We start from the raw sequence: 461,373 nt of genomic DNA on the forward strand, positions 1-461,373 counted from the left end.
CCCTGCGGACTCTTCAGAATAAAATGACCGGACTCTTTTGATATATTTTCAATAAGGGTGTTCAGCTGAATTGGAAAATCAAATTCTTCAACGTAATCTTTAAAATATTTTGCAACCTCGGTCTTGGAAGGATAATGACCTTTTTCTGCCGGAAACTCCATCCCGGGCATATTATTGAATTCTGAAGGAGTAAACAAAGTTAGCGAATCCCATCTATTAAGCCAGGATGCACCAATCTCTGACTCCTTATCCACGACCAGGAAATCTTTCCCCTGCTCTTTAAGATAGTAAGCCATGGCCAAACCGGCCTGTGCAGCACCTACAATAATAAAATCCAGCATCACTTTGATATTTTTCGCAAAAGTAAGGCTAATTAAAGGTTTCTGAAAATTAACAGTCTCTAGAAAATGAGTGCTTTATAGGTCCAGAATTGATAAAGGAAAAGAATAAGAAAGGCGAAGGTCACGATAAACTCCATAAAACTGGAGGCCAGCAAACCCACGAAAGATCCAAAAGCTGCTTTTCCGGCAGTTCTGGAATCACTTTTATTTATAATCTCACCAATAAATGCTCCAACAAAAGGACCAATTAAAATAGCGAAAGGAATCGGCGCGAATATCCCCACGATCAAACCTATAGTGGCTCCTATCATCCCCTTCCTGCTACCACCAAATCTTTTGGTGCCCAGTGCCGGGATTACCAGGTCTAAAACATAAATTATTATAGTCACGGCCAAAGTTATCGCCAGAAAAAGATAATTCATTTCTATACCGGGGATCAGGTAAAATATTAGCAAACCTATCCAACTTAAAGGCACACCGGGAAGTACCGGTAAAAAACTTCCTAATACTCCCAGGATCATAAATGCGCCGGCAACAACTAATAAGATTATTTCCATTTTTCAATTTTGATTAACGAATATAATCAACTTCAGAACATTTTTAAACTAAAAGATTAGTTCAAACTAAATAATTAGTTTATATTAGCAGAAACAAATTCATAAAAATGAAACAACTCACCAAAGCAGAAGAAGAGATCATGCAGATCTTATGGGAGCTTAAAGAAGCGAATGTTGCGGGAATTATAGAACATATGCCCGAGCCAAAACCTGCTTACAACACGGTTTCTACCATTGTGAGGATACTGGAGAGCAAGGGATTTGTAGATCATCGCCAGAAGGGAAAGGGATATATCTATTTCCCTAAACTTGAAAAAGAGACCTACAGCAACCAAAGCATCAATCAATTGATGAACAACTACTTCAATGGTTCGTTTAAAAGTATGGTTTCATTTTTTATGAAGAAGAACGATCTAAGTACGCAGGAGCTGGAAAAGATCTTAAAGGAGATCGATAAAGAAAAAGATAAGTGATGTATACATATATAATAGAAGTCATATTATTTCAGCTGGGATTTTTACTCGTTTTCGAGATTTTCCTGAAAAATGAAACTTTTTTCAATTACAACCGGCTTTATTTACTGGCTACTCCAGTTCTGGCATTTCTCATCCCCTTTTTGAAACTGGAATTTCTGGTAGAAGCCGTACCCCAGAACACCGGCATCTTGTTGCCTGAAGTATTTATAGGTAATAAACCTGCTACTGAAATTGGCACTGAGACCGCTGCGAAAGCAAACTCCGGAATGGAGATAAACTGGTGGCTTCTTAGCTACCTGGTTGGATTCGCAGTGAGCTTCTTCCTTTTCCTGAAAAAATATCATAGCCTGAACCGGCTTTTCCGATTCAGAAAAATTACCGAAGAGAAGGATTTTAAGATCATCGAAGTACCAAATTCTAATATCGCCTGTACGTTTTTCTATACCATTTTCCTAGGAGATCAGCTTTCTGAAAATGAGAAAAACCAGATCCTTTCTCATGAACTGGTACATGTAAAACACAAACACAGCCTGGATCTCATCTTTTTTGAGATCATGAAGATCATCTTCTGGTTTAACCCGCTTGTCTATATCTACCAGTCACGCATCGCCGGGCTGCACGAGTTCATCGCAGATGATGAAGTGGTGAAGACCACCGACAAGCAATCATATTATCAGCAGTTGCTGAATACCGTTTTCAGCACTCAGAATATTTCATTTATCAATCAATTTTTTAATCATTCATTAATCAAAAAACGAATACTCATGTTACAGAAAAACAAATCATCAAAACTATCGAAATTCAAGTTCCTTCTAATTGTTCCGTTAATGCTGAGCATGCTTACTTATGTGGCCTGTTCAGATGAACTGAAAAATGATGATTTAGATTCTTCATTATCTCAATACAGTTACACCCTGGATAAAGGGGAAGAAATGTCCCCGTCTAAACAACGAGTTCATGAGAAATATGAAGATTTCCTTTTTAAAAATCCCGATTATGTGAGTTGGGCAACTATTGACTATGAAGGAGATAAAATTAATTACTCGGTTCATTCAAGATCTGAAGAAGTTCCGGAAGGATATGAAAAAATGGAAGTATCTAAAAAGAATGGCCAGGAATATACTATGTATATGAACCTATATGCTCCTGAAAAAAACAATATTCAGCAAGAAGGAAAACCTGACAATAGCATGTATGACGGTAAATCTGAAGTGCCTTTTGCTGTAATAGACGAAGTACCGGCATTTCAAGAATGTGACCAATGGGTTGACGATGCGAGAAGAAATTGTACTTCTAAAGAAATCTCCCTTTTTGTCAATAAAAATTTCGATACCTCTCTTGGAGAAAAATTAGGTCTTACCGGAGTTAACCGGGTGATTGTAATGTTCAGAATAGATGAAACCGGAAAAATCGTAGATATAAAAGCAAGAGCTGACCATCCTGAACTAGAAGAAGAAGCTAAACGGGTTATCGCCAAAATCCCCGATATGATTCCGGGAAAACAAAACGGTAGACCGGTTAGTGTGATGTATACTTTACCAATTGCCTTTCAGGTAGCTGAATAATCTTAAAAAATCTTATTATGAAAAATTTAAATACAAGTCTCATTCTTTCATTTTGTCTCTCCCTGTTAAGTCTTTCCGGATTCTGCCAGGAAAAAGAAGGATCCTTCGAAGAGGATGCCATTCCCTTCGCGGTAGTAGATGAGGCTCCGGCTTACCCGGGATGTGAAAATCTTAAGGGAGATCAATTAAAAGATTGTACGGTGGAAAAGATCACCAATCATGTAAATACAAATTTCAACACTGGCCTGGGGAAAAAACTGAATATTGAAGGAAGGACACGAATCATTGTCCAGTTCAAAATTGATGAAAACGGAGAGGTTCATAAAGTACGGTCCAGATCTTTAGCAGATGATTCCGAAAAAAGAGAAGCCTTGCAAAACGAAGCGAACCGGGTAATAAAAAATCTCCCTAAAATGAAACCAGCGCAAATGAAAGGCAAAAATGTTGCGATCATGTATTCTTCACCTATCGAATTTGCAGTGCCGGAAAAAGAAAGCAAAAAAGGCTAAGTTTTAAAAATAAACATAAGATCTACCAGGATGATGTTTTCCATGCGAATGGCCATTAAAACCAATGAAAAGATTTTAAACCCTTATATTCATCAAAATTTTATAGCCGGAGCTCCCGTTCCGGCTTTTAAATAAATCATTTTATGCGCTCTCTTTTCGTAATTGCCATTCTTGGCTTGCTGACTTCCTGTGGAAATTCTGAAAATTCTGTCCAATCAAATAAAGATGGGATCATTCTAAAGGTTACTCACGATAAACCAGTAGATACGGTCGTTTTAAAAACAGATCCACGCTACAAATTATATGATCAACCTGATACCATTATCACCTATACTGGCGAAAATTCAATCCTCCTAGACACAATTAACATCCCTAAGGGTTATTATGAGTTAAGTTCAAACAATAAAGTAAACAAGATCTACCTGCAAGCTAATAGTCGGCTGGAAATAAATAATCTGGATACCGCGACAACTTTTAAAGGAGACCTGGCAGATATCAACCGCTATATTGCCGTGAGGGAAGGTAAGAATAGGGAGTTAAGGCCATATTTCTCTCCTTTCTCTTACGGAAAGCTAACGGAGAAGGAATTTCTTAGGTTGAACGATTCCATATATTCTGTGTTTTCTGAGCTTGTCAAAAATTTAAAGAACCTGCCGGAGGCTTTCAGATCTAACGAATTAAATATCGCTAAAATTGAGAAAGCAAATCAATTACTCACCTATACTTTCGTGAGACCAAGAAATGAAAAGGATTATGAACCGTCTGAAAACTATCCTGCTCCACTTTCGGAGATTGACCTGAACAACGAGGAGCTTTTAAACATAGACAGATTCCGGGTATTACTATGGAGCTATGCTAATGTGAAGGCAAGTAAAACGGATATGGAAACCTGGGAATATATACTTTCGGAAGATTTTCCATCAAAAAACCCGAAAGTAAAGCAAGAGGTATTTTATACTGCAGGAATCTTCGATCTGCCGCGTATGCGGGACCCAGACGGCTATTACGAGAAGTCCCAGCAGTTTTTGGAAGCTGGAACAAAGCGAAATGAGCTTACCGAGAAATATTATGAACTCAAGAAAATTGGAAAGGGCTTTCCCGCCCCTGAATTTCAGTTAACCAATCTTGAAGGAGAACCCGTTGCTCTTAAAGACTTCAAGGGAAGCGTGGTTTACCTGGATTTCTGGAGCAACTCCTGTAAGCCATGTATCGAAGACATGCCTGAGTTTAAAAAATTACAAAAGGATTTTGAAAATAAGGATGTGAAATTTATTTCTATTGCGATCACCAGTAATAGAGAAAGAGTTGAATCTATTCTGGAAAAGAATAAAATGACCGGAATTCAGCTTTTTCAACCTGGGAAAGACAAAGAGCTAATGAAAGATTATGCCGTAACCTCCATTCCAAGATATGTATTAGTAGACCGGGATGGAAATATCTGGAACCATATTGCTCCCAGGCCTACAGACCCGGAATTAAAAGAACAACTTAATAAGTTATTAGGATCATGATCACCAGAATTATTTTCAGCCTTTGCTTTTTTAGCACATTCACCCTCTTTCCACAGAAGGGTAATTTTCAGGTAGCCGACAGCCTTGCTACCGTAGGAAAAAACACTGAAGCAATTGAGCTACTAAAACAAACCGACCCTAAGACCGGAAAGATATACCTCCGGCTTGCCCAGATTCAGAAAAGTATAGATCAGAATGATCAGGCCCTCGAGAACTATCAAAAAGTTCTGGAACTAAATCCTGCCCTCGTCTTGGCTGCGCAGGAATATGGGGAACTTTTACTGGAATCTGGAAAACTGGATAAGGCCGATAGCCTTTTCAGCAGTTTAAGTGAAAAATATCCTGACAATGCTGGTTTTCTTTACCGAATTGGATTGGCCAAAGAGAAAAAAAAAGACAGCTCGGCCATGGATTACTTTTTTAAAACGGTGGGTTTAGACTCCACGCACCAGGCAGCTTTATATAAGACCGCCAAATATGAACTAAAACACAGAAAACCTCATAACGCAATCCACCTTAGCAGTACCGGATTAGAATCAAGGCCTAATAATGCTTCGTTGCTTTCCATCCTTGGGCAGGCCTACCTGGCCACCCTTCAGTTTGAAGAAGCTGCCAAACCATTTGAAAGACTACTTGAACTTGGGGAAGGTTCAGAATTCATACTGGAACGACTGGCTTCGGCCTATCGAAGATCGGGGCAGACAGATAAGGCTATCCAGATCTATAACAAAATGCTGGAGATAGATAATATGAACGGCATGGTACATACCAATCTTGGGGTTCTTCACCTGAAAAAAGACAATACCAAAAAAGCACAGGAGCATTTTATGATGGCTTTATTCATTAAGAACAGACCATCAGATACTGAATTTTTAAACCTGGGACTGGTTTATAAACGCAAGGAAGATTTCAGAAGTGCTTATATAAGCTTTCAAAAGGCGCTGGAAGAGAATCCTGAAAATGAACGTGCCATGATCGAACTTGCCCTTACCGCCGATGGACATTTCGAGGATAAACAAGCTGTCCTGGAACTTTACCAGGATTTCGTGGTAAAGTATGCCGAATATGGTCGCAAAGACATGCTATCCATAGCAGAATATAGAATTAGTGAATTAAAAAAAGAGATCCATCTTTCTAAATAGCTGTTTTAATTATGAATTATATCCTAATCCTACTTTCGTTTTTCGTTTCGAATTCACCTTTTCAACAGGAACCTGAAGAAATTTTTACAGTAGACGTTTATATTAATGCAGATCGCCAGGTCTATCTGGAAGACAAACTCATTAAAGCGAACGAGGTCAAGAAAGAAATGAGCGACTATGCCTCCAGAAAGAAAGCCTTCCTAGAAGACAGTGTTCTCTATAGAATCTATGCCGACCAGAATCTGGAAATGGGTTTTATCATGGATATCAACAATCAATTGATCAGCGCTTTTCATCCCGCAAATACCAGAACCAAGCGCTTTTTGCTATATTCTGAAGAGCTCGACGTAAATTCTACCAACTGGCAGCATCAAATTCAAAAAATGGATCTAAAGGCTATAGAAAACTAATTGTTAATTTTTAATCTGTTCAATTTTTACTAACCTGCTATAATTCACTATTTTTGGAATCCGAAAGTGGATTGCCAATGAAAAAAGTTTTACTTTTTGTATTTACTTTAATACTAACTTCCTGCAATTTTGAAACTAAGAAGATCTCTTCTGAAGAGGTTTTGGAGCAGGAATCCCGTTCCCTTAACTGGAAGGAAGTAGATGAGTATCCCGCTTTCGAAAATTGCAAGAATGCCAACGGACTTGCTGCCGCCAAAAATTGTTTTGAAAGACAGGTGGCCACAACTATCTATTCCTTTTTGTCCAGTCAGCAACCCGTAGTTACCGAAAGCATTAATGACACTCTTTTCATATATCTCGAGATCACCAAGGAAGGAAAGCCGCAAATAGATTCCATAAAAGTTGATACCACGGTAACTAATCAGTTACCCGAAATTGAACAATGGCTAAGACAAAGCATAGATTCCCTTCCCAAGATCTATCCTGCCAGCAAACGAGGAATCCCGGTTTCCACGGTCTTCAAAATGCCTGTAGTGGTTAAAGCAGAATAAATTAAAGTACGAAATCAGAAGGACGAAGTTAGAATATAAAGAGATTTTAGTATAGTCGATTTTGGAAACGTCACCCTGAACTTGTTTCAGGGTCTCAAAAAGATGCTGAAACTCCCGAAGAATCGGGACAGCATGACGAAGTCTCAACTATTGTATTATGTCATTCCGAGGCACAGTCGAAGGAATCTCATAATCGTGAACTTGAGACTGCTTCGGTCGTTACACTTCCTCGCAGAGAGGTCTTTCTTGTAATTTCAAAAAAGTGAGAAATCTCATTCTCAACTTTCAATTTTACTCCCTACCACAGCATTCCATTTTCTAACTTTCCATTCCTTGATAAGTCCGTTTTTTACATAAGGATCATTCTCGGCGAAATTAGTTGCTACTTCATCATTTTCACTACGAAAGATCAGGTATGCCTCATCTGCCGGTTCATCAAGTGCTCCACCCAGGACAAGTGCACCTTTTTCGGCAGCTTCCTTGGCCATCCCAAGATGTTCTGCCCTATACTGGCCTCGGTCCTGAAGATAATTATCGGCTAGTTTGTAATTGAGTATATAATAGTTCATAATTAAAAATTTAAGTTTCTTCTCTTAAGCTGACGTCACCCTGAACTTGTTTCAGGCTCTTTGGTTGAGATGCTGAAACTCCCGAAGCATCGGGACAGCATGACGAAGTACTATTCATTTAATTTTGATATTTCTAACGTAGTGTTGGAATTCCATTCTCAATTATCCATTATCAATCATCAATTTTCAATTACCGTTTAAACCTTCTCCCCTTCCATTCATAACCTTTAAAAAGCGAAAGACTTGCAACATACACGCTGAAAAACGGATAAGCGATACTGCACCAGAAATAATGACGCATTAAGCTCTCCCGGTTCATAAATTTCGCTGCTTTAAAAATGAGCATAAAATCGGCATTGAATTTCAAGAGGAAGATCAGCATTAAATACTGAAAAGAAAACAGATCCATAAAAGCCAATACGGTAAAAACTATCAGGGACAGGTTCATCAGAAAAACAATAAACCCGGTAAATTTTGCAAATAAGCTTGTATAGGCAGATGTTTTAGCTGCCCATCTAATCCGTTGTTGAATAAGACCATGAAGACTCTTTTGATAATTGGTAAAAACCGCCGCTTTTTCAGATTTTATAAAGGATACTTTTTTACCCTTTTTTCGAAAATCCTGTAACAGGAACACATCATCTCCGCTGGCCAGATTTTCATTCCCTGAGAAACCTGATCCTTCTTTAAATAGGGCTTTCTTATAGCAAAGATTTGCCCCATTGCACATAAAGGCCTTTTCGATCCCGAAAGCTCCAATAGTGGAAGCCTGAAGACTCATAAAATCCATTTCTTCAAAATTCTGAAAATATGGTTTCTTTATTGTCCTTTGAATAAATCCAACCGGCCCTGCGATCATTTCAGAATTATTTTCTCTGATCATCTCATCAAAAAAATACAGCCAATTAGCGGGGATCACACAATCGGCATCGGTAGTAGCGATATAGTCAAAGCCTGAACTTTCTATCGCGGTTCTTATCGCATCCTTTTTAGGAGAATTGGTCTGCCTATTATTTTCAAGCAAACGAATATTGAACGAAGGAAAATCCTTCAAAAAAGTTTCGCAGATCTCCCTGGAATTATCTTTGGAAGCATCATTTATAAGAATGATCTCAAATTTTTCGGTAGGATACTTAATTCCGGACAACGATCTTAAAAGTGCCGGTAAATTCCCGGCTTCATTGCGGTAAGGAATGACTATAGAAAAAGTATTTTCCGCGGAAAGACCTTTCAACTGAAAATCGGGCATTCGCTTCCATCCGTAAAGAAAGGAAATAATGAGCCCCAGGTAGGCTGCTGTTATGAGTCCGAATAAGATCAGCAAAAGCATAACCGATAAGTTTGATGCTGGCAGTGCAGAATTGTTTAGCTTTGTGAAAGTCCCAAATTAGGTAATTTTTGTGAGCAAATCTTTGGAAAAATCAGTTTTGAAAGGCGAAAGGATCATTCTTGGCATCGACCCGGGAACTACTATTATGGGTTTCGGCCTCATCAAAGTGGAAAATAAAAAGATGAGTTTTATCCAGATGAATGAACTTCAACTGAGCAAATACAGTGATCACTATAAAAAGCTGAAACTGATCTTTGAACGCACTATTGAACTTATCGACACTTACCATCCTGATGAGATCGCCATTGAAGCTCCTTTCTTCGGAAAGAACGTTCAGTCTATGCTCAAACTGGGACGTGCGCAGGGGGTGGCTATGGCCGCCGGACTTTCAAGAGAAATTCCTATTACCGAATACCTACCTAAAAAGATCAAAATGGCCATTACCGGAAACGGGAATGCCAGTAAAGAACAGGTTGCAAAAATGTTGCAGAGTCAGCTGAATATTGGGAAGCTTCCCAAAAACCTGGATGCCACCGATGGCCTAGCTGCCGCGGTTTGTCATTTTTATAATTCCGGCAAGACCGAAATTGGAAAAAGCTATACAGGCTGGGATGCTTTTATCAAACAAAACCCTGATAAAGTCAAATAATGGCTGGGATATACATACATATTCCTTTTTGTAAGCAGGCGTGCCACTATTGTGATTTTCATTTTTCAACCTCAACAAAGAAGAAAACCGAGTTGGTGGAAATGCTCTGCAGGGAATTGGAACTTAGGAAGGACGAGATAGGACAGCAAATTAAAACCATCTATTTTGGTGGTGGAACCCCTTCCCTTTTAAATTCAGAAGAATTAGAACTTATCTTCAAAACGATATTTAAACATTTCAATGTTTCAGAAAATGCCGAGATCACGCTGGAGGCAAATCCCGATGATCTTTCAGAAGAAGTGATCAAAATGCTTGATGCATCTCCTGTGAATCGATTAAGTATTGGAGTTCAGTCATTTTTTGAAGCGGATCTTAAATTGATGAACCGGGCTCATAATTCTGAGGAAGCATTGAGTTCCCTGAAAATAGCGAAGCAGTATTTTGATAATATAAGCATCGACCTTATTTACGGGATTCCCGGGCAATCCAATGAACAATGGATAGAGAATTTAGACAAAGCCCTTGAGCTTGATATTCCACATATTTCAAGTTACGCGCTCACCGTAGAACCAAAAACCGCTCTTGAAAAATTCATAGAAAAAGGAAAAGTAAAACCGGTTGAAGATGAAACCTACCGGGAGCAATTCGATATTCTGGTAAACAAGCTCACCAAAAACGGGTTTGAGCATTATGAATTCTCGAATTACGGAAAACCGGGTTATCATTCTCAAAACAACATGGCTTACTGGCTGGGAAAACCTTACCTGGGAATTGGCCCATCAGCACATTCTTATGATGGCACTTCCAGAAGATGGAACATCAGTAATAATATGCTGTATACAAAAGCCATTGAATCCGGAAATCTACCTCAGCAAACCGAAAAGCTTTCTATCACCGATTCCTATAACGAATATGTAATGACCAGGCTGCGAACCAAATTTGGTGTTTCCACAGATGATATTCAGCAGAAATTTGGAGAAAAATACCGTAATCATTTTTTAAAGGAGACCGGTAAATTTCTGGATGACGGACTCATGGAAAAGATCGAAAACACTTTTCATATTACCGCCAAAGGAAAATTCCTTAGTGACGGGATCGCCGCCGATCTTTTCTATATAGATTAATGACTTATCCAGTCGCAAAGCAAAAATTCAGTCCTTATTACACCGTCATATCCGTCACCCTGAATTTATTTCAGGGTCTCCTGAGATGCTGAAACAAGTTCAGCATGACGCACTGCTGTATACCAGTCATTACTATCAAGATATATCGGGAGTCTCAGGGCCTCATAAGATGCTGAAAATCCCGAAGCTTCGGGACAGCATGACGATTTTATCAAAATCGAGATAAATCTCAATTGTCCATTGTCAATTATCAACTAACAATACTACATTTGTTAGGACCAATCAAACAATATGTTAGCGAACATAAGCCATCAAGGAAATTCATATAAAATAGATTTCTCTCATCCACTGGATATTTCCATAAGTCTTCGCGGGGATAATAAGAATCCAATGGCCTGGTATTTAAAGCACCCGGAGATCGAACCTGTAATTGATGGTGATTTTATCGGGAAGGTAAGTAAGGGGTCTTCTGTGAATTTCAATAATATCTGGTTTAATCCACATGCTCATGCTACGCACACCGAATGTGTGGGCCACATTAGCAGCGAAACACATACTATTCAACAGCATCTGAAAACCTTCTTTTTCAAAGCTAAACTTATTTCGATTGAACCTCAGAAAAAAGGAACTGATCTCGTTTTCACTAAAGATCAGCTGCAAAAGAAACTAAAAGATTTTAATGCTGAAGCGCTTGTAGTGAGAACACTTCCGAATTATATCGGGAAGATCTCCAAAAATCACTCGCATACCAACTGGCCATATATTGAGGAAGATGCCATGACTTATATTCGTGAATTAGGTATTAAACATTTTTTGACCGATCAGCCTTCAGTCGACCGAGAAAAAGATGAAGGGAAGCTACTTGCTCATCGGGCCTTCTGGGATTATCCTAAGAACACCAGGTTTGATGCGACAATTACAGAATTGATCTATGTTCCGAATAAGATCGAAGACGGAGATTACTTCTTAAATCTTCAACCCGCTTCTTTTGAAAATGATGCCGCTCCCTGCAAGCCGGTATTGTATAAAATTATTGAGTGATGAAAACTACCTTAAAACTGGAAGAACTTGCCATGCTCCTTCTGGCAACCTGGGCGTTTGGCCTTCAGGACCTCAGCTGGTGGTGGTTCATTGGCCTGTTCTTCGTGCCAGATGTTGGAATGCTGGGCTACCTTTTTAATAATAAATGGGGCGCTTTTTTCTATAATATCTTTCACCATAAAGGCCTGGCGATTGTTATTGGCTTAACTGGATATTATCCTAAATTGCAGGAACTGGAAGTTGCCGGCATTATTCTGTTCGCGCATTCCAGCTTTGACCGCTTGCTTGGATACGGATTAAAGTTCGAAAAAGGCTTTAAATTTACACATCTGGGAGAAATAGGAAAATAATATGGAATTACTATTTATAGGACTGGCCGTTGGTGCCGTGGCAGCTTACTTCATTTTTGCAGCTTTTAATAAGGAACGCTCAAAATCAAAGACCAGTGAGCAATCTGTTGTTTTAATGGATAAGATCAAAAGTGTATGCAAATTCATTACCGTGGAAGGTGATTTTTCTGAGATCTATCATTATGAAAATCTGAAAGAAAAATATCTTAGTCTTATCCTTGGAAAGAAAAAAGCCATTGTCCTGGTAACCGCTAAAGCGCATGTAGGTTTCGACCTGAGTAAGATCAGGATGGATAGTGACAATGAGAATAAAAAGATCATCCTTACCAATTTTCCACAGCCAGAACTGTTAACTATTGAAACAGATTTCAAATATTACGACAAACGTGAAGGATGGGCAAACCCGTTTACAACTTCAGATCTAACCGATATTAACCGTGACGCGAAAAAGACCATTGTAGATAAGATCCCTCAAAGCGGACTGCTGGACAAAGCGAAAGCTGAAGCTTTGGATACTATTCTTCTCATGGAAAAGATCGTAGAAACCATTGGCTGGAAACTGGATTATACAGCTTTGACCATTGAAAATAACGAAAATAAAAAGATTGAAAACCAATAGAGATCCCTCGCCCGATTTCATCGGAATCGGAATGACAAAATTTTCCAATGTCATTTCGAACGCAGTGAGAAATCTCCTTGCAATAACGGGCCCATGAACATCGACACATTCAGAGATTATTGCCTGGCAAAAAAAGGAGTTACTGAGGGCCTTCCCTTTGGTCCAGATAATCTCGTTTTAAAGGTGATGGGCAAGATGTTTTCTATCGTTTCCCTGGACGAGGTGCCGCTTAGGGCAAATTTGAAATGTGATCCTGAACGGGCCATAGAGCTTCGGGAAGAATATGAAGACAATATTCTGCCGGGTTATCATATGAATAAGCAACACTGGAATACCTTGGTTCTGGACGGTCGGCTGGATCCAAAACTGGTTTTTGAATTGATCGACCATTCTTACGAACTTGTAGTTAACGGCCTCACCGCAAAGCTGAAAAAGGAACTTGAAGATTTATAATGACAAAAGCTGAAGAATTTTACTCCTCGCGACAGGCGAAATACTCCGAATTAAAAAAACAGATCTCCAGGAAATTAGCTTTTTCAAGCACCTTAAGGTTAATAGTCTTTCTGGCAATTTGCGCCTCAGTTTATTTTTTCTTTGGTAACATTAATATCCTATTGCCTCTTGTAATAGCTCTTATAGCTGTTTTCATATTTCTAATTTCCAGACATACAGATCTGAAAAAAGAAAGGGACAAGCTGGCGGCTTTGATCGATATTAATAAACTGGAACTTAGGATCCTTAAAACAAGAGATTTCTCTGACCTGCCTGACGGAAAGAAGTTTGAACCTGAGGATCACGAGTATGCCCGGGACATCGACCTTTTTGGCAGAAAATCATTCTTCCAGTTTCTAAATAGAACCGCTTTAAAAGAAGGAAAGGCCAGGCTCGCTAAAATTCTACTCGCGAATAAAACCGAGGATATTCTAAAGAAACAGGAAGCAATAAAAGAATTGGCTTCAAAAGCCGACTGGAGACAGAATTATTCTGCCACTGCTACCCTGGTAAAGACCGAAACCGATTCTAAATTCATCCTTAACTGGATACAGAATTACAAGAGTTTTGTGCCGAAATATATAAAATGGTTTCCGGCGGTATTTTCAATATTATCCATTGCCGTTCTGGCGCTATTCTATTTCGATATCATTGGCGGCTCTCAGGTGCTATTATGGTTTATCATTGGGATACTTATTTCCGGAGTTTTTCTGAAAAAAATCAATGACCTGTCTGGAACTGTAAGCAAGGTGCAGGATACTTTTCAGCAATATCACCAGTTACTCGATTTCTTAGAAACTGAAGAATTCGAATCAGGATTAATGCAAGAAGTAAAGAATTCTATTACTTCAGAATCTAAAAAAGCTTCCGTCATTCTAAAGGAATTTTCCCGGGCCATAGATGCGTTGGACCAACGAAACAATTTCCTTTTCGGGATCTTCGCTAACGGATTCTTCCTCTGGGATCTTAGGCAGTGCTATAGATTGGAAAAATGGATTCAGCATCATCATACCGCCGTGGAACATTGGTTTGAAGCTGTAGAAAGGACCGATGCTTACAACAGCCTGGGGAATTTCAGTTTTAACCACGAGTCATATCATTTTCCTGAAATTCTGAAAAAAGGAGAAGGTATTACCGCCAGAAATTTAGGCCATCCATTATTACATCCACAAAAGCGCGTTAATAATGATTTCAGGATCGATGGTGAACAGTTCTTTATTATTACCGGTGCGAATATGGCCGGGAAAAGTACATTCCTGCGAACGGTCGCCCTGCAGATCTTGATGGCAAATATCGGTCTTCCGGTTTGTGCGGAATCCTGCAGCTATGCTCCTACCAAACTTATCACCAGTATGCGTACCAGCGATTCCCTGGGCGATGACGAATCTTATTTCTTTTCAGAATTAAAAAGGCTGAAATTTATCGTGGATAAGATACATACCGAAGATTATTTCATCATTCTGGATGAGATCCTGAAAGGAACCAACAGTACCGATAAAGCGATAGGGTCAAGGAAATTTGTGCAGCGCCTGGTAGGCACTAATTCCACCGGGATCATTGCGACGCATGATCTGAGCTTATGTGAGATAAGCCAGGAATTAGAGCAGGTGAAGAACTTCTATTTTGATGCTGAAATTGTGAATAATGAACTTCACTTTGATTATCATTTAAAAGATGGTGTTTGCCAGAATATGAATGCTTCCTTTTTACTGAGGAAGATGAAGATCGTGGAAGATTAAGTTAATTAAACCTCACAGGTTTTTAAAACCAGTGAGGTCTGTTCGAAGATATAATGCGGTTAGAGTAGTCTCAACCTGAGATCGCTTCATTACATTCGCGATGACTTATGTCACATTGAGCGCAGTCGAAATGTGATATCATGATTAATGCTTCGACTCCGCTCAGCATGACGGTTTTTATTATTTTTCTTCTGAACCTAAACGTCACCCTGAACTTGTTTCAGGGTCTCTATCTTAATAAATGAAAACTAGTTATATCTACATACTATCAAACAAAAACCGATCTGTACTTTACATCGGAATAGCTAGTGAACTAATCAAAAGAATGACTGAGCATAAGAATAAAATAGGTTCAGACTTTTGCCGAAAATACAATCTTGAAGATTTACTCTATTTTGAAGAATTCACAGATATTAATAAAGCCATTGCTAGAGAAAAGCAATTAAAAAATTGGCATAAGGAATGGAAGTGGAATTTGATTAAAGAATCCAATCCAGACTTAAGAGATCTGTTTCCTGAATTATGAGATGCTGAAACAAGTTCAGCATGACGGTTTTTATTATTTAAACGTCATCCTGAAATAGTTTCAGGGCCTTATCTTTACCAAATATGGATTCAGTAACCCAGATCGTTTTAGGAGCAGCCGTTGGAGAAGCAGTGCTTGGCAAGAAAGTCGGTAAAAAAGCAATACTCTACGGAGCAATTGCCGGAACCATTCCAGATCTCGATACGCTGGTCGGTAACTTTTTTGATACCATCACGGCAATTGAAATTCATCGTGGCTTTTCCCATTCCATAGTTTTCGCGGTACTCTTTGCGCCCATTTTTGGCTGGATCATTTCAAAAATCGAATCTAATTCTGATGCTACCTGGAAGAACTGGTCATGGTTTATGTTCTGGGGCTTGCTCACGCATCCCTTACTTGATGCGCATACTACCTGGGGAACCCAGCTTTTCTGGCCTTTCGACCTGAGGCTTGCCTACAAGAATATCTTTGTAATAGATCCGCTTTACACCCTTCCGTTTCTGTTCTTTCTTATCATGGCCATGAGATTTAACCGGACAGATCCTAAAAGAAGAAAATATAACCGGCTTGGGCTCATTGTGAGCAGTATTTATTTGCTTGTGATCACTCCGGCGTTAAAACTCTATACCTTTCAGAAGTTTGAAGCCGCCCTGGAAGAGCAAAATATCACCTACGAAAGAATAGACACCAGGCCAACACCTCTAAATTCAATTTTATGGACGGCGAATATTGAAACTGAAGATGCTTTTCTTATCGGCAATTATTCAGTTTTTGATACGCAGCCAATAGATTTTTATAGCGTCCCAAAAAACTATGACCTGGCCGGCGAACTGGCTGATGATCCCAACCTGAACAGATTGATCCAGATAAGTGATGGCTGGTATACGTTTTCAGAAAATGATGGCGATCTCTATTTCAATGATCTCAGGTTTGGCAACATGGATATCGAAGACCCTGATTCCGACTTTATTTTCAGCTACAAATTAGCCAAAGAGCACGGAGAACTAACTGCCACCGAAACTGAAAAGGAAATGACCGATGCCAAAAACCTTCTTCCTAGACTTTGGGCACGCATTCTGGGAAATTGATCTATAAAAAGTTGCATTATCAATTTCGAGGACGTCATTCTGTCCCGAAGTTTCGGGAGTTTCAGAATCTCCGATTTCTGCCTATAACCGAAATTGAGACCCTGAAATAAATTCAGGGTGACGAAATAATAAGAATAAGAATCCAAAGAATTTACAATTCTTATATTTAGGGAAAATTCTATTTATGCGATTGCTTCCGGCACTTCTAGCCATTTTCATATTTTCTTCCACCTCTCTTTACGCTCAGAAAGATTCTTTAGCCCTAGAAAAGATCATTAATAAATTTCAGAAACACGAGCCTTTTAAACGCTCTGAATATCCACTTGGGCTCTATACTGAAGAGCATTACAAAAAAGAAGCTGAATTTGCTGAAAAACTACTGAAAGAAATAAAGGAACTGGATTATTCTCAACTTTCAGAATCTCAAAAAATATCTGCTGATCTCTTAAAATATGATCTGAAGAACACGGTAAAAACTTATGAATTCAAAGCTTATCTGAATCCGCTTTTGTCTGATTCCGGATTTCACCTCAGCCTGAATTATCAAATTCGTGACCTAAACAATTATGCGCAGGTCAGGGCCTATCTGAATAAACTAAATGCAATACCAGAGTATGTAGATCAGCATTTTAAATTATTGCGAGAAGGTTTGAAGGAAGGAATTACCCAGCCACTAATTATATTCGAAGGTTACGAGAATACCTATAATTCTCAGATCGTTGATAATTATAAGGACAGCTATTTCTATAAACCTTTTGAAAACCTGCCTTCCACTTTATCTGAAAAACAAAAAGATTCAGTTTTAAATGCTGCTGAACAAGCGATCAACAAAAATGTGATTCCTGAATTCAAACGCATCAAAAAATTCTTTGAAACCGAATATTATCCAAAAACAAAGACTGCTTTAGGAGTTTCAGAAATCCCGAACGGAGAAGAATATTATGATTACCTGCTGGAATATTATACCACTTTAGACCTCAGTGCCGATGAAGTTCATAATATCGGACTAGACGAGGTTCAAAGGATAAATACCGAAATGAAAAAGGTGATGGCCGAAACCGGTTTTAAAGGTTCTTTTTCTGAATTCTTTGACTTCCTGAGAACAGATGAACAATTCTATGCTGAAACCCCTGAGGAACTGCTCATGTTCGCCAGGGATATCGCTAAACGTATCGATGCGAAGTTACCGGCATATTTCACCAAACTTCCACGGAAACCTTACGGAGTCGAGGAAGTTCCTTCGGCAATCGCTCCTAAGTATACCACCGGAAGATATATTGGAGCTTCAGATGACACTCAGCCGGGATATTACTGGGTAAACACCTACGACCTGCCGAGCAGGCCAAAATATGTTTTACCCTCATTGACAGCGCACGAAGCCGTGCCGGGACATCATCTGCAGATCTCCTTAAACAATGAACTCGGAGAAGAGATCCCTGAATTCAGGAGGAGGTTTTATATCTCCGCTTTTGGTGAAGGCTGGGGATTATATTCGGAATTTCTGGCGGAAGAAATGGGAATTTATCGCAATCCTTACGAGGTCTTCGGAAAGCTGACTTACGAACAGTGGCGTGCCTGCCGACTGGTTGTTGATACCGGAATTCATGCAAAGGGTTGGACAAGAGACCAGGCTGTCGATTTTATGAAAAAGAATACTGCGCTTTCCATTCACGAGATCAATACCGAAGTAGACCGTTATATTTCCTGGCCGGGACAGGCTGTTTCATACAAGATCGGGGAGCTAAAGATCCGTGAACTGCGAAAGAAAGCGGAAGAGGCTTTAGGAGCTGATTTCGATATCAGGAAATTTCATGAAGTCATCCTGGAAGAAGGGGTTGTGACCTTACCAATTCTCGAAAAAAGGGTGATGGAGTATATTCATTCCAAAAGCTAGTTTCAACTGAACGGATTTATAATTCCTTTTTCGGAGAATAGGTCCTGAAATTTTCGAGATCCAGGATGGACGATTTTTTTATCGTCTATCCGCGAAAATTTCAGAACGGTTTTTGGCATTTCTGCCAAAAAATTCCTTGAAAAAGGCGTCCTTTTCTTTGCTTCGTTTCTTTTGGACGAGCAAAAGAAATGAAGGGGAGATAAAACAAATCTTATTCCTTGAGACTATCTCAAACCAATATAAATTAATGATTTGGACCACTTGAACTTTGAGTTTAAACTATCTTTGCAGCCAAATTCAGAAAAAATGACCTTAGAACAAAGCCTAAAACAGCGCAGTGATTCATCCTGTGAACTCTGCGGAAACAAAGAAACCCTTAAAGTTTACGAGATACCGAATTCTCCTGAACAGGTACTTCTAAAGGAAATTCTTATTTGTGATATCTGCCACACCCAGGTAGAAGATCCAGAAAAAACCGAACCTAACCATTGGCGTTGTTTAAATGATTCTATGTGGAGCACTGTGCCCGCGGTGCAGGTGATGGCCTGGAGAATGCTCAATAGATTGAGATCTGAAGGCTGGCCGCAAGACCTTCTGGATATGATGTATATGGAAGAGGAGGTAAAGGAATGGGCAAAAGCTGGAATTCAGAAAGGAGATGCTGAAAATTCAATTATTCATAAAGACAGCAACGGGGCGATCATAGAAGCCGGAGATACCGTTGTTCTAACCAAGGACCTTAATGTAAAAGGTTCTAGTTTAACCGCAAAAAGGGGAACTGCAGTAAGAAGGGTATCACTGGTTCATGATAATGCCGAACAGATCGAAGGCAAGGTAGAAGGACAGCAGATCGTTATCCTTACCAAATTTGTCAAAAAAGTATAGTTTCAATAGAGAATTTAAAATGGTTAATTGACAATTTTCTATCTCTAAACCAACAGAGACTTTTTTATGTCATTTCGAAGAATTGAAACGACTGAGAAATCTAACTTCAAAGAGATTTATCTCTTTGATCGAAATGACAATTAAAACGTCACTACGATGGATTGAATAGACCGAAGCATTCTCAAATACCAAGATGAGATTCCTTCGGCTTTGCCTCGGAATGACAAAAAAGAAAATATGGAAAAACAACCAAACAATCCGCTTCACGGAGTAAAGCTGGCTACTATCATGGAAAAGCTGCATGCTCATTATGGATGGGATGGCCTTGCCGATCGCATCAATATCAATTGCTTTAAAAGTAATCCTACGATAAAATCCAGCCTGAAATTCTTAAGAAGAACACCCTGGGCGAGGGAAAAAGTGGAAAGACTTTATTTGAAAACTAATTTTTAAGATAGTGTCATTTCGAAGAAGCGAAGCGAATGAGAAATCTCTTTTGAACAAATTTCTCACGTTGGTCGAAATGACAAACTGATACTGAAACTTCCAAAGCTTCAGGACGGAATGACGAAATCTTTAAATTAAATTATTCCAGCAGAAACAACATTGAGTATTCAATTTAAAATTCACCTTAAAGAAATGAGACTTTAATCACAATTGCTTAATTTACAGTAATTTATCGTATTTTTGTGTAGAAATAAAATTTACAATAAAACTGGGATCTTAATAACTCAAGGACTTCATTAATAAATGCATTTTACAAGGTAACTGCTCTTAGTTTTTAGAAAATTATATCTTATTCTTGCTTTTTGAATCCCATTATCCTGACCTGCCTGTGGTAAACCTTTAACCATTAAAACAGGAGTCATGAAATCAAACAAAATTTTAATTTTCATCGCTATGATTCTATTCATAGGATGCGAAAATCCGGAACCCTTGGAAGAAATCGAAGTTCTAGGGATCAAAGACGCCGATAACAGAGAGCTATCTATTGCCATGAATGAGTTTCTAAAAAGTCCAATATTTTTAGAGGGCCTTGAAAGCAATCGTAAAAGCAATAAAATGTCGGAAAATAGTAAGGGCGCATTCTTCGTACAACAAGGAGTTTTCGGATTCTTCCCACATTATTTCGAAACCGGGGTGGTTGTAGTCGCCGTATTCTTTAGACCCGGAGATTACAAGATCATGCCCAACGGGCTTGCCGAATTCAACCTGTATACTGAAAATCCATTTGTAATTTATATAGATGATGCAGAAGGAATAAGCTTAACTGCCAACGAATGTATAGAAAGAAATAGTAGCTACAGCGTTAAATATAAAGGTCAGGTTCTAATTGAGGAAACCCCATTTGGAATAAACTATCGCGCTGTACTTCCCTTAAAAACAGCTTATTTGGCCAAAGGAAGAAATATGCTGGTAAATGATGCGGAAGAATACGATGAGGAAAATGACCTGGTAACCTGCCGCGAAGAAAATGTAACCGAAAGGAATTTTGATTTTACCTATATCGAAAGATTAAACAACGAAGGTAACGCGACTGAAACTTCTTTAAATATCCGCTTCAAATAAAAGGCCAATCCAAAAAAAAGCCCGGCAATGGCCGGGCTTTATAATTTCAGAAGAACGAAATATTACATTTCAGCTGCCTCAACAGCTTCTTCTTTTTTCGCTTCTTTCTTTTCAGTTAAGAAGCTATGATTTTTGGAATAATCCATCATTTGCTTTTCAAAAGATTCCGGCTGAGTCACTTTAATTGCAGTGATCTCACCGTTCTCATCCATTTCAGGAACCAGTACCGGATTGATGAATCCGCTGTATGGAGCCGACTTGAATTTCGTGTTTCTGTCAAGCACTTCTTTATGAAGGTCCTGATCTACTTTCACTCCGTAGTTCTCTACAAGATTTTTGGCAGCTTCGTAATCACCTTCAGATTTAATTCTCTGAGTCTCTCTTAACAACTCTCCAAAAAGCTCACGAAGTTTAGCGTAATCTTTAATGTCGTAATATGTCTTTCCGTCTTTTTCAACTTTTTCGATCACACCTTCTTCTTTACCCTTTTCGAAAACCCAGGCACTCACCCACTGGCGGTTTCTCATATGAGCTTCTTCAACATCGTCTCCAAGCTCCAGTCTCACCAACTGAGTTACCAGTCCGTTACGGATATAATCGTTATAAGCGGCTTTTCCAAGCTCTTCATAGTTATCTGTAAGGCCAAGCTCCTGAAGTTTAGGATCCATCAAATAGTAAAGCCCTACAAGATCTGCACGACCTTCTTCCAGCGTTGAAGCATAGCTCTTCAATGTTTCCTTGGTTTCACCTACTCCAGGATTCATTTGTCCTGAAGCATGACCAACTACCTCATGAAGGGCTGTATGCAATTTATCTGCCTGGTTGCCATATTTTTCAGAAAGAGCGATCTCTTCTTCATCATATGCAAATTCCTTCAGCTTATCTGTTCCGCCTGCACTTTCGTAAGCATGGATAATATTTCCAAGGGAAACAGACTTACTACCGTGAGCTTTTCTAATCCAGCTTGAGTTTGGAAGGTTCACCCCGATTGGTGTACTTGGAGAAGCATCTCCTGCCTCACCGGCAACGATCACCGTCTTATAAGTTACACCTACTACAGAATCCTTCTTATGCTCATCCATGATTGGTGAGTTATCCTCGAACCACTGGACGTTCTTTTCTACCACGCTCATTTTCTCAGACATATCAAAATCCTTGATCTGGATAATGCTCTCGTAAGAACCCGTATATCCTTTTGGATCATTATAAACCTCAATAAATGAGTTGATATAATCGATATTTCCTTCGGTAGCTTCAACCCAGGCCACGTTATAATCGTCCCAGGTTTGAAGATCACCGGTCTTATAATATTCGATCAACAGACCTAAAGCATTTGCCTGCTTTTCATTTTCGGCTACTCCTTTAGCTTTCTCCAGCCAGTTTACGATCTCATCGATAGCATCTCCATATAGTCCGCCGCTTTTATAAACTTTCTCAACCAGTTTTCCGTTTTCCTTAACCAGCTTAGTATTGATCCCGAAAGCAAGTGGTTTTTCCGGATTTGGAGATTTCTTGTTAGCATAATAGGCATCTACCTCAGCAGCAGTTATCCCCTCACCATACATGTTCACGGCAGAACCTTCAATAAGGCCATCTGCTTCATTCAGGTTTACTTTCTTAGCATCCTTATCGTTGAAGATCACTTCATAAGCTTCACCCGTAAGATCGGTATTTGTTTCTTTCAGTAGAGTATCAAAATATTCTTTGCTGAAACCCGGTTTCAATTTAGCATTTGAATAGTGATGGTGAATACCATTGCTGAACCAAACTCTTTTCAGGTAAGTTTCGAAAGCTTTCCAATCTTCAGAAGATGTATCGCCTTCATAATTCGCATAAATACTCTCTAAAGCCTCACGGATCTTCAGGTTATGACGATAGTTCTGATCCCAGATAATATCACGCCCGGCAAGTCCTGCCTGAGTTAAATAATAAACAAGTTTTTGCTCTTTTAAGCTTAGGTTTTCCCATCCCGGGATCTGATAACGCAGGATCTTAAGATCTGCAAATTCATCGGCTTTAAAATTGAAATCTTCCTGTGAAGTTTTTTCTGTCTGAGCCAGGTCTGAATCTTTCTTATCCTCTTTACAGGATACAAAAGTCAGCGCGGTTGCCAACAAACAGGTACTTAATATTTTGTTCATGTTGTTAAAAAATTTGAGGCGCTAAGATAACAAAACGGGGAATCAAATTTTAAAAAATCTGATTCCCCGGTATTTATAAAAAAAATCCTTTTAGTAGATCCTGAAACTCCCGAGGCTTAGGGACAGGGTGACGCGCTGCATTTTTAGTTTATCGTCAAGCTGAACTAGTTTCAGCTTCTCAATTTAAAGACCCTGAAACAAGTTCAGGGTGACGCCTCCACAGGTAAAACTATTTTTTACTCATTTCAGTAAAATGCTTGTAAAACCATGGAATGGTTTCTATTCCCTTCAAATAATTCCAGATCCCAAAGTGTTCATTTGGTGAATGTATAGCATCTGTATCCAAACCAAAGCCCATTAAAATGATCTTACTATCAAGTTCTTTTTCAAAAAGCGAAACAATTGGGATACTTCCTCCACTTCTTTGAGGAATTGGTGTTTTTCCAAAAGTTTCCTCGTAAGCCGCACTCGCCGCCTGATATCCTACGGTATCAATTGGAGTCACATACGGGTAACCTCCGTGATGAGGCTTAACTTCAACTTTTACTGAATCTGGCGCAAGACTTTCAAAATGCTTTTTGAATAATTCTGTGATCTCTTTCCAGTCCTGATCTGGCACCAGTCGCATGGAGATCTTTGCATAAGCCTTAGATGGAAGCACTGTTTTGGCACCTTCGCCAATATATCCACCCCACATACCATTTACATCCAGGGTTGGTCTAATAGAACCTCTTTCCAGGGTAGAATAGCCTTTTTCCCCATGGACATCTTTAATGTCCAGCTTCTCTTTATACTCTTCTAAACTGAAAGGTGCTTCCGCCATTTTTGATCTTTCCTCATCGCTTAGATTTTGGACTTTATCATAAAATCCAGGAATAGTGATGTGGTTATTCTCATCGGTAAGGGAAGCGATCATCTGACTTAAAATATTCAAAGGATTGGCCACGGCGCCACCATATAATCCTGAATGCAGATCACGGTTTGCCCCGGTAACTTCAACTTCCACATAAGATAACCCACGGAGGCCGGTGGTAATAGACGGAGTATCTTTAGAGATCATTCCGGTATCTGAGATAAGAATAACATCATTCTGAAGCTTATCTTTATTCTCCTTGATCCACCAGTCCAGGTGTTCACTACCAACTTCCTCCTCACCCTCGATCATGAACTTCACGTTACAAGGCAGTTCATTATTCTGGGTCATATATTCCATAGCCTTCACATGCATATACATCTGGCCCTTGTCGTCACAGGAGCCTCTGGCAAAAATAGCACCCTCGGGATGTATCTTGGTTTCCTTGATCACCGGTTCAAAAGGCGGCGAATCCCAAAGATCTAATGGATCTGGCGGCTGAACATCATAATGTCCATAGACCAGCACCGTTGGTAAATTCTTATCGATAATTTTTTCAGCATAAACTACAGGGTGACCCGGAGTGGGAGAAACCTCGGCAAGATCACAACCGGCTTCCAAAAGTCTCACTTTTACCGCATCGGCTGCTTTTAGCATATCCCCTTTATAAGCGGGATCGGCTGAAATTGAAGGTATCTTCAACAACTCCTTTAATTCCTCTATAAACCTGTCTTTATTCTTTTCTAAATAATCCTTTATTGAATCCATTTATATTTTTTCAAGTTTGCGTAAAGTTAATAAGAACCTTTCGGAAATCTATAGCCGGTAACACTCCTCTTTTCTTAAGACTGCTATAAAATTTAAAATTTTTTCAGAAAAAACTCATAAAGACTAATTTCTGAAAATCAGCAACTTAAAATAAGCCAGCAGGAGCGCACAAAAATTTGGTCAAAATTTTTTCAATATTTTCTTCCAACACTATTTGAAATTTAAAAAGTATAATTATATTTGCACCCGCTTAGGTAATTAAGCAGGTAACACAACGAGTCCTAAGTGTTGTGAAACTTAAAATGCGGGCGTGGTGGAATTGGTAGACACGCTAGACTTAGGATCTAGTGCCGCGAGGTGTGAAGGTTCGAGTCCTTTCGCCCGCACCGAGAAAAAGCTTCAGAGAAATCTGGAGCTTTTTTTATTTACGCTATTCTCAAAATTAAAAATCAAACAGGTGTGGAAGTTCCCCCGAAGCGTCGGGGCTATCGCCCGCACCGAGAAAAAGCTTCAGAGAAATCTGGAGCTTTTTTTATTTACGCTATTCTCAAAATTAAAAATCAAACAGGTGTGGAAGTTCCCCCGAAGCGTCGGGGCTATCGCCCGCACCGAGAAAAAGCTTCAGAGAAATCTGGAGCTTTTTTTATTTTAAATCATTTTGATCTCTGATAGTCCTCTCTTCCTTTTCCGGGAAATATTTAAAATCATGCATCAATTTTAGAAGGAAATACACTCACCGGAATTCGCCTATATGGATTTATAGAATAAGGGAGAAATATTCCTAGTAAATTCCCCAATCTATTTATTTTTGAGCTAAAACCCTTTGAAAACCCCAGTATTGAATTACCCTAAGCTCTTACGAACAAAACCACAGAGTAGGAAATGGCACATTTTCATATTGATTCAATATATTTTCTTGTCTATTATATATTCCCAGGAAAATGAAAAGACCAATAAAATTTCTGTAGGTTTTAATTACGGGCAGGCGTCTCAAAACATGCCTCCATTCGATAATCCTAAATATCTCTACGATAATGAGTTTTATAAAATTCAGGTAAATTATTTGTTATCGAAAAAGAAAAAGTTCAGCTATGAACTTGATTTCGAATCCGGGATATTTTATTCAGACTTTCAATATTTAAACACCCAAAAAACACCGGTAGAATTATCCTTCCAGGAATATGTGGTAAATGTTGGAGGCAGAATCAGGTATGAGATAGTAAACAATTTCAGCTCCTATATCATTGGCTTTACCGGCCCAATGTATTCTGAACAACTTACCAACAGGCTAAAAGACGGGTTTGCATTTTCCAATGTAGTTGGTCTTGGGTTTTCCTATAGAATAACCAATGTGTCCTTCGATATGCGCTCTACCATAAGACATAATTCCAACGCAAATATTTCTATACCTAACAGTGGCCATAACAGTACTGGTATCGAAGCCGGTTTCATGATCCATTTATAATCCTGATTCTAATCTAAAAGACATAAAACCAATTAAAAAATCAGGGTTTTCACCTAGTTCTAATCAGATATCTAAACTCTAATTTTAGACTTAGCTACTTGTGCTTAAGTTTTTACGATCCCCCGATCTTCCAGGAAGCAGAAACAACCATTCTATTATAAAACCAATAAACAATGAAAAATTTCCAATCAGTGCTGATGTGGGTATTCCTCTCTGCCACATTATTTTCGGCCTGCAGTAAAGATGAAAACGAAGCACCAGAACTAAGCCAAAGCAAGGAATTAATTGATCTTTCCCTAAACATTAATGTCCTTGGCCTGGAAAACAATCCTACCTCAAGACAACAGGAAAATGAATTACCAGATTGCGTAGAAACCACTCCGTATTATATCGAAATCGTAATCAAGCAGGGAGACAGAGATGTTGTTGGTTCTGCAGATTTACCTTTTCGTATAGATCTGGCTCCCGGGCAAATGTTCACTAAATATGTACCTGAAATGGCCATGCCGGCAGGATTGTATTTTCTTGATCATTGTGCGGTATATGATGAGGCTGGGACTTTAATGTGTCTTGCCCCTAAAGCAGGTAGCCCTCTAGGCGCCATGTCTGATGCTCCCATGCCTATGAGCATAAACCTCAGGGCCGGCAGCAAACCTTTTCCAGACGTTCCCGTTCTATGTTTTGATAATCGCGAGGTGAACGAATATGGCTATGTATTCTTTGATATCGAACCAACTGTCATCAGGAACTTCTGCTTTTTTGCCAACTATTGCGATGAGAATGGAAGGCATTTTCCTGCCAGGTATTCTGTAGATATCTCTATAGAGGGCAATACCATATATAGTGATATTATAAGCAACAATGGCGAATATGAAACTGATAAATATTTCGCCGATCCCGTTTGTGTGGACCTTCCTGATTTATCTGAATATGATGACGATGAAGAATACATAGACTACACCATTACTTTACTGGAGTGGGAAGGTGTATATGAGCTCGATGAAGAAATGGTGATCACCGGAAGTTTGAGCCGGGATGATATCGAAGACCATTTTGATGGAGACGATAATATTGAATACGAACATATTTTCTTCAATTGTGATGAGGAAGGCGATGGAGAAATTCCTGATGAGCTCCCTGATGTAAACGAAGCTGAATTTTCGAATCCAACCAATATCACCAATCCATATTACGGACCTCCGGCAGGTTATATTTATGAATACCAGGGATATGAACTTGAGGATGGAGAACTACCAGATGAAGCGTCTGAAGTTATCTATATTGAAAGACGTGCAGAGACCAGGGTCGTAATGGGAATTAACAGTATAATTCAACGTGATTATGTCATGGAAGATGGCGTGATCCTGGAAGATACCGATGACTGGCTGGCTCAGGATGACGATGGAAATCTCTGGTATATGGGTGAATTATCAAAAAACTATGATGAAGATGGTAATTTTATTGGCACTGAAGGTTCCTGGGAAGCCGGAGTAGACGGAGCTTTACCCGGTTACTGGCTGCCTGCAGATCCTTTCGTAGGACAGGTTTATTACCAGGAATGGTATGAAGGGGAAGCTGAAGATTATGCTGAAGTGATCGCTATTAATGAAACGGTAGAAACCGATCTGGGAATCTTTGAAAATGTTTTGGTGACCAAAGACATTAATCCTTTTGAAGAGGATGTTTACGAATTGAAATATTACGCTCCCGGAACCGGTTTTATTAAAGAAGAAAAATATGAAAATGGAGAGCTGGTCGAGGTTGTTTTCCTAACCGGGATCATAGTGATCGATTAAAGAATTTCAGGTTCATTTCAATAAATGAAAGTTATAAACAGGAATATAAAAGCCGGCCAAATGGCCGGCTTTTACTAATAAACTTACCTGAAAACTTGAAATTCTCAAGCGTCCTGGCAAATTCTATTATATAGTCTTGGCTACTGTTTCCTCTTTTTCAATAAAAGGATAATCGGTGTAACCTTTTTCTCCCGGAGTATAGAATGTATCATAATCTGGCTCATTCAGCTCCAGATCATTTTCAAACCTATAAACCAGATCTGGATTAGCTATAAATGACCTTCCGAAGGAAATCAGGTCGGCAGAGTCTTCCTGTATAGTATTCTCTGCTTTTTCCTTAGTGAAACCACCATTCAGCATTAAAGTGCCATCAAATCTCTCCCTGATCTTTTTAGGCAGATCGGTTTGAACTTCTGGAGATCCCAGGGTAGAATTATCTACCAAATGAATATAGGTTAGTCCCAGGTCGTTCAATTTATCGGTCAGGTAAAGGAATTGCTCTTCCATTTCTTCAAAGACTTCAGTGCCATTGAAAGTGCTGAAAGGTGATAATCTTATCCCTGTTCTTTCCTTTCCAATTTCGGCAGAGATCATTTCGGCAAGTTCCAGGGTGAAGCGGCTTCGGTTTTCAATACTTCCACCGTATTCGTCATCACGTTTATTTGTGGCCGTATTCAGGAACTGGTCTGCAAGATAGCCGTTTGCGGAATGTATCTCTACCCCATCAAAACCAACCTTCATCGCATTCTTAGCGGCAGTTAAGAACTCCTGCTGGGCCTGCTTAATATCTTCAAGATTCATAACTTCTGGTACTGGATAAGGTTGCGGACCATGTTGATCTGTATACATTTCTCCATCCAGGGCTACCGCCGAAGGAGCGATGATCCTGGCATCCTTTTCCATATTATATTCATGAGAAACCCGGCCGGTATGCATGATCTGTAGAAAGATCCTTGATCCATTATCGTGAACCGCATCAACGATCTTTTTCCAGCCTTCAAGTTGTTCTTCAGAAAAAATACCAGGAATCCTGGCGTATCCAAGTCCGTTGGCCGAGGGTGCGGTTCCTTCAGAAATGATCAATCCGGCTCCAGACCGCTGCACGTAATACTCGAGCATAAGATCATTGGGAATATTATCCGTAGCTCTGGCGCGGGTTAGCGGAGCCATTACCATTCGGTTTTCCAGTTCTAATTCTCCTAATTTATAGGTATCTAATAATTTCATAAATGATTCTTTTTTGATTCTGACCAATAATGAGCTGGATTTTCAAAAATCAACCCATCTTAGTCAAATTTGATTATTGGGCCGGAATAGTTCTATTCCAGCCTTTCGTTGTTGATTCCAAAAATTTCTATGCTTTTTCCAGTTTTCTTCCTGCAAAAGCATCATCAATTTCGGTATGAAAAATATGGTTTGAATAATTACTGATAGTCTTTACAGACTGTGCCAGGATGATCCCGAGAATGTGAACCTCTTCGTATCCAGCATCAAGGAATCTTTTCGCCTGCTCGGGAGTTGGATTCCCCCTGCTTTCATTCAATATTTTAGTAAACTCAGAAAGCGCTTTCATTTTAGCGTCTGGTATTTCTTTGCCTTCTCTAATAGCATTAGTAACCTCTTCAGGGGTTTTAGACATATTATCTGCAATAAAACTATGCGCGGCCGTACAATAGCCACAGCCATTATCTATGCTAAGAGTTAGAAATACGACCTCCTGCTCTGCCGGAGAAAAACCACTTTGCTGCCGGAAATGTTTGTAACCAAGATCATAAGTATCCTGAAGTCCCGGGAGATTCACCATGTTCTTATACATATTCGGGATCATCCCATTGGCTTTCTTCGCTCTTTCCAGGATCTGTTTCTGTTCCTCATTTGCATTATCCAGTTCTACGGGCTTAAGGCCTATTTCATAAGTTCTATCAGACATAAATCAATATTTTTTTAAGTGACTGGAGGTTTAGACGACCGCAGATGGGATGAATTACTCACTTAACAAAAGTTTATCTATTGTAGAACCTCATCAAACAGCTGAAAAAGGTTTCCCACAAATTAAGAACCATTCAAATTTTCGAATAGGCTATTGTTGATTAAGCCACTTTAAGATTTCGTATTCTTTGCGCATTCAGGATAATAAGTCCGAGGATAATCGCGGTGACCAGCAAAATAGACTCAAAATCTATCCCTGCATCCATAAAAGTTCCAAAGACAAGTGGCCCCAGGGCGGTACTTAAAACCATGAACATGGTAAAAACACTTCTAATGGTTCCCAGTTTTTCGGTTCCGAAGACTTCAGCAAGAACTGCCGACTTCACTGTACCGGCCATTCCCACGCTTATTCCTGCTAGGATGAGAAAGGCCAACGCACCAAAGATACTATCAAAAAAAGCGAAAAGAAGAAGTCCCAGGGTAAATGGGATCAGGTAAAATCTGAATATCTTTTTCCCGGAGTATTTATCAACCAGTACTCCTCCATAAATTGAAAATACCACCCTCGTTAAGGCGTAGACGGTAAAAAAGCTGGCATATAGAGAAACTGACCAGCCTTTATCTTCCACCACCACATACTGGTAGAAAAAGACCGCGGTAATGGTAAAACTAAGCGCGAAGCTTACGGGCATCAGGATAAAAAAGGCTTTGGTCTTAAGGAGGTTCTTATATTCCTTCATGAGGGAAAGAGCTGAAGGCTTGGTCGCTAGTTCCAGGTCCTTATCAAAATGGGTGAGATCTGAAAAATACAACCTGAAAAGGTATAACAGCAAAAAAGCTGCACTTGCCAGTGCCGCCACTTCATAGTCATACCAGAGTATTAGAGAAGAGATGCAAATAGGAAATATCGCTTCCCCAATCGCATAGCCCAGGGAGGCAATACTTAAAGCTTTCCCGCGGTTCAGCTCATAATGTCTGGACATCACCGTAAGGCTGATGTGACTCATCAAACCCTGCCCGGTAAGCCTTAAACCAATAAGAGCCAGGATGAGAATCGCGATGCTTAAATGAGATATTCCCAGAAGAAAGGATGAAAATGCGAGACCGGCTACAGTGAGCGCGGTGATCTTTTTCACCGGTTTATGATCTACCAGGTGCCCTACAGACAGCATGATGACCGATGAAGTCACGGTCGCGATGGCGTAGATACTTCCGAAGAGACCATTGGAAATCGAGAAGCTTTCAAGGATTTCGGGAACATAGATAGAAATTAGAAAGGTCTGTCCAAAACTGGAAAGAAAGGTTAGCATCCAGCCAAATCCTACTTCCTTTGTATTCTTTCTGAAAAATTTTATGAGTCCGGCCAAAAAGCGATCTTTTAAAGGTTATCTAATATCCAACTTGCAAAAGTATAAATACAAACGAGATAAAGCCCGGGAGATAGCTTTATCTATTAGTTATTGGATCTCAAAAACCTTCTCCTTACTGAAAAGAGTTTTCCTGAATTCATCAGGCCTATTCTCATTTAATAGTTCGAGGCCACCTTTGATCTTCATCACTTCAGAAAAGTGTTCTTCACGGTTTTCATATTGTTCCTTATTGGCATAAGTGGTAATAAGAATAAAACTGAATGGATACTGCTCATCGGCCTCGGTTTCAAGTAATTTGAAGGAATCTATATAATCTTTTTCCTGTGCGATCTCTCTTAACTTCTTCCAGTTGTTCTTATAGAAATACAGGGCTTCTTCATGATTATTGTTCAGGACCTCAACAAAGTCCATGGTGGAGATCTTCAGATCATTCTGAGCATTCGATGAGGAAGCGAAACTCATGCTTAAAACTAAAACTAGGAAAATCTGCTTCATATTATAAAATTTAAATTTTGTTAGCGATGATAACAAGATCGTTTATACCCTCTGCATTATTAGGATTCTTCAGATAAAATTGATGCTGAATTTTAAAATGATACTTCTCCAGGGTTTGTTGAAGAAAGTCGATACTGTGATAATAAGTAAATAAAACATCTTCCCCATCTGAAGATGAAACCTCATGACCTGCATCTTTGCCTCCGGCGTCCATGCCGCTTAGATAAAGTGATCCTTCGTACTTCAGAAGTCCGGCGGTATTTTTTATGAAATCTGAAAGCTCTTTTTGATTTAAGTATGAAGAAATAAATCCCGCGATAACGGCATCATAAATTTCAGACAAACCATCTATTTTACGGCAATCCATGATCTTGAATTGAGCTTCAGGATTATTATTTCGAGCCAGAGCTATCATATTTTCTGAAATATCAATTCCCAGTATTTTCAATCTGGGACATCTATCTAAAAGATATTTCGAGATATTCCCCGGGCCACAGCCTGCATCGAGAATTTTCGCGTCATCCTTTTTCAAAATATCGATAAATGTATCCAATGTATCAGCGTACAACTCCAGGTTCATATACTTGTCCTGATAATTGCTGGCGTATTTATTGAAAATGAAACCTGGGTTGCTTTTCTTTTCCATTTCAGGTGGAAATTTTCAAGATTTTAAATTGAACACTTAGTTTACTGAAATTCAATTATTTAAATTAATTTTCTATCTTTAAGATCAAATATGACTTATACAGTAAATTTAATTTTTTTCGGGTGTAAGTCTAACAAACCCCCACTTCACTTTTCTGATTTACAGAATAATCACCAGAACCCTGCTTTTAACAACTAACTAAAACCAATTAATCATGAAATTAAAAGTTACATTTTTGATGCTGATCTTCAGCCTGGTCTTTACCAATTCAGATCTTATTGCGCAAAGAACCAATATTATTACCCTGGAAGTAGATACAGATAATGTTACTCAGGACAACATCGAAGAGACCTGCACATTCGGGGAACCCGCAAGTATGAGCATAAAGGATTTTACCTATGAGGTACAAAGAGGTGATGTTATTATTTGGCAAGGTAGACCTGCACAGCCAGGGAACGGACTGGTAAGAATCACCGAATTCAGGCATGATGGCGGAGTCGAACTACTTGGGAAAAGAAGGATTAGAGATACAGACAATACCGGGGTAGTTGTGGGAAGAGTCGTAGACGGACAAACCGGTGATGAAGAGATTTATTTTATCAAATTCGAAGTCAGGAAAAAGGGAAGCCAGGATTGGAACGAATACATCATAGATCCTAAACTCAAACTAATGCCCCAGGAATAATATTATATATGCGCAGCAGCTTTTTGCATAAATACCCTATAAATTACAGGATTTGTTTTTTCCTGCTGATTGCTCTTATGCAATACTCCTATGTTTGCAAGGCGCAGGATCAATCTATAGCAGACAGCCTGGAAATTATTTATAATTCCAGCCGTGAAGCAAGGAAAGATCTGGAAATTCTTAAAGGTCTTGCTAATAATTCCCTGGACCCCATTAAAAGGCTGAAGTTTTCTAATGAACTCATCGAGATCGCTAAAAACAAAGATTCGAAGAAATATTACTTCAATGGTTTACTGCAGAGAGGACATGCGCTTACCGCAAGAGGAGATTATAGCAAGGCTTTAGAAAGTTTTTTTAAGGCCGCTTCTTTAGCTGATTCAGACAAAGAACTTGGCCTCATAAAGGTTACCCTCGGGGATGTTTATTCTCTCACAAAAAATCATAACAGGGCCATTCAGTATTACAATGAAGGTATAGAGATCATAAGAAAGACTGGGGATGAAATCTCCCTGGGTTCTGCGCTTCTTAATACTGCAGACGAATATCTCAAGAACGATCAGGTGGAAAAGGCTATCTCCTATCTCAAGGAGGCTGAGGAGATATTCCTTGAAGAAGGATACGATTATGGACGGGCATATGTGGTGGGCACCCTGGGGCTGGCTTATGCAAAATTAGGCAGAAATGAGGAAGCAGAAGAAAATATTCAGTTTGCCATACAATACCTGGAAAAATATGAGGATTATTCTCCCATTTGTGAATTTCTCTCAGGTATGTCTGATATCTATGCGGAAAAAGGCAGGGATTCCACTGCGATCGAATTCGCTCTTTTAAGCCGTGACCTGGCCAAGGCTTATGGGTTTAAAAATGAGATAAGAGAGGCAAATTTAAGATTATCACAGATCTATGAGGACAGGGGAGATCTACCGGAGTCCTATAAATATTATAAAGAGTATATAGTCTATAAGGATAGTGTAATGAATGTTTCTACCGCCCAAAGTATGGCGGGCCTTAGAGCCGACTATGAAGTTGCACAGAAACAGGCCGAGGTAGACCTGCTTAATATACAACGTGAGAATCAAAAACTTGTAGTGATATCTATTGCGGTGGCTTCCTTCTTTATATGTTTGATCGCCTTTGGACTTTATCGTAGGAACAAGTTCATTAAGAGGACCAGTAATATTATCGAAAAAGAGAGAAATAGATCAGATAGGTTGCTATTGAACATTCTACCTGAAGAAACAGCAAAAGAGCTTAAAAAGAACGGTCGTGTAAAAGCGAAGAAATTTGAATCGGTAACTGTACTCTTCGCAGATTTTAAAAGGTTTACCCTGGTGGCAGAAAGATTACCCCCGGAAAGGCTTATCAAAACCATCGATTACTATTTTTCACAGTTCGACAGGATCATGGAAAAATATGGCATCGAAAAGATCAAAACCATTGGTGACAGCTATATGGCGGCCAGCGGCTTGCCTTTCCCCACAAAAGATCATGCTACCAAGATGCTGTTGGCTGCTTTCGAAATGACCCAGTTTGTAAAAGATACCAAGGAAAAATCACTATTTGATGACGCAGATTTTGAGGTTCGTATTGGTATCAATTCGGGGCCTGTCGTAGCCGGAGTGGTTGGGATCAAAAAGTTCGCTTATGATATCTGGGGTGATACGGTTAACATTGCCGCACGTATGGAATCACATTCTGAAATTAGAAAGATCAATATTTCTGAAAATACCTATGAGCTGGTAAAAGACGAATTTCAATGTGAATATCGCGGAGAAGTAGAAGTTAAAAACCAGAGGATCCTGAAAATGTATTTCGTGAATAATGTAAAAGAAGAACTCAACAAAAGAGCGGGCTAATAAAATCCCATACATATTACAGGTTCATCTATGTGATATTTTAATTTTCACAGCAATTAATAGCCGTTTCAATCATCCTGTATTCCAAATTAAATACTGTGACTACAAAGCTAAAGCCTGATCTAAAAGGACAAATAATTCTCCTTTGGATAAAAATTTAGCATATGATTAGATTTGAGGGATTGACCTTATTCAGATCTTACCGTGGTCTTTTTATTTCCGGTATTCACAATGAACCTTCCCGTAATAAGCCAGCCAATACCAAGGCCAATAAGCATTCCAGATAATAGATGTATATCTATCCTGTTGAAATAATATCCAATTAAAATTCCGGTGATTATCAGCCCTAGTCCACCGATCCTTACTTTATTCATGATTTCTCATTTAAGGTCTATGCATTAAAAATGCGTGGTAGGGACTGCATAAGGTTGGCTAAGACCTGATTTGGATGCTAAACTTAAGTATTTTTCTCAAAATTTTTAAGCCTAATGGTTACTTTTCGATGAACGACCGGTTTTTTAAATTCTAAGTTGAAGGCTTGAAACTATCTCTTAAACAAGAATGCAGATTAGAAACTACAGTTAACGAATTAGATTTGTATCTAAGTGTGTCTAAAATTGAAAAACTCTTAATCTTTATTTCTTTTATTGATCTATCCTTTTTATTCTGAAGACCATTTTATCTTGATAGCTCTGATCTTATCGGTTTCCAGTTTTACATCATTATAGATCTCAAAACCATTCTTTTTATAAAACTCCAGCGGTGACCGGTAAGGCGATCCATTACACTTCACGTAATCGGCTGATGGGATAACCCAACCATTCAGTTCTTTTCTTTGCTTTCTGGCGAGGTTCAGTAAATTGGTCCCAAGTCCTTTCCCCTGAAATTCTGAATCAATTATAGCCGCAAACCAGCGTTCCTCTTCCCGGATAAAGTCAAAATACCAGCCTATGATATTTTCATTATCATCAACAATCAAAATGTGATATTGATCTTTAAGTCCGTTTAAATAAGCTTCGAATTGCTCCGGCTTTTCATACCGGAGATTTTGTGGATATTCCCTGTTCCACAACCCAATTATCTGCTCTTTTTCTATCTGGGATAGAGTATTTCTTTCCAGGAATTTCAAAACTTATCCATTTAATCAAACCGGGTTCTTGCTCCTACTCTCTGAACTCTTTCATTTTTGAGAGTCGGTACATCAATATAGCCGCTCTTTTAGCCTGCACTCCTAATTTATTAATATTACCCGTTTCATTAATGGTATGATCATTTGCACCACTAAGCCCAAGGCCATCTACCGCCATTTCCACATGGCCCGCGGTAAAAGATATATCTGCCGCACCAGCATTTCTTGGGTTTACAGGATACACTTTTCCAAAACCAAGCTCCTGACTGATCTTATCATAATATTCCAGCAGTTTTAAGTTCCCATTTGTTTTAGCAAGCGGCGGATACCCTCCTGCATCAAAGCTAAGATTGGCTTTGGTCTGAGGATAATTTTCAGAAACAATTTTTTGCATGGTTTCCTTAGCTCTCTCCAATTGCTCCAGCGAAACTGCTCTTATATCTCCTTTAACGATGGTCTTTTGAGCAACTACATTGGTCTTTCCTAATGCAGAACCTCCAGTTTCATCTTCTTTTAGATCAACTGAAGTTCCTCCCAGAATAAATCCGGGATTAAAAGTAAGGTTCTCTTCTTTTGAAAGCTGCTGATAGAATTCGTTCAGGATCCTTGAAGTTTCATATATAGCGCCTGTTCCAACTTTTTCAGTAAATACCTGTGATGAATGCGCTGCATTACCAGTGACTTCAAGTTTCCAGCCTGCAGATCCTCTCCTGGCTACTACAATGGTTTCCGGATTACCATCCCCATTCTCAAAACCAAGGGCGACATCTGCCCATTTTGCTGCGTCTGTAAGCTCCTTTTTGGAAAGTTCCAGCGGACTTCCGCTTTTTTCTTCATCGCCGGTCATCACGATCTCGATTGACATTTCATCTAATAAACCAGCATCTTTTAATGCCTGCATGGCCAGGATTATGATCACATCCCCACCTTTCATATCTGCCACTCCCGGCGCCTTCATTACCGAATCGTTGACCTTAGTGGAACTTTGGAACGGACTATCAAGTTCAAAAACAGTATCAAGATGGCCTATTAATAGTAATTTCAATCCTGGTTTACCTTTATGTGCAGCCACAAGGTGCCCGGCCCTTCCAAAGGCTTCGCCAGAAGTTAGCCTAGTTTCAAATCCCAGTTTATCCAGTTCATATTTGAATAACTTTCCAACTTCGCGAACGCCCTCGAAATTCATCGTCCCGCTATTTATATTTACCGCTTTAGTCAATAACTCCAGAGCTTCTGCCTCGTGTTTATCAACAGATTTTACGATCTTTTTTTCTTTTCCATCTAATTGTGAAAATGAAAAAATTGGTGAAAGGCATACCAGTAGAAAGACTATAGATCTGAGATTCATGTAAATTGATTTTTTTTTTTGGAAATTCTTAATTGATTTCTAAAGTACAAAAAGAAAAGTTCAAGTAGTTAAGACCTGAAATCAGGATTCTAAAACCCGTGATTATAATAAGGAAAGTGAGAGTTATTAGTCAGCCTTAAAGTTTGCAGACGCTTCAATTTGCTCCTTAAATCTATGTTTATCATCAATATGCAGAACGAGCGTCTTGAAGGTGCTTTTCCTACCGTAAAGTCCGGTTAAAGTATTGTGTTTCTTCATACGAAGGATCAGGTTATGACTTTCAAGAGAACCAAGAAACGAAAGTTTCTTCGTATCAGAATTCAGTTCAATATCTTTAGATGAAATTTCTATGGCTTCTATATCCTTTATCTCCACAACTGCTTCATTCATGATCCCATATCGCAGATACAGCTTGTCATACCCAATAACAACAGGCCTCCCAGACATAGAACGCATAAAACCAAATATCTGAAATAATGAATAAGCACTGAGCAAGGAAAGTATCCAAGCGACAGTATTACTCCACATAGCCAAAAGAATATGAAGTACGATCGTTTCGATAATGATCAGGAAGATCAATACAGCCAGTAAGGATACCGAGCCACTCTCTTTATGATATTGAAACTCATTTGTTCTGAACGGTCTTTTTTTCCAACTCAAAAATCCATAGTAAAAAACAGCAATCTCAGTAACTACGGGAATCACAAATGGTTTTGGAAAAAGCTCATTACAGGTCTTTTTTAAAATGCTATAAAAATCTGTATCATCTTCTTTATTCAATTGAAATTTCCTGATCGCCTGGTGAACCTTAAAAATAACGAAGCCTAAAACGGAAATCTCTAATACCGGAAGTCCCCAGGTCTCGAAAAGATCCAGATAATAATGCTGCTCACCCGGGATAATATATTTACCGACGATTAGAGCAAAAACCAGTAAAGGAACAAGCGTAGTTTTCGGGATCTTGGTTTTCCTGATCAGAATAAAATATACCAGCGGAATGGTTATTAATAAGTCAAAGCTAATGCCTAAAGAAAATACCTCAATATTCTCCTTAAAAACTGCGGTTGTTGAAAGAACAACCATGGTAGCCATCATTAACAGGGGAAGCCCAAAAACCAGATAGTTATGCGGAAGTCTTAATCGAAACATATTCTATGATCTTCTATTTATATGACGAACATATTTGAGAATGTTACATAAAATCAAGAATCAGATTCTAATTTTTCTCCTTTCATAAACCTATCTATATAACCGGCTATCTCCTCTCCTTTTTCCTCCTGCAAAAAATGTCCGGCGCCTTTTATGATGATTGGTTTTTTACCAATACTTCCTGGAATTAGCTTATGAAAGAAGTTTTCTAAACCGCTAAAAACAGGATCCTTATCTGAAAACATGATCAATGCCGGTTTATTCCATTCTGAAAGGACTTTTCTGGCCTTTATCATCCTATCTACTCCTTCATCATCTGGGCTTGAAGGAACCAGTTGAGGAAAAGCTTTGGCTCCATCTTTATATTTTTTTGAAGGGAAGGGACTATCATAAGCTTTTCTCACCTCTTTGGAGATCTTACCAAAACTGGCAAATTTCACGATCCTACCGGCAGATAATGCAGGATGATACCGGGCATATAATTGCCATAACCTGAAATACCACGGGAGCTTTTTTCCCTTGGGCAGGAAGGTATTCAAAATCACCACTCTTTTAAATCTTTCCGGATATTCACCAAGCAGGCTCAAACCTAGAAGACCTCCCCAATCCTGAACGATAAGGGTGATATCATTCAGCTCAAGTTTATCTATAAAGTTTTTAAGGGATCTAAAATGAAGATCGAAGGTATAGTTCTTCCAGCCTACTGGTTTATCAGACTTTCCAAAACCCAGCATATCTGGAGCTATAAAGCGGTAATCTTTTAAGACCGGAATAAATTTCCTGTACAGGTAAGACCAGGTAGGCTCCCCGTGCAAAGCGAGAATCACCTCTCCCTCACCCTCGTCTATATAGTGCATGTCACAGGTACCAAAATTCACATAATTCTCCTGGTATGGAAAATCTGGAATAGATTTGAATCTTTCGGGATCTGTTTTGAGTACCTCCATTTTATATTCAGTTTAACTGGCATCCATATCAAAGACCGGATAGAATTAGGGAATACTAAAGCATTTTATTCAAGTTAGATAAATTAATTCAAAAGGGGCTTTATCAGAACTGAAAGTAAATAAATTGTTGCCCACTACCCTGTGAGATCACAATCAGAAAAAGCATAACAGCCCATCCTATACCTAATAACCACGCCGGAGTTTTTACAGACAATTCTTTCAGAGAAGAATTCCGCATTAGGTAATGGCAAATGAATAACAGGCTTATTAAAACCATCACTTTTATTATATCAAAATTCTGTAAAAGCTTCACTCCTTCTCTATTTACAAAGAACATGGAGCCAATCATATTTTTAGCTGTTTCAAATTCACGAGCCCTGAAGAATACCCAGGTAATATTTACGCAGGTATAAGTAAGCAAGGCCAGAAAGATCCCGTTTATTGGGGTAACCTTAATCCTGACTTTATTTTTCAAAACCCTTTCTACGACCAGATAGGCTCCGTGTAGCGCGCCCCAGATTACAAAGGTCCAGGCTGCCCCGTGCCATAGTCCGCCCAATAACATTGTTAGCATAAGAGCTACGTACATCTGGGTGATACCGTGCCTGTTTCCACCCAGGGGGATATAAAGATAATCTCTTAACCAGGTTGAAAGCGATATGTGCCACCTGCGCCAGAGATCTGAAAATCCTACTGCCGCATAGGGATACCTGAAGTTATCTGGCAAGATTATTCCCAGCATTAAGGCTATTCCGATCGCGCAGGTAGAGTATCCGGCAAAATCAAAGAATATCTGACCGGAAAAAGCCAAAGTTCCGGTCCAGGCATCCAGACTGTTCAATATATCCTTAGACCCAAAAACCGTATCTGAAGTTCCCGACAGTAAAGTATCTGCCAGAACCACTTTTTGAAACAAACCGATAGTTAGTAAAAACAGTCCCCATAAAAACTGATTTGAAGAAGCCTTTTTTTCTTCGTAAAATTGACCGATCAGATCTCCTGCCCTCACAATTGGTCCCGCTACTAACTGCGGAAAGAAGGTGACATATAAGGCGAAATCAAGGAAGGTTCTGGCCGGTTTAATTCTTTGGTAATACATGTCTATGGTGTAAGACATGGTTTGAAAAGTGTAAAATGAGATTCCCATAGGCAGAATAATATCCATGGGTTGTGGCTCATAGGTCATTCCCACTGCATTCATTCCGGCAGTAAAATTTTCAAGGAGGAAATTCCCATATTTAAAGAATGCCAGGAAGCCAAGATTAGTGAACATACTTAAGAGTAACCACATCTTTTTTTTCCGGTCATCCTCTTCTACTGCAAGTTTATTTCCAGCGGTCCAGTCGACAACGGTGGAGATCCATAAAAGAATTACCAGTGGTGGATTCCATAAACCATAGAAAATATAACTAGCCAGCAAAAGCATACGTTTGCGGTTAGACCAGCTTAGAATATTTGAATAATAAAGCGCCAGAACAATACCGAGAAATAAAATAAAGCCCAATGAGTTAAAAAGCATATCCTTACTAATTATTGGTTAGCTGATCTATTCGATCAGATTTAGAAATATGTCCATCCCTGAATAATAAGTCTACAAAAGCTTCTGTAAAGTTATCGGCATCTTCTGCTGAAAGGTGCGACCATTCCGGGCAGTCATAATCTTTCAACTTCTGATAATCTTCAAAATGATATGCAGGAACATCAGACTTTTCTACCAATTGATCCCAGTATTCTTTCCGTGGAAAAACCTTTTTTTCAAAGCCTCTTACATCGCCGGTTGAGGGGCATCTTATCAATACCACCTTACCGCCACGATCCCTGAATTTCTTTACATTCTCTACGAAAAACTCGGTAGTTGCTTCCTTCTCAGGTTCAAAATCGCCACCGGCGTTTCTAAAGAACATCCATACTTTTTTGATGGTTCCGGCGAAAGCAGTATCAGTCGCAGTACGCTCTGTCATTCTCAGATTCCGGCTCTCATCTACACTTGAAAAAACATGGAATGGAGGCATGGGATCGGGAACTCTTTCGCCAATTTTTATCTCGTCGAGAAGAGATTTCAGCTTGATGCCATCAACGCCCGAAACATCACTAACGAAAGCAAATGAATTCTGAATTGGAATAGACAACGAATTATTTAGCCTATCTGCATAGGTGCGATCCTTATAATATTTTATTCTTTTATTGATCTTTTCATTTGGAGGAGCTTCAGGAAATACCGTGGAAAAGAATAAACTTTCAGTAACTCCTACCACAATAGTTCCTTTAAAATCTGAATTATTAACCAGGTCGTCGAAAGCATATAAAGGCGAAGTTCCTTCTATGGCAAGCTGTATAGGTCGCTTCCCGGTTTCCTGTTCCCACTCATCTAATTGAAGATCAAAATAAACCCGGGAAGAGCCAATGAGGATAACATCATCTTCAGTTGCTTCTTCTACCCTAGCTCTATGGATGGCCCACAGGTTGTCATCATCATCCAGGTCTGCTGTAAATCCCTGGCTACGCCAATATAGTTCCCAGGCAGTTAACCCTAAAAGGCAACCTACCACACCGATTATCAATGACTTTTTTAGATTCATTATGCTTGGAATAAGAATTTAAATTGTTGGGCAGTAGGTAAGAGTAATATGGAATGAATGCTGAAAAATTAAGGCTGTCTTTAAAAAATAAAATTTCAGGATTTTTCAAGGAATTAAGGCTTAAATGTAATTGGTGATTTCAGCTAAATCTTTTCAACATATCTCAACCAATATATTGTAAATATATGATTTTAAATTAATTACGATTTAATTGAAATGAAAATTGTTGATATAGACTAGACCTTTTTAGAAAATCTCAATATTTCGAAGAATTGGAATATTTTCAGCAAAAAACAGCTTTGGATTTTTCATTATGTATAATAATTGAATCCAGAGATAAGGTAACAGGCCATAGATCTGAAGATATCCAGATCAGGAAAAAAGTCAGAAAGCCAATAAGCTTATAATTTTACCGGTTATTCACCTAGGCCATTCAATAGTTGCTGAAATTTATTTACAAACAATCCAACATGATAACCATCCATCAGGGCATGATGTACATGTATGGAAACCGGCATTATTCTTTTCCCGTTCTCTAAACTTAATTTCCCAAAAGAGATCTTGGGACAACTATCTTCACTGGAGAAACTTCGGGAATGGGATAAAGAAGTGAATTTCATCCACGGCAAAGCCGAATAATGAACCTCGTTACTTCTAATTTCCTCTAACATAAGTCCGCTACCAGATCTAATTCGAGCTATTTCCTGTTCAGCATTTTCAAGGAAGATATTGAGATCTTCATTATAGATAATATTCGAAAAACCAAAAGTATTGTCGTCTCTGCTTATTGTGGCCGAAGCATTGATCCTGTCATGAATATAAACCCGCTCTCCTTCGATCCTGTATTTAAATGCTTCGATAGAATTTACCGCCTTGCAGGACAGATACAGATAATACAAGAAAAAAGAGATATTTTCATTTTTACATTTTTCATAAGCTATGCTGCAATCCAGGTCTACAGTGATCCCGAAAAAAGGTTCTTCAAATTTTGAGAAGAATTGAAAATGTTCCTTTCTATTCCAGGTAGAGATATCTAGTTCGGTCTTCATAATGCCCTTAAATTTCCGGTTTTACAGAGAACCGCAAAACTAAAGTTTTCAAGAACAAAATTTAGGCGATGAAGAGATTTAGTTTTTAGTTTGAGGCTGTATTAAATGCGAAGAAAGGTTCTTACCATCTCTTTACCTTCACCATGAGAAACAGATTTTTTCAGCAGGATCTCACCTTCAGGTTTAAGTTCAAAATATAGTTTTTCATACATTCCCTCGGGCAGACCACCATATTCGAATTCATTCTTGCCCAGGTAGGTATATACTTTTCCAAAAACTTCATTTTTAACCCATAGATCTCCATCCCTGGTAAAAAACTCGCTTACTTCTCCGTTTTCAACATTCTTATATTTCCCTACGAGACTGTTCAGGGCGGCATCGGTCGGTTTCAATTTATCGTTCATATTACAATCAAAAACGATCTTATGAGTGTCTCCTTCTTTTTCTAATTTCAGTATCCTGTTCTTCGCCCTGGGATTACTGGATGATGGATCATTATCCAGGTATTTATCTCCTTCAAAATAGATCTGGGTGATGAGACTCTGATATCCGGGTGCCGAGATCATCATATGAAAATGCGCGGGCCTTATCTCTCCTCCACCGGCATCATAAGGAACCGGCATTTGTGTGATAAACCGGTAATCCCCATTCTCATCACTATACGTAGTTCCCCTGTACCTGAATTCTTCACTTTCATTATCATAAACCTCATCATTGGAGCAATGCCACAACTCTACTTTGGCTTTCGCATAAGGGGTGCTGCAATCCTTGTGTCTCACTTTACCTGAAAGTTCAACTAACTCTCCGGGCATGCCTTTAATTACAAGGTTCTCCCTAACCGGGCTATCAGGGCGATAAAATGGCCCCAGGATATCTGATGTAGTTTCGCAGTCCCCCACGTAATTTTCACCATTAAAACTGATGAAACCCGTAGTTGAGATTGCAATAATGCTTAGGCCGGTAAGTTTTGTAAATTCTCTACGTTTCATTTTCCAGGATATTTAATTAATAAAATCACTAGCTAATAAGTAGAGAAATGTAGCTGGACGGGAGGAAATATGGAGTTCCTTAAATTTACGACAAAATTTATTAGCAGAACAGGGAACTCACCAGACTCCAAAGACCTTAAGCTTAAAATTTCAGGATGGTAATTTCTATTTGATCTTTAGTTTATTTTAATCTGAATATTAATAAGTATTTTGCGTATTAAATTCATCACTATGAGATCTCTACTTTTCATGTTTATAGGTTTTTGCTGCATCAACCTTTTTGCGCAGGAATCGAAACCACAGGATTATCTATCATCTGAATTTCACAAAAGCAGGCGCGAAGCTTTAAGAGCCAAAATGCCCGAAAACTCTGTAGCTTTTTTCTTCGCGAATCCTGTTAGGAACAGGGCAAACGATGTGGATTACGTTTATCATCAGGATCCCGATTTTTATTATCTCACTGGTTATAAAGAACCACATGCGGTGCTGGTTATTTTTTCTGAAAAACAGACAGATGATAAAGGAAATAAATTTGATGAGGTCCTTTATGTGCAGGAGAAAAATCCGCGTGCCGAAATGTGGACGGGATACAGGCTTGGTGTGGAAGGCGCAAAAGAAGAACTAGGCTTTGAAACTGTATTCAATGGGAAGGATTTTTTAAATGATGATCTCTCTTTTTCTGAATTTGAAACAGTATTACATAAACCATTTACGAACGATTACCGGGACACCAGAAACGAAGCAGACCTGGCAGATCTCATAAAGTCTTTTAAAACGAAGGTCTACGAGGAAAAGGTTCCACAATTAAGCAATGGCTCTTTGAATGTTGAACTAAAACAGGAGGTAACCACAGAACCAAAAATGAATGTGGATACCCAATCTCTGAGAACTTATATGGGCTCCCTGAGACAGATCAAGACCCCAGAAGAAATGAAACTGCTTAAAAAAGCGGTGAGAATCTCGGCTATGGGACAGGTTGAAGTGATGAAGGCTATGCACCCCGGCATGTCTGAGACCGAGATACAGGGATTGCATGAGTATGTTTACAAAAAATATGGCAGCGAATATGAAGGATATCCTTCTATCGTTGGAGCGGGGAACAATGGATGTGTTTTACATTACGTGGAAAATTCCAAGACCAAAGTAGATAATGATCTGGTGTTAATGGACCTGGGTGCAGAATATCATGGTTATACGGCAGATGTTACCAGAACTATTCCCGCAAATGGAAAATTCAGCAAGGAGCAAAAAGCAATCTATGAGCTGGTATATGAAGCACAGGAAGCAGGAATTGCGCAGGCGGTGGTAGGTAATAATCCTTCAGACACGCATATAGCAGGGCAAAAGATCATTAACCAGGGTTTATATGAATTAGGCATCATAAGCTCTCCAGATGCAAGGCACCTGTATTTCCCTCACGGCACTTCTCATCATATAGGTCTCGACGTTCACGATCTGAACACAGGTGGAAATTTTGAACCGAACATGGTCATCACTGTGGAGCCGGGAATTTATATTCCTGAAGGCAGCGATTGTGATGAAAAATGGTGGGGCATCGCGGTAAGGATCGAAGACGATATTCTTATCACGGAAAACGGACCTATAAATCTCTCTGCTGAAGCTCCGCGTAAGGTTGAGGAAATAGAAAAAATGATGGAGCAACCATCGGTTTTTGATAAATTTCACCTACCTCAATTAGATTAGAAGAAAGACCATTTTAAAATAAGATATTATTTATCTGGCCGGGCATTAAGACCAAAATCCTGTTCGACCTTGGCATACCATTCGTCATCTGAGAGGGCGTTCCAGTCTATCCAGTCTTCATCGCTCATAGATGCTCTCCACTGTAAAAATGGCTCTGCGTCTGGTCCCACGGGATGCCTTAATTTCCAGGAATCACTTTCGGCGATTTCCAGGATCTTATCTGCCACCAGACTGGCATGAGTTGGATGCTTCAGGGACTCTTTGAATAAATTAGAGAACCGCTCGGTTATGGGAGATCTGGATGCAGTATAATCTTTAGTCGAAATATCCCGGGCCATATCGGTATCAATAATTCCAGGTTTTACAATTCCAACCCGAATATTATAAGGTTTTACTTCCTGGGCAAGAGCCTCACTTAAAGCTTCCACGGCAAATTTGGATGCGCTGTATGAGGATAATGGTGAATTGGAGATATGTCCAGAAACAGAAGAAACATTAATTATACAACCCGAGCCATGCTTACGCATAGCACTTAAAACCGCCTTTACGCAGCGAATGATCCCAAAATAATTGGTCTCCATCACCTCTTTAAAATGTGATATATCCAATTCTTCAATTGTGCCATGCCTTTCTATACCGGCATTATTTACCAGCACATCTATGGGCCCGTTTTCTTTTAAAATAGTTCCAATGGTAGTTTGTACAGATTCATCTGAATCTACATCCATTTTATGACAGGAAATATTGAGATTATCCTTTTCAATATGTTCTTTTAGTTCTGTGGCCTTATCAGGATCTCGCATGGTGGCAAAAACCTTATAACCTTTTTTCGCGAAGGCAAGACTGGTTTCTAATCCTATTCCCCTGTTGGCGCCAGTAATAATTACCGATTTCATGATGATATAATTTTAAAAGCAGGCAAGAGGGAGAGAAAGGACTAAAAATCTGTTATACAGAAGTTTAATTTACAATATTCTAATTATCCTGGAAAAAATAAATAAAAAATTATTCAGGTTCAATTCCTTCGCAGGGCTGCAGAAGTTGCCTGACAACTCTTTCCTGCTCTATTAATTACTAATTATAATTTGAACTAATATTTATTTGACAAGACATCTTCAAAATTAAAATTTCGGGATTCGACTGCTCAATTTTCCTTTTCAGTGATCGATAGAAACATGGAATTAAAAAGAAAACTCACTGAACTTGACCTGATAATACTCTTTGATCAAAATTTGTGAATATTTATTTCAAAGTAAGCTTCGGCAGATTTTTTTAAAATCTATATTTGGCGTCCCAAAAAAAGAAGATATGAGCGTAATATGGTATGAGTGCAAAGTTAAATACAGAAAAACTCATGAAACCGGAGAAAGTAAGATAACCACTGAAAATTACTTGCTGGATGCCGTTTCTTATACAGAGGCAGAAAGCCGTATCACTGAAGAAATGGCGGCGTATACCAGTGAGGAATTCAAGATCACCAATATTAAGGTGGCGAATTTCTCTGAGGTACATCCTTTTGAAAATTCAGACAGATGGTTCAAATCAAAGGTTTCTTTAATTTCCTATGATGATGAGAGTGGGAAAGAGAGAAAGTCTAATCTATATATGCTGGTGCAGGCTAACGATGTAAAGGAAGCCTATGAAAATACCGAGCAGGCGATGCAGGGAACTACCGGAGATTATACCATCCCCGCAATTACCGAGTCTCCTATTCTTGACGTTTTCCCTTACTTCACCGGTGATGAAGAGGAAGCTGAAAAATTCGCGACGATCAAGAATTCTGAACCTTCTGAGGAAGAAGAAAAAGAAGTATTGGAAGAAAGTGAAGCTGTTTAAACTATTAACAGGTTGTCCCAAGGTGTTGGGACAACCTTTCCCATTACTGTGTATATCCCTCTTCCAAAGTTCATATATGCAGAATAAATACACACCCCTACCGGAATACCCCCTTACAAAAGCTTGATAATCAAGACTACACACACTGGCACGAGACTTGCTAGTGACCAATCCTATATGATTTAATACAATCAAGTAATATGAATACAGGCAATAAAAATTTTGCAAGTAACACAACGAAAAAATCTAGCGAAACCTTAGCTATGCCGGTAGAAAAAACTACCAATAAATGGGGTATCGTGGTGCTGGTAAGTACTTTTATCTTAATGATAGGAGCTGCCTTTCTGGTATACAATCTACAAAGTGATTTTTCAGATTATAATACTGAAAGAATGACCACTACCTGGGGATTGATCTTCTCTGTCATTGCCGGGGCTTTGTTCCTGTATCGTGGAGGATTTTTTATCTATAACCTTTACCTTTATTTCAGGTATAAAGTAATTAAATCGGTAACAGATGAGGAACTACCAACCTGTACCGTGATCGTCCCTGCTTACAACGAGGGTAAACAGGTTTACGCCACTTTAATGAGTCTGGCAGCAAGTGATTTTCCAAAAGAAAAATTACAATTATTAGCCATCGATGATGGCAGCAAGGACGATACCTGGTACTGGATGCAGGAAGCAAAAAATATCCTTGGAGACAGGGTAACCATTTTTCAGCAACCGGAGAATAAAGGTAAGCGTCACGCCCTTTACCGTGGTTTCAACCTGGGTACAGGTGAGGTTTTTGTTACAGTAGACAGTGACTCTGTGGTAAATACAGATACACTGAGAAACCTGGTAAGCCCGTTCGTGGTAAATGAGAAATGTGGTGCTGTAGCAGGAAATATCAGGGTTTTAAACAATGAAAAAGCCTTGCTACCTAAAATGCTTAATGTGAACTTCGTACTTAGTTTCGAATTCATGCGTTCTGCGGAAAGTACACTGGAATCTGTTCTATGTACTCCGGGAGCATTAGCGGCCTATAGAAGTTCAGCGGTTTTTGAATGTCTACCAGAATGGATCAACCAGACCTTTATGGGAAGACCTTCAGATATTGGAGAAGATAGAGCGATGACCAACATGATCCTTAAACGTGGTAATCATGTGTTGTTCCAGAGAAATGCTTATGCCTACACCAATGTTCCTGAAAGATACAGCGGACTGTATAAAATGTTCATTAGATGGGGACGAAGCAACGTACGTGAGAATATCGCCATGTCTAAATATGTGTTCACGAATTTTAGAGAAGGTTCAAAGATTGGTTCAAGACTTTTGTTCATCAATCAGTTCCTGAAGATCATTATGAGCTATCCGCTTATTCTTATCATGTTCTATTTCGTGGCATCTCATCCAATACTTTTCTTAAGTTCCACACTATTGAGTATTCTTATATACTCGAGTTTCCCGGCATTCTTTTACGCAAAAAGATATACGTTAGCTGAATCGTTCTGGGCGTATTCCTACAGCATCCTGTATACATTCGGGTTGTTCTGGATCACTCCTTACGCAATCGCTACCGCAAGTAAAAGTGGTTGGTTAACCAGAGAACTTAGTACTAAAAAATAATTGAAACTTGACCTATGTTAGGGAAGGCCTGAGATCTTTAAGATCGCAGGCCTTTTTTCATTGTAAGAATCTCAAGCTTAAAACCTGATAAGAAATTACCAATCAGGCTTTTAAAACATAATAAGTCTAATAAGAAAGGTATTTGAGTTATTATTTGACTACCTTATATAGGATTTATTGGATCTAAGTTCTTTCAGATCCTAATTCATCATTCCCCCTGAAAATGGATAACTCTATCCTAACTAATAAACAGGACGATTATGAAAATTTCAAAAGACAGTATCGAAGTAAAAATGGAAATACCCGGAGTGGTGATCCGTCAGAGGAGAGATTTTGGCGATGCTTCAGGATTAGGGAAAATAAGTGGGGAATATTTTAGCCTGTCGGCTGGGGTAGATACCACACCACTCTTTGTCGGCCTAGAAGGGAATTTGTGTCAATGCCCGCATTGGGGTTATGTTTTAAAAGGAAAGCTATCCACCACAGATGCCAAAGGAATAGAAGAAAGGGTAAGCGGCGGGGATCTTTTCTACTGGCCACCCGGGCATAATGTTAAGATCCTGGAAGATGCCGACATCGTCATGTTCAGTCCGCAGAATGAACACACCCATGTTATTGATCATATGAAGGAAATGCTAAACTAAATAGTCGCTTAGTACTATTAACCTATAGTTATAGCTAAGAAAGTGAAAGCCAGAAAACCTTTGGCTTTCAAGGATATTTTTGACCTACTTCAGCTCGATCTTATCTATCAATAATTTAAAATCCTGCTCCTTTTTATTCCCTATTAGGAAAGTGACTTGTGTGATCTGGTCTCCAGAAAAGTTAGGCATATCCAGTTTTCTTCCGCGGAAGGAAGGATACATGTCTTTTAATGGGATCTCAACCTCTTCCCACTCACCTGAAGTAGGGAAGGTATAGATATAAGAATAATAGTCGCCAGATCTATTCTTGATCCTGAATTGATAATCCTTTCCATCACCGCGAAGCCTGATCTTTATACTGGAAAAACCTTTTACACTCATGGCTTCGAAACCATATTGCACAGAGGAAAAGCCCCCGTTATTCTCCAGGGAGACATGTCCGCTAAAAAGCCCGTGCCCATCTTCAGACAATTTAAAGCTACCGGAAGATTCTCCACCCATGACCACATCGTTCACCATTTCCCATGCACTTATATCTGAATCTTTATTAAAATCAAAAATTATTGGGGAGTTCATACCTGCCATAAATAAGATTATACTTAAAAAATACTTCATTTTTCCAGCCTTTTAGAATGTTCCACAGATCTACCTGACATTAAAAATAAGCCCGGTCCTGCGCCAAACATTGATTTTCCTTTTAAGATAAACATTTAAATACAATTGCCAGGTGGCAAAATAAAACGCATGCTTCTGTAATATTGAACAGGCTTTAACTTTATCCCAAAGGCAGATTTTTAAATCACGATTTCACTTATCTGGACCACAGGTTCAATATCTGTAAAATTGGGAAGGTCACCCATGATCGCATCGGCATTTGGACCGAAAGATTTATGAAATGCATCCATAGATTCAAAATACAAATTACCAATGGCTATATAGACTGCCGGTGAATCGGGAGCATTTCCTCCAAGACCTTTCTCCACAGAAGCTGATTTTACAGCAGCTCCCAGTAATTTCCCCACTAGTCCTACATGCTGATTGCAATAATAATCCAGGTCGAATTTTTTACCATCCTGGTTGGGATACATAACGCTTAATTTTACCATTCCTTTTTCCATGATCATTTACTTTAATTATAGATTAGATGAGCATTTGAAAACAATACCCCGAATGTTTTTACAGTATTTTCCTTTCATCAGGTTAGCAAAATCAAATGCGCCTTATAAATATACAGTTATCATCCCTAATAAATATTAAGAGTTTGACTTTAAAGTATTTAACCAGGAAAACATTCCTTCAAAAGCTTTCTCTCGAATCGCCTTTGGGGATAGAAAAATATCATGCATGGCATTTTCAACTTCCAGCAAACTAACCTTGTCACCCAATTTAGCCCCGATCTTTTTGATATCTGAAACATCAAGGACAATATCATTATATTTTGCCTCCTCGCTGTATTTTGAAATTTTTGCGGAACTTGAAGAATGCATGACCAGAACAGGAACCTGGATATTAGAGGCTGCTAACTTTTTATGGGCAGATCGAATTGCCAGTAACCAGCGAAAGTAGGTAGGAAAACCTTCGAGAGGTTTCCATTTATGATTAAAATCCCATTCTCCATAGTAATCTTTGTGTATGCTTTTAACGTATGCCGGAGACAGGGCGCCGTCAACCTTGGAAAATTCAGAAAAACGTGTCATAATAAGAGCAGCCAGGTAAACCATATACTTTTTAAAACCGCTTTGGTTGAAATCCAAAAAAGGTGAATTCAAAATAAGCCCTTTTATAAGATGCCTGTCTGCTGACTCATTCATATAATTGCTCGCGATCAAGCCCCCGGTAGAATGTCCCATTAGAATGATCTCGCCATTACTAGCATCATTGATATGCCTAATGGCCAGGCTAATTTCCTCATGGTATTCAGCGAGATCACGACAATAATTAGGATGTTGATGAGGTAATAATGACCTGCCATATTTTCTAAGGTCCAGGGCATAAAAATCAAAACTATTCGCATTGAATTTCTCCCCCAGGTGAGCCTGAAAAAAATAGTCTACGTATCCGTGCAAATAGAGAACACTTTTTCTGTCTCCCTGATTAAAGTTTGAAGAGACCAGCGTAGCGGTTACCTCACCTTCATAATCGGGCTCTAGCCTGATGGTCTTACTTGAAAAGTCTTTAAGTATGTTCACGTGTTTATTCTAATTACTTTAAAATTACCGAAGTAAGGTACTGATACGCTATCTATTTACCAGCAATTCTCCCTTAGTTTAAACAATGATTTCCGGTTTTTAATGTAATTCTTTTGCTTGAAAAAACATCTACTTAACACACCAATAGATCAAAATACACTATATTTACATTTCTCATTATCAGTCGATTAAGCATTTGCTCCAGATCAACCCACTTACCCCTTAAGCAGGTTAGGATCACGATCCTCTTTGCATTTTAACTAAAACAATAACCAATAAAATTTATCATTATGGAAAAACAATTTTTTTTCGGAAGTCTCTTGTTGTTATTCATTTTCATGGTTGCTTGTACTAATGAAACTGTCATTACAGATATAGCAACCGAGTATGAATCCAGTATTGGAAAAGACCCGGCAATGCTGAAAGCTAAATTAAATAATGATGGTGAGTTTAGCTCTCCATTGTTCGATCTCGCTACTGCCCCAAATAATGATATTCTGGTGGCTGATGCCGGCCAGGGTATCACCAATATTTATGGCGCTACAGAATTCGCTTTACCTGGGGTCACCTCGGTTTCAACTGTAGGCAGGGGTATTATGTGGGCCACTACGGGACCAATGGATCCTGCAGAAGATAGCGGACAGGCAATACACCTTGTAGGAAATGGGGGCACTAAAATGGTCGCCAACCTGTTCCACTTTGAAGAGGAAAATGATCCCGATGGTGCCGGAGTTGACTCAAATCCATATTCTGTAGCTGCTCTCAATGCTAATTCTGCATTAGTAGTAGATTCAGGTGCCAACGACCTTATGCGGGTTGATAATAAGGGAAATATTGAAGTTGTTGCTATCTTTCCAGATGAACCGGTATCTACAGATAACCTTAAAAATATTGTGGGTTGTCCCGATCCTATACCTGGTTTTGAGGCCTTCTGTAATTTACCTCCAATGATCCCGGCGCAGGCGGTACCTACATCGGTTGTAGTTGGTCCCGATGGTTATTACTATGTTAGTGAATTAAAAGGTTTTCCAGCACCTGCAGGAGCGTCTAATATCTGGCGTATATCGCCTAACGCATCGGGTGCGATGTGCGGAACAGATCCGGATTGTGTGAAGCTATTTAGCGGAGGATTCACTTCTATCATAGATATAGCTTTTGATAACAACGGAATGCTTTATGTAGCCGAATTTGATGAAAAAAGCTGGTTCGCCGTAGAAGTATTACAAAATGGTGCCGGAGGTAATATTAAGGTTTGTAATACCGAGACCCTGGAATGCCAGACCATAGCCAGCGGAATTCCTATGTTAACAGCAATTACTTTTGGCAAGGATGGTAAATTATACGCCACAAAAAATTCTCTGATCCCAGGTCAGGCAGAGGTTATTGAAATAGCCCAGTAAAAACCGGATAGGGATTTCTTATTAGAATCCTACTATAAAAAAGATCGGGAAATGGATTTCTCCACTTCCCGATCTTTTCATGGTTAAATAAGTTCTATATACTTAAAATAAGCGGTGTAATTAAGGAAGTACTAATTTCCTACCTCTTCGTATAAATAAGAATCATAGGATTCTATAGCGTTAATGATAAGCTTTACCGCGCTTATGTAAAACTCCGGATTAATATTCTCGAAAGTATCTGTAGACTGGTGATAATCCTCATGGTCTTCTACTCCAAAGTAAACATATGGAATATCGTTAGCAAAAAATACACGGTGATCTGAAGAGTATGTCCAGTCATCCTGCCCGATGTTTCCCGGTTTATCGTGACCAAAAAGCAGTTTGAGATCATAGGTTTCAATATTATCTAAAGCTTTTTTTAAAGTCGGGTTATGATAATAGCCTGAGGCGTAAAGCTCCCTGGAATCATTGTGAGCAATCATATCCATGTTTATATTCAAGGCGATATCCTCTATTGGGAACGGGAAATTATCCAAAAAATACTGGCAGCCTAAAGAATTGATCTCTTCTGCATCTACTGCTGCAAAAACCAGGTTATGTTTAGGAGACCTATCTTTAAAATAACTGGCTATGCTTATTAAAGCAGACGCTCCCGCTGCATTATCATCGGCCCCGTTAAAGATCTCGCCATCAATTATTCCCAGGTGGTCAAAATGAGCTGTTATGATGATATTTTTGTTCGTCTTTCCTTTTATAACGGCCAATACGTTGCCTCCGGTAACTGTAGTGTCAGGAACATTCATATAATCCTTGCCTGGATTTAGAACAGGGTAAACTTCCTGCCTGAACTCTTTTTTGAAGGTATATGGGAATTCTTGAATATATCCTGATGCGATTAGCGGTTCTACTCCAAGAGAATCGAATTGGCCGGCAATATATTTTTGTGCCTTATAATTTCCTACAGTTCCAAAGAACCTTCCTTCCAGAGAATCATGAGAGATCACTTTTAAATTATGCAGAAGCATGTCTTCATTTATTTCTATTTTTTCTGAAGTCTTTTGACCGTGAACAGTACTCAGGCAGAATAAAAAACAGAACAGGTATATATATTTCATCATATCTTAAAGATCAGGAATTCTTCACTCTATTCGCCTGAAGCTCGTTCTTCGGGAAAAGGGCACAGCGGGAAAAAATTTAAAAAACAGGTTTATCCTATTTCATGGCCTGAAGATACACCCAAAAATCTTTATTGAAGGGAGTTTGTATATTAGAAAATCCTGCATCTTTTATCCATTCTTTTTGCGCGGGATAATTCGTTGGCCTGTCGAAAGCTTCATAATGCTCCATGATCCATTCCCATTTTTCCCCGTCTGGGAAGGTTCTCTCTACGAATTCTTTCCATCGCTCGAGCAATGCGGGATGCTCGGGATGGTCCTTGGATATCATAAGATCACAATATGAAAAGATCCCTCCCCGTTTTAGGGAAGAGTAAATTTTTCTGAACATGGATCTCTTTTCAGGATCTTCGCAATGGTGCAGGCTGAACCCGGCAACAACAAGGTCATAAGTATCCCTTTCAAATTCAAATTCATTAAAATATCTGTTAGCATAGCTCATATCATGATCCCGAAACAGTTTCCGGCATAATTCAATCATTTCTGAAGAGGCATCTACCAAAGTATATTTTGCCTCGGGAAATCGGGATAGTAGTCTACTGGTAACATTACCGTTTCCGCAGCCAAGATCCAGAATACGCTCAGGCTGAAAATTATCTGGCAGATATTTTATAAAACTTGAGATAAGATCAGCATAACAAGGGACACAAGCGATCATGTCACTCGTGTAGTTCTTTGAAAATTCGTTGAATTCCAGGGCTATGTTCTTTTCTGTACTCATTTCCTTCCGCTGCTTTTTATGATTTAAAACCCTCATTGCAAGATAATTGCAACTATTAAATGTATGACAATTAATTTATTTCTACCTCAGAAGTTTTTTAAATGTATTTGGCTGTTTCTCAAGAATACCGGATCGATTCCTTTGGCTTTATAGCTGAAGCTTAGATTATTGTAATTCTCTTAACTTTTGTATAGTCTGAGAAAAAAACAGAAAGTTTATTTTTGATTAAGCTTTCTTCTTATGGATAAAAAAGATTACAAGATCAATATAATTGGTGCCGGTCTTAGCGGACTTGCGGCTGCAAAAGTTCTGGAAAATCACGGCTATCATCCCGAGATCTACGAAGCTTCAGATGCGGTTGGCGGGAGAATTAAAACAGATCATGTTAAAGGGCATAGGTTGGATCGCGGTTTCCAGGTTTTATTGAGCCAATATCCAAAAGCAAAGCAATACCTGGATTTCGATAAATTGAATCTTAAAAGTCTTAAACCGGGGGCAGTAATCTTCAGTAAAGGAAAGAAGAGCAGAATTGGTGATCCCTTAAGAGATTCCTCGCTTTTGCTATCCAGCGTTTTTTCAGGAATTGGTACCCTGGCAGATAAATGGAAGATCCTGAAGCTGAATCTAGAACTCAAGAAATTAAGTCCGGAGGATATTTTCCAGGAAAAGGAAACCACCACCATGGAATACTTAAAGCAAAAAGGCTTTTCTGAGGATATCATAACTAATTTCTTCAGACCCTTCTTTAGCGGAATTTTCCTGGAACCAGATCTAAGAACTTCTTCGCGAATGTTTCGTTTTGTATTTAAAATGTTTGGGGAAGGAGAAGCCGTAATCCCTGCTGCAGGAATGGGCGATATCTCCCAGCAGCTGGCAGGAAACCTCAACAATACAAAAATACATTTCAACACTCCGGTGGAGCAGGTCACAGATTCAACACTTATACTTAAAGACGGCAGGGAAGCAAAAAGTCATTTTACCATTATCGCTGCTGAAGCCTCTTCCTTGGTTTCTAACCTCAGAAATCAGCAGATGGATTGGAAATCCTGCCACTGCTTCTATTTTACTTCAAAAACCGCGGGGATAGACGGAAGGATCATTGGGCTTATTGCAGATGATTCAGCCTTGGTAAACAATATTTTCTATCATTCATCACTCAATGATTCCGAAGTAGACCAACATCTTATCTCAGTAACCATAGTAAAAGAAACTGAGCTCGATGCAAAACAATTGGAGTTCAGGATAAGAAAAGAATTAAAGGAATATTGCGATATAGAGGTTGATGAGCTTTTGAAGCATTACGAGATCAAAAAGGCATTGCCAGACCTAAATAGTCTACAATATGAGATCATGCCTACCGAGACTAGACTTAATAACCGCATCTTCCTGGCCGGAGACCAGTTGCTTAATGGGTCGCAGAATGCCGCATTGCTTTCAGGTGAACGTGCTGCCCTGGGAGTAATTGAAACTCTTGAAGGTGGAGCCATTACGGCAGAGATCACCAGCGAATATCGTTAGAAGTTTTGGTGCAGGCTGAATTGTAACTGACCTTTCTGCCAGTTTACCGTGGTTTGTTCCATCCACCCCACTTGGACCCTAAGTTTATCACTTAATGCATAACCTAAACCAAGATATGTACGGTTCCGGTCGAAATACTGTACTTCCCTGTCATTGCCTATTTTGCGTTCGCCATTTATGAATAGTTCATTATAAAAGGCAAAATAATAGGTGTTTTTGACCAGGCTAGTATTGTTAAAGGGAATATTTACAAATAGATTGTAACGATAACGCGTTCTGAAATCCTGGTCTTCTACCCATCTCTGTTCATACCGAATCCTGTGAGTCAGTAATAACCTTTTTAGAACAGTATTGGAAAATAAGGCCTCCTGGTAGATCCTGCTTTCGGAAACCGGGTTATCTATATCCCTGCCGTATTGACCGGTAGTCACATTCCCATATCCAAGAGTGAATTTCACCCCGGAATTCTCTGGAGTGTAAGTAATACCGGAACGCAATAGAAGTTGCTCCCGGTCGCCCAGACCTCGCCAGTCACGGTATTGAAAATCTCCCTGGACTCCCCAGTTCGAATCCTTGAAACTGGCACTGTAAAAATACATGTACCATGCACCCAATTGATCTTCATCTGGTCCCTGCCCCCTGGCATTAGTTACAATAAGAAGGAACAGGGATATGCTTAAAAATTTTCTCAAAGTCATAGTTCAAACTTATTCAATTCCTTTGAACTTAGGAAGGCTGGTGATGGTTTCTTCAATAAACTCCACCTTTCCTGAATGCAGGTTGTAAACCGCTCCAACGATAAGTGTTTCCCCAGACTCAAATTTCCGGCTTAGAATAGGCTAAAGGTTTCGCAGTAGCGCTACCTGTTCAATTACATTAGATCTTACCGCAAGATCCAGTTCTTCCTTGTCATTAAGCTGGGCTGCTTTGGCCTTTAGAGCTGCGGGCTTTATGGCATTTATAAGAGTTACTACATGCCCGGGAGGATTATCTGGTAATTTCATGGCTGCATCTACAGCACCACAACTTTCATGACCTAACACAACGATAAGCTTGGTGCCCAATGCCACGGTACCATATTCTATGGTGCCGTAAGAAGCTTTAGCCATCACCTGTCCTGCCGTTCTGGTAATAAAAAGATCACCAACGCCCTGGTCAAAAATGATCTCGTTAGGAACGCGGGAATCGGCACAGCCAATGATAGTAGCAAAAGGTTTCTGTCCTAATTCATTATTTTTGAGATCGGCCTCAGATTGCCTCGGACTAATACTTTTATTTTCGGCAAACCTCTTGTTGCCATAAATAAGTTTCTTGAGACCATAATAAGGATCGGCATAGGCACTATCCCGGTCTGCAAAATATACATCTGGTTTAACATTCAGCAATTTCTCAACAGTTTGGGATTGAGCTTTTATGAAGAAAGTCATCAGAAACACCACTAAAAATAAGGAAGTTTTCATAATGTTTAATTTATATCTTGATTAATTAAACAAAAATACTTCAGAAAAGAATCTCCCGTTCCTTTTTAACTATAATTTAATGATTTTCAGTATGTTAAAAACACAGAGATCAATCTTTTAATATCCTATTGAACGAACAGTGATGACTATTCCATGAATTCGATCTCCACCAGGTAATAATGCGGGATATTGAATTCCTTTCCGAAATTTTCCGGATCTATTTCAGACTGGGCTACCCGGCAATACGAACCTGAGCCATCAGGGTTCCTGTTGGGAGTTATTATAGACATGATGTGGAAGCTATCATCGGCATTTTCTTTCAAAATCTTCTTACTGCCGAAAAAATCCTTAGCTACGTATCTCCCATTTTCATGCATCACTGGGAAAAAGGACTGCTTACTTCCATACCTTTCACCTCTTATCCAGAATTTGATGTCATCACGACCTACTTTGCTAAGCATCTTGAAAGATGTTTCTGAAGAGTCAATCTTAAAAAATTCGGTTCCGCGTTCATCGAATAATATTGAGGTATTTATCAATTCACCATTTAGGAATTCCTTTATTCTTAGAACATAATATTTTCCCTGGATAGCTTCCCCTTTGAAGAAGAATTCAGTTTGATTCACATTTTCGAAATCGTACAGCGTCTGAAGATCTTCATCTTCGACACCGTATTTAATAGAAACGCTTATCGTCGCAGTGTCTGCCTTCAACTGAGCCTGGGAAAGCTCGGAGGTTTCAATAGAATTGCTCTGTGCAAAAATCAGCAAGGGCATCAAAAGGGCCAATAGTAAAACTTTTTTCATAGTAAAGATTTGAAGGTTTTTATGGAATGAGGATAGGTCCCAGTATTTCGAACCAGAGGTAAAAGCCTACCGGTCCTCCTATAATTCCGCTTAATATAAATTCGGTTCGAAATTTTCGAGGCATGATATTACATATTACGAATATGCCAACCCCGGCACCTATGAGAGCCAGGATAATTGGCACAACACCGGGATGAAGAAAATAATATTCTGAAATATACATTTCATCCCCTCCAAAATAATTATCCCCGCCATATATAACGGTATAGCCTACTGCATGTAGAAGATTGAATACTTCCCTAAGCCAGAACAGGGATAGAAAAACAGCCAGCCAATCCATAAATTTCATTCCGAACTTTCGTATGCTCTTCCTCCTATTAATTAAGATCAACAATCCAACACAACCAGTTAAGATGGTAGATAATGGTCCACCTATCGTTATCCAGAAACTATCTGAATAGAGCTTTTGCATCAACTTATCAAATTTCTCCTGCTGCTCATAAGGAAGATCATTCTCGATCTCATAGGTATGATGCGCGTAGATCGTGTCCAATTCTTTAATAAGGGCTGATTGATCTGTCGACATACTTCCAAAATGCAAGGTGGTATCGTAGCCGGCAATTTGTGCTGGGATTATATGTCCATATTCATGGCTAATGGTACCAATTACGGTAAACAGCATGAAGGCAGCGGTAAATATCAGGAGATTCTTAAAGATGATCCAGGAGCTTAAAGTTAGAGACAATGTTTATCCTAGAAAGATCTGACTTTGAGCAGGGATCAAAATTGTAAGATTTTTCTTTCTGTAAATTAAAAGTAATAAAACTTTTTCAGAAAAATTCCGGTATCAGGATTGATCGAAAGCTTCTTACTATCCTGCATATATTTAAATCCCGATTAACGGTCTGGCCTATTCCGGGATTAGATAAATGAGCCTAATAAATTCAGGAAAGCATTTATGCTTTTTCCTTGCAATAAATTATAATTTGCCCTCGCTGGGTGGACATTATGGTGAAAAAACCGTTCCCGTTAGCATTAATATGTTCAATATAGGCACAGGCAACAAAATCATCACCCCTCATTTCCCTCAGAAAATAATCCCCCTTTTTTGATGTTTCTCCATCACAGGTTTTGGTAATTTCATAGAGACTAGTCGAAGAAAGCTCACCTTTATAATAACGCTCAAGCTTTCCGTTTTTATAGAATTTTAAAAGAGCTCCCGGACTGTCTTCGCGACTCCAGGTTCCCAGAATCTCCTTTTCCAGTTCGGCTTTGGACTGATAATCCTGAGCATTGGCAGTGAGGGTAAAAAAAATAAAAAGTAACAAGGTCAATAAATAATGCATGTTATGATTTTTGAAGCAGCGAAGAAACTTTTGCATTAGCGCTACTGCAGGTTTAGAATAAGGTGAATAGATCAAGGATATGATTGGATCACTCCACTTTTTCGGTCCTTACGTGATCGTGAGGAGGTTTTCCCAGGAGACCTTTCTCAAAATGATCCCAATCGTAGATGAGAAGGAAAATGAAAATGGTCGCAGCCCCTAATACAAAGAATTTGATATCCCTACTGGTAATTTTAATGCTCATGAAAATTATTTATGTTGTTTGAAATACAGGGCTTTAAACCTCGTTTTTCAAAAGAATTATACGGTAACAGCAATACTTAAAAAAAATGCGGTAGTAGGGAAACCGCCTCTTTAAGGCTTATTGGTAGCCCAAGTTAATTAATTTCTTTCAATTATATTCAGCTTAAGGACAACCTATAGCTTTTTCTAATCTATCCTCCACAATTTTTCTCTGTACCGGGGAAAACTCAATAGCGTTATAATCTGTTCGCATGATCGAATTTTCCCATTCCCGCCAGTAACCTGTAGGCACATATCTCGCTCCCTCATACCAGGAACCTGGATTATAGGTAAGTACATTCAACTTTGGTTCTTCCAGGAAAAAGCCCTGTTGCTGCTCCATCGCACATTTTGATAACTGGTCTACATATTCATCATCTAAATTTCCAAAGGAATGCCCGAATTCATGCCTTATCAAATATTTAAAAATCGGTCCGCTATCATGTTTTGAAACTATCATATTAGACACTTTAGTATCTTTTATAGAATTATATTCGGATACGCCTGGAAATTCAGATCCACCAGAATACACCTTTGTATTCGCAATTATAATCGTGTAAACGTAATCTCCCGTAGCATAATCCCCAAAAAGAACCTCCAGGCTGTCTCTTTTCTCTGATTCCATCCCCAAAAGCCGCTTAAGACCTACCTTATTACTAAAAACTTCCCATGGAGTATCTGAGATTGTATTAATGCCCGTAGTACCACTACATGGGCTTGTATACTCTATAGATCTTATCCCAGATGTTTCAGACGGAGAGTCTACCCGGTAAAAGTTCAAATTGTTTGCTGAAGATTTAAAAGGTTCCATTTCCAGGATGGCGCTTTTAGCAGTATCAGATAAGATTTTAAATTCAGGAATTTCAGATTCTGTAAAACCTTCCGCAACGAAAATGATATTGGCGACGCAGCCTTCATTCTTTTCACCAATTATTTCAGGGCAGGGAATTGAAGACTCCAGGCAGGCTTGATTAATGTTCTTTTCTAAAGGCAGATCATCATTCTTACAACTAAAAAATAGTAGCAAAATGCAAATCAAAAGGAGTGCTTTTTTCATAAAATATATTTTGAACCCTGATGATAGAATCGCGCGGTTATTTGGAACAGGCTAACGGTCTTCTTTAAAAACAAATGCAGAGGTAGGGATACTGCCAGGATCTTTCAGCTCATGAAAATAATTTTTTTTAAGGAATTTCCCTCCAGATCGAGATAAAAATCAATTTTTTACTACTGAAAAAGCAAATTAAGATCAATTACGCATTAAAATTTCATGATCATCATTGAACATTTCCATGATCTCTGGAGAGGGAGGCATTTCAGCTTTTTCCATTCCACTGTCTGCAATGATCTTTCGTATATCCTGTGCCTTTTTATTTTTCCAGAAAGTGACCTTGGTAATTCCAATTGCGTAAATCTCACCTTTGCATCTAAAGATCTGCTTATGGTATACCCATTTATCATCCCAGCCATCAAGCACCAGGGTAATGGTAAATTTAGACCAGCATTTTAGGGGGTTTTTATAAATGATCTTCTGGGATCCCAGCACAGGGAACATGCCTTTTTTAATAGTATTATCGTAGAGTTTAGATCGAAATAATAATTCCAATCTTATAAAATCCATGTAATAGAAATATTTTGAATTCGCCATGAACCTCACATCGCAATCCCACAAATTAACCAGCCTGCTACGGCTAAGATCGGCTGCCAGGTCCACCTTTTTCCAGAAAAAACGAGCACCCAGGTAGATGAAGATAATATGCAACCAATAGTAAATCATTTTACCCGTAGAATTAATTTACCTAAAGGTATTCAATATAATCCACTAAGTCCCGATCACTAGTTTTAATATTCTGCAAACCAAGATGTTATCGAAGGATGCGATCTAATCCCTTCTTTGGTTTATTCATCTAAGCCTGCCATATTTAAAGTAAAGTCTTTTTCCCTGCTACCTGCCCTAACCCCGCTTCTCTTTATTTTTCAAATTAAGGATACTTAATACCAGAGAAATGATCACTAAAACATTACCTACAATCCCTATAATTGAACTTTTATCTGGATTCGAAAGATCCAACTCCAGCAGATTATATATAAACACTCCTAAAGCCATGATCAAAATAACATAAGTAAATGCCTTAATTGTCATTATTGAGATGCTTTAAATGGCAACCATTTAAATAATAAGGCGACACCTACAGCCATTAACATCCCAGAAGGCACACCAACAAAGGCAGATTCAAACAGGTTTGCGATTATAAAAAATGTAATAGAAATGAAGACCCCAATTAACTGCAGTTTATTCAATGGTTTCATGATTTGCTCTTAAAATTTCAGAATTGAAATTACCATACTTTTTTGACCTTCCCAATTACAATAAGGGCGATCCCAACTCCCATAGCTGCGCCAATCCAGAATCCATTAATTTCTTTATCCAGGAAAAAATGTCCGGCTATTCCAATTAAAAGCATAAAAACTCCTATTAATCTTATTTTATTCATCCTATTTCTCTTTTGTCTTAAAGGCCTACTTTACGGTTATTATCAATGCAGAAAACTCAAAATTGAGATTACAGCTTTTGATTCTACGAATTCGCTTTAATCGGTTATCTTATTTTAATACCTGAGCATCAGGTGATATTCCAAGACCATGACCTCGGGATCGGCCTCATTTATGGCATTGATAGCTCCTTTATAATCTGCTTCAGATTCTATCAACATCCCGTTTCGATGCTCCCTAAGGTTGGAGAAGAACTTAACCTCAAACCAGACCTTATCCAGAATTTCCAGTTCTTCATCAGTCAGGCTATTAAACTCACTCTGTACCAGGTCAATCTTGTTATCTTTCATCATGGTAAAAGTATTTCCCCTTAATTCATTCAGGCGCTTCTCAGCTATATTTTTAATTCTGCTAGCGGCCTCATCTGTAGTAGGCAGGTTTCGAATGGCTCCCACAACCAAAAATGTCTTTCCGTAGTGAACTTTTGAAATAAGCTCCTGGCCGTATTTAAGTTCAAAAAATTCAGGATCTTCTGCTTTTACCTTAGCGAGCGAATCACTCATGATAAATAAAGGAGAGAATTCATCAAATCCATCGAGATCATAACCACCAGCGAGAAATATTTCGTTTTCAGTAACCGGGTATTGCTCAATGATAGACTGATATAAATTGCTGCTTACGGCTAGTTTCGTATCAAAACCTCTTCCGTTCTCATTAAAAAAATCTGGTAAGCGGTAAGGATACATTAGATCTTCCAGCGGATCGGCTTCCGCCTCCCAGTCACCTGTAGATAAGAGTGAATGACCCCAGTTTTTGTCCCTATAAATTGTTTCAGCCTCACTAAACGGATTGGCCACGGGAACATTAGTATTTGTGTAAAAGCCTGTGCCAACCTGTTCCTGATAGGGATATTCTTCATCCAGAACGATTTCTCCTTCGCTGGTAATGATTACATTTCTTTTATTGGCAGCAGCATCATAAGTTGTGGTAACTGTTCTGCTATTATCTGCAGATGTAAATTCAACTGAAATCAACTCTCCATCCTCAAAGTTATGTACTGCCGTACCTTCTTCGCTATACACTTTTTTCACCGTAGGAAGTCCGTTTTCATATTCGGTTTCAAACCACAGATCTCCCGTGGGAGTATAATATTTAGACCATAAAGGTTTATTGTCCTCGCTGCGACTTACCTCCATATACTTGTGATAATTTGGATCTATACGGTAAAGTTTAGCAGACTTTATATACCCATTTTCAAAATATTCAAATTCTTCGGTGACCCAACTTCCAGAATTTAGGTTAGTATTGGTTTCGGCCTTTTTTATCCAGCCGTTGGGATATTGCTCGATAAGCTCAAAATCTGAGTCAGATTTAATGGAATAATCATTTTGGGGATCTACGTCTTCTTTCTGGCAGGAAGACAAAAACAGGGTAACTGCCACAAGAACAGGCAGGTAAAACTTCTTGTACATTAGATGATATTTAAAAACCTGGGGAAGATATTATTTTACAAGGTTTCAGCCAAATATCGCGGCATTGTTAACTTTTGAAATAGAGCCGTGTACTAGTCTAAACTGGTTTTCTTACTGATTATTTCCCGGAATTATTAATGGCCAACAGGTACTAAAATTCACTTCTAACGGTCTCGTTTAAAACAAGCTAAGTACAGGAAGAAAACCTCATAAAATTCTTTAAAAATATTTTTTACTGGATCTTCTGAAATTGAAATCTACCATTCCAGGTAATTTCCACCTCATTACCGGTAACATTAAATACCACTTCATCACCGCTTTCCAGATCTACAAATTTCGATTTTTCAATAGGACTTAAAACATTCGTATCTCCATTATTAGAATCGTTCACATAAAGTCTGTTATCCTTAACTTCGATATCAATTACATAATTTTCTATGTCTGGCACCTCAAAATCCAGCAAATACTTTCCTGCGAACTTATTCAATTCCTCTTCGTCCATTTCAATGACCTCAACGATTTCCGGGTCATTCAACCCCCAGTTATAATAACTTGAAACAGATCTAATTATCTCCCCCATCAATTTACCTCCATTGTCTGCATTGGTCATTACAACAACTGCCTTTCCTTGATTTGCATAGGAAATTAGGTTATTAGTATACCCTGCATTTTTACCGCCATGCCTGAAAACCAGGGAATCTCCTTCCCATTGGAGCGCCGGTCCAAGACCCCAGTCATCTTTGTGTTTGGTAAGCATTTTATCGACGCTTTGCTGAGAAAGGACTCCATTCTCTTTACCCGCCAAGATCTCCTGAACCTCGATGCAATAAGAAACCAGGTCCCTGGGTGTGGTCCATAATCCCGCGGCTGCCTTTTCGGGATAATTATGCCACATACCATCAATCATCTTTCCTTCCTGGTCATAAGCAGCACTGGCATTCTTTTGATATTCTGCAGGAAGAGGTTGCTGGAAGGTGCTGTTATTCATTCCAATGGCCGGCAGAATATTTTTATCCATATATTCTTCAAAGCTAAGACCGCTAACATCCTCCACTATTTTTTGCATCACCGTATAACCTCCACCGGAATATCTCCAGATACTACCCGGTATCGTATCTACATAGATCCTGGGAGTATTCCCCTTTGCATCTAAAACCTGATTTACAGAAGGGAAGGTGTCGGTTTGCTTATAACCCGGGAAACCATGTACGGTCATTCCTGCCGTGTGAGTCAATAGTCTTCTTAAAGTAACTTTTTCGTTTTTGGTAAACTCGTTTTCAGGAACTTTCCAGTCTTTCAGGTAATTATTTACATCTTTATCCAGATCTAACTTGCCATTCTCAACCAGTTTTAAGACAGCAAGAGCAGACAGTGGCTTACTTATAGAAGCCGCCTGGAAAATAGTATTGGTATCTACTTTCGTACCCTTAGTGGTATTTGCAGTTCCGTATCCTTTAGCCCACTTTATTTTGCCATTATCCACAACGGCAACGCTGACGCCTGGAACATTATAGTGCTCCATTCGTTCTGCTAAATTGAATTTTATCAGGGAGTCTCCTTTTACCTGGTAAGGAGGCTGAAGTCCGTTTTCTATCTCCAGGATATCTGAAGAGGAATCTTCAATTCTATTTTCTTTTTTACATGAAGAGAAAATCAGTACTAAACTGAAAAGAATAAGATTTAGGAATTTCATAGGTAGTTTTATAAATATCTGAATTCAGGAACAATTGGTTTCGAAGTTGAAGTTAATTATTTTATCTGAAAAACTTTCGGAACCTCGTTCAATGACTCCATGTTTCAGCAGCCTGCTTATATTTGTAACGCTGTAAATTGATATTCACAGTTGATTCTAACCGGGCATTAAAAATGAATAAGAAAGGAGGCAAGAGATCTAAGAAACCCTGGGCCACGAAGGCCGCTATGGAGCAGGTTTACGAAATGAACCTCTGGGGCGGAAAGAGTTCCGAATTTTATTCCGGTACCGGATCTCATCATCCGGATATCATAGAGCCTTATATCGAGTTGGTAACCAACTTTTTAAATTCTTTTGAAGATCCGGTTAGTGTATGCGATCTTGGTTGTGGTGATTTTAATGTTGGGAAAGAACTGATAAAATATACCAGCAACTATATTGCGGTAGATATTGTAGAGCCGCTTATAGTACATAATACTGAAAAATTCCAGCAGGAAAACCTGGAATTTCATTGCCTGGATATTGCCAAAGATCCCTTACCCACTGCAGAAGTGGTTATTCTAAGGCAGGTATTGCAACACTTATCGAATGCCGAGATACAGTCTATATTGAAAAAGCTTACCGATTTTAAATACCTGATTTTAACCGAGCATTTGCCCGAAGGGGATTTTGTCCCTAACAAGGATATTATTTCAGGACAGGGAACAAGACTAAAAAAACAAAGTGGTCTGGATATTTCTGCACCACCCTTCGATTTTCAAGCTTTGGAGAAAAGAACATTACTAAAAATTCATTCAGACGATCCTCATAAAGGTATCATTGAGACCAGCCTTTTTAAAATTCAGTAATTCGCAGTTTCTAAAATTTTCTTTTTTCTATGGTTTCCAATTCTTTGCGATAAAGAATTGCTGGTAGTAGCATTTTCTTATAAATACTGTACTAGCTGAATATAATTTCCACAAGTGTCATTGAGAATGGCATATTTTACAGTTCCTGCTTCAGTTGGCTTAACACTAAATTCGACACCAAGATCTTTCAGCCGTTCATATTCAGAATCCACATTGTCCACGTCAAATTGGGTCCAGGGAATCCCTGCTTCTTTTAAGGCGTTTTGATATACTTTTGAAGGCTCAAAATGATTAGGCGCTGGTTCCAATAATAGTTCTGGTCCATCTGGCCAATCTTTTGAAACCAGGGTTAACCATCTATTGCCACCACCTAAAGGTTCGTCCTTCTTTTTTAGAAAGCCCAATTTCTCAGTATAAAATTTCAGGGCTTCTTCCTGGTCTCGAACCGGAATGCTAATTAGTGTTACTTTCATTTTCTGTGGTTTTTAGATTGCTACCAAGAGTCTCGGAAGATCAAGTGAAACGGCCCAGATGCTTCAAGAGTCGGCTTAATATTGGTTTGTGGGTAAAGTTAATTATTTTCTATCTAAGGCTATCGGCTAATGGTGGTGAAACGTTGTTCGACAACGTACTCTACATTTATTAATCTAACTTACTTGCTTTACCTTGTCTTATAAATCTATCTGTGGGAACTAATCGAATATTAATATCATTATTTTTCCCTGATAAACTTAGTCTACCTAAAACGTCATCTTTATCAATATTATAAGTTTGACAAATTAAGTTCATATATCTATCACTTTCTTCATATCTGAGTGAGTCAATTTTGCGAAATGAAATCTTTGAAAAGGATCTATCAATTGAAAATTTAAATATATTTTTTTCTTTTTTGAATCCTGGCCATAATACGGTAGAGTCGTTTGCTCTAAATCGTATGGCAGGATATACTGAATGTTGTAAGAATGAACTTTTTTTGAAATCATCATTTAATTTATTGTTTCCCTCCTCTACCTCTATAAGAGTCCATTTTTCATTAAAATCATAAGTATAATCCTGGCGAAAGCATCCATATAGTAAGAGTGAGAATAGCATCAGTGATATCAATTGATTAAGACTAAATCCTGCTTTATTTGTCTGTTTATCTTTTAAACCCATCCCTTGTCTGTTTTATATAGATTCTACCTTCTTTATAAAAAGAATAAAGTAAAACTTTCTTATTAGATATTAGAGCCAACGGTCTCGTTTATCGTCAGTTGGCGGAGTAAGGTATGCGGTCCCGATGCTTCGGGAGTCGGTTTAGTAATGGTTTGTAGGTCAAGTTAATTATTTTCTTTCTAAGGCTGCCGCTTATTGGTGGTGAACCGCTGTTATGTGTAGGTGCTAATGCGTTTGAATTAATCTTTGTAATTGAGAATCATATAAGTTCACATTTATAATATTTGATTCGACTATTTCTCCATTTATCTCTATTGTAACTTTATATGGAATTTTATTTTCTCCTAGGTTTAACTCACTATTTTCTAAATCAAATATTAATTTGTTATGTGGGGCTAGAGGTTGAGTATAATAGCTATTTCCACACGAAGATTTGCTATTTTTTCTACCTGGAATCCAATTGCCGGTAATAAAAAAATATTCTTGCAAATTGTCAATTGTGGAATCTATTCTATCAATTGGAATTTCCTTATTTCTATTATTTTCTAAAATCATTCTGGCATATCGATTTCCGTTCTTTTTTTCAATCTGATAATCATTTTCAAAATATAATTTGATTTGATGATTGGAATTCTTAGTAAGAGAGTCTATATTTCTAAACCATGCACTAAAGTTATTATTAAGGGATCCCGCATCTTTCATTTTTGCGATATACCATTCCTTAGTTGTTATCTCTTTGTTATTTAATTTAGTCCACAACTCACTCTCAATTTCTTCATAGTCTACTTGACCATATGAATAAATCGAAATAAACAAAATCAAAAAATTTAAAGTTCTCATATCATCATTTTAGCACTTACACATAACGTCCTCGTTTATAAATAGTTGGCGGAGTAAGGAACGCTGTCCTGATGCTTCGGGAGTCGGCTTAGTAATGGTTTGTTGGTCAAGTTAATTATTTTCTTTCTTAGGCTGACGTCTATTGGCGATGAATCGTTTTATATAAAGTTGCATTTGATGATTTTGGTATTCAATTATGGTAAAATATGATGCCATAGTTTCCCTCTCATCCCACTTATCATTCCAGAATTTCCGTAAAAATCAATTGCTGTTCCAAATTCGAAGTCATTAAATTTGAATTGGTGGTTCCAGTTTTTTCCACCATCATTGGTTTCATAAACAATATGATAATCATTACCTTCATTTGGTGCAAAGCCGATTCCCGTATTTTCATCAATAAAATGAAATTCCTGAATTCTTGTATTACTGGTCACTTCCCAGTTATTTCCATAATCGTTACTTTTCAAAAGGCGTAGTGAATCATCCCAATATGTACTAAGGTATATTCGATTGGAATTAACAATTTGAATATCCCAAACTGATTTTTCAAAATCAATAATTTCAAAATTTGGAGAACCCGGTTTTTTAACGATTAATGCATATTCAGAATTTGCTATTAAAAAATCATCTTTAATAGCAATGTTCCGAAACTCGATGGCATCACCGTATTCCTCATGAGGGTAATCATATATTTGTTGAAAATCAATCCCGTTTTCGGTTTTATATATATCACCTTTTGAATTTAAAATGTATCCATCATTTAAATTATTGAATTTTATATCCATTATTGGTCTAGCCTGGTAATTTACAATGGATTGAAAAATTTCTGTAAACGTATTCCCGCCATTGACTGTTTTAAAAAGCTTGCCTTCCATGGTACCGAACCATCCAACATCCTTATTCACAAAATAAATTGATGTAATATTTAAATTTGTTGAAAACTGTAAGGTCCAGTTTTTTCCTCCATTTATAGATTTGTAAATATTGTTGTTAGTAATACAAAAAGCTTGTGTTTCATCAATTAGCTGAATTTTATAAATATCATAAGTGAAATGATTTTCTTGAGGGTAAGTGCCCAACAGTTTTAATGGAATACTTTCAACCGCGGTGAAGCCATCATATGCTTTTAAAGAAAAGGAGGTTTTATAAACAGTTGGGATTGAGACTTTAATTTCCCTTTCGTTTGCTTCTATAATTTTACCGAACTTATTTTCTACTTTGAAAGCTGTTATTCTATCCAAATTATTGCCTGAGAAAGTAACAATTTCACCAATTCGAACAAAATCAGGCGGTGTGGATGTTATTTTAATTACATCAGATTCTACAATTGTTTCATCATCTTTAGAACAAGCTAGTGACAAAAATAGGAATATAATAAAAGGAATTTTTTTCATTAATTATGAGGTTTTGATTTTTATAATGTTTGATAGAAAAGAATTGCTTACAATTATTTATAGTTAGTTACCCCATCTCTTTCCCGCTTGTTTTAATTTAAAATCACAAGGATAAGGCAAAAAAAAAGCCCAATTTACTCTTTTAAAGCAAAACTAACGTCCCTGTATAAAATATTTATTAGAAAATTTTAACAATAAAAAAGCCCGGAGGTCCGGGCTTAATTTATTTTAATTGGTTGATCCTATTTTTTAGGTGGGGAAGTCTCGTAGCCCAGCTGAGTGATCCAGTCCAGTCGGTCAAAATACACCTCTTCGCTTACGGCCTTACCTTCATCGTTAAAGGTCCAGATGGCATAACCCTCTACATCAGCTTTCTTTCCGGTAGGCGGATTGCCCATAAAATTTCCCTCGTTGGTTCCCGAAAAGACAAAAGCACCATAGGTCTTATTCCCAAAAGCCCTGGTATTACCTTTATCGATAATTTCAAATCCTGGAAAAGCAGTATTCAATGAATCCATCATCGCCAGGTACTGGTCCCTGCCCGTAAATTCCTTTTTTCCGTTGGCATAACGCTCAAAATCTTCTACCAGGTGCGAGGACATAAGTTTCTTATCCTTATCGTTCCAGGCTTTAAAAAGATCCTTGTTCGTATTGAGCATGGATTGGCGCATGTTTTCAGCCTTTTCAGCGGCTTTGGCCTGCTCGTTCATTTTTGTGTCTTCAGCATCTTTCTTTCCGTCATTACAGGAAGAAAAAATGAAAAGCGACAGTACTAGAATTAATTTCAATATTCTCATAATCAGATATTTAGTATTTATAAATTTACTAAATAATCTTATTAGGTCCACCATAAAACACATCTGAGGTAGATCACAAGGTTTTAATTAGATATAAAAGCTTAACTCTTACCGCTAAAAACATCTTAAAGAGGTTTCAATTAAAGAGCGCTTATTCTTTGCCCAACTTCTTCTTTTTAAAAAGGTACAGGATGCTTAGAACGGCAATAAAACTTATGATAACTATAAACTCCTTTTGGGCTAGGTTCAGCAACAAATAAACAATGGTCAAACTGGACAAGATAGGTACCAGATTGCCGCCTGGGATCCTGAATTCGGACTTTAAAAGCGGCCTTCCCCTTTTTAATTTTATTACAGATAAAGAAACCCCTAAATAGATAAGCAACACCGTGGCCGTGGCAATAACAGCCAGTGTTCTGAAACCTCCCAGGGAAGCAAATAAGAAACCTGTCCCGGCATAAGTGATTATAGAAATGTAAGGTGTTTGATATCTGGGATGGATCTTAGTCAGCAGTTTTACTGGCAAAACATTGTCCTTTGAAGCCCGGAATAATATCCGGGGCATGCTCAATATGGAACTGCTTAAATAACCCATCATGGAAACCGCGGCACCAATGGTCATAATGGTAAAACCAACGGGACCAAAGACTTTGCTGGCAACCGCACCTAAAGGGTTTTCCGTAAAACCTGCCAGGGATGTTCCAAGCACTCCCTGCGAGACGGTCTGTATAAGAATATAAAGCGTGATGACGGCGAGGATGCTTATAAAAATTGCCCTGGGGATATTCTTTTTGGGATCCTTTACCTCCCCGCTGATAGATAAACTGGTTTCCGCTCCCTGAAAAGCGAAGAACAGGATGAGGGAAATTTCAGCTATTTCGGTAATTGCGGGAGTATTCCTAATAGCCAGGTTGTCCAGAGCCACATCGCCCCAGGAAAAGATCACTATCAAAAGTAAAGGCATCAGTTTTACAACTGTAACGAACTTCACCATCCGCATCCCGTTCTTCACCCCTATGACATTGATATAACCAAAGCCGGCAAAGAATAGAAGAATTATACAAATTCGCACGTAAGGTAATTTAAATACGGGAAATACAGAGCCAAAAACTTCCACCACGGCATTGGCAACAGCTGCATCTGCGGCAATAGCGGCAAAAATAAAAAGTATGGCCGTTAGAAAACCAAAATAAGGCCCGAAGGCGGTTTTAATGTATATATAAGCTCCACCGGAAGCTGTTATCCTGCTTCCTGCTTCAGCAAAACAGAGCATCACCAGAACAACAAGTACACCGCAAAGCAAATAGGCGTAGATACTGGATGAGCCCAACCCGGCCGCGACTATAGCGGGCAAGGCGAATATTCCCGCGCCTACAATGACGTTTACGATATTGCTACTCAGCCCAAATACCCCGACTACCCTTTTTAAATCTTCCTTTGTATCCTCCAATTTGTAATTGTTATTAAAGAGAACAGTAGCCCGTCTATAAAGCCGATCCCGGTGGTCTCTGTTTGGTTAACTCACTGATCTTATTTCATGTGCTTATCTTATCTATTTCGGCACTGGCATAAAGAAGGTATTTACCAAACTTACTTTCAGCAAGGGTCTTACACCTGATCTTTCTAAAGAACTTTATCATTGATTATGTATTGGCTTAAATAAAGATGATTACTTTATAGACTTCACTTTACATCCGTAATTAACTAAGGCACAAAGTAATGCGAATACAATATACTCTAATAAATATAACTGAGGATCAGGTTTTTAATTCAAAAAAAGAGCTGATAACTGAAAGCCTAATAAGGATCTATAAAACTTTTGATGGTCTCTGCAGAGATCTCTGGATTCGCGCCTTCCTGTCCCGCCACCAGTGCACCTACAGCACAGGCATGATCCAGGGCGGTTTGAGGTTCAACCTCCTGCAGTAGTTTGGCCAGCAAAGTTCCCAGGAAGGAATCACCGGCGCCTACGGTATCTTTTACTTTTATTTTATAACCGGAGTTGTAATACATTTTCTTATGGTGCATCAGGACTGCACCATGGCTTCCTTTGGTCACACAAATAGTCTTCGCCTTGGTTTTCACCGCCATAAAAAGCAGGTTCTGTTCCAGCGAATTATACTTAGATCCCATCATATCTGCGATCTCGAACAACTCATCATCATTAAATTTGATGAATTCGGCATGTTGCATTAACTCCAATAAAAGGTCTGCAGTATAATGCGGAGGCCTTAGATTAAAGTCCAGTACGCGGTATTTAGCTTTTGGAATAAGTGTAAATAATGCTTTCCTGCTTACCTCATCACGGCATACAAGACTTCCGAAGATAAAAGCATCAGACTGCTGAACAGACTTTATCATTCCCTCGCTAACTTCGATCTTATCCCAGGCAACGGGATGGGTAATTTCATAAGTAGCAGAGCCACCTTCAGAAAGGTTCACTTTTACCATTCCCGTGGGGTGCTGCTCATCTTTTTCGATATTATCGGTCTTGATCTTATGGTTCTGTAGATATTCGAGAAGTAGATTTCCCCGTTCATCATTTCCCACCTTGCTTATCATTTCGGTCTCCACGCCCATACTGGCTAGCCTGCTGGCCACATTCAGCGGTGCACCACCAATACGCTCCATATCGGGAAAAACATCATACAGGATCTCTCCAAAACAAACCGCTTTAAGATTTTTCGCCATATTCTTCGAATTACAAATTTAAACACAAAGCCTTGCAGAAGTGCCCAAAAGAACTTTCTGAAAGCCTATTCTTTTTCTATCATCTTGAACATTCCCGGTCTTGTTTTCGGCCTTTCGGTATATCCATATCGGGTATAGAAATCTTTAACTCCTTCGGAAGCCATAAGCCCGACAAATGAATTATTGGAAGTATTTTCTTTTAACCAGCTTTCCAGCTCTTCCATGATCATATCTCCTAGACCAGTCTTCTGAAATTCAGGCAATACGATAACATCCTGTATATAAAAATAGATAGCACCGTCGCCCACTATCCTGCCGGCACAGGCTATCTTCCCGGCAACGGTAAAGCATACCGAAAACAGCGAGCCTTCCATTCCTTTCTTCACCGCATCATCGGTAAGTTTCTCCCAGTTGGTGGAAGCTCTCAGCAACTGGTATTCCGCCACGCTAGGATTGCGATGTTCTATTTTTATATTCATTCTTTTAAGGTCTAATCTGCTTCAAGATAGAGATAATCGGGCATTAAGTCCATTATTTTTCTGGGATAAAAACTCAGAAACAATGCTCCTTAATTTAAAACCTCTTGTTTTTTCTAAATATTATCACTGCTGGCTTCTTCTGAATTCTGATCTGTCTTAGGAAATTCCAGTTCATAGGCCTCCAGGCTATCTACGGTAAAATCCTCCAGTCCCGCCGTAAAGCAAAATTCATTCCAGGGCTGGCTAGGGAAGAAAATTTCAGTAATGACCGTTTTCCCATCATCAAAAAACATTTCTATGGACGTTTTATCGATGATTAGGATCGCGTTCATGCTATTTGAATTAGAAATTCTCGGTGCCGTGGAATTTTCTGTACCGAACTTTTCTGAAAAATCATTCTTCCCCGCATGCGAACGGTTCATGATGAATTCCTTTTGTGCATGATCATAAGAAATGATGAACTCCTCCCCCATATCATTAGAAAGCCTGAAATTATAGGTAGTTTCTTTAAGGTCATTTATACTAAACCTGATCTCGGCTCTGGCCAGGTCAATGTCATCTGCATTCAGCACCACTTTATTTCCACTAACCTTGATATCCTTTTTCTGAAGTTTCTTACCACGGTATTTCTTTAATTCCTCCACCGGCTCTGAAGTTAACAGGTAATTACCATCTTCCTTGATGAGTTTGAGTTCCCGCGAGATGGTCATTGCACTTCTCCAGGTCGTAGTGGGAACTTCCTGGGCATATAACCAATTAGACATCCAACCCAGGAACAGCTTTCGACCATCTTCATCTGGAATATTAGACCAGGTTACCCCGGCATAATTATCTCTTCCAAAATCTATCCAGAACGGATGTTTCTCTTCCAAGGCCTCCATTCCTTTTGCAGGCACGAATTTCTTTCCATCGAAGTCTCCTACGAAATACTGGGTTCCCGAACCTCCATTATATCCACCCGGATTCAGGCTCTGGATAAGCACCCATTTTTGTTCATCGCTTCCCTCAACCTGCATCGGGAAAATATCAGGGCATTCCCAGACCCCGTCATGGGCTCCCGTCTTCTCACCAAATTCTGAAAGTTTCTTCCAGTCCTTTAAATTCTGAGAAGTATAAAATAATGCCTTTTCGGTAGTCGCAAGCGCCATAAGCCACTGCTTGTTGATATCGTCCCAGATGACCTTGGGATCCCTGAAATTCTCAATACCAGGATTCGGTATTACCGGGTTACCTTCATATTTGGTCCAGGTCTGGCCTTCGTCAAGGCTATAAGCGATAGCCTGGGACTGGTAATCTTTTTTACCTTCTTCCGCAGCTTTTGGCTCATGATAAGTAAAAATCGCTACTACGGGAGTTTTGCCTTCCTCGCCAAAACCGGAAGTATTTTTTTCATCTACCACCGCGCTTCCAGAAAATATATATCCCTTTTCATCGGGAAACAAGGCGATGGGCTGCTCTTCCCAGGTGATCATATCCTTACTGGTGGCATGCCCCCAGTGCATCGGGCCCCAAACATTATCTTCCGGGTAATACTGAAAATATAAATGGTAAGTGCCATCCAGGTAGAACATCCCGTTAGGATCGTTCATCCAGTTCTTTTTCGGAGTAAAATGGAAATTAGGCCTGAAATCCTCGTTCTTCTGAATTTGAACCTCAGCTACTTCTTTTTCGTCATTTTTGGAATCATTCTTACAGGAAGCGATCGCTGCCACCAAAAACGACAGGCATATAACTTCAAATAATCTTTTCATTCTGTTCATATTTTTATACTACTTATTTATAGATAGGTCAAAACTTAACTGTTCCAGGGACTTGCCTTTGGTCTCTGGCATCATAAATATCACAAATATCAGCTGAAGCACCATCATAAAGGCGAAAAAGGAAAATACATAGCCCGGGCCAATATTGGTGAATAAATACGGAATTGTAGAAGGGATAATCGCGGCCAGCACCCAGTGAGTGGATGATCCAAAAGCCTGTCCTGAAGCCCTTAAGCGATTAGGGAAAATTTCAGAAATAAACACCCAGATGACTGCCCCCTGGCCAATCGCATGCGAGGCTATAAAGAGAAACAGGAAGATGGGCACCCATAAGCCACCCCAATTAAGGAAAAAGGCTGCAGCGACCAGTGATAGGGAAATGATATAACCAATAGAACCAAAAAGCATCAGTTGCTTTCGTCCCAGTTTATCGATAAGAAAGACTCCTAATAAGGTAAATAATAGGTTCACCACTCCTATCCCGATGCTGCTAAGCAGCGCCGTACTTTCCCCCAGCCCGGCAGATTCGAAGATCCTCGGGGCATAATAAAGGAAAGCGTTTATACCTGAAAGCTGATTAAAAAACGCAATAAGAAATGCCAGGATCAAAGGGAAGCGATATTTTTTCATGAAGATATTCTCACCGCTTAATTCATTTTTATCCAAGTCTTTGATCTCCTGAAGTTTCTTTTTGATATCCATTTCAGGATGTATAATAGCGAGTACCTTTTCAGCTTCGGCATACCTCCCTTTCGACACCAGCCATCGCGGACTTCGGGGAATAAGGAAAACAAAGATGAGATAGATAAATGCCGGCAGGGCTTCTATTCCCACCATCCATCGCCATGGCTCTGTACCGGTGTTCCGCAGTAAATAATTTGAAAGAAAGGCGATCAGGATCCCCAATACGATATTGAATTGATAGAGCGAAACCAGCTTACCTCGCTGGTCTGCCGGGGCGATCTCAGAAACAAAAGCGGGTGCCGCAATGGTGGAGGCTCCAACTCCCAGTCCGCCTAAAAATCTGAATACCGCGAAGGTAATGGGATCGTTCGCAAGGGCAGATCCCAAAGCTGATACGAAATATAGAACTCCAATGATCATCAGGGTATTCTTACGCCCTATTTTGTTAGTGGGTATCCCTCCGAAAATAGCCCCAACCACGGTTCCCCAAAGGGCCATAGCCATCACTACCGAGCCGTGAAAGGCATCTGAAGTATTCCATAATTCCTGAAGCTGTTTATCTGCTCCAGAAATAACAACGGTATCAAATCCAAATAAAAAGCCAGCCAGGGCTGCACTAATAGACCAGGTAAGAATTTTGTTCATTTTCAGAGTTTAAAGAGCACACTTTTTACATTAGTAAAAAGCTAAAGGAAACCGGGCAGCTAAACCCGGTTTATGCAATATTTTGAGGTAGAATTTAAAGATTTTTTAAAAATATAACTGTATAAATCCCATAAAATCAAAAATATAGTGACGGTTAAAACATATCTTCAGTAATAGATTTTCACTGAAATAGCTTGCTCATTTTTATAAATATCTCATTTTCAGAACTTATCGAGATCAATTTCAGAATTTAATAGTATCTTCATAAACAACCTAAAATCAACCTCTTAAGTCGATAAACCGGGAACAGGCGGTTGGAATTCCATAGAATTCTTAATAGATCATATTGGATGAAAAGGTTATTTCTTATCGCAACCCTACTGCTTCCCCTTCAGGTCATTGCTCAGCCATGGATAACTCGTGAAGACACTTACTGGTTTGCCAGTACAGGCGTGGATCTGCGTAACGCGACTTTTGGTGGTACCGTTAATGATGCAGCTTACGATGGCACTTTTTCCATAGGTTATAGAAACGTGGGCTTTAGTATTATCGCCTATTACGAAACATTTTCGGCTATAGAATATGAATCTATGGGTATTAACCCCGGATTCGTGGTAAGACCTGGAAAAAAACTGGTACCAGCTGGAGACATCTCTCTTTCCTTCATCAGGCGACCCTGGAAAACCTATCCTTCACTGGCCTTTAATGCCCGTATGGAATATCATTTCGACAGGTTTTTTGTGTATCTGCGCGCGGAGAACCGCTGGCGAACCGATTATGATTTTTACCAGTTTTCGGTTTATGGAGGTTTCAGCATCAAGTTCGGCTTCAACTGATTATTTATATACTTCCCGATCTGTGCTTTGTAATAAATTTAACTTCAACCAAGTAATTTTTCAATATTTTTGGCCCCGTCCAATAAACCTATTATGGAGATCCTTTTACAACCCGACACCTGGGTAGCCTTACTCACCCTGACATTTCTGGAAATAGTTCTGGGAATAGATAACATTATCTTTATTTCCCTGGTGGCTGGAAGGGTACCTGAAGAAAATCAGAAAAAAGCACGTTTGGGTGGACTCACCATCGCCTTGGTAATGAGGATACTTTTACTGTTAAGTATTACTTGGATCATAGGGCTTACCAAACCTGTACTCACGGTAGCAGATTTCGAACTCAGCTGGCGGGATATCATCCTGATTGCGGGAGGGATCTTCCTCCTGGTAAAAAGTACGCTGGAGATACACCATAAGGTAGAAGGACAGGAAAAAGATCCTGAAACCGGTACACCGAGCAAATCCATGAGCTTTTCCGCGGCGATCGTACAGATCGTTCTACTTGATATTGTCTTTTCTTTCGACTCTATTCTAACGGCTGTAGGCCTTACTGATGAGATCCTGCTCATGGTTATCGCGGTGACTATTGCGATCGTCGTAATGATGATTTTTGCCAAACCGGTAGGTGAATTTGTGAATGATCACCCTACCATACAGATCCTGGCACTTTCCTTTTTAATACTTATAGGCGTTATGCTTATTGTGGAAGGAGCGCATTATCATGTTCCAAAGGGTTATATCTATTTTGCGGTCTTCTTCTCATTAGCCATCGAAATGCTGAATATGAGGTATCGTAAAAAGAATGTTTAAATTCACTACTGAAGATCAATCCAGTACTTCAAAATGTATTGGCTTAAAGCTTCCTCCATTACTGTCTTCAGCAGAACACGCGGTAAGACCCACGATCAGGTCCATTTTTGCTTCGAACATTATGTAATCTCCCGCCTTACTTTGCGGTGGCTTTACCGTGATCCTGCCAAAAGAATCGAAACGTACATTCATGAAAATATTGAAGGCCGTAGGGATATCATCGGGTTCTATACCATATTTTGCAAGGTTGGTATGTAGGTTCTCGAAACAGCTGGGGTGATAGCCGGTATTCTTGTACATGATCTTAAAAGTTTCGGGACTACAGGGAGCCAGTAAAAAATCATTACGACCGTTCGTATCTTCCAGGATCTCCAGCATCTTATTACTTCGGTTGCTCCATATATAATTCCCTTTAGTGATAAGGATACTTTCTTCATAATCGAGAGTTTTTCCACTGGAGATCTTTTCCCGAACATCTTCTGCGTTAAAGACCACCATATCGCTCACTTGTTCCCCTAAAGGATCTACCACTTTTAAAAGCTGTCCCTTTTTCATTTTGAATGCTGCCCCGCTTTGCTTTTCAATTACCTGCATTTTCTTTCCTGCTTTCTAATTTATATTATTCTCTTTCTTTATCGCCTTTCCTAGCTTTTGCTTCATAGAGTCTCCGGAACTGTTTAGATTATCTACAACAGCTTCTATATCATGTTTTGGATAAGATTGATGCAGCTTCGCTACTCCTTCTACTTTCACCGGCTCTAACCAGAAACCGGTAATAAGGGGAAGATGATCTTCCAGCATTTTTTTCGGAATCTCCTTATAATAAAGAGGCGAACCCTGCTCTTTTTCAAAATGTTTTACCAGTTCTTCCAGTGAGTTCTCCAGCTCTTCCCTAGTTTGAATTTTCACTTTTGCATTTACATGCACGGCAGTATAATCCCAGGTGCTAATATCTTTTTCCTTATACCATGAGGAAGAAATATAGCTGTGAGGACCGTGAAAGATGATCAATGCCTCTGCTCCATCTTTCACCAAAGCAGCCTGTTCATTGTGATTCGCAAGGTGCGTATATAATTGCCAATTATCCTCGTTTCCTTGTACCAGCACCGGTAAATGGGTTGCCATTAGCCGGTTCCCGTTCATAATCACCGTGGCAAAAGGATTCTCTTTAATAAAGGAAAAGACGAAATTTTTATCGTCTTTCTTATATTTTTCTGGTCTGTACATTCATTCTAATTATTATGAAAAGGACATTTCCATTCCTTCTCCACTTTTCTACCGCTGTACTGTCTCGCCTCACTGTCAGCTCCAAAATCCCGCAACATTGGATTGATAGAACCCTGCAATTCTTTGTCCCGTTCTCTAATTCTGTCACGAACCGTTTCATAACTACCCATTTCACGTAGCTTTTCAAATTGCCAGTGCAGGTTAAATGCGATCGCTGGGTACGGACTTTGCCTTGCCTTTCTTGAAGCCCCGGGATGCATTCCTACGATATAAAAAGCTTTTCCGTTCAGGCTAAAACTGAAATGTTCACTTTCAACATCTTCACTAACGGCCGGGTCCCATTCTTTTGAATCTACTTCATGTAAATTCGCCAGCTGCTTCCAAAGCATTTTCTCAAAGGCAATTTCGGAATAATTCGGGGATTCAGGAAATACCGCTAAGAATGTTTTAAAATCGTTCGAGGAGAAGTCATAATCCTGAATATAGCTTTCAAGATCTGCAATTATTTTACGTGCCGCAGCCTTGCTTCCAAAATCTGAATAGGAATGCAATTCAACCTGATCCATAGTGAAAACGGTTTTAGCCATGATACAGGGATGATCATTTCCTAATATGAATTTTTCGAACTTTTGTCTCAGGTCTAATTTTTCAGGAGACCTTGATTTATAGCTCTCTTTTTGAATTTTATATTTTATTTCCATAATATTCTTATTTTCAGTACTTTACTTGCATAAAAACTGACTCGTTCAACTTTGATCCAATGGAACTTCTAAAAGTCATTCTGGCCGGAATACTTGGCACCATTCTAATGACTGGTTTCAGTTATATGCTTGCGCGTTTAAAAAACCAGGAGTTTCGAGAACCGCGACTTTTAAATATGATCTTAAGAAGATCTACTTACGATAAAGTGAATCCTTCAAATAACTCGATCCTGGGCTGGGTGGTCCATTTCTCTATAGGGATTATTTTAATGACCCTTTTTTATATTATACATCTCATTTTCTCCTTTAATATCACAATCACTTCGATCTTTTTCTATGGTATTTTCGCCGGTATACTTTCTATTTTAAGCTGGCACCTCATGTTCATTATTTCTCCTAATTCTGAAAATGTATTACTCAGAGAATTCTATATTCAGATCCTGGTAGCCCATGTTCTGTTCGCCATGGGTGCTGCAATTTTTATCTTTTGAAAATTTTTCTTGGACTTTTACCGCTTTACATCTTTGATAAGCCACTCTTCCAGTTCCTCATTTTCATCTCCCGTATGCAATACCGAAATATCCCCGGTGGCTTCAAAAACCACGGCTCTCACTTCAGATAATCTTATCACATTGGCCTCTCTTAGTTTAGACCTGAGATCTTCTTCGGTCACCCGGGCTTTGTTGAGATTCTCATGCAGAATTTCCTTTCCATCCATCAATAATAAAGGCTCATTATCAACCACTTTCTTAATGACGTTGAACCTGCGGAGTATGGCCACAGATAACTGCAACACATAAATAATTCCCAGCCCAACAACGCCATCCCATAGACTAACGCTCTTGGATAATACAGTCGTGGCAATCATCGAACCAAGCGCTACGGTCATGGCAAAATCGAAACTGGACATTTTTGAGAAGCTTCGTTTACCTGCAAGTCTTGTAAAAATGATCGTCGCGAGATAAATTCCGATGGCTGTAAGCACTATCGCCAAGAGGTCTATTTCCTTAAATTGAAACCATTTTTCCATATCTATGAATATTTGAAATGAAAAGATCTGGCCTCAAATCTCTGTTCTCTAGTTTGTTTCATAGTTTCCGGTTTGATCGAACATCTAAATTACGGCCCGGCGCATCTAAATAAATGTTAAGCTTTCATAATCCTTTGTCAATATTGGATTTAACTGATTGATCCAGTCAAAAAAATCATCAAAAGAATTAATTGAATAAATTTGAGCATGAACAATTTTCTAAAGATCGGTCATCGTGGTGCCAAGGGACACCTGGCCGAGAACACACTCGAAAGTATAGACAAAGCACTGTCTATTGGAGTAGACATGATCGAGATCGATGTACATAAATGCGCTAGCGGGGAGTTGTGGGTCATCCATGATTTTACACTGGACCGCACTACAGATGGTAGTGGTGAGATCGCAAAAAAGCCTGCAGATGTTATAAGAAAACTAAGGATCGAAGGAAGGTACAAAGTACCATTGCTCACCGAGGTTCTGGATCTAATCGAAGGCAAGTGCCAGATCAATATTGAACTGAAGGGATTGAATACCGCGGGCCCTGTAAGCAAATTGGTAAAGCAAAAGGTCGCTGAAGGAAAATGGCAATATTCAGATTTTCTTATTTCCAGTTTTCAGAAGAATGAACTTTTTGAGACCAGGAAATTAGACGAAAAAGTGCCTATAGCTGTCCTGAGTAAAGCCAGCGTTCCCGAAGCCATAGAAATTGGGAAGATGCTGAAAGCTTCAGCAATACATCCCTCCCTGGGCATCATTACCCGGGATAATACGAAACTGAGTCAGGAGGCAGGTTTCAAGGTAAATGTCTGGACCGTAAATGAAAGAGAGGATATTCTAAGAATGATAGATTTTGGAGTTGACGGAATCATCTCAGATTACCCAAACCGGCTACATAATCCCCTGCTTGAACTTAAGCCATAAACAAATTTTCTTCAGCCCATAATATCTGCCTATTTTTGCTTCAGATTAAAAATGCAGGATTTGGATCAATATGATATTATAATTGTAGGTGGCGGGGCGGCAGGTTTTTTTACAGCCATAAATGCTGCTGAAAATAACCCGGACCTTAAGATCCTTATCCTGGAACGCGGCAAGGAAGTTCTTACCAAAGTTCGCGTTTCTGGCGGCGGAAGATGCAATGTTACCCACGCCGAATTTATTCCTGCAGAACTGGTGAAAAAATATCCCCGTGGGGAAAAAGAACTACGTGGCCCTTTCCATAAATTCATGACCGGTGATACCATTGGTTGGTTCGAAGAAAGGGGAATTGATTTGAAAACCGAAGAAGACGGCAGGATGTTCCCGGTTACCGATAGTTCCCAGACGATTATAGATTGTTTTACTAAAGAATGTAAAAGACTTGGTATCGAAGTTCAGAAAGGTCAGAGCCTGAAAAACTTCAGTAAAAGTGACGATACCTGGCAGGTAGATACGAATACCACGAGTTTTAAAACCACACATCTAATGCTCGCCACCGGTAGTAATTCCAAGGTATGGAAGCTACTCGAAAAAACGGGGCATTCTATAGTGAATGCAGTTCCTTCGCTTTTCACTTTCAATATTAAGGATGAGCGGATAAAAGATCTTGCGGGTATAGCTTCAGACGCCGAGGTAAAGATCCTTAATGAGAACCTTGAAAGTTCAGGTCCGCTTTTGATCACCCATTGGGGAATGAGCGGCCCGGCGATCCTGAAATTATCGGCCTGGGGAGCAAGGGAATTGCACGAGCTCAATTATAAGTTCCAGATAAGCGTGAACTGGTTGCCGGGATATTCTGAAAACGATATGCTGGAGCAACTTAAAGAACTGAAATTTTCAGTTTCAAAACAGCAAGTGGACAAAAGGCCTCAATTTGAACTTCCCAGGAGATTATGGCAAAGCATAGTTACCGCTGCCGGAATAAAATCTGAAACCAAATGGGCAGATCTTAATAAGGATCAATTGAAGGAACTGGCGGAACAATTAACTACTGCAGTATTCCATGTTGATGGTAAAAGCACTTTTAAAGAAGAATTTGTTACTGCCGGAGGGATAGATCTCAAAGAGGTTGATTTTAAAACCTTTGAAAGCAAAATTCATAAGAACCTCTATTTCGCGGGAGAGATCTTGAACATCGACGCAATCACCGGTGGTTTTAATTTTCAGAACGCCTGGACAGGGGGCTATCTTGCGGCCAGGGCTATGAGTTAAGCCTCCAGATCTCAAAATTAAATACGATCGCGAATAGCACCCAGACCGCGTAAGGCATCAAAAGATAGGCTGCTAAAGGGTTCACTATTTTAAACCATCTTATCGTAAAAAGGATCACCACAAAAAGAACAATAAGATCCAGTAAGGCAATAAAAGGCTGTTTTAAGGCAAAGAATAGCAGGAACCAGAAACCGTTCAAAAAAAGCTGGAATCCAAAGTGATATAGCGCTGTTTTAACCCATTTATGATAAAATCCTTTACTCCACACAATACCCGCAGCAACCCCCATTAGAACATACATAAGGATCCAGATTCCGCTAAAAAGATCTTCCTGAATATGAAACCACGGCTTCTCCAGACCGGGATACCAGTCGGCAATGCCGGTTTGCGTAGCAACAGTTCCCATAAAACCGAACACAAGGCAGACGAATACTGCAAAAGAACTCCTTATGAATAATTTACTGGTCATAATTGGCCGGTTTGATTCACTAAAATAGGAATTTATTTGAATTGTTTAGGCAGGAATCCAAACCATAAAAGTTTAACTTTGGCAAAAATTTTCAAGGATGACCCAAAAGGACTTTATCCCTAAACTGGAACCTAAAAATATATCGCCAGGAGAAGTAAGCTGGCAATCCCCGAGTAATATAGCTTTAGTAAAATACTGGGGTAAAAAGGAAAACCAAATTCCGGCCAATCCCTCTATAAGTTTTACCCTGGATCATTGCCGAAGCACGACAACTCTAAAATATTCTGAAAAAGATAAGAATCTGAAAACAGAAGATTTTGAGTTCGATTTTTATTTTGAAGGCAAGCCAAAAGAAGATTTTAAACCCAAGATCCAGAAATTCTTCCAGCGGATAGAACATTACTGTCCTTATCTTAAGGATTACCGTTTTGAGATCTATAGCGAGAATTCCTTTCCTCATAGTAGCGGTATAGCATCTTCTGCCAGTGGTATGAGCGCGATCGCCCTGTGCATAATGGACCTGGAAAAGAAATTATATCCCGACCTAGGCGAAGAATATTTTTCGAAAAAAACATCTTTTTTAGCCAGACTTGGATCTGGGAGTGCTTCAAGAAGTATCGACGGCGGACTCGTGGTATGGGGAGAACACGAAGAAATTGAAGGTTCTTCAGATGAATTTGCCGTGCCATATCCGCACAAGGTACACGAGACCTTTAGGAGCTATAAAGACACGATATTACTGGTAGACAAAGGAGAAAAACAGGTAAGTAGTACCGTGGGGCATGATCTTATGCATGGACATCCATTTGCTGAAAACAGGTTCAAACAGGCACATGATAATTTAAAAGCACTTATCCCGGTCCTGGAATCTGGTGATACCACAGAATTTATCAAGATAGTAGAAAGCGAGGCTCTTACCCTGCATGCAATGATGATGAGCAGCCAGCCTTATTTTATTTTGATGAAACCCAACACCCTGCAGATCCTTAATAAAATATGGGCATACAGGGAGGAGACCGGTATCCCGGTTTGCTTCACTTTAGACGCGGGAGCCAATGTTCACGTTCTATATCCTGAAAATCACGAAACTAAAATTTTAGAATTCATTAATAATGAGTTAGTTGTGTATTGTCAGAATGGGCATTATATTTGCGACCGTGTTGGTACTGGAGCAAAAAAATTGTAAATTTATTCAGTTTTCAGCCCAATACCTACTGAAAGAATCTTAGATACTTATGAAAGGACCACTATTCTATTCTAAAATCCTTCTCTTCGGAGAGTACGGAATCATTAAGGATTCCAAGGGTTTGTCTATTCCTTATAACTTTTATAATGGTGCTTTGAAACTGGATGAAAATCCAAATGAAGCAGCCAGAAAGTCTAACGAGAATTTGAGAAAATTCGCTTCTTATCTGGATGCGCTTCAACAAAACAATCCAGATTTGGTACAATTTGACCTGGAAGATCTAAGAGAGGATATTTCTAAAGGAATGTATTTTGACTCCAGTATTCCACAAGGATATGGTGTTGGAAGTAGTGGTGCATTGGTTGCTGCGATCTACGATAAATACGCAAAAGACAAGATCACGGTGCTGGAAAATCTTACCCGTGACAAGCTTTTAAAGCTTAAAAAGATCTTTGGCGAGATGGAATCTTTCTTTCATGGAAAGTCTTCTGGTCTGGATCCTTTGAACTCTTATTTGAGCATCCCGATCCTTATAAATTCAAAAGAAAATATAGAACCGGCTGGCATTCCTTCTCAAACCGAGAATGGTACTGGGGCGGTTTTTTTACTCGATAGCGGTATTACCGGGGACACTGCTCCCATGGTAAGTATCTTCATGGAAAATATGAAACAGGAACCTTTCAGAAAAATGCTGAAAGACCAGTTCGTAAAGCAAACAGATGCCTGTGTTGATGATTTTCTAAAAGGCGATGTGAAATCTTTATTCTCAAACGTAAAGAAACTTTCTCATACTGTACTCGACAATTTCAAACCAATGATCCCGGCACAATTCCATAAACTTTGGAAAAAGGGGATCGAAACCAACGATTACTACCTGAAACTTTGTGGTTCTGGTGGCGGCGGTTATATCCTTGGATTTACAGAAGATATAGAGAAAGCCAGAAAAGCACTGAAAGACTATAATTTAGAAGTAGTTTACAACTTCTAAATAAATCCTATGTCGGCTTCAGCTAACAAGCGCTTACTTCTGAAAATATTCAGTCTTTTTTCAGTAGTAAGGGGATATAATATTCTGGTAGTTGTAATCGCTCAGTACCTAACTTCAGCTTTTATACTTGCTCACGAAAAACCTCTTAGAGAGGTGCTTTTTGATCCCAACCTATTCTTTTTGATCCTGGCCTCCTCGAGCACCATTGCCTCGGGATATATCATAAATAACTTTTACGACAGTGAAAAGGACCTTATAAACAGGCCCAAGAAGACTATGCTGGACAGGGTTGTGAGTCAGCGTACTAAACTGTCGGTTTATTTTATGCTGAATTTTGCGGCGATCTTCTTTGCGAGTTATGTTTCTTTTAGAGCAGTGGTTTTCTTTTCGATTTACATTTTCGTGATCTGGCTGTATTCTCATCGGCTTAAAAAGATACTTTTCTTGGGGAACCTGGTAGCCTCCATACTTACGATCACTCCATTTTTCGTGATCTTCGTATATTATAAGAATTTTGAGACCGTCATTTTTATCCACGCCACTTTCCTTTATTTAATGATCGTGATGCGGGAACTGGTCAAGGATCTCGAAAATATGCAGGGAGACCTGGTGCAGAATTACAGGACCATCCCACTGGTATATGGCGAGAAGTGGAGTAAATTTTGCCTGGCTGTTTGCAGTATCGTGGCCATTGTCCCAATTTACCTTCTTATCACCAGGTTTAAGCTGGGATACATGGACTATTACTTCTATGTTTCTTTCATTCTTCTTATTATTTTTCTCCTGATGCTTTATTTTAGTAAGGCGAAATGGCAATACCTGTTACTTCATAACATTTTGAAGTTGATAATTGTAACAGGGGTTTTCAGCATATTATTAATAGATCTCGATGAGGTTATAAACCGGGTTTTTTAGGTAAACCCCTCAGTCTAAAACTTTTCTCAAATACTTGGCTTCCTCATTTGGGATAATGTATCTTTGCAAAAAATTAAGCAATGAGCAGGAACGACAGATCTTCAGGCAAAAGTAACAGACCATCAGGTAGTAGAGGTAAAAGATCTACCGATGGGAAACATAGCGGAAGACAGGGTGGCGGATCAATGAAAAAGTCCTACGCCCGTGGAAATGCACCCATAAAGAAATCTATGGAGAAAAGTCCGTTGTCTAATACTGAAGGAATCAGACTTAATAAATATATCGCGAACTCGGGAGTTTGCTCCCGTCGTGATGCAGATATGTACATCGCTGCCGGTAATGTGACCGTGAACGGTAAGACCATTACCGAAATGGGTTACCGCGTTAAACTGGAAGATGACGTTCGTTTTGATGGTAGAAGATTGAATCCAGAGAAACCGGAATATATCCTGCTAAACAAACCGGCCGGATTCTTCGTTACTGGGAATCCTGAAAAAGGTGGAAGAACCGTAATGGAACTTATTTCCAGAGCCACCTCGGCAAAAGTTAGCCCGGTTGGAAAACTGGACAATCAGGCGAAAGGGCTGTTGCTTTTCACCAATGACGGGACTTTAGCAAAAAAGCTGGCCAAGCCTAAGAATGGGATTCGCCAGATCTATCATGTAACCCTGAACAAGAACCTCTCTCAAGAAGATCTTGACAATATTCAAAAAGGAGTTTACATCGAAGGCTCTAAGGTGATTATTACCAATGTTAGCTTTATAGACGACAAACCGCACAACGAAGTTGGTATAGAATTATACAGCATCAAGGAACATATCGTGACCAGGATCTTTAAAAGTTTAGGCTACGAAGTTGAAAGTCTTGATCGTGTAGTTTTTGGCGGACTTACCAAGAAGGATCTTGCCCGTGGAAGACATAGAAATCTTACTGAGCAAGAGGTAATTAACCTCGGAATGCATTAGTATTTTTTTTGCCTTTTCATACTATTTTTTTAATACATTTACCACGTCAAAAAGCGAGGCTGAACTGTCAGCTTCTTTTCGATTTTATGTAATTGAATAGAATTATTTCTTTTGAATCTGAATACGCTTCAGATGTTATTATTCAAAGTGCTCGAAACCCTTTCGACCGCACCCTGGAATCCCGGATACTTTTTCTTAACATTAATTTACCAGTTGATCTTTTTGACCCTATAAATTATTCTCTAATTTTTAGCTCTAAATTTTTATAACAAATTGAATACCAAGTACAGCGATCTAATCGACCAAACCTACTACTTCCCGCAGGAAGAATTTAACCTGGAAGGAACCCAATTAAAATTTCATGATATCGATCTTATGGATCTGGTAAAGAAATATGGGGCTCCCCTTAAATTCACTTATCTACCTAAAATATCACAGAATATTGGCCGCGCGAAGGGATGGTTTAAATCTGCTATTGAAAAACATGATTATAAGGGAAGTTACAATTATTGCTATTGTACCAAAAGTTCTCATTTTGAGCATGTTTTAAATGAAGCCTTAAAAAATGATATTCATATCGAGACCTCTTCAGCCTTTGACATCAACATTGTTGAAAAACTGAAGAAATCGGGCAAGATCTCTGATGATAGATGGGTGATCTGTAATGGTTTCAAAAGAGATGAGTATATAGAAAATATCAGTCGGTTATTAAATGGAGGACACAAGAACTGCATCCCGGTGATCGATAATTATGAAGAACTGGACCTGCTTTCAGAAAAGATCAATGACAAATTCCAGGTTGGGATTCGTATTGCTTCTGAGGAAGAACCAAAATTCGAATTCTATACTTCCAGACTGGGAATAGGTTATAAGAATATCGTTCCTTTTTACAATAAACAGATCAAGGAAAATGACCAGGTAGAGCTAAAAATGCTTCACTTTTTTATAAATACCGGCATACGTGATACGGCCTATTATTGGAACGAATTAAATAAATGTTTGAAGGTTTATATCGCATTAAAGAAAGTTGCGCCACACTTGGATAGCCTGAACATTGGTGGTGGATTCCCAATAAAGAACTCACTAGCCTTTGAATATGACTATGCTTATATGGTAGATGAGATCATTAATCAGATCAAACTTACCTGTGAAGAAGCCGAGGTAGATGTACCGAATATCTTTACTGAATTTGGAAGTTTTACCGTTGGAGAAAGTGGTGGAGCGATCTACGAAGTTCTATATCAAAAACAACAGAACGATCGTGAGAAATGGAATATGATCAACTCATCTTTCATTACTACCCTTCCAGATACCTGGGCGATTAGTAAGAAATTCGTAATGCTGGCAGTGAACCGCTGGAATGATGAATATGAAAGAGTTCTACTGGGTGGTTTGACCTGTGATAGTGATGATTATTATAACTCAGAGCAGCACACCAATGCGATCTACCTGCCTAAATTCAGGAAAGACAAACCTCTATATATTGGTTTCTTTAATACCGGAGCTTACCAGGATACCATTGGTGGATTTGGCGGATTACAACACTGTTTGATCCCTCAGCCAAAACACATATTGATAGACAGAGACGAAAACGGCGAATTAACCACCAGTTTGTTCAGCGAGCAGCAAAATTCTGAAGATATGCTGAGCATCCTGGGTTATGACCGAAACAATTAATATTTTATAACTTTAAAAATCAACTAACTAATCAATTCAATTAGCCATGAGCAAAAAGAATTATGCCGGGATACCCGATAAACACGCTCGTATAGACGAAGCAAAAGTGGTATTGATTCCTGTTCCATATGATGGTACCAGTACCTGGCAAAAAGGCGCCGATAAAGGCCCTGATGCATTTTTGAACGCCTCCGAGAATATGGAGTTGTACGATATCGAAACCCGTAGTGAGGTGTATAGACAAGGGATCTACCTTGCTCCTCCTGTAACTGAAGATTCTTCACCAGAAAAGATGGTGGAAGCGGTTTACAAAACCACTAAGAACTACATTAAACAGGATAAGTTCGTGACCCTTTTTGGAGGGGAACACTCTATCTCGATTGGAAGCATCAGAGCATTTAACGAGTCTTTCGAAGATCTTACCGTTGTGCAAATAGATGCCCATGCCGATCTTAGACCGGAATATGAAGGCTCTAAATGTAACCACGCCTGCGCTCTACACGAAGCAAGTAATACAACGAATTTAATTCAGGTAGGAATTCGTTCTATGGATATTTCAGAAAAAGACCATATGGACGAAAACCAGGTATATTTTGCTCATGACCTATACGAAGACTGGCAGGATGATGCCATTGGCCAGATGACGCCTAACGTGTTTATTACGATAGACCTGGATGCATTTGACCCAAGCATCATGCCTTCTACGGGAACTCCGGAACCGGGAGGATTGTTCTGGTATGAAACACTGGAATTCCTGAAAATGATGTTCAAAAAGAAAAATGTTGTAGGATTCGACATTGTAGAGTTATGTCCAAATGAAAATGAGAAATCCTCAGATTTCCTTGCGGCAAAACTTTATTACAAGATGTTGAGCTACAAATTCAAATACCAAAATTTCAACGAAGAAGACGAAGATGAGTAAAGGACAAATATCTCAATTCATTGAGAAATATTATTTACACTTTAACGCAGCGGCATTAGTAGATGCGGCCAAAGATTACGAAAAACAACTGGAGAACGGCTCAAAGATGCTGGTTTCCCTTGCCGGTGCGATGAGTACCGCAGAGCTTGGGAAGATCTTTGCAGAAATGATTCGCCAGGATAAAGTTCATATCATTTCCTGTACGGGTGCAAACCTGGAGGAGGATGTAATGAACCTGGTTGCGCATTCACATTATAAAAGAGTTCCTAACTATCGTGACCTTACTCCACAGGAGGAATGGGATCTATTGGAAAAGGGACTTAATCGTGTGACCGATACCTGTATTCCTGAAGAAGAAGCTTTCAGAAGAATCCAGGAGCATATCTTCAAGATCTGGAAAGATGCTGAAGAAAAAGGAGAACGCTATTTTCCGCATGAATTCCTGCACAAACTGCTTTTAAGCGGAGTAATGGAAGAGCATTATGAAATAGATCTTAAAGATTCATGGATGTATGCTGCAGCCGAAAAGAACCTGCCAATGGTAGTTCCGGGCTGGGAAGACTCAACGCTTGGTAATATTTTCGCCTCTTATGTATTGAAAGGTGAATTAAAAGCCAGCACGATGAAGTCTGGTATCGAGTATATGACTTTCCTTGCCGACTGGTATACTGAAAACTCAAAAGAAGGAATTGGATTCTTCCAGATTGGTGGAGGTATTGCCGGGGATTTCCCTATTTGCGTGGTGCCAATGTTATACCAGGATATGGAAAGAACAGACACTCCTTTCTGGAGCTATTTCTGCCAGATCTCAGATTCAACCACCAGCTATGGATCCTATTCCGGAGCGGTTCCAAACGAGAAGATCACCTGGGGTAAATTAGACATCAATACTCCAAAACATATCATAGAAAGTGACGCGACTATAGTTGCTCCCCTTGTTTTTGCATATTTACTGGATATGTAATTAACAAATAATTGCCATCAGTTGAAGCTGCTCAAAATTATAATTTGATTAATATTGAGCAGCTTTTTTATTTTAAGACCTTATGCAAAACTGGCCCATTTTCGCAATTGGCTTCTTAGCCCAACTTCTGTTTTCGGCCAGACTGATCTCGCAATGGTTCTTATCTGAAAAATCTCAAAAAGTAGAAACTCCGGTCTTATTCTGGAAGCTCAGCCTGTTAGCATCCATCCTTCTATTTACTTACGGATATTTACGTGAAGATTTTGCCATTATGCTTGGACAGTTCCTGATCTATGGCATTTATTGGCGTAATCTAAATCTTATGGGGGAATGGAAAAAAAGGAACATTTTCTTTAAAGCGCTTATTGTAATTTTCCCTTTTGCCATCGCTGCCTATATCCTGTTTTTTGGCTCTCTAACCTGGTCTGATGTACTTTTAAAGACCGACAATATTCCCGGCTGGTTGATAGGCCTGGGCATCCTCGCACAGATCGTTTATACCTCAAGGTTCTTTTACCAGTGGTATCATTCTGAAAAAACTCAGGAATCCTCTCTACCTATGGGTTTCTGGATCTTAAGCCTGATCGGTTCTATTCTATTATTTTCCTACGGAATATTCCGTCATGACCCTGTTTTGATCGCGGCGCATTTCTTCGGGGCGATCATTTATATGCGGGACATGTACCTCCTGAAAAATACTAATAAGCAGGTGAAGGCTTAGCTTGCTTAAATAAATCCTTTACAAGAAAGAAAAATACGATCACATATTCCATAGCGAGTAGCCACATACTTTCATTGTATTCAGGATTGGAATAGGCGTAGTAAGAAAGCATTACTACTACCGTCCATACAAGTACATACCTTATCCCTGTAAACAGGCTTAGAAGCAAAGGAATCGCCAGATACCATGGATGTACCGTAGTTGAAAGTAGCAGATAGGCGGTAACAGCAAGAAGCATGTTGGTTATAAGCTGTTTTGTATTTCGATATCTTCTGAAGAAGCTAAGACCAAGGATTATCAGAATCGTGATGATAGGCAGTACCTTCCCGGCAGTTTCAATAATGTTATAGCCCTTTACCTGGAATCCGAACCAGCGCACGATATAGTAAATGCTGGCATTGAACTCGAATTTTCCAAACCACAGGCCTACGCTACTAAGAAAGTTAGAAACCACTTCTTCGGAATAAAAAGGAAGAAATGAAATAAGTACTGTTGAAATACAAACTACATAATATAACAGAAGTCTCCAGAAACCGTCCATCCTTCGACTGCGCTCAGGATAACTAGTTTTTATGCTATTTATATTCTCATTTGATTGGTTTGTCCGGCTGAACGAAGTCGAAGCCTTAATAAAATACCTGAATAACAAAGGCAGGAACATCAGTGGCAATAGTTTAACCGAAACTGACATTCCTAATATAACTGCACTCCAAAACCACTTTCCCTTATGAAGTAAATAGACCGAAAGCACCAGCAAAAAGACCATGACCGCTTCAAAATGAAGATTTCCGGTCATTTCAATAATGATAAAAGGATTCAGAATATACCAGAAGATCCGGTGTTCGGGAAGCCCCATGGAATTCAACAATTTTCTTCCGAAGATAAGTGTACCTATATCTGCCAGGATGATGAACAGCCTGAAAACGATAACAGACCCAAGAATACTTGATGAAGATATCCAGCCTGCAACCGCAAAGATCAATTGATTAAGTGGAGGATAGTTTGAAAAATTACCAGCGCTTAAACTGCCCATTCCAGCGATCAGTTCTCTTGCCTGTGGAATTTTAAAGTTTTCAAGACCTATCAACTCATCTGGAATGTATTGGTAAGGATTCCATCCGGCAGCGATCAATCTTCCATCCCAGATAAACCTGAAATAATCCTGGGAAAGATTCGGTAAAGCCAGAATAAAGACAAGCCGGAATATTATGGCCAGGCCAGTAAGTAGGCGCAGGTCGGTCTTTAGTATCTGAACCAGTTTAAAACTCAGGAAACATAAAGCAGCATAAAGGCTGATCAGTTTAAAGAAATCTGCCCTGTTCAAACCATATGCAAAAGAAAAATAGAAGGCGACACAGGAAAGTGCCAATAGAATTGGGATCTTATAAAGTTTAAATAATCTTAGATCCATTTAGGAGGGCTGGGTTTCAGCTAAAATAGAAAAAATTATGCTCTCAGACTTTTAAAGAATACAAAGCCAAAACCGGTAAAAAGCATCAGGTGGAAAACCAGCAACCCGTAATCATTCAGTTTGAAAGCACTCCAGATCGCAAATCCAAAATAAAGAAACAGCAGGCCTTCGATGATCAGGTTTTTCGAAAATTGGTTCGTAAGGTAACGGTTGCCTTTCCAGGAATCTTTAATGGAATTCACGTTGAATTTCGGAGTTCTGATAAATTCAGACCTCTTACCAAAATGACCTTCCAGCACGGCCAGCGAATTATGAACTGAAAAGCCCATTGCGATGGAAAAAAATGTAATGAACATCCCCACAAATTTGAAAAAGCTCTTTATTCCCTTTCCATGAATTTTAGTGTAGGCCACGTAGTAACATGCAAAAAAGATAAGCGTGCTAATAGCAAAACCTGCCAGCACATTGAAATACCAGGAAAAATCTGGATTGTTATGTTTTATGTACAACACAGGCACGCTCAATACCGCCAGTAAAAGCACGATAAGAAACATACTGGAATTCAATAAATGGAAAAAGCCATGGAACTTGGTCGAAAAAGAAACAGACCTGTCTTTTAACAGCTTCCCATAGTTCTTTCTGAAATTCTCTGCCGCTCCCTTATTCCATCTGAATTGTTGACTCCTGGCGGCACTAATCACCACTGGAAGTTCGGCAGGAGTTTCCACATTTTCAAGATATTTGAATTCCCACTTCTTCATCTGGGCGCGGTAACTAAGATCAAGATCTTCAGTAAGCGTATCTCCGCTCCAGTTCCCTGCGTCAAGAATACATTCCTTTCTCCAGATGCCCGCAGTTCCATTGAAATTGATAAAATTCCGGCCAAAATTTCTACCGGTTTGCTCAAGTATAAAATGAAAATCCAGGGCAAACGCTTGAATTCTGGTCAAAAGCGAATAATCTCTATTCAAATGACCCCAGCGGGTTTGCACCACCCCTATCTTCTCATTTTTAAAATATGGCAAGGTTTCCATCAGCCAGTTTTCACCCGGCACAAAATCGGAATCAAAGACCGCGATAAATTCTCCTTTAGCGATCTTTAGACCTTCTTTTAAGGCACCGGCTTTAAAACCAGTTCTATTTTCACGTCTTATATGCTGAATATCAAGACCCTTTGATTGTAGGTCCTTAATAATTTCAGAGGTCTTTTCGATCGAATGGTCTGTGGAGTCGTCCAGAACCTGGATCTCAAGTTTATCTTTTGGGTAATTGACCCTGGCAATATTCTTCAGCAATCGCTCAACTACATAATATTCATTGTATAGGGGTAACTGTATGGTGACCTGAGGCAATTCTTCCGTAGAAAAATCAAACTTTTCGGCATCATCGGTGGTTTTGGTCGCCTTTAGGTAATTTATAAGTAAATGAAGCTGGGAAAGGCTGTAAATGAAAATAACGAGTAAGGCAAGAGTATAAATTATGATTACCGCTAAATCTATCATTTAAAACTGTATTTAAAAATCCAACCAAGAATCTTCACGCCTGCAAAGATAGCACCTTTGATTGTTCCTGAAACTTTTGATACTCCAATCCTGTTCTTATAATGCACCGGCACCTCGGCGTAACTTAGGTTTTGTCGTAAAGCTTTCAACTGCATTTCAACTGTCCAGCCATAAGTTTTGTCCTCCATGTTAAGCTGAAGCAGTTTATCATATTTTATCGCTCTGAAGGGACCAAGATCTGTAAATCTTGAATTGAAGAATAGTTTCATCAACGTAGTGGCCAGTTTATTTCCAAAGATCTGCGGAGAGGTCATCGATCCATCTTCTCTCCATTCTGCAACCCTTGCTCCTACTACAAAATCTTTATCTTCCTGAAGAATAGGCTCAAGGATCTTATGCATTTCTTCAGGATAATCTGAATAATCCCCATCCAGAAATACGATAATATCAGGTTTTTGATCCAGTTTCGAAATATAATCCATCCCTTTCAGGCAGGCATAACCATATCCTTTTTGAGGCTCATGAAGTACCGTGGCTCCAGCATTTCTGGCATTCTGCTCGGTATCATCGGTAGAGTTATTGCTCACCACGATCACCTCATCTACAAATTCCGGAATTTCCCTGATCACATAAGGGATGGATTCGGCTTCGTTAAATGCTGGGATTATTACCTTGACAACAGGAGGCATGGGGGTGTGCAAATTTCAGGTTTTTAAAGAGGTGCAAAAATAAGCTAATTCCTTAGAATCTAGTTGCTCTTTTGCTTGATGAGATCCAGCAGATCCACATTATCACCTAAAACAGCCTCTTCAGAAGATATCCTGTTCTTCTGCGATCCGTTTTCCAGTTTTAACACTCCGCGAGGACAAACCGCCGAACAAATTCCGCAGCCAACACAACTTGATCTTACAATGTTTTCGCCTTTCTGTGCATAGGCTCTTACATCTATCCCCATTTCGCAATAGGTAGAACAATTTCCACAGGAGATACACTGCCCTCCATTTGTGGTAATCCTGAATTTAGAAAAAAGACGCTGTTGCATCCCCAGAATTGCCGCCATAGGGCAACCAAACCTGCACCATACACGGTTACCAAAAATAGGATAGAAACCAGTTCCTATCACTCCGCTAAAAATTGAACCGATCAGGAATCCGTAAGCCACGCGTAAAGTTTCGGCATTAAAAAGAAATAGATTACTACCGCTCATATAATGAAAACCTATCAGTGAAATTATGATCACCAGGTAACCGATCGCTCCATATCGTGCATCCTTTTCCAGCTCTTCTCTTTTAAAATACCATATACCGGCAAAAAGCAAAGTAAGAAAGACTCCTACTGCGATTAGAAATACATCCCGGTTCAACCAGTATTTATCTGCATCATAACCAAGATAAGAATAGATCACTGCCGTGGTCATAAGGACCACAAATACCAGCACGCTATGAATTACCCAGCGCTCCACCTTCCAGGCAAAAAGACTTTTATCTGATAAATGTCGGTAAGGATCTCCGGCAGTTTCGGCCAGGCCACCACAACCACAAACCCAGCTACAGTACCAGCGTTTACCGTATTTGTAGGTTAAAATCGGGGTAATTATAAAGATAGATGCGATCCCAAAAAACAATAGGATCATACCAACTGTACCGGCAGAAATGAATTCATCTACCCGGTATTGCTCAAAATTATAATAGTTAAGCGGCCAGATATTCTTAAGATCGTAATATGGAAGCGAGAAACCTTTTCCGTTCAACCGCGCCATGAGTTCTGGTATTAGAAAAGCAAAAGCCGTTTGAAAAAACATGACCGAAACGGTCCTGAGCTTTTCATAGCGGTTGTGCCGATATTTCCACATGAACTTTACCCCGAAGGCAAGAATCGCAATGGTGTAAAGCGTTCCATAGACAAACCATTGGCTTGCCGGATTTCCACTTAGAAGTTTACTAAATGGATCAAAAAGCGCAATCAACCCGGTATTATCCCCTTCAGCTCTTAAGCCAAGATATTGCGGATATAAATATAGAATAATATAAAAACCCGTGAGGGAGATCCCTACCAGCCAGGCCAGGAAGCCTCGATTCGTCATGGACTTGAACCAGATACCATCATTTTTTATTCCCGGATGTTTATCTGCATAAGATGCTTTCGCAAACCAGACGATCCCTGCAAAAACAGAGATCAGCGAGATGCTAAGCCAGAGTGTTTTATTGGGAAAGTTTAGATTGAAAGTTGCCAGTAATAAAATAAAGAGCCCCGACATACCCAGTAATGTTGAGAGTTTCTGCTGAGTGTTCAGTGCACTGGGAGCGTCTCCCGTGAGTGACATATTATGTTCTATTCTGCTCATTATTCTGCTTCCTGTAAGTTATTCTTAAAACTTCTGAAGATCTCATCTTCGTGTCTATCATAAAATTCCGGATCAAAATTCGCCAGTTTCAGGTTGGCGAGAACATGATCAATTTTTCTATTCTTATTAAGCCATAGATCAATCACCTCCTGCCGCATTCGTATCCCAAAAGTATTTATGCCCAGGAATTCCCTGGTTTCAGTATCAAAAGCAATAGTAATTGCTTTCAGGCCAGACTCATGTTGCCAGTGAAAATGTTGTTCGTTCACCTTTGGTTCGGGCCACACCCATCCATAGGTCTGATATTCGATATCAAAGAATTTAGCCGAATTGAACCAGTTTCCCGGTTGATAGGCGGTCCTTATTCCGGTTAAAGTTCTTGCCATAGTTTCACCCATGATCCTGCCGGTATACCAGACAGCTTCCACGGGTTTCCTTGAACCAATAGCCTCTCTTTGCTGGGCACAATCTCCAATAGAATACACATCAGAAATATTGGTTTCCAGAAATTCATTTACCAGGATCCCTCGGTCGGTTTCAAGTTGAGAATTCTTGAGAAAATCTATATTCGGCCTAACTCCTGCGCAAAGACCTACCAACTGGCATTCTATTTCCTCACCATCACTTGTTCTTACTGCTCTAACTCTTCCATTTTCATCTGAAAGGATCTTATCAAGTTCGGTATTATGCCTTAGATCAACATGGTGTGATCTTATATGTTCTGAGATCATTTTAGCTTCTGGTAAGGGCAGTACGTTATTCCAGAAGGCCTGTTCCCTGACCAGGAAAGTAACTTCAATTTCCCTTTTTCTAAGCATTTCAGCCAGCTCGACACCTATTAATCCGCCACCTACGATCACGGCCTTTTTTGTATAAGCTGTATTTTCTTCCAGTTCTATCAGGTCCTGCTTGGAGACCAGTCCCTGTACACCTTTCAGATCTTCACCTTCCCAGCCAAACTTATTATAAACGGAACCTGTCGCAATCACCAGTTTGTCATAATCCATGGAATCTCCTGTAGAAAACTGTAATTTCTTATTATCAAAATCGATTTTCTCAACCCAGGCTTTTTTTAATTCGATGCGATTCTTCTCCCAGAACCAGTCTTCATAAGGCTTCAAGTGATCCCATTTCATATGGCCCATATAAACATACATCAAAGCGGTGCGGGAAAAGAAGTAATCAGATTCACCTGAGATCACAGTGATCCTGTGGTCGGAAAGTTTACGGACATGCCTGGCGGCCGTGACCCCTGAAATTCCGTTCCCAATAATTACGATATGCTCCATTAATTTTTTATAATTTGGCAGAAGGCCAGACAGCACTTGAAGTAAAGTACGCTGAAAATAGCCAAAATGCCAAGCATATCAGGCATTTTATACCGAAAACAAATGTTTGTCAAAACTCAATATCTGCTAGCCCGAACGATCGTTTTAATGATCGCCGCTTTGATATTGTCCTGCCAGGCAGAGATTCCTTCCAGGAAATTGAACGGTATAAGCCTGGTAGCTTCCAGGGACAGTCTTACCACCCAGCAAATTGAATCTCTAATTGCGGTAAACGCAAATTCTGTTGCCCTTATGCCTTTTGGGTTTTTAAGAGATACGGAGGATCCCGAACTCTATTTCAACCTGGAAAGACAATGGTTTGGGGAAAGGACCGAAGGTATAGAACAGGCCATTTTATTATTAAAGAAAAAAGACCTGAAAATCATGGTAAAACCCCAGATCTGGATAAGAGGAGGAGAATTTACCGGTGACCTGGAATTCAATTCAGAGGCCGACTGGAAAAAGTTTGAAAGATCTTACAGGGAATTCATATTGTTATATGCTAGGATCGCCGAAAAACATAAGGTGGAATTATTTTGTGTCGGAACTGAATTATTCAATTTCGTAATGTCCAGACCTGAGTTCTGGGAGAGTCTAATTGCTGAAGTTCGAATGGAGTTTAAGGGAAAGATCGTTTATGCCGAGAACTGGGATAAGGTTGATAAAACTAACATATGGAGAGATCTGGATTATATTGGAGCAGACGCCTATTTCCCGCTGCATGATGCTGCCTCACCAAATAAAGATGAGATAAAAGATGGCTGGCAAAAGCATAAATCCATGCTTAAAGAGCTTTCATCTGAGTATCATAAACCTGTGCTTTTCACTGAATATGGCTATAGAAATATTGACCACTCTTTGAGAGAGCCATGGAATTCAGAAAGAAATATTTCTTCCATAAATCACAACCTGCAGGCAAAAGCACTGGAAAGTATCTATGAAGAATTCTGGGTCGAAAACTGGTTTGCGGGAGGTTTTCTCTGGAAATGGCACCAGCATGAAAATTCCGGCGGACTGGAAAATGACAGGTTCACTCCTCAGAACAAACCGGCGGAAAATACGGTTAAGGAATATTATGAAAAATTCAGGAACTGATCCTTTTGTAGTAGTGACTGTAGAGTTCTTCGGCTGAAGCTCCGAGTCTACGCTTCCAGTAGATCTCCACAAATAATCTCTGCGTATTCCAGACACCTAAACGGTTGTAGAGTCTGGCAGAAGTGGTGATCCAGCTTTTGATTACCGTGAAATTCCCAGTTTCATAAAGTCTGCCTATAAACTCATTATCTTCATAAACGATATAAGATTCATCAAAACCTTGCAATCTCTCGAACAACTCCCGCTCTACAAATAAGGACTGGTCCCCGCCGCGGCAGGAAATATGGTTGATCCTGGTGAAATGCCCCATTAAATTAAGCCACCAGTGATCCTTATCGAACTTCATCTGGAAACAACCGGCCTTTTTCCCGTTTTCAACCTCAGCCACAATGAGCGCATCAAAATTTTCAGGAGGTAGGCTATCGGCATGTAGAAAGTAAAATATATCAGCTTTCGCTAGTATCGCTCCGTTATTCATCTGAATAGCGCGGCCTTTTTCAGAAGGAACATAAAATACCTTTGGATGATCTTTTGCGATTTCAGGAGTCCGGTCTGTACTTCCGCCATCAACCACAATTATTTCGGAAATAAATCCAGATGAAGATGCTTCCAGGTGCTTTAGCAGCACCGGAAGCTGAGCCTCTTCATTATAAACCGGAATAATAATGCTGATCATGTACCGAACTATTTTGCCTCATTCAAATTCCAGTTATACTCCTTGTAAGAGATCGATGCTCCGGAATTTATTTTGGTATCAGAATACTGATTTATATAATCTATGACCGACCCATTTTCTTTAAAGTCCTTCTCATACCAGTCGAATATTGAAGATAATTTAGCTGAATTTGCAGAGATCTCATTCTTATCTGAATAGATAAACTCCCAGGTCACTCTTTCTAATTGTTCTTCAATCTTATCGGCAGTATATGCTTCGTTAAGTAATTTCGGACAGGAGATAGAAGCGCAATTAATCGCGAAATGTATCCTGGGCTCATTCATTTTTCTTAGAATACTATTCTCGATTCCTCCAAGGGAAATTTTAGTATCACCAACTTTCACAAATTCTGAAGTCCATGGACTGTCTATATCCTTAATGCTCTTTACCGGATAATTTCTTAGAATAAGATCAACCGTATAGGCATTATAAAGATTGATATAATAAGCCAGAAGTTCATTGGTACCCCAATCTACACTTGGCTGCTGGGAAGACAGCATTTTTAAATATTTATCCAGCTCGGTACGGTCATTTTTAAGGCCCTTATAATTTACCATCCCATTTGGCTTCACATGCTTTTTAAGCAATTTGTTCCAGGTACTGTGATCTAAAACCGGACCTATATCCTGAGATGTCTGGATGGAAGCATCGGGAACAGGCAGGCCTTTACTATTAAGCCCGGCACTGGATATGAGATTACAGGAGGCGAACATACATGCGCCGGAGATCAATATTGCAAAACTCAAAATGAACTTTTTCATAAGTTGAAAGTTATCTTATTGTCGTCACCCTGAATTTATTTCAGGGTCTCAAGTTATTTAGCTGATTTTAGTCTAATAAGATTCTGAAACTCCCGAATCCTCGGGACAGAATGACGCTTTATATTAAATTATGATCTCTAACAGATTGAAAAATCATTTATGCTAATTTGTAATTTGCATATCTTGATTGGCAATTAGATTCCCAACTCATAATTATATCTGATATCAACAACAACCTCCACCATCATAATGGAAAGTAGATTCACTGATGAATATATCATCTCTACCTAAAGAAGCTAAGGCTCCGGCAGTCTTATCACAGATCGCCAAAGGCTGATTCTTTAATAAAATATGCCCCTTTCCATCATCAAAATGATCCTGATCTCCATAATAGATCGCGGCCTTTCCGGTAAAGATACATGGACCGTCTTCCGGCATTGGATCTTTGATCGCAGCGACCTCAATAGACTCAATATAAATGAGTTCATGGGTCGGGTAATTTTTAGGATCAAGAATTCTATAGGGCTTCCTGGCCCTAATCTCGATGGTTCCAAAACCAACATCGGTTAAAGCTTTTACATAATCCTTGATAGAAAGGCTTCCGCTAAGACATAGTGCACGCAGTCTTTCGTCATTCCTCAATTCCTCGTTCATTTCCTGTTCACAGGTAGGATCGCTCATCACCAATCTACCATGAGGCTTTAACACGCGGTACATTTCCTTTAATGCTTTGGTAAGCTCTTCCGTTTTGAAAATATTGAAAAGACAGTTCTGGGCAGCTACATCTATGGAATTATCCTCTACGGGAAGATCTGTCGCATCTCCTTTTTTAAGGTCAACGAACTCAGATTTGAACCATGGATTCAATTCTTCAGCCTCTTTAAAATTCTTTCGGGAAGCTTCCAGCATTTCGTCCACAACATCTACCCCTACAACTCCGGATTTTTGTCTCGAAAAATAAGCGAATTGCAAGAGTTCCATACCTCCTCCAACTCCTACATAAAGTGTTTTAGGATTGTTGGTAAGATCACGCGCATGAACGGTTGTACCACAACCATAGTTCATTTCCTGCATGATCCTCGGGATCTTAAGACCTGGTAATTCCCAGATAGGATTGGTGGTGCAGCATAAGCCAACATCAGGTGTAAGCGCCGCTTCCCTATAAACATCCTTTGTAGTTTCTAAATAGCTCATTATATCTTCTGTAATAATTCTTTAAATAATTTTACCATATCTGGTTCTGCTTTTGCCGCATTGGCCAGAATCTCCTGTATATCTATCTTTTCAAGATTATCTGGATCTCCCTGGTCTGTGATCACCGAAATAGCCGAAGCCGGAATACCTAAATGATTAGCCACGATAATTTCTGGTACTGTGCTCATTCCAACAGCATCGGCCCCGATTATTTTTAAATACCGGTATTCTGCCCTTGTTTCCAGCTGAGGACCCAGCACTGCTGCATATACTCCTTTATGTAAAGTAATATTATTCTTTTTTGCAGCTTCCTCAAAAATGGAATTCATATCAGCATCATAAGGTTCGCTCATATCCACAAAGCGCTCGCCCATCTTATCTACCCCATGGAATGCGAGTGGAGAACCTCCCTGTAAATTGATGTGATCATCTATAAGCATCAATTCACCCTTTTTCATATCCAGGTTTATTGCACCAGAAGCATTTGAAACCAGCAATCTTTTCATGCCCAAACGCTTCATCACCCTAACCGGGAAAGTAACATCAAAGAGGCTGTAACCTTCATACACATGAAACCTTCCCTGCATGATGATCACTTTTTTTCCTTCTAAAGTACCGTAGATCAATTTTCCTTTATGGAACTCTACGGTAGCTGTTGGGAAATACGGAATGTGATTGTAACTGGCAATCACTTCTATGGCTACGTCATCGAGAAGTTTCCCTAGACCCGTACCTAGAATGATGCCAACCTGAGGTTCTTCAAAGCCTTTAGATCTTAAATAATCTACGGCCTCATTAATTCTGTCTGTCATATTTTAAAAATTTCTTGAACGCCGGATGATCTTCAATATCATCCAGCACATCTATATCGTTTTGAATAGGCAGGTGTTTTACCCTGCTGTTTTTTATATCCTTCAAAGTATCTGCAAATACACTGGAAGTACTCCATGATTTATTCCTGAAAACCTCAGTATTCAATTTATTCATGCCCAGTAAATAGTAACCACCATCCTCGGCTGGACCTATTACGTAATCATTATCACTTAAAGCTGAAAATGCCTCTGCAATATCGCTTGTTTTCAGTTCGAAAAGATCGCTACCTATAATGACGATTTTTTCATAGCCTTCTTCAAATCCTTTTCTGAAAGCATTTTCCATCCTTATGCCCAGATCATCTCCATACTGGAGTCTTTTGGTGAAATCTCCCTGATCCCAAAGATCATGATCTGGAATTTCTTCAGAATAATGTACCTGTTTGGTAGTCTTCAACGGAGAGGTAATGTTAAAGGAATGCTCTAAAAGGAATTTATAAATCTCCAGGGCATTCTCATCTCCAATATCCTTTGCCAGTCTGGTCTTAACCTTACCTGCAACAGGGTTTTTGGTAAATATGATCAACAGGTTTTGCTTGCTCACTTAATAGATTTTTTCGCCATTTTTAAGCCATTTGGCCCATTGTTTTGAATAGGCATGAACTTTTTCTGTAGGTTCCCCTTCCTTATCTACTACCGGGAAACCTGTATTTTTCCATTCGAATATCCCGCCAAATAAATTCTGAACATTTTCAAAACCGGCCTTTTTCAATTTTTCTCCAATCTGTTCAGACCTTATACCCAAGGAACAATACACGATAATATTTTTATCCTTAGAAATATTTGGCAACCTGTACAGGTCGAAATCATCATAGCCTACCAGGAGAGCATCTTCAATATGACTTACTTCAAATTCTTCAGCACTTCTAGTGTCCAGCAAGATTACTTCATCCTTCAGCTGTTTCATTCTTAGCTGTTCAACCGAAATATAAGAAACACTTCCGGTATTATATTTTTTCAGCAATTCTTCCACAGAATCCTGCGCACTCACCGGAACGAGTGTAAAAAACAATAAAATAGGAAAAAGCAGATTCTTCATTATCTTCAGTTTAAGCCACACTTCCCTGGCAACTACTACCCGCACCGGCGGTACAACCATAACAATGCTGGGAAATAATGATTTCCCGATCGTTCAACAGGTCTTCGTTGTATTCGCTGATATGCTTCACCTTGCTATTCACTTTCAGATCGAGCATCTGGTTAAAATCACAATCATACAACCATCCATCCCAGCTTATGGAAATAGTGTTTGTACACATCACATTTTCAACCGCAGCCGGATTATAGGCATCCACCAGGGCATACATATAATCTTCATAATTTTCTGAAGCTATCAAATACTCTAAAAATCGACTGATAGGTAAATTGGTGATCGAAAATAGGTTATCAAAATCTATATTGAAATCTTCTTTCAAAGCCACTTTAAAATCCTTTTCCATGGCCTGCTGGTTTGTTGGTAAAAATGCCCCCGAAGGATTGTAGACAAGATCGAGTTTAAGACCGGTTCCTTCCTGTGCATAGCCCACGTCATTCAGCATGTGCAGGGCTTTGATAGATTTATCGAAAACTCCGCTTCCCCGCTGTTTATCGGTTTTTTCACGTTTATAAAATGGCAGGGATGAAACAACATGAACATTATGCTTTTTAAAGAATTCAGGCAGATCATGATATTTCTTATTTGCCAGGATAATGGTAAGATTGGAACGCACGATAAAGTCCTTTATTCCGGCCCTGGAAGCCTCCTCTACGAACCATCTGAAATTAGGATTCATCTCTGGCGCACCACCGGTTAGATCCAGGGTATGAGCTCCAGTCGTCTTTATAACCTCCAGGCACTGCTTCATCGTCTCTACCGTCATGATCTCCTTCCTATCTGGACCTGCATCCACATGGCAATGTGAGCAAACCTGGTTACACATATAACCAAGGTTTAGCTGTAATATTTCAAGTTTCTTAGGTTTGAGAGGAAAATTCCCGGTTTCAGATATTTTCTCTTTAAAGGTGGGTAATTCCCCTTTTTTAAAAATTCCGTTACCAAGAAATTCGAGTTGATTATAAGGACTTGAAAGATCGTCCTTTCGTGCTTTCAGAGATTTGATAGACATAAAGAAAATTTCGTGCTTGTAGAGTTAGTTCAGATTTTCTGAAAGAACTTACATACTCAGCTTTTTGTACTTATTCATCATTTGAACACCGTGTACCAAGGTAGCGCCACTTTCAATGGCTGCTCCGGCATGAACCGCCTCCATCATTTCTTCCTTGGTGATGCCACGCTGCAGCCCGTCCTTGGTATAGGCATCGATACAATAGGGACACTTCACCACGTGGGAAACCGCAAGGGCAATGAGCGATTTTTCGCGGGCAGAAAGTGCTCCTTCTTCAAACACCTTCCCGTAATAATCAAAAAATTTAGTACCAAGTTCCTCACTCCATTCTGTTATCTCTCCGAATTTTCTCAAATCGGCCGGATCATAATAATTTTTGGACATAATTAAAGTTTTATGCTATTGGGCATTTATAAAATTTACGAAAATTCAAGCAGTATAGTTTTATAAGTTTACTACACCAGTAATCGCAAGAATGATAAGTAAAAAAACCAGAATTATGAGTATAACAATCCATAATTTCGATCTCGAATTACGAGTTCTGGTTTCTGTAGACTGGTTTACACCATGTCCAGATTTTTTATGATCTGTAGGAACCGGTGAAGACCGGTCTTTATCTGCTTCCATAAGCTGTTTTTGTTGAAATTACCTTCAAAAAAGTGCATCTAAAAAGATTTAACAAAAGTTTTTAATTCAGCTTAGACCTCGAAATACCTGTAAACCAGCCAAAATAAAATCCATCCTAACGTTTTTCGCATTACCATTAGTTCAAAAAATGATATATTATGTTTGAATTCTTAATTTTTTCACACAAATTATAATTTTACCCCCGCTATATTTATAATTTTTTACTTAAAAAACGCTTAAATTTAAAAAAGCGCGAAATGTACCAGACTTACGAATGAGAATTGACGTTAAAACCCTACCGGTAAATGAAATCCTGCAGGATCTTGCCGAAACTTTAAAAGCTGAATTAAAAAATAATAGCGGCGAACTTACCCTGGAAATCCCGGATGAAATCGGCGATGGATATATAAGGGGGGTTAGTTTTGATTCCGGAATGGGCATCATTACTTATAATTGTAAGTTCTATGAAGATGTAGAGATACACTTTTCTCTTAATACCGTGCATCCGCTTAAGTTCATTTTCTGCTCTGAAGGTAGTGTTGGTCATAGGTTTCAGAAAGACAAGAAACTGCACGAGATAGATACCTATCAAAATATCGTGGTAAGCAGTAATGGATATGAGGGACATATTTTATACTTCAAAAAAGACGAACGCACCCATGTTTCCAGCCTGGAGATCATTAGATCTGTTTTTGCACATAGATCTAATTATGACTTTAAAGACCTGGACCCAACCCTTAAGGAGCTTTTTAAAGATGCAGTTTCTGAAAAGCAGTTCTTCTACCAGGGTAATTACAGTATCAAGGCAGCCGATCTTATGGATGATATCAACGCCAAAGATTACACCGGCTTCCTTCGAAATCTTTTCCTTGAAGGCAAGGCGTTTGAAATGCTGGTGATACAGATCGCCCAGTATGAAGATGATGAGAATGGGGAAAACCTACCTAAGATCCTTAGAAAATCTGATATCGAAAAGGTGGATTATGTGGCTAAAAGGATACAGGGAGATCTTAGCACTAACCTTACCGTAGAATCCCTGGCTAAGGAAGCAGGAACTAATGTAAATAAGCTTCAGGAAGGCTTTAAATACATATATAATCTTACGGTTAATAAATACATGCAGCATGTGAAGCTGGAAGCGGCTAAAGAAATGCTTAATCTTTCAGAAAAGAATATATCAGAGATCGTAACAGCTATTGGTTTAAATAACCGTAGCTATTTCTCCAAAATCTTTAAAGAGAAGTATGGGGTGAGTCCTAAATATTTCTTGAGATCCAGCAAGTCTTCTAAAAATGAAGAGGTACAGGAAGAACAGGATTAAGATCCTTCTATTCTTTCAAGGATAAGATCTTCTGAAACCTTGCCAGGTAGAACCGGCAATATTTAGACTTTATATTTAATATTCCGATATTGGGTTCATGAATTAATTCTGAAAAAGATGAAACAACTGGAAATACACGCGGCCTTACAAATTGCCAAACCGAGTAAGGATGTTTTTGAAGCCATCGTAGATCCCGAAAAAATGGCCCATTATTTCATTTCTGAAAGTACCGGCCCATTAGAAGAAGGCAAAACGGTGCAATGGAAATTTCCGGAATTCGATATGAGATTTCCGGTTACCGGGAAAAAGATCAACAAACCAGAACTTATCAGCTTCGAATGGGAAGGTGCACCGGGAAAAACACTTTCCGTAGAAATAAAGCTGGAATCGACCTCAGCAGATAAAACCCTGGTGAAGATCATAGAAGGAAAAATGGAAAATAACGAAGAAGGCCTTCAGTGGTTCGGCAGAAATTCAGGCGGATGGGCTAATTTCCTGGCCTGTATGAAGGCATACCTGGAATTCGGGATCAACCTGCGCAAAGGAGGATTTGATTTTATGACGAAACCAGAATAATAGGATCTTAAATAAGTTCAAATAAAAAACCCGCCTCTAGAAGAAGCGGGTTTTTTTATTGAATAAAGTTCAACGTTTAAAATCTAACGTCTAACTTTTATTTTTACATCATTCCTGGCATTCCGCCTCCCATACCTTGTGGCATTCCACCACCGGCATTATCTTCTGGGATATCGATCAATGCACACTCAGTAGTAAGGATCATTCCGGCAACAGAAGCAGCATTTTCAAGCGCTACTCTGGTTACTTTCTTAGGATCTATAATACCAGCCTTCATCATATCTACATATGTATCGGTCTTAGCATCATATCCAAAGTCCTTCTTACCTTCAAGTACCTTGTTAATCACAACAGAACCTTCACCACCTGCATTCTCCACAATAGTTCTAAGAGGAGATTCGATAGCTCTGGAAACGATCTGTACTCCGGTTGCTTCATCAGCATTTTCAGTCTTGATCTTGCTTAGTACAGCCTGAGCTCTAACTAGAGCAACACCACCACCGGCAACGATTCCTTCTTCTACAGCCGCTCTGGTTGCGTGAAGGGCATCATCTACGCGGTCTTTCTTCTCTTTCATTTCAACTTCTGAAGCTGCACCTACATAAAGTACGGCAACACCACCAGCTAATTTAGCCAGACGCTCCTGAAGCTTCTCTTTATCATAATCTGAAGTAGTAGACTCGATCTGAGCTTTGATCTGGTTTACTCTGTTTTCGATATCGCTATTATTACCAGCACCATTTACGATAGTAGTATTATCCTTATCGATAGCTACTTTCTCTGCAGTACCTAACATATCGATAGTCGCATTCTCTAAAGTAAATCCTCTTTCTTCAGAAATTACAGTACCTCCGGTCAAGATAGCGATGTCTTCAAGCATTGCTTTTCTACGGTCACCGAAACCTGGAGCCTTAACAGCTGCGATCTTCAATGATCCACGAAGTTTGTTCACAACAAGAGTAGCAAGAGCTTCTCCGTCTACATCTTCCGCAATGATCAATAATGGTTTTCCAGACTGAGCTACTGGCTCAAGTACAGGAAGCAAGTCTTTCATAGAAGATATCTTCTTATCAAAAAGAAGGATATATGGATCTTCAAGATCTGCAGTCATTTTTTCTGAATTGGTCACGAAGTAAGGAGAAAGGTATCCTCTGTCGAATTGCATACCTTCAACCACGTCTACGTGAGTTTCAGTTCCTTTAGCTTCTTCTACGGTGATCACACCCTCTTTCCCTACTTTATCAAAAGCCTGAGCGATAAGATCACCAATTTTATCATCATTGTTTGCAGAAATAGATGCTACCTGCTTGATCTTTTCAGAAGAATCACCAACCTCTTTTGTTTGCTTGGCCAGATCTGCTGTAAGAGCTTCTACAGCCTTGTCTATACCTCTTTTAAGATCCATTGGGTTTGCACCCGCTGCAACGTTTTTAAGACCTTCTTTTACGATAGCCTGGGCAAGAACGGTAGCGGTAGTTGTACCATCACCTGCAAGATCATTGGTTTTAGAAGCTACTTCCTTAACCATTTGTGCTCCCATGTTCTCAAGAGCATCTTCAAGTTCGATCTCTTTTGCAACAGTAACACCATCTTTGGTTACGGTTGGTGCACCAAATGACTTACTAATGATCACGTTACGACCTTTTGGTCCTAAAGTCACCTTTACAGCATTGGCCAATGCATCTACTCCACGTTTGATCCCGTTACGGGCCTGGATGTCAAATTTTATATCTTTTGCCATTTTTATAAATTTTAATTTTCGAGAGTTATCAAAACCCTGAAAAAATGTGGTTAATTAATTTTATGATAAGTTGATCTCCTGCGGGTGCAGGAAACTTTTATTGCAGTGAGATTATACTATTGCAAGTATATCGTCTTCGCGCATGATCAAATAGTCTGTACCTTCAAGCTTAAGCTCTGTACCGGCATATTTACCATACAACACCATATCACCTTCTTTAACGGTCATCTTATGATCCTTGGTTCCGGCACCAACAGCTACTACCTTCCCTTTTTGAGGTTTTTCCTTGGCAGTTTCAGGAATAATAATACCAGATGCAGTTTTGTTCTCTGCAGCAACAGGTTCAATAACAACCCTGTCTGAAAGTGGTTTAATGTTTAGTCCCATTTTTTAGAAATTTTATTATAGGTTAATTAATTTTTTAATTGTGGTTAGGGATATTTCTAAAATTATGCCACTAGCTGATTTCTGCCAATACCAAATAAAAAATGCCAGCTTGTCATAAGCTGGCATTTTCAAATTATAATATTGTGTGAAATTTACTGCGCGCTGTCAGTTTGCGCCGGTTGTTGCGCCGGAGTCTGAGTTGCAGGAACTTCTGTATTTACAGGTTCATCGCTTTCAAAAACTCCACTTGCAGCATCTGCAGGAGCGTCCATAATAGTTACGTTAGAAAGCAGGATCAATACCAATAATAATGTAGCAAGGGTCCAGGTACTTTTATCAAGAAAATCTGTTGTTTTCTTAACACCTCCCATTTGCTGGCCTCCGCCTCCAAAAGATGAAGAAAGTCCTCCTCCTTTAGGGTTCTGTACCATGATCACAACTACCAGCAAAAATGCTACGATAATTATTAAAGCTAAAAAAATAGTGAATGTACTCATTCTTATTCGTTATTAGTGTCTTGTAATTTCTCGATTGCCCGAATTTGGTCTGCAAAGAAACCACTTTTTTCGGGATTTTTCAAAATTAATATTTTATATGCCTGTATGGCTTTTTTATAATTTTTTTGTTCCAGGTAAACCTTGGCTAAAGTCTCTGTCATCAAGGATTCTGGTGCAGTTGAGCTTTGCTCGGCCAGGTTTGCTTTATTAAAAGTTTTCCCCGGTTTGATCTTGGGGTTTTTGGAAATGAATTCCTCGATAAGCTCAAATTTGCGCAAGCGACTTTCATCGGTCTCTTCCTCCTTTTTATTTTCTTCTCTTTCAATTGGCTGAGCCTTGGTAAGCTTTAACCATTCTGAAAATGAATGAGACTCTTTACCATCAAATTCCAGTGGTTTTCCAATGCCGAGTTTTTCTTCGGAAGACTCCTTAACCGGTTCTTCTTCTGGTTGCTCTTCAACTTCAGGCTTCACCGGCCTTTCAAATAAAGCAGGATCCATAACCAGTTCAGATTCAGATTGCTTCATCTTGATAGCCTCGTTAATATCGATGCTACGCTTACCATGTACCTCTTCAGGCTCATATACCACAATCTGCTTCAATCTTTCTTCCTGATCCCTTATCTGTTTCGCGATCTGGTTTTGATTGAATTCTAAAGAGGTGATAAATTCGAAAAGAATGCTTCGGTCTGTAGTATAGGCCGCAGTTTTTTTAAGCGCATCATTATAACTGAATTCCTGGTGCTCTTTTAAACCTTTCAGCCTTATGGCCCGTAACGCCTGGAAATAGGGAGCCTTAGCGAGCTCCTTTTCTATCTCACGGGTTTGTTCTGAAGTGATCTCCCCCGGGTTCTCTAAAAGATATGTAAGCGTTTTTACATCCATTACCAGTCGGTTAATGCCGCATTGAAAATATCCTGGGTCAATCTCGTATAGATCTCATCCAGTGCCGTTTCCAGGTTTGCGCCTATAAGCTGTGTTTGCGCAGGATAATCATAATAGAAAGAAAATCTTCTTTCGAAATCCTTCTCGGGGTCCAGCGTATTATAATACCTCACATTCACTGAGATCGTTAGCCTGTTCTGTGCCGCCGTATTCTGTGCGGTAGCAGACATTGGTGAAATATAGTATTCTGTGATCTCCCCTTCAAATATCAGGTCCCCATTGGTATTGGCAAGGTTCAAACTCGTCTGATTCTGAATAAGGTCCTGCAGCGAGATCGTAAATGCCCGGTCTATTCCCGGCTCCACAAGGTCTGCATTATTTTGAAAGAAGTTCACCTGAAAGGATTCCGCTTCCCCGGTATCTGCACCGGTGAAGGAATAAATTCCGCAAGATTGCAATGTTAAGAGCAGACTGGAGCAAAAAATAAAAAATAGTTTCTTCATATGTTTTTAGCTGTAAGCTTTAAGCTATAAGGACTAAGCCAAAAAGAACCAAAATACTGAATTTGAACTTAATTGCTTAACGCTTAAGGCTGAATGCTTATTACTACAAATTATATTGTTTGATCTTACGGTAAAGTGTACGTTCGCTTATCCCAAGTTCTTCAGCCGCAGCCTTGCGTTTCCCGCCGTGGCGCTCTAAAGATTTTTTGATAAGCTCAAGCTCCTTATCCTGCAAAGAAAGGGTTTCCTCCTCTTCAATTTCTTCAGCAAAATAATATTTATCCTTCTCTTCCTGATTTGAAGCTGAATTATTTTTTTGAGGGATCTGCAGCACGTTCAATTCATCATCGTCTATATCTGCCTCATCGATATCGTCCCCGCTATTCCCGTAGATCTTCTGGATCAATCCTTCATTATCATCCTGAACCTGTTTGCTATCGCCTTCCTGCATTAATTTCAGGGTTAGCTTTTTCAGATCGTTCAGGTCACTTTTCATATCAAAAAGCACTTTATAAAGGATCTCTCTTTCATTGCTGAAGTCACCTTCCTGCTTCTTTTCTGAAATCACTGCCGGCAAATTGCTGCCTACATCGGGAAGATAATGACGAAGATCTTCAGCGGTAATGACCCTGTTCTGTTCAAGTACCGAAATTTGTTCCGCGATATTTCTAAGCTGACGGATGTTACCTCCCCATCTGTATTTCAGCAATAATTTTACCGCCTCATCTTCTAATTTAATAGTTGGCATTTTATATTTCAACCCGAAATCTGAGGCGAATTTCCTGAACAATAAATGAATATCATCCTTTCTCTCGCGTAGCGGTGGTAAATTAATTTCCACCGTGCTCAATCTATAATAAAGGTCTTCGCGGAACTTTTCTTTCTTGATAGATTCGAACATATTGATGTTGGTAGCCGCCACGATCCTCACATTGGTCTTTTGAACCTTGGAAGAACCTACCTTAATAAATTCACCGTTCTCAAGAACCCTTAATAATCTTACCTGGGTAGGTAAAGGCAGTTCACCAACCTCATCTAAGAATATAGTTCCGCCATCGGCAACCTCGAAATAACCATTCCTGGTTTGGGTAGCCCCGGTAAATGCTCCTTTTTCATGACCAAAAAGTTCACTATCTATAGTTCCTTCAGGGATCGCACCACAGTTCACAGCGATATACTTCCCGTGCTTTCTGTGCGATAAGGCGTGGATGATCTTAGGAATACTCTCCTTACCAACTCCACTCTCCCCGGTTACCAACACAGAAATATCTGTTGGCGCAACCTGGATAGCTTTTTCCACGGCACGATTAAGTTTAGGGTCATCCCCAATAATTCCAAAACGTTGTTTAATTGCCTGAACTGACTCCATATATCTTAGATCCTGCTGAATTCAGGATATTTTTTAGTTATTATCACTATATCCTACCGGCTCCCCAATTAGAGTAGCACTAGTACAATCATTGATTTTCACATTCACAAAATCACCAACCTTATAGTTCTCTTTTTCGAAAACAACCACGGTGTTCTGAGAATTCCTTCCACTCCAGTGAGCCGCAGATTTTTTAGATTCCTTTTCTATCAAAACTTCTACCGTCTTACCCAAAAATCTTTCGGTTCTAAGTTTACTGTGCTTTTGCTGAAGATCTACGATCTCCTGTAGCCTTCTTTTCTTAACCTCATGTGGCACATCATCTTCGAACTTACGCTCGGCCATGGTTCCAGGTCTTTCAGAATAAGCGAACATATAACCGAAATCATATTGCACATACTCCATTAAAGAAAGCGTATCTTGGTGATCTTCCTCGGTCTCTGTAGGGAATCCGGTAATAAGATCGTGAGAGATCCCACAATCTGGGATCATCTTTTTAATGTTATCTATAAGGGTGAAGTATTCTTCGCGGGTATGCAGACGATTCATCTTTTTAAGGATCCTGTCGCTTCCACTTTGCACCGGTAAATGAATATAATTACAAATATTCCTGTATTCTGCCATGGCTTCTATCACATCCAGGGTCATATCCTGTGGATTGGAAGTAGAGAAACGAATTCTCATTTTAGGCTGAGCTTCAGCAACAAGTTTTAAAAGTCCGGCAAAATTAGTCGCCGTTACTTTCTGAATTTCTGTAGCGTTCTTGAAATCTTTTTTCAGTCCGCCGCCATACCATAAATATGAATCCACATTTTGCCCTAATAGGGTAATTTCCTTATATCCTTTTGCAGCCAGGTCGTTCACCTCTTCAACAATACTTTGAGGATCACGGCTTCTTTCCCTTCCGCGGGTAAAAGGAACTACGCAAAAAGTACACATATTGTCACAACCACGGGTAATGGAAACAAATGCCGAAACTCCATTGGTTTGAAGTCTTACCGGAGAAATATCTCCATAAGTCTCCTCCTTGCTTAGAATAACGTTAATGGCATCCCTTCCGGCCTCAACCTCGTTTATGAGATTTGGAAGGTCTTTGTAAGCATCTGGACCAACCACAAGGTCTACGATCTTTTCCTCATCAAGGAACTTACTTTTAAGGCGCTCTGCCATACAGCCAAGAACCCCTACTTTCATTCCCGGGTTGATCCTTTTAACTGCGTTATATTTTTCCAAACGTTTACGTACCGTTTGTTCTGCTTTTTCTCTAATAGAACAGGTATTCACCAAGACCAGATCTGCTTCCTCCAATTTCTGGGTAGTATTAAACCCTTCTTTAGATAAAATTGAAGCTACGATCTCACTGTCGCTAAAGTTCATCGCACAGCCATAACTTTCAATAAAAAGTTTACGGCTATTCTCTGCCTTAGGCTCCATTACCAAAGAGTTTCCCTGCTTTTTTTCGTCTATTGTCTTCTCCATAAATCTTTAATAACCTGTCGGTTTTTAGAATCGCAAAGATAGGACTAAACACAGTTCTGACAAAGTGACAGAAAAAAATTTAATAAATATAAACGCAACCTTTTTACTTCCCCTGCATCTAAGGGATAACCAACTGATATAACAATGAAAAGAATATTATCACTCGCATCCATTTTAATGTTCTTAATATTTGTTTCCTGTAGTGAGGAAACAGATGAAGATCTTGTATCTATTGCAGTACCTATCACCCAGAGTATTGCCGATTTCCGGGCATCTGTAAAGATCGAGCAACCAAGAAACATCAAAGAATCAGGCAAAATATATTCCTGGAACGACTACATTTTCATCAATGATAAAAACGAAGGTGTTCATATCATCGATAACACCGACCCCTACAGTCCAGTTAAAGTTAAATTCCTGTATATCCCCCGCAATATGGATATCGCAATAAAGGATTTCAAGCTATATGCCGACAGCGGAATGGACCTCGTGGTTTTCGACATTAGTGACATGAACAACATTAGAGAAACGACGAGGATCAAAGATGTATTTCCTGCCTATATAGAAACTGTACCCGATGGCGCATTCTATGTTGATTTCGAGAACTTCAATCCAGAGGAGGAAGTAATCGTAGGGTATCATATGGAAAAAAGAAAGATAGAACAGACCCCGATCGAACTTGGCTGGATGGAAACAGCGAGCAATTTCGCAAGTGACGGGGGCAGCACCGGTCAGGGTGGTAGTATGGCCAGGTTCAGTATCAAAGAAAATTATCTTTATGTCGCAGATCAAGAATCCTTATCTGTATTCGACATTTCCAACGCAGCCGATCCCAACCGAATTAGCTCTGAGTATGCGGGATGGCGTATAGAGACCATATTTAATTATGAGGATCATCTATATCTTGGCAGCGCTACGGGAATGTTCATTTACAGTATCGAGGATCCTGCATCACCTCACTATGTTTCATTTTTACAACACGTGCTGGGCTGTGACCCGGTGGTAGTAAAGGATGATTTCGCCTATGTAACCATTCGTGGCGGTAACGAATGCGAGCAAAATTTTAATCAACTGGATATTGTAGACATTTCAGATAAACAGAATCCGGTAATTTCGAATTCCTATGAAATGAATAATCCATATGGTCTTGGGATCAAAGATGACTGGTTATTCGTATGTGACGGTGACGCTGGTTTAAAGGTCTTCGATATAAAAAACACCCCCAACCTTGAACAGGTTGATCATTTCAGCAACATTAACACCTATGATGTCATCCCCCTGGATGATAAACTGCTCATGGTTGGGGACAATATGCTGTACCAGTACTCTTATAAAGGTAAGGAGGTTAATTTAATAAGCAGTTTTGCATTAAATTGATTTTCCCTTTTTGTTTGGTTTTTCTGAAAATCCCCGCGTTTAAGCGGGGATTTTCTTTTAATATTTCTTCTTAGAGATTCTATTACCTGTAATAGCACGCTGTGCATCACTTTTAAATCTCTTTACCTCATCACTTCTTAGTTTCTCGTGCTTGGTGCTTCTCCCCTGCACCCTGGCTCTCCATTTTCTCCAGTTACGAGGGTGCATCTGTTCACGCATGAATTTGATGACCTGCTTCTCAGACAGTCCAAATTGATATTCTATAGCTTCAAAGGTGGTTCTATCTTCCCAGGCCATAGCAATGATCCTGTCTATCTGTCTTTCATCAAATTCAAATTCTTCAGCTATTTTCATTTTGTTTAATTTTTACACAATATAATTAAACATTTTTAATTAGAAGAATAAAAAAACCCTTTCCGAAGAAAGGGTTCTAATATTAAGATTCTGTTTTAATTAAGCTTCGAAAGGCTCAATAGAAACATAAGATTTATCATCTTTCTTTTTCGTGAATTTTACAATACCGTCGATTTTGGCATGTAAAGTATGGTCTTTCCCTGCATATACATTGTCACCTGGACGATGAGCAGTACCTCTTTGTCTTACGATAATATTTCCTGCAACGGCAGCCTGTCCACCAAAAATCTTCACACCTAAGCGTTTCGATTCTGACTCTCTACCGTTCTTGGAACTACCAACTCCTTTTTTGTGTGCCATTTTATTTCGTTTTTAGTAGTTTAAATTTAGCTTAATGCAGCAATTAATTCTGCTTTCTTCATAGAAGAGTATCCTTCAACACCTTTTTCTTTAGCCATTTCTCTAAGCTCTACAACTGTATGCTGGCTAAGGTCATCTGACTTTTTATCAGACTTGGATTCCTTCTTAGATTCTTCTTTTTTAGGCTCTTCTTTCTTAGCAGAAGTAGCTTTCTTTCCACCTTTAAGGTCTATACCTTCAATAAGAATTTCAGTTAAGGCTTGTCTGTGACCGTTCTTTACACGGTAACCTTTACGTCTTTTCTTTTTGAAAACGATAACTTTATCACCTTTAAGGTGACGGTTGATCTTTGCTCCAACAAGAGCTCCATCTATAGCCGGGGCGCCAACGGTTACGTTATCTCCATCTGCAGTAAGAAGTACTTTATCGAAAGAAACTTTGTCTCCTTCTTCTCCTGCTAGACGGTTTACATAAACCTTCTGGTCTTTTGCAACTTTAAATTGCTGCCCTGCTATCTCTACAATTGCGTACATAGCGTATAATTAGTTATTTAAATACATAAAATTTAACTCACGTTTTCACGCAAGCGGGTGCAAATATAATTCTAATTAATTAATTGACAAAGGTTTTTTGTTTTTTCGGGCGGTATTACAAGGTGTGCTTGCTAGCTTCTTTGGTGTTCCATGATTGCTTGAACAATTGCATGTAAGCCAGGGTAAGCACTAAACTGGTGGCGAATCCCATAACAGCCACCACAAAAAGCACGATACCAATACTGGTATTATAATCCTTGATCCAAACGGTGATTAGTTCATCAAGAAATCCTGGATTAAACTCGGTAGAATAAAGCCCAAAGAAGATCGTAAAGATTATTGTCGCATTGAATCCTGTTAGCAGGCTGGCCATAAAACCTTTCTGAAACTTGAACTTATTGCCCTTCTTGTCTCTGTAATTTTTGATCGCTGCATACATACCAACACCCATAATCACTCCGTTGAATAAACTGAATATCGGATACTTATGCGCTCCAAAGATCGAGAGTATTAAAAAGTAAGCAATTAATCCGGCCGCAATAGCCACTCCATATTTTATTGGAATACTGAATTTATCCATAGCATTTAGAAATTTTTCCTAGTAAATTTCCAAAAAATGAAACGGTTTTTGCCTTAATAGCATGTTAATTTTAACACATTTCGCACATTTCTTCTATTTAACATCTGTTCGTGTAACTTTTCAGACTTAAACGTTACCAATTGTGGTAACTGAAAAAAAAACCACTTTAAAAATGATCAACAAGTTAAAACTGTTATCCTGTTTCTTCTTCGCTGGAGTAGCAGGATTTGCTCAGGAAGTTGAATTCACTGAGTATGAATTAGAAAATGGCCTTGATGTGATCTTACATCAGGATAATACCGCCCCGGTAGTAACTGTTGGGGTTATGTATCATGTTGGCGCAAAAGATGAAGAAGAAGGAAGATCTGGATTCGCACATTTCTTTGAGCATCTTTTGTTCGAAGGAACAGAAAATATTGAGCGAGGCAAATGGTTCGACATCGTTGCTGCCAATGGAGGAAGCAATAACGCCAATACCACCCAGGACAGAACTTACTATTACGAAACTTTCCCATCTAACAATCTTGAACTTGGACTTTGGATGGAGTCTGAAAGAATGCTGCACCCGGTAATTAACGAGATTGGTGTAGAAACTCAGAATGAAGTTGTAAAGGAAGAAAAGCGTTCAAGAATCGATAACGCTCCTTACGGAAAGATCATCTATGCTACAGGGATCAATAAGTATGTATTCGACAAGCATCCTTATAAGAACTCTGTAATTGGAACTATGGAAGATCTTGATGCAGCAGAGCTAGATGAATTCAAAGCCTTCTTTAAAAAGTACTATGGTGCAAGCAATGCAACTTTGGTTGTAGCTGGAGACATCGATGTTGCCAAGACCAAAAAAATGATCAAGGATTATTTTAGCGAGATCCCGGCAGGTACAGAAGTAGAAAGAGTAGACATCAAAGAGGAGCCTATCACAGAAACGATCACGGCTACAGAATATGATAGTAATATTCAAATACCGGCGAAATTATTTGTGTACAGAACTCCTTCTATGAAATCCAGAGACGCTTATGTTCTGGACATGATCTCTTCTATACTTACAGATGGTAAGAGCTCTAGAATGTACAAGAAAATGGTAGACGAAGAAAAGACCGCTTTACAGGTACTGGCCTTCCCTAGAACCCAGGAAGATTATGGTACTTACGTAATGGGCGCATTAGCGCTTGGTGAAACTCCTTTAGACACCCTTGCAAAATCAATGGACGAAGAGATCGACAAATTACAAAATGAGCTTATTTCTGAAAAAGAATACCAGAAGCTTCAGAACAAATTTGAGAACCGCTTTGTGAATTCCAACAGCAGTATACAGGGAATCGCTTCTTCGCTTGCTACCTATAGCGTTTTATACGGAGATACAGATCTAATCAACGAAGAGATCGATATCTACAGAAATATCACCAGAGAAGATATTAAGAGAGTAGCGAATGAATATTTGCAGGAAGACCAGAGACTGGAATTAGACTATCTACCTGAAAGTGCCAAGGAATAAACTAAAAAATTAGAAGAATGAAATTTAACATACTTACTTTATTTATTGCCTGTTTTTTGACCACAGCGTCATTTGCACAGGTAGACCGTTCTAAGCAACCAGAACCGGGACCTGCCCCAAAGATCAATTTGGGCAAACCAGATGAATTTACCCTGAACAACGGGTTAAAAGTACTGGTAGTAGAAAACCATAAATTACCAAGAGTTTCTGCTTCCCTTATCATCGACAATGTTCCGCATGCTGAAGAAAAACCGGCAACTTCTGCCCTTGTTTCTTCTTTACTAGGAACTGGAACCCAGAATATTTCTAAAGACAAATACAATGAAGAAATAGATTTTCTTGGAGCGAACATCAGCTTTGGATCAGAGAGCGTTTATGCAAGCTCTTTATCTAAATTCTTTCCCCGTGTAATGGAGTTAATGGCTGAAGGTGCCTTAAGACCTAAGTTTACCCAGGAAGAATTCGAAGCTGAAAAAACAAAGCAGATCGAAGGTCTTAAATCTATCAACAAAGATGTAGGATCTATCGCAAGTCGTGTGAGTGCAGCGCTTGCTTATGGTGCAAATCACCCTTATGGTGAATTTGCTACGGTAGAAAATACCGAAAAAGTTACTTTAGACGACGTTAAGAAATTCTACAATAATTACTTCAAGCCGGCAAACGCTTACCTTGTAGTTGTAGGAGATGTAAAGACTTCTGAAGTTAAGAAACTAGCTGAAAAGAACTTTGGAAGCTGGGCTAAAGGAGCTCCTGTAACTAAAGAACTACCTAAGGTTACAAACGTAGATGAAACTCAGATCAATTTGGTAGATATGCCAAACGCGGTACAGAGTGAGTTAAGAATCCAGAACACCATAGATCTTAAAATGGCTGATGAGGATTACTTCCCTGTACTTGTTGCTAACCAGATCCTGGGAGGAAGTTTTGGAAGTTACCTTAACATGAATCTTAGAGAAGATAAAGGATATACTTATGGTGCCAGAACAAGTACCGGTGCAGATAAATATGCTTCAAGATTCGTAGCTCAGGCCAGCGTAAGAAATGCGGTTACAGATAGCGCGATTGTAGAATCTTTAAAAGAGATCAACAGGATCAAAACCGAATTGGTTGACCCTGAAGTACTGGAAAATGCTAAAAGCAAATTCGCTGGAGATTTCGTTTTGAGACTGGAAAATCCTTCTACGATCTCTAACTATGCATTGAATGTAAAGACCAACGATCTTTCAGAAGATTTTTATGAAACCTTCCTTGAGAAGATTAACGCGGTTACTCCAGAAGACATCAAACGTGTTGCTAACAAATATTATCAAACAGATAATATGAGAATTGTAGTAGCAGGTAAAGCTTCAGATATTCTTCCTAATCTTGAGAATGTAAAATTCAACGGAAAAACAATTCCGGTGAAATACTACAATAAACTTGGAGAGGAAGTTGAAAAACCACAAGCTAAAGAAGTTGACGCTTCAATAACCGTAGAAAAAGTTTACGAAAATTATATTGAAGCTGTTGGTGGACGTGATGCTGTTGAAGATGTAGAAAGTGTAGTTATGAAAGCTGAAGCTAGTATACAAGGAATGGCTCTAAACCTTACCTTAAAGAGAACAATGGAAGGTAAGCTAAATCAAGAAGTTTCTGTAGCTGGTAACGTAATGAGCAAACAGATTTTTGATGGTGAAGCTGGATTTGTAATGGCGCAGGGGCAAAAGATCCCTTACAACGAAGACCAAATCAAAACTGCTAAAATAGATGCTAATCCATTCCCGGAACTACAGGTTGGAGACGCAACTTTAGAAGGAATTGAAACTGTTGAAGGTAAAGATGCTTATGTTGTTGCACTAAGCGACAACTATAAAGCTTATTACAACGTGGAAAGTGGTTTGAAAATGCAAACTGTACAAACTGTATCGCAGGCTGGGCAAACAATGTCTATCCCTACAGGATATAGCGATTACCAGGAAGTAGAAGGAGTTAAATTTCCATTTAAAATGACTCAGGCTGCAGGCCCACAAACATTCGAATTCAAGGTTTCTGAGATCCTTGTGAATGAAGGTGTTTCTGAAGAAGATTTCGCAACTGAATAATTCTTTTGAACCTATAAATATAAAAGCCCCGTTTATCGGGGCTTTTTTTATGTCGCCTGTTTCCTGTACCTGGAAATGATATCCTTGGAGCGGTTCACTATAAATACTCCTATTAGGATGACCAGGGCAGAGACAAGTTGCCAGAAGCTAAAGACCTCTCCATCCATTATTCCCCATCCCAGCGCAACCACAGGAATCGTATAGGTTACTGAAGTAGTAAAGACCGGGTCTGAGATCTGCACCAGTTTATTGAAAATGATCATCGCTACTCCGGTACCAATAATACCCAGTATCGCCACGTAAATGATAGACAACTCTAATTCTGAAGAGTAGATCGGAAGCTCAAAGAAGCCGGTAGAATAAAGCAAAATTAGCGCTGGAATTAGCAAAACAGAAAAATTACCTGCCGCGATCCCTAACGGAGAAATATCACTCATACGGGTTTTAAGAATATTCACATTCATTGCATAACAAGCTGCAGCCATGATCACCAGAAGCGAATACATATAATTCTGATCTGGGTTAATACTTGCCCCGCTTAAAATTAAACCGGCAGTTCCTAAAAGACCCACAACCACTCCGGTGATCTTATTCTGACTGAACACAGCCCGGAAGAACAAAGCACCGAATATAAGTGTAAGCAAAGGCGTAGTCGCGTTAAGTATAGAAGCTATGGCGCTATCTATTTCTGTTTCGGCATAAGCAAAAAGATATACCGGAAAGAAAGAGCCCAGAAAGCCGGACAGGATGATCCATTTCCATTGTCTCAAGCTAAGCCGACTTATACTTTTAAACCCAACCAAGATCAGGAACAAGGCTGCGAAAATGATCCTGAAAGATCCTACCTGCATAGCCGTTAAGCCGATAAGTGCTTTTTTAATGAGAATAAAAGAACTTCCCCAGACTACGGAAAGTATAATAAGATATATCCATTTCAGATTTTTCAATGGCAGGGATTTTTGATTTAAGATTGCGAAGATATATTTTAAGATGGTTTCCCAACCAATAATCTTTTTACACTTTTTATCGAAAGCGCAAGGCTACCACAATTTATCTCCAACAAAAAGCCCCAACATTTGTCGGGGCTTTTATCAATTTATTTAATTATTATTTTAGTTCAATTGCTCGGTAAATGGAGTTGGAAAAGCATCGATGATATTATCACCTGTGCGATCTAACGGAACATTCTCAGAGTTGAGCATATCCAGTCTTCTAAGATCGATCCAACGATGACCTTCAGCCAGTAAAGAATATCTTCTTTGTCTTAGAACTTCTTCAAGCAAACTGTCTGAATCGGTAGCTCCAGAATAATCAGATAACCCAGCAGCATTTCTAACAATATTGATAGCTTCAACAGTTTCATCGTTATCTATTCCAATATTGGCTTCAGCATAGATAAGGATCAGCTCTTCGTTTCTAATCAAATATACCGGGTCCACATTGCTTTCATATACCGTGATCTGGTATTGTGCAGATAGGCCATCTGTTAATACTACTTCTTCCAGCATTATGGATTTTTCCTCAACTCTTAAGTCACCAGGAGCTGCATCTGCGATCCAGGATGGATGAACCATAAATTCCTGACCAGACTGATTAGGCACGTGGTATTGCGCATTAAGGATATCGTTACCCGTTAATCCAAAAACGTGAGCAGGTCCTTCATAAAGATCCCCGTCAAGATCTAGAAAAGAATCTTCTAATAGAGAAAGAACCATTTGGTCATTCCCCTGATATAAAGCCACACGAGCAGCTATAGCTCTGTTGAACTCACTAAAACTTGATGCGGTATCAAATCCATCAAAACCTGAACTTAAACTTACAAAGTCTTCAGTTCCATTCGCAAGATCTGCATTGGCTTCATCAAGAAGGCTCATAATAGCGGTAAGAGCTTCGTCGTAACCAACATTCGGCCCTAGGTTATCAGGGTCGGCCACGTCTATTCTAATTCCATTATCATACTGGCGGTTCGCCACCATCAACAATGCATATGCTTTAAGAGTCTTAGCGTAACCATAGTAATCGCTCTTTTGAGCATCACTAAATCCGGCCACAGAATTCTCCACGGCTTCAATAAGAATATTAGCCGATTTCACAACCTTATACCACGCGGCATACGAACGAGTGGTTAAAAACCCATTATTATCCAGAGGCCCCTTCAGCAGTTCTCCGGTATATCGAGGATCTACACTTGTAAGGTCATAATATTCCCTACCTAAGATACTCACGGTGTCGTAATGAAACTCCAGGTCGCTACGCATAATAGCCTCCAGACCAGTAGCCAGCAGCATAATATCTCCAGCACTAGCTCCTTCTGCAAAACTACTTACGGTAGGTGCATTTGGATTTTCGATATCTTCTAATTCGCACCCCGGGAAGAGTATTAACGCAAACATGAAGATGAATGTTATTGATAATTTTTTCATGATTGTTCTTTCTTTTAGAAGTTAACGTTTAAATGAAAATTAACGAACCTTGACATTGGGTAAGGCGTAACCTCAACGTTATTAGCCAGAACGTTGTTACCGAAGTTCGATACTTCAGGATCATAACTGTTATAGTCAAATATATTGATCAGGTTTCTTCCTGAAACTCCAACTTTAATGTTGGATGCATATTTGATGAAGTTATTTGGAAGCGTATAAAACAATCCAACCTCTCTTAGTTTCAAATAACCGGCATCCTCAATAAAAGGACCTGGATTCACGAAGGCCTGACTAGCTCTGTACTGTCCATTACTAAGCTGTCCGCTTGGGTCGAGATCTGTATCATTATAATCCCAGGTAGTACCTGCAAGGTCATAAAGTAAGGTAGTTAAATTTATATTATCCCCGCCTTTTTTCCAATGCCATAAAAAGGTAAAATCAAAGTTACCGAACTTGATTTCGTTATACCAGGACATCTGAAAATCTGGCTCTGCATTTCCATACACAAAGAATCCGTCACCTTCGGGATCTCTTTCTGCAATTTCTTCTGCAGTAAAGGCATCTGCATCATAAGTACCTACGATCTGCGTTGCACTTTTCCCTTCCTGAATAAGGAATGTTCCCAGACCTGCTGCAAATCCACCATTAGTAAAAGATGGCACATCCAGACTGGTTACTTCAGATTTATTTTTCCACCATTTAAAACTGGCGTTCCAGGAAAATTCATCTTTTTCCATCACGATGGCATTCAATCCAAGTTCAACCCCTTTGTTCTGAAGTTCTCCTCCGTTAACAACCTCTGTAGTAAAACCAGAAGAAGTTGGGAATTGAGATTGAATTAACAGGTCCTCGATGGTCTTATCATAGAATGATACTGAAAAATCAAGTCTCTTATCAAATAATGCGAAGTCCAGACCGTATTCTAATTCTTTTTGTCTCTCTGGTCCAATATTCGAATTTCCTCGCAAGTTCGCCGGGCTTAACCCTGATGATCCATCAATAAACTGGGCATCCATTAAGGAAAAACGATCATTGAAATTCGGGAATCTTCCGGCCTCACCATAGGCTATCCTTGGTTTAAAGACATTTAGGAAATCTAAATTCCAAAAATCAAATTCATGAAGATTAACCGCCAGGTTGGCTTTTGGATAATAATACATTTCGTTTGCATCCCCGTTATTAGTGGATTTATCTCCTCTAATACCCACGGTTCCAATGATCTTATCATCAAAATTTACTTCCTCCTGAACAAAGAAACCTTTATCCCTTTGTGGCCTGATCACCTGGTTGGTTGAAACGTTGGTAGATTGTCCCAAATTGGTTTGAGAACCATTAAGCCCTGTGGCAATAGTAATCACTGTATTCCTGTTGAAATCCTGAAGGAAACTACCCGCCTGAGTGGTAAAGGCAAGCCCATTATCCAGATCCAGGTTATGAACAAGGAATGCAGATAAGTTGTAATTGGTATTCACAGTAGAACCAGATATAGATACACCTCCAAGAGAACTTGGATCCCTGAAATAAGTAAGTTCACTCGGGAAGATACTGGTAGTTCTTAAAGTATACTGGTCAAAACCACCTTCTAATACCAATTTAAGTCTTTGGCGATCTGTAGTTAATAGCTTCACATTAGTCTTGGCACTTCCTATAAAACGATTTACCTCTTCCCTGTTCGTGGTTAAAGCTACTGTTTCCAGCACGTTAGAACCCGCTCCCCCAAAAGGATAAATACCATCTACAGGATATAGATCTTCCCATGGATAGGTAAATGCAAGGGCATAACCTACAGTTCTATTGGCATTACCATTATTAAAAAATCCTCTGTCAGATTGAGAATTGATATAATTACTGGTTACATAAAGATCCAGCCAGTCATTGAATTTCTGGCCAATGTTCAATCTTACCGAGCTTTTCTTATATCCTGTATTATCTACAAGACCCGGCTCGTTTCTATGAGTTGCACCAAAGAAATAGTCTGTTTTTTCGTTCGCTCCGGAAGTTGAAAAACGAGTAGTTGAAGAAACTACCGTATTATCGAAAAGTTCAGCCTCATAATCATTCAAAGTTGGGTTATTAGGACCTCCAAGCGCGGTAATTTGCTCTTGAGTATAGTCTCTTAAACCAAGCAGCTGCGTAGGAGTTCTTAGACCTACTACCTGAGAGAAAGTTACTTTTGGTAGTCCCATTTTACCTCGTTTAGTTGTAATAAGCACAACCCCACCGGCAGCACGGGATCCATATATAGCAGCAGCCGAGGCTCCTTTAAGGATCTCCACACTTTCAATATCCTGTGGATCTATATCTGCAATACGGTTAGAAGCATCATCCTGATTGGTTGAAGGGTTACCACCACCAGCAGCCTCGCTAACGATATTGTTACCCAAACCAATGGAAGAGTTATCCACATACACACCATCCACGATAAATAGTGGTTGCTGATCTCCAAAAATGGAAGTAACCCCACGCAGTCGCATAGAAATACCACCTCCAGGAGCACCGGAGTTGGCTTTAATTTCAGCTCCATTAAATTTACCAGATAGCGCTCCATCTAATCCAGATTGAACGGTAACTCCGGTCAATTCTTCTGCTGAAACCGAGGCAACAGCGTTTGCGGTATTAGATCGTTTAGTAGAAGATGCCAGACCGGTTACAACAACTTCGTCCAGAGCCGCAGCAGATTCACTTAATCTAATTGTTATCGGGGAATCATCTGTGAAATTTCTTTCCTGGGTTTCAAATCCGAGATAAGAGAACACTAAAGTTGTGGGAAGTGATTCTACCGTGATAGAGAATTTCCCCTCAATATCACTGGTTGTACCATTGCTGGTTCCTTTCTCCAGAACATTAACGAATGGCACAACCTCACCAGTGGCCTCGTTAATGGTTGTTCCTTCCAGAACTTCCTGAGAAAGAAGTAAAGAAGGACAAAGCAGAAAGAAGATCACTTTGAAGTAACTCAAAGAAAATTGCTTCATAATTGTTAATTTTAAAGTTTGTTTAACAATTATAAGCTATTTTATCATTGTTTTAACTTATCTATTGAAGATGTTACAAACATTGAGTGTTAATAATTCCATTTTAAACTCTCCATTAAATGCCGGATATCTTTTTTTAAATATTCCGCGGCAGGAACTATGGAATCAAAATTTGGAAGGCTTTCGAAGTACACAGAACCGGTTAGAAAATGATCTGTACTGTCAGTTAAATAGAATTGAGCCTGGGAAGCGGCATTACCATCCACCTGGTAAAACATGCCGTATGTTTTATTGAAGTTATTAGTATAGACATCACCCTCGATCACATCTGCTTTAATAGTATGCTGCAATGGCAGCTTCTGGGCATCTGTCAATAAAGAATCAAGATTGTTCTTCACCGGCTGATAGGTTATAAAGATCGAACCTTTCATTTCATCGTAATCCAGCTGAATCCAGCAGGGAATGCGGTTTCTTGAAGGTGAGATCTCTGCGATGGCATTCTTCTCGAAGCTATAGGGACAGCCAATATCCACTCTTTCATATTCTGCCTCGGGATACTCCAAAGCAAGAAAGCCCTTTGGTTTTGGCTTGGGATCATCTTTACATGAAACACATAAAAAAATTATGACTAGAAAGGCCAATATCAATCTCATACGGGCTGTATACTCAGTTTAATTTGCTTGATTCGCTTATCATCTATCACCTCAACTTTAAAGGAGTAATTAAGGAAAGTGATCACATCGTTCTTTTTCGGAAATCCACCGGAAATTTCCAGCAGGAAACCAGCCATGGTATCGGCCTCCCCTTTCTGATCCTCAAAGACCGTTGGATCTTCAATTTTTGCGATCTTATAGAAGTCTTTTAGCGGGGTTTTTCCTTCAAAAACGAAATTATTTTCGTCCAGCTTAGAATAGATAAGGTCCTCATCATCAAATTCATCGCTTATATCCCCTACTATCTCTTCAATAATATCTTCCAGGGAAATCAATCCGCTGGTTCCACCATATTCATCAACCACAATTGCAAGATGATTCTTCTTGTCCTTGAATTCATTCAAAAGATCATCTAGCTTCTTATTCTCAGGAACAAAATAAGGTTCGCGAATCAGACTGATCCATTCAAAATCCTTTTCATTCAGGTATGGGAGCAGATCCTTGATATAAAGTATTCCGGTAACATTATCTACGTTCTCTCTATAAACCGGGATCCTGGAATATCCATTTTCAATAATTTGAGGAAATATGTCACTGAAAGAACTTTCTTCATTCAGGGCGAAAATATCCATTCTGGGTCTCATGACCTGCTTGGTATCTGTATTTCCAAAACTTACGATTCCCTGCAGAATCTTATGTTCTTCGCGGGTTGTATCCTCGTCGCTAGTTAATTCAAGCGCCTGGGAAAGGTGATCTATACTTATAAATGAACGTTGCTTCCCGAACCTTTCATGAAAATACAACGTCACTGCACGCATGGGCGTACTTAACGGAGAAATAAGAGTGTCCAGGAAATTTATAGGATAAGCCATAAAATTAGAGAACTGCACCTTATTCCTGCTTGCGTAAACCTTCGGCAGGATCTCCCCGAACAAAAGGATTAGAAAGGTCACCAATCCAACCTCGAAAAAGAAACGCAGATCTATTCCGTAAAATTCGGTATTAACCCCGGCAAAGAGATCATCGGCAAGGCTATCGAACAAAAGAACAATAGCGATATTTATAAAGTTGTTAGCAACCAGAATGGTCGCCAGGAGTTTTTTAGGCTTTTCAAGAAGATTGATTACTATATTTTGTGTCTTGGACCTTTTACCGTCTTCTGTAATAAAATTAGCCGGAGTTAGGGAAAAGAAGGCTACCTCTGCACCCGAGATCAGGGCAGAACATAACAATAGCACAAATAAAAATATCAAGCTGATAAGTTGGGGAATTCCCATTATGGTCCACAACAAAAGCAAACTGGGAGGCTCCGAATCCAAAGGCACAAATTTTAATTAAACTTAGAATGGTAAATCGTCTTCCTCTTCTTCCTGAGGGTAAGACTCATTCTTATTTGCAAAGCTATCACTTTTAGGTTTAGCAGGCTGTTTTTCTTGCATCTGTGATTTATTTCCAGATGGAGAAGGTTCAGCTCCAGATTCATTCTTCGGGGTTAAAAAGGTAAAATCTGTACAGTGAATTTCTGTTGAATACCTTTCATTACCCTGATCATCCTGCCATTTACGGGTTTTAATACGCCCTTCTATATAGACTTTATCACCCTTTTTCAAATATTTTTCGCAAATCTCGGCAGCTTTATTTCTCACTACAACATTATGCCATTCGGTACTGGTTACTCTTTCACCAGTAGTCCTGTTGGTGTAACTCTCGTTAGTAGCAAGTGGGAAACGACCAATAGAGCCACCCCCTTCAAAATAATGCATTTTAACATCATCCCCTGTATGTCCTATTAACATTACTTTGTTCAATGTACCTGTCATTACTATTATTATTTATACCGAAAAACGGTTATTTGGATTAAAATTTATTCTAAAATACTAAAAATTTTCAGCTGAATATGCAAAAACGGGCAAAGATATAAACAAGCAGCTATTTATAATCATCAGGAAGATATTCATTCAAAAAATTTCCTATTAGCACCGGAACAGGATAATTCATCACCTCTTCGAGACTTACAGATCTTTCCTGCAGACCCTGAGTATTAACCAGCCAGAAAAGGGTATACAAATGCTGGTGCGACAACTTATGCACCACCGGCTCCTCATTATACAGTTCCAGGGAATATTTCTGTTCCTGTATCAATTCCTTAAAAGAATCGAGCTGCACCAGCTCATTTTCTGCACTTAATTTTTCAGTTTCAATTAGCGGGAATTGATATAATCCATTCCAAATGCCTTTCCCGGTGCGCTGTTCCAGAATAGTATTTTCATTATCCAGATCGAAAACCAGGTAATTAAAGTAACGCTTCTTTATTTTAGTTTTTTTCAGCTTTATCGGTAGCTCTTTAATTCGCTGATCTTTTAAGGCAAGACATTTCTCATTAAAAGGACAGGTTTCACAATATGGATTTTGAGGCTTACAATGCAAGGCTCCAAACTCCATGATCGCCTGATTGAAAGTGGCAGGATCATCCTTATCTAGTAATTCCTGGGCCAAAGCTTTAAATTCTTTAATACCTGGTGTACTATTAATAGGAGTGTCAATTCCAAAAATACGGGACAACACCCTGTAAACATTGCCATCTACAACGGCTACAGGTTCATTATAACAGATAGAGGCAATGGCACTAGCAGTATAATCACCAACTCCTTTAAGTTTTAGCAGTCCTTTATATGTATCGGGGAATTTTCCGTCAAGTTCAAAAGCAACATATTTTGCTGTTTCGTGAAGGTTTCGGGCTCTGGAATAATACCCTAATCCCTGCCAGAGTTTTAGCACTTCGTCTGCCGGCGCATTGGCCAGGTCAAAAACGCTGGGATAGGCTTCAATAAATTTATAATAATAAGGTAAACCCTGCTCTATTCGCGTTTGCTGTAACATTATTTCGCTGAGCCAAATTTGGTACGGTTCGTGAGTCTTTCTCCATGGCAGATCTCGTTTATTATGCAAGTACCAAAGTGTCAGTCTTTTGGAAAAAACCATAGTAAAATAAGAATATCCGCAATAATAGGAGTTTATTCCGTTATTATTAGTGAATTAGGTTTGAAATATTGCAGATTTAATTCTTATATTTGCCCCCTTGAAAAATTGAAACCCCAATTAATAATTTAAATAGCACGAAAATGACGAAAGCAGATATCGTAGCAAACATTTCAGAAAAATTAGGAATGGAAAAAGGAGACGTACAAGCTACTATCGAATCCTTCATGGACGAAGTAAAAACTTCTCTAGAAAGTGGAGATAACGTTTACCTTCGTGGTTTTGGAAGCTTTGTGGTAAAAACAAGAGCTGAGAAAACCGGTAGAAACATTTCTAAGAACACTACAATTAAGATTCCTGCACACAACATTCCTGCATTTAAGCCTGCAAAGATTTTTGTTGAAGGTGTAAAAACGAATGTTGAAGTAAAATAATTGATCCTCCCGCTTTCGCGGGAGCTCAAAAGAATTTTTTATTAATTTAAATGACATTGCACTATGCCAAGTGGTAAGAAAAGAAAAAGACATAAGGTGGCTACGCACAAGCGTAAGAAAAGAAGAAGAGCAAATCGCCACAAGAAAAAGTAGTGTGACAACTACTTTTTTTATTTAAATCGTTCTTTGAAATCGAAACCCCGACACGTTACCTATGTCGAAGAGGTTTCTTCAGGATTCAAAACCTGTGAAAAAAATAATGTTTAATCCATCTATGTTTGTTTAACAACAGATATGGATAAAAAATCTGGAAGTGTGGACAAAGAATTAATTATCCGGTCCGAACCTTCTGCTGTAGATTTTGCCTTATTAAAAGATGGAAAACTTATTGAGCTCAACAAAGAAGAAGACAGCAATAAATTTAATGTTGGCGATATTTATATCGCTAAGATTAGAAAAGCTGTACCTGGGTTAAATGCCGCATTTGTAAATGTAGGTTATGAGAAAGATGGTTTTTTACACTATCATGATCTGGGACCTCAGGTTTCTTCTTTATTGAAGTTCATAAAACGTGTAAGCACAGGTAAATTAAAAGACTATTCTTTAAAGAATTTCACTTTTGAAAAGGATATAGACAAAAACGGTACAATTACCGATGTCTTAAAATCAAATCAGTCGCTACTGGTTCAAATCGTAAAAGAGCCCATCTCTACAAAAGGCCCGAGGATAAGCTCAGAGCTTTCCTTACCCGGCCGTTATATTGTATTAGTACCTTTTTCAAACCGAATTTCAGTTTCACAGAAAATTGAAAGCAAAGACGAAAAGGAACGCCTCAAGAGACTGGTAAAAAGCATTAAACCCAAAGGTTTTGGGGTTATTGTAAGAACCGTAGCCGAAGGCAAAAAAGTAGCAGAACTGGACAGAGATCTTCAAAATTTAGTAGGTCGCTGGACAGCCATGTGTAAAAAATTGTATAAACCGCATCATCCTTCTAAAGTACTGGGAGAATTGAACAGGGCATCGTCCCTGCTAAGAGACATTTTTAATGACTCCTTTACTTCTATTTGCGTAGATGATGAAACGCTTTATACCCAAATTAAAGATTATGTGAGCGAAATTGCTCCAGAAAAAGAATCAATCGTAAAATTGCATCAATCCAACCAACCCATTTTCGAAAAGAGTGGTATCGAAAGACAAATTAAAACTTCCTTTGGGCGCACCGTATCCATGAGCAAAGGCGCCTACCTGGTCATAGAACATACCGAGGCTATGCACGTCATCGACGTGAATAGTGGTAACCGTTCAAACAAATCCAAGAACCAGGAAGATACCGCCCTGGAGGTGAACATGATAAGTGCTACCGAGATAGCCCGCCAGTTACGACTTCGTGACATGGGAGGCATCATCGTGGTAGATTTTATCGACATGAATAAAGCCGAGAACCGAAAAGCGCTTTATGATCACCTTCGAAATGAAATGAGTGACGACAGGGCAAAACACAAAATTTTGCCTCCAAGTAAATTTGGATTAGTACAAATTACGAGACAGCGCGTAAGGCCAGAAATGAATATCAAAACCCGTGAGGACAACCCGAACGGTAACGGTGAAATTGAAGCACCTATTAGTTTGGTAAACAAAATTAAAGTGGACCTTGAAAAACTGATCAAGAAAGACCATAAAAAGATCACGCTTAGCGCACATCCATTTATTGCCGCCTTTTTAACGAAAGGCTTTCCATCTCCCCGATCTAAGTGGTTTGTAGACCACAAACGTTGGGTGAAAATTTTACCTCGCGATGCTTACACGTATTTAGAGTACCACTTTCACGATAAAGACGGGAAAGTGATCAAATAATAAAAAACGCCTTTCAAGCAATTGGAAGGCGTTTTTTTATGCCTTGTTTTGAGCTAAAAAACTTCCAATTAACTCAATACACCATTTTTTTTAATCCTATCAATAACACCATCAATTATTTAGTAAATAACCAACAAAGCTTTAGTACACCTTTAACTCGGCCACCTCTTTTTCAGGATTAGATTTATCAATTATTAACCAATAAATATGAAATCATGAAAGATTTAAAAGAGTTGTTCGAGCACCAGTTGAAAGACCTGTATAGCGCAGAAAGTCAATTGATAAAAGCGCTGCCAAAAATGGCTAAAAATGCCAATGACAAGAAATTAAAGGATGCCTTTGAAGCCCATCTGGAAGAAACAAAGGAACACAAAGAAAGACTGAATGAGGTCTGCAAGGAACTAGGTATTAAGCCAACTGGAGAAACCTGCAAGGCAATGAAGGGACTAATTGAAGAAGCTGAAGATTTCTTGAAGGAAGACGCTTCTGAAGAAGTTAGAGATGCAGGATTAATTGCTGATGCACAGAGGGTAGAGCATTATGAAATTTCAGGATATGGCACGGTGGTGCGTTATGCAAAAGAACTTGGGCATAAGGATATCGCTAAAAAACTTCAGAAAACTCTCGACGAGGAATATGACGCAGACAATAAACTGGATAAACTCGCGGAAGGCAGATTGAACAAAAAAGCTAAATAATATCTTTCAAAAGTAAACTACAGAAGCCTCCCTGAAATGGGAGGTTTTTTTTATGCTCTAAAGCGAACGTGATTCAATAAGTTCCTGCCACTATTTTTGGCTTAAACTTCTATATTTGAAAAATGAGAAAGTATTCTATTTTCGCTAGTATCATAACACTCATCCTGGGCTTTGCTTTTTATGGAGAATATATCACCATCAATATCTTCGACACCTATTACCTGATAGCAGCGGAAGTGGTTTGCTTTGCATTCTGGGCGCTTTTCATGCTGATCTTACTCATTATTAATCTGAAAAAATTCCTTTCTGGCCGTGGAGAATAAAAATAAATCACATACGGTTGAAGAAGCTCTTCAAAAACTGATGCATTTTTGTGCGTATCGGGATCGTTCCCAGAAAGAAGTAGAAGATAAGCTGGATAATTTGCGCATGATCCCGGAAGCAAAGGAAAAGATCATCATTACCTTGATGCAGGAGAATTTCCTGAATGAGGAACGCTTCGCCAGGAGCTTTGTTCGGGGAAAATTCAGGATCAAAAAATGGGGGCGCATAAAGATCACCCAGGAACTTAAAAAGAGAGAGATCTCCTCTCCCATCATCAAACTTGGCTTAACCGAAATAAAAGAATCAGATTACAGAAAAACCCTTTATGAACTGGCCGAGAAAAAAGAGAAGAAGATAATAGAGCCCAATCCTTTTAAAAAGAAAAAGAAACTGGCGGATCACTTATTAAGAAAAGGCTACGAATCGCAACTGGTTTTCGATTGCATAAATGATATTATAGACTAATATCATTCTTTTTATGAGTGCGTTTTACCGCCTGCTCATTCTTATAATCTATCCATTTCTGCCCTTTCAACTTTCTCATATAATTATCAAAATACCTCATGAAGATTATGTTGTACACGGCTTTAGAGAAATTGGTGAGTGTACGCGGAGTTGCTCTTAAACTCATGGAAAATCCAGCCGTGAGATAGGTCATATGATGCCAGTATCCTTCAGGCATATAAAGGGCTTCCCCATGCTTTAGATCTGTAACGTAACCGCTGGCAAGTTTTAGCGCAGGGAATTTTTCGTAATCGGGTTTATTGAAATTGATATCCTCTCGCGATATCAATGCATGTGGCACCTTGTATAAATGCTTACTCTCTGAAGGCGGAAATAAGATACATTGCTTTTTTCCGTGAAAATGAAAGTGAAGAATATTCGCATAATCTATATCATAATGCATAAAGACCCTGGAATTTTCACCACCGAAGAACAGCATAGGCAACTGTTTTAAAAACCTTAATCCAACATCTGGAAAATTGAAATCTTTTTGAAATTTCGGCACTTCCTTCATAAGATTATAAAGAAAGATTCTATAGTCTGTAGGGCCCGATTTTAGAAGGTCTATATATTCAGACATCTTCATTTCGGCATGCGCCTGGTTGAACTTATATTCAGAAGTTATAGGCCTGTCATCATATAAAGGAACGGTCTTGTCGCCGGCAATTTTCTTGATGTAGTCAAGATCCCACTTCTTATATGCCGGCCAGTCCTCGATCAATTTCTCGATCACTACCGGTTTTTGTGGCTGCACGTATTCCCTCAGGAAATCTGATTTGGTGATACTTTCTACTCTAGGTATTTGTTCCAGTTTCATGCGTGCGTGCTTCTTTATTCTATTCCGGCGTTCTTATGTGTTCTTTTTATGGCGATTTCGTTCTTATGATCTATCCATTTCTGACCCTTCAATTTACGCATCAAATTATCATAATTGCGCATAAACAAAAGATTATTGAGAACTTCTGCGATCTGCTTTGGAGATTTTGGAAGCGACCTAAGGGTCATGGATAGGCTTGCCGTCTCATATTTTATAAAGTGCCACCAGTGGCTTGGAATATAAAGTGCATCACCATGCTTAAGCCTTGTTTCGAAACCTTTTGCCTGGGCCAAAGCCGGATATTTCTCAAGATCGGGGTCATCCATATCTATGATCTCCATGCTCACAATAGAATAAGGCACCTTATAAATTAGACCAGTCTGGTCTGGCGGATAAAGAATGACTTTCTTTTCGCCAACAAAATTGAAATGAAAATTATTGGCGAGATCCATGTCATAATGCATCACCACTTTAGATCCTTCTCCTCCTACAAAAAGCACGGGAAGTTTTTTAAAGAACTTCACGCCTAGGTCTGGATATTCAAAATCTTCCAGTAATTCCGGGCAATTTTTAAGCAGGTTGAAAAAGAACATTCTCAGGTCTGTAGGACCCTGCTCAAGAATATCTATATATTCCTTGAATGGAATTTTTTTAGCTACTCCATGAGAATTCTGTCTTCCCTTCGCGGGCTTCCCGTCATATAAAGGCACCACAACCTCGCCTGCCTTTTCCCTGAAGTATTCGAAACTCCATTTCTTATAGGCAGGCCAGTTTTTGGTGAGATCTTCAATTACTACCGGTTTTTTCGGTATAAAATACTCCTGCAAAAATTCTTCTTTAGAAAGATCTTTTCTCCTGGGAATATTTTGAAGATCGAGTTTCAAAATTTTATGAATTAAAAGCTATGCTTTTGTTTTTGCCTTTTGCTGGGCTTCGAGATTTCTGTCAATTTTATGAGCGGGACGGGTCCATTTTGGCTTTTCTCCCTGGCTTTTATATTTAGAATTTTCAGCATCTACGCTTTCGGGCTGAGATTTCTTTTCAAAAGCTTTCTGCGGATTAAGACCAAGCATTTTGAACATTTCCATATCCTCGTTCACATCTGGATTTGGAGTTGTAAGCAACTTATCTCCTGCAAATATTGAATTAGCTCCGGCAAAGAAACACATCGCTTGTCCTTCTCTACTCATTTGAGTTCTTCCTGCTGAAAGCCTCACCTGGGTCTCAGGCATCACGATACGCGTGGTTGCCACCATTCTTATCATATCCCAGATCGGCACCGGCTTTTGCTCCTCTAAAGGCGTTCCTTCAACTGGAACCAAGGCATTGATCGGTACAGATTCCGGCTGCGGATTAAGAGTTGAAAGCGCCACCAGCATTCCTGCCCGGTCTGCCTCACTTTCTCCCATTCCTATGATCCCACCACTACAAACGGTAACATTCGTTTTACGAACATTCCCAATAGTATCAAGTCTGTCCTGGTAACCGCGGGTAGAAATAACCTTTTTATAATATTCTTCTGAAGAATCCAGGTTATGGTTATAGGCATAAAGTCCGGCTTCGGCCAAACGCTGCGCCTGATTTTCGGTAAGCATACCCAGGGTACAGCAAACTTCCATATCCAGCTTGTTGATGGTTCTTACCATCTCCAACACATTATCGAATTCCTCACCATCTTTCACATTTCTCCAGGCCGCTCCCATACAAACGCGGGAACTTCCAGAAGCTTTTGCTCTTAAAGCTTGCGCCTTTACCTGGTTCACACTCATAAGATCGTTCCCCTCAAGATCTGTATGATAACGGGCTGCCTGTGGGCAGTAGCCGCAATCTTCAGGACAACCACCTGTCTTTATAGACAACAGGGTAGAAACCTGAACGGTATTAGGGTCGTGATGCTGACGGTGAATGGTAGCCGCTTCATAAAGCAACTCCATAAAAGGCTTATTATATATTTCCAGGATTTCCTCTTTGGTCCAATCGTGTTTTAATGCCATGTAAAAAGATTTGAATTCAAAAATAACTAAAACTAAGGTTTATTCAGGAATGCTAACCCAAGATTTATAAACGGGGAAGCTAACAATTTTTATTTTCTTCCTACGAGAATGGAAACTGCATTTCCTCCAAAGCCTACAGAATTAACCAGGATATTCTCAAGTTTGCCTGGTTGCTGATCAAATTCGGAAAAAGGAACCGGCAGAAACTGCTGCTTTTCAAGCATCATAACAGCCATTTGCAGGCTTAATATTCCTGAAGCCGCAAAACTATGTCCTGTTTTCCATTTATTGCTGGTCATCGCTGGTAATTTCTGCGTAAAGATCTTCTTTACTGCATTTACCTCGGCCAGATCACCGCCAATTGTTCCCGGAGCATGCATCACTACCGCGTCTATTTCTTTTTCACCTATAGACTGCATGGCCATTTTCATGGATCTTTGCAGACATTTTCCATTTTTCGATAGTGAAGCCCCATGCTTCAACTTTTCGTTGGCATAGCCTATTCCTTTTATCACCGCGACAGAATCATCTGAAATTTCATTCTCCAGACCTACGATACCGGCTGCTTCGCTCAAGATCATCGTATTTCTGGATTTATCCATATCCAGAGACCTGCAGGGATAATCAAGGTCTTCTGAAGCATAGATCTTCATCGCCCTCATCTGCGAAAGTGTAAACCCAGTAAGCGGAGCTTCACTACCACCTGCGAGAAAACTATCAGCCAAACCGCTTTGCAACCAGGCGACCGCATTCAAAACCGAATGCATACCGGTGGAACAGGTAACACTATGAGAAAATTCTGGTCCCTCCAGTTGCAGGTCCTGGGCTACCCAGGAAGAAATATTCCCAAGGGTAGTTGAGGGTGAAGTATAGGTAGAAGATTTTCCGGTATTTATATATTCTGAATGGTATTTTTCAAAGAGGCCCGTTGCTCCCCTGCTACTGCCAATATTTATCCCGGCATTAGACCTTGAAAACCCAGAAGTTGCGATCCTCGAAGCCAGGATAGCATATAACACTGAATTATCGAGATATCTATATTTGGAATTCTGCTCCCTTAAGGCTTGAACTTCGGTTCTTATTTCTTCCGGAAGGAAACCGGCAAAGGCAGAATGACCATCAAAATCTGACTTCGTAAAGAAATGTTCTTCAGATATATAATTTTTCCATATTTCATCTGGCGTCATCCCAAGTGGGGATATACTACCAATAGATCTTATAGAAACGGGATTTTTCAAAAGCTGAATTTTTCAGCAAAAATAAGGCTCAATTAGGTTCTGGCTAAATTTCGTAACCTAAATTCTGCTTTTTTCAGGCTCAAAATAGAGGTTTTTAGTGGAAAGCATTTTCCGGTCACCGCTGGCTACCTTTTCTATTTCCGTTTTTACCTCTTCAGAAAGAAGTTCGAATAACGGCTGATCTAATTTTTCAATTTCAGGAAATAACGGCTCCAGTTTTCTATCCCATTCTTTATAAAGCTTGAGAGTATCATCTGGCTCAACACTTTTTCTTTCGGTTCCCTCGTCTTCTGGAGTAAAGGTTTCTGAAAGATTCAAATATCCATAATCATCTGTAAGCTCCTCATCGATCTGGATATCCCTTACCGCCACTTCAAAATTATAAGCAGTGGAAAGACAATTCGATCTGAAACTATGATTGACATATTTGGCAACATCCCAGCACAAAATATGCTCACCTTTTTGATTCCGGAAACTGTATTTCTCCAGCAGCTCCCTGGTTAGTGGCTTGAAAGTGTCGGGGTCATCTGGACCAAAGACCACATCGAGTTCATCCTGGACCCAGGTAATCGTACCTTTAGGGATCATTCTGGTAGCAACAACTCCAAATCCCTTTTTATCACTGATCCATTTTAACCTTGTATCCGGATGTATCATAATTTTCAGATTAACCTATCTAAATTAGACAAAAATCGAATCCGAAAACTAAAAATTTTAACTGATAACGTTATTTTTAAAACACTGAAAGTGAATCTTCTATAACACTATAAACCTTTTTCAACTCATTTTCTGAGATCACATAAGGCGGAACTATATAAATGGTATTACCCAGCGGCCTAAGAAATACACCTCTATCCATAAAGAATTTGAATAACCTGTTCCTAAGACTACCGTAACGATCGGTTTGAATATCCAGCTCAAAAGCCATGATCACGCCTTTAGACCTGGCATTTTTGACCTTTGGATGTTGCGACAATTTATTGACGAAATCTAGATTCGCCTGGGAGATACGCTGAATGTTCTCCTGCATCTCTTCGGAAACCAGCAATTCTACAGCTGCAAGCGCGGCTGCACAGGCCAGCGGATTTGCCGTATAGGTATGCCCATGAAATAGGCCCTTAGCGATTTCGTCTGAATAAAAGGCGTTGTAAATTTTCATGGAGCAGGAAGTAAGCCCCATAGGCAGCAATCCGGCAGTAAGCGCCTTCGACATACAAACCACATCTGGTTTTTCTTCCATATAATCTGAAGCGAAGTATCTACCAGTTTTTCCAAAGCCGGTCATTACTTCATCTGCCACAAGCACCACATCATTTCCCCTGCAAATCTTCAGGACTTCATTCAGACCTTCAGCGTCATGAAATTTCATTGCCGCAGCTCCCTGAATTAAGGGCTCATAGATAAATCCGGCAATATTTTTATCAGCAAGAATAGATCTCAACTGCTCTATGACTTCCGCATTATTTTTACCCGTGGGCACCGGTATTCTCTCTACCCTGATAAAATGATCTTCGAATGCGCCATTATAGACCGAAAGTCCTGAAACCGACATGGCTCCAAAGGTATCCCCGTGAAAACCTTCCTCGAATGCAAGCATCACCTTGCGATCATTGCCAAGATTATGGTGATACTGCAGCGCCATTTTAATCCCGATCTCGGTTGCCGTGGAACCATTGTCATTGAAAAATAATTTCTGCTGTCCCTTAGGGAGTATTTTTACCAGGGCTTCAGATAATTTGATCGCAGGTTCATGGGTGAATCCGCTAAAAACCACCTGATCCAGATTCTGCATTTGGGCAGCAACCTTATCGGTGATATATTTATTGCAATGACCATAAACGGCGGTGTACCATGAAGAAATTGCGTCTATGTATTCCTTCCCCTGATCATCTGTTAGTATGCAGCCTTTAGCCTTGGTAACCGGCAACATTTCTGGAGAGGTCTTATGCTGGGTAAGGGGGTGCCAGAGATGTTTCTGGTCCCTTTCAGCTAAACTTTCGGTTTTCAATTCTAGATCTCGCATAATTCCTTTCTGAATTTTTCGGCATATTCTTTTATCACCATATCATCAAAATAGGGCTCCTCATCTATCCTGCCTATTATCTTCACCTTTCCTAGTTTCCTGATCGCCTCCTCGGTAGTAGGATGTTCATCACCACTAAAGATCACGCCGATCTTTTCGATACCTCTGCTTTTAAGCGCTTCAATACTTAGCAAGGTATGATTAATGCTGCCCAGGTAGTGCCTGGAAACCAGCACGACCATATCTTCCTTGGCAATTAGCTCCATTATAGTTTCCTTGTCATTTAAGGGGACCAGCAATCCGCCGGCACCTTCAATCACAAGGTCATTCTCGGTCCTGGGCCTTTTCATTTTCTTCACCTCTATCTTCACCTCATCAATTTCTGCTGCCGCATGCGGACTCATGGGAGTTTTAAGAGCATAGGCATTTTTATGGTAATAGGTCTTATCGCTGCTTACCAGTTTCTGGATCTTATGCGTATCTGAGTGATCAAGATCACCAGCCTGCACAGGTTTCCAGTAATCTGCCTCCATGGCCTGGGTCACAATTGCAGCAACCACTGTTTTCCCAACTTCAGTTCCTATTCCCGTAATGAAAAATGTATTCGGCATTATTTAGTATTTTCCACAAAATTACCCAAGACTTTTAAGACCTGCGAAATTTCATGTGATGAATTATAAGTATGTATACAAAATCTTAAACGTTCGCTTCCGGCAGGTACAGTGGGCGAAAGGATGGGTTTTACATTGAAACCCGTTTTTTGAAGCTCGGCCGCAGCATTCTTTACCTTCGTATTTCCCGATATAACACAAGCCTGTATCGCAGAATCACTCGCAATAAATATATCCTGAAGATCATTTTTGAGGATCTCCGCTTTAAAATACTGAATATTCCCGCGTAACTTTTTTAAATGAGTTTCATCGCCTTCCAAATACCTGTAAGCAGAACGAATGCTGGCAACAGAATGTGGCGAAAGCGCCGTGGTATAAATAAAGCTCCGGCTGAAATTGATAAGATAATCCTTCAATTTTCGGCTTCCTAAAATAGCCGCACCGTGACAACCCATAGCTTTCCCAAAAGTTTGTATCCTGGCGAAGATCTTTCCTTCCAATTTCAGGTCCTGCACCAAACCTTTACCATGATCCCCCAGCACACCCGTGGCATGAGCTTCATCAATTATCGTAAGCGCATTATATCTTTCGGCAATCTCCATAAGCTGAACGAGATCTGGTGAATCCCCGTCCATTGAAAAAACAGATTCGGTCACGATATATATTTCAGAATCTGAAGAATCATCTCTAAAACGCTTTAATTTCTCCTCCAGATCTTCCAGATTATTATGCTGAAATTTGTAATCACGGGCCAGGCTCATTTTGAGACCATCTCTGATTGAGGCATGAGCATATTCATCGAAGAGTATGATGTCATTCTTTTGAGGTACTGCTGAAAAAAATCCAATATTGGCATCGTAGCCAGAATTGAAGATCAAGGCAGACTGCGCATTATGGAAACTGGCAAGTTGATTCTCGGTCTCCTTAAAGACAGGATGATTTCCTGATAATAACCTGGATCCTGTAGATCCATTTGCAATTTCATAATGCTTCAAAATCCTTCCGGTACTCTCTGCAATTTCTTCAGACCTGGAAAAACCGAGATAGTCATTAGAAAAAAAATCTACGCCAGCCGGGAATGATAATAAAATCCTAAAAGAATCTTCTTCTTTCCTCCTCTCAAGCCTTTTTTCTAATTTAGAAGGTAATTGTTTCATGTTACAAAAGTAAACATTCACTCAAACAAAATATGGACTGGACGTTATTTGCACTAAGAGTTAGCCTTGCGACGATCGCTGGATTGATCATTGGACTTGAAAGAGAGATCCAGGGAAAAGAAGCAGGCCTTAAAACCAATGCCCTGGTATCCCTGGGAGCGTCCATATTTATATTGATGTCGCTGGAATTCGAAGGAGACAAATATGTTGATATCACGCGTGTCCTGGGACAGGTAGTAGTTGGAATTGGATTTATTGGAGCAGGTACAATATTAGAAAAGAAGCGAAAGGTAAAGGGACTTACGACTGCAGCAACCATTTGGTGTAGTGCGGGAACAGGTTGCCTCGCAGGTTTTGGAATGTATCATGAACTGGGAATTGTTTGCGGAATCATCTTGATCATTAACCTGGTCTTCGGTTACATAGAACATAAAATGAAAAAGAAAGCAAAAGATGGTGAAGAAGAATCGAATTAAGATCTACTTATCCTCCATTTTCGTGTGATCTACATTGTCTTCTGGAGTATCATCCACAACACTCTTTAAAATATGAGTATTCTTTTGATACTTTCCTCTCAACTCATCCATAACCGATTTATCCCAAAGTTTCACCCCAATAAAATAAGACGCTCTCCCTATAAGGTGCGCACTTACGGGCGCGGTTAGAAATAGAAACAGAATGATCACAAATGCCTGTGAAGTAACATCTGCATTGCTAAAATAAACCGTGGTAGACATAAGCACCAAGCCAACCCCAAGTGTGGCAGCCTTGGTAGTTACAGAGATCCTTAAGTAGGTATCTGGCATTCTTACCAGCCCGATGGCGGCAAAAAGCACGAATAGCGCTCCAAAAGTTGCTAATATTCCTATTATTATATCTATCATTTTCTTCTCCTTTTTTCAAGGTAATATGATAACGCTACTGTACTTAAAAATGCAATAAGTGCAAGAATAAGCGCTGTATCCATCAAGGTGGACTGGTTATAAATCACACTATATACTGCAATAACCCCGATCCCTGTAGTGATAAGAAGATCCAAGGCCACGATCTTATCTGCGATACTTGGACCTTTGATGAATCTCCAAAGGATAAGCACTGCAGATACAACCAGTACCGGTAAAATGATATAGTGTAAATATTCAAATAACGTCATGATAATACCTCCAAAATTCTACGTTCAAATCCGTCTTTTATCCCTCTAATAAACTTCTCCTTATCGGTGATATACATCGCATGCACAAACAGAACCTTTTTGTCATTAGATACATCCAGACTTAAAGTTCCGGGAGTAAGGGAGATCATATTCGCCAGCACGGTGATACCAATATCAGATTTCACATCCAACGGCACCATGATGATCCCTGGCGTCATATTAAGCTTTGGTGTGATCACTTCATAAGCAACCTCTATATTCGCTTTTATAAGCTCATAAAGGAAAAACACGAGTAGCAATAGAACCTTTGGAACTATAAGGAAATATTTGCTTCGGTTACGTCCTATCGTGATCAACCATAGAATATGAAAATTCAGAAAGAATCCGAACAGATAATTCTCAAATGAAAAATCTCCTGTCAGGGCAACCCAGACAAAGGTCAGTAAAATGTTCGACAGAAATTTATTCTTCATCATCCCTTAATTCTTCGATTTTAATACCGCGTCTATATATCCCTGGCTATTCACCAGCTCATCTGCGATTCTAGCCGATAGCTCCTGGATATGTTCTGCACCGAATCCAATATACAAAGATACAATACTCAAAAGAGCAACCGGCACCACGAATTGCATCCTTTTCGCGCTGGTCATTTTTGAGAAATATCCAAAATTACTCCTTAACGGCAGCTCCTTGTCTTCTTTCCAGAAAACTTCAGCCCACATTTTAGCAATAATTACCAGGGTAATAAAACTTGCGAAAATTATAGCACCTACGGTAATATAAGATTCATTTGTAAAACCTGCCTTTATAAGGTTGATCTTAGGCCAGAAACCAGATAAAGGTGGAATTCCTACCAGTGAAAACAGCGGAATAAATAAAAGTAAGCTAATTTTAGGCCATTTGGCATAGATACCGCCCAGGTCACGCATACTGTTGGTTCCCTTAATGCGATACACCACCCCGCTTATCATGAACAGATTGGTTTTTACAATGATATCATGGATAAGGTAAAATATAGCTCCGGCGATTGCCATTTCGGTAAACATTCCCAAACCGGCTATCATATATCCAATATGACAGATAATAAGATAAGAAAATACCTTTCTCATATTATTCTGTACCAAAGCACCTATTCCTCCACTTATAAGTGTTAGAATAGCTATGATCATGATAATATTATTCAGGAAAGGATCGTCTACGAAAATGAGGGTAAAGACACGTATCAGGGCATATACCCCAACCTTGGTCAATAATCCTCCAAATATCGCTGATACCGCAAACGGAGGCGTATGATAAGATGCCGGTAGCCAGAAATAAAGCGGAAATACCCCGGCCTTGATCCCGAAACCAATCAGGAATAATAAGGCTGTTATCTGTACCAGTCCCCTGTTCTCCACTTCGGCGATCTGCCCGGCAAGATCTGCCATGTTAAGACTTCCAGTGATTCCGTATAAAACTGCGATCGCAGTAAGAAATATCATGGAAGCGAGAATATTCAGCGTAAAATACTTTACCGCTCCCTCTAACTGGGCCTTCTCTCCACCAATGGTGATAAGTACGAAAGAACTTATAATAATGATCTCGAACCAGACGTATAAGTTGAAAATATCCCCGGTTAGGAATGCACCATTTAATCCTAGTAACAAAAAGTGAAATATCGGGAAATAGCCGAACCTCAATCTATCTTTTAGAACCGAAGCACCTGAAAAAATGGATACTGCCAGTCCCGAAATAGCTGTAAGCAATACCAGGGTCACCGAAAGCATATCTGCCACAAAAGTGATCCCGAACGGCGCTTCCCAGTTCCCGGCCTGTATGGTTTGAGTCCCGTTGTTCCAGATATAGGAAAACAGAATGATCGCCAGTCCTAAACTAACTATACTTCCAAAGACGCTAAATACCTTCTGAAATTTTATTCTTGCCCAGCCGAACATCAGAATGATACTGATGGCCATCTGGAGGAATAAAGGATATAAAATTAATTGTTCGTTCATGAATCTTCGTCGGTTGCGTTCATTTCATCCAGATCATCGGTTCTCACCACGGTATGTGCTCTTTTAACCAGCACGATGGCGAAAGACTGAAGTCCAAAACTAATAACGATTGCTGTAAGTATAAGGGCCTGTGGTACAGGATCTGCAAAGGCTTCTACAAAGACCTTGGCGTCACTGCCAATGATTGGCGGCGCCCCTTTGGTAATTCTTCCCAACAAGAAAATAAGCAGGTTTGCTCCATTCCCCAGCAGGATAATTCCCAGGATGAGTTTTACCATACTTCTACGAAGCATCATGTAGATACCCGTTCCGTATAATATTCCCACCATTAATGCTAAAAGGATCTCCATATTAGGCCGATTCTGAAATTGTAAAAATTATGGTTAAGGTCACTCCTGTCACAACAAGATAAACTCCTATATCAAAAAATAATGCTGAACCTACGCTCCCCAGAATTGCCACCGGGTCATGTGACCACAAACCAGTCATAAAGGGCAGATCGAACAGTACTACCGGAGCCAGACCACTCATAAATGAGATGGCCAGACCTATTGGGAGTAAAAAGCCCGGGTGCATGATCAACAACTCCTTGGTTTTATTTAAGCCGTTCGCAAAGGAATGCAGGATAAATGCGATTGAAGCAATTAATCCTCCTACGAATCCTCCTCCAGGCAGATAATGCCCGCGAAGCAAAATAAAAATAGAAAACACCAACAATACCGGTAACAGGTAGTTCGAAGCTGTTTTTAAAATTATAGTAGTTCGCATGATCTATTTTTTCTTATTCTCGTTTTCGACATTCAGGCTTGTATCTGCATATCTTCTTCTATCCTTCATTTTCAGTCTTAGTTTCATCAAACCGAAAACTCCGACAGCCGCTATCGAAAGTACCGATATTTCTATTAAAGTATCAGCTCCCCTGAAATCCACCAGGATCACATTTACCACGTTCTTACCATGAGCCTCTATATAGGAATTCGCGGCATAAAAATTACCAACCTCTTTGCTTACCGGCTCTGCCAGTACCTGCAAGGCCAGGGTAGTAATAATAAGTCCGAAAATGGTGGATAATATCCCATCTCTTACACGCGTCTTATAATCTGAAAGTTTTAAATATTTCGGCAACTTATAAAGCACCAGTACAAATAAAATTACCGTAAGTGTATCTATCGAAAATTGCGTCATGGCAAGGTCTGGTGCACTATAGAAAACAAATATCAAACATATAGAAAGTCCTACCACACCCATTGCTGCTACCGCGGCAAGCCTGGAATCTGTAAAAACGGTATAAAAGATACCGGCAATAAGGATCATCGTGGTAGTGATCTCATAAACCGTGATCTTAGACAGGGAGTTATAATCTATAGTAAAATTCGTATTCCCGATCATAATATATCCTACAAGCACTACAAGGAAAAGGATAATTATAGAAATGTAATTTCGAAGGTATCCATTCTGAAAAAAGTTGGTCCAGAAATTAGAAAATCCAACAAACAGAGCATTGAATTTTTCTAAAAGATTCTCGGGAGCAATAAAGTCCAGTCTCGCGATTCCTTTTTCAAGCTTTTCTGAAGGCTTGATAATGAAATATAAGGCAGTCCCCACACCAATGGTGATAAGACTTAGGATGAAGATCAGGTTGAATCCATGCCACAGGGCAAGATGCATTTCTGAAGCATCTGCACCCAGGGCTTCAACCACCGGTTTTATCAAAGAAGATTCAATAATAAATGGAGCAACCCCGAAAACTATTCCTAAGGTCGCCAGTAATAATGGTGGTCCCCATAATATAAATCCTGGAGCTTTGGTATTGGCATGTTCCTCGGGCAATTTCCCGGTAAATGGTTTTATTCCGGCAACAAAACCAGCGTACAGAAGGAATATTTTGGTAAGAACTATAGCGATCATCAGGAAAATAACCATTGATTCTGAATGATAAGAAGCTTCATAAGTCAGTTCTTTTCCCACGAAACCAATGGTCGGCGGAATACCCGCACTGGAAATAGCTGCTAAAATACCAGCAATACCAACCGGTAACATGATCTTATTAAGACCAGACAACCTGGTAACATCTCTGGTATGTGTTTGATGATCTATAATTCCCGTAACCAGGAAAAGTGTTGCTTTATATAGGGCGTGAACAATAATAAATACCGCTGCTGCCAGGAAAGCTTCCTGAGTTCCCAGCCCTATCAAAAATACCAGTATCCCTAAAGCAGAGATGGTGGAATAAGCCAGAATACCCTTAAGGTCAGTTCTAAAAATGGTATGTACCGCAGAATATAGCATGGTAATACCACCAACAATGACAAGGGTGGTATTCCATATATTTTCACCTCCAAGAACCGGGGTAAATCGCATTAATAAATAGATCCCGGCCTTTACCATAGTGGCAGAATGCAGGTAGGTAGATACAGGTGTTGGAGCTTTCATCGCACCTGGCAACCAGAAATGGAATGGGAACTGAGCAGATTTTGTAAATGCCGCGCCAAAAAGAAACAGAACAGCAAGAAAATAAAACTCATTAGATTTTATGGCCTCACTCATGGTAAGCATTTCTGAAATACTATAAGTGCCGGTCATGTTATTCAACAACAAGGCACCTGCCAGAAGGAACAATCCACCTATCCCGGTGATCCCTAAAGCGGTTAGTGCCGATTTCCTCGAAGCCGGATTGGTATTATTAAAACCAATTAAAAAGAAAGAAGTTATACTCGTAAGTTCCCAGAACACGAACAGGGTGATCATATTATCTGAAAGTACCAGACCCAGCATAGCTCCCATAAAGGAAGCCAGGTAGCCATAGAACCTGTCCATATATTCATGCCCCTTTAAATAAGAGGAGGTATAAGCAAAAACAAGGAAACCAATTCCCGTGATCATTAATGAAAAAAGCAGGGAAAGTCCATCTAGCTTAAATCCCAGATCCACATTAAAAGAGGGAATCCATTCATAAGACTTCATGATCACATTCCCATCTGCGATCGCAGGAATGAACTGGAAAAAGTAAACAAATAATCCCAGAGGTATTAAAGACGCGAGGATTGAAAGCTTACCTTTAAAAAATCTCCCCGTAAAAACGAGGAAAATAGAGAATAGAAAACCTGTAAGAATTGCGGTAAGCATACTTATTAAAATCTGTTTCCCGCAAATATAATAGTTATTATTGAAGAAATAGTTTCTAGCAAACAGTTAATCCCTCAAACCTTTAGCTATTAAATGTTATCCAAACATTTAATAATCTCGCACTCAATTCATCTTTTAAAATCTTAATTCGGTAGAAATATTATAAAACTCATAAAGATTAAATTATCGTTTTTCAATAATTAATTTATATTTGTTATCGAAAAACAATAATTTATCGTCATTTTTAAATTATAATATGATTACATCTTTCAAACTATTAAAAGGCATTCTAAGCTTAGCTCTATTTTTTTCTATCTGCCTATGGCTGATTTTCCTATTTATCTTAGGCGGAATAATTTTAGGCTATGGGGGCACTTTCGGATTAGAAAATATCTTAGAAGATTTTGAACTGAATTCAAAAACCACAAGAATCGTACTCACCACCTATCTCCTGGGTGGATACGCTGTAATTATTTACGTCGTCTACATCCTGAGAAAACTAGTGGTAAGCTTAAATACAGGCAGGTTATTCACCAAGTTTCAAAGTGCCGGATTTAATCTTATAGGCCAAATAATAATATGGCTAGTCGTTATAAGCTCCATTTCTGATTTTATTCTCAAATTAATCTTAAACTCAAGATTCGAAGTAAAAGCGAGCTTTCCAGATTTCTGGTTATTTCTAGCGGTAGGTTCATTCTTTATCGCTCTCGGACAGGTATTCGAAAAAGCAAGATTAATCAGGGAAGAAAACGAACTAACAGTTTAAGAATGCCTATAATAATCAATCTCGATAAGATTCTTGAAGAGAAGGATATGAAAAGCAATGAACTGGCAGAGATCATTGGCATCACCACGGCCAATCTTTCTATTTTAAAAACCGGAAAAGCTAAAGCGGTTCGTTTTTCTACCCTGGAATCAATTTGCGAAGCATTGAACTGCCAACCGGGAGATATCCTGGAATATCAACCTTAGATACTTCTTCTCAGCTTCAGTCCCATAAAATTTTTACTTTAGAGCAATCTCAAATTTTGATCATGAATAAAATCCTTTTAACCCTACTATTTTTAAGTTTCCTGGGAAATGCCCAAACTAACACCTATAATATTTCATTTGAAAATGCCGTGCATCACGAGGCAAAGGTGAATATTAGTTTTCCGGAAGTAAAATCCAATACTATTACCATTAGAATGAGCCGAACGTCTCCGGGAAGATATGCCCTGCACGAATTCATCAAAAACATTTATGGCTTTAAAGCTACCAATAGCAAGGGCGAGATGATAGACGCCAAGCGAGTAGATCCATATTCCTGGGAAGTCAGTGACCATGACGGGACAGTGAATATCGAATACATTCTTTTCGCCAATCGTGGAGATGGTACCTATTCACAAATTGATGAAACGCACGCCCATTTAAATATGCCAGCGACTTTTATGTATGCTGAAGAATTTGAACATCGACCCGTAAAGGTCAATTTTGATGTTCGGGAAGATCTTAAATGGAAAGTTACCACGCAATTAAAAGAAGAATCTGCAACCACCTATTCTGCTCCAGATCTTTATTATTTTATGGATAGCCCTACCGAGATAAGTGATTTCCAAATGAAATCTTTCGATATGAATGGCCAGGAAATACGATTTGCATTACACCACCAGGGAACCCCAGAAGAATTCGAAAAATATTTTGAAGATGTAAAAAGGATCGTAGAACAGGAGAAAGCCGTTTTTAGCGAATTACCAGATTTTGATTACGGAAAATACACTTTTTTAGCCTGCTATATGCCAAATGTTTTGGGAGACGGAATGGAGCACAGAAACAGCACCATCTTAACCGATCAGGAAAGCCTTTCTGACGGCGGAATGAAAGGAAATATTGGAACCGTAGCCCACGAATTCTTTCATGCCTGGAATGTGGAAAGGATCCGTCCTGATGAGCTCGAACCTTTTGATTTTACCGAAGCAAATATGACGGGCTCCCTTTGGTTCGCTGAAGGTTTCACCAGTTATTACACAGGATTGTTCTTATGCAGAGCTAAAGTAAACACACCTCAGGAATACATAGAAGGCCTTTCCGGCACTTTTAACTATGTATGGAACTCTGCAGCGCTGGAATATTTTAATCCTATCGAGATGAGCTACCAGGCCCCATTTGTAGATGCAGCGACCTCGGTTGATCCAACAAACTTCGAAAATACCTTTGTTTCCTACTATTCTTACGGAAGCATTTTAGGCCTGGCCCTGGATCTTTCTTTGAGACAGGAAGATCTTAACCTGGATGATTTCATGAAATTGATGTGGAAAAAATATGGTAAAACCGAAGTAGCCTATGAAATTGGAGATATCGAGGAGACTCTAAAGCAATATGCTGGCGAGGAATTCGCCAAAGACTTTTTCAGCAAGCACATTTACCAGAGTGAAAAGCCAGATTATGAGAATCTATTTAGAAGTGTAGGTGTATCAATAAAAAGAGAAGCAGATAAATCATATTTTGGTGCAGATCTAAAGAAAACTGATGATGGCTTGGAGATCTATAGAAATACTTTTAAAGGAAGCCCGGCCTATGAAGCTGGTTTAGATTCAGGAGATATAATTATTTCACTGAACGGTACCGCTGTAACAACGCCTGAAGAGTTCAGAAAACAAATCGCAAGCGCAGATGGCTCTGTCAAGGTCAATTATGTAAGATTTGGAGAGGAAAGAACATCTGAAGTAAAGCTAAAACCAGATCCTACCTATTCGATCAAGATCGACCCTAATGCTTCAAAAGAAGCGGTTAAGAAAAGGGAAAAGTGGTTATCCCCAAAATAAGAACAATAAAAAGGCCTTTCGATCGAAAGGCCTTTTTTAATAATATGTTTTTGAAAGTTAATCAGCTAAAACGATCGCCTTATTATCTTTCATTTCAAGAACTCCTCCTGTGATAGTGTAGTACAAAACATCAGGTTCTGAAGCTTCAGTTCTAAACCCTGTAAGATCCTTTCTTTTCACTTCATTTTGACTTCCTGAAGAAAGATTGATCTTAACCTCTCCTTCAGTAAGGGTAGAAACGATAGGAGCGTGATTGTTCAGCATTTGAAATTCACCATCATGTCCCGGTACTTTTACCGCGTCAACCTGCGCTCTAAATACTACAGCTTCTGGAGTTACTATCTCTAAGTACATTATTTTCTTAGTATTAAGTAGTGAGTAATGAGTAGTTAGTACCTCAATACTAACTACTCAATTCTATATACTATTTATGATTCAGCAAGCATTTTCTCTCCGGCCTCGATCGCTTCTTCAATAGTACCTTTAAGGTTGAAGGCAGCTTCTGGCAGGTGATCTAATTCACCGTCCATGATCATGTTGAAACCTTTGATGGTATCCTTAATATCTACAAGCACTCCTTTAAGACCAGTAAACTGCTCTGCTACGTGGAATGGCTGAGAAAGGAAACGCTGAACACGTCTTGCACGTGATACGGCAAGTTTATCTTCTTCTGAAAGTTCTTCAAGACCAAGAATTGCAATAATATCCTGAAGTTCTTTATATCTCTGTAATAACTCTTTTACACGTTGTGCACAAGCATAGTGATCGTTACCTAGTGTCTCTGGAGTTAGAATTCTTGAACTTGATTCTAATGGATCCACCGCAGGGTAAATACCTAGCTCGGCAATCTTACGTGAAAGTACGGTTGTTGCATCAAGGTGAGCGAAAGTTGTCGCCGGTGCTGGGTCTGTCAAGTCATCTGCAGGTACATAAACCGCCTGTACAGATGTAATAGATCCATTCTTGGTAGAAGTAATACGTTCCTGCATCGCACCCATCTCTGTTGCAAGTGTAGGCTGGTAACCTACCGCAGAAGGCATACGCCCAAGAAGTGCAGATACCTCAGAACCTGCCTGAGTAAAACGGAAAATGTTATCTACGAAGAAAAGAACGTCTTTCCCCTGACCTTCTCCAGCTCCATCACGGAAGAATTCCGCAATTGTAAGTCCAGAAAGAGCCACACGAGCACGTGCTCCAGGTGGTTCGTTCATCTGTCCGAATACGAAGGTAGCCTTAGACTCCTTCATAACTTCCTTATCTACTTTCTTAAGATCCCATCCTCCATTTTCCATAGAGTGCATGAAATCATCACCATATTTTATAATTCCAGATTCCAACATCTCTCTAAGAAGGTCATTCCCTTCACGAGTACGTTCACCAACTCCTGCAAATACAGAAAGTCCACCGTGACCTTTCGCGATGTTGTTAATCAATTCCTGGATAAGTACTGTCTTACCAACTCCTGCACCTCCAAAAAGACCAATCTTACCACCTTTAGAATAAGGCTCTACAAGATCGATTACTTTAATTCCTGTGAAAAGAACTTCGGTAGACACAGATAAGTCTTCAAATTTAGGAGCTTCACGGTGAATTGGAAGTCCGTCTTTACCAACTTTTGGCAAGTTCCCTAAACCATCGATCGCATCTCCAATTACGTTGAAAAGACGTCCGTAAACATCTTTACCAACTGGCATTTGAATAGGATTTCCGGTATTTACAACTTCAACACCACGGCTAAGACCGTCAGTTGAGTCCATGGAAACAGTTCTTACGGTTTGTTCACCAATGTGAGACTGCACCTCAAGAACTAAAATAGAACCATCCTTTCTGGTAATTTCCAAAGAATCGTAGATCTTTGGCAGTTCAGCATTTTCTGAGTCGAACACAACGTCGACTACAGGGCCAATAATCTGGGCAACTTTACCTGTGACTTTAGACATTTATCTAATTCTTTAATTTTTAATAGTAAAATTCAAAACCTATTTCCCTGATTTAAAAAACCATAATTAAGAAATGGGTCATTTTCAGGCTGCAAAGATAAATTTTTCTGGCAAAAATCATATTGAAAATTTGAGAAGTTTTCAATTGAAGTCAAAACAGCTAAAAACCTGATTTAAAAGCATCAATTAGCCGGAAATAAAAAACCCTTCTGAAGATTTCCAGAAGGGTTTTTATAAATATTTAGGTCAATTTTATTCTACGGTAACAGATTTCGCCAGGTTTCTTGGCTGATCTACGTTTTTACCTAACATCACTGCAATGTGATAAGAAAGTAATTGCAGCGGAATAGTGGTCAATAACGGAGTTAAAGACTCTATAGTTTCCGGAACTTCGATCACGTGATCTGCAAGTTCTCTAACCTCTTCATCACCTTCGGTAACGATCGCAATGATCTTCCCTTTTCTGGATTTAATCTCCTGTATATTACTCACCACCTTTTCATAATGACCTTTTTTAGTAGCGATTACCACTACCGGCATAAGCTCATCTATCAAGGCAATAGGCCCGTGCTTCATCTCTGCCGCAGGATATCCTTCAGCATGGATATAAGAAATTTCCTTAAGTTTTAATGCACCTTCAAGGGCAACCGGGAAATTATATCCACGTCCTAGATACAGACAGTTTGGAGCATCTTTATATTTGAAAGCTACTTCCTGGATCAATTTATCAGACTCAAGGGCCTTTTTGATTTTCTCCGGAATTCTCTCAAGTTCCTGTAAGTGGAACTGAAAGTCTGTATGAGAAATAGTCCCTTTGAACTTACCTAGCTTAAGCGCCATTAAAGTAAGAACCGTTATCTGGGTTGTAAATGCCTTGGTTGAAGCCACTCCAATCTCTGGTCCGGCATGCGTATATGCTCCGGCATGAGTCTCCCTTGAAATAGAAGAACCTACCACGTTACAAACTCCAAAAGCGAATGCGCCTTTTTCTTTGGCAAGCTTTATCGCTGCCATGGTATCTGCTGTTTCTCCACTTTGCGAGATAGCAATTACCACATCATTTTCAGAGATCACAGGATTTCTATACCTGAATTCTGAAGCATATTCAACCTCTACAGGAATCCTGGCAATATCTTCAAAGATATACTCAGCCACAAGACCAGCATGCCATGAAGTACCGCAGGCAACGATGATGATACGTTTTGCGTTGGCAATACGCTCCATATTATCGTCTATCCCGGCCATTCTGATCAAGCCCTGGTCAACCAACATTCTACCTCTGTACGTGTCGCTTATCGCGTTTGGTTGTTCATGAATTTCTTTCAGCATAAAGTGATCGTAACCACCTTTTTCGATCTGCTCAAGATTCATTTGTAATTCCTGCACATAAGGATCTACCAGTGAATCATCATGGATCTTTCTGATCTTCACTTCCTTATGTCTTCTTATAACTGCCATCTCTCCATCTTCCAGGTAAATGGCATTATTAGTAAATTCGATAAATGGAGAAGCATCTGAAGCAACGAAGAATTCATCTTCACCTACTCCAATAGCTAAAGGAGAACCCAATCTCGCCACCACTATCTCATCTGGTTTCTTTTTATTGAATACAGCAATAGCATAAGCTCCTACTGTTTGGTTAAGAGCGATCTGCACAGCCTTACCAAGCTTTACATCTTCTTTTAGAATTACATCTTCAATAAGATTTACCAATACCTCGGTATCCGTATCACTTTTAAAAGTGTATCCTCTTTTCTTCAACTCCTTTTTAAGAGCATCGTAATTCTCAATAATTCCATTATGGATAATTACAAGGTCTCCAGAATTAGAATAATGAGGATGCGAATTCACATCATTTGGCTCCCCGTGAGTCGCCCATCTTGTATGGCCAATCCCAACAGTTCCATCGGTAGAGATCTCACTTTCCAGACGAGCTTTCAAGTCTGCGACCTTACCTTTGGTCTTACTCATTTTTAATTCTTTCCCGTCATAAAGTGCAATTCCCGCACTATCATAACCCCTGTATTCTAATCTTTGTAGTCCTTTAAGAACAATAGGATAGGCCTCTCTGTGTCCTATATACCCAACAATTCCACACATATTCTCTATTAATTATAGTTGGTATAGTAAATTTTTAATTTAAGACGTTTATCATCGTCATTAGACTGGTTACCATGCAGGATGGTTCCAGTAGGTGTAAGCGAGTTTACAGATGGTATCCTGTCTATTAAGTCTGTCATACCTCTGGTAGCAGACATTAAAGGCCCAAGAATACGTCCCTGAGAATCTCTCCCCACAACAGCATTAATATTTGGTACAATTACTAAACCTAATTTCACATTGTCCCTTTCATCATTAATAATGCCACTTACATGATTGGTAACTCTAAGCTTATAGAATTTACCGGTTTCATCTTCTGCCACCACTTCAGAGAAATTGGTTAGCGAAGTTTCAGGACTCGCTGGATTAAAACTAAGATCTATAGCATAATCGCCTATAATATCATTATTCGTAAGATCATATAGATAGAGACGTCTCGGTTCTCCACCCTCACCCATCAAAGCATCATTGACATAAAAAACCAGATCTGCCTCATTTACAAGCAATTCTTCATTTCTAATATCATCCAGTACCGCCTGCTCGGGAAAAAGCTCGATGACGGCCATACTTCCCTCCTGGGCATTTAAATATAGATTTTCAGCTCCTGTTTCAGCACTCTGAGTACTTATCGCCTGAGTTATATCTGCTGGAAACTCTCCTTCGAAAGTATTAAAGCGGTTCCCGCTTAAGAAAAGCAAGAAGCTATCTCTTATTCTCTCAGGATCTTCTCCTTCAGGAACATTCTCTGAGTCTCTGGTATAGTAAATACTAATTCTAGGAGGTTTACTCTGTGTTGAGAAATCCAGCATTACCTGACTTCCACCAGAACCATTCGGCTCTGCTTTAATAAAGAAGTTTCTTAGGTAATTTCTGAAATTACTGTTATTCAACAGGTCTGTCGATCCTTCCTTATCGATGATCTTTTCCTGAAAATAGTTCAAAGGAAGTTTAACTCTTAAAGCCGGGGTATTTACGAGAGTATCATTTTCACCAACCGGATCTACCTCATAAGTCGTAAACGAAGCATTAGATGGTTTAAAATTCTCTTCTACAAAAATTGGCTCACCAACTATATTCTGCTCTAGAAGATTCTGCTGATCTGAATAATAGGCCTGGCGTTGTTCAAAATCAAGCTCAGGATCAAGATCATTCAGAAAATAAGAAGTTTCATAAATAGAAAGCTTGAAAGTTTCTGAACCGTAAAGGGAATCAAGTTCATAAAGAACCTCATCTTCGGTAGAACCATCAATTTCTGAAGAGAAATATGGAATGGTCATCACCACGCTATCCAGCTCAACATTATCACCAAAATCTGGATTCTCTGTAGACATGGATAACTGGGAAACCAGACTGGCTGTACTCTCACCGTAAACCGGGTGATTGTATACCCCTAAAATATGATTCGTTAAATTATTGGTTTGTATAGAATTGACCTTTTGAGAATAGGCATTCACTTCAACCTCTCTGATCTCTACATTAGACGGATTTGTAATAATCTCTCCTCCAATGGTAGAAAACTCATCATCGCATCCTACAAAAGCGAAAACAACAGCCAGGATGGCCGTCGTTTGGAACAATCTGTTTAATTTCATTTAATACTTTTACTTACTTTTCAGACAATACTTTCGTGTCGTAAAATTCCTGATAGGCGTGTGAAAAGTTTTCCTTTTCAGTGTATGGAAGAACCGGCTTATTCAGTTTATCAACATAAGTTTTCAATTCCTCGGGAACATTATCACCTCCCATTACCACAGCATCAGAATTGTCTACGGCAGTCTTTAATAGATTTACGAAATTTGGAGTTTTCAAGTGCTTTACATTTGCATTCTCCAGGCCGTCGAACAATATTTTCTCACGTAACTCCTCATCTAACGTTCCATCAAAACTTTGATTGTAAACAGAGGTAACAATTTTTGAATCCCTGAACAATGGCTCATTCCCGTAATAATTTCTCAGGTAAAGAGGAAGAAGGGAAGATAACCAGCCATGTACATGAATGATATCTGGAGACCAGTTAAGCTTTTTAACCGTTTCTATAACTCCTTTAGCGAAGAAAATAGCTCTTTCATCATTATCAGAAAAGAGATTACCATCTTCATCTGTTAAAGTTGCCTTTCTTTTAAAATAATCTTCATTATCAATAAAATAGACCTGCATTCTTTCTTTTGGGATCGAAGCCACTTTAATGATCAAGGGCATATCCAGATCATTAATTACCAGGTTCATCCCAGAAAGCCTGATTACTTCATGTAATTGGTGCCTTCTTTCATTGATATTCCCGAATCTTGGCATAAATATCCTAATCTGCCCACCCAGGTTGTTCACCATTTTAGCGGCTTCAAAAGAGGTTGATGAGATATCGGTTTCAGGTAAGTAGGGTATAACTTCAGACGAGACGTATAACACTCTCTTATCTTTCATAAATTCTTTGCTTTAGTTACGTTTCCGAATAAAAAACACGCAAAATTACAAAAATTTATGCAGATTGCCAGAGAAATATTAAGTTTGCACGCTGTTAATTTTATAACAAAATGCAGATTTTTAGGGAGAAAGAACCACTTATACAGGCCATTCAGAAGATTAAATCTGAAGGAAAAAGCGTTGGATTGGTTCCAACCATGGGAGCACTACATGAGGGTCACCTTTCTCTTGTAAGTAATGCCCTTAAAGATTCAGACCAGGTAGTGGTGAGTATTTTTGTAAATCCCACACAGTTTAATAATCCTGAAGACCTCGAGAAATATCCCCGCAATCTTGAAAAAGACCTGGAGCTTTTAAAGACTCAGGATGGTGATATCTGGGTTTTCACCCCTACCGCAGATGAACTTTATGGTGAGAAGATACTTTCAGAAAGTTTTGACTTTGAAGGTTTGGAGTCGGTCATGGAAGGAAAATTCAGGAACGGTCATTTTGACGGAGTTGGAACGGTAGTAAAACGCCTGTTTGAAATTATAACTCCAGACAAGGCTTTCTTTGGGGAAAAAGATTTTCAGCAGTTACAAATAGTACGAAAACTTACCGAAAAGACCGGATTACCGGTGGAGATCGTGGGTTGCCCGATTTTGAGAGAAGATTCTGGCCTTGCAAGGTCTTCAAGAAATGAACGTCTAAGTAGCCAAAATCGAAAAAAAGCGGCCTTTATTTATGAAACCCTCAAGGAAGTTGAACAGCTATTTGGCACAGAAAGTGCAGATTACATTTCAAAATGGGTAGAAAATAAATTTAAAGACCATCCAAACCTGGAATTGGAATATTTCGAGATCGCCGATTCCAAAACATTGAAAAAAATTACTAAAAAAGAAAAAGGGAATAATTACAGGGCTTTTATTGCAGTTTATGCAGATGAGATTAGGTTAATCGATAATATCGCCCTGAACAATTAAATTAAAAAATGCAGATTCACGTAGTAAAGTCTAAAATTCACCGGGTAAAAGTAACCGGTGCCGATTTAAACTATATTGGAAGTATTACTATTGACGAAGACCTGATGGAGGCGGCCAATATTATTGAAGGAGAAAAGGTACAGATCGTAAACAATAACAATGGTGAACGCCTGGAAACCTACGTTATTCCTGGTCCTCGTAACACCGGAGAGATCACCCTGAACGGTGCGGCTGCAAGAAAAGTTGCCAAAGGTGATATCCTTATTATTATTTCATACGGAATTATGGACATGGAAGAAGCCAGGAACTTCAAGCCATCCCTTGTATTTCCAGATGAAGAAACAAATCTTTTGAAGTAGATCACTTTTGAACAAAAAGCTCATTAGAATACTAAAGATCAGTATCCCCTTATTTTTGGGGATTTTTTTGGTCTGGTATTCTCTTAGTAGCTCTACTCCAGAAGAGCGGCAGCAATTATGGCAAAGCATATTAGACGCCAATAAATTCTGGATCATAGTATCCTTTCTTCTGGGTACCATATCACATTTCTCGAGGGCCTATAGATGGAAATATATGCTCGAGCCAATGGGATATAAGTCTTCCCAGGCTAACAGGTTTATGGCGGTAATGGCCGCTTACCTGGCCAATTTTGGGATTCCGAGATCTGGTGAGGTTCTGCGAGCAGTTACCCTCACTACCTATGAAGACATTCCTTTTGAAAAGGGATTTGGAACCATTATTTCTGAAAGGGTAGCCGATCTTCTTATTTTAATGCTGATCGTAGGAGTTGCCCTGATCTTCCAAACCGATGACCTGCTGGCTTACCTGCAGGACCAGAACATCGACCCGCTGAATACATTTTTTATTTTCCTCGGACTCGTTGGGATCATCATCCTGGGACTAAATATAGTACGCCGTTCTAAATGGCTACCATTCCAAAAAATTAGAACCCTGGCTAAAGGCCTTTTGGAAGGAATGAAAAGTATCCTGAAAATGGAACAGAAATGGGCCTTTATAGCTCATACTGCATTCATCTGGACATTATATTTACTTATGTTCTTTGTGATCCAACTTAGCATTCCTGAAACCAGTAATACCCCGATCGGAATTATCATGGCTGCATTTGTGGTTGGTTCTTTCGCGGTTTCCGCAACCAATGGAGGAATAGGCGTTTATCCCCTGGCCGTTGGTGGAGTTTTGATGTTTTTTGGCGTACAGGAGCATGCTGCTGAAGCCTTTGGATGGATCTCATGGGCCACACAAACCGCTGTAGTCCTGCTATTTGGGGGATTATCCTTTATATTATTACCACTTTTAAACAATAGGAAATAATAATTATATTGTAGGTCCGAAATCAATACGACACCTATGAAACGATTATTACTTTTGCTAATGGCAATCCTATTGCCGTTGGCCAACTTTGCGCAGATAAAATACGAAAGTTTATCTTCCCAGAAACTTGGTGAGACCAGGCAGATCAAGATCCAGCTACCCAGAAATTACGAAGAGAATTTAGAAAAACGCTACCCTGTAGTTGTTGTGTTAGATGGTGATTATTTATTCGAGCCCGTAGCAGGAATGGTAGACTACTACTCCTACTGGGAAGACGCTCCAGAAATGATAGTAGTGGGAATTAACCAGGACGGCATACGCACCAAAGACACCTATTATTCTGAACAAAATTTCCTTCCGGAAGGTAAAGGAGCAAAATTCTTTGAATTTATCGGGATGGAGCTACTGGCACAATTAGACCAGAAATATCGCACGGCGAATTTCAGGATCATTGTGGGCCATGACTTTACTTCTAACTTCATTAATTATTATTTACTGAAACAGAATCCTATTTTTCAGGGCTACATTAACCTGAGCCCCGATCTGGCACCTCAAATGGCCGACAGAATTACCAGTGCCCTTAATACTGCTGAATCCAGGAAATGGTATTATATGGCCACGGCAAGTTCAGACATCCCAAACTTAAAGGAAGACATCCTAAGCTTTGACAATAAGCTGAAAGGCCTAGAAAACGAAATGATAGCCTACACTTTTGATAATTTTGAAGATGCCACGCATTACTCCCTGGTAGGAAAGGCAATTCCTTCAGCCATACAGAGTATGTTCGAGATCTACAGACCTATCTCAACGAAGGACTACAACGAAAAATTACTGCAAACTTCGGTTTCCCCTTCTGAATTTCTCGCCAAAAAATATACTTCTATTGAAGAATTATACGGCATTAAAAAGAAGATCAGCCTGAACGATTTTATGGCGGTTTACAAGGCTATTGAAAAGACCAGGAACTGGGAAGAATACAAAAATCTTTACAAAATGGCTCACGATCACTACCCGGGCACTATGTTAGGAACTTTCTTTGAAGCACGTTATGAAGAAGAGACCGGAAATCCTAAAAGAGCCATGAGGATCTACCAGAATGCTTACGGGCAGGAAAAGATAGCTTTCCTTGATTCAGATTTTATGCTTGAAAAAGCCGATGCGATTAAAAAAGATTTCGGTTATTAGCACAAAATCGATCAGTTAAATGGCCAAGGTTAAGACCACTTATTTTTGTCAGAAATGCGGAGCTCAATATTCTAAATGGCAGGGGAAATGTAACTCCTGTGGTGACTGGAATACCATAGTTGAAGAACTGGTGCAAAAACCAGATCCAAAGGACTGGAAGACCACCGCAAAAAAAGAAGCTAAAAAGGCTGCCAAACCATTACTGATCGCCGAGATCGAGAACACCCCGCAAAACCGGCTTAATACCGGTAATAATGAACTGGACCGGGTTCTTGGCGGAGGCCTCGTACCTGGTTCACTCACCTTGCTTGGTGGCGAACCCGGAATTGGAAAAAGCACCCTGTTATTACAGATATCCCTAGGACTTAAATTCCGGGTATTGTATGTTTCAGGAGAGGAAAGTCAACAACAGATTAAGATGCGGGCAGAACGTATCAATCCAAATCCTGCGAATTGCTTTATCCTCACCGAGACCAAGACCCAGAATATTTTCCGTCAGGTAGAAGAAGTAGAACCAGAAGTGGTTATTATCGATTCTATACAAACACTACACAGCGATTATATTGAAAGTTCTCCCGGCAGTATTTCCCAGATTAGGGAATGTACCGCCGAGCTCATAAAATTCGCCAAGGAAAGCAATACCCCGGTCATTTTGATTGGCCATATTACCAAGGAAGGGAGTATCGCCGGTCCAAAAGTATTGGAACATATGGTAGACACGGTGCTTCAATTTGAGGGTGACCGTAATCATGTTTACAGGATCCTTAGAGCCCATAAGAACCGATTTGGATCTACCCATGAATTAGGAATTTACGAAATGCAAGGCAGCGGACTTAGAGAAGTCACAAATCCATCTGAGATCCTTATCTCCAAAAATGACGAGGACCTGAGTGGGACGGCCATCGCTTCCACCCTGGAAGGAATGCGCCCGTTAATGATAGAGATACAGGCATTGGTAAGTACCGCTGTTTATGGAACTCCACAGCGCTCTACCACGGGATATAACGCGAAAAGACTTAACATGCTGCTAGCAGTACTGGAAAAAAGAGCCGGTTTCAGACTTGGAGCAAAGGATGTTTTCCTGAATGTGACCGGAGGAATAAGTGTAGACGATCCTGCAATAGATCTTGCGGTGATCGCGGCCATCCTTTCGTCTAATGAAGATATCGCCCTGGAAAAAGACACCTGCTTTGCTGCAGAAGTTGGCCTGGCTGGGGAAATAAGACCGGTAACCAGGATTGAGCAACGCATCCTTGAAGCTGAAAAACTAGGTTTTGCCTCCATTATGGTTTCTAAACAAAGCAAGATCCCGAAAGGGAATTTCAATATTAGGATCATTAAGGTCGCCAAGATCGAAGATGTGGTATCCCACCTTTTTGGCTAATTTCAGCTTTTAAATTCCGAAGAAAAAAACCGGTCTCGAACCCTTCAGAAGTTATCGCGACCGGTTTAGAATTTACCTGGAAACCTAATTAAGGCGCAGGATTAGGAATTGCGTTGTGGATCTCATCTATTTCTTTCAGGATCTCCTCAGAAAGAACCACATCTATACTTTGAATATTTTCATCTAATTGCTCGATACTGGTTGCGCCAATAATATTACTGGTCACAAATGGCTGCTGATTTACAAAGGCAAGCGCTAAGTGGGTAAGACTCATATTGTGAGCATCTGCCAGCTCTTTATATTTCCTGGTCGCTTTTACAGATTCTTCGTTGGAATATCTCTTATACTGCGGGAAAAGACTTAACCTGGTATTTTCCTTGATTCCATCAAGATGCTTTCCACTTAAAGTTCCCATTCCTAAAGGAGAATATGGAAATAGACCCACATTTTCACGGTGTAAAATCTCGGTGAGACCTACCTCATCTTTTCTGTTCAGAAGGCTGTACGGGTTTTGAACCGTTACCGGTCTAGGCAATCCATTATTCCTGCTTTCTTCAAGGAAACGCATTAAGCCGAAGGGAGTTTCATTGGAGAGTCCTATCTGCCTGATCTTACCCTGCTTTACAAAGTCATTCAGATTTTCCAGTGTTTCCCTGAAATTATCTTCCCATTCCTCATCTTCAGAATGCGTATATCCTAACTGACCGAAGAAATTCGTATTCCGGTCTGGCCAGTGTAATTGGTAAAGATCTATATAATCTGTTTGAAGTCTTTTCAGACTCTTATGAATGGCATCCTCCATGGCTTCCTTATGAAAACCAAGTTTTGGTCTTACATGAGAAACCATATCTGAAGGTCCGGCGATCTTTGACGCGATAACCACATCTTCTCTTCTCCCGGTCTTTTTGATCCAGGTGCCGATGATACTTTCTGTGCTTCCCTGGGTTTCCGGGCGTGCAGGAATCGAATACATCTCAGCCGTATCAATAAAGTTAACGCCTTTATCCAAAGCGAAATCTATTTGCTCGTGCCCTTCAGCTTCGGTATTCTGTTGTCCCCAGGTCATCGACCCAAGGCATATTTTACTAACTTTTATATCTGTATTAGGGAGATTGGTATATTTCATATTCGGTTTTTCATTAAAGCTGCAATTTAGGATAATTAGGCCGGTACTAAAACCCGGAAAGCATCGATAATCCTTATACGAACGATCATGTTTAAATATGATAAAATGATTTTTTGATATCTTAGATAAAACCTACCTTTAGGTGAAACAAGAAATGATTAGCCAGACGGCAGAAGAAATTAAACAGAGAGGATGAAGAAAATAGCCATTTTAGGACCAATTCCCAGAGATACGATCTTAACTCACAAGAAGGAAACCATTAAGAAATATGGCTGTGCGACTCATCCCGCGATCGCTTTGGCGAAACTTATGAAAGATACCGGCGAGGTGAAGATCATTTCTCATATCCACAAAAAAGATCTCGAGCCTATCAAGGAACTGTTTTCTCCATATTCTAATATAGATGTTAGCGGGCTGGACAGTAAAAGAGATCGTGGCACCGTGATCGAATTGAATTTTCTGGATCAGAATAACCGCCTCGAAAAGCAAACAGCTTTTATGAACCCTATTTTACCGGAAGACGTTGAGCCTTTCCTTGATTCTGATGCTTTTGTTTTTGTGCCTATCACAGATTTTGAAATTTCTCTCAGTACCCTTCAATTCATTAAAAAAAATAGCGAAGGGCTTATCATTTTTGACGCCCATGGCCCAACCACGGCGATGAACATCAATGGAAGCCGTGAACGTAAGTTCTGGATAGACCGTGACGAATGGTTGCCTTATATAGATGTGCTAAAAATGAACCTGGAAGAATCTATGTGCTGCTGGTTTAAAAATGAATATGATATAGATGAAATGGGACATTATGATGAGGAAAACACCGAACATCTCGATGATTTCGCGGAATATGTTCTGAATAAAGGTGTAAAGGTTCTATATGTGACCCTGGATTCCCGTGGCTGCGTTGCCTACACCCATAAGAATGGAGAAATAAATACTGAATTTATCCCATCAGTTCCGGTAGATGAAGTTATTGACACTACCGGATGTGGAGATTCCTTTGCCGGCGGACTGGCTTATGGCTTCGCCTATCATAACGACCCCATCATTGCCGCCCAATACGCCAATACGCTTGGCGCCATGAGAACACAAGGCAAAACCTATGAAGTTTTTAAGGATCTTAAAGAGACCGAAAAGATCATCAGGGAAAACTATTCCCTATCTAAATGATCTAACTGTTCTCATTCAGCAATTTGGTGATCTCATCCAGTTTTGGAGTAAGGATCACTTCTATTCTTCTGTTCTTGGCTTTTCCTGCTTCAGTAGTATTTGGAGCAACCGGCGCAAATTCGCCTTTTCCTGCCGCCGTTAGATTCTGAGGATCTATACTCGCATTCTCTCTTAATATCTGAACAATAGAAGTAGCTCGCTTCGTAGAAAGATCCCAGTTGTCTTTTAACTGTCCGCTGCCACCATAAGGCACATTATCTGTATGACCTTCAATAAGCACTGCTATATCGGGATTTTGAGCCAGTACAGCACCTAATTGCTGCACCGCTTTTATACCTTCAGAATTTACAGACCAGCTTCCAGATTCAAAAAGCAGTTTGTTCTCCATAGAAACATACACTTTTCCATTCTTTTGCTCAACACTCAATCCCTTGCCTTCGAAATTTGTAAGCGCGTTGGAAACTGCATTTTTAAGAGCATTCATCTTGGCATCTTTTGCTGCGATAACACTTTCAAGCTCATCTATTCTTTGAGATCTTACGGCAAGATCCTTCTCAAGTTTTTCCAGCCTGTTCTTTTCCTGAATCAGGGCAGCTTCCTTTTCATCTAATTGTGCCAAAAGCTCCCTGTTCTGTCTAGAATTCTCGGCGATGGCAGCAGAAGAGTTCTTCTCTAAAGCATCATAAGAACTTTCAAGGCTGTTATAATTCTTCTGTAAGGCCTCCAGTTTCTGCATTAACTGGTTACGCTCTGTGGTCAAAGTTCCATAATCGGTTTTTAAAGCTGATAATTCAGAACTAAGGTCCTTATTAGAACTTCTGAATTTTTCAAGATCTTCATTCATGCTTCGGTTCTCGCGTAGGAGGTTAGCATTCCTGCTTTCCAGCTCTCCATATTTTTTGGAGGATACACATGAGGTTACCGAGATCAATATTGCTAATAAACCTAAAACTTTAATTTTCATAAGGAAGTATTATTCGATTTCTACTAGAACGGGACAATGGTCACTATGGTATGCTTCAGGCAAAATAACTGCCCTTTTCATTCTTTCTTTTAATGGTTCGGCGACAAGATTATAATCTATTCGCCAGCCTTTGTTGTTGTTACGAGCATTAGCGCGGTAGCTCCACCAGGAGTAATTATCTGGCTCATCATTAAAATGACGGAAGGAATCTACGAAACCGCTCTTCATGAACCCGTCTATCCAGGCTCTTTCCTCCGGAAGAAAACCAGAAGTGTTCTTCAACCTTACTGGATCATGAATGTCTATAGCTTCATGGCAGATATTGTAATCACCGCAAATCACAAGATTGGGGATATCCTCTTTCAGCTCATCTATATATTCCTGAAAATCGTCCATGAATCTGAACTTATGCTCCAGTCTTTCAATATTAGTACCAGATGGCAGGTACAGGCTCATCACTGAAAAATCTTCGAAATCTGCACGAATACTTCGCCCTTCAAAATCCATGTATTCTATCCCGGTACCATAGGCGATATTCTTTGGTTCAGTCTTGCTTAGAATTGCAACACCGCTATAACCTTTTTTTGTAGCCGGATACCAGTAATGGTAAGGATAGCCTGCATTTTCAAAATCTGAAAGGTCCAATTGCTCGGGATAAGCTTTTATTTCCTGAAGACAAACAACATCTGGATTCGCTTGTTGCACCCAGTCTAAAAATCCTTTGCGTATTGCCGCTCGAATACCGTTTACATTATAGGATATAATGGTCATGAAAGTTCAATTTTTCCCAAAAATAAGGCTATCTGAACTAAATCCAAGAACAGTTCGAAAATTGTAGATAAATAGATCTATTTGACAATAAAACGCTTGACCTTTCCAAAATCACGGGTTCCAACTCTTACCAGGTAAACACCCGGCGCGGCATAAGACATATCGAGGTCGTATACATAAGCATCACCATCGTTCACGATCTGGTTCTCGATCAATTTCTGACCTAAAGTGTTATGAACATATATTCTCAAAGGTTCTTCGAAACTGCTTTCCATCACTACTCTGTACTGACTGTTGCCAGATGAGATCACTACAAGTTCAGCTTCATTCAGTACAAAATCTTCTACATCTAAAGTACTGTCTATGATATTCACCGAATAATCGTGGGTAGTACCATAGGTCATTTGAGAACATGGATCATTAAGATCTCCAGCAAAGCTAGTGTCTCCGGCTCTTATTCTTAGTAAATGCTGACCAAGTTCAGCATCTGCCGGAATACTGAAATCATAAGAAAAGGCAGGACCTGCCTCCGGAATAATTTCAGAAGTAATAAGTCTTTCCTCATCTTCAAAGACCGCGTTGTCATTGAAATCTATCCATAGTGAGAATTTCTCTACATCATCTTCAGCGAAATTGGTCTTTACGGTTACTGTAAAGGTTCCATCTGCCCGGTCCAGATCTGTAGAACCTCCACTAAAATCTATATACCCGGTGGTACATGGTATTCTTTCATTTAAAAACTCACCCAGCTCGAAATAGAATATTCCATCTCCTGCAGAACAATCAGATCCATCTGGGATACAATCCAGATTCAGCACAGCTTTTGTTTCTGAATCATTGGTTGTATCAAAATCATCCACCAGGTTTGTTCGTGCCTTCAGGATATATCTCCCTGATGCCGAAAGATCAGCGGTTTTATCGAAAGAATAAAAGGCTTCTTCCCCAACCCCGATCACATTATTGTAAGTCTCTCTAATTACAGAATTATTCCCAACCTGGTAGCTCACAGGAATATCCTGCTGAGGCTCTCCTCCAAAATTCTCGATAGTAACGGTGACTGTTTCTGTAGAATTCAGACCTTCTGAAGTAAAAGGCGAATCTATGGAAGTGATACCAACATCTCGCGGAGGCAGGTTCTTAACCTGCGTATCTAAAGCGTCATTATTTGGGTTCGCATCGTTTTCAAGATTTGTGGAAATAGTAACGGTATAGGTTTCTCCAACTTCTGAAAGATCTGCCGTGGTTTCGAAGGTATAAGTAGCCGAGGATTCTGGCGCTATTATTTCGTCGAAGGTTTCGGTAACTGTAGCACCACCATTAATAGTATAACTCACTTCAAATCCAGATTGCGGGTTCAAGCCAAAATTTCTTACTTCAATACTTATTTGTTCTGAAGCGGTTAAGGTTGCGTTTTGCGGACTCGCTAAAGCAACTGCTCCAACATCATTACCCTCTGTAGCCGAAAAGCTGAAAACACCTACTTTATTCAATCTATCTGATCCCTCAAAATATTCGGCGTTATGCCAGAAGGTGATACCATCTACTGGATCTATACTTAGGTGCGCATAATCTCCATATCTACCTTCAGGTCTTGGCTGTGGACTCTGACCCTCCACTATAGATTGCTCCTCGATGGTCATTACCCCTAAAGGATCATTCGAATATCTTCCCGTATATCTTATAGATGGAAAAACTGGATTTCGAGGATCATCGTTCACCACAGTGAAACCTAGCCCAATATTCCCTCTTATATCTATTCCTATACTCCCGCTGAATCTATCACTGCCATCTGGCGCATAGGTTCCTTCCTGGTAAACACTCCATGGCTGGCCATCTGCCTGCTGGCGTAGCTCATACCAGCGAATCCCGGCATGCTTGGCAGCAGAAGGTTCAACATCGACCACGAAATTCATGACCACAGAATTATAATTTTGAAATCTCCTGTACATCGTCATGTACATCATAGCGCCCTGAAGCGCATCTATATCTACTCCACCACCAGGCTGAGCAAGATTTTCAAATCCACCACCGTCAAAGGTTGCGGTAAAAGGGGAGACACCGCTGGTGATCTCCTGGCTTTCTGCAATAGTAGAAGCCCCTGGATTATCCCAATCTACATTGATGTTCCATATTTTTAAATGGTCCTGGTTCACACCTGCCCATTCATCATCCTGTAGATAAATAATTGGGGCATTTCCCGGAGGAGGTAGATCCTTACCTATCACGCTAAATCCTGCAGGACTGTAAAAACCATTATTTCTTATCCCCGGTAAAGGGAAACCAAGAATCCTTACATCATCAGCCCCCTGGAGCATTTTATCTCTTTCCAGAACATAAACTATCTCCTTACCCTGAGGTTCAAGAGCGTCTTTGTTCGTTGTAATATAATATCCGTCTCTCCATAAAGAGATCTTAGGGTAATCTGGCAAAGCTTCAAGGTCGAAGCGATAGGTATACCAGCCGCTGTTTACCGGATCTGGTCCCTGTGCCACCGCGAATAATAAGGCGGGTGGTGTGGGAGAATCGAACTCGGCACTAAATTGCATCAAAATGAACCGGTCTGCAGATTCATCATAAAATACTATAGGATCTCCATCTGCCTCGTTAGTGAAAGCACCGCCGATACTTGGCAGTGAGGAGGCTGGAATAATATTATTTCCCTGCTTGTCCCATATAGCGAATTCAGAATTCCATGCATTTACATAATGATCTCTTCCAACTGCCCCGGTAGGATCAGATGGGGTAGAACGGGTGACCGCAGCATCAAAAGTTAGTACTGGAGACTTTACCTGGATCTTACCCATTTTCTTCTGTAATGCAGGATTTTCTGTCTTAGGGAGACCTTTCCCGGGAACTACTTTATTGATGCCGCGATTACGTGGATTGTATAATTTAGGCTTCTTTAACGAGGGGATCAAACTCTCTTTAGATAAAGGCCCAGATTTCATAACGCTGGCAGAATCTATAAATGCAGGTCCTGTGATCTGGTTGACTTGAGCGTTCGAATTAAGATGAAAAACAAAGCTGATTATAAGTAGGTAAAGTAATTTTTTCATCATTTGTTGGTATACTACAATAATTCTCTAAAAATAGGCATTATGATAATAACTGAAATAAAAAAGGCAATTAATAAATCAATTGCCCTTCTTAAATTATTCATAAATCCCTGATGATCAGGATGCAAAATCCTTCATCCAGGTTTTAAAGTCAGTTTCTTTTCTAATTAAAGCATCAAGCTCTTCGATCTTAACCCTTTTCTGTTCCATACTGTCACGGAATCTAACGGTCACCGAGTTATCTTCAAGAGAATCGTGATCTACGGTGATACACAACGGAGTTCCAGCGGCATCCTGACGACGGTATCTTCTACCAATCGCATCTTTTTCATCATACTGTACTGTGAAATCCCACTTTAATTCATCCACGATCTTTTGAGCAAGTTCCGGAAGTCCGTCTTTTTTAACCAATGGCAAAATAGCTGCTTTGGTAGGAGCCAGTACTGCCGGTAATTTTAATACGGTTCTGGTATTTCCATCTCCCAGGTCTTCTTCTTTCAACGATGCTGAAAGAACTGCCAGGAACATCCTGTCCAGACCAATCGAAGTTTCGATCACGTAAGGAACATAATTTTCCTTTAATTCAGGATCATAAAAACGAAGTTTTTTACCTGAATGCTCTTCATGTGCTTTAAGGTCGAAATCTGTCCTTGAGTGAATCCCTTCCAGTTCTTTAAATCCGAATGGGAAATCGAATTCTATATCTGCCGCGGCATTCGCGTAATGCGCTAGCTTTTCATGATCATGGAAACGATAATTCTCTTCTCCAAGACCTAGTGATTTATGCCATTTTAGTCTTGCTTCTTTCCACTTCTCATACCACTCCAGTTCTTCACCTGGGCGTACAAAAAATTGCATCTCCATTTGTTCGAACTCACGCATTCTGAAAATGAACTGCCTGGCAACGATCTCATTTCTAAAGGCTTTTCCTATCTGGGCAATCCCGAATGGGATCTTCATTCTTCCTGTTTTCTGAACATTTAAAAAGTTCACGAAAATTCCCTGAGCAGTTTCAGGACGCAGGTAAAGATCTGTAGCTGTATCTGCAGAAGCACCTAATTTGGTACCGAACATCAGGTTGAACTGCCTAACTTCAGTCCAGTTCTTAGAACCTGTCTCTGGATCTGCGATCTCCAATTCTTCGATCAACGCTTTCACATCGGCCAGATCTTCATTGGTTAAAGAACGGGCCAAACGCTCCAGGATCTCTTTCCTTTCGCCAAGATATCTTTGTACACGAGGATTGGTTTCCTTATACATTTCTTCATCGAAATCCTCACCAAAACGCTTTTTCGCTTTCGCGATCTCCTTTTCAGCCTTCTGAAGCAACTTTTCGGCATGATCTTCTACCAGAACATCTGCACGGTATCGCTTTTTGGAGTCTTTATTGTCGATAAGTGGATCGTTAAAAGCATCAACGTGACCTGAAGCTTTCCAGGTAGTTGGATGCATTAAGATCGCGGCATCGATCCCCACGATGTTCTGATGCAGTTGCGTCATGCTTCTCCACCAGTATTCCTTGATGTTTTTCTTTAGTTCGGCTCCATTCTGCCCGTAATCATAAACAGCACTTAAGCCGTCATAGATTTCACTGGATGCGAAAATGTACCCATACTCCTTGGCATGGGATATTACGTTTTTAAAAAGATCTTCTTGTTTTGCCATGGCGCAAAAATAAAAAAACCGCCTTGAATAATATCCAGGGCGGTCTTTAATTTATGAATTAAGATTATTTCAGAGTAAAACTTCCGGTTCCCAGAAGCATGGCGTCGTTATAAACATACACCTTGTAATTACCTTCCAGTAATTTGTCTTCTTTGGTTTTTGCCAGGATACAAACATCCAGCTCTTCATTTTCATAGAAAACATTGGAAGAAGCGCTATAAACCATAGTTCCGCCTTCATGCTGAACTACGATCTCATCACCTACAAGTTCGTTCTCGGGATTATAAACCTGCACATACATGTTCTTTTCACCAGCATCTGCCAGGTCATTTGCAGTAATGGTAAAACAGGTTCTTATCTGGTCTACCCTACGATTGTTATCATTTTCTACCAGCTTCCCGCTGTTTCTAACGATCACACCCTCTCCTGTAAGTCCGCTAATCTTTAGACGTGAAGCTTTATCAACCTTGGTGGAAAGACTTTGATTGGTCGTCTTTAAAGAGTCTGAAAGTTTGGTTCTTTGCTGTAAAGCAACACTTGTACTATCTAATGAAGTAGACAGCATCTGGTTTTCTGTACTTAAACTATCAACCACTCTAAAAAGTCTGTCCTTTTCGGCCTTTAAATTTCCAATCTCACGTCTATACCTGGAAATTAGAACCAGGTTAGCTTCGTTATCCCTTACTGAATCTAATAATCTTGAAATACGATCCCTTGCATTTACCAGGTCCTGGTCCATGATCTCGTTCTCCTCGATGGCTTCGTCGTATTTTACGATAAGCTCATTAAGTTCGTCCTCGATTACAGATTTTTCCTTCTGCAGGATCTCTTTATTCTCTTTCTCCTCATTATAGAATTTTATAGTATAAATGCTTAGCGCAACCAGGGCTACAGCAAGAATACCGGTTAAAACCTTCAATGCGGTATTGTTCTTTTTTTCTGTCATCATAAGTTTAATTAAGTTCGTAAATTTAGAGGTTTAACTAAGTATGCTACAAGCCGTTAACAAATGTTTCACGATTTCGTAAATCTTCTTTATCCCACCGTTTGTCACATTTGTGAGGCCGAATTGCTAAAAAACGAACAAATTCTTTGCACTTCCTGCCTGCACGACCTGCCGGTTACCCGATATCACCTTGATAACGAGAACCCTGTTAAAAAAGTATTTTATGGTAGGGTAAAGATAGAAAAAGCTACGTCATTATTGCATTTCAGGAAGAAATCTGGTGTACAGCATCTTATTCACGATCTAAAATATAGAGGACACCGTGAAATTGGGACCTACCTGGGAAAATGGCTGGGGGAAGAATTGTCCCAGATCCCCGAATACCTGGAAATAGATCTGGTTATTCCTGTCCCCTTACATAAAAGTCGCTTAAAAGAACGGGGATATAACCAGGTGGAGAATTTCGGAAAAGAGATCGCCAGATCTATAGATGCTGAATACAGGGATGATATTCTTTTAAAAATAAGCTCTACCCAAACTCAAACTTTTAAGGACAGGTTATCCAGATGGGGCAAACTTGAAGAAACCCTTATCATTAAAAATGCAGAAGCTGTCGCCAATAAACATATTCTTATAGTAGACGACCTAGTCACTACCGGTTCTACTATCGAAGCCTGCGCACATAAATTATTTGAGGTCCCAGACATCAAATTGAGTGTGGCGACCATGGCAATTACCAACTAAGCTTTGCGTTGTAATTCAAAATAATTGTTTCTTTGCTAAAAGTTTTCAGTTTTCATCTATGAAAAAAAGGATACCCGGATACGTTATAGTTTTAATTTTGCTTTTGACCACGGTGCAGTGCGCAAAAAAAGGAATGCCCGAAGGTGGACCTATAGATGAAGAACCGCCGAAATTCATTAAAGCCAATCCGGAGAACTATTCTATTAATTTTGATGATGACGAGATCAGGATCTATTTTGATGAATATATCAAGCTGGAAAAACCTCAGCAACAGATCATCATTTCTCCTCCTATGGATCCCAAACCCAATATCATGCCTTTGGGAACGGCCAGAAAGGATATCAAGATCGAGATCTTTGATACTCTCGAGGAAAACACTACTTATGCCATTAACTTCGGAAAAAGTATAGTAGACAATAACGAATCCAATCCTTACGATTACTTTAAATATGTGTTCTCTACGGGTGACTATATAGATTCCCTGATGGTTAAGGGAACGGTGAAAGATGCTCAACTTAAGGCGCCTTCTGCTCCGGTTACGGTCATGCTATACGAGGTAGATTCTACTTTTTCAGATTCTATTGTCTACAAGGAAACTCCACGATATGTTACTTATTCACAGGATAGCACTTTCACTTTTTCTCTTGAAAATCTGAAAGCTGGAACTTATAGAATGGTAGGTATCCTGGATAATAATGCTAACTACCTTTTTAATCCCAAAAAAGAAAAGATCGGCTTTATTGCTGAAAATATCAGCATTCCTACAGACAGCACCTATGAGATCGTAGTTTTTAAAGAGGAAACTGAATTTGAACCCAAGCGACCTTCCCTTTTAAAGGGAAACCAGATCTTATTTGGATATGAAGGTTCTCCAGACCTCGACAGTTTAAGCATCAATCTGCTGAATCCAAAACCCGAAGGATATATCTCCAGGGTGGTAAAGGACCCTAAAGCAGACAGCCTGTATTACTGGTATAATATTAAGCCGGAAATGGACAGTCTTAGTTTCGAGATCGTAACCCCAAAAACCAGGGATACCCTCCTGGCAAGACTGGGAACCCTGGATAGAGACTCCCTGCAGGTGACTACCGAGACTGGGTCTATAGACAAGGATTTTAAGTTCAAGGCTAATACGCCTATTATAGAACACAAGGATGAATTCATAACTATCATGGACAAAGATTCGGTGAACGTAGATTTCACTACAGAATTTGATCCACTTAAGAATGAGGTGATCATTAAATTCGACAAGACACCAGATAATAATTACCAGGTGGTGGCCCTTCCGGGAGCTATCAGAGATCTTTTCGAAGAAACTAATGACACCATTAACCAGAGCTTAAGGACCAAATCTTTATCTGAATATGCTTTGATCATGCTGAACCTTCAGAATATTGAATCCTATCCTATTATTGTTCAATTAACGAATACCAAGGGAGAAGTTATTGCCGAAAAATATTCTGAAGAACCACAGACCCTTACTTTTAGGTATATCAACCCGGGAAAAGTTTTGTTGAGAGTGATCTTCGACAGCAACGAAAATAAAAAGTGGGATACCGGAAATTATTTAAAGAAACGTCAGCCGGAGCAGATCAGGTATTATTCAGACACCCTGGACGTGAGAGCGAATTTCGATTATAACGAGACTATTCGTCTAGACTAAATTTATCGCGGTCCTGAAGGAATTTCAGCTTTTTCCTTGTCTCCAGAAGTTCTTTTTTATCGATGCTAAATTCAGCAATAAAAGGTTCTGCACGGTCTAAAGGAGTAAGTTCCTTCCCCAGCATGTCATAGGCAGCGGAATGACCATTATATACATAACCATCGCCATCTACACCGGTCCTGTTAAGCCCTACGCAATAACTCATATTTTCGATGGCTCTGGCTTTTAGCAAGGCGTCCCAGGCATTTACTCTCTTTTCTGGCCAGTTGGCCACATAAATTAGCAGATCATAATCTACCGTATTTCGTGCCCAAACCGGGAACCTGAGGTCATAACAAACCAACGGGCAGATCTTCCATCCTTTATATTCAACAATAAGCCGTTCCTTCCCGGCAGTATAGGTTAGATCTTCCTTAGCCAGGGTAAACGTGTGTCGCTTATCATATAATTTATAACTGCCATCTGGAAAAACGAAAAACAGGCGGTTGTAATAATTACCATTTTCAGTAATGATCACACTGCCCGTAATAGCGGCAGATTTCTCCCTGGCATGTGCTCTCATCCAGGTAAGGGTTTCGGCTTCGGTCTCCTCGGCTAACTCTTCTGCATTCATAGAAAAACCGGTGGTAAACATTTCCGGAAGAATGATAAGGTCCACCTCATCTGTGACATTTTCTATCTCCTTAGAAAAAAGATTCCTGTTCGCTTCTGCATTTTCCCACTCCAGATCTGCCTGGATAAAGGCGATGTTTAATTTTTCGTCCATACTCAAAAATATTAATTTTTAACTGAGCTATGTCAAATGCATGTTAAATGATTGTTCAAATCGGGATGAATAGATAGTTTTAATCCATTAAACAAAACAGATTATGAGCGTAGGTACTTTTCTTCAGAAGGATTCATATATGTCTAACACTTCCCGCAGCCTGATCTCAGGTTTCGTTGGCGGCCTGGCGGGATCGGCGGTAAAAAGCCTTATAGAACAGTTTCTCCCGGTAAGAAAGGTTGAGCAACGCTCTGCCCAGATAAAAATAGTAGACGAGCTATCTACAAAGATCACCGGCACCCCGGTGAGCACTCAAAATGAAGCCTTAGCAGAACAATTAGTAAACATCCCGATGGGTGGCTCTCTTGGGGCAGCTTATGGTTATGGTAAAAAGGACCGCAGCGGACTTAGACCAATGGATGGGATTATTTTCGGGGCTACCGCATGGGCGAGTACACACGAAACTTCCCTGCCTATCCTGGGACTTGAACCAAAACCAACCGATGTTCCAATTAGAATGCAAATGAACGAGTTGTTTGCCCACATCGCATTTGGGGTTACTACAGAACTGGTAAGGCATTACCTAGATAACCAATTGAGGGAGTAATTACTTTTCCAGCTGCTTCAACATTCTCCTTATCCTGTCCTCTATTTTTTCTGAAGACAATTTTTCCCGTAACCTGTCCGTAATTATTGGGAAAGAGAAAGGCGTGGGTTTCTCACATTTTCGCCATACTATTTTTTGATGGGCAATACGATCTAAAGAGATCCTTAACCTGCCTTCTTCCAGCTGGTGTTCAAAAGTTTCCCTGAAAGCCTGCTGGTACAATAAATTATCTTCTTCGTAATCCCTAAATACGCTGAACAGCAACTGGGAATTAGATTGTAAATGTTTGCTCTTTACCAGTTTATTTGGATATCCCGTAAAAACCAGTCCCGTGATGACTGCAATATCACGGAATTTTCTCCTGGCCATTTCAGTGGCATTCAAACTCTTGTAGAGGTCATCCATCAGGAATTCAGAAGAAAAAAGATTGTTATCCAGTACTTGTTGCATATCGATCTCCTGATCTGAAAGCAATTCAAAACCGTAATCATTAAAGGCAATAGAAAAACTTATGGGAGAAAGAAGACTAATGCGATATGCCAGCAAACTTCCCAAAGCTTCATGGACAAATCTGCCTTCAAAAGGATAGAATATTGCGTGATAACCCTCCCTGGTTTTAAAAGTTTCTATCAGGAATTCATCGCTTTTTGGAATGATAGATTCAAGTTGCTGCCTTTCAAAAATTGGCTGAAGCGCTTTGAGTTCTTTAGTGCTTTTCTGACCTTCTTCCATGGTCGCGGCCAAATACATCTCGTCCCGGAGCAGTTCACTCATCTGGGCAGAAAAGGTCATTCTACCTCCCATCCAGCTGGGAACTTTCGAGGTCTTTTTAGAAGATTTCCTTACAAGAACCTGCATATTTTTAATATGCACCAGTTCGAGGTTACGGCCGGCAAAAGTGAATATATCTCCCGGCTTTAATTTTGAAATGAACCATTCCTCGATGGTGCCTATATATCCTCCTTTCATGTATTTCACGCTGAGCATGGCATCACTAACAATGGTCCCTATCTGCAGTCGATGCCGCATGGCCACCCCGCGATTATTGATCTTGAACTTACCGTCCTCCTCTATTTCTACCTTTTTATATTCATCATAGGCCTGTATACTCTGGCTTCCCTTCGTGATAAAATTCAGGATCCATAACCATTCCTCTTCGGTAATTCCCTGAAAACAGAATGTTGAAGCGATCTCGGGAAAAATATCTTTCGGGTAAAAACCATCAGAAACCGCAAGTGTATTGAGGTACTGTATCAACACATCGTAGCTCATTAAATAAGGAACTCGATCTTCCACTGCTTTTTTTTCCACTGCTTTTTGCAGGGCAGAAGCTTCAATAAGTTCTATCGCGTGCGTAGGCAAGAAATAGATAAGACTTACTTTCCCGGGTTGGTGACCGCTACGACCCGCCCTTTGTAAAAATCGAGCGACACCTTTAGGTCCTCCTATCTGTACAATGGTCTCCACAGGCGCAAAATCGACCCCAAGGTCAAGGCTGGAAGTACAAACCACGGCTTTCAAACTTTCATTCCTGATAGCCTGCTCTACCCAAAGCCGGGTTTCTTTATTGATACTACCGTGATGCATGGCCACTTCCCCTGCGAATTCAGGATATTTGCTGAGTAATTTCTGAAACCAGATCTCACATTGAGACCTGGTATTGGTAAATAGAAGTGTTGTGCGGCTATTTTTAATTATGGGAACCACCTCATCGATTAAATGCAAACCAAGATGCCCGCGCCAGGGAAACTTCTCCATTTTCTCTGGAATGATAGAACGAACCTCGATCTTCTTTTTAAGATTGGCTCTAATCATCACAGAATTTTTCATGGCAGCAGATTCAGGTCCAAGCAAAACTTCTCTTGCCTGCTGCAGGTTACCTATGGTTGCCGATATCCCCCAAATGCGAAGATCTTTAGAAATGGTTTTTAACCTGGATAATCCCAGTTCTACCTGCACGCCACGCTTAGTCCCTAAAAGTTCATGCCATTCATCGACCACCACGGCCTGCAAACCCTTGAAATGTTTGGGGTAGTTCTTAGAAGATAATAACAGGTGTAAACTTTCCGGGGTTGTGATGAGAAGATCTGGCATGGATTTCTTCTGTGCTGCTCTTTCCTTTTGGGAAGTATCACCTGTTCGAATTCCCACGGTTAGCTGCGTGCCCATTTCTCCTGCGAACCTGCGCGCCGCCTGTTCAATTTCAACTGAAAGAGCGCGAAGCGGAGTGATCCAGATCGCCTTCAGTCCTTTTTTATGCTTGGTCTTGTAATCGGGATTCTTTTTGATATAATCCAGAACGATGGGTACCCAAAGAGCGTAGGTTTTACCACTCCCCGTGGGAGCATTCAGCAGACCATTCTTTTTTTGAAGGTATGCTTTCCAGGTGTCTTTCTGAAACTTAAATGGTTTCCAGTCGTTTCCAGCAAACCATTCTTCAGCAAGACCCGTAAGTTCGGCCCTCTTCAATTTTGGAAAAGATTTGGGTGCATAAAAATTCTTAAGCTCATTTCAGGGGAAATATTAAAACCACTAACGTTCAATTTTGAAATTATCCAGGTTTATGTCGTCCATTCCAATATTATCGAATGGATACTCCAATTGATTCTGGATATTATACAAAGAGATGAGGATAAACTGGGTTAATAAAACTATAAAATAAGCGATCCAATCTGCGCCCTGTACCCCAATATTATAGATGATCGTTGGCGCATAAATAAAAGGAAAAATATAGATGAAGATCTCGCAATAGGCCATGAGACTAATAGGTGTTCTATGTGTATGAATCGCATGAAGGTTCTCGATAGACTCGTGCATGTCTTTCATATACTTGAATACACGGTCCTTTATTTTGGCCGGAATAAGATTTTCTTCCCGTAGCGCGAACGCATATATCTTGTGAGAGATATTATCAAGTTCTTTAATGTCATTGTCTTTGGCCGCCAAATGTTCAATGGTTTTATTATTGATTTCTACCAGGATCTCCTCGGCTTCAGCTTTTTTCTCAGGGCTGATTCTTTCACTACTCAATAGACAATACTTCACCGTTTTTACTGAACTCAGAAATTCACTAAGATGCTCTAAAGCCTTTTCTCTTCTTCTGAAGGAACCTCTTATGGTAAAAACAAGCGGAAAGATTATGGCGATACTAAGCAAAGTAAGATCCACATTGAAGCTTAGATCAAACTTCAATGCCAGCATCGTGATCAATGCTGAAAGAAACAAAGTCACGATGGTTCTGAAATTAATAATGGAAAAGTACTTTCTAATAACCTGATTTTTAATAATTTAGATAAATATATGCCATAATTATGGATAAGCGAACTTTCCTTTTGTATCTAATTCCTGTATTCTTCCTTTCCCAGTCTTACGCACAGGATGATTCAAATAAACTTTCAGAAAGTTTATCAGGACTGTTTCGTAATGAGGAGATAATGCATATAGCACTCCGATACTCTAATAAAGATATTAAAAAAGATACCAACGATTCCACCTTTATTTATACCCAACTGAAATTTGAAGATGAGAATCTAAAATGGGACTCTTTAGAAGTCAGATTGAGAAAGCGCGGCAACTTCAGGCTTAAGAATTGCTATTACGCGCCCATCAAGGTAAAGATCAAGAAAAAAGAAGCCAAAGAAACTCCATTTGAAGGTCATAAAAACCTGAAACTGGTAATGCCCTGCCTTATACAGAGGGATATGAACGATAATATCATCAAGGAATACCTGGCCTATAAGCTCTACGAGATCGTTTCTCCCTACCATTTCAAGACCAAACTTGTGCAACTGGATTTCGAGGAGGTAAAGAATAAAAATATCAAAGCCCACGAAATAAAAGGCTTCCTGGTAGAAGATGATAAACACGTGGCTAAAAGAGTTGGTGGGAAGGTAATGGATAACAAAATACATCCATTAAATCATATGCCCCTGGAATCTGTGAGAAATTCTTTTTTCCAGTTTATGATAGGCAATACAGATTATTCCAACGCCTATCACCACAATACCAAATTGATTTTTGTAGAAGGACATATTATTCCGGTTCCTTACGATTTTGATATGGCCGGTATGGTAAATACAAGTTATGCCACGGTTTCCCAGATCATGAACGAAAAACTGGATATAGAGGATGTGCGCCAACGTATGTACCGGGGATTTGAAAGAGACCCGAATATTTTCGATGAAGTAAGGATGGAGTTCCTGGTGAAGAAACCTGAAATAATGAATGAGCTTCAAAAATGTGAATCCCTATTTGAGAATGAAAAGGAATATGCCACTACCGTAAAATACATCGAAGAATTTTTTGATATCCTGATAGATGATAAAAGGTTCCAGAGAGACATTGTAGAAATGGCGAGGAACGAAAATTAAATGATTCTATGGGATCAGGGCCCGCAGGTCTTCTAGCGTGTTTGCATCATCTATTTTCTTATCTGTTCGCCACCTTAGAATTCTTGGAAATCTTGTAGCTACTCCACTTTTATGGCGTTTAGATTCTGCAATTCCTTCAAAAGCGATCTCGAAAACATGATGCGGGGTAACACTTCTCACTGGGCCAAATCTTTCCAGCGTATTCTTCTTGATCCACGCGTCCAGCTGCCTGAATTCCTTATCGGTTAAACCGGAATAGGCCTTGGCGAAGGTCACGAGTTCCTCTTTCTCTTCATCCCACAGCCCGAAGGTATAATCGGTAAAAAGATTGCTCCTACGGCCATGACCACGCATGGCGTAGGTAAGCACGGCATCTATGGTCAATGGATCTACTTTCCATTTCCACCAGTCTCCTTTTTTTCTTCCTACCAGGTATGGGGAATCAAGGCGCTTCAGCATCAAGCCTTCAGATTTAACTTCCCGGGAATTCTCGCGTTCCAAAGCCGCATCTTCCCAACTTTCGAACTGAATAGTTTCAGATAAATGCAAAGGCACTTCATCTGCTTTTACCTCATGATAAAGCTTTTCCAGAATTTCCCTTCTTTTCCCAAAAGCCATATCTCTGATGTCTTCCCCGCCCCATTCCAGGATATCATATACTTTAAGGATCACCGGAGTTTTCTCAAGCAATTTTTTACTAATATTCTTCCGGCCAATTCGGGTTTGCAGATCCTTAAAAGTTCCTATTTCACCTTTTGGAAAGGGCAGGATCTCCCCGTCGAGGACGGTACCGTTAGGAATCGCCTCTACAAATGCTTCAAACTCGGGATATTTATCGGTTACCAGCTCTTCTCCCCGGCTCCACACAAAAAGTTCATCGTTCCTGATGATCACCTGTGAGCGTATCCCGTCCCATTTATGCTCGGCACTCCATTCAGATACTTCTCCCAGGTCTCCGGGTTCATCCTCAATGGCATAAGCCAGGTAGAACGGATAGGGTTTGGAAAGAAAATCTTCCTCGTTCTCTTCCAGGATAAGCTTATTGAAACTGATCTTTGAAGGCTCCCAATTACCCATGAGTTTGTAGGCAAGGATATCTTCGTCTATGCCGGTTGCTTTTGATAATGCCCTGGTCATTAATTTCTGACTCACCCCGATTCTGAAACTACCCGTGATAAGTTTGGTAAAAACAAAGCGTTCGTAATAGTTGAGATTAAGCCAGTTTTCAAATAGGTATTCTTTCTTCTCTTCCTCATTTTTAGGTTTTAAGTCGATAATCTCCTGCAGGAACTGATTCAGGCTCTTTTCGGTGGAATCTTCTGAAGCCGGGATAACCAGGGCAATTGTTTCTGCCAGGTCCCCTACGATATGATAAGATTCTTCAAATAACCACAAGGGTATCTTTGCCAGTTCTGAAGCCCATTCCCGCATCAAGTTTGTGTTCACAGGCCTTGGTGGACGGCGATGACTTAATATCGCAATGGTCCAGACCTTATCTTTTGGAGGTGCCTTTTTGAAATATTCGGTTAACGCCTCAACCTTTAAGGTGGTTTTATTAGTGCTGTCCAGCGTTCTTATGAGATCGGCAAATGCTTTCATTCTGAATCCTTTTCTTTTTCGGCTTCCATCTGGCCGGTTTCTCCTTCATATTGCGTTTCCTCGGTCCTGGCATCATAGCCCTGTTCTCTAAGAAATCTTGCAAATATATCGGTATAGCCATGGGTACAGATCACTTTTTCGCAACCCGTCTCTTTAATTGAGGATAATAAACCCTGCCAGTCACAATGATCGCTAAGCACAAAACCTTTATCTATAGCCCTTCGCCTTCTAGCTCCGCGAAAGGTCATCCAACCACTAGCCGAAGCAGTTACATAAGGCACCATTTTTTTTATCCAGGTTGTCCCATGAGCGCTTCCCGGGGCAAGCACAATATTGCCTTTAATTTCATCTTTTTTTATGTCTTTGGTGATCCTGGTGGTTTCAGGAAAATCTATTTGTGATCGTAATACTTCGGTCATATTTTCAATTGCGCCATGCGTATAGATCTTCCCGATAGAAGTGTCTAAATGCTTTAATAGTCGTTGTGCTTTACCCAGGGAATAACCAAAAAGAACCGAGGTCCTTCCGTCTTCTTTATTCTGTTGCCACCAGTTGTTGATATCTTCAAAAACCTGCTTTTGCGGCGTCCATTTAAAGGCGGGCAGCCCAAAAGTACATTCGGTTATAAAAGTGTCGCATTTTACCGGTTCATAAGGTACAGCCACCCCATCATCTTCAGTTTTATAATCACCGGTAAAAACCCATACCTCTCCCTTGTGCTCCACCCTTATTTGAGAAGAACCAATGATATGCCCGGCAGGATGCAGCGAGAATTTAACCCCGTTAATGCTGAAGCTTTCATTCCATTCGATACCAGAAACGTTTATTTCCCCAAGGCGATGCTGAATAATGGGCACATTGCTATGATGGGTGATATACTTTTTGTGTCCCCACCTGGAATGATCTGCATGTCCATGGGAAATTATCGCCTTATCTACGGGTTTCCACGGGTCCAGATATACATCTGCCGCGGCACAATAGATCCCTTTATCATTAAAAGCCAGCAATGGAGTTCTCATATATTCTTCTGAAAGATTTTTAAATTAATTAATAGATATTTCATCAGAAAGGGATTAAGAAAAGATTAGCGATTGATGAAATTTATTTAGGTTTGGATTGGCGCGAAAAACTGCCTGTTTAACTATATTTGTAATATAAAACCATTACCATAATGTCCTTTTCAGATTTATTTGGCTCGGGAGAGCACTTACGAAATCTTAGTCATTTCGCATCTATTGTAAACCTTGCAGCAGTTGATGGAGATATCAACGCAGAAGAAGAAGCGCTTCTTAAACGTTTTGCAAGAAAATTAGATATTAGCGAAGAAGAGTATGACAAGGTTCTTGAAAACCCTAAGCTTTTTCCACTTTCATCTTACAATAGTATTGAAAGAAGGCTGGAGCGCCTGCATGATCTTTTCAGAATAATTTTCGCAGATCATATCATAGACGAAGAGGAAACTGAACTTATTAAGAAATACGCCATCGGCCTTGGATTCTCAAGCCAGGCTTCTGAAGGTATCATAAAACGTTCTATACAGATTTTTAGCGGTCAGTTGAATTTTGACGACTACCGTTACTTACTTGAAAAAGAAATTGACTGAGACTGATCTCTGGTTTCAGCTTTTGCCATAAATTCTTCAGCTTTTTCTACCATTTTTCTGCTACCACAGAAAAATGGTACACGCTGATGCAGTTCTGTTGGCTTGATATCCAGTATTCTTTTAAATCCGTCACTGGCCTTACCGCCTGCCTGTTCAGTTAGAAAAGCCATAGGATTACATTCATAAAGTAACCTAAGTTTTCCGTCACTTGCTTTCGAGCTCTTTGGATACATAAAGATCCCACCCTTGATCATGTTCCTGTGGATATCTGAAACCATGGAACCTATATATCTCGAGGTATAAGGGCGATTACCCTCTTCCTGCTGGCACCATTTTATATAGTCCTTCACTCCCTGTGGGAAATGAACATAATTCCCTTCGTTTATAGAATAGATCTGCCCGTCTTCTGGAAACTGCATATCTGGGTGAGAAAGATACCATGAACCCAGCGCAGGGTTTAAAGTAAACCCATTCACGCCATGCCCGGTTGTATAAACCAACATAGTAGAGGTTCCATAAATAATATAACCGGCTGCCACCTGCTTATTTCCAGGCTGCAGAAAATCTTCTATTTGCACCGGGGTTCCTACCGGCGTCACCCTTTGGTATATTGAGAAGATCGTGCCAACAGATACGTTCACATCTATATTGGAACTCCCATCAAGCGGATCCATAAGGACCACGTATTTGTTTTGGTTGTCTCCCTTGTGCCCCTTTATCTGTATAAAATCGTCATTCTCTTCTGAAGCGATACCACAAACGATCTCGCGGTTGGTAAGGGTTTGTATGAATTTATTGTTCGCGTAAACATCCAGTTTTTGCTGATCTTCGCCCTGAACATTGGTTTCGCCATAAGCCCCAATAATATCTACCAGACCGGCTTTATTAACTTCGTGGTTTACCACTTTTGCGGCAAGTCTCAGGGAATTGATCAATCTGGAAAGCTCTCCGGATGAACCCGGGAAATCCGCTTGATTTTCAATGATAAATTCTCCGAGGGTTTGATTTGGCTTAGGCATGTTCTTTTTTTTACGCTGGCTAAATTATTAAAATTTAAACGTACTACAACGTTTTCGCTGACAATACTAACATTGTTTATTTTTGTATAAAATATTTTACATGGAAATTAACATACGAGACGCCAGAAAGGAAGATATGGGCGAGGTTTTAGAACTTATTAAAGAACTGGCAGTTTTCGAAAAAGAGCCTGAAGCGGTTGTCATAGATGAAAATGACCTTATCAGGGATGGGTTTGGAGCCAATCCTGCCTTTCATTGTTTTGTGGCTGAAGCAGATGGCAAGATAGAAGGAATGGCTTTGGTGTACTACAGGTATTCTACCTGGAAGGGAAAGACCGTGCACCTGGAAGACCTTATTGTAAGGGAAGCATTCCGCGGAAAGGGATTAGGCTCGGCTTTATATACCGAAGTGATAAAATATGCGGCTTCAGAAAAGGTAAAACGAACCGAATGGGTGGTTCTCAACTGGAATAAAGATGCCGCTGATTTTTACCGAAGAAGCGGGGCAGATGTCATGGAAGACTGGGACACGGTGCAAATGGATGAAAAGGCCATGCAGCAATTCCTGGAAAAGAAAGGCATCCTTTAAGACGGTATTAATAGGCTTATCAAAAGCAATCACTATTTTTGTTAAAAATCTGAATTATGAAATGAGCCAATATGAAATTTCAGCTTATTGCGAAATTTAAATGGCGAATTGCATATGACCGACATAGAACAATTAAATATCAACATATGAAATATACGATTAGAGAAGCCAGAAGGGAAGATATGGATGATGTTCTGGAGCTTATAAAAGAACTTGCAGAACATGAAAACCACCTGGACGATGTGGAAGTGACGGTAGCCGATCTTGAAAAAGAAGGTTTCGATCACGGAAACTTCAAATGCTTCGTGGCAGACGTGGGCGGAAAGATTGAAGGTATGGCTTTGGTATATTTCAGATTCTCCACCTGGAAGGGTAGAACCGTACATCTGGAAGACCTTATCGTACGCGAAAGTATGCGCGGTACCGGTCTTGGAGGAGCACTTTATAAGCAGGTTGTAAAATATGGTCACGAAAACGGAGTTAAACGTATAGAGTGGGTGGTTTCTGAAGGCAATAAAAACGCGATCGAGTTCTATGAAAATACAGGAGCCGAGATCAAGGAGAGCTGGAAGACCGTTCACATGGAAGAAAGTGGGATCCAGAAAAACGTAAAGAAAAAGTGATCAAAGTTTATAAGTTTGGTGGCGCTTCTGTAAAAGATGCCGAAGGCGTAAAAAATCTTATTAAAGTTCTAAAAGAGAACGGTAGTGAAAATACACTTATCGTGATCTCGGCCATGGGGAAGACCACCAATGCGTTAGAGGTAGTGGTGAAAGATTATCTGCAGACCACTAAAATTCCTTCAAGCCTGGAGGAGGTAAAGGAATACCACCGCAGTATCATGGAGGAGCTTTTCCCGAATAAGGAAGCATCGGTGTATTTTAAAACCGAAGCTCTTTTCACCGAACTTGAAAACTTCTTACAACATAACAAGTCCCATCAATACGATTTTGTTTATGACCAGATCGTGAGCTATGGCGAGCTTGTATCTACTACTATTGTTAGCGAATATCTCAATTCACAGCAGATAGATTCTACCTGGCTGGATGCGCGAAATTTTATAAAGACCGATAGCACTTACAGGGATGCCCAGGTAAACTGGACCAAAACCCAGGATCTTATCCAGGAGAAAATCGATGCTAAAAAGCTGAATATTATTCAGGGATTTATCGCCTCAGATCCTAATAATTTTACCACCACTCTTGGTCGGGAAGGATCAGATTATTCTGCCGCGATCATTGCTTATTGCATGAATGCTGAAAATGTCACCATCTGGAAAGATGTGCCGGGAGTATTGAATGCCGATCCAAGATTCTTCAATAAGGCAGAACTTTTAAGTAAGATCTCTTATGAAGAAGCCATAGAACTTGCTTTTTACGGCGCTTCGGTAATTCACCCGAAAACCCTTCAGCCATTACAGAGAAAGGAAATACCGCTATTTGTTAGATCCTTTCTGAACCCAACTGGAGAAGGAACGGCAGTGAGCAAAGGGAAGACCATATTTCCCGAGGTGCCTTGTTTTATAGTAAAAAAGGACCAGGTATTGATCTCACTTTCATCCCTGGATTTTTCGTTCATGGTAGAAGAGAATATCTCTGAAATTTTCCGCCTTTTTCACCAGTACCAGATGAAGGTAGATCTAATCCAGAATTCTGCTATCAGCTTTAGGGTGTGCGTGGATAACAAATTCAATCAACTGGAAAAACTTATTCAGCATTTAAAAGCGAGGTTCAAGGTAGATTATAAGACCGGCGTTTCTTTGTATACCATAAGACACTTTAATGAAGAGGCGATCCAAAGCCTGGAGAAGGATAAGACCGTACTTTTAAAACAGCTTACCCAGAACACAATTCAATTGGTGGCCGAAAACTAAAATTTGATTTCTTATTTTTGAGTACAAAATTTCCCGGATCCTGTTAAGATGAGGAACAGGTTTCAGCTTTTGTTGCTACCTGAACCGGGCTTTCAAATTTGAAATTTTGTATTTTAACTTTTCGGAATTTTCTGAAAAGCAATTCCGGGATAGTTTTAATTAGAATAAACCAATCAAATATGGGAATCGTTAGTGCCAAAGAAGTAGCCAATGTTATGAATTTGCGTAAGTTCGGATTCCTGGGTACAGGAATTGGCTGGCTTATCCTTAAATCGACCAAACTATCCAGGATCAATAAGGAATACGATAAACGCAAAAACCTTAAAGGCACAGATTTTATAGATTCTATCCTTAATGAATTTGAGATAGATTTTGAAATTCCTGAAAAAGACCTGAAACGAATCCCGAAAGAAGGTCCGTTTATTACCATTTCTAATCACCCACTGGGCGGGATAGACGGAATGATCCTGATGAAGCTGGTTTTGCAAAGCAGGCCAGATTATAAGGTTATCGCAAATTTTCTATTACACAGGCTGGATCCTCTAAAGCCATATATACTTCCGGTAAACCCTTTTGAAGACCATAAAGAAGCTAAATCTAGCCTTAGCGGAATGAAAAAAGCCATTGCTCACCTTAAAGAAGGAAATGCCCTGGGGATCTTTCCAGCGGGTGAAGTTTCTACCTACAGGGATAAAAGAGTAATCGTGGACAAACCCTGGGAGCCTTCAGCAATGAAACTCATTCAGAAATCGAAGGTGCCGGTGGTCCCAATTTATTTTCATGCCAAGAACAGTTTGTTCTTTTACAGGCTGGCCTCCTTCAGCGATGTGCTTAGAACTGCGAAATTACCCAGCGAAATGCTGTCGCAAAGACGTCGAAAAATAAAAGTAAGAGTAGGTCACCCTATCTCGATAGAAGACCAGCTGGAACACCCTAACCTGGAAGCCTACACCGCATTTTTACGCAGGAAAACCTATATGCTGGCCAATGCCTTCGAAAAGAAGAAACTTTTAGGCAAACTTCCAAAAACTCTTAAAATACCAAGATCACCAAAAGATATCGCCGAAGAGACCAATTCGGAACTTATGAACATCGAAGTGGAGAACTGCCGTAAAATGGATAAGAGACTGCTGCAAAGCAGGAATTACGAGGTATTCCTGGCCAAGCGTGAGGTCATCCCGAACATACTCAATGAGATTGGCCGGTTACGGGAAATAACCTTTCGCGAGGTTGGAGAAGGCACCAATAACAGTATAGACCTGGACAAATTCGATGAATATTATCATCATCTTTTTCTCTGGGATAACGAAACCGAAAAGATCGCTGGGGCTTACAGAATGGGAATGGGAAGCGAGATCTATGCTGAACATGGTATTGACGGATTTTATCTTCAGGACCTGTTCCGGTTTGAACCGGAATTGCACAAAATGATGAGCCAGAGTATCGAAATGGGTCGTGCCTTTATAATTAAAGAATACCAGTTGAAGCCAATGCCGCTCTTCCTGCTATGGAAAGGCATCGTGCATTGTACCTTGAGATTTCCGGAACATAAATATCTTATTGGCGGAGTGACCATTAGCGATAAGTTCAGCAATTTCTCTAAATCGCTGATGATCGAATTCATGAAATCGAATTATTATGATCCCTATGTCGCTCAGTATGTAAGACCGAAAAAGGAATTCAAGGTAAAACTGGAGGATGCAGACAAGGATCTTGTTTTCGATGAAAGTGAAGCTGATCTTAATAAGTTTGATAAGGTCATCGATGAACTGGAAACCGAAAATCTGCGTTTGCCAGTACTTATCAAAAAGTACATCAAGCAGAACGCAAAGGTCGTCGCTTTCAATGTAGATCCTCTTTTTAATGATGCGGTTGACGGACTTATGTACATAAGAATTGCAGACCTTCCAGAAAGCACGGTAAAGCCGGTTATGGAAGAATTTCAAAAAGAACTGGAAGAGAGAGCTGCGGCCATGAAGTAAATACTTACAAAGGTTTTATTTAAATTTTGCACTTACTCCTATTAACAGGCCTGGAACCTGTTAAGATACTGTTATTCCTTGCTTTTGGCTGTGCCAATTATCTATTCCTCCTTATCTTGTTTGAACAATAAAAGACAAAGAAAACTATGGAAAACATATTAATTGCCGGTGCTACCGGTCATACAGGAAAAAGAGTCATTGAGATCCTTAACAACTCAGAGAATTTTAGTCCGTTAGCCCTTATTCGTAAAGAAGAGCAGAGACAGCAATTCGAAGACATGGAAGTGGAAGCCGTTTTAGGTGACCTGGAAGGGGATGTTAGCCACACCATGAAAGGAGTGGACAAAGTGATCTTCGCGGCAGGTTCTGGCGGAGCCACTTCAGATGAAAAAACAGATGCTGTAGACAGGGATGGTGCTAAAAAATTAATAGACGCGGCTAAAGCGGCGAACGTGAAGAAATTCGTGATGCTAAGTTCTATGGGCGCAGATGACCCATCAAAGAACGAAGATCTAAGACATTACCTGGAGGCCAAGAAAGATGCTGATGAGTATCTTAGAGAAAGTGGCTTAAACTATACCATTGTACGTCCGGGTGCACTAACAGATGACCTTGGACTTGCCAAAGTAAAGGTTGCTAAAGGATCCCTGAACGAAAGAGGAGAGATCTCCAGAGATGATGTTGCTTTTATCCTGGTAATGTCCCTGGCAGATCCACTTGTAAAAAACGTAACTTTTGAAGCTATAGAAGGTGAAGAATCTATCAAATCTGCTTTGATCGATCTAAGCCAGCTAGGTTAGCAGGCTTAGTTATATATAAAATAAGGCTACTTAGAAATGATTTCTAAGTAGCCTTTTCTGTTTTATGAGTTTAAACGAGGCTTCGACTGCGCTCAGCCTGACAGGGTTGATATATTTTCAGATTAGAATGACCTTCGACTACACCCAGCCTGACAGAGTTGTATCTTTTCTGAAGCAAATGACCTTCGATTATGCTCAGCCCGATTGAGTTGAAATTTCTCAATTCTGGCTCAAAGGATCCTTTTATTACGCTCAGCAAGACAGTTCACTTAAGAAATTTACTGATCCTTGAAAACCTTATCTACAGGTTCCCAGAGTTCTATCTTATTACCTTCAGGATCCATGATCCAACCGAACTTACCGTAATCGTAAGTTTCCATTTCCCCTACGACCTCAACACCTTCTTCTTTTAAGGTTTTCAGCAATTCTTCAAGGTTCTCGACCCGGAAGTTCATCATAAACTGCTTTTTGGACGGCTTATAATAATCTGTATCCTCGCTCATAGGGCTCCATTGGGTGGAACAATCGTTACCTTCCTTGTCTTTCCACCAGAAGGTGCATCCGTACTGATCTGTATTCAGACCAAGATGCTCATTGTACCATTTTTTTACATTGTCTGGATCTTTCGCTTTAAAGAAAAATCCACCTAAACCCGTTACCCTGTTTTTCATCTTTTTTATTTTTTAGAATCCCCTTCGCCAAATTCGGCGATGATCTTGTCTGCGATCATGGTAGCCAGTCCTTTATGCGACTCCACCGTCCATCCGGCAACATGCGGACTCAATAGTGTATGCGGCATAAACATGAGCTCTCTTAAAGCATCCGGGATAGGATCTGCAGCGCTGATAGATACATTCTTCTTATTGGAGAAAAGACTTTCAAAACTGGCTTTTTCATATTCCAGTACATCAAGCCCTGCTCCCAGCACTTTTTCTTCTTTTAAAGCTTCTACGAGGTCTGCGGTCACAACACTCTTCCCTCTTGCGGTATTAATGAACCAGAAAGGTTTTTTGAACTTCGAAATAAACTCTTTATTGATCATTTGGTGCGTATCCTCTGTCCAAGGAGTATGAAGACTTACCACATCTGCCTTTTCAAAGAATTCTTCATAACCTACCTGGCGGGCATTCTCATCGGCAATACCATCTTTGATATCATAGAAAATAACGTCTACATCGAAACCACGAAGTTTTTTAGCAAAGGCCTTACCCATATTTCCGTAGCCAATTAAACCTACCGTTTTACCGTCCAGCTCTACTCCACGATTCTCCTCACGATGCCACAGACCTTCTCTTACTTCCTTATCGGCTTTATTGAGACGGTTGAAAAGAGATAATAACATTCCCAGGGCATGTTCCCCTACCGCATTCCTGTTCCCTTCTGGAGCAGAAAATAACTTGATGCCTCTCTCCCTGGCATATTCCACGTCTATGCTCTCAAGGCCTGCCCCAACACGAGCAATGAATTTCAGGTTTGGTGCAGCGTCTATAAATTCACGATCTATCTTGTAACGGCTTCTAATTACAATACCGTCATATAAATGTTGATTTTGTAAAGTCTCTTCACGAGACTGTTCGTATCCTTCAATATTATGGTGTCCTGCCTCTTCCAGTTTTTTCATCAAAGTGGGATGATTGGTATCAGCATGCAGAATAATCATGGTTTTTATCTTTTTCAGATTAATAATTCAAATAGCAAAATCCGCTCTTTCAGTTCTGTATGAAAAACGGACCTACAAAGATAAAGAATGATATTAAGCACCGGAAGAATTGGGTGGTCTTTCTAGAAACCTAAGATAGTTTTGGCAAGGTAAAAGAAGATAAAGATTCCGAATATATCGTTGCTGGTCGTAATAAACGGACCGGTAGCAATAGCCGGATCTATTCCCTGTTTATCCAGGATGATCGGTACAAAGGTCCCTATTAGCGCTGCGATGATTATAACAGTTACCAAAGCCAGGGCTATGGTAAAGCTTACGATTGGAGGCTGCCCGGTGATAAGTCCGAATAGGATCACTAGAATTCCCAGGGCAAGACCATTTATCAGCGTCAAGCCTATCTCCTTTAAAAGTCGGTTAAAGAGACTTCCCCTTAGGTTATCGTTGGCAAGACCCTGCACGATGATTGCGCTGGACTGTACTCCAACATTTCCTGCCATTGCGGCGATCAAAGGTGTGAAAAAGAATAGCTCAACATAATTAGCCAGCGCTTCTTCAAATCCCTTCATCACATATACTGCTCCCAGGCCACCAAAAAGTCCTAATATAAGCCAGGGTAAACGGGCGCGGGTCAATCTCCATATACTATCATCTGCCTCTACATCTTCAGAGATACCGGCTGCCATCTGGTAATCTTTTTCGGCTTCCTCTTTAATGAAATCTACGATATCATCAATAGTGATACGCCCCACCAGCCTGTTCATTTCATCAACTACAGGTATGGCTTCAAGATCATATTTCTGCATGATTCTCGCTACTTCCTCCCCTTCGGTATGTACATTCACATAATCCACATTCGGGATATAGATGTCACTAATGTTGGCATCGCTGGATGCGGTGAGCAGATCTTTTAAAGACAACCTACCTTTAAGCTTGTTCTTATCGTCTACCACGTAAATGGAATGCACACGGGTCACGTTTTCTGCCTGCTTACGCATCTCGGCCATACACCCGGTCACACTCCAGTTTTCGCTAACCTTCACCAATTCTTTAGCCATAAGACCACCAGCAGAGTTCTCATCGTAGCGTAAAAGTTCCACGATATCGTCTGCGTGCTGCTCGTCGGTAATTTCAGAAATTACATCCTGCTGTAGTTCAAGGGAAAGTTCAGAGATGATATCGGCCGCGTCATCGGTGTCCATCTCGTTAAGCTCATTGGCGATCTCTTTAGGAGAAAGACATTCCAGGATACGTTCCCTTCTATCCTCTTCCAGCTCCATAAGAGCTTCAGCCGTTTGCTCACTATTTAGAAGCTTAACTATGTAAGTGGCTTCTTCAACATCAAGTTCAGTTAGAATTTCGGCAATATCAGCATGGTGCACTTCTTCAAGGTGCAGCAATATCTCCTCATCTTTTTTCTCTTCGATGAGGTACTTGATTTTATCTATTAATTCTTCACTTACCTGAAATTGCATACGGCTCAATTTTTTGTGTCAGTTCAATAAACTGCTGGAAACTGAGTTGTTCCGGCCGAAGGCCAAATATAGCATCTTCCCTTAAATTATCGGGAAGATTAAAGATTTTTAAACTGTTACGCATGGTTTTCCTGCGCTGGTTAAAGGCCGTTTTCACAACTCTGAAAAACAGCTTTTCGTCACAGGGCAGGGTAAAATTATCTTTCCTGGTCAACCTAAGCACCCCGCTATCTACTTTTGGCGGCGGATTAAAAACCGAAGGCGGCACTGTAAAAAGGTATTCGGCTTCATAAAAAGCCTGGGTTAATACACTTAAAATACCATAGGTTTTATTCCCCTCTTTTTCACAGATCCTTTTGGCTACTTCTTTCTGAAACATCCCTGAAAATTCAGGGATCTGCTCTCTTAATTCCAACACCTTAAAAACGATCTGGGTGGAGATATTATAGGGAAAGTTACCGATGATCGCGAATTGTTCATCGCGGAAAATCTGGGAAAGATCATGTTTTAGAAAATCCTTTTCATGGATCCTGCCTCGTAAATGCAGGTAATTGCTCTCCAGGTATTCCACGCTTTCGGTATCGATCTCGATCACATGGATCTCTGACTTTTTCTCTAAAAGATACTTGGTAAGCACTCCCATTCCCGGGCCTATCTCCAGAACTTTATCATAACCTTCATAGCTTAGCGTATCGGCGATCTTAGAGGCGATATTTTCATCTGTAAGGAAATGCTGCCCAAGATGCTTCTTGGCTCTTACCCCCTGATCATCTTTAGCTGAAGGCTTGTTGAATGAAGGCTTATATTTTTTCATATTATTATTTAATAAGGTAAATGAGCAAAATGAATTTGCCCTGGGGAAGGTCCCTGCAGATCATCAGATTTTGAATACCTGCAATAATTTTCTACTGTTCGCTGATCACTTCCAGCTCGGTGCGGAAGGCTACGAACTTTCCTTCAAAGGCTTTGGATTTGGAACGCATCTCATCTGCATTTTCAGAATAATAACGCTCCAGCATATCCTTGCTTTCAGCGGTATACTGAACAGAATAGGTGATGCCACCCATAGGTTCCTGCACCATCACTTTAGTCATCAGGGCTTTCTGAAATTTCTTCGTATCCAGCATATCCGGGATATGCTCTTCCTGCATCCATTTTATCCACTCATCGTGAATATCTTCCTGAACGTTTATAGTGACGTTATATATGACCATTTCTAAAATTTAAATTTTGGAATTACTCTATGGTATCTCCGCGAAGCATCCGGTATTTTTTACGGGCGTCCACAAAATAGATACTGTCTGCAAAGTTAAAGATAATTTGCTCGTAATAGCCCTTTGCCTTCTCCGGATCCTGAAGCTCGTTCGCATAAAGCTCTGCCAGGAAATAATAGGCATTATCGGCGAGGATATCCTTCCCGAAGGAGTCTATGATCGCAAGGTAATTATGCTCGGCTTTTTCGAAATCCTTTTCCTGTTCGTATAATTTCGCCTGGCTAAGCAGCGCCTCATCTTCGATCTTCTCGCCTTTATGATTTACTAAAATCGAATCCAGGGCCTGTATTGCTTCAGGCGTTCTTTTCTGAAAAGACAACAGGTCTGCCCGGGCATATTTTCTTAGGGCGGTTTGAGTTGAATCTTCAAGAGAATTATCACTTATAAGCAAACTCAGTTCCATGGCATCGTTGGCAATTAGCTGCGAAGTAGAAGATTTAAGAATATCCAGTTGAGTTTTCGCCCATTCAAAATCACCTTTAAAGTAACTGGTCTTGGCTACTTTGAACCGCGCATTCTGAGCCATCACATCGTTCTTAACCAGGTTCTGTATCTGGGAATAATATATCAGCGCTTCATTGAATTTTTCCTGAACCACCAGGATATCGGCAAGAGCCATTTTTAACCGGGCTTTTTCAAAATCTGTATTTACCTGCTCGGCAGTATTCTTTAGAACCTCTGCCGCTTCCTCTTTCCGGTCTAACTGAAAGGCCAGGAAATTAGCGTAATCGATCTTTAGATTCAAGGTGCCATCGGCCTGGGGATATTCGGTTAAAAGGGATTGAAACTCTTTTTCTATTTCTGCATAGTCTTCAGGATTCGCAGTTTCCAGCTGCAGATTGATCAAAAAATGTCTCGCCTGTAAATTGAATATCGGCGAGGGAGATTCCTCTATGGCGTAAGTGATGATCTCCTCGGCAGATTCATAATCCTTAGCTTCCTTAGCAATAAAAGCCAGGTTAAGAATTCCCTGAAGGTTATTTTCCCCTCTCTTATAAACAGCTCGTTCCTGGGCGAAAGCTTTACTGAAATCCTTTTGCTGAACAAATAACCAGCTCAACATTTCATTATACAACAGGGCCGGGTTTTCCTGAAGCTTTTTCAACAATAACTTTCTAAGAATAACATTTGCCTCAGCCTGAGGATCTTCGGTGATATAACGGTTGAACTCCCGGTTCGCCAGGCCGTAGAATTTCATATCATCTTCTATAAGGTCCAGGTAATTGCTGAACATCTCTTCGATCTTCCCCTGTTCCCCATATATCCGCGCAAGCTGAAGGTTGAAATTACGATCGGTATTTATTTCCATGGCTCTTTCATACGCCCTGGCTGCATATTCTAGTAAATTATATTGTTCGAATCCACGGGCGATGGCATAGGCATAATTTGGCCTGCCTTCTATGGTCTGTAAAGCTTCCTCGTAAAATTTTGTGGCGCGTTCATTCTGATCCTGAAGTTCAAAATTGTGACCTAGCTCAATAAGTATCGAGGGATTATTGGCGGTGTTATTCAGTCTTTGTACCAGTAATTTTTCGGCCATATCAAAATCTTCCATCTGCTGATAGGAAGAGACGAGGCCATTAAAAAAAACAAGGTTCGAGGGATTTTCCTGGTACAGCCTTTCGTAGATCTTAAGGGCCTTTTCATACTCCCCCTGGTCAAAGAAATTCTTGGCCAGTTGTTCACTTTGAGCAAAGGCTCCGCAACCGGCTAAAAACCAAAAAGCTATAAACAAAAAACAGCGCATATGTAAATATAAACATTTGCGCTGTTTTATAATATGATAGAGAAATTAATCTATAATGTCGAAACCACAGTAAGGTACGAGCACTTCAGGGATCTTAATACCCTCTTCGGTTTGATAGTTTTCAAGGATCCCGGCCAGAACTCTTGGCAAAGCAAGAGCACTTCCGTTAAGAGTATGCGCCAGTTCCTTTTTATTTTCTTTATTCTTATATCTCAATTTCAGCCTGTTCGCCTGGAAATTCTCAAAGTTAGAAACCGAACTTATTTCCAGCCAGCGATCCTGGGCCGTAGAGAAAACCTCAAAATCGAAGGTCAAAGCTGAAGTAAACCCAAGATCTCCACCGCAAAGACGAAGAATTCTATAAGGCAATTTCAATTCTTTTAGAAGACCTTTTACATGCTCAACCATGTTATCCAGGGCAGCATAAGAATTCTCGGGAGTTTCCAGTCTTACGATCTCCACTTTATCAAATTGATGTAAACGGTTAAGTCCGCGAACATGAGCTCCATAAGAACCGGCTTCACGACGGAAACATGGAGTATACCCAGTACAAAGTACAGGGAAATCCTTCTCGTTCATCAGATTATCACGGAACATATTGGTCACAGGAACCTCGGCCGTTGGGATCAGGTAAAGATCATCTTCGGTCACATGGTACATCTGCCCTTCCTTATCTGGCAATTGCCCTGTTCCAAAACCTGAAGCTTCATTCACCATTAATGGCAACTGATATTCGGTATAACCAGCTTCGGTAGCTTTATCCAGGAACCAGGTGATAAGCGCGCGTTGAAGCCTCGCTCCTTTTCCTTTATAAACCGGGAATCCGGCCCCGGTGATCTTGTTCCCAAGTTCAAAATCTATGATATCGTATTTCTTCGCCAGTTCCCAGTGTGGCATAGAACCTTCTGCCAGCACAGGAATATCTCCTTCTTTATAAACTTCTTCGTTATCCTCTTCGCTTTTCCCGGCAGGAACAGACTCATGAGGGATATTAGGAATGGTATATAGCAAATTCTGAAGGTCGGCAACCGTAGCGGTTAGTTTCTCTGAAAGCTCCTTGGATTCCTCCTTTAAACGGCTGGTCTTTTCCTTTAAGATATTCGCTTTTTCGTGCTCTCCGTTTTTAAACAAGAGCCCGATCTCTTTGGACATTTTGTTGGAACTCGCAAGAATATCATCAAGGCTCGCCTGGGTAGACCTTCTGGTCTCGTCGAGGGTTAAAACCTGTTCGAAAATATCTGAAGCATCAAAATTCCTTTTTTTAAGGGCTTTGATATACTCTTCTTTATGCTCTGCAATCTTTGAAACCTGTAACATGAGGCGGTTTAATTTAATTTGCCGTTTATACTTTTACGAGCTGCAAATGTAACAAAAGCAGGTAAGATTATTGCTCCGAATCTGAAGGTAAAATCCAGTCGTGATGCTTAAAATGCTGCCATTTCTCTGCAGCCAGGTCTACTTTTGGATCTATGAGCGGTTTATAGGGCCCGCCGTTCACGCTTACTTTCCCTTCTACATAAACCTCGACCTGTTTACCCTTTTCAGCGTATTCCTCTTCCAGGCGCTGGGCAAACTGCCAGATAAGGTCTGGCTTGGAGGTAATCGCCCGCAATTGTTTCCGGGATAAATAATCTTTCTTGTCCACGTAGATCGTATCGCTGGTTCCTTTTTCAACTACCTTAAAAGCTACCCTGCCGCTCTTTCCGCGAAGCATCATACGCCAGCTTAACCTGTGACCTTCTTCCGTCCAGAGCACATCATCCTTAAAGAACCAGTGCCTCAAAGGCAGGCTTACCTGGATCACGAACCAGACCGACATGGCTCCAATTAAAAAATTTCGGTAAGGAGGCACGATGACCTCATCGCCATCATAGTGCTTCTTCTTATTCCGCAGGAAGATCCTGTTGATGGTTTCTGTAGGAAAAAAGAAAATACAGAAGGCAAGGGACATGTAAGGAAATATGCCAATATGGAAAATAAAACTATTGAAAAGATGAAAGAATATAGCTGCCAGGAAAACAGGCAACCTCGTGGGTTTCCATAATAACAATGGAATGATCAAAAGATCGAAAAGCAACCCGAAATAGGCGATGGCATAGCGTATCCAGCCCTGCTGCAGGAATTCACCAACCAGCCAGTAATCCTGCTTGGATCGCATTAAGATCGCCGGGAAACTGCCATCCAGCCAGGCCGGGTATAATTTAGCAACCGAGGCATAGGTATAAACGATCCAGAGTTGTAATACTATAAAGACCCAGACCCAACGCGGCATGGATATCTTACTAATGGCAGGTTTGATCTTAGCATCCAGGGAGAACCAGCGGTTTGCCGGCAAGAAACACATCACAAAACATAACAACATTAAAAGGTAATAATGATTGTTATAAGAGGATTTTTGCATGAGGTAAACCCCCGCCCACATGATGGCATAAGCAATCATAGAAAGCCGGTATTTGAATCCAACCATCACGAAAACCCCGAAGATGCCCATAATGGCATAGTACCAGATCATCCCGTTGCCGGGTAATGGCTGCAGGAATTCAAAGCCAATGAAATTAAAGGTGAAATTGGGTTCTATCAGCGTTCGCCTTACCCAACCGGTGGCAATGGCGCCAAATGCCTCGATGGCGATCAACAAACCAAATAATGCACGGAATACTACAAGTGCTGAATTATCGACCTGTTTGAACAACCACCTGTTAAGCATAGTTATCTTTTATGTATTGCAGTGAAAAGGCGCGGTCCTGCTTCATAGCGATCTTAAGGTCGTCTACCGAATCGAATTTCTTCTCGTCCCTGATCCTCACCAGCATTTCGATCTCCAGTTGCTTTCCGTAAAGATCTTTATCCAGTTCAAAGAAATTGGCTTCGATGGTCTTTTCCTTGCCACCTACCGTAGGATTGGTCCCAATATTCATCATCCCAAAAACTCTATCTCCGTCGATATTGGCACTAACCACGTAAACCCCGTTTTTCGGGATAAGCTTATAATCTTCTTCAATTTCCAGGTTAGCCGTGGGAAATCCCAGGTCTTTGCCTATTCCGCGACCTTTTACGATAGTCCCGTTAAGGGTAAAAGGATGTTGTAAATATAGATTAGCACGTTCCACACGGCCTTCTAAAAGTGCATTCCTGATCTTGGTAGAACTCACCGCTACCTGCTCTACATCCTGCTGACTGATCTCTTCTACCTCGAAACCAAATTCTTTCCCGAATTGCCTTAGGTCGTTGATATCTGCCGTACGGTTACGTCCAAACCTATGGTCGTAGCCAATAATGATCTTTTTAGCTTTTAGCTTATTCACCAGGATATCACGCACAAATTCTAATGCCGTAAGCCGTGAAAATTGCTGGGTAAAAGGATGCACCACCAGGTGATCTATCCCGGTCTCTTCCAGTAAACGCTTTCTTTCCTCGATGGTATTGATGAGCTGAATGCCGCTTTCCTTTTGCAGCACCATTCTTGGGTGAGGAAAAAATGTTAGCACGACAGAATCAAGATTGTTCGCGTGGGCAGAATTCACCAGTCGCTCTATGATCTTGCGATGTCCCACATGAACTCCGTCAAAAGTACCAATGGTCACCACCGTTTGCCGTTCGCTTAGGAATGAGTTTGCTCCTTTATATTCTTTCAAATTCTGCTATTTACCGTTAAAAGTATTCATTGTATTGGAAACTCCGGCGGTTCCAAAAGATTGTATCAATTCTGCCGAAGTCTTTAAACGTTCGGGTAATTTCTTCTCTTCCTGCTCATCCCATTCCCCAAGCACATAATCTACCTGGCTCCCCTTGGAGAACTCATCGCTAATGCCGAATCTAAACCGGTTATATTTCGTGGTATTCAACTGGGCCTGGATGTCTTTGAGTCCGTTATGTCCCCCATCGCTGCCTTTGGTCTTTAATCTTAAGGTCCCAAAGGGAAGATTGAGATCATCTGTAACCACCAGTAGGTTTTCCAGGTTGATCTTTTCCTTCTGCATCCAGTAATTAACCGCTTTTCCGCTAAGGTTCATATAAGTACTTGGCTTAAGCAGAACGAAGGTGCGGCCTTTATATTTGAAGCTGGCCACGTCACCCAATTTCTGGGTTTCAAAAGCCACTTCTTTTTCACGGGCAAGTTCATCCAGGATCTTGAATCCTATATTATGCCTGGTATTTTCATATTTAGGGCCAATATTCCCAAGGCCAACGATCAAAAATTTCTTCATGGGATCGATTTTCTCCCCGGTTTTTTTCTTTCCTAAAATCCTTCCGAAGAATGAAAGCATCCAATTAGTTTTGGTAAAGATAAAATTAATCAGATACTTTTTAAATCAGAAAATCCAAAAGCGGGTATAAATTTCATTTAAACAAAAAAGCATCCCGAAACGGAATGCTTTTTATTAGGTATTCAAAAAAGGATACTAGTTATCTTCTCCCTCTTTTACTGCTGCCACGTCATCAGTTTCAGTAGCTGGTACCTCATCTGCTGCAACTTCATCTTCGTCTTCATCATCATCAAGAGCAACGATGTTACGAGAAGTTCTAACCTGGCAAATTACTGTGTTATCTGGATGCTGGATCACGTAGTCTTTACTGTCTACACCAGTTACATATAGCTTCTGACCAATTTTAAGTTTAGTCACGTTAGCTACGATGTAATCTGGAAGATCTCCAGGTAAACCTCTTACTTTAAGACGACGAAGGTTGTATCTTAATACACCACCGTTCTTAACCCCTCTTGCCACACCTTCAGTGTGAATTGGGATTTCCATAGTAATTGGTTTATCATCAAATATCTGGTAGAAATCCATGTGTAGGATAGCGTCACTTACAGGGTGAAATTGAATGTCCTGTAGGATAGCGTCGTAAGACTCACCACTTTTCAATTTGATTTTTACTGTGTGTACATCTGGAGTATACACTAAATCTTTAAATGCGATTTCCTCTGCTGCAAAGTGTAGTGGATCACCTTCTACCCCGTACAATACGCAAGGAACCTGTCCAGCATTACGTAGTGCTTTCGTTGCCTTCTTGCCTACGCTTTCTCTTTTAGATCCGTTGATCGTAATTGATTTCATTTGAATTACTTAATTTAATTGAACAAATGTTGTCAAGTTCTTCGTGAACCGCCTTCATTTGTTTAAAAATTTTAGGCTGCAAAAGTAAGTCTTTTTCTGAATCTTTAAAACCCTGAAGCTGAAAAAGTTTAGGAGATGGGTGATGTTTGCATGTATAGTTAAACACTGAAGCTTAATGTTTTGTAATTGAATCGAATAAACGTACTGAGATATTTATCCATTATTTATTTTCTATTTCTATTGAATCTGTCATCCTGAGCGCAGTCGAAGGATGGTTCATTCCGATATTTTCTTGTGATTTCGACCGTAGGGAGAAATCTCTTCAATTAACAGTGATCAATTTTATGCACACTTCGACAAGCTCAGTGTGGCAATCGTATTGCTGAAATACCAGGAAGTTGTTTCAGGATCTCATCATGAGACTGCTTCGCGTTGCTCGCAGAGACAATCAATTAGTACCGTCTTTGCGAACGCAGTGAAGCAATCTCATGTTCAGTAATAAATTCTTCTTGTCAATTAGCATTCTTTCTCTTTTCTTTTTCCATTGCTGAAAAAGAAACAAAAAATCTAGTCTTCATTTTCTTGTTCACCCGTTACGGCTCGGAAGCTAAAAGAATTGAACTCCCTCCGGTCAAACAGCAATTCTTTCTTAACGCTTCTTTCACCTACGGGTCCCGAAGTCGAAACTGAGGACGTTTTTAAACTTTCTTTTTGTCATTTCGACCGTAGGGAGAAATCTCATCAATTAACAAACACAATTCGACTGTGCTCAGTGTGACATTCCGGTTTAGAATCACACTTCTCCACACTCCCTTCTCAATACTCAATACTCCCTACTAAAAACCCTCTTTTTTTCACAAAGCCTTATAAGTCATTGCCATCAAATTTCTGTAAATTGAACGGTTGATAGTAACGCAGGAACCTGAAGCATTCAGAAATGGAAAACTCGCAAGACAATGGAACTCCCACCAAACGTATAGCCGCCATAGACCTTGGCACCAACTCTTTCCACGCGGTGCTGGTGGATATTTATCCCGATGGTAGTTTTAGAACCATAGATAAGCTCAAGGAAATGGTCATTCTTGCGGAAAAAGGAGTGGACAATTACCTGAGTGAGGAGGCCATGCAACGTGGTCTGGATGCACTGCAACGAATAAAAGTGCTATGCGATTCCCAGCAGGTGGAAGAGATCATCGCCTTTGCCACCTCAGCCATTCGGGAAGCAAAAAATGGCGGGGATTTCACCCAGCGCATGATAGATGAAGTAGGCATCAAGGCCCGGGCGATCCCAGGCCAAAAGGAAGCTGAACTTATAGGTTACGCCATTCGCCACAGTATTTCGCTGGATAAGGAAATGGTACTAATGGTAGATATTGGAGGCGGTAGCGTGGAGTTCATCGTGGGCAATAACGAAGAGTTCCTATACCACAACAGCCTGAAACTGGGCGTCGCCAGGATGTCGGCTAAATTTGTAAAGAACGATCCTATCACCAAAGAGGAGATCAAGGCGCTAAAAAAACATTATAAGAAAACGCTTAAGGAGATCGCCGATGTGATCAAGGAACATGGAGTGACCACCATGATAGGTTCTTCCGGGACCATGGAAAATATAGGTGCCATGGTGGCTAGCAGGACTTCCCTCACCGCAGACATGACCCTGAACGAACTGGAATTCCAGGCTTCAGATTTTAAAGATCTCTACAAGGATTTTATCAAACTCAACCGTAAGGAGCGTAAGAAGATCAGCGAACTGGATGAGAAACGCATAGATATCATCAACCCGGGGATGGTGCTGGTGAAATACCTCATCAAGAAATTCAATATTGAAAATATCAAAATATCTGAAGCTGCCCTGCGCGACGGGATGATCCTTAATTTCCTGAACCAGGAAAGACCGCACCTGCACCTGGTTGAGAACTTTCCCGATCCGCGTAAAAAGAGCATTTTTGAACTGCTGCGTAAATGCAACTGGCTGGAAGCCCATTCCACGCATGTGGCCGGCATGGCGCTGCAGCTGTTCGATGAATTCAGGGATGAGCTGAAACTGGAAGAAGCAGACCGTGAGTTACTGGAATACGCGACCTGGATGCATGATATCGGCTATTATATCTCCTACAGGAAACATCATAAACACGCGCTTTATATCATAAGGCATTCAGACCTGCGGGGTTTTAACGAAGATGAAATAAATATCATGGCCAATGTGGCCCGTTATCATCGAAGGTCCACTCCAAAAAAGCGACATGAATTCTATAAAAAGATGGAAAAACCGCTTCGGAAAAAGGTAAAAAGGCTTTCCGCATTATTGCGTGTGGCCGACGGACTGGACCGTAGTCATTACCAGAATGTTCAGAAACTGGAAATAGACAACCGCGAAGATATCGTGAACCTTTATCTCACCACGATGGGAGATCCCGAACTCGAGGTCTGGGGCGCCGAAAGGAAATCAAAGCTATTTCAAAAAGTGACCGGTAAAAAACTGGAAATATACGCTGTGAACATGAATGATCTGGAGCGCACCCAGTCTTCTACCGGCAATAAGAATACTTTGATCAATTGACAATTAGCAATTGGCAATTAACAATTACCCACTTTTAATTATTTTTTTAATCAAATCCTGCTTACGTTATTCTGTCCCGAAGCATCGGGAGTTTCAGGATCTCAACATGAGACTGCTTCGCGTTGCTCGCAGAGACAGTAACTTAGTGGCGTCTTTGCGAACGCAGTGACGCAATCTCTTTTCAATCAACGGGATCGATTAAAAGCACACTTCGACAAGCTCAGTGTGACATTCAGAAATCCCGACTGTTGAAATTACATGATAAACTTCGAGCTGATAGACTCGTTATCCTGAACACTTTTCATCACATCGGCGAAAAGTTCAGCACAGCTTACCACTTTTATTTTTTTGCTTTCCTTTCTTAGCGGAATGGAATCTGTAACGATCAATTCCTGAAGTTTAGACTCCTCGATACGCTCATAGGCCTCTCCTGAAAGTACAGGGTGAGTACAGATGGCACGGACGCTCAATGCACCGCGCTCCATCATTACGTCTGCCGCTTTGGTAAGCGTCCCGGCGGTATCTACCATATCATCTACCAGCACCACGTTCTTCCCGGTAACATCACCAATTAGTTCCATATGCGAGATCACGTTGGCCTTTGCTCTCTGCTTGTAACAGATCACCACGTCGCTCTCTAAAGCCTTGGAATAGGCATAAGCTCTTTTAGAACCACCCATATCTGGAGAGGCGATAGTTAGGTTATCAAGACCAAGTTTTCTCAGGTAAGGTAGGAATACCGTACTCGCGTACAGGTGATCTACTGGTTTTTCGAAGAATCCCTGGATCTGGTCTGCATGCAGGTCCATGGTAATGATTCTTGTAGCACCGGCAGTTTCCAGGATACTGGCGATCATTTTCGCGGCGATAGGCACACGAGGTTTGTCTTTACGATCCTGTCTGGCCCATCCAAAATAAGGCATCACAGCCGTGATATGTCTTGCCGAAGCTCTTTTTGCAGCATCCAGCATTAGAAGCATTTCCATAAGGTGATCTGCACCCGGGTGAGTAGAACCAATGATAAAAACGCGCGATCCACGCACCGATTCTTCAAATGATGGCTGAAATTCACCATCGCTATAGGTAGAGGTGATCACGTTCCCAAGTTTCGAACCGTAGTGTTTGGCGATCTTCTCGGCCAGTTCGCGACTTTGTGTACAATTAAAGATCTTAGCTTCTGTTGCAGGCATGTTGTGTGTTGTTTGTAGAGTGTTTTGTTAATGTTGCATGCAAATTTAAAAATTTAATGATGGAAAAAAGCTTTTCGTTTCAGGACTATTGCAATTAATTTTTTGAGCCGGAGCAATTCTGAACCTGAGATCATTTGATTACCAACAATGATTATTAGTCCAAATTCTCATCTTGCAAGTAATAGATCTCTCGCATCCCTCACTCCACCTACCTATTTGAAAACAGTATCTGAAATATTTTGTTGAAAACCGCCCGTTGTAAGGACTTTCTTGTTAATAAGATTTTACAGTCTTAACCGTGCCAAAGATGTTAAAGTTTTAATTTAGCATGGAAGCAACTCCTATCCCTAATTACTATATAAGAATAGTTTTGAGAAGATATAAGGAGTTGTGCTTCATACTGAAAACACTAAGAATAAAAAAAATGAATGAATGAAGAAAGAAAAAGAAGCTGTTTTAAAACAATTACAAACTTGGACAAATAATATTCCTCTAATTGTTCTTGGTAGCGGAGCATCTGTTCCTTTCAATCTTCCTTCAATGTGGACTTTGGGAGATTTCTTGAAAAGTTCAATAAGTTTTTTAGATTCTGATGACCAAGCTCAATTTGCAAAATTTAAAGACGAATTTGACAAAACTGGCGATTTAGAAACCACTCTTACAAAACTTCAATTAAGAACCAATGTACTTGCTGAAATCGTTGATAAAACTTGGCAGCTAGTAAATGAATCAGATTTAAAAGCGTACGAGAAATTTATCAATAAAGAAATTGAATTTCCCTTAGCCGAATTATTAAAATACTTTTTAGACACAGCAGGTAAAAAAGTTTCTGTTATAACAACGAATTATGATAGACTTGCGGAATATGCCACTAGTCTTGCCAAAGCTATTGTATGTAACGGATATGCACAAAGTCATATTGGACACTTTTCAAACAACATTCAATCTAACAATTTAGCATCTTTAAATGGATACAAAGGACAAGTAAACGTATGGAAAGTTCACGGTTCATTAGACTGGTTTAAATCTAAAGAAGAAGAAAATATTCAACTTCCATTAAGACAGAGTATTCCAAAAGACTATCGGCCTTTAATTGTAACACCTGGCTTAAGTAAATATTCAGAGACACATAATGAACCATATAGGACAATTTTTACTCAAGCAGACTCAGAAATTGATAATGCAAATGGATTTTTATGTATTGGTTATGGTTTTAATGACACTCACGTTCAACCAAAATTAATTGAACAAATAAAAAACAATAAGCCAATTATTGTAATAACAAAAGAGCTTACTGAAAAAACTAAACAATCGATCATCGATAATAAATGCCAAAAGTACTTACTTATCGAAGAAGCTAATTCTAAAGACACCAAAATTTATTCTTCTAAATTTGGAGAATTTATAATTGAAGATGCTAGTTATTGGGAATTAGGAGAATATATAAAATTAATCATTTCATAAATAAAACTATGGCTATATTTCAATTTGAAGAATCTACAAAAATCGGTACAGTTTTTAGTGTTGACACTTCTACTCTAATCGTAAAAGTTAAAGAACTTGAAAAGCTTCGAAAACTACAGGTAAATCATTTGATTGCTATAAAAAGTTCAAAAGCTGGACAACATCTAATTGGCATTATTAATCGAATCACACGAAAAGTATCAGATGACGAGAGCCCAGTTTCTGATGATTTAGGTTTGAACAATTTTTTGCTAACAGAAAACATCTTAAAAGTTAACCTAATTGGTACTTTAATAGACAAGCACGGACAGAAAGAAAATGTATTCAAAAGAACTTTAGATACAGTTCCCGAAATTGAAGCAAACTGTTTTCCAATTGACGGAGAAAATATCACAAAGTTTATGCGCACAATATCATCGAAGGAAAATTATGACATTCCTCTTTCACTAGGTAAATACTCAATTGATGAAAATGCGGACGCTTATTTAGATGGAGACAAACTTTTTCAAAGACACGCTGTAATTGTAGGTAGTACTGGTTCTGGAAAATCGTGGTGTGTAGCAAAGTTGGTTGAACAAATAGCAAAACTTCCAATGGCAAATTCCATTCTTTTTGATATTCACGGAGAATATAGTGGAGAAGATTTTAAAACAGATGGAATAAAACATTTAAGGGTGGCTAATCCTTCTGACTTAGGGAAAAATGGAAATCTTCAAAATAGTGTTTTAATGCTTCCTTATTGGCTTTTGACTTACGAAGAAATGTTAGCAATGCTACTTGATAGAAGTGACAGTAATGCACCTAATCAAGCAATGCTTTTTTCTAAAATAGTCTTTGAAGAAAAACTAGCTTTTTTAGACTCAATTGGAGACACCACATTTAAAGATTCTATAACTATTGACAGTCCAATACCATATAAAATTGAAAATGTAATAAGCAAATTAAAAAATCTTGATGAAGAACGTGTTCCCGGAGCAAGAGCAGGTCAAGATAAGGCAGGCCCATTCAATGGAAAATTAACAAGATTTGTACAAAGGTTAGAAGCTAAAAGTCAAGATAAAAGACTTGGATTCTTATTTCAAATATCAAATGACGAATTAGATATTGACTGGATGAATAGTTTATGTAACTCTTTAATGCAAGGTTCTAAACAAAATGACCAAAAATCAGGTGTAAAAGTTATTGATTTTTCAGAAGTTCCTTCAGATGTTTTACCTCTTGTTATTGGATTGGTGGCAAGAATTGTTTTTACAGTTCAACAATGGACTGAAAATGATAAAAGACACCCCATTTGCTTATTGTGTGACGAAGCTCATTTATACATTCCTGAAAGAACAAGTCAAGATTCAGCATCAGAACTTGGATTAAAGAATTTTGAAAGAATTGCGAAAGAAGGAAGAAAGTATGGAGTTAGTCTAACGGTCATAAGTCAAAGACCAGCAGAAGTTAACAGAACAGTTCTTAGTCAATGTAATAATTTCATATCGCTAAGGCTATCAAATGCAGAAGACCAATCAGTTATAAAAAGATTATTACCAGATAATCTTTCTGGCCTAACAGATGTATTACCGATTTTAGATATTGGAGAGGCTCTAGTCGTTGGAGACTCATCTCTTTTACCGACAAGAATTTTAATAGATGAGCCAACTATTAAACCTCAAAGTGCAACAATTGACTTTTGGAAAGAATGGAGCAATGAAAAAGCTGAACAAGATCTTCCAAGTGCAGTAATGGGACTAAGAAAGCAATCGAAATAAAAAGTACGAAAGCACAACACCGTATAACAACAATTGCGGCTTTGTGTCCTGCTGACACAACCGCGCAAGCATAAAAGTCGGTAATTTTAGCTATCTTAATTTTTAACCAATCCGCAACTGATTGTTATACAAGACCGTTGCCTTAAATATTAACATGACGTAAAATATGTACAAGATCTTTTTCATTTTATTCCTGTTGACAAGCATAAATTGTGTTGCTCAAAATGATTACCAGTTAATTGCGAAGGTGAGTGGAAATATGCCTGAATTTGAATATATTATCGATATTCATAGAAATAGTCAAAATACCAAAATCTGTTTTTCAGAATATACTGGCAAGGAAAAGTTTAGCAAGGCTGATAAGGAGAAAATAGAAGAATTGCGAAATAAAAAAGATCGTAAAGCATCTGATATTAAGGAATTAATGAATTTATACGATAATTCAAAAATCTTTACAAAAGAATGTTTTAATTACTCAGTAAATCATCCAATTATAAAAATTAGCGACTCAATAATTCAATCAAAAGAAGATATCATTTCTGAAATTAAAAGGAATAAAAATAGAGTTGTTCTCGATGCTATTCAAGTTGAAGTCACGATAAAAAATAAAAATGGAGTTGATTATTCATATCATATCCATGCTCCAGATAACGAAAATTACGAGTTATTCAGACGGCTTATATATGAAATTTCTGAAGAATTTAGCATAGAATAAAATACTATAGCTAAAAACGGTTCATCACCAATAAGCGGAAACTTAAGAAAGAAATATCAAGGAAATAAAACCGCATGAAGAAAATTTCAATTCTACTTATTGCAATATTGTTAAGCAGTTGTGCGGTCCAAAGAAATTCGAAAGCTCAGCTGGTAGAAACATTTTTCGATGGGTTTAAAAATTCTAATTATAGCAGCATTAAGGAAGTCATCGCAGACAGCCTTACCATCACCGAGGGTGATTATGTAATGCAATACACCAGTGAGAGTTTTTATGAACACTATAAATGGGATTCTGTATTTAAGCCAGCCTATAAAATACTTAAACTGAAAAATAAGGATGATCAGGTTTTAGTTACTACAGAAGTTGCATCCCTGAAATTAGAATTCCTGGAAAATAGCCCTATGATCTGTGATCGTAAATTCTACTTCAAGGCAGGCAAAATAAGAAGGATCGAGAATTTAGATTGCCATAATGCAGATTGGAAGATTTGGGAAAGAAAGGTAGACTCCCTGGTATCCTGGGTAAAGCATAACCAACCGCAATTAAATGGTTTTATCCATGACCTAAGTATGCAGGGGGCCTTGGATTATTTAAAAGCGATCGAACGGTATAAAGAGCAGGAATTAAAATAGAATACGGTTATCAACATAGGAATTCTTTAATAACCCACACCGTTAGAAATAAAATTATTAAATTAAGCAACAAACCAAGCCATTTTAAACCAACACCTTTTATTATGAATTTAAAAAACCTTGCCTTCGGCATCTTATGCTTTTTGAGTTTCAGTTGTTTTGCCCAGACTGAGAAATCCGTTCAATATGAAGCTGATTCTTCTGTATGTCATTTGAAAATTGAAACCGACAGTTATGAAGAATTGAGTGAATTTAAATGGGAATCCATTTATGATATTTTTGAAGGCAACGATCCCGATGATATCATAAACCTGCAAATTGGATTCAATGAAAAATTAGAGTTAGGAAGCACCGATATCGAAGAATGGAGCATCACCCTATCTGGTAAAACTTCTGAGCTAGGTTCCATGGTAGAACGTGCAGAAAACATTCTCAAAAAACTCCACGAGATATAGAAAAATTAAGGTCAGCAAGGCCTGTTACAAAAAGCATTTTTAAGTCGGAACCAAAGTTATGGAACGACTCACATTATCCTGTAAACCGGCAATTACAGAAACCCTTATCCCATTTAATGAGAACACTATTTTTTGCATCCATATTTTTATTTTCCATCAAAGCTCTTGCCTGTAGTTGTGATACTCCAAAACCAGCCATCGAATTCTATGAATCTGATTATGTGTTCAGGGGGAAAGTAATAAAAAAGGTTTACGCCTCAGATTCTCTTACTAAAACCATAACATTTGATATAAGCAAGCATTATAAGAATGGGGATAACCCAAAGCAATTAGAATTTCAGTTTAATTCAGAAGCCGAGGTCACTGGTCTTTATTCGTCCTGTTACTTTTCTGCTGATGTAGGAGAGGAATGGGTAGTATATGCAAAGAAAATAGATGGCCAGTTAAGGTTTCACTATTTCTGTTCCAATAGCACTCCCCTGGACGAAACAGAAATATCGCTGTCTCATCAAAGGGTTCTGGATAATGGAAATAATTTAGATCTTACCGATTTTCGTTATAACGCATTTAGATCCGAACCAATAACCAACATGGATTCCATCATTAGACTTTACCAGAAAGAAAAAATTAGATCTTCAAAAAAATACGCGTCGCTCTGGGTAGATATTGACAGGCAGGGAAATCTTGAAAAAGCAAACCTCAGTCCTAATAAAAAGGTAGTGTTCGCGGAGACCGATACGATCTTTGGAATGAACCTATTAGAAAATGTAAACAGAGAACCGACTTCAGAAGTAGAAAAAAAGGCTTTAGAAATAACGAGGAAAATAGAAAAATGGGAGCTGTATTATCATCCCAAAATCCAAAAGCCGGTAAAATACAGGATCAGAATTGCCTTCTATGTTAATAAAGATTCTTTAATAGAAAAATGGGATTAAAGCTTTTAAAATAAGCACTAGCTACAAATACTTAAATCAGTTATATGTTAGGATTAGTTTTACTCTATTGGATAGGTAAGTATTATTACAAATTAGCCGAGAAATATAACAGGAGTCGTTGGGGATTTGCAATTTTAGGAATTGCTACCTATTACTTTGGAATTATATTTTTTGGATTGATCATCGCTGTGATCTTGGAAATTCTGGCACCTGTTTTCCTTGAAAATCTAAATGAACTTGCTTTTAGCCTGCTGTCCCTACCCTTAGGTATATTTAGTACCTATTCACTTTATAAACTGATCGAAAAAAGGTGGGAACAGAAATACGTGATCCAGGAACCGCAAGAGTTTCCAGAAAGTTATTAGGAATTGCCCGGCTTGAGCCAAAGTTTCGGTATAAAGTCACCTATTCAGACAAATAGCAATAGCCGAGACCGTTACCAACATTAGACCGAATGAAAAAATTCTTCAGAACGAAATTATTTAATATCGATTCGTGATTTTCTTAAAAGGGTATGGATTTTTTCTTAGTTTTGATTCTGGCTAAACTGTATAAATACTCTGCCCTACCGGGTATCATGCAGTATAAAGACTAAATAGAATAAAATATTTCAGTATTAAAAAGATACTTCAGAAGCCATTATAATTCTTCGAAGTAAAACTCATCTATCATAATTAGAATGAGACCTTAGCTTTAGACTCAAAATGAGTATTATATATGTTTAATTTCAATCAAACCAATCAAAATGATTAAAAAATCAGTTAAGATGATGACCATTTTATTTGCGTCATCAATGTTGTTGACCTCTTGTTATTCTTATACCAGCGTAGTTGGAGAAGGAGCTCAGGGAAATAACGAAACAACTAAATGGAACCATTATGTTGTTTATGGATTAGCACCAGTTGGAGTTTCAGATTCAAAGGAAATGGCTGGAGATGCTGAAAACTATACAGTTCACACCAGACAGTCTTTTGTGAATGGATTAGTTTCAGCCCTAACATTTGGCCTGTATTCACCAACTACCACAACAGTAACAAAATAGAACAAAAAAAGGTTAGGCTACCTGCCTAACCTTTTAATATCACCACAAGATGAAAAAGTCATTTTTTTACATTTCGTTATTCCTTTCTTTAATATTGGGATATCACATTATAAAGATCCTTATCGTTGATCTGGAGAGGCTAACAGATTATGGTTTTGGATATTTAACCGGTAAGGTTATTCTATTAATGATCTTACTTACGGTAATATTTTTTACTCGAAAAAGCATTTTTTCGACCAGATCTTAACTCTGAAATAAAAGTCACTTTTTCAGAAAACAAGGTTTTAGAAAATAGAAGTAAATTCGTTTTCAAATAAACCAACTCCCTAAAGCCAATCTTCATTTCAAGAGGCTTTTTTACTCCGAACCGTGAATTGTAATATTTACAAGTATTGAAAAATGAAGAAAAGTGCTTTCTTATTTTATTTCCTTATAATTTTTGCGGGAAGCAGTTATTCTCAAAACATAGAATCCTATGATCTACAGCTACTTGTAATGGGAATGCTGAAGGATTATAAAATGGAATACTCAAAATCCCATGATGCAACTTTCTTAATCGTGGGTAAAAGAATTTCCACTGATAAATTAAGTACAAAAGACAGCATCGAGGTAAATAACGTGATGAAAAAGAATGTATGGAATGCTCGATCTAAAAAGCATTTTGCGCAGCTACTTGACAAGTATAACACCTATAAGACCGATACCGTAATTGTAAAACCAGAAGACTCAATAAGACATAAGGTCGATGATTTTGTTAAAAACTGGAGTGATCTAAAAAGAAACGTGGAAACGAATCCAGATAAAAATATTGGCCTGGATGGATATACCCTGAGATTATCCCTGGAAAGTAAGCTTATATATTACGAAGACATAGATGTTCGTAGTCCTGATTCACACTATTATCCCGAGATCCTAGAGTTAATTACTGAAATAGAAAACTACTATAAAAGATCGGTGAAAGATCCGGTTTTAGACTAGATTAGTCAGTCAATAAAGGATGATTCAATTTAATAACAAGAAATTCAAGGTTGTTCGAAAAGAGTTTTTACAGAAAAAATAAATTGGTAATCTACCTCGATGAAATTTAAAAATGCTTCACTACTTATAATTTTAATATTCCTTTCAGGCTGCTGTGAAGAAGATCTAACCGGCTCCTATCAATTAGATGAATTCGCAAGATCCATCGTTCCATTTCAGGAATATACGACCCTTAATTACCGCAACGATTCCGGGGAAAGAATTCTAGCAAATACACAACCGAGGGAAATAAAGATCATAAAAGACAAACCCGGACCGGAAAGCTGTCAATATTCAGAACATGAAACTTTAAGCAATTTCATCAATTTTCAGGATCCTGAATTCTCCATTCAATTAGGTATGTCTTCAGGCGATAATGGAGTTTCATTCGGTTTAAAATATGTAGAAAGTGGAGATAATAGTGCTACCGAAGTATTCGATCTTGAAGGTTATGATCCTCCAACGAATAATTTGCAGGATGCTTTGAAAGACACTTTAATTAATGTGTATCAGTTCAGCAATGTTCTTGTCTTTAGTAATGCCGCAAATGAAAAGATAAGAACCATCGTATATTCCTCCAGCGGAAGAGGAATAGAAATCATAGAATTTGCAGATGGCTCCTATTTAAAACTGGAATAAACCTATGGATACTGTCAAGCATATCCAATAATCGCAAAGTGGATTCAATGAAAAATTAAGGTCAGCAATGCAAATTGCTGACCTTAAATAAAAAATGCGTTTATACTCTGAGGTAACCTAGAGCTTTGTGAGCACGGTAGAAAAACCATCTGAATCTGTAAGTGTGAGACGGTTGCCCGAAATGGAATAGGTAAGCACCTCGGTACCTTCGGAACTGCTTTCTACCGTAAGCTTATTTCCATTGGTACTCCAGCTGAAATTTTCCGTTTCAGTTTCGGTTTCGCCACCAAAGGTCGTAACGATAACACTTCTTCCAGATTGGTTGGCATTGAAAGTTACGGTCACCTGCAGGGTTGCACCATCTTCAGATTCTGTTGCGCCCCAGGAACCTACTAAGGCAGAATCATTAACATCGCTGCCAGCATCGTCATCACTGCTACAAGAGCCAGTTAACATAAGGGCAAGGGACAAAACGATCAGGTACGTGATTTTTTTCATGATTAGGAATTTAAGTTGAAAGATCTTTTTTGGTCAGGCTTTTTAAACAAAGCTTGTAAAAAATGTAGTGTCTGTTTTCAATAATTAAACACTTCCTAAATTAATCTAAAATTCTCATATACAATCACTTATAAGTACAAATAATTTAGCCCGGCAAACTAGCATGGCAGAGCAAGATGAGCTGAGGATGCACAAGTTTGTTTTGCGGAAAATAATTAACTTCCCCGCCCGGGAAAAAATGCCTAATGACTGAAAAAATAAAACTTGGCCTGAAAGAAAACTGGCAACAGTTCAGCATATTAGTAATTGTAAATGCCTTTGTGGGAGGTATGGTGGGCCTGGAAAGGACCATCTTCCCGAAATTCGCCGAGACCGAATTCGGCATTGCCTCCACCACAGCGATACTTTCTTTTATTGTCGCCTTTGGGATCACCAAAGCGCTGACCAATTACTTTACAGGAAAACTTGCCAATAAGTTTGGCCGGAAGAACCTCCTCGTACTGGGTTGGATCTTTGCCTTGCCTATCCCCTTTATCCTTATCTACGCTCCTTCCTGGAACTGGGTGGTTTTCGCGAACATACTGCTGGGAATTAACCAGGGTCTGGCCTGGAGCAGCACGGTGGTAATGAAAATAGACCTGGTTGGAGAGAAGGACCGCGGGATGGCTATGGGCATCAATGAATTTGCGGGATATTTTGCCGTGGGTATGGTCGCGCTGTTAACTGGATTTATCGCGCAGAATTACGGCGTTACGCCCTACCCCTTCTATTTAGGTATCGGTATTTCAATACTTGGGCTTTTGCTATCTGTCTTTTTAGTGAAAGACACCCGTGTTTTTGTTCAGAAAGAAGAGGGATCTGTAAAAACAGTGGAACTCAGCAATGTTTTTGTGGAAACGACCTTTAAGAATAAGACCCTGAGCTCGATTACCCAGGCAGGATTGGTGAACAACCTGAATGACGGGATGATCTGGGGACTGCTGCCTATACTCCTGCTGTCTTTTAATTATGACGCCAAGAACATAGGTATCATCGCGGCGATCTATCCCGCGGTATGGGGAATAGGCCAGCTTTTCACCGGGAGGATGGCCGATATTTATCCCAAAAAAGCCCTGCTGTTCCTGGGGATGTTATTACAGGGGATCGCCATTTTACTCATTCCCTATTTCACCGAATTCTACCAACTGGCTACCATCTCCACCTTCCTGGGGCTTGGAACCGCCCTCGTGTATCCAACTTTCTTATCGGCCATTGCCGATGCCACCCCACCAAGACAAAGAGCTGAAAGCATTGGTGTTTTCAGGTTATGGCGGGACCTGGGTTACGCGGTAGGCGCAATATTATCTGGGATTATTGCCGATATGTTCGGGATAGAATATTCTGTACTTTCTATAGGGGCAATTACCATTTTATCTGCCCTGGTGATACAGTTCAGAATGCCCTCGCTGAGAAAAAAAGCTAAACTAGATCTATAACTTTAAAAAAGTAAAACAGGAAATGGGAAAGAAACTGCTCCTTTATATTAAATACTTTTTTATCACCGGCCTTATGTACGCGGTATTAAGAATTCTTTTGGACCTGGCCATCGATAGAAAGACAAGCTGGTATGATTTCTTTATAAATTTCGTGATTTTCGGACTGGGCATGTCCCTGGCCGTGGTCTCTTTTCATTTATACAGCCTTAGGGATCTGGCCAAAAGAAGTGGCAAAAAAGACTTCAATTTGGAACCGCAGCAATCTGAGGAAATTCTGTCTTCCACGCAGCCAGCGCAACTTTCTGAAAATTTAAAGAATATCCCGAATTTCAACAGGGTAAAACATGATCATGAAAATAATCATATACGGGTAAAAACCGGTTTTTCAGGAAAATCCTGGGGAGACAGGATCGATATTACCTTTAAGCCCGAAGGAGATAATTTTAAGTACGAGATCATCAGCAGGCCTAAATTTGCCTTGACCATGTTGGATTTCGGGCAGAATTTAGAAAATATTCTAAGGATCGAAAAAGTAGTGCAACATTCAGCCTGATCTTTAATAAACACCTCAGCGATCTCAAATTGTAAATTTCCATCCGTTTAATTTTTATACCTTCAATAAGGTAATTCAAAGAACCCTAGCCTGAACTAATATGAAAATAAGAACTTTACTTTTCAATCTTTTTGGCGTAACCAGCCTTTTTATACTAATCCTTATGATCTCCTCCTGCAACCAGAAAAAAGAAATCCCTGCTGAAGGTTTGATAGAAGTTGAAGGCGGCAAGGTATGGTACCGCATCAATGGAGATTCAGATAAAACTCCCGTGCTCATTCTTCACGGCGGTCCCGGCTCTTCCAGTTACGGGCAGGAACCCCTGAAGGAGATCAGCGATGAATGGCCGGTTATTTTTTACGATCAGTTAGGCAGCGGAAGATCAGACAGGATCACCGATACCACCCTGATGACCGTGGAAAGATATATTGAAGAAGTGGAGCAGGTTAGAAAGTATCTTGACCTGGAGAAAGTGTATCTCTACGGGCAATCCTGGGGAACTGCACTTAGCCTGGAATACTATCTGAAATATCCGGAACATGTAGAAGGGATCATTTTCAGTAGTCCGTATTTCAGCACCAAACGCTGGATACAGGATGCCAATGAACTGGTAAAGACCCTGCCAGATTCCATTCAGAAGATCATCAGGACCAACGAAAAGAATAAGACCTTCAGCAACCAGGAATACAAAGATGCTGTAGATCTTTTCTACAGCAAATTCTTAAGAAGAAAGGAAAGACCGGCAGAAGTTGTGGATACCGCCTCAAAATATTTTGGAACCAACGTGTATGAATATATGTGGGGTCCCAGCGAATTCACTGCTACCGGAACTCTTTTAAATTATGACCGCATAGATGAACTTTCTAAGGTTGAAGTTCCCGTGTTATTTATTACCGGCGAATATGACGAAGCCAGACCTGAAACGGTAAAATATTATCAAAGCCTGGTGCCCGGTTCCCGGTTTAAAGAAATCAGCAATTCCGGCCACGCTACCCTGAACGATAATCCGGAAGAAGCGATCGAGGCTGTTAGAAATTTCCTCGATGAAATTGAATAACAGGTATTTATCTACCTACTGTTCAAATTAAACGCTGAACATTTCAGAAAAAATAATTAACTTATCTATTGATTCACAGGATATAGACCTACACAATTTGCATCCCCACTGCCGCAAATTGTTATATACATGCAGCTGAAGAATATTGGAGGAATCTGTTTTTAGTGATTTACCCATTAAATCTTTATTAGATGGCTTTACATGTTCGGGATGTAAAAGATCTGAAACGAATGCGCAAGCGCGTGTACCAGCAAATGCTGGAAACCAGAGGCTGGAAATACCGCAGCTTTTTAAGATATCTGCGACTTTTTAAATATGCCGCTTTTGCACCTACCAGGGGTAGCTTCCTGGAATCTTATTACGTCCTGATGCGCTACCTGGACGATATTGTAGATGGCGATATTCCCGTACCTGAAGGTTACGCAAGTGAGAGCGCTTACATTTCTGAAAAAATAAGTTTTTCCTTAAACCCGGTTCATCCTAATGATGAGGCAGATCATATGTTGCTTTATTGTTTTGAACTAGCGAAAAGGTTTCATGAAAATTTCCAGGAAGAAACTGCAGACATCCTTAATTCACTTTTATTCGATGCGAAGCGAAGAGGGAAAATGACCATCTTTTCCAGAAGCGAATTAGAACATCATTTCCATCTGCTGGATATCAGGGGGACTATAAAAGCTACTTTAAAGATCTTTAAAGATAATCCCGAAAAATATCTTCTCCTGGAACCCCTGGGTACAGCCTGCAGGTATCAGTATGATATAGAAGATATAGAAGCCGATCTTGCTGCCGGGTATGTGAATATTCCCCGTGAGGATTGTGAAGAGCTGGGCATTGAACCTACAGACCTTATGGATGCATCTTCACCAAAGATCAGGGAATGGCTTTATAAACATGCGCAGGAAGGCCTTAAGCTCCTTGAAGAACATCGCAGATTATTACCTGAAGGCAATTTCTCCCTCTTAGAGAAATATACTTTTCTGCTGGTCTATGAACTTCCCGCCAGGAAAGTATTCCAGAAGTTTATTTCAGAAACGAAATTAGAACCTATAGATCATGAAAAAATCAAATATTCATCTGAATAAATGGTATCTCGATTTTCATGGAAACAACGGGGAAACCGCCATATGCTATGCTGCAAAATTAACCTGGCATGGATTTACCGTTAACTATAGCAGTTTTATTCACAAGCTTCCCGGAGAGGAAGTAACAACAAAAACTCATTTTCGGAAGGCGCAACTGCCCCTTAAAAAAGAAAATGTCATCACCTGGCAGGATGATAAATTGAACGTTGAAGGAACCTGGGAGGCTGCTGCCAAACCTATTGAAAGCAGGCTTTATGATTCTGAAAATGGCTACCTGGACTGGCACTGCTATCAGCCTGCCTCCAGGGTAGATCTTAACCTCAACGGCAGAATTCTAAAAGGAAACGGATATGCCGAGCAACTTATACTCACCGCCTACCCCTGGCACATCCCGATGAACCACCTGCGTTGGGGCAGGTTTCAGACGCTAGATGATACCATGGTCTGGATTGAAATACGGGAAAAAGACAAAACACAATGGCTATGGCTAAACGGTAAAAATATCCGGAACTGCAGCATAGAAGACCATGAGATCTCATCAAAAGAAGAGAATTTCATTTTAAAGCTGGATCGCCACGGGATTCTGGAGTCTGAAAAAAAGATATACCAGGTAGTAGAGAAACTCCTGAAATTTCTACCAGGTTTCAATAAGATAATGCCGGTAAAGTTCCTAATGGCCGAAAATCACAAATGGCTGAGCAAAGGAGAATTTAAGAAAGCTAATTCTGAGATCACAGAAGGCACAGCCATACATGAATGGGTAAATTTTAATGCACAGTCCAGATGATCTTAAAATTAGAGAACATATCAAAATCCTATGCTAAAAAAGCAATTTTAAAGGAGGTTTCCTTTCAGCTGCAAGCTGGAACTTTAACCGGAATCGTTGGCGAAAATGGATCTGGCAAATCAACCTTAATGCGCATCATCGCAGGAGATATCAGCGCCAACCAGGGAAGCATCCAGCATAACGGCAGAACAGGATATTGTCCTCAGGAACCCATCCTCTTCCCCGAGATCACGGTTCAGGAACATTTTAGGTATTTCTCTGCAGCCTATGATATTAACTCAAAAACACTAAGCCTTCGTGTAGAGGAACTTCTTGATCACTTTAATTATCGCAAATATTACAAAACACGGGTGAGCAATTTAAGCGGGGGAACCAGGCAAAAGCTGAATCTCTCCATCGCCCTTCTCCATGAGCCTGAACTTCTCATTCTTGATGAACCCTATAACGGTTTTGACTGGGATACCTATCTAAAGTTCTGGGATTACACCAAAGGCCTCAAAGAGAAAGGATGCGCAATCCTGGTGGTTTCTCATTTAATAAATGAAAAGAAAAAGTTTGACCAGATCTATAAACTTGAAAATGGAAGCCTGAAATGAAAATCAACCGCATCAATACCAGTTTATCCATGATCCTGAAGATGCTTCTTCGAAGAAAGATCGTCCTTATCCTGATCCTGCTTATTCCAACGGTTTTCCTTTCTATAGTGGAATTCACATCTGCCGAAAGGGTCATTCCTTTCCAGCTTGCCTCGGTAGGTGAACAGGTATTTATCAATATGCCCGAGAAAAGCATTTCTTTTATTTTCTTTTCGGTAGCATCAGCGGGCTTTCTCGTGTCTTTCCTGGCTCTTAATCTTATTCAGAAAAATCATAAGGCCAACAAAAGGCTTATTCTCTGTGGGTATCATCCCATTGAATTACTAAGCTCGATCTTACTGGTGCTTATAGTAACGATCCTTTTAATAGCAATATACATTGGGATTTTAACCATTGCTTTCACCCATGTGGACCATCCGGTTAGTTTTACCCTGAGCCTGGCCCTTATAGGTTTCGTGTATGGAAGTTACGGGATGGCTGTGGGCAGCCTGGTAAAAGGAGAACTGGAGGCTATCCTTTTGGTGGTATTACTGGTGAATATAGACGTGGGCTGGCTGCAGAACCCTATATTCTATGCCGGTGCACAAAACCAGGTTATCATTGAATTCCTGCCGGCATACTTCCCTTCTCAGGCATCCATGGTTAAGGCATTCACCAATTATTCTGCGATCTCTGCAAGTCTCTACGCGCTCTTATACGGCATGATATTTTTGATCATTTCCATGCTTGTTTTCTTCTTTAAAATGCGAACAAAATGAAAACACCATCAACTTTTACTGGTAAATTTCTTTACGCTATCACCTTCCTGGTAGTAATCCCCTTAATCCTGTGGCTTTGGGCAATATACACCGAAGAGTTCATTAGTTTTCCTGCCATTGGTTCTGAAAATGCCGGCTGGGCATTTTTTATTGGTGGTTTGTTGCTTATGATCTGGGGAATGTACTCTCTTAAGGTCTACGGAAAAGGGCTCCCCATGAATGCATATCCGCCTGCAAAGTTCGTTGATAATGGAGCTTACCTGTTTCTTGCCCATCCTATTTATTGGGGCTTCGGCATCCTGATGATAGGTTTTTTTATGTTAACCCATTCAGCAAGCGGACTTTGGCTGGTAACCCCGTTAACCATTCTCTGTATGATCGCACTTGTAATGGGCTACGAGACCATAGATCTTAAAAAAAGATTTCCAGATAGATCTATTTCCACAATATTCAAACTCCCCGAAAACACAAAAGCAAGTCCCGATCTAAGGGAACGTTTAGTCTCTCTATTCCTGGTAATAGCCTCCTTATTTTTGGCCAATTTTTTAATTACCAGGGTCATTGAAAATGATGTCTCTTCAATAATTGAAATACGATTAAGCCTGCCCCCTTTTACCCAGAATGAATATTTGCCGCTATTGGGAATAGGCTATTTATTATTAATCCCTTTCATTCTTAGAAGTTGTGAGGTTTTACGTCACTGGACATTAGCAAGCTTGCTCGGTATTAGTATCTATATATTTTGCTCTTTTCTATATCCCGAACTAGTTGCCATATACCTAGAACCTTATCAAAATCTTGTTTATATAGTCCCCATTTTTCTATTATTGATCTCCTTAAAAGCCATCTTTAAAACTTCAAAAATACTGGTGATCCTTTTCGGTCTTTTCACCCTTATGCTGGTCATTTTGCAACTGAGCTACACTTATTCTGCAGTGCTAAGCTTAAGCGTTTCTTTGATCATCTACCTTTGCGCAGATAATTACCTGGAGATCTGGTTGTTCTTAAGACATATTGCTGAAGAGATCGCCAATTCCTGGGATGAATGGACGTTCGGAAATGTAAGGATCATAAATCATGGCTTTTACGTTGGCTTCGGAAGTTTCTTGGGTATCCTGATCTCAGGAATATTAGTAGGCGATTTCTATGCCTGGGGAATCCTGATCTTTGCAATCGTGGTGATCATCTTTTCAGCCCTTTGGGCACAGATCATTGAAGGATCTGAAAAATTAAAAAGGCCTTATGGCTATTACGGCGCACTGGTGGGAATCATTTTCGCCAGCCTGATAGTCTGGGCGCTAGGTTATGACGTCTGGGTACTTATTGGTGTGATCTCGGTAGTGATGCCCTGGGTACAGGCGATTGGAAGGTTTCGTTGTCTCGTCAACGGCTGTTGTCATGGAAAAAAGGTGAACGACCCTAATATTGGAATAAGATATTACCATTATCGATCCAGGGTTTGTGGTATTTCACATCTAAAAGGTGAACTTCTTTACCCCACCCCGCTTTATTCAATGATCTGGCTATTTCTGGTTGGTTTGGTATTGCTCTCCCTCTGGAACAATGGTTTTTCCATGTCCTTTATTTTTGGCTTATACCTCATCCTCACCAGCATTGGCAGGTTTGTGGAAGAAGCTTACAGGGGTGAGGTACAAACACCAATTGTACAAGGATTGCGACTTTATCAATGGACCGCCATCATTTCATTCGCCATAGGAATGATCATGACCTGCATTCCTGTACAAGTAGTAGTCGCAAGTTCCAGTTTCGGGTGGGAGACCATTCTATCTTCGGTTCTGGGAGGATTGTTCACATTCTTTGCCATGGGTGTTGACTTTCCCAATTCTAACGCGCGTTTTTCAAGATTGGTCTAAGTCAGCCTTCAGTATATAAACTAAAAAAGGTGATCCCGCAGGACCACCTTCTCAAGATATTGATTAGAATTTAGTTTATTTAAGATCAAACCTGTCCAGGTTCATTACCTTATCCCAGGCTTTCACAAAATCCTTTACAAATTTCTCCTTGCCATCGCTGGTTCCATATACTTCAGAGATTGCTCTTAATTCAGAGTTCGATCCAAAGATTAGATCCACACGAGTCGCATTCCATTTTCTTTCTCCGGTTTTGCGATCACTTCCCTCAAATTCGGTTTCAGATTCTGAAGTAGATTTCCAGGAAGTCATCATATCCAACAGATTTACAAAGAAATCATTGGTAAGAGTTTCCGGTCTGTCTGTAAAGACACCTTTCTTAGAACCGTCGTAATTGGTATCCAGAACACGCATTCCTCCTACAAGTACTGTCATTTCTGGTGCGGTAAGCGTAAGCAATTGCGCGCGGTCTAATAGTAATTCTTCGGCAGATGCCGATACATTATCACGGTTTCTGAAGTAATTACGGAATCCATCTGCATTTGGCTCCAATGGCTCAAAAGCTTCTACATCTGTTTGTTCCTGAGAAGCATCTGCTCGGCCAGGGGTAAAAGGCACGGTGATATCATGACCAGCTTTTCTGGCTGCCCGTTCAATACCGGCGCAACCACCTAAGACGATAAGGTCTGCCAGGGAAACTTTCTTGTTTCCAGACTGGGAGTCATTAAAGTCTTTCTGCATTTTCTCGTAGGTCTCGATCACCTTTTTCAGTTGAGAAGGATTATTTACTTCCCAGTTTCTTTGCGGTGCCAGGCGAATTCTCGCTCCGTTAGCTCCTCCACGCTTATCAGATCCGCGGAAAGTTGAAGCTGAAGCCCAGGCGGTGGATACCAGTTCTGAAATTGAAAGACCAGAATCAAGGATCTTACCTTTTAAAGTAGAAATTTCATCGGCATTGATCAATTCATGATCTACTGCCGGGATAGGATCCTGCCAGATCAATTCTTCTTCAGGCACCTCAGGACCAAGATATCTTGAGATTGGCCCCATATCACGATGCGTTAATTTATACCAGGCACGGGCAAAAGCATCAGCCAGCTCCTCTGGATTCTCGTGAAAATGTCTTGATATTTTTTCATAATCTGGATCCATGCGCAGAGATAGATCTGTGGTCAGCATAAAAGGCGCATGTTTTTTAGAAGGATCATGAGCATCGGGGATCGTATTGGCTCCTGCTCCATCTTTTGGTTGCCATTGATACGCACCTCCTGGTCCTTTTATACATTCCCATTCATACTTGAAAAGGTTTTCAAAAAACTTGTTGCTCCATTTTGTTGGAGAATCGGTCCAGGCACCTTCGATACCACTGGTGATAGTATTCTCTGCCATACCGTTGTTATAGGAATTCTTCCATCCTAATCCCATTTCTTCGATCTTGGCACCAGCCGGTTCATGTCCTACATATTTTTCAGCATCGGCTGCACCGTGGGTCTTACCAAAGGTATGCCCACCGGCGATCAAGGCTACGGTCTCATAATCGTTCATGGCCATTCTTCCGAAGGTCTCACGAATATCACGAGCTGCAGCTGCAGGATCTGGGTTACCATTTGGTCCTTCAGGATTCACATAAATAAGTCCCATATGAGTAGCACCTAAAGGATTTTCCAGTTCATGATCTCCGGAATAACGTTCCTTGTTTCCCAGCCATTCCCCTTCAGAACCCCAGTAGATATCCTCTTCTGGCTCCCAGATATCTTCACGGCCTCCACCAAATCCAAAGGTTTCCAGTCCCATAGATTCCAAAGCGCAGTTACCGGCAAGGATCATTAGATCTGCCCAGGAAATCTTTTTACCATATTTCTGTTTTATTGGCCAAAGCAGTAATCTAGCCTTATCCAGGTTCGCATTATCCGGCCAGCTGTTAAGCGGTGCAAAACGCTGACTTCCAGAACCTGCTCCTCCACGACCATCACCAATACGATAAGTACCGGCACTATGCCAGGCCATTCTAATAAAGAAAGGACCGTAATGACCGTAATCTGCCGGCCACCAGTCCTGGGAATTTTCCATTAGTTCAAAAAGATCTTTTTTTACCTCTTTAAGGTCCAGTTTTTTGAACTCCTCAGCATAATCGAAATCCTTATCCATAGGATCGCTAAGAGAAGAGTGTTGACGAAGGATTCTAAGGTTAAGCTGATTTGGCCACCAGTCGCGGTTTGAAGTTCCCGCACCAGCAGTATTTTTCAATGCTCCTCCCATAAAAGGGCATCTACTTGACTCATTTACCTGCCAGACTTTGTGGTTATCTGGATTGCTTGTAGAATTGTTATTTGACATTACTAGGAAAGTTTTAATTAGTTAACTATCTAAAGTTAAAATAATTTTTTCTTATTGGTTTTAAATTTGAATAGTTTAAAACTATAGAGCTTAGTCAAAATTTATTGTGGAATAGCCGAACTGAAAAAATACTGGAAGAGTTTCAAAAAACTGTATATAAAAGATTGATTTACATAATGTTCAAATCTGTTGATCAACCAAGCTAAACCTATTTAAAAATGGGGCATACCAGGAAAACAGATCAAAAAATCATCATGCCTTTTAAACCAAACCGTTAGCCATACTTTTTTTATTACATTTACGTAAACGAAAACCCTAGTAAATTACTAGTTTTATAGATTGAATGTTTACTCTTATGCCCCAGAAAACCTATACAACCCAAACGATACCTAATATGAAATCTGCAGGAACTTATAATATGAACTAAAATTTGAATTTTAAGAAATCACCGGTTTTAAGGAAGTAAGCAGACCCCAAATCTTCAAAATTTCCTTCTGAAATAATCGCCTTTAGATATTTCCTTATTAGAATAATGAAGCTCCTAAAGGTAATGATCATCTTAACTATGATTAAATGAATATAAGTTATATAAAGGAGAGGCAATTAGACCTGCAAATAAGGTATCCTGATAGATCCAGCGACGCTTCCCTTAAAAAACTTAAAGAAAATAACCGCCTGGAAGATCTTCTGGATGAGCATAATTGTGACTTTCAAAATATCATGAAAGTCAAAGACTGGGTTTCTTCCAAATGGGAAAATGACTGCAAAATTTTTAAAGCTCAGGCCGAAAAAAGGTCTATTCCTAAAACATCAGAAAGTACGGATGACCACAGGGGTATTGAATATAGCTTAATATTAAAGGCATGTCTGCGTTCACTTGGGTTTACCGTTAGAACTTTATTTTTAGAACCCGGGGATCATGCAGAAGAAGGACAAAGAAAAAAGCATGTTCTCTTTGAGGCCTACTTAAGCGACCGGAAAAAATGGTTCCTGATAGATCCTATTTTCGATATTGTGGTCCAGCAGAATGAGGTGCCGCTCAATGCAGTTGAATTTCAGCAGGCCCTGGTACATGAAGAAGAACTGGAATTAGGGAATACCTTAAAGTTGCTGAGCAGCGTGGAATACCTTGAATGGATTGGTCCTTATCTTTTCTATTTTACGACCAGCCTTAATAAAGGCGGCGGTAACATCTGCAGTAGAATCCTTGGAAGCAAGAAGAAATTAACCCTGGTCCCGGTAGGCATAAAACCTTTTGGGAAATTTCAGAAATCCTTAAAAAAAAGAAACAGGCTCATAACTCACTCCATTGCCGATTTTTATGTGGCTCCCAAAAGCTAGGCCTCTGCCTCACCACCTTCATTTCTGCTCCCCGTATCCTCGCTTGGATCCAATTCCCCCTGCTTTTTATTTTCATTTTCCGGTTCACGGTGTTCTATAGGCACCACTACTTCGGGAACATCTGTATCTTCAATATCCCTGGCTAAAGGTCCTTTTTTATCGGGATCTTCTTTTGGCTCCTCGCTGCCGGGCATACTTTTAATATAAATATCCCTTTGCGGGAATGGTATCTGGATATTCGCCTCTTTAAAGGCATTGTAAACCCCTATGGAAATATCACTTTTTGCCTGCAACCAGTTCTCATAATGACACCAGAACCTTAAGGTGAAATTCAGGGAGCTTTCGCCAAAATCCATAAATAGAGCCTGCGGTGGCGGTTGCTTCAGCGTATATTTGTGACCTTCGGCCACTCTAAAAAGGACCTTTAAAACCTCATTAGGATCTGAACTATAAGTAGTACCCACATGAATCTCCACACGCTTGGTATTATTGGAAAGCGTCCAGTTAATAAGATCATTAGAAATAAGATTATTGTTCGGGACGATCACCTCTGCCCCGTCAAAAGTGGTGATATTCGAAGAGCGAATGCCAATGCGGTTAACGGTTCCCAACAGTTTGTCTACTTCCACCGTATCCCCTTTTATGATAGGCCTTTCAAAAACCAGGATCAATCCCGAGACAAAATTCGAGATCACGGTTTGCAGCCCGAAACCAATTCCCAAGCCCAATGCCCCGGCCATCAGGTTAAATTTACTTAGATCTATTCCCAGCGAGGAAAGAGCCAGCACGATCCCGAAAGCGATAATAAGGTACCGGATAATGATCGAAATAGCCGTAGGAACTCCCTTAGGCAATTTCAGGCTTTTTAATACCCCATCCTCATCATTCAGAAGAAAAGCAATGATGCGCGTGAGCAGAAAGGATATAAAAAGGATGAGAATAAAAGAGAATACATCGTTAAGAGTAAAACTGGTACTACCAACGGTGTAAACCTCCTCCAGTATATCTTTCACATAGGCTACCAAAGGTTCAAGTTGGTCTATAAGCTTTAAGAAAAGCAGGAACCAGATAAAGATGAGTCCAGACTTTATGATCCTGAACACCTTCTTTTCGGTATAAAATTTCTTCCTTATATCAACAGCTTCCTTGGCATGATAATGCCTGTGAATTATACTCAGGAAAACAGAATACAACACCATCAGTAAAGAATTGAACCAGATAAGAAGTACGCCACTACGGCTAAGTATTTTCAGACTAAGATCTGTGAGGTTCACATAACCGAGAATATTAGAAACCAGGGCGACAATTCCCAGCAGGTAAGCAATGGGAATAAGTATGGAAAGAAACCAGCCCAGACTCCATTTTTCATGTTTCTTTTTTGCTCTGAACGGCCTGGTATAGGCAATAAGGATACCCAGGATAAGAATGGTTTCAGTAAGCAGGTAAAGCCGATATTGTTCTGCATTGAACCAGGCATAGGTTTTTACCGAATTCAGTATATACAGGAAAACAGCGAAATAAAGTAGCTTCCTGTATTTCTCATCTACAAAAGTGATCCATAAAGGGACAGAGCATAGCAGCAGAAGCAGGCTGTTGATATCCAGGAAAAGCTTTGGCAGGGGAACAAAGAAATACCTCGCCAGCAATAGCGACAGGAAGAAAATGGTTACGAGGTGATTTTGTAACAGAACCTTACTGGCCTGCTGAATATCGAGGTCCTTTTCTACCAGGGGATATTTTTCAAATGCCTTTTTTAAATAGACAACAAGTAAAGCTAGCAAAGCCACCAGGAACAGGAACAAAGGCAACGAGGACTTGTTATTATCTATGAAATTAAGAATACCTACTTTGGTGATCTCCAAGGAATTCATATTCTCTTCCCTTGACGGTTCTGAAATATTATCGAACGAACTCTGCCATATTGGAGGAATACGCTGGTAGAATAATTGATATACTTCAGAGCGTTTTAAAGCTTTTAGTCGCTCAATTATCTGAGAAGTTTCTTTATTCTCGCGGTTGATGCGGGATTCCAATTCCAGGAGTATATTGTTTTCTCCGGCAATGCTGTCCTTAAGCACTCGCAATTCCAGCCAGGTAGACCTGATGCTATTCTGCACTTCTAAGGGAAGATCCTTTTCGAGGGCATTATCATAGTTTAACTTCCAGGTAGCTTCTTCAAATTCCAGGTTTTCATAATACCGGGAATTCCGATTTTCTATTTCATTGATTTCAGATTCCCACCGCGAGAGGTAATTTTCAAAGCCCTCCCATTTAATAATAAGGTTATCAATTTTTTCCCTGTTTGGATTTGCCTTGAAAAACCTTTCAACATTTTCTCTTTGCGTGTTTAAAAAGCCTTCATAAATAGGAAATATAGAATCTATCTGGGTTTCATTGGCGTTTATTTTTTCCCTGATATTGTCGATGCTTTCATTGGTCTTCTCGATCTCCCCAATTATCTGGTCTAAAGGAATCACCTCCGGTTTCTCTACCTGAATAGTATCCGCCGAGCTTTCCTGGTCTTTCTCCTGAACCTCCTGGGCATTTGAGCAAACAGGCAGAACCAGAAAAACCAGGATTAAGATTAGTCTGTAAAAAGATGGAAATTTGCTAAGCATTCAAATTAAACTAGGATCCTTTCTAGCTAATATAAGATTTTATTTTTCTGATATGCAGAACTTTAAATCACAAAACCGCTATTTTAATTACCTTTTGAAGCTGAAATTTTATCCAACCTGTCATTTTGAAAAGATCCCTGGATCAATGGTTCAGGTGAAAAATGCAAACCCTTAAAGATTAGATCAAATTCTTAAAATTGGACCCCCTATACTATTAATTAGGACGGCTGTGTATTAACTTTTTCTTCGGAAAAAATGCCGTTTTAAAGCATCTATAAAACCTAACGGGTTAAATCTATCACAAAGGCCATCTAAAATTAATGAATGAACGTTCATTTTTATAGTTTTGCTGCAGATTTAAAAGTGCTATGAATATTACTTCCAAATCTGAAATAAAACGAAAAGCATTGATAGACGCCACTATAGAACTGGTGAATAACAATGGTTTCCATGCGACTCCCATGTCTAAGATTGCAAAGATGGCGGGAGTTTCAGCTGGTACAATTTACCTGTATTTCGAGAACAAACAGGACCTGGTAGACCAGGTTTATCTCGAGGTAAAAGCAGCTTTTACCAGTTATGCCTTCAGAAATTATAATGAAGAAATGAGCGTGGAAAAAGGTTTTGAGACCATCTGGAAGAATATAGCTGAATTCAAATTAAAGGAAGTTGAGGAGGCCTATTTCCTTTCGCAATGTGACAATACTCCCATAGTAGATGAACCTGTGAGGCAGCAAGGTTTGAAACACCTGCAGCCATTGCTGGATCTTTGGGAAAAGGGTCAGCAACAGGGTATCATAAAAAAGGTATCCCCTTATTCCCTTTATGCTTTCAGCATCTATCCTATTGCTTTTCTTATGAATATGCAGCAAAGAGGTGTTTACCAACTTACTCCTGAGCATATTGAAGAAGCATATGAAATGGCATGGCACAGCATTAAAAATTAAAAAAACAACGAATATGAAAGAGACCAAAAAGATCTTATTGAACAGCAGACCGGAAGGGAAACCGGACAATTCGAATTTCAAATTCGATACTGAAAATATACCTGAACCTAAAGATGGAGAGCTACTTCTAAAATCGGTTTATGTATCTGTAGATCCATATTTAAGAGGACGTATGAGTGATGCTCCTTCTTATATTCCGCCTTTTGAAGTGAATAAACCTATAAAATCTCTGGTTGTCGCAGAAGTACTGGAGTCCAAGCATGATAACTTTAAAAAAGGTGATCATGTATCAGGCATGCTGGACTGGAAAGAAGTACAGGTAGCCAAAGGTGAAGATATGATGAAAGTAGACAAGGAAAAAGCACCACTTTCAGCATACTTAGGGATCCTTGGAATGACCGGTCTTACGGCTTATCTGGGACTTACTGAAATTGGTAAACCTAAAGAAGGGGAAACCCTCCTGGTTTCTGGCGCTGCCGGAGCCGTTGGAAGTACTGTTGGACAGATCGGGAAAATACTCGGACTAAGAGTGGTTGGTATCGCCGGAACGGATGAAAAAGTTGAAATGCTGAAAAAGGAATTCGGTTTCGATGAAGGTATCAATTACAATACCACCGAAAATATGAGGGAAGCGATCAAAAAAACCTGTCCAGACGGAGTTGATGTTTACTTTGACAATGTTGGTGGAGATATTTCTGACGCTGTACTTTTCAATATCAATAAATTTTCCAGGACCGTAGTTTGTGGAGCTATTTCGATATATAACGAAACCTCGATTCCGCAAAGTAACAGCGTGCAACCATTTTTGATCAAAAAAAGCTCCCTGATGCAGGGATTTGTGATCTCAGATTTTGCCGATAAACATCCGCAAGGAGTGCAGCAACTGGCCAAATGGCTTCTGGAAGGAAAGCTAACCTATACCGAAACCGTAGAAGAAGGTTTTGATAACATTCCGCAGGCATTCCTAGACCTTTTCGAAGGTAAGAACAAAGGTAAAATGGTAGTAAAAGTATAATTGAGCTCTTTAATTAAAAGGACCTCAATTAAATAAGGATTTAATAATACTGGCTTTGAGTTTAAGCACGATTAACGCTAACAGCCAGCAAGAAAAAGAAACTAATAACTTAAAAACAGAAAAGACTATGAAAGTATTATTTGTATTAACATCGCATGACGAATTGGGAGACACGGGAGAAAAAACCGGATTCTGGGTAGAGGAATTTGCCAGCCCTTATTATACTTTACTTGATAAAGGTGCAGATATCACCGTGGCTACACCAAAAGGTGGAAAAGCTCCTATAGATCCAAACAGTGACACCGAGGATAATCAAACAGAAGCTACAAAGCGTTTTCACAAAGATGAAGCTGCGCAAAAAGTGATCAATAACACCAAGAAATTGTCTGAGGTAAAAGCAGAAGGTTTCGACGCGGTTTTCTATCCTGGTGGACACGGACCACTTTGGGATCTTGCTAACGACAAGACCTCTATTGAACTTATCGAGACTTTTAACCGTCAGGAAAAACCTATCGCTTTTGTATGTCACGCTCCGGCAGCATTGAAAGAAGTAAAAGGAACCGATGGTGAGCCGCTTGTAAAAGGGAAAAAAGTTACCGGCTTTACCAATAGCGAAGAAAAAGCTGTGGAGTTGACAGATGTTGTGCCTTTCCTTGTTGAGGATATGCTGAAAAAGAATGGCGGAATTTACTCAAAAGGTGACGACTGGGCAGAATATGTTCTTGTAGATGGAAATCTTATTACAGGACAAAATCCGGCATCTTCAGAACTTGTTGCTGAAAAGCTTTATGCGAAGTTGAAATAGATCGCTTAATATTCAAAATATCAAGCCTGCAGAAATTCTGCAGGCTTTTTTTGTGCTTTATCAGGCCGAATCAAGCTTAAGATGATTGTCTACTAAGCGGGAGCATAATCGCATGAAAATGTTTAATTTCGGCATCTGATTCAAAACCCATTTCAGGGGAAAACCAAAGAAAAATTCCATGAACAAACTTCAGGAAATAATTGATAAGCTTGGCCTGGAACCTCATCCGGAAGGTGGTTATTTTAAAGAGACCTATAGAAGTGAAGGTGAAATAAAATTAGATAGCCTGGGGGCAGAATTTGGTTCCAGCAGAAACTACAGCACCTGTATCTATTTTTTACTTACTTCAGATAGTTTTTCTGCCTTTCACAGAATTAAGCAGGATGAGATCTGGCATTTTTATGATGGTTCTCCAATCAGGCTTCATGTTATTTCAGAAATGGGAGAACATACCAGCCATATTATCGGGAAAGAACTTTTGAACGGAGAGCAACCGCAGTTGGTGGTAAAAGCCGGCGACTGGTTTGCCGCAGAAGTGATGAATAAAGATGACTTTTCGCTGGTGGGCTGTACGGTTTCGCCGGGATTCAGTTTTGAAGATTTTGAGCTTCCTTCCAGGGAGGAACTTATTTCCAAATTCCCTGAACATAAAAACCTGATCAGTCAATTCACTAAATAGAGTCCCATAAAATTTTAAGGATCACAGGCATAGATGATCCAGGAATATTAGCATAGAAATGAACGATAATTATACAGAAAACAACCAGGCAGAAACCGGAACCGAAAAAAGGACCGCTGAGAAACTTCCAGAATTTTATTCAAAAAGATTGATACTGGTATTTTCAGGCTTATTCTCTATCCTGTTCGGAACGGTATTGCTTCTAAGCAACCTTAAAAAAGCCGGGGAGAAAAAAGGAATTTACCAGGTCCTCATCTTTGTTTTTATTTATGTAGTCGGGATCATCTATACGATCCAATCGGTCAAGGCCGCATCAAACTGGTCGATTCCACTAAATATCCTGGGAGCATTAATCCTGAACGAATATTTCTGGAACAGATATTTGGGCAAAGACGTGGAATATGAAAAGAAGAGCTGGATCAAACCGGCGATCATCTCCATGTGTATTAGCATACCGGCCTTTTTAGCCCTTGTTTATTTGAGTTAAGATCGTGGAGAAGAGACTCAAATTCTTTAAAGCAAGCATCTCAGATCTCGAAGAAATCCAAAAGCTATTTGTGCAGACCATAAAGGCTGCCGGCCCTGCCCATTACAACCCTGCACAAATAAATACCTGGATTTCATCGGTGAAAAATACTTCCCGATGGACAGAAGCAATAAAAGACCAATACTTTCTACTCTCGAAAATTGAAGACACCTTAGTTGGTTTCGCTTCTCTAAAAGGTGGTTGTTATATAGACTTTATGTATGTTCATTATAAACATTTCAGAAAGGGAATTGCGAAGCAACTTTTAGCGCAACTGGAAAAGGAAGCATTGGAACTTGGGCATTATGAACTGACCGCAGATGTTAGTAAAACTGCCTTGGCTTTCTTTGAGCTAAATGGTTTTAAGATGGAAAAGGAAAATCAAAATATTAGGAATGGCGTTTTGATCACCAATTACCGGATGAAGAAGATCCTTCAGGATTAGAACACTCGTAAGGAGTTAATCCCACATATACATCAAGAAACTGTTTTTCAAAACTTTATATTAAATTAATAGCCGTAAAACCTGGTTATTAATGTTGAGATTCTTCAGAAGATTAAGGCACAAACTTGTACAGGATGGAAAATTCAGTAAATATCTGATCTATGCCGTGGGTGAGATCACCCTTGTGGTCATTGGGATCCTGATAGCCCTGGCGATCAATAACTGGAACCAGGATCGCATTATTGCCAAGAAAGAACAGTTCTACCTGGAAGGGCTTAGGAACGTATTTCAACAGAACAAATACATGTTGCAAAACCTTGTCGAGGTCAACAGATTGAACTACCAGAACTCCAAGAAAATTGTAGCTTTTATAGATGATTCCACGAATATTCCGGAAAAAGAACTGTCTGAATTCCTTTATAATTCCTTCTCAAATGAGATCGCTTATAATCCAAATAACTCTTTCCTGAATGAATTGATAAATTCGGGAAGCCTGGAAGATATTTCGAATCCTGAGTTACGCATACATCTCACCGGCTGGGAGTCTTTTATACAAAGTGTGCATCACCAGGAACTTTCCCTGGCTGCGGAACGTGAAGAAGTGCTTGATCTATTCCGAAGTAATAATGCCAGCATTCGTACGATCCTGGACCATGTAGGCATCACCACTAAAGACATGGGATTACCACAGGCAGGAAGCTATCAGAGTAACCTGGAAATTATCAACTCGCGCGAATTTGAGAATAATTTGCTGGTGTATATACTTACAAGTATCGTTACTGAAAATCAACATTATGAGCCTCTTATGAAAGAGATCGAAAGGATCCTTGCTCTAATTGAAAATGAAATAGAAACCTAACTGTTAGCGCGTTAACCAATCCACTGGTAATTGAAAACTTTTGTAATTTGCCCTGAATGGAAACTATCAAAAAACAAATCCTGGAAACATGGTTTATAAACCATAGAACCAACCTGAAATTACTCAATTCTATTACCGAAGAATCCCTCGCCTTTACGACCTCTAAAAGAGGGGGCGGAGGTGTAGGCCACCAACTGGCGCATTTGTACAATGTGAGGTACTGGAAACTAGAAAGATTTGATAAAAACATGGTTTCAGACCTGGCAACGATCAAGGCTAGTGATGAAAAGACAATCCCTTTTTTGATCGATTGTCATAATATCACCGCAGACCTGGTCGCAGAAATGTTAAAAAAAGGAATTGAAAATGACGGGCAGGTGAAAGGCTTCAAACGCGGCGTGGTTCCGCTTCTTGGCTATTTTATTCATCATGAGGCTCATCACCGCGGCAATATCCTTTTAACTTTAAAACGTTGCAGCTTTAAACTTCCAGATGACTTGAAATACGGCCTCTGGGAATGGAATAAAATTTGAATTTAAAGGAAAGATGGATTCAGGATTTTTAGAAATATCACCTGTATTGCCCAGCCAGGATGTAGAAAGGGATGTGAATTGGTATCATACCTATGCCGGTTTTCAAGTCTTGCACAAAGATGAAATGTATGCCGTATTGGGCAGGGAAAACCTGTGCATTCACCTGCAATGGCATGCAGATACAAAGGAAGACCCGCTACTGGGCGGGTCTGTAATAAAGATCTTTGTAAAGGACATTGAGCCTTTATTCAGGGAATTTGTAAAAAGAGGAACGGTTCCTGAAGATAAATTGAGGCTCAAAACAACTTGGAATACCAGTGAATTTGGTTTCTATGACCTTAACAAAAATGCGATCTTCATAGTTCAGGACCTCTAATTTTTCCTGGAAAGAACTTAGTAATAACTTCTATTGATCGTCTAATTGAATCGAATCTGGATTTGCTCCCAGCTTTTCAAGAATATCTCCGATGGATTCAGTCATTTTTGGAGGTCCGCATACATAGAATCGGCGGTCAAAATCCTTGATTTCTTTCTTTAAAAAATCCTCATCCAAATAGGCTTTGGTATAACTGGTATCTTCCTGATCTGTGATCACATAGGTCGCATTCTCGCCGAGCATGCTATCGAGCTCATCTTTCAGGATAATATCCTTATCTGTCTTATTTGAAAAAATGAGGTGATTATCATCCAGTTCATTATTCCTTCTCAAATCCCTAAGAATCGCTAAATACGGCGTGATGCCCGCACCACCCGCGATAAAATACCCGGGCCCTCTATATTCTATGGCACCCCAGGTATCACTAACGATCAGTTCATCTCCCGGTTTTAAACTATCCAGTTGCTCGGTAACGCCATCGTGATCTGGATAGATCTTAATGGTAAATTCCAGTTCATCTGCATCTGGAAGACTGGTAAAAGTGAAGGGGCGTTTTTCATCTTTCCAGTCCTCTTTGTTTATAGCAACTTCGGTAGCATGACCCGGAGTGAAATCATATCCTGAAGGTTTTTCAGTTACAAAACGTTTTACATCGTGAGTAACCTGGCCAATAGACTTTATCTTAACTTTCTCTTCCATAATTTTTCTTTTTAAGGTAAAATTTTTCCACTTAAAAATGCCATGAAAGCAGCTTATAACCAGATTTTTAACTGAATTTAAACAGAATCAAATCTTATTTTAAGGAAGTTTAATATTTAAGCATTAAGCCGCATTGATCTCTTGCATCACTTCAGAAAATATTCTCGCAGATCTTAGCCTGTCTTCCTGATGATAAATATGGGAGGCCACGATAACTTCGTTCACCCCGGTTTGTTTCAGGAAATCTACCGTTTTTTCCTTCACTAGCTGCTTATCCCCAACAAAGGAATACTGCAGCATTCGCTGTAAAGAAGGATTGTCTCTTAGCTGAATAAGATCTGGGGTCATTTCTACTGGCCTTTGCAGGTAATCTAAATTACCCGTCATCACCCCCAGCATCATTTTCAGGGAGCTGGTAGAAATCTTATCTGCCTCTTCCTGTGAATCTGCCGCGATAACATTAATACCGGCAATACTGTAAGGTTCATCCAGATATTCTGAAGGCTGAAATTCCCGATAATAGATCTCCATCGCCTGGAACAATTGCGCAGGTGCGAAATGACTTGCAAAAACATATGGCAATCCTTTAGCAGCGGCAACATGGGCGCTATCTGTACTGGATCCCAAAACATACATAGGTACTTCAACTCCTTCGGCCACGGTGGCTCTTACTTTGGTGCTGCCATTCTCATTTTTGAAATAACGCTGAATCTCATCTATTTCATGCGGAAATTTAAATACCGAATTCATCCTGTCACTACGTATCGCATGAGCGGTCACCTGGTCTGTTCCCGGCGCCCTTCCCAGTCCCATATCTATCCTGTTTGGATAGAGAGAACCAAGAGTTCCAAATTGTTCAGCAACAATAAGCGGGGAATGATTTGGCAACATGATCCCGCCAGATCCTATCCTGATCTTATCGGTTTTTGAAGCGATATGACTCATAAGGACAGTGGTGGCAGAACTGGCAATACTCACCATATTGTGATGTTCTGCAAGCCAGAACCTTTTATAACCCAGGGATTCTGCGGTGCGAGCCATTTCAACGCTATTTTCAAATACTGTATGATGTGGAATATCCTGTCCTACCACGGCAAGCTCGAGGACCGAATAATCTATATTTCTCTTTTTAGACATATATTATAAATTAAAAAGCCGGCATTGCTGCAGGCCTGGCTTTGGTCTGAAATTAAGCAAAACCTTACTGTTTTTCGGCAAAAACTTATGAATACCGAAGTCCATTAAATAGAAAAACCCCGGTAGAAGATCTACCAGGGTTTGCTGTACTCGAGGCGGGAATCGAACCCGCACTCCCGAAAGAACTGGATTTTGAATCCAGCGCGTCTACCAATTCCGCCACTCGAGCTTGTGGACGGCAAAAATATAAAAATTTTGGTTTAGAAAAATGAAAACTTGCTTATTTCTCAATTCGCTGTTTTCCAGTTTTTTTCTCTATTTCATTTTATACAATTCCTTAAATCAGATCATTCTGCAATGCTTCATTTTCAGCAGTTCTGATAGTATATAGCGAAAGTATAGTAACTAAATTGAATGATTTCGTGATCATATATGTTAGAGTACCCTAGTTTAAGCTCGGAGAAATTATTCCGTTGGTAAGACATTTCGCGACCAGCTCGGTAGTATTGGTACAACCGCTTTTCTGCAAAATGTTTCTTCGGTGCGTTTTTATGGTATGATGGGAAAGATTAAGGTCTTTCGCGATCTGGCCAGCATTCAGACCTCTCGATAATCTTATCACTATTTGTTTTTCCCTTTCAGAAAACAACTCAGAAAGATCCTTTTTTCCTCCTTCGCAGGCCTCGGGATCAAATTCCCCTTTAGAGGTCTCTACATTGAAATAACACTTACCGTCGTCCATATTAATGAAGGATACCGCGCTGGTGCTGGTTACCTTTAGATGGGATACATCTGTTTGTATACATAGAACGTGCTCGGGCATTCCATTTTCAAGAACACTTAGCGGAATTGCCTGGTAAAGCATGGTTCTCACCTGCCCGGTGTGATCTTTCATCCGGTAGGAGTACATGTTTTTATAGCTGAGAACCTCTTCCTCATCCAGAAACGAGGTATAAAAATCACTGATCACTTTCCCCTTTAGATAAATATGCTGGATCTCCTCTGGCAGTAAGGTTTCCAGCAGATCTTTAAGTTCTACCTTGCTGGCATCCATTCCCACAAATTCTTTAACTGATTCTGAAATATATTCCAGTTCAAAATCATGGGTATTTACAATATAAAAATAGGAGTTTCCCGGGGCGAACATGGAGGCATACTTCTTAAAATCCTGTGAGATTTCAAATGGTCTATACTCCTTCACCCGGCTGGAATATATCTCTTTCCAATAATCTGTGATCTTCTTGAGATCCTTATCCATAAAAATAGAACTATAGTAAGGGTAAATATAGGAATTATAAAAATTCCGGTATACCCTAATGCGCATTTTCAGAACCAATCCCGGCTACTGAAAATACAAAAAGCCTCCAGAAAATTTCTAAAGGCTTTTATGCCAAATAAGTCTGATGAATATTAGCTTCTGGAATCATAATGATCTTTCTACACCAAAGAAGAAAAACAGTCTGGAAATTCGTCCCTACCCAAATTTCCAAATGCAATGAAGCTATCTACGATTATCATTTATTTGGCATAGCTAAGTTATGCACAGCTACCGAGTGAAAAAATACCACTAAAGAGGTATTCTCAATGTTCTAATCTTGTAGTTCTTTAGATTTTTGGAATAGTTATTCATCTTTGCTTTTCGATGAATAAGTTGTATTTTCGGGTCTTTCCTTTTTAAAAGTTATATATGTCCCAATTTTGGCTTTACTTCAAGCTTGGTCTGGACCATGTTCTGGACTGGCAGGCATACGACCATGTACTTTTTTTGATCGTGCTGGTTGCTTCCTATGGTTTTAGTACCTGGAAACGAGTTTTGTGGCTGGTGACCTTATTCACCCTGGGGCATACCCTCGCCCTGTTTCTATCGGTTTACGAGATTGTAAGGGTAGATTCAAATTATGTGGAATTCCTCATCCCGGTAACTATTCTGGCTACAGCCATTTTTGATATTGCCACGGCAGGAAAGAAGGTTAGAAATACCAATTTCAATATACTTTATTTCACCACGGTTTTCTTCGGACTCATTCACGGGCTTGGCTTTTCTTCCTATTTTAAAATGATCGCTGCAGGTTCAGATAGTAAATTTCTGCCGCTTATAGAATTCGCTCTGGGGATAGAAGCTGCCCAGGTGATCGTTGTTCTGGGCGTTATGATCATTGGTTTCTTACTTCAGAATGTATTCAAAGTATCTAAAAGGGACTGGATACTTGTTACCGCATCCATTGTCACCGGGATCGTTCTACCTATTTTGATCGATAGTTACCTGGCGCTTTAGATATTCAATTTTTCAGAAGATTTTCTGCCAATAATCCTTTAATTTGCAGTCTATTATTTATTATTAGACCCATTAGTCTTTGCCTATTTCCATGAATAAGAAAAAACAACAAAAATTCGATAAAGCATATTTGAGAATTGCCCGAGAATGGAGTAAATTATCTCATTGTAATAGAAAACAGGTTGGCGCGTTAATTGTTAAGGATAGAATGATCATTTCTGACGGATATAACGGAACGCCTTCTGGATTTGAAAACTTTTGTGAAGATGAGGAAGGCTATACCAAGTGGTTCGTTCTACACGCTGAAGCCAATGCGATCCTTAAAGTTGCCGGCTCCACGCAATCATGTAAAGATGCCACTTTGTATATTACCATGTCTCCCTGTAAGGAATGCAGTAAATTGATACACCAATCTGGTATTAGCAGGCTGGTTTATCATATTGATTATAAAGATAACTCCGGACTGGAATTTTTAGAGAAAGCAGGAGTAGAACTTGAGCAGATAAGCGAACTTGAAGATTGAAAGGGAAGAATAAAATATACACACCGCTGTTATTAAGCATTGCCTGCGCCATTGGGCTTATCCTGGGTGCACGATTAAATTTTGATCCTTCAGACGAGCTTTTTACAGCCAATCCCAAAAAACAAAAATTAAACCGCCTTATAGATTATATCGACTACGAATATGTAGACGATGTGAATACAGACAGCATCGTTGATGTGACGGTGAATAAGATCCTGGAGAACCTCGATCCGCACTCGGTCTATATCCCAAAAGAAGAATACGCCAGGGTCACCGAAAACATGAAAGGTGATTTTGTGGGTATTGGCGTAAGTTTCTATAATATTCAGGATACCATTGTGGTGATTAAAGCACTGGAAGGTGGTCCCAGCGAAAAAATTGGAATACGCGGTGGAGACAGAATTTTGTACGCCAACGGCAAGAAACTTTTCAACCTGGATATCAGCGATGATTCCATCACTACGCAGTTAAAAGGAAAGGAAAACACCAAAGTAACCCTGAAGGTTTTACGCAAGGGCATTAAAGACCTGCTTACTTTCAAGATAAAAAGGGGAAAGGTTCCATTGAAAAGTGTGGATGCATCTTATATGCTGACCGATAGACTTGGTTATATAAAAATAGACCGTTTTTCTGAAACCACTTATAAGGAGTTCAGCGATGCCATTACAGAATTAAAGGCCAAAGGTGCTAAGGAACTGGCCCTGGACCTAAGGGATAATCCCGGAGGTTATTTATCTGAAGCCATCAATATTGCCGATGAATTCATTAAGGATGATAAACTGATCCTTTTCACCAAAAATAAAAGCGGAGCCATCGAAGAGACCTATGCGCAAAGAGAAGGTAGGTTCGAAGATGGAAAAGTATACGTGCTGATCAATGAAAATTCTGCATCGGCTAGCGAAGTGGTTGCCGGAGCGCTTCAGGATAACGATGTGGGTACCATTATTGGCCGCCGCTCCTATGGGAAAGGACTTGTTCAGCGCGAAATGGAACTTGGCGATGGTAGCGCAGTTCGCCTAACCATAGCAAGATATTACACCCCAACCGGCAGGTCTATTCAAAAACCATATGATAACGGTAATGAAAGCTACTTCAATGATTACATGCAGCGTTATAAGAATGGCGAATTGAACAGTGAAGACAGTATCGAAGTGAACGATTCTCTTAGGTATGTTACCCCCGGAGGCAAAGTGGTTTATGGAGGCGGAGGAATTATCCCTGATATTTTTGTGCCCAAGGACACCGATTCTGAAAAGGAAAAACTCACCTTTTTACTTCGTGCCGGCTACATGAGCAGGTTTGTATTTTCTATACTCGAAGAAAACCGGGAATATTACAACTCCATTAGCAAGGAAGAGTTCAGAAATGAGATCAATATTACCGATGAAATGATCAATGATTTTGACAGATATTTACGACAATTGAATATTGGCCTGAAATCTACCAGCGAATCTCACAAACCTCTTTTAAAGAAGTATTTAAAGGCTGAAATTGCACAGCAATTATTCGGAACTAATGTATTTGAACGGTATTTAAATGAAGATGACCGATTAATTGAGAAAGTAATACAGTTGTCCAATGAAAAATAATATTTTGGACATTCCATGCAAAAAATTTTAGAATACTTGTCTGAGATCTGGCCATTTACACCATTATTCCTGTTCATAATCGCAGTATGTTTCAGACTGATGGATAACAGCGCCTACCTCTTCTTAAGAAAGGAAATTCTAATAAGCTCTTCTAACGTTTCCCGGAGTGTACTAAAAGATCAGATCAAAGCAACCGAAGACCCGGAATTCACCAAGCAATTAAAAAGAGCCTTGCTTTTCAGGAATCTTCAGCAAACCTTTATGGCTTCAGCAATTATAAGCCTGCCCGTTTGCGTGGCACTTTTCTATTTACTCTAACTTATCATGCACCTTGGTGTGCTCACCGTTGTTCCATTCGGTTAGAATATCTGTAGCCACGGCTGCACCACTACCGGTGGCGATAGCATACTGGCTTCTCCATCCTGCAAGCGTCCCCGCGACATACAATCCCGGTTTTACCAGATGATCGTCATTCTGTAACTGAATCCTGTTCTTGGCGGTTTTCGCCTTTTTATGCGGAATTAGATATTGCTCCAGACCTTTGATCCTAAAAGGACTTGTATAACCGGTAGCGATCACTAGCATTCTGGAATTAAATTCAGATTTGTTAGTTATGACCCTGTAGCCACCATCTATCTGCTGGACCTCTTTCACTTTTTCTCCTGAAATCTGATGCATTTCTGGATACACTTCAGCCAAATGACCTACACCTTCCTTCAGCACATCACCACCGTTGGTTCCAGGAGCAATTCCGAAGACATTTTTCAACAAGGCAGACTGTAAATGCGATGATCTTTGATGCAGGATAATTCCTGCTTTTTTGTTTTTCGCAAAGTTTTTCTGCAAACCTGAACCTACGACCATCGCACAGGAAAGTCCGGCGGCACCGCCACCTATGATCAATAGATCAAAATCCATAGGATTACTGGTGTTTTTTAGAGATCGTTCTTGAAACTAAAAGTATGATCATAAGAACGATCACACAAAGACTGGCCAGCATCACGATCAATGCATTGGCGCTGTCGCCGCTGTTTATATCTTGAAAATCAAGAGCACTGGCGCTAACTCCAATAAATGCAAGGGCTAAAAATATGATGGTATAAATAAAATACTTCATGAGAATAAATTCTGAATATTTGCTGCGAAAAGTTTCACGGCAATAGCAAGTAGTATCACTCCAAAAACCTTTCTAATTACATTAATCCCCTGGGATCCAAGAATCTTCTCGATTCTCGAGGAAGATTTTAGAACCAGGTATACAAATATAATATTGATAAAGATAGCAACAATGATATTTACAGTTTCATATTCTGCCTGAAGGGAAACAAGAGAGGTCATGGTTCCTGCTCCGGCGATCAATGGAAAAGCCAGAGGAACAACGGAAGCCGTTTCTGGTGCATCGTCCTTATAAAGACTAATCCCCAGGATCATTTCTAAGGCCAGAAAGAAAAGGATAAATGAACCTGCCACGGCAAAAGAATTTACATCTATACCAATAAGATTAAGGATCTCTTTTCCCAGGAAAAGAAATACCACCATAATAATTCCTGCCACGATCGAGGCTTTCTCACTCTGTATATGACCTACTTTTTTTCTAAGATCGATAATAATTGGGATGTTTCCAATAATATCTATCACTGCAAAAAGCACCATCCCTGCCGTAAATATCTGCCTGAAATCTAACACTTTAAACATAACTACCTGTTTTCAAAATTGGCGGCAAAAATACTTCAACTTATCTGATTGACAATCGGGTAGCCAAGTTAAATTTATGTAAATTTTATCGGCTTATTTCTTCGCCTTAAAACATAGAAAATTATCTTTGCGCCATGTTTCAATTAGGGAAGACTTTAGTATCAGAGGAGATCATTAAAAATGATTTTGTGTGCAACCTTTCAGCCTGCAAGGGTGCCTGCTGTATCGATGGTGAGGCAGGAGCTCCGGTAGAGCCTGAAGAAAGGGCCATAATGGAAGAAATTTATCCTAAAGTTAAGCCCTACCTTAGAAAAGAAGGCATAGAAGCGATCGAGAAACAGGGAGTTTATATCACCAGGGAAAATGGTGAAATTGAGACTCCGTTGATCAACAATGCAGATTGTGCTTATGTTACTTTTGATGATAGAGGTACCGCTCTATGCGGAATTGAAGAAGCTTACAACCAAGGAGATATCGACTGGAAAAAACCGGTTTCCTGTCATCTTTATCCGGTAAGGATACAGGAATACTCAGCCTTTTCTGCGGTAAATTATCATAGATGGGAAATTTGTGATGATGCCTGTAGCCTGGGAGCAGAATTACAGGTACCTATCTATAAGTTCGTAAAAGATGCGCTTATCAGGAAATTTGGCGAAGACTGGTATAACGAACTGGAAGTGATCGCCAAGGAAATTCAGCCGGAAAAATCCCGATAATCTTAATTTACAGGCGTTTATATTCCTTATTGAATTAAATTTTAGCTATATTTAATCGTCAATTTGAAAGGAAGATCCATTCTTTTCATTTCTCCCCCCATAGAAATATTACAAATGGCAGGATACGTTGTGCTCCTGTTATGACTAAATGATAATTTCAGAATTATAGTTTCATCTATCCCACAGATTTTTATAGGTGGACCAACCAAAAAATTAATTCTGTTTTCTAGAAAACCGGTAATTTTTTTACCGGTTTTCGCTTAGAATAATACCTCATTTCAGCCAATATTTCTATCATTTCCGTCTCTGTTCAAAACGCTTTTACTAAATCTTTCCTTTTTCAGGTTATTAAATTATTAACAATTTATAAAACACTGAATTACAAAACATTAAATATCATTTTAACCATTTCACTACGAAAATTGAGACTTGAGCTGTGTTGAAAACTTTGTTGAAAACGTTTACACCTATTTCTTTCATTATCTGTCTCATTTTTAAATATTTGTTAAAGACTTTTCACTCAGAACCACAAAGACTTAAAAATTTAACAATTATGGCCCAAAACGAACCCATTTTACAAGAGAACAAAGATCGCTTTGTAATCTTCCCAATTAAGCACCATGATATTTGGGATTGGTATAAAAAAATGGAGGCTTGTTTCTGGACCGCAGAAGAGATCGATCTTCACCAGGACCTTACCGACTGGAGTAACAAATTAAGTTCAGACGAGCGTTATTTTATCAAGCATATCCTCGCCTTCTTTGCCGCTTCAGACGGGATCGTGAATGAGAACCTGGCCGAGAACTTCGTAAATGAAGTTCAGTATTCTGAAGCCAAGTTCTTCTATGGTTTCCAGATCATGATGGAAAACATCCATTCTGAAACTTATTCTCTTCTGATAGACACTTACGTAAAAGACGACAAGGAGAAAGACCAGTTATTCAGAGCAATAGAGGTTTTCCCGGCTATCAAGAAAAAAGCAGACTGGGCCCTAAAGTGGATCGAATCTGATTCATTTGCCGAAAGACTAATTGCTTTTGCAGCGGTAGAAGGAATCTTCTTTTCCGGAGCTTTCTGTTCGATCTTCTGGTTAAAGAAACGTGGTTTAATGCCTGGCCTGACTTTCTCTAACGAGCTAATCTCAAGAGATGAAGGAATGCATTGTGATTTTGCAGTACACCTGCACAACCATCACCTGGTGAACAAAGTACCTAAAGAAAAAATACGAGAGATCATTATCGATGCTCTGAACATAGAACGTGAATTCGTTACTGAATCACTTCCGGTTAGTTTAATTGGAATGAATGCCAAGTTAATGACCCAGTACCTGGAGTTTGTTACAGACAGGCTTCTGGTAGAACTGGAATGTGAGAAAGAATACAATGTGACCAATCCATTCGACTTTATGGATATGATCAACCTGCAGGGTAAAACCAATTTCTTCGAAAAGCGCGTAAGCGAATACCAGAAAGCAGGAGTTATGAACAAAGACAAAGAATCAGATGAGATCAGCTTTGATGCTGATTTCTAAAGTGCAACTGCGCTGTGTCCCCCAACGCGGCGCACGTTGACCTTTAATATTTTCATCCGGAATATTTAATTTATTAACACGGCCTAACCAGCCGGAATGGGAATACCAGACCTACTTCCCAGGGGTTTCTTAGCCCGACTAACTAAATTTTTAGCGTATGTATGTAGTAAAAAGAGACGGGAGAAAGGAGCCCGTTATGTTCGACAAAATCACCGCGAGAGTTAAAAAACTCTGTTATGGACTTAACGAACTTGTAGACCCGGTTAAAGTTGCCATGCGGGTGATCGAGGGACTTTATGATAACGTAAGCACCAGCGAACTGGATAACCTTGCTGCTGAGATCGCCGCGACCATGACGACCTCGCATCCAGATTATGCTAAACTTGCCGCCAGGATCTCTGTTTCTAACCTGCATAAGAATACGAAAAAGACCTTCTCTGAGGTAATGACAGATTTATATGAATATGTAAATCCGCGTACCGGAGAAAAAGCTCCTTTACTTTCAGACGAAGTTTATAAGGTGGTGATGGATAACCGTGAAAAACTGGATTCCACCATCATATATAACCGTGATTTCGGCTATGATTATTTCGGATTTAAAACCCTGGAAAGATCATACCTTTTGAAATTGAACGGGGAGATCGCAGAAAGACCTCAGCACATGCTAATGAGGGTTTCTATAGGTATTCACATTGATGATCTGGACGCAGCCATAGAAACCTATGAGCTGATGTCTAAAAAATATTTCACACACGCTACTCCAACGCTTTTCAATTCAGGAACTCCTAAGCCACAAATGTCTTCATGTTTTTTATTAACCATGAAAGACGACAGTATCGATGGTATTTATGATACTTTAAAACAAACGGCAAAGATCTCACAGTCTGCCGGCGGGATAGGACTTTCAATTCACAACGTTAGAGCGACGGGCTCCTACATTTCGGGAACCAATGGGACTTCTAACGGGATCGTTCCCATGCTAAGGGTTTTTAACGACACTGCCCGGTATGTTGACCAGGGCGGCGGAAAAAGAAAAGGTTCTTTCGCCATGTACGTTGAGCCATGGCATGCAGATATTTTTGATTTTCTAGATCTTAAAAAGAATCATGGAAAAGAAGAAATGCGTGCACGTGACCTATTCTACGCTATGTGGATGCCAGATCTTTTTATGAAAAGAGTTCAGGAAGATGGTAAGTGGACGTTAATGTGTCCACATGAATGCCCGGGCCTTTATGACACTTACGGCGATGAATTTGAAAAATTATACGAAAAATACGAGGCTGAAGGAAAAGGCCGAAGAACAATAAAAGCAAGGGAGGTTTGGGAAAAGATCATGGAATCTCAGATCGAGACCGGAACCCCTTATATGCTTTATAAAGATGCGGCGAATAGGAAGTCCAATCAGAAAAACCTTGGAACCATTCGCTCATCCAACTTATGTACAGAGATCCTTGAATATACCAGTGCAGATGAAGTTGCGGTTTGTAACCTTGCTTCTATTGCCTTGCCTATGTTCGTGAAAGGAGATGAATTTGACCACAAGGAGCTTTTCAAGATCACCAAAAGAGTGACCAGGAACCTTAACAAGGTAATAGACAGAAATTACTACCCGGTTAAGGAAGCTGAGAATTCCAACATGCGTCATCGCCCGGTAGGACTGGGAGTACAGGGACTGGCAGATACTTTTATCAAGCTAAAAATGCCATTTACTTCAGATGAAGCTAAAAAACTTAACCAGGAGATCTTTGAAACTCTTTATTTCGCTGCCGTAACCGCTTCCATGGAAATGGCCAAAGAAGAAGGACCTTATTCAACCTTTAAAGGCTCACCTATTAGCCAGGGAGAATTTCAGTATAACCTTTGGGGAATTAAAGATGAAGAGCTTAGCGGAAGATGGGACTGGGCAAAATTGCGCAAGCAGGTAATGAAAAATGGAGTTAGGAACTCCCTTCTTTTAGCGCCGATGCCGACTGCCTCTACTTCCCAGATCCTTGGAAATAACGAAGCTTTTGAACCATACACTTCGAATATTTATACCAGAAGAGTACTTTCAGGAGAATTTATCGTAGTGAACAAACATTTACTGGAAGATCTTGTTTCCAGAGATCTGTGGACAGAAGATGTTAAGAACGCTATTATGCGTAACAACGGTTCTGTGCAGGATATCGACGTGATCCCAGATGACCTGAAAGAGCTTTACAAGACGGTTTGGGAAATGAGCATGAAAGATATTATCGATATGTCGAGGCACAGAGGATATTTCATAGATCAGTCGCAATCGCTTAACCTTTTCATGGAAAATGCGAATTACAGCAAACTGACCTCGATGCATTTTTACGCCTGGAAAAGCGGACTCAAAACAGGAATGTATTATCTTCGAACCAAATCTGCGGTGGATGCTATTAAATTCACCCTGGAAAAAGAAAAGAAAAAAGAACCCGTAGCAGCAGTGTCTGAAGCGCCGGCGAAAGCAGCAGAAAAACTTCAGGCGAAACCTCAACCGGTAATTTCTCATCAATCTGAAGAAGAAGGAGCTTTGTCTCCTGAGGAATTAAGAGCGATCATCGCTCAATCGAAAGAGGCTGAAGGAGACGATTGCCTTATGTGCGGATCTTAAAATTTTGGCTAATTCAAATTTGAATTGAAAAGGGGAGGTAGTTTTTACTTCCCCTTTTTTTTTGAAACACCTGCAAAGCTGATTAAAACTTCTTTTTTATTAAATTCGGGCCCTGAACAGCCAATTCTTATACTGAAAACTTTACAATGAACTGGGAACAACTTCTATCTCTCAAACGTTTTGGAGACACGCATAAAAGATTAAGAAAAGAACAGAACGAAACCAGGCTAGGTTTTGAAGTAGATTATGACAGGATCATATTTTCTTCGGCCTTTAGAAGTTTACAGGACAAGACCCAGGTTATTCCCCTTTCAAAAACAGATTTTGTACATACCAGGCTTACCCACAGCCTTGAGGTTTCGGTAGTTGGGCGCTCTCTAGGAAGACTGGCCGGGCAGAAACTTATAGAAAAACACCCTCATCTTAAGGATACTTTCGGATACCAGATGAACGACTTCGGTGCAATTGTCGCCGCGGCAGCATTGGCTCATGATATTGGCAATCCTCCCTTTGGGCATTCGGGAGAAAAGGCGATTGGCGAATACTTCAGCCATGGAAAGGGAAAACGATTTAAGGATCAACTTTCAGAAAAAGAATTCCAGGACCTGGTAAAGTTCGAAGGTAACGCCAATGGCTTTAAAATACTTACTCAAAACCGTCCGGGGATCACCGGTGGTCTCAGGTTATCTTATTCCACCCTTGGAGCTTTTACCAAGTATCCAAAGGAATCTCTTCCGCATAAACCTTCAAGGAAAATTGAAGACAAGAAATTCGGATTCTTCCAAAGTGAAAGAGCCATTTTCGAGGAAGTGGCTGAAGAACTTGGCTTGAAAAAGACCCGCGAAGGAAAGGATATTGGTTATTCCAGGCATCCGTTAGCATTCCTGGTAGAAGCTGCAGACGATATTTGCTATACCATCATCGATTTTGAAGACGGCATCAATCTTGGGCTTATCGATGAAGATTATGCCTTGGAATACCTCATCAAACTGGTAAAGGACAATATCAATACTTCTAAATATAACCAGCTAAAAAGCACGGCAGACAGGTTAGCTTATTTGCGGTCCCTGGCCATTAATACCCTTATCGTAGAAGCCGCCGACATTTTTATTAAAAACGAAGAGGCGATCCTCAATGGAGAATTCCATGAGTCTTTATTCAATATGAGCCATTACGAAGCGCAGATCAAGGATATCATTAAGATAAGTATTGAAAAGATCTATCAAAGCGAGGAAGTGATAAGCAAGGAGATCGCGGGCTACAGGATGCTCTCCTATCTCCTGGATATTTATACCAGGGCATTGCTTCCGGAAGGAGATGATGAAAATTCTAATTTCACTAAACTCGTGTTGAAATCTGTACCGGAGCTAAACCCATTACAGGATAGCGATTCTGTTTATGAAAAACTGATTGGAATTTGTTCTTATACGGCTTCATTAACCGATGGCATGACCGTAGCCTCGTTCAAAAAATATAAGGGACAAAGTTTATAAGTTCAGAACTCGTAGACGACACCTACACCCAACATTTGTTTTAGCTGAACACGAGGTCCTGAAGTTTCAAGTTTACCATCTCCGTTCGTATCTTCCTTGAACTTTACATCATCGTCATAGCGAATATGTGTGCCCACGTTGGCTTTCACAAATTCGTTCACTTTCATGTTGACGGCCAATTGCCAGTCCACATCTATATTTCCGAATTTATTGAGGTAGTCTGAATACAGGCTCAGCTGGTTATTGACATCTATATTTTCCCAGACCTCTTTGCTATAACCGCTGGTGACCAGGAAACCGAATTCTGTTCTCACATTCTCTCCTTCCCGGAGAATATTACCAAGCTCATCTGTTACTGCCGGTTCCACCCCGAACATTCCTTCATTTGCGAGTCTTTGGTCCAGCACAAAAGTAGATTTAAAGGTTACCGGGGAAAGATAAACGGTAAGGTCCTGCACAGGATCTGAATATTCTGTCCCACCTCCCAGGAAGGTGTAGCCTGGAGCCATGAATCTCGAGATCGCCACCTCGGTATCGGGATATTTATAACCGTTGGAAAACTGTGAGTTAAAACTGAATTTACCTGAGTAATACCAGTTGGAAGTGCTGTCCTGTCTAAAACCAAAGGAAGAATTTATCCTTAACTCATCTTCGGTCTTTCTTATTTCCCGGCCTTCCTGCGCGTTAATTCCATATCTAAGCGAAGCCGAATTCTTCCACATGGTGTAATCCTTTTCGAAATTCCGCTGGAAATTCGCATAGAACAATGCCGAAACAGAATTGTTACCTCCCGAATTCCAGTTCACAAAAGCTACTTCACTAAGATTAACCCCAAAGGTGTTCTTCTCTGTCCAGTAGATCAACATGGAATCTGTATTGGTGGTATCTTTCGCGGTAGTGGCTGTAGTATCAGTTGCCGTAGTGTCTCTTGCCACAAGATGCTTATAATCAGAAGCAAAAGATTTTATAGATGTAATGCAGAATAAGATAAGTAGGATCTGGAACTTCATTTAACTAACACAAGATTTCGGAATTGCAAAAATAAAAAAATCAGCTCATAGATTCGAGCTTTTGCCTTATTCCTTCAACGTGAATTCCGGAAATTTCTTGTAATTGAGCCACACTTCCTTGCTCAATAAATTTATCTGGCACTCCCAAAACCTCGATATATCCTTTAAAATCTAGACTTGCGGCGAATTCTAAAATTTCGCTTCCAAAGCCTCCTTTTTTCACTCCGTCCTCAACTGTAAGAATTTTCGAGAATTTTTTAAAGATCGATTTCATTAATTCCCCGTCCAGAGGTTTCACAAATCTCATATCGTAATGCGCGATATTATCTGGATTACCCATCTTCTCTATAGCAGCTTCTGCATTCGCTGCCATATTTCCTATGCTCAACACAGCGATCTCATTACCTTCCTTTAAACACTCTCCTTTGCCTATCGAAACCTTTTCAAACGGAAGTTTCCATTCTTTCAGAATGCCGCGCCCTCTCGGATATCTAATGATCAATGGAGCATCCAGGCCTAATTGCGCGGTATATAGCAAGTTTCTAAGCTCAACCTCATTTCTGGGAGCTGCGATCATCAAATTTGGAATGGCCCGGGCATAGGCAATATCGAACACCCCATGATGTGTCGCTCCGTCTTCGCCAACCAATCCGGCACGATCCAGGCAAAAAATGACCGGTAAATTCTGTAAGGCCACATCGTGGATTAACTGATCGTAGGCTCTCTGCAAAAAAGTAGAATAGATCGCGCAATACACTGTAAAGCCCTGGGTCGCCATTCCGGCAGATAGGGTCACTGCGTGTTGCTCAGCGATACCAACATCGAAAGCCCTTTCAGGAAAAGCTTCCATCATATACTTTAAAGAACTACCCGTAGGCATTGCCGGGGTGATCCCTATGATCTTTTCATTTTTCTCTGCCAGCTCCACCAGGCTTAGTCCAAAAACATCCTGATATTTTAAAGGCAGGCCGTCGGTATCATATTTTAGTAATTCGCCTGTATCAGGCTCAAACTTTCCGGGAGCATGGTATTTCACCTGGTCCTCTTCAGCCTTTTTAAGCCCTTTCCCCTTCTTTGTGATCACATGCAGGAACTTGGGACCCTTGATGGCTTTCATCTCTATAAGCACCTTTAAAAGCCCTGGCAGATCATGACCGTCTACAGGTCCAAAATATTTAAAATTAAGCGCTTCAATAATATTACTACTGGCCGGCTTATGACCCACGCGTGCTTTGGTAAGATATTCTTTCAAAGCTCCTACGCTGGGATCTATCCCTATGGCATTGTCATTTAAAATGACCAGCAGATTGGCTTTGGTAACCCCGGCATGATTTAAACCTTCAAAAGCCATCCCGCTGGCGATAGACGCATCACCTATTACCGCGATATGCTGTTTTTCGGTTTCTCCTTTAAGGTTAGAGGCTATGGCCATTCCCAGCGCGGCTGAAATCGAGGTAGAGGAATGTCCCACTCCAAAAGTATCATATTCGCTTTCTTCTCTTTTTGGGAATCCACTTAAACCATCCAGCTGGCGGTTGGTATCAAAAATATCCCGTCTACCGGTAAGTATCTTATGGCCGTAAGCCTGGTGACCTACATCCCAAACCAGGAGATCTTCGGGAGTTTGAAAAATATAATGCAGGGCAATAGTAAGTTCTACTACACCAAGACTGGCACCAAGATGCCCTTCTTTGGTCGCAACAATATCTATAATGAACCTGCGAAGTTCCTGGGCGAGTTGAATCAGCTCACTTTCTTTCAGTTTTCGAAGGTCTTCAGGTGTATTTATTATTTTCAGGATCCCGGCCATACCCCGCAAAGTTACATTAAGCAAACTGAATTGTGAACAGAAGCTCGAGATTGAAGGCTCAAAATTTCTATCTTTCGGAAAAATTGAGATCATGCTGTCGCCCTTCAACGATGAATATTTTATGAAAAAGGCCCTGGAAGAAGCCGAATCTGCTTATGAAAAAGGGGAAATTCCGGTTGGCGTGGTCGTGGTGATCAATGATAAGATCATCGCCCGCGGGCACAATCTTACCGAAACCCTGAATGATGTGACCGCTCATGCCGAAATGCAGGCGATCACTGCCGCAGCAAATTTCCTTGGCGGAAAATATCTTCAGAAATGCACCATGTACATTACCCTGGAACCCTGCCAGATGTGTGCCGGAGCACTTTACTGGAGTCAGATCTCTAAAATAGTATTCGCCGCAGAAGATCCACAACGCGGCTACCGAAAATTTGGCGTACAGCTTCACCCAAAGACCGAAGTAAAAACAGGGATCATGCAGGAAGAAGCATCTTCTTTATTAAAAAGATTCTTTATTGAACGACGTAATTTGAATTAGGAAAAGCCTTCCAGTCTATTTCTTAAGGGTTACTTCATCGTGGTTATCGGGATCCAGTCCCGAGGGCATTCCGTTCAATTTATTTCCGTTTACGAACATTTCACCGTTGATGACCTCAAAATTAAATTTATTTTTTGAATCGTGCTGTGGCATGGCCGGCCTGTTAGTCCTGGGAAAGAAAGATACACTAGTAGATTCTCCTGTTTTAAGATCTATCCTGAGTTCTACATCCTGTGGAATAAGATCTGAACTATTCCAGGGCTGAATATGTGCAATGAGAATAGTGTCATTTTCATAGCCCAGGTCAAATGGGTGAAAGGCATATACCGAGTTTGGATAATCAATATCTGACTCTCCCTCGATCATACTTTTTAGATCTGCATCATTTAAGGTATAAATCTTTCTTGCTCCAAAATTGCTGTAAACCTCCAGCTTTCCATTGCTGTTGCTGGTTGGGCTATTGATGTCTGCCATTCCTAAAGCCAGGTAATTAGCATCTGGAGAAGCAGATAATGCATCCAGCCGCCAATTGCCAATGCCAATATCTACATTGGTGGCCTGTACCCGGTCTGGCGGATTGCCTTTATTCGCAAAAGCTGATTTAACGGTCTTTCCTTTCTGGTAGTAGATGTAGGTCATTCCACAGGAAGAAAAAATGAAAATAAAAATTAAGGCTAAAACTGATTTTAGGTAGTGTAGGTTCATATCATTGAAGTTTAGATATGTAATATACACATTTTCAGTGTTTTATAAAACACAAGGAAGTGTAGTTGTATGGAACAAAGTCCATAAACTGAAGGAAAAAAAAGCGAAACCTTAGCTAATCATCCACAATAATTTAGCTAACAAAGTAAATGTAAAGGTTCCGCTTATTTTAAAAATTACATGTCTGCAGGTAATTCGGTAACTTTTATATAATCTATATAAAACTTATCTGGCAGAGCTTCAACATTGATCTCGGCTCCTCCCAGGTTACCACCTACAGCAACATTTATAAGAAAATAGAAGTCCTTTTTAAAAGGATAATGCTGCTCATCATACTTCCTGGGAACGAACTTATAAAGCGATTGCCCGTCCACAAAGAACTCTATATATTCTTCTGTCCAGACCGCTTTATAGGTATGATAACCTTCTTCTATATTCTCTATTCTGGTCTTTTTGGTGTTAATGGTATTCCCGTGACTGGCAGGAGTGTGCAGGGAGGTAAATACCTTTTCCCGTTCCCTTCCAATATATTCCAGGATATCAATTTCTCCGCTGGCAGGCCATCCCACCTCAGAAATATCTGAGCCCAGCATCCATATTGCCGGCCAGAGTCCTTTGGCAGTAGCCAGTTTTGCTTTTACCTCTATGACTCCGTAAGTGAATTCTACCTTGTCTTTAGAATTGATCTTTCCGGAATAATATTCACCATCCTTTTTTAAAGCAGTAATAACGAGGTTGCCATCCTTTACTTCAACATAATTCCTGTTGTAGACCTGCTCCTCGTTATTACCCCAGCCACATAGATTAGGGCAACCATCTCCTTCTTCATAATTCCAGACGTTCATGTTCAGACTATCTCCATCAAAATCATCCTGAAAAATGATCTTTTCCTGTGATTTTGCAGAGAACAACGTCCCAATTATAAAGCTTCCGGTAATTATGAATCTGGAGTATTTGAACATTACTTATTAAAATTTAATTTAACTGTCTTCAGGTCTTCGGAATTTCCTCCAACCATTAGCTCGAATTCACCTTCTTCAGCTTCCCACTTTTCTGAAGCTGTATAGAATTCAAGCATTTTATCGTCTATAGTAAACTCAACGTTCTTAGTTTCTCCTGGTGCCAATTCAACCATCTCGAAACCTTTAAGTTCTTTGATTGGTCTCGCTACACTGGCCACAAGATCATGCAAGTATAACTGTACTACTTCCTTACCTTTTACATCACCGGTATTGGTTACCGATACGGTTAAGGTCGCAGAACCTCCAGTATTTAATTCTGAAGAAGACAAATTAGGCTCTCCATATTCAAAACTGGTATAACTAAGACCGTATCCAAAAGGATACAATGGTCCATTGGTGATATCTGTATAATGCGAATAGGTAACATGCTGGTCGTTAGAAGGTCTACCTGTATTCATCCTGTTATAATACAAAGGCTCCTGACCTACGGCTCTTGGGAAAGAAACCGGCAGTTTACCTGAAGGATTATATTTTCCAAGAAGTACATCGGCAATAGCATTACCGCTCTCTGTACCTAGCTGCCATGCTTCCACGATAGCAGGTATATTTTCTGAAGCCCAGGTAATTTCAATTGGTCTTCCATTCATCAACACCAAAACGATGTTCTTGTTAACTTTATGAACCTCCTTCAGTAGCTCTAACTGAAGTCCTGCAAGGCCAATATTAGCCTGGCTGCGACCTTCTCCAGACTGGAAAGCATCTTCACCCAGTACCATCACCACAAGTTCGGCATCTTTAGCCTTGGCAACGGCATCTGGAATTCCAGACCTGTCTGTTTTATTGATCTTTAAAGGCATTAGAAAGCTACGCTCTCCTTCACCAAGAGTTACCCCTTTGGCATAGGTCATCTTAGCCTTTAGATCGGTATTTTTTAATCCTTCCAGAACTGAAACAGCAGAATTTGCTTCTCCCTGAGCTCTCCAGTTTCCAATAGGAGTATCCTTATCATCGGCCAGCGGACCAATCACCGCGATCTTTTTTACAGAAGATTTTATAGGTAAAAGATCGTTCTCGTTCTTTAATAGAACAATGGATTTTTTTGCAATATCCCTGGCTGTTTTTCTATGCTCCTCGTAAGGCACATTTTTCTTTAGATCTGCATTCATGTATTTATAAGGATCTTCGAAAAGTCCCATCTTGAACTTCACGCGAAGAATTCTTTTCACAGCCTCATCTATTAGCGCCTCATCTATTTTCCCTTCATTCACCAGTTGCGCAAGACCTGCTTCATAGGCTCCACCTTCCATGTCCATATCGCTACCAGCGGTTACGGCAATTTCAGCGGCATGAACCTTATCCCTGGCAAAACCATGCGGGATCATTTCTGAGATCGAACCCCAGTCTGAAACTACAAATCCCTGCCAGTCCCAGGCACCCTTAAGAATGTCTCTTTGCAATCTTTCACTTCCGGTGGCTGGAATACCATCGATGGTATTAAACGAGTTCATAAAGGTTGCCACACCGGCATCTGCAGCCGCCTTAAAAGGAGGCAACACCATATTATGCAATTCATGTTTTCCAATATTTACAGCGTTGTAATCTTTACCGCCTTCGGCAAGTCCGTATCCTGCAAAATGCTTTGCAGTAGCGGCGATGGTATTTGGATCTGCCAGGTCTTCTCCTTGATATCCATTTACCTTGGCTACCGCAATTTTAGCGGTTAGATAAGGGTCCTCACCAGAACCTTCCATGATCCTACCCCAACGGGCATCCCTGGAAATATCTATCATTGGTGAAAAGGTCCAGTTCACACCTTCTGCTACAGACTCAAGAGCCGCGATCCTGGCAGATTCTTTAGCTGCATCAAGATCCCAACTGGCTGTTTCGCCTAGTGGTACTGGAAATATAGTTTTGTAACCATGGATCACATCATAACCAAAGATCAAAGGGATCTTCATCCTGGAGTTCTCCATGTTCATTCGCTGGGCTTTCTCTGTTGCCTCTACTGAAAGTACATTAAGCATTGAACCAACAAGACCTTTCTTAAGTCTTTCCTCTTTCTCTTTGTTGCCTACTTCAGAAGCAGGACCAGTTAAGTCCCAGCTCCCGTTATACTGCACCATCTGACCCACTTTTTCCTCTAAGGTCATTAGATTTAAAACCGAATCTACTTTGGTCTCTACCTCCTGCACCGAACTCTTTAAACCCGAATTCTGGGAATATGCTCCCATGGTCCCAAAAAAGAAATAAGAGATTATTATTAAATATTTTTTCATGATCTTAAAATTAGATTAAGGAGGAAAATATATTCTCCCAGTTTATTTTTGAAAGGATCTACAAACCTTAAGTTTTAATTTCAGTCGCGGTTCGCTATTCTATGCCAGAGCAGGCAGAAGAACACTTCTTCGCATCCCTTCCGGAAGAACTTAAAAGCCCTGATAATAAATGGTAATCCTCAAAAATGAACTTTTTGGGAAGTACCCGGCTAATGATTTCTCCTTTTACTTTTTTATTAAAACCCAGTCGATAAGAACTTCTGCTTTTCCTTGTTTTATAAGCTCAACCGTAGATTCTGGTAGCCCGTTATAAGGTTCTTCAACCCCATTGGTTTTATAAGGGTATGCACCCCCTAAAGCCAGATTGAGAATAAGGTATTTTGGATTGTCAAATTTCCATTCCCCGTAATTCTCTACCATAGGTTTTGTAACCCGGTAGATCAACCTTCCATCAACCTTAAAATTAAGTGCCTCAGGCGTCCAGTCTACAGAATACACATGCCAGCTAGTCACGTCTTCGCCTTCAGGAAAGAAGTATTTATTAACCAGCGGGGTTTCTCCGGAATATCCCGGGCCGTGCAAGGCAACTCCTATCCAGTCTGTCTCTCCCACATATTCCATAATATCGATCTCCCCGGTAGCTGGCCAATCGCCACCGCCCAGTGCCCAGAATGCGGGCCAAAAGCCGGAACCTTCAGGAAGTTTCATCCTGGCCATAGCCGTACCATAGGTGAACATCACCTTGTCCCGGGTATTTATCCTTCCCGAGATAAAATCGAAATCATTACCACGGTATTTTATATAGTTGGGGCTGTAATGAGCCTTAAGCACCAGAGCATTTTCGGCTCCTCTGGCATCATCACCTTTTACATTAAAAATCGTTGCAGTGGAATCCACATAGACCTGTTGCTCGTTGTTTACCCAAAAGTCTGTTCCAACAACATTCCATTTTTTTCTATCGAGTGAACTTCCGGAGAAATCATCAAAGAAAATAGTGTCGCTTTCTATAATTGCAGGCGAGTCCTGTGCAAATAAGTTTCCGCTAGAAATAATAGCTAGCACCAGGAAGGTTTTTAAAAATAAGTGCTTCATATACATTATTTTAAAAAGAATAATCACCATGAAAAACCCGTGCCTTTAGGGCCATTATAAAAACAAGAAAATTTTATGATGATAAGAATAAATCCCGGAGATCTAGAAGATACTCCGGGAATTTAAAGCCTAAACAAACAACTATTGGTAAACTCTTACGTAGTCCACTTCCATAGATGATTCCTGGAAATCGGCTGCGATATTACCTCCCAGGGTTCCGCCCATTGCTACATTCAGCAATAAATAGAAGTCGTTCTGGAAAGGAGTGTCATCGTTATTATTAAATTCTAAGTGTGGAGTACCATCAACAGAAAAGATGATCTTATCTGTGGTCCATTCCACCTCGTAGATATGAAATTCTGTGGTAAGATCTGTAAATCCTTCGGTTGCTCCTACTATAGCATTACCTCCAGAGTTACCAGGGAAATGAAGCGCAGATGAAACTCTGTCTGGATCGTTCCCAACGAATTCCATGATATCCATTTCTCCTACACCTGGCCATGCTTCTTCAGGCCACTCGGCTCCAAGCATCCAGATAGCAGGCCACGTACCACCTCCCGCAGGAAGTTTAGCACGTACCTCGACTCTACCGTAAGTAAATTCGAATTTATCTTTTGTGGTTATACGAGCAGAAGTAAAATCAAATCCGCTTTCAGATTCTCTTTTAGCTGTGATTACAAGATTCCCATTCTCAACTTTTACGTTGTCTTGAGAATCTGTGTAATACTGGGATTCTCCATTCCCCCAACCGTTATCTCCGTTACCAATCGCAAAATTCCAGTTATCTGCGTTTAAAGAATCTCCTTCAAATTCATCAGACCAGATCAATTGCTCTTCTGGTTCTTCTCCACCATCACCTTCTTCTCCAGAAGTGATAATGAACCACCAGTCGAACTCACCATTACCATCTGTAGATCTAAGGATAATGTCATTTGAACCAGAACGGTCAAAGATCTCATACTGGTGATCACCACCTATATAGTACCCGATAAAACCTATACCAGTTAGATTGATCGTTTCATTTCCGCCTGGAGCAGAAATAGACCAGTTCTCTGTATAATCTCCGTATTCAAGGTTAAGCACATCGGCACCATCTACGGTTCCACCGCTTCCACCTAATTGATCGATCAAGCCAGCTCTTCCAAAAACGGTTCCTCCGGTAATATGAGTGAAAGTACCATCTTCATTGAAGATATATCTGTCATCATACATTCCCGCAGCAGACTTTTCATTAGCTCCGGCACTGTACCATTCAGCAGGAACAACTCCTCCAACAGGTCCCAGACCAAAATGACCAGGTACTTCTGCCTTAATTCTCCATTCTTTGTTACCATCTCCAACTAATTTATCGATTAGCTCTTTTGGCGGCTCATAGGTTACCAGAACTTCAACATCTACGACCATAGAAGTAGCTGTACCACCGGGACCATAAGCGATAACATTAACGGTATATACCTTTGTTCCTGTTTCTGAAAACTGGTGAGTATAGGTTCCACTTGAGGTGGTAGCCGAACTTCCGTTCTCAAAAATAAATTTATAGGTCATGGCATTGTTGGCACTCACATTGAATGTAACCTGCCCGCTACCGTCACCATTTGGCATTTCTCCAGATTGTCCCACGATATTCGCGTCTACCTGAAGATTGGTTGGAGCGGTAATCTCCCCAATATCGTAATCGTCCTCTGCACAGGAAAATAATCCTGCGCAAAGAGCCATTACAAATGTTAATTTTAAAAATATATTTTTCATTTTATTCTGTTTTAGTTCTAGTTATGGAAATAAACATTATCCACGTATACATTTGCTGTTCCAGCAGGTTCAGCAGAATAAATAAGCTGCCCAATATGAGCTCTACTCTGCAGTCCTGTAAATTCTGATAATGGAATATCAAGAACAACCCATTCGTTCTGTGCTGGATTCTCGATTATTATCTCGTGCTCAGAAAGATCATCACCGGCATAAACACCGTCTGGACCTAGATCCACTAATTTAATTCTGAATACGGTTGCATTATCAGTATAGATCTCTGTATGGAAATATGTCATTTCGCTGGCATCTATAGGTTCAGCTATAGTTTCTATCCCTACAAAACCAAGATTAAAATAATGCTTGGTAAGTCTACCGTCGAATTCTATTTCTTCATAACCTGAATTAGACCAGTCTGTTCTCCAGGTATCTACATTTACGTCATCTCCAAAATCACTGAATAAAGAAATATATTGAGTTTCTCCAGCTGCGAATTGGATATCATCTACATAGAACGTTCCAGAAGTATTTCCAGGACCATCTACGAACATTGTCATCGTTGCATATTGCCCTGTTGGAACAAATGGTTCTCCTGCACCCTGATTACCATCTATATAACTTTTAATAGCATCTGTAGCGAAGTTAAAACTTAGTTCTTCCCATCCAGATCCGGTATGGTTAGCAGAAACTTCGGTTTGTCTCTCACCATTCACACCACCTTCAAATTTCAGTAAAACTGGGAGGGCTACATCAGACCAGAACTTCATAGTAATGGTTTTATTATCACCACTGAAATCTACAGGTTCTCCAAGATTAAATGCTAAACCTTCGTATGCATTCCCTGCATTGGTAATCGCACCAACCATTGTTGCTGAAGTATTCGCACCTGATAGATCTGGGTTTGAAACCACTTCAAAAGAAGCACCTCCAAAAACTCCCGGAGTGTAATTTACAATCGCACTATCAAAAGTCATAGGTAGCTTTAACGGTTCCAGGGTAGTTGTTTTAATATTATCGAAATAATAAGTTTCTCCCGTACCTGGTGTTCCAAGATTAAAGAATAACACTATTCTACCATAATCGATAGACTGATCAACCGCTGTCATATCAAAAGTTAGAGTCTCCCACTGGTTGCTTACAGTAGTTACTGAGGAACTTTCAACAAAAATACCCGCATCATCAAGGTTTTCTATCTTAAAGGTCACTGGGGTTCCTGCGGTTGGAGACCAAACATCTACACTAATATATTTCTGGGTAGAGAAGTCTATAGGTTGATCTAATGCGGTAGTAGTTCCAGCCCAAGGTTGAGAACCAGCAGGCTTCGTATAAGTAGCTACTTTCGAACTAGTATTAATTCCACTTGGATCTGGATTATCAATTACTGGATCTACAACCTCATCTGGTCCAAAATTAATGAACGTATAATTCTTGGTTGGTGATTCAAAATCGATAGGTAAGAATAATGGATCTCTTATCTCTACAGTTTGAGTAAGCTCGGTTGTTGCAGAACCTCCACTAAGAGCTACCACACGAACATCATAATCTCCCACGTTTTCGTAAGTATGCGAAACCGTTTCTCCAATCATCATTGGAGTTGGTTCTTCATCATCTACATCTCCAAAATACACTTCGAACATGGCCGCATATTCTGCCGCAGCCGAAACATTGATAGTATAATTATCATCTGGAGCTTTGTTTATATTTACTTCCAATCCTTCAGGAGCCCTGAAAGAAACGGTAAGCGGCTGAGTTCCCGTAGCAGTTCTTCCGTTAAGGTTAAAACCAATAACTTCAACGTCATAATCTCCTTCAGCGAAGATATGATCTACAGTTTCTCCTGCTTTGATATCGGTTGCCAGCGCTGAGCCGTCACCAAAATCTACTGTAAAAGTATTGGCACTTTCTCCTTTAGGGATAATCGTTACCAAACCACTGTTATCCTGAGTGATCTTGAAGGTGGCTCCTAAATTAGAAGGCGCCGCCAGGTCACTTAGGTCTACTTGGTCATCATCGCTTTCACATCCAAAAATCAGGACGCTTAAAGCAATGAAAAAGACATGTTTAAATAAGTTCTTCATAGTTCTTTTTTTTTAGTATCCAGGATTTTGTTCCCAGTTTCCTTGAGAGAATTCGATCTCTTCAAGTGGTATTGGAAAAAGTTCGTTCTTATTAGGAGTAAAACCATCTATAGCAGCTGCTGCTCTTCCAGTTCTAACCAGGTCAAAGAATCTGTGACCTTCACCAACAAGCTCCAGTCTTCTTTCAGCAAAAATTGCATCGGTAAGCGCCGCTCCGGTTAGGTTTAGATCGTCTAATCCAGCACGATCGCGAACCTGGTTAAGATAACCCAGTGCAAGCTGATCGTTGATTCCTCCTCTGTTAAGTGCTTCTGCAGCCATCAATAATACATCTGCATATCTAATTGCACGGTAATTATTAGGCTGAGTTAAGTTGGCATCTCCAACATTATCGTTCTTTCTTGGAAGGTACTTACGGTTAAAATAACCTGTATGTTTGTAACCTTCAACATAAGTAGCACCGGTTTCTTCTGCCCATGCTTCGATATCAAGAATAGAGTAATCCTTTCTAATATCGTTATCATCAAACAGGTTGTATACTTCTTCTACAGGAACGTTGAAACTGAATCCAGATTCGAAAACCGGACCGGTATAGTTTCTTATTCCCTGGAATCCTACAGCTACGTTACCTTCACTACACTGTAAACATCCAAATCCTGCACCTTCTTCTCCAGTGTACTGAATTTCGAATACAGACTCCGGGCTGTTCTCTCCAACTTCTTCGAAAAGGTTGGTATAAACCTCGTCTCCCTGAGTTCCGTAAAGATGATATTGTCCACTGTTGATCAGTTCTCTAAGAACATCTGACGCTGCCTGAAATTTATCCTGATATAAATAAGCCTTACCTAGCAAAGCCTGAGCAGAACCTTTAGTAGCTCTACCAATTTGAGGCGCGGTATAATCAAGGTTATCTATAGCAAACTGCAGATCTGATTCTATCTGAGCGTATACTTCACTTACCGGAGCTCTTGGGATAGTTTGTTCATCACCAAGTTGAAAACGCTGATCTCCATTCAATGGAATTGGACCAAACCATTTTACCAGTTCAAAAGTGAAATAAGCTCTCAGGAATCTTGCTTCAGCAATGATCCTGTTCTTACCTTCAAATTCTGTCTTGTCTTTAAATTCAAGGATGTAGTTAGCACGTTGAATACCGGCGAAATTCCAGTCCCAAACATCATCAAGGTTGTCATTAACCTCGGTATGGGTCATTTCGTCTACCTGTTGCCAGCCAATTACATCGGTTGCACTCTCACCACCACTTAAAGTGTTATCTGAAGCTATTTCTCCAAGGATAACATTTACATAAGTAGATTGAAGAATATCATATGCACCTACAAGGGCATTATAATATTCCTGTTCAGAATTAAAATAATTTTCTGAATCTATAACATACTCCTCGGTCTCATCTAGAAACTGCTCGCTACACCCAACCAGCATAACGATCCCCATGAAGAAGTATATCTTTTTTAATATTGAATTCTTTATATTCATATTACAATATTTTAGAAGTTAAGGTTTAAACCAAACATATAAGTTCTTGGAACCGGGTAGAAACCGTAATCTATTCCTCCACCAATTGCTTCTCCTGTTGAAGCTGAAGGGTCAAATCCTTTATAGTCTGTAAACGTATATAAGTTGTTTCCTGCCACATATATTCTAAGCTTATCTATACCAACTCTGTCCAGGAAGTCTGCTGGTAAGGAATACCCTATTTGAGCATTCTGGATACGTACGTAAGAAGCATCTTCTACGTAGAAGTCTGAAAATACTCCGTTAGAGGTTGCTGCAGTGGTTAATCTTGGAACCTCGTTGCTTGTTCCTGGTCCTCTCCAACGCTCAAGGTAGTATGCGTGTCTGTTAACGTTTGGCTGATTTCTTTCGTAGTTTCTAACCATCTCGTTTCCTAAAGACGCATAGGTATAAGCAGTGAAGTCGAAGTTCTTAACCGTGAAATTAAGATTTAATCCCATAGTAAAATCTGGAATTGGATCTCCAATATTGGTACGGTCATCTGTATTGATCACCCCGTCACCATTGATATCTACATATCTAATGTCTCCTGGCTGAGCCGGAGCACCTAAAGCATTCTGTGCAGGATGCGCATCAACTTCAGATTGGTTCTGGAAGATCCCGTTGGTTCTGTATCCGTAGAAATAACCAATTGGGAAACCTTCCTGCATTCTTGCAGGCTGAGGTTGTCCAACTCCAAAAGCACCTCCTGGAAGGAAGTCTGTTCCATTAACTTCAGTCACCTCATTCTCAAGATAAGTAAAATTATAGGAAACATTCAATCGAACATCATCAGAGAAATTCTCTTTATAGTTGATCGCGAATTCAGCACCCTGGTTTCTTGTAGTACCAGCGTTGATCGTTGGCGCACCTGCTCCAGGAGCAGCACCACCAAGAATTCCCGATACTGGAATACCAGCAATAAGAAGGTCTTTTCTTTCCTCTCTAAAGATATCTGCGGTAATATCGATCTTGTTATTCAATAATCTAAGGTCAAGACCAAAGTTGATCTTTTCTGCTTCTTCCCATCCAGATGAAGGGTTTGCTAGTCTTCCTGGAGCGGTTCCATTTACCAACTGGTTATCGAAAACATAAGTAGCTTCTCCAGTAAGTGCAGAACGGTAGAATTGAGCTCCACCGGCTTCATCATTACCCAGGATACCGTAACTACCTCTTAACTTAAGGAAGTTGAAAGTTTCAGAATCAAACCAGCCCTCTTCAGAAATGATCCAACCTGCAGTAGCAGAAGGGAAATAACCTACACGGTTATCTGGATTAAATCTTGTAGAAGCATCTCGTCTAAGCATACCAGAAACAAGGTACTTTCCTTTGAAATCATACTGAAGTCTACCAAAGAATGATAGTTTTCTAATATCGTATACATAAGAGCTATTATTAAGCCCGTCATTAGTTCCTGTAGTAAGGCTGATGTCTGCAAATTCGTATGAATTGTTAGGTACATCATATCCAGTAGCATATAAACCATCACCCCACTGTCTAATAACAGTCATACCACCAGTAGCGGTTATGTGATGATCTTCATTATATCTATCCTCGTAAGTACCAAAAAGGTCATACGTATAAGAATTATCATTAATTCTATTTTGATTCACCGTACTTCTTGGGTTATTGAAAACCTTTCCTGGACCGTAAACTTCAGCACCTATTTGTGGGCTAAATGTTTTACCGTCACTTTTAGACAGGTTATAACCGATTCTTGAAGTGAACACCAATTCTTCGATAGGTGTAAAATCAAGGCTGAAGTTTCCGTTCAGCTTATCAAGATTGTAATCGTTAAAAGTATTCTCTATCTGAGTTAACGGGTTAATGATCTCATTCCCCAGGCTTCCTGTAAGATCCTGATCATTTACTCCGAAAGTAGGAGAAAAGTTCAAGGCATTAAATAATACAGATCCAAGCCCATTCTCGTTGATAGATTTTCTCGCGATGTTAGTGTATGTCGCATTCAACTGAACGTCGAAATAATCGTTAACATCAACTCCTAAGCTAACTCTGGCCGTATTACGTTTAAAACCAGATTTATCTCCACCTACGATACCTTCCTGATCCAGGTTAGAACCTCCTACAGAATAGGTAACTCTTTCTCCACCACCAGTAACACTAAGGTTATGGTTAGAAATTGGTGCTTGTTTAAAAACCTCGCTCTGGAAGTCTGTTCCTTCACCAAGTCCACCTACCGTCGGGTAAGGAATATCCTGACCTCCGTTAGCATAGCTCTCATTTAAAAGCAATGCATATTCGGTTGCGTTTAAAACAGGGATCTCTCTGGAAGCTTCCTGTATACCATAATATGTCTGGTAGGTCACTTTTGGAGCGGTATTCTTTTTACCTGTTTTGGTAGTAACTAAAACCACACCGTTTGCACCAGCAACACCATAAATGGCTGCCTGGGCATCTTTAAGTATAGATATAGACTCAATATCATTCGGGTTCAAAGTATTCAGATCTCCCTGATATCCGTCGATTAAAACTAAAGGTCCATTGACGCTATTCGAGGCGATACCACGAATATTGATGTTAATTCCCGCACCCGGCGCACCAGATGATGGAGTTACATTCACCCCGGCAGCAGTACCCTGAAGTGCCTGCTCTACCTTAATAGGCTGAAGTTCGTCAATAGTTTGATTGTCTACTACCGATACTGCACCGGTAATATCTTTTCTTTGCTGAGTACCATACCCGATCACCACCACTTCTTCAAGGGCTTCAGAATCGGTTTGCAATACTACATTAATGGTTCGTTGATCGTTAATAGTGATTTCCTGGGCTACGAAACCAACATAACTAAATTGAAGTACATCTCCCGGAGAGACATTTTCTATCGTATAGTTTCCGTCAAAATCTGTGGTAGTTCCACGCGACTCTCCTTTTACTATTACATTAACTCCCAATAAAGGCATGTTGTTTTCATCAGACACTAATCCGCTAACCGAAAACGATTGCGCATAAGCCCCAAAAAACCCGCTTAGAAATACAATCAAAAGACAGGTAAATTTCCTCATGTGATTATTTATTAAAATTGATACCTCAATATATTAACATCAATTTAAGAAGCGAGGATTACAACCTTTACAAAAAATCTACAATTGAGAATTATTCATTTTCAGAGGCCCAATTTTAAGCATTTCACAATACTATAAGGGCTTTATAGCGATATTACAAAGCGAAAACGTTTTCATTGAATATCAGAATAATAGGGGTATGTAGAGGTAATGTAGAGTTAATTTATGCAGATGTAAAGTTTAAAGATCCAGAATATACTCCGTAAGATTGGTCTCACGGTCTAAATCCATCTTTTTACGCAAACGATATCGTTTAATTTCGACACTTTTTACAGAGATATTTAGCAGCGGAGCGATCTCTTTAGAGGAAAGATTAAGTCTTAAATAAGCACAAAGCTTAAGGTCATTCGAGGTGAGTTCCGGATGTATTGCTTTTATCTTTTTGAAGAAGTCTTTATCGGCATTACTAAATGCCTTTTTGAAGAATTTCCAGTTGTCTTCTTCATTTATATCCTTATCTATTGTATTAATTACCGACTTCACCTTGGAAGTGCCTTCAGATTTCTTTAGTTCTTCTTTTATGCTGGTAAGGAATTCGTTCTTTTTAATAAGGCTCATGGTAGATACGGCAAGCTCCCTGTTCTTATTCGCCATATCCTGCTCCAGCTTTTCGTTACGTAATTTAATGATCTCCTGCTCTGCCTCAAGATTACGCATCTTGAGTGCTCTTTCATTTTCAGCAAGATTTTTCCGGTGGTGCCTTTTATTGAGCAAATGCATAAGATATAAGATCAGCACGAAGATTATGAAATATCCTATGATGGCAGGAATACTTAAATAATATGGACGCTGAATGCTGAATTCATAGCTAACGCTATCGGTTACAGAATCTCCAACCCTGGCTTTAACTTCGAAAGTATAGTTCCCGAAATCCAGGTTTTTAAAATTAACCTCGGGACTGCTGCTCCACGAACTCCAATTCGGGCTTAGACCCAGCAGGCGGTAACTATATTCGGCATTAAGATATTTATCATGCACCGGGGCACTAAAGTAAAACGAGATATTATTCTTATCATATTCAAAGTCTCCACTTTCCTTTAAGGAAATAACACTGGCAGGAGCATCAAGGGCACTAAGCTCTATTTGGTTCAGGCTAATAGATGTTTCTACATCAATTTCCTCGGGATCACTGAATTTCAAATATCCATTAGCGATTCCCAATAAATATTCTTCCTCACCAAAATTTGAAATATTCTCATAACCAACGGCAATATTCCTGAAATCCTGATCTATAAAAATAAAATCCAGGGAATAGTCCTTGCTCAGGATAGAATTCTGAATAGAAAAGATGCCTTCGTTGGCAAATCCCCAGAGTTTATTCTGATTTCCTTCACTTATCATTTTCCCAGATACCCTGTCTAGGCCTGAGATCAGGCTGTTCAGAGAATTCTTATCGCTGAACCTGTCCTCTTTCTCCTGATATTGATAGATCTTTTCTTTGGAGCTATAATACAGACTATCATTAAACTGGAATAAACTAGAGGTGATCCCAGATTCTTCCGGAAACTTATAATTCTTGATATCCGCTATGGTTGAAAGAGAATCTTCAAGCTGCATTTTAAAAACTCCTTTATGCTCATTGCTTATCCATACATTCTTATCCTCATCTACTTCAATGAACTTTGAAGAATGCGGAAATTCCTCGACCATAGGTAAGGTTTCCAGGTCATTTCCATTTTTGCGAAGAAAACTTATCCCGTTATAATGACCCTGTATAAAAATATCCTCATCATACTGCTGCACGGTCCAGGTTCCCAACCTGTCACAGATCTTCGTGGCAGTATCTCCGCTGATCAAAAAAGTACCGCTATCCTGCCCGCATATGATCATTCCATCTACCTCATCTACAAACCAGACCTGCCCGTTCGTTCCCTCGATCAAACTGAATTTATTATCATCTTTTTTCCGCAGATACAGACCCTGGTTCGTCCCAAGATAAAGCGCGCCATCTTTTTCATAGGAGGCATAGACCGATCCTATTTCTCCGCGGTTATCCTGGAAGGACCTGAATGAAGATCTTAGGTCTATACTGCTAATTCCGTAATCCAGTCCGGCCCAGAGATTGTCATCCTTATCCATGAAAAGATCCAGCACGGTATTATTAAGAAGAACATTCCCCTGATTAAAGGCATTTACAATATTTCCTGCAGCATCTATTTCAACAACTCCATTTCCCACGGTACCAAGGACAATATCACCGCCGGGAAGATTTATGGCGTCAAGAATATTAGGATTACCAATTTCCCGGTTAACAGGTTTTATATTTTTCTGAAGCTTGTCACCCCGCCATTTATAAAATTCGGTCTTACCTGAAATAAAAGAAAGGATCCCTTCTTCAAGGTAAATATGCATGATTGCGGTTTCACCCAGTTCTTCAACAGGAATAACCTCCTCTGCACTTCCGTTCCTTATCACGTACAGTCCTTCGCCAACAAGCTGGAAATACAGTTCTTTTTCAACCTTAAAGATCCCGGAGATAGGCTTACCTAAAGGATTTGGCATTTTTGTGATCGCATCCTGTTTTGGGTTATAAAAATAAACTCCGCCAAAACTCCTGAATACGACCAGGTCGTCTATAAATTCTATATCCCAGAACTGCTCTCCTTCCCCAATGGCTCCATTAAATTTAGAAACCAGGCTGGTATATTCCAGCGCACCAAAATCATTTTCTTCCCAGTAGCCCACTTCCATGTAAGCACCTGTATAGACTCTGTTCCCAACTACTTTAAGAGATCTAACAATAGTATTATTCGGGACTGGATACAAGATCCATTTCTCACCGTTATACTCCAGTAATCCCGTGCTATTGGCAAAATAAAGGTTCTTGTTCTCTGCCTGGTCTATCATCCAGTTCTGGTTCCCTGCAGAATACTGGCTGGGCCCAAAATTCACGACCGGGGGTAATTCCTGACCCCAAACCATGCAAACTGAAAAAACGAATAATATTAAAACGAGCTTTTTACTCAAAGGGAAAATGTAATTATGATGCGAAAGTTAAGTATCACAGGCTTAACTGGAAAATTTTATGCCTTATTTAGACACTAACTTTATTAGTAAAATTTTTAGGCTTGGATGTTAAAGTATTATAAAGACTTATGACATCCTAAGAATTATGAATTTTTTTGGGAGTTAAGTATCCAGCAAGGTACTAACCATAAATTCAATCAAACAACCTAAGCTTATATGAGCCATAGTATCCTACGCACCAATCCTGTAGTCCTTAAAAAAACAAGCCTTTTCAGTTTTCTCTTCTTATTAGCTGTTTCAGCCGTGTTTGGCCAGGATGACCAGAATCAAAATAAGAAAGTAAAACACCATTCGGTCTATGTTACCTCCAACACCGGTATAAGAAGTGATGAGGCCAACCGGGAATTACTCTCTACCATAGTGGAAGCTTCAAAAAAAGAAGATTCTTCCAGCCTGGTTATCGTAGGTAACTTAGTGCCGAAAAAAGGTTATCCTAACAAGGATAAAGGTCGCGACGAAGTAAAAAAATATCTAAAGGCGAATTTACTGGATCATATAAAGGACTTTAAAGGTAATATCATCTTTACTCCGGGCCCGAACGAATGGAAAAAGGATGCTCCAGATAATATCGATGACATGGAGTCCTTTCTTCAGGATAATTCTCGAGCAAAATTCTGGCCTAACGATGGCTGTCCTATAGAAAGCGAAAGCCTTAGCGATAAGGTGCAATTGATCATGATCGATTCTCAATGGCACCTCGAAAACTGGGACGATCATCCATATATCAACAACAAGTGCGAGATCAAGACTCGCGCTCAGTTTAGAGAGGCATTTAATGATGAACTAGAGGATGCTCAAAAGAAAACCGTTCTGGTCGCTGTTTACCATCCTGTATTAACGCAGACAAAACTTACGTTCCTGGAAAAAATGGTTGGCCTGGGAGAACATACCAGGAGAAATCCTCAGCTAAAAGAACTAATGGGAACCCTGGAAACTCTGGCCAGCCAGTATCAGGATGTTATCTTTCTATCTGGAAAAGACAGGAATTTACAGTATGTGCAGGATGACGGGATAGAACAGGTCATCTCTGGAGTTACTCAAAAACCTAAGAAAGCAAAGCCTGAAGAGGACCATGGAGATTTTGCAGCCTATGAAATGGGATATGCTAAAATAGATATCAATGAAAATGGTAGTTCGAAGGTTGAATTCTACGAATTAACCCCAACCGGTCCAGAAAAGATATTCACCAGGCAGATCTCGCGTGAAAGACCAATGCTGGATGAAGTATACTGGCCTGAAGAAAGAATCGGTAAAACCAAGGTCACTTCAGTCTACACCGAAGAAGAAACAGATAAGGATGGCCTGTATAAGGCACTTTGGGGAGAACATTACCGCCCGTTATACAGTAGAAAATTTGAATTTCCTGTTCTTTACCTGGATACACTTCCTGGAAACCTGGAAGTATTGGGAGCAGGCGGAGGTCACCAATCAAGATCTCTCGGATTCGTAGACGACAATGATCACGAATATACCATGAGAGCGCTTAAGAAAAGTGCGCTGCAATTTTTACAAACTACAGTTGTGACTACTCACTACGTAGAGGATTACCTCGAAAATACCGTAGCAGAAAGATATGTACAGGATTTTTACACCACAGCTTTTCCTTATGGAACATTTCCTGCCGGAAAATTCATGGATGAACTAGATATTTTCCACCCTAATTCCAGTCTTTATTATGTACCAAAACAGGAAGCTCTTGGGGTTTACAATGAAGAATACGGAGACGAATTGTATATGTTCGAAGCTCACGTAGGTGGAGAAAATAAAGACCTGGAGATCTTTGGCAATGCCGACGATATTCTGAACACTTCAGACCTTTTCCTGGAAATGAGAGAAGATAAAAACGGTTATGTAGACGAAGATATGTTCATTAGAGCAAGATTGCTGGATATGCTAATGGGAGACTGGGACAGGCACCAGGGACAATATGAGTGGGCAGAATTTGAGGAAGAAGATGGCAAGAAAAGATATCTGCCTATCGCCAAGGACCGCGACCAGGTATTTTCAAAAACCGATGGTTTTATCCTTTCGCTGTTAAGATTCGGTTTCCCGGAGTTCAGAGCCATGGAAGAATATAGCGAAGATGTAAAAAGACCAAAATGGTTCAATATTGCCGGTTACCCAATAGATAAGGCGTTTATAAGGAATGCCGAGTGGGAAGACTGGGAACAACAGGTAGAATACATCCAGGAAAACATCACAGATGAAGTTATACAGGAAGCTTTTGCCGTTTTACCTGAAGATATTGCGAACGACCCTTATGTAGATGAGATCAAGGAAATCATGAAAGCCCGTCGCGGCAATCTTGAGGATATTGCCAGGGATTATTATAAGCATCTTGCAGAATTCGATATGTTCACGGGAACTGAAGACGACGATAAGTTCCTTATCACCAGAAAACCAGACGGTATTACCAATGTTCAGCTTATGAACGAAGACGGTAAAGTTATAGCTGAAAAAACCTATGATTCTCATGAAACCAGGGAAGTTTGGATTTATGGTTTGGATGGTGATGATGAATTCAAGATCGTTGGTAGCGGCTCAAAACCTTTATCATTAAAAGTGATTGGTGGAGAGGAAAATGATATCTACGATTTTCAGAATACAAGAAATGCCAAGCTCTATGATTTCAAGAGTAAGAAAAATACCATCAAAACTCCCGGAGCTAATAAAATGCTGGTGGATTCTTATGAGATCAATAACTACGATCCAAACAAGAAAAGAATAAGACAATATAATTTATTCCCAAGCGCAGATTTCAATTCTGATATTGGTTTTAAACTCGGAGTAAAGAACGTTTATACCACTTACGGTTTAGTAAGAAACCCTTTTACCACCAGGCAAAATCTTATTCTGAACTATTTTTTCAGAACAAAAGGTTTTGAAGCCGACTACAGCGCAGAATTTGCTCATATTTTTTACAACTGGAATTTTGGAATTAACGCCTACTATTCCAGCCCTAATTATACCATGAACTTTTTTGGTATAGGTAATGACACTGAATATGATCCAGATGATGTTTCCAATAGCTTTAATCGTGTGAAGATGCAACAATGGAGGTTCGCCCCTTCCTTGATCTACAGGAACACCAAAGGGACAAGCTTTACCATTAAACCTTTGATCGAGTCTATAGAAGTAGGATTTGACCAGGATCTATTCGTATCGAACAGGTTTACCAGGGCAAATACTATTTACAACAGCCAGCTTTATGCCGGTGGGGATGTTATCTATAATTATAAAAACAAGGATCGTGCTGCCTTCCCTTCCAGAGGGGTTGAATTGGATGTTACTGCTGGATACAAGACCAACATAGATGAGTATGACAATGAGTTTGCCTACGTTAGACCAATGTTGTCTATGGACTATCCGTTACACGAAAGCGGTTTTGCAGTAATCGCCACTAAAATAGGTGGTGAAGCGATCTTCGGCGATAATTATGAATTTTACCACGGGGCTACCCTGGGTGGAGGTAACACGAATAGTTTGAGAGGTTACAGAAACGATAGATTTAATGGTAAATATGCCTTTTACCAGAACCTGGATCTTAGAAGCGGTATTACCCAGTTCAGAACAAATTTCATCCCTCTACGAATCGGGGCAAGCCTTGGATTCGATTATGGTCGTGTTTGGACAGAGGATGACAATAGTAACCAGTGGCACACAAACTACGGTGGTTCCATTTTTATCAATGCTTTTAAAGCATTTACCGGTAATATTGGATATTATGTAGGAGATGAAGGTGGCCGGGTTAACTTTACTTTTAACTTCGATTTCTAGAAGTAACATATAAATCAAAAAAAACCGCGTTGGAGATGCTTCAACGCGATTTTTTTATATCCGGGTCCTATCATATTAAGATAATTCAGAGGCCAGGGACCTTATATCTTTAGAAATAATTGTTGGTTCAGGAGCCAGCGGAAAAACGAATTTCCCTTCTCTCTGGATAAAAGCCGTTTGCATTCCGGCCCTGGCTGCCCCGGCAATATCCCATCCATGTGCGGCGACCATCATGGAAGTATTTAATTCTGCCCCGGCCTTTTCCACCGCAAAGCTGTACGTATCTGGATGTGGTTTGTATTTCTTTACGGCATCTACGCTTAAAATAAGATCGAAGTATTGTTGTAATCCGGCAAATTCCAGCTGATCTATTAATACCGAAGGTTTCCCGTTGCTAAACGCGATCATTTTATAACCTGCCTGCTTCAGCTTTGCCAGGCCTTCTGCCACTTCAGGATAAGCATGCAAAGAGCTTATAGGACTAAGGATCTCTCCTATTTTCTCATCTTCAAGATCTAAATCATGTTTCCGGGCATTCATCTTCAGCACCGAAGCTGCGATCTTGCTAAAATCGTGGTAGCTACCTGTAATGGATTCTACCAAAGAATACTGCAGCAATTCTGAAAACCATACCTCAGCGGCATTTTCATCATTTAAGGCAGAATTGATGCTGTCTTTAAGTGGCTGCAGATCGAGCAGGGTCTCATTCACATCGAATATTAGCGTGGAAATATTTGCTTTCATAGACACAAAATAAAAAAGCCGGCTTTAAAAACCGGCTCGTCCTTTATTATTTAACTTTTACTTATCCTTATACTTAAATTTCTGGCCACCCACAGAGATCTCTATCATCGCTCCGCCTTTAGGCATGGTAACCACGGCCATTCCATCTTCAAAATTAACGCTTCGGGAAGCCCCTTCAGTAATTGCTACTGCCGAAACTCCCCCGGTAAATTCCAGCTCCCCAGATTTGAACTCTTCAAGATCCTGCTTGGTCTGGAAAAATATCGCTTCTCTAAAAGCTTCACCACCAATTTGAAGACCTACATCTACCTGTCTTAACTGGGCCCATCCAATTTGTTCACCTCCTTGGTATACAACTCCGTTTCCCGCAGCACCACCGGCGATAAAGGCTCCTTTTCCAACATTAGGGAAAACCACATAACCGTAAGCATCATCTGCAAGCCGGGCCACATCTGCGTTATTTTCACGTAATTCCTCCATGGCATACCTCGCATCTATCACCAGTGTTTCCTTATCTTTATCTTTTATAAAATCTTTCTGATCCTTCGATTGCGCATTGACATCCAGGTTGAAGACCAGTGAAAGTATAAAAATCATAAACCCGTATTTCTTCAAATTTTTCATAATTCAGCTATTTTAGATTGACCACAGAAGTTAACAAAGTATCGCCTAATATTCTGTTAATCAGATGTTATAAGAATACACTTTAACAATGACCACTTCTAATTAAAGCATCTGTTTTTGAACCTAATTAAATTATTTTGCCTAATTTTTACTTTACTAAAACTTCAAAATGAAAAAATTAGCTTCCATTCTTATTCTGGTTATAGCCTTAGTGAGTTGTAAATCTGAAAATAAAAAGAGCAAAGAGCTTTCTTCCAATATCGAACAGGCGAATAATGACAGTACTATATTAAGAGAAAAGCCTGAAGATATCGTAGAGCCTACGGGAATGCGCTGGGTATCTGGAGTGGACTTTACTATGGGAGCACCAACTTCAGATCCTTTGGCTTTACCCAGGGAACGCCCCGCACATCCCGTTGCAGTAGATGGATTTTTTATTGATATTACTGAAGTCACCAATAAGGAATTCAGGAAATTTGTAGAGGAAACCGGGTATATAACCGTGGCAGAAAGGCCTATAGACTGGGATGAACTTAAAAAACAGTTACCTCCCAGTACTCCAAAACCTCATGATAGTCTATTGCAGCCAGGTTCACTGGTCTTTAAAAGAGACCTGGAAACCCTTAAAGAATATAATTATTCTCAGTGGTGGGAATGGAAGATCGGTGCAAATTGGAAACACCCTCTGGGACCAGGAAGTGATATAGAGGGAAAAGATGATTTCCCCGTGGTCCATATTTCTTTTGAAGATGCCATGGCCTATTGCAAATGGGCCGGCAGAAGATTGCCCACCGAAGCTGAATGGGAAGCTGCCGCTCATGGCAAGAGACCCGGCGGGATCTACACCTGGGGTAATGATGAAAAAGAACTTAATTATCTCGCAAATACCTGGCAGGGTGAATTCCCTTTAAAGAATATACCTGAAGACGGTTACAAATACGCCGCTCCGGTAAAATCATTTCCCGCAAACAGCCTGGGAATATTTGATATGGCCGGGAATGTTTGGGAATGGACCCAGGATTGGTATGATGAAAAGTATTATGAAAAACTCATTGCCAACGGGAAAGCAATTAATCCAGCAGGACCAGATAAACCTTATAACCCTGTGAACCCTTATGAAAAGGAGAAAGTGATCAAGGGAGGATCTTTCCTTTGTAATAAATCATACTGTGCCAGCTATAGAATTACCGCAAGAATGCCCCAGGCCCTGGATTCAGGTTCAGATCATCTTGGATTTAGAACGGTAGCAACGGTAGATATGCTTAGAAACGAGTAAAGAAAAACACAACTTCATCTTCAGGAAACCATGAAAAAATTAGTGATCGTTTTTATTACCGGCATATTAATGATGCTAAGCTGTAAATCACAAATGAACAATAAAAGCACGGAATCTATGGGAGACAATTCGAGAAACTCATTAGACTGGAACGGCACCTATTATGGAGTGCTGCCATGTGCAGATTATGAAGGCATTCAAACCAAGGTCATTTTAAACGATGATCTTACCTATAGCTACCAAACCAGATATAAGGGGAAGGAAGATGCTGAAATTATTACAAAAACCGGAAAATTTAAATGGAGCGATGATGGTAGTAAGGTGACCTTAGAAGGTCTTCCCGAACCAAATATGTTCCTGGTTGGCGAGAACAGGCTATTTAAGCTGGATAAAAACGGGGATAAGATCAAAGATGAACTTGCAGACAAATATATCCTCGAAAAGCAGGAAAATAATCTGACCAACAAATACTGGAAACTGGTAGAACTACTGGGAAAACCTGTAAAGACCGAGGGAAATCAGAGAGAAATTCATTTCATCTTAAGACCAGAGGACCAGCGAATTGGTGGTTTTGCCGGTTGTAATAATTTTAATGGCTCATATGAAATATTACCCGGTAATAGAATAAATTTCAGTAAAATGGCAACTACCATGAAAGCCTGTATAGATATGACCCAGGAAAATGAATTTCTTAAAGTCATGGAAAGGGTAGATAACTACAACCTTAATGAAGACAGGTTGCAATTAAACCGCGCAAGAATGGCTCCTCTCGCCAAATTTGAAGCCGTTTATTTCAATTGAAAACCTCATCATTACAAAGCCATATTTTTATAAAATTTGAATTATAACTAGGCTTATTATCTCCATGATTTTTAAAATCTTCATGACGAAAAACAGCTTTCGCAAGAGCTGATACATTTTATAGAAACGACCAAAAAATTCTTAATACACTGCTAAACAGTATATTGTAGGTTTTTATTTATTATATTTAATTGTTTTTGAGCGGAATTCTTCTAATCTGCGCTCATTCTTTTATTAACTACTATATAAATCTAAAAACAATTTTAGCTATGAAAACTAATGTTTTAAGTGTGTTGATCGCAATAGTTCTTTTTTCATGCGGAACCAACACTCAAATTGTAGGCGCCTGGACCAAGGATAATATTGCCGCTAATACTTCCTATAAAAAAGTATTTATTGCCGCGTTAACTCCCAATACCAACGTACAGAATGCCCTCGAGAATAATTTGGCTTCAGCAGCACGAGAAAGAGGAATTGAAGCGTCTACCAGCAAACAGACTTTTTCAACAACTTTTACCTCAACGAACCAACCCACCAAAAGCGAAATTCTTGATAAGGTAAGGGCAGAGAACGCAGATGCGATCTTTACCGTGACCCTGCTAGACAAGGAATCTGAAACCAGGTATGTACCAGGTTCTACTACCTATTACGCTCCAATGTCATATGGTGGCTACTACGGCAATTTCTATTCCTATTACAATACCATGTATCCCATGACCTATGATCCTGGATATTATAAAACAGATAAGATCTACTATTTAGAGAGTAATTTATATGATGCCACTACCGAAGAACTTATCTGGTCTGCCCAATCCAAGACGGTAAATCCTTCAAACATAGATTCATTCGCCAGGGATTATACCCAGGCAATGATCAATGAACTAATTAAGGATGGTGTTTTGAAAAAATAAATTCCATCCATAACCATTAAAGTCAACGGGTTATGAAAAGATCATTTTTCCTGTTAGTACTGGGCATAGCAACATTTTTTTGCGGCCAGGCTCAGGATTCGCATTACTGGACCCAGCAATACGGGACCCGGTCTGCCCTGCTTTCCGGGGCTGTCCTTGGAGGAACCAATGATAATACGATGATCTATTATAACCCGGGAGGGCTTGGTTTTCTTGATAATTCATCTATTTCTATCAACGCTAGCGCCTACGGAATTGGAAATATAAGAGTTGAAAATGCTCTGGGTCAACAGGCAGATTTTGAAAGCATGCAAGTAGGTTCTGTTCCTCTTCTCGCCGGCGGAATGATAAAGATGAAAGACCAGAAATGGAAAATTGGTTATGCCTTCATCACCCCGGTAGATTTCAGTTTTAAAGGAATTGCCCGGCTAGACAATAGTTTTGAGGTGATCGACGATCCTGAAAGTCCAGGCCTGGAGGAACTGGTTGCTGAAGCCGCGGTTACCACCAAGACTTCAGAGATCATCTTTGCTCTGGGCGTTGGAAGAAAACTGAATGAAAACTGGTCGGCAGGATTGAGTAATTTATTTACGGTACGTTCGCATTCTTACCAGCGTAACTTTTCTTCCTATGTTTTTATGAACGACGAAAACCGCACCCTGGTTGGTGCAAACCAGAACCAGAACGCAGAATATTACAATGTTCGTTATGCCGCCAAATTAGGCGCGGTTTATAAAAGTGGATCCTGGAGTACCGGCCTTACTATAACTACTCCATCGGTAAACTTTTTCGGGCAGGGAACCCTGGCTAATAACATCGCGGTAAGAAATTTAACGCTCATAGACGATAATCGAATTAGCGGAGTGGCCACGGCCAGGCAGGCCGAGTTAAAAAGCACTTACAAATCTCCGTTTTCGGTAGCCCTGGGGACCAATTATAATAAAGGAAATTCCAGTGCAGGAATCGCCATACAGTACTATAATTCCATCGATATTTATGATATCATGGAACCTGTACCTGGAACTTTCGTTAGGCCTGCCGAGCTTGCCCCGGAGTTGCAAAGCGACCGATTTCTTAGGAACAGGGCGGGTGCAGAATCAGTGCTTAATATAGCCGTTGGATATGAACATCAAATGAGCGAATCCTTATCGCTGTTAATAAGTGCGAGGAACGACATGTCTTATTTCGACGATAGGCTCAATGATGGTCCTGGAATAAAAACCACCATCAGCTCCTGGGATATTTATCATTTCACCGGCGGGGTGAATCTTGATCACAAGAATAGCAGTTTAAGTTTAGGACTTCTCTTTAGTACCGGTAATACCGGGAAATATGAACAGCCCGGAAATATAAATCCAGAGGATGTCAACCTTCTTGAAGGTACCACCACTATTACCCGGGCGAGTTATAACAATATTGGCCTGTTATTGGGCTATACGCTCTACCTTAACAGGCTTAATCCTGAAAAGAATAAATAAAATCGAGAGGTCAGAATCTGTAAATATTTAACTGATTTCCAGAGTATCAACAAGTCCAACAATTCGTAAAATATTCTTAAACATTTCTTATTTTACTGTTTTTCAGTGATTTATAATTCTTTTTATTTTTAAATTTATAATCCTCATTTCAAATTATCCCAAACTAAACCCTATTTAGCGGAAGATATTTACAGGTCTTTCTACAGGTCTAATTCTTTGAACATCCATTAAAATTGAATTTATGAAAAGGCTAGGTTTAGTTTTATTCATCAGTACTATATTATTTACAGCGGCTCATGCCCAAACCTTTACCATGGGTAAAAAGTGCCAGGAAATTTATCAAAAAACAGAAACTGCCCTGGAACAGGACGCCTTTCAGGAAGCATTGAACATACTCGATGAGTTTTCCAGCGAATGTAAGACCAAGGATGCACGTGAAATGCGCAGTGTTGCTAAAGCCGAAGCATATAATGGCCTGGGACAGTATGATGATGCTATAAGAGAAGCCGATCTTGCCTTGGACATCACCAAGCAAAAAAGCCTGAACGCCTGGTTCCAGAAAGCCATGGCCCAGAATAAAAAAGGAGATATACAGGCTTCAAAAGAAAGCCTTGAACAGGTAATGAACCTTACCGAAAATAACCAGAACACCAAAGAAAGAGCCTCTAACTACGCGTTGATGGGTGCCTTATACAGCCGGCAACTGAATTCTCCAGATTCTGCCTTTTTTTACCTGGATAAAGCAAAAGCCCTGGATCCCGGGAATCCTAACATCATGATACAGGAAGGCGATATCTATGTGAATTATAATGAATATGACAAAGCCTTTGCCGCTTACGACCAGGCCCAGGCTGCCGGGAAGAACGATATGGAAATGTATATCATTAGAAGTGAGGCCAGGCTGAAACAAATGGACAATAAATATGGCACTGCCAATGCCCAGGAATTAAGATCAAAAATGAGTGCGTCAGAAAAAGAAACCCTCTGTACAGACCTGCAAAAAGCTATTGAAATGGGCTGGCGGGACATGAATAAAGACATGTTCGCTGCCTTGGTATGCAAATAAAACCTTGAAAATATGAAAAAGACGATCACCTTATTATTAGTTGTAAGCCTGTGTATTGGCGGCTGCGGAACAATGAATAAACAACAAAAAGGAACTGCAGCCGGTGCTGCCGGTGGAGCCCTCATTGGGGCAGCAGTATCTAAAGGAAGTATCTGGGGTATCCTTGCGGGTGCCGCGGTTGGAGGCGCTGCCGGAAACCTAATAGGTAAGCACATGGATGAACAGGCCAAGGAACTCGAGCAGGCCGTACCTACTGCCGAGGTAAATCGCGTGGGAGAAGGTATCAATATGACCTTCGATTCCAGCCTCGCTTTTCAGATCAATTCTGCCGACATCAGTGATTCCTATAAAGATGAGCTTAGAAGTGTAGCCGATGTTTTTAAGAAATATGATGATACCAATATTTTGATCGAAGGTCATACCGATGATTCCGGAGCAGAAGATTATAACATGGAGTTATCCAAAAAAAGGGCACAGGCGGTATCAGACTTCCTGGTAAGCCAGGGAGTAAGCTCGTCCAGGCTTACTACCAAATGGTATGGGGAAAGTCAGCCAAAATATCCCAACGATGATGCCAACCGCGCTAAGAACCGAAGAGTAGAATTGGCTATTTACGCCAATGATGATATGGTAGCCGCCGCGAAACAAGGAGAATTAGATTAGTTTGTTTATTAACCATTCTGAAAACACCGTTTGTAGTTATACAGGCGGTGTTTTTATTTTCTGTAGCACACTGCTACGGTCTTAACAGTATCCAAAAAAAGTGTATCTTTTGTTTAGTTTTTAATACCTAAACTTTTCAAATCCAGAACTTTTAAACCGGTAAAGAGAATTTTTAAACTTTAAACAAAGGACCTGTCTATGCTCTCTATTCTGAAAAAGCCTATAGCGCGAATCATACTTTTTGGCCTTTCTCTGGCGGCTATTCTGCTTATCATTTATGGTCCCAAACAACCCGGACTGGAAGATAAAAAAGTACTGGTGGGCAATGCAGACGTCGCCCAGCTAATCGCCAGCTGGAATCGTACCTGGAACCGTATGCCTACCGAGGAAGAACTTAGCGGAATGCTGGAAAATTATGTACGCGAAGAGATACTTTACCGTGAGGCACTAAACCAGGATATGGATGAGAATAATTCGATGATCCGCAGGGGCCTTATCGTACAAATGAATATGCTAGCCGAATCCCAGGCTCAGGAAAAAAAGATCTCTGAAGAGGCGATCAGGGCTTATTATGACCTGAGAAAGGATCAATTTACCCGGTCTCCCATTTATTCTTTTACCCAGCTGAATTTCGATGGCGGAATTGCTTCCGAAGAAATTGAAAAAATTCGCGAAAAATTAAATGCAGATAAGCTCACACCAACAGCCAAAGATCTTCCCGGAAATAAAGGAATGCTACCCAGGAATTTTGAGAAAGCAGGTGCAGATGAAATAATAAGAACCCTGGGCGAAAACTTTATACAACCACTGGAAGAACTGGAACTAAATACCTGGGAAGGCCCGGTAAGATCTGGATTTGGATGGCACCTGGTATATATCACCGAAAAATTACCGGCTGAACCATTGCCCCTGGAAACAGTTAAAGACGCCATCATTACCGAATTGCAGTATGAAGAGGCCCGGGCGGCCAAAGAACAGTTCTATACCGAGCTAAGGCAGCAATATGACGTGGTTTATGAAGGTATCGCTAAAGACCTGCTGAATGATTAGAAGCTTAAAAAAGCTGGTATATATTCTCCTCCTTGGAATTTGCTTTTTAAACCCCGCAGATTTCAGGGCAGATATCGTATATCCCGCCAGGCTCGAACTTACCGAAACTGAATCTGGTGTTTTTGAAGTGTTCTTTACCCTGCCCGTGATCAACGGCAAGGTACTCAAGGCCAGCCCGGTATTACCGGAAACCTGCGAGAATCTAAGCCAACCCGAGATATCTGGTTCTGCCTATTCTAAAGTACTTACCTGGAACATTGCCTGCAAACAGGAGCAAATTTATGGGAAGCAAATTGGGATTGAAGGCCTTCAGGGCAGCCAGGTAGAGATCCTGCTCGTAATAAACTTGCTGGATGGTCGCAGCTATAACAGGAAACTGAGCCCGGCCATGGCTTATTTTGAAGTGCCCTATCCTCCCACCAGCCTGGAATTACTTACAACTGGCAGCCTTAACGGCGCGAGGGCATTGCTCCTCCAGCCTTATTTCTACCTTTTCCTGCTTTCGTTGATCTTCTTTTTAGGCCTAAGCGGAAACAAAAAATATTACCTCGCCCTATTCCTGTCTATAATAGCCGGCTACCTTTTAGGAAGCTTCGAATTAATGAAATCTCCCGGTTGGATTTTTCCCGTAACCAGTCTTTTCATAGCATTTCTTATTAGTTTGCAAGCCAGTAAAAGCAAGCTAAATTCATTTTCATTGCTGTTGATCTTAGCTCCGGGACTATTCCTGGGAAATGTGCTGAACCTCCAGGAAATTGAAATGGTGCTCACCCCGGGAGAAAACCTGGGCTATTCTGTCTTTTTTTGTTTGGGGATCGCACTGGGACTTTTTCTGGCCGGAATACTATTTTACCAGCTCAGGAATATTTTAATAGGTTACCATATTTTCGAAAAGATCCTTGTTCCCATCTCCATTCTTATAGGTTCCCTAAGCCTGGGATTATTCATTTTTGAGGCCAGCCTTTTCTGGAGAACACCCTCTATGCTTCCGCAAATTCCGGGAGTGAACCTGTTGTTTTTTCTTCTGCTAGCAATAATCGGCCAGGCGCGAAATTTAATGACCACGGGCTTAAGTTTTGCCATTTTTTCAACAATGGGGCTGATCCTTCTTATGAACGGCTTTTCCATTCCTTATGCCGAAATAATGCTGCTCGCCCTGATCCTGATCAGCAGTATTATTTTATTGCTGAAAGGAACGCTTCCAAAACAAATGCTCCTGCTCACGATCGTTTTGGGGTCCCTTCTCTCTGGAAATATCCTGGGAGCCTTCGCCAACAATAACCTGTCTTTTCCTGTGGGGCGATCGGTTGGTTTCCTCGTTTTCGGATTATTTCTTATCAGCATCCTGGGAAGCTTTCGAACTAACAGGCCTGCTTCAGGTATTTTTGAAAAGATCATTTCCACAGCGCTGTTGGGCTTCGGTCTGATTTTGGTAATTCAGCTTTTCAGTAACGAATATTTTGAAGGTATCGCTTCAGAATATTTAAGCGGAAGCCTTCCTATCCCTATATTAAGCCTGGTTTTGATCATCGCGGCGGTAATTTCCTGGCCACGTAACCGGAAGATCCACCGGCAGATGAAACTGAAATCACGAAAACCTGTACTCAGCCTGAGCCTGGTCATCCTGGCCATCCTATTATTGCCCTTCCATATTGGCATTAATAATCCGTGGTTCGAGGCGAAAGACCTGGACCAGCAGGGAATGAAACTTATCATGGAAAATGTACTTTCCAATACCTATACTGCCTTCAATGAGGAAGATGAAGAGAAATTGTTCGAGGAACTCTCGCGGAATGTAGATACCGAACTGCTTGATAATGTGTACCTGGACAGCCGCAGGAGGTTGAATATAGGCCTGCGTGAAGGTGCCGAAGTAAGTGTACAGGAGGTAGAATTGAACAGCCTGGGAGAGCCCGATTTGCAAACAGATAAAGATGTCTTTGAATATCCTGTGCAGTGGACCGTGACTGCCCGGGTACGGCATTTAAAACATATACACTACCGTAAGAATTCCTATACCGGCACTATTGCCTTAAAATCTATAGACAATAAATGGAAGATCTCAAAGATAAACCTCACCTCCGAAGACCGGAAAGTGATCGCGGCTTCCAGCCTTTGATCAAACTTGAAGAGATCCGGTTTTTTTATACCAGGGATTCTTTTAATCTAAGCATCCCGCAACTTGCTATTGGCAGATCTGAAAAACTGGCCATTACGGGACCAAGCGGCTGCGGGAAGACCAGCTTACTGAATCTTATTTCGGGAATTGTAAGGCCAGTTTCTGGGAAGATCTTTCTCGGGGATATCGAGTTAAGCGCCTTGAACCAACAGGACCTGAAAGACATGAGGTTGATGAAAATGGGGCTTATCTTCCAGCAGTTCGAATTACTGGAATACCTCAACGTACTGGATAATATCCTCCTGCCCTTCAGAATCAATCCTATTTTACAACTTCAAGAGAAAACTAAAGAAAGAGCTGCCGCACTTGCTGCTTCCATGGGACTTGGAGATAAACTAAAGCGCTACCCGGCGAAGCTTTCGCAGGGAGAACGCCAAAGGGTATCGGTCGCGCGGGCTCTGGTCACCAAACCCGAAGTGCTTATTTGCGATGAACCGACCGCTAACCTGGACCCGGTGAATCGGGATAGGATTCTGGATATCATTGATTCCTATTGCGATGAAACTAAAACGACTTTGATCATGGTTACCCATGACCAGGAGATCCTGCACAGGTTTCACCGCATCATTAACATCCTGGATTATTCGAATTATAAGGATAAAAACGAGCTAAATGGGTAACAGTTTTTACATAGCCTGGAAGTACCTGCAGTTCTACTGGGGCAAGACCCTGCTGCTTATACTTTCTATCGCGCTGGTCATCTTTATCCCTCTGGGACTTAATTACCTGGTGAATAAAGGTTCGGCAGATCTTATGGACAGGGCAGAAAAAACACCTTTGATAGTCGGGGCAAAAGGCAGCGAGACCGAACTTAGTTTAAGCTCGCTATATTTTAAAAAGCCAAAGATCGAACCACTTGAATACAGGGAAGTTGAAAAATTGAAGAGTCAGCAACTGGGTAAACCCATCCCGCTGAACCTGGAATACCAGGTGAAGGAACAGCCTATCGTGGGGACTACCTCAGATTATTTTGAATTCCGGGAACTGGAATTAAAAGAAGGAAGAAGAATGGCCATTCTGGGTGAATGTGTCCTGGGTGCTAAAGCGGCTGAAAAACTCAATGCAAAAGTTGGTGGTTCAGTGATCTCTTCGCCTTCAGGAGCTTTTGATGTAGCCGGAAGTTTTCCTTTGAAGATGAGCGTGGTGGGAATTTTAGCAGAGACCGGTACGCCCGATGACGAAGCCGTATTTACAGATATCAAGACCAGCTGGGTCATTTCGGGAAAAGCTCACGGTCACCAGGACCTGCAACAAATTGAAAACGACACTTTGCTGCTTAATAAGAATGAAACTCAGGCGGTGGCCAGTCCTGCCGTACTTTCTTATACCGAGATCACGCCTGAAAATATCAATTCCTTCCACTTCCATGGAGATCCCAGCGATTATCCTGTAAATGCGATCATCGTTCAGCCAAATGACCGTAAATCGGCTTTGATGCTGAGGGGACGTTATGAGAACGAACAGGATGCAGCGCAAATGCTGGTGCCGGCAGAAGTCATTGCCCAGCTGGTAGATACCATGATCTCGGTGCGTGACCTGTTGATCCTGGCTGGGGTCATCATTGGCATTGCCTGCCTCGCGATCCTGGCCTTTGTGTTCGCTCTTTCCATTAAACTTAGAAAAGCCGAACTCACTACCATGAAACATATTGGCGCTTCCCGTAATTTTATTGGGAGCGTTCTAAGCCTCGAAGTAGGCATCGTGCTTATTTCAGCCATAATCATTTCCGGATTATTAACTTTACTGATGGGAAATTTTGGAATTCCCCTAATCGAAAAATTCATCTCATGAAAAAGATCATTTTATCATTGACGCTTTTGGTCCTGGTTTTCGCCTGTAAAAATAAAGAAAAACAAAGTTCACCGGATGAAACCAAAGAGCCTGAAAAACAACCGGTGGTATATGTAAGCAATTATCCCCTGTATTATTTCGCCAGCGAGATAGGCGGTGATGCTATAGACCTCAGGTTTCCCGCCAGTGACGAAACCGACCCTTCAGACTGGGTTCCCGGGGCTGAAAATATCGTAAAAATGCAGGAAGCAGATATTATCCTGCTGAACGGAGCCACCTTCGAAAAATGGCTGAACAATGTTACTCTCAAGAATGAAGATATGGTGAATACCACCGAAGGTATGCAGGATAAAATGCTTCCTCTGGGAGAAAAATTTACCCATAGCCACGGGGAAGGCGGTGAACATACCCACGAAGGGACTGCCAGTATCACCTGGCTGGACCTCTCCCTGGCGATAGCCCAGGCCGAAAAAGTGAACGAAGCGCTGAAAAAAGAAGCCCCCGGTAAAGGTGAAGACTTCCAGGCGAATTTTGAAAAGCTGAAAAACAGTCTTTCTGAATTGCATAAGAACTACCAGAACCTGGAAATAGATCCTGAAAAGGTACAGTTGATCTATTCACATCCTGTTTATCAATACCTGCAAAACGCCTACGGACTAAAAGGCGAAAACCTGCACTGGGAAACTTCAGACGGCTGGGACAAGGATAAAAAACATGAGATAGAACACCTGGCTAAAAAAGGCAAAAAGACCTACCTGGTTTGGGAAGATGAACCCTCCAAAGCTATGCGTAAAGGCCTGGAGGAAATGGGAGTGACTTCTGTTGTGGTGAACCCACTGTTCGGGCAGCCGGAAAACCTGGATATGCAGGAGGTTTTGTTCAAGAACCTGCAGAGCCTGCAGAAGATCTCTGAATAAAATATAGGCTGTCTAAAAATCGTTTTTTCGTCAACCTGTCCCGATACTTCGAAAGTTTCAGGTTCTCATTAAATCTACTTTAGTTCTTGAGATTCTGAAATAAATTCAGAATGACGCTTTTCTTGAAATCAATATTACGTCAACCTGAACTTCTTCAGGTTCTCCCCAGGAATAAAAAAACCGGGCGCAAACCCGGTTTATGTTGTTTTATTCTGATGGACTATACCAAATGGGGCTCGTCCAGGCTCGTTCCTGTATGGTCTTGGGAAGATCATCCCTTAATGGCCGGTTCAGTTTTATAAGGTCTAAAGTGGACCAGCGCGGAGTGGGAATTTGTAAAACCCTAACGTAATAGAATGCATGTTGTTTAGGATCAAAATCTGGATCTTTCCAAACTGTAGAAAGAGCCTCATCCCCAATATCATTGCTATACTTACCGGTTTCCAGGTCTACACTATTTCCAACCTCTGGAAGTGAACCATTTCCATCCAGTTTTCTATCCCCAGACCAGGCCACATTATATATCTTTTCCTGATTTTTGCCATTGTCAACCCATCCTTTTATTACCTGTATTCTGTCCAGGTTAGCACCGTCGGTTTCTTTTAATGCCTGAATAATAAAAACAGGAGCTTTACCTTCTGAATTTACCGAAAGATCACTGCCCATAGGAACTCCTTCACTATATGCCGATTCCAGCCAATTATCATTATCCAGAATTTGCTCATTAAAGTCGTAGCCGGCAAAGAAACGTACTTTCATCCTGGGACCTGAAGTAGCGAAGGTTTCTTTTCTCTGCATGGCCTCAAAAATAGCCTCACGTGTATTAGACGTAGCCCAGATCGCTCCCACGCCTCCGGTGCTGAATTCACGTACCTGCTTGGCTGCTTCCTTGCTAACCCCAGGCGGACCATCGATGCGATGCTTAGGATCGTTCTCAAAACCAAATTTACCGGTATAGTTATCTTCTTCGATCGATGCGGCGGAATTATGCGTGTCAGAATCCCCAATAAAACCCATTTTAAAAGGATTAATATTTTTAGAATCCTGCAACTCTATACCACGCAACAAAGCGTCCCGTGCATAACCTCCTTTTTTATTCTTTGGAGGAGTCGCTGTACTTGCCAGCGTATAATCCCAAAGCTCGAAATTAGCGAACTCATCTTTAGGATTCAGTTGCGGGTGTACTTCAGAGGTTCCTTTGATCTGACTGATCTCATACAATGGCTCATTTCGCATACGGGTTTCAGCATAGGCTTCAGCCAATTCACTGCCACCATAGGATTTGGTAACCGGAAACATGAGACCATCACTGGCATTTCCGTTATGAGGAATCGCTAATAATTCATTTCCCTGTGACCTTTGTGAATCCATCCACTCCCAGAGTTTCTCCGGCACATCAGAATCTATTGCCGAAAATGGTTTAGGAGGTACATTTTCAGTATCAGCGAAAACCACGATTCGGTGGAGGTTTTGCCAGTCTGGATTAGATGTCCATTCATACCCGGCGAAGGTGGTAAATTTTCCTGGCTCATAATGCTTATCAGCTATATCACAAATTTGTTTCCAGAAATCCTGCTGGACTTCGGGATCACCTAGGATAGAATCATTTTTACCATTGGAAATCATGTCCAGTATCTGCGTGTAAGCATCAAAGGATTTTTTTGGATCATCCCCGGTAACATCGGCTGCCAGCGGATGTTTACTAGCCGGATGAGCGGGATCTGCCATTTTGGGTAGGGATCCCATAAACTCTGAATGATCTGATACTACGTACCAGTCCAGCGGTTTCTTGATCTTTAAAGGAGTACCATCTCCACCCCCAGGGATCTGCTCGCCTTTGGCCCAGCGATAAGCCCCATCAGGCCCGGAGGCCGCTCCATTGATATAAGCATCAAAAGACCATTGCGTATGCACATGAAGGTTCCCAAAATAAACATCTTTTGTTGGATTTTCCTGGATCTCAGGTTCATCGGTTTCTGTAGAAGTTTGGGCGGTATCTTCGGAATCTTTATCAGACTTACAGGAAATGAAAATTATGAGGACAAATACGAAAAAATAAGGTCGCAGCTTCATATTAAAATGTATTAGAAAGTTAACAGAATATCTAATATACTGAAAAACAGTTTTTTATATGCCTTTTTTTGTAACTTAATGTTCGCTTTTGCAAAAATGTTTTTGCACAAAATTTCTGTGTAACTAAAAAAACTACCAACTATGAAAAATTTATTCAGGTCGCTTGGGATACTATTAAGCCTTTGCCTTTTCTGGAGCTGCGGCGATGAAAAAAAGGAAAATGCCGAAAATGAAACTGCTTCCAACAATATGGAAAGCGAGCAGATCGAAAGAAATCCGTTAAAGGAAGCCTACTTTGGAGACACCCACGTGCATACCGGCTGGTCATTTGATGCCGGCCTTGATGGAGCAACCCTGACTCCAACCGATGCCTATAGATATGCCATAGGTGAAGAAGTCACTTCAAATTCTGGAATAAAAACTCAGTTATCTCGTCCTTATGACTGGTTTATGATCACCGATCATTCCGATGGAATGGGAACTATCAATGAAGTGATAGATGGAAACCCGGAAATGATGGAAAGCGAAGTGCTGCAAAGGTGGAACGAGGCTTTTGCTTCAGGCAGTGAAGAAGCTGCAGGTGATGCCAAAAGTGAGGTCATCAACCTGCAGTCTAATGGACAGTTACCAGACCAAATAATGGATCCAAAATGGATGGAAACCGCATGGAATAAAACCATTGATGCGGCAGAGCAATTCTATCGTCCCGGTGAATTCACCACCTTTACCGCCTATGAGTGGACGGTGAATGCCGGAGGTGGAGATAACCTGCATAGAAATATAATCTATAAAGAAGGTGGCGACCAGGCTCGTGATATCCTTCCCTTTACAACTTTTGAATCTGAAGACGCTAAGAAACTTTGGGAGTGGATGGCCAATTATGAGGCCAAAACCGGGGACAAATTACTGGCCATTCCTCATAATGGTAATATGTCTAACGGCCGGATGTATGAAGAACAACAATTCGATGGTTCCCCTATGACCAAAGAATGGGCTCAAATGAGACAGAAATATGAAAGACTTATGGAATTGTTCCAGTATAAAGGGCAGAGTGAAGCTCACCCATTCCTTTCCCCAGAAGATGAATTCGCCGATTATGAACTCTGGGATCGTGGTAACCTGGTGTTGAAGCCAAAGGAATCAAAGGAAACCTGGAAGTATGAATACTGGCGTGAAGGGCTTAAATCTGGGATGAGGATCAAACAGGAACTTGGAGTTAACCCTTTTATGTATGGCTCCAATAGTGCAACAGATACGCATACGGGAATATCATCAGTAGAAGAAGACGAATTCTATGGGAAGTTTAAAACCGTGGAACCCAGCAATAAGGAAAGATGGAATTTTCCATTAATTTCAGGGAACAACGATGCCTATAAAGGCTGGGAAATGGCGGCTTCTGGTATTATGGGTGTCTGGGCAGAATCTAATACCCGTGAGGATATCTGGGAAGCCATGTATAGAAGAGAAACTTTTTCCACTACCGGTCCGCGTATGAAGATCAGGTTTTTTGGAGGTTTTGACTATACCGAAGAAGATAAAAATGACCTGGCAAAAAATGGATATGATAAAGGTGTAGCCATGGGCGCCATGCTTGGCGCTGCTCAAAATGATAAAGCGCCAACATTCCTGATCCAGGCGATGAAGGATCCGGAAGGTGCGAACCTGGACAGGGTACAGGTGATCAAAGGCTGGGTAGATGCAAATGGTGAGACTCAGGAAAAGATCTATCAGGTAGCCTGGTCGGGAGATCGAAAGCTTGATAATAGTGGCAAGCTTCCCGCAGTGGGAAATACAGTAGATATGGAAACTGCAGAATATACCAACGATATTGGGGATACTGAATTCACTACCTACTGGACCGATCCCGACTTCGATTCAGCATTACCCGCCTTTTATTATGTAAGAGTGTTGGAGATCCCAACACCCCGCTGGACATTATATGATAAAATAAGACATGATCTGGACCTTCCAGATGAAGTTCCCCTGGTACACCAGGAGCGAGGAGTAAGTTCTCCCATCTGGTATAACCCGGAGTAGGAAATGAATAAAATTTTAAAAAGCCTGGATTTTAAACCGGGCTTTTATTTTTTAAATAACTGTAATTCAGATTTTTAGTATCTTAATATGCGCTTTTGCAAAATTATTCCGAGATAAAAGTGTTCAATAAAACTACCAACCATGAAAAATTTTTTGAAGCCATTTGGGATACTGTTCAGTCTTTGCCTTTTAGGGAGCTGCGAAGATGAAAAAAAGGAAAATTCAGATGAATTAGCAATCAATAGTAGGGCTGAAACTAAAGCAGTTGCAGAGAATCCGCTTAAAGAGGTTTATTGGGGAGATACGCACCAGCATACGGGGAACTCATTCGATGTTTACCTGTTTGGTACTCCTAATTCCACCCCGGAGATCGCCTATAGGTTCGCCAAAGGGGAAGCGGTGAAAAGCCCTACCACGGGCGAAACCATGCAGTTAAGCAAACCACTGGACTTCCTTGTAGTGGCAGACCATGCCGAATTACTAGGCTCTATCGCCCTGATGTATGAAAACACCCCTGGAATTTCTGATACCAAATCTGGAAAGGCATTCCTGGAAATTTCTCCGAACGCAGATGAAGAAGGAATGCAGAAGATCTATGACATTTTGAATTATGCAGCCTTTGACAAGCCAAATGAAGCCAATTTAACCGGTAAAGACCTGATCAACGATCTTGGAGGTGAAAAAAGAAAAACAGCCTGGAATAATTACCTGGAAACATCCAAAGCTCACAATGATCCCGGGAAATTCACAACCCTTATTGGCTGGGAATGGAGCTCAAATAATGGCGGGGCGAACCTTCACCGGATAGTTTTTATGCCCCAGGACGAGGAAGTAGCCAGTAAATTTATACCATATAGCGCCTTAAGCAGTGATGATCCTGAAGATCTTTGGGATTGGCTCGATGAAACCAGTTCCCGAACAGGAGCCGATTTTGTGGCGATTCCGCATAATCCAAATATCAGTCTCGGGCTCATGTTCCCTGAGGTTCGTTTGAACGGTGAACCGGTGGACGAAGCTTACGCTCTACAAAGAATGAAGTGGGAACGAGCCGTGGAGATCACCCAGATCAAAGGAGATTCTGAAACACATCCGGCGCTATCTCCTAATGATGAGTTCGCCGATTTTGAAACCTACGATTTTGCTTTAACCCCCGAGGGTACAAGGCCAGACCCAACCCTTGCAGATTATGTTAGAACAGGCCTTATGCGCGGCCTGGAACTGGAAAAAAAGCTAGGTACCAATCCATATAAGATTGGACTTATTGGTAGTTCAGATTCCCACACAGGAATGAGTGCAATCCAAGAAAATAATTTTGCCGGGAAGGGGCAGCATGATGCCACTCCAGAAAAACGGCCACATCCTACAGGGATTGGCTCTTCCAAAGGCTGGGATATGGGTGCAGCCGGATGGGTTGGCGTATGGGCTGAATCCAATACACGTAAAAGTCTGGTCGATGCATTTAAAAGAAAAGAGGTTTATGCCACCACCGGCCCACGGATCACCTTGCGATTTTTCGGCGGCTTCGAGTATGCTGAAGATGATGTTTCTGGAGAAAATATGGTTAAAACGGGTTATGATAAAGGAGTACCTATGGGTGGTGATCTTTATAATACTGAAGGAAAGGCTCCGTCTTTTATGATCGCCGCAATGAAGGATCCTGATGGAGCCAATCTCGATAGAATTCAGGTGGTTAAAGGTTGGTTGGGAGCCGATGGAAAATCAAAAGAAAAGGTATTTGATGTGGCTCTTTCCGGTGACCGTACCGATGGTAGCCAGGCTGTAGGTAACACGGTGGACCTTAAAACAGGAAAGTATACCAACAGCATAGGAGCCAGTGAGCTCTCAACCTTGTGGACCGATCCAGAATTTGATGCCAAGCAAAGTGCGTTTTATTACGTTAGGGTACTGGAAATTCCAACGCCAAGGTATTCCTTACTGGACGCTATAGAATTGGGGATAGATGTGAAGGAAACCAATCATCCTGCCACCATTCAGGAGCGGGTTTACAGTTCCCCTATCTGGTATAACCCGGAATAGAAATCTGTACCAACGATAAAAACCTGCAATTCATAAAATTGCAGGTTTTTTATTTCAAATTGCCGAAAAATGCATTTTCAGCCTATATAATTGACTTTAAATTGTTTAACTTTTAAAATGAACAATTGTTAAATATACTGCGTCAAACCCAGTATTTTCGCACAAACGTCTTGTTTACAATAACTTAACGTTGATTCAATGAGTTTTTTTTCTAAATTTAGAAAAATCTAATCTAAATAATACCACCAATATAATCTCTACACAAGATGGCCGTATCCCCACTCGCCATCAGGGTGACTTAACCCCTAATTTCAATGGTATTTAAAGCCAGGCATAAACGTGTGGCTAAATTGAAAAAGCAGTATTCAAGAGAGATCTTAACTTTTAATAACTAAACTTAGCAATTATGAAAAAAAGCTTCACTACAATGTGTCTGTGTCTTTTCCTTAGTGTATGCTTCGCCCAGGAAAAACCGAATATCCTGGTGATATGGGGCGATGATATAGGAACCTGGAACATTAGTCACAACAGCCGCGGAATGATGGGATACCACACCCCTAATATCGACAAGATAGCCAGGGAAGGGATCGCATTTACCGATTATTATGCCCAACAGTCCTGTACCGCAGGGAGAGCGGCCTTTATTGGAGGTAATGTTCCTGTACGCACAGGAATGACCAAAGTAGGCTTGCCCGGTGCAGCTCAGGGGTGGCAGAAAACCGATGTGACCATGGCTACCGTGCTTAAAAGCCTGGGCTATGCTACGGGACAATTTGGAAAGAATCACCAGGGAGACCTGGATGAACATTTACCAACAATGCATGGATTTGACGAGTTTCTTGGTAATCTTTATCACTTAAATGCCGAAGAAGAACCTGAAAATTATGATTATCCAGCAGATATGGTAATGAAAGATGGGCAGACCTTCAGGGATAAATACGGGCCAAGAGGAGTGATCCATTCCTGGGCAGATGGTAAAGGAGGCCAGCGTATAGAAGATACCGGCCCACTAACCAAAAAACGTATGGAAACCATCGACGAGGAAACTTTAAAGGCAGCAAGTGATTTCATTAAAAAACAACATGAAGCCGGGGAACCTTTCTTCGTCTGGTGGAATGGAACACGTATGCATTTTAGAACCCATGTAAAGGAAGAGCACAGGAATAAAGGCAATGATGAGTATACCGATGGTATGATAGAACACGACATGCATGTTGGGCAATTACTAGACCTATTGGATGAATTGGGAATTGCAGATAATACGGTAGTGATGTATTCCACAGATAACGGTCCTCACTATAATACCTGGCCAGATGCCGGAACAACACCGTTTAGAGGAGAAAAGAATTCCAACTGGGAGGGAGCTTACAGGGTCCCTACTTTTGTGAAATGGCCCGGAAAATTCCTTAAAGACACAACCCTTAACGGCATTGTTTCACATGAAGACTGGCTACCAACCTTTGCCGCCATAGCCGGAGATGCTAATATCAAGGAAAAGATAAAAAATGGAGTGAACCTTAATGGAAGAAGTTATAAGAATTATATAGATGGCTATAATCAGTTAGATTATCTAAGCGGTAAAAGTGACGAGTCGGCAAGGCATGAATTCTGGTATGTAAATGATGATGGCGCCATCGTAGCTGCCCGATATGACGACTGGAAGGTTGTCTTCCTTGAAAATACCGGGGAAAAATTTGGTGTATGGATGGAACCCTGGAGAGAATTGAGAGTTCCGCTTGTTGAAAACCTGCGCAGGGATCCTTTCGAAAAAGCTCAGCATAATTCTAATACCTATTATGATTGGCTATTAGACAGGGCTTATGTCTTGGTGCCAATTCAGCAGCTTGCCGGGCAATTTCTTACTACGATGAAGGAATACCCTCCAAGCCAGAAGCCAGGAGCATTTAATTTAAGTGCAATTCAGGAAACTTTGAACTCCACGGTTAGTGGAAACTAAGTGTTAATTACAGAGCGGTCTTTAAATAAGTCCGCCTTTAATTTTTTTCTATGAGCACAAGAACATCATACATTCTATACATCTTTTTTAGTTGCCTTTTCTTTTCATGTGGAGAACAGGAAAAAAAGGATGTTGAGAAACCTGTTGCTGCAGAGGAGAAAAAGTCAGCTCAACTACAAAGCTGGGCAAGTAAACCTCAAAAAGAGATCCTGGATTGGTTGAATAAGGTGACCGATTCCACCTCTTCAGATTTTATCCCGGTTAAGGACAGGATCGCGGTATTTGATAATGATGGCACTTTATGGCCGGAGCAGCCCTGGCCAAACCAGTTACAATTTGCCTTCGATTATATCCGGGCAAAGAAGGACGATCATCCAGAATGGCAAAAAGATCAATTCTTAAAAGAAATTTCTGAAGGAAATTATAGTGGTTTAAGTAAGGCAGGAGTTCCAGGAGTTTTTAAAGCCGTGAATGCTTCCCATACAGCTATGAGCGAAAAAGAGTTTTCGGAAGCTGTTCGGAAATGGCTTGACACGGCCACCAACCAGAAATTCAATAAAAAATATGATGCCCTGGTATATCAACCCATGCTGGAACTTTTGGAGTTGCTTCGAGAGCATGATTTCAAAACCTTTATCGTAAGTGGTGGGGGTGCAGATTTTATGAGGGTATTTACCGAAGAAGTTTATGGCATTCCGCCTTACCAGGTAATAGGAAGTTATGGAGAAGTAGATTTTGAAATTAAGGATGGCGAGCCGGTAATAAACAAGATCGAGGGTGATGTGTACTTCGATGATAAGGAGGCCAAGCCAAAAGCTATCCACAGGTTTATTGGCAAAAGACCAGTATTCGTAGGTGGAAACAGCGATGGTGACCAGGCCATGATGGAATATGCCAGCGCTTCAAATTATAACACCATGTGTGTTCTGTTATATCATACAGATGATGATCGGGAATATGCCTATGATACCAAAACGTTGAGCGGGCATTTGGAAACTGCGCTGGAAAAAGCCAAAGAAAAGAATTGGTTAGTTATAAATATGAAAGAAGATTTTCTAAAGATCTTCTAGATCGTCCTTAAAAAATTAATTCCAAAAATACCGGTAAGTATCATGCTTACCGGTATTTTTTGTTTGAAAAATGCAAAATTGACCTTCATGGTGATTCTTTCCAGGTTTAACCTCTTTGTAAAGCAGATTAAACATTAGTTAAAAATATTCGCTCACTGCTTACAATCACTACAAATATCTGAATTATAGTTAGTTAGGGTGTTTTGTAAGTTTTTTTTGCTAAATTAATGCTTGCATTTTGGCATAACTAATCTGAATCTCATAACCATTACAGGACTTTAATGATAGGTGGCTCTTTCCCCACGCGCCATCATAGCAACTTAACCCAATTTTTTAACTGAAATCCTGTGTTTACATATCAGGCAAAAATACCTGGTACTATTATTTGAGAGAGACCAATTTTTAATAACCGCTAAAATCATACTTATGAAAAAAAATTTCGCCATTTTAATTTTGTGTTTTGGGCTAATTACTAATTCAGTTATGGCACAGGAAAAACCCAATATCCTCGTGATATGGGGAGATGATATTGGCTGGACCAACCTGAGTGCTTATGAGCACGGGGTAATGGCTTATACCACTCCCAATATTGACCGGATAGGTGAAGAAGGGATCATTTTTACAGACCATTACGCACAGCCTTCCTGTACAGCAGGACGTGCCGCATTTATAACCGGGCAGTACCCTATACGTTCGGGGATGACCACCGTTGGTCAGCCGGGAGACGCATTAGGTTTGAAAAAGGAATCGCCAAGTCTGGCAGAGGTATTGAAAAAGCAGGGGTACCGTACAGGTCATTTCGGAAAAAACCACCTTGGGGACCGAAACGAGCATTTACCAACCGTTCATGGTTTTGATGAGTTCTTCGGCAACCTTTACCACCTGAACACCCAGGAGGAAGCCGAACAAAGGGATTACCAGAACTTTGGAAAAGCCTATTCCGGTTCCCTGGAAGAATACGAAAAGAAATTCGGTACTCGTGGAGTGATACATTCATTTGCTACCAATGAAAACAATAGTTCTTCAGATCCGCGTTTTGGTCCGGTAGGCAAACAACGTATCGAGGATACAGGCCCGCTTACCCAGGAACGAATGAAGAATTTTGATCGTGAGGAAGTAATTCCAAAAGCACTTGACTTCATAGAAGAGTCTAAAGATTCCAACGAGCCATTCTTTGTATGGTTAAATACCAGTAGGATGCACCTGTATACCAGGGTCGAAGAGGAATGGCTGAATAAGGTCGAAAAATATACCTCGGAAGCAGATTATTATGGAGCGGGGATGCTGCAACATGATTCAGACATAGGTTATGTACTGGCCCAACTGGAAGAAATGGGAATGCTTGACAACACCATCATACTTTATTCCACAGATAATGGCCCTGAACATGCTTCCTGGCCTCATGGAGGTACTACTCCTTTCCGAGGAGAAAAAATGACCACTTACGAAGGTGGAGTTCGGGTTCCCTGTTTGGTGAGATGGCCAGGCAAGATCCCTGCCGGTCAGCAATTAAACGGTATACAAAGCCATATGGACCTGTTCACCACGCTTGCCGCGGCCGCGGGAGTAGATAATGTGGCAGATAAGATGATGAACGAGAAAAAGCAGTATATCGATGGGCTGAACAACCTGGATTACTGGATGGGAAAATCTGATAAATCTGAGCGAACCCATATTTTCTATTATTACGAAAGCAAACTTACCGCCGTGAGAATGGGACCCTGGAAGTTCCATTTCTCTACCAAGGAAGATTATTATGCCAACGTAGTTCCACGTACTGTGCCGCTGGTTTTCAATATCCGCATGGACCCGTATGAAAGTTATGACAGTACCGATTCTTATGGGCATTTAATGCAGAAAGTTTCCTGGCTTATTCAGCCAATGGGTGAATTAATGGGTCAGCATTTGCAAACTCTGGCAGAGTACCCACCGGTACAGGGAGGTAAATCCTTTGATATGTCTAACGTGGTGGATGAGTTCATCAATAAGGCAAGGCAATAATATTAGATCCTTTCAGGAGCTGTGAAAATAAATTAGTTGAGAAGCCGAAGATGGTCTGGGTCAGTTCAGGTTGTCTTCGGCTATTTATGCCTCTACCATAGTTTTCAAAAAGTCTGGAGGATCAATTATATAGAAGTTCTAAAAAATCGTTTTTAATATGAAAAATTTAGCAAGATGTAGCCTGCTTGTTTTCCTCTGCCTGTTCGGTTTAAATCTATCTGCTCAGGAAGAAACAGAACTTGAAGCCGAACATGAGCGGCATGAGGAACACCGGCATAAGAATGTGATATCCCTGGGGATAGGTCACGCTCATATTAACTCAGGAGTTGAAAATGGTGAAAAACAATGGCTGGTCTTACCCTCCTGGATGCTGGATTATAATTTCTGGTTCACCGAAAAATGGGCCATAGGTTTACATAGCGACATGATCATAGAAACCTTTGAGGTGGAAGATGAGCACAGTTCAGAATCTGTCATAGAAAGGGAAAATCCCATTGCCCTGGTAGGAGCCTTATCCTTTCAGCCAATAGAATGGTTAAGCCTGGTTGCCGGTGGAGGTGTGGAATATGAAGCGAACGAAAGTTTCGGCCTGTTTAGGCTTGGAGTAGAACCGCACTGGGAAATACACGAAAAATGGGAAATATTCGTCAATATTGGCCACGACATCAAATTCGACGCCTATAACACCTGGAATCTATCCCTGGGCATAGGCCGCGGATTTTAGAGCTTTCCATACCAACTAATCCTCCTTAAAATGAAACAGTTTTATCTTTTTCTTATTCTTTTCAGCTTTAGTGCTCCGCTATTCAGCCAGGCAGAAGAAGAGTCTGAAGAAAAACAGAAGAAGATAAAAATAGCCGGGGTTCCCTATGTGAATTATAGCAGAACCGTAGGTTTTTCTTATGGTCTCCTTGGAGCTGCCTTCTACAAACTGAATGCTAATGATACGATCTCTCCCTCTTCCTCTACCACGGTAGCGGGGATCTATTCAACTTCTGAGAGCTATATAGGTATAGGCATACAGCAGTTCTATTTTGCCGAGGATCGCTGGAGAGCCAAGCTGTCTGGAGGAGTAGGAAACGGAAATCTACAGGTCTACCAGAATTTCTATGCCGGGGGCACTTTTATAGATTACAGTACCAAGATTAGGTTCTTATTAGGCGAGGTAGCCAGGCGGGTAGCACCAGATCTATATGTGGGACTATCGGGAGGGATCGCCAATGCCCGTACCGAGTTCGATCTCGATCTTCCTTTTACCGAGCGCCGGCCAACCATAGATATTCCCATTAACTATGTGGGAACTTTTATACAAAGTGATTCCCGTAACAATGTGAATTACCCGAATATTGGCCATAATATCACGGCCAGTTTTAAGACGGCCGGAGAATGGCTGGGGAACGAATCGGGTTTCAACCAGTTGGAACTCACTTATGATCTTTATAAACCACTGAAATCTGGCCGGGATATCTTTCTGGCCCGTTATTATTCCATAAGTTCCTTCGGCGACGTTCCTTTCGTGGGACAGAATACCGTAGGTGGAGATAATATTAGAGGCTACTCTGAAGGTAAGTACCGGGATGACCAGCTTTACTCCATGCAGGCCGAATACAGGCATAATTTCATGCCGAAGTTCGGGATGGTCTTCTTCGGTGGATTTGCCACCGTAGTGCCCGAGATCTCCGAAATATTCGAACATGACTTTTTACCTGGCATAGGTACCGGCGTCCGCTATCTTTTGCTTCCCAAGGAAAAGATAAATATTGGCGTTGATGTGGCGGTTGGCAGGGACGACTGGAGCCTGAGTTTCAGAATTTCAGATGCCTTTTCCAGATAATTTAACCCCCGTGATATGAACCCTAAAAAGCTAATTTTTGAAAATAAAAGAAATCCTTTTTCAGTAATCCTGCTCTTGATACTGGCATTTTTCCTGGCACTTCCCGGGAATGCCCAGGTCACAAAATTAAAAAAGAGCGAAAGGGATAGCCTGGCTGCCATTCCCTACCCGTATGTGCTACCCATCTTTGGTGGAAAGATCAGGGAAAGAGGGATAGATTTCCCACTTCCTTTTGGAATAATGACCAATTACATCTACCAGGAATCGAAATACGATCTGGAAAATCCGCAAATTGGTTTTGGAGATTCAGACCTGGTAAGCATAGATTTCGTTGACTTTAAGACCGTAAAAAACCGGACCAATATCCTCAACTTCAGGGCAGATGCCTGGTTGTTTCCTTTCTTGAACGTTTATGGAATTTACGCGAGGTCTGAGTCACGGAGTAATATTGAAATCGGTTTCCCGCTGAACATCGAAGTGGAAGCAAATCCTACCGGGGAAACATTTGGATTTGGAGGTGTGGTCGCTTACGGAATCGGAAATTATTTTGCCGTAGGTAATTTGAATTATTCGTGGACAGATATTAGTTCGCTAGACGATCCCGTGCAGGGTATGGTCTCATCGATAAGATTTGGGCGCAATTTCGAACTGGGAAAACGCAACCGCAGTTTTATTCCCACTATTGGGATACAACACCAGCGAATCACCCAGGATTCCGGAGGAGAATTACCTATTTCCACCATCTTTTCCAAATTCGATCAGGATAACCTTAACGACCTGAAAGCCCAGATCGCAGATGAAGCTATGAACTGGTACGATGAGCTAAGCCTTCCGCAGAAACTGGTAGTAGACCGCCTGGTGAATGTTCTGGATAACTGGCTGGCTGGGAGAGATGTTGGCAGCACACCTTTGCGTTATACCTTCGATAAAGTTCCCGTTGGAGAGTGGTCTTTCCAAGTAGGATTTCAATATAATCATAACAAGCACTGGTGGTACAGGCTGGAAACAGGATTTGGTCCCGGGCGTTTTCAAATGATGACCTCTATAAATTACCGCTTTGGAATATGAAATCAAGCCCGATAAAATTTTGCTGCATCCTGCTGCTGTTCATATTCAGTATAGAAGGCTATGCCCAGGAAAAAGGCATCAAGGGCTACATGAAAAGAAGGGCGGCTAAGAAAGAGGCGGCCATTGAGGAAGGCAGACCATTCCTGAGCGTGCTGGCCGGTCCGGGATATACGCCTGAAAATGGCTTACTTCTGGGAGGTGGGATCTTATATACCTTTAAAACCAATGCCGAAGATTCTCTTATCCAGAGATCATCCATTCCCATAAATACTTTTTTCAGCACCAAGGGAAATTATGGCTTCAATGCTAAGATGGCCACCTTCTGGTTCCAGGATAAGCTACGCATTAATTTCGTAGGTAAATTTTCCAACGCCAACGATAATTATTTCGGGGTTGGTTTTTCAGAGATCAACCGGCTTTCCCTTGGCGATAGCACCACAGCCTACAAAAGAGAATCCTATAAGATATCCCCTACCGTAATGTTCAGGCTAATGAAAAACATCTATGCCGGTATGGGGGTAGACCTCAACCGGTCTAAGGTTACCGAACTGAATCCATATATGGAGCAGAACTCTTATTATAATGAATTTGGCCCGGAAAACTATAACGCCGGCTTGAAATTCACGGGCAGTTACGACAGCCGTGATATCACCGTGAACGCCTGGAAAGGCTGGTTCGTTAATTTTAACGCGACCTTCTACGGCGATTACCTGGGCAGTGATAACGATTATAATATCTATGAACTGGACATAAGGACCTATCATCAGCTCAACCGCGAAGGCAATACCCTCGCCTTAAAATTATATGGTCGTGTGGGGACAGGTGATATTCCTTATGAAGAACTGTCAAGGATAGGTGGCACCAATGCGCTAAGGGGTTACATAGATGGGCAGTACAGGGACAGGACCGGCGTATACCTCATCTCTGAATGGAGGCATATGTTCCTGAAATCCAACGAAGAACTGAGCAAACATGGAATCGCGGTCTGGCTGGGTTCAGGTAGTATCGCCAACGACCTCGATGCCATTAACGAATGGATCCCTAACCTGGGAGTGGGATATCGCTTTGAAGTACAGCCAAGAATGAATTTGAGAATAGACTTCGGAATTGGACGCGAAACCTCGGGTCTGTATTTTAATTTCACCGAAGCATTCTAAAGCTTAACAATTGAATTACAGCACTATATAAATATTAATTAGTAGATTTAAGCTACCTACAGGCTATGAACTAATCAAAAATTAAAAATTCTAATTATGAGAAATTTTTTACATGACCAGCCAAGGGTATTCCTGATCGTTCTTTTACTCCTGTTTTCTCCACTTATTTCTCTCGCCCAGGAAGAAGAACAAGAAGGAGCTCCCAGCGCTGAAGAGCTGGCAAAAAAATTACAGAACCCGGTAGCAAGCCTTATTAGTGTGCCCTTCCAGGGAAATTTCGATTTTGGAGTTGGTCCAGATGACGGAAGGAGATTTACCCTCAACGTGCAACCGGTTATACCATTAAGCATTAGCCAGGACTGGAACCTAATTGCCAGGGTGATCCTGCCTATTACCACCCAAAATGATGTCTTCGGAAATAGCGGAAGACAAACGGGCCTTGGCGATATGGTGGCCAGTGCTTTCTTTTCTCCTAAAGAGCCAACTTCTGGAGGATTAATCTGGGGTGCCGGGCCAGTATTCCTGGTTCCCACAGCAACCGATGATCTGGGAACCAAAAAATTCGGGATAGGTCCCACCGGGGTGGTTCTTAAACAAATTGGAGATATTACTGTTGGTGCCCTGGCCAACCATATCTGGTCTGTAGCCGGTGACGATGATATGCCAGATGTGAATTCCACGTTTTTGCAACCTTTTGTCGCCAAAAACTTCGCGGGTGGATATGCCATCACGCTGAATACTGAACTTACCCAAAGCTGGGATTATGATGCTACTTCTGGAACCATTAATTTAACCGGGTCTAAAGTGATTAGTTTAGGTAGCCAGCTGGCCCAGGTAGCTCTAGGTCCAAGAATACCTTATGGCAATGCCAATACTTCGGAATGGGGCTTCAGAGCTGTTTTTGTACTTCTTTTCCCGAAATAATGGCTTATGAAGAGAATAATCGTTCTTTTTTACTTTATCCTGTTCAATTTTACGGCAAAGGCCCAAAAAGACTCCCTCGTCTTTACCAATAATAATATCATGGTTGGGGAGGTAAAATCTTTAGACAAAGGCGTTATTACTATTGAAACAGATTATAGTGACAGCGATTTTAAGATAGAATGGGATAAAGTAAGTGAACTTTATTCTGAAAGTACCTATTTGATCAATCTCACTGATGGCCGCAGGCTTAACGGAACCATTAGCAGCGTGGCTCAGCCAAATTGGGAGATCTACAGGATAAGCGGGGATACCGTGCGGGTTAAAAGAGATGAGATCGTCTATTTTAAATCCTACGAAAAAGATTTCTTGAGCAGGATCAACGCCTCTATAGATGCCGATTATAGTTTTACCAAGGCAAATAATTTCTACCAGATCGGCGGAAGGGCAAATATAGGCTATACCGCACCAAAATGGTGGTTAAAGGCCAGCTATAGCATATTAAGGTCTAACCAGGATGAAGTAGCAACGGTACGACGCCAGGATGGTGATCTCTCTTATCGTGCCTTTCTGAAAAAGGACTGGTACTATAGTACCGTGATCTCTTTTCTTTCTAATACTGAACAGCTGCTGAATTTAAGAACGAACCTAAAGGCTGGATTGGGAAAATATATAATCCGCACCAATGTGTCCTACCTGGCCGCTGAGGGTGGGATCTCGGGAGTTAACGAAAATTTTGAGAACCAGATATCCAGTCAGAATTCCCTCGAGGCTTATGTAGGTTCTGAGCTTAATCTTTATGATATTGGAGACTGGAGTTTATTAACCAGGCTTATTGTGTATCCAAGTTTAACTGAAAGCGACAGATGGAGGATAGATTACGTGCTGGATACCAAATATGATCTCCCCCTTGATTTTTATATAAAAGCCGGACTTACCCTCAACTACGATAACCAAGCCGTAGAAGGAGCGACAGACCTGGATTATGTGGTACAAACCGGACTTGGCTGGGAGTTTAATTGATCAGGAATGCCTTTCATATTTCTGGATCACCGCCATACTTACAGAAAGAACTAAAATTGCGACCGGCACTATTAAAAGATTCCATTCCATAGTCCCTTCATGTTCAAATAATTGATCTACAAAAAGCACGACCAGGGAAACCAGGATCGTTTGCCATAATAGAATTTTAAGTTCAAAGAAGTTTTTGATCCTAAGCCACTTCGGTAAATTACTTTCATCATCTTCATCCCCTATCCTACCCAGGAATAATTTAGTTAGTCCCAGAGAAAAAATAAGGAATACCAGCCCGATTAGGAACAGGTCTATGGATTCCAGTATCTCTACCCCCGGCGGTTTGTCGCTTTCTAAATTAAAAAATACGATCCCATAGGCGTGTACCGATCTTTTTACCGCCAGGAAGATGAGGATGAGCGAATTTAAAAATGTAAATAGAACAATGATAACTACCAGGAACCTCAGCCTAAGGAGAAAATTCAGCATAATTAAAAGATTGGTGAGTAATAGTATGATCGGTATTTAAACCAGAATCGTTATGAAGTTAGTTCAATTTGACAAAAAAACAAACACAAAATTCTAAATAACAGAGTCTTACACCTCATCCGACCTTTCGAAGAAGTGAAATTTTAGATTAAAGATATCATCCTCATTCAGGGGAATATTCAGGATTATTTTGTAGAAATAAATGCGCTTGAGGTGGGATTTGTAAGGATATTCAGAACAAAGATCTTATTAGATCTCATTTTTTCAGACACAAAACGTCCGGGAGTTCCTGGGAAGAACTTCCGAACGTTCCTTTCAACACAACTCCTCCGCTAAAATGGAGCTGGTGGATTCGCTGTAAGCATTTCTGGCACTGGCTTTTTCCCGTCCTTGAATGGGCTCGGGGCGTAGGTCTTTGCCGTTAATACAAATACCAGTAATGCGATAGCTGTAATTAGAAAGAATTTGAACAGGATACTAATAATGTTAATATCAGTAACCGATTGGTCAATTAATTTGATTTGGCGCAAAAAAAGTCTCATAAAGTGTGATTTATCAGTAATCAGATTACTGTAGGTTCTAAATCCAGCTTTTATAAGTAGGGTGGGCTTGGGGTATGTGCAATTTAATGAGACTTAAGATTTATATTCAGACTACATCTAAATAGTTTTTAACCAGGATATTAACAATTAACAAATTATTTAGAAAACTGAGTTTAAAAAATTCAAATCCCAGCTTTGTCTTGTTTATTGTTAATAACAAACCCCTGAAGTAAAACTCCAGGGGTCTGCCTCACCTGATAATAAACTATTATCAGACCTCAACACTTTCTATCAAAATATCTATCCATCTTTCATTTTATTCCCGGTTATTTTTAATTGCCGCCTGTGCTGAAGCTATACGTGCTATAGGCACCCTGAAAGGTGAACAGCTAACATAGTTCATCCCCTGTTTATAACAGAATTCTATGGAGGATGGTTCACCGCCATGTTCACCACAGATCCCGATCTTAAGATCTGGCTTGGTACTTCTTCCTTTCTCTATTCCTATCCTGATCAACTGTCCCACACCTTCCTGGTCTATAGCTTCAAATGGATCTCCTCCCAGGATTCCTTTTTCGTAATATACCGGCAGGAATTTACCAACGTCGTCACGGGAATACCCAAATACCATCTGGGTAAGATCATTGGTTCCAAAAGAAAAGAACTCAGCATGTTTTGCAATTTCATCTGCGGTAAGTGCCGCTCGGGGAATTTCGATCATGGTACCCACGAGATACTCTACCCTGCTTTCTCTTTCAGTGAAAACAGTTTCAGCGACTTCCCTGATAATCTGCTCCTGAAGGATAAATTCCTTTACAGTACCTACCAGCGGAACCATAATTTCAGGTTTAACTATAATGCCTTTTTCCTTGAGGTTCAATGCCGCTTCAAAAATCGCTCTGGCCTGCATTTCGGTGATCTCAGGATAAGTATTTCCTAAACGGCAGCCGCGGTGGCCTAGCATTGGGTTGAACTCTTTTAGCTCATCTACCTTGTTTTTCACCTGTTTTACAGAAATATGCATTTCCTTGGCGAGTTCCTTTTGCTGTGAAAGCTCATGAGGCACGAACTCATGCAGCGGTGGATCGAGTAACCTGATCGTTACAGGTAATCCCTGCATGGCTTCAAAAATACCTTCAAAATCCTCCCTTTGCATAGGAAGCAATTCCCTGAGGGCTCTCCTTCTACCGTTGGTAGTTTCTGCCAGGATCATTTCTCGCATGGCTTTTATCCTTTCATGCCCAAAGAACATATGCTCGGTCCTGGTCAAACCAATACCGTTTGCTCCAAAATTTTTAGCAGCAAGAGCATCTTTGGGAGTATCTGCATTGGTTCTTACCTTCATACTCGCAAACTGATCTGAAATTTCCAAAAGCTCAGCCAGGTCTCCACTTAGTTCTGGTTCAACGGTAGCAACCTTTCCTTCCAGGATATTACCGGTACTACCATTTAATGAGATCCAGTCGCCTTCATGATAAACCTTATCACCCGCTTTCATAGAGCGACTCTTATAATCTATGCTTAGCGAACCTGCGCCAGAAACACAACATTTACCCATACCTCTAGCTACCACAGCAGCATGGGAGGTCATTCCGCCACGAGCAGTAAGGATTCCTTTTGCAATGTTCATCCCTTCAAGATCTTCTGGAGAAGTCTCCGTACGCACGAGTATAGAATTCTTGAACTTATAGGCCTCATCTGCAAAGAAAACGATCTGGCCGGTGGCTGCTCCTGGTGATGCCGGAAGTCCCTGGGCGATCACATGTGCCTTTTCCAGCGCATTCTTATCAAAAACAGGGTGCAATAACTCATCCAGTTTCATAGGCTCGATACGAAGTATGGCTTCTTTCTCATTGATCTTTCCTTCCTTAAGAAGGTCTACCGCGATCTTGATCATCGCTGTACCTGTACGTTTCCCATCCCTGGTTTGCAGTATCCATAATCTACCTTCCTGTATGGTAAATTCCATATCCTGCATATCCCGGTAATGATCCTCTATTTTTTGTTGATATTCATCCAGTTCTTTATAAAGTGAAGGCAACAGTTCTTCTAATGAAGGATATTTTTCGATTCTTTCCTTTTCATCTACCCGCGCTAGTTTAGCCCAGCGCTGCGACCCCAGTTTGGTGATCTGCTGGGGTGTCCTTACTCCCGCAACCACATCTTCCCCCTGGGCATTCATAAGATATTCGCCGTTGAACACGTTTTCCCCACTGCCGGCATCCCTGGTAAAACAAACCCCGGTAGCCGAATTATCACCCATATTTCCAAATACCATGGCCTGCACATTCACTGCGGTTCCCCAGTCTGAAGGGTATCCATGCATATTCCTGTAATACACCGCTCTTTTACCATTCCAGCTGTTAAATACCGCCATCGTCGCGTTCCATAGTTGTTCCCATGGATCGTCAGGGATACTTTCACCAGTAGTTTTCTTTACCAAAGCCTTGAAATCACGAACCAGTGCCTTGAGATCTTCTACAATAAATTCGGTGTCGAGTTCTATATTTCGTTTCTCCTTAAGTTCCTCGATGATCTGCTCGAAACCATCATTATCTTCCTTATTATCGGGCTTCATGCCTAAAACCACACTTCCATACATCTGTATAAACCGGCGGTAAGAGTCCCATACAAAGCGTTCGTTCCCCGATCTTTTGATCAAACCTTCCACGGTCTCATCATTAAGCCCCAGGTTAAGAACGGTATCCATCATTCCGGGCATGGATTTCCTGGCACCAGATCTAACTGAAAGCAATAATGGATTGTCCTTATCGCCATAAGTAGAGCCCATGATCTTTTCTATATGCCTCACTCCATCTTCAACTTCAGGTCTAAGAATTTCAATCAACTCTTCCCTGCCTTTTTGATGATATTCTGTACATACTTCAGTGGTGATCGTAAAACCCGGGGGAACCGGAATACCGATCCTGCTCATTTCAGCCAGGTTGGCTCCTTTTCCACCTAAAAGGTTCTTCATGTCCCTGGTTCCGTCGGCAGTTTTATTCCCGAATCTGAATATCCTTGCCTTTGTATTTATTGCTGTTTCCATAATGCTGATTATTTTGAATGAAAAGAGATATTAACGGACTGAAATTAGAGAAGAATAGCCTGATTTAGTATGACATTGATCATCTAAGGGATTATTTTACAGGGAATTGAAAACCGATAAGATCGATTAGAAATCAGTTTCAAAAATTGAAAAAAAAGCCTCCAGGTGAAACCATTTAATATTGTTTTACGGCATGAGTTTCAATTCTTTAATTTTTCTTTAGGAAGCTTGAAATTTTAAAATTTTACATTTGATAGACCGAAATCTGAATAAATGAATTGCTACATTTAAACCTAATGCACCAATTAACCTGCTTTTATGCCTGAATTCAACTCCCGCCGCTGGGCAGTAATATTAGTATTCTGGCTTATCTCCTGCCAGTTCATAATCGCCCAGGATACCAGTGAAACCCCACCCGAAGTTGGCACTACCCAGAAGGTAGGGGATGTGATCTTATTCGCCCTTCCGGCAGCCACTCTTGGAACCACTTTCATTATCGGCGATAAAAAGGGAACCTGGCAGTTCACCAAAGGTTTGCTCCTAACCGAGGCAGTTACCTTTGGATTAAAATTTGGCATCAATAAACGCAGGCCAGATATGAGCAACGACAATTCGTTTCCATCTGGGCACACCTCAACAGTATTTCACAGCGCGGGCTTTATCCACAGGCATTACGGCTTTAAATACAGTATTCCTGCTTATGCCCTGGCCGGATTTACCGCCGCGAGCAGGATAGATTCTAAAAAACATGATATTCTGGACGTACTCGCCGGAGCCGCAATTGGTCTCGGCAGCAATTTGCTGTTCACTACAGAATATCAGCAGGAGCATATGGAATTAACGTTTAGCAGTGGAGATGGACAGTATTTACTGGGTTATACCTACAAATTCTAGATGATGCGGAAAACCTTAATTGAATTCATATCCAGGATCAGGGACTTTCTACTGAAAAAATTTAAGGCTTACGACGATAAGCTGCCATATATCATCATTGCTATTATAGCCCTGATCATAGTGGTTAGCAGTATCAACTTGTTTATTGAACTTACCGACACTTTAAAAACGGATATGCTGGCCAGTATGGACGATAAGATCACAGAGTACGTGATCTCTTTTCGAACCCCGGCCCTGACCGACTTCTTTGTCTTTATGACCAAGGTTGGTGATTTTTATGGCTATCTGATCGTACTTACCATCTATTTTTTGATCTCCAGACTCGTCTTTAAAAGATGGAAATATGTGTTGCAATCTACCCTGGTATTGATACTGGCTTCGGCTTCCAACATGATGCTGAAGCGTTTTATAAACCGGGCCAGGCCTGGCATTGAGCATATGGTTTCGGTGGAAACCTTAAGCTATCCCAGTGGTCATGCTATGAGCGCCATGGCCTTTTACGGTTTTCTAATTTACCTCTGCACCAGGTTCAGGATCAACAAATTTCTGAAAACAGGTCTTATAGCCATGCTTGCTTTTATCATCTTAAGCATCGGGATTAGCAGGATCTACCTTGGGGTGCATTTCCCTTCAGATATTGCGGGAGGTTATATTGCCGGCTTGATCTGGGTCTTCTTTTGTATCCTTATTTTTAACCTCATAGAAATCTTTAGAAGCGACCCGAAAACCTGATTCAGCTAAAAACAGAAAAACCTGTAGATCTAAAAATCCACAGGTTTAAAAGTAGCCTCACCAGGAATCGAACCTGGATCTAAAGTTTAGGAAACTTCTATTCTATCCATTGAACTATGAGGCCAATTATTATAATATATTTTAAAAATTCTAAAGTTTAGGACCCCGATGCTTCGGGGCTATTCTATCCATTGAACTATGAGGCCGGTTGCTATAATATATTTTTAAAACTCTAAAGTTCAGGATCCCGATGCTTCGGGACTATTCTATCCATTGAACTATGAAGCCAACTGCGAACAAAAATAAGCGCTTTCTATTAGATATTAAAAAGCAAGATATAAAACTTCTATTTTTAATTTCCAGGAACAAAATCTAAATTGAGATCGGTTTAAAGTCGGCTATTATGAAAATTAAATCTATACTCCTTACTGGCATTTTATTGGTGATTTCCATCGCTTGCGGAACAACAAAATCTAATAATGAGGATACCTATTCGGGCATTATCGAACCAGCCGGTATTACCACTTACCAGTATGGCACCCATATTCTTAAGACTGAAAATACTTTCTATGCCCTGAAGAGTGAAAATATAGACCTGGATGAGCATTCAGGAAAAAAAATAAACTTACATGCCGAAGAGATAGAAGGCTATCCAGTAGATGGCGGCCCTGTATATCTCCAGGTTACTAAGATTAGGGAATGAGCCGGGATGTTAGCTATAATGCATATCTTTAGACTTTAACTTATGCCTGAAATTATGAACAGACTATTACTTTTAATATTCATCCTAAGCCTTACCAACCTTCAAGCTCAGAACATTGGAGTAGAAAAAGACGCTTTTGCACATACCTATTCTATCGTAGCCAGAGACACTATTACCGGTGAAATGGCCGTAGGAGTACAAAGCCACTGGTTTTCGGTAGGTTCCATTGTTTCTTGGGGGAAATCCGGGGTTGGAGTGGTAGCTACCCAGTCTTTTGTGAATCCCGCTTACGGTCCTGAAGGTCTGGAGTTGATGGCTAACGGAGTTTCTGCCGAGCAGGCTTTAACCCAGCTGGTGGAAGAGGATGAAGGCCGAGACTTCCGCCAGGTAGCCTTCCTTGATGCCAGTGGAAATGTTTCAGGATTCACCGGGAAAAATTGTGTGGAAGCCGCTGAAGATCTACAGGGAAAAAATTTCTCGGTACAGGCGAACATGATGGTCAACGATAAAGTTGTTCCAGCCATGGCTGAGGCCTTTGTAAGATATTCAGATTATCCCCTCGCAGAAAGAGTTGTTGAAGCTTTAAAAGCGGCCCAGGAAGCAGGTGGAGATATCCGCGGAAAACAATCTGCAGCTCTTATCGTGGTTGGACCTGAAAAGACCGAAAATAGCTGGGAAGATAAAAAGATAGACCTTAGGGTAGACGATCACGAAAACCCGATAAAAGAATTATCCAGGTTATTAAAGGTTGCCCGCGCTTATGAGCATATGAATCGCGGAGATCTTGCCGTTGAAGCCGGCAATATGGAAAATGCCTTAAAAGAATATGGCGCTGCCGAGAAGATGTTCCCAGACAATCTGGAAATGAAATTCTGGAAAGCCGTGGCCCTGGCCAACTCTGGCAGAATAGAGGAAGCGAAACCTATATTCAATACTGTTTTTAAAGCAGATAAGAACTGGAAGGAAATGATCACCAGGTTACCTCCTTCAGGAATTCTAACCATTTCTGAAGAAGAACTTAAAGAAATAACAGAATAAATTAAATATATTTATAAGTCTAAATAATTAGTTATGAAAAGCATACAGAAACTATCCTTAATATTTGCCTGCCTTCTTTCGGTTCTTATTTTCTCCTGTAAGGATGAAGAAAAAACAGCCGATAAAGAAGAAGCAGTTACCGAAACACCTTCTGCTGAAGAAATGAAGGAAAAGATGACCAAAACGGCTGAATTAAAATACAATCCTGCCCATGGAGAGGAAGGACATCGCTGCGAACTTCCGGTGGGAGCGCCACTTGAAAGTGCAAACGCTTCTTCTACTCCGCAGTTAAAGACATCACCGGTGAGAATGCAAAGTGCAACTCCAAGGATCAATCCTCCACACGGGGAGCCTGGACATGACTGTAGCGTAGCCGTGGGTGCAGAGCTCAAATAAAAAGAACATAAATCCTACCTCGAAATCAAATAGAAATTATTTTGCTTTTGTTGCGACCTAAAATGTATGAAAGCTACCAATACTAATTTCTATTCAGATCTTGAAGTTCATGATACCTCCATTAGTACCCTCATCGGGAATAAGGAGCATTTTTCAAGAATTCCCGGGGACTGGCATGTGCTGGTAGCCGATATTCGAAATTCTACCCAGGCAGTACAGAGCGGAAATCATAACCAGGTGAACCTGGTCGCGACCGGTTGCGTTATTGCCGTTTTAAACCTTGCCGAAGCTCACAAGATCGCGGTACCCTTCTTTTTTGGTGGCGATGGAGCTACTTTCCTAATTCCCGGAGAGATCAGGGAAAAAGCACTCTCGGTCCTGGAAAAACATAATAAGAATACCGAAAAGAACTTTGGTTTTACCCTCGCTATTGGCAGTTTTAGTGTTGCCGACATCTATAGCGAAAATATCGACCTCAGGATCGCCAGGGTCAAGGCCAACCAGGTTTTGAATATCCCCGTGGTGCTGGGAAACGGATTGCAATATGCCGAAGACAGGATCAAAAATGAACAATTCCCCCTGGAAACCTATTCAGAAGACGCTCCTCTAAACCTTACCGGAATGGAATGCAAATGGGATAAGATAAAACCTCCCAATGCAGACCAGGAGGTGGTGAGTTTGATCATTTCGGGTTGCGAGGAATCAGATTTTTCAAGAATATATTCCAAGATCATGGCCAGTATCGATGATATTTATGGCTCGGTTGGCAGCAGGAAACCTATTTCGGTAAAAAGACTGAAAATAAAGGCTGGGCTACAACGCATCAAGGATGAAATGAAAACCAAACTGGGAAGATGGAGCCTGCCTGCATTTCTAAAGAGCTTCATGATCGCCAATTTTGGGGAATTATACCTGCGGAATACCGATGCCGGTATAAGCTATCTTCAGAAACTGGTCGAGCTTTCAGACAATCTCACCCTGGACGGCCGCATAAATACCGTAATTACCGGTAACCGCTCACAGCGTAAAAAGCTGATGGCCTACCTGGATAAGCTTGAAAAGTTGAAACTAATTAAATATGGGGTACACGTGAGCGAAGAAAGCATCATGTCCTGTTACGTGAAAGACATTAGCACAGACCAGCATATTCATTTTATTGATGGGGGAAATGGTGGATATACAAAAGCGGCCAACCAGCTGAAATTAAAATTTCAGGATTGACCGCTCTTATAGTGTCTAAAATTATCTAATCTTCCAGCATTCCTGCTCTCTCAGCATCCCTTGGCTCTGGCCAGGTCATTTGCTCACCGGTTCTTCTGCTAACCGGAAGAACGATCTTATCCCTGGAAGTAGTTTCTTCATCCTCACTGGCCATATAAGCAAGCACAGCCGTTAGAATCACATTATTCTTTACGTCATCAAAAACGATCTTATCATAAGTATCCCTGTTGGTGTGCCAGGTGTAGTTCCAGTAATCCCAGCTTAAAGAGCTTAAATTGAAAGCAGGAGCTCCCGCCGCTACGAAAGAAGCATAATCTGATCCTCCCCTTCCCGGAGTTCCCGGAAAATTAGTTTCTATATGCTGGCTAACATTCTCTGGTACCTCATATAACCAGCTTCCCAGGTAATCGTAAGAATTAAGAAATCCGTTTCCAGAGATATTAACTACTCTACCCGTTCCATTATCCTGGTTAAATACCGCCTGAACATTATTTACGATTTCAGGATTATCCTTTACAAAAGCTCTTGAACCATTTAAACCCTGCTCTTCACTTCCCCAGTGCCCAACCAAAATGGTCCTTTTTGGATTTGGATATAATTTCTTAAGAATACGCATGGTCTCCATCATAACCAGGGTACCCGTCCCGTTATCTGTTGCCCCGGTAGCGCCATCCCAGCTATCGAAATGTGCTGAAAGGATCACATACTCTTCAGGCTTTTCAGTTCCTTTGATCTCGGCGATGGTATTAAAAGTAGGTACTTCACCAAGTTCAGAAGATTCTGCTACCACCTTGATCTCTGGCTTATCGCCATATTCCGCAAGTCGGTATAACATCCCGTAGTCTTCCAGGGAAACATCTATCGTTGGAACTTCTTCAGTATATGCTGAAAATACTTTATTAACCCCAAAGCCTTTAGACCAGTAAGAGCTAATGATTCCTTCAGCACCGGCTTCTTCCAGTGCTTTTGGCAGTTCTCTTCTAGAAAGCCCGGTTTTTCTTAACCTTTCATCCCATAATTTTTCAAGGGAATCACGCTGAGTCTTCATTTTTTCAAATGACTCTTTAGTAGCCCATTCTTCCCAGTTATCATCTGGTCTTCCCGTAGGTTGCGGCATCGAGATCATTACGAATTTTCCTTTCACCGATTTCAGTTTTTCAACAAAATCGAGGGAATCTTTAGCTTCAGGAAGAATTACCACTTCAGCGGTAACACCTTTTTTCCCTGTTGAAGGGCTCCAGGCAAGCTGTCTTCCCGCAAGGCTTTGAATTCTAGGGGAGATCATATCGATGTGAGTAATACCTCTTTCCCAGCCTTTCCATTTTCCCCATTGTTCATTTCTGGCCGGTATTTCCCAGCTATTATATTTTTTCACGGCCCAGTCATGAGCATTCTTCATTTGTGGAGTTCCCACCAAACGTGGACCTACAACATCCAGCAATTCATGGGCAAGATGTTCTAATTGTGAATTATTTTCTGCTTCCTTTACGATCTTATCGATCATTTCTTCCCTGCTCTGGGCAGAAATTACTGCTGTAGATAAAAAGAAGAGAATAAAAACCGAGAGTACTCTGTTTGTCATAAGTAAAAAGTTTTTGGGTTGATTTCAAGAGGTTACAATATCGTGCAATTTTGCCAATACATGAAATAAGACCGCGGCAAGCTGATATAGTTTAAAATACGAGCGAAAATTAATTATCTTGGCAATCCTTAAATCTGAAAATTTAAAATAAGAACATGCCTAAAATTTTACATACCCTAACCTTCTTCCTGATCGCTAGCGCCATTAGTTATGGCCAGACCTCAGACCTGAGTGTTGAAAAAGTAATGCAGGATACAGACTGGATGGGAACTTTCCCAAGCTCTGTTAAGTGGGGTATCCACAGCGAGAACATTTATTTTGATTACAATCCAGACCGGAATCCTTCAGATTCTTTATACCGCATTAATATTAAGAATCCGGCGAAGATCCTGAGCGTTTCTGCAGAAGAAAAAAGGGAGATCATCCCTATATCTGGAGATTTCAATAAGTCCCGTTCTAAAACCATCTTCACAGAAAATGGTGATCTTTTTATTTATGACCTAAAGGCTAAAGAAAAAAGAGAATTACTGGATCTTTCTTTCTCCATCCAGGATGCGGAATTCATGGCAGATGACAGAAAGATCTCTTTCCAGGCAGAAGGCAACGCCTTTATTTACGACCTGGAAAATGGGAGTATAAAGCAGATCACTCATTTTAAAAAGGGATCTGAAAAGCAAAAGAAAGACAAGGATACCTCAGCTAAAGAAGATTGGCTGGAGAGCGAGAACCTGGAGCTACTCGAGGTTGTAAACCAACGCAAGGAAGAAAAAGAAAGTTCTGAAGCCTATCTAAAGTCCACAAAAGAAGATGAGGATTTTGTTTTCTACCTGCAGGGCAAGGAACTCAGGAATCTTGAAATTTCGCCGAATGGGAATTTTGCCGGTTTCAGCCTTATTGAACGTAAACGCGGTAAAGAAACCGTGGTTCCGAACTATGTAGACGAAAGCGGTTATACCGTAGACCTTCCCGCTAGAAGTAAGGTCGGAGATATGGAATACACGGCAGAGCTTGCCTTATATGATCTTAGAAAAGATACGGTGTATATGATCGACTTTTCAGATTTGCCAGGAATCAAAGACCTGCCAGATTATACAGCCGACTATCCAGACAAAGACTGGGAAAAAGAAGAAAGAGAGATCATTCCTTCGAAGATCTACTTTTCAGATAACGGCGAAAAAGCTGTGGTGAATTTAAGGTCTACCGATAACAAGGACCGCTGGATTGCGGCCATAGACCTGGAAAAAGGAACCCTGAGATCTATCGAAAGACAAAGAGACGAAGCATGGCTGGCTGGACCCGGGATAGGATATACTTATTATGGAAATGCTACCATGGGCTGGTTGCCAGACAATAAGCATATCTATTTCCAAAGTGAAGAATCTGGTTACTCTCATCTTTATGTACTAAATGTTGCCAGCGGAGAAAAAAAAGATCTTACCCCGGGAGATTTCGAGGTTTTTGACCCAATGATCTCCAACGATAAAAAGCACTGGTACTTTACTTCTTCTGAAGTGCACCCGGGAGAGAGACATTTCTACCGCATGCCGCTTATGGGAGGTAAGACTGAAAAACTTACCAGTATGACCGGTAAAAATGAAGTTAGCCTGTCGCCAGATGAAAAATATATGGCCATCACCTATTCTTATATGAATAGCCCGGAAGAATTATATTTGAAAAAGACCAGTTCAAATGCAGAACCTCAGCAATTAACCAGTGGACAATCTGAGGCTTTTTCAGCCTACGACTGGAGAGAACCAGAACTCATAAAATTTGAAGCTCGAGACGGTGCTATGGTGCCGGCAAGACTTTATGTTCCCGAAGAAAGCGTTAAGAACGACGCGGCAGTAGTATTTGTTCACGGTGCGGGATATTTACAAAACGCCCATAAATGGTGGTCCAGCTACTTCAGAGAATATATGTTCCACAACCTGCTTACCGACCTTGGGTACACCGTGATCGATATAGATTATCGCGGAAGCGCGGGTTATGGAAGAGACTGGCGAACCGGAATCTATCGCCATATGGGAGGTAAGGACCTTACCGACCAGGTAGACGGAGTAAAATATCTTATTGAAAACCATGATATCGATCCCGAAAAAGTGGGAATCTATGGTGGAAGTTATGGCGGTTTCATTACCCTTATGGCGATGTTCACTGAAGCAGATACCTTCAAGGCCGGGGCTGCCCTGAGGTCGGTGACAGACTGGGCGCATTACAACCATGGTTATACTTCAAATATCCTGAATGAACCTTCTAAAGATCCCATCGCCTATCGCAGGTCTTCCCCTATCTATTTTGCTGAAGGTCTTCAGGGAGATCTTTTGATCGCCCACGGAATGGTAGACACCAATGTACATTTTCAGGATGTGGTGAGACTGGCCCAAAGGCTTATAGAATTGGGGAAAGAAGACTGGGAAATGGCCGTTTTCCCGGTAGAAGGACATGGTTTTGTAGAACCTAGCAGCTGGACCGATGAATACCGCAGGATCCTGGAATTGTTTAACGAAAATTTACTGGAAGAATGATGGATATCGAATATGTACGGGAACAGTTCCCGGCGCTTAGCAGAGATTTTATCTTTATGGATAATGCCGGTGGCTCCCAGGTTCTGAAAAAGGTCATTGAGCGCATTAGCGGTTACCTGGTACATCATAATGTACAATTAGGAGCTTCTTATAAAGTTTCAGCAGAAGCAGGTGGGAAATTAAAGTACGCCACTTCCAGAATTGCCGAGCTGGTGAATGCATCAAGAGACGAAGAGGTAGTGATAGGTTCCTCGACCACCATGTTGCAAAGGATCCTGAGCCTTACCATTAGTAGCCAATGGAAAAAAGGAGACGAGGTGATCGTGACCGATACAGACCATGAAGCAAATGTATCCCCATGGATGGACCTTCAGGAAAAAGGAATCAAAGTAAAGACCTGGCAGGTAAACAAAGAAACCCTGGAACTAGAAATCTCAGACCTTCAGAAGTTAATGACCGAAAGAACGAAACTGGTCGCAGTTACCCATGCGTCTAACGTCCTGGGAACGATAAATCCTATCAAAAAGATCACGCAAGCGGTTCACGAGGCCGGCGCCCTTATCTGCGTTGATGGTGTGGCTTACGCCCCACATAGAAAGGTAGATGTTAAGGACCTGGATGCAGATTTCTATACTTTCAGCTGGTATAAGACCTTTGGTCCCCACCTGGCCGTGATGTATGGGAAGTATGAAGAACTGGCGAAACTGGATAGCATTAACCATTATTTCATAGGTAAAGAGAGCGTACCCTATAAGCTGCAACCAGGAAATTTCAATTTTGAGCTTACCTATAGCACGCTTGGTATTATCGAATATTATGATGAAATATTCCGGCATCATTTTGGAGCTGAAAAGGCCAGTTACCAGGAAAGACTTACCAGGACATTCGAGCTTATTGCTTCCCATGAGGAAAAACTTGCTACGCTGCTTTTAGATTATCTCAATAGCGTTCCAGAGGTCAGGATCATTGGAATTTCAGAAGCTGATAGATCTAAAAGGGTACCAACCATTTCATTTGTTCATGAGAAGTTTAAAAGTGAAGAGATCGTGGAAAAAGTGGATGGTCACAGGATCGGGATTAGATTTGGAGATTTCTACGCCAAAAAATTAATTCAGGCTTTAGATCTTGAAGAAAAGAATGGCGTGGTAAGGGTAAGCCTGGTGCATTATAATACTACTGAAGAGGTTAGAAAATTGATCGGTGTATTTAAAGGAATATTTTAGACTAACGGTAACGCCAAAAAACACGGTTAAAAGGAACTTTGACCCCGAAATAAACCGCAGTTCTGCGCACCTGATCTTTCACCACCTCGAATAATTCGGCCTGAGCTCCCAGTTCAAAAGTGATTTTGTTCCTTATCCTGTAAGAGGTTGTTAACTTTACCGGCATGGTGATAACCCGAACGTCTTCTTCTTTTACGCTGGAGCCATAATCTGGTGATTCCTGTATGAACGAAGCTCCAATTCCACCTCCAAAATACCAGTTTTCGATCTGCCTGAAAGGATCAAAATTCACATAAGGCATGAAGGTTAGAGAGTTGTAGTAATTATCGGTCTGTAATTCTGAAGAAGTGGTCTTCTGGTAAAAAAGCTCTGCTCCCAGCCCCGTTTTTGGCCACAAATAATAGATGAAATATACTCCCGCACCAAAATTCGGTTCAAAACCAGACATTGAGAATCCTTTACCATCACCGTTACCAAATACATCATCTGCCACATATAAGGAGGTATGCTCATAATTGAGCATGGGGCCTATCTCATAATCTCTGTAACGCTGACTGTAACTGTGAATGGAAAAAAGGATGATCAGGAGGAAAAATAATTTCTTAATCATAGACCAGTTTCCTTTCAGTTTGAAAAAGCTTGAGCTTATTTGTCTCGAAATTAAATAATAAGCCTGAATCTGTCAAGTTTATATTGGCAGATTCAGGCTTATTAATTTTTATAGCTTCTTTAGATCTTTTGCGTCCGTTTTATCTGCCTCTTTAATGCTTATGGCAAAACCACCACCCGGAGCCGATAATTGAGAAAGTTTCGACCTGCTATCTACTCTATATTTCTTGATCTCGTAAGCCTGCGGATTCATTCTATAGTGAGCGGACGGCGCATCTGAATAAATTGTGGCGATATATGTCTTTCCCTTATCCAGAAAATCGAAATTTATCCTGGCAGTCCTGGCATCATTACCATTCACATTACCCACGAACCAGTTGGTGCTTCCTTTTTCCTTTCTGGCGACAGTAACATAATCTCCCGGCTCTGCTTCCAGGTATACACTCTTGTCCCAGTCTACCGCGACATCCTTAATAAATTGAAAGGCATCTGGAAATCTCATATAATTTTCAGGAAGGTCTGCTGCCATCTGCAACGGGCTGTACATTGTAACATACAATCCCAGTTGATTGGCAAGGGTGCTATTCACTTTAGAATCATTTTCAGGATTCAGTTTAGAAAGATCCATTTCGAATATTCCCGGAGTATAATCCATAGGGCCTCCCAGTAACCTGGTAAAAGGAAGCACTGTTACGTGGTTAGGTTTTGAACCTCCAAAAGATTGGTACTCGGTACCACGGGCAGATTCGTTCCCTATAAGGTTTGGATAGGTACGGGCAATCCCGGTAGGTCTCACCGCCTCGTGGGCATTCACCATGATCTTGTAATCTGCTGCTTTTTCAAGTGCATACTGATAATGGTTTACCAGCCACTGGCTGTAATGGTTTTCTCCACGCGGAAGAATATCTCCTACATATCCGCTTTTTACAGCAGGATAACCATATTTGTTCATAAACTGGTAAGCAGTATCCAAATGCCTTTCATAATTACGAACAGATGAAGAAGTTTCATGATGCATGATCATTTTCACTCCTTTGCTTTCCGCATAGTTCTGAATTTCTGCCACATCAAAATCTGGATAAGGAGTTACAAAGTCAAAAACATAATCCTTAGAATGACCAAACCAGTCTTCCCAGCCAATATTCCAACCTTCAACAAGAACTCCATCGAAACCATGTTCAGCAGCAAAATCTATATATTCTTTTACATGTTCGGTATTGGCAGCGTGCTTCCCGTTTGGTTCAGCCGCTTCAAAATCGGTTTCTCCTAGTTTTACCGCTTTAAATTCATCAGTATAATTCCATGAACTCTTGCCGGTGATCATCTCCCACCAAACTCCAATGTATTTCATTGGCTTGATCCAGGAAGGATCTTCAATCGCGATAGGTTCATTAAGGTTATAGGTCATTTTTGAAGCAAGTATATCACGGGCATCATCGCTTACTATGATGGTTCTCCAGGGTGAAACTGTTGGAGCCACAAGATAACCCTTGTCCCCATTTACATCTGGAGTCAACCAGGATTCAAAGATCATCTTTTCATCATCCAGGTTAAGGTGCATGGTCGCATAATCTATTAGCGCCGCCTCGTGTAAATTGATGTACAAACCATCTTCGGTCTTCATCATCAATGATGTCTGCACCCCGGTATTGGAGAAAGATGTCTGGGAAAGATTTGCCGTGATCGCAGTTTCCATGGTCTCTCTTATCTCAGAAAGTTTAGATTCTGTATAATCATATTCCTGGGTGTCATAATCTCCCGGGATCCAGAAAGCAGTATGGTCTCCGGCCATAGCGAACTGAGATCTTTCTTCCTTGATCACAAAATGCCCCAGGCTGCCCTGCTGCGGAAATTCATATCTAAAACCTAACCCATCATTGAAAAGTCTGAAACGTATGATCAGATTTCTATCTGTTTCCTCCTGAAGAAGGTTTACTTCTAATTCGTTGTAATGATTCCTTATTTCCTTTTCCTCTCCCCAAACCGGTTCCCAGGTCTGGTCGAATGTAGATTCTTCGGTTTCAGAAATACTGAAACCAGATAAAAGGTCTTTTTCATCTCTTAGATCGAAGCCAAGTTTACTAGGCTTTATCACCGCCTGGTCTTTATAAGTTAGACTGTAAACTGGAGTTCCATCTTCCTGAAGAGAAAATTGCATTACGAGCTCTCCATTGGGAGACTCTAAAGTTTGAGCAATGGCAACCTGAATGAAGACCAGGCATAAAAGGGTAAATAGTAGAGTTTTTTTCATTTTTGGTTCTTTAAAAAAGAAAGGCCAGGATTAGCCCGACCGGGTTATTCTTATAAAATTAAATTGTTTTAGCCTATCGCCTGTTTAAGATCTGCGATCAGGTCTTCTTCATCTTCCACTCCTACACTGAGTCTAATTAATGAATCTACGACCCCGATCTTTTCTCTTTCATCTTTAGGAATAGATGCATGGGTCATGCTTGCAGGGTGGCCAGCAAGAGATTCCACTCCACCTAGTGATTCAGCCAGGGTGAAAACTTTAAGTTTTTCAACAATGCTGGTAGCACTCTGCAGGGTATTTTCTTTAGTGGTAAAAGAGATCATTCCGCCAAAACCTGACATCTGCTTTTTGACAATATCGTGGTTTGGATGATCTTCGAATCCCGGCCAGTAAACCTTATCGATCTTTGGATTTGCTCTAAGAAACATGGCCACAGCCTCACCATTTTCGCAATGACGCTGCATTCTAAGGTGAAGGGTTTTTATACCTCGCAATACTAGGAAACTGTCCATAGGACCACAAATAGCTCCGCTTGCATTCTGGATAAAATAGAGCTTATCTGCCAGCTCCTTATCCTTTACCACAAGACCTCCCATAACTATATCACTGTGCCCACCCAGGTATTTGGTAGCGCTATGCATAATAATATCTGCACCGAGCTCCAGGGGCTGTTGCAGGTATGGCGTTGCAAAAGTATTATCTACCGCCAGTAAAAGCTCATGTTTTTTAGCAACCCTGGAAACCGCTTCAATATCGATAATATTCATCATCGGGTTTGTGGGTGTCTCTACCCAGATTAGCTTCGTGTTCTTATTAATATACTCCTCGATACGATCTGCATTCTGCATCCCTACAAAATGGAATTTTATACCCAGACCTTCAAAGATCTTAGTGAATAGCCTGTAGGTTCCACCGTAAAGATCATTGGTGGAAATTATCTCATCACCAGGTTTAAATAGTTTTAAGACCGCGTCTATAGCTGCAAGTCCCGAACCAAAAGCAAGTCCGAAATTTCCATTTTCCAGGCTGGCCAGAGATTTCTCCAAAGCAGACCTTGTTGGATTAGCACTTCTAGAATATTCAAACCCCTTATGTCCTCCCGGCGTACTTTGAGAATAGGTACTCGTTTGATAGATGGGAGGCATCACCGATCCGTATGCCGGATCTGTATTTTCCTGGCCACCATGTATGGTCTTCGTATTGAATTTCATTATTTGATAATTAAAAGGTTTCGATCTTTCGTATAAAGACTGAGAAGAATAAAGGCATCTGTGACAGATTTATCAGTCTGAAAAAATCGAAAAACAAATGTAGTGAGCCTGTTGGGCAATCACAAAATTGCCTTTACCTTTATCGCTTTATTTAACACCTATTTATCGTGAAAAGATTTTTTGCCGCCTGTTTACTGGTATTCCTTAGTATTTCCTGTGCCGATGATAAAAAAGAAGAAGAAAAAGACACGATAAAAGCCCTCTCTTTTTCCTCGAAAACCATCGAAAAAAGCCTTAATGATTGTCTTCCAGAAAATGGAGAATGCACCTTCATTTCCCTGAACTTCCCTGTTGCAGAAAATGGAAAGGGCGAAGCCGAAAAGATCAATAAGCAGATCGAGAATTTTATCGTAAAAACAGTTGATTTCCAGGATGAAGGTAGTGTTGAAAAACCAGAAGAACTGGTAGAAAATTTTATCAAGGACTATAAAGAGACCGCCAGTGATTTTCCTGAATATGAACTGCCTTGGGAGGCTACGGTTGTTGGAAAAGTGAATTACAGGTCTCCTTCTGTGATATCCGTAAAATTCAATACCGATATGTTCACAGGAGGAGCACATGGTTATCGCAGCACCAATTACTTGAATTTCGATCCGGAAACCGGGAAAATATTAAATGCTGAAGACCTCTTTAATTCAGAATTCATGGCTTTCGCTGAAGAAGACTTCAGGAAGAAAAATGATATTCCGCTTGAAGAGAATATTAACAGCACCGGGATGTTCTTTGAAAATGATGAATTTCATTTACCTAAAAACATTGGTGTTACCAGAAACAGTATTATCCTGCACTATAACGCTTATGATATCGCGCCATATTCCGCAGGAGATTTTGTATTGAAATATCCACGAACTGATATACAGCAGTTTTTAAAGTTGAAGAAATAAGCATTAAATTTTCAAAATTTAAGACCAAAGAGTATGAAAAAAATATATCACCTTTCAACCTGCGATACTTGTAAAAGGATCATCAAGGAACTTGATCTGCCAGATTCATTCATATTTCAGGATATTAAAACCGAGGAGATCACCGAAGCTCAGCTTGAAGAAATGAAAGAGCTTTCTGGAAGTTATGAATCTCTTTTCAGCAAAAGAGCGAGGTTATATAAGGAAAGAGATCTAAAAAATAAGGATCTGATAGAAGAGGATTTCAAGAAACTCATTCTTGAGCATTATACTTTTTTGAAAAGGCCCGTCATCATTAACGAAGAGCAGATCTTTGTTGGAAATTCCAAGAAGAATGTTGCTGCCGCGAAAGAATCTGTTCATGGATAAAAGCCGGCTTTTGGCTATCCTGGCCGCCTTTCTTGCCAGTGCTATCTACGGGGTTAACCATACGATAGCAAAAGGACTGATGCCCCTTTATATAGAGCCTTTCGGTTTTATACTTTTAAGGGTTACCGGCGCGGCTATACTTTTCTGGATCATTAGCCTGTTTGCGCCGAAGGAGAAGATCGCAACTTCAGACTGGCCAAGAATACTAGGGTGTGCGGTGTTCGGCATGGTATTGAACATGCTGTTCTTTTTTAAAGGTCTCAGCCTTTCCACACCTATTAACAGTTCGGTCATTATCACGCTTTCTCCGGTAATGGTCCTAATCCTTGCATCTATTCTTATCAAGGAGCGTATCACCTTACTCAAGACCCTTGGCATCATAGTAGGAATGGCGGGAGCCCTTGTCCTGGTAATCTTTAGCAAAGGCGAAAATTTCAACGCGCCCAATATTCCCCTGGGAAATGTATTGTTTATAGTCAATGCCTTTTCTTATGGCTTATACCTAATCCTGGTAAAACCGCTTACTAAAAAATATCACGCATTCACCCTGATGAAGTGGCTCTTCTTTATTGCCATTTTTATTAATCTGCCGATGACCTATTCTGAATTTGTAGCTGTAGACTGGGCTAACCTGCCTTTTGATGCTATCTGGAAAATGGGATTTGTCGTGCTGGGGACCACTTTCATGACCTATTTACTGAATATCTACGCCCTGAAGCAGCTCTCCCCTTCTACGATAAGCGCCTTTATTTATTTACAACCCCTAATCGCAATTAGCTTCGCCATATCTGTAGGTGCAGATAAACTTACCTGGGTTAAAGGTATCGCCGCCGCTCTGGTGTTTATCGGGGTTTATATGGTAAGCGCAAAAAAGACTAAGGTAAAGTCATAACCAAATTTATCTTTAATAGGAAAAGTAACCTCCAGACCCACTACCATCCAATGCGTCATTGGCTATTATTACAAGAATCACAAATAAGCCAATAATTGACACTGCTACCGTAGCAATTGTAGAAATAGGATAATTTTTCGCCTGAATTTTCTGAATATCCAGTTTTTCCAGGTTAAAACTATAAAGATTACCACTTTCACGCCCTATCACCCCCGCTTTTACAAGTTTTTTAAAGGTTGAGTTATTTTTTCGCACCAGTCCGTAATACTCGCCATTAGAACCTTTGATGCCTTTAAAGATATATTTCTCATTGGTAGTGGTAACTTTTACCTTTTTGCCCTTATCCCTTGCTTCAGAAAGGCTTATAGGAGCTGTATTATATATACTGCATGCGTAAAATAAAAAAGAGAAAACCACCAGGTAAACCAGGAACCTTAAATTTTTATTTCTGAAAATTTCCATGAGCTAAATGGTTTTAATTATTGAACATATTTTAATCTAAAAACAAAAGGTCATCAAAGTAATTATCAACTGCCACCCATAAGATCACAGTGGAAGCAATTAAACCTATTATCGCCGTAGCTATCGCTGAGCCCGCGGTATTCTTGATCTTAAATTTTTCATATTTCTGGGGGTCGATCTGGTAGGCCAGGAATCCCTCATAGCCTAGGTCTACGGATTCTCTGTTTCTGAATCCGTTCTTATAAAAAATTGACTTTTTTGCTAAGGCGTAGAAATTACTGTCCTTCTGTATCAATTTGTAAAAAGGATATGCTTTGCCCTCTTTGTCTATCATCTTGAATTTCTTTTGTGATCTTACCACCTCTTCAGGAGTGAAACTCTGTTTATAATAGACCGTGCAGCTTTGAAAGATCATTGCGGCAACCAGGAAGGCAACAATAATTTGAAGAGTACTTTTCATTCCTGATCATTTAATAAAAGATCAGGGGCAGAATTATATAAAATTAATTATTAATTACTGATTAACAGTATTTTGCGATTAATTTTTGCTCATGAAATACGTTAATTACCTAATTCTGAAGTTCGATTTCAATTTATAAAAACAGCTCAAAAGATCTACCCTCCCCAACTTGAAAAAATGATAATTCCCGCTGAGATCACCAGTACCGTAAAGGTAACCAGGACTGTTACTGCAACTGTCACTATCGTCGAGACCGGTTTATTTTTGGGATAGATCTCACTTACCTCCAAAGAATCCAGAAGGTAATGACGCATTCTGCCATGGTCTGAATATTTAATGCCCTGCTCATCGAGGTATTTTAAAGTCTTCCTTTTCTTCGCAACCCCTATCAGGTCATTTTCATCTTTCAAAAGTTTTTTGAATTTCAACTTTGTACCATCATTAGTAACCAGCACTACCTTTGTATCTTGTTCTATCGCCTTATCTGCGCTAACACTGGTTCCCCTGTACACGGTACAATTTTGAAACAGAAGAAAAATAAAAATCCCTAAAAATCTCAAAGAGACTTTTAGGGATGTATAATGTAAAAAGGATTTCATGGATCTAAGATTAGTTAGACTCTAAGATATCTAAAAATCAGTTTAATCCATTTAATATATCTGAAAGTTGTGTTTCCATCTCAAAGTTCTCGATTCCGGTTTTGGTCCGGAAATATTCAAATATTTCAGGATTGCTTAGATCGTGTACTTCTTTTATTCCCTTTATGATGGTTGAAATATAGGCTTCACTTGGCTGGTTTATCTCATCCTCCAGGTAAACTTCACTGATAAAAGTTACCACCGGTTTTCCCTCTATATCTCCCAGGTAGATCAAATGCCCGTACCTGCCACTGGTCATACAATCGTAATGACCTTTATTTTTCAATTCTTCAAAGTCGATTTCGATCTCACCTTCAAACTTAAGCTCCTGTCTCACCAGGTCTTTGAACTGGCTGGAATTTATGAGATAAGTACGCCCTAAAGTTTCAATGGTCTCATCCCGGTTAGCTTTCAAAAAGCAGATGCCACCACCATTCCAGGTTTCTGCCTCCTTGGCAAAATACATCTCTCTGTTTATGATAAATGGCTTGCTGTCCTTAGGTTTGGTTTTGTCTGAACATCCCTGGAAATTTTTCACAGCTCCAGCAGGAGTTCCTCCCTGGATATAACACATAAAACGCTCTTCCCTTATATTGGACCCATAGCACGCATACCATATCTCGTTGATGCCTGTTTCCATCATATCTAAAGCGCTTCCATTTCTTCAGGAGACAAATTATTCGGGCGCTTTCCAAATTTACGAGTGTCCTCTTTTGTGAGAATTCTGAAATCTTCAGATTTCGGTGTATGATCTAACCTATCAAAAAGTTCTTCGGGTAATTGAGTTAATTTCCTGGTTTCAAGATTTATCCAGGAACCCATCATTTCACAGGTAGCACAGTTTTTCCCGGTATGATCATAGATCCTGTGCGTAAATTCAAAGAACATTCCATCTTCAGAAAGTCCGCTTAATTCCAAGGTTACCTTTACCGGTTCTCCTGCAAATATCTCCTTGAAATAATAGATATGCTCATAAAAAACTATAGGACCCAGGTTAAAATGAGACAGTTGTTTATGGCCAAAACCGTTTTCCATAAGAAAACTCATACGCGTATGGCTCATAAAATTCACGAATGCCGAATTCGCCAAATGCCTGTTGGCGTCCAGATCACTCCATCTTATTTCGAATTTCTTGCTGTACATAAACTTCAATTTATTCAAAACTACCAATAAATATTATGCGTGCATACCTTATTTTACCTAAGTTTATATTAAAATTAGGAAAGGATGCCGGTGATCCCAGGAAAATACATTCCGCCAGGAATTTTTAAAAATGCTGATGCTTCTACCATCTATGCGGCCACTTTAAGAAAGGTTGAGATACCGGTTTTCGAGAGGGAAAGGATCGAACTAAGTGATGGTGATTTCCTGGATATAGACTGGAGCTACACCAAGGACAGGGACTCAGAGAACCTGGTCATTTTATTGCATGGCCTGGCAGGCAAATCAGACCGGCCATATATGAAAGGAATGGCCAGAGCTTTCAATCTTAAGAACTGGACGGCGGTGGCTATGAATTTCCGGGGTTGTAGTGATGAGTTAAACCGACTTTATAAAAGTTACCATGCCGGGGCCAGTGATGACCTCGCCGAATTAATGACCCATGTGCTTTCCCTAAATCAATATAAAAAAATAGCCCTGGTGGGATTTAGTCTTGGCGGCAACATGCTCATGAAATATCTAGGCGAAAACCGCACTCTGCCTGCTCAGGTCGTTGGCGCTGTAGGAGTTTCTGTACCCTGTGATCTTTCAGGTTCGCTGGGCGCCATAAATAGGATGAGGAACTTTGTGTATTCAAAAAGGTTTGAACTGAACCTGAAACAACATCTATATGACCGGGCTAAAAAATTCCCGGACCGCTTAGACAAAAATGATATTTCTGCCTGTAGCTCACTTAGGGACATAGATGATCTATATACCTCTAAAGCGCATGGCTATAAAAATGCGGCAGATTACTATAAAAAAGCCAGTGCCCTGAATTTTCTGGAAGGTATAAGCAAGCCGACTTTAATGATAAATGCAGAGAACGACAGTTTCCTCTCAGAAAAATGCTATCCTGAACAGATCGCTTCCAACTCGGAGTTTCTTCATCTTGAAGTTCCTAAATATGGCGGACATGTTGGTTTTGTGACCCGAAGCCAGATTTATTATCACGAAAAAAGAGCTGTAGAGTTCATAGAGTCCCTGTTATAATTTCAGTTTTCTGAAGACCGATCCATTAGGCATTAGATTGGAGATGCTATAGAATTGATTATCTTTGCGCAAGCTTTTAAAATTCAGGCATGATTCAATCTATGACAGGCTTCGGGAAAAGCGTTACTCAAATTCCCAACAAAAAAATCACTGTAGAGCTAAAATCTCTCAACAGCAAGAATTTTGACCTGAATGCTCGCATTCCGTCTCAATACAGGGAAAAGGAACTGGACCTTCGGAATATCATTTCAAATTCTTTAGGACGAGGAAAGGTAGATCTTTCTATCTACGTGGAATATACCGGCGAACAAACTTCGACGAATGTAAATACCGAAGTGGTAAAAAACTATATGGATCAATTGAGAAATATAGTAGACACCAGTGAAGTAGAATTACTTAAAATGGCCGTAAAGATGCCAGATGCTCTTAAAACCGAAAGAGACGAGATAGACGATGAAGAATTCATAGCTATTGAAGGTGCGGTTAAAGACGCTCTGAAAGAGATCAACGGTTTTAGATCTGATGAAGGTAACGCCCTGGAAAAAGACCTAAGCATGAGGATCGCCAACATCAAGAGCCTTCTTGACGATGTGATAAAAATAGATCCAGATAGGGTTGACGCGGTAAGAGAACGACTTAGAAAAGGTATCGAGGAGATCAAGGAACAGGTAGACGAGAATAGATTTGAGCAGGAGCTTGTTTATTATATAGAGAAATTTGATATCACCGAGGAAAAAGTAAGACTGGATAATCACCTTGATTATTTTCAGAAAACCCTGGATTCAAAAGATTCTAACGGAAGAAAACTGGCCTTTATCTCTCAGGAAATAGGCCGGGAGATCAACACCATTGGTAGTAAATCTAATTATGCTCCCATGCAGCAAATGGTGGTGCAAATGAAGGATGAGCTGGAGAAAATTAAAGAACAAATTCTAAACGTACTCTAAATGAGCGAAGGGAAACTTATCGTATTTTCTGCTCCTTCCGGATCTGGAAAAACCACGATAGTACGTCACTTATTAAGGCATGAGGAATTGAAACTGGATTTTTCCATTTCGGCTACCTCTCGCGAACCAAGGGGAAATGAGGTAGATGGGAAAGATTATTACTTTCTGTCTTTGAACGATTTCAAACAGAAGATAAAAAATGACGAATTCCTGGAATGGGAAGAAGTCTATCGCGATAATTTCTACGGAACCCTAAAAAGTGAAGTAGAGCGCATCTGGAAAAAAGGCAAGCATGTTATCTTCGACATCGACGTAGTGGGTGGCCTGGATATTAAAAAAATATATCCCGAAAGAACCCTGGCCGTTTTCGTAAAACCGCCGAGTATCGAGGAATTGAAGATACGCCTGAAGAAAAGGAAGACCGAGAGTGATGATAAGATCAATATGCGCGTTGCGAAAGCTTCTATTGAGCTGGCCACCGCGCCTCAATTCGACTTCATTATAGAAAACAATCATTTAGGTACTGCTTTAAAGGAAGCATACAGCCTGGTGTCCAGTTATGTTGGAGCTGAAAAACCAAAGGAATGAACAGAAAGGTAGGCTTGTTTTTTGGAACTTTTAACCCTATACATACCGGCCACCTGATCATTGCTAATCACATGGCTGAATATTCAGACCTTGAAGAGATCTGGTTAGTGGTTACTCCGCATAATCCACATAAGAAAAAAAGCACTTTACTGGATAATCACCATAGACTGGAAATGGTTTACCGTGCTTGCGATACCTACGATAAACTGAAGCCGAGCAATATAGAATTTGGTTTACCACAACCTAATTATACGGTAAATACCCTGGCGCATCTTCAGGAAAAATACCCAACGAACGATTTTTGTTTGATCATGGGTGAAGACAACCTGAGAAGCTTTCATAAATGGAAAAATTCTGATGTGATCCTGGAAAATCACGAGATCTATGTGTATCCAAGGATCTCTAATGGAGATATAGCCGAAAGGTATAAGGACCATCCTAAAATAAACAGGATAGAAGCTCCTATTGTGGAGATCTCATCAACATTTATTAGAAAATCTATAAAGGATTCAAAAAATGTAAGACCACTATTGGCTGAGAAGGTCTGGGAGTATATAGACCAGATGAATTTTTACAAATAAGTAAAAGACTGTTTAAAAATCTATTTTGAATCTTCTTTTTAGCTGATTGAACCTACTTTTTTCATTGTGGAACTACAAGCTCTAGAACGTCGACTGCTCTCAGTGTAACATTCTCAAAATTCCTAAACAGTCTTTTGTTATTTTATCTCTTATCGCCTAAAGGCGGAATTCTTAATACCTGGCCAGGATAGATCTTATCCGGATCCTGTAACATTGGTTTATTAGCTTCAAAGATCAACGGATACTGATTTGCATCTCCGTAATGCTCTTTGGATATTTTACTTAGAGTATCACCTCTTTCTACTGTATGAAAAACAGCTTCTGGCTCCGCATTTTGAACATCCATTCTATCATCTACCTGAGCGATCCCTTCAGAGTTTCCAACTACCAGGATGATCTTCTCTCTCGTGGCCTGGTCCAGAGCTCTTCCAGATACCACTGCCATATCATTTTCTATATGTATTTTTAAATTTTCAGCTTTAAGGTTCAGGTCTTTTATGGTTTGTTCCAGTTTCCTCGCTGCGTTCTCATTTTTCTTAAGATCATCCTTAACTCCTACTTCTTTTGAATCGGAATTATCGATCCCAAAAACTTTTTTTCCAGCTTCCTTAATAAATGAAAATATACCCATATTGTTGATTTGTAGTTAGTTATTAAATGTACAAAAGTGAAACAAGTTTAGGGTGATGCCCAGTCCTAAAGTTTTCCAAAAAAAATCTTTTTGAAATCAAAAAAACCGCCTCTTGCGAAACGGTTTTTTTCAACTAAATAACCAACCAAAAAAACTAAGTAAATCCTCCGGTAAAAACCTGAAGAGGACAGTTTGATAACGGAGGTATTGTTATTAGATTGTATTAATCCTCAACCCATAATGTTAAAGTTCTTATCATAGAATATTGAGAAATTCTCAACAAAAGCTCCTAAATAAAGAGAAAACCTTTATATCCCTGTAAATTTGATTATTTTTGAAGTAGAGAATGTAATTATATGGATAAAGCTCCGAGTTTTGGCGTAATAGGCGGTGGTAGTTGGGCTACTGCGATTGTAAAAATGTTGTGTGAAAACCTTGAAGAGGTCAATTGGTATATGCGTAGTGTTTATGCACTGGAACATATCAAAAAACAGGATCATAATCCAAATTACCTGAGCTCGGTAGAATTTGATAATAACCAGCTTAATCTTAGCAACGACATTAACGAAGTTGTAAAAGCTTCTGAGTTTATAATTTTTGCAATTCCTTCTGCCTTTCTGAAACGTGAACTGGATAATTTAACGGTTCCTTTAAATGACAAGGTTATATTTTCAGCCATAAAAGGTATCGTACCAGAGACCAGTTTGATCGTTGGAGAGCATTTCAACCAGTATTTTGATGTACCGATGGAAAATATAGGTGTTCTAACCGGACCCTGCCATGCAGAAGAAGTTGCCCTGGAAAGACTTTCCTATCTCACGGTTGCCTGCCAGGATGAAAAAAAGGCCGAGATCGTCGCCGGTTATCTAGGCAGCGATTATATTACCTGTAAAACCAGTGATGATGTTATTGGGACAGAATACGCAGCAGTTCTTAAGAATATTTACGCCATTGCCGCGGGTATAGCCCACGGACTGGGTTACGGTGATAATTTCCAGAGCGTTTTAATGAGTAACGCCATCAGGGAAATGAAGAAATTCATCAAGAAAGTACACAAGATGAAAAGGAATATCAACGACTCTGCTTACCTGGGAGATCTGTTGGTAACAGGATATTCTGTATTTAGTCGCAACCGTATGTTCGGCAACATGATCGGTAAAGGTTATACGGTAAAAAGTGCTCAAATGGAGATGAGTATGATCGCTGAGGGCTACTATGCTACGGAAAGCGCTTATAAAATAAATAAAGAAAAAGGTGCCAAAACTCCTATAATCAACGCGGTCTACGCGATTCTTTACGAAGGGAAGAATCCTAAGAAAGTTTTCAATAAACTGGTAGATAAGCTGGATTAAGCATAAGTTTTTTCCTACATTTTAGGCTATAAATTACTGATATTAAACTTTTCAGCGATTTTTTTGTTAAAGTTATGGAATTTAATATTACATTTACTTTAACAAATCTAATGAACCAATCTTATGAAAACTAAATTATTAGGCCTTGCCCTTGTGGCTGCTATGGGTTTTATTTCCTGTCAATCTGATGTTTCTTCTGAAAATCCCGAAGAAGTACTGGAACTTCAGGAATCTGAAAAGGTAAAGATCCATGATGCAAACAAACTGCACATTCCACTAATTGTTGGAGGAGAGTCTGAGGTTGACGGTTACCGTCTACACGAAGCCGGAACTTTTACCGGATCGCTGGCAGACTGTGATACTTACGTACATTACCATGGCTCTGATGAACTAACAGTTTTTGAAGGTAAACCGCAATCTTATCATGGAGAAGTTGAACTTAGCAGTCTAGCTTTGAATGATCAGCTGAATATTTGTGGAACGTTTAAAGTACAGAATGATGTAGCTATCAATTACGCCGGAGTTCTTAACCTTGGTGGTGACGCCTGGGTAGGTGGTGATGTAACCGTGATCTACGGTGGTCATTTAACCGTTCAGGGAAAAGTAACCATTGAAGGAGACCTGGTATTAAAGAAAGGAGCAACTTTAGAGTTCCTTGGACCAGACGATGCTATCGAAGTACTTGGAAAAGTTAAGATCGCTAAGAAGGCTATCGTTAACGGTGATTTCACAGATATTTCCAACAAGATAAAATAAGTTTCACCCCCCATTTCTATATTAGAAGGCCGGTATTTTACCGGCCTTTTTCATTTGACAGAATTATCCTATACGTCTTTTCTTACACTTTATCGAATAGTCCTGCCGTTTAAAGAGTTTATAGTTATAATCTCAGCCTAATTACTATTTTTAGCCGTCCAAATACCAAATCTAAAATACTTATGTTTAAAAGATTACTAGCATTAAGCCTGTTTTCGGCATTAATTTTCACTTCCTGTGAGAAAGACAATCCTTCGCCAGACAACCCGGCACAGAATTTCAATATCTCCAGAGACGCTTCTGAACTAAATGGAGCTATCAATTTTGATGAGACCGGAGTCATTGGGGTAGCAAATTTTAATACCAACAGAGGTGCGGAAGCAGCCTCGGTCTTCGGGATAGAGCAGATCGCTTTCGTGGAGCCACCAGTTGTTGATGGAACTACATTACGTGCAACGCACGTAGATGTAAGAGATAATTATGCCTATGTTTCTTACAATAAAGAAGGTGCTGTATATCTTGGAGCGATCGATATTATAGACGTAAGCGATAAATACAATCCAGTATTAGTAAGCAGAATGACCACAGATATCGCCGATATCAACTCTCTTTATATGGATGATAATGGCTATCTCGTTTTCACCGGAGCCTCAGCTAAAGGAGCAAACGGTGGAGCTGGTAACCGCACTCTGCAAGGTTATGTAGCTGTGGAAAACGGTCAGTTCTCAAGAGATTTTGAACTGGACTACAACAATCCTGGTAACGCAGGGGTTCATATCCTCGTGATTGATGGCGAAGCAATCGTTGTTAGCGGTGACGCTGGTGGTGTAGGTAGTTTTATGTATCCGGGAGTTCTTACTCCATTCGACAATCAATCTTTCCTTGACTATGGGGATCTAAGGTCTGCAGCTTATAAAAACAATACTCTTGCTGTTCTAAGCGGTGAAGACGGACTTTTAAACCTGAGTATCAATGATGAGTTAATCGAGAATTCCAGAATAGCAACAGCTGCACTTACCCCAGAATCTAAAAGAACTATGGCCTGGTATGGTGATAATATTTTGGTTTCTGAAGGTGCTGAGGGTGCAGGAATCTATAATTTCGAAGCTGGAGCAAGGATTTCCAGCCTTCCTTTAAGATTACATCCTGATGCTTCAGAAATTAATCCGGAAGATAAAGTAACCAACGCAGTTTCTACAGATGACCACTTTATTTATATGGCCAATGGTGGAGCTGGTCTGGATATCATTAAATTAAATGAAAGCTTAAATCCAGTTGCCGAAGGTATCGCTGAGATTCAGGGAAGCGCGAATTTCGTTCAGGCGAAAGGAGAATATATTTACGTGGCCTCAGGAACCGGTTTAAAGATCCTGAAGATCATTACTCCATTACTGGATGAAGAGACTGGTAGTTTCCTTAATTGTTCAGAATTTGATCCTTATACAGGTGATAAGAACCTAACGATCCCATCAGACATAGAAGCTTCTTACAGCGGATTAATTAACCTGAAACATCTTAATGTTAATGGAATCCTGAACGTTTGTGGTGATCTACTTATCGAGAAAAGTGCCAATCTAAGCAGCGATTCTGCTCTTAATATGTCTGGAAACTTTAAGCTTGGAAACAAGAAGACTTCAGAGAACCTGGTAATTAATTCCAAAAGTGCCTTCCACATAGAAGGTGTAATGGAGATACACGGTGACCTTATCATCGCCAGTGAAGGTGTATTGGAGTTCGTAGGCGAAGATTCAAAGATATATGTGGCTGGTGATGTAAAGATCAACAGCGGCGGAAAAGTGATAGGAGAATTCGAAGATCTAAATAATAAATTTGATTAGATTCGGTTAATCTATTTCAATAAAAAAGCCCCGGAAAGTATCCCGGGGCTTTTTTTATTTCTATATATAGCTTACTTCGCTAATATTCCCTTTTCCGGAATAATAGGAATCTTCTTTGAAGTACTTTCTTTTATAGTATTCGGTTTAAATAGAAAGGTCTTTTCCATCATTTTCGAACCTTGAAAATAAGTCACTTTAAATTCATTGTTCAACTGAAGCACCTCATCCTGCAAATATTCGATCTTCGCAAAGCTTTTGGAAGGCAGCACCTCGATCTTATGGCGCATAAGCGAAGTTTCCCGCTTCTTATCGAATCCTTTAGAGACGATAAGTACCATTTCCAGTGGAACACCAGTGTCATTAATTAAATACACATTCCATTCGTAGGTTTCAAATTCTTCATTAAAAACCTTAACCGCTGCAACGTGTACATCCTTTACTTCTGGTATCTCAATATCTTTTTTCAAACGGAAATACTTTTAAAGTGCCGACTTGAATTGCTCCAGAAAACGAATATCGTTCTCATAAAACATACGGATATCCTCAATCTGGTATAACAACATCGCGATCCTTTCTATCCCCATTCCAAAAGCGAAACCAGAATATTCCTGAGGATCTATATTACAATTTCTCAATACGTTTGGATCTACCATTCCGCAGCCCATGATCTCCAGCCAGCCGGTTCCCTTGGTGATCCTGTAATCTGTTTCGGTTTCAAGACCCCAGTAAACGTCTACCTCAGCACTCGGCTCGGTAAATGGGAAATAAGAAGGTCTAAGCCTGATCTTTGATTTCCCGAATAATTGCTTGGTGAAATAAAGGATGGTCTGCTTCATATCTGCAAAAGAAACATCCTTGTCTATGTATAAACCTTCCACCTGGTGAAAGATACAGTGCGATCTGGCTGAAATGGCTTCATTTCTGAAAACCCTTCCCGGTGAGATCGTCCTGATAGGCGGTTTATTTTCTTCCATATACCTCACCTGAACCGATGATGTATGGGTTCTAAGTAAAATATCAGGATCTGTCTGAATAAAGAAAGTATCCTGCATATCCCTGGCCGGGTGATATTCTGGAAGGTTGAGGGCCGTAAAGTTATGCCAGTCATCTTCCATTTCAGGACCTTCAGAAACATTAAAACCTATATTCGAAAAGATCTCGGTGATCTGGTTCTTTACAATAGAAATTGGGTGGCGCGAACCTATTTCAACCGGTTCTCCCGGTCTGGAAAGATCACCATAAACCCCTTTTTCCTCCTGGCTATTCTCCAGCTCCTCTTTTAAAGCAGTCACTTTATCCTGGGCAGCTGTTTTCAATTCATTTATAGCCTGCCCAAAAGCCTTCTTTTCTTCATTAGGAACATTTCTGAATTCAGCGAAATACTCATTAAGAATACCTTTTTTTCCAAGATATTTTATTCGGAAAGCTTCGATCTCGTCTTTTGTTTTAGCATTAAAGCTTTCAACATCAGCGATATGTCCTTTAATTTTATCGATCATAGGTGATTTCGTTTCGGAAGCGCAAATTTAATAAAATTTAGAGCTAAACCTTCTCCTTTTAAAGGCTTATTCCAATTTCTATTTATCGGAAGAAACCTCTGCTAAAGGAAGCTTATCGTTATAGATATAATTTATCAGGAAAAATACCGATAACGCCCCAAATATATGCCATAGCCAGTGTGTTCCCATAGGGATAATATACAGAAAATTGTCAAGGATTCTGAAACTTATAGCCAGGCCAAAGCTCAAAAAAGCGAGAAGCACATAGCCCCAGTGATGCATTTTTGTGGTAAAGAAATAGGTGATTATTGGCAATAATAAACCCAGGGCCGTGGCGATATATCCTACCGAGGTTGTCACATGCGGGGATAAGGGAATTAACCGTACGCCAAAGACCAGGAATAATATCAGCAATATAAGCAACAATCTGTTCCTTCTGCTTATTCTAAGTTTTATGGTATAATATACCGAAACCGCCAGGCACAGGATCACAATAGGCAGCCAGTCCATATACATCCATACATCATGACTTCTTGTAGCATGATATACGGTTCCTCCCACAAAACCCATAAAAAGGACGGGCAGGCTCCAGGCCAGAAACCTGTGGTTCTTATAATCCTTATATACCTTTAATGAAAAGTAGATAATGATGAATAAAAATAGAATATTGCTATAGGTATTGAATGGCTCCACGGGCAGTCGCCCGGCTAATGTTTCCTGGTAAATAGGCCCGCTATCCCGCGGGAAAGTAATTATTAAAGGCCATAGGTTCATTTATGAAATATATTCCTTTTCCATAAAATATTGCACTATTGCCTCTTTCATTAACACAGATTGTTCGCCCGCCTTAAGCGTAGGCAACTGTTCCTTAACTTTGAAATGCGGCCAGCCATCATCATCAAAAAAATCGAATTCATAATAACCATAAGGCTCTAGTAAAGTGCATATTGCTATATGCATTAGATCCAGTTTATGGTCCTTTTTAAACCTGCGATGGGGTTGCCCCAGTTCCTGTACTCCAATAAGGTAAATTATAGCATCCAGCTCCATGATTTCCCCGTCTGCAAACTGGTCTGAAAGTTTCTTCTGAACTTTTTCCCATCTGTCTTTTAATTGTTCATCTCTTGCCATATTGCAAAGATACCATCTAGATTTAATAATTATTATATTTGATTTATGAATACCGTGGATATTATCTTAAGTCTGGTACTTTTATATGGATTAGTACGGGGCTTTTTTAGAGGATTGCTGGCAGAACTGGCCTCTTTAGTTGGAATTGTTGCCGGAATTTACGGGGCGATCCATTTCTCCTATTATGTTGGTGAGTTCCTTTCTAATCATGTGAACTGGGAGACGAAATATATAAACCTGGCAAGTTTCGCCATCACCTTTATTGTGATCGTATTCCTGGTTTCTCTCGCCGGTAAAATGCTCACCAAGGTTGCCGGTTTTGCGGCTCTGGGTTTAGTGAACAAACTTCTGGGCGCCGTATTCGGCCTTATTAAATCTGCCTTTATCGCCAGCGTGATCATCATGTTCTTTAAAGCCACTAATGAACAGATAGAGATCGTGGAAGATAAAACTCTGGAAGAATCTATTCTTTATGATCCTGTAGAGACGATTGCCCCGGTGATCCTCCCATCAATCATTAAACAGGTGCAGGAAAGGGACCTTCTGGACAATAATGATGAAGAAGAGCATCTCTCTTTAAAATAAGAAATCCGGGAAACAGCTTTTGCCATCACCCGGATAATTTCTGAATCTAATATTGCTTTACAGTAGAGTAACTTTTCCCGTAGAGATAGAGTAAACTCCCCCTACGATCTTAATTTCTCCATTTTCTTCCATCTCCTTCAGGATAGGACTTTTTTCCCTTATCCTGTTCATGGTAAGCTTTACATTGTTCTCCACCACATCGGCAACAAAAGAGTTGTTCTTTGAACTTCTTTCGCCATCGGTACTGGTTGCTTCTACTGCAGGCTTAATATTGCTGAGCAGGTGAGTAATATTCCCAAGCTCTACATTGTCACAGGCAGCTTTTACAGCACCACATCCCTCATGACCAAGGACCATTACCAGTTTACTACCGGCAACCTTACATGAATACTCCATACTCCCAAGGATATCGGTATTCTCAAAATTACCGGCCACACGGGCTACGAAAATATCCCCGATCCCTTGATCAAAAACGGTTTCCACAGCAACCCTTGAATCTATACAGCCAAGAACTACCGCCTGTGGCCATTGTCCTCCACTGGTCTTTTCGATCTGTGAAGTAAAATCCCTTTCATACATTTTATTGTCTGTAAATCTTTTGTTACCGGCCATAAGATCCATTAAAACGGCATCTGGGGTTAGCTTATCCTGTTTTTCTTTATTTATTATCTCTTTGATCATATTATTCTATTTAATTAATAATTCCAGAAAGAAAAAAGCCTTTCCGGGTATTTCCGGTCTAAATTTAAGCTGGTTTTTTATCTAATTCAAAAAATTCCAGGTAACTCTCCGGGTTTTCGACAGTTCCTCTTTCAGAAACGATCTTAATATCAATGTTCTTTTCTTCTGCTTTGATCTTGAAATCATCCAGGATATCGATAATATCCCTGTCCAGATATTTGGTTTTGGTTACATCCATTATCAGGTAAGAATCGTTCTCAAGATTGTTGAGCTCTTTCAGGATCGCTCCTTTATTGATGAAAGTAACCTCTTCTGCCAACCTCATCTTTACGGTCTTACCGCCATTTTCAACATTCTCTATATGCAGGAAGTAAGAATTCTGGTAACTCTTAATAAGGATCACCACGATTCCAACTACAAGACCAAGGCTTATTCCTATTAATAGATCCCCAAATATGATACCTATAATAGTAACCATGAATGGAACGAATTGCTTCCATCCAGCTTGATACATCTGTACAAATAATGCCGGTTTGGCAAGTTTGTATCCAACAAGGAAAAGGATCGCTGCCAGTACTGAAAGCGGAATATAATTAAGGATATTTGGAATGATAACCACAGAAATCAATAGCAGGAATCCGTGCAGGATCGCAGACATTTTCGTTTGTCCTCCAGACTGGATATTCGCAGAACTTCTTACGATCACCTGTGTAATTGGTAATCCACCAACCATACCTGACATTAAGTTACCTGTACCCTGTGCGAAAAGCTCACGGTTGGTTGGGGTGGTTCTTTTGTGCGGATCCAGTTTATCTGTTGCCTCTACACATAAAAGAGTTTCCAGGCTGGCTACCAGAGCAATGGTAAAACCTGTGATCCAGATCTCCATAGTCCCTATCATTTCAAAAGAAGGCAGGGTAAACTGACCTACAAATGAATCGAAACTATCTGGTACCGGAACATTTACAAGATGATCTGCAGAAATTCCAAAGGTTTCAGAATCCCTGGTCAATAGATAATATATAATACCAACAGCTACAGCTACCAAAGGCCCCTGCACCAGTTTAAAAAATTTACCTTTTTTAGAAAGTACGGCCTCCCATAAAATAAGGATGGTCATACCTATGATCGCGATAAGAGTAGCTCCCGGGCTAATATTATTCAGCGCATTAATTAACTCTGAAAAGGTATTCTCGCCATCAACCTGGAAAAAAGCCCAGTCCCCCTGAGGATCTCCATCGTAACCAAAAAAGTGAGGGATCTGTTTCAGGATAATAATGATCCCGATACCTGTAAGCATTCCCTTAATTACACTATTCGGAAAATAATATCCAATGATACCTGCTTTTAGCAATCCGAAAACGATCTGGATAGCACCACCAATCACTACAGCCAGCAACAGGTTCTCATATCCTAATTTTGAAATTGCGGCAAGCACGATCGCAGCAAGTCCTGCCGCCGGGCCACTAACTCCAAGACTGGAACCACTAATGGCACCTACTACGATACCTCCAATTATACCGGCTATTAATCCTGAAAACAAGGGAGCTCCACTGGCTAATGCGATTCCTAAACACAAAGGAATAGCAACAAAAAACACGACAATACTTGCCGGAAAATCTTTATTAAGATGTTTGAACATAATACACTAATATTTATACAGGCGACTTGAATTTTGCACCTGTAATTAAATTTTAAAAAATAAATACGTTGAGCAATCCGCTGAAGAACAGAAAGACGCAGAGATCAGCTAAGTGATCTTGAAACGAAATGTATTATGCTAATTTTGGAGGGGGAGAGGACACGGTAAGACATACGTCATAAACGTTCTCTTTATAATAATGCCCGTCTGTTTTTCTAATCTGAAGAAAATGTATGCTTTCATAGTTAGAGACCATCTCTTCGATATTATATTCAAATGAGATCTGGTTCTTTGATGAGCTCTCTTCCTCGTTCACGTTATACGCAATAGAGATATCAACATTTCTATCTATCAAAGCGATTACGCTTGGTGTAAACAGAAAGCTGATAAACAAAAAAGCAAGTATATAAGCAAATTTCTTCACGGTATCAAAAATAGGGTTTTTCCTGAACAACAAAAAAGTTCGGGTAATCCCAATTAAGAAATAAATATAAAGATTTCTTATAGCTTCTTGATAACCGAGTTTTTTACCCAGCCCTGAGCGCCGTTGGCAAGCTCTATTCTGGACCACTCCTGGTAATCTTCCAGCACCTTGGCTTTGGTACCTTCATGAAGTTCAAAACTTGCATCTCCCCTTAGGTTTGGCTCGTCTCTCACCTCTACTTCTTCTTCAAAGATAATGGCGTATTGATTATCCTGAACATAAGATTGTTGCTGAAAAGCAAACACCACTGAAAGTATGCATAACAACACACTTAGCATGGCACCGCCGAAAAGAAGTCTTTTATAAAGCGGGGTATAAGAGAAATAATATAGCAGGAAGAATACTACAAAAAGTACGGAGAATACAATGGCGAATATCGCCCAGCTGGAATAACTATACGCAGAGATCAATCCATTGAACCACTGTTCAAAACCGGTCTGCTCTACCGCTTCAATATCATCTATAGCCATATTTCGGGCAAATTCAATATTGTTTTGAATATCCTCATCTGTAGGAGCCAGCTGCAATGCTTTTTCGAAATAATAGATGCTTGGCGCCACCTGGTTCAACTTATAATGGGCATTCCCCAGGTTATAATATAGTTCAGCAGAAGCCTCACCGTTATCCAGGATCTCTTCATAAACGCGAATCGCATTTTGATAATCCCCGTTCTGGTAGGCCGAATTAGCTTCGTCAAATAGCTTCTCGTTCTGGCAGAAACCAGTAAAGCTGCATATTATCGTAAATATCAGGATCAACTTTCTCATCACTATAATTGTTTATCAAGAGTTGAAATTACACTTACGGCCTTATCATAGTCATGTTGCATGGTATCTGAAGATGCCGGGGTATACCTGGCATATTCGCAACTTTCCAGTAAAGAAATGAATTCAGATCTCGTTTCCTGGTCTACACCTTTTTCACTAAGCAATGCCTGTATCCTTTCCTTGCTCATTTCGCTGGTCTGGATACTTAGTTTTGCTTTCAGATAATTATGCATGGAACGTTCGAGTGACAAATAGAATTCCTTTTGATCTCCAAGATTTCTTTTAGCTTCAGAAAGATATTTTCGGGCCAGTTTATCTGCTTTTCTCATCCTGTTCCCTCTTACATCATTCGCTCTCTGCTCCCTTTTCTTTCCGAATAAGATGAACAATGGAATTGCCGCCAGCGGAAGCATTAATGCGCCCCAGAATGCTGCCGATCCCAGAAAATCACTGCTATCTATAGGCTTAAGGTTTGTATTAAGTTTAATAAACCTGAATTGACTACCATCTAAAGCCACCGCCTGTTTATTCACCCCAGACAAACCTGAAGGTTCATTTCCTGCCAGTGGTCCTCGATTCACATTGATAAGGATCTCTTCAGAGGTCTTTGTCTTATAGGTTTCTGTAGAAGGATCAAAATAGGAAAACGATAGTGCCGGCAACGGATATTTCCCTTTTTGTGTAGGCACCACGGTATAGGTTTGTGAAATACTTCCCTGCATTCCGTTGAGATTGGTATTCACATTCTCCACGCGTTCCGGGTCATACATTTCTAACGAGGACGGAGCGGTTAATTCCGGAAGATCAAATAATTTCAGATTCCCGTTTCCTCTTACTTCTACTTTCGCCTGAAGGCTCTCACCCGCATTCAGCTCATTTTTATTTGTGGTAACCTTAAAATCGAATTTACCCACAGCCCCGGTGAAATCTGCTGGTTTCCCGGCAGGCAGTGGCTTCACATTGATCTTTTTATTATTGGCGGCGACCGTTTTATTCACGGTCTTATAGATCCTGCTTCAAAAAATATCTCTTCGCTCACTTGGAACATCTACCGCGATAGAAAGAGTAAGAGGCTCTATATTTAGTTCACCTGTTTTCTGTGGATAGAGAATGGTCTTTCTTAAAACCACATATCTATAAGGCTCCCCGTCATATTCCCCGTTTTCAACTCTTAATTGCTGGATGTCGATACTCTGGCTCCAGAAATCGTTGTACTTAGGACTATCGAGTTCACGCCAGTTGCTCACGCTAACACGCGGACTAACATATAGCTTATAAACTACGGTAATGGCTTCGTTAAGATATGGATTAGCCTTGGAGATCTCAGCAACCAGGTGCAGGTTATCTTCTGCGATCATTTCGGTATTATCCCCATCTGTAGGTTTATCTACTGCTGAAGTGATCTCTACCTTGAGAGGCGATGTTTTATAAGTCTTATCATCTATGATTATTTCTGCCTGGCCAATGGTAAGTTTACCAATTTTCTTGGGCTGAAGGTAAAAACTATAGGTTTTGGAATATTCCATCCTTCCATTCAGGATGCTCGTGCTTATCTTCTGGTTAGGACCTCCAACCACGGTGAATCCATCGAAAGACGGCGGATTGAAGTTGTCGCCATCCTCGTTCATTTCGAAATCTACTCTTAGCCGTTCATTAATTCCCAGCTTTTCTCTGCTCACCTTCGCTTCAAACCTCACCTGGGCCTGAATGATCCCGGAAGCACACAATAAAAAACTTAAAATTAAATACTTCAATTTCATCTTTTTCCTCCTATAGCTCAATTCTTTGTCTCGTAAACATCAAAAATGTTACCAGTCTTTGTCAGTTTTCGTTTTGACATCTTTCGCTTTCTCTGCGTTTATTTTATCCTGAACTTTTTTCTCTTCGTTATTCATGGCCTCCAGCAAGCTCTGGATTTGTTGTGGAGATAACTGTCCCTGGGTAGGTCGCTGCTGTTGCTGCTTTTCCTTGTCTCCTTCTTTAGGATCTTTTTTCTCTCCCTCACCCTGATCTTTCTGCTTATCCTCGTTTTGATCGCCTTCTTTTTTATCTTTTTCGTTCTCTCCTTCGTCCTGAGGTTTCTGATCCTCTTTTTCATCTTCACCGCCTTCACCATCCTGGTTCTGGTCCTTGTTCTGCTGATCCTGGTTCTGGTCCTTATTATTTTCGTCCTGCTTGTTCTGATCCTGATTACCTTCCTGATTTTGCTGTTCTTTCTCCAGCATTTTTTTGGCTAAAGCAAGATTATATCTGGTCTCTTCATCTGTAGGATCGTTGCGCAAAGCATTTTTAAAGGCATCTACCGCTCCCTGGTAATTCTTTTGCTGCATGTAAGAATTTCCGAGGTTATGATAAATACGATGCTTTTCGGTTTTTGTTGCAGCAATTTCTGCGGCTGCTTTCAGCCTTTCTTCAGCGTTTAATGATTTCTCCTTGACATAATACAGGTTCCCCATATTATATTTAGCGGTAGTGTTATTAGGATCTTTTGCGATCGCCTTTCTATAGGAAGCTTCTGCACTGGCAAAATCATTTTCAGATAAAGCCTCCTGTGCTTCAGCAATAAATCTATTGGATTCTTTAGTGAGCTTTTCAGGCTTTTCCTGGGCATTCACCTCAAGGAAACCAAAAAGCAGCACGAGACCGGTTAAAATGACATTCTGACATTTATTTTGATGCATCTTTCGCTCCTTTCTTCTTTCGTTCATTAAAAAGATTCAGTTTACGCAGCCAGGCCGTACTACGCTCAAGTACAAAGATATCAAGAAATAATAATGCCAAAGCTATTCCCAGGAACAACTGAAAATGAGATTTAAAATCGGCAAACTGTTTTGCCTCAAATTCGGTCTTCTCGATATTCTGTAATTCTTCGATCACTTTATCCACAACGTCACTAGTGACATTCCCCTGGATATAACTGCCTTCTGCAGCATCTGCGATCTCCTTGAGAGTTTGCGGATTCAGTTTGGTAATAACGGTTTCTCCCTGGTTATCTTTCTTATAATTCTGAATTACCCCGTTTCGCTTAATAGGAATAGGACCTCCTTTTTCGGTTCCCACTCCAATGGTGAATATTCGAATGCCCATTTCTGAAGCCTGCTCCGTAATTTCCTCCACATTCCCTTCATGATCTTCACCGTCACTTAGGATGAACAATACGCGATTGGTTTGCTGCTCGTCATCATAATAGGTAGTTGCCAGTTCGATCGCATCACCAATGGCAGTTCCCTGAGAGGAGATCATATCTGTATTTAATGCCTGAAGGAACATCCTTGCGGCCGAATAATCGGTAGTAATTGGTAATTGCGGATAGGCGCCACCGGCATAGGCAATGATCCCAACCCGGTCACTTCCAAGGTTACTAAGGATCTGGCTTACCAGTTGCTTGGACTTTTCAATTCTGCTTGGCGCGATATCTTCAGCATCCATACTTTTAGAGACATCTATCGCAAAAACAATATCTACTCCCTCCCTTTTTACGGTCTTCAGTTTGGTTCCCATCTTAGGATTTACGAGGGCTACGACCAGACTGGCCATCGCCAGCAATACCAGGATCAGTTTAATGACCGGCTTGGAACGCGAACGGTTAGGCGCGAGGTGTTTTAAAAGATTGCTACTGGCAAATTTCTTCCGGGTCCTGTTCTGCCAGAAAACAAAAATAAGGAACAACAGGACGATCACCGGGATCACCAGCAATAACCAAAACCATATTTTTTCTTCCAGTACAAACATTCTATATAAAACTTCTGAATAAGGTGAGTCTTAATAATATCTCGAATAATAGCAGAATTCCGGCTAACAGGATCAATGGCCTGTATTTCTCATCATAATTATAATAACGAAATTCTTCAATTTCGGTCTTTTCAAGTGAATCGATCTCGTTATAGATCTCCTCAAGCTTTTCATTATCTGTTGCCCTGAAATATTTTCCTCCGGTAGAAGCGGCGATATCTTTTAAAAGCTCTTCATCGATCTCCACCTGAACCCGACCAAACTGTATCCTTCCGCCGGGTGACATGGCAATTGGTGAAAGAGCCATCCCGTTACTACCTACTCCAATGGTATAAACCTTGATCCCGAATTCAACCGCAAGCTCACTGGCGGTATTGGGATCTATAAATCCTGAATTATTAACTCCATCGGTAAGCAGAATGATGACCTTACTTTCGGCTTCACTGTCTTTAAGCCTGTTCACCGCGGTAGCTAGGCCCGATCCTATAGCCGTACCGTTTTCCAGTACATTGTTATATTCAATATCTTCCAGGGCATTAAGAACGATCGTTTTATCGCTGGTTATAGGAGTTTTAGTGAAACTCTCGCCGGCATAAGCCACCAGCCCGATACGATCTCCCGGCCTGTCTTTTACGAATTCTTCAGCCACCGCCTTTAAAGCATCCAGCCGGTTTGGCTGCAGGTCTCTAGCCAGCATACTGGCTGAGACATCTATCGCCATTACGATATCTATCCCCTGTGAACTGCTGGTTTCTGTAGAAACATCCACTGTTCTCGGCCTGGCCATGGCTACAATTATAAAGGAAAGGGCCAGTAAACGAAGCAGGAAAAGTACAGGTCTTAATTTTGGTAAAAATCCCGACTTAACCTTGAATCCTTTGGTAGTGGATATTTTTAATTCGGCAGTTTGCTTATTTCGTTTCCACACATACCAGGCTATTGCCAGTGGAAGCAGCAGGAACAACCAGAAAAATTCCGGGTTTTCAAATGTGAAATTGGCAAACATTATTCGTTCAGGTTATTAATTTCTACAGAGTTAATTATACGCTGGGTGATCTCCTTAGCATACTGATCATTTTCATTGTAAATGACCATGATCTGCTCAAAACCTCCTTTTTCAGCAAAGTTCAGGATCTCGTATTCATTCGGGATCGATTCACCGGTCACAGGGTTTTCAGCTTCAAGGGTACCAAAGATCTTAGTTCCCTTGGTGCCGTTCACTGTGGTGAAATCCTCCTGTTTCATTATTATATTCCGTGCCCCCTGGGCTTCAAGATTGGTGTAAATTCCATCGATGGCCTTTTTAGCATCGAAATTCACTTCACCCTTGAATTTGATAGTGCTCAGGGTCACATAGAAATTACTCAGCAGGCTACCATAGATAAAGGTCTCGGAACCTACCATCATTTGCTGCACATCCTGTGGCATTTCTATCTCTCCCCGCACAAGAACTTCAGGCGTGGTTACTGCTACCGATGGATTACCGTACTCACTTCTAATCCATTCTCCTTCTAGCAATTCCTTTGTTGGATGACCTAAATAAGTATCCTTCACGTAGGTATATCCTTTTGTGGCAATAAGCGCGGTCACACCTATAATAATCACTAGGACCCCGGCTAGAACACCAAGAATAATGCGACGCTTCTTTCTTTTCCTGGCCTGCTCTTCACGGAAAGCTTCATCCTGAAGCAATTCTTCCTCGGTAGGCTCTGGTACGGATGCCCTAAGGTCATCGATAATATGTTGTGTTTTTGAACGATCCTCCTTGGCCGTGATCACATCTGGTTTGGATCTCGCAAATTTGGCCAGATCGGCACGTCTTAAGATCTTTTCAAAATCCCTGATGGTCTCATCGGTAAGATTCAGTTTCCCCTGGCGTTTCTGATCTTCCAGGTAAAGGATCAATTCGTTCGTGGTTCTTTCCAGACCGTGATCATAGATCTTCCTGTCCAGGTATTTACGCACAGCAAAACTCAGCTGAGAATAATATTCTTTAATTTCCCGCTTTTCTAAATATTGTGCCTGGTCCAGTTTCTGTAATTCAGCCATAGCTTCTTCATATGGCGGTAATTCAAATTCCTCTGCATCTTTTTTCTTTTTCCTGATGATCAAAAATGCCACCAGGCCGGCAATAAGAAAAATTCCCAGTAACCACAATAGCCAATCGGGAATCCGGAAACCCGGGGGAACCTCAACAGATGGTTTTATAGGATACAGTTTTTGCTTGGTGGTATCTACCACCACATCATTCACCTCAACGGCGATAGAATCTGTAAAATAGGAACTGCTTGCAATTATAACTTCCTGGCTTGGGATAACATATTTCCCGGAGTCGAATTTAGTAAGGAAATATTCTTTCAATAGCCTGTAATTGCCATTTTCACGCAGCGTATCTGCATCCAGGGATTCCACTAATTCTAATGGAGAAAAGGTCTCGCCTTCAGGAAAAACCACCAGGTCTTCGGGATCTGTCTTAACCTTGATCTGGTATTTGATCTGCTCCCCGATCTTGATCGTTGTGGAGTCTATACTCGCTGAAACCTGTGACTGGGCTTCCGCAGTATTAACCAATAATAATGAGCATATAAAAAACAGAAATCCCAGGCCACCTGAGATATTTGTAGTTGAATATGTGTTTTTAAGGTTTCTAAACATTTTTCTTTTAAGCTCTTCTTTTAAAATAGCCCAGTAATTTTTTCACATAGCTTTCATCGGTCCGGTTGCTAATAGTCCCAGCACCGCTTACCGAAAAACTCTGGTGAAAGTAGTTCACGCGGTCATGGAAATATTTTGAATAAGACCTGCGTACCGCCTTGGAACCAGTATCTACAGTAATATATTCCCCGGTTTCCTCATCCTGCATTTGCACCATGCCCAGGTTAGGTATGGTTTGTTCCATCTTATCAAAAACCCTGATGCCGGTAAGGTCATGTTTTCCTGCCACGATCTTCAAGGTATGCTGGTAATCATCTGCCATAAAATCTGAAAGCAGAAAAACAATCGCTTTCTTTTTCATGACGTTAGAAAGGTATTTCAAAGCTCCGGCAATATCGGTGTTCTTACCTTCAGGTTTAAATTCCAGTAATTCCCTGATGATACGCAGCACATGCGACCTTCCTTTTTTAGGCGGAATATATAATTCTATACGGTCTGAGAACATCATCAAACCTATCTTATCGTTATTCTTGGTTGCTGAAAAAGCTAGAGTCGCAGCGATCTCTGTAATAACCTCTTTTTTGAACTGTTCCTGGGTCCCGAACATTTCTGAACCCGAAACATCTACCATCAACATCATGGTTAGCTCGCGCTCTTCTTCAAATACCTTTACAAATGGTTCATTATAACGGGCGGTCACGTTCCAGTCTATACTTCTAACGTCATCCCCAAACTGGTACTGTCTAACCTCACTAAAGGTCATACCCCTTCCTTTAAAAGTAGAATGATACTCGCCCCCAAAGACATGATCGCTCAGTCTGCGGGTCTTGATCTCTATCTTTCTTACTTTTTTAAGGAGTTCCTTTGTATCCATTTTGTTCAATAAACAATAAACAAGGATCAAAAAACACTAGCTTATTTGATCATTGGGAATTGATAATTGCTAATTGTTACGGTACTTCGATCTCGTTCACGATCTTATTGATAAGATCTTCTGAAGTAATGTTTTCGGCTTCGGCTTCATAGGTAATACCAATTCTGTGACGCAGCACATCATGCACTACTGCACGAACATCCTCTGGCACCACATAACCTCTTCGTTTAATAAAGGCGTAGCATTTTGAAGCCACGGCAAGGTTGATACTACCACGAGGAGAAGCTCCAAAGCTGATCAAAGGCTTTATGTCTTCAAGATTATATTTTTCAGGAGTACGGGTTGCAAAAACGATATCCAGGATATATTTCTCGATCTTTTCATCCATATACACATCCCTTACCGCACTTTGTGCTCTCAGGATCTGTTCAAGATCTACCACCTGATTCACTTTTTCGAATCCACCTTTAAGGTTGGCGCGAATAATCAGCTGTTCTTCGGCCATCATAGGATAATCTATTACTGTTTTGAGCATAAATCTATCCACCTGTGCTTCAGGTAAAGGATAAGTTCCTTCCTGTTCCACCGGGTTTTGCGTGGCCATTACCAGAAATGGCTTATCAAGGATAAAAGTTTCGTCTCCAATGGTCACTTGCTTTTCCTGCATAGCTTCCAGCAAAGCCGATTGCACCTTAGCCGGCGCACGGTTGATCTCATCTGCCAACACGAAATTTGCGAAGATCGGCCCTTTCTTTATACTGAAATCGTTAACCTTCATATTGTAGATCATGGTACCAACAACATCTGCCGGTAAAAGATCTGGGGTGAACTGAATACGGCTGAAGCTTCCATGCACAGCCTGGGCGAGGGTATTGATCGCCAGTGTTTTCGCCAGCCCAGGAACACCTTCTAAAAGTATATGTCCCTGACCTAAAAGGCCTATCAGCAGGCGCTCTACCATGTGCTTCTGGCCTACGATCACCTTATTCATTTCGCGGGTGAGCAAGTCTACAAAAGCACTTTCCTTTTCAATTTTCTCGTTAATACTGGCAATATCAACAGATGAATTGTCTTCCATCATGATTTTCAGATTTTGATGTCGTGAATATACGTACTTGTTGTAAGCGTCGCAAATTGAAAATTTATTGGAATGAGAATGGTTAAAAAAAGGTTAAAATTAAAAAGGCAACACTTTGCAGTGTTGCCTTTTACAAAAAATTATTTTCTGAAAATATTATAGAGTCAGCTCTCCAAGGTCTGTAGTTTCATTTGGTTTTACCTCTACAGTTCCTATAGCATAAACATCCAGGTTGCTATCTGCCTCTGGAATCACCTCTATACTATATACTCCGGCTGGTACTCCATTTAGAGAGAAGTTACCGTCAGCATCGGTATAAGCAGAAATAGTTACAGACTCTCCGGTTAATACTACCAGGCTCTGGATAGAAGTTTCAATATCTACTGGAAGAACCACGGCACCAACTACAACTCCTGCATCAGCTTCAGCAGAAAGTCTTATCACCGGTTTAAGGTTATAACTTCCATTACCAGTAGCAACAATAGATTTATCTACGTCGAAATCAAGAAGGAAAGCATAGTTCTCACCAGCTTCTAAAGTCTGGTTCAATTGCAGTTTAAGACCAGATTGTTGTGCACTTGGCGTATTCAATGGTTTTTCTTCACCATCTACAATTACCGAGTTTTCAGATCCTAAGATCAAACGCATCTGGCTCACGTACCCTGCAGGCACTTCTGTATCAGCTAAAAGTTGAGAAACACCTCCGGTAAGCTCTAACAGGTCATAAACACCAGTTTTTACTTCACCTACGCTTACCCATCCATCACCGTCAACATCAGCTTCGGCTTCTAATTCACTATCAGCCTCAACCTGAATTTCGATATCCTGTACATCCACAAAAACAGCATCGTAGTCACCAGGAGCATCGGTCATTCTTACGGTTAGATTTGCTTTCCCTTCACCAGAAGTAGTAGAACCATCGTCATCGCTACAACTTGTTAATCCAAGGGAAATGAAAGTTGCGATCATTAAACTTTTAAAAGTTACATTTTTTAAATATCTCATAAGTAGATTTTATAGGTTACGGAAGGACTAACGGCAACCTTTGTGCAAGATTTCCCACAGGTCTTTTTATTTAACAAAATTTAACGGAACTTAACCCTGCGTTAATAGACTTTGATACGCTAAGACTTAATTGTTTCTTACATTAGAAATTAAAATTGAAACTATGAAAACGGCCTTAATAACCGGCGCCACTAGCGGCATTGGGAGATCCACAGCGATTAAGTTCGCATCTGAAGGAATTAATCTTATTATCTGCGGAAGAAGAACCGACAGGCTTGAAAAACTGAAAAAGGAGCTATCTGTGGAAACTTCGGTACATATCCTCAGTTTTGATGTGAGGAATCGCGAAGAAGTTCTACAAAAAATTGGTTCCCTTCCCGAAGGATTCGGGAAAATAGACATCCTGGTGAACAATGCCGGAAATGCTCATGGTCTGGATCCTATCCAATCTGGTAGTATGGATGACTGGGATGCGATGCTGGACATTAATGTAAAAGGACTTTTATATGTAAGTAAGGCAGTAATTCCAGGAATGATCGAGCGACAGTCTGGGCATATCATTAATATTGGTTCTACGGCTGGAAAAGAAGTATACCCGAATGGAAATGTCTACTGCGCCAGTAAACACGCCGTAGATGCCATTAACCAGGGAATGAGAATAGATCTTAATGGTAACGGAATTCGCGTAGGCGCTGTAAATCCCGGTCTTACCCAGACAGAATTTAGTGATGTAAGATTTAAAGGAGATGCAGATAAAGCAGAAAAAGTATACCAGGGATTTAAAGCATTGCAACCCGAAGACATTGCAGATATCATCCATTTTGTGGTCTCCAGACCTTACCATGTAAATATCGCAGATCTTACGGTTATGCCAACGGCACAGGCTACAAGCACCATCCTTAATAAGGATTGATTATTTTTTATTGATATTAATTATTTAGTCATGGCTCATTATCAAAATTTCGAGGAATTGGAGATCTATCGCTTAGCTAGATCACAATGTATGCAGATATGGAGTCTGATAAATGAGACCAGTCTTTCTAAGGACTACAAATTAAAAGAACAGATAAACGGGTCATCCGGTTCTGTCATGGATAATATTGCCGAAGGTTTTGGTAGAGGTGGAAATAAAGAATTTATTCAGTTTTTAAGCTTTGCCAGAGGTTCAAATCATGAAACTAAAGCTCAACTTCAAAGAGCGTTTGATAGAAATCATATATCATTAAATGACTACGAAGACATGATAAGCAAGTTGAAGTTATTAATGAACAAATCTCGAAATTCATGAACTATTTAAAGTCATCTGATAGAAAAGGTTTCAAATACGATTAATAAAAAATAAAAATCACTAATAGATAATATCCCGTGATCAACAAACGCCTCCTCATAAAAAACCTGCTAGCTCACAATGATGAGAACAGCTTTTATGACAAAAAGCGACAGTTGAATATTGGCGAAAAAGAAGGTAAGGCGAAATTCCTGAAACATATCTGTGCCTTATCTAACTCCAACCCTGAGAACAATTCCTATATAGTAATTGGGGTGGAAGATGAAGACAGCAGAATTGTAGGGATAGATTTCTTTGATGACAGTAAGATTCAGAATCTTGTAAATGCCTACCTCAGCAATCCACCAATAATATCTTACGAAAATATTCCTTTTCCCCACCTGCCAGACCACCTAGTGGTGGGTTTGGTAACCATTCGGCCCAATCATGGCAAGATATGTTCTTTTAGAAAGAACATCTGGAAATATTACGGCGGATCTGTATTTCTTAGAGATGGCAGCATAAGCATGCCCAAGGTTTTTGATATCGAGATCAAAGATGTAAATTCGGCCATCGTCGCTTCTATCGAAAACCATTCTCATAATAACCTGGAGTATACCTTAGATGGTGTTTTCGATTTCATGAAAAAAAGAAAGGACTATAATCCTTCTTACCGGGTTTTTAATGAGTATTTCGTGGTTTGCTGGGCCGGGAAAGAAAAAAAGATCAAGAATGAAACATATTTTTCCAGGGTAGATATCGAACTTATTAACGAACAGGTAAAATTATTCTATTCAGACCTGGATGAAGTTAGTATCGTGGAAGATAAAGATCAGTTCAAGATCACCGAATATGTTCATCTTGGTTTACATGACCAGTTTCAGTATTATCCTCTGGAGGAGGTGGTGATCAGGTTCAGAGACAATGGCACCTATGATATAGATAGTAAGCTTTTGTTCGTTCCGCCGAGATTCAATAAAAAAACACTTTATCATATCTACAATACCAACAGGGCGCTGATAGAAAAACTCAAAAAAGGATTTGAACTGAACGCAGTGGAAAAGAAGGATATCAGGAACCTCCCCTCCACTTATTTATTATGTTATTTAAATAATTTTACCGAAGCTTTAACCAAGCTTGAGGAAGCCAAACCTTATCTTAAGGCCTATAGCAAGGAAGTATACCATTCCTACAAAGAAAGTATGCGAATTTTAAGAAAGGTGAAATACAATTAATATGTCAAGAAAACTGGTTTTTGGAGACCTGCATGGAGGATTAAAAGCTCTTATTCAATTACTAAAAAAGATAGACCTTAACCCAAAAGACGAATTAATTTTCCTGGGAGATTATGTAGATGGCTGGAGTGATTCTGCCAATACTGTTAGTTACCTCATCGATCTCGCCAAACAAAATTCCTGCATATTCGTGAGAGGAAATCATGATGATCTCGCTCATAAATGGCTTGAAACGGGCGAAATGAATCAAAAATGGCTTGAGCATGGAGGGCAGTCCAGCCTAAATGCCTACCGTAATTTTACTGAAGAGGATAAGAGCAAACACAAAAAGTTCTTCCGGGAAATGGTTAATTATTATCATGATAAAGAAGACCGTCTTTTTGTGCATGCCGGCTTTACCAATCTGCATGGTCCGGAATTAGAATATCACGAAACCGCATTCTACTGGGACCGCACCTTATGGGAAATGGCACTTTCTATGGACGATGCCCTGGAACCTGATGATCATCGTTACCCGAGAAGATTAAGCCATTTTAAAGAGATATTTATAGGTCATACGCCGGTGACCCGCATTGGAGAAACTACCCCTGTGAACAAGGCGAACATCTGGAATGTGGATACGGGCGCGGCTTTTATGGGACCAATTTCCGCAATAGACGTAGACTCAAAGGAGGTTTATCAAAGTGATCCCGTGCACACTTTTTACCCTGATGAGCAGGGTAGAAATTAGGCTTTTATTTATTGCGCCCTCTAAAAGACTATTCATATATTTGAAGTTCAATCCGTTCCAAGATCTAAATATATGATTTTGGATCATTTTGAACGCTGCACGTTTATTGCAGTATATTGAATTGTAACAGAATATTAGACCCTAAGAAATAAGAAATGAGTTTAAAGAATATACGTTTAGAAGTAATGCAAACGGTGGAGAAATCTGTTCAGGGTTTCATCGATCAGTATTTAATCCCCGTAGATGAGATCTGGCAGCCTACAGACCTGCTTCCAAACCTTCAGGATGAATCCGGGTTTGAAGAAGTTCACCAGATAAGAGAAGAAGCCAAGGAGCTTGGATATGACTTTTGGGTGGTACTTGTAGCAGATATGGTTACCGAGGAGGCTTTGCCTACTTACGAATCATGGCTAATGGACATGGAAGGTGTGGAACAGCATGGTGCCAATCGTGGAGAACAAAATGGTTGGGCCAAATGGGTTCGCCAGTGGACGGGTGAAGAAAACCGACACGGAGATACGCTTAACAAATACCTTTACCTTTCTGGTAGAGTAGATATGAAAGAGATCGAAAAAACGACTCAGCATCTTATAAATGACGGGTTTGATATTGGAACCGGAAGGGACCCTTACAAAAACTTCGTTTATACCAGTTTCCAGGAACTAGCTACCAATATCTCTCACAAGCGTGTGGGACAGCTGGCTAAAAAGAAAGGAAACAAGATGCTTGGTAAGATGTGTAATATCATCGCTGGTGATGAGATGAGACACTATATGGCTTACAGGGAATTCGTTAAGACCATCTTCGAACACGATCCAAGTGAAATGATGCTGGCTTTCCAGGATATGATGAAGAAAAAGATCGTGATGCCTGCACAGTTCATTAGAGAATCTGGCCAGGGAATTGCTGAAGCTTTCGAAAACTTCTCCAATGCCGCGCAGAGATTAGGTGTTTATACCACTTACGATTATATCGACATCCTTAAAAAGCTTAATACTTACTGGGAGATAGACAAAATGAGATCACTTACAGACGATGCTGAAAAAGCCCGTGATTACCTGATGGCGCTTCCAGACAGGATGACCAGGATCGCAGACAGGATCGCAATTCCTAAGGATCAGCACCAGTTCAAATGGGTTGAAGCCAACGGAATGGTTTAATAAAATATTCTATATTAGAACCTATAATAAAACCCTGCCACTTGTTAGCAGGGTTTTTTAATGAAATTCTACCCTTAAAAATTCTTATGAAAAAAATATTATTAGCCCTTATCTGTGTAGCCACTTTTAACTTTGGACATGCTCAAAATGCTGAAAAATACAACGAGATAAAATTAAATATCGCCAATACCATCGCTATCGCTTCGGTAGAATTTGGCTATGAAAGATTTCTAGACGAACACCAATCTATCGAAGGAGCTATCCTCATTAACGACAGGATGAATTATCATTCTGAAAAAGGTTCCAGAAATTTCGATACCAACAGTTTTAAAATTGGGTATAACTATTATTTTGGAGAGGAACATGCCGCTTCCGGATTGTACGTAAATCCATTTCTGAAATATCGCAGTGGGGAATTCAGTGAAGATGCTCCAGATGCTGAATTTAATGGTTCATTAATTACAGATATGGATTCATTCATTATCGGGCTCGGTACTGGATATAAATGGAATTTTAACGACACTTTCGTATTAGGGCCATTTATAAACATCGGTAGAAATTTCAGCGACGAGGTAAAAGATAGGTTCTCGGCGATAGAATTCAATGCCGGTTTTAATATTGGCTACAGATTTTAAAGAAAAATAAAGCATAAAAAAACCCGCTCATATCCTGAGCGGGTTTTTTTTGATATTTTCTAAAGTTAAATTTTACTCTCCTTCCATACCTTGTAAGAAGCAAGGTCCTTTTCCATTAAATTCAAACAGAAAGCTACTACCGCAGCATCATCCAGGTAACCTAATACCGGGATAAAATCTGGAATAAGATCTATGGGAGACAGCACATACAATAATGCGGCACCAGCTGCGGCCACTATATTAAATGGGATCTCACGATAGGAACCGCTGGCATAATCTCTAACCAGCGAAAATAAAAGGACGGCATCGTCCATATACCTTTTCAGCTTGCCTTTACTTTCAAATTTATCCAGGATCTGTTCTTCTTTATCTATTACTTTCTCTACATCATCTTGGTCAAAGTCTTTAGCTCTCTTAGAAAGTTCTTCTTGCGCCTGTTCTCTGGAAATTTCGCTCATGTTGTTTTAAATATTTTATCTGAGCCGAAAATAAAAATTATTAAGGCTGAAGACAAGAAAGTTGGCTTCATTTAAGTTCGATTTAACTTAGACTACAAAAAGCCGATCTCTGAAAACCAGTTAAATAAAAAAGCCCCGCAATTTGCGAGGCTATCTTTCACACTTAAAAAACTAAACTATAGATCGAATTTTATCCCCTGTGCCAATGGCAATTCAGTAGTATAATTGATCGTGTTTGTTTGTCTTCTCATATAGATTTTCCAGGCATCAGATCCGCTTTCGCGACCTCCACCGGTTTCTTTTTCACCTCCAAAGGCTCCACCGATCTCAGCTCCAGAAGTACCAATATTAACATTGGCAATTCCGCAATCAGACCCTTCAGCAGAAAGGAATCTTTCAGCCTCTCTCAGGTTATTGGTCATTATTGCTGAAGAAAGACCCTGTTTCACCCCGTTCTGAAGTTTCAGCGCGTCACTTACATCACCTTTATATTTCATGATATAAAGTACCGGCGCGAAAGTCTCATGCTGCACGATCTCGAAATGATTTTCAGCTTCGGCGATAGCTGGTTTTACGTAGCATCCGCTTTCGTAACCTTCACCTTCAAGCACTCCACCTTCTACCAGTATTTTTCCACCTTCTTCAACTACCTTATCTAAAGCAGCCTGGTAGTTCTTCACCGCATCTTTATCTATAAGCGGCCCAACATGGTTATTTTCATCCAGTGGGTTACCAATTCTAATTTGTTTGTATGCGTTCACGATAGCATCCTTCACTTTATCATAAACATCTTCGTGCACAATAAGTCTTCTCGTAGAAGTACAACGTTGTCCGCAAGTTCCAACCGCTCCAAATACCGCACCTATCACGGTATTCTTAATATTAGCGTCTGGAGTAACGATAATGGCATTATTCCCTCCTAGTTCAAGTAATGATTTTCCAAGTCTGGCCGCTACTGCCTGCGCAACGATCTTACCCATTCTAATAGAACCGGTAGCCGAAATCAAAGGCACACGCTCATCTGTGGTCATCATCTCACCTACTTTATAATCTCCGGTAATCAAACTTGAGATCCCTGCAGGCACGTTATTTTCAGCAAAAATTCTCGCCGCAATATTCTGGCAGGCTACAGAGGTCATTGGAGTTTTTTCTGAACCTTTCCAGATACAGGCATCTCCACAAACCCATGCTAAAGCAGTATTCCATGACCAAACCGCTACCGGGAAGTTAAAAGCAGAAATAATTCCCACCACTCCTAGCGGATGGTATTGCTCATACATTCTATGTCCTGGGCGCTCACTGTGCATAGTAAGCCCGTAAAGCTGTCTGGAAAGACCTACCGCGAAATCACAGATATCGATCATTTCCTGAACCTCTCCAAGGCCTTCCTGGTAAGATTTTCCCATTTCATAAGAAACGAGTTTTCCCAGCGGTTCTTTCAGTCTTCTTAATTCGTCATTGAACTGGCGTACCACCTCACCTCTTTGTGGGGCTGTCCAGGTTCTCCATTCTTTAAAACCCTTTTCAGCAGTAGTGATCACCTTTTCGTAATCTTCTTTGGTGGTCGTCTTAACTTTACCAATTAAAGCTCCGTCTACAGGTGAATATGATTCAATGATATCTCCGTTGCTAAACCAGTCGGTTCCGGTAGAAGTACCATTATTGATGTCGTTCAATCCTAAATCTTTCAGGGCTTGTTTAATCCCGAATTCTTCAGCAATTTTGCTCATTAATTTGCGTTTTTATCGATTAATTTGTGTAGTTGTTGCGAAAATAGTAAAAATAAAGCTCTATTCCACCTCAGATGTGAATCTGGAATCCACAGGCATCACTTCCCCGCAGTTATCGCAGGTTCTTAATTCTTCGCTATTATAAAAATGCCTGAAATGCTTAAGAAAATCTGTCTCAATATCCTGAAGCGGGAAATACACTTCGTATAATTTATGGTTGCAGTTATCGCAGAACCACATCAAGCCATCCTTGCCTTCCTCGCCAATTCTTTTGCGTTCTATCACCAGCCCAATGGAGTTTTCACCTCTCTCTGGAGAGTGTGGAACTTTTGCCGGGTGCAGGTACATATCTCCAGTCCCTAGCTTCATCGTGCGCTTCTTCCCATCTTCCTGTATATGAACTTGAATGTTGCCTTCGAGCTGATAAAAAAGTTCTTCGGTTTCATTATAATGGTAGTCCTTACGAGTGTTAGGCCCTGCAACCACCATTACGATATAATCTCCAGATTCCTTGTAGAGATTCCGGTTTCCAACAGGCGGTTTCAAAGTATCCCGGTTCTGTTCGATCCATTTATTTAAATTAAAAGGCTCATTAACTGCCATATTTTCTATTTTTTACTAAAATTAAACATTACTTTTTAGAAAAGTCATAGGATAGTCTTAATATCTCTCCTGGCGCCTGCCCTGGAATTCGGGCACCGCGCTATCCACTGCAAGTCCTCGTCGTTTTTATAAAACTCCTGCGGGCTTTACGCTACTATCGCTGGCGCAAAACATTCAAAATTGCCTTGGATTAAGACTTTTAGCTTGATTTTTTAGTAATTTCAACCAAAATTAATCCCAAAACATGAAAAAAGCCCTTTTCCTCTTCAGCCTGATACTTTTTATAAGTTGTAATGATAAAACCACTCAGGATTCCGCAGAAAATGAACAACCCGTCTCAGAACAGAAAGATTCCATCCCTAATTTCGGAATTGTAATTCACGGGGGCGCCGGAACCATCCTTAAAGAGAACATGAGCGATTCACTTGAAAATGCTTATAAATTGAAACTTGAAGAAGCGATTAGAACCGGCCATGAGATCCTCGCCAATGGCGGCACCGCCCTGGAAGCCGTGCAAAGAACCATTAATGTGATGGAAGATAGTCCGCTTTTCAATTCTGCCAAAGGAGCTGTTTTTACCAACGAAGGCAAAAATGAACTGGACGCGTCGATCATGGATGGAGAGACCCTGAATGCCGGGGCCGTTGCCGGAGTGACCAATGTGAAAAACCCTATCAACCTGGCCTATGAGGTGATGGTGAATTCAGAACACGTGATGCTTTCCGGGAAAGGTGCCGAGCAATTCGCAAAAGAACAGGGACTGGAGATCGTAGATCCCGAATATTTCTATACCGAAAAACGTTTCAGGTCTATGGAAAGAGCCAGGGAACGTGAAAAAGAAAAGAACAATAAAACTGCTTTTTATGATCCATTCATAAAAGATGAAAAGTTTGGGACCGTAGGTTGCGCAGCCCTTGACAAGAATGGGAATATCGCTGCCGGAACCTCTACTGGCGGAATGACCAATAAGAAATATAATCGAATTGGAGATGCTCCTGTTATTGGTGCAGGAACTTATGCCAATAATAAGACCTGTGCGGTATCAAGCACGGGCTGGGGAGAGTTCTTTATAAGAGGCGTGGTGGCTTATGATATTTCAGCCATGATGGAATACAAAGGAGCTAGTCTTCAGGAAGCAGCCCGGGAAGTGATCCAGGAAAAAGTTCCCGCTATGGGTGGTAATGGTGGTATCATTGCCATAGATCATGAGGGGAACGTAGCTATGGAATTCAATACTGCGGGAATGTATCGCGCTGCCATGAACAAAGAAGGAGAACTTACCATTGGCTTATATAAAGAAAATGAAGATATGGAATAAGATTCCCACAATACCAAACAACCTAAGCTCCATACCTATGGAGCTTTTTTTATGTTTTGTTTGACTTGCATCTGCCAGTAACTTAATAGTTTTCCTAAAAAGTTAAAAGTATCTTTGCGACTGAAAATCTTTCAGTGATACAGGCCTAAAAAACAGATCATGAAGCGATTGACCTATTACTGCTTTTTAATTTGGGCTTTTTTCAGCCCGTTAGATATCCTGGGCCAGCGTCTCACCAGGCAGGAGATTTATGATACAATCCAGACCATGCCCTCATTTTCCAGTTATCATGATAACTTTTTAATTAGCGGTATTCCAACCAATAAAACGGCCTCAAAAGATAATTCTGATATTAAATACCAGATCAGTTTTAAACAACTGGTTACCAGAACCACTTTACCTTTAAATAGCTACCTTTTTGTAAGCTATACGCAAAAAGCCTTCTGGGATGTATATAGAAGATCCAGTCCCTTTGAAGAGATCAATTTTAACCCCGCGATTGGCCTGGGAAAACCACTTTTTAATAAGGACGGATACATATTTGGTCTTGCCGAATTAAAAATGGAACATGAATCCAACGGTAGAGCAGGAGAAGAAAGTCGGAGCTGGAATCGAGTTAGCGGAGCCTTTCATACACCATTAGGCAGAAGAACAACTCTTAGCGTGAAAGCCTGGATCCCATTTGCCTATAAAGATCCGCATCCAGATCTTCTGGATTATGTTGGTCTTGGCGAGGTAAAAGTAGAGCAAACCTTTTTTTCTAATCGTTTTATCGGGGAGGTAACTTTAAGAAAAGGCCTGGAGGACTGGAAAGGATCTTTGGGTGCCAAACTTTATTACAAGCTATTTAATAATTCGGGCAACCAGTATCTCATGCTGGAATGGTTCGCGGGTTATGCCGAAAGCCTTATCGATTACAACCGTTACACCAGTATGGTTAGACTGGGTTATGTTATAAAATCTACCGACCTGGATATTCTTAAAACAAGATAAACCAGACTTGAGTTCCAGATTCCTTTTTTAAAAAAATTTCCGTTTTTCAGCCTGATCAGGTTTAACTAATTTTTAGGGTTTGATTAGTTCGGTTAATTCCGAACCAATTGTATATTTGCAGCCTCAATATTTAAAATACCTGATATGAACTGCTGTTCACCAGAAAAACAGAAATTGATCGAAGAGATAGGTGTTCATTTTGAAAAAGTGCACAATCTCGCTCCCCTGGCCGCCAGGATCTACGTGATCATGATCCTGTGTCCCAATGACGGGCATACTTTCGATGAGATCATCTCGATTACGGGAGCCAGTAAAAGTTCGGTCTCTACCCAGCTTAATCTCTTGATGCAAACCAATAAAGTGGAGTATTTTACTAAGACCGGAGACCGCAGAAGATATTTCCGTTCCAGTAGAACCTATCTTAAGAACAACCTTCTGGACCAGTTGGAACAGGTCAAGGAAGACATTCGGTTAATAGAGAAGATCCATGATTTCAATGCCGAATTCAACAAAGAGAAATTTGAAAAGACCGGTGGAGTAGCGCTTCTGTACAAAGAATATCTTATTGCTCAGAAAAAGAATCTTGAGACTACCATAGAACAAATGAGCAAAATCACTATAGAATAATCCCCTGAATAATCTGAATATAAGATCATGAAAAAAGCAATTAAATATATAGCTGTACTGGCGGGAGCACTTAGCCTGGTTTCCTGTGGAGGTGACCAGAATTCTAAAGCGAATGCAGCACCGGCGAAACAAGCCATGCCTTATCCCGTAACCGAAGTACCTACAAAAACGTTAACCGGCTATACCACTTATCCCGTGAGTATCGAAGGAATGGTGAACAGTGAGGTTCGAGCTAAAGTAAGCGGTTACATCACCGATGTTCTGGTAGATGAAGGTGAAAAAGTAAATAAAGGACAGGTCTTGTTCAGACTGGAAACTCAATCCCTGAATCAGGATGCCGAAGCGGCCAAAGCAAATGTAAATGCCGCCCAGGTTGAAGTTGATAAGCTAAAGCCTCTGGTAGAAAAGGATATTATTAGCGAGGTACAGCTGGAAACAGCCAAGGCAAAACTTCAGCAGGCGAAAAGCAATTACAACAGTATTACGGCTAATATTGGCTATGCGAATATCAAAAGCCCTGTAGATGGATATGTTGGGGCCATTCGATTAAGAGAAGGTGCCCTGGTAAGTCCAACAAGTCAGGCGCCCTTAACCACAGTTAGCGACATTAGTAAGGTATATGCCTATTTTTCGCTGAGTGAAGTAGATTACCTGAATTTTCTTCAGAATAATGAAGGAGAAACGGTGGAAGATAAGATCGAAAATATGCCCAAAGTTGAACTCGAACTTGCGAACGGAAATATTTACAAGGAAGAAGGAACCATTGAGACCATCAATTCCCAGGTGAATGCCAATACCGGTTCTATCTCCTTTAGAGCTGTATTTGATAATCCTTCCAGGTTACTTACCAATGGCAACAGCGGTAAGATCCGCATCCCGAAAATTTACGAAAACGCCGTAGTAGTGCCTCAGGAAGCCACCTATGAAAAACAGGGCAAGATCCTGGTTTATAAACTAGGTGAAAATAACAAGGTGAATACATCGGTAATTGAAGTCCTTGCAAGCATTGACAACCTTTACGTGGTAAAGTCTGGAGTTAAAAAAGGCGACAGTATCGTGGCTAAAGGACTTGCAAAATTAAGGCCAGATACCGAGATCAAACCTCAACCCGTTGCTTTCGACAGCATCGCCAAACCTATAGAACAAGTATTCAGATAAGCCATACTGAAAAAGAAAAATTATGCTAAAGACTTTTATAGAAAGACCCGTACTCTCTACGGTGATCTCGATAATCATAGTAATACTTGGGATTCTGGGACTTCTAAACTTACCCATCACCCAGTATCCAGATATTGCCCCACCAACCATCACGGTAAGCACCTCCTATCCCGGAGCGAATGCAGAAACGGTGCTGGAAAGTGTGATCATCCCCATCGAGGAGCAGATCAACGGCGTGGAGGGAATGACCTATATAACCTCAACAGCCACCAATAATGGTACGGCAGAGATCACTGTTTTCTTTGACCAGGAAGTAGATCCAGATATAGCCGCGGTGAACGTACAAAACAGGGTTGCCAGGGCGAATCCCCTGCTCCCGGCAGAGGTTAAACAAACCGGTGTTACCACCCAGAAGCAGCAGACCAGTGCCTTAATGTATTTCTCGGTTTACAGTGATAATGAGGAATATGATGATACTTATATTCAGAATTACCTGAAAATTAATGTCATCCCCGAGATCCAAAGGGTGAATGGAGTTGGTAACGTTCTCGTGTTTGGAGGAAAGGATTATGCGATGCGAATCTGGCTTCAGCCCGATAAACTTGCAGCTTACAACCTCGTACCTTCAGACGTTCTTGGCGCTTTAAATGAGCAGAGCCTGGAAGCGGCCGCAGGTTCTCTGGGGGAGAATAACGGGGAAGCTTTTTCCTATACTATCAAGTACAGCGGGAGATATAATTCTGAAGAACAATACAGTGATATCATTATTAAAGCCCTGGGAAATGGTGAATTTCTGCGCTTAAAGGATGTGGCCAGGATCGAACTGGATGCACAGTCCTATAATGGAAATTCAAAAACAAAAGGCCTTCCCGCGGTGAATATGGGAGTTTTCCAGACCAAGGGTTCCAATGCCCGTGATATTATCCTGGAAATCGAAGATCGCCTCGAGACCATCGAAAAAGAGCTTCCCGAAGGTTTAAAACTATATGTTCCCTATAACACTAATGAGTTCCTTAATGCATCCATCAGCAAAGTGGTGCACACATTGATCGAGGCATTTATACTGGTTTTCCTGGTGGTATTCATCTTCCTGCAGGATTTCAGGTCTACCCTTATTCCGGCGATTGCCGTACCCGTGTCTATTGTAGGTACTTTTTTCTTCCTGAACTTATTTGGTTATTCCATCAATTTACTAACGCTTTTCGCTCTGGTGCTCGCTATTGGTATTGTGGTAGATGATGCGATCGTGGTGGTGGAAGCCGTACACTCCAAACTGGACGATGGAGCCAAAAGTGCCAAAAAAGCGACGGTAGACGCCATGCATGAAATTTCCGGAGCTATTGTTTCCATTACCCTGGTGATGGCAGCAGTATTTATACCGGTGACCTTCATTAAAGGACCAACCGGAGTTTTCTACGAACAATTTGGGATCACCCTTATCGTGGCGATAGGAATTTCAGCAATTAATGCGCTTACTTTAAGCCCGGCATTATGTGCGCTTTTCCTGAAAACCCATGACGAAAAAGACAGGTCTAAAAAGACCTATTTGCAAAGATTCTATGATGCCTTTAATAAAGGATTCAATGCCACTATCCACCGCTACGGTAGATCTTTAAGTTATTTATATAAGAACAAATGGATCACCGCGGTTATTCTGATTCTTGCCGTTGCCGGGATCTGGTGGTCATCCAGTACCACTCCTTCCGGTTTTGTGCCAGATGAAGATCGTGGGCTTATTTTCGTGAATGTTGAACTTCCTGCCGGGGCTTCTATAGATCGTACCCAGGAAGTAAATGATAAATTATACGATAAGATCAATAGCCTTGAAGGTGTTGAAGGCGTATCGGTGATTTCAGGGAGAAGTTTGATCAATGGTGCCGGTAGTAACTATGGGCTTGGATTTATCAAGCTGGATGACTGGGATCAGAGAGAATCCGATGAACTTTCGGTTGAAGCCATTACTGGAAAACTGTTCGGGATCGCGGCTACCATGCCCGAAGCGAATATTATCTTTTTCGCACCACCGAGTATTCCAGGATTTGGTAACTCCTCTGGATTTGAGGTGAACCTCTTGGACAGGTCAGGTTCTAGTTTTGACGAACTTGATGCAGCCAACCAGGAATTCATTCAGAAGTTGAGTCAGAGACCAGAGATCCAATATGCCCAGTCCTCATTCAACACCAATTACCCGCAATATGAATTGATGCTGAATGTGCCGCTGGCGAAGGAAAAAGGTGTAACCACAAGAGAGATCTTCACGACCTTGCAGGGTTATATCGGTGGAATTTATGCCGCAGATTTTACAAAATTCGGTAAACAATATCGAGTTTATGTACAGGCGCTACCGCAGGATAGGGCTGATAAAAGCGATCTGAATAAACTTTACGTAAGAACAGATTCAGGAGAAATGGCTCCAATTACCCAGTTTGTTAGTCTTAAAAGGGTTTATGGGCCACAATCTGTGACCAGGTTCAACCTTTTTAATTCCACCAAACTTTCCGGAGCAACAAATCCGGGATATAGTTCTGGAGATGCGATCGCGGCCATAGAAGAGGTTTCGTCTACACTGCCTGAAAATTATAGCACAGCTTATTCAGGTTTGACCAGGGAAGAAGTAAATGCGGGTAACCAGACCACTACGATATTCTTATTGTCTATCCTGTTCGTGTACTTCCTGCTGGCAGCGCAATATGAAAGCTATTTATTACCATTTTCGGTATTGCTTTCACTTCCGCTAGGAGTTTTTGGTGCCTATATCACCACAAAATTTGCCGGACTAGAGAATAACATCTATTTCCAGATCGCGCTGATCATGCTGATAGGACTTCTGGCCAAGAATGCGATCCTGATCGTGGAATTTGCCATACAGCGAAGAAGGCAGGGTGAGTCTATCCCAGACGCGGCCATTAATGGAGCCAAAGCCAGGCTAAGGCCAATTTTAATGACCTCATTCGCCTTTATCCTTGGACTTTTACCATTGGTGCTGGCCACAGGAGTTGGTGCTGAAGGAAACCGTTCTATAGGTACCGGTGCCGCCGGAGGATTATTGATTGGTACGGTCACCGGAGTATTTGTGATCCCGATCTTGTTCATTCTCTTCCAGTGGCTTCAGGAGAAAGTTGGAAAGAAACCGGCAGCAGTAGAAAACCAATAATTAAGAAAAGTATCATTTAAGATGAAACGAATATATAATATCAAATTCCTTATTGCTGGTGTGGGTCTTTTAAGCCTACAGTCGTGTTTTGTAGCAAAAGAATACGACCAGCCAGAAGTTGTAGAGGAAGAATATTACCGAACAGATAATATAAAGCAGGACAGCCTGAATATGGCCAATATTTCCTGGACCGAAATGTTCACAGATCCAATCCTGCAGGATTATATCAACAAAGGGCTGGAGAATAATATCGATATTAGGGTGGCCATGCAACAGATAATTGCTGCTGAAGCCTACGTAAAACAAGGTAAGGCCGGATATTTGCCAACCATAAGTGGTAATGGGACTTATACTCACCAGGAATTGTCCCAGAATGGCCAGTTCGGAAGCTTTTTTAGCTCTGTAAATCAATATCAAATTAATGCAGACCTCTCCTGGGAGGCCGATATCTGGGGAAAGATCAGGAGCCAGAAACGCGCATTCGATGCCCGTTATTTACAAAGCATCGCGGCGCATCAGGCTGTTAAAACCAGACTAATCGCAAATATCGCCTCCACCTATTACCAGTTGTTATCCCTGGATGAGCAAATTAGGATCACTAAGGAAACCATTGACACCAGGGAGAACAGTCTTGAAACCACCAGGGCGCTGAAAGAGGCTGGAAATCTTACCGAAGTTGGGGTAAAACAAACCGAAGCACAATTATATACGGCTCAGGGAATTTTAATAGATCTTCAAAACGAGGAAAGACTGCTGGAGAATACCTTATCTATACTTTTAGGAGAGGCGCCCATGCAAATAGAACGTTCTGAACTCGATGAACAGGAGATCACCACAGAACTCAATATTGGTGTTCCGGTGCAGCTCTTACGAAACAGGCCAGATGTGATCGCTGCGGAATATGATCTCGTGAATGCCTTTGAACTCACCAATGTCGCCAAAAGTAATTTTTACCCGTCGCTGACTTTAACTGCTTCAGGAGGGCTACAGGCTCTAGAGGCAGGAGATCTTTTCGATGCGAATTCGCTATTTGCCACGATCATTGGAGGAATCGCCCAGCCAATTCTTAATGGTAGAAGGATAAGAACAGAATATGAAGTTTCACAGGCGCAGCAGGAACAGGCCCGGCTGGAATTCCGAAGAGCCATTTTAACTGCAAGCAAGGAAGTTTCAGATGCGCTTTACACCTATCAGGCGGCTACGAACAAGATAGAGGTAAAACAAAAGGAATATGAGGCCTATGGTCTCGCCACAGATTATTCAGAAGAATTATTGAATAACGGGCTTGCCAATTATCTGGAGGTATTAACGGCCAGGGAAAATGCCCTGAACTCCAGTTTAGATCTTAGTAATGCTAAATACAACCAGTTAAAAGCGGTGGTAGATCTTTATGAAGCCCTTGGAGGCGGATGGCAGTAAATTGTAATTTTAGTTAGTTGTTGGTTGAATCTGACCTCAGGCTTGCGTGGCCTGAGGTCATTTTTGAATAAATATTATGAAGAAGAATATCCCTGTTTTTATTTTAGTTCTATCCGTGTTATTTCTGAATGGAATTACCGCCCAGCAGTTAACACCTAAAGATAGCCTCCCATCTACCTGGGATTTGATGAAATATGATGGTGTAAGCGCATTTGGCGGCCTTAAAAAAGCATATACCGCGCCTTTGCATTGGCAAAAAGATGATATCGTGATTGCAAGTGCAGTTGTTGCAGGTACAGCTGCTATTTATATTTTCGACGAGGAGACCAGCGAATATTTCAAGAAACAAGGTGAAAACGCACCTTCTGTAGTTCGAGATTTTGGATGGTATTTTGGAAGCCCTCAAAACAATTATGGCATTACCGGGGCAGTTTATCTGGTAGGATTATTTACGAAAAATGAGAAGATAAGAAAGACAGGGGTTTTGATGATCTCTGCTGCTACAGCTTCCGGAATTATTCAATCTATTTCTAAAACCGCAGTTGGAAGAGCAAGGCCTACCGCAGAAGAGGGAAAGGCCAGCTTCAAGCCATTCAGTAAAGAAGGGACTTATCATTCATTTCCTTCTGGGCATACCATCCTTTCTTTTACTACTATGTATGCCTTATCTAAGCAGTTTGAAAGTCCATTTATAAAAGCAGGACTTATGGGTGTTGGTCTTATCGCCCCAGTATCCCGGCTTTGGGACGGTGCCCACTGGCTTACCGATGTTGGGCTAAGCCTGGCCCTGAGCGTAGCCGTAGTAGATACCATAGACAAATATCTAAGTACCGAGCGCGATTATGGCGTAGAAAAAGAAAAAACGATCAGCTGGAAAATGCACGTTGGCCTTGGCAGGGTTGGGATTGTAGGCACTTTTTAACCATGTATTGGCTGTATTAATTCCCGGGATTTTTTAAATTTCAGTAAATTAAAGATCATGAAAAGTAGTTTCAGCGAAATAATCAAAAGTGATACTCCGGTCCTTATAGATTTCTATGCCGATTGGTGCGGCCCATGTAAAACGCTCGCTCCTATTTTAAAAGAAGTAAAGTCTGAATTAGGAGAAAAAGTGAAGATCGTGAAGATAAATGTGGATAAGAATCAATCTCTGGCTGCAAAGTACCAGGTAAGAGGAGTTCCAACGATGATGATCTTTAAAGATGGTAAACAGTTATGGCGTGAATCTGGCGTTTTACCAAAACATGTCATTGTAGATAAGATCACTTCGCTCTAAAGTTCTTTTAGCGGAGGAACCTTAAAATTTTCTATATCCCAACCGGCCAGGGAAGCGCCCGCCTGGTATGCACTCTCCAGAAATTCTAGCAATATTTTTCTGGGATTATCTTTTTCTTTAAGATCTGCATAGGTTAAAACAGCCATCGGGCTGCCGTTATTCATGATCCAGTTCGCATTCCCAGGTTCTAGTGGCTGATTGTCTAAATTTTCAGGCGCAGGAAAGGTATATGAATAGAATGCCGGTTCCTGTACATTATCATCACCCGCCCAGAATCCAAAGCTGATACACTCGTGACTATAGGCATCTTTATCTGAGGTTCTCGCTTCTGCCGGCATCGCAGGTGCTTTTTTTCCGGAAAAACGGGTTACCGCAAGGTCCATGGAATGCCAGTACAAATGAACCGGACAGGTCTTTCCATAAAACCTTCCGCTGAATTCCTTAAAAACTGAACTAACCCATAAAAAGATCTTCCAGTAGGCAGTTACATATTCTTTATTATAATGATGATACTCGGTAATTTCAGAAAACCTCTTGTCGATATTCAAATCGAAAGGTTTACCATTGATCTTTACATTGATATCAAGTTCTTTAAGAGTGCTGAGCAAATAATTATAAAAATCGGAAACACTTAAGCCTTTTTCCAGCCTGAAGGATCTTATCTCACCCGTACTTTTAAAAATATCAAGTTTGTTTTCGAGAATATTTAGGGTTAGGGAAAAGGATTCAAATCCATCCTCGATGGGTATAGGCCCGGTCGTAAAACCCTTCTCATTCACATATAAGGTAATGTACCACCAATGATTTTTCCGGGGCATAAAACACATTCTCACCTTCCCAAGGATCTGGAAAAAAAGATGCAGCGTGAGCTTTTTCTTTTCGTTGCCTACATATTTTAACTCCGGTAAAACATTGATATTTTCCATATTATTTCAATTTACCTCCTTTGGCGGCCCACCAGGGATGAACCTCAACAACGAGTCTCCCTGCTTTTACCATAGGATCAAGATTTGCCAAACTATCGGCCTCTTTTTGAGTAGCCGTGTTAAAAACCACTATCCCGCGTATGTCTCCATTATCGCCCATGGGCCCGGTTAAGCTGGTGTAGCCTTCGTTAGCCATGCGTTCAAGATGCGCCAGGTGCCTTTTCTGAAGTTCGGCTGCCTCGGTAGAGTCCTGACTACGGGTTGGTCCCGACTTTAAAAATACCATATAATATTGCTGCATTAAATAGGTGGTATCCCCTTCTTTATAACTAAAAGTCTGATATCCATCTTTTTTTAATTGCGCTTCGATAGAGGCCATATCCTGTGCTTTGACACTATCTTTTTCAGTTCCGGTTTTCTCTTTTTCTGACACATTCTCCTTCTGGACATTATCACAGGCTAGTATGCCCAGGCTCAAAAAAATATATAAAAGTGATTTTTTCATTTCCAGTTCTTATAAGGATTGCTAATTAAATTCGAATTATAATAATCCAGGTTACCGGTCACTTCCTTACCCAGCCATTCCGGTTTTTTAAATTCCTCTTCTTCATGCTCAAGTTCTACCTCGGCCAGGACCAGGCCATGGTTATCTTCCAGGAATTCATCAACTTCATATACATGATCCCCATGGTTAATATGATACCTGTATTTTTCGATCTTACCGGGTTCACATATTTTCAAAAGTTCTTTGGCTTCTGCTAGCGGAATTTCCTTTTCCCATTCAAACCTGCTCAAACCATTTTCAGATGATTTCCCCTTGATGGTCATAAAAGCCTTATCATCTGTGATCCTGATTCTAATGGTTCTTTCTGGATCTGTATTCAAATAAGCCTGGATGAATAATGTCTTTTTAGAGGCTTCTTCTTTGAAGTCATTAGAACTCACTAAAAACTTCCTTTCTATCTCTGTCATTCTATTTCTTTTCTTTCTCTGCTATATTTTTGATCTCATCATTCTGAATGATTCCACTGCGATATTCGTTATTGGCCAGGTGGATCATAGCATCTGCAATAGTCGACGGATGTATAGATCGGTACTTTTTCAAACTTCCCACCAGCAAATGGTCTCCCACGCTCATGATCTTTTTGAAAACAGATTCAAAAAACCTGCTTTCTTCGCGTTCTCCCCCAATAAGTGCCGGTTGGAGTATATACGTATTCGAGATCTTTTGCTCGAGTACAGCGCCTTCCATCTCTCCCTTAACCCGGTTGTAAAAAATTCGGCTATGTTCATCTGCACCCATGGCAGAGATCACCTGGAAGGTTTTGATCTGGTTCTTTTTTGAGAGTTTTGCTGCGGTTGCCGGTATGCAAAAATCCACTTTTCTATAGATCTCCTTATCTGGTGTTTTTTGCTTGGTGGTACCAACACAACAATACACCTCATCTGCTTTAAAAAGTTCCTGGAACTGGTCCAGTTCAAATAGATCGATAAGGTATTCTTCTATTTTTTCATGTTTCTGGCGTACATGATTCCGGGTAAACACCAGTATTTTATGATACCTTTCGTCTTCCAGTAATTTATCCAGAAGGATCCCTCCGGTTAAACCGGTGGCCCCTAGAATTATCGCTGTTTTTTGTTTCATTGCTGCAAATTACTATATAAAGATAAGTTATATGGCCAAGAAATTAAATGTTCGCTACATCTATTCGAAGGCCTATTGAGAATAATGACAGATAAGCAAAACCAACCATTTCAAACTCACTTTTTGCTTGCGGAAATTTATAAGCAGTACTATTTTGAAGAGAGAGATTCCTCCCTTTGGTCGGAATGACATCTTCTGTCATTCAGAGCGAAGCGATAGCGTAGTGAAGAATCTTTGTAAACTTAAAACAGAAAAACTCTCCTAAAGTCGAGATAGGTAAAAATAAGTATTCCGTCTCGTCTTTAGCTTGCTGCGCTGTAGTTTCACTAAATTTACCCTGTGGAGAAACTTCGTAAAATAATCCATATAGATATGGATGCTTTTTATGCCTCGGTAGAGCAACTGGACAACCCCGAACTTCAGGGAAAACCAGTGGCCGTTGGTGGTAGTTCACAACGTGGCGTGGTGAGCGCAGCCAGCTATGAGGCGAGAAAATTTGGAGTCAGAAGTGCCATGAGCAGTGTTATTGCTAAAAGGAACTGTCCCGATCTCATTTTCGTAAAACCCCGTTTTGAAAGATATAAAGAGATATCCGGACAGATACGGGAGGTGTTTTTTGAATATACAGACCTTGTGGAACCACTTTCCCTGGATGAGGCTTACCTGGATGTGACCGAAAACAAAAAAGGTCTGCCCAGCGCCACTCTTATCGCAAAACAAATAAGAAATCGCATCAAGGAAAAAACGGGTTTAAATGCTTCCGCAGGGATCTCTATTAATAAGTTCATCGCGAAAGTTGCCAGCGATGTAAATAAACCCAATGGGCAGAAAACCGTTCCGCCGGAAGAAGTACTTCAATTCCTGGAAGATCTTGATATTAGAAAATTCTACGGCGTGGGAAAGGTAACCGCAGAAAAGATGTATCGCCTGGGAATTTTCACCGGAAAAGATCTTAAACTTAAAACCGAAGAGTATCTTACCGAGCATTTTGGAAAGAGCGGGGCTCATTTCTATAATGTGGTTCGAGGGATACATCTTAGCGAAGTAAAACCGCATAGAATAAGAAAATCCCTGGGTGCCGAAAGAACCTTTAATGAGAACATATCTTCTGAAATATTCATGCTGGAACGGCTGGAGAACATCGCTGAAGAAATTGAACGCAGACTCAACAAAAGCAAAGTGGCTGGCAAAACGGTCACCTTAAAGATAAAATACAGCGATTTCACTCAGCAAACCCGCAGTAAGACGATCAGTTATTTTATTTCCAGCAAAGAACTCATTCTCGAGATCGCCAAAGAGTTGCTTTATCAGGAAAAAATGAAGAATTCGGTACGCTTATTAGGCATCAGTTTATCGAATCTGAATACTGAGAAAGATGATCCCAAAGAAGAGAAAAAAGAGATCTCAGTTCAATTAAAATTTAAATTCTAAAATGCCATCGGCATTAAAATCACAGCTGAACTAATTGGATAAAAAAAGCCACGAATACAATGATAGGTTGTGCATTCGTGGCTTTTATAATTTTCGAAATAAATCTATTCTATCTCAGAAACTCTTAGCGTATTCACCATTCCTTTAGCGGTAATTGGCATGGCGGCCAGGTTGATCGTAAAATCACCTGTCTCTACGAATTTGTCTTTTTTAGCGATATCGTTAATATCATCTATGGTTTCATCTGTGCTTACGAATTTATCGTAATAGAACGCTTTAACACCCCAAAGCAGACTCAATTGATTTAATATCCTTCTATTCGAAGTAAATACTAAGATATGAGCTTCGGGTCTCCAGGCTGAGATCTGGAAAGCTGTATAACCACTATTGGTCAAAGTACAGATCGCTTTTGCCTTGATCTCATTAGCCATATGCGCGGCGTGAAAACAAACCGCCTTGGTAATATATCTTTTTGTTCTTACGTGTGGTGGTTCATGCGGAACCTTGATCAATGGTGAATTCTCTACACTATGCAGGATCTGGGCCATTTTCTGGATCACCTGAACCGGGTACTGCCCTACTGAGGTCTCTCCAGATAACATTACTGCATCTGCACCATCCATTACCGAGTTAGCCACGTCATTCACCTCTGCCCTGGTTGGAGTAAGGCTGGTGATCATGGTTTCCATCATCTGTGTTGCGATGATAACCGGTATTCTCGCTTTTTTAGCAGTAAGAACCAGTTTCTTCTGAATCAATGGTACTTCCTGAGCAGGAATTTCCACGCCAAGATCTCCACGTGCCACCATAAGTCCGTCGCAGTAAGCCACGATCTTATCGATATTGGCCACCCCTTCAGGCTTTTCAATTTTAGCTACGATCGGGATCTTGTATTTTGAATGTTTCTTTATCAACTCCTGAAGTTCCATAAGATCTTCAGCATGTCTTACAAAAGAAAGTGCCATCCAGTCTACCCCAATTTCGCAGGCGAAAATCGCATCCTTTACATCCTTTTCTGTCAAGGCAGGTAAAGAGATATTGGTATTTGGCAGGTTTACCCCTTTTTTAGATTTAAGTGGTCCTCCCTGGATAACCTTTGTTTTTACTTCGTTCTTTTTGTTGGTGCTTACTACCTCAAAGATAAGTTTACCATCATCCAGCAAAATCCTTTCGCCGGCTTTTACATCTTTTGGAAAAGAGTCATAATTCATGTAAACTCTCTCGGCCGTTCCTTTGAATTCCTCTCCGGTAGCGAAAACAATCTGATCGCCTTCGTTCACCACGACCTCTTCTTTCATCACCCCAACCCTTAGTTTCGGACCCTGTAGGTCACCAAGGATAGCTGCATTAAAACCGTGTTCATCATTAAGTTCACGTATCATCTGGATTCTCTCCTTTACATCCTCGTAGTCTGCATGAGAGAAATTGATACGAAAAACATTTACACCTTCCTGCAACATTTTTCTTAAGACATCTTTACTACTGGTTGCAGGGCCCAGCGTAGCGACTATTTTTGTTTTCTTGTTGGTAGGCATTATTCGAATATTAGATTTTGTTTGGATTTTAGTTTATCTACGTCAATAGCATAAGCAGCCTGTACTCCTGGAATCTGCCCGATCTTATTAAGCACCTTTGTAAACTCTTTAGGCTGAATCTCTTCACTTATTTTGAGGAAGTAATCCACCTTATTGTATTCCGGTATCAGGTACACTTCCTGAGGGCTTAATTCTTCTTCTTCAAATAGTGATCCCGAGCTTAGAATTCTTTTTGGTTCACCCTTGAATTTATTTGAAACAAGGTCAAGACGATAATATGAATTTGGGTCTTTGTGCGAATACAACGCGTATAAAGCATCATATTCTGAATGATTGAAATCTATATCTCTTCGTTCTCTTTCGAGTTTGATCTTAAGATGCTTATTTAGAAAATAAGCCATCTTATATCCCTCAAGGGAGGAATATATTCCAATCAAAAAGAAATATTCATCTTCAACTTCCAGTAGCATTTTATGCGATTGCATAAACTTAAACTTAAAGGCTAAAGATACTATTTGATTAACAAAATGAAGATTTTAAGGGGTTAAAATTCATAATTTTTTACGAAAACGTTATAGTTTACGACAATTCGTTAAAAATTATTCTATTTTATTTTGAAGCGCATAATAGGCTCTCTTAGAAGCTTTTTCTTCGGCTTTCTTTTTAGAAGTAGCCCTGGCTTTTGCCACCACCCTTTGATTAATTCGCAATTTTACCGCAAAATGCTTAAGTTCATCATTGCCGGTATCTTCATAAACTTCATAATCGAATTCCTTCTTTTCTTTCTGGCACCATTCGATTACAAGACTCTTATAACTAATAACCTTTCCTTCCAGCTGCTCAATATCAACATAAGGGTCTATCACCCGTTCGTAGATAAAGCGCTTACAGTATTTGTATCCGCGGTCGAGATAAATCGCCCCGACCAAAGCTTCAAAAAGATTTCCATGGATGTTCACTCCAAATTGATCCTTAGGAATATTGGTTTGAACGTGATTAATAAGTCCAAGATCTTTTCCGAGTTCATTTAAATGCTTCCGGCTAACTACCTTGGATCTCATTTTAGTAAGATACCCTTCATTTCCTCCGGGAACGGCCTTGAACAAGTGCGAGGCAACAACAGCACTAAGCATAGCGTCACCAAGGAATTCCATTCGCTCAAAGTTGATAGCATTTCCTTCCTCATCCTTTCGGTTAAGAGAGCGGTGAGTAAAGGCTTTTTTATAGTGGGTAAGAGATTTCGGTTTGAAACCGAGTATTTGAGTAAGTATATTAAAAAAATTCCCGCCTTGTGAAGAACGGGAATTTAATATGTTACGAATAACGCTCATGGTTTATTCGTCAAGTTTTTTAAACACCACGCAGGCATTATGACCTCCAAAACCAAAGGTATTGCTCATCACGATGTTAACGTCTCGTTTCTGAGCCTTATTTAAAGTAAGGTTTAGCTCAGGATCGATGTTCTCGTCTATGTTCTCATGATTAATGGTTGGAGGAACAATTCCATGTTTCATGGAAAGAATAGCTGCAATAGCTTCTATTGCCCCAGCCGCCCCTAGTAAATGCCCGGTCATAGACTTGGTAGAGTTGATATTAATATTCTTCGCATGATCCCCAAAAACCTTGGTAATTGCCTTTAGTTCGGCAACATCTCCAAGAGGAGTGGAAGTTCCATGTGTATTAATGGCATCAACATCTTCCGGCTTTAAACCAGCATTCTTAAGGCAGTTTTTCATAACCGCAACAACTCCATCACCCTCAGGATGTGGAGCGGTCATATGATAAGCATCAGATGACAATCCACCACCAAGTACCTCTGCATAGATCTTTGCTCCTCTGGCCTTAGCGTGCTCATATTCTTCTAATATAAGCGCACCTGCACCTTCACCAAGAACGAATCCGTCTCTGGTCGCATCAAATGGTCTTGATGCAGTTTCGGGGCTGTCATTTCTAGTAGAAAGGGCATGCATTGCGTTAAATCCACCCATTCCTGCTATAGTAACAGCTGCCTCAGATCCTCCGGAAACAATTACATCACTATATCCCAAACGTATATTGTTCAGGGCATCTATCATGGCATTCGCCGAAGAGGCGCAAGCCGATACCGTGGTATAATTTGCTCCCATAAACCCATGCTTGATCGAAATATTACCAGGGGCAATATCTGCGATCATTTTAGGAATAAAGAAAGGATTGAATCTTGGAGAGCCGTCTCCTTCCGCGTAATTGATCACTTCGTTCTGGAAAGTTTCCAGACCTCCGATACCGGCACCCCAGATAACGCCAACGCGATATTTGTCTACCGTATCAAGATCTAACCCCGAGTCGAGGATCGCTTCATCTGCAGATACCATCGCATACTGAGCAAATCTATCGAGTTTTCGGGCTTCCTTTCGATCAAAATGATCTAGCGGATCAAAGTTTTTGAGTTCGCAAGCGAATTTAGTCTTGAACTTTTCGGTATCAAAATAAGTGATAGGCGCGCTACCACTTCTACCATTAATAAGCCCATCCCAATATTCCTCTAAATTGTTACCAATTGGGGTTAAGGCACCAAGGCCTGTAACTACTACTCGCTTTAACTCCATATGGTGTGTCGATTTTATTTCTTAGCGTCTTCGATATATGAAACTGCCTGACCTACAGTAGCGATATTCTCTGCCTGATCGTCTGGGATCTGGATATCAAATTCCTTCTCAAATTCCATGATCAATTCTACTGTGTCTAGTGAATCAGCACCCAAGTCGTTGGTGAAGCTGGCTTCGTTTACAACTTCATTCTCGTCAACACCCAATTTGTCAACGATAATAGCTTTTACTCTTGATGCAATGTCTGACATAATTTTTTATTTTAATTTTGATTAGGTGGCAAAAATAAAAAACTTTATTTTAAAACCGATTTTTCCTCTAAAAATGTGATGGTAATTTACATAAAATTCATTGAAAGCCTTTAATTTTACATCCAATTAAATGTTAACAACCTTATTTTGAGCCACAAAGAGAATGCTAAAACCAGCAAGATTGTAATTTTTGCTTCAGGTTCTGGCACCAATGCCGAAAATATCATCAAATTCTTTCAGAAATCCAGAAATGCCGAAGTTACCGCTGTACTTTCTAATCGCAGATCTGCCGGTGCATTAAAAAGAGCACATGATCTAAACGTCAAAGCTCTTTTATTTGATAAGGACGCCCTCTATAATTCCCATGATGTATTGAATATCCTGAAGGATATGGATCCAGACCTGATTGTCCTGGCCGGATTTCTATGGTTGTTCCCTACTAATATCATAAAGGCATTTCCGAATAAGATCATAAATATCCACCCTGCACTTTTACCAAAATATGGTGGCAAGGGAATGTATGGATCAAAAGTTCATGAAAGCGTGATCGATGCAAAAGAAAAAGAAAGCGGGATCACTATTCATTATGTGAACGAAAAATACGATGAAGGCCAGACCATTTTCCAGGCTACCACACCCGTAAATGAAAATGACACTGCAGAAACTCTCGCCGAAAAGATCCATGAACTGGAATACAGGCATTTCCCAGAGGTAATTCAGCAACTACTAGAAAAGAACAATTAGTGCATACACCAGAAGTTCACATTTACACCGATGGTGCAGCAAGAGGTAACCCGGGCCCTGGAGGTTTTGGGATCGTGATGGAGTGGGTAGGTAAACCCTATAAAAAAGAATTTGCCCAGGGCTTTAAGCTAACTACCAATAACCGAATGGAGCTAATGGCCGTGATCGTCGCACTAAGCAAGCTGAAAAATCCCGGAACACAAGCCACCGTCTTTACCGATTCTAAATATGTGGCAGATGCCGTGAACAAGGGCTGGATCTTTGGATGGGAAAAAAAGAATTTTGTAAACCGTAAGAATACCGATCTCTGGAAAGCCTTCTTAAAAGTATACCGCAGGCACAAGGTGAAATTTCAATGGATTAAAGGCCATAATGACCATCCCCAAAACGAACGCTGCGACACTTTAGCGGTGATCGCCTCTAAAGGAAAGAACCTTATCGAAGATACCGGTTACAAAGCTTAACATATCGAAGCCAAATTGAGGTTTATACCTTGAAAAACAAACTGTATATTTGCAGCGTCATTTTAAAACCTGTTATGAGCAAATTACTTATTGTTGGAACCGTTGCGTTCGATGCTATTGAAACTCCTTTTGGAAAAACTGACAAGATTCTTGGTGGTGCGGCCACTTATATAGGACTTTCGGCTTCAAATTTTGATGTTGAAAGCGCTGTGGTTTCTGTTGTTGGAGAAGATTTCCCGCAAGAATACCTAGACCTTTTAAAAACTAATAACATCAATATTGAAGGTGTAGAAGTTGTAAAAGGAGGTAAAACTTTTTTCTGGAGTGGTAAATATCATAATGATCTTAATACCAGAGATACTCTGGATACCCAACTTAATGTACTTGCAGATTTTAACCCTGTAGTACCTCAATCTCATAAAGACGCCGAGTTCGTAATGCTAGGAAACCTGCATCCATTAGTACAGCTAAGTGTCCTGGAACAGGTGAAAAATCCAAAACTGGTAGTGCTGGACACTATGAATTTCTGGATGGACAATGCCCTGGAAGATTTAATGAAGGTTATTGAGAAGGTAGATGTAATTACCATCAACGATGAAGAGGCCAGGCAACTATCAGGCGAATATTCCCTGGTAAAAGCTGCCAGAAAGATCGAAGAAATGGGTCCTAAATATGTAGTGATCAAAAAAGGAGAACACGGAGCACTTCTTTTCCACAAGGAACAGATCTTCTTTGCACCGGCCTTACCGCTGGAAGAAGTATTTGATCCAACAGGAGCCGGAGATACTTTTGCCGGAGGTTTTATTGGATATCTAGCCAGAACAGGCGACATTTCATTTGAAAATATGAAAAGCGCTATTATCTATGGCTCCAACCTCGCTTCCTTCTGCGTGGAAAAATTTGGAACCGAAAGGATGCAAAGCCTTACCGGAAGCCAGATGAACGAAAGGCTTGACGAGTTCAAGAAACTAACTCAATTCGAAACACAACTGGATTAATATCATGCCCTGTAATTTCAGGGCTTTTTTTATGACAAACACAACAAAATTCCTAAAGGAAACTAAGATATGAGTGATGCTTTAAAACACGAATGCGGAATTGCCCATATAAGGCTTTTAAAACCTCTGGACTATTATAAGGAGAAGTATGGGACTGCATTTTACGGGGTAAATAAAATGTACCTGATGATGGAAAAACAGCATAACCGTGGGCAGGATGGCGCTGGTTTTGCAAGCATCAAACTCAACACGATCCCTGGCGAACGTTATATAAGCCGGGTAAGATCTAATCAGGCTCAACCAATTCAGGATATTTTTGAACAGATCAATCAAAGGATCAACGACGAAATTAAAGCCAATCCTGAGTATGCCGACGATACAGATCTTCAAAAAAGATATATCCCTTACCTAGGCGAGGTTTTCCTGGGACATGTTAGATACGGTACTTTTGGGAAGAATAGCATAGAAAGCGTACACCCTTTCCTTAGGCAGAACAACTGGATGCATCGTAACCTGATCGTTGCCGGAAACTTCAACATGACCAATGTAAACAAGCTCTTCAATAATCTTGTTGAATTGGGACAGCACCCAAAGGAAAGAGCAGATACGGTTACAGTGATGGAAAAGATCGGTCATTTCCTGGATTCTGAAGTAAGAAAACTGTACAAGAAACTTAAAAAGGAAGGCTACTCCAAGGTACAGGCATCACCAATTATTGCTGAAAAATTGAATGTAGCCAAGATCCTTAAGAAATCTTCAAAGAACTGGGATGGTGGGTACGCTATGGCCGGATTAATTGGTCATGGAGATTCATTTGTATTACGCGATCCTGCCGGAATAAGACCAGCATACTATTATAAAGACGACGAAGTTGTCGTGGTGGCTTCAGAAAGACCGGTGATACAAACCGTTTTCAACGTTGATTTTAAAGATGTACATGAATTACCTCCAGGTAATGCTATCATTACGAAAAAGAACGGAGAGGTATCAATTACAGAAATCATTGAACCACTTGAGAGAAAAGCATGTTCTTTTGAAAGAATCTACTTTTCCAGAGGTAGTGATGCAGAGATCTACGAGGAAAGAAAAATGCTGGGTAGGCTATTGATGCCAGACGTTTTGAAGTCTATAGAGCATGATACCCTTAAAACGGTATTTTCGTTTATCCCTAATACTGCCGAAACATCGTTTTACGGAATGGTGGAAGCAGCCCAGGATGAACTGAACAAACAAAAGAACGAAGCAATCCTGGAAGAAAAGGAAACACTTACCGATGCCAGGCTTCAGGAAATACTTTCACATCGCTTAAGAACCGAGAAGATCGCAATTAAAGATGTGAAGCTAAGAACATTTATTACCGAAGACAGCAGCCGGGACGATCTCGTTGCTCACGTTTATGATGTTACTTATGGTGTAGTAAAACCGGAGGACAATCTTGTTATTATAGATGATAGTATCGTAAGGGGAACCACTCTTAAGAAAAGTATCATAAAGATGATGGACAGGTTAAAACCTAAGAAGATCATCGTGGTTTCCTCTGCTCCTCAAATTAGATATCCAGATTGTTACGGTATAGATATGGCACGCCTGGAAGACCTGGTAGCATTTAGAGCCGCGCTGGAACTTCTAAAAGATGAAGGTAAATATGATATCGTAGAAAAAGTTTACGAAAAATGTAAACAACAGGTAGACCTGGATGATCGCGAAGTACAGAATTTCGTAAAGGAGATCTATGATCCTTTTACCGATGAACAAATTTCAGATAAGATCTCAGATTTGCTTTGTGATGATGATGTGAATGCAGAAGTGAAGGTCATCTATCAAACGGTTGACAATCTTCATAAGGCATGTCCGAAAAATCTTGGTGACTGGTATTTTACCGGAGATTATCCAACGGCCGGTGGTAACAGGGTTGTTAATCGAGCATTTATGAACTTTTTCGAAGGGAAAAAGGATAGAGCGTATTAAAATTTACCATTTAACTAATAATCATGCACTTCATCTATTATTCTTTGTGCATGAATCAATTCTATCTACTTTAGTATCACCATAACATAAGTAGGTTAAGTTCATGGTAGATTTGGGGCAAAAAAAGGTGGAATTCATTCCGCCTTTTTTTATTTTGTGCCGGCTCTGAATTTAGTAGAAAATTATTACTAATTTTCTTTCATTTATCTGTCTTTCAGCTATTTAACCATTTAAACGGCACTTCATCTAAAACATTTATTTCCAAGGAATATTCTTTTTATCTTTAATATACCATAGCATAAGTAGGTTAAGTTCATGGTAGATTTGGGGCAAAAAAAGGTGGAATTCATTCCGCCTTTTTTTATGGAAAAAATTCAGATCAAATTTTGATATGCATGCATAACAAACTGCTTTTCAGTATTTTAACTAATATTTAAGCATTTCGTCTAAAAACTAAAACTACCCCGAATATTCGTTTTATATTCACTATACCATAGCATAAGTAGGTTAAGTTCATGGTAGATTTGGGGCAAAAAAAGGTGGAATTCTATTCCGCCTTTTTTTATGGAGTAAATTCAGATCAAATTCTCAAACAGCCACATAAAAAACTGTTTTTCAGTATTTTAACTAATATTTAAGCATTTCGTCTAAAAACTAAAACTACCCGAAATATTCGTTTTATATTCACTATACCATAGCATAAGTAGGTTAAGTTCATGGTAGATTTGGGGCAAAAAAAGGTGGAATTCTATTCCGCCTTTTTTTATGGAATAAATTCAGGTAAAATTCTCAAATAGACCTATAAAAAACTGTTTTTCAGTATTTTAACTAATATTTAAGCATTTCGTCTAAAAACTAAAACTACCCCGAATATTCGTTTTATATTCACTATACCATAGCATAAGTAGGTTAAGTTCATGGTAGATTTGGGGCAAAAAAAGGTGGAATTCATTCCGCCTTTTTTTATGGAATAAACTCAACCTCATTCATAAAAAAAGGCCGCATGATGCGGCCTTTTCCTATATCATTAGATATGCTTTGATCTATTTCGCTTTAGCATAACGACTGGAAACTTCTTTCCAATCTATTACATTAAAGAATGCCTCGATATAATCTGGACGCTTATTTTGGTAATGCAGGTAATAAGCATGTTCCCAAACATCAAGTCCCAGAATTGGAGTTCCTCCACAACCTACTTCAGGCATGATAGGGTTATCCTGGTTTGGAGTAGAACAAACTTCTACCTTACCACCAGCATGAACACACAACCAGGCCCAACCAGATCCAAACTGACCTGCAGCTGCCTTAGAAAACTCTTCTTTAAAAGCTTCAAAAGAACCATATGCGCTATTTATAGCTTCAGCAAGTTCACCTTCAGGCTTACCTCCTCCATTTGGAGACATGATCTCCCAGAAAAGGCTATGGTTATAAAAACCACCACCATTATTACGAACAGCCTTGTTAGACATATCAAGATTCTTCAAGATGTTCTCGATATTTTTCCCTTCAAGATCTGTTCCCTCAATGGCAGCATTTAATTTACTCGTGTAACCTGCGTGGTGCTTACCATGGTGAATCTCCATAGTTCTTGCATCAATATGTGGTTCCAATGCATCAAAAGCATATTTTAATTTTGGTAACTCAAAAGACATAATTATCTGATTTTTTAGTGATTAGTACTTAAACTGATCCAAATTTAGCCATTAGGCTATTTAATGGAAATTATTTAGTGTTATAAAATACTTAAAAGGATTGCCCTTCCGGCTCTCATTTTTATTTTAAATTTAAACTTTTGTAATTCTGGCTAATCTCACTAATATCCTTCTTTTTGAAAAATTCCTTTAATATTTACAATGCCTCGGCCGGTTCCGGTAAAACCTTTACACTTGTAAAAGAATATCTTAGCCTGCTCTTTACTTCTTCTAAAAAGGATCGTTATAAAAATATCCTGGCGATCACCTTTACAAACAAGGCAGTGGGGGAAATGAAAAAAAGGATCATCGATAGCCTTGCCGATTTCTCCAAAACTGAAAATGATAAGGAGGATAATGCCTTACTGAATATTATCTCCGCAGAAACCGGCCTTTCTACCGCAGAATTAAGAACCCGATCTGCCGAAATACTAAAGAGTATAATTCATAATTATGCTGCTTTCGAGATCTCTACGATCGATGGCTTTACACATAGAGTGCTAAGAACCTTTGCCAGGGATCTGGGAATTCCCATGAATTTTGAAGTAGAACTTAGCGCAGATGAAGTATTAATGGAAGCTGTGGAAAGCCTGATTAGTCGTGCCGGGAATGATAAAAAATTAACCAAAGTCCTTATAGATTATACGCTGTCTAAAACCGATGACGACAAAAGCTGGGATATAAGCCGTGATCTTTTTCAGATATCGAAACTGTTAATTAACGAAAATCATCAGAAAGCGATACAAACGCTGAAAAGTAAAACCCTAGAGGATTTTGAGAAATTCGGTAAAAAATTACGTTCAGATATAAAGACCGCGGAAGAAACCGTAAAACTTTCTGCGGAATCATTTTTCGATCTTATAAATAGCAACGGAATACAGGAATCAGATTTTAGCGGACAGTACGTTCCGAAGCATTTTAAAAAGCTTCAATCTGGTAATGTTGCGGTTAATTTCAGCGCGAAATGGGCTGAACATATAGCAGAGCAACCTTTATACCCGAAAAAAGCCAGTGAAGATGCCAAAAGAGCTCTTGATGGCATTCAGGATGATATTGTAGAAATCTTCAATACTACCAAAAGAGCCTATTTTCAGATAGAATTTTTAGGAGAGATCAAAAAGAACCAGGTGCAATTATCTCTTCTTAACGAGATCAACCGGGAGGTAGAAGCTATCAAGAAAGAACGCAACCTGGTTCTAATTTCAGAATTCAATCCCAAGATCAGTGAACAGGTAAAGGATCAGCCGGTACCTTTTATATATGAGCGTCTGGGAGAAAGATATGAGCATTACTTTATTGACGAGTTCCAGGACACCTCGACCATGCAATGGGAAAACCTGATTCCACTTGTAGGCAATAAACTGGATTCTGCCGATGCTGCCGGACTAACCATTGTTGGAGATGCCAAGCAAAGCATTTATCGTTGGCGTGGTGGGCGGGCAGAGCAACTCATTGACCTTAGCAATCTTAAAACCCTACCATTTCAAACGGAACAGAAAGTAGTAAATCTACCTGACAATTTCAGGAGCGGTTCCCAGGTGGTTAATTTCAATAATGGCTTTTTTCAATATGCCGCTTCCACGCTTAATTACCCGGAATACGCAGAGTTATTTCATAATTCTGCCCAGAATCCAAAAAAAGGGGATTATGGCTATGTGAATATTGAATTTGTACAAGCTGAAAATAGGAATGAAGAATTTGAGATCTACCCGCAAAAGATACTCGAGATCATCAAAGACCTGGACGCCAAGGGCTTCAACCGTAAAGACATTTGCATACTTACCCGCAGAAGAAGCGAAGGCGTGGCGGTTGCTGAATATTTAAGTGAGAACGCTGTTCCTGTGATCTCATCAGAAACTCTTCTTCTATCACAATCGCCTGAGGTAAGGTTTATTGTCGATCTGCTTTTCTATTCCATGAATCCAGATGATGACAAGATAAAACTGAGTATCTATGATTACCTGGCTGAAAAATTGATCCCTGAAGAAAAAATTCACCAGATCCTTATTCAGAATTTAAAGAAAAACGGTGCTGAATTCTTTGGCTGGCTTAAGGAATATGATCTTGAATTCGACCTTTCCCAGATAAAGAGGCTCTCTTTATATGAGGCTGTTGAATATATTATTCGTGCCTTCGATCTGGTAAAAGACTCTGATGCCTATATACAGTTCTTCCTGGATTTCGTATTTGAAACGGCGCAGAAAACCTCTAACGGACTGGGAGAATTCCTGGATAAATGGGAGCAGAAAAAAGATAAACTAAGTATTGTGGTGCCGGAAGCAGATAATGCCGTCCAGATCATGACCATACACAAATCTAAAGGTCTGGAATTCCCTGTGGTTATCTATCCTTTTGCTAATTCAGACCTTCAGGATACCAGAAATGACAATTTATGGCTGGATATAAATGATGAAAATATCCCGATAGCCTATGTTAGTGCTTCTCAGAAAATGTTGAACTGGAATGAGAATGCCGCTGCTAAATATGAAGACCTCTTATTTAAGAATGAGCTGGATACTTTAAATGTATTATACGTAGCCTGCACCAGGGCGGCCCAGCAACTATATATACTTTCTAACCATAACGAAAAACCAAAAAAGACCCCGAATGTATCAGATATGCTGGTAGATTTTATAAGGTCTGCAGGGAAATGGGATGACGGCCTAAACTATAGCTTTGGTGATCCTGGGAAGGTCATAAATTCAAAAGCATCCGGGAATACCGGCATAGAGGTTTCAAAATATTATTCTTCGCCAACCCAGAATCAGGCGGTGAATATTGTGACCAGATCTGGTTCCTTATGGGATTCAAAACAACAGGAAGCCATAGAAAAAGGTGAGATCGCCCATGAGATCCTGGCCAGGATCCATAAAAAAGCAGACCTAACCACGGCTGTTGACTGGGCTGTAAACAACGGGATCATTACCGAAGAATCAAGAAATGAAATTACCGGACTTATTTCAGGAGTAATTGAACATCCGGAACTACAGGAATTCTTTTCTCCAGAGTCAGAAAACCTCAATGAAAAGGAATTGATCACTACTTCTGGCAAAAGATTAAGGCCAGACAGACTGAATTTTAAAGGAAAAAATGTAAGCGTTATAGATTATAAAACCGGAGGATTTGTGGACACGCATACCAGACAGGTTTTAGAATATGCTAATGCACTGCAGGATATGGGCTATTTAATTGATAAATGTTTATTGATTTACACTAATAGCCCAATTATCATTAAGAATGTATAAAAGAAGTTTAAATTTGTGAGTCGCGAACAGGCAGAATATGGATGCCAGGTAACTTTTATATGTAAATAAGGTTTACTAAAAGCCATAAAGTAAAACAGATGAAAATTATTTTAATATGTACGGAGACATAAAAGAGCACTTAGAAAAAGAGATTGAAGAAATAAAAGAAGCCGGACTTTATAAAAAAGAAAGGATCATCACCAGCCCACAGGATGCAGTTATCAAGATCGCATCTGGCCAGGAAGTGATCAATTTCTGCGCAAATAACTACCTGGGATTATCTTCACACCCAGAAGTTATAAAAGCGGCCAAAGATACCCTGGATTCACATGGATTTGGAATGTCCAGCGTACGTTTTATTTGCGGTACCCAGGATATCCATAAGGAACTGGAGCAGAAAATTTCAGATTTCTATGGTACAGAAGATACGATCCTATACGCGGCATGTTTCGATGCCAATGGGGGAATCTTTGAGCCTTTATTGACTAAAGACGATGCGATCATTTCAGATTCGCTTAATCATGCTTCTATTATCGACGGGGTAAGATTGTGTAAAGCTGCACGTTATAGATATCAAAATGGCGATATGCAGGACCTTGAGGACAAATTAAAAGAAGCGAACGAAAAAGGTGCACGCTATAAACTAATTGTCACCGATGGTGTATTCTCTATGGATGGCCTGGTAGCCCCATTAGATAAAATTTGTGATCTGGCAGATAAATATGACGCCATGGTAATGATAGATGAGTGTCATGCTACCGGATTCATCGGCGAACAGGGAATTGGAACCCTGGAAGAAAAAGGTGTTCTAGGCAGAATAGATATAATTACAGGAACCCTTGGTAAAGCATTAGGTGGCGCCATGGGAGGATATACTACCGCCAAAAAGGAGATCATCGAGATCCTGAGACAAAGATCCAGACCTTATTTGTTTTCAAATTCACTGGCACCGGCTATCGTTGGAGCATCTATCAAAGTGTTTGATATGCTAAAAACAGATAACAGCCTTAGGAAGAAATTAAAGGAAAATACAGCCTATTTCAAAAAAGGAGTAAAAGACACTGGTTTCGAGATCATTGATGGTGAATCTGCGATCGTACCGGTGATGTTGCACGATGCAAAGCTTTCGCAGGATATGGCAGATAAATTATTAGAAGAAGGAATTTACGTAATTGGCTTCTTTTACCCGGTAGTCCCTAAAGGAAAAGCCAGAATTCGAGTGCAACTATCTGCAGCTCACGAAAAAGAGCATTTAGACAAGGCAATTAATGCTTTTAAAAAGGTTGGAAAAGAATTAGGCGTAATTTAATTTTATAGAAGAGTGATAAAAACTCCTTAAATTATTATCAAAATATTTGATAATCAGATATTAAAATGTTTATTAATCACTTGGAAACGCTCTGTAATTAAGAAAACTTTATTATTTTTACCTTTGTTAATATACATTAAGCGTATACTTTTGTTCACAATTAACACTTAAAACTAAACTATTAAATATGAAACATCTTAGCAAAATTGTACTTGCCTCATTACTGATATTGGGCTTTACTTCGGTTAAGGCACAGGATGCTGACAACCCATGGGCAATTGGTATTGGTACCAATGCTGTCGATTTCTATCCTGTAGGAGAAGATGCTCCTCGTGGAGGAATGTTCGACGAATATTTCAATTCAGGAGACCACTGGAACGTTCTACCAGCTGTATCCAGATTAACAGTATCCAGATATATCGGTGCAGGATTTGTTGGGGAATTAAGTGGTACAATCAATTCAATTGATAACTATGGTGATAGATCTGTGGGAGATCTTGCATATTATGCAGTTGACCTTAGTGCAGATTACAGCCTTAGAGCAATGCTAAATGGCGGATGGTTTGATCCGGTAATTGGTATTGGTGGTGGTTACACTTGGATAGGTGACCAGGGTGGACAGGACATCGATAATGCCGATGCTGCAACCCTTAACGGTAAATTCGGAATTAATTTCTGGTTCTCAGACAACATTGCACTTTCTGTAGAGTCTAAGTATAAGCATGCTTTCGAACCTGAAAGCGCTAAGCATTTCCAACATGCTGCTGGAATTAAATTCATGTTCGGTGGTAAAGATACTGACGGTGACGGAATCTATGACAAATATGATGAGTGTCCAGAAGAGCCAGGTCTAGAAGAGTTTAACGGTTGTCCTGATACTGACGGTGACGGAATCGAAGATCGTCAAGATGCTTGTCCAGAAAAAGCTGGTTTAGCTGAATTCGACGGATGTCCTGATACTGACGGTGACGGAATCGCAGATCCAGATGATGACTGTCCAGAAGAAGCTGGTTTAGCTGAATTAAACGGTTGTCCAGATGCTGACGGTGACGGTGTAAGAGATGGTGAAGATAACTGTCCAGACGAAGCTGGTCCTGCTGAAAACGACGGATGTCCTTGGCCTGATACTGACGGTGATGGAATCCTAGATAAGGATGATGACTGTCCAGAAGAAGCTGGTCCTGCTGCAACTAACGGTTGTCCAGAGCCAACTGCTGAAGTTATTTCTGAATTGAACGAATATTCTAAAACTGTTCTTTTCGATCTTAACAAAGCGACTATCAGACCAGAATCTGAAGAAGCACTACAATCTATCGTAGATATCATGAATGAGTACTCTACTACTATTTTCCACGTAGAAGGTCATACAGATAGCTCAGGTAGTGATGCTTACAACATGAAGCTTTCTAAAGAGCGTGCTGCATCTGTAGCTAAGTGGTTAGAAGAGCACGGTGTACCTGCGAAGAGATTAACTTCTGAAGGTTACGGTGAAACTCAGCCAATCGCTACTAACAGTACAGCTGCTGGAAGACAAGAAAACAGACGTGTTGAGATTTCTCTTGATAAAGACAGAGAGATGAAAGACACATCTAACGAATAGTAATACGGTTAGTATTTACTAATAATTCATACAAGAAAACGCTCCGCATTGCGGGGCGTTTTTTTATTTTAGGCGTATGGAATCATTTATACGCGAAGTATTACAGAAGCTTCAGAATTCTGATACTCCCCTTTCTGAAATTATATTCATTCTTCCCAGTAAAAGAGCAGGATCTTACCTGATCAAGGAACTGGCTTCCATCTCAAAAAACACTCTTTTTGCTCCTAGGATCTATAGCGTGGAAGAGTTTACAGAAGTGATTTCAGGCTTACAATCCATAGATAACACCATCAGCCTTTTTGAGTTTTATGATGTTTACAAAGCCCTTACTCCAAAAGAAGATACCGAGGATTTTGAAACATTTATTACCTGGGCTCAAAGCCTTATCCAGGATTTTAATGAAATAGACCGGTACCTTATAGATCACAAACCCTTCTTTGATTATTTATCAGGGATCCAGGACCTTAAGCACTGGTATGTTCAGGAAGAAAAAACAGATCTTATAAAGAAATATCTAAAGTTCTGGAAAAAGCTTCCGGAGTATTACGAGGAGCTATCAAAAAGACTTATAGCAAAAGACCAGGGTTACCAGGGTCTCATCTATCGTAAGGCCACAGAAAATATTCAGCAATATATATCTGAAAATAATCAGAAGCATGTTTTCATTGGCTTTAACGCCTTGAATGCCGCAGAACAAAAGATCATCCAGGAATTACTGGAAAAAGAGCAGGCCGAGGTTTTCTGGGATATGGATAAAGTCTTTTACGAAGATGGATCTCATGCAGCTTCTATTTTTATAAGGGACTACCTCAAAAACTGGAAATTCTACCAGGACCATTCATACGAGCATTTTTCAGAAAATTATGCACAGGAGAAGAATATAGAACTAATTGGTGCACCTAAAAATATCGGCCAGGCGAAATTTATCGGGGAGATCCTGAATAGTCTCGATCCATCTCAACTGGAGAATACGGCGATAGTGTTAGGAGAGGAAGAACTCCTGTTACCTGTTCTTAATTCACTGCCTTCAGAGATCAACGAGCTTAATATTACCATGGGATTCCCTATAAAGAACGCTCCCATCAACTCTTTGTTCGAAAGCCTTTTTCAGATCCATTTAAACAACAATAGCGATTATTATTACAAAGAGATCATTTCTGTGATCAACCATCCTTCTCTGAATCCACTTTTAGGAAATCATGCCGAAGAACTGGTTTCGAGGATCAATGCTGAAAATTTGGTTTACTTAAAATATGAAAAGATCAACGCTGCTTTTCCTGAAGAGATCAAACCGATAATTAAGGCATGTTTTGAACCGAAAAGAGATTCCGTTTCCAGGCTTATAGAAGATCTTCATTCTTTGATCCAGTTATTGAAAACCCATCTGAAAGAGGGAGAAGACACGATATCCCTTGAATTCTTATACCACTTCCATGTTTTATTTAATAAACTGGAAAACCTGAATGGCAAATACCCGCATTTAAAAAGCATTAAATCGCTTTATAACTTTTACAAAGAATTACTGAGTACAGAAACCCTGGATTTCCAGGGAAAACCATTTAAGGGACTTCAGTTAATGGGAATGCTGGAATCAAGGGCACTGGATTTTGAAACCGTTATTATTACTTCGCTGAATGAAGGAGTATTGCCAGCAGGTAAATCTGATAATTCTTTTATCCCTTATGACCTGAAACAGGAATATAAACTACCCACCTACAGGGAAAAGGATGCGGTATACACCTATCACTTTTACAGGCTGCTGCAGAGAGCAAAAAATGTTTATTTACTATATAATACCGAGTCTGAAGGTTTGAATTCCGGGGAAAAGAGCAGGTTTATAACGCAACTGGAGATCGAGAAACAAAAGGCACACCAATTAAAAAAGGTGCTGGTGAGTCCTAAAGTACCGCAGATCAAGAACGAATTAAAGGAGGTCAAAAAAACCCCGGAGATGCTGAAGCAGATAAAGTCTCTTGCAGGATCAGGATTTTCACCTTCGGCCCTTACTACCTATATCAGAAATCCGCTGGACTTTTATTACCAGTATGTTCTGGGTGTTAGAGATCAGGAGGAAGTGGAAGAAACGGTAGCTTTTAATACCCTGGGGACGGTAGTTCACAATGCCCTGGAAAATCTGTATAAGCCTTATGAAGGAAAATTAATTACAGAGGAGATCATTCAAAGTTTCATCAAGCAGGCAGACCAGCAGATCGCGAAAGAGTTTTCAGAAACCTACAGTAAATTACCTCTGGAAAAAGGAAAGAACCTTCTCATTTTTGAGGTGGCCAAGCGCTATCTCCATAATTTTCTGAGGTTCGAGATAAAAAGATTAAAAAGTGGGGAAGAGATCGAGATCGTTCAGATAGAAAAAGATCTGAAAGTAGAACTTCCTATAGAAAATTTGCCTTTTTCAGTTTATCTTCGCGGCAAGGTAGACCGCTACGAAAAATCTAACGGCATACCCAGAATTATAGATTACAAAACCGGGAAAGTAGAGTCCAGGAATCTTAACGTTGGCGATTGGGGTGAAATAACAAAAGATTATGACAATTACTCCAAAAGTTTTCAGGTTTTAACTTATGCAAGCTTGATTGCACTGGAGAAAGACCTTAAATTCCCCGCCGAAGCCGGTATTGTCTCATTTAAGAACCTGAAATCGGGATTTTTAAAATTTGAGAAGAAAGAAGTTGGAACAAGAAAGAAGGATTCAATGATCACTGAAGAAACCCTGGAGGAGTTCCAAATTGAATTAAAAAAATTAATTATGGAGATCTGCGACCCGGAGATCCCATTTGTTGAAAAAGAAATTAAGAAGAGTTATGGAAGTTTCTAAAGATTTAAACCTGGTAATTGAAGGTAAGCATGATAAGCCGATCGTGGCCGATCTAATCTTTAAAGATGATGGTAAACCAAAACCGATAGTTATATTTTGTCATGGTTACAAAGGTTTTAAAGACTGGGGAGCATGGGATAAAATGGGAGAAAGAATTGCAGAAGAAGGTTTCTTTTTCATAAAATTCAACTTTAGCCATAACGGGACAGACCCGGAAAACCTAACCGAGTTTCTGAATATTGAAGCTTTTGGAGACAACAATTACACCAAGGAACTTGACGATCTACAATCTGTTCTGGACTGGATACTTATGCCAGATTTTAAATTTGCCAAGCAAATTAAGCCAGATGATATCAACCTCATAGGTCATTCCCGAGGTGGCGGAATTGTAGTTATTAAAGCTGCTGAGGATAAAAGGGTTACCAAATTGATCACCCTAGCCTCTGTATCAGATTTTGGATCTCGTTTTCCTGAAGGGAAAAAACTTGAAAAATGGGAAAAGAAAGGGGTGCAGTATATTGTAAATACCCGCACTGGGCAACAATTACCGCATCATTACCAGTTCTATAAAAACTTCAAAGAGAACAAAGAGCGCCTTAATATTAAAAAGGCAGCAAAAAAATTACAGATCCCGCATTTAATCGCTCATGGAAGCAGCGATACCAGCGTATCTATAGGCGAAGCCGGAAATCTTTTCGAATGGAGCCCGGCACCAAAGTTATTGCTAGTGGAAAATGCAGATCATGTTTTTGGAATTTCACACCCGTGGAAGGAGGAAGAACTTCCGAAAGTTTTCAAACATGTGATCAATAAAAGTATAGATTTCCTGAAAACCGATTCTAAGGTTCTCTGGGATGAATATGGAGATTCCAACGATGATTAAAAATTCAAACCACTGCGAAATCAGTGGTTTTTTTTATGAGATATAATAAACCTATCCAAACTTATGGTGGTTGGGGAAAATAGAAAGCCGCTGCCCTTAAAGGGCATTTATTAGAGATTCTTCAGCTACAAATTCTCTATGAGAAATATGTAAGTTTTTCCAAATGAAAACACCAATGTTCAATGACAGTTTTAATTGAGAAAATCACCCGGAAGCCTCGGGAGAACCGATGACCTTTGTAAATAAAAAAACCACCGCTATAAAACGGTGGTTTTCGTGGAGAATATCGGAGTCGAACCGATGACCTTTTGGCTGCCAGCCAAACGCTCTAGCCAGCTGAGCTAATCCCCCGACTGGGAGCAAATGTAACAATTTTTCCGAAATATGGAAATGTTTATTTTTCTGAAATTATATGATAAGAACAGCCCAAATAAAAGACCTACAGGAAATAAAATCACTTACCGAAGCCTGTGCGCAGGCTATGATCAAGAAGCATATCTATCAATGGAACGAGCACTATCCTTCTCTGGAAAAACTGGAAGCAGATATACTTAAAAAGGAACTTTTCGTTCTCGAAGAAGGAGCGAAAATCATTGGTATCATTGTGATCACGCCTACTAAGGATGAAGAATATATTCCTATCGTTTGGCTCAGTAAAACCGAAAATAATCTTTATATCCACCGCCTGGCAACACATCCAGATCACTGGGGTAAAGGATATGCGCAAAAACTGATGGATTTTGCTGAAGATTATGCGAAACAGCACAAATATGAATCAGTAAGACTCGATACTTTTAGTCAGAATCTCCGAAATCAAAGGTTTTACGAAGCCAGGGGATACCAGAGACTTGGTAATATCTTTTTCCCTAAACAAAGTGAACATCCATTTTATTGCTATGAATTGCTTATTTAAGCCATTGCATTCTATATTTGTCCAGCATTTGATGAGCCCTTGGAAAATTCAGTAAGCTTTAAGAACATAAATAAGATCGCAATTCCGGCAATTATCGCAGGAATAGCAGAACCTCTTATCTCCCTTACCGATATCGCAGTAATAGGGAACGTAGATGAAAATTCCATTGAAGCCCTTGCGGCAGCAGGTATCGTTGGTTCCTTTCTTTCTGCGATCATCTGGATCGTGGCTCAAACCAAAACTGCTATTTCAGCTATTGTATCCCAGCATCTAGGCGCAAACAGGCTGCATGCAGTTAAAACTTTGATTCCGCAGGCAATAGCGTTCAATTTTATTTTCAGCCTGGTCATTTATGCGACCACGGCCTTCTTTGCCAGAGCTATTTTCAGTGCCTATAATGCCGAAGGTCTTATTTTACAATATTCCGAAGATTATTACCAGATACGTGCCCTGGGTTATCCCCTAACCCTGGTCACATTTGCCATATTTGGAGTTTTTAGAGGATTACAGAACACTTTGTGGGCCATGAAATGTAGTTTGACCGGGGCAGCAGTAAACATTGTGCTGGATTATCTCCTGGTTTACGGAGTCGACGGACTAATACCTCCGCTACACCTCAAAGGTGCAGCTTATGCCAGTTTAGCGGCCCAGGGAACCATGTTAGTAATGGCACTATGGTTCTTTTTCAAAAAAACTCCCTTTCATTTAAAACTGAGCTTCAATATAAATCCAAGAATGCGAGGCCTGCTAATTATGGCGGCCAATCTTTTCATAAGAACAGCAGCCCTTAATTTTGCTATCTACCTGGCCAATGCCTATGCCACAGATTATGGTAAGAATTATATCGCTGCGCAAAGTATACTCATGAACATCTGGTTGTTTTTCAGCTTCTTCATTGATGGCTACGCCAACGCCGGGAATGCGATTGGAGGCAAATTACTGGGAGCGCATGACTATAAAAATTTATGGGAACTTAGTAAGAAAATAAGCAAATACGCCGTACTTATTGCCCTAATTTTAATGGGACTTTGCGCGCTTTTCTATGACCAGATAGGATTGCTCTTTAATAAGGAAGCTAGTGTGCTGGCCATATTCTCTTCAGTTTTCTGGATCGTACTTTTAATGCAACCCGTGAATGCGATCGCTTTTATGTTCGACGGCATCTTCAAGGGCCTTGGAGAAGCAAAATATCTTAGAAATGTTCTACTTGTAGCTACCTTTTTAGGCTTTACTCCTACCCTTTTAATTTCAGATCACTTCGGTTTGAAATTATACGGTATCTGGATCGCCTTTTTTGTATGGATGCTTATTAGAAGCAGTACGCTGGTTATATATTTCAGAAGGAAATACCTGCATAAGGACGTTTAGATTGTGTTAAGCAAGCTCCTGCTTTGGCACAATATCCTTAACTTTGGTGAAAACCCTATTTTTTATGACAACCAGCCGCGACAACGGAAGTTTATATACCAATATCAAAGATAAGATCGCTACTGTAGAATTTGGTCACCCTGCCAGTAATTCATTTCCCTCTGTTCTTTTAGACCGATTGGAAAAGGAGATCATTCAACTTTCAGACAACGACGATGTGAACATTATTCTTCTAAGATCTGAAGGTGAAAAAGCATTTTGCGCGGGCGCCTCTTTCAATGAACTTATCGAGATCAATGACCTTGAATCGGGAAGAAAATTCTTTTCTGGCTTTGCAAATGTGATCAACGCGATGCGCGAATGTAAAAAGCTGATCGTGGGAAGAGTCCAGGGAAAAACAGTTGGTGGAGGAGTAGGTTTGGCTGCCGCCTGCGATTATGTATTTGCAACAGATGCAGCGGCCATAAAATTATCTGAATTAAGCATCGGGATAGGACCTTTTGTGATCGCTCCGGCGGTAGAAAGAAAAATGGGCGTTGGTGCTCTGGCCGAACTCAGCCTTGCTCCGCACGAATGGAAAAATGCCTATTGGGCCAAGGAAAAAGGATTATATGCCCGGGTTTTTGAAACCATAAAAGCTATGGATAAAGAGGTGGATATTTTCACTCAAAAACTAGCTTCTTACAATCCTGGAGCATTAGTGCAGATGAAGAAAACCCTTTGGAAAAACACAGATCACTGGGCCCATACTTTATATGAAAATGCCGGAATTTCAGGAGAATTAGTGCTCTCTGAATTCACTAAGGAAGCGCTGGCAAAATTTAAAAAATAGACCAGTTTTACTTTGGCCCATTAAAATAAAACCATGATGCAGGAACATTTACCAAAAGATAAAGACCCAAGTGAAGTACAGGAATGGGGTTGGACCTTTCAGGAGTTCATCACTGAGAATTTCTGGTATTTACTGGCGATCCTGGTCCTGCTGGCACTATTCTTTTACGCCCGCCATCGCTGGAATGTTAGGAATTCACGAAAATATAAGAACTGATGGATCAGGATACCTGGGAAATATTCAGCTTTTTAAGCGGCATGGGGTTCTGGCTGTTACTGGCCCTGATCCTGATTGGGGTTTTCGTTTATAAAAAATTCCGCAAATAAATTATCTCGTCTTTAGCCAGCCGGTGATACTTAATCGTGGAACCTTTACCGGTTTCACCTCGTGTTCGAGTTCCTGGCTTTCGAAGATCACTACCCTACCCGGGAAAGGATACAAGTTGATCGTTTTTTCTTCTCCGTTTTCCTGGGTATAAATAGCAAGCTCCCCACCATTTTCAGGTTTCCAGTCTTCATTGTTAAGGTAGCAGACCATAGATAATTTTCTTCGGCCGTCATTCTGGAAAGTGTCCAAATGTTTCTTATAGAAAGTCCCCTCAGGATAAACCGCGTAATGAAATTCTTTATGGAGAATACCCATAAAACAGGTTCGGTTAAGATAAGCAACCAGGGAATTGATCTTATTAAAATAGACATTTTCTGCAGGTCCCGCTTCAGCTTCGTTGATCCAGAGAATAAAATCCCCGCGTACAGATTTTGCGATCACCTCGTTGGTACGGTTACCAATCGCAGCCTTTTTGAAATTATCCTCTTCATATTTTTCCAGCAGGGTAGAACGTAAAAGATCAACCTCATCTGCATTAAAAAAGTCATCTACCACACTGTATTTCTTTTCAAGAAGATCAGATATAATTCTCTCGTAAAGAGGATTTTCGGTAAATTCCAACTGTTCGAACAGCTCGGATGCGTTTGCGATCATTAGCTACAAAAATTTCGCAAATGTAAATTATAATTCAATTCAAGAATGTTAAAAATTCAAGCTGAAAATTTCAATTATCTTTGCAGCAAAATCAGTTGAAATGAGCAACATTAGAATCACCAAACAATTCTCTTTTGAAACCGGTCACGCGCTGTATGGCTACGACGGGAAATGCCGCAATGTGCATGGTCATAGCTATAAATTGAGCGTTACCGTGATCGGGAAACCAATTACAGACAGTGATAATGTGAAATTTGGAATGGTGATAGATTTTGGTGATCTCAAGAAGATCGTGAAGTCTGAAATTGTAGACCAATTCGACCACGCCACGGTTTTTAACAAGAATACCCCTCATATAGAGCTGGCCGAAGAACTTAAGAGTCGGGGCCACCATGTGATCCTTGTCGAGTACCAGCCAACCAGCGAGAATATGGTTATCGATTTTGCTAAAAAGATCAAAAAACATTTGCCTTCTCATATCCAGCTGCACTCCCTAAAGCTTCAGGAAACCGAAACTTCTTTCGCCGAGTGGTATGCCAGCGATAATAATTAGGGCGCAACCCTAACGGGTCGGGCTATACGCTTTTAGTCCCGCTCGCTTTTTCGCGAACGGGAGCTAACCGCTGCTATCCCTTGCGCAATTCCCAATTTGTAGAGAAGAACTTCAAATTATTTACTTGGCGCACTGAGCCTGTCGAAGTGCGATTCCTCTTATTATTTTTTTTGAGATCCTGAAACAAGTTCAGGATGACTAATTTCACAAACAAAAATTGTCATTTCGACCAACGCGAGAAATCTTATATCTTTACCCCGAACAAATCATTTATGGATATTCCGAAAGGCAAAAAAATTTATTTCTCCAGCGATAATCACCTTGGTGCTCCAACCATGGAAGAAAGCAGAAAGAGAGAAGCCGTATTCGTAAAATGGCTGGACAGTATAAAAGAAGATGCTGCCGCGATTTTTCTATTAGGCGATCTTTTCGATTTCTGGTTCGAGTATAAACACGTTGTTCCTAAAGGCTTCATTAGAACCCTGGGTAAACTTGCCGAAATTAAGGATAGCGGTATCCCGGTATATTTCTTCGTGGGAAATCATGACCTGTGGATGGACGATTATTTTGAGACCGAACTCAATATACCTGTCTTTCACCAGCCAAAAGAATTCCAGTTCAATAACAAGACATTTTTAGTTGGTCATGGTGATGGTCTGGGCCCGGGCGATGAAGGCTATAAACGCATGAAAAAGGTTTTCACCAATCCGCTTTCAAAATGGCTTTACCGGTGGTTGCATCCAGACCTGGGAGTGCCCCTGGCGCAATATTTCTCGGTGAAGAATAAAATGATCTCGGGTGAAGAAGACCAGCAATTCCTGGGCGAAGACAAGGAATGGCTCATCCAGTATTGTCGCCGGAAACTAGAATCGAAACACTACGATTATTTTCTTTTCGGGCATCGTCATCTTCCTTTAGAAATAGACCTTAATGGAAAATCAACCTACGTAAATACCGGTGACTGGATTAGTCATTATACTTACGCTGAGTTTGATGGTGAAAAGTTGAGCCTTAAAAAACTAAACGAGTAAATTCCCCCGTTTTCAGCCTATTGCTTCATAAAACTTATCGCGGCTCCTCCACCCGGAGCAAGATTCAATTCTAATTCATCTTCAGAAGTCACCTTGACGCTTCTTATATTGGTAGCTGTTGGATTCTTATCCCAGTGAGCATCTTGAGCATCTTCATAAATTTCGGCTTTATAGGTAGCTCCATCTTCCAGAAAATCCAGTTTTACGGTTAGGTCACGTGAGTTTTCATCGGTAATAGCTCCCAGGAACCAGTTATCACTATTCCTGTCTCCCCTGGCTATGGTGACAAAATCTCCAACCTCGCCATTGAGCACTTTCGTTTGTTTCCAGTCTACACCTACATCCCTGATAAATTGAAATTCAGGCTTCCCTTCATAATGTTCCGGCAGATCTGGCACCATCTGCACCGGGCTGTAAATAACCACATATAAAGCCAGCTGATGCGCCAGAGTGGTGTTCACCTGGTTTTCTGTTTTATATTCATCGAATTTGATATTGAAGATCCCCGGGGTAAAATCAATGGGGCCGGCAAGCATCCTGGTAAAAGCTACTATAGGCAAATGTTCCGGCGGATTTCCCCCATCACTAGCCCAGGCATTGAACTCCTGCCCTCTTAATCCCTCCCTCGCGATAATATTAGGATAGGTTCTGCGTAATCCCGTGGCTTTAATAGGTTCGTGCGCGTTTACGGCCACCTGGTAATCTGCGCCTTTAATGGCCACATCGTTATAATGGTTCACCATCCACTGCCCGTGATGGTATTCGCCTTTAGGAATAATCTTACCTACGTAACCAGACTTCACCACGTGCATACCGTATTTCTGCATCAATTTATAAGCAGTGTCCAGTTGTTTTTCATAAGTTCTGGGAGCGGCAGATGTTTCGTGGTGCATCACGATATCTACTCCTTTAGATTTCCCATATTCAACTACCTCATCAAGATCATAATCGGCATAAGGAGTTACAAAATCGAAAACGCCTTCACGATCCTCAAATCCTATCCAATGCTCCCATCCGGTATTCCATCCTTCCACGAGCATCGCACCAATACCATTTTCGGCGGAAAAATCAATAAGCGCCTTCGCATTTTCAGTAGTAGCACCATGCATTCCATGGGGTTTGGCATTTTTAGTATAGGTATTCATATCCTGGTTCCCGGTCATGTCCCAGGTAGATTTCCCAAGATGCATTTCCCACCAGATGCCGGAATATTTAGTTGGCTTGAACCAGGAAATATCTCCAATTTTATTCGGTTCATTTAAATTAAGTACGAGCTTGGAATCTATAAGTTCGGTAGCTTTTTCGGTAATGACCACCATTCTCCAGGGTGTATCAAATGGAGTCTCCCTTTTTACCTTATAGCCGGTGATTTCAGAACCTACCAGTTCGCTGGTTAGCTTTAGATTTTCAGGATCTACTTTTAAGGTCATCCCGGCATAATCTATTAGCTGCGCCTCATGAAAACTTAAATGATAACCATCGTCTGCCTTCATGGTCACCGGCGTGTTTACCGCATTATATGGAATATGAGAGGAGGCCAGATCCTTATGATCTCTCTTTGCGATAGCGTCTATTTCTGAAACCGGGGTAGTGTTATAAAGGTGCTCATAAATATCCCAGTCTCCGGGGATCCAGAAGGCTTTATGGTCACCGGTAAGAGCAAATTCAGTATTCTCGTCGGTAATGATCATTTCCTGAAGATTCTCCTGTTCCGGGAAATGATATTTAAATCCTATCCCATCGTCGTAAGCTCTAAAAGTGATCTTTAATTTTCTCTTTAGACCGGTCTTTTCTTCGAGATAGATTTCCATCTGCCTGTAATTATTTCTAACCTCTAGCTGTTCTCCCCAGGGCATTGGCCAGGTTTCATCGAATTCTTCTTTTTGGAAATCCACTACCTGGAAATCATCATCCAGCGCCGGGGCATCCTTAAGGTCAAAGCTAAGGTAAGAACGGTCCAGAACCGTTTTATCATTGAAATCCACCTTATAAAAAGGCTTACCGGAATCGTCAATATCGAAGCTTATATCAAGTTTACCATCGGGTGAACTTATATTTTGTTGAGCGATAAGGTTTAGGGTAAGAAAAAGGAATGCAAGCAAAGATAAGTTTCTCATAGCAATTTGAAATTTTAGTTCCAGGAACTACAATTTCGGAAAAACACTGCCATAAAGCAAACTTATCACAAAACAGATTCTCTTATATCCTTGAGTTTAAGCTGAATTTTGGTATTCCCGTTCCAGGTATTCTCATCGAGACTATATACCGCGTCAAACTTTTTACCCTCTTTAATAAGGTCCAGTTTATCACCAAGGTTAAAACCTATGACATCAAAAACAGCTTTCGAATCGGCTTGCTTCACCTGGCATTTAAGATGGGTCTTATCTTCTCCCACGCATTTCCCGAATCCGGTATCGGTTAATCCCCGGCTAATAAAGACCGGCGACATATTCCCGGGACCAAAAGGCGCGAATTGCTTGAGAATTCTATAGAACTTAGGCGTGATATCCTTTAGTTCCAGTTCTTCATCTATACTTATTTCAGGAGTAAGCAGATTACGGTCTATAGTTTCTGAAACCACCTCCTCAAACTTCTGTTTGAAATTTAAATATTCAGATTCCAGAAGAGTTAATCCTGCGGCGTATTTATGTCCTCCAAACTGTTCAATATGTTCTTTACATCCTTCCAGGGCTTCATAAACATCAAAACCTTTTACAGACCTGGCCGAGGCCGCCAGTCTTTCCCCGCTTTTTGTAAAAACGAGAGTTGGACGATACCAGGTTTCGGTAAGCCTGGAAGCTACGATCCCTATCACGCCTTTATGCCAGTTCTCATCGTAAACAACCGTGGTTAAACGTTCTTCTTCCTTCTGCTCGATGATCTGCAGTTTCGCTTCTTCAGTTATAGTTTTATCGGCACTCCTTCTATCTGAATTATATGCCTCGATCTCTTCAGCATATTTTTTGGAGATTTCCTGATCTTCTTCAGTAAGCAGATTTACCGCATGCAGACCATGTTTCATTCTACCTGCCGCGTTGATCCTTGGCGCAACGATAAAGACCACATCGGTAATACTTACGTTCTTACGATCTCCTAACAAACTGCTGATCCCTCTTCTGGGAGCAACATTTATAACATGTAAACCATGATAGGCCAGAATTCTATTTTCACCGGTTATGGGTACTATATCTGCTCCAATAGCAGTGGCAACCAGGTCAAGGTAGGGCAGTAAAGTTTCCTCGGGCTCATTATTCTTTTGAGTAATTGCCTGTATAAGTTTAAATCCAACTCCGCAACCACAAAGCTCATCATATGGGTAACTGCAATCTTCTCTTTTTGGATCTAGAACAGCAACAGCATCGGGAATCTCACTTCCCGGTCGGTGGTGATCACAAATGATAAAGTCTATACCTTTTTCTTTTGCATAGGCCACCTTTTCTATAGCCTTAATCCCGCAATCCAGGGCAATAATAAGGCTAATATCATTATCTTCGGCATAATCTATTCCCTGGTAAGAAACCCCGTAACCTTCTTCGTAGCGATCTGGGATATAAGTAGTAACGTGTGGGTATCTGAATTTTAGAAAAGAAGACATCAAAGCGACACTGGTGGTGCCATCTACATCATAATCGCCATAGACCATGATATTCTCTTCGTTTTCCATAGCCTGCTCAATACGCTCCACGGCTTTTTCCATATCCTTCATCAGGAAAGGATCATGCAGCAATTTAAGGTCTGGGCGAAAGAATTTTTTAGCTTCTTCAAAAGAAGTGATCCCTCTTTGTACCAGTAATTTTGCAACTGGAACTCCAACTCCTAATTTGTCTGCCAGGCTGTTAACAGTAATAGGATCTGGTTTGGGTTTTAAGGTCCAGCGCATAAATTTATAAGATTAGATGAATGCCGAAATTAGCAAAAACAAGTTACAGGATTTTAATTCTTCAGCTTAAAATTTCAGCAATTTTATCCCGAAGTTCTGGAACTACTTCCTCCTCGAACCAGGGATTTTTCATTCGCCAGAATCTGTTCACCGGAGATGGATGCGGCAAAGGCCAGAAATCAGGTAAGTGATCTGTGTAATTTTCAACCTTTTCGGTCAGTTTTGACCTTTTTCCCAGGTAATAATTGGCGGCATACGAACCTATGATGATCTTAAGATCAACATTCTCCAGTTCATTCCAAACCTCATCATGCCATAAAGGAGCGCACTCTTTCCTTGGAGGAAGATCACCGGTCTTCGCTTTACCCGGATAACAAAACCCCATGGGCAGGATCGCGAAATTATTGGGATCGTAAAAGGTTTCCTCGTCTACTCCCAGCCACTCTCTTAGCTTTTTCCCACTTTGATCTTTCCAGGCCACACCAGATTCGTGAACCACTCTTCCCGGCGCCTGACTTATCAATACGACCTTCGAGTTTTTGTTAGCCTCGATGATCGGCCTGGGGCCAAGAGGCAGGTGATCCTTACAAACCTTGCAGTCTCTTATTTTGCATAAAAGATCTTCCAAAAAATCAAGCTTTTCCTTCTACGATGATCACGATCTCCCCTTTAGGAGGATGATCTGTATAATATTGTAAAACTTCTGTGGCAGTGCCGCGAATGGTCTCTTCGTGCATTTTAGTGATCTCCCTAGAAACCGAAACCTTGCGATCTTCTCCAAAATATTCCACGAAATTTCCCAGGGTCTTTATGAGTTTATGGGGAGATTCATAAAACACCATGGTACGGGTTTCTTCGGCAAGTATCTTTAATCTTGTTTGCCGGCCTTTCTTGACCGGAAGAAAACCTTCGAAAACAAATTTATCGTTAGGAAGACCGCTATTCACCAGGGCAGGAACAAATGCGGTGGCACCGGGCAGGCAATCTACTACTACACCCGCCTCGACACAGGCACGAGTCAATAAAAATCCCGGATCTGAGATGGCCGGAGTTCCTGCATCGCTTATTAAAGCAACCGTTTCTCCTGCCTTGATCCTGGACACAATATTATCTACCGTCTTATGCTCATTATGCATATGATGGCTTTGCATCTGGGTTTGAATCTCGAAATGTTTTAATAGTTTCCCACTATTCCGGGTGTCCTCGGCCAGTATTAGATCTGCCTCTTTAAGAACTCTTATCGCTCTAAAAGTGATATCCTCCAGGTTTCCAATGGGTGTTGGAACCAGAAACAATTTTCCCATAGATTATTTTACTGCTGGTTATCGAACTTATTCTCGATATGCGCCATAAAACGCTCTTCGTATTCTTCTTTTCCTTCCCAGTGTTTATAATCTGGTTTTACCACTAGTTCGATAAATTTCCTTGCCTCTTCCAGGCTGGTAAAGGTATTTAGCTGTGACAGTACCCTGTTATAGTCAGCAGTATTTCCATCAAATAGATGCTTGATGTAAGCAAGACGCTCATTCAAACCAATATTTATACCTTTCTTAAGCCTGTCGTTCAAAGATCTCGGCTTATTGTTCTTTTCAACATGATTTACCGGTTCAAAATCGGGCAGATTATCATAGTCTACTCCAATATTTCTGAAATCCTTTTTAGATTCCGCAGATTCCGACCTTTTTGGTGGTTCTGGAGCAGCATTAATGCTTTCCATTATAAAATCTACCGACTCTGCTTCAGGAGGCATTTGAGCTACAATATCCTTTATTTTCTCGGTATTTGGCTCGGTGATCGCATCAGAATCCCTGTTGTATTCGGTTCCGTCAGGATAAAATTCATCGTACAGGTTTTTCTGCTGCACCGGTTTAGGTTCCTTCTTAACCTTTACTTCTTTTACTACAGGTTCTTCTGCCAGATGTTTTTCGGTAAAAGCCAGTACGGTTAGCTTTTCATAAAGATCTTGCGCCATTTTTTTGAGTTGAGCAGCATCCATCTTCCCCTTTTCTTTGAGGATCTTTTCGGCAATACCAACCAGGTCTGCTTCGATTTTATTTTTCATCTGAAATTATTTTTGATCATTTATAAGTTAGTGGAAAATAGTCGCAATCATTTCTATAGTCATAAAAATTATGCCGGGTTCATTTCATAACTTTAAGGATTCACCCCTATCCCAGGGTTGTATTTTTAATAAATTTGTTCCACCTTTATGCGAATGAGGTATTTCCCCAATTCGATTTGAAAAATACAAAATGTTTCTCGAAAATACAGTAAATCACGAAGAGCAATTTGGCTGGATTGAAGTTATTTGCGGCTCTATGTTTTCCGGTAAAACCGAAGAACTAATCCGTAGACTGAAACGTGCAAAATTTGCAAAACAGAACGTAGAGATCTTTAAACCCGCTATCGACACAAGATACGACGAGGAGATGGTGGTGTCTCACGATTCTAATGAGATACGTTCCACGCCGGTGCCTTCTGCGGCCAATATCAGGATCCTGGCAGACGGCTGTGATGTGGTTGGGATAGATGAGGCCCAGTTCTTTGATGATGAGATCGTGACCGTTTGCAATGACCTGGCGAACCAGGGAGTGCGGGTGATAGTTGCCGGCCTGGACATGGATTTTAAAGGAAATCCATTTGGCCCAATGCCCAACCTGATGGCTACGGCAGAATATGTAACCAAGGTACATGCTGTTTGTACCCGTACCGGGAACCTGGCGCAGTTCAGCTATAGAAAAGCGATCAACGATGACCTGGTATTTCTTGGGGAAAATGAAGAATATGAACCTTTAAGCAGGGCCGCTTATTACAAAGCCATGTTGAAAGAAAGGGTTAAAAAACTTGATGTAAAGGAACCCGAAGAATTAAAATCTAAAGCAAAAGAAGAAAATGCCTGAAGCCAAAGAAACCGTTCTGGAAATCGATCTTGGGAACCTGGCTCATAACTATCGTTTTTTACGATCTAAATTAGACAAGGATGTAAAATTCCTTTCGGTGGTGAAAGCTCATGCCTACGGAAGCGATTCTGTGGCTATCGCTAAAAAACTTCAGGAATTAGGGACAGATTATTTCGCGGTGGCTTATGTGGAAGAAGGAATAAGACTTCGTGAAAACGGCATTACTCTACCTATTTTGGTCTTGCATCCTCAGGTACTCCATTTTGAAGAGATCATCGAACATTGCCTGGAACCAAATCTTTATAGCGAAAGAACTTTAAAGGCATTTATTTCTGCTGCTGAAAAATCCAATCTAAAAGACTATCCGGTACATATTAAACTGAACACAGGTCTTAATCGTTTAGGCTTCGATCAACCTGAAATAAAAAAAGTATTTGACCTGGTGACCGGCACCAAGTCAATAAAAATCGCTTCTGTTTTCTCTCATCTTGCCGCGAGCGAGGACTGGCAGGAAAGAGATTTTACTATCGGGCAGATAGATCTTTTCAGGAAAATGACCTGGCAACTAATAGAAAACCTGGACTACGAGCCAATTCTCCATATCTGCAACACTTCAGGAGTCATCAATTACCCAAAAGCCGCTTTCAGCATGGTAAGAACGGGTATTGGTCTTTATGGCTATGGAAATGATAAGAATGTAGATCCCGAATTAAAACCGGTAGGTACCTTAAAAACCATTATTTCCCAGATCCGTGAAATTGGAAAAGGTGATACCGTAGGATACAACCGGGTCTTTAAAGCAGAGAAACCTACCAGAATCGCGACGCTGCCCATTGGGCATGCAGATGGTATTAACCGGATCTACGGCAAACAAAAAGCCGGCGTTTATGTAAACGGGAAATATGCTCCAATCGTAGGCAACGTCTGCATGGATATTATCATGATCAATGTTACAGGTATAGACTGTGAAGAAGGCGATGAAGTCATCGTTTTTGGCGGACCTCAACATCCTGTTGCTTTTGCTGAAGCCGGAGGTACTATTTCTTATGAGCTTATCACCGGAATACAACGCAGGGTTTCCAAAAAGATCATCCCCGAATAAGTCTCTATCTTACATTAATTTTTTTTATATAAATTAGGGCTCAACTAACTACTAATACTTTAATATGGGCTTTTTAAAAGATTTTAAAACCTTTCTTTTTCAGAAGGATATTGTAATGCTGGCAACTGCCGTGGTAATTGGTGCGGCCTTTAACAAGATTGTTACCTCAGTGGTAAATGATGTTATAATGCCAATTATTGGGGTGCTTACCGGCGGAATAGATTTTACTCAAAAATTCATTTCCCTGGATGGGAAAGCATATGCCAGTCTGGACGCAGCCAAGGAAGCTGAAGCTGCAGTCATCACTTATGGTAATCTAATTCAGGCCATTATCTATTTTATTATCATTGGCTTTTTCATATTTTTGGTTTTGAGATCTTATGAAAAGACCAAGAAAAAAGAAAATGTAGAAGAAGCTCCAGCACCAAAAGGGCCAACTCAGGAGGAAATTCTTCTGGAAATTAGAGACGAACTAAGAAAACAAACACCATAAAGAAATACGCTTACCGCTACACTATTCATTTTGAACACTAAACCCCGATGAGAATCGGGGTCTTTTTTTAACAAATTGTACAAATCTGTTTAAATTTTTATAGCGCGATTATTTTTTAGCTTTAAAATATTTTAGGTTATTCACCAACCAATACCTTTGCAATCAAAATTTTAATAAAATACAGTATCCTATGAAAATAGCTGTTGTTGGAGCCACCGGGATGGTAGGAAGCGTAATGCTGAAAGTACTAGAAGAAAGAAATTTTCCGTTAACTGAGCTTATTCCTGTAGCTTCAGAAAAATCTGTAGGAAAAAAGATCAAATTCGGAGATAAGGAATTTGAAGTAGTTGGTTTAGAAACTGCTGTTGCTATGAAACCTGAGATCGCATTATTTTCAGCTGGTGGAGATACTTCTTTAGCCTGGGCACCAAAATTTGCCGAGGCCGGTACTACCGTGATCGATAACTCTTCAGCCTGGAGAATGAATCCAAAACATAAACTGGTCATTCCAGAGATCAATGCAGATCTACTTACTGCAGATGATAAGATCATCGCGAATCCAAATTGTTCGACTATACAGCTGCTTATGGCCTTAAAGCCATTGCACGATGCATATAATATTAAACGTGTGGTAGTTTCCACTTACCAGTCCATTACCGGGACCGGAGTAAAGGCAGTAAAACAACTGGAAAATGAATATGCCGGGGAAAGCGGAGATATGGCTTATCCTTATCCAATTCACAGAAATGCCTTACCGCATTGTGATGTATTCCAGGATAACGGCTACACCAAGGAAGAAATGAAGCTTACTAATGAGACCAAGAAGATTCTTGGTGATGATTCAGTAAATGTCACCGCGACCGCAATTAGAATTCCGGTTGTGGGTGGACATTCAGAATCTGTAAATATCGAATTCAGCAAAGAATTTGAAGAGGGCGATGTGCGAAAACGTCTTAGCGATTTTCCTGGTATTACCGTGCAGGATAACCCAGCAGTAAACACATATCCTATGCCTATTTACGCAGAAGGTAAAGATGATGTTTTCGTTGGGCGAATTAGAAGAGATCACTCCCAGCCGAATACTTTAAACATGTGGATCGTTGCAGATAACCTGCGCAAAGGTGCGGCTACCAATGCCATACAGATCGCAGAATATCTCATAGAAAATAAACTGGTATAGAAATTCCAAATATTTCAATAAATTTAAAGACCTGAAAGAGTTTAACTTTCAGGTTTTTTTTGTCTTAATTTATGTTCTATCAAATTTGAAATATGAAAAAAATAAGTACCGCTATTTGTGTTCTGGGTTTAATCACCTATTCTAACACAGCAAATAGTCAAAATCCAAATGAATTGAAATACCCCGAAACTAAAAAAGTAGATACGGTTACCGATTATTTCGGTACCAAGGTTGAGGATCCATACCGCTGGCTGGAAGACGATCGCAGCGAAGAGACCGAAAACTGGGTAAAGGCACAGAATAAGGTTACCTTCAATTATCTGAAGCAGATCCCTTATCGCGACCAACTCAAAAAAAGACTTACTCAGCTTTGGGATTATGAAAAACTAAGTGCCCCTTTTACCGAGGGAGATTACATTTATTTCTTCAAAAATGACGGTTTGCAGAACCAGAGCGTGATGTACCGCAAAAAAGGAGAAGAAGGGAAAGCCGAAATTTTCCTTGATCCGAATAAATTTAGTGAAGATGGCACTACTTCCCTTGGAGGGTTGAGCTTCTCTAAAGATGGAAAAATTCTTGCTTATGCCATTTCAGAAGGCGGAAGCGACTGGAGAAAGATTATCGTTATGGATGCTGAAAATAAAAAGATCCTGGGAGATACCATCAGGGATGTAAAATTCAGCGGTATGTCCTGGAAAGGAAATGACGGTTTCTTCTATTCCAGCTATGACAAACCAGATGGTAGCGAGCTTTCTGCCAAAACAGATCAGCATAAATTATATTACCATAAACTGGGAACTGCACAATCTGAAGATAAAGTCATCTTTGGAGCTACCCCAGAACAGAAACACAGGTATGTTGGTGGTGGTGTTACTGAAGATGATCACTACCTTACCATTTCTGCAAGGAATTCAACTTCTGGTGGAAAGTTATTCTTAATGGACCTTACCAAGGAAGATCCTGAACTGGTAACTATCCTGGACCACGAAAAAACCGATTCTTATGTGATCAAAAACGAGGGTAGCAAGCTATTTATCGTAACCAACCTTGACGCTCCCAATAAAAGGATCGTAAGCGTAGATGCTTCCAACCCTACTCCAGAGAACTGGGAAGATTTTATTCCTGAAACCGAAAACGTGTTAAGTCCTTCTACCGCAGGTGGCGATTTCTTTGCAGAGTATATGGTAGATGCCATTTCACAGGTAAAACAATATGATTCTGAAGGGAATTTAATTCGTGAAGTGGAACTTCCTGGAATTGGTTCTGCCGGAGGATTTGGCGCCAAAGAAGATGAAAAAGTGCTTTATTACTCTTTCACGAATTATGTAACTCCGGGTACTATCTACAAATACGATATAGAAAAAGGTACTTCTGAAGTATACAATAAGCCAAATATCGATTTTGATCCTGAGAATTACGAAAGCAAACAGGTTTTCTATGATTCCAAGGACGGTACAAAAGTGCCTATGATCATTACCTATAAAAAGGGAACCGAAATGAATGGCGAGAACCCAACCATACTTTATGGATATGGTGGATTCAATATTAGCCTAACCCCAGGATTCAGCACTGCAATGAGCGTTTGGCTGGAACAGGGCGGTATTTATGCGGTACCTAATCTACGTGGAGGTGGAGAATATGGTAAAGAATGGCACGATGCCGGTATCAAGCTAAAGAAGCAAAATGTATTTGATGATTTTATCGCCGCCGCGGAATATCTTATAGCCAACGATTACACTTCCAGCGACAAACTGGCGGTAAGAGGAGGTTCCAACGGTGGACTACTGGTTGGAGCAACCATGACCCAGCGTCCAGATCTTATGCAAGTGGCATTGCCTGCGGTTGGGGTAATGGACATGCTTAGATATCACACTTTCACTGCTGGTGCTGGCTGGGCTTACGATTATGGTACGGCTGAAGACAACAAGGAAATGTTTGAATATCTTTACGGGTATTCCCCAGTACACAATGTAAAAGAAGGAGTGGAATATCCTGCTACGATGGTAACTACGGGAGACCATGATGACCGTGTGGTTCCAGCGCATTCTTTCAAGTTTGCTGCCGAGTTACAAGACAAGCATGCCGGTGAGGAGCCTGTACTTATTAGAATCGAGACCAAAGCAGGTCACGGAGCAGGTAAACCAACCAGCATGATCATCGAAGAATATGCAGATATTTTTGGATTTACCCTTTACAATATGGGTTATAAAGACCTTCCGAAAGACATCGAAAAAGGTGTGGGACAATAAAACAGGAAATACCATATAAATTGATAAAGCGCGGATTATGTTCCGCGCTTTTTTTATTTTAACTTCGACCTTATATTTCCTCAATATGCTGAAACTTCAGAATGTATCCTTCGCCTACCAAAAAGAACCGGTTCTAAAAAACATAAGTTTTGAGATCGGAAAAGGTCAGAATGTTTCGGTGATCGGAGAAAGTGGCTGCGGAAAAAGCACTCTTTTAAAACTGATTTACGGCCTTTTACATACAGATGGGAAAGTAAGCTGGAACGGAGAAGAAATGCTGGGACCAAATTTCAACCTGGTGCCCGGGGAACCTTTTATAAAATACCTGGCTCAGGATTTTGATCTTATGCTGCCCCTCACGGCTGCAGAAAATGTAGGAAAACATCTTAGTAATTTTTATCCGGTCAAAAAGAAAAGGCGCATTAAAGAGTTACTGGAAGTAGTGGAAATGGAAGATCTGGCCGATAAAAAGGCAAAACTTCTTAGCGGTGGACAGCAACAACGTATCGCTTTAGCCCGCGCCCTGGCCAAGGAACCGGAATTAATTCTACTGGATGAACCTTTCAGCCATATAGATCATTTCAGAAAAAACAACCTGAGAAGACGCCTGTTTTCTTACCTGAAAGAAAAGAATATTACCTGTATCGTGGCAACGCACGATAGTACCGATGCCCTTTCCTTTGCAGACCACACCTTTGTTCTGAAGAATGGAAATATTTATGCCGATGGCACTCCTGAAGAACTGTATAAATCGCCACCCAATAAATATATCGCCTCGCTATTCGGGGATGTGAACCATATCATGCTGAAAAATTTAAAAGAAAATGAGAGCAGCCGTAAAAGAGTGGTTTTATATCCTCACGATATTAGCATTGTTAAAAGTTCTCCTATAAAGGCTGAAGTAAAGAACACGTATTTCAAAGGAGAAAACTTCCTTATTCAGGCAAAATTGAATGGTGAGGAGGTATTAGTAGAACATAAGAATGATATTCAACCCGGAAAAACCATATCATTAAAAGTCCCTGAAAAACTGATCGAGGAGCGACTTAAGTGATCTCTAAAACTTCAAATTCACGCCTGTTAAATACGGCTTTTTCACCTGCTTTTTTGCCGAGTAAAACCTGGGCGATAGGTGATTTGATCCCAACTGCATAGAATTTATCTTTACCACTTGAGATCTCCCCTGCCGGAATAGAAATAAAATATTTAGCGACATTGGTCACGACGATGCTTCCCAGAATTACATTGCCGTTGGGTTTATATTCTTCGATCCTGTTCAGGATATTTCCCAGCCGGTCATATTCATTTAGCTGAACGCTTAATTTATTCCATTCGATATTGATCATTTCCCTGCCGGTCTCAAATTTATCGCCGGCACTGCTTTTGGATTCGTTCTCAAGGTCTTCCTTGAGTCCGTCCATGGCTCTTTTAACCACCGAAACTCTCGTTTGAAGATAATCCCGGCAGGCAGATATTAAGTCTTGACGTCTTTCAGCTTCCATTATTCCAGCATAAATTTTCCGTAATTCTGCATCTGTCTTACGATCCAGTTCTTTCGACGCTGAATGAAGTTTGATGCTGGATTTGCCCGATATTCCCTGGGATTAGGCAAAACCGCGGCGATTGCTGCAGCTTCGTATGGCCCCAGTTTAGAAGCATCTTTTTTAAACCAGTGTTGAGATGCGGCCTGGGCTCCATATACGCCTTTACCCATTTCTATACTATTCAGGTAAACTTCCAGGATCCTTTCTTTACTCCAGATCATTTCGATTAAAAAAGTAAAATAGGCTTCCATTCCTTTTCTAAACCAGGTTCTTCCTGGCCACAGAAATACATTTTTAGCAGTTTGTTGCGAGATCGTAGAGGCACCACGAATCTTTCTACCCGAGCGGTTATCTTCCATCGCTTTCTGGATAGCTTCAAAATCGAAACCACTATGGTTTTCAAAATTCTGGTCTTCACTGGCGATGACCGCCAGTTGTAAATGCCTTGAAATTTCATCGATAGGAACCCAATCATGTTCTACCGGTTCTTCAGGATTTTCGAAGTATCGTATCGCCATCAAAGGCGTAAATGGAACCGGAACGAACTTATAGATTACCACCATAAGAATACTGAAAAGGAAAAGACCCAACAGGATCTTAAAAATAAATTTGAAAAATCTTTTTATCATGATCTTATGGCTAGCTCTGCGATTTCCTTTCCAACGAGGCTGCCAATGGCAATTCCCATTCCGCCAAGGCGCACACCGCAATAAATATTTTTAGAAAGTTCTTTTACAATTGGTTTCTTCTGTACCCCAACTCCCATAATCCCGCTCCAGGATTGCTGAATTTCAAAATCGGTTTCCGGTAGGATGCAGGTTTCGAGTAGTTCTTTTAATTTATCCTGGATCAGGTCTGTCAATCCGGTCTCATCTGTTTCTTCGGTTTTAAAATCAAGGTTTCTCCCGCCTCCAAACAAAACTCTATCTCCAATATTACGGAAATAATAATAACCCTTATCCAGGTGAAAAGTGCCTTTAAAGGGAATATCTGTAATAGGCTTGGTGACCAGTACCTGTGCCCTGGCCGGTTTCACCTCTTCTATACCCAGCCTGGATGCGAAGCCATTGGTAGCGATGATCAGTTTTTTGACTTCCAGGTCAAATTCTGAAGTTTCAACACTTATCCCATTTGTAGATTGCTCAAAAGATCTTACTTCCACACAGTTAAGAATACGGATATCTTTCTCGATAGCCTTCTTCACTAAAGCGCTCATCATTTTACCGGTATCTATCTGGCCCTCGAATTTATTGAAGATGAGTTTTGGCTGAATTTTTTTAAACCCGAATTTATTTTCGGCGATTTCAAATACCTCTCCCTGGAATACCTCTTTTAAAAGATCGTTTATTTCAGGAATCCGGAGAAGACATTCCTCGTAAAGCTCTTTATCGGCTTCAGTAAAAAGTTCATATCCTCCTTTTTCCTGATAATCGATAATATCATCGCCCAGATTATTCCGAAGCAATTCCAGGCCCATTTTACGCTTTTCGCATAACTGCACCACCTCTTGTCTCGAATGTGTCTTAAGATCGTCCAGGATCTCTGAAATACTCCCAAAACAAGCAAATCCGGCATTCTTGGTGCTGGCACCTTCGGGCAACATCCCTTTTTCCAGGATGAGCACCTTAGCTTCCGGCTCAGATTCCCTGATCTTCAAGGCACAATTTAGTCCGGTAATGCCACTGCCAACGATACAATAATCGATATTAGAAAACCAGGAATCGGTCTCCCAGAAAGAAAAATTCATAGGTTAGTATTTCTACGGCTGAAATTACAAAATATTGGACATAAAAAAACCCCGGAATTACCGGGGTTTCAATTTATGCTTGCTCTTCCTGAGGCTTCATCTTGAAATCCTCCATGAATTTTGTAGTATAATTTCCTTCTACATAATCTGGATGATCCATCAGCTGCCTGTGGAAAGGTATCGTTGTTTTAATTCCTTCGATCACAAACTCGTCTAAAGCTCGCTTCATCTTATTGATCGCTTCTTCTCTGGTTTGAGCAGTAGTGATCAATTTGGCGATCATAGAGTCATAGTTTGGCGGGATGGTATAGCCACTGTAAACGTGGGTATCTATACGAATTCCATGTCCTCCGGGTGCATGTAAATTCGTGATCTTACCTGGAGAAGGACGGAAGTTATGGTAAGGATCTTCCGCATTAATTCTACATTCTATAGAGTGTAATTGCGGAAAATAGTTCTTTCCTGAAATTGGCACTCCTGCCGCTACAAGGATCTGCTCACGAATAAGGTCATAATCTATTACCTGCTCGGTAATTGGATGCTCTACCTGTATACGTGTGTTCATCTCCATGAAGTAGAAATTCCTGTGCTTGTCTACAAGGAATTCAACCGTACCGGCTCCTTCATATTTAATATATTCTGCTGCCTTAACCGCTGCGTCTCCCATTTTCTTACGAAGGGTATCGGTCATGAATGGAGACGGAGTTTCTTCAGTTAACTTCTGGTGACGACGTTGTACCGAACAATCCCTTTCAGAAAGGTGACAGGCTTTACCGCTACTGTCTCCCACGATCTGGATCTCGATATGGCGAGGCTCTTCAATAAGCTTCTCCATATACATCCCGTCATTACCAAAAGAGGCATCTGCTTCTTTTCTGGCAGATTCCCATGCTGGTTCAAGATCTTCCTCTTTCCAAACGGCACGCATACCTTTACCACCACCACCGGCAGTAGCTTTTAGCATTACCGGAAAGCCGATATCCTTGGCCAGCTTCATGCATTCTTTAAAATCCTTGATAATTCCCTCAGATCCCGGAACACAAGGAACTCCTGCAGCTCTCATCGTAGCTTTTGCAGTCGCCTTATCTCCCATTTTACTGATCATATCTGGAGAAGCACCGATGAATTTGATATCGTGCTCTTCACAGATCTTAGAGAATTTGGCATTTTCAGATAAGAATCCGTATCCCGGATGTATCGCATCAGCATTGGTAATTTCTGCTGCTGCAATGATATTTGATATTTTAAGATAAGAAAGGTTACTCGGTGCAGGTCCTATACAAACGGCCTCATCGGCAAATCTTACATGAAGACTTTCAGCGTCTGCTGTAGAGTATACCGCAACCGTCTTTATACCCATTTCTTTACAGGTACGGATAACACGCAATGCGATCTCCCCTCTGTTGGCAATCAATATTTTTTTAAACATACCTAGTTGCTTTTAAAGTTCTGAAGCCCATAAACGGGCTTACAGTTGTTAAAACGGGCAGTAAATTATGACGGATCAACTAAAAATAAAGGCTGATCAAATTCTACCGGAGAAGAATCCTCAACCAATACTTTTACGATCTTTCCAGAAACTTCACTTTCGATCTCGTTGAAAAGTTTCATCGCCTCGATGATACAAAGTACATCTCCTTCTTTAATAGTATCTCCAACCTCAGCAAAAGTTGGCTTGTCTGGAGAAGGTTTTCTATAGAAAGTACCAATAATAGGAGATTTCACAGTGATATACTTAGACTCATCATCGCCAGAATCTTTTGATTCTTTTTGCGGAGCAGCGCTTTCCTGAGGTGCAGGTGCTTGTTGCTGCTGCGGTTGCTGAGCCGGCATCTGCTGTTGTGGCATATGCTGCGGAACATGTTGTACTATGGTAGTTTCTTTATCGTCTGAACCTGTTCTAATAGTGATCTTTACATCACCTGTTTCCAGTTTCACCTCGCTTGCGCCAGACTTGGCTACAAATTTAATCAGGTTCTGAATTTCCTTTAAATCCATAATATTTGGTGTTGGTTTTTTATGAGTTATAAGCCCATTTAAGGTAAGCAGCTCCCCATGTGAAGCCACCTCCAAAAGAGGCAAATATTAAATTATCTCCTTTTTTAAAGTTCTTTTCGTAATCGCTAAGCAAAAGAGGTAAAGTAGCAGAAGTGGTGTTACCATATCTCTGGATGTTCATCAAGACCTTATCCTCATCGTTAAGTCCCATCCTGTTCGCTGTCGCATCTATGATTCGCTTGTTTGCCTGGTGTGCCACCAGCCAGTTTACGTCTTCGTTAGAAAGATCATTTCTTTTCATGATCTGTTCACTAACCCCGGCCATATTGGAAACCGCGAATTTAAATACAGTCTTCCCATCCTGTTGCACGAAATGAAGTTTTCTTGCCACAGTTTCTTCAGTTGGTGGCATAAGAGATCCACCAGCTTCGATCTTTAAAGATTCCCTACCAATGGAATCGCTTTTTAATATTTCATCCTGAAGTCCAAGGCCTTCAGTATTTGGTTCCATCAATACTGCTCCGGCACCATCTCCAAAGATGATACAGGTAGTACGATCTGTATAGTCTATTATAGAAGACATCTTATCTGCCCCTATTAATAGCACTTTTTTATATCTCCCTGCTTCAATATAAGCCGCGGCGGTAGACATTCCATATAAGAAACTGGAACATGCTGCCTGCAGGTCATAAGAAAAGGCGTTTGTAGCGCCTATCTGGGTAGCCACATGCACACCGGTAGATGCCACAGGCATGTCTGGTGTGGCCGTAGCCATAATAACAAGATCTATTTCTTTGGGGTCCAGGTTGGTTTTGCGAAGTATATCTTTTGCTGCCTGGATTGCTAAATATGAAGTTCCTTTATTAGGATCTTTAAGAATATGTCTTTCTTTAATTCCCGTCCTGGTGGTGATCCATTCATCGTTCGTATCCACCATTTCTTCCAACATCTTGTTGGTTAAAATATCCTCAGGCACGTAAGCACCTACAGCCGTGATCGCTGCCGTGATTTTACTCATAAATTTGGATTTAATTCACCCTTCACCGGCCTTTCCTTTGAACTCTCCATAAATAGAAAATTACTAAAATTAATTATAACCGGCGTGCAAATTAAGGTCTTTTTAGGACTTAATCAACTAAAAACAAAAAACTCCCACGATGTGAGAGTTCCTGTAATTTTTTGAAGCTCTAAGTGTCGACTAAGCCTCTACTTCTTCAGTATTATCAATTAATACCTGACCACGGTAATAAAGTTTACCTTCGTGCCAGTGAGCTCTGTGATAAAGGTGTGCTTCACCTGTTACAGAATCTACAGCCACTTTTGGAGCTGAAGCTTTATAATGTGTTCTTCTTTTATCTCTTCTGGTTTTCGAGATTTTTCTCTTTGGATGTGCCATGGCTTCCTATTAATTATTCGTTTAATAAATTTTTTAATTTGTCCCAGCGAGGATCTATATCATCCTCATTTTTCTTTTTCTGATTTTTCAAACTAAGTTCTTCTAGCTTGTCGAGTACTTCAGATTTCAATGTGCCGTCTTCAACTCCCGGATGTATCCTCTTTTGAGGTACCGAAAGTACGACCAACTCATATATGTACTGCTGAATATTCACTTCGTAATCGCCATGTGGCAGAATAAGCAAATCTTCATCCTCATTATTGAATTCATCCCCAAACTTGATCACCAAGAACAACTCGCTATCTATGGGTTGATCATAAGGTTCGTTCGTAAGATCGCAATTAACATTTACTGTCCCGGTTGCTCTGAAGGTAAGCTCCATCATGGTGCTTTTCTTTTCGAACAACAAATCGATCTTTACATCGGATTTATTGAATTCCTCGTACTCAAAATGTTCAAAGAACCTGTTATCTAACTCATACTCAAACTGGTGCTTTCCAAGCTTTAATCCCTTAAAAGGAATTGTAAACTCTGCTAAATTCCTCATTTCTCCACAGTTTTGAGTGCCCACGTTTCCGTTAAGGCGGGTGCAAAGATATAAAAATTAATTAATTATGTTCTTTTTATAAACAAATTTCTGTTTATATCTTCCTTCCCTGTTTTTGCAGCTGATTTTCGGTAAGATCCTTATATTCTTCTCTTGCTTTAAAGATCTCGATACCTTTAAATACAGCCTCTTTAAAAGAGTTGATATTTGCTTCGTTCTTACCCGCTATTTCAAAAGCGGTTCCATGATCTGGTGAAGTTCTCACTTTATTTAATCCAGCAGTGAAATTCACCCCCATCCCAAAAGATAAGGTCTTGAAAGGCACCAGTCCCTGGTCATGGTAAGAAGCTATTACCGCGTCAAAATTCTTATAGTTCTTGGTTCCGAAGAAACTATCTGCCGCGTAAGGACCAAAAACCAGGTCTCCCTTGTCCCTTAATTTCTTTATGGTCGGTTTTAAAACTTCTTCGTCCTCCTTACCAATTAAACCATTATCCCCACTATGCGGATTAATACCCAGAACGGCGATTTTCGGCTTTCTTACCCTGAAATCACTTTTCAAAGTTTCCTGGATGATCTTTATCTTTTTCTCGATCAATTCCGGAGTAATTACCGAAGCGATATCTTTTAGTGCCACATGGTCTGTTAATAATCCAACCTTGAGATTATCTGTGATCATGAACATAAGGCTTTGACCTCCAAGTTCTTTCGCCAGGTAATCTGTATGACCCGGGAAATTGAATTTATCAGATTGAATGGTCGCTTTATTAATAGGTGCAGTTACCAGCACATCGATTTCATCCTTTTTCAATGCTGCCGTAGCAGCCTCTAAAGATCTAAAGGCATACTCACCGATCTTTACGTCTTCCTCGCCAAAATTAATATTGACGTTTTCCTTCCAGACATTCACCACATTCACTTTCCCGTCAACCGCATTAGAAGGCTGATCTATGGCATGCAAATGAATGGACAGTTTATATTGTTTCTTTAAAAAATTGAGAATCTTAATATTCGCAAAGATAATTGGGGTACAAAAATCGAGCATCCTGGAATCATCAAAGGTCTTAAGTACAATTTCACTACCAATTCCATTAAGATCACCAATACTAATTCCCAATTTGATCATTTCGGCTTGTTTCATAAAGTTTCCCGATATAATATTTTAATTTTACACACAAATGTAACCATTATTATAGAAAGGAATGTTCACAGGAATAGTAGAAGAATTAGGAAAGATCGTTAAACTGGAGAAATCTGGCACTAACCTCGACATTACAGTTGAAGCAGGTATGACACCTGAATTAAAGATAGACCAGAGTGTTTCTCACAACGGGGTATGCCTAACCGTTGTTTCCACAGAAAACGAGCAATACAAGGTTACAGCAGTAAAAGAGACCCTGGACAAGACCAATATAGGTCTGCTAAAAACAGGCGATGTCGTGAATCTGGAACGCGGAATGAAACTCGGGGACCGTTTAGATGGGCATATTGTACAGGGACATGTAGACCAAACTGCAACATGTAAAAGTTTAAAAGAAGCTGATGGTAGCTGGGAGTTCACTTTTGAGTACGATCCTAATATTGGAAATATCACTATAGAAAAAGGATCTATCACCGTTAACGGGGTAAGCCTAACCGTGGTGAATTCAAGAATTAACGAATTTAGCGTGGCGATTATCCCTTACACCTATGAACATACTACATTTAAATATCTTAAAGCCGGGGATACAGTTAACCTGGAATTTGATGTAATAGGGAAATATGTGAAAAGGATCACTGAGCTGTCTTAGCATTCCCGAAATCGCGCAATTTATAACAGCCGTACATTAAACCTACGGCCATGAGTATATAAACGTAATCATCTATGGGCAAGCAAAGCCCGGGTGGAGGTGGCACTCCGTTCCCGTTCCCGTTACCAGGATCACATGGTGGTCCCTTGTGACGTTTTTCGGTAGGAGCCGGCGGACCCTTACCGTCTTTTTGAGCATAAGAGGTAACCGATACTCCCACTAAAAGAGTAATGCATAGCAATATACACCTAAGTTGCCCCATTGATGTTCGGTTAGTATTTTCGACGAATGCCCTGATAATTAATATTATAATTCTAAAATCACTTACTAAAGTAAGAATTTTCCACAATCAAATCACCTTTATCCGGGATAAAGGTAGAGCATAGAAAACTTACTTCAAGAAAATATACGTAATATGTAAGGTTTTGGTTCCTAAGACAGCAAGAGAAAACAAAAAATTGAACTATCTATCTATGAACCAACTACTTCAATGTTCTCAAATTTATATAATTAGTGAATTCAATTCAAAATTAATTAGGCAAATTTTACCACATTCGGGGTAAATGTATCATCTATTGAATTTCTAAGCGACAGAACATTTCGTTTTAACAAATGTTATAGGTTTTCAGCATAAATCTGAATCATTCAGAAAATATGATATTTTAATTTGCTCAGTGCTTGCTGCTAAGATGATTGGCGCCTTTTTAAGGAAGTTAATTGACTGAATTTCAGTAAAAAGCTTTCAATATTTCACATATATCGTTAAAACAATTACTTATACCGTTAACCATATCTCCCTAGTCGGGATAATTTTACCAAAAATAACCGGAATGATTAAGAATAAAAGCGAAAAGAGATTATTAGTTCTTTCCATAGGCCTTAGTGTTCTGGCGATATTGGTTTTTGTGTATTTCGTAATGTACCTACAATAATATACTGAAGAATTAAATACCTCGCTGTCTATAGCGATGGTACCCAATTAATAAATTAACCAGCCCTGCAGAAATGCGGGGCTTTTTTTTGTGGCTAAATGCAGGAAAAAGAAAAAATGTAGAAACAAAAAAACCTGCCTTAAAAAAGACAGGTTTTATAATGTGGTCCCACTTGGGCTCGAACCAAGGACCACCTGATTATGAGTCAGGTGCTCTAACCAACTGAGCTATGGGACCTGATACGTATTTGTATCGCGAGCGCAAATTTAGATAATTGCAAGTTACGCACCAAACAAAAATATTCCTATTTTTCCTGACACAGCTCTACCAGTACGCCATTGGCATCTTTTGGATGCATAAAAGCCACGATCTTATTATCTGCGCCGGGTTTTGGCTGCTCATTCAGCAATCTAAAACCTTCTCCTTTAAGCCTTTCTATTTCCGCTTTGATATCATCTACATAGAACGCCATGTGGTGAATACCTTCGCCTCTTTTTTCAATAAATTTTGAGATCGGGCTATCCGGACTCGTTGCCGCGAGCAATTCTATCTTGCTTTCTCCAACTTTAAAGAAAGAAGTAGCCACTCCCTCGCTTTCTACCTCCTCGGTTTTATAATGTTCCGCTCCTAAAACAGCTTTATAGGTTTTGTTGGCCGCTTCCAGGTCTTTTACCGCGATTCCTATATGTTCTATTCTCCTCATGTATCTTCTATTTAGCAAAACAAATATCAATAAATAATGTTATATGATTCAAATTCATTTATATGAAGATAAATCACAGTTAAAAATTTTACTTTTGTAGCATGGAAGAAACAAACAGACAAAAAAAGATAGGTGGATTATTGCAGAAGGATCTGGCTGATGTCTTACAGAATTCATTAAGAGACAGCGGCAGGACAGGAATTCTTGTTTCTGTTTCTAAAGTAAGAGTAACTACAGACCTTTCTATAGCGAAGGCATACGTAAGTATATTCCCTTCTAAACACCAGGAAGAGGTGATCAAAGAGATCAATGAAAATAAATCACAGATCAAACATGAGATCGCCCAGAGAACAAGGCATCAGCTTAGAAAAATGCCCGATCTGAGCTTTTTCATTGATGACTCTCTTGAATACATAGATGGTATCGAAAAATCTATTAAAGGCAAGGAAGATCCTGTGGCCAACCCCGATCTTTTAGACAAGAGGAAAAAATCTTAATTTGAAGTTCCCGCTCTACATCGCCAAGAGGTATTTATTTACCAAAAGCAAGAGTAATGCAATCAATATCATTACGATCATTGCAGCGATTGGAGTGTTTGCCGGGGCTTTTTCGCTATTTATAGTTCTTAGCGGATTCTCCGGTCTCAGGGATTTCAGCCTCTCTTTTTCGAATGAATTTGATCCCGATCTTAAAGCAGTTCCTGAACAGGGAAAGGTTTTAAACATCTCTGAAGAACAGCTGAAAAAACTACAGCAGGTTCCCGAGATCACTGAATTCAGCAAAATCGTTGAAGAACGGGTCATCCTTAGTTATAAATCCAAGACCAATCCCGCTTTTATCAAAGGCGTGGATGAAAATTACCGAAGAGTCAACCAGATAGACAGCGCTGTGGTTTTTGGAACCTGGCTTACCGAAAGTGAACCGCAAGTGGTTATTGGTAATGGCCTCTCGCGATTACTGGATATTGGAACTTTCAATTACCAGAACCTTTTAAAGATCATGGTACCAAAGCCCGGGAAAGGTGCGATCACCATGACCAACCTGCAGGATGCGTTCAGCTCCAAGCAGTCTATAGTTAGTGGAATTTACAGTGTAAATGAAGAACTGGATGATAAATATGTGTTCACGCACATCAATTTCGCGAAAGAACTTCTGAACATGGGAGAAAACGAATATTCGGCGGTGGAATTCAAGTTAGATCCGGAAGCTTCCGTAGAAGATGTGACCGAAAAGATAAACGAGATCTTTGCAGGAAAAGCGACCGTAAAAACAAGAGCAGAACTGAATGACGCACTAAATAAAATGCTGAATTCAGAGAACCTGTTCGTTTACCTTATTTTCACCCTGGTCCTTACTATAGCTTTATTTAATGTAGTAGGATCTATCATTGTCATGATCCTGGATAAGCGGGAGAATATCAAGACTCTTTACAACCTAGGAGCCACTCCAAACCAGATCAAGAATATTTTCTTTTTACAGGGAATGCTCATGACCGGGCTCGGCGGCATTATAGGTCTGCTGGTCGCGATAGTTCTAATTTCTCTACAAATGAATTATGACCTGGTAATGATCACTCCTAATTTGCCTTATCCCGTGCAGATGAAAGTCCAGAACATTTTGATCGTACTTATCACAATATTCACCTTGGGACTTATCGCTTCATATATTGCAGCAGGAAGAAGTAAAAAAGCGCTTGCTCAGGCAAATTCGTAACCTGCGAACTCTTTCTCTACCTCATCAAAAGCCTTGAATACGTCTATAGAATCATCGCTGGTCACCATCTTCATGCGGTATTCCTTGAAGTGCGGAATTCCCTTAAAGTAATTTGTATAATGTCTACGAGTTTCAAAAACCCCTAATTTCTCACCTTTCCAGTCGATCGCCATTTGCAAATGCCTTCTGGCAGCTTCTACACGCTCTTCTAATGTTGGAGGCGCCATATGCTCACCGGTTTCAAAAAAGTGTTTCACTTCCCTGAAAAACCATGGATAACCAATACTCGCACGGCCAATCATCGCTCCATCCAGACCAAACTCATCGCGCATTTTCACGGCTTTTTCAGGCGAATCAACATCACCATTCCCAAAAACAGGAATATGCATTCTTGGATTATTCTTCACCTGAGCTATTGGCCCCCAGTCTGCCTCACCTTTATACATCTGCGCACGGGTACGCCCATGTATGGAAATAGCCTGGCAACCTACATCCTGTAACCTTTCAGCTACCTCAACGATCTTGATAGAATCGTGATCCCAGCCTAATCTTGTTTTTACAGTAACAGGTAGTTTGGTGTGCTTCACCATGGCTTCCGTTAGGGAAACCATAAGGTCGATATCCTTAAGGATACCGGCACCGGCACCTTTGGAAACCACTTTTTTCACCGGGCAACCAAAGTTGATATCAATAATATCTGGCCCAGATTTCTCTACAATCTCTACAGACTGCAGCATGGATTCCAGATTAGCTCCAAAGATCTGGATACCAACCGGGCGTTCCTTTTCGTAAATATCAAGTTTCATGGTGCTTTTCGCCGCGTCGCGAATAAGCCCTTCAGAAGAGATAAATTCAGTAAATACCACATCTGCTCCCTGTTCCTTGCATAAAGCACGGAACGGCGGGTCACTCACATCTTCCATCGGTGCCAAAAGCAACGGGAAGTCTCCTACATCTATATTTCCAATTTTTGCCAAAGCTTCTCTTTTTCAGGTCGCAAAATTACTAAATAATTCCTTTGGCTGAAAATAAGTTAATTAGGCTGCTAAATTATTGGTTTTTAGATTCAAGACGGGCGCTTTCTTCGGCTGTGATAGCACGTTTGTTATCACCCAGTTTGAAATTCCCAAATTTATATGTGACTCCAAACCTCACCATACGCGACTCCGGCATAGCAAAAAAGGAGTTATTCTGATTTAGATATTGCGACCTCATAGGCATGTTCATAGTATTGAAAATATCATCAACGTTTACCGTAGTTACCAATCTGGAATCGAAGAAAGTTTTTCTAAGACCAAAATTCAACCCGAACTGAGGTTCTTCAAACTCATAAGACCCAACGATATAATCTGGAATATAAGTGGTAGTTACTTCACCAGAAAAAGTTCCGTCTTCAGATAATGTAAAGAAATTACCCGCATATATATAAGCGCCAAAAGCATCATTGGTAACTATCTGCCCCCCGCTTTCCAATGCCGGGAAATCATTCTGCATATAGAAGAAAGAAGTATAGGCAGTAATAGACCACCAGTCGTTCAGGTAGTCGTAATACCCGATATCGAAACTATATTGCTGACTAAAATCCATGTTCAAACTGGAAGAACGAAGATTCCTGTTCTCATTATCCTGAAATGGCATGGTCGCGATTGCATTATTTGCTTTATCCCAGTACAGGTCGAAATATAACTTGTTCTTATAACTGTAGCTGAACTTGATCATATTCGAGATAGCTGGCATAAGATCTGGATTCCCGTCCTGAAAATTATTTTCATTCAGGAAATACCTATAAGTATTCAAATTCTCGAATCTTGGCCTGGTAATTCTTCTGCTATATTCCATTCCAAAAGAATGATCGTCTGAAGCATTATAATTCAGGTAGAAAGTAGGGAACAATTCAAAATAATCCTGTGAATTGACCAATCCCTGGCTTTCAGAAATTCCCTGCACATCTGTATACTCTCCGCGTAATCCTAACTTCATCGACCATTTTTCCCAGTCTTTAGACATACTGGCGTATGCCGCATAAATATCCTCTTCATAATCAAGATTATCAGATAATTCTGCCGAAAACTGCCTGTTCCCGGTATTGGTATCAAAATAATCCTGCCCGCTTTCAGTTCTTAATCCCGAATATTTTAATCCGGTTTCGAAACTTGTAGATCCCAAAGGCGTGGCAATATCTACCTGCCCGGTATAGATCTCACTATTCTGCTTTGCTTCCGTAGAAAAAGAATTATCCCTAATAAAAGTATCGTCCTCCTCAAAATAATTCGTCATGATCTGCTGACTCTGGCTGTTATCGTAATTAATATAGTTAGCAACAGCAGCTAAAGTCCCGTTCTCTCCCAAACTGGTGTTGTAAGTAGCTGCAAGAAGTATATTATCTGTAACACTATGTAGGCGACTATCTGTGGTAAACAATGAATCCAGCGAATTGTTACGGTCATAGATATTGGTGAGACCGCTGATATCACTGTCAGAATCTGGTGTGATCTGTATATTGGCGCTCAGGCTAAGCGTGCTTACTTCACTAAGTGTAAAATCCAGGATGGTGTTCAGCGAATGAGAATACGTGAGCGTATTCCTTTCAAAATCTGTTATCCATCTGGAGTCTACATCACCGTTAGGTCTGTAATATTCTATAAAACCTTCGTCCCTTTTTACCAGGTCGCGGTCGTTATAATTGTAATTAACGAACATATTCAACCAATCTGTTTTGTAATAATGACTGGTACCTACACTGTATTTTGGCTCAATGGCAATGGTGTTGGAAGCGTTCACACTCCCTTTATAACCAATAGAAATATTCTTTGAAGTCTTGATATTAAGAATTGCACCACCTTCAGCATCATATCTTGCCGGTGGATTGGTGATCACTTCAACAGATTTAATATTCTCTGCGGAAAAGCCTTCCAGTAATTGCTGTAATTCCTGAGAACTTAGATATACTTTACGGTCATTGATATAAACCGTGGCAGGCCTGTTCTTCACCAGTAACTGTCCCTGGCTAAGAATAACCCCGGGTGTTCTTTTTAAGATCTCGAAAGAATTACCTGTAGATAAAGTGGTATTTTCAACTTCAAAAACCAGGCGGTCTATCTCCCTGCTAATCTTTGGCTTCCTGGCGTTTACCACGACCTCATCAAGAGCATCTGAAGCTTCCTGCAAAGTGATCGTATTCACCCTGGTATTTCCTTTGACCTTAATTTTCTGAAGGGATTCCACATAACCTACGAAAGACACTTTCAATAAATAAGAACTGTCCTGGACATTTTCAATTAAAAAAGTTCCATCATCTTCCGAAATGGAGCCTTTATAAACGCTGGTGGAATCTGTGGCGTTCAAAAGGATCACGTTAGCAAAGGCCACGGGATCGTTATCTTGATTCTGAATTTTTCCTCTGAGGTCGCTTTGGGAATAGACCGCACATGAAAATATCAGTAAGATCAGGGGGGTGAACTTATATTTCAGCATAAAGTAGGTTAGCGTAATATTCAATAAAATATCGACAAATATATAATTTATTGAATACTTAAGCCCGTTTTTAATGATTCTCTCAACAATTCATCATACAATTTAAGGATTGAGGAAAGAAAATATTATCGCCTATTGGATGGCGTCATATAGAGCCTGCTGAATTTGAGTTCGGGTGTTTAATTTATACAACCGGGTATTTTCTCTTGTGGGCTGAACCCTGTTGGAAAGAAAGACATACAGAAGATCTTCTTGAGGATCCATCCAGACCATGGTACCGGTAAAACCGGTATGGCCAAAACTATCTGCGCTGGCATTTTTAGCCGTGTTACTATCTTCTCCTTTGTATTCCAGGTAAGGTTTATCAAAAGCCAGGCCTCGGTGATTATCATTTTCAGGGAACTGGGTTTTGGTGAATTCCTTTAAGGTGGAGTCATCTATATAGCGCACTCCGCCATATTCTCCCATATTCAAATACATCTGCATTAATTTGGCGAGATCATTGGCATTGGCAAATAAGCCGGCATTAGCAGAAACACCGCCCATCATAATTGCTCCCTCATCATGCACATTCCCGTGGATCACTTCATGCCTGAAGTTAAAATCACTTTCTGTAGGCACGATCCTGTCCAAATCGAACTTTTCTGAAGGATTATAAGTAACCGTGGTTGACCCTAGCTTGTCATAAAAGTTCTCATTGATATATTCTACAAAATCTTCCCCGGTGATTCGCTCCACGATGCCAGGTAATAAATAGAACAATAAACCGGAATACTTATATTTCGCTTCCTCTTCCAGCGGCGATTTTTTGATGGCTTTATAGATCTTATCCTTATAATTCCTGTGCAGCCAGAGTTCGTCGCTCACCTTTACCGGATACCTGGCCGAAGAATCTTTTTTAAATGTGTTCCACTTATAACTGCCATTATTCCTCAGGGTAGTTTTCCAATACGGGATCCAGGGTTTGAAACGGGCCTGGTGAGCCAGGATCTGCCTGAAGGGAACATCGGCCTTGTTCGAATTTCTGAAATAGGGCAGGTAATCGTCTATTCCTGCTTCAAGATCGAAATTTCCCTTATCGTATAATTTCATAAGAGCCGGTAAAGCGGTGGAGATCTTACTTACCGAAGCCAGGTCATAGAGATCTGTCTTTTCAACTGCAATGGTATCGCTGTATTTATGTAGTCCGTAAGCTTTATAAAAGACCACTTTTTGATCTCTGGCAACTAAAACAACACCTCCCGGAGTCGCTTTGGCTTCTATGGCCTGATGCATAAGCGAATCTATCGCGGTGCCCAGTTTTTTAGAGTCCATTCCCGCATCTTCAGGCACCGTATATTTAAATCTAAGATTAGTCTTCAGGTCTAAACCATCACCTGCCTTGAATTTTTCGCCAACACTTACGGGTAATTTCCCGGAAGCTCCAATTCCTCCAAAAATAAGCTGAGCGCTAAGTTCTTGGGTAATTTCTGAATCCTGGTAAGCCACCACAAGCGCATCTGATTTTTCTATATCCTGAAGTTTATTTATGACATAAGGATTTTTAAACAGGCTGATGACTGTGTTATTTTTTTGAGCATATTCGGAAATGAAATTTTCGATCTCTTTAGAAAGTTTGATCTCGTTCCTGGGCCTGATGCTGAAATCATGCATACCGATGATCACCAGGTTATACTCCTCTAACTTCTTCTTTAGATCTGTGATATATGAAGCCTTAGCTCCACGTCCCAACTGGAAGTTATGCACATCGGCATAAAGCTTCAAAGTCTTTTGAAATTTGGTTGGTTTAGAAGCACCAATAGAAACCGAAGCTATTTTTAAAGTATCCAGTTTCTGTAATGGTAGTATGGAATTATCATTCTTTAAAAGGGTAAGAGAGGCTTCAGCCAGCTTTCGGTTTAGCCAGATCGCTTCAGGATTATTTACATCCTTCACCACATTCTTTACCGGTATAGGCTCATAATTATCCAGCCCAACCCATTGTTTTACCGCCAGGATCTTACGGCAACGACTATCGATCTCAGCTTGAGTAATCAAACCTTCATTTATGGCATTTCTTATCTCAGCGATGGCTTTTGGAATATCTTCTGAAAACTCCAAAAGATCGTTCCCGGCCAGAATTGCTTTTTTATCAACTTCTCCAGGCTCATTTCCCTCGGCAACGCCTTTCATGTTCATGGCATCGGTCACGATAAGACCTTTAAAACCCAGTCTTTCTTTCAGAATTCCTGAAATAATTGGTTTGGAAAGGGTTGAAGGAGCCCCGGTAGAATCCAGGGCAGGTATGTCCAGATGGGCGACCATAACCCCGCCAATCCCCGCATTGATCAATTCCTTAAAGGGATACATTTCCAGGTCATCAAGTCTTTCAAAAGGATGGTTTATCTGCGGTAAGGCATAATGGGAATCGGTGTCTGTATCACCATGACCTGGAAAATGCTTTGCCGTAGCCAAAAGGCTCTGGCTCTGCATTCCTTGCATATAAGCAATGCCTTTTTTGGTTACATTCAGCTTGTCCTCCCCAAAAGACCTGTAATTAATCACCGGGTTCAATGAGTTATTATTAACGTCTACCACCGGACCAAAATTAATATGCAAGCCGGTTCTTTGTAACTGCCGTGCAATCTCTACTCCCATATCATAGATAAGCTCTTCCCCCTGGATAGCTCCCAGGGCCATCTGGTAAGGAAAACTTATGGTATTATCCAGTCTCATTCCCAGACCCCATTCAGCATCTATTGCTCCAATAAGTGGTACTTCGGCTGCTTGCTGGTAGTCGTTCATAAGCTCCAGCTGGGTTTTTGGATCACCTTGCATAAAGATAAGTCCGCCGATCTTGTACTCTTTGATATGCTTTAAAATCTCTTTTTTATGATCTGGTCCCTTATTAGAAAAAGCCGGGATCATGAACAATTGTGCGATCCTTTCATCTGGAGATAATTTCGCCATTACTGAATCTACCCATTTGCTATTCTCGTATTTCAGAAATTCGGGGCTTTTAGCTACTGATTCCTGTGCCTTTAGGGAAGTACTTAAAATTAATACGGCAGCTAATAACAGAAGGATTTTATTTGATCGCATTTCGACTTAACTCTTTTAAACTTTTATATAAATATTCTTTCTATCCAGGATATAACCAATTAACCACATGAGGAGCATATAGCTAAGAGCAAAAACCAGGGAAGCATTATAATCATTCAACCAGCTTAAATAAAAATTATTGTAGAGCCAGGATTTCATGGACTGGCCTTCAATGAAAATAATAAACATCAGTTGTATCACGACCCCAGACATAATAAAGACAAACAATGGGTTTTTACCGAAGGCTTCAAAAAAGTAGGTCCATTTCTTAAAGCCGAAAACTTCAATAATAAGTATAAGAACACCTAAAATAATAAGATCCCAACCGGTGCTGTAAAGTACGAAGGTACTGGTCCAGATGGCTTTATTTATTGGGAAATATTGTGCCCAGAATAAAGCGATACCTAATAGAACTAATCCCGCGATGGCTAATTTTAAAACTGTTGATCCATTATTCCCATTTTTCTGAATGAATTTTCCAGCGACATAACCTGCCAGAACATTCACGATTGCCGGGATCGTACTCAACAAACCTTCAGGATCGAAAGCTATCCCGAAGCCGCGATAGAGATTTTCCGGAGAAAAAACAAGGAGATCAAGTTTTAAGGCGGCATTGTAATCCAGGCTATATGGATCTGGATGCGTTCCAAAATACCACATAATAAACCAATAGAATAATAAAAGGATAGAGCTAAAAATAAGCACCTGTTTCAACTTAAGATAATGCAGAATGAGTGAACCAAATAGATAGCATAAAGCAATTCGTTGTAAAACTCCCATGATCCTGATCTTACTGAAATCCTTTAAAAAGAACTCCCCCCCTTCTCTGAAAACGAAAGGGAACGCGTTAAGCAATAAACCTATTATAAATATAAGGACGCTCCTTTTAAATATCTTCTTAAGAAAAACTTGCTCAGATTGCTGCTCATATTTACGCAGGCTAAAGCTGGCGGCGTTACCAATCACGAATAGAAAAGTGGGAAACACCAGGTCTGTTATGGTAAAGCCATGCCAGGCGGCATGTTTGAATGGCGCATAGATGGTAGACCAGCTTCCGGGAGTATTCACCAAGATCATAAGCGCTATGGTTAGACCTCTCAGTACATCCAGCGCAAAATATCTTTGTTTATGAACTGATGTTGCTTTGTGCGTAGATTCTTTCATTTTTGAATTTTCTGATCAATTTCATGGTTCACTTCCGATATAATTCCCATAGAACTAAACATAAAAGTATAATTTTTTATTAATTAATAAATCTTAATTAAAATTTTTGTTTAATTGTTTCCAATTAGGGATTTTTTTTATAATTTTAATTTCGGCTTTAGGAAACTTAAATAATTAGCTTATTTTGAGCTGTTTTTAAAAATTCTCAAATCAATATATGACTAAAAATTTACAGGATTTCCTTATCACTAAAGAGGCTCTGACCGACATTAGTAATATCGAAAGAAAAAAGTTTCTACAGAAGATCAAGATCATCAAATATCTCTTTTTGAATGGCAGTACTTCTAATGCTGAAATTTGCTCAAAATTTGACATAAGCCTTCCTACCTCTATGGGCCTCATTAACCAACTAATGGAAAGCGGCATTGTAGTTAAAGCCGGACAGGGAAAGTCTGAAGGCGGTAGAAAGCCAGATCTTTACGGCCTTAAAGAACATTCGTTCTTTGTATTAAGTATACATATTAAGCGATTTAAGATCAAGATCGCTATTACAGATAACAACCATTCCATCATTGAGGAAGCCGAGATCACTACCGAGATCTCTCCAAAATCTAACATCGTTGAGCTTTTACATGAAAAGGCAGAGGAGGTGATCAAAAATTCAGGGATAGATCCTGAAAAAATGCTAGGAGTGGGGATTAGCATGCCCGGACTTGTTTCAACCAAAGAAGGTAAGAACTTTACATATTACCTTACCGAGCAGGAGCCTGAATCGCTTCAGGATAAGTTCGAGAAGAAATTCAAGAAACCGGTAGTTATACTTAATGATACTAAAAGTGCCTGCCTGGCCGAATATAGATTTGGGATTGGTAAGAATAAGGAAAATGTCCTTGTGATTTCTATGGACTGGGGAATTGGCCTCGGCATCATCATGGGCGGTAAAATGCATACGGGACATTCAGGGTTTGCAGGCGAATTTGGCCATATTCCTATGGTAGAAGATGGCCTATTATGCCACTGCGGAAAAAGAGGTTGCCTGGAAACAGAAGCATCTGGCCTGGCTTTGGTTAGAAAAGCAAAAGAAGGATTAAAACTGGGACAAACCTCGGTATTAAATGAGTTGAAAGGCGAAGATTTTGAAAAAATGGATCCTAGCGTCATTATACAGGCCGCTAATAAAGGAGACCAGTTTGCGATCAACTTGCTTTCAGAAATAGGAATAAGCCTGGGGAAAGGTATCGCCATTCTTATTCAGATCTTCAACCCAGAATTGATAATTCTTGAGAGCGAAATTGCCAAAGCCAAACAATTTATTACCACCCCCATCCAGCAATCGACGAATACCTATTGCATGATGCAACTAAAGGAGAAGACACGCATAGAATTGTCTAATCTTGGTCCTAACTCCTGTTTATTTGGAGGGACTATCGCGGTGATGGATGAGATTTTTAAAAACCAGGTTGCCATGCTAAAATCAGATCTCAATTAGAATGATAAAATAAAAACAGCATAAAATTATGGCAAGATTAAACCTATTGGAAGAAACCCGATTTGAAAAATTAGCGGTTAGCGTTTTTCAGGATGAGCATATTGCCTCTAAAAAGGTTGCCCGTAGAATCGCAGATATCATAACCTCGAAACAGGAAAAAGGCGAAAATGCGGTTTTGGGTTTAGCCACAGGGGCTACTCCGGTAGAGGTTTATTATGAACTTGCCAGGTTACATAAAGAAGAAGGTCTTAGCTTTAAAAATGTGATCACCTTTAACCTTGATGAATATTACCCCATGAATCCTGGAGCTAAACAGAGCTATGTAAGATTCATGGATGAGCAGCTCTTCAATCATATCGATATTCCGCGGGAAAATATCCATATCCCAGACGGAACACTTAAAAAAGAAGAGATCGCCAACTATTGCCTAGAATATGAAAAGAAGATCACCGAGGTTGGCGGACTAGACCTGCAGATTCTGGGTATTGGTAGAACGGGACACATTGGTTTTAACGAACCGGGTTCTGCACCAAATTCCGGAACCAGGCTGGTAACCCTGGATGACCTTACCCGTCGTGATGCATCGAGGGATTTTGGAGGGAAAGAGAATGTACCTACCAAAGCCATTACCATGGGAATTGGCACTATTTTCAAGGCTAAAGAGATCATCCTGATGGCCTGGAGCAAGAAAAAAGCTCCGATTATCAGAAAAGCCGTTGAAGGAGAAATATCTTCTAATGTACCGGCGACCTTCCTGCAATTATCAGATAATGTAGAATTTATATTAGATGAAGATGCCGCTTCTGAACTTACCAGATTCGACACTCCCTGGCTGGTAAAGGATTGCAACTGGACCCCACAACTAATCAAAAAAGCGGTCATCTGGTTATCCAGGACAGTTAACAAACCTATCCTGAAATTAACCGAGGAAGACTATAATGCCAATGGTATGGCTCAGCTGGCGACAGAGCAGGGACCAGCCTACGATATTAATATAGATGTATTCAACCAGTTACAGCATAGTATAACTGGCTGGCCCGGTGGAAAACCGAATGCTGATGATTCTCAGCGACCAGAACGAAAAGAACCTTCACATAAAAGATCCCTTATTTTTAGTCCGCATCCAGATGATGATGTCATCTCAATGGGAGGAACCTTCATCAGGCTCGTAGACCAGGGTCATGATGTTCATGTGGCCTATCAAACTTCAGGAAATACCGCGGTTTGGGATACAGATGTTCTCAGATATGTGGAATTCGCCATAGACTTCAACGAAAGTATCGGGGAAGACACCGAAAAGCTCAAGGTCATCTATGAAAAAATGAGGAAGTTCCTGCAAACCAAGGAACCAAATGATATAGACCTCGAGGAGATCCAGGAAGTGAAAGGATTTATTAGAAAGACCGAAGCCATTGCAGGTGCGAGGTATGCCGGTTTAAAGGATGACCAGGTTCATTTTATGGCGCTGCCTTTTTATGAAACCGGGAAAAAAGTTAAAAACCCGGTAACCGAAAATGATGTAAAACTCACGATGGAATTGCTTCAGAAGATCAAACCTCATCAGGTCTTTGCTGCAGGTGATTTTGCCGATCCGCATGGAACTCATATCGTGTGTTTCAGAATAATCCTGGAAGCATTACAGCGCCTGAAAAAGACTGAAGACTGGGTTAAGGATTGCTGGTTATGGTTATATCGCGGAGCCTGGGAAGAGTTCCAGGTACATGAGATCGAAATGGCCGTTCCTCTTTCACCTCAAGAAGTACAGCGTAAAAGACATGCTATCTTCCAGCATCAGTCCCAAAAAGACCGACCTGTTTTCCCTGGTGACGACGAGAGGGAATTCTGGGTTAGAGCTGAAGAACGCAATCGTGAAACAGCCGTGAATTATCACCAGTTGGGTCTGGCCAATTACGAAGCTATGGAAGCTTTTGTGCGCTGGAAATTTTAAAAGAACATAACCTGAAAATGATGAATGAATTTGTGAGAGGTGTTTTTATAATTGCCGCCGGAATTCTTATTTCCTGTAGCTCCAACCCTTATAGAAAGACCAATAAGGTCTACAAAAAACAGGCGAAGGAATACTCCAAACAACTCAAAGAGTTTACTCCGGAAAAGGATGAAGAAACAGACACCCTGAACTATGGCAAATATGCTGTGGGAACTACCAATTTCAACCTTAGAAAGCCTAATTATGTGATCATTCACCATACCGCACAGGATTCGGTAAGGCAAACCTTAAATACATTCACTATACCCAGGGCGCAGGTAAGCGCGCATTACGTTATCTCTAAAGACGGCGAGATTTACCATATGCTGAATGACTATTATCGTGCCTGGCATGGCGGAGTTGGCATGTGGGGTAGCAATACCGACCTTAATTCAAGTTCGATAGGTATCGAACTGGATAATAATGGCGCTGAAACTTTTAGCGAGCCACAAATTCAAAGTCTTATAGATGTATTAAAAGAACTGAAGAAAAAATATAATATCCCTGCGAGAAACTTTATAGGCCATTCAGATATCGCTCCCAGCAGAAAAGTAGATCCGAATAAGAATTTTCCGTGGAAAAGGCTGGCCGAGGAAGGATACGGCTTATGGTATGATGAAGAAGCGGTGGAGAGTCTAAAACTGGCAAACGAATTTTTCCAGGAATTTCCTGAAGGATTTGAACTGGAGCCTAATCATAATACACTTCCAATCCTTGATAAATACATATTCCCGCAGGTAGTGCCGGCAGGTTTTGATCATGCTATGGCTTTAAAAGTGATAGGTTATGATGTTTCAGATCTTGCTTCAGCAATTAAAGCCTTCAAACTTCATTTTATCCAGAAAGATTATGAGAATCCTATCCTGGATGAATATCAAATAAAGGTGCTTTATAATCTTTACCAAAAGTATTTATAATACATCAGATCAATTCCGTGAATGTTATTCTCCCACTCAATATTTTAAGATACTGACATGAATTCAGGATGACGAGATATTGATTCACAGATAAGAACCAATTAGCCTTTTAACGGCTCATCAGCATCCTGATCTATAAAAATATCCTTCTCTTTTAAATATATAAGACCATTATCCTCTTGGTTCAACACTCGTTTGGTCCTTAAATAGCGGTTGTAATTGTATTCATCGAAATCTTCAGCCTCAGTATCCATGTTGCTAATATGAACATCGCCCATAGAATGAATGAACTTATTATCCCCTATCCACATTCCTACGTGGATCACTTTTTCTGAAGTAGAATCTGTCGCCGGTCTTCCGAAGAACAATAGATCTCCCGGGATAAGATTTTCAAAATTCCTGGTGCTGTCTACCTGTATACCAGTATGAACCTGCTGTGAAGCATCACGTGGGATGACCATTCCGTTAAGGAAAAATACTGTTTTGGTGAATCCGCTGCAGTCTACTCCTTTTGGAGAAGTTCCTCCCCATAAGTATGGCAGTCCCATTAATCTCTTAGAAGTTTCTACCAGGTCTTCCTTTTCCATTTCAAGAGAAGAAAGCCAATCCAAATAGGGCCTTGCTTCAGACTTCTCTATAAAAGCTTCTCTCCCATCGGGGTATTTAACCTTATAAAATCCATTTGCTTCGCTTAAAAGCTCTAAAATATCGCCTGCCACAAGATCTGATACACTCTGGGCATCGCTATCTGCCTTTTCATAGGAATTACCGAAAGGTTCCAGGTAAATAAGCTTCTCAGCCGACTTCCATTCTGAGAATTCCTGCGGAGTCTTACCTGAAAGTCCGCCGTAATCAACCCAGCCCAGATATCCGTCAGGGGTTTGCACATAAAACCAGCCCCCATCTTGTTTGTAAACTTTTAAAGGCATTCCTAAAGTAGCCTGAGTGATCAGCTGTGCAGAGTGTTTAGGTTCATCCCTCAAATTTGCCACCGAGATCTTTACCACTCCCATGGTCTTACCTTCCAGGCCTTCACTATCTGGTAACAGCTTTATGCTATCCGTAAATTTGAGATTCTCTGCCTCCATCTTTTGCTTAAGATCATTCACTGCATCCGGAAGGTTTGATTCTCCCCTAAGAACATAAGACTCATCCTTTTTTACAGCTTCTATATCAAAAAGAGCTACACGCTTATCTGGAGCATATTCCTCACGAACCTCAGCAATGATCGCTTCAGATTCGTTGACCTCTTCCTTTTCCTCAGGTTTATCATTACAGCTTATCAAAGTAAAAACCGTGATCGCTAAAAATGCTTTCAATTTCATTTCTATATTCATATTTGTCATAACTAGTTCAATAATTGGGCTCCGGTACCATTCCGGTCTGGAAAATGCACCTTTTCATCATAGATCTTCACTCCGTCTGCGATATCATTTTTCAGCAACATAGGTCCGTCCATATCCACATAATCTAAAAGTGGAGCAAGCTGGGCGATCGCAGAAATTCCGATAGTAGACTCGGTCATACAACCAACCATCACCTTCATGCCAAGTTCTCTTGCTTTATAGATCATCCTTTTTCCAGGAGTAACTCCAGCGCATTTGGTGAGCTTAACGTTCACCCCATGGAAATAAGGCTTACATTTTTCAACATCGCTTTCAATAATACAACTTTCATCAGCAATTAATGGCAACCGGGATTTTTTATAAAGTACCTCCATCCCCTGGATATCTTCCGGATGCAACGGCTGCTCAATAAATTCCACATTTAGATCCTTAAATGCCTCTATATTCTCTAAGGCCTGCTCTACATTCCAGGCGGCATTGGCATCTACCCTGAAAACTGCATCACTATGCTTTCTAAGTTCCTGGATGATCTTTACATCTTCATTAGTGCCCAGTTTGATCTTATATAACGGCCAGGGAAATTCCTGCATTTTACGCAGCATATTTTCTACGGAATCTATCCCAATGGTATAATTAGTAAGTGGAATATCTTCCGGATCCAAACCCCACAATTCATATAAAGGCTTGTGATTGCGTTTCCCATGAAGATCATGGATCGCCATATCCAAAGCACATTGCGCAAAAGGATTATCTTTTAAATGCGGAAAGGTAAGTTCCCATATCTCTTCAGGGAGTAGATGAATGTTTTCTTTTAGAATTGGCTCTACAGATCTGATGGATGCGATCATTTTCTCAATGGTCACACCATAATATACCGTAGCCGCGGCTTCCCCGTAACCAGTGTAACCGGAATCTGTGATCTTAACAATTAGCGTAGGCTGAAAATCCCGCGAACCATGGCTTATGGTGAAGGTATTCTTCAATTCAAGATCGAATGATTTATATTCTATTTCCATCTGAAATTATTCTATTAGCCTGAAAGATCTTCTAATATCCTGATCCTAAAACCTTATTTAAAGATAACCAGGCTTTTTGTTATACAGAAGCCATAAACCCAGAAATGTGATCGCAGCATTCACCAGTAAGATCTCGAAACCGAACTGATAACCATTGAACCATTGTTCAGAATTAAAATCCAGGATCACCGAAATGATCGGTGCTAACACACAAACCAGGGGCACCAGTTTATCTTTTACCGCGCGCTTGGTCATAAGACCAAAGGCAAAAAGACCCAGTAAAGGCCCGTACGTAAAACCAGCCACTTTAAAGACCGCGCTTACTACGCTGGAATCATTAAGACTATTAAAAATGATGATCACCAGGAACATTAAAAATGTAAAGCCTATATGCACCCATAATCGAGTTCTTTTCTGATGCGTCTTTTTATTAGACAGGTCCAGGATATCCACGCAAAAGGAAGTTGTTAAGGCTGTTAAGGCAGAATCTGCACTGGAAAATGCCGCTGCAATAATACCAAGTAGGAAAACGACACCGGCCAGTATGCCGAAGTGATTTAATGCCAGTAAAGGATAAAGGTCATCGCTTCTTTCTGGAATGGTGATCTGTTGATCTATGGCGAATTTATATAACAGGACTCCTAGCGCCAGGAATAAGGTGGTAGAAACAAAAAAGGTAATAGAAAACCAGAAGATATTCTTCTGCGCATCCTTCTGATTCTTACAGGTGAGATTCTTCTGCATTACATTCTGATCCAGCCCGTTCATGGCGATGGTAATGAAAATTCCGGCCAGAAAGGTCTTATAGAAATTCCTGTCTGAGCGCCAGTCCCAGTCAAATATTGTAGACATTTTACTTTCAGAAACCGTGGTGATCAATTCAGAAAAACCAAGTTCCATCTGATCTGAGATCATCACGATACTTATAATAACCGCCAACAATAGAAAAGTGGTTTGTAAAGTATCTGTCCATACGATAGTTTTTATTCCACCGCGGAAAGTATACAGCCATATTAGAAGAATGGTAACCAAAACAGTGACGAAAAATGGAATTCCAAAAGCATCAAAAAAGGCGATCTGTAGCACTACCGCCGCCAGGAATAACCTGAAAGACGCGCCAATAGTTTGCGAAATAAGGAAGAAAACGGAACCGGTATAATAAGACCTTTGGCCAAATCTATCCTTTAAATATTCGTAAATAGAAACCAGCCTTAATTTGTAAAAAAGCGGAATGAGAATAAAAGCAATTACTGCATAACCCACCATATTCCCCATTACAAATTGCAGGTAGGTCCAGTTAGAATTTCCAACCTCCCCGGGAACAGAAATAAAAGTTACCCCAGAAAGCGATGCTCCAACCATACCATATGCCACCAGGAACCAGGGAGATTGCCTGTTCGCGGTGAAAAAGGTGTCATTATCTGCTTTTCTGGAGGTGAAATGACTTATCCCCAGCAACACGATGAAATAAACGGCTATAACGCCGAAGACAAGTAATGGGGTCATTTACTTAATTTTTTAATATTATTTCTTTAAAATCGCTTTGATTACCTAAGCGGTCCACTGCAGTAATACCAATCTTTTCCATAGCTCTCTTCTTCTCTCCTACAATATTCTGAAGACTGAAAGCTGTGGTATTTCCATCTAATATTTTATAATCCCAATTCCCCTGTTCATATTTGAACCATAACACATATTTAAAGATATCAGCGGGATTATTAACCTCCCAATTCATAAGAAGCCTGTCCTTTTCTATAGTAGCATTCAACTGTGGAACTTCCGGCGCGTTATCATCAAGCCACGGACTTGGAGGAACCAGCGCTTTTTTGCGATAAGGACCTTCCAGCAAACCTTTAGCAAGCATTTCAGATTTCATAAGTGGGCCAATGCTCCAATGCACTGTTCCCTTACTTTCTGGCAGCATTCCCCTGGTGATCATGATCTGGTTGATGGTTTCATCAACATTTTTCTCATCGCCTCCCATACCTACATTTATTCCAGGCCAAAGATGCCTGTTCTTGGTATTTTCAGATTCCCACCATCCTAATAATTCAGGAAAGCTCTGCCCATATTGATTTATCTGCCAGTATAACTGCGGAGTAAAATAATCTATCCATCCTTCATTAAGCCAGAGTTTGGCATCGGCATATAGTTTATCATACTGGTCATATCCAACCACAGATTGAGGATATCCAGGTCTCCAGATCCCAAACGGACTTAAACCAAACTTGACATAAGGTTTTTCAGCCTTTATTTCATCATAGATCCTTTTAATGAATTTGTTCACATGGTCTCTTCTCCAGTCTGCCCTGGAAAGCTTTCCATTGGAGTTTTGATAGGCCAAAAAGGTTTTATCATCAGGGAAATCCTTGCCATCGTTGTAAGAATCATAAGGATAGAAGTAATCGTCGAAATGAACTCCGTCTATATCATAGCGTTCCACGATATCCATGACCACCGCCGCAGAATGATCCTGAGTTTCCTGTTTCGCAGGATCCAGCCACCACATTCCATTGGCCAGTTTTACGGCTAGTTCAGGTTTTTTCTTGATAATAGAAGTCTCTGTGATCTCACCTCCTGTTGTATGGTGAGCACGATATGGATTCAACCAAACATGTAATTCCAGCCCTCTTTTATGAGCTTCATTGATCCAGAAATCTAAAGGATCATAATAAGGCTCGGGAGCTTTGCCTTGTGTGCCGGTAAGGAAATAAGACCATGGTTCCAGCTCGCTTTTATATAGAGCATCTGCCTGTGGTCTCACCTGGAAAATCACCGCGTTGAAATTATGAGATTGTAGAAAATCTAGAAGCTTTATCGCCTCCTGTTGCTGCTGATAGGTGGACAGTCCTCCTTTACTGGGCCAGTTGATATTGGCCACGGTCGCCACCCAGGCCGCCCTGAATTCCTCGATATTTAAGGGAGGCTGTTTTCTCTCCTTTTTGGCAATTACCACCTCCTCTTTGGGAGTTTCCACCGGTATTTCTTTTGCAACTTCTTCAGGGGTTTCTTTTACCTCCCCTGGTTTTTGCTCTACCACCTCGGGCGTTTCAGGTTTGGAAGGCACTGTTGGCTGTTTAGACTTACAACCATAAACTAAAAAGGCTACTACCAATAATAGGATTCCAGATCTCTTAATCATTTAGGGGCAACTATTAATTTTTAGAATTATTTACTTCAGCACTTATAACTTCCAGCAGTCCTTCAGGCTTATCGCCAGATAACTGCCAGAACATGATCCCTCCCAAATTATTTTTTAAAGCATAACTGGTTTTTTTCGAAACAGAAAGGGAATCGTCATAGGTAATGAAAATGCCATTTTCGGCGTTGTAAATATATGGAGCCTGTGCTTCCGAATCCCAGAAATATTCAAATCCTGCTGAACTTTTTATATAAGCATCAAGATCCTTGTAAAGTATGGCTTCCTTGAATCTACCAGGTTGATTTAATCCGTTTGAAGCATCTTTTACCTGCTCAAAAACCCGGGCATAAAAAGCAGCTCCTATTACAATTTTATCTTTAGAGACACCTACTGAATCAAGGTATTGAATAGCTTCGTCTGCAGACCTGTTTTGTTCTTTGGTGGAAAGTAAAGCGGTATGGTGCCCTGTACTTGTACTACCGCCGCCAACCATATCGTAGCTCATTAGATTTACATGATCTACCATAGGCATTACCTTACTCCATTCAATAGAATTCTCGAGGTACTTCCTGAAGCCACCAGCAGCGAAACTAATTACATAATCGGGTCCCAGAATATCCCTGAGTTCTTTAACCAATAAGGTGAAATTCTGCCTGTCTTCAGGTTGAAAAAGATGACCCTGATAACCTGATATGGCGGGATATTCCCAGTCCAGGTCTATCCCATCCAGATCGTTCTCCAAAAGAATCTCCTTAACAGAAACTGCAAATTCCTTTCGTCCTTTTTCGGTAGAGAACACCTCGGAACAGGTTTCGCATCCACCCCAGCCACCAAGGGCAACCAGCACTTTTAAATCAGAATTTATTTCTTTTTGAGAGACGAGATATTTTAAATATTTCGCGTCTTTTTCTAATACGGCCAGCCTGTTTTCATTTAAATGAAGAAAACTGTAAATGATCTGGTCCAGCTGCTTGATTTTATTCGGAGCTATTTCTTTATCAGAACCCGTCCAGTAAGCAATGACCTTAAAGTCATCTTGCTGTTGAATATCTGGAGTTTCTTCTTTCATTTCCTTTCCAGAACTCCTGTTAATACAGGAGCTAAGAACTAAAACAAATCCTATTAAAATAAACGGAATTCTTCTCATGGGATTCAAGTTTTAAACCTAAAAAAAAAAGATCGCCAAATATTATTTTGACGACCTTCTTCAATAATCCAAATTTAAATTAATTACCGGCAGACCACCATAGGTCGGTTCCCTGCTCATCGGGACCCTGTACCTGTACAGCTGCTTCCAGGTTGGCTCCATTGGTATTATACTCAATGTTACCATATCTCATTCTTTGTGGATATTCACCGTTCAAAGTACCGGCCGAGTAGATATCATAATCTGATACCCCATTTGCCAGTTCTTTTGGGTAACCTGTATCACGAACAATAGCCCATGCTTCGAATCCATCTGTATAAGCTGCTATCCATCTCTGGACCGCGATCTTTTCAATATTCTCTTCCATGCTTCCATCTAATTGTGCCATTGGCTCGTTAGCAAGGAATTCTGAAATAGCTCCTTCATCTACATTCCATTGTAACATAGACTGTCTTATACCCTCCTGGTAAAGTGCCTGTGCATCTCCAGAACCAAGTCCTTTAACGGCAGCTTCAGCCTGTAAAAAGTTTCCTTCTGCCGCAGTCATTACCACTTCAGGAGCAATTGGAGCACCACTGTTCTTAGGGTTGATAACCAATTCAGCAGGAGCTGAGAATAATTCATATTTCACATGAGGATAAATATCTCCATTCAGCCTGGTTGGCTGTCCTACATAGTAAGTTCCATCGGCTACAGAAATGGTAAACTCATCATCTGACCCTGTTCTGGTATATTCAACACCAGCATTATCAAGTTCGCCAAGAATGAATTCCACATATTTATCGAACAAACCTACGCCATTGCCTTCTGAAGGACGGGTGAAAGTAACATCACCTCCAATAATTGGCTGGGCGTAGTGTGGCAGTCTAGGGTCGTTGTTATCGCGAAGGTAATCTACAAGGGTCTTACCTACTTTCCACTTAGATCCAAGTCCACCGAAGTTATGCCAGATATCTCCATAAGCGGCATTTCCAAACTGATCGATTTCAGTATCTTTTTCCATTAAGGCATTTTCGTCTGAATTAGCCAGTAAAGGAGCCTGTAAAGCCTCACTGATCGCAGCCGTAGCAAAATCTGCTCCAGATGCACCCTGAGCTCTTAAAGCCATACGTAACTTAAGAGTATTGGCTAGTTTTTTCCATTTTTGAAGATCTCCGTTGAAGAAAAGATCATTTTCTGCAAGGAATTCAAGACCTTCTCCGGTAACAGTTGATTCACCTATAATATTCATGGCTTCATCCAGTTGGGTAATTACCCCCTGATAGATCTCTGCCTGAGTATCGAATTTTGGAGTGATGATATCTGGATTTGATGCCTCGGTATAAGGAACCATTCCAAAGGTATCTGTGTACATCTGGTAGTAAAGACCCTTCATGATCAAACCAATAGCATAGAATTTATCATTCTCAAGTTCTCCTCCTGGTCTTACAAAATTCTGATAAGTACTGAATTTCCCTAAATAACCAGACATCCAGTCGTAAGCTGCATCTGTGTACCCAACGCTGTAGCTATAAGCTAAGCCATCGGTCCACCAGCAACCGTTGTACCCAAAGGTAAACTGACCGGCGAAACGATCTGCATGGATCAATTGTGCTCTCCAGTAAGGAAATCTATTAGGAGCATAAAGTTCTATCTGCAATCCGGTTAGAAAATATTTCGCGCTTACCTCTTCAGAAGTAAAAGCATCCGGTTTGGTATTTATTTCTTCGAAGTCTGAACAACCTGATATCAAAAAGACCAAAAGTAGCAGGCTTCGGCTGACGATTTTTAATATTCCTTTCATAATACTTTTTTAAAATTTAATATTCACATTCAGTCCAAAACTTCTAAGAGTTGGCGCGTTATTCAGGGAAATACCCTGTCCAGAAAGTCCTGTCCCGATAGAAGAATCAGGATCAACATCTTCTGCATCCTTGTGGAAGAAGAATAAATTTCTTCCTATTAAACCTATAGAAGCCTGGTTTAATCCTATTCCGTCAATAACATTAGAAGGCAACCTATAATTTAAGGCAAATTCTCTTAATCTCACATTTGTTTGGTCATAAATGTAGTTCGAGGTAATTCCAGAATAACCTCCCCAGTATTCCTGACCAGTGATCTCAGCGGTGTTTTGCTGTCCTGTTTCTTCGTTGATCGCGTCTACCACAACACCACCATCTCTGTATTGTAGTGTTCTTTCTGAAACTCCGGCTCCGTCCAGGTATGATGAAGTAGCAGAGTAAATTTCTCCACCAAATCTTCCATCTATCAAGAACCTAAGGCTCCAGTTATTATAAGTAAATGTGTTAGAGAAACCACCAATCCAGTCTGGCTGAGCGTTTCCAAGCTTTTCAACTTCTCCTGCCAAAGGCAGACCTTCAGCATTTACAAGTCTTTCTCCATTTTCATTGGTCTTCCAGGTAGTACCGTAAAGATCTCCAATTCCGCCACCTACACTGGCTCTTACAGAAAAGCTTCCCAGAGAGTTTAGTGGTAAGGACTCTAAACCATCGATAAGGGCAACCAGCTCATTATCGTTCTTAGAGAAATTCAAAGAAGTTTCCCATTTGAAGCTTTCAGTTCGAATAGGTGTACCACCAATAACTGCTTCAAAACCGTTATTCTTAACCTCCCCAACATTTTCCTTGAAGAAGCTGAAACCAGTTCCTGGAGGAACAGGTACATTATAGATCATATCTGTTGTTCTAATAGAGTAGACAGAGAAATCTCCGAAGAACCTATTGTCGAACATATTGAATTCAATACCGAATTCTGAAGACTGTACACTTTCAGGTTTAAGATCTGGATTAAGTCTTACCTCTGGTCCATTTAGCACGGTCAAACCAAGATAACCTTGTGTAGGAACGCTGAAGGTCTGGAATAACTGGTAAGGATCTGTATCGTTACCAACATCTGCCCAGCTTCCTCTTAATTTCAACATGTTCAGGAAGTCCTTGTCTGGATCTATAAAACGATCTACAAGTAAAGACAAACTCGCTGATGGATAGAAATAAGAACGGTTATCTTCTGCTAAGGTTGAAGACCAGTCGTTTCTTCCAGTTAGATCCAGGTATAAGAAGTCATCATAAGAAAAGCTAAGCTGCCCGTATAAAGAGTTCACTTTCTTTATCTGAAGCGGGTTGTGACTGCTCGTCTGAATATTAGTATTGCTTAAAAATACTCTTGAAGGTAAACGGAAATCCTGACCTCTTACGATCACTCCTTCAGAAGTTCTTTTGGATAAACTTCCCCCTACATTGGCAACAAGATTTAATTTTTCAGAAAGATCCTTGTTGGCTGAGAAAAGGAAATCACCATTCAGTTCTGTATTTTTGAATGTTCCGTAGTTAAGTCTACCGGTATAGAAGAAATGGTGTCCATAATTTTGAACATACTCTGTTCTGGAATTTGTAACATCCCCTCCTACTCTGGCAAATAAAGATAGCCAGTCATTGAATTCGTAAGTAAGTTTAGTGAACCCGAGGAACCTGTCTCTTCTTTCATCGTTCATATCCTCATTCAGCATCCAGTATGGGTTACCAATACTTTTATTCTGTCCTGCATAGCTAATTGCCGCATACTCATCGCCAAACATTGATGAATCTTCCCATAAAGAAGGCTTGTATTTCTTAAGATCATCTATTCTTACGTTTCTAGGCATTCTGTATACAAAGGCCAAAACCCCTTCTGTACCAAGGTTTACCCTGTTATCGATATCCTGAGTAAAATAAGTTGCCTTACTATCTATATGAAATTTATCTGAAAGGTCTATTAGGGCTCTCAGGTTGAAGTTGTGGCTTTGCAGATCTGAATTTGGAAGTACTGCACTTGTAGAGTTATTGGTATATGAGAAACGCGTACTGAAGTTTTCTCCTCCTTTATCTATAGCAAAAGTGTTGATCGCCTGTAAACCGGTTTCGAAGAAATCTTCTACGTTATTTGGTTGAGCAGTATAAGGTCTGTCTTCCCCTGTGTAATACAACTGGCTTGATCCGTCAAATCTGGGACCCCAGGAAGAACCTCCAAAATTTTCCAGATCGGCGTAAAAAGCTCCGTTATTTCCCTGTCCATACTCATTCTGAAAATCTGGAAGGAACATTGGGTTTTCGAAGGTAACGTTAGAGTTGAAAGAAATACCAAGACCTCTTCCCATTTTACCTTTCTTAGTAGTTATAAGGATAACCCCACTTGCAGCACGAGAACCATAAAGAGCGGCTGCGTTAGGTCCTTTTAGAACCGAAATAGATTCTATGTCTGAAGGGTTAATATCGGTGATCCCTCCTCCAGTTACTGTACTGTTAAAGATACTTCCACCTGTTTCGTTACCTGAAGCATCGATCGGGATACCATCAACCACGATCAAAGCCTGGTTGTTACCGGTTAGGGTATTGTTACCACGAATGGTGATCCTTGAACCGGATCCAACCCCGCTTGACTGATTCACCACCAGCCCGGGCACCTTACCAACAAGGGAGTTAGCCACGTTATAATCCTTGACCTCATTTACCTCTTCAGATTGCAGTTCGGTTACCGCGTATCCCAGCGATTTTTTCTCCCTGGTTAATCCAAGGGAAGTAACAACCACTTCATCCAGTGCTTCTGCATCTACAGACATGACAACATCTAAGGTAGATTTTCCTTCAAGAGGAATATCCTGCTTCCCATAACCTATCATAGAAAATGTAAGGGTCGCATTTGGAGAAGCCTCGATAGTATAGTTACCATCAAAATCTGTTGTTGTACCATTGTTGGTTCCTTTTTCAACAATAGTTACACCCATGAGGGGCATACCTGTTTCCCCGTCAATAACGTTTCCCGTTACGACCTGTTCCTGGGCAACGATGCTTTGAAAGAAGAAAAACATCGCAGCCAACATGCAAGGTAATTTTTTGACCATTGGTTCTTAGTTTTAGTGATTAAATCTGAGCGATCTACTCCGCTCTAAAGTTTAAACAGACAGTTAAATTTTGTTAATAGTTAAAGCTAATATTTTAAGATTAAAATACAACTGTAGCATCTAATATATAAAATAGCTAAGTAAATGTAAAAAATTCTATTGATTTGAACAGACTTTTTTAATTTTTTTAAATAACTAATATTAGATATATAAAATTATAATTTTAAAATAATTGAATCGTTTAAGAGATGTCCTTGAGAAACCTAAAGATTTAAGTTTCCTTAACATTTAAAAATGAATTGATAATTAATGCCCTATTAGATCATTGTGCATTTTTGATCACCTGAAGATGTTCGGGTTTTAGAGCCCCTCCATCAAAGAATGAAATTCCTTTGGCTCCATTCTCCCTGGCCTGTTTTATAGCCTCCTGTAGCTCTGGTCCAGACATTGCCGGTACAAAGACACCGGTATGAAGTTCTGTATCCTTTTCTTCAAGATCACTTACTCCCTGTCTAGTTGCAAAACCTATCCAATCGAGTTCTTCGTTATAGAAATTATGATAGATCATTGGTAATACCACGTCAATATCCCATTTATCCCATCGCTGTCTAACCATATGATCTGCCATTTCGGGATAAGGAAAAACAGCTGCCGTTAAGATCTTGCCATTATCATGCACTATTTTATAGGAGTCGTCCACAACCTCCTTGATCTTATTCAACCGGAATTGTTTCCATTCTATATCCAGGGCAGGATTTTCCATTTCTCTTGGATCCTTGTGATGCATCTTTTCAAATTCTGAAACGCATACATCACAATAACAGAAATCGAACTGTGGCAATTCTTCTTCCTGTTCCAGATCATATTTAGGTAAAAGACCTATTGGAAGAAAAATATCGGGTAATCTTATATAATCCAGGTGAACACTGGCTACTCCTTCAACTTTAGAAAGTCCTTCTACCAGTCCTAGAACATGGTTACGGGATTCTTCTCTGGTCGGACATAACCACTGATAATAATCTACGTAAGGCCTGTTATCGAAGGTAGATTTCCCATCCCTGCTTACGGCATACCAGTCTGGATGCTGCAGGGCTACACTATCACCTGGACGGTTCATAGCCATGATCCAGGCATGTACCTCAAGACCTTCCTTTCTGGCCAAAGGAGCGACCCGGGCAAGCAATTCCGGATCTGTATTCGTATTGATCAAAACCGCGTCTATACCGTTCTCACTATATTTTTTATACTCGGCCGTATAAGAGGAATCTGCTCTTTCATTATTAGCGCCAGTCCAGACCCAATATTTAAAATCGCTTTTTCCAGACTCTTTTTTGGAAGCCAGGGCTGTGTTTTCGTTTTCCTTTTCAGGATTATCTGCGCAGGCAGTAAGTACTAGTGTAAAAACTAGAAGTAGAAGTTGAGAAAATTTCATAATGTGGAGTTTAGATTTCTAAAAATTTACCGTCTTCGGTTATGATATAAGACTTTCCGGTAACCGGACTTTTTACTGAAATATTCCACCCAGAAAGGTGATTTTGCAATTCAGCCTCAACTGCTTCTCCCTGCATCATCAAATTATCGGCCTTAATATTTTTAAGGTCTTGGGCCCAATCGCCATTTTCACTTTTATATGCCTTTTGCTTTCTATAGAGATCAAATAACCACCACCTGATCTTTTCGTCTTCAGGAATTTCAAATTCAATTTTATTTCCAGGGCTTTCAGAAGAAAAGAACACATAGCCCCAGTGTTCCGGTTCATGCATATTTATGACCCTCTGTGGAGACCATACCCAGTTATACTCCGGCAGGAAATTACCTTTCTCATCTTTTTTTCTGGAATAGGTTTGGTCACTGAGCTCATAATCCCAGTTGACCCGGGAAAAATTGATCCGCCAGAATTTATCTTTATGCCCGTTTCCATGAATATTGGCTTCTTCCAGAACATCCCAGGGAATGGCAACTTCCACGCTCCAGAATTTATCCTCATCTGAAGCATCATTTAGAGAACCTTCAATATGTACCGCAGACAAAAGACCATTAATATCCCAGTTATCTATGATTGGCGACGGTTCCCGGTAAGGTTTCACAATAAAAAGATCCCATACGGTATTCAAGGCATTCATCTCGAATTCCATATAATTATGGGAATCCCCATCTGGATCTATAAAAATTTCGAAGTCGTTATTATAGAAAATTACCGTGTCCCTTTGTTTTAAGGTCGCCCAGATATGTGGTTCCTCCATTTTTGCATAGAAATACAGATAGTTATCATCCCAAATCATTTTTACATTGGTCTTATACTTTGGAGTTTTTATGCCTTCTATATCTATAAAATCCTGGCTGAACTCTGCACTTTTCCATGAGGATTCATCTGCAATTCCATCAACCTTGATGGCTTCAGTAGTTCGATAAGCAACATAACTTCTATGTTTATTTTGAGAATGCAGAACAGTTCCTGAAAAAATTATTCCGAAGACAATCAAAAAACATTTGTTCATATTAAGCTGCTATTATTGGACTATAGTTTATGCGAACTCAGCTAGCTAAACACCAACCAGGATCATTTTCTTTTTTGATGATTTAAAAGTACAGCGCGCACACTGCCGAATTCTTTTAAAAGTTTGCCGGCTTCTTCCTCGCCAACTTCCAGTTCTTCCATGATCATTCTAATTCCACGGCCTACAAGCTTATCATTGGAAAGCTGCATATCTACCATTTTATTACCCTTCACTCTTCCCAGTTTTATCATTACTGAAGTAGAGATCATATTCAGAACAAGCTTTTGGGCAGTACCGGCCTTCATCCGGGTACTTCCGGTAACGAATTCGGGACCCGTAACTACCTGAATAGGATATTCTGAAGCTTCTGCCAAAGGACTCCCTGAACTACAGGTAACACAACCGGTGATAATTCCATTTTTCCGCGCTTCTTTAATTCCGCCAATTACGTAAGGAGTAGTTCCCGACGCGGCTATTCCCACAAGCACATCTTTATCTGAAATATCATATTCCTGAAGGTCTTTCCAGGCCTGTTTCGTATCGTCTTCCGCGTTTTCCACGGCATTTCTAAGGGCGGTATCCCCGCCGGCAATAAGACCTATCACGATGCCTGGACTCACCCCAAATGTTGGCGGACATTCAGATGCGTCCAGCACTCCCAGTCTTCCACTGGTGCCGGCACCTATGTAAAACAATCTGCCGCCAGACTCGATCTTAGGGACGATCACGTCTACCAGTTTTTCGATAGAAACGATCTCCTTTTTTACATTTCCGGCGATGGTTTGATCTTCTTTATTGATATTCGAAAGTATTTCCAGGGTGTTCATCTTTTCCAGATGATCATAATTGGAAGCTTTTTCGGTATCAGGACTTTTCTTGCTCATTTTTTTATTTTTTCGAAAGCTTTTCAGAAAACACTCCTTTTTCTCTCGTAGTTTCCCAATCCACTTCCGGACTTTTAAAATATTCTATTCCCAGGTTATCTAATCTTTCTCCATGCTTGGCCAGCCTTTCCGAGAAATCTTTAAAATCTCTGTTAGATGATCTGGTCCAGCCAACTTCAGCCACGGCAATACTTCTTGGCCATAAACGATCATCTGCACGATCGTCACTTATCACGAGTTCACTCCATACCGGAGCTTCAATACCAATCACTCGTTCATCATCGGTGCTATAGCTATAAACTATTTCCAGGGGAAGACCTTCTTTTCTACACCATTTATAGGTATTCTCCTGGTCGGTAATATTTCCGTGATCCAGATAGAAAAATTTACAGAATGAATCTATGATCTTCTGCCCTTCAGCAATATTGGTTTCTCCATTCCAACGCTGAACTATAAAATTATCACTAAGATCTGCCTTCGCACTCTCTTCCCAGCCAATAGCCGTCTTATCGTATTTACGAACAATGGCATCGGCTTTTTGAATAAACTCTTCGTATAAAGGATCTTCGATCTCATCTCCTCCTATATGTATCCAATTTCCGGTAGTGATTTCAGCTAATTCCTTAACCACGGCATCTACGAAATCATAGGTTGAAGCATCTTCCAGGCAAAGTCTCGTCCAGCCTACATTATATCCGTCATAAAGGTCTGGCGGTAAAGCCCGCTGAGGTTCTATATTTTCATTTTTCTCACAATTAAGCTCTGGATAAGATACTAAAGCGGCATAAACATGTCCAGGCATATCGATCTCGGGAATAATCACAATATTTCGTTTTGCTGCATATTCCTGTAGGTCTTTATATTCCTGCTGGGTCAAATAACCAGATCTGCCATTCTTAACCGCGCTCTTCCCTCCTATTTCAGTAAGTTTTGGATAGCCCTTGATCTCTATTCTCCAACCCTGGTCATCGCTCAAATGCAAGTGAAGCCGATTCAATTTATAAAGGGCCATTCTGTCGATATGCTTTTTGATATATTCTTTGGAAAGAAAACTCCTGGCGATATCCAGCATACTGCCTCTCCAGGAATATTGTGGTTTATCTGTGATCTCTACATGTTTTAGTTTGACCTCAGAAGAAACCTTCCCGGTTTCGATCTCTGCAGGAAAGAATTGTCTTAAAGTCTGTATCCCGTAGAACATTCCTGCCTCGGTGGCACTTTGAATGCTTATCCCTGTATCGTCGATCTTAAGCTTGTATCCCTCCTCACCTAATTCATCTTTCAATTGTTCATCTATATCTAGTTTCCAGTTTCCGCAATCTTTAGCTTCGGTAGAATTTGATTTTTTACCGGCGGCATTTAGCAACTTTTCAACCCAATGGACAGAGTTAGCGCTGCTAGCATCATAACAAATAGTATTATTAACCGGAAGAATATAGAATTCTGTACCCCAAAAAATATTTTGAGGTGTAGGGATAATTGCAAGGAATTCAGAACCTATATTCTTAGCATCCGGTGTTTCTTGCATGCCAAAGGAAAGATTGAGCATTAGGATCAAACTGAAAACTGGCAGGTATTTTATTAGTATTGCTTTCATATGACGAGTTTTAATGACTGTCTATTTTATTTTTCGTATCTATTATCGATCTCAACCGCCGAAACCTCCAAGATTAGATTAGCCAGTTTTTGAGTGACCGCTTTAAAGAACTTTTCTCCTTTTTCGCTGGTAGCCTTGCGAGGATCACCAATCCCAGTATCTGCCGTTACCATAGACCATTGCCTCTCAGACCAGGCCCAGCCTTCTCGAATTCCGGTGATCCTGGATTTTTTTTCTTTCCCGTCCCCTGCTTCCTTAAGATCTGAAACTAGTTCAGGTTTAAGATGAAGCATCAGGCTGGTTTCCATTTCGTCGGCATGATCTCCTTTTTCTTCGAAAAATTGAGATTTATCTACCACATCAAAGAAGTTGGTAGCTATCAATAGCATTTTTGGATATTTCAGTCCTAATTCCCGTAATATTGGTTTAAAATTATTTCCTCCGTGACCGTTCAGCAAGATGAGTTTGTAAGTATTCTGACGGTTTAACACCTCGATAAGATCAGAGAGAATAGCAAGCTGGGTACTCGGATTCAAATTCATATCCATCGTGATATCTGCCTGACCGGTATTCACCCCAAAAGGAATATTAGGCAGAACCTTAAGTTTTACACCTTTATTCCAGGCTAATTTTCCGGCTTCCGCAGCAATCGCTTCGATTTGATAGTTATCTGTACCATATGGCAAATGGTAATTATGAGCTTCGGTAGCGCCCCAGGTGAGTATAGCTACCTCGGTCTTTTCTTCCTTGATGGATTTCCAGTTGCTTTCAGATAAGATATATGGTCTCATGATTTCCTGATTTTATAACCTGAAACAGCGAAGTAAAGAATGAATAAATAGCACGGGATCATTACCCAGTATGCATCCTGCGGATTCCAGTTCTCGGCCAATGCTCCATAGACCAATGGAATAATAGCTCCCCCGGCAATACCCATCACCAGTAAAGAGGAGGCTGCTTTGGTAAACCTACCAACATCTGCCAGGGCTAAAGGCCAGATCGCCGGCCACATCAAGGCGTTGGCCAGTCCTAATAGCGCTATAAAGGCAAGGGAGACATAACCACTGGTGAAAATAGCTAACAGAGAGAAAACAACTCCCAGAACTGCAGAGACCCTCAACGCATTTTCCTGTTTTATGAATTTTGGAATAGTAACAATTCCTATAATATATCCTACGACCATAGAAACCATGGTCCCGGTGGCGAAATATTTTGCAGTGGTAAGAGCGATTCCCTGGGAAGCGCCATAACTAATAATACTATCTGCGGCGATCACCTCTACTCCTACATATATGAATAAAGTGATCACTCCAAGAATAACATGAGGGAAATCGAAGACACTGTTTTTCCCTGCATTTGTAGATGAAAGGGTTTCATCCTCTTCATCTGTATCTACTTCAGGAAGGCTGGATTTATAAACCCAAAGAGCCAATAATAACAAAACCACAATGATCCCAATATAAGGTGGAATCACCCGAAGGGCCATTTCATTTAACTCGTTGATCCTTTCAGCAGAGGTAAGATTGGCAATTTCAGATTGCAATTCATCTGCTTTTTCAAGCTGTAAAAAGAAACCTATAAGAATTGGCGCGATAGCCCCGGCAAGCTTGTTACAGATTCCCATAATACTAATTCGCTTGGCAGCACTTTCCGCAGGGCCAACAATGGTCACATAAGGATTTGAAGCTGTTTGCAGGATCGCGAGTCCGCTTCCCATGATAAATAGACCGGTGAGGAACAGGAAATAGGTCCTGGTGATCGCGGCTGGAATAAATAACAAAGCTCCAAAAGCCATAATTACAAGCGCTACCGACATTCCTTTCTTAAAGCCCAGTCTGTTAAGCGTTTTAGTAGAAACGGGAGCCATCACCACATAGGCGATATAAAAAGCAAAGGTTACAAAAAAGGACTGGAACTTGGTAAGTTCACAGGCTATCTCCAGGTATGGGATGAGCAGGGAATTTAGCCAGGTAACAAATCCGAAAATGAAAAATAAGGCACCAATAATGATTATGGACCGGGTGGTATTTTCGGTAATATTCGAAGATTTAACTCCTTCTTTTGCGACTGAATTTGCCATAATAGCGTGAAATAGGATTTAAGGTAGGTTTGATTTATTTTTTCTAGTGCTTCTCTGCAATATTTTTCTCTTCGGAAATGATAAGAGCAGCAGCACCTAAAATAGCAATATTCTCTATATCTGATGTTTTTATGATCAATTGATCCAGGATTCTTTTAAATGGAAATTCGCTGACAGAATCATGCAATGATTTCTCGAAATATTTAAAGGAATTACTAACCGAACCACCAAGAAAAACAGCTTCAGGAGATAGTATGTAAAGCATCAGCTTAATTGCTTCACCCAGGTGTTTTCCATATTCTTCAAGGATCTGCAATGCTTTTTCTTCTCCTTTTTCAGCTAAACTGAAAACTTCACTTCCTTTAAGACCGTGTTCTACCCTAAAAAATTTCCCGCTGCAATAATCTTCTATGGTCTTATCTAAATATGGTATACTCCCTAATTCTCCTGCTCCTGAAAGGCTTCCGGAATAAAGCTTTTTATTGGCGATTATCCCAGTACCAAAGCCGGTGCCCATGGTAATTCCCACGAAGTTCCTGAAATTCTTTCCCTCACCGAAGGTCTTCACCCCTAGAGCAAAAATGTTAGCGTCATTGGTGATCTTCACAGGGACTTTGAAATGATCCTCGAGATACTTCTTTAGATGAACTTCTTTCCAGGATGCAATATTCAAAAGATCATAAACGATCCCATTTTCTTCATCGATAAGCCCGGGAACTCCAATTCCTATTCCTATATATTCGTGATCTCCTAAAGACTCAATGCCCTCGATAAGATTTCTCATGATATCTTCTTTAGATGATCCTGATAGCGTAGGAAACCTGGTCTCCTTCAAAAGCTTACCGTCCTCCACGATCCCAACCTGTATTTTTGTAGCACCTATATCTACACCTAATATTTTCATATTCTTTCGTAAATTAATGGTAGGTAATAATGAACGTGCCTTTTTAAAAATTACAAATCGGCAGTAACAAAGTATATATAATTTTTTATTTTAAACAAATACTTTTATAAAATTTTTATTAAAGTTATTAATTTTTGAAGATTATTCTTGTAACTGAAACAGAAAATAGAGTAGGCTTAGAAATATTCTCTGAAGACATACAAATAAACTATATTTGCAGACTTAATTAGTTAGGAAATCAGGAGATGAAGAACATTCGGAACTTTTGCATAATTGCGCATATTGATCACGGGAAAAGTACACTGGCAGATCGATTACTGGACTTTACCGGTGCGGTAACCGAAAGGGAAAAGCAGGAACAACTTCTGGACAGTATGGATCTGGAACGTGAACGCGGGATCACCATTAAAAGTCACGCGATACAAATGGATTACGTCCATGAGGGGGAAGAATATGTTTTGAATCTAATCGACACACCCGGTCACGTTGACTTTTCTTATGAGGTTTCAAGGTCGATCGCCGCTTGTGAAGGCGCACTACTAGTGGTAGATGCAGCACAGAGCATTCAGGCCCAGACCATTTCTAACTTATACCTTGCTCTTGAAAACGACCTGGAAATCATTCCGGTTTTAAATAAAGTAGACCTTCCCAGCGCGAATCCTGAAGAAGTTACCGATGATATCGTAGACCTTTTAGGTTGTGATCCTTCCGAAGTAATTCCGGCTAGTGCCAAGACAGGTCTTGGAATTAAAGAGATCCTTGATGCGATCATCAGTCGTATTCCTGCTCCAAGCGGAAAAGTTGATGCCCCATTAAGAGCGCTAATTTTTGATTCGGTTTATAATCCTTTTAGAGGAGTTGAGACCTATTTCAGGGTGATCAACGGTTCCATTAAAAAAGGGGAAAAGATCAAGTTCGTTGCTACAGATAAGACCTATGATGCGGATGAAGTAGGAACCCTTCGTTTAAAACAATTTCCGCGTAAAGAGATAAAAACAGGTGATGTTGGATATTTGATCACCGGTATTAAAGATGCCCGCGAAGTAAAAGTAGGGGATACCATTACCAGTGCTATAAACCCAACTACCGAGGCTGTTGCCGGTTTCGAGGATGTAAAACCAATGGTTTTCGCAGGTATATATCCTGTAGATACAGAAGATTACGAGGAATTGAGAGCCTCTATGGAGAAACTTCAGTTGAACGATGCCTCTTTGGTGTTCACTCCTGAAAGTTCTGCTGCTCTTGGTTTTGGTTTCCGTTGTGGATTCCTTGGAATGCTGCATCTGGAGATCATCCAGGAAAGACTGGAGCGTGAGTTCGATATGACCGTAATTACTACGGTTCCTAACGTATCTTATTATGCGTATACCAATAAGAATCCGAATGATATCATTCTTGTAAATAACCCATCAGATCTTCCTGAGCCTTCGACTTTGAACAGGGTAGAAGAGCCATTCATTAAGGCTACGATCATTACAAAATCTGATTATGTTGGGAACGTAATGTCGCTTTGTATTGAAAAAAGGGGAGAGATCACCAACCAGACATATCTTACTACAGAGAGAGTAGAACTTACTTTCGACATGCCACTGGCCGAGATCGTATTTGATTTCTATGACAGGCTTAAAACGGTTTCCCGTGGGTACGCCTCTTTTGATTACTCGCCTATTGGAATGAGAGAATCTAAATTGGTAAAAGTAGATGTACTGCTTAACGCCAATAAAGTAGATGCTCTTTCAGCGTTATTACACGTAGATAATGCTTACGATATTGGTAAGAAAATGTGTGAAAAGCTGAAGGAACTTATACCAAGGCAACAGTTTGATATTCCAATTCAGGCTGCGATCGGTGCGAAGATCATCGCCAGGGAAACAGTAAAAGCACTTCGTAAAGATGTTACTGCGAAATGTTATGGAGGAGATATCTCACGTAAGAGAAAACTACTTGAAAAGCAGAAAAAAGGTAAGAAGCGTATGCGCCAGGTAGGGAACGTAGAGATCCCACAGGAAGCATTTATGGCGGTTCTTAAGCTGAACGATTAATTGTAGTTCGGAGTTTTTAGTTCAGAGTTCGTAGATAGATTATTCTCTTAAAAGATATTTTTTGAGACCCGATATCATTTTTGATATCTCCGTCAAATTTAAACGCATTTGTGTTTGATCTTCAGCACTTATATATTTCTGTCTCTCTGCAATAGTTATACAAACAATACATTCATTTAAGGAATTTGAAGCAATTACGAGATATCTGTTAAATTCCTTCTTGGTACCCCCAGAGCCTTCAGCAATATTCAAGGCAATGGAAGAAGCTGCTCTTCTTAGTTGAGAAGTTAATCCATATAATTCTTCCTTGGGGAAATCTTTCGTTTTGAAATATACTAAATCGGTAAATAATATTGATTTATTATAAACCTCGAGTTTTTCAAAATTGAAATATTCCATAATATATATAGATTAAAGAACCCATTCTTACGTTCTTTATAACCAATATACTTCTTAACCCATCAACTTTCAGTTAGTTAGGTTTATATTTTAAGTCTCCCTATAGTTTTTTTAAATTTGTTTTTCAAAAGAATCGGAAATTCTCCGAACTACGAACTATAAACTTATTTCTAAAAATGGCCGGACACAGTAAATGGGCGAATATAAAGCACAGAAAAGGAGCACAGGACAAGAAGAGAGCTAAGCAATTCACCAGGGCGATAAAAGAAATCACCGTGGCGGTTAAAGAAGGTGGAGGACCAGACCCTGAGGCGAATCCAGGTCTTAGAAATGCTATACAGAATGCGAAAGGGGTTAACATGCCCAAGGATACCATTGAACGCGCAATAAAAAAGGCGAGTGGGGCAGATGCAGATAATTATGAGACGGTAACTTTTGAGGGATACGGTCCAAACGGGATTGCCATTTTCGTGGAATGTACCACAGACAATACAAATCGTACGGTAGCTTCGGTCAGGTCTATATTTTCCAAGAACGGAGGTAGCCTTGGAACCAATGGCTCCTTGGAATTCCTGTTCGACAAAAAAGGTGTTTTCGTTATCGAAAAAGAGAAGATCGAAATGGACCTGGAAGAATTCGAACTGGAATTGATCGAAGGAGGAGCTTCGAAATTTGAAAAAGAAGACGATTACCTTACCGTCTATACAGATTTCACCGACTTTGGAAGCATGTCTTCAAAACTGGAGGAACTCAACATAGAACCTAAGAATTCTGAAGTTCAGCGTATTCCTTTGAATACTTTAGAATTACCGGTAGAAGATGCTATTAAGATCCTTAACCTGGTTGAAAAGTTCGAGGATGACGATGATGTGCAAAACGTATATCACAACCTCGAAATCACCGATGAACTTATCGAAGAAATGGAAAAAGAGCAGGCCTAATCCTGCTCTATATTCTCTTCAATATTTTCTTTTTCCTCGCTATCTCCCGGCTCTATTTGTTTACCTAGATAGACCATCAGGTATCCTTCTTCAATCTCTACCTCGGTACTATTAGATGGGATAATACTCAATTCCCCTTCATTGTTCTTTACAAAAAGCGGGATAATATCGGGATCGGTTTTGCTTATCTCTATCAACCCGTCGTAATGTTCCTTGGAATTAAGCTCTATTTCGTGAATAGAAGGGTATTTACGGGCAAGATTGGTCAGTTTAATATAATCATCTGTCTGGGAGAATAAACCTTCCTTAGGATTGTTTTCAGGATCATACATCTCATCTGAAGAAACAACTCTAAAAGATCCATTTTCACCAAAATGTTTTCTGAACTTTTCGATAGCATTCAGGTTTACTTCGGTGTTCCCGGTCATAGCCATCAAATAACCAACATCACTCAATTCTATATTATTAATAAGATCATCTGAATAAACGTTTTCCTGGATGGCATCCAGCCCCAGTTCACGGGCCTTTCTGATATTTGCTCCGTTACTATCTACCAGTACGACATGCCTTTTGTTCTTCTTCAGGTAAGAGGCTATTAACCTGGATATGGTTGAAGCTCCAATAATAAGAATCCCCTGTTAGTTCTTTAAAAATACTCCTACCAGCTGAGCAAATAATCTCGCCGTAGTAGCATTCAGCAATACCGTTCCCAGCACGATCATAAATACCAGGGGAGTAATATATTCAGCTCCTTCAACTCCCTGGCTGGCGAGTTCCAGTCCAAAAAGTGAAGCAATACCCGCGGCTACAATACCTCGAGGTCCTACCCAGCTAATGAATAATTTTTCGTTGATCTTCAGAGAAGAGCCAATACTACTAACAAAAACCCCTAAAGGTCTTATCACCAGTACTACGGCTCCAAATAAGATCAAGGCTTTAATATCATAAACCAGCAAGAGGTCTTCCACGTTGATATTTGCCGCCAGTAAAATGAATAATATCGAGATCAATAATACACTCAGGGATTCCTTGAAATAAAGCAGCTCCTTAAGGTTAGGAAGGTTGATATTACCCATCACCATTCCCATAACTACCACGGCTAAAAGTCCACTTTCATGGGCAAAAAGATCGGCAAGTACAAATACTCCTAAAACAGTTGCCAGCGTAAGTACATTCAGCAAATAATGCGGAATTACATTCTTCTTGATGGCAAAGGCCAGGGCATGGGCAAAAGTAAACCCGAAAGTAAATCCGAAAAGCACGATCTTCCCGAATTCCATAAGAGCAGTTTCGGTGAACTCTGTTCCCGTACCTGCACTAATAAATTCGAACATCAATACCGCTACCAGGGCTCCAATTGGATCTATCAGGATCCCTTCCCATTTTAAGATCGCTGAAATATCCTTTTTCAATGGGATATTCCGGAGAATAGGGGTAATTACGGTTGGTCCGGTAACAATAATAAGAGCAGCGAATAAGAAACTTATCTGCCAGCTAAGATCAAATATAAAATGTGCGGCGATACCAGCACCTACAAAGGTTACGATCACCGCGATAGTAATTAGTTTAAGAATAACGGGGCCTACGTTCAATATTTCCCCCTTGCGCAGGGTAAGACCTCCTTCGAACAGGATGATCCCAATGGCCAGAGACACAAAATAGAATAAACTGTCACCGGGAAATAATCCCGATTCACCATCCCAAATAGGCTCTATCAATTTGGATCCGTCTGCGGTATAAAATGTAGATATAGGTCCAACGGCAAGGCCTATAAGTATTAAAGGCAGAATTGCCGGAATTTTAAATCTCCACGCCAACCATTGAGCCAGTATACCCAAAATCACTATTCCTGCTAATTCTATCATGCGTTTTAAATTTACTTATAAAAGCTAAAAATATTAAAAATGTTTAACTCTGAAAGCTTAATATATAAAGGCTTTCTATAATGTCATCCTGTTAAATGAAGTGAAAATAATTCGAAAAGGCTTTAACTTTTTCTATTTTGCGGGGAATTTGTAAAAAAATAAACCATGACACTATATCCCATTGAAGCAGGAAATTTTAAACTGGACGGGGGAGCTATGTTCGGCGTGGTCCCTAAGAGCCTCTGGAACAGGACTAATCCTGCAGATGCTAACAATATGATAGATATCGCTGCCAGGTGTCTTTTAATTGAAGATGGCGACCGGCTAATGCTCATAGATACCGGCATGGGAGACAAGCAAAGCGAGAAATTCTTCAGCTATTATTATTTATGGGGCGATGATAATATCGATAAGTCTTTAAAAAAGCATGGTTTTCACCGTGATGATATTACCGATGTGTTCATGACCCATCTTCATTTTGACCATTGTGGCGGTAGCATCCAATGGAACAAGGACAGGACAGGCTACGAACCGGCATTTAAAAATGCGCGTTTCTGGAGTAACGAAGAACATTGGAAATGGGCCACAGAACCTAACGACCGCGAAAAGGCCTCCTTTCTGAAGGAAAATATTATTCCTATGCAGCAAAGTGGAAAATTACATTTTATTGATAGAGAAGAAGATAAAAGCTTTTCTACCTATAAAGAACTGGGCTTTGGCGTATTATTTGTAGATGGACATACAGATAAACAAATGATCCCGCATATCGATTATAAAGGGAAAAAGCTTGTTTTTATGGCAGATCTGCTTCCAACTGCAGGTCACATTCCTTTACCCTATGTAATGGGATACGATACGCGACCTTTGCTAACGCTTCCAGAAAAGAAGAACTTTCTGGAAACGGCTGCAGATGAAAATT

431 protein-coding genes, 5 tRNA genes and 3 pseudogenes (2 of these 439 running past the window's edge) are annotated in these 461,373 nt (G+C 40.3%); 202 read left to right on the top strand and 237 right to left on the bottom strand.

What is annotated here, in order from left to right:
* Nucleotides 1-341, bottom strand: the start of a protein-coding gene (locus C8P64_RS02800; protein WP_108170530.1) for a flavin-containing monooxygenase. The gene continues 706 nt to the left of window position 1, outside the view; 341 of the gene's 1,047 nt are visible here — the first part of the coding sequence; the start codon lies at nt 339-341; its stop codon lies beyond the left edge, outside the window.
* Nucleotides 342-400: 59 nt separating this feature from the next.
* A complete protein-coding gene (locus C8P64_RS02805; protein ID WP_108170531.1) occupies nt 401-898 on the bottom strand; it encodes a DUF456 domain-containing protein in 498 nt (165 codons plus the stop codon).
* Between the two features lie 107 nt (nt 899-1,005).
* On the opposite strand from C8P64_RS02805, the gene C8P64_RS02810 reads away from it, so the two are divergent.
* From C8P64_RS02810 to C8P64_RS02840, 7 genes are all read left to right on the top strand, one after another.
* A complete protein-coding gene (locus C8P64_RS02810) occupies nt 1,006-1,371 on the top strand; it encodes a BlaI/MecI/CopY family transcriptional regulator (RefSeq protein ID WP_108170532.1) in 366 nt (121 codons plus the stop codon).
* Entirely contained in the window at nt 1,371-2,939 is a 1,569-nt protein-coding gene (locus C8P64_RS02815; protein WP_170106621.1) for a M56 family metallopeptidase, read from the top strand. The genes C8P64_RS02810 and C8P64_RS02815 overlap by 1 nt, the downstream gene beginning before the upstream one ends.
* A 17-nt stretch (nt 2,940-2,956) precedes the next feature.
* The gene (locus C8P64_RS02820) at nt 2,957-3,448 is read left to right on the top strand and encodes an energy transducer TonB (RefSeq protein ID WP_108170534.1); all 492 of its coding nucleotides are present in this window, start codon (nt 2,957-2,959) and stop codon (nt 3,446-3,448) included.
* A gap of 143 nt (nt 3,449-3,591) precedes the next feature.
* Nucleotides 3,592-4,959: a TlpA family protein disulfide reductase gene (locus C8P64_RS02825; RefSeq protein WP_108170535.1), complete on the top strand. Its 1,368-nt coding sequence runs from the start codon at nt 3,592-3,594 to the stop codon at nt 4,957-4,959.
* Nucleotides 4,956-6,101, top strand: coding sequence for a tetratricopeptide repeat protein (locus C8P64_RS02830; protein WP_108170536.1), 1,146 nt, complete (start codon nt 4,956-4,958; stop codon nt 6,099-6,101). The genes C8P64_RS02825 and C8P64_RS02830 overlap by 4 nt, the downstream gene beginning before the upstream one ends.
* 11 nt (nt 6,102-6,112) lie before the next feature.
* Entirely contained in the window at nt 6,113-6,511 is a 399-nt protein-coding gene (locus tag C8P64_RS02835) for an ExbD/TolR family protein (protein WP_108170537.1), read from the top strand.
* Between the two features lie 77 nt (nt 6,512-6,588).
* Nucleotides 6,589-7,062 (top strand): hypothetical protein, encoded by a 474-nt coding sequence (locus C8P64_RS02840; RefSeq protein ID WP_108170538.1) that lies wholly within the window; start codon nt 6,589-6,591, stop codon nt 7,060-7,062.
* A 278-nt stretch (nt 7,063-7,340) separates the two neighbouring features.
* Here the strand turns inward: C8P64_RS02840 and C8P64_RS02845 are convergent, their stop codons facing one another.
* Both C8P64_RS02845 and C8P64_RS02850 read right to left on the bottom strand, forming a co-directional pair.
* On the bottom strand, nt 7,341-7,631 hold the full coding sequence (locus C8P64_RS02845; protein WP_108170539.1) for a YciI-like protein: 291 nt from the start codon (nt 7,629-7,631) through the stop codon (nt 7,341-7,343).
* 190 nt (nt 7,632-7,821) lie between these two features.
* Nucleotides 7,822-8,961, bottom strand: coding sequence for a glycosyltransferase family 2 protein (locus C8P64_RS02850; RefSeq protein ID WP_108170540.1), 1,140 nt, complete (start codon nt 8,959-8,961; stop codon nt 7,822-7,824).
* A 97-nt stretch (nt 8,962-9,058) separates the two neighbouring features.
* On the opposite strand from C8P64_RS02850, the gene ruvC reads away from it, so the two are divergent.
* Nucleotides 9,059-9,610 (top strand): crossover junction endodeoxyribonuclease RuvC, encoded by a 552-nt coding sequence (ruvC, locus tag C8P64_RS02855; protein ID WP_108171254.1) that lies wholly within the window; start codon nt 9,059-9,061, stop codon nt 9,608-9,610.
* A complete protein-coding gene (gene hemW, locus C8P64_RS02860; RefSeq protein ID WP_108170541.1) occupies nt 9,610-10,734 on the top strand; it encodes a radical SAM family heme chaperone HemW in 1,125 nt (374 codons plus the stop codon). The genes ruvC and hemW overlap by 1 nt, the downstream gene beginning before the upstream one ends.
* Before the next feature lie 65 nt (nt 10,735-10,799).
* Here hemW and C8P64_RS16450 read toward each other — a convergent pair whose 3' ends face one another.
* Complete coding sequence (locus C8P64_RS16450) at nt 10,800-10,949, bottom strand: hypothetical protein (protein WP_156067601.1); 150 nt, start codon at nt 10,947-10,949, stop codon at nt 10,800-10,802.
* Nucleotides 10,950-11,025: 76 nt separating this feature from the next.
* On the opposite strand from C8P64_RS16450, the gene C8P64_RS02865 reads away from it, so the two are divergent.
* The 11 genes from C8P64_RS02865 (at nt 11,026) to C8P64_RS02915 (ending at nt 20,937) form a co-directional block, all read left to right on the top strand.
* A complete protein-coding gene (locus C8P64_RS02865) occupies nt 11,026-11,775 on the top strand; it encodes a cyclase family protein (RefSeq protein ID WP_108170542.1) in 750 nt (249 codons plus the stop codon).
* Nucleotides 11,775-12,125, top strand: a complete 351-nt coding sequence (locus tag C8P64_RS02870; RefSeq protein ID WP_108170543.1) for a DUF4260 domain-containing protein — start codon at nt 11,775-11,777, stop codon at nt 12,123-12,125. Before C8P64_RS02865 ends, C8P64_RS02870 begins: the two co-directional genes overlap by 1 nt.
* 1 nt (nt 12,126) lies before the next feature.
* Nucleotides 12,127-12,744, top strand: coding sequence for a DUF4230 domain-containing protein (locus tag C8P64_RS02875; RefSeq protein ID WP_108170544.1), 618 nt, complete (start codon nt 12,127-12,129; stop codon nt 12,742-12,744).
* A gap of 93 nt (nt 12,745-12,837) precedes the next feature.
* Nucleotides 12,838-13,197, top strand: a complete 360-nt coding sequence (locus tag C8P64_RS02880; RefSeq protein WP_108170545.1) for an MmcQ/YjbR family DNA-binding protein — start codon at nt 12,838-12,840, stop codon at nt 13,195-13,197.
* Nucleotides 13,197-14,975, top strand: a complete 1,779-nt coding sequence (locus tag C8P64_RS02885; RefSeq protein WP_108170546.1) for a MutS-related protein — start codon at nt 13,197-13,199, stop codon at nt 14,973-14,975. Before C8P64_RS02880 ends, C8P64_RS02885 begins: the two co-directional genes overlap by 1 nt.
* A 241-nt stretch (nt 14,976-15,216) precedes the next feature.
* Nucleotides 15,217-15,501, top strand: coding sequence for a GIY-YIG nuclease family protein (locus C8P64_RS02890; protein ID WP_108170547.1), 285 nt, complete (start codon nt 15,217-15,219; stop codon nt 15,499-15,501).
* Between the two features lie 83 nt (nt 15,502-15,584).
* Entirely contained in the window at nt 15,585-16,589 is a 1,005-nt protein-coding gene (locus tag C8P64_RS02895; RefSeq protein ID WP_108170548.1) for a metal-dependent hydrolase, read from the top strand.
* 184 nt (nt 16,590-16,773) lie between these two features.
* Nucleotides 16,774-18,483: a DUF885 domain-containing protein gene (locus C8P64_RS02900; protein WP_108170549.1), complete on the top strand. Its 1,710-nt coding sequence runs from the start codon at nt 16,774-16,776 to the stop codon at nt 18,481-18,483.
* Nucleotides 18,484-18,789: 306 nt separating this feature from the next.
* On the top strand, nt 18,790-19,368 hold the full coding sequence (locus C8P64_RS02905; RefSeq protein ID WP_108170550.1) for a PhnA domain-containing protein: 579 nt from the start codon (nt 18,790-18,792) through the stop codon (nt 19,366-19,368).
* A gap of 237 nt (nt 19,369-19,605) precedes the next feature.
* Nucleotides 19,606-19,821 (top strand): VF530 family protein, encoded by a 216-nt coding sequence (locus C8P64_RS02910; protein ID WP_108170551.1) that lies wholly within the window; start codon nt 19,606-19,608, stop codon nt 19,819-19,821.
* Between the two features lie 414 nt (nt 19,822-20,235).
* Nucleotides 20,236-20,937 carry a hypothetical protein gene (locus C8P64_RS02915; protein ID WP_146167170.1) on the top strand — a complete coding sequence of 234 codons (702 nt, stop codon included), beginning with the start codon at nt 20,236-20,238 and terminating at the stop codon, nt 20,935-20,937.
* A 62-nt stretch (nt 20,938-20,999) separates the two neighbouring features.
* On the opposite strand, the gene C8P64_RS02920 is transcribed toward C8P64_RS02915, so the two are convergent.
* Entirely contained in the window at nt 21,000-23,078 is a 2,079-nt protein-coding gene (locus C8P64_RS02920) for a dipeptidyl-peptidase 3 family protein (RefSeq protein ID WP_108170553.1), read from the bottom strand.
* Between the two features lie 229 nt (nt 23,079-23,307).
* Nucleotides 23,308-24,699, bottom strand: a complete 1,392-nt coding sequence (locus tag C8P64_RS02925) for a dipeptidase (RefSeq protein WP_108170554.1) — start codon at nt 24,697-24,699, stop codon at nt 23,308-23,310.
* 304 nt (nt 24,700-25,003) lie between these two features.
* Here C8P64_RS02925 and C8P64_RS02930 point away from each other — a divergent pair.
* The 3 genes from C8P64_RS02930 (at nt 25,004) to C8P64_RS02945 (ending at nt 27,960) form a co-directional block, all read left to right on the top strand.
* Nucleotides 25,004-25,085 (top strand) — tRNA-Leu (locus tag C8P64_RS02930).
* A gap of 530 nt (nt 25,086-25,615) precedes the next feature.
* Nucleotides 25,616-26,164: an acyloxyacyl hydrolase gene (locus C8P64_RS02940; RefSeq protein ID WP_108170556.1), complete on the top strand. Its 549-nt coding sequence runs from the start codon at nt 25,616-25,618 to the stop codon at nt 26,162-26,164.
* 173 nt (nt 26,165-26,337) lie between these two features.
* Entirely contained in the window at nt 26,338-27,960 is a 1,623-nt protein-coding gene (locus C8P64_RS02945) for a hypothetical protein (protein ID WP_146167171.1), read from the top strand.
* A 126-nt stretch (nt 27,961-28,086) separates the two neighbouring features.
* On the opposite strand, the gene C8P64_RS02950 is transcribed toward C8P64_RS02945, so the two are convergent.
* The 5 genes from C8P64_RS02950 to C8P64_RS02970 all read right to left on the bottom strand — a co-directional run bounded on the left by C8P64_RS02950 (nt 28,087) and on the right by C8P64_RS02970 (nt 32,400).
* Nucleotides 28,087-29,187: an alkene reductase gene (locus C8P64_RS02950; RefSeq protein ID WP_108171255.1), complete on the bottom strand. Its 1,101-nt coding sequence runs from the start codon at nt 29,185-29,187 to the stop codon at nt 28,087-28,089.
* Nucleotides 29,188-29,314: 127 nt separating this feature from the next.
* Entirely contained in the window at nt 29,315-29,890 is a 576-nt protein-coding gene (locus C8P64_RS02955; RefSeq protein WP_108170558.1) for a carboxymuconolactone decarboxylase family protein, read from the bottom strand.
* Nucleotides 29,891-30,050: 160 nt separating this feature from the next.
* A complete protein-coding gene (locus C8P64_RS02960) occupies nt 30,051-31,256 on the bottom strand; it encodes an MFS transporter (RefSeq protein ID WP_108170559.1) in 1,206 nt (401 codons plus the stop codon).
* 90 nt (nt 31,257-31,346) lie between these two features.
* The gene (locus tag C8P64_RS02965) at nt 31,347-31,754 is read right to left on the bottom strand and encodes a hypothetical protein (RefSeq protein WP_108170560.1); all 408 of its coding nucleotides are present in this window, start codon (nt 31,752-31,754) and stop codon (nt 31,347-31,349) included.
* 10 nt (nt 31,755-31,764) lie between these two features.
* Entirely contained in the window at nt 31,765-32,400 is a 636-nt protein-coding gene (locus tag C8P64_RS02970; protein ID WP_108170561.1) for a class I SAM-dependent DNA methyltransferase, read from the bottom strand.
* Between the two features lie 214 nt (nt 32,401-32,614).
* Between C8P64_RS02970 and C8P64_RS02975 the strand changes: the two genes are divergently transcribed.
* Together C8P64_RS02975 and C8P64_RS02980 are read left to right on the top strand one after the other, a co-directional pair.
* Nucleotides 32,615-33,085, top strand: a complete 471-nt coding sequence (locus C8P64_RS02975; protein ID WP_108170562.1) for a hypothetical protein — start codon at nt 32,615-32,617, stop codon at nt 33,083-33,085.
* 77 nt (nt 33,086-33,162) lie between these two features.
* On the top strand, nt 33,163-34,941 hold the full coding sequence (locus C8P64_RS02980) for an adenylate/guanylate cyclase domain-containing protein (protein ID WP_108170563.1): 1,779 nt from the start codon (nt 33,163-33,165) through the stop codon (nt 34,939-34,941).
* A gap of 188 nt (nt 34,942-35,129) precedes the next feature.
* On the opposite strand, the gene C8P64_RS02985 is transcribed toward C8P64_RS02980, so the two are convergent.
* The 9 genes from C8P64_RS02985 to C8P64_RS03025 form a co-directional block, all read right to left on the bottom strand.
* Nucleotides 35,130-35,315 carry a hypothetical protein gene (locus C8P64_RS02985; protein ID WP_108170564.1) on the bottom strand — a complete coding sequence of 62 codons (186 nt, stop codon included), beginning with the start codon at nt 35,313-35,315 and terminating at the stop codon, nt 35,130-35,132.
* A gap of 287 nt (nt 35,316-35,602) precedes the next feature.
* Nucleotides 35,603-36,070 (bottom strand): GNAT family N-acetyltransferase, encoded by a 468-nt coding sequence (locus C8P64_RS02990; protein WP_108170565.1) that lies wholly within the window; start codon nt 36,068-36,070, stop codon nt 35,603-35,605.
* Nucleotides 36,071-36,104: 34 nt separating this feature from the next.
* Nucleotides 36,105-37,418, bottom strand: a complete 1,314-nt coding sequence (locus C8P64_RS02995; RefSeq protein WP_108170566.1) for a M20/M25/M40 family metallo-hydrolase — start codon at nt 37,416-37,418, stop codon at nt 36,105-36,107.
* Between the two features lie 126 nt (nt 37,419-37,544).
* Nucleotides 37,545-38,567 (bottom strand): hypothetical protein, encoded by a 1,023-nt coding sequence (locus tag C8P64_RS03000; protein WP_108170567.1) that lies wholly within the window; start codon nt 38,565-38,567, stop codon nt 37,545-37,547.
* A gap of 53 nt (nt 38,568-38,620) precedes the next feature.
* Nucleotides 38,621-39,514 (bottom strand): haloalkane dehalogenase, encoded by an 894-nt coding sequence (locus tag C8P64_RS03005; protein ID WP_108170568.1) that lies wholly within the window; start codon nt 39,512-39,514, stop codon nt 38,621-38,623.
* Nucleotides 39,515-39,617: 103 nt separating this feature from the next.
* Nucleotides 39,618-41,033, bottom strand: coding sequence for an MBOAT family O-acyltransferase (locus C8P64_RS03010; protein ID WP_108170569.1), 1,416 nt, complete (start codon nt 41,031-41,033; stop codon nt 39,618-39,620).
* Nucleotides 41,034-41,040: 7 nt separating this feature from the next.
* The gene (locus tag C8P64_RS03015) at nt 41,041-42,093 is read right to left on the bottom strand and encodes a hypothetical protein (protein WP_108170570.1); all 1,053 of its coding nucleotides are present in this window, start codon (nt 42,091-42,093) and stop codon (nt 41,041-41,043) included.
* 416 nt (nt 42,094-42,509) lie between these two features.
* The gene (locus tag C8P64_RS03020; RefSeq protein ID WP_108170571.1) at nt 42,510-43,142 is read right to left on the bottom strand and encodes a chloramphenicol acetyltransferase; all 633 of its coding nucleotides are present in this window, start codon (nt 43,140-43,142) and stop codon (nt 42,510-42,512) included.
* 101 nt (nt 43,143-43,243) lie between these two features.
* On the bottom strand, nt 43,244-44,131 hold the full coding sequence (locus C8P64_RS03025; protein WP_108170572.1) for a dioxygenase family protein: 888 nt from the start codon (nt 44,129-44,131) through the stop codon (nt 43,244-43,246).
* A gap of 231 nt (nt 44,132-44,362) precedes the next feature.
* Between C8P64_RS03025 and C8P64_RS03030 the strand changes: the two genes are divergently transcribed.
* Nucleotides 44,363-45,835, top strand: a complete 1,473-nt coding sequence (locus C8P64_RS03030; RefSeq protein WP_108170573.1) for an aminopeptidase P N-terminal domain-containing protein — start codon at nt 44,363-44,365, stop codon at nt 45,833-45,835.
* Nucleotides 45,836-45,861: 26 nt separating this feature from the next.
* On the opposite strand, the gene C8P64_RS03035 is transcribed toward C8P64_RS03030, so the two are convergent.
* The gene (locus tag C8P64_RS03035; RefSeq protein ID WP_108170574.1) at nt 45,862-46,731 is read right to left on the bottom strand and encodes an SDR family oxidoreductase; all 870 of its coding nucleotides are present in this window, start codon (nt 46,729-46,731) and stop codon (nt 45,862-45,864) included.
* A 412-nt stretch (nt 46,732-47,143) separates the two neighbouring features.
* Here C8P64_RS03035 and C8P64_RS03040 point away from each other — a divergent pair, with 412 nt between their 5' ends.
* The 3 genes from C8P64_RS03040 (at nt 47,144) to C8P64_RS03050 (ending at nt 49,925) form a co-directional block, all read left to right on the top strand.
* Nucleotides 47,144-47,671, top strand: coding sequence for a DUF4494 domain-containing protein (locus tag C8P64_RS03040; protein WP_108170575.1), 528 nt, complete (start codon nt 47,144-47,146; stop codon nt 47,669-47,671).
* Nucleotides 47,672-47,934: 263 nt separating this feature from the next.
* The gene (locus C8P64_RS03045; RefSeq protein WP_245889645.1) at nt 47,935-49,281 is read left to right on the top strand and encodes a glycosyltransferase family 2 protein; all 1,347 of its coding nucleotides are present in this window, start codon (nt 47,935-47,937) and stop codon (nt 49,279-49,281) included.
* A 260-nt stretch (nt 49,282-49,541) separates the two neighbouring features.
* The gene (locus tag C8P64_RS03050; RefSeq protein ID WP_108170577.1) at nt 49,542-49,925 is read left to right on the top strand and encodes a cupin domain-containing protein; all 384 of its coding nucleotides are present in this window, start codon (nt 49,542-49,544) and stop codon (nt 49,923-49,925) included.
* Nucleotides 49,926-50,009: 84 nt separating this feature from the next.
* On the opposite strand, the gene C8P64_RS03055 is transcribed toward C8P64_RS03050, so the two are convergent.
* The 3 genes from C8P64_RS03055 to C8P64_RS03065 all read right to left on the bottom strand — a co-directional run bounded on the left by C8P64_RS03055 (nt 50,010) and on the right by C8P64_RS03065 (nt 52,114).
* Complete coding sequence (locus tag C8P64_RS03055) at nt 50,010-50,540, bottom strand: CIA30 family protein (RefSeq protein WP_245889646.1); 531 nt, start codon at nt 50,538-50,540, stop codon at nt 50,010-50,012.
* A gap of 179 nt (nt 50,541-50,719) precedes the next feature.
* Nucleotides 50,720-51,049: an EthD family reductase gene (locus C8P64_RS03060; protein WP_245889647.1), complete on the bottom strand. Its 330-nt coding sequence runs from the start codon at nt 51,047-51,049 to the stop codon at nt 50,720-50,722.
* A gap of 129 nt (nt 51,050-51,178) precedes the next feature.
* Nucleotides 51,179-52,114, bottom strand: coding sequence for an alpha/beta hydrolase (locus tag C8P64_RS03065; protein ID WP_108170578.1), 936 nt, complete (start codon nt 52,112-52,114; stop codon nt 51,179-51,181).
* Between the two features lie 290 nt (nt 52,115-52,404).
* Here C8P64_RS03065 and C8P64_RS03070 point away from each other — a divergent pair, with 290 nt between their 5' ends.
* Nucleotides 52,405-53,514: a ScyD/ScyE family protein gene (locus C8P64_RS03070; protein WP_108170579.1), complete on the top strand. Its 1,110-nt coding sequence runs from the start codon at nt 52,405-52,407 to the stop codon at nt 53,512-53,514.
* Nucleotides 53,515-53,645: 131 nt separating this feature from the next.
* Here the strand turns inward: C8P64_RS03070 and C8P64_RS03075 are convergent, their stop codons facing one another.
* Nucleotides 53,646-54,632: a M28 family peptidase gene (locus C8P64_RS03075; RefSeq protein ID WP_211307584.1), complete on the bottom strand. Its 987-nt coding sequence runs from the start codon at nt 54,630-54,632 to the stop codon at nt 53,646-53,648.
* Nucleotides 54,633-54,726: 94 nt separating this feature from the next.
* On the bottom strand, nt 54,727-55,410 hold the full coding sequence (locus tag C8P64_RS03080) for a class I SAM-dependent methyltransferase (RefSeq protein WP_108171259.1): 684 nt from the start codon (nt 55,408-55,410) through the stop codon (nt 54,727-54,729).
* A gap of 240 nt (nt 55,411-55,650) precedes the next feature.
* Between C8P64_RS03080 and C8P64_RS03085 the strand changes: the two genes are divergently transcribed.
* Complete coding sequence (locus tag C8P64_RS03085) at nt 55,651-56,928, top strand: FAD-dependent oxidoreductase (RefSeq protein WP_108170580.1); 1,278 nt, start codon at nt 55,651-55,653, stop codon at nt 56,926-56,928.
* Here C8P64_RS03085 and C8P64_RS03090 read toward each other — a convergent pair.
* From C8P64_RS03090 to C8P64_RS03135, 13 genes are all read right to left on the bottom strand, one after another.
* Complete coding sequence (locus C8P64_RS03090) at nt 56,925-57,620, bottom strand: DUF2490 domain-containing protein (protein ID WP_245889648.1); 696 nt, start codon at nt 57,618-57,620, stop codon at nt 56,925-56,927. The two genes, C8P64_RS03085 and C8P64_RS03090, sit on opposite strands and share 4 nt — an antisense overlap.
* Nucleotides 57,621-57,767: 147 nt before the next feature.
* A complete protein-coding gene (locus C8P64_RS03095) occupies nt 57,768-58,388 on the bottom strand; it encodes a carbonic anhydrase (RefSeq protein ID WP_211307585.1) in 621 nt (206 codons plus the stop codon).
* A gap of 146 nt (nt 58,389-58,534) precedes the next feature.
* Nucleotides 58,535-59,194, bottom strand: coding sequence for a hypothetical protein (locus C8P64_RS03100; protein WP_108170582.1), 660 nt, complete (start codon nt 59,192-59,194; stop codon nt 58,535-58,537).
* Nucleotides 59,195-59,213: 19 nt separating this feature from the next.
* Nucleotides 59,214-59,939, bottom strand: coding sequence for a hypothetical protein (locus tag C8P64_RS03105; protein WP_245889649.1), 726 nt, complete (start codon nt 59,937-59,939; stop codon nt 59,214-59,216).
* Nucleotides 59,940-60,150: 211 nt separating this feature from the next.
* The gene (locus tag C8P64_RS03110; RefSeq protein ID WP_146167172.1) at nt 60,151-60,540 is read right to left on the bottom strand and encodes a hypothetical protein; all 390 of its coding nucleotides are present in this window, start codon (nt 60,538-60,540) and stop codon (nt 60,151-60,153) included.
* An 88-nt stretch (nt 60,541-60,628) separates the two neighbouring features.
* Nucleotides 60,629-60,784 carry a hypothetical protein gene (locus C8P64_RS16455; protein WP_156067604.1) on the bottom strand — a complete coding sequence of 52 codons (156 nt, stop codon included), beginning with the start codon at nt 60,782-60,784 and terminating at the stop codon, nt 60,629-60,631.
* A 162-nt stretch (nt 60,785-60,946) separates the two neighbouring features.
* Complete coding sequence (locus tag C8P64_RS03115) at nt 60,947-61,879, bottom strand: M64 family metallopeptidase (RefSeq protein ID WP_108170585.1); 933 nt, start codon at nt 61,877-61,879, stop codon at nt 60,947-60,949.
* A gap of 192 nt (nt 61,880-62,071) precedes the next feature.
* Nucleotides 62,072-62,599 carry a thioesterase family protein gene (locus C8P64_RS03120; RefSeq protein ID WP_108170586.1) on the bottom strand — a complete coding sequence of 176 codons (528 nt, stop codon included), beginning with the start codon at nt 62,597-62,599 and terminating at the stop codon, nt 62,072-62,074.
* Between the two features lie 177 nt (nt 62,600-62,776).
* Nucleotides 62,777-62,965 carry a hypothetical protein gene (locus tag C8P64_RS03125; protein WP_108170587.1) on the bottom strand — a complete coding sequence of 63 codons (189 nt, stop codon included), beginning with the start codon at nt 62,963-62,965 and terminating at the stop codon, nt 62,777-62,779.
* The gene (locus C8P64_RS16460; RefSeq protein WP_156067607.1) at nt 62,965-63,132 is read right to left on the bottom strand and encodes a hypothetical protein; all 168 of its coding nucleotides are present in this window, start codon (nt 63,130-63,132) and stop codon (nt 62,965-62,967) included. The genes C8P64_RS03125 and C8P64_RS16460 overlap by 1 nt, the downstream gene beginning before the upstream one ends.
* Nucleotides 63,133-63,161: 29 nt before the next feature.
* On the bottom strand, nt 63,162-63,317 hold the full coding sequence (locus C8P64_RS16465; RefSeq protein ID WP_156067610.1) for a hypothetical protein: 156 nt from the start codon (nt 63,315-63,317) through the stop codon (nt 63,162-63,164).
* A gap of 114 nt (nt 63,318-63,431) precedes the next feature.
* Nucleotides 63,432-64,787, bottom strand: coding sequence for a hypothetical protein (locus tag C8P64_RS03130; RefSeq protein ID WP_108170588.1), 1,356 nt, complete (start codon nt 64,785-64,787; stop codon nt 63,432-63,434).
* 232 nt (nt 64,788-65,019) lie between these two features.
* Complete coding sequence (locus C8P64_RS03135) at nt 65,020-66,480, bottom strand: serine hydrolase domain-containing protein (RefSeq protein WP_108170589.1); 1,461 nt, start codon at nt 66,478-66,480, stop codon at nt 65,020-65,022.
* 173 nt (nt 66,481-66,653) lie between these two features.
* Here C8P64_RS03135 and C8P64_RS03140 point away from each other — a divergent pair, with 173 nt between their 5' ends.
* Entirely contained in the window at nt 66,654-67,328 is a 675-nt protein-coding gene (locus C8P64_RS03140; protein ID WP_108170590.1) for a class I SAM-dependent methyltransferase, read from the top strand.
* A gap of 77 nt (nt 67,329-67,405) precedes the next feature.
* Here C8P64_RS03140 and C8P64_RS03145 read toward each other — a convergent pair whose 3' ends face one another.
* The 10 genes from C8P64_RS03145 to C8P64_RS03190 form a co-directional block, all read right to left on the bottom strand.
* Nucleotides 67,406-67,801, bottom strand: coding sequence for a VOC family protein (locus tag C8P64_RS03145; protein WP_108170591.1), 396 nt, complete (start codon nt 67,799-67,801; stop codon nt 67,406-67,408).
* 169 nt (nt 67,802-67,970) lie between these two features.
* Nucleotides 67,971-68,483: a hypothetical protein gene (locus tag C8P64_RS03150; protein WP_108170592.1), complete on the bottom strand. Its 513-nt coding sequence runs from the start codon at nt 68,481-68,483 to the stop codon at nt 67,971-67,973.
* A 225-nt stretch (nt 68,484-68,708) separates the two neighbouring features.
* Complete coding sequence (locus tag C8P64_RS03155) at nt 68,709-69,323, bottom strand: hypothetical protein (RefSeq protein ID WP_146167173.1); 615 nt, start codon at nt 69,321-69,323, stop codon at nt 68,709-68,711.
* A gap of 194 nt (nt 69,324-69,517) precedes the next feature.
* Nucleotides 69,518-70,717 carry a WD40/YVTN/BNR-like repeat-containing protein gene (locus C8P64_RS03160; RefSeq protein ID WP_108170594.1) on the bottom strand — a complete coding sequence of 400 codons (1,200 nt, stop codon included), beginning with the start codon at nt 70,715-70,717 and terminating at the stop codon, nt 69,518-69,520.
* Between the two features lie 242 nt (nt 70,718-70,959).
* Nucleotides 70,960-71,514, bottom strand: coding sequence for an ester cyclase (locus C8P64_RS03165; RefSeq protein WP_170106622.1), 555 nt, complete (start codon nt 71,512-71,514; stop codon nt 70,960-70,962).
* A gap of 151 nt (nt 71,515-71,665) precedes the next feature.
* Nucleotides 71,666-72,964, bottom strand: a complete 1,299-nt coding sequence (locus tag C8P64_RS03170) for an APC family permease (RefSeq protein WP_108170596.1) — start codon at nt 72,962-72,964, stop codon at nt 71,666-71,668.
* Between the two features lie 347 nt (nt 72,965-73,311).
* Complete coding sequence (locus tag C8P64_RS03175) at nt 73,312-74,205, bottom strand: carbohydrate kinase family protein (protein ID WP_108170597.1); 894 nt, start codon at nt 74,203-74,205, stop codon at nt 73,312-73,314.
* A 65-nt stretch (nt 74,206-74,270) separates the two neighbouring features.
* Nucleotides 74,271-74,684: a GNAT family N-acetyltransferase gene (locus C8P64_RS03180; RefSeq protein WP_108170598.1), complete on the bottom strand. Its 414-nt coding sequence runs from the start codon at nt 74,682-74,684 to the stop codon at nt 74,271-74,273.
* Nucleotides 74,685-74,797: 113 nt separating this feature from the next.
* Complete coding sequence (locus C8P64_RS03185) at nt 74,798-76,435, bottom strand: glycoside hydrolase family 32 protein (RefSeq protein WP_108171260.1); 1,638 nt, start codon at nt 76,433-76,435, stop codon at nt 74,798-74,800.
* Nucleotides 76,436-76,453: 18 nt separating this feature from the next.
* A complete protein-coding gene (locus tag C8P64_RS03190) occupies nt 76,454-77,773 on the bottom strand; it encodes a sugar porter family MFS transporter (RefSeq protein ID WP_108170599.1) in 1,320 nt (439 codons plus the stop codon).
* Nucleotides 77,774-78,123: 350 nt separating this feature from the next.
* Between C8P64_RS03190 and C8P64_RS03195 the strand changes: the two genes are divergently transcribed.
* Both C8P64_RS03195 and C8P64_RS03200 read left to right on the top strand, forming a co-directional pair.
* Nucleotides 78,124-78,609 carry a hypothetical protein gene (locus C8P64_RS03195; protein ID WP_108170600.1) on the top strand — a complete coding sequence of 162 codons (486 nt, stop codon included), beginning with the start codon at nt 78,124-78,126 and terminating at the stop codon, nt 78,607-78,609.
* Nucleotides 78,610-78,702: 93 nt separating this feature from the next.
* Nucleotides 78,703-79,419, top strand: a complete 717-nt coding sequence (locus C8P64_RS03200) for a TerC family protein (protein WP_108170601.1) — start codon at nt 78,703-78,705, stop codon at nt 79,417-79,419.
* Nucleotides 79,420-79,434: 15 nt separating this feature from the next.
* On the opposite strand, the gene C8P64_RS03205 is transcribed toward C8P64_RS03200, so the two are convergent.
* From C8P64_RS03205 to gntA, 3 genes are read right to left on the bottom strand one after another with little or no spacing between them, the layout of a single operon-like run.
* The gene (locus tag C8P64_RS03205) at nt 79,435-80,013 is read right to left on the bottom strand and encodes a DUF1989 domain-containing protein (protein ID WP_108170602.1); all 579 of its coding nucleotides are present in this window, start codon (nt 80,011-80,013) and stop codon (nt 79,435-79,437) included.
* A 15-nt stretch (nt 80,014-80,028) separates the two neighbouring features.
* On the bottom strand, nt 80,029-80,646 hold the full coding sequence (locus C8P64_RS03210; protein WP_108170603.1) for an FMN-binding negative transcriptional regulator: 618 nt from the start codon (nt 80,644-80,646) through the stop codon (nt 80,029-80,031).
* 5 nt (nt 80,647-80,651) lie between these two features.
* Nucleotides 80,652-81,347, bottom strand: coding sequence for a guanitoxin biosynthesis heme-dependent pre-guanitoxin N-hydroxylase GntA (gntA, locus tag C8P64_RS03215; RefSeq protein ID WP_108170604.1), 696 nt, complete (start codon nt 81,345-81,347; stop codon nt 80,652-80,654).
* Nucleotides 81,348-81,406: 59 nt separating this feature from the next.
* Between gntA and C8P64_RS03220 the strand changes: the two genes are divergently transcribed.
* Nucleotides 81,407-81,838 carry a hypothetical protein gene (locus tag C8P64_RS03220; protein WP_108170605.1) on the top strand — a complete coding sequence of 144 codons (432 nt, stop codon included), beginning with the start codon at nt 81,407-81,409 and terminating at the stop codon, nt 81,836-81,838.
* Nucleotides 81,839-81,855: 17 nt separating this feature from the next.
* On the opposite strand, the gene C8P64_RS03225 is transcribed toward C8P64_RS03220, so the two are convergent.
* A complete protein-coding gene (locus tag C8P64_RS03225; RefSeq protein WP_108170606.1) occupies nt 81,856-82,377 on the bottom strand; it encodes a DUF421 domain-containing protein in 522 nt (173 codons plus the stop codon).
* A 207-nt stretch (nt 82,378-82,584) separates the two neighbouring features.
* Between C8P64_RS03225 and C8P64_RS03230 the strand changes: the two genes are divergently transcribed.
* On the top strand, nt 82,585-83,298 hold the full coding sequence (locus C8P64_RS03230) for a glycerophosphodiester phosphodiesterase (protein WP_108170607.1): 714 nt from the start codon (nt 82,585-82,587) through the stop codon (nt 83,296-83,298).
* 51 nt (nt 83,299-83,349) lie between these two features.
* Nucleotides 83,350-84,567, top strand: a complete 1,218-nt coding sequence (locus C8P64_RS03235) for a BaiN/RdsA family NAD(P)/FAD-dependent oxidoreductase (protein ID WP_423738314.1) — start codon at nt 83,350-83,352, stop codon at nt 84,565-84,567.
* Here the strand turns inward: C8P64_RS03235 and C8P64_RS03240 are convergent.
* Nucleotides 84,557-85,036, bottom strand: a complete 480-nt coding sequence (locus C8P64_RS03240) for a TspO/MBR family protein (protein WP_108170608.1) — start codon at nt 85,034-85,036, stop codon at nt 84,557-84,559. The two genes, C8P64_RS03235 and C8P64_RS03240, sit on opposite strands and share 11 nt — an antisense overlap.
* Nucleotides 85,037-85,133: 97 nt before the next feature.
* Here C8P64_RS03240 and C8P64_RS03245 point away from each other — a divergent pair, with 97 nt between their 5' ends.
* From C8P64_RS03245 to C8P64_RS03280, 8 genes are all read left to right on the top strand, one after another.
* A complete protein-coding gene (locus tag C8P64_RS03245; protein ID WP_108170609.1) occupies nt 85,134-86,222 on the top strand; it encodes a diphosphomevalonate decarboxylase in 1,089 nt (362 codons plus the stop codon).
* A gap of 49 nt (nt 86,223-86,271) precedes the next feature.
* The gene (locus C8P64_RS03250; protein ID WP_108170610.1) at nt 86,272-87,210 is read left to right on the top strand and encodes a mevalonate kinase family protein; all 939 of its coding nucleotides are present in this window, start codon (nt 86,272-86,274) and stop codon (nt 87,208-87,210) included.
* Between the two features lie 9 nt (nt 87,211-87,219).
* Nucleotides 87,220-88,125 (top strand): geranylgeranylglycerol-phosphate geranylgeranyltransferase, encoded by a 906-nt coding sequence (locus C8P64_RS03255; protein ID WP_108170611.1) that lies wholly within the window; start codon nt 87,220-87,222, stop codon nt 88,123-88,125.
* An 80-nt stretch (nt 88,126-88,205) separates the two neighbouring features.
* Nucleotides 88,206-89,090 carry a pseudouridine synthase gene (locus C8P64_RS03260; RefSeq protein WP_108170612.1) on the top strand — a complete coding sequence of 295 codons (885 nt, stop codon included), beginning with the start codon at nt 88,206-88,208 and terminating at the stop codon, nt 89,088-89,090.
* Nucleotides 89,091-89,363: 273 nt separating this feature from the next.
* The gene (locus C8P64_RS03265) at nt 89,364-90,767 is read left to right on the top strand and encodes an arginine decarboxylase (protein WP_108170613.1); all 1,404 of its coding nucleotides are present in this window, start codon (nt 89,364-89,366) and stop codon (nt 90,765-90,767) included.
* 46 nt (nt 90,768-90,813) lie between these two features.
* Complete coding sequence (speB, locus tag C8P64_RS03270) at nt 90,814-91,689, top strand: agmatinase (RefSeq protein WP_108170614.1); 876 nt, start codon at nt 90,814-90,816, stop codon at nt 91,687-91,689.
* Complete coding sequence (locus tag C8P64_RS03275; RefSeq protein ID WP_108170615.1) at nt 91,682-92,653, top strand: deoxyhypusine synthase family protein; 972 nt, start codon at nt 91,682-91,684, stop codon at nt 92,651-92,653. Before speB ends, C8P64_RS03275 begins: the two co-directional genes overlap by 8 nt.
* 82 nt (nt 92,654-92,735) lie before the next feature.
* Complete coding sequence (locus C8P64_RS03280; RefSeq protein ID WP_108170616.1) at nt 92,736-93,374, top strand: lipid-A-disaccharide synthase N-terminal domain-containing protein; 639 nt, start codon at nt 92,736-92,738, stop codon at nt 93,372-93,374.
* Here the strand turns inward: C8P64_RS03280 and C8P64_RS03285 are convergent.
* The 5 genes from C8P64_RS03285 to C8P64_RS03305 are packed head-to-tail and all read right to left on the bottom strand — an operon-like array spanning nt 93,352 to nt 99,920.
* Nucleotides 93,352-94,785 carry an MptA/MptB family glycosyltransferase gene (locus C8P64_RS03285; RefSeq protein ID WP_108170617.1) on the bottom strand — a complete coding sequence of 478 codons (1,434 nt, stop codon included), beginning with the start codon at nt 94,783-94,785 and terminating at the stop codon, nt 93,352-93,354. The two genes, C8P64_RS03280 and C8P64_RS03285, sit on opposite strands and share 23 nt — an antisense overlap.
* 35 nt (nt 94,786-94,820) lie before the next feature.
* Entirely contained in the window at nt 94,821-96,287 is a 1,467-nt protein-coding gene (locus tag C8P64_RS03290) for a cellulose synthase family protein (RefSeq protein ID WP_108170618.1), read from the bottom strand.
* The gene (locus C8P64_RS03295) at nt 96,284-96,976 is read right to left on the bottom strand and encodes a glycosyltransferase family 2 protein (RefSeq protein WP_108170619.1); all 693 of its coding nucleotides are present in this window, start codon (nt 96,974-96,976) and stop codon (nt 96,284-96,286) included. Before C8P64_RS03295 ends, C8P64_RS03290 begins: the two co-directional genes overlap by 4 nt.
* Before the next feature lie 59 nt (nt 96,977-97,035).
* On the bottom strand, nt 97,036-98,631 hold the full coding sequence (locus C8P64_RS03300) for a 4Fe-4S binding protein (RefSeq protein ID WP_108170620.1): 1,596 nt from the start codon (nt 98,629-98,631) through the stop codon (nt 97,036-97,038).
* Nucleotides 98,631-99,920, bottom strand: coding sequence for an NAD(P)/FAD-dependent oxidoreductase (locus C8P64_RS03305; RefSeq protein WP_108171262.1), 1,290 nt, complete (start codon nt 99,918-99,920; stop codon nt 98,631-98,633). Before C8P64_RS03305 ends, C8P64_RS03300 begins: the two co-directional genes overlap by 1 nt.
* A gap of 66 nt (nt 99,921-99,986) precedes the next feature.
* Between C8P64_RS03305 and C8P64_RS03310 the strand changes: the two genes are divergently transcribed.
* A complete protein-coding gene (locus C8P64_RS03310) occupies nt 99,987-101,054 on the top strand; it encodes a glycoside hydrolase family 113 (protein WP_245889650.1) in 1,068 nt (355 codons plus the stop codon).
* Here C8P64_RS03310 and C8P64_RS03315 read toward each other — a convergent pair.
* From C8P64_RS03315 to C8P64_RS03355, 9 genes are all read right to left on the bottom strand, one after another.
* The gene (locus C8P64_RS03315; protein WP_108170622.1) at nt 101,044-101,730 is read right to left on the bottom strand and encodes a TIGR04283 family arsenosugar biosynthesis glycosyltransferase; all 687 of its coding nucleotides are present in this window, start codon (nt 101,728-101,730) and stop codon (nt 101,044-101,046) included. The two genes, C8P64_RS03310 and C8P64_RS03315, sit on opposite strands and share 11 nt — an antisense overlap.
* An 8-nt stretch (nt 101,731-101,738) precedes the next feature.
* Nucleotides 101,739-102,530, bottom strand: a complete 792-nt coding sequence (locus C8P64_RS03320; RefSeq protein ID WP_108170623.1) for a DUF547 domain-containing protein — start codon at nt 102,528-102,530, stop codon at nt 101,739-101,741.
* Between the two features lie 225 nt (nt 102,531-102,755).
* Nucleotides 102,756-103,724, bottom strand: a complete 969-nt coding sequence (gene arsM, locus C8P64_RS03325) for an arsenosugar biosynthesis arsenite methyltransferase ArsM (protein ID WP_108170624.1) — start codon at nt 103,722-103,724, stop codon at nt 102,756-102,758.
* Nucleotides 103,724-104,536, bottom strand: coding sequence for a purine-nucleoside phosphorylase (locus C8P64_RS03330; RefSeq protein ID WP_108170625.1), 813 nt, complete (start codon nt 104,534-104,536; stop codon nt 103,724-103,726). Before C8P64_RS03330 ends, arsM begins: the two co-directional genes overlap by 1 nt.
* Nucleotides 104,520-105,140 (bottom strand): TIGR04282 family arsenosugar biosynthesis glycosyltransferase, encoded by a 621-nt coding sequence (locus tag C8P64_RS03335; RefSeq protein ID WP_108170626.1) that lies wholly within the window; start codon nt 105,138-105,140, stop codon nt 104,520-104,522. Before C8P64_RS03335 ends, C8P64_RS03330 begins: the two co-directional genes overlap by 17 nt.
* Entirely contained in the window at nt 105,141-105,635 is a 495-nt protein-coding gene (locus tag C8P64_RS03340) for a rhodanese-like domain-containing protein (RefSeq protein WP_108170627.1), read from the bottom strand. It lies immediately after the preceding gene.
* Nucleotides 105,636-105,645: 10 nt separating this feature from the next.
* A complete protein-coding gene (gene arsS, locus C8P64_RS03345; protein WP_108170628.1) occupies nt 105,646-106,701 on the bottom strand; it encodes an arsenosugar biosynthesis radical SAM (seleno)protein ArsS in 1,056 nt (351 codons plus the stop codon).
* 48 nt (nt 106,702-106,749) lie between these two features.
* A complete protein-coding gene (locus C8P64_RS03350) occupies nt 106,750-107,085 on the bottom strand; it encodes an arsenosugar biosynthesis-associated peroxidase-like protein (RefSeq protein ID WP_072554126.1) in 336 nt (111 codons plus the stop codon).
* A gap of 60 nt (nt 107,086-107,145) precedes the next feature.
* Nucleotides 107,146-107,328 carry a hypothetical protein gene (locus C8P64_RS03355; protein ID WP_108170629.1) on the bottom strand — a complete coding sequence of 61 codons (183 nt, stop codon included), beginning with the start codon at nt 107,326-107,328 and terminating at the stop codon, nt 107,146-107,148.
* Nucleotides 107,329-107,602: 274 nt separating this feature from the next.
* On the opposite strand from C8P64_RS03355, the gene C8P64_RS03360 reads away from it, so the two are divergent.
* Nucleotides 107,603-108,649: a helix-turn-helix domain-containing protein gene (locus C8P64_RS03360; RefSeq protein WP_108170630.1), complete on the top strand. Its 1,047-nt coding sequence runs from the start codon at nt 107,603-107,605 to the stop codon at nt 108,647-108,649.
* 117 nt (nt 108,650-108,766) lie between these two features.
* A complete protein-coding gene (locus tag C8P64_RS03365; RefSeq protein WP_108170631.1) occupies nt 108,767-109,225 on the top strand; it encodes an SRPBCC domain-containing protein in 459 nt (152 codons plus the stop codon).
* Nucleotides 109,226-109,328: 103 nt separating this feature from the next.
* Here the strand turns inward: C8P64_RS03365 and groL are convergent, their stop codons facing one another.
* The 7 genes from groL to miaB all read right to left on the bottom strand — a co-directional run bounded on the left by groL (nt 109,329) and on the right by miaB (nt 116,085).
* Nucleotides 109,329-110,966 (bottom strand): chaperonin GroEL, encoded by a 1,638-nt coding sequence (gene groL / locus C8P64_RS03370; RefSeq protein ID WP_108170632.1) that lies wholly within the window; start codon nt 110,964-110,966, stop codon nt 109,329-109,331.
* Between the two features lie 111 nt (nt 110,967-111,077).
* On the bottom strand, nt 111,078-111,353 hold the full coding sequence (locus tag C8P64_RS03375) for a co-chaperone GroES (RefSeq protein ID WP_108170633.1): 276 nt from the start codon (nt 111,351-111,353) through the stop codon (nt 111,078-111,080).
* Nucleotides 111,354-111,505: 152 nt separating this feature from the next.
* Entirely contained in the window at nt 111,506-111,850 is a 345-nt protein-coding gene (gene secG, locus C8P64_RS03380) for a preprotein translocase subunit SecG (RefSeq protein ID WP_108170634.1), read from the bottom strand.
* Between the two features lie 2 nt (nt 111,851-111,852).
* Nucleotides 111,853-112,734, bottom strand: a complete 882-nt coding sequence (locus C8P64_RS03385; RefSeq protein WP_108170635.1) for a hypothetical protein — start codon at nt 112,732-112,734, stop codon at nt 111,853-111,855.
* Nucleotides 112,734-113,237 carry an LptE family protein gene (locus C8P64_RS03390; RefSeq protein WP_108170636.1) on the bottom strand — a complete coding sequence of 168 codons (504 nt, stop codon included), beginning with the start codon at nt 113,235-113,237 and terminating at the stop codon, nt 112,734-112,736. The genes C8P64_RS03385 and C8P64_RS03390 overlap by 1 nt, the downstream gene beginning before the upstream one ends.
* 103 nt (nt 113,238-113,340) lie before the next feature.
* Complete coding sequence (locus C8P64_RS03395) at nt 113,341-114,606, bottom strand: sigma-54 interaction domain-containing protein (protein ID WP_108170637.1); 1,266 nt, start codon at nt 114,604-114,606, stop codon at nt 113,341-113,343.
* Nucleotides 114,607-114,639: 33 nt separating this feature from the next.
* Entirely contained in the window at nt 114,640-116,085 is a 1,446-nt protein-coding gene (gene miaB, locus C8P64_RS03400; RefSeq protein WP_108170638.1) for a tRNA (N6-isopentenyl adenosine(37)-C2)-methylthiotransferase MiaB, read from the bottom strand.
* Between the two features lie 144 nt (nt 116,086-116,229).
* Between miaB and C8P64_RS03405 the strand changes: the two genes are divergently transcribed.
* Nucleotides 116,230-117,462, top strand: coding sequence for an LVIVD repeat-containing protein (locus C8P64_RS03405; protein ID WP_108170639.1), 1,233 nt, complete (start codon nt 116,230-116,232; stop codon nt 117,460-117,462).
* Between the two features lie 57 nt (nt 117,463-117,519).
* Here the strand turns inward: C8P64_RS03405 and C8P64_RS03410 are convergent, their stop codons facing one another.
* The 4 genes from C8P64_RS03410 to C8P64_RS03425 form a co-directional block, all read right to left on the bottom strand.
* Nucleotides 117,520-117,816: a TIGR03643 family protein gene (locus C8P64_RS03410; protein WP_108170640.1), complete on the bottom strand. Its 297-nt coding sequence runs from the start codon at nt 117,814-117,816 to the stop codon at nt 117,520-117,522.
* A 99-nt stretch (nt 117,817-117,915) separates the two neighbouring features.
* On the bottom strand, nt 117,916-118,176 hold the full coding sequence (rpmA, locus tag C8P64_RS03415; RefSeq protein WP_108170641.1) for a 50S ribosomal protein L27: 261 nt from the start codon (nt 118,174-118,176) through the stop codon (nt 117,916-117,918).
* 26 nt (nt 118,177-118,202) lie between these two features.
* On the bottom strand, nt 118,203-118,709 hold the full coding sequence (gene rplU / locus C8P64_RS03420; protein WP_108170642.1) for a 50S ribosomal protein L21: 507 nt from the start codon (nt 118,707-118,709) through the stop codon (nt 118,203-118,205).
* A gap of 115 nt (nt 118,710-118,824) precedes the next feature.
* Nucleotides 118,825-119,289, bottom strand: coding sequence for a DUF4199 domain-containing protein (locus C8P64_RS03425; protein WP_108170643.1), 465 nt, complete (start codon nt 119,287-119,289; stop codon nt 118,825-118,827).
* Between the two features lie 172 nt (nt 119,290-119,461).
* Between C8P64_RS03425 and C8P64_RS03430 the strand changes: the two genes are divergently transcribed.
* Complete coding sequence (locus C8P64_RS03430) at nt 119,462-120,787, top strand: M16 family metallopeptidase (protein WP_108171263.1); 1,326 nt, start codon at nt 119,462-119,464, stop codon at nt 120,785-120,787.
* Between the two features lie 17 nt (nt 120,788-120,804).
* Complete coding sequence (locus C8P64_RS03435) at nt 120,805-122,868, top strand: M16 family metallopeptidase (RefSeq protein WP_108170644.1); 2,064 nt, start codon at nt 120,805-120,807, stop codon at nt 122,866-122,868.
* A 47-nt stretch (nt 122,869-122,915) separates the two neighbouring features.
* On the opposite strand, the gene C8P64_RS03440 is transcribed toward C8P64_RS03435, so the two are convergent.
* The 7 genes from C8P64_RS03440 to mutY form a co-directional block, all read right to left on the bottom strand.
* The gene (locus tag C8P64_RS03440; protein ID WP_170106633.1) at nt 122,916-123,821 is read right to left on the bottom strand and encodes a DMT family transporter; all 906 of its coding nucleotides are present in this window, start codon (nt 123,819-123,821) and stop codon (nt 122,916-122,918) included.
* Nucleotides 123,822-123,980: 159 nt separating this feature from the next.
* Nucleotides 123,981-125,291, bottom strand: coding sequence for a RagB/SusD family nutrient uptake outer membrane protein (locus tag C8P64_RS03445; RefSeq protein ID WP_245889651.1), 1,311 nt, complete (start codon nt 125,289-125,291; stop codon nt 123,981-123,983).
* A 14-nt stretch (nt 125,292-125,305) separates the two neighbouring features.
* Entirely contained in the window at nt 125,306-128,266 is a 2,961-nt protein-coding gene (locus C8P64_RS03450) for a SusC/RagA family TonB-linked outer membrane protein (protein WP_108170646.1), read from the bottom strand.
* A gap of 89 nt (nt 128,267-128,355) precedes the next feature.
* A complete protein-coding gene (gene gldD / locus C8P64_RS03455; protein ID WP_108170647.1) occupies nt 128,356-128,919 on the bottom strand; it encodes a gliding motility lipoprotein GldD in 564 nt (187 codons plus the stop codon).
* Complete coding sequence (locus tag C8P64_RS03460; RefSeq protein WP_108170648.1) at nt 128,916-130,238, bottom strand: gliding motility-associated protein GldE; 1,323 nt, start codon at nt 130,236-130,238, stop codon at nt 128,916-128,918. Before C8P64_RS03460 ends, gldD begins: the two co-directional genes overlap by 4 nt.
* Before the next feature lie 21 nt (nt 130,239-130,259).
* Nucleotides 130,260-130,739, bottom strand: a complete 480-nt coding sequence (locus C8P64_RS03465) for a single-stranded DNA-binding protein (protein WP_108170649.1) — start codon at nt 130,737-130,739, stop codon at nt 130,260-130,262.
* 109 nt (nt 130,740-130,848) lie between these two features.
* Nucleotides 130,849-131,901, bottom strand: coding sequence for an A/G-specific adenine glycosylase (mutY, locus tag C8P64_RS03470; RefSeq protein WP_108170650.1), 1,053 nt, complete (start codon nt 131,899-131,901; stop codon nt 130,849-130,851).
* A 140-nt stretch (nt 131,902-132,041) separates the two neighbouring features.
* Between mutY and C8P64_RS03475 the strand changes: the two genes are divergently transcribed.
* The 5 genes from C8P64_RS03475 to C8P64_RS03495 all read left to right on the top strand — a co-directional run bounded on the left by C8P64_RS03475 (nt 132,042) and on the right by C8P64_RS03495 (nt 135,673).
* A complete protein-coding gene (locus C8P64_RS03475; protein WP_026933206.1) occupies nt 132,042-132,332 on the top strand; it encodes an HU family DNA-binding protein in 291 nt (96 codons plus the stop codon).
* A 315-nt stretch (nt 132,333-132,647) separates the two neighbouring features.
* On the top strand, nt 132,648-134,186 hold the full coding sequence (locus C8P64_RS03480; protein WP_108171265.1) for an Rne/Rng family ribonuclease: 1,539 nt from the start codon (nt 132,648-132,650) through the stop codon (nt 134,184-134,186).
* 215 nt (nt 134,187-134,401) lie between these two features.
* Nucleotides 134,402-134,884 carry a YciE/YciF ferroxidase family protein gene (locus tag C8P64_RS03485; RefSeq protein WP_108170651.1) on the top strand — a complete coding sequence of 161 codons (483 nt, stop codon included), beginning with the start codon at nt 134,402-134,404 and terminating at the stop codon, nt 134,882-134,884.
* A 122-nt stretch (nt 134,885-135,006) separates the two neighbouring features.
* A complete protein-coding gene (locus C8P64_RS03490; protein WP_108170652.1) occupies nt 135,007-135,207 on the top strand; it encodes a hypothetical protein in 201 nt (66 codons plus the stop codon).
* Between the two features lie 40 nt (nt 135,208-135,247).
* Nucleotides 135,248-135,673 (top strand): regulatory protein RecX, encoded by a 426-nt coding sequence (locus C8P64_RS03495; protein WP_170106634.1) that lies wholly within the window; start codon nt 135,248-135,250, stop codon nt 135,671-135,673.
* On the opposite strand, the gene C8P64_RS03500 is transcribed toward C8P64_RS03495, so the two are convergent.
* The 8 genes from C8P64_RS03500 to C8P64_RS03535 form a co-directional block, all read right to left on the bottom strand.
* Nucleotides 135,663-136,529, bottom strand: a complete 867-nt coding sequence (locus tag C8P64_RS03500) for a cupin-like domain-containing protein (RefSeq protein WP_108170654.1) — start codon at nt 136,527-136,529, stop codon at nt 135,663-135,665. The genes C8P64_RS03495 and C8P64_RS03500 overlap by 11 nt on opposite strands.
* Before the next feature lie 14 nt (nt 136,530-136,543).
* Nucleotides 136,544-137,413, bottom strand: a complete 870-nt coding sequence (locus C8P64_RS03505) for a cupin-like domain-containing protein (RefSeq protein WP_108170655.1) — start codon at nt 137,411-137,413, stop codon at nt 136,544-136,546.
* An 18-nt stretch (nt 137,414-137,431) separates the two neighbouring features.
* The gene (gene bioB / locus C8P64_RS03510; protein WP_108170656.1) at nt 137,432-138,523 is read right to left on the bottom strand and encodes a biotin synthase BioB; all 1,092 of its coding nucleotides are present in this window, start codon (nt 138,521-138,523) and stop codon (nt 137,432-137,434) included.
* Between the two features lie 89 nt (nt 138,524-138,612).
* Nucleotides 138,613-139,761: a beta-ketoacyl synthase N-terminal-like domain-containing protein gene (locus C8P64_RS03515; protein ID WP_108170657.1), complete on the bottom strand. Its 1,149-nt coding sequence runs from the start codon at nt 139,759-139,761 to the stop codon at nt 138,613-138,615.
* Between the two features lie 57 nt (nt 139,762-139,818).
* A complete protein-coding gene (locus C8P64_RS03520) occupies nt 139,819-140,418 on the bottom strand; it encodes an SET domain-containing protein (RefSeq protein WP_108170658.1) in 600 nt (199 codons plus the stop codon).
* 76 nt (nt 140,419-140,494) lie between these two features.
* Nucleotides 140,495-141,784, bottom strand: coding sequence for an adenosylmethionine--8-amino-7-oxononanoate transaminase (bioA, locus tag C8P64_RS03525; protein WP_108170659.1), 1,290 nt, complete (start codon nt 141,782-141,784; stop codon nt 140,495-140,497).
* Nucleotides 141,772-142,395 (bottom strand): dethiobiotin synthase, encoded by a 624-nt coding sequence (bioD, locus tag C8P64_RS03530; protein WP_108170660.1) that lies wholly within the window; start codon nt 142,393-142,395, stop codon nt 141,772-141,774. The genes bioA and bioD overlap by 13 nt, the downstream gene beginning before the upstream one ends.
* Nucleotides 142,395-143,552, bottom strand: coding sequence for an aminotransferase class I/II-fold pyridoxal phosphate-dependent enzyme (locus C8P64_RS03535; RefSeq protein WP_108170661.1), 1,158 nt, complete (start codon nt 143,550-143,552; stop codon nt 142,395-142,397). Before C8P64_RS03535 ends, bioD begins: the two co-directional genes overlap by 1 nt.
* Nucleotides 143,553-143,584: 32 nt before the next feature.
* Between C8P64_RS03535 and C8P64_RS03540 the strand changes: the two genes are divergently transcribed.
* Nucleotides 143,585-144,028 carry an MgtC/SapB family protein gene (locus C8P64_RS03540; protein WP_108170662.1) on the top strand — a complete coding sequence of 148 codons (444 nt, stop codon included), beginning with the start codon at nt 143,585-143,587 and terminating at the stop codon, nt 144,026-144,028.
* A gap of 3 nt (nt 144,029-144,031) precedes the next feature.
* On the opposite strand, the gene mnhG is transcribed toward C8P64_RS03540, so the two are convergent.
* The 7 genes from mnhG to C8P64_RS03575 are packed head-to-tail and all read right to left on the bottom strand — an operon-like array spanning nt 144,032 to nt 149,825.
* Nucleotides 144,032-144,436, bottom strand: a complete 405-nt coding sequence (gene mnhG, locus C8P64_RS03545; protein WP_108170663.1) for a monovalent cation/H(+) antiporter subunit G — start codon at nt 144,434-144,436, stop codon at nt 144,032-144,034.
* Nucleotides 144,433-144,705 (bottom strand): cation:proton antiporter, encoded by a 273-nt coding sequence (locus tag C8P64_RS03550; RefSeq protein WP_108170664.1) that lies wholly within the window; start codon nt 144,703-144,705, stop codon nt 144,433-144,435. Before C8P64_RS03550 ends, mnhG begins: the two co-directional genes overlap by 4 nt.
* Nucleotides 144,702-145,178 (bottom strand): Na+/H+ antiporter subunit E, encoded by a 477-nt coding sequence (locus tag C8P64_RS03555; protein WP_108171266.1) that lies wholly within the window; start codon nt 145,176-145,178, stop codon nt 144,702-144,704. The genes C8P64_RS03550 and C8P64_RS03555 overlap by 4 nt, the downstream gene beginning before the upstream one ends.
* A gap of 6 nt (nt 145,179-145,184) precedes the next feature.
* Nucleotides 145,185-146,699, bottom strand: coding sequence for a proton-conducting transporter transmembrane domain-containing protein (locus C8P64_RS03560; RefSeq protein WP_108170665.1), 1,515 nt, complete (start codon nt 146,697-146,699; stop codon nt 145,185-145,187).
* On the bottom strand, nt 146,696-147,049 hold the full coding sequence (locus C8P64_RS03565) for a Na+/H+ antiporter subunit C (protein WP_108170666.1): 354 nt from the start codon (nt 147,047-147,049) through the stop codon (nt 146,696-146,698). Before C8P64_RS03565 ends, C8P64_RS03560 begins: the two co-directional genes overlap by 4 nt.
* A 1-nt stretch (nt 147,050) precedes the next feature.
* A complete protein-coding gene (locus tag C8P64_RS03570; protein ID WP_108170667.1) occupies nt 147,051-147,467 on the bottom strand; it encodes a Na+/H+ antiporter subunit B in 417 nt (138 codons plus the stop codon).
* A 3-nt stretch (nt 147,468-147,470) separates the two neighbouring features.
* Nucleotides 147,471-149,825 carry a putative monovalent cation/H+ antiporter subunit A gene (locus C8P64_RS03575; protein ID WP_108170668.1) on the bottom strand — a complete coding sequence of 785 codons (2,355 nt, stop codon included), beginning with the start codon at nt 149,823-149,825 and terminating at the stop codon, nt 147,471-147,473.
* A 256-nt stretch (nt 149,826-150,081) separates the two neighbouring features.
* On the opposite strand from C8P64_RS03575, the gene C8P64_RS03580 reads away from it, so the two are divergent.
* The 3 genes from C8P64_RS03580 (at nt 150,082) to C8P64_RS03590 (ending at nt 152,629) form a co-directional block, all read left to right on the top strand.
* Complete coding sequence (locus C8P64_RS03580) at nt 150,082-150,591, top strand: DUF2975 domain-containing protein (protein WP_108170669.1); 510 nt, start codon at nt 150,082-150,084, stop codon at nt 150,589-150,591.
* Nucleotides 150,592-150,593: 2 nt separating this feature from the next.
* Nucleotides 150,594-150,797 carry a helix-turn-helix domain-containing protein gene (locus tag C8P64_RS03585; protein WP_108170670.1) on the top strand — a complete coding sequence of 68 codons (204 nt, stop codon included), beginning with the start codon at nt 150,594-150,596 and terminating at the stop codon, nt 150,795-150,797.
* 62 nt (nt 150,798-150,859) lie between these two features.
* Nucleotides 150,860-152,629: a M61 family metallopeptidase gene (locus tag C8P64_RS03590; RefSeq protein WP_108170671.1), complete on the top strand. Its 1,770-nt coding sequence runs from the start codon at nt 150,860-150,862 to the stop codon at nt 152,627-152,629.
* Between the two features lie 57 nt (nt 152,630-152,686).
* On the opposite strand, the gene C8P64_RS03595 is transcribed toward C8P64_RS03590, so the two are convergent.
* From C8P64_RS03595 to C8P64_RS03615, 5 genes are all read right to left on the bottom strand, one after another.
* Nucleotides 152,687-152,983, bottom strand: a complete 297-nt coding sequence (locus C8P64_RS03595) for a F0F1 ATP synthase subunit delta/epsilon (RefSeq protein WP_108170672.1) — start codon at nt 152,981-152,983, stop codon at nt 152,687-152,689.
* A gap of 74 nt (nt 152,984-153,057) precedes the next feature.
* Nucleotides 153,058-154,569, bottom strand: coding sequence for a F0F1 ATP synthase subunit beta (atpD, locus tag C8P64_RS03600; RefSeq protein ID WP_108170673.1), 1,512 nt, complete (start codon nt 154,567-154,569; stop codon nt 153,058-153,060).
* 252 nt (nt 154,570-154,821) lie between these two features.
* Nucleotides 154,822-156,669, bottom strand: a complete 1,848-nt coding sequence (glmS, locus tag C8P64_RS03605) for a glutamine--fructose-6-phosphate transaminase (isomerizing) (protein WP_108170674.1) — start codon at nt 156,667-156,669, stop codon at nt 154,822-154,824.
* An 8-nt stretch (nt 156,670-156,677) separates the two neighbouring features.
* Complete coding sequence (bamH, locus tag C8P64_RS03610) at nt 156,678-158,261, bottom strand: BamH family beta-barrel-assembly machinery protein (protein ID WP_108170675.1); 1,584 nt, start codon at nt 158,259-158,261, stop codon at nt 156,678-156,680.
* A gap of 13 nt (nt 158,262-158,274) precedes the next feature.
* Nucleotides 158,275-159,090 (bottom strand): glycogen/starch synthase, encoded by an 816-nt coding sequence (locus tag C8P64_RS03615; protein ID WP_108170676.1) that lies wholly within the window; start codon nt 159,088-159,090, stop codon nt 158,275-158,277.
* A 110-nt stretch (nt 159,091-159,200) separates the two neighbouring features.
* On the opposite strand from C8P64_RS03615, the gene panC reads away from it, so the two are divergent.
* The 5 genes from panC to radA are packed head-to-tail and all read left to right on the top strand — an operon-like array spanning nt 159,201 to nt 163,953.
* On the top strand, nt 159,201-160,052 hold the full coding sequence (gene panC, locus C8P64_RS03620; RefSeq protein ID WP_108170677.1) for a pantoate--beta-alanine ligase: 852 nt from the start codon (nt 159,201-159,203) through the stop codon (nt 160,050-160,052).
* Between the two features lie 8 nt (nt 160,053-160,060).
* Nucleotides 160,061-160,411 (top strand): aspartate 1-decarboxylase, encoded by a 351-nt coding sequence (gene panD, locus C8P64_RS03625; RefSeq protein ID WP_108170678.1) that lies wholly within the window; start codon nt 160,061-160,063, stop codon nt 160,409-160,411.
* A 55-nt stretch (nt 160,412-160,466) separates the two neighbouring features.
* The gene (locus tag C8P64_RS03630) at nt 160,467-161,384 is read left to right on the top strand and encodes a lysylphosphatidylglycerol synthase transmembrane domain-containing protein (protein ID WP_245889652.1); all 918 of its coding nucleotides are present in this window, start codon (nt 160,467-160,469) and stop codon (nt 161,382-161,384) included.
* 36 nt (nt 161,385-161,420) lie between these two features.
* Nucleotides 161,421-162,569 carry an alpha/beta hydrolase gene (locus C8P64_RS03635; RefSeq protein ID WP_108170680.1) on the top strand — a complete coding sequence of 383 codons (1,149 nt, stop codon included), beginning with the start codon at nt 161,421-161,423 and terminating at the stop codon, nt 162,567-162,569.
* Between the two features lie 19 nt (nt 162,570-162,588).
* A complete protein-coding gene (gene radA / locus C8P64_RS03640) occupies nt 162,589-163,953 on the top strand; it encodes a DNA repair protein RadA (protein ID WP_108170681.1) in 1,365 nt (454 codons plus the stop codon).
* Nucleotides 163,954-164,041: 88 nt separating this feature from the next.
* Here radA and C8P64_RS03645 read toward each other — a convergent pair whose 3' ends face one another.
* A complete protein-coding gene (locus tag C8P64_RS03645; protein ID WP_108170682.1) occupies nt 164,042-165,079 on the bottom strand; it encodes an NADP(H)-dependent aldo-keto reductase in 1,038 nt (345 codons plus the stop codon).
* A gap of 192 nt (nt 165,080-165,271) precedes the next feature.
* Here C8P64_RS03645 and C8P64_RS03650 point away from each other — a divergent pair, with 192 nt between their 5' ends.
* Entirely contained in the window at nt 165,272-166,249 is a 978-nt protein-coding gene (locus tag C8P64_RS03650) for a carbohydrate kinase family protein (protein ID WP_108170683.1), read from the top strand.
* Nucleotide 166,250: 1 nt separating this feature from the next.
* Here C8P64_RS03650 and C8P64_RS03655 read toward each other — a convergent pair whose 3' ends face one another.
* The 5 genes from C8P64_RS03655 to C8P64_RS03675 all read right to left on the bottom strand — a co-directional run bounded on the left by C8P64_RS03655 (nt 166,251) and on the right by C8P64_RS03675 (nt 173,654).
* Nucleotides 166,251-167,213: an OmpA/MotB family protein gene (locus C8P64_RS03655; protein ID WP_108170684.1), complete on the bottom strand. Its 963-nt coding sequence runs from the start codon at nt 167,211-167,213 to the stop codon at nt 166,251-166,253.
* A 9-nt stretch (nt 167,214-167,222) separates the two neighbouring features.
* Complete coding sequence (locus C8P64_RS03660; RefSeq protein ID WP_108170685.1) at nt 167,223-167,984, bottom strand: exodeoxyribonuclease III; 762 nt, start codon at nt 167,982-167,984, stop codon at nt 167,223-167,225.
* 77 nt (nt 167,985-168,061) lie between these two features.
* Complete coding sequence (locus C8P64_RS03665; RefSeq protein WP_108170686.1) at nt 168,062-171,043, bottom strand: T9SS type A sorting domain-containing protein; 2,982 nt, start codon at nt 171,041-171,043, stop codon at nt 168,062-168,064.
* Nucleotides 171,044-171,157: 114 nt separating this feature from the next.
* On the bottom strand, nt 171,158-172,705 hold the full coding sequence (locus C8P64_RS03670; protein WP_108170687.1) for a glycine--tRNA ligase: 1,548 nt from the start codon (nt 172,703-172,705) through the stop codon (nt 171,158-171,160).
* 64 nt (nt 172,706-172,769) lie between these two features.
* A complete protein-coding gene (locus tag C8P64_RS03675) occupies nt 172,770-173,654 on the bottom strand; it encodes a hypothetical protein (RefSeq protein ID WP_108170688.1) in 885 nt (294 codons plus the stop codon).
* A 60-nt stretch (nt 173,655-173,714) separates the two neighbouring features.
* Between C8P64_RS03675 and C8P64_RS03680 the strand changes: the two genes are divergently transcribed.
* Entirely contained in the window at nt 173,715-174,395 is a 681-nt protein-coding gene (locus C8P64_RS03680; protein ID WP_108170689.1) for a ComF family protein, read from the top strand.
* A 58-nt stretch (nt 174,396-174,453) separates the two neighbouring features.
* Entirely contained in the window at nt 174,454-176,058 is a 1,605-nt protein-coding gene (locus C8P64_RS03685) for an Ig-like domain-containing domain (RefSeq protein WP_108170690.1), read from the top strand.
* On the opposite strand, the gene C8P64_RS03690 is transcribed toward C8P64_RS03685, so the two are convergent.
* On the bottom strand, nt 176,042-176,824 hold the full coding sequence (locus C8P64_RS03690) for an amidohydrolase (RefSeq protein ID WP_108170691.1): 783 nt from the start codon (nt 176,822-176,824) through the stop codon (nt 176,042-176,044). The genes C8P64_RS03685 and C8P64_RS03690 overlap by 17 nt on opposite strands.
* A 103-nt stretch (nt 176,825-176,927) precedes the next feature.
* On the opposite strand from C8P64_RS03690, the gene C8P64_RS03695 reads away from it, so the two are divergent.
* Entirely contained in the window at nt 176,928-177,431 is a 504-nt protein-coding gene (locus C8P64_RS03695; protein WP_108170692.1) for a DUF1440 domain-containing protein, read from the top strand.
* Here the strand turns inward: C8P64_RS03695 and C8P64_RS03700 are convergent, their stop codons facing one another.
* Entirely contained in the window at nt 177,432-179,900 is a 2,469-nt protein-coding gene (locus C8P64_RS03700) for a ligase-associated DNA damage response DEXH box helicase (protein ID WP_108170693.1), read from the bottom strand.
* Nucleotides 179,901-179,963: 63 nt separating this feature from the next.
* Nucleotides 179,964-180,662, bottom strand: a complete 699-nt coding sequence (locus tag C8P64_RS03705) for a bestrophin family ion channel (RefSeq protein WP_108170694.1) — start codon at nt 180,660-180,662, stop codon at nt 179,964-179,966.
* Between the two features lie 80 nt (nt 180,663-180,742).
* Here C8P64_RS03705 and C8P64_RS03710 point away from each other — a divergent pair, with 80 nt between their 5' ends.
* Entirely contained in the window at nt 180,743-181,801 is a 1,059-nt protein-coding gene (locus C8P64_RS03710) for a hypothetical protein (RefSeq protein ID WP_245889653.1), read from the top strand.
* 6 nt (nt 181,802-181,807) lie between these two features.
* Here C8P64_RS03710 and C8P64_RS03715 read toward each other — a convergent pair whose 3' ends face one another.
* Both C8P64_RS03715 and C8P64_RS03720 read right to left on the bottom strand, forming a co-directional pair.
* Entirely contained in the window at nt 181,808-183,400 is a 1,593-nt protein-coding gene (locus tag C8P64_RS03715; RefSeq protein ID WP_108170695.1) for an ATP-dependent DNA ligase, read from the bottom strand.
* Entirely contained in the window at nt 183,397-184,419 is a 1,023-nt protein-coding gene (locus C8P64_RS03720; RefSeq protein ID WP_108170696.1) for a ligase-associated DNA damage response exonuclease, read from the bottom strand. Before C8P64_RS03720 ends, C8P64_RS03715 begins: the two co-directional genes overlap by 4 nt.
* A gap of 152 nt (nt 184,420-184,571) precedes the next feature.
* On the opposite strand from C8P64_RS03720, the gene C8P64_RS03725 reads away from it, so the two are divergent.
* Nucleotides 184,572-185,003 carry a TerB family tellurite resistance protein gene (locus C8P64_RS03725; protein ID WP_108170697.1) on the top strand — a complete coding sequence of 144 codons (432 nt, stop codon included), beginning with the start codon at nt 184,572-184,574 and terminating at the stop codon, nt 185,001-185,003.
* Here the strand turns inward: C8P64_RS03725 and fbp are convergent.
* On the bottom strand, nt 184,976-186,022 hold the full coding sequence (fbp, locus tag C8P64_RS03730; RefSeq protein WP_108170698.1) for a class 1 fructose-bisphosphatase: 1,047 nt from the start codon (nt 186,020-186,022) through the stop codon (nt 184,976-184,978). The two genes, C8P64_RS03725 and fbp, sit on opposite strands and share 28 nt — an antisense overlap.
* 100 nt (nt 186,023-186,122) lie before the next feature.
* On the opposite strand from fbp, the gene C8P64_RS03735 reads away from it, so the two are divergent.
* The 5 genes from C8P64_RS03735 (at nt 186,123) to C8P64_RS03755 (ending at nt 191,266) form a co-directional block, all read left to right on the top strand.
* Complete coding sequence (locus tag C8P64_RS03735) at nt 186,123-186,611, top strand: GNAT family N-acetyltransferase (protein ID WP_211307586.1); 489 nt, start codon at nt 186,123-186,125, stop codon at nt 186,609-186,611.
* 71 nt (nt 186,612-186,682) lie between these two features.
* Nucleotides 186,683-187,234, top strand: coding sequence for a GNAT family N-acetyltransferase (locus C8P64_RS03740; protein WP_341476479.1), 552 nt, complete (start codon nt 186,683-186,685; stop codon nt 187,232-187,234).
* Nucleotides 187,234-188,484: an aspartate kinase gene (locus C8P64_RS03745; protein ID WP_108171270.1), complete on the top strand. Its 1,251-nt coding sequence runs from the start codon at nt 187,234-187,236 to the stop codon at nt 188,482-188,484. The genes C8P64_RS03740 and C8P64_RS03745 overlap by 1 nt, the downstream gene beginning before the upstream one ends.
* 179 nt (nt 188,485-188,663) lie before the next feature.
* A complete protein-coding gene (locus C8P64_RS03750; RefSeq protein ID WP_108170699.1) occupies nt 188,664-190,466 on the top strand; it encodes a GNAT family N-acyltransferase in 1,803 nt (600 codons plus the stop codon).
* 146 nt (nt 190,467-190,612) lie between these two features.
* Entirely contained in the window at nt 190,613-191,266 is a 654-nt protein-coding gene (locus tag C8P64_RS03755; RefSeq protein ID WP_108170700.1) for an SDR family oxidoreductase, read from the top strand.
* A gap of 278 nt (nt 191,267-191,544) precedes the next feature.
* Here the strand turns inward: C8P64_RS03755 and C8P64_RS03760 are convergent, their stop codons facing one another.
* The 11 genes from C8P64_RS03760 to C8P64_RS03810 form a co-directional block, all read right to left on the bottom strand.
* The gene (locus C8P64_RS03760) at nt 191,545-191,937 is read right to left on the bottom strand and encodes a VOC family protein (protein WP_108170701.1); all 393 of its coding nucleotides are present in this window, start codon (nt 191,935-191,937) and stop codon (nt 191,545-191,547) included.
* Between the two features lie 5 nt (nt 191,938-191,942).
* Complete coding sequence (locus tag C8P64_RS03765; RefSeq protein ID WP_108170702.1) at nt 191,943-192,926, bottom strand: 2-hydroxyacid dehydrogenase; 984 nt, start codon at nt 192,924-192,926, stop codon at nt 191,943-191,945.
* Nucleotides 192,927-193,048: 122 nt separating this feature from the next.
* A complete protein-coding gene (gene mgtE, locus C8P64_RS03770; RefSeq protein WP_108170703.1) occupies nt 193,049-194,398 on the bottom strand; it encodes a magnesium transporter in 1,350 nt (449 codons plus the stop codon).
* Nucleotides 194,379-195,212, bottom strand: coding sequence for a 16S rRNA (adenine(1518)-N(6)/adenine(1519)-N(6))-dimethyltransferase RsmA (rsmA, locus tag C8P64_RS03775; RefSeq protein ID WP_108170704.1), 834 nt, complete (start codon nt 195,210-195,212; stop codon nt 194,379-194,381). The genes mgtE and rsmA overlap by 20 nt, the downstream gene beginning before the upstream one ends.
* Nucleotides 195,213-195,303: 91 nt before the next feature.
* Nucleotides 195,304-195,612, bottom strand: a complete 309-nt coding sequence (locus C8P64_RS03780) for a DUF4286 family protein (RefSeq protein ID WP_108170705.1) — start codon at nt 195,610-195,612, stop codon at nt 195,304-195,306.
* 22 nt (nt 195,613-195,634) lie between these two features.
* Complete coding sequence (locus C8P64_RS03785; RefSeq protein ID WP_108170706.1) at nt 195,635-197,419, bottom strand: tetratricopeptide repeat protein; 1,785 nt, start codon at nt 197,417-197,419, stop codon at nt 195,635-195,637.
* A 45-nt stretch (nt 197,420-197,464) separates the two neighbouring features.
* On the bottom strand, nt 197,465-198,736 hold the full coding sequence (serS, locus tag C8P64_RS03790; protein ID WP_108170707.1) for a serine--tRNA ligase: 1,272 nt from the start codon (nt 198,734-198,736) through the stop codon (nt 197,465-197,467).
* 67 nt (nt 198,737-198,803) lie between these two features.
* Nucleotides 198,804-200,126: an HTTM domain-containing protein gene (locus tag C8P64_RS03795; protein WP_108170708.1), complete on the bottom strand. Its 1,323-nt coding sequence runs from the start codon at nt 200,124-200,126 to the stop codon at nt 198,804-198,806.
* Nucleotides 200,119-201,054, bottom strand: a complete 936-nt coding sequence (locus C8P64_RS03800) for a bifunctional riboflavin kinase/FAD synthetase (protein ID WP_108170709.1) — start codon at nt 201,052-201,054, stop codon at nt 200,119-200,121. Before C8P64_RS03800 ends, C8P64_RS03795 begins: the two co-directional genes overlap by 8 nt.
* Nucleotides 201,055-201,060: 6 nt before the next feature.
* A complete protein-coding gene (gene pth / locus C8P64_RS03805; RefSeq protein ID WP_108170710.1) occupies nt 201,061-201,687 on the bottom strand; it encodes an aminoacyl-tRNA hydrolase in 627 nt (208 codons plus the stop codon).
* Nucleotides 201,688-201,822: 135 nt separating this feature from the next.
* The gene (locus C8P64_RS03810; protein ID WP_108170711.1) at nt 201,823-202,479 is read right to left on the bottom strand and encodes a 50S ribosomal protein L25/general stress protein Ctc; all 657 of its coding nucleotides are present in this window, start codon (nt 202,477-202,479) and stop codon (nt 201,823-201,825) included.
* Between the two features lie 937 nt (nt 202,480-203,416).
* Between C8P64_RS03810 and C8P64_RS03815 the strand changes: the two genes are divergently transcribed.
* Nucleotides 203,417-205,039, top strand: coding sequence for a Ppx/GppA phosphatase family protein (locus tag C8P64_RS03815; RefSeq protein WP_108170712.1), 1,623 nt, complete (start codon nt 203,417-203,419; stop codon nt 205,037-205,039).
* A gap of 254 nt (nt 205,040-205,293) precedes the next feature.
* Here C8P64_RS03815 and C8P64_RS03820 read toward each other — a convergent pair whose 3' ends face one another.
* Complete coding sequence (locus C8P64_RS03820; RefSeq protein WP_108170713.1) at nt 205,294-206,229, bottom strand: ribose-phosphate pyrophosphokinase; 936 nt, start codon at nt 206,227-206,229, stop codon at nt 205,294-205,296.
* A gap of 432 nt (nt 206,230-206,661) precedes the next feature.
* Between C8P64_RS03820 and C8P64_RS03825 the strand changes: the two genes are divergently transcribed.
* From C8P64_RS03825 to C8P64_RS03875, 11 genes are all read left to right on the top strand, one after another.
* Nucleotides 206,662-207,693, top strand: a complete 1,032-nt coding sequence (locus C8P64_RS03825; RefSeq protein ID WP_108170714.1) for an SIR2 family protein — start codon at nt 206,662-206,664, stop codon at nt 207,691-207,693.
* A gap of 8 nt (nt 207,694-207,701) precedes the next feature.
* A complete protein-coding gene (locus tag C8P64_RS03830; protein WP_108171271.1) occupies nt 207,702-209,450 on the top strand; it encodes an ATP-binding protein in 1,749 nt (582 codons plus the stop codon).
* Between the two features lie 166 nt (nt 209,451-209,616).
* Nucleotides 209,617-210,165 carry a hypothetical protein gene (locus C8P64_RS03835; protein WP_108170715.1) on the top strand — a complete coding sequence of 183 codons (549 nt, stop codon included), beginning with the start codon at nt 209,617-209,619 and terminating at the stop codon, nt 210,163-210,165.
* Between the two features lie 74 nt (nt 210,166-210,239).
* The gene (locus tag C8P64_RS03840) at nt 210,240-210,800 is read left to right on the top strand and encodes a hypothetical protein (protein WP_146167174.1); all 561 of its coding nucleotides are present in this window, start codon (nt 210,240-210,242) and stop codon (nt 210,798-210,800) included.
* Nucleotides 210,801-210,904: 104 nt separating this feature from the next.
* Entirely contained in the window at nt 210,905-211,255 is a 351-nt protein-coding gene (locus C8P64_RS03845; RefSeq protein ID WP_108170717.1) for a hypothetical protein, read from the top strand.
* A 116-nt stretch (nt 211,256-211,371) separates the two neighbouring features.
* Nucleotides 211,372-212,190, top strand: a complete 819-nt coding sequence (locus C8P64_RS03850) for a hypothetical protein (RefSeq protein WP_108170718.1) — start codon at nt 211,372-211,374, stop codon at nt 212,188-212,190.
* A 44-nt stretch (nt 212,191-212,234) separates the two neighbouring features.
* Nucleotides 212,235-212,555 (top strand): hypothetical protein, encoded by a 321-nt coding sequence (locus C8P64_RS03855; protein ID WP_108170719.1) that lies wholly within the window; start codon nt 212,235-212,237, stop codon nt 212,553-212,555.
* 380 nt (nt 212,556-212,935) lie between these two features.
* Nucleotides 212,936-213,232 (top strand): Bor family protein, encoded by a 297-nt coding sequence (locus C8P64_RS03860; protein ID WP_108170720.1) that lies wholly within the window; start codon nt 212,936-212,938, stop codon nt 213,230-213,232.
* Nucleotides 213,233-213,281: 49 nt separating this feature from the next.
* Nucleotides 213,282-213,479: a hypothetical protein gene (locus C8P64_RS16515; protein WP_108170721.1), complete on the top strand. Its 198-nt coding sequence runs from the start codon at nt 213,282-213,284 to the stop codon at nt 213,477-213,479.
* A 152-nt stretch (nt 213,480-213,631) separates the two neighbouring features.
* Nucleotides 213,632-214,210 (top strand): hypothetical protein, encoded by a 579-nt coding sequence (locus C8P64_RS03870; protein WP_108170722.1) that lies wholly within the window; start codon nt 213,632-213,634, stop codon nt 214,208-214,210.
* A 99-nt stretch (nt 214,211-214,309) separates the two neighbouring features.
* Nucleotides 214,310-214,888, top strand: a complete 579-nt coding sequence (locus C8P64_RS03875) for a hypothetical protein (protein WP_108170723.1) — start codon at nt 214,310-214,312, stop codon at nt 214,886-214,888.
* Nucleotides 214,889-215,005: 117 nt separating this feature from the next.
* On the opposite strand, the gene C8P64_RS03880 is transcribed toward C8P64_RS03875, so the two are convergent.
* Nucleotides 215,006-215,386, bottom strand: a complete 381-nt coding sequence (locus C8P64_RS03880) for a hypothetical protein (RefSeq protein ID WP_108170724.1) — start codon at nt 215,384-215,386, stop codon at nt 215,006-215,008.
* A gap of 245 nt (nt 215,387-215,631) precedes the next feature.
* Here C8P64_RS03880 and C8P64_RS03885 point away from each other — a divergent pair, with 245 nt between their 5' ends.
* The 8 genes from C8P64_RS03885 (at nt 215,632) to C8P64_RS03920 (ending at nt 223,571) form a co-directional block, all read left to right on the top strand.
* The gene (locus tag C8P64_RS03885; protein ID WP_108170725.1) at nt 215,632-216,861 is read left to right on the top strand and encodes an MFS transporter; all 1,230 of its coding nucleotides are present in this window, start codon (nt 215,632-215,634) and stop codon (nt 216,859-216,861) included.
* Between the two features lie 22 nt (nt 216,862-216,883).
* Entirely contained in the window at nt 216,884-217,414 is a 531-nt protein-coding gene (locus C8P64_RS03890) for a hypothetical protein (RefSeq protein WP_108170726.1), read from the top strand.
* A 100-nt stretch (nt 217,415-217,514) separates the two neighbouring features.
* Nucleotides 217,515-218,471, top strand: a complete 957-nt coding sequence (locus tag C8P64_RS03895) for a proline iminopeptidase-family hydrolase (RefSeq protein ID WP_245889654.1) — start codon at nt 217,515-217,517, stop codon at nt 218,469-218,471.
* A gap of 191 nt (nt 218,472-218,662) precedes the next feature.
* On the top strand, nt 218,663-219,556 hold the full coding sequence (locus C8P64_RS03900) for a class 1 isoprenoid biosynthesis enzyme (protein WP_108170727.1): 894 nt from the start codon (nt 218,663-218,665) through the stop codon (nt 219,554-219,556).
* Nucleotides 219,528-220,343 (top strand): hypothetical protein, encoded by an 816-nt coding sequence (locus C8P64_RS03905; protein ID WP_108170728.1) that lies wholly within the window; start codon nt 219,528-219,530, stop codon nt 220,341-220,343. The genes C8P64_RS03900 and C8P64_RS03905 overlap by 29 nt, the downstream gene beginning before the upstream one ends.
* Nucleotides 220,340-220,939 (top strand): ABC transporter ATP-binding protein, encoded by a 600-nt coding sequence (locus C8P64_RS03910; protein ID WP_108170729.1) that lies wholly within the window; start codon nt 220,340-220,342, stop codon nt 220,937-220,939. Before C8P64_RS03905 ends, C8P64_RS03910 begins: the two co-directional genes overlap by 4 nt.
* Complete coding sequence (locus tag C8P64_RS03915; RefSeq protein ID WP_108170730.1) at nt 220,936-221,697, top strand: hypothetical protein; 762 nt, start codon at nt 220,936-220,938, stop codon at nt 221,695-221,697. The genes C8P64_RS03910 and C8P64_RS03915 overlap by 4 nt, the downstream gene beginning before the upstream one ends.
* Nucleotides 221,694-223,571 carry a prolipoprotein diacylglyceryl transferase family protein gene (locus tag C8P64_RS03920; protein WP_108170731.1) on the top strand — a complete coding sequence of 626 codons (1,878 nt, stop codon included), beginning with the start codon at nt 221,694-221,696 and terminating at the stop codon, nt 223,569-223,571. Before C8P64_RS03915 ends, C8P64_RS03920 begins: the two co-directional genes overlap by 4 nt.
* 75 nt (nt 223,572-223,646) lie before the next feature.
* Here the strand turns inward: C8P64_RS03920 and katG are convergent, their stop codons facing one another.
* A complete protein-coding gene (gene katG, locus C8P64_RS03925) occupies nt 223,647-225,905 on the bottom strand; it encodes a catalase/peroxidase HPI (RefSeq protein WP_108170732.1) in 2,259 nt (752 codons plus the stop codon).
* Between the two features lie 573 nt (nt 225,906-226,478).
* Between katG and C8P64_RS03930 the strand changes: the two genes are divergently transcribed.
* Entirely contained in the window at nt 226,479-227,246 is a 768-nt protein-coding gene (locus C8P64_RS03930; RefSeq protein WP_108170733.1) for a transglutaminase domain-containing protein, read from the top strand.
* Here the strand turns inward: C8P64_RS03930 and C8P64_RS03935 are convergent.
* Nucleotides 227,243-229,864, bottom strand: a complete 2,622-nt coding sequence (locus tag C8P64_RS03935; RefSeq protein ID WP_108170734.1) for a mechanosensitive ion channel domain-containing protein — start codon at nt 229,862-229,864, stop codon at nt 227,243-227,245. The genes C8P64_RS03930 and C8P64_RS03935 overlap by 4 nt on opposite strands.
* Before the next feature lie 368 nt (nt 229,865-230,232).
* Here C8P64_RS03935 and C8P64_RS03940 point away from each other — a divergent pair, with 368 nt between their 5' ends.
* The 9 genes from C8P64_RS03940 (at nt 230,233) to C8P64_RS03980 (ending at nt 236,049) form a co-directional block, all read left to right on the top strand.
* The gene (locus C8P64_RS03940; RefSeq protein WP_108170735.1) at nt 230,233-230,811 is read left to right on the top strand and encodes a TetR/AcrR family transcriptional regulator; all 579 of its coding nucleotides are present in this window, start codon (nt 230,233-230,235) and stop codon (nt 230,809-230,811) included.
* 13 nt (nt 230,812-230,824) lie between these two features.
* The gene (locus C8P64_RS03945; protein ID WP_108171273.1) at nt 230,825-231,826 is read left to right on the top strand and encodes an NADP-dependent oxidoreductase; all 1,002 of its coding nucleotides are present in this window, start codon (nt 230,825-230,827) and stop codon (nt 231,824-231,826) included.
* A 127-nt stretch (nt 231,827-231,953) separates the two neighbouring features.
* Nucleotides 231,954-232,631, top strand: a complete 678-nt coding sequence (locus tag C8P64_RS03950; RefSeq protein WP_108171274.1) for a type 1 glutamine amidotransferase domain-containing protein — start codon at nt 231,954-231,956, stop codon at nt 232,629-232,631.
* A 178-nt stretch (nt 232,632-232,809) separates the two neighbouring features.
* Nucleotides 232,810-233,310: a cupin domain-containing protein gene (locus tag C8P64_RS03955; RefSeq protein ID WP_108170736.1), complete on the top strand. Its 501-nt coding sequence runs from the start codon at nt 232,810-232,812 to the stop codon at nt 233,308-233,310.
* 58 nt (nt 233,311-233,368) lie between these two features.
* Nucleotides 233,369-233,797, top strand: coding sequence for a hypothetical protein (locus C8P64_RS03960; RefSeq protein ID WP_108170737.1), 429 nt, complete (start codon nt 233,369-233,371; stop codon nt 233,795-233,797).
* Nucleotides 233,798-233,801: 4 nt separating this feature from the next.
* The gene (locus tag C8P64_RS03965; protein ID WP_170106623.1) at nt 233,802-234,281 is read left to right on the top strand and encodes a GNAT family N-acetyltransferase; all 480 of its coding nucleotides are present in this window, start codon (nt 233,802-233,804) and stop codon (nt 234,279-234,281) included.
* Between the two features lie 91 nt (nt 234,282-234,372).
* Nucleotides 234,373-235,140 carry a DUF6090 family protein gene (locus tag C8P64_RS03970; protein ID WP_108170739.1) on the top strand — a complete coding sequence of 256 codons (768 nt, stop codon included), beginning with the start codon at nt 234,373-234,375 and terminating at the stop codon, nt 235,138-235,140.
* 56 nt (nt 235,141-235,196) lie between these two features.
* Nucleotides 235,197-235,673: a DinB family protein gene (locus tag C8P64_RS03975; protein ID WP_108170740.1), complete on the top strand. Its 477-nt coding sequence runs from the start codon at nt 235,197-235,199 to the stop codon at nt 235,671-235,673.
* Nucleotides 235,674-235,686: 13 nt separating this feature from the next.
* The gene (locus C8P64_RS03980; RefSeq protein ID WP_108170741.1) at nt 235,687-236,049 is read left to right on the top strand and encodes a VOC family protein; all 363 of its coding nucleotides are present in this window, start codon (nt 235,687-235,689) and stop codon (nt 236,047-236,049) included.
* A 30-nt stretch (nt 236,050-236,079) separates the two neighbouring features.
* On the opposite strand, the gene C8P64_RS03985 is transcribed toward C8P64_RS03980, so the two are convergent.
* The 4 genes from C8P64_RS03985 to C8P64_RS04000 form a co-directional block, all read right to left on the bottom strand.
* Complete coding sequence (locus tag C8P64_RS03985) at nt 236,080-236,748, bottom strand: FAD-binding oxidoreductase (RefSeq protein ID WP_108170742.1); 669 nt, start codon at nt 236,746-236,748, stop codon at nt 236,080-236,082.
* Nucleotides 236,749-236,871: 123 nt separating this feature from the next.
* Nucleotides 236,872-237,885 carry an LLM class flavin-dependent oxidoreductase gene (locus C8P64_RS03990; protein ID WP_108170743.1) on the bottom strand — a complete coding sequence of 338 codons (1,014 nt, stop codon included), beginning with the start codon at nt 237,883-237,885 and terminating at the stop codon, nt 236,872-236,874.
* A 147-nt stretch (nt 237,886-238,032) separates the two neighbouring features.
* Nucleotides 238,033-238,114, bottom strand: a tRNA-Leu gene (locus C8P64_RS03995).
* A 216-nt stretch (nt 238,115-238,330) separates the two neighbouring features.
* On the bottom strand, nt 238,331-239,143 hold the full coding sequence (locus C8P64_RS04000; RefSeq protein WP_170106624.1) for a response regulator transcription factor: 813 nt from the start codon (nt 239,141-239,143) through the stop codon (nt 238,331-238,333).
* 429 nt (nt 239,144-239,572) lie between these two features.
* Between C8P64_RS04000 and C8P64_RS04005 the strand changes: the two genes are divergently transcribed.
* The 4 genes from C8P64_RS04005 (at nt 239,573) to C8P64_RS04020 (ending at nt 242,590) form a co-directional block, all read left to right on the top strand.
* Nucleotides 239,573-240,160, top strand: coding sequence for a HupE/UreJ family protein (locus tag C8P64_RS04005; protein ID WP_108170745.1), 588 nt, complete (start codon nt 239,573-239,575; stop codon nt 240,158-240,160).
* A gap of 91 nt (nt 240,161-240,251) precedes the next feature.
* A complete protein-coding gene (locus tag C8P64_RS04010) occupies nt 240,252-240,683 on the top strand; it encodes a deoxycytidylate deaminase (RefSeq protein ID WP_108170746.1) in 432 nt (143 codons plus the stop codon).
* Nucleotides 240,680-242,272: a S41 family peptidase gene (locus C8P64_RS04015; RefSeq protein ID WP_108170747.1), complete on the top strand. Its 1,593-nt coding sequence runs from the start codon at nt 240,680-240,682 to the stop codon at nt 242,270-242,272. Before C8P64_RS04010 ends, C8P64_RS04015 begins: the two co-directional genes overlap by 4 nt.
* Before the next feature lie 15 nt (nt 242,273-242,287).
* The gene (locus C8P64_RS04020; protein WP_108170748.1) at nt 242,288-242,590 is read left to right on the top strand and encodes a hypothetical protein; all 303 of its coding nucleotides are present in this window, start codon (nt 242,288-242,290) and stop codon (nt 242,588-242,590) included.
* Here the strand turns inward: C8P64_RS04020 and C8P64_RS04025 are convergent.
* The 3 genes from C8P64_RS04025 to C8P64_RS04035 are packed head-to-tail and all read right to left on the bottom strand — an operon-like array spanning nt 242,582 to nt 243,967.
* Nucleotides 242,582-243,190 (bottom strand): FAD-dependent oxidoreductase, encoded by a 609-nt coding sequence (locus tag C8P64_RS04025; protein WP_108170749.1) that lies wholly within the window; start codon nt 243,188-243,190, stop codon nt 242,582-242,584. The two genes, C8P64_RS04020 and C8P64_RS04025, sit on opposite strands and share 9 nt — an antisense overlap.
* A 4-nt stretch (nt 243,191-243,194) precedes the next feature.
* Nucleotides 243,195-243,389 carry a hypothetical protein gene (locus C8P64_RS04030; RefSeq protein WP_108170750.1) on the bottom strand — a complete coding sequence of 65 codons (195 nt, stop codon included), beginning with the start codon at nt 243,387-243,389 and terminating at the stop codon, nt 243,195-243,197.
* Nucleotides 243,386-243,967 carry a MarC family protein gene (locus C8P64_RS04035; RefSeq protein ID WP_211307587.1) on the bottom strand — a complete coding sequence of 194 codons (582 nt, stop codon included), beginning with the start codon at nt 243,965-243,967 and terminating at the stop codon, nt 243,386-243,388. Before C8P64_RS04035 ends, C8P64_RS04030 begins: the two co-directional genes overlap by 4 nt.
* A gap of 134 nt (nt 243,968-244,101) precedes the next feature.
* Between C8P64_RS04035 and C8P64_RS04040 the strand changes: the two genes are divergently transcribed.
* From C8P64_RS04040 to dgt, 4 genes are all read left to right on the top strand, one after another.
* Nucleotides 244,102-244,683, top strand: coding sequence for a DUF3109 family protein (locus C8P64_RS04040; RefSeq protein ID WP_108170751.1), 582 nt, complete (start codon nt 244,102-244,104; stop codon nt 244,681-244,683).
* 553 nt (nt 244,684-245,236) lie between these two features.
* The gene (locus tag C8P64_RS04045) at nt 245,237-246,214 is read left to right on the top strand and encodes a ribonucleotide-diphosphate reductase subunit beta (protein WP_108170752.1); all 978 of its coding nucleotides are present in this window, start codon (nt 245,237-245,239) and stop codon (nt 246,212-246,214) included.
* Nucleotides 246,215-246,371: 157 nt separating this feature from the next.
* Complete coding sequence (locus C8P64_RS04050) at nt 246,372-248,831, top strand: ribonucleoside-diphosphate reductase subunit alpha (RefSeq protein ID WP_108170753.1); 2,460 nt, start codon at nt 246,372-246,374, stop codon at nt 248,829-248,831.
* Nucleotides 248,832-248,977: 146 nt separating this feature from the next.
* Nucleotides 248,978-250,324: a dGTP triphosphohydrolase gene (gene dgt / locus C8P64_RS04055; RefSeq protein ID WP_108170754.1), complete on the top strand. Its 1,347-nt coding sequence runs from the start codon at nt 248,978-248,980 to the stop codon at nt 250,322-250,324.
* A gap of 2 nt (nt 250,325-250,326) precedes the next feature.
* Here the strand turns inward: dgt and C8P64_RS04060 are convergent, their stop codons facing one another.
* Both C8P64_RS04060 and C8P64_RS04065 read right to left on the bottom strand, forming a co-directional pair.
* Complete coding sequence (locus C8P64_RS04060) at nt 250,327-251,334, bottom strand: DUF3078 domain-containing protein (RefSeq protein ID WP_108170755.1); 1,008 nt, start codon at nt 251,332-251,334, stop codon at nt 250,327-250,329.
* A gap of 40 nt (nt 251,335-251,374) precedes the next feature.
* Nucleotides 251,375-253,144: a 1-deoxy-D-xylulose-5-phosphate synthase gene (locus C8P64_RS04065; protein WP_108171276.1), complete on the bottom strand. Its 1,770-nt coding sequence runs from the start codon at nt 253,142-253,144 to the stop codon at nt 251,375-251,377.
* Between the two features lie 91 nt (nt 253,145-253,235).
* On the opposite strand from C8P64_RS04065, the gene C8P64_RS04070 reads away from it, so the two are divergent.
* A complete protein-coding gene (locus C8P64_RS04070; RefSeq protein ID WP_108170756.1) occupies nt 253,236-253,685 on the top strand; it encodes a nucleoside deaminase in 450 nt (149 codons plus the stop codon).
* Nucleotides 253,686-253,700: 15 nt separating this feature from the next.
* Here C8P64_RS04070 and C8P64_RS04075 read toward each other — a convergent pair whose 3' ends face one another.
* The 9 genes from C8P64_RS04075 to C8P64_RS04115 all read right to left on the bottom strand — a co-directional run bounded on the left by C8P64_RS04075 (nt 253,701) and on the right by C8P64_RS04115 (nt 270,106).
* Nucleotides 253,701-254,390 (bottom strand): hypothetical protein, encoded by a 690-nt coding sequence (locus tag C8P64_RS04075; RefSeq protein ID WP_146167175.1) that lies wholly within the window; start codon nt 254,388-254,390, stop codon nt 253,701-253,703.
* A gap of 176 nt (nt 254,391-254,566) precedes the next feature.
* Nucleotides 254,567-255,352 (bottom strand): glycoside hydrolase family 16 protein, encoded by a 786-nt coding sequence (locus tag C8P64_RS04080; protein WP_108170758.1) that lies wholly within the window; start codon nt 255,350-255,352, stop codon nt 254,567-254,569.
* Nucleotides 255,352-257,628 (bottom strand): beta-glucosidase BglX, encoded by a 2,277-nt coding sequence (bglX, locus tag C8P64_RS04085; protein WP_108170759.1) that lies wholly within the window; start codon nt 257,626-257,628, stop codon nt 255,352-255,354. Before bglX ends, C8P64_RS04080 begins: the two co-directional genes overlap by 1 nt.
* Nucleotides 257,629-257,853: 225 nt before the next feature.
* The gene (locus tag C8P64_RS04090) at nt 257,854-258,720 is read right to left on the bottom strand and encodes a glycoside hydrolase family 16 protein (RefSeq protein ID WP_108171277.1); all 867 of its coding nucleotides are present in this window, start codon (nt 258,718-258,720) and stop codon (nt 257,854-257,856) included.
* A gap of 141 nt (nt 258,721-258,861) precedes the next feature.
* Entirely contained in the window at nt 258,862-260,469 is a 1,608-nt protein-coding gene (locus tag C8P64_RS04095) for a family 16 glycosylhydrolase (protein WP_108170760.1), read from the bottom strand.
* A 17-nt stretch (nt 260,470-260,486) separates the two neighbouring features.
* Complete coding sequence (locus C8P64_RS04100; protein WP_108170761.1) at nt 260,487-262,544, bottom strand: PKD domain-containing protein; 2,058 nt, start codon at nt 262,542-262,544, stop codon at nt 260,487-260,489.
* Nucleotides 262,545-262,556: 12 nt separating this feature from the next.
* On the bottom strand, nt 262,557-264,038 hold the full coding sequence (locus C8P64_RS04105) for a RagB/SusD family nutrient uptake outer membrane protein (protein ID WP_211307588.1): 1,482 nt from the start codon (nt 264,036-264,038) through the stop codon (nt 262,557-262,559).
* 11 nt (nt 264,039-264,049) lie between these two features.
* Nucleotides 264,050-267,079 (bottom strand): SusC/RagA family TonB-linked outer membrane protein, encoded by a 3,030-nt coding sequence (locus tag C8P64_RS04110; RefSeq protein ID WP_108170762.1) that lies wholly within the window; start codon nt 267,077-267,079, stop codon nt 264,050-264,052.
* Between the two features lie 240 nt (nt 267,080-267,319).
* Nucleotides 267,320-270,106, bottom strand: a complete 2,787-nt coding sequence (locus tag C8P64_RS04115) for a helix-turn-helix and ligand-binding sensor domain-containing protein (RefSeq protein ID WP_245889655.1) — start codon at nt 270,104-270,106, stop codon at nt 267,320-267,322.
* Between the two features lie 216 nt (nt 270,107-270,322).
* Here C8P64_RS04115 and C8P64_RS04120 point away from each other — a divergent pair, with 216 nt between their 5' ends.
* Nucleotides 270,323-273,943: a BamA/TamA family outer membrane protein gene (locus C8P64_RS04120; RefSeq protein WP_108170764.1), complete on the top strand. Its 3,621-nt coding sequence runs from the start codon at nt 270,323-270,325 to the stop codon at nt 273,941-273,943.
* 75 nt (nt 273,944-274,018) lie between these two features.
* On the opposite strand, the gene C8P64_RS04125 is transcribed toward C8P64_RS04120, so the two are convergent.
* On the bottom strand, nt 274,019-274,687 hold the full coding sequence (locus tag C8P64_RS04125) for a haloacid dehalogenase type II (protein ID WP_108170765.1): 669 nt from the start codon (nt 274,685-274,687) through the stop codon (nt 274,019-274,021).
* A 57-nt stretch (nt 274,688-274,744) separates the two neighbouring features.
* Entirely contained in the window at nt 274,745-275,311 is a 567-nt protein-coding gene (locus tag C8P64_RS04130; RefSeq protein WP_108170766.1) for a lipid-binding SYLF domain-containing protein, read from the bottom strand.
* Between the two features lie 169 nt (nt 275,312-275,480).
* Between C8P64_RS04130 and C8P64_RS04135 the strand changes: the two genes are divergently transcribed.
* The 11 genes from C8P64_RS04135 (at nt 275,481) to C8P64_RS04185 (ending at nt 287,443) form a co-directional block, all read left to right on the top strand.
* On the top strand, nt 275,481-276,587 hold the full coding sequence (locus C8P64_RS04135) for a formylglycine-generating enzyme family protein (protein ID WP_108170767.1): 1,107 nt from the start codon (nt 275,481-275,483) through the stop codon (nt 276,585-276,587).
* A gap of 30 nt (nt 276,588-276,617) precedes the next feature.
* Complete coding sequence (locus C8P64_RS04140; RefSeq protein WP_108170768.1) at nt 276,618-277,388, top strand: META domain-containing protein; 771 nt, start codon at nt 276,618-276,620, stop codon at nt 277,386-277,388.
* Nucleotides 277,389-277,657: 269 nt separating this feature from the next.
* Nucleotides 277,658-278,299 carry a hypothetical protein gene (locus tag C8P64_RS04145; protein WP_108170769.1) on the top strand — a complete coding sequence of 214 codons (642 nt, stop codon included), beginning with the start codon at nt 277,658-277,660 and terminating at the stop codon, nt 278,297-278,299.
* Between the two features lie 32 nt (nt 278,300-278,331).
* Entirely contained in the window at nt 278,332-279,777 is a 1,446-nt protein-coding gene (locus C8P64_RS04150) for a hypothetical protein (RefSeq protein ID WP_108170770.1), read from the top strand.
* Nucleotides 279,778-280,018: 241 nt separating this feature from the next.
* Nucleotides 280,019-280,843 carry a tetratricopeptide repeat protein gene (locus tag C8P64_RS04155; protein ID WP_108170771.1) on the top strand — a complete coding sequence of 275 codons (825 nt, stop codon included), beginning with the start codon at nt 280,019-280,021 and terminating at the stop codon, nt 280,841-280,843.
* Nucleotides 280,844-280,855: 12 nt separating this feature from the next.
* On the top strand, nt 280,856-281,506 hold the full coding sequence (locus C8P64_RS04160) for a YiaD family glycine zipper/OmpA-like lipoprotein (protein WP_108170772.1): 651 nt from the start codon (nt 280,856-280,858) through the stop codon (nt 281,504-281,506).
* Between the two features lie 198 nt (nt 281,507-281,704).
* Nucleotides 281,705-282,556, top strand: coding sequence for a peptidyl-prolyl cis-trans isomerase (locus C8P64_RS04165; RefSeq protein ID WP_108170773.1), 852 nt, complete (start codon nt 281,705-281,707; stop codon nt 282,554-282,556).
* Nucleotides 282,549-284,675, top strand: coding sequence for a hypothetical protein (locus C8P64_RS04170; RefSeq protein WP_108170774.1), 2,127 nt, complete (start codon nt 282,549-282,551; stop codon nt 284,673-284,675). Before C8P64_RS04165 ends, C8P64_RS04170 begins: the two co-directional genes overlap by 8 nt.
* Nucleotides 284,609-285,355 (top strand): ABC transporter ATP-binding protein, encoded by a 747-nt coding sequence (locus tag C8P64_RS04175; protein ID WP_211307589.1) that lies wholly within the window; start codon nt 284,609-284,611, stop codon nt 285,353-285,355. Before C8P64_RS04170 ends, C8P64_RS04175 begins: the two co-directional genes overlap by 67 nt.
* On the top strand, nt 285,348-286,526 hold the full coding sequence (locus C8P64_RS04180; RefSeq protein ID WP_108170775.1) for an ABC transporter permease: 1,179 nt from the start codon (nt 285,348-285,350) through the stop codon (nt 286,524-286,526). Before C8P64_RS04175 ends, C8P64_RS04180 begins: the two co-directional genes overlap by 8 nt.
* On the top strand, nt 286,523-287,443 hold the full coding sequence (locus C8P64_RS04185) for a metal ABC transporter substrate-binding protein (protein ID WP_108170776.1): 921 nt from the start codon (nt 286,523-286,525) through the stop codon (nt 287,441-287,443). Before C8P64_RS04180 ends, C8P64_RS04185 begins: the two co-directional genes overlap by 4 nt.
* A gap of 207 nt (nt 287,444-287,650) precedes the next feature.
* On the opposite strand, the gene C8P64_RS04190 is transcribed toward C8P64_RS04185, so the two are convergent.
* A complete protein-coding gene (locus C8P64_RS04190; protein WP_108170777.1) occupies nt 287,651-289,516 on the bottom strand; it encodes a DUF3604 domain-containing protein in 1,866 nt (621 codons plus the stop codon).
* Nucleotides 289,517-289,657: 141 nt separating this feature from the next.
* Between C8P64_RS04190 and C8P64_RS04195 the strand changes: the two genes are divergently transcribed.
* The 11 genes from C8P64_RS04195 (at nt 289,658) to C8P64_RS04245 (ending at nt 304,621) form a co-directional block, all read left to right on the top strand.
* On the top strand, nt 289,658-291,553 hold the full coding sequence (locus C8P64_RS04195) for a DUF3604 domain-containing protein (RefSeq protein WP_108170778.1): 1,896 nt from the start codon (nt 289,658-289,660) through the stop codon (nt 291,551-291,553).
* A gap of 141 nt (nt 291,554-291,694) precedes the next feature.
* Complete coding sequence (locus tag C8P64_RS04200; RefSeq protein ID WP_108170779.1) at nt 291,695-293,590, top strand: DUF3604 domain-containing protein; 1,896 nt, start codon at nt 291,695-291,697, stop codon at nt 293,588-293,590.
* Nucleotides 293,591-293,996: 406 nt separating this feature from the next.
* Complete coding sequence (locus C8P64_RS04205; RefSeq protein ID WP_108170780.1) at nt 293,997-295,547, top strand: arylsulfatase; 1,551 nt, start codon at nt 293,997-293,999, stop codon at nt 295,545-295,547.
* 50 nt (nt 295,548-295,597) lie between these two features.
* Nucleotides 295,598-296,617 (top strand): HAD family hydrolase, encoded by a 1,020-nt coding sequence (locus C8P64_RS04210; RefSeq protein ID WP_108170781.1) that lies wholly within the window; start codon nt 295,598-295,600, stop codon nt 296,615-296,617.
* 426 nt (nt 296,618-297,043) lie between these two features.
* The gene (locus C8P64_RS04215) at nt 297,044-298,618 is read left to right on the top strand and encodes an arylsulfatase (protein ID WP_211307590.1); all 1,575 of its coding nucleotides are present in this window, start codon (nt 297,044-297,046) and stop codon (nt 298,616-298,618) included.
* Nucleotides 298,619-298,775: 157 nt separating this feature from the next.
* Complete coding sequence (locus C8P64_RS04220; RefSeq protein WP_108170783.1) at nt 298,776-299,342, top strand: hypothetical protein; 567 nt, start codon at nt 298,776-298,778, stop codon at nt 299,340-299,342.
* 30 nt (nt 299,343-299,372) lie between these two features.
* A complete protein-coding gene (locus C8P64_RS04225; RefSeq protein ID WP_108170784.1) occupies nt 299,373-300,452 on the top strand; it encodes a BamA/TamA family outer membrane protein in 1,080 nt (359 codons plus the stop codon).
* A 15-nt stretch (nt 300,453-300,467) separates the two neighbouring features.
* Nucleotides 300,468-301,520 carry a hypothetical protein gene (locus C8P64_RS04230; protein WP_108170785.1) on the top strand — a complete coding sequence of 351 codons (1,053 nt, stop codon included), beginning with the start codon at nt 300,468-300,470 and terminating at the stop codon, nt 301,518-301,520.
* Complete coding sequence (locus tag C8P64_RS04235; protein WP_108170786.1) at nt 301,517-302,677, top strand: BamA/TamA family outer membrane protein; 1,161 nt, start codon at nt 301,517-301,519, stop codon at nt 302,675-302,677. The genes C8P64_RS04230 and C8P64_RS04235 overlap by 4 nt, the downstream gene beginning before the upstream one ends.
* A gap of 96 nt (nt 302,678-302,773) precedes the next feature.
* Complete coding sequence (locus tag C8P64_RS04240; protein WP_108170787.1) at nt 302,774-303,601, top strand: hypothetical protein; 828 nt, start codon at nt 302,774-302,776, stop codon at nt 303,599-303,601.
* Between the two features lie 6 nt (nt 303,602-303,607).
* Entirely contained in the window at nt 303,608-304,621 is a 1,014-nt protein-coding gene (locus tag C8P64_RS04245) for a DUF481 domain-containing protein (protein WP_108170788.1), read from the top strand.
* On the opposite strand, the gene C8P64_RS04250 is transcribed toward C8P64_RS04245, so the two are convergent.
* The 3 genes from C8P64_RS04250 to ppdK all read right to left on the bottom strand — a co-directional run bounded on the left by C8P64_RS04250 (nt 304,622) and on the right by ppdK (nt 308,692).
* On the bottom strand, nt 304,622-305,101 hold the full coding sequence (locus tag C8P64_RS04250; RefSeq protein ID WP_108170789.1) for a YqhA family protein: 480 nt from the start codon (nt 305,099-305,101) through the stop codon (nt 304,622-304,624).
* Nucleotides 305,102-305,433: 332 nt separating this feature from the next.
* Nucleotides 305,434-305,643: a hypothetical protein gene (locus C8P64_RS04255; protein WP_108170790.1), complete on the bottom strand. Its 210-nt coding sequence runs from the start codon at nt 305,641-305,643 to the stop codon at nt 305,434-305,436.
* Nucleotides 305,644-305,959: 316 nt separating this feature from the next.
* The gene (gene ppdK, locus C8P64_RS04260) at nt 305,960-308,692 is read right to left on the bottom strand and encodes a pyruvate, phosphate dikinase (RefSeq protein WP_108170791.1); all 2,733 of its coding nucleotides are present in this window, start codon (nt 308,690-308,692) and stop codon (nt 305,960-305,962) included.
* A 318-nt stretch (nt 308,693-309,010) separates the two neighbouring features.
* Between ppdK and C8P64_RS04265 the strand changes: the two genes are divergently transcribed.
* Both C8P64_RS04265 and C8P64_RS04270 read left to right on the top strand, forming a co-directional pair.
* Nucleotides 309,011-309,586, top strand: a complete 576-nt coding sequence (locus C8P64_RS04265; RefSeq protein WP_108170792.1) for a phosphatase PAP2 family protein — start codon at nt 309,011-309,013, stop codon at nt 309,584-309,586.
* Nucleotides 309,587-309,589: 3 nt separating this feature from the next.
* Nucleotides 309,590-310,318: a phosphatase PAP2 family protein gene (locus C8P64_RS04270; protein WP_108171280.1), complete on the top strand. Its 729-nt coding sequence runs from the start codon at nt 309,590-309,592 to the stop codon at nt 310,316-310,318.
* Between the two features lie 52 nt (nt 310,319-310,370).
* On the opposite strand, the gene C8P64_RS04275 is transcribed toward C8P64_RS04270, so the two are convergent.
* A tRNA-Arg gene (locus tag C8P64_RS04275) sits at nt 310,371-310,442 on the bottom strand.
* A 279-nt stretch (nt 310,443-310,721) separates the two neighbouring features.
* On the opposite strand from C8P64_RS04275, the gene C8P64_RS04280 reads away from it, so the two are divergent.
* The 4 genes from C8P64_RS04280 to C8P64_RS04295 all read left to right on the top strand — a co-directional run bounded on the left by C8P64_RS04280 (nt 310,722) and on the right by C8P64_RS04295 (nt 313,676).
* A complete protein-coding gene (locus C8P64_RS04280) occupies nt 310,722-311,021 on the top strand; it encodes a hypothetical protein (RefSeq protein WP_108170793.1) in 300 nt (99 codons plus the stop codon).
* A gap of 54 nt (nt 311,022-311,075) precedes the next feature.
* Nucleotides 311,076-312,059, top strand: coding sequence for a DUF1028 domain-containing protein (locus tag C8P64_RS04285; protein WP_108171281.1), 984 nt, complete (start codon nt 311,076-311,078; stop codon nt 312,057-312,059).
* A 33-nt stretch (nt 312,060-312,092) separates the two neighbouring features.
* Entirely contained in the window at nt 312,093-312,455 is a 363-nt protein-coding gene (locus C8P64_RS04290; RefSeq protein WP_108170794.1) for a hypothetical protein, read from the top strand.
* 66 nt (nt 312,456-312,521) lie between these two features.
* Nucleotides 312,522-313,676 carry a DUF3095 family protein gene (locus C8P64_RS04295; protein WP_108170795.1) on the top strand — a complete coding sequence of 385 codons (1,155 nt, stop codon included), beginning with the start codon at nt 312,522-312,524 and terminating at the stop codon, nt 313,674-313,676.
* A 25-nt stretch (nt 313,677-313,701) separates the two neighbouring features.
* Here C8P64_RS04295 and C8P64_RS04300 read toward each other — a convergent pair whose 3' ends face one another.
* Nucleotides 313,702-315,180, bottom strand: a complete 1,479-nt coding sequence (locus C8P64_RS04300; protein ID WP_423738316.1) for a M20/M25/M40 family metallo-hydrolase — start codon at nt 315,178-315,180, stop codon at nt 313,702-313,704.
* Between the two features lie 233 nt (nt 315,181-315,413).
* On the opposite strand from C8P64_RS04300, the gene C8P64_RS04305 reads away from it, so the two are divergent.
* The gene (locus C8P64_RS04305) at nt 315,414-317,783 is read left to right on the top strand and encodes a S9 family peptidase (protein ID WP_108170797.1); all 2,370 of its coding nucleotides are present in this window, start codon (nt 315,414-315,416) and stop codon (nt 317,781-317,783) included.
* A complete protein-coding gene (locus C8P64_RS04310) occupies nt 317,780-319,006 on the top strand; it encodes a cysteine desulfurase-like protein (protein ID WP_108170798.1) in 1,227 nt (408 codons plus the stop codon). Before C8P64_RS04305 ends, C8P64_RS04310 begins: the two co-directional genes overlap by 4 nt.
* Before the next feature lies 1 nt (nt 319,007).
* Here C8P64_RS04310 and C8P64_RS04315 read toward each other — a convergent pair whose 3' ends face one another.
* The 3 genes from C8P64_RS04315 to C8P64_RS04325 all read right to left on the bottom strand — a co-directional run bounded on the left by C8P64_RS04315 (nt 319,008) and on the right by C8P64_RS04325 (nt 323,077).
* A complete protein-coding gene (locus C8P64_RS04315) occupies nt 319,008-319,616 on the bottom strand; it encodes a hypothetical protein (protein WP_108170799.1) in 609 nt (202 codons plus the stop codon).
* A gap of 108 nt (nt 319,617-319,724) precedes the next feature.
* A complete protein-coding gene (locus tag C8P64_RS04320) occupies nt 319,725-321,866 on the bottom strand; it encodes a glycoside hydrolase family 97 protein (protein ID WP_108170800.1) in 2,142 nt (713 codons plus the stop codon).
* 68 nt (nt 321,867-321,934) lie between these two features.
* Nucleotides 321,935-323,077: a cystathionine gamma-synthase gene (locus C8P64_RS04325; RefSeq protein WP_108170801.1), complete on the bottom strand. Its 1,143-nt coding sequence runs from the start codon at nt 323,075-323,077 to the stop codon at nt 321,935-321,937.
* Between the two features lie 167 nt (nt 323,078-323,244).
* Here C8P64_RS04325 and C8P64_RS04330 point away from each other — a divergent pair, with 167 nt between their 5' ends.
* From C8P64_RS04330 to C8P64_RS04340, 3 genes are read left to right on the top strand one after another with little or no spacing between them, the layout of a single operon-like run.
* Nucleotides 323,245-324,021 carry a DUF3298 and DUF4163 domain-containing protein gene (locus C8P64_RS04330; RefSeq protein ID WP_108170802.1) on the top strand — a complete coding sequence of 259 codons (777 nt, stop codon included), beginning with the start codon at nt 323,245-323,247 and terminating at the stop codon, nt 324,019-324,021.
* 33 nt (nt 324,022-324,054) lie between these two features.
* Nucleotides 324,055-324,408 (top strand): arsenate reductase family protein, encoded by a 354-nt coding sequence (locus tag C8P64_RS04335; RefSeq protein WP_108170803.1) that lies wholly within the window; start codon nt 324,055-324,057, stop codon nt 324,406-324,408.
* A complete protein-coding gene (locus C8P64_RS04340; protein ID WP_108170804.1) occupies nt 324,401-325,300 on the top strand; it encodes a DMT family transporter in 900 nt (299 codons plus the stop codon). Before C8P64_RS04335 ends, C8P64_RS04340 begins: the two co-directional genes overlap by 8 nt.
* Before the next feature lie 12 nt (nt 325,301-325,312).
* Here the strand turns inward: C8P64_RS04340 and C8P64_RS04345 are convergent, their stop codons facing one another.
* The 5 genes from C8P64_RS04345 to C8P64_RS04365 all read right to left on the bottom strand — a co-directional run bounded on the left by C8P64_RS04345 (nt 325,313) and on the right by C8P64_RS04365 (nt 328,003).
* Nucleotides 325,313-325,762 (bottom strand): hypothetical protein, encoded by a 450-nt coding sequence (locus tag C8P64_RS04345; protein ID WP_108170805.1) that lies wholly within the window; start codon nt 325,760-325,762, stop codon nt 325,313-325,315.
* A gap of 31 nt (nt 325,763-325,793) precedes the next feature.
* On the bottom strand, nt 325,794-326,222 hold the full coding sequence (locus tag C8P64_RS04350) for a hypothetical protein (protein ID WP_108170806.1): 429 nt from the start codon (nt 326,220-326,222) through the stop codon (nt 325,794-325,796).
* A gap of 155 nt (nt 326,223-326,377) precedes the next feature.
* On the bottom strand, nt 326,378-326,734 hold the full coding sequence (locus tag C8P64_RS04355; protein ID WP_170106625.1) for a hypothetical protein: 357 nt from the start codon (nt 326,732-326,734) through the stop codon (nt 326,378-326,380).
* Nucleotides 326,735-326,858: 124 nt separating this feature from the next.
* Nucleotides 326,859-327,503, bottom strand: coding sequence for a hypothetical protein (locus C8P64_RS04360; protein ID WP_108170808.1), 645 nt, complete (start codon nt 327,501-327,503; stop codon nt 326,859-326,861).
* A gap of 2 nt (nt 327,504-327,505) precedes the next feature.
* On the bottom strand, nt 327,506-328,003 hold the full coding sequence (locus tag C8P64_RS04365) for an acyl-CoA thioesterase (protein ID WP_108170809.1): 498 nt from the start codon (nt 328,001-328,003) through the stop codon (nt 327,506-327,508).
* 84 nt (nt 328,004-328,087) lie between these two features.
* Here C8P64_RS04365 and C8P64_RS04370 point away from each other — a divergent pair, with 84 nt between their 5' ends.
* From C8P64_RS04370 to nadD, 4 genes are all read left to right on the top strand, one after another.
* Nucleotides 328,088-329,053 (top strand): YheT family hydrolase, encoded by a 966-nt coding sequence (locus tag C8P64_RS04370; protein ID WP_108170810.1) that lies wholly within the window; start codon nt 328,088-328,090, stop codon nt 329,051-329,053.
* A gap of 89 nt (nt 329,054-329,142) precedes the next feature.
* Nucleotides 329,143-330,000 carry a YicC/YloC family endoribonuclease gene (locus C8P64_RS04375; protein ID WP_108170811.1) on the top strand — a complete coding sequence of 286 codons (858 nt, stop codon included), beginning with the start codon at nt 329,143-329,145 and terminating at the stop codon, nt 329,998-330,000.
* On the top strand, nt 330,001-330,588 hold the full coding sequence (gmk, locus tag C8P64_RS04380; RefSeq protein ID WP_108170812.1) for a guanylate kinase: 588 nt from the start codon (nt 330,001-330,003) through the stop codon (nt 330,586-330,588).
* Nucleotides 330,585-331,169, top strand: coding sequence for a nicotinate (nicotinamide) nucleotide adenylyltransferase (gene nadD / locus C8P64_RS04385; protein ID WP_108170813.1), 585 nt, complete (start codon nt 330,585-330,587; stop codon nt 331,167-331,169). The genes gmk and nadD overlap by 4 nt, the downstream gene beginning before the upstream one ends.
* A gap of 142 nt (nt 331,170-331,311) precedes the next feature.
* On the opposite strand, the gene lysM is transcribed toward nadD, so the two are convergent.
* Nucleotides 331,312-331,800 carry a peptidoglycan-binding protein LysM gene (gene lysM / locus C8P64_RS04390; protein ID WP_108170814.1) on the bottom strand — a complete coding sequence of 163 codons (489 nt, stop codon included), beginning with the start codon at nt 331,798-331,800 and terminating at the stop codon, nt 331,312-331,314.
* A gap of 356 nt (nt 331,801-332,156) precedes the next feature.
* Between lysM and C8P64_RS04395 the strand changes: the two genes are divergently transcribed.
* The 3 genes from C8P64_RS04395 (at nt 332,157) to C8P64_RS04405 (ending at nt 335,746) form a co-directional block, all read left to right on the top strand.
* Nucleotides 332,157-333,152, top strand: a complete 996-nt coding sequence (locus C8P64_RS04395) for an NAD(P)H-dependent glycerol-3-phosphate dehydrogenase (RefSeq protein ID WP_108170815.1) — start codon at nt 332,157-332,159, stop codon at nt 333,150-333,152.
* A 123-nt stretch (nt 333,153-333,275) separates the two neighbouring features.
* Nucleotides 333,276-333,908, top strand: coding sequence for a hypothetical protein (locus tag C8P64_RS04400; RefSeq protein ID WP_108170816.1), 633 nt, complete (start codon nt 333,276-333,278; stop codon nt 333,906-333,908).
* Nucleotides 333,909-334,090: 182 nt separating this feature from the next.
* Complete coding sequence (locus C8P64_RS04405; RefSeq protein WP_108170817.1) at nt 334,091-335,746, top strand: LVIVD repeat-containing protein; 1,656 nt, start codon at nt 334,091-334,093, stop codon at nt 335,744-335,746.
* A 71-nt stretch (nt 335,747-335,817) separates the two neighbouring features.
* On the opposite strand, the gene C8P64_RS04410 is transcribed toward C8P64_RS04405, so the two are convergent.
* The 4 genes from C8P64_RS04410 to C8P64_RS04425 all read right to left on the bottom strand — a co-directional run bounded on the left by C8P64_RS04410 (nt 335,818) and on the right by C8P64_RS04425 (nt 338,376).
* Nucleotides 335,818-336,213 carry a hypothetical protein gene (locus tag C8P64_RS04410; RefSeq protein WP_108170818.1) on the bottom strand — a complete coding sequence of 132 codons (396 nt, stop codon included), beginning with the start codon at nt 336,211-336,213 and terminating at the stop codon, nt 335,818-335,820.
* Between the two features lie 12 nt (nt 336,214-336,225).
* Complete coding sequence (pheS, locus tag C8P64_RS04415) at nt 336,226-337,245, bottom strand: phenylalanine--tRNA ligase subunit alpha (protein WP_108170819.1); 1,020 nt, start codon at nt 337,243-337,245, stop codon at nt 336,226-336,228.
* A 78-nt stretch (nt 337,246-337,323) separates the two neighbouring features.
* Nucleotides 337,324-338,019, bottom strand: a complete 696-nt coding sequence (locus C8P64_RS04420; RefSeq protein ID WP_108170820.1) for a hypothetical protein — start codon at nt 338,017-338,019, stop codon at nt 337,324-337,326.
* On the bottom strand, nt 338,020-338,376 hold the full coding sequence (locus tag C8P64_RS04425) for a hypothetical protein (protein ID WP_108170821.1): 357 nt from the start codon (nt 338,374-338,376) through the stop codon (nt 338,020-338,022).
* 45 nt (nt 338,377-338,421) lie between these two features.
* Between C8P64_RS04425 and C8P64_RS04430 the strand changes: the two genes are divergently transcribed.
* Nucleotides 338,422-338,961, top strand: coding sequence for a CvpA family protein (locus C8P64_RS04430; RefSeq protein ID WP_108170822.1), 540 nt, complete (start codon nt 338,422-338,424; stop codon nt 338,959-338,961).
* Between the two features lie 57 nt (nt 338,962-339,018).
* Here C8P64_RS04430 and C8P64_RS04435 read toward each other — a convergent pair whose 3' ends face one another.
* From C8P64_RS04435 to C8P64_RS04490, 12 genes and pseudogenes are all read right to left on the bottom strand, one after another.
* On the bottom strand, nt 339,019-339,642 hold the full coding sequence (locus C8P64_RS04435) for a carbonic anhydrase family protein (protein WP_108170823.1): 624 nt from the start codon (nt 339,640-339,642) through the stop codon (nt 339,019-339,021).
* Between the two features lie 64 nt (nt 339,643-339,706).
* Nucleotides 339,707-341,284 (bottom strand): SulP family inorganic anion transporter, encoded by a 1,578-nt coding sequence (locus C8P64_RS04440; protein ID WP_108170824.1) that lies wholly within the window; start codon nt 341,282-341,284, stop codon nt 339,707-339,709.
* Nucleotides 341,285-341,417: 133 nt separating this feature from the next.
* On the bottom strand, nt 341,418-341,639 hold the full coding sequence (locus C8P64_RS04445; protein WP_146167177.1) for a hypothetical protein: 222 nt from the start codon (nt 341,637-341,639) through the stop codon (nt 341,418-341,420).
* A gap of 146 nt (nt 341,640-341,785) precedes the next feature.
* Nucleotides 341,786-342,535 (bottom strand): tetratricopeptide repeat protein, encoded by a 750-nt coding sequence (locus tag C8P64_RS04450; protein ID WP_108170826.1) that lies wholly within the window; start codon nt 342,533-342,535, stop codon nt 341,786-341,788.
* A gap of 2 nt (nt 342,536-342,537) precedes the next feature.
* Nucleotides 342,538-344,295 (bottom strand): annotated as a pseudogene (locus C8P64_RS04455) (BatD family protein).
* 48 nt (nt 344,296-344,343) lie between these two features.
* Nucleotides 344,344-345,243 carry a tetratricopeptide repeat protein gene (locus tag C8P64_RS04460; RefSeq protein WP_108170827.1) on the bottom strand — a complete coding sequence of 300 codons (900 nt, stop codon included), beginning with the start codon at nt 345,241-345,243 and terminating at the stop codon, nt 344,344-344,346.
* Nucleotides 345,203-346,267: a vWA domain-containing protein gene (locus C8P64_RS04465; RefSeq protein WP_108170828.1), complete on the bottom strand. Its 1,065-nt coding sequence runs from the start codon at nt 346,265-346,267 to the stop codon at nt 345,203-345,205. The genes C8P64_RS04460 and C8P64_RS04465 overlap by 41 nt, the downstream gene beginning before the upstream one ends.
* 1 nt (nt 346,268) lies before the next feature.
* On the bottom strand, nt 346,269-347,273 hold the full coding sequence (locus tag C8P64_RS04470) for a vWA domain-containing protein (RefSeq protein ID WP_108170829.1): 1,005 nt from the start codon (nt 347,271-347,273) through the stop codon (nt 346,269-346,271).
* Nucleotides 347,273-348,922: a BatD family protein gene (locus C8P64_RS04475; protein ID WP_108170830.1), complete on the bottom strand. Its 1,650-nt coding sequence runs from the start codon at nt 348,920-348,922 to the stop codon at nt 347,273-347,275. Before C8P64_RS04475 ends, C8P64_RS04470 begins: the two co-directional genes overlap by 1 nt.
* A 7-nt stretch (nt 348,923-348,929) precedes the next feature.
* Nucleotides 348,930-349,796, bottom strand: coding sequence for a DUF58 domain-containing protein (locus tag C8P64_RS04480; protein ID WP_108170831.1), 867 nt, complete (start codon nt 349,794-349,796; stop codon nt 348,930-348,932).
* Between the two features lie 76 nt (nt 349,797-349,872).
* A complete protein-coding gene (locus tag C8P64_RS04485; RefSeq protein WP_108171282.1) occupies nt 349,873-350,874 on the bottom strand; it encodes an AAA family ATPase in 1,002 nt (333 codons plus the stop codon).
* 156 nt (nt 350,875-351,030) lie between these two features.
* Nucleotides 351,031-351,879, bottom strand: a complete 849-nt coding sequence (locus C8P64_RS04490) for a DUF4382 domain-containing protein (protein ID WP_108170832.1) — start codon at nt 351,877-351,879, stop codon at nt 351,031-351,033.
* A 163-nt stretch (nt 351,880-352,042) separates the two neighbouring features.
* Here C8P64_RS04490 and C8P64_RS04495 point away from each other — a divergent pair, with 163 nt between their 5' ends.
* The 6 genes from C8P64_RS04495 to C8P64_RS04520 all read left to right on the top strand — a co-directional run bounded on the left by C8P64_RS04495 (nt 352,043) and on the right by C8P64_RS04520 (nt 356,906).
* Entirely contained in the window at nt 352,043-352,792 is a 750-nt protein-coding gene (locus C8P64_RS04495; RefSeq protein WP_108171283.1) for an SDR family NAD(P)-dependent oxidoreductase, read from the top strand.
* A gap of 30 nt (nt 352,793-352,822) precedes the next feature.
* Entirely contained in the window at nt 352,823-353,167 is a 345-nt protein-coding gene (locus C8P64_RS04500; protein ID WP_341476480.1) for a four helix bundle protein, read from the top strand.
* A gap of 77 nt (nt 353,168-353,244) precedes the next feature.
* Nucleotides 353,245-354,381: an ATP-binding protein gene (locus tag C8P64_RS04505; protein WP_108170833.1), complete on the top strand. Its 1,137-nt coding sequence runs from the start codon at nt 353,245-353,247 to the stop codon at nt 354,379-354,381.
* Nucleotide 354,382: 1 nt separating this feature from the next.
* A complete protein-coding gene (locus tag C8P64_RS04510) occupies nt 354,383-355,111 on the top strand; it encodes a metallophosphoesterase family protein (RefSeq protein WP_108170834.1) in 729 nt (242 codons plus the stop codon).
* A gap of 155 nt (nt 355,112-355,266) precedes the next feature.
* Nucleotides 355,267-356,271 (top strand): acyl-ACP desaturase, encoded by a 1,005-nt coding sequence (locus C8P64_RS04515; protein ID WP_108170835.1) that lies wholly within the window; start codon nt 355,267-355,269, stop codon nt 356,269-356,271.
* Between the two features lie 86 nt (nt 356,272-356,357).
* Nucleotides 356,358-356,906 (top strand): autotransporter outer membrane beta-barrel domain-containing protein, encoded by a 549-nt coding sequence (locus tag C8P64_RS04520; RefSeq protein WP_108170836.1) that lies wholly within the window; start codon nt 356,358-356,360, stop codon nt 356,904-356,906.
* Between the two features lie 134 nt (nt 356,907-357,040).
* On the opposite strand, the pseudogene C8P64_RS16690 reads toward C8P64_RS04520, so the two are convergent.
* The 3 genes and pseudogenes from C8P64_RS16690 to C8P64_RS04535 form a co-directional block, all read right to left on the bottom strand.
* A pseudogene (locus tag C8P64_RS16690) lies at nt 357,041-357,364 on the bottom strand (YkvA family protein); the annotation flags it as partial.
* Nucleotides 357,365-357,540: 176 nt separating this feature from the next.
* A complete protein-coding gene (amaB, locus tag C8P64_RS04530) occupies nt 357,541-359,094 on the bottom strand; it encodes an L-piperidine-6-carboxylate dehydrogenase (protein WP_108170838.1) in 1,554 nt (517 codons plus the stop codon).
* 60 nt (nt 359,095-359,154) lie between these two features.
* A complete protein-coding gene (locus C8P64_RS04535) occupies nt 359,155-359,697 on the bottom strand; it encodes a 3-hydroxyanthranilate 3,4-dioxygenase (RefSeq protein ID WP_108170839.1) in 543 nt (180 codons plus the stop codon).
* Between the two features lie 244 nt (nt 359,698-359,941).
* Between C8P64_RS04535 and C8P64_RS04540 the strand changes: the two genes are divergently transcribed.
* The 8 genes from C8P64_RS04540 to trxA all read left to right on the top strand — a co-directional run bounded on the left by C8P64_RS04540 (nt 359,942) and on the right by trxA (nt 369,642).
* A complete protein-coding gene (locus C8P64_RS04540; RefSeq protein ID WP_108170840.1) occupies nt 359,942-361,015 on the top strand; it encodes an isoaspartyl peptidase/L-asparaginase family protein in 1,074 nt (357 codons plus the stop codon).
* Between the two features lie 159 nt (nt 361,016-361,174).
* Complete coding sequence (locus C8P64_RS04545; protein ID WP_108170841.1) at nt 361,175-362,008, top strand: phospholipase A; 834 nt, start codon at nt 361,175-361,177, stop codon at nt 362,006-362,008.
* A gap of 144 nt (nt 362,009-362,152) precedes the next feature.
* Entirely contained in the window at nt 362,153-362,635 is a 483-nt protein-coding gene (locus C8P64_RS04550; RefSeq protein ID WP_108170842.1) for a GbsR/MarR family transcriptional regulator, read from the top strand.
* A gap of 27 nt (nt 362,636-362,662) precedes the next feature.
* Nucleotides 362,663-363,793 (top strand): efflux RND transporter periplasmic adaptor subunit, encoded by a 1,131-nt coding sequence (locus tag C8P64_RS04555; RefSeq protein ID WP_108170843.1) that lies wholly within the window; start codon nt 362,663-362,665, stop codon nt 363,791-363,793.
* 22 nt (nt 363,794-363,815) lie between these two features.
* Nucleotides 363,816-366,947, top strand: a complete 3,132-nt coding sequence (locus tag C8P64_RS04560) for an efflux RND transporter permease subunit (RefSeq protein ID WP_108170844.1) — start codon at nt 363,816-363,818, stop codon at nt 366,945-366,947.
* A gap of 21 nt (nt 366,948-366,968) precedes the next feature.
* The gene (locus tag C8P64_RS04565) at nt 366,969-368,366 is read left to right on the top strand and encodes an efflux transporter outer membrane subunit (RefSeq protein WP_108170845.1); all 1,398 of its coding nucleotides are present in this window, start codon (nt 366,969-366,971) and stop codon (nt 368,364-368,366) included.
* Between the two features lie 76 nt (nt 368,367-368,442).
* Nucleotides 368,443-369,288 (top strand): phosphatase PAP2 family protein, encoded by an 846-nt coding sequence (locus C8P64_RS04570; RefSeq protein ID WP_108170846.1) that lies wholly within the window; start codon nt 368,443-368,445, stop codon nt 369,286-369,288.
* Between the two features lie 57 nt (nt 369,289-369,345).
* Nucleotides 369,346-369,642, top strand: coding sequence for a thioredoxin (gene trxA, locus C8P64_RS04575; RefSeq protein ID WP_108170847.1), 297 nt, complete (start codon nt 369,346-369,348; stop codon nt 369,640-369,642).
* On the opposite strand, the gene C8P64_RS04580 is transcribed toward trxA, so the two are convergent.
* Genes C8P64_RS04580 through C8P64_RS04595 form a run of 4 tightly spaced genes read right to left on the bottom strand, consistent with a single transcriptional unit; the run spans nt 369,639 to nt 372,213 of the window.
* The gene (locus C8P64_RS04580) at nt 369,639-370,568 is read right to left on the bottom strand and encodes a DUF5996 family protein (protein ID WP_108170848.1); all 930 of its coding nucleotides are present in this window, start codon (nt 370,566-370,568) and stop codon (nt 369,639-369,641) included. The genes trxA and C8P64_RS04580 overlap by 4 nt on opposite strands.
* Nucleotide 370,569: 1 nt before the next feature.
* Nucleotides 370,570-371,073 (bottom strand): YciI family protein, encoded by a 504-nt coding sequence (locus C8P64_RS04585; protein WP_108170849.1) that lies wholly within the window; start codon nt 371,071-371,073, stop codon nt 370,570-370,572.
* Entirely contained in the window at nt 371,070-371,540 is a 471-nt protein-coding gene (locus C8P64_RS04590; RefSeq protein WP_108170850.1) for a CYTH domain-containing protein, read from the bottom strand. The genes C8P64_RS04585 and C8P64_RS04590 overlap by 4 nt, the downstream gene beginning before the upstream one ends.
* 1 nt (nt 371,541) lies before the next feature.
* Entirely contained in the window at nt 371,542-372,213 is a 672-nt protein-coding gene (locus tag C8P64_RS04595) for an NAD(P)H-binding protein (RefSeq protein ID WP_108170851.1), read from the bottom strand.
* 339 nt (nt 372,214-372,552) lie between these two features.
* On the opposite strand from C8P64_RS04595, the gene dinB reads away from it, so the two are divergent.
* On the top strand, nt 372,553-373,644 hold the full coding sequence (gene dinB, locus C8P64_RS04600) for a DNA polymerase IV (RefSeq protein ID WP_108170852.1): 1,092 nt from the start codon (nt 372,553-372,555) through the stop codon (nt 373,642-373,644).
* A 104-nt stretch (nt 373,645-373,748) separates the two neighbouring features.
* On the opposite strand, the gene pyk is transcribed toward dinB, so the two are convergent.
* The 5 genes from pyk to C8P64_RS04625 all read right to left on the bottom strand — a co-directional run bounded on the left by pyk (nt 373,749) and on the right by C8P64_RS04625 (nt 378,018).
* Nucleotides 373,749-375,179: a pyruvate kinase gene (gene pyk, locus C8P64_RS04605; protein ID WP_108170853.1), complete on the bottom strand. Its 1,431-nt coding sequence runs from the start codon at nt 375,177-375,179 to the stop codon at nt 373,749-373,751.
* Nucleotides 375,179-375,664, bottom strand: a complete 486-nt coding sequence (locus tag C8P64_RS04610) for an IPExxxVDY family protein (RefSeq protein ID WP_108170854.1) — start codon at nt 375,662-375,664, stop codon at nt 375,179-375,181. The genes pyk and C8P64_RS04610 overlap by 1 nt, the downstream gene beginning before the upstream one ends.
* Before the next feature lie 114 nt (nt 375,665-375,778).
* Complete coding sequence (rnc, locus tag C8P64_RS04615) at nt 375,779-376,510, bottom strand: ribonuclease III (protein ID WP_108170855.1); 732 nt, start codon at nt 376,508-376,510, stop codon at nt 375,779-375,781.
* A 3-nt stretch (nt 376,511-376,513) separates the two neighbouring features.
* Entirely contained in the window at nt 376,514-377,767 is a 1,254-nt protein-coding gene (gene fabF / locus C8P64_RS04620) for a beta-ketoacyl-ACP synthase II (RefSeq protein ID WP_108170856.1), read from the bottom strand.
* A 14-nt stretch (nt 377,768-377,781) separates the two neighbouring features.
* Nucleotides 377,782-378,018 carry an acyl carrier protein gene (locus C8P64_RS04625; RefSeq protein WP_011711223.1) on the bottom strand — a complete coding sequence of 79 codons (237 nt, stop codon included), beginning with the start codon at nt 378,016-378,018 and terminating at the stop codon, nt 377,782-377,784.
* A 147-nt stretch (nt 378,019-378,165) separates the two neighbouring features.
* Here C8P64_RS04625 and purN point away from each other — a divergent pair, with 147 nt between their 5' ends.
* The 4 genes from purN (at nt 378,166) to C8P64_RS04645 (ending at nt 382,192) form a co-directional block, all read left to right on the top strand.
* The gene (purN, locus tag C8P64_RS04630; RefSeq protein WP_108170857.1) at nt 378,166-378,762 is read left to right on the top strand and encodes a phosphoribosylglycinamide formyltransferase; all 597 of its coding nucleotides are present in this window, start codon (nt 378,166-378,168) and stop codon (nt 378,760-378,762) included.
* Nucleotides 378,762-379,226 (top strand): ribonuclease HI, encoded by a 465-nt coding sequence (gene rnhA, locus C8P64_RS04635; RefSeq protein ID WP_108170858.1) that lies wholly within the window; start codon nt 378,762-378,764, stop codon nt 379,224-379,226. Before purN ends, rnhA begins: the two co-directional genes overlap by 1 nt.
* A 74-nt stretch (nt 379,227-379,300) precedes the next feature.
* The gene (locus C8P64_RS04640) at nt 379,301-380,224 is read left to right on the top strand and encodes a PfkB family carbohydrate kinase (RefSeq protein WP_108170859.1); all 924 of its coding nucleotides are present in this window, start codon (nt 379,301-379,303) and stop codon (nt 380,222-380,224) included.
* A gap of 69 nt (nt 380,225-380,293) precedes the next feature.
* Nucleotides 380,294-382,192, top strand: coding sequence for an amidophosphoribosyltransferase (locus tag C8P64_RS04645; protein ID WP_108170860.1), 1,899 nt, complete (start codon nt 380,294-380,296; stop codon nt 382,190-382,192).
* Between the two features lie 1,043 nt (nt 382,193-383,235).
* Here C8P64_RS04645 and C8P64_RS04650 read toward each other — a convergent pair.
* On the bottom strand, nt 383,236-383,844 hold the full coding sequence (locus C8P64_RS04650; RefSeq protein ID WP_108170861.1) for a superoxide dismutase: 609 nt from the start codon (nt 383,842-383,844) through the stop codon (nt 383,236-383,238).
* 176 nt (nt 383,845-384,020) lie between these two features.
* On the opposite strand from C8P64_RS04650, the gene C8P64_RS04655 reads away from it, so the two are divergent.
* The 5 genes from C8P64_RS04655 to C8P64_RS04675 all read left to right on the top strand — a co-directional run bounded on the left by C8P64_RS04655 (nt 384,021) and on the right by C8P64_RS04675 (nt 393,753).
* Nucleotides 384,021-387,128, top strand: a complete 3,108-nt coding sequence (locus C8P64_RS04655) for a UvrD-helicase domain-containing protein (RefSeq protein ID WP_108170862.1) — start codon at nt 384,021-384,023, stop codon at nt 387,126-387,128.
* A 115-nt stretch (nt 387,129-387,243) separates the two neighbouring features.
* Complete coding sequence (kbl, locus tag C8P64_RS04660; RefSeq protein ID WP_108170863.1) at nt 387,244-388,437, top strand: glycine C-acetyltransferase; 1,194 nt, start codon at nt 387,244-387,246, stop codon at nt 388,435-388,437.
* 187 nt (nt 388,438-388,624) lie between these two features.
* A complete protein-coding gene (locus tag C8P64_RS04665; protein ID WP_108170864.1) occupies nt 388,625-390,037 on the top strand; it encodes an OmpA family protein in 1,413 nt (470 codons plus the stop codon).
* A 76-nt stretch (nt 390,038-390,113) separates the two neighbouring features.
* Nucleotides 390,114-392,870: a PD-(D/E)XK nuclease family protein gene (locus C8P64_RS04670; RefSeq protein WP_108170865.1), complete on the top strand. Its 2,757-nt coding sequence runs from the start codon at nt 390,114-390,116 to the stop codon at nt 392,868-392,870.
* Nucleotides 392,857-393,753 carry an alpha/beta hydrolase family protein gene (locus C8P64_RS04675; RefSeq protein ID WP_108170866.1) on the top strand — a complete coding sequence of 299 codons (897 nt, stop codon included), beginning with the start codon at nt 392,857-392,859 and terminating at the stop codon, nt 393,751-393,753. Before C8P64_RS04670 ends, C8P64_RS04675 begins: the two co-directional genes overlap by 14 nt.
* A 277-nt stretch (nt 393,754-394,030) precedes the next feature.
* On the opposite strand, the gene C8P64_RS04680 is transcribed toward C8P64_RS04675, so the two are convergent.
* Nucleotides 394,031-394,104: transfer RNA gene (locus C8P64_RS04680), tRNA-Ala, on the bottom strand.
* A 61-nt stretch (nt 394,105-394,165) separates the two neighbouring features.
* Between C8P64_RS04680 and C8P64_RS04685 the strand changes: the two genes are divergently transcribed.
* From C8P64_RS04685 to C8P64_RS04700, 4 genes are all read left to right on the top strand, one after another.
* Complete coding sequence (locus tag C8P64_RS04685) at nt 394,166-394,666, top strand: GNAT family N-acetyltransferase (protein ID WP_108170867.1); 501 nt, start codon at nt 394,166-394,168, stop codon at nt 394,664-394,666.
* Nucleotides 394,667-394,705: 39 nt separating this feature from the next.
* Nucleotides 394,706-396,034 carry an MATE family efflux transporter gene (locus C8P64_RS04690; RefSeq protein ID WP_108170868.1) on the top strand — a complete coding sequence of 443 codons (1,329 nt, stop codon included), beginning with the start codon at nt 394,706-394,708 and terminating at the stop codon, nt 396,032-396,034.
* Nucleotides 396,035-396,098: 64 nt separating this feature from the next.
* Nucleotides 396,099-396,866, top strand: coding sequence for an enoyl-CoA hydratase/isomerase family protein (locus C8P64_RS04695; RefSeq protein WP_108170869.1), 768 nt, complete (start codon nt 396,099-396,101; stop codon nt 396,864-396,866).
* 33 nt (nt 396,867-396,899) lie between these two features.
* Nucleotides 396,900-397,082 (top strand): hypothetical protein, encoded by a 183-nt coding sequence (locus C8P64_RS04700; protein WP_108170870.1) that lies wholly within the window; start codon nt 396,900-396,902, stop codon nt 397,080-397,082.
* A gap of 111 nt (nt 397,083-397,193) precedes the next feature.
* On the opposite strand, the gene C8P64_RS04705 is transcribed toward C8P64_RS04700, so the two are convergent.
* Complete coding sequence (locus tag C8P64_RS04705; protein ID WP_108170871.1) at nt 397,194-397,847, bottom strand: 2OG-Fe(II) oxygenase; 654 nt, start codon at nt 397,845-397,847, stop codon at nt 397,194-397,196.
* A 100-nt stretch (nt 397,848-397,947) separates the two neighbouring features.
* On the opposite strand from C8P64_RS04705, the gene C8P64_RS04710 reads away from it, so the two are divergent.
* Complete coding sequence (locus tag C8P64_RS04710; protein ID WP_108170872.1) at nt 397,948-398,400, top strand: 6-pyruvoyl trahydropterin synthase family protein; 453 nt, start codon at nt 397,948-397,950, stop codon at nt 398,398-398,400.
* Between the two features lie 272 nt (nt 398,401-398,672).
* Entirely contained in the window at nt 398,673-399,431 is a 759-nt protein-coding gene (locus C8P64_RS04715) for a UDP-2,3-diacylglucosamine diphosphatase (RefSeq protein ID WP_108170873.1), read from the top strand.
* A 17-nt stretch (nt 399,432-399,448) separates the two neighbouring features.
* Here the strand turns inward: C8P64_RS04715 and C8P64_RS04720 are convergent, their stop codons facing one another.
* The 5 genes from C8P64_RS04720 to C8P64_RS04740 form a co-directional block, all read right to left on the bottom strand.
* Nucleotides 399,449-401,548 (bottom strand): glycoside hydrolase family 97 protein, encoded by a 2,100-nt coding sequence (locus tag C8P64_RS04720; RefSeq protein ID WP_108170874.1) that lies wholly within the window; start codon nt 401,546-401,548, stop codon nt 399,449-399,451.
* A gap of 65 nt (nt 401,549-401,613) precedes the next feature.
* The gene (recJ, locus tag C8P64_RS04725) at nt 401,614-403,311 is read right to left on the bottom strand and encodes a single-stranded-DNA-specific exonuclease RecJ (RefSeq protein ID WP_108170875.1); all 1,698 of its coding nucleotides are present in this window, start codon (nt 403,309-403,311) and stop codon (nt 401,614-401,616) included.
* Nucleotides 403,312-403,372: 61 nt separating this feature from the next.
* Nucleotides 403,373-403,939, bottom strand: coding sequence for a uracil-DNA glycosylase family protein (locus C8P64_RS04730; RefSeq protein ID WP_108170876.1), 567 nt, complete (start codon nt 403,937-403,939; stop codon nt 403,373-403,375).
* Between the two features lie 4 nt (nt 403,940-403,943).
* Nucleotides 403,944-404,615, bottom strand: coding sequence for a 16S rRNA (cytidine(1402)-2'-O)-methyltransferase (rsmI, locus tag C8P64_RS04735; RefSeq protein ID WP_108170877.1), 672 nt, complete (start codon nt 404,613-404,615; stop codon nt 403,944-403,946).
* Between the two features lie 8 nt (nt 404,616-404,623).
* Nucleotides 404,624-405,373, bottom strand: a complete 750-nt coding sequence (locus C8P64_RS04740) for a hypothetical protein (RefSeq protein WP_108170878.1) — start codon at nt 405,371-405,373, stop codon at nt 404,624-404,626.
* Between the two features lie 190 nt (nt 405,374-405,563).
* On the opposite strand from C8P64_RS04740, the gene C8P64_RS04745 reads away from it, so the two are divergent.
* The 6 genes from C8P64_RS04745 to C8P64_RS04770 all read left to right on the top strand — a co-directional run bounded on the left by C8P64_RS04745 (nt 405,564) and on the right by C8P64_RS04770 (nt 412,289).
* The gene (locus C8P64_RS04745; RefSeq protein WP_108170879.1) at nt 405,564-406,211 is read left to right on the top strand and encodes a thymidine kinase; all 648 of its coding nucleotides are present in this window, start codon (nt 405,564-405,566) and stop codon (nt 406,209-406,211) included.
* The gene (alr, locus tag C8P64_RS04750) at nt 406,204-407,313 is read left to right on the top strand and encodes an alanine racemase (protein ID WP_108170880.1); all 1,110 of its coding nucleotides are present in this window, start codon (nt 406,204-406,206) and stop codon (nt 407,311-407,313) included. Before C8P64_RS04745 ends, alr begins: the two co-directional genes overlap by 8 nt.
* A 64-nt stretch (nt 407,314-407,377) precedes the next feature.
* Nucleotides 407,378-407,806 (top strand): large conductance mechanosensitive channel protein MscL, encoded by a 429-nt coding sequence (gene mscL / locus C8P64_RS04755; RefSeq protein WP_108170881.1) that lies wholly within the window; start codon nt 407,378-407,380, stop codon nt 407,804-407,806.
* Nucleotides 407,807-407,996: 190 nt separating this feature from the next.
* A complete protein-coding gene (locus C8P64_RS04760) occupies nt 407,997-408,986 on the top strand; it encodes an aspartate-semialdehyde dehydrogenase (RefSeq protein WP_108170882.1) in 990 nt (329 codons plus the stop codon).
* A 92-nt stretch (nt 408,987-409,078) separates the two neighbouring features.
* Nucleotides 409,079-411,235 (top strand): prolyl oligopeptidase family serine peptidase, encoded by a 2,157-nt coding sequence (locus C8P64_RS04765; RefSeq protein ID WP_108170883.1) that lies wholly within the window; start codon nt 409,079-409,081, stop codon nt 411,233-411,235.
* Nucleotides 411,236-411,320: 85 nt separating this feature from the next.
* Nucleotides 411,321-412,289 carry an ABC transporter ATP-binding protein gene (locus tag C8P64_RS04770; protein WP_108170884.1) on the top strand — a complete coding sequence of 323 codons (969 nt, stop codon included), beginning with the start codon at nt 411,321-411,323 and terminating at the stop codon, nt 412,287-412,289.
* On the opposite strand, the gene C8P64_RS04775 is transcribed toward C8P64_RS04770, so the two are convergent.
* From C8P64_RS04775 to pdxA, 9 genes are all read right to left on the bottom strand, one after another.
* The gene (locus tag C8P64_RS04775; protein ID WP_108170885.1) at nt 412,282-412,737 is read right to left on the bottom strand and encodes a transcription elongation factor; all 456 of its coding nucleotides are present in this window, start codon (nt 412,735-412,737) and stop codon (nt 412,282-412,284) included. The genes C8P64_RS04770 and C8P64_RS04775 overlap by 8 nt on opposite strands.
* Entirely contained in the window at nt 412,737-413,408 is a 672-nt protein-coding gene (mtgA, locus tag C8P64_RS04780; protein WP_108170886.1) for a monofunctional biosynthetic peptidoglycan transglycosylase, read from the bottom strand. Before mtgA ends, C8P64_RS04775 begins: the two co-directional genes overlap by 1 nt.
* Complete coding sequence (locus tag C8P64_RS04785) at nt 413,405-414,526, bottom strand: NAD(P)/FAD-dependent oxidoreductase (protein WP_108170887.1); 1,122 nt, start codon at nt 414,524-414,526, stop codon at nt 413,405-413,407. The genes mtgA and C8P64_RS04785 overlap by 4 nt, the downstream gene beginning before the upstream one ends.
* A 73-nt stretch (nt 414,527-414,599) precedes the next feature.
* Nucleotides 414,600-415,955 (bottom strand): acetyl-CoA carboxylase biotin carboxylase subunit, encoded by a 1,356-nt coding sequence (gene accC, locus C8P64_RS04790; RefSeq protein ID WP_108170888.1) that lies wholly within the window; start codon nt 415,953-415,955, stop codon nt 414,600-414,602.
* A 65-nt stretch (nt 415,956-416,020) separates the two neighbouring features.
* Nucleotides 416,021-416,524 carry an acetyl-CoA carboxylase biotin carboxyl carrier protein gene (gene accB, locus C8P64_RS04795; protein WP_108170889.1) on the bottom strand — a complete coding sequence of 168 codons (504 nt, stop codon included), beginning with the start codon at nt 416,522-416,524 and terminating at the stop codon, nt 416,021-416,023.
* Nucleotides 416,525-416,543: 19 nt separating this feature from the next.
* Nucleotides 416,544-417,542 carry a beta-ketoacyl-ACP synthase III gene (locus tag C8P64_RS04800; RefSeq protein WP_108170890.1) on the bottom strand — a complete coding sequence of 333 codons (999 nt, stop codon included), beginning with the start codon at nt 417,540-417,542 and terminating at the stop codon, nt 416,544-416,546.
* 180 nt (nt 417,543-417,722) lie between these two features.
* Nucleotides 417,723-417,920, bottom strand: a complete 198-nt coding sequence (rpmF, locus tag C8P64_RS04805; RefSeq protein ID WP_026932948.1) for a 50S ribosomal protein L32 — start codon at nt 417,918-417,920, stop codon at nt 417,723-417,725.
* 13 nt (nt 417,921-417,933) lie between these two features.
* The gene (locus C8P64_RS04810) at nt 417,934-418,467 is read right to left on the bottom strand and encodes a YceD family protein (protein WP_108171284.1); all 534 of its coding nucleotides are present in this window, start codon (nt 418,465-418,467) and stop codon (nt 417,934-417,936) included.
* 94 nt (nt 418,468-418,561) lie between these two features.
* On the bottom strand, nt 418,562-419,608 hold the full coding sequence (pdxA, locus tag C8P64_RS04815) for a 4-hydroxythreonine-4-phosphate dehydrogenase PdxA (RefSeq protein ID WP_108170891.1): 1,047 nt from the start codon (nt 419,606-419,608) through the stop codon (nt 418,562-418,564).
* A gap of 61 nt (nt 419,609-419,669) precedes the next feature.
* Between pdxA and C8P64_RS04820 the strand changes: the two genes are divergently transcribed.
* Nucleotides 419,670-420,257 (top strand): riboflavin synthase, encoded by a 588-nt coding sequence (locus C8P64_RS04820; RefSeq protein ID WP_108170892.1) that lies wholly within the window; start codon nt 419,670-419,672, stop codon nt 420,255-420,257.
* On the opposite strand, the gene C8P64_RS04825 is transcribed toward C8P64_RS04820, so the two are convergent.
* From C8P64_RS04825 to mce, 3 genes are all read right to left on the bottom strand, one after another.
* Nucleotides 420,241-420,519 (bottom strand): hypothetical protein, encoded by a 279-nt coding sequence (locus C8P64_RS04825; protein WP_146167178.1) that lies wholly within the window; start codon nt 420,517-420,519, stop codon nt 420,241-420,243. The two genes, C8P64_RS04820 and C8P64_RS04825, sit on opposite strands and share 17 nt — an antisense overlap.
* Before the next feature lie 833 nt (nt 420,520-421,352).
* Nucleotides 421,353-421,426, bottom strand: a tRNA-Ile gene (locus C8P64_RS04830).
* Nucleotides 421,427-421,493: 67 nt separating this feature from the next.
* Entirely contained in the window at nt 421,494-421,892 is a 399-nt protein-coding gene (gene mce, locus C8P64_RS04835; protein WP_108170894.1) for a methylmalonyl-CoA epimerase, read from the bottom strand.
* A 101-nt stretch (nt 421,893-421,993) separates the two neighbouring features.
* On the opposite strand from mce, the gene rbfA reads away from it, so the two are divergent.
* Entirely contained in the window at nt 421,994-422,389 is a 396-nt protein-coding gene (gene rbfA / locus C8P64_RS04840; RefSeq protein WP_108170895.1) for a 30S ribosome-binding factor RbfA, read from the top strand.
* Between the two features lies 1 nt (nt 422,390).
* The gene (locus tag C8P64_RS04845) at nt 422,391-423,605 is read left to right on the top strand and encodes an ABC transporter permease (protein WP_108170896.1); all 1,215 of its coding nucleotides are present in this window, start codon (nt 422,391-422,393) and stop codon (nt 423,603-423,605) included.
* Here C8P64_RS04845 and dusB read toward each other — a convergent pair.
* From dusB to C8P64_RS04865, 4 genes are all read right to left on the bottom strand, one after another.
* Nucleotides 423,590-424,582 (bottom strand): tRNA dihydrouridine synthase DusB, encoded by a 993-nt coding sequence (dusB, locus tag C8P64_RS04850; protein WP_108170897.1) that lies wholly within the window; start codon nt 424,580-424,582, stop codon nt 423,590-423,592. The genes C8P64_RS04845 and dusB overlap by 16 nt on opposite strands.
* Nucleotides 424,583-424,655: 73 nt before the next feature.
* Nucleotides 424,656-427,079, bottom strand: a complete 2,424-nt coding sequence (locus tag C8P64_RS04855; RefSeq protein ID WP_108170898.1) for an outer membrane beta-barrel protein — start codon at nt 427,077-427,079, stop codon at nt 424,656-424,658.
* 132 nt (nt 427,080-427,211) lie between these two features.
* Nucleotides 427,212-430,160, bottom strand: a complete 2,949-nt coding sequence (locus tag C8P64_RS04860; RefSeq protein WP_108170899.1) for a serine hydrolase domain-containing protein — start codon at nt 430,158-430,160, stop codon at nt 427,212-427,214.
* A 15-nt stretch (nt 430,161-430,175) separates the two neighbouring features.
* Entirely contained in the window at nt 430,176-431,324 is a 1,149-nt protein-coding gene (locus C8P64_RS04865; RefSeq protein WP_108170900.1) for an acyltransferase family protein, read from the bottom strand.
* Nucleotides 431,325-431,541: 217 nt separating this feature from the next.
* Here C8P64_RS04865 and C8P64_RS04870 point away from each other — a divergent pair, with 217 nt between their 5' ends.
* From C8P64_RS04870 to C8P64_RS04880, 3 genes are read left to right on the top strand one after another with little or no spacing between them, the layout of a single operon-like run.
* Nucleotides 431,542-432,813 (top strand): ROK family transcriptional regulator, encoded by a 1,272-nt coding sequence (locus tag C8P64_RS04870; RefSeq protein WP_108170901.1) that lies wholly within the window; start codon nt 431,542-431,544, stop codon nt 432,811-432,813.
* Between the two features lie 28 nt (nt 432,814-432,841).
* Nucleotides 432,842-434,761, top strand: a complete 1,920-nt coding sequence (gene nagB, locus C8P64_RS04875; RefSeq protein WP_108170902.1) for a glucosamine-6-phosphate deaminase — start codon at nt 432,842-432,844, stop codon at nt 434,759-434,761.
* A gap of 17 nt (nt 434,762-434,778) precedes the next feature.
* The gene (locus tag C8P64_RS04880; protein WP_245889656.1) at nt 434,779-435,717 is read left to right on the top strand and encodes an N-acetylmuramoyl-L-alanine amidase; all 939 of its coding nucleotides are present in this window, start codon (nt 434,779-434,781) and stop codon (nt 435,715-435,717) included.
* 101 nt (nt 435,718-435,818) lie between these two features.
* On the opposite strand, the gene C8P64_RS04885 is transcribed toward C8P64_RS04880, so the two are convergent.
* The 14 genes from C8P64_RS04885 to C8P64_RS04950 all read right to left on the bottom strand — a co-directional run bounded on the left by C8P64_RS04885 (nt 435,819) and on the right by C8P64_RS04950 (nt 455,207).
* Nucleotides 435,819-437,042 (bottom strand): C40 family peptidase, encoded by a 1,224-nt coding sequence (locus tag C8P64_RS04885; RefSeq protein ID WP_245889657.1) that lies wholly within the window; start codon nt 437,040-437,042, stop codon nt 435,819-435,821.
* A gap of 23 nt (nt 437,043-437,065) precedes the next feature.
* Nucleotides 437,066-438,079: a dipeptide epimerase gene (locus tag C8P64_RS04890; protein ID WP_108170903.1), complete on the bottom strand. Its 1,014-nt coding sequence runs from the start codon at nt 438,077-438,079 to the stop codon at nt 437,066-437,068.
* Between the two features lie 57 nt (nt 438,080-438,136).
* Nucleotides 438,137-439,585 (bottom strand): sodium:solute symporter, encoded by a 1,449-nt coding sequence (locus C8P64_RS04895; RefSeq protein WP_108170904.1) that lies wholly within the window; start codon nt 439,583-439,585, stop codon nt 438,137-438,139.
* Nucleotides 439,586-439,589: 4 nt separating this feature from the next.
* Nucleotides 439,590-441,221 carry a glycoside hydrolase family 10-like protein gene (locus C8P64_RS04900; protein WP_108170905.1) on the bottom strand — a complete coding sequence of 544 codons (1,632 nt, stop codon included), beginning with the start codon at nt 441,219-441,221 and terminating at the stop codon, nt 439,590-439,592.
* Between the two features lie 13 nt (nt 441,222-441,234).
* Nucleotides 441,235-442,368: a glycoside hydrolase family 18 protein gene (locus C8P64_RS04905; RefSeq protein ID WP_211307591.1), complete on the bottom strand. Its 1,134-nt coding sequence runs from the start codon at nt 442,366-442,368 to the stop codon at nt 441,235-441,237.
* A gap of 79 nt (nt 442,369-442,447) precedes the next feature.
* Entirely contained in the window at nt 442,448-444,151 is a 1,704-nt protein-coding gene (locus C8P64_RS04910; RefSeq protein ID WP_108170906.1) for a SusD/RagB family nutrient-binding outer membrane lipoprotein, read from the bottom strand.
* Nucleotides 444,152-444,160: 9 nt separating this feature from the next.
* Nucleotides 444,161-447,244: a SusC/RagA family TonB-linked outer membrane protein gene (locus C8P64_RS04915; protein ID WP_108170907.1), complete on the bottom strand. Its 3,084-nt coding sequence runs from the start codon at nt 447,242-447,244 to the stop codon at nt 444,161-444,163.
* 322 nt (nt 447,245-447,566) lie between these two features.
* The gene (locus C8P64_RS04920; RefSeq protein WP_108170908.1) at nt 447,567-448,676 is read right to left on the bottom strand and encodes a glycoside hydrolase family protein; all 1,110 of its coding nucleotides are present in this window, start codon (nt 448,674-448,676) and stop codon (nt 447,567-447,569) included.
* Nucleotides 448,677-448,686: 10 nt separating this feature from the next.
* Nucleotides 448,687-449,742, bottom strand: coding sequence for a carbohydrate-binding family 9-like protein (locus C8P64_RS04925; protein WP_108170909.1), 1,056 nt, complete (start codon nt 449,740-449,742; stop codon nt 448,687-448,689).
* A 62-nt stretch (nt 449,743-449,804) separates the two neighbouring features.
* Nucleotides 449,805-450,626 carry an N-acetylmuramic acid 6-phosphate etherase gene (gene murQ / locus C8P64_RS04930; protein ID WP_108170910.1) on the bottom strand — a complete coding sequence of 274 codons (822 nt, stop codon included), beginning with the start codon at nt 450,624-450,626 and terminating at the stop codon, nt 449,805-449,807.
* A 4-nt stretch (nt 450,627-450,630) separates the two neighbouring features.
* Nucleotides 450,631-452,223 carry a beta-N-acetylhexosaminidase gene (locus C8P64_RS04935; protein ID WP_108170911.1) on the bottom strand — a complete coding sequence of 531 codons (1,593 nt, stop codon included), beginning with the start codon at nt 452,221-452,223 and terminating at the stop codon, nt 450,631-450,633.
* Nucleotides 452,224-452,249: 26 nt separating this feature from the next.
* Nucleotides 452,250-453,014, bottom strand: coding sequence for a creatininase family protein (locus C8P64_RS04940; RefSeq protein ID WP_108170912.1), 765 nt, complete (start codon nt 453,012-453,014; stop codon nt 452,250-452,252).
* Complete coding sequence (locus tag C8P64_RS04945) at nt 453,011-454,303, bottom strand: sugar MFS transporter (protein ID WP_108170913.1); 1,293 nt, start codon at nt 454,301-454,303, stop codon at nt 453,011-453,013. Before C8P64_RS04945 ends, C8P64_RS04940 begins: the two co-directional genes overlap by 4 nt.
* 43 nt (nt 454,304-454,346) lie before the next feature.
* On the bottom strand, nt 454,347-455,207 hold the full coding sequence (locus C8P64_RS04950; protein WP_108170914.1) for an ROK family protein: 861 nt from the start codon (nt 455,205-455,207) through the stop codon (nt 454,347-454,349).
* A gap of 245 nt (nt 455,208-455,452) precedes the next feature.
* Between C8P64_RS04950 and lepA the strand changes: the two genes are divergently transcribed.
* Entirely contained in the window at nt 455,453-457,249 is a 1,797-nt protein-coding gene (gene lepA / locus C8P64_RS04955) for a translation elongation factor 4 (RefSeq protein WP_108170915.1), read from the top strand.
* A 39-nt stretch (nt 457,250-457,288) separates the two neighbouring features.
* On the opposite strand, the gene C8P64_RS04960 is transcribed toward lepA, so the two are convergent.
* Nucleotides 457,289-457,648, bottom strand: coding sequence for a four helix bundle protein (locus C8P64_RS04960; RefSeq protein ID WP_108170916.1), 360 nt, complete (start codon nt 457,646-457,648; stop codon nt 457,289-457,291).
* A 176-nt stretch (nt 457,649-457,824) separates the two neighbouring features.
* Here C8P64_RS04960 and C8P64_RS04965 point away from each other — a divergent pair, with 176 nt between their 5' ends.
* Entirely contained in the window at nt 457,825-458,589 is a 765-nt protein-coding gene (locus C8P64_RS04965) for a YebC/PmpR family DNA-binding transcriptional regulator (RefSeq protein ID WP_108170917.1), read from the top strand.
* Here the strand turns inward: C8P64_RS04965 and C8P64_RS04970 are convergent.
* Nucleotides 458,586-460,454 (bottom strand): annotated as a pseudogene (locus C8P64_RS04970) (cation:proton antiporter). The gene C8P64_RS04965 and the pseudogene C8P64_RS04970 overlap by 4 nt on opposite strands.
* A 165-nt stretch (nt 460,455-460,619) precedes the next feature.
* Here C8P64_RS04970 and C8P64_RS04975 point away from each other — a divergent pair.
* Nucleotides 460,620-461,373 carry the 5' portion of an MBL fold metallo-hydrolase gene (locus C8P64_RS04975; RefSeq protein WP_108170918.1) on the top strand. It continues 110 nt past the right edge of the window, so 754 of the gene's 864 nt are visible here — the first part of the coding sequence; it begins with the start codon at nt 460,620-460,622; the stop codon falls past the right edge of the window.

This window comes from Christiangramia gaetbulicola (assembly GCF_003054225.1).
GTDB classification, from domain to species: domain Bacteria; phylum Bacteroidota; class Bacteroidia; order Flavobacteriales; family Flavobacteriaceae; genus Christiangramia; species Christiangramia gaetbulicola.

Excerpts from the sequence above, each read along its gene's own strand:
- C8P64_RS02805 (WP_108170531.1), bottom strand. The coding sequence starts at position 898 with ATGGAAATAATCTTATTAGTTGTTGCCGGCGCATTTATGATCCTGGGA.
- C8P64_RS02810 (WP_108170532.1), top strand. The coding sequence starts at position 1,006 with ATGAAACAACTCACCAAAGCAGAAGAAGAGATCATGCAGATCTTATGG.
- C8P64_RS02815 (WP_170106621.1), top strand. The coding sequence starts at position 1,371 with ATGTATACATATATAATAGAAGTCATATTATTTCAGCTGGGATTTTTA.
- C8P64_RS02820 (WP_108170534.1), top strand. The coding sequence starts at position 2,957 with ATGAAAAATTTAAATACAAGTCTCATTCTTTCATTTTGTCTCTCCCTG.
- C8P64_RS02825 (WP_108170535.1), top strand. The coding sequence starts at position 3,592 with ATGCGCTCTCTTTTCGTAATTGCCATTCTTGGCTTGCTGACTTCCTGT.
- C8P64_RS02830 (WP_108170536.1), top strand. The coding sequence starts at position 4,956 with ATGATCACCAGAATTATTTTCAGCCTTTGCTTTTTTAGCACATTCACC.
- C8P64_RS02835 (WP_108170537.1), top strand. The coding sequence starts at position 6,113 with ATGAATTATATCCTAATCCTACTTTCGTTTTTCGTTTCGAATTCACCT.
- C8P64_RS02840 (WP_108170538.1), top strand. The coding sequence starts at position 6,589 with ATGAAAAAAGTTTTACTTTTTGTATTTACTTTAATACTAACTTCCTGC.
- C8P64_RS02845 (WP_108170539.1), bottom strand. The coding sequence starts at position 7,631 with ATGAACTATTATATACTCAATTACAAACTAGCCGATAATTATCTTCAG.
- C8P64_RS02850 (WP_108170540.1), bottom strand. The coding sequence starts at position 8,961 with ATGCTTTTGCTGATCTTATTCGGACTCATAACAGCAGCCTACCTGGGG.
- hemW (WP_108170541.1), top strand. The coding sequence starts at position 9,610 with ATGGCTGGGATATACATACATATTCCTTTTTGTAAGCAGGCGTGCCAC.
- C8P64_RS02865 (WP_108170542.1), top strand. The coding sequence starts at position 11,026 with ATGTTAGCGAACATAAGCCATCAAGGAAATTCATATAAAATAGATTTC.
- C8P64_RS02870 (WP_108170543.1), top strand. The coding sequence starts at position 11,775 with ATGAAAACTACCTTAAAACTGGAAGAACTTGCCATGCTCCTTCTGGCA.
- C8P64_RS02875 (WP_108170544.1), top strand. The coding sequence starts at position 12,127 with ATGGAATTACTATTTATAGGACTGGCCGTTGGTGCCGTGGCAGCTTAC.
- C8P64_RS02880 (WP_108170545.1), top strand. The coding sequence starts at position 12,838 with ATGAACATCGACACATTCAGAGATTATTGCCTGGCAAAAAAAGGAGTT.
- C8P64_RS02885 (WP_108170546.1), top strand. The coding sequence starts at position 13,197 with ATGACAAAAGCTGAAGAATTTTACTCCTCGCGACAGGCGAAATACTCC.
- C8P64_RS02890 (WP_108170547.1), top strand. The coding sequence starts at position 15,217 with ATGAAAACTAGTTATATCTACATACTATCAAACAAAAACCGATCTGTA.
- C8P64_RS02895 (WP_108170548.1), top strand. The coding sequence starts at position 15,585 with ATGGATTCAGTAACCCAGATCGTTTTAGGAGCAGCCGTTGGAGAAGCA.
- C8P64_RS02900 (WP_108170549.1), top strand. The coding sequence starts at position 16,774 with ATGCGATTGCTTCCGGCACTTCTAGCCATTTTCATATTTTCTTCCACC.
- C8P64_RS02905 (WP_108170550.1), top strand. The coding sequence starts at position 18,790 with ATGACCTTAGAACAAAGCCTAAAACAGCGCAGTGATTCATCCTGTGAA.
- C8P64_RS02910 (WP_108170551.1), top strand. The coding sequence starts at position 19,606 with ATGGAAAAACAACCAAACAATCCGCTTCACGGAGTAAAGCTGGCTACT.
- C8P64_RS02915 (WP_146167170.1), top strand. The coding sequence starts at position 20,236 with ATGAAATCAAACAAAATTTTAATTTTCATCGCTATGATTCTATTCATA.
- C8P64_RS02920 (WP_108170553.1), bottom strand. The coding sequence starts at position 23,078 with ATGAACAAAATATTAAGTACCTGTTTGTTGGCAACCGCGCTGACTTTT.
- C8P64_RS02925 (WP_108170554.1), bottom strand. The coding sequence starts at position 24,699 with ATGGATTCAATAAAGGATTATTTAGAAAAGAATAAAGACAGGTTTATA.
- C8P64_RS02945 (WP_146167171.1), top strand. The coding sequence starts at position 26,338 with ATGAAAAATTTCCAATCAGTGCTGATGTGGGTATTCCTCTCTGCCACA.
- C8P64_RS02950 (WP_108171255.1), bottom strand. The coding sequence starts at position 29,187 with ATGAAATTATTAGATACCTATAAATTAGGAGAATTAGAACTGGAAAAC.
- C8P64_RS02955 (WP_108170558.1), bottom strand. The coding sequence starts at position 29,890 with ATGTCTGATAGAACTTATGAAATAGGCCTTAAGCCCGTAGAACTGGAT.
- C8P64_RS02965 (WP_108170560.1), bottom strand. The coding sequence starts at position 31,754 with ATGAAGCAGATTTTCCTAGTTTTAGTTTTAAGCATGAGTTTCGCTTCC.
- C8P64_RS02970 (WP_108170561.1), bottom strand. The coding sequence starts at position 32,400 with ATGGAAAAGAAAAGCAACCCAGGTTTCATTTTCAATAAATACGCCAGC.
- C8P64_RS02975 (WP_108170562.1), top strand. The coding sequence starts at position 32,615 with ATGAAATTAAAAGTTACATTTTTGATGCTGATCTTCAGCCTGGTCTTT.
- C8P64_RS02980 (WP_108170563.1), top strand. The coding sequence starts at position 33,163 with ATGCAATACTCCTATGTTTGCAAGGCGCAGGATCAATCTATAGCAGAC.
- C8P64_RS02985 (WP_108170564.1), bottom strand. The coding sequence starts at position 35,315 with ATGAATAAAGTAAGGATCGGTGGACTAGGGCTGATAATCACCGGAATT.
- C8P64_RS02995 (WP_108170566.1), bottom strand. The coding sequence starts at position 37,418 with ATGAATCTCAGATCTATAGTCTTTCTACTGGTATGCCTTTCACCAATT.
- C8P64_RS03000 (WP_108170567.1), bottom strand. The coding sequence starts at position 38,567 with ATGTTTCGATTAAGACTTCCGCATAACTATCTGGTTTTTGGGCTTCCC.
- C8P64_RS03005 (WP_108170568.1), bottom strand. The coding sequence starts at position 39,514 with ATGGAGGTACTCAAAACAGATCCCGAAAGATTCAAATCTATTCCAGAT.
- C8P64_RS03010 (WP_108170569.1), bottom strand. The coding sequence starts at position 41,033 with ATGCTTTTTAACTCATTGGGCTTTATTTTATTTCTCGGTATTGTTCTG.
- C8P64_RS03015 (WP_108170570.1), bottom strand. The coding sequence starts at position 42,093 with ATGAATCTAAAAAAGTCATTGATAATCGGTGTGGTAGGTTGCCTTTTA.
- C8P64_RS03020 (WP_108170571.1), bottom strand. The coding sequence starts at position 43,142 with ATGAAGACCGAACTAGATATCTCTACCTGGAATAGAAAGGAACATTTT.
- C8P64_RS03025 (WP_108170572.1), bottom strand. The coding sequence starts at position 44,131 with ATGAAACGTAGAGAATTTACAAAACTTACCGGCCTAAGCATTATTGCA.
- C8P64_RS03030 (WP_108170573.1), top strand. The coding sequence starts at position 44,363 with ATGAGATCTCTACTTTTCATGTTTATAGGTTTTTGCTGCATCAACCTT.
- C8P64_RS03035 (WP_108170574.1), bottom strand. The coding sequence starts at position 46,731 with ATGAAATCGGTAATTATTACTGGCGCCAACAGGGGAATAGGATTAGAA.
- C8P64_RS03040 (WP_108170575.1), top strand. The coding sequence starts at position 47,144 with ATGAGCGTAATATGGTATGAGTGCAAAGTTAAATACAGAAAAACTCAT.
- C8P64_RS03045 (WP_245889645.1), top strand. The coding sequence starts at position 47,935 with ATGCCGGTAGAAAAAACTACCAATAAATGGGGTATCGTGGTGCTGGTA.
- C8P64_RS03050 (WP_108170577.1), top strand. The coding sequence starts at position 49,542 with ATGAAAATTTCAAAAGACAGTATCGAAGTAAAAATGGAAATACCCGGA.
- C8P64_RS03055 (WP_245889646.1), bottom strand. The coding sequence starts at position 50,540 with ATGAAGTATTTTTTAAGTATAATCTTATTTATGGCAGGTATGAACTCC.
- C8P64_RS03060 (WP_245889647.1), bottom strand. The coding sequence starts at position 51,049 with ATGATCATGGAAAAAGGAATGGTAAAATTAAGCGTTATGTATCCCAAC.
- C8P64_RS03070 (WP_108170579.1), top strand. The coding sequence starts at position 52,405 with ATGGAAAAACAATTTTTTTTCGGAAGTCTCTTGTTGTTATTCATTTTC.
- C8P64_RS03075 (WP_211307584.1), bottom strand. The coding sequence starts at position 54,632 with ATGATGAAATATATATACCTGTTCTGTTTTTTATTCTGCCTGAGTACT.
- C8P64_RS03080 (WP_108171259.1), bottom strand. The coding sequence starts at position 55,410 with ATGAGTACAGAAAAGAACATAGCCCTGGAATTCAACGAATTTTCAAAG.
- C8P64_RS03085 (WP_108170580.1), top strand. The coding sequence starts at position 55,651 with ATGGATAAAAAAGATTACAAGATCAATATAATTGGTGCCGGTCTTAGC.
- C8P64_RS03095 (WP_211307585.1), bottom strand. The coding sequence starts at position 58,388 with ATGAAAACTTCCTTATTTTTAGTGGTGTTTCTGATGACTTTCTTCATA.
- C8P64_RS03100 (WP_108170582.1), bottom strand. The coding sequence starts at position 59,194 with ATGAAAAAAGTTTTACTATTGGCCCTTTTGATGCCCTTGCTGATTTTT.
- C8P64_RS03110 (WP_146167172.1), bottom strand. The coding sequence starts at position 60,540 with ATGCATTATTTATTGACCTTGTTACTTTTTATTTTTTTTACCCTCACT.
- C8P64_RS16455 (WP_156067604.1), bottom strand. The coding sequence starts at position 60,784 with ATGAGCATTAAAATTACCAGTAGGGATATCAAATTCTTTGTATTAGGG.
- C8P64_RS03115 (WP_108170585.1), bottom strand. The coding sequence starts at position 61,879 with ATGAAAAAAGCACTCCTTTTGATTTGCATTTTGCTACTATTTTTTAGT.
- C8P64_RS03120 (WP_108170586.1), bottom strand. The coding sequence starts at position 62,599 with ATGATTTACTATTGGTTGCATATTATCTTCATCTACCTGGGTGCTCGT.
- C8P64_RS03125 (WP_108170587.1), bottom strand. The coding sequence starts at position 62,965 with ATGACAATTAAGGCATTTACTTATGTTATTTTGATCATGGCTTTAGGA.
- C8P64_RS16460 (WP_156067607.1), bottom strand. The coding sequence starts at position 63,132 with ATGAAACCATTGAATAAACTGCAGTTAATTGGGGTCTTCATTTCTATT.
- C8P64_RS16465 (WP_156067610.1), bottom strand. The coding sequence starts at position 63,317 with ATGAATAAAATAAGATTAATAGGAGTTTTTATGCTTTTAATTGGAATA.
- C8P64_RS03130 (WP_108170588.1), bottom strand. The coding sequence starts at position 64,787 with ATGTACAAGAAGTTTTACCTGCCTGTTCTTGTGGCAGTTACCCTGTTT.
- C8P64_RS03135 (WP_108170589.1), bottom strand. The coding sequence starts at position 66,480 with ATGAAATTCCTAAATCTTATTCTTTTCAGTTTAGTACTGATTTTCTCT.
- C8P64_RS03140 (WP_108170590.1), top strand. The coding sequence starts at position 66,654 with ATGAATAAGAAAGGAGGCAAGAGATCTAAGAAACCCTGGGCCACGAAG.
- C8P64_RS03145 (WP_108170591.1), bottom strand. The coding sequence starts at position 67,801 with ATGAAAGTAACACTAATTAGCATTCCGGTTCGAGACCAGGAAGAAGCC.
- C8P64_RS03150 (WP_108170592.1), bottom strand. The coding sequence starts at position 68,483 with ATGGGTTTAAAAGATAAACAGACAAATAAAGCAGGATTTAGTCTTAAT.
- C8P64_RS03155 (WP_146167173.1), bottom strand. The coding sequence starts at position 69,323 with ATGAGAACTTTAAATTTTTTGATTTTGTTTATTTCGATTTATTCATAT.
- C8P64_RS03160 (WP_108170594.1), bottom strand. The coding sequence starts at position 70,717 with ATGAAAAAAATTCCTTTTATTATATTCCTATTTTTGTCACTAGCTTGT.
- C8P64_RS03165 (WP_170106622.1), bottom strand. The coding sequence starts at position 71,514 with ATGAGAATATTGAAATTAATTCTAGTACTGTCGCTTTTCATTTTTTCT.
- C8P64_RS03175 (WP_108170597.1), bottom strand. The coding sequence starts at position 74,205 with ATGGCGAAAAATCTTAAAGCGGTTTGTTTTGGAGAGATCCTGTATGAT.
- C8P64_RS03180 (WP_108170598.1), bottom strand. The coding sequence starts at position 74,684 with ATGAATATAAAAATAGAACATCGCAATCCTAGCGTGGCGGAATACCAG.
- C8P64_RS03185 (WP_108171260.1), bottom strand. The coding sequence starts at position 76,435 with ATGAAAAGATTATTTGAAGTTATATGCCTGTCGTTTTTGGTGGCAGCG.
- C8P64_RS03190 (WP_108170599.1), bottom strand. The coding sequence starts at position 77,773 with ATGAACAAAATTCTTACCTGGTCTATTAGTGCAGCCCTGGCTGGCTTT.
- C8P64_RS03195 (WP_108170600.1), top strand. The coding sequence starts at position 78,124 with ATGAAAAGGTTATTTCTTATCGCAACCCTACTGCTTCCCCTTCAGGTC.
- C8P64_RS03200 (WP_108170601.1), top strand. The coding sequence starts at position 78,703 with ATGGAGATCCTTTTACAACCCGACACCTGGGTAGCCTTACTCACCCTG.
- C8P64_RS03205 (WP_108170602.1), bottom strand. The coding sequence starts at position 80,013 with ATGCAGGTAATTGAAAAGCAAAGCGGGGCAGCATTCAAAATGAAAAAG.
- C8P64_RS03210 (WP_108170603.1), bottom strand. The coding sequence starts at position 80,646 with ATGTACAGACCAGAAAAATATAAGAAAGACGATAAAAATTTCGTCTTT.
- gntA (WP_108170604.1), bottom strand. The coding sequence starts at position 81,347 with ATGGAAATAAAATATAAAATTCAAAAAGAGAGCTATAAATCAAGGTCT.
- C8P64_RS03220 (WP_108170605.1), top strand. The coding sequence starts at position 81,407 with ATGGAACTTCTAAAAGTCATTCTGGCCGGAATACTTGGCACCATTCTA.
- C8P64_RS03225 (WP_108170606.1), bottom strand. The coding sequence starts at position 82,377 with ATGGAAAAATGGTTTCAATTTAAGGAAATAGACCTCTTGGCGATAGTG.
- C8P64_RS03230 (WP_108170607.1), top strand. The coding sequence starts at position 82,585 with ATGAACAATTTTCTAAAGATCGGTCATCGTGGTGCCAAGGGACACCTG.
- C8P64_RS03235 (WP_423738314.1), top strand. The coding sequence starts at position 83,350 with ATGCAGGATTTGGATCAATATGATATTATAATTGTAGGTGGCGGGGCG.
- C8P64_RS03240 (WP_108170608.1), bottom strand. The coding sequence starts at position 85,036 with ATGACCAGTAAATTATTCATAAGGAGTTCTTTTGCAGTATTCGTCTGC.
- C8P64_RS03245 (WP_108170609.1), top strand. The coding sequence starts at position 85,134 with ATGACCCAAAAGGACTTTATCCCTAAACTGGAACCTAAAAATATATCG.
- C8P64_RS03250 (WP_108170610.1), top strand. The coding sequence starts at position 86,272 with ATGAAAGGACCACTATTCTATTCTAAAATCCTTCTCTTCGGAGAGTAC.
- C8P64_RS03255 (WP_108170611.1), top strand. The coding sequence starts at position 87,220 with ATGTCGGCTTCAGCTAACAAGCGCTTACTTCTGAAAATATTCAGTCTT.
- C8P64_RS03260 (WP_108170612.1), top strand. The coding sequence starts at position 88,206 with ATGAGCAGGAACGACAGATCTTCAGGCAAAAGTAACAGACCATCAGGT.
- speB (WP_108170614.1), top strand. The coding sequence starts at position 90,814 with ATGAGCAAAAAGAATTATGCCGGGATACCCGATAAACACGCTCGTATA.
- C8P64_RS03275 (WP_108170615.1), top strand. The coding sequence starts at position 91,682 with ATGAGTAAAGGACAAATATCTCAATTCATTGAGAAATATTATTTACAC.
- C8P64_RS03280 (WP_108170616.1), top strand. The coding sequence starts at position 92,736 with ATGCAAAACTGGCCCATTTTCGCAATTGGCTTCTTAGCCCAACTTCTG.
- C8P64_RS03285 (WP_108170617.1), bottom strand. The coding sequence starts at position 94,785 with ATGGATCTAAGATTATTTAAACTTTATAAGATCCCAATTCTATTGGCA.
- C8P64_RS03290 (WP_108170618.1), bottom strand. The coding sequence starts at position 96,287 with ATGATAGATTTAGCGGTAATCATAATTTATACTCTTGCCTTACTCGTT.
- C8P64_RS03295 (WP_108170619.1), bottom strand. The coding sequence starts at position 96,976 with ATGCCTCCTGTTGTCAAGGTAATAATCCCAGCATTTAACGAAGCCGAA.
- C8P64_RS03300 (WP_108170620.1), bottom strand. The coding sequence starts at position 98,631 with ATGAGCAGAATAGAACATAATATGTCACTCACGGGAGACGCTCCCAGT.
- C8P64_RS03305 (WP_108171262.1), bottom strand. The coding sequence starts at position 99,920 with ATGGAGCATATCGTAATTATTGGGAACGGAATTTCAGGGGTCACGGCC.
- C8P64_RS03310 (WP_245889650.1), top strand. The coding sequence starts at position 99,987 with ATGCCAAGCATATCAGGCATTTTATACCGAAAACAAATGTTTGTCAAA.
- C8P64_RS03315 (WP_108170622.1), bottom strand. The coding sequence starts at position 101,730 with ATGATCAGCATTATTATTCCGGTTTATAATGAAGAGGCTCAGCTTCCG.
- C8P64_RS03320 (WP_108170623.1), bottom strand. The coding sequence starts at position 102,530 with ATGAAAAAGTTCATTTTGAGTTTTGCAATATTGATCTCCGGCGCATGT.
- arsM (WP_108170624.1), bottom strand. The coding sequence starts at position 103,724 with ATGAGCTATTTAGAAACTACAAAGGATGTTTATAGGGAAGCGGCGCTT.
- C8P64_RS03330 (WP_108170625.1), bottom strand. The coding sequence starts at position 104,536 with ATGACAGACAGAATTAATGAGGCCGTAGATTATTTAAGATCTAAAGGC.
- C8P64_RS03340 (WP_108170627.1), bottom strand. The coding sequence starts at position 105,635 with ATGAAGAATCTGCTTTTTCCTATTTTATTGTTTTTTACACTCGTTCCG.
- arsS (WP_108170628.1), bottom strand. The coding sequence starts at position 106,701 with ATGTCTATCAAATCTCTGAAAGCACGAAAGGACGATCTTTCAAGTCCT.
- C8P64_RS03350 (WP_072554126.1), bottom strand. The coding sequence starts at position 107,085 with ATGTCCAAAAATTATTATGATCCGGCCGATTTGAGAAAATTCGGAGAG.
- C8P64_RS03355 (WP_108170629.1), bottom strand. The coding sequence starts at position 107,328 with ATGGAAGCAGATAAAGACCGGTCTTCACCGGTTCCTACAGATCATAAA.
- C8P64_RS03360 (WP_108170630.1), top strand. The coding sequence starts at position 107,603 with ATGAGAATTGACGTTAAAACCCTACCGGTAAATGAAATCCTGCAGGAT.
- C8P64_RS03365 (WP_108170631.1), top strand. The coding sequence starts at position 108,767 with ATGAAACAACTGGAAATACACGCGGCCTTACAAATTGCCAAACCGAGT.
- groL (WP_108170632.1), bottom strand. The coding sequence starts at position 110,966 with ATGGCAAAAGATATAAAATTTGACATCCAGGCCCGTAACGGGATCAAA.
- C8P64_RS03375 (WP_108170633.1), bottom strand. The coding sequence starts at position 111,353 with ATGGGACTAAACATTAAACCACTTTCAGACAGGGTTGTTATTGAACCT.
- secG (WP_108170634.1), bottom strand. The coding sequence starts at position 111,850 with ATGAGTACATTCACTATTTTTTTAGCTTTAATAATTATCGTAGCATTT.
- C8P64_RS03385 (WP_108170635.1), bottom strand. The coding sequence starts at position 112,734 with ATGGATGTAAAAACGCTTACATATCTTTTAGAGAACCCGGGGGAGATC.
- C8P64_RS03390 (WP_108170636.1), bottom strand. The coding sequence starts at position 113,237 with ATGAAGAAACTATTTTTTATTTTTTGCTCCAGTCTGCTCTTAACATTG.
- C8P64_RS03395 (WP_108170637.1), bottom strand. The coding sequence starts at position 114,606 with ATGGAGTCAGTTCAGGCAATTAAACAACGTTTTGGAATTATTGGGGAT.
- miaB (WP_108170638.1), bottom strand. The coding sequence starts at position 116,085 with ATGGAGAAGACAATAGACGAAAAAAAGCAGGGAAACTCTTTGGTAATG.
- C8P64_RS03405 (WP_108170639.1), top strand. The coding sequence starts at position 116,230 with ATGAAAAGAATATTATCACTCGCATCCATTTTAATGTTCTTAATATTT.
- C8P64_RS03410 (WP_108170640.1), bottom strand. The coding sequence starts at position 117,816 with ATGAAAATAGCTGAAGAATTTGAATTTGATGAAAGACAGATAGACAGG.
- rpmA (WP_108170641.1), bottom strand. The coding sequence starts at position 118,176 with ATGGCACACAAAAAAGGAGTTGGTAGTTCCAAGAACGGTAGAGAGTCA.
- rplU (WP_108170642.1), bottom strand. The coding sequence starts at position 118,709 with ATGTACGCAATTGTAGAGATAGCAGGGCAGCAATTTAAAGTTGCAAAA.
- C8P64_RS03425 (WP_108170643.1), bottom strand. The coding sequence starts at position 119,289 with ATGGATAAATTCAGTATTCCAATAAAATATGGAGTGGCTATTGCGGCC.
- C8P64_RS03430 (WP_108171263.1), top strand. The coding sequence starts at position 119,462 with ATGATCAACAAGTTAAAACTGTTATCCTGTTTCTTCTTCGCTGGAGTA.
- C8P64_RS03435 (WP_108170644.1), top strand. The coding sequence starts at position 120,805 with ATGAAATTTAACATACTTACTTTATTTATTGCCTGTTTTTTGACCACA.
- C8P64_RS03445 (WP_245889651.1), bottom strand. The coding sequence starts at position 125,291 with ATGAAAAAATTATCAATAACATTCATCTTCATGTTTGCGTTAATACTC.
- C8P64_RS03450 (WP_108170646.1), bottom strand. The coding sequence starts at position 128,266 with ATGAAGCAATTTTCTTTGAGTTACTTCAAAGTGATCTTCTTTCTGCTT.
- gldD (WP_108170647.1), bottom strand. The coding sequence starts at position 128,919 with ATGAGATTGATATTGGCCTTTCTAGTCATAATTTTTTTATGTGTTTCA.
- C8P64_RS03465 (WP_108170649.1), bottom strand. The coding sequence starts at position 130,739 with ATGACAGGTACATTGAACAAAGTAATGTTAATAGGACATACAGGGGAT.
- mutY (WP_108170650.1), bottom strand. The coding sequence starts at position 131,901 with ATGGTTTTTTCCAAAAGACTGACACTTTGGTACTTGCATAATAAACGA.
- C8P64_RS03475 (WP_026933206.1), top strand. The coding sequence starts at position 132,042 with ATGACGAAAGCAGATATCGTAGCAAACATTTCAGAAAAATTAGGAATG.
- C8P64_RS03485 (WP_108170651.1), top strand. The coding sequence starts at position 134,402 with ATGAAAGATTTAAAAGAGTTGTTCGAGCACCAGTTGAAAGACCTGTAT.
- C8P64_RS03490 (WP_108170652.1), top strand. The coding sequence starts at position 135,007 with ATGAGAAAGTATTCTATTTTCGCTAGTATCATAACACTCATCCTGGGC.
- C8P64_RS03495 (WP_170106634.1), top strand. The coding sequence starts at position 135,248 with ATGCATTTTTGTGCGTATCGGGATCGTTCCCAGAAAGAAGTAGAAGAT.
- C8P64_RS03500 (WP_108170654.1), bottom strand. The coding sequence starts at position 136,529 with ATGAAACTGGAACAAATACCTAGAGTAGAAAGTATCACCAAATCAGAT.
- bioB (WP_108170656.1), bottom strand. The coding sequence starts at position 138,523 with ATGGCATTAAAACACGATTGGACCAAAGAGGAAATCCTGGAAATATAT.
- C8P64_RS03520 (WP_108170658.1), bottom strand. The coding sequence starts at position 140,418 with ATGATACATCCGGATACAAGGTTAAAATGGATCAGTGATAAAAAGGGA.
- bioA (WP_108170659.1), bottom strand. The coding sequence starts at position 141,784 with ATGCGAGATCTAGAATTGAAAACCGAAAGTTTAGCTGAAAGGGACCAG.
- bioD (WP_108170660.1), bottom strand. The coding sequence starts at position 142,395 with ATGCCGAATACATTTTTCATTACGGGAATAGGAACTGAAGTTGGGAAA.
- C8P64_RS03535 (WP_108170661.1), bottom strand. The coding sequence starts at position 143,552 with ATGAAACAATTACCTTCTAAATTAGAAAAAAGGCTTGAGAGGAGGAAA.
- C8P64_RS03540 (WP_108170662.1), top strand. The coding sequence starts at position 143,585 with ATGGACTGGACGTTATTTGCACTAAGAGTTAGCCTTGCGACGATCGCT.
- mnhG (WP_108170663.1), bottom strand. The coding sequence starts at position 144,436 with ATGATAGATATAATAATAGGAATATTAGCAACTTTTGGAGCGCTATTC.
- C8P64_RS03550 (WP_108170664.1), bottom strand. The coding sequence starts at position 144,705 with ATGACGTTATTTGAATATTTACACTATATCATTTTACCGGTACTGGTT.
- C8P64_RS03555 (WP_108171266.1), bottom strand. The coding sequence starts at position 145,178 with ATGAAGAATAAATTTCTGTCGAACATTTTACTGACCTTTGTCTGGGTT.
- C8P64_RS03560 (WP_108170665.1), bottom strand. The coding sequence starts at position 146,699 with ATGAACGAACAATTAATTTTATATCCTTTATTCCTCCAGATGGCCATC.
- C8P64_RS03565 (WP_108170666.1), bottom strand. The coding sequence starts at position 147,049 with ATGGAGATCCTTTTAGCATTAATGGTGGGAATATTATACGGAACGGGT.
- C8P64_RS03570 (WP_108170667.1), bottom strand. The coding sequence starts at position 147,467 with ATGCGAACTACTATAATTTTAAAAACAGCTTCGAACTACCTGTTACCG.
- C8P64_RS03575 (WP_108170668.1), bottom strand. The coding sequence starts at position 149,825 with ATGCTTACCGCAATTCTTACAGGTTTTCTATTCTCTATTTTCCTCGTT.
- C8P64_RS03580 (WP_108170669.1), top strand. The coding sequence starts at position 150,082 with ATGATTACATCTTTCAAACTATTAAAAGGCATTCTAAGCTTAGCTCTA.
- C8P64_RS03585 (WP_108170670.1), top strand. The coding sequence starts at position 150,594 with ATGCCTATAATAATCAATCTCGATAAGATTCTTGAAGAGAAGGATATG.
- C8P64_RS03590 (WP_108170671.1), top strand. The coding sequence starts at position 150,860 with ATGAATAAAATCCTTTTAACCCTACTATTTTTAAGTTTCCTGGGAAAT.
- C8P64_RS03595 (WP_108170672.1), bottom strand. The coding sequence starts at position 152,983 with ATGTACTTAGAGATAGTAACTCCAGAAGCTGTAGTATTTAGAGCGCAG.
- atpD (WP_108170673.1), bottom strand. The coding sequence starts at position 154,569 with ATGTCTAAAGTCACAGGTAAAGTTGCCCAGATTATTGGCCCTGTAGTC.
- glmS (WP_108170674.1), bottom strand. The coding sequence starts at position 156,669 with ATGTGTGGAATTGTTGGGTATATAGGACACAGAGAGGCCTATCCTATT.
- bamH (WP_108170675.1), bottom strand. The coding sequence starts at position 158,261 with ATGAAATTAAACAGATTGTTCCAAACGACGGCCATCCTGGCTGTTGTT.
- C8P64_RS03615 (WP_108170676.1), bottom strand. The coding sequence starts at position 159,090 with ATGAAAGATAAGAGAGTGTTATACGTCTCGTCTGAAGTTATACCCTAC.
- panC (WP_108170677.1), top strand. The coding sequence starts at position 159,201 with ATGCAGATTTTTAGGGAGAAAGAACCACTTATACAGGCCATTCAGAAG.
- panD (WP_108170678.1), top strand. The coding sequence starts at position 160,061 with ATGCAGATTCACGTAGTAAAGTCTAAAATTCACCGGGTAAAAGTAACC.
- C8P64_RS03635 (WP_108170680.1), top strand. The coding sequence starts at position 161,421 with ATGAAACGATTATTACTTTTGCTAATGGCAATCCTATTGCCGTTGGCC.
- radA (WP_108170681.1), top strand. The coding sequence starts at position 162,589 with ATGGCCAAGGTTAAGACCACTTATTTTTGTCAGAAATGCGGAGCTCAA.
- C8P64_RS03645 (WP_108170682.1), bottom strand. The coding sequence starts at position 165,079 with ATGAAATATACCAATCTCCCTAATACAGATATAAAAGTTAGTAAAATA.
- C8P64_RS03650 (WP_108170683.1), top strand. The coding sequence starts at position 165,272 with ATGAAGAAAATAGCCATTTTAGGACCAATTCCCAGAGATACGATCTTA.
- C8P64_RS03655 (WP_108170684.1), bottom strand. The coding sequence starts at position 167,213 with ATGAAAATTAAAGTTTTAGGTTTATTAGCAATATTGATCTCGGTAACC.
- C8P64_RS03660 (WP_108170685.1), bottom strand. The coding sequence starts at position 167,984 with ATGACCATTATATCCTATAATGTAAACGGTATTCGAGCGGCAATACGC.
- C8P64_RS03665 (WP_108170686.1), bottom strand. The coding sequence starts at position 171,043 with ATGATGAAAAAATTACTTTACCTACTTATAATCAGCTTTGTTTTTCAT.
- C8P64_RS03670 (WP_108170687.1), bottom strand. The coding sequence starts at position 172,705 with ATGGCAAAACAAGAAGATCTTTTTAAAAACGTAATATCCCATGCCAAG.
- C8P64_RS03675 (WP_108170688.1), bottom strand. The coding sequence starts at position 173,654 with ATGATGACAGAAAAAAAGAACAATACCGCATTGAAGGTTTTAACCGGT.
- C8P64_RS03680 (WP_108170689.1), top strand. The coding sequence starts at position 173,715 with ATGTTTCACGATTTCGTAAATCTTCTTTATCCCACCGTTTGTCACATT.
- C8P64_RS03685 (WP_108170690.1), top strand. The coding sequence starts at position 174,454 with ATGAAAAAAAGGATACCCGGATACGTTATAGTTTTAATTTTGCTTTTG.
- C8P64_RS03690 (WP_108170691.1), bottom strand. The coding sequence starts at position 176,824 with ATGGACGAAAAATTAAACATCGCCTTTATCCAGGCAGATCTGGAGTGG.
- C8P64_RS03695 (WP_108170692.1), top strand. The coding sequence starts at position 176,928 with ATGAGCGTAGGTACTTTTCTTCAGAAGGATTCATATATGTCTAACACT.
- C8P64_RS03710 (WP_245889653.1), top strand. The coding sequence starts at position 180,743 with ATGGATAAGCGAACTTTCCTTTTGTATCTAATTCCTGTATTCTTCCTT.
- C8P64_RS03715 (WP_108170695.1), bottom strand. The coding sequence starts at position 183,400 with ATGAAAGCATTTGCCGATCTCATAAGAACGCTGGACAGCACTAATAAA.
- C8P64_RS03720 (WP_108170696.1), bottom strand. The coding sequence starts at position 184,419 with ATGAGAACTCCATTGCTGGCTTTTAATGATAAAGGGATCTATTGTGCC.
- C8P64_RS03725 (WP_108170697.1), top strand. The coding sequence starts at position 184,572 with ATGTCCTTTTCAGATTTATTTGGCTCGGGAGAGCACTTACGAAATCTT.
- fbp (WP_108170698.1), bottom strand. The coding sequence starts at position 186,022 with ATGCCTAAGCCAAATCAAACCCTCGGAGAATTTATCATTGAAAATCAA.
- C8P64_RS03735 (WP_211307586.1), top strand. The coding sequence starts at position 186,123 with ATGGAAATTAACATACGAGACGCCAGAAAGGAAGATATGGGCGAGGTT.
- C8P64_RS03740 (WP_341476479.1), top strand. The coding sequence starts at position 186,683 with ATGAAATTTCAGCTTATTGCGAAATTTAAATGGCGAATTGCATATGAC.
- C8P64_RS03750 (WP_108170699.1), top strand. The coding sequence starts at position 188,664 with ATGGGAATCGTTAGTGCCAAAGAAGTAGCCAATGTTATGAATTTGCGT.
- C8P64_RS03755 (WP_108170700.1), top strand. The coding sequence starts at position 190,613 with ATGGAAAACATATTAATTGCCGGTGCTACCGGTCATACAGGAAAAAGA.
- C8P64_RS03760 (WP_108170701.1), bottom strand. The coding sequence starts at position 191,937 with ATGAAAAACAGGGTAACGGGTTTAGGTGGATTTTTCTTTAAAGCGAAA.
- C8P64_RS03765 (WP_108170702.1), bottom strand. The coding sequence starts at position 192,926 with ATGATTATTCTGCATGCTGATACCAATCATCCCACTTTGATGAAAAAA.
- mgtE (WP_108170703.1), bottom strand. The coding sequence starts at position 194,398 with ATGCAATTTCAGGTAAGTGAAGAATTAATAGATAAAATCAAGTACCTC.
- rsmA (WP_108170704.1), bottom strand. The coding sequence starts at position 195,212 with ATGAAAAAATATAAGCCTTCATTCAACAAGCCTTCAGCTAAAGATGAT.
- C8P64_RS03780 (WP_108170705.1), bottom strand. The coding sequence starts at position 195,612 with ATGGTCATATATAACGTCACTATAAACGTTCAGGAAGATATTCACGAT.
- C8P64_RS03785 (WP_108170706.1), bottom strand. The coding sequence starts at position 197,419 with ATGCGCTGTTTTTTGTTTATAGCTTTTTGGTTTTTAGCCGGTTGCGGA.
- serS (WP_108170707.1), bottom strand. The coding sequence starts at position 198,736 with ATGTTACAGGTTTCAAAGATTGCAGAGCATAAAGAAGAGTATATCAAA.
- C8P64_RS03795 (WP_108170708.1), bottom strand. The coding sequence starts at position 200,126 with ATGCTTAACAGGTGGTTGTTCAAACAGGTCGATAATTCAGCACTTGTA.
- pth (WP_108170710.1), bottom strand. The coding sequence starts at position 201,687 with ATGCTTTCATTCTTCGGAAGGATTTTAGGAAAGAAAAAAACCGGGGAG.
- C8P64_RS03810 (WP_108170711.1), bottom strand. The coding sequence starts at position 202,479 with ATGAAATCAATTACGATCAACGGATCTAAAAGAGAAAGCGTAGGCAAG.
- C8P64_RS03815 (WP_108170712.1), top strand. The coding sequence starts at position 203,417 with ATGGAAAACTCGCAAGACAATGGAACTCCCACCAAACGTATAGCCGCC.
- C8P64_RS03820 (WP_108170713.1), bottom strand. The coding sequence starts at position 206,229 with ATGCCTGCAACAGAAGCTAAGATCTTTAATTGTACACAAAGTCGCGAA.
- C8P64_RS03825 (WP_108170714.1), top strand. The coding sequence starts at position 206,662 with ATGAAGAAAGAAAAAGAAGCTGTTTTAAAACAATTACAAACTTGGACA.
- C8P64_RS03830 (WP_108171271.1), top strand. The coding sequence starts at position 207,702 with ATGGCTATATTTCAATTTGAAGAATCTACAAAAATCGGTACAGTTTTT.
- C8P64_RS03835 (WP_108170715.1), top strand. The coding sequence starts at position 209,617 with ATGTACAAGATCTTTTTCATTTTATTCCTGTTGACAAGCATAAATTGT.
- C8P64_RS03840 (WP_146167174.1), top strand. The coding sequence starts at position 210,240 with ATGAAGAAAATTTCAATTCTACTTATTGCAATATTGTTAAGCAGTTGT.
- C8P64_RS03845 (WP_108170717.1), top strand. The coding sequence starts at position 210,905 with ATGAATTTAAAAAACCTTGCCTTCGGCATCTTATGCTTTTTGAGTTTC.
- C8P64_RS03850 (WP_108170718.1), top strand. The coding sequence starts at position 211,372 with ATGAGAACACTATTTTTTGCATCCATATTTTTATTTTCCATCAAAGCT.
- C8P64_RS03855 (WP_108170719.1), top strand. The coding sequence starts at position 212,235 with ATGTTAGGATTAGTTTTACTCTATTGGATAGGTAAGTATTATTACAAA.
- C8P64_RS03860 (WP_108170720.1), top strand. The coding sequence starts at position 212,936 with ATGATTAAAAAATCAGTTAAGATGATGACCATTTTATTTGCGTCATCA.
- C8P64_RS16515 (WP_108170721.1), top strand. The coding sequence starts at position 213,282 with ATGAAAAAGTCATTTTTTTACATTTCGTTATTCCTTTCTTTAATATTG.
- C8P64_RS03870 (WP_108170722.1), top strand. The coding sequence starts at position 213,632 with ATGAAGAAAAGTGCTTTCTTATTTTATTTCCTTATAATTTTTGCGGGA.
- C8P64_RS03875 (WP_108170723.1), top strand. The coding sequence starts at position 214,310 with ATGAAATTTAAAAATGCTTCACTACTTATAATTTTAATATTCCTTTCA.
- C8P64_RS03880 (WP_108170724.1), bottom strand. The coding sequence starts at position 215,386 with ATGAAAAAAATCACGTACCTGATCGTTTTGTCCCTTGCCCTTATGTTA.
- C8P64_RS03885 (WP_108170725.1), top strand. The coding sequence starts at position 215,632 with ATGACTGAAAAAATAAAACTTGGCCTGAAAGAAAACTGGCAACAGTTC.
- C8P64_RS03890 (WP_108170726.1), top strand. The coding sequence starts at position 216,884 with ATGGGAAAGAAACTGCTCCTTTATATTAAATACTTTTTTATCACCGGC.
- C8P64_RS03895 (WP_245889654.1), top strand. The coding sequence starts at position 217,515 with ATGAAAATAAGAACTTTACTTTTCAATCTTTTTGGCGTAACCAGCCTT.
- C8P64_RS03900 (WP_108170727.1), top strand. The coding sequence starts at position 218,663 with ATGGCTTTACATGTTCGGGATGTAAAAGATCTGAAACGAATGCGCAAG.
- C8P64_RS03905 (WP_108170728.1), top strand. The coding sequence starts at position 219,528 with ATGAAAAAATCAAATATTCATCTGAATAAATGGTATCTCGATTTTCAT.
- C8P64_RS03910 (WP_108170729.1), top strand. The coding sequence starts at position 220,340 with ATGATCTTAAAATTAGAGAACATATCAAAATCCTATGCTAAAAAAGCA.
- C8P64_RS03915 (WP_108170730.1), top strand. The coding sequence starts at position 220,936 with ATGAAAATCAACCGCATCAATACCAGTTTATCCATGATCCTGAAGATG.
- C8P64_RS03920 (WP_108170731.1), top strand. The coding sequence starts at position 221,694 with ATGAAAACACCATCAACTTTTACTGGTAAATTTCTTTACGCTATCACC.
- katG (WP_108170732.1), bottom strand. The coding sequence starts at position 225,905 with ATGTCAAATAACAATTCTACAAGCAATCCAGATAACCACAAAGTCTGG.
- C8P64_RS03930 (WP_108170733.1), top strand. The coding sequence starts at position 226,479 with ATGAATATAAGTTATATAAAGGAGAGGCAATTAGACCTGCAAATAAGG.
- C8P64_RS03935 (WP_108170734.1), bottom strand. The coding sequence starts at position 229,864 with ATGCTTAGCAAATTTCCATCTTTTTACAGACTAATCTTAATCCTGGTT.
- C8P64_RS03940 (WP_108170735.1), top strand. The coding sequence starts at position 230,233 with ATGAATATTACTTCCAAATCTGAAATAAAACGAAAAGCATTGATAGAC.
- C8P64_RS03945 (WP_108171273.1), top strand. The coding sequence starts at position 230,825 with ATGAAAGAGACCAAAAAGATCTTATTGAACAGCAGACCGGAAGGGAAA.
- C8P64_RS03950 (WP_108171274.1), top strand. The coding sequence starts at position 231,954 with ATGAAAGTATTATTTGTATTAACATCGCATGACGAATTGGGAGACACG.
- C8P64_RS03955 (WP_108170736.1), top strand. The coding sequence starts at position 232,810 with ATGAACAAACTTCAGGAAATAATTGATAAGCTTGGCCTGGAACCTCAT.
- C8P64_RS03960 (WP_108170737.1), top strand. The coding sequence starts at position 233,369 with ATGAACGATAATTATACAGAAAACAACCAGGCAGAAACCGGAACCGAA.
- C8P64_RS03970 (WP_108170739.1), top strand. The coding sequence starts at position 234,373 with ATGTTGAGATTCTTCAGAAGATTAAGGCACAAACTTGTACAGGATGGA.
- C8P64_RS03975 (WP_108170740.1), top strand. The coding sequence starts at position 235,197 with ATGGAAACTATCAAAAAACAAATCCTGGAAACATGGTTTATAAACCAT.
- C8P64_RS03980 (WP_108170741.1), top strand. The coding sequence starts at position 235,687 with ATGGATTCAGGATTTTTAGAAATATCACCTGTATTGCCCAGCCAGGAT.
- C8P64_RS03985 (WP_108170742.1), bottom strand. The coding sequence starts at position 236,748 with ATGGAAGAGAAAGTTAAGATAAAGTCTATTGGCCAGGTTACTCACGAT.
- C8P64_RS03990 (WP_108170743.1), bottom strand. The coding sequence starts at position 237,885 with ATGTCTAAAAAGAGAAATATAGATTATTCGGTCCTCGAGCTTGCCGTG.
- C8P64_RS04000 (WP_170106624.1), bottom strand. The coding sequence starts at position 239,143 with ATGGATAAGGATCTCAAGAAGATCACAGATTATTGGAAAGAGATATAT.
- C8P64_RS04005 (WP_108170745.1), top strand. The coding sequence starts at position 239,573 with ATGTCCCAATTTTGGCTTTACTTCAAGCTTGGTCTGGACCATGTTCTG.
- C8P64_RS04010 (WP_108170746.1), top strand. The coding sequence starts at position 240,252 with ATGAATAAGAAAAAACAACAAAAATTCGATAAAGCATATTTGAGAATT.
- C8P64_RS04020 (WP_108170748.1), top strand. The coding sequence starts at position 242,288 with ATGCAAAAAATTTTAGAATACTTGTCTGAGATCTGGCCATTTACACCA.
- C8P64_RS04025 (WP_108170749.1), bottom strand. The coding sequence starts at position 243,190 with ATGGATTTTGATCTATTGATCATAGGTGGCGGTGCCGCCGGACTTTCC.
- C8P64_RS04030 (WP_108170750.1), bottom strand. The coding sequence starts at position 243,389 with ATGAAGTATTTTATTTATACCATCATATTTTTAGCCCTTGCATTTATT.
- C8P64_RS04035 (WP_211307587.1), bottom strand. The coding sequence starts at position 243,967 with ATGTTTAAAGTGTTAGATTTCAGGCAGATATTTACGGCAGGGATGGTG.
- C8P64_RS04040 (WP_108170751.1), top strand. The coding sequence starts at position 244,102 with ATGTTTCAATTAGGGAAGACTTTAGTATCAGAGGAGATCATTAAAAAT.
- C8P64_RS04045 (WP_108170752.1), top strand. The coding sequence starts at position 245,237 with ATGGCCCAAAACGAACCCATTTTACAAGAGAACAAAGATCGCTTTGTA.
- C8P64_RS04050 (WP_108170753.1), top strand. The coding sequence starts at position 246,372 with ATGTATGTAGTAAAAAGAGACGGGAGAAAGGAGCCCGTTATGTTCGAC.
- dgt (WP_108170754.1), top strand. The coding sequence starts at position 248,978 with ATGAACTGGGAACAACTTCTATCTCTCAAACGTTTTGGAGACACGCAT.
- C8P64_RS04060 (WP_108170755.1), bottom strand. The coding sequence starts at position 251,334 with ATGAAGTTCCAGATCCTACTTATCTTATTCTGCATTACATCTATAAAA.
- C8P64_RS04065 (WP_108171276.1), bottom strand. The coding sequence starts at position 253,144 with ATGGCCGGGATCCTGAAAATAATAAATACACCTGAAGACCTTCGAAAA.
- C8P64_RS04070 (WP_108170756.1), top strand. The coding sequence starts at position 253,236 with ATGCTGTCGCCCTTCAACGATGAATATTTTATGAAAAAGGCCCTGGAA.
- C8P64_RS04075 (WP_146167175.1), bottom strand. The coding sequence starts at position 254,390 with ATGAACCTACACTACCTAAAATCAGTTTTAGCCTTAATTTTTATTTTC.
- C8P64_RS04080 (WP_108170758.1), bottom strand. The coding sequence starts at position 255,352 with ATGTTCAAATACTCCAGATTCATAATTACCGGAAGCTTTATAATTGGG.
- bglX (WP_108170759.1), bottom strand. The coding sequence starts at position 257,628 with ATGAAAAAATATTTAATAATAATCTCTTATTTCTTTTTTGGGACCATG.
- C8P64_RS04090 (WP_108171277.1), bottom strand. The coding sequence starts at position 258,720 with ATGAAGCACTTATTTTTAAAAACCTTCCTGGTGCTAGCTATTATTTCT.
- C8P64_RS04095 (WP_108170760.1), bottom strand. The coding sequence starts at position 260,469 with ATGAAAAATATATTTTTAAAATTAACATTTGTAATGGCTCTTTGCGCA.
- C8P64_RS04100 (WP_108170761.1), bottom strand. The coding sequence starts at position 262,544 with ATGAAGAACTTATTTAAACATGTCTTTTTCATTGCTTTAAGCGTCCTG.
- C8P64_RS04105 (WP_211307588.1), bottom strand. The coding sequence starts at position 264,038 with ATGAATATAAAGAATTCAATATTAAAAAAGATATACTTCTTCATGGGG.
- C8P64_RS04110 (WP_108170762.1), bottom strand. The coding sequence starts at position 267,079 with ATGAGGAAATTTACCTGTCTTTTGATTGTATTTCTAAGCGGGTTTTTT.
- C8P64_RS04120 (WP_108170764.1), top strand. The coding sequence starts at position 270,323 with ATGAGCCATAGTATCCTACGCACCAATCCTGTAGTCCTTAAAAAAACA.
- C8P64_RS04125 (WP_108170765.1), bottom strand. The coding sequence starts at position 274,687 with ATGAAAGCAAATATTTCCACGCTAATATTCGATGTGAATGAGACCCTG.
- C8P64_RS04130 (WP_108170766.1), bottom strand. The coding sequence starts at position 275,311 with ATGAAAAATTTGAAGAAATACGGGTTTATGATTTTTATACTTTCACTG.
- C8P64_RS04135 (WP_108170767.1), top strand. The coding sequence starts at position 275,481 with ATGAAAAAATTAGCTTCCATTCTTATTCTGGTTATAGCCTTAGTGAGT.
- C8P64_RS04140 (WP_108170768.1), top strand. The coding sequence starts at position 276,618 with ATGAAAAAATTAGTGATCGTTTTTATTACCGGCATATTAATGATGCTA.
- C8P64_RS04145 (WP_108170769.1), top strand. The coding sequence starts at position 277,658 with ATGAAAACTAATGTTTTAAGTGTGTTGATCGCAATAGTTCTTTTTTCA.
- C8P64_RS04150 (WP_108170770.1), top strand. The coding sequence starts at position 278,332 with ATGAAAAGATCATTTTTCCTGTTAGTACTGGGCATAGCAACATTTTTT.
- C8P64_RS04155 (WP_108170771.1), top strand. The coding sequence starts at position 280,019 with ATGAAAAGGCTAGGTTTAGTTTTATTCATCAGTACTATATTATTTACA.
- C8P64_RS04160 (WP_108170772.1), top strand. The coding sequence starts at position 280,856 with ATGAAAAAGACGATCACCTTATTATTAGTTGTAAGCCTGTGTATTGGC.
- C8P64_RS04165 (WP_108170773.1), top strand. The coding sequence starts at position 281,705 with ATGCTCTCTATTCTGAAAAAGCCTATAGCGCGAATCATACTTTTTGGC.
- C8P64_RS04170 (WP_108170774.1), top strand. The coding sequence starts at position 282,549 with ATGATTAGAAGCTTAAAAAAGCTGGTATATATTCTCCTCCTTGGAATT.
- C8P64_RS04175 (WP_211307589.1), top strand. The coding sequence starts at position 284,609 with ATGGAAGATCTCAAAGATAAACCTCACCTCCGAAGACCGGAAAGTGAT.
- C8P64_RS04180 (WP_108170775.1), top strand. The coding sequence starts at position 285,348 with ATGGGTAACAGTTTTTACATAGCCTGGAAGTACCTGCAGTTCTACTGG.
- C8P64_RS04185 (WP_108170776.1), top strand. The coding sequence starts at position 286,523 with ATGAAAAAGATCATTTTATCATTGACGCTTTTGGTCCTGGTTTTCGCC.
- C8P64_RS04190 (WP_108170777.1), bottom strand. The coding sequence starts at position 289,516 with ATGAAGCTGCGACCTTATTTTTTCGTATTTGTCCTCATAATTTTCATT.
- C8P64_RS04195 (WP_108170778.1), top strand. The coding sequence starts at position 289,658 with ATGAAAAATTTATTCAGGTCGCTTGGGATACTATTAAGCCTTTGCCTT.
- C8P64_RS04200 (WP_108170779.1), top strand. The coding sequence starts at position 291,695 with ATGAAAAATTTTTTGAAGCCATTTGGGATACTGTTCAGTCTTTGCCTT.
- C8P64_RS04205 (WP_108170780.1), top strand. The coding sequence starts at position 293,997 with ATGAAAAAAAGCTTCACTACAATGTGTCTGTGTCTTTTCCTTAGTGTA.
- C8P64_RS04210 (WP_108170781.1), top strand. The coding sequence starts at position 295,598 with ATGAGCACAAGAACATCATACATTCTATACATCTTTTTTAGTTGCCTT.
- C8P64_RS04215 (WP_211307590.1), top strand. The coding sequence starts at position 297,044 with ATGAAAAAAAATTTCGCCATTTTAATTTTGTGTTTTGGGCTAATTACT.
- C8P64_RS04220 (WP_108170783.1), top strand. The coding sequence starts at position 298,776 with ATGAAAAATTTAGCAAGATGTAGCCTGCTTGTTTTCCTCTGCCTGTTC.
- C8P64_RS04225 (WP_108170784.1), top strand. The coding sequence starts at position 299,373 with ATGAAACAGTTTTATCTTTTTCTTATTCTTTTCAGCTTTAGTGCTCCG.
- C8P64_RS04230 (WP_108170785.1), top strand. The coding sequence starts at position 300,468 with ATGAACCCTAAAAAGCTAATTTTTGAAAATAAAAGAAATCCTTTTTCA.
- C8P64_RS04235 (WP_108170786.1), top strand. The coding sequence starts at position 301,517 with ATGAAATCAAGCCCGATAAAATTTTGCTGCATCCTGCTGCTGTTCATA.
- C8P64_RS04240 (WP_108170787.1), top strand. The coding sequence starts at position 302,774 with ATGAGAAATTTTTTACATGACCAGCCAAGGGTATTCCTGATCGTTCTT.
- C8P64_RS04245 (WP_108170788.1), top strand. The coding sequence starts at position 303,608 with ATGAAGAGAATAATCGTTCTTTTTTACTTTATCCTGTTCAATTTTACG.
- C8P64_RS04250 (WP_108170789.1), bottom strand. The coding sequence starts at position 305,101 with ATGCTGAATTTTCTCCTTAGGCTGAGGTTCCTGGTAGTTATCATTGTT.
- C8P64_RS04255 (WP_108170790.1), bottom strand. The coding sequence starts at position 305,643 with ATGAGACTTTTTTTGCGCCAAATCAAATTAATTGACCAATCGGTTACT.
- ppdK (WP_108170791.1), bottom strand. The coding sequence starts at position 308,692 with ATGGAAACAGCAATAAATACAAAGGCAAGGATATTCAGATTCGGGAAT.
- C8P64_RS04265 (WP_108170792.1), top strand. The coding sequence starts at position 309,011 with ATGCCTGAATTCAACTCCCGCCGCTGGGCAGTAATATTAGTATTCTGG.
- C8P64_RS04270 (WP_108171280.1), top strand. The coding sequence starts at position 309,590 with ATGCGGAAAACCTTAATTGAATTCATATCCAGGATCAGGGACTTTCTA.
- C8P64_RS04280 (WP_108170793.1), top strand. The coding sequence starts at position 310,722 with ATGAAAATTAAATCTATACTCCTTACTGGCATTTTATTGGTGATTTCC.
- C8P64_RS04285 (WP_108171281.1), top strand. The coding sequence starts at position 311,076 with ATGAACAGACTATTACTTTTAATATTCATCCTAAGCCTTACCAACCTT.
- C8P64_RS04290 (WP_108170794.1), top strand. The coding sequence starts at position 312,093 with ATGAAAAGCATACAGAAACTATCCTTAATATTTGCCTGCCTTCTTTCG.
- C8P64_RS04295 (WP_108170795.1), top strand. The coding sequence starts at position 312,522 with ATGAAAGCTACCAATACTAATTTCTATTCAGATCTTGAAGTTCATGAT.
- C8P64_RS04300 (WP_423738316.1), bottom strand. The coding sequence starts at position 315,180 with ATGATCGATAAGATCGTAAAGGAAGCAGAAAATAATTCACAATTAGAA.
- C8P64_RS04305 (WP_108170797.1), top strand. The coding sequence starts at position 315,414 with ATGCCTAAAATTTTACATACCCTAACCTTCTTCCTGATCGCTAGCGCC.
- C8P64_RS04310 (WP_108170798.1), top strand. The coding sequence starts at position 317,780 with ATGATGGATATCGAATATGTACGGGAACAGTTCCCGGCGCTTAGCAGA.
- C8P64_RS04315 (WP_108170799.1), bottom strand. The coding sequence starts at position 319,616 with ATGATTAAGAAATTATTTTTCCTCCTGATCATCCTTTTTTCCATTCAC.
- C8P64_RS04320 (WP_108170800.1), bottom strand. The coding sequence starts at position 321,866 with ATGAAAAAAACTCTACTATTTACCCTTTTATGCCTGGTCTTCATTCAG.
- C8P64_RS04325 (WP_108170801.1), bottom strand. The coding sequence starts at position 323,077 with ATGAAATTCAATACGAAGACCATACATGGTGGCCAGGAAAATACAGAT.
- C8P64_RS04335 (WP_108170803.1), top strand. The coding sequence starts at position 324,055 with ATGAAAAAAATATATCACCTTTCAACCTGCGATACTTGTAAAAGGATC.
- C8P64_RS04340 (WP_108170804.1), top strand. The coding sequence starts at position 324,401 with ATGGATAAAAGCCGGCTTTTGGCTATCCTGGCCGCCTTTCTTGCCAGT.
- C8P64_RS04345 (WP_108170805.1), bottom strand. The coding sequence starts at position 325,762 with ATGGAAATTTTCAGAAATAAAAATTTAAGGTTCCTGGTTTACCTGGTG.
- C8P64_RS04350 (WP_108170806.1), bottom strand. The coding sequence starts at position 326,222 with ATGAAAAGTACTCTTCAAATTATTGTTGCCTTCCTGGTTGCCGCAATG.
- C8P64_RS04360 (WP_108170808.1), bottom strand. The coding sequence starts at position 327,503 with ATGATGGAAACAGGCATCAACGAGATATGGTATGCGTGCTATGGGTCC.
- C8P64_RS04365 (WP_108170809.1), bottom strand. The coding sequence starts at position 328,003 with ATGTACAGCAAGAAATTCGAAATAAGATGGAGTGATCTGGACGCCAAC.
- C8P64_RS04370 (WP_108170810.1), top strand. The coding sequence starts at position 328,088 with ATGCCGGTGATCCCAGGAAAATACATTCCGCCAGGAATTTTTAAAAAT.
- C8P64_RS04375 (WP_108170811.1), top strand. The coding sequence starts at position 329,143 with ATGATTCAATCTATGACAGGCTTCGGGAAAAGCGTTACTCAAATTCCC.
- gmk (WP_108170812.1), top strand. The coding sequence starts at position 330,001 with ATGAGCGAAGGGAAACTTATCGTATTTTCTGCTCCTTCCGGATCTGGA.
- nadD (WP_108170813.1), top strand. The coding sequence starts at position 330,585 with ATGAACAGAAAGGTAGGCTTGTTTTTTGGAACTTTTAACCCTATACAT.
- lysM (WP_108170814.1), bottom strand. The coding sequence starts at position 331,800 with ATGGGTATATTTTCATTTATTAAGGAAGCTGGAAAAAAAGTTTTTGGG.
- C8P64_RS04395 (WP_108170815.1), top strand. The coding sequence starts at position 332,157 with ATGGATAAAGCTCCGAGTTTTGGCGTAATAGGCGGTGGTAGTTGGGCT.
- C8P64_RS04400 (WP_108170816.1), top strand. The coding sequence starts at position 333,276 with ATGAAAACTAAATTATTAGGCCTTGCCCTTGTGGCTGCTATGGGTTTT.
- C8P64_RS04405 (WP_108170817.1), top strand. The coding sequence starts at position 334,091 with ATGTTTAAAAGATTACTAGCATTAAGCCTGTTTTCGGCATTAATTTTC.
- pheS (WP_108170819.1), bottom strand. The coding sequence starts at position 337,245 with ATGATCGATAAAATTAAAGGACATATCGCTGATGTTGAAAGCTTTAAT.
- C8P64_RS04420 (WP_108170820.1), bottom strand. The coding sequence starts at position 338,019 with ATGAACCTATGGCCTTTAATAATTACTTTCCCGCGGGATAGCGGGCCT.
- C8P64_RS04425 (WP_108170821.1), bottom strand. The coding sequence starts at position 338,376 with ATGGCAAGAGATGAACAATTAAAAGACAGATGGGAAAAAGTTCAGAAG.
- C8P64_RS04430 (WP_108170822.1), top strand. The coding sequence starts at position 338,422 with ATGAATACCGTGGATATTATCTTAAGTCTGGTACTTTTATATGGATTA.
- C8P64_RS04435 (WP_108170823.1), bottom strand. The coding sequence starts at position 339,642 with ATGATCAAAGAGATAATAAATAAAGAAAAACAGGATAAGCTAACCCCA.
- C8P64_RS04440 (WP_108170824.1), bottom strand. The coding sequence starts at position 341,284 with ATGTTCAAACATCTTAATAAAGATTTTCCGGCAAGTATTGTCGTGTTT.
- C8P64_RS04450 (WP_108170826.1), bottom strand. The coding sequence starts at position 342,535 with ATGAGAAAGTTGATCCTGATATTTACGATAATATGCAGCTTTACTGGT.
- C8P64_RS04460 (WP_108170827.1), bottom strand. The coding sequence starts at position 345,243 with ATGAACGAAAGAAGAAAGGAGCGAAAGATGCATCAAAATAAATGTCAG.
- C8P64_RS04465 (WP_108170828.1), bottom strand. The coding sequence starts at position 346,267 with ATGTTTGTACTGGAAGAAAAAATATGGTTTTGGTTATTGCTGGTGATC.
- C8P64_RS04470 (WP_108170829.1), bottom strand. The coding sequence starts at position 347,273 with ATGTTTGCCAATTTCACATTTGAAAACCCGGAATTTTTCTGGTTGTTC.
- C8P64_RS04475 (WP_108170830.1), bottom strand. The coding sequence starts at position 348,922 with ATGTTTAGAAACCTTAAAAACACATATTCAACTACAAATATCTCAGGT.
- C8P64_RS04480 (WP_108170831.1), bottom strand. The coding sequence starts at position 349,796 with ATGGATACAAAGGAACTCCTTAAAAAAGTAAGAAAGATAGAGATCAAG.
- C8P64_RS04485 (WP_108171282.1), bottom strand. The coding sequence starts at position 350,874 with ATGGAAGACAATTCATCTGTTGATATTGCCAGTATTAACGAGAAAATT.
- C8P64_RS04490 (WP_108170832.1), bottom strand. The coding sequence starts at position 351,879 with ATGAGATATTTAAAAAATGTAACTTTTAAAAGTTTAATGATCGCAACT.
- C8P64_RS04495 (WP_108171283.1), top strand. The coding sequence starts at position 352,043 with ATGAAAACGGCCTTAATAACCGGCGCCACTAGCGGCATTGGGAGATCC.
- C8P64_RS04500 (WP_341476480.1), top strand. The coding sequence starts at position 352,823 with ATGGCTCATTATCAAAATTTCGAGGAATTGGAGATCTATCGCTTAGCT.
- C8P64_RS04510 (WP_108170834.1), top strand. The coding sequence starts at position 354,383 with ATGTCAAGAAAACTGGTTTTTGGAGACCTGCATGGAGGATTAAAAGCT.
- C8P64_RS04515 (WP_108170835.1), top strand. The coding sequence starts at position 355,267 with ATGAGTTTAAAGAATATACGTTTAGAAGTAATGCAAACGGTGGAGAAA.
- C8P64_RS04520 (WP_108170836.1), top strand. The coding sequence starts at position 356,358 with ATGAAAAAAATATTATTAGCCCTTATCTGTGTAGCCACTTTTAACTTT.
- amaB (WP_108170838.1), bottom strand. The coding sequence starts at position 359,094 with ATGAGCAAAATTGCTGAAGAATTCGGGATTAAACAAGCCCTGAAAGAT.
- C8P64_RS04535 (WP_108170839.1), bottom strand. The coding sequence starts at position 359,697 with ATGGCAGTTAATGAGCCTTTTAATTTAAATAAATGGATCGAACAGAAC.
- C8P64_RS04540 (WP_108170840.1), top strand. The coding sequence starts at position 359,942 with ATGAAAAAAGCCCTTTTCCTCTTCAGCCTGATACTTTTTATAAGTTGT.
- C8P64_RS04545 (WP_108170841.1), top strand. The coding sequence starts at position 361,175 with ATGAAGCGATTGACCTATTACTGCTTTTTAATTTGGGCTTTTTTCAGC.
- C8P64_RS04550 (WP_108170842.1), top strand. The coding sequence starts at position 362,153 with ATGAACTGCTGTTCACCAGAAAAACAGAAATTGATCGAAGAGATAGGT.
- C8P64_RS04555 (WP_108170843.1), top strand. The coding sequence starts at position 362,663 with ATGAAAAAAGCAATTAAATATATAGCTGTACTGGCGGGAGCACTTAGC.
- C8P64_RS04560 (WP_108170844.1), top strand. The coding sequence starts at position 363,816 with ATGCTAAAGACTTTTATAGAAAGACCCGTACTCTCTACGGTGATCTCG.
- C8P64_RS04565 (WP_108170845.1), top strand. The coding sequence starts at position 366,969 with ATGAAACGAATATATAATATCAAATTCCTTATTGCTGGTGTGGGTCTT.
- C8P64_RS04570 (WP_108170846.1), top strand. The coding sequence starts at position 368,443 with ATGAAGAAGAATATCCCTGTTTTTATTTTAGTTCTATCCGTGTTATTT.
- trxA (WP_108170847.1), top strand. The coding sequence starts at position 369,346 with ATGAAAAGTAGTTTCAGCGAAATAATCAAAAGTGATACTCCGGTCCTT.
- C8P64_RS04580 (WP_108170848.1), bottom strand. The coding sequence starts at position 370,568 with ATGGAAAATATCAATGTTTTACCGGAGTTAAAATATGTAGGCAACGAA.
- C8P64_RS04585 (WP_108170849.1), bottom strand. The coding sequence starts at position 371,073 with ATGAAAAAATCACTTTTATATATTTTTTTGAGCCTGGGCATACTAGCC.
- C8P64_RS04590 (WP_108170850.1), bottom strand. The coding sequence starts at position 371,540 with ATGACAGAGATAGAAAGGAAGTTTTTAGTGAGTTCTAATGACTTCAAA.
- C8P64_RS04595 (WP_108170851.1), bottom strand. The coding sequence starts at position 372,213 with ATGAAACAAAAAACAGCGATAATTCTAGGGGCCACCGGTTTAACCGGA.
- pyk (WP_108170853.1), bottom strand. The coding sequence starts at position 375,179 with ATGCCTACCAACAAGAAAACAAAAATAGTCGCTACGCTGGGCCCTGCA.
- C8P64_RS04610 (WP_108170854.1), bottom strand. The coding sequence starts at position 375,664 with ATGCAATCGCATAAAATGCTACTGGAAGTTGAAGATGAATATTTCTTT.
- rnc (WP_108170855.1), bottom strand. The coding sequence starts at position 376,510 with ATGAGCGTTATTCGTAACATATTAAATTCCCGTTCTTCACAAGGCGGG.
- fabF (WP_108170856.1), bottom strand. The coding sequence starts at position 377,767 with ATGGAGTTAAAGCGAGTAGTAGTTACAGGCCTTGGTGCCTTAACCCCA.
- C8P64_RS04625 (WP_011711223.1), bottom strand. The coding sequence starts at position 378,018 with ATGTCAGACATTGCATCAAGAGTAAAAGCTATTATCGTTGACAAATTG.
- C8P64_RS04640 (WP_108170859.1), top strand. The coding sequence starts at position 379,301 with ATGAGCAAATTACTTATTGTTGGAACCGTTGCGTTCGATGCTATTGAA.
- C8P64_RS04645 (WP_108170860.1), top strand. The coding sequence starts at position 380,294 with ATGAGTGATGCTTTAAAACACGAATGCGGAATTGCCCATATAAGGCTT.
- C8P64_RS04650 (WP_108170861.1), bottom strand. The coding sequence starts at position 383,844 with ATGTCTTTTGAGTTACCAAAATTAAAATATGCTTTTGATGCATTGGAA.
- kbl (WP_108170863.1), top strand. The coding sequence starts at position 387,244 with ATGTACGGAGACATAAAAGAGCACTTAGAAAAAGAGATTGAAGAAATA.
- C8P64_RS04665 (WP_108170864.1), top strand. The coding sequence starts at position 388,625 with ATGAAACATCTTAGCAAAATTGTACTTGCCTCATTACTGATATTGGGC.
- C8P64_RS04670 (WP_108170865.1), top strand. The coding sequence starts at position 390,114 with ATGGAATCATTTATACGCGAAGTATTACAGAAGCTTCAGAATTCTGAT.
- C8P64_RS04675 (WP_108170866.1), top strand. The coding sequence starts at position 392,857 with ATGGAAGTTTCTAAAGATTTAAACCTGGTAATTGAAGGTAAGCATGAT.
- C8P64_RS04685 (WP_108170867.1), top strand. The coding sequence starts at position 394,166 with ATGATAAGAACAGCCCAAATAAAAGACCTACAGGAAATAAAATCACTT.
- C8P64_RS04695 (WP_108170869.1), top strand. The coding sequence starts at position 396,099 with ATGACAACCAGCCGCGACAACGGAAGTTTATATACCAATATCAAAGAT.
- C8P64_RS04700 (WP_108170870.1), top strand. The coding sequence starts at position 396,900 with ATGATGCAGGAACATTTACCAAAAGATAAAGACCCAAGTGAAGTACAG.
- C8P64_RS04705 (WP_108170871.1), bottom strand. The coding sequence starts at position 397,847 with ATGATCGCAAACGCATCCGAGCTGTTCGAACAGTTGGAATTTACCGAA.
- C8P64_RS04710 (WP_108170872.1), top strand. The coding sequence starts at position 397,948 with ATGAGCAACATTAGAATCACCAAACAATTCTCTTTTGAAACCGGTCAC.
- C8P64_RS04715 (WP_108170873.1), top strand. The coding sequence starts at position 398,673 with ATGGATATTCCGAAAGGCAAAAAAATTTATTTCTCCAGCGATAATCAC.
- C8P64_RS04720 (WP_108170874.1), bottom strand. The coding sequence starts at position 401,548 with ATGAGAAACTTATCTTTGCTTGCATTCCTTTTTCTTACCCTAAACCTT.
- recJ (WP_108170875.1), bottom strand. The coding sequence starts at position 403,311 with ATGCGCTGGACCTTAAAACCCAAACCAGATCCTATTACTGTTAACAGC.
- rsmI (WP_108170877.1), bottom strand. The coding sequence starts at position 404,615 with ATGGGAAAATTGTTTCTGGTTCCAACACCCATTGGAAACCTGGAGGAT.
- C8P64_RS04740 (WP_108170878.1), bottom strand. The coding sequence starts at position 405,373 with ATGAAAAATAAAATCGAAGCAGACCTGGTTGGTATTGCCGAAAAGATC.
- C8P64_RS04745 (WP_108170879.1), top strand. The coding sequence starts at position 405,564 with ATGTTTCTCGAAAATACAGTAAATCACGAAGAGCAATTTGGCTGGATT.
- alr (WP_108170880.1), top strand. The coding sequence starts at position 406,204 with ATGCCTGAAGCCAAAGAAACCGTTCTGGAAATCGATCTTGGGAACCTG.
- mscL (WP_108170881.1), top strand. The coding sequence starts at position 407,378 with ATGGGCTTTTTAAAAGATTTTAAAACCTTTCTTTTTCAGAAGGATATT.
- C8P64_RS04760 (WP_108170882.1), top strand. The coding sequence starts at position 407,997 with ATGAAAATAGCTGTTGTTGGAGCCACCGGGATGGTAGGAAGCGTAATG.
- C8P64_RS04765 (WP_108170883.1), top strand. The coding sequence starts at position 409,079 with ATGAAAAAAATAAGTACCGCTATTTGTGTTCTGGGTTTAATCACCTAT.
- C8P64_RS04770 (WP_108170884.1), top strand. The coding sequence starts at position 411,321 with ATGCTGAAACTTCAGAATGTATCCTTCGCCTACCAAAAAGAACCGGTT.
- C8P64_RS04775 (WP_108170885.1), bottom strand. The coding sequence starts at position 412,737 with ATGGAAGCTGAAAGACGTCAAGACTTAATATCTGCCTGCCGGGATTAT.
- mtgA (WP_108170886.1), bottom strand. The coding sequence starts at position 413,408 with ATGATAAAAAGATTTTTCAAATTTATTTTTAAGATCCTGTTGGGTCTT.
- C8P64_RS04785 (WP_108170887.1), bottom strand. The coding sequence starts at position 414,526 with ATGAATTTTTCTTTCTGGGAGACCGATTCCTGGTTTTCTAATATCGAT.
- accC (WP_108170888.1), bottom strand. The coding sequence starts at position 415,955 with ATGTTTAAAAAAATATTGATTGCCAACAGAGGGGAGATCGCATTGCGT.
- accB (WP_108170889.1), bottom strand. The coding sequence starts at position 416,524 with ATGGATTTAAAGGAAATTCAGAACCTGATTAAATTTGTAGCCAAGTCT.
- C8P64_RS04800 (WP_108170890.1), bottom strand. The coding sequence starts at position 417,542 with ATGAGTAAAATCACGGCAGCGATCACGGCTGTAGGTGCTTACGTGCCT.
- rpmF (WP_026932948.1), bottom strand. The coding sequence starts at position 417,920 with ATGGCACATCCAAAGAGAAAAATCTCGAAAACCAGAAGAGATAAAAGA.
- C8P64_RS04810 (WP_108171284.1), bottom strand. The coding sequence starts at position 418,467 with ATGAGGAATTTAGCAGAGTTTACAATTCCTTTTAAGGGATTAAAGCTT.
- pdxA (WP_108170891.1), bottom strand. The coding sequence starts at position 419,608 with ATGAAACAAGCCGAAATGATCAAATTGGGAATTAGTATTGGTGATCTT.
- C8P64_RS04820 (WP_108170892.1), top strand. The coding sequence starts at position 419,670 with ATGTTCACAGGAATAGTAGAAGAATTAGGAAAGATCGTTAAACTGGAG.
- C8P64_RS04825 (WP_146167178.1), bottom strand. The coding sequence starts at position 420,519 with ATGGGGCAACTTAGGTGTATATTGCTATGCATTACTCTTTTAGTGGGA.
- mce (WP_108170894.1), bottom strand. The coding sequence starts at position 421,892 with ATGAGGAGAATAGAACATATAGGAATCGCGGTAAAAGACCTGGAAGCG.
- rbfA (WP_108170895.1), top strand. The coding sequence starts at position 421,994 with ATGGAAGAAACAAACAGACAAAAAAAGATAGGTGGATTATTGCAGAAG.
- C8P64_RS04855 (WP_108170898.1), bottom strand. The coding sequence starts at position 427,079 with ATGCTGAAATATAAGTTCACCCCCCTGATCTTACTGATATTTTCATGT.
- C8P64_RS04860 (WP_108170899.1), bottom strand. The coding sequence starts at position 430,160 with ATGCGATCAAATAAAATCCTTCTGTTATTAGCTGCCGTATTAATTTTA.
- C8P64_RS04865 (WP_108170900.1), bottom strand. The coding sequence starts at position 431,324 with ATGAAAGAATCTACGCACAAAGCAACATCAGTTCATAAACAAAGATAT.
- C8P64_RS04870 (WP_108170901.1), top strand. The coding sequence starts at position 431,542 with ATGACTAAAAATTTACAGGATTTCCTTATCACTAAAGAGGCTCTGACC.
- nagB (WP_108170902.1), top strand. The coding sequence starts at position 432,842 with ATGGCAAGATTAAACCTATTGGAAGAAACCCGATTTGAAAAATTAGCG.
- C8P64_RS04880 (WP_245889656.1), top strand. The coding sequence starts at position 434,779 with ATGATGAATGAATTTGTGAGAGGTGTTTTTATAATTGCCGCCGGAATT.
- C8P64_RS04885 (WP_245889657.1), bottom strand. The coding sequence starts at position 437,042 with ATGAAATTGAAAGCATTTTTAGCGATCACGGTTTTTACTTTGATAAGC.
- C8P64_RS04890 (WP_108170903.1), bottom strand. The coding sequence starts at position 438,079 with ATGGAAATAGAATATAAATCATTCGATCTTGAATTGAAGAATACCTTC.
- C8P64_RS04895 (WP_108170904.1), bottom strand. The coding sequence starts at position 439,585 with ATGACCCCATTACTTGTCTTCGGCGTTATAGCCGTTTATTTCATCGTG.
- C8P64_RS04900 (WP_108170905.1), bottom strand. The coding sequence starts at position 441,221 with ATGATTAAGAGATCTGGAATCCTATTATTGGTAGTAGCCTTTTTAGTT.
- C8P64_RS04905 (WP_211307591.1), bottom strand. The coding sequence starts at position 442,368 with ATGAGAAGAATTCCGTTTATTTTAATAGGATTTGTTTTAGTTCTTAGC.
- C8P64_RS04910 (WP_108170906.1), bottom strand. The coding sequence starts at position 444,151 with ATGAAAGGAATATTAAAAATCGTCAGCCGAAGCCTGCTACTTTTGGTC.
- C8P64_RS04915 (WP_108170907.1), bottom strand. The coding sequence starts at position 447,244 with ATGGTCAAAAAATTACCTTGCATGTTGGCTGCGATGTTTTTCTTCTTT.
- C8P64_RS04920 (WP_108170908.1), bottom strand. The coding sequence starts at position 448,676 with ATGAAATTTTCTCAACTTCTACTTCTAGTTTTTACACTAGTACTTACT.
- C8P64_RS04925 (WP_108170909.1), bottom strand. The coding sequence starts at position 449,742 with ATGAACAAATGTTTTTTGATTGTCTTCGGAATAATTTTTTCAGGAACT.
- murQ (WP_108170910.1), bottom strand. The coding sequence starts at position 450,626 with ATGAGCAAGAAAAGTCCTGATACCGAAAAAGCTTCCAATTATGATCAT.
- C8P64_RS04935 (WP_108170911.1), bottom strand. The coding sequence starts at position 452,223 with ATGAAAGCAATACTAATAAAATACCTGCCAGTTTTCAGTTTGATCCTA.
- C8P64_RS04940 (WP_108170912.1), bottom strand. The coding sequence starts at position 453,014 with ATGAGACCATATATCTTATCTGAAAGCAACTGGAAATCCATCAAGGAA.
- C8P64_RS04945 (WP_108170913.1), bottom strand. The coding sequence starts at position 454,303 with ATGGCAAATTCAGTCGCAAAAGAAGGAGTTAAATCTTCGAATATTACC.
- C8P64_RS04950 (WP_108170914.1), bottom strand. The coding sequence starts at position 455,207 with ATGAAAATATTAGGTGTAGATATAGGTGCTACAAAAATACAGGTTGGG.
- lepA (WP_108170915.1), top strand. The coding sequence starts at position 455,453 with ATGAAGAACATTCGGAACTTTTGCATAATTGCGCATATTGATCACGGG.
- C8P64_RS04960 (WP_108170916.1), bottom strand. The coding sequence starts at position 457,648 with ATGGAATATTTCAATTTTGAAAAACTCGAGGTTTATAATAAATCAATA.
- C8P64_RS04965 (WP_108170917.1), top strand. The coding sequence starts at position 457,825 with ATGGCCGGACACAGTAAATGGGCGAATATAAAGCACAGAAAAGGAGCA.